Below are 461,373 nucleotides of genomic sequence, written 5' to 3' on the forward strand. Positions count from 1 at the left end.
TAGTCTTCCAGGATCTGCTGTTAGCCCTAAGACATTAAGTGTTGCGTTATCTGTAACTACAAGCTGCCCATCTTGAATAACGACTTTACCACATAGAGAAGATAGGGAATTCTCTGGATGAAATTGTTCTGATAGGGAAAGAAGAGCAGAGGAAAAGACTACAGACCCTGAGTATCCAGTAGTATTAATGATGATTTCATTTGGTGTTGTCCCAGCTCCAGTGTCTCCAGCTGTTGTTCCTGGGTTAGTATTGGTAATAGGATCGTAAAAAATAATTTTCGCATCCCCTGAAGCACTGATTGATGTGATTTTTGCATTACCATCTAGTTGTATGGCATTGCGTACTCCGGGACGGGTGTTTATTGTATTTCCAGCAAAGGTCATTATGCCTCTGCCTGCCGTTAAGGTTAGTGAAGAATCTGCAGTAGAGGTAGTATCTCCCACTGAGGAACTTATATAGATTGCTCCACCTTGTTGTGCGCGGTTATGATAAAAATTGGTATCCCCAATGGTCTTCATAGTAAGGGATCTTGCGCAAATTGCTCCGCCATTTTCTGTGGCTGAGTTTTTAATGAAAAAAAAATCTGAATTTGTATTTAGAGTACAGGTAGTAGTATAGATAGCCCCACCATCTTTCGCAGCAGAATTGTAGCTGAAAGTTATGGGATTAGTATTGTTATTGAATGTTACGGATTTTGTTGGACAGCAAATAGCACCTCCTGATCCTGCAGCAATAACTACAGAAGGCTGAGGGGTGACTGTTGCTAATCCATTTGCTGCTGTATTTCCAGAAAAGGTAATAGAGCGTGTATTACCTTCAAAGGTAACAGATCCATCGTAAATAGCCCCTCCACCACAAGTCGCATAGTTTTGTGAAAAGGTAATAGGACAAAAATTTTTATTAATATCACATGTAGCATCGGTCTTATTTAGAATAGCGGATCCGAAATTACCAGAATTATTTTCAAATGTAATTTTTTTATTAATGTTGGTAATACTTAATTTTTGTTCTGTTTTGAGGACAGATCCACAGCAACAGTTCACCGTTGTTGTGGTTCCTTCAGTGCTATCTCCACCAGCGCCAGTAGTAGAGACAACGGGCGAGTAGGATGTACGATTGTTGGTGAAGATAAGGTAGCTACAGTTGTTAATTGAAGTAGTTGATCCCGAAATAAGCCCTTCACTTCCTGTAGAGATATTGTTAGAGATTACGAGTTTTGATAAGTTAGATAAACTCAAACTTCCTGAAGAGGAGATTAATGCTGTATCATCTTGGACAGGTGCTTGGCAATTGGAAAAGGAAAGCTGATAGCCATTCCCAAGTAGAGAGAATGAGGTAGTTGCCCCAAGGAATGAAGAATCAAACTGTGCACCAAACAGGTTGTTTACATTACAGTTAGAGTTGAGACATACAGTATTTGCCACGTCATAAAAAGGAAACGTCACATTATTCGGAAGAGATTGGGTAGAGGCCCACCCTGTAATACATAAGCAAGATAAAAAACACAAAGAAGAAGATTTAAAAGAAGTCATGTTACGCCCTGTTTATTGATCCCGCTGTTTTAGTTAGATTAGAATCGAAATTTGCTTCCTATATCTATACTGTAATTACGGGAGGATTTGCGTAATTCATAATTGCCGTGAGTAAAAATTTCTATATTATTATTTATAGATGTGTGCGTAGACCCTTGGAAGAATATCGCGTACCTGTCTAAATTTGTTGCCGATGTGATCCATGAAATATTGTTGGCAAGTAGTAGTGTAGTGCATTTAGGATCCTTACGATAGACATCAGGAACATAAGCAACTGAAAGACTATAGAAATCAGGATGTTTATGCGATCTTCTATCAATTTTAAATCCTGCAGGTATAGATACATTAATTAGATAACTAGAATCAAAAGAGCGAGCTTCTTCTTGTTTTTCTTTGAAAGATTCATGTTCTGCATAACCTATTTGAGCATGGACAAAGGGAACAAATTGATTGAAGGGGAGATTCTTGATTCTTAGGATGATGGGCAGGTTGCCGCCGATTTCTCCTAGCCAACAATTATTATCCCAAGAAATTTCTTTTTTAGGAGCAAAGGTGTATTGTGTTGTCATTTCTTCGGTAGTGCGGCTATAGCATGCACGTGCAGAAAAACCTGTGAAGATAATATTATTGATGGGGTGCTTTATAGAAAGATATGCCGTTCCCATAAGGGATTGAGATTTCGATGTGGAAACTACATAATCTTTCGATCGTCCAAACATTTGAGCGAAGGCAACGCCAAATACTGATCCTGCAATTGTTTGTGAATTAGCACCAACTATGTAGCCTCCGCTAATCCGACGAAATCCATGGGAATTTTCATCACGCTCACGATGAAAGATATTGGAGATCCCCGCAAAGTATAGGCCTTGACCATAGTTAAAGCCATCACAGCTTGATGTAGCAGCATCATTCAGGGAACGCAAATCAATTAATGCTCCCCATAGGCTATTTGGGACTAGTGTTGACTGACGTTCAGGACTTGGAAGAAATCCTGTACGTGTCCATGTTGCTTTAAGAGTTTTAGTATTATTTTCTCCATTTTCCCAAGAAAACGTCCAAGAGCCTAAGTAACCATATTGTGCTTCTGGAAACTCTACATTTGTTGTAATTTGATTGTCATTCTGAGTGGTAAGGACTAAGGGATTGAGGGTAACTGAGTCTTGATTAAACAAAGAATGGTTTTCATAAGCATGTCCAGATACATCATCTATAGAAACAGATCCATTAAGTATGATAGAACCAGAACTATTTTTAGTTTCAATTTTAGCTTGGCTAGATGCATTAAGAGAATCTAAGTTTAGATGGAGATCAGTAATAGTTATTTGACCATCTGTATTGTTTTGAGCCGTGCCATTATTTGTCGAGTGTTCGGTAATTTGTAATGTTGTTCCTCCATCCATAAGTAGGATAGAGTCTTCTTCTTGAGTGAAGGAAAGTACAGCGAGAGTTGCTTTATTTGCTAAGATTAATTTTCCATTGGATAACTTAACTTTTTGATAGATAGTTGAGGTCGAGTCGTTTGTATTGTCAGTATCTAATCCTGAGAAAATAACAGAACCTGTGTATTTGGAAGAGCTATTAGGGTTAATTGTTAGTTCTTGGTTATTGGCTGTATCAGGAAGAGCTCCAGTAATTGGGTCATAGAAAATTAAGCTATAATTTTCTGAAGCAGATAAAGAAGAAATGGTTGCTCCCTTCCCTAGGGAGATAGCATTTCTTTGTATGGTTGTGTTGGTCTGGTTAGTTTTTTTTAGGTTATGATAAAACACCATAGGACCATAGTCTGCAGATAATGACAAAGTTCCATTATCTGCTATGTAGATAGCTCCTCCATCTTTAGAGACGTTATCTCTAAACATTGTAGATCCTGAGGAGGAAATACTTAACTTATCTGTGTGAATAGCCCCACCTGAAGTTGAGGCAAAATTATTCGCAACGAAAATAGTTTGTTGGTTGCTTATAGTGATTCCTGTGTAATCAGAAGGAGTTGCTGATGGTGTTGTTCCCGCTTGCTTAGCGAATAATGCGCCTCCTAGACCCACAGTAATTCCATCTGTAGGAGAGACTTCTGGGAAAGCAGAGTTATTCTGTAGGATCAAGACCCCATTGTTGGAGAATGTGACATTACCTTCTCCATAGATAGCTCCTCCTGATTTTGCATTGTTTGCTTCAAATTTTACTACCCCATTTCCAGAAATATTTATTGTTGTATTTTTTTGTGTGGTTGTTTCAGGAGGAGTTGTAGTTGTGGGATCTACAGCATGGATAGCCCCTCCATATAGATTTGCTGAGTTGGTAGCAAAAATTACAGAAGGACATTGAGTAATGGAAAAACTTTCAGAGGAGCCAATAGCTCCTCCGTTATTAGCTACATTACTAGAGAATGCAGCTTGATGCACCTTATTAATCGACCCATTTTTTACCCAGATACCCCCACCATTACTTGCTGCATAGTTGTTTTGAAAAAGAACATTCTGTGTATTTTGTAAGAATAAAGATCCCGATACATAGATAGCCCCACCTTTAGGAGCTGGGATAGAATCAGTAGGAGTACTGCTATTTGCAAGAACACGACAATTCGTAAAGACACAAGAAGACAATCCTGAGATTGTGTATGGAGCAGCATTGGTGGTCGTGGCGCTAGTTGCAGGTGTTGAATTTAAAGCTGCACCATTTGTTGTTGTACAGAGGTTCATGAAAGAAATACTATTTCTTCGGCCTATAATAGTAATGGGTCCTGAAGAATTCAAAAAGCAACTTAGTGGGGTAGCTGCTTGGCAATTGTCAATATTTAAAATATAAAGATTACCAGTAAGGATGGCTGTTGTTCCCTCAGGATTTGCAGTAATCGTATAGGGGAATTGTTTATCAAGATCTCCGTTATACGTGCCACTGGGGACCAAGATTTCCAGGGAGTCAACCCGAGATGAGTAAGTAAGAGTTAGTATAGAGAAGACAATAAATTTACTAAAAGAAGCTTTCATTGACTCGAGAAGTGATAAAGGATTTACCATTCACATAAATAAAAAGTATTAAAAAATCAATAAGATGGAAAAAAGAAGAATATAAGATGTTCTCCTTGAATAAGAAAAAAGACCCTTAAACAAGGTAGGTATTTAACTATCCTTAGAGATGGCACAGAGTTAGTGTTTTTCTAGTAAATATGTTGTATTTTCCCTATGAAAATCTTCATGGAGGAGGAAATCGTTGGAAATTCCAGGGGATATTCATACCATTTTTTTAGAAAATGTACTTTCCTCCTAAATCTGCATTATAATTTCTAGAAGATCCCCGTAATTCAAAAGCAGCGTGAGAGAAGATTTTAAAGCTGTTTCCCAAACTATGATGTGCTGAGCCTTCAACTAATAATGCTTGTCGTGCGAGATTTGTAGCTCCTGTGGCCCAGGAAATACTTCCTGAAGGGAAGTAAACCTTAGACTTAGGATATAAACGATAGATGTCTGGAGAGTAGCCAAGAGAAAGGATAAGTTTATTCGATGGGGTATTTCTCTCAAATTTTAATCCTAAAGGAGTGGCGATATTCATTAAATGAGCACTTTGAAATTCTCTATTTTCATCTCCTCCGTGACGTTCTTTGAAATTTTGTTGTTCTACGAAGACAACGCGTAGTTGGGCGTAAGGAGAAAAGTAACGTCGAGGTAGGGTACCGCCTAAAGTAGCCGAAACACAATGGTTATTCCATTTTCCTATAGAAGCAGGGTTGGGAGTATGTTGAGTTTCCATAGCATTGCGTGCTAGACTGTAGCTGAGATGCGCATCCAGGATCACAAGAAACTGATCAGGAAGTTGTGAAATGATAGTTCCTCTTTTGTTAGAGAAGGTATGGTAATGCATCATGCGTTCTTGTTTGGAATGTATAGTAGCAGCATAAATATGAGATTTCGTATGCGCTAGGTTGTAGTCCTTATCCCGACCGAATAATTGGCAAAAAGCAATATCCATCAGATGACCATCTATACTTTCAAAACTGGTTCCTAACATGTATCCAGAGCTAATGTGTCGGAATCCTTGTTGAATAGAAGTGGAGTCCCTATGAAAGAAATTAGAAATTCCTGCTACCCAGAACCCTGGAGCATTGGCGCTGTCTGTACTGACTTCAACAAGTTTCTGTATTGCCTGTATATCAATTGCCGAACACCATAAACTATTCGGAACCAAAGTAGCACGTCTTGCAGGACTGGGATTATAACCTTGAGATTCCCATTTTAGTTCGAAGGAAATTTGTCCACTAGTGGGATCCTTAACTTGAATTACTTCCCATTGTCCTTGATAACCGAAATTAGAAGTTGTCGATCCCTGAGGAATAATATTGAGTCCTGATGTATCAACCTGTTGTCCTTGCCCGGCAGAGATGCTCAAGATATCTGTAGAAAAGTTTTTGCTAAGAAGTGGATTGTCATAGAATTGACCACTAGAATCCACAAATTGTAAATCCCCAGTGACAGACACTTTTCCTGTGTTGCCGTTCCCTATAATGTTAATAACTTGTCCTGATCCTAAGGAATCTAAGTTTACTGCTAAGTTGCTAATAGTAATCGAGCCATCAGCAGCAGTTTGTTGTGTATAACTAGGAGTTGTTGTTGCCTCTGTTCCTGTTGAGGATACGGGAAGAGAGAAGGGAAGATCACGTAGTAAAGTACGAATTTTACACACTTCCTCTAAATATTTGGATACTATCCTTTCATCGAGTAGAGAAGATTTAGTTGCTTGTGATTCAGAGGAACCAGCAAATGTAGGCGTATCTGTAGCTTTTGTCAATGCCGTTGCCTCAGTCGTGGAAGTAGGAGGAGTTTGAGTAGCTTCTTTCTGTGTATTTTCAGAATTTTGCTCTGTAGAATTATTTAAGGTAGATTCATTTTGAGATGATGGTTGTTGCTCTGTTGTTGAAACAAAGCCCGCACGGATTGTGGTACCTCCATCCATAATAATTAAAGAACCAGGATTTTGGATAAATGAATCTGCACAGAGAGTGGCTCCATTTTTTAAAACCATGGTTCCAGATTCTAAGACTACAGGACAATGAAAAATACTTGTTGTATTTGCAGAATCTTGGGCTTCTTCTTCGGTTAACTTTTCCCCAGAGAAAACAATACGACCATCATATGTAGTCGTAGAGGATAGATCAGTTTGATCATCGGCAGCATTGAATCTCAGAGGGGTGGACGAGGAACCAGAGTCTATAGGTTGAGTAATAATAGGGTCATAAAAAGTAAGGCTATGACCTGTCCCAGCTCGTAGTTGTAAGATTTTTGCTCCTTTCCCTAGATAAAGAGAATTGTGTAGCGATGTTAGGGTTTTAGATGCAGTATCCGTTTGAGTAGTGTCTCCTGTAATTGAAGGATCTATAGCTGTTGTCTGTGTATTTCCCCAGAAAGAAATATTTCCATTTGTAGCAGAAATACTAATCGTTCCACCATCAGTGATATAGATAGCTCCTCCCTGGGAAGCAGTATTTCCTGCAAAGGTGATATCACCACCGGAAGATAGGAATACAGATTCGCTATAGATAGCTCCTCCAGAACCATAAGCAGAGTTATTTGAAAAAGTTACAGAAGCATTTCCAGAGATTGTAACTTTAGATAAGTTGCTCGATGTGGAATCCTGATATGTTGAACCTAATTGAGCTTGGATATTGGCATAGAATCGACGAAGCAGAGCTGATGGAGAATAAGGGGAATCAGTTTCTGTATCCTCAGAGAGTGCAGACGATGTTATACAGCAAATCGCTCCTCCATGTCCTTGAGTATTTGAGGATACTGTAGTACTTTGATTGGACGGCTCTGTTGTGACAGCAGCAGATACCGCTGGTTCTGAAGCGCTTTTCGATGGTTCTGATGATCCTGAAGAAGTACTTTGTATAGTCTTGTTCCCAGAAAATATAACTGTAGCATTTTCAGTAATCTCTACACTCCCTGTAGAGTAGATAGCCCCACCTTGATCTTGAGCCATGTTGTTAGACAATGTGACTGTCCCCGTATTTTTGGTAATGCTACCGTTTCCTAAGACCTGGATAGCGCCTCCATAATTTTTGGAATTATTTCCAGACAAGGTGATATTTGCATTATTACAGAAGGAAATACTCGGAGATGAAGGTTGCTCAGATGAATCGGAAGATACTGAATTCAAAGATCCCGAAGAAGAAGAATTACTAACATCCGAATTTGTAGATCCTTTTAGATGACTATTGAAAGAATCTACTTTTTTACTTTTAAAGGTTAAAGAGCTGTTTTCTTGACTCTGCTCTTTGTCTTCTTCATCATTTTTTTCTGATTCCCGCCCTTCTATTTCTGAAGTTTCCCAAGGTGCTTGAGATTCTTGCATAACTGCTGTAGATACAGTCACTACTTTAGAAGCATCCGCACTAGGACTTCCATTAGATCCTGAGCTTGTGTTTCCTGGAGTGGTAGAGGATACTGTACTTTTTTCCTCTGAACTTTCAGAGGTTGTAGTATTTTTAGGACCAACGTAAATAGCACTTTCTGCTGTGGATATATCAGCCGTAGCAGAGATGAAAGATAAATCAGAGAATCCAGAGAAAGTTAGAGAGGAATTTGCACTATTGTTAATAGCAGATCCTTTCCCCGTAATCGAGATGTTGGAAAAAGTAAGAGAATGGTTGTTTCCTACGAAACTTAGGGTGCCATCAGTATTAACAAAGCAGCTAGTATTTGTAGAACCAGAAGAAGACGTAATGCTATTAGAAGTAGAATTTTCCGCTCCTGTAGTTACACTAGCATTTCCTCCATCTGTAGAAGGAAGGGTTGTTGTTAGAGAACATTCAGGTGTTCCTTGGGATGAGCTAGGATTAGAAGATTCTGGTTGAGTTGATTTTGTTATAGATAATGATGAGCTTGTTGTAGGCAATGCCGTTTTTGCTATGTTAGCTTGTGTTTCTACATTTTGTGTTTGTGTTTTTTCTTCTTCTGCGTTGTTTTCTTCATCTGCTTCTTTGCTTACTTCTTCATTTTTAGTTTCTTCACTGGTTTGTTCTTGAGTACTAGAGACATTTGCAAAGGAAATATCTGTAGATAAAGTATACGTAGTTCCATTCGTTAATGAAGATTTCCTTTGAGAAAAGGGAGTTGTATTTGTTCCGTCATAGTTGTCTTTGCTTTCCAAGACAATATTCCCTTGTTCTTGGGAAGTTTCTTGAACCTCTGTAGAATCAAGAGATACATGAGAGATAAGAGTAGAAGAAACTAATAGAAAATGAATGGAGGACTTCATAAACAATCTTTATTGCAAAACCGTTACTTGGTTTTTAGAGTAGAGGAAAAAGTGAAATAAATCACAAGAAGATTTTGTTCTCAATAGAACAAAACAAACCAAGGATCTTATTAGATTAATCTTATGTTTTTAATAATAAAACGATTAATATAAAATGATTCTTGGTTTTTTTCGTGTATTATGGGCCATAAAATCAGAAGACCTAAAAAACAGAAGCGCCTAATTTTTAGGATCACAATGATGGGTAGAATGCCCTTTAGGACAGCAATCTTTGGATGAATGTTTTTTAGAACAGCAACTGCAACAGCCTATGAAATAAAGAATACCGGCAAGTCCTATGATAATGTAAGTAATATTTGTTGCTGATGTATTGGCTCCTCCGCATAATCGTTCAATTATGTTGATTTTGTAGTGAGTTAACCCCACAATACCGACATTTAATGCGCTAAGAACAACGATAAGACAGGATAGTCCCCGAACAAGTTTGCCTAGCATTGCTTTTCTCCTAAATGATGTATACTTAATTCCACCTTTTAATCTTTTTTATAATTTAATAAAGATTTTTTTTACTTGTGATTTCTTGAAGAGACATTGACTTTTTGCATACAAGGAGTTAAGTTTGGCAAGAAGTTTTTTCGTTAATCCATAGTAAAACTATGGTTCTTCATTGAACAGCACAGGGGGTAGGCAATGAAACGAACATATTTAGAAAGAGAAGATATTGTTACGCTGGCTAAGCTTTCTGCTTTAGATTTAAGTGAAGAACTCATACAGGAGTATAGCACTTCATTGAATGATGTAATTCACACTATGGAAGAAACTATCTCCATGGATGTCGTAGACGTTGTTGATGACTTACCCTTAATTCAAGTTGTTGGTCCTGAGGATTTACGAGAAGATATTGTGACTTCAAATTTTTCACGAGAGGAGTTTCTCACTAATGTTCCGGAATCATTAGGAGGATTAGTCAAAGTCCCTACGATAATTAAATAGAGAGAAGCAGGAAACTATGTATCAAAAGAGTGCCTTAGAGTTAAGAAATGCTGTAGCTCAGGGAGAGCTTTCTGCTACAGCAATAGTTAAGTATTTTTATAGTAGAATACAAGAAGAGGATAGTCGCATAGGAGCCTTTCTTTCTCTCTGCCAGGATAGAGCATATGAAAAAGCAGCTCATATAGATGAAAAGCGTGCACAAGGCAAACCTTTAGGAAAGTTAGCTGGTATCCCCATAGGAATTAAGGATAACATCCATATTTCTGGTTTGCGTACCACGTGTGCTTCAAAGATGTTGGAAAATTATGTAGCTCCGTTTAGTGCTACTGTGGTGGAACGCATAGAAGCAGAAGATGGCATTATCTTAGGGAAACTCAATATGGATGAGTTCGCCATGGGATCGACGACACAATACTCTGCTTTTCATCCTACGAGAAATCCTTGGGATTTGTCTTGTGTCCCCGGAGGATCTTCGGGAGGATCTGCAGCGGCAGTAGCTTCAAGGTTTTGTCCCATAGCTTTGGGATCTGATACAGGGGGATCTATACGTCAGCCCGCTGCATTTTGTGGTATTGTAGGATTCAAGCCTTCCTATGGAGCTGTGTCGCGCTATGGTTTAGTCGCTTTCGGTTCTTCTTTGGATCAGATCGGTCCTCTAACTACGGTTGTTGAAGATGTAGCGCTCGCTATGGATGCTTTTGTAGGTAAGGATGATAAAGATCCTACATCGAAGCATTTTTTCATAGGATCGTTTCAGGAGGCATTATCTTTAGAAGTACCTCAGTTAATCGGTGTCCCTAAGAGATTTTTAGAGGGACTGAGAGAAGATATTAAAGAGAACTTTTTCGTATCCCTAGAGGTTTTAGAGAAACAGGGAAGCCGGATAGTAGATATTGATTTGGATATTTTACGCCATGCGGTTCCTGTATATTATATTTTAGCATCTGCAGAAGCTAGTGCTAACCTAGCACGTTTTGATGGAATTCGTTATGGTTATCGGTCTCCTGAAGCTAAAACCATAGAGGAAGTGTACACTTTATCCCGGGCTCAGGGATTCGGAAAGGAAGTAATGCGGAGAATTCTTTTAGGAAACTATGTACTATCTGCAGAGAGACAAAATATTTATTATAAGAAAGGTACTGCTGTTCGTACAAAAATCATACAAGCTTTCCAGAAAGCCTATGAAGTATGTGATGTCATTGCTATGCCTGTATGTTCATGTCCCGCATTTCCTTTTGGAGAGATTTTAGATCCTACGTCTTTATATCTTCAGGATATCTATACTGTAGCTGTGAACCTAGCCTATCTACCCGCGATTGCTGTCCCATCAGGGTTTTCTAGAGAAGGGCTGCCTCTAGGATTTCAAATTATTGGAAAGCGAGGCCAAGATCAGCAAGTTTGTCAGGTAGGCTATAGTTTCCAAGAACATTCCGGAATAAAAAATATTTTTCCTACAGAATGTAGGAAAACTCTTGATGGAGGGATAAAATCATGAGCAGTATTTATGCTGATTGGGAATCCGTCATAGGTTTGGAAGTCCACGTAGAATTGAATACAACATCCAAATTGTTTAGTGGAGCTCGCAATCGTTTTGGTGATGAACCTAATACCAATATCTCTCCTGTATGCACAGGATTACCCGGAACATTACCCGTATTAAATAAAGAAGCGGTGAGAAAAGCTGTTTTATTTGGTTGTGCTGTTCAGGGTGAAATTGCCTTATTTAGTCGTTTCGATAGGAAGTCTTACTTTTATCCAGATAGTCCAAGAAACTTCCAAATTACTCAGTTTGATTATCCTATTGTTCGCGGTGGTTATGTGAAAGCTTTAGTTCAAGGGGAAGAACGTTATTTCGAGTTGTCTCAAGCACACATGGAAGATGATGCTGGCATGCTAAAACACTTCGGTAATTTTGCTGGTGTTGATTATAATCGCGCGGGTGTCCCCTTAATAGAAATTGTATCTAAGCCGTGTATGTTTTGCTCGGAAGATGCTGTAGCTTATGCAACAGCTTTAGTATCTTTACTCGATTACATCGGGATTTCTGACTGCAATATGGAAGAAGGTTCTGTTCGCTTTGACGTAAATATTTCTGTACGACCAAAGGGAAGTCAGGAACTACGTAATAAAGTAGAAATTAAAAACATGAATTCTTTTGCATTTATGGCACAGGCTCTGGAAGCTGAAAAACGTCGCCAGGTAGATGAATATTTCGCTCATCCACATCAGGATCCTAAGCAAGTAATTCCAGGAGCAACCTACCGATGGGATCCAGAGAAAAAGAAAACAGTATTAATGCGTCTTAAAGAACGCGCCGAAGATTATAAGTATTTTATAGAGCCTGATCTTCCAGTATTGCAGTTAACAGAGGACTATATTAATGAGGTTCGCGCTACTCTTCCCGAGCTACCCTATGATAAATACCAAAGGTATTTAAAAGATTATGACATTGCTGAGGATATCGCAGCTATTTTGATCAGCGATAAATATATTGCTCAGTTTTTTGAAGCCGCTGCTGCACATTGTACAAATTATCGTTCTCTTTCTAATTGGGTGACTGTAGAGTTTATAGGTCGATGTAAGAACTTAGGGAAAAAGTTAGCTTTTGTAGGGATTCTTCCTGAGCATATTGCTCAATTAGTGGATTTTATCGATCGCGGAGTGATCACAGGGAAAATCGCTAAAGATATAGCAGATATGATGATGGCTTCTCCAGCTAAAAGTCCTGAAGATATTCTGAAGGAAAATCCTGATTTACTGCCAATGACAGATGAAAGCGCTTTGTTATCTATTATAATGGAAGTTGTTCAAGCAAATCCACAATCTGTGGTGGATTATCGCAATGGAAAGACAAAGGCATTAGGATTTTTAGTAGGGCAGATTATGAAGCGTACACAAGGGAAAGCACCTCCTCATCGGGTGAATGCTTTGCTACTTGTAGAATTAGGAAAGCAGTAACAGAAATTCTACCATTTGGTAAAACAGCTCTTTCGAAGTAAATTTTTCAAAGAGCTGTTTATTTCTTGACATTCTTTAGATCTAAAGGAGAGTTAAGAATACAATACTTAGTCTAAATACTTTCTATTTTCTCTTTCTTTTAAGTTTCTTTTTTTTAAGTTTTTCGTCTGAAGAGGCTTCCTCTTCTTCTTTCTTTTGATGTTCCTCTTGTTGATCTCTAGTTCTAGATTTTGTTTTTTCTATTTTAGGTGTTCGTATAATAGATGATTGGTGATCTAGATTCTTCGACGAACTTATAGGAAGTGGGGAAGAAATACTACCCAGAGGAACAGTAGTTAAAGGTAATGATGTATCTGGGGAAGCTGAAGGCAAAGCTGTAGGTAGAGAAAAAGTCTCCGTTAGCTTTTTTTGATTTTGGACAGAATCTTCATCATTTGAAGAGTCGGGTTCATAACCACCGGAAAATAGTTTCTCTATCGCATTGGATCGTCTGGGAAGCCGTATATTCCCTTGATGACACTTGTATAGTCGTTGTCGCCGAGAAGCAAGTCTTGCTTGTTGGGAGAGTCGTGTATATTTGGCAGACTCAGATATTTGTTTGTTTCTTTTCTTAGCCAAGAGTTTCTCATCTTTTATTGTTTTAGAAGCTCCTAGAGGTGTGGAAGATTGGTCTGCAAATCGAATAATTTTTTGCTGTTGTTTAACGAGGGCTTCGGTTTTAAAGTGTTGGAAGGTAACTTTATGCAATGAAATTAAAGATAAACCTATAGTCATTATTCCCATTATAAATAATGGGTTTGCAACAATTAGAATACTGCCTCCAGAAGCTATAAAGGCAGATGCTAAAAGTGCTGAGGCTATCCCTAACAAAATAAAAGGTAGGCATACAGCTACTAGGGTATCAGCAATTTTTTGTGCTCGTGGAGTCTGGGCGACATCAGAAACTAACATGGCTAAGCCCAGGGTACCAAGAACAAAACCGGGAATTAAACCAAATAAGAGTAATCCCTGTCCATGTGAGGCAACCAGAATACCTATAATGGCAATGACAGCAAGAGCGAGAATAGTAATGTCATAGACATAGCGCATGCAGGGCTTACGATCAGGAAGAGAAAGGAGTCTGTTTAAGAGGCTTGAGGGAGCAGTCGATGGTCTATCCCCGATTATGGTCTGATGTCTAGGAGGAGAAAAAGACGATTGTCCTGCAGTGCATAGAACGTTACTCATATGCCTCACCCTATTCTTTTTTAATTATTTTATAATCATAGATTTATCATATTATAATACTTTACTTTGTTTATTTGGAGGATTTTATTTTGTTAATTTATTGTAAAGATTTAAAAAAATATATATATATTATTTGTGTTCATAAACACAGTTTCATAAGGAAGAAACATAAGGAAATGTATAGGGAGATAAAAATATTTTAAGATCCGAAAGAAAATTTTTTAGACACTCTGAGGAAGCATAGCAGAGAACAGTTCCCTATGGATGTTTAAAAGGGTAGCACTAGTTCCTACGGCTCCTAATATACCAATCATTAGGAACACCACTTCCGGGGAAATCATAATAAGACAGAATACTGCAGTGACAATGAATGCGGTAACCAGAATACTCATTGCCCATGCTACGAAGTAGTGTAGGTTAGACATGATACTTCTTGTGGAAATACATTTTGTCAGGAAAATTACAGGAAGTAAGATAGTGCCAATGAGGGAAGCTAGAGGAAAGGTGAAAACTTTCATCGTCCCAAGAATAGTGGAAACGACAACCTCAATAATCATTGCCGATTTGGGGTGGAGAAGAGCTTGATTTTGACAATGACGTGCCAAAACTCTCTCTGAGAACGTTAGGTCAAAATAAATGCGAGCACCCTTTTGACACAATTCACGACAATTCATTTTAGACAACAAGTTCCCATTATTATTTTTAGAAGTAAAATTTTATGTGGTTGCAATTTTTAGTACAATGGTAAATCAACAATCAAAATAAAATAATTATTTTATTTTTAAAATGTTACCACTGCAGATCCTCCGAAAAATATCGAAGTCTTAAAAGGATAACTCGTGCTTTGATTATTATGACTATCTGCTAAGGATATGTCCTTTCCTAGAGACCAGCCGTAAAATGCTTTAATAAAACTTCCTGGCCAAGGAGTAAGTTTAATATTTCCTTCAATTTCTCTTCCTTGATATTCAAAAATTCCTTCGGAAGAAGATAGGTTGTTTTTAGGAAGCTTTTTTCTGAATCGTGTTAGACGGTAAGCAGTTCCAAAGTTACATACAGAAGTACATTTATATTCTAATGAGAAATTTAATGGATAAATACAATTAATAGTTAGTTGGTCATTGAGTTTATAAGAAGCTCCAAGTAGGGGCCAAGCTTTTTCTTGATGTAACCCCGTTTCATTGATTACTCCAAAGATCGCAGAGAGTTGGGGTGTAGCTTGATATTTTCCAGATAATACTGCTTGATATAGGCCATAGCCAATTTCAAGATTTTCTGGATCAAGAAAAGAAGAAAACACCACAGACCATTGCCAATTCGTTAAGGATACTGTGTAGGCGCCTAAAGAAAACATGAGATAGTTGTAGTATGACTTATCTTGAAATGTGGCATAGCCTAATAATGATTTGGGATCCTCTTCTGAGGGCTGTGTATGATCCCAGTGGATATCAACACCTACGTAACCCGTAGATAGGAGTAATCCGAATTGAGGAGTCAGGGGTAGGGTAAAAAGAAGAGAAGCATCAGATTGGCATAGACCTAAGGATTGATGAGGCAGCTTTTTAAAATCAGCATTTTCAATTTGCAAATATTGCATTTGTAAAGAAAAAGGGCGGGGTTGAGGGGCTTCATACGCTTCCTTATCAATGCCGCAGGCATCATGAATAATGTAAATAGGAGTAGAAATAAGCTGACCAGCGAGAGTGAGTAGATGAAAAAACAACTTCAACATATTCCTGTCTCAGGGGAGGATTTCAATCATTTGTTGAACCTCTCATACTAACTTCTTATAAGATAGATTACTACTGATTTTCGTATTCTTTTATTTCTATTACTTATGATGAGAATATGTTGTCAGGTTATGTAGAGCAAATTTCATGAAATGTTTTAAAGTGGGTTTTACATAATAAAGGTAAGACATCTTTGCCTAAGGAATGAAGGATGGATCTTCCCGCAATTTTAACTTGAGTAGATGCTCCTCTGGGAAGTTTTACTGAAAATCGTTGTTCTAGTTGTGTCATTGTTGAGACAAAAGCCTCCCGAGCAAGTATGGAGGCTGCTGCGACAACAATATCTTGTTCTCCATGGGTTTTTTGAAATACAGGGAGGTCCACATGTTTTTTTTCTAAAGCTTGGAGTAGGACATTTTCAGATGCGAATTGATCTGAAATAGCGAAGACATTTCCTGCAGGGCGAGGGGCTAATTGATCAATGATAGTTGCGTGTGCCCAAGCTAAAAGGAGATTCAAGTTTTTGAATTTTTTATAGAGTTCGTTGTATTTTTCTGGATAAAGAACCAATACCCTATAAAGGCAAGAAGTACGGATTTTTCTAGCTAAAGAAACTATTTGTGAATCTTTGAGTAACTTTGAATCCCGAATTTTTGTTTTATACAGGTCTTTCAGAATATCTTCGCTAGAAGCATATACCCCTGCTATACATAGGGGACCGAAAAAATCTCCTTTTCCTGATTCATCGATCCCCAAACGGGGGCGGAGATCTTGCTGCATATCCTGGTAGGAAAATGTAAGTAGAATTTCTGGTTCTAAAAAAAACTCAATAAATTCTTGAGATCCTTTTCCTTGAACAACAAGTTTCCCTGAAGAGTATAGAGTACAGTTCACCGAAGGAGAGCGTGCTGAAAAAATTGTATGTGGAGGATATGAAAATACAAAACTTTTTTCCTCTAAGCGAGATTTCAACAAGTTATATAGGGAAGGTGATATCTGAGTAACAAAGGGTGTAGACATAATGTGTAGTGATTCATTTTAATTAAAATCTATATGGGCAACAGCATCTCTGTCTTTTACAGATGGTGGTTCATCTTTATCTAAGGCAATGCTATTCGCTCCTAGGGATTTTAAATACAAATTAAACGTTAATTTTGTATATTCTTGCAATAGGGCAGGATTTGTTCCCCTAATGGAAAGTAGTTAAGTCAACAATCCTAGATATAAAATGCAGATATTTTAAGTATAAGCAAGGGCCATGTCAGAACATATTCATCAAGAATTCGTGCGTTTAGGAGAAATTTTTCGGAATAAACGAGAAGAAAAATCGTTATCGCTGAAGGATGTTGAGACGGCAACTTCTATTCGTTATTCCTGTTTAGAAGCTATAGAAACAGGATGTCTGGGGAAATTAATTTCTCCAATTTATGCTCAAGGATTTATAAAAAAATATGCCACATATTTAGGGCTAGATAGTGAACGTATCCTTCAAGAACATCCCTATGTGCTTAAAATCTTCAAAGAATTTTCAGAACATAATATGGAAATGTTGCTAGATCTTGAATCTCTAGGAGGAAGGAATTCCCCGGAAAAAGCAATTCGTAGTTGGTCAAACCTTTGGTGGGCAGGTCTTGTAGTTATGGGTGGGATTGTCATTTGGTGGTTAGGCTCTGCGCTTTCTATTTTTTAATCCCTGTATTTTCCCAAGAGATTAATTCTATATTCATGGAACATTATCCCATTATTTAGTTCAGGTGTATAGTAATTTTCTGATTTTTATCTTTTCTAAAAGCAAGCTTTTTAAATGAGTGAATGTATAAAGAAAGTAGTTAAGTGAAAATAGAACTACTTATTAAAAGCTATAAAAGGCAGAAAACATCCGCCTTTCATAGTTTTGATGTGATTTTTGTAAATCACCTAAATTAATAGAAATGTTTTTAGATGAAGCCTAGAGCTATTGTGTTGGCTTTTCCTGCTTGTTCTACCAGTTCTCGTTGAGAGTTTGGATCGAACCATTCCTCCTCCTCATCATCACTCTCTTCTGCTTGTGGCACTCTCCCGGTAGCACCTTCAGTAGCACCTCCGGTAGCACCTTCAGTAGCACCTCCGGTAGTACCATCAGTAGCACTCCCGACAGCACCTCCAGTAGCGCCTCTAAGAATAGCTCCAGCGGCATCTCCAGTGCCCCCGCCGACAGTACCTTTAATAATAATTTTAGGAATAACTCCTCCACTAGTAGAACCTTTAGGAGAAGAGCTATCTTTTCTAATTCTCGAACCATCAATACCATCCCCATCTTCATTCATAAAGGTGATAGAAGTCGTTCTAGAACGTAGACTAGGTCTAGTGTTTATGAAGTTAATGATTTGCATTAATAATGGCCATGTATCTTCAGGAGGATTACCCTTTTCATCTACAGGGACCAGTCTCAATGCAAGTAAGCTACAAAGGAGAAACTTTAGGAATGTCGATTTTGTTACTGTAAGCCCATAATTACCCTCTCCTACTTGATGTTGGAAACACGGACTCCCTAGTAGTAGGAAATAGAAGGCATTTTTTACTATGTTTGTAATTAAAGAAGCATCCTTACCTACATATTGGTTTCTTCCTGTTATTGCATTACGGCAAAGAATACCTTTTAGCTGACATTTCAATTTCTTCCATTTTACTGGTTGCATGAGAGTAGGAGCTGTTGCTGAGTGACCGGTAGTAATCCAAACATGAGTAGGAGTCTGTATTTGTACGCTATGGAATCCCATTCTAACAGCTTTTGTTTCTTCTCCTCCTATTTTAGGAAGAGATCCTTGAGAATCACTGATCTCAAAGAGTTCTTTTTGTAGGTGTTTACTGAAGAATTCCTGTATTTGTGTTTGAGCAGTTTTACAACACTGTTCTAAATGATCTCTTTCTTGATCAGTTAGAGTTCTTCCTAACAGAACGCTACTACAATCCAGACCTGATGCCTGTATTCCTACACCTGCTACGATGGGGCCGTAACGCTCTTGTAATTCCTTAAGAAATGCTGTGTCAGGATGTGGCATTTGGCCTTCATTATCATTTATAACACAAGCACATAGACATTGGAAACAATGAGATAGCCAGCTGGGGCAGTGACTTTCACACCAAGGAGAGCAGGAGTCTCTACAGTACCTAGCACCTTGTTGTGTATGCTGATTATCAATAAGTGAAGAAAGTAGATGACCTGCTTTTTGCATAGCTTCTAAGACACTCTCATCGCCCCCTTGAATGTTAAAGGATATATTTTGAGTTAGTTGCGGTTGCGAAGTGACAACAGGAGTAGATCCAGATGATTGATCCCTGTCTTCTTGTTGTGTTTGCTGATAATGACAACTGCAGCTGGGGAGAGGGAAGCACATATAATTCCTCGAAATGTTAAAAATGAGATGTCGTTTACATATTTATGTTATTTTTCCCTGGTCCATTTTTGATTAGTTCAGCAATTTTGTCCACGAATATGGCTACAAATCGTTGATTTTCAGCTTTTTATAAAAGTCAATTTTTGAATTGATGATAATTCAATATGTAAATTGAAATAGTTTAAGCTTGTTTTTTCGTTAGACGTTAGTCTCTGTCTGTTGCTATATTTTTCTACAAATCAATCAATTACTAATTAACTTTAGCATCGATTGTACTGTTGTACGTCTCTTTTTTTTGTAGAGTGATTCCTCTTGTATAAAAAATATGAGATCACATAGCAGATGCTTTAAAGTAAGTTTAGAGAAATGAAAGGATTTGTAAGAGAAAAATTTAGAACAATTTCTCTTATTTAATTGGAGTCATTAATTGTATAGCTGCAAAGAGTTTTGTTAACTTGCTTGCGTTAGCAAGAACTTCTTCTTGTCTGTGGATTTCATTATCCCCCTCATTATTCCTATCCTCCCTCTCTTGTTGTCGCACTTTTTCAGGTGCCTGATAGTCATCAGCAGGCGAGGATACTTGTCCTGATTGTGATTCTGAAGATATAACACTTGCTTGACGTGTCAGTGGTTTTTTAGATGTAGATGAGGATGTAGATGCAGACATAAGTGATGCTTCTGCACGACTTCGATATATTCTTTGTGCACTTAGGAAAATTTTCATAAAAGGATCGTCAGGATTTGCGATGTCTACTTGTGATTTTCCTGAAGAATCAACAGGGATATAGCCACAGCAAAGTAAGATTAACATGAGCAATCTTATAAAATCTTCCAGCTCATATGCAGGGCAACCGCCACTTTTGATTAAAGGAGAATTCGGTCCTGCAGAGATGGTAAGGAATTTTTCAAAGATCCAAACAATTAAGTGGGCTTTTTCAAAACCTAAAGTACCTATTTGTCCAGTGAGTAAAGACATTACTGTAAGATTGGAAAGAAATTTTTGAGCAATTTTTCCTTGATATTTGGATGCCGATGCCGGGCAAGGAATTCCTGTACCAATAGAACTGCTACGATCATCTTCGTCATTTGCTGATGAGCTTGCGTTTTTTTTGTGTCAATTAACCAACATGGGGGAGGGCTGGGTGTGTGTTCGGGGTTCGTCCATTGTTGAGATCCTATGATCCCTAAAAGAATAGGCAATACCTCTTGCAATGGTTGATTGTCTGGTATAGAAGAAAGTAAGGTATGAGCAAGTTCTTGAGAAAGACTTTGCATTCCTCCTGAGTATAGCCTTTTAGCTTCTTTACAAGCTTCTTCTAGTTGAGTTTGTTGCTCCTCTGTTAGTTGTTCTCCATTTTGCACCATTCTCCATAAATTTAAATCTACATTTGTTAGTGCTAGTCCCAAGGAAATAGGCCCATATAATTCCCGTAGTGTTTCAACAACTTCTGGAATATTACTTGTGCTTGTGCTTTCTATAATGCAGCATGCTTTGAAACAGTCACAAAACCATCTCCCAAAGGTTCCACAATGTCTTGAGAAAGGACCAGAACATTGATCATAACAAACAGTACACCCGCGTTGTGTTCGTGGATGCTCAATTATTGAGCTTACTAGCGAGACAATTTGGCTGACTTGTTCTGCTATGTTCACACCATCTCCCGCCCCTAATTGAATTGTTACTCCTCCCACATTTAGTCCTCCTGGTTGAGTAGTAACAACACTACTAGCAGCAACACTACTAGCAGCAGCACTACTAGTGGCAGCACTACTAGAAGCAGCACCACCTGGATTATCAGTTGTGGAGCTGGAGGTAGGATTTTCTTCATTATCGGTATTATCGTTTCCTGCTACTTTAGTAAACCGAAAAAAGGGAAAGCTGAGTGCCATACATTTCCTCCTTAGATTTTATAATTTTTTTCAGACAGCATAAACATCGAGATTCCTATGTTATTTCCGATATTTCCGTTGTATCGGGAAAATTGGGAAGAGGATTGTAAAATAATTTTTTTAAAATATCTATTTTAAAAAAATCACGGGAGGCCTATGGCTGGTGGCTTCCCATACTTGTTGCTAAGGTAGTCATTGGAATTTCCATGGAGTTAGGAATATGGAATTCAGTGATCTCATGTGAGTTTTTATCTAGTTTGATCTGTAGTCACTTGAAGGAATGATTTTTTCCTTTTGATTTAAAAACTCTTCATAGATGGATATATCTTTGTAGATATATGGAGAGGGTTTCTGTCTGTCATATTCTAATACTTTGGATTTGTGTTGAATGTTCTCTTATGAATGAGAAAATGTATTGAGATTGGGGTATGAAGTAGCCATTTTTAATTAAATTGTGTCTAGATTCATAGAGTTTTTAGTTAACAAATGGGATTTTATTGATAATACATTGCTTGGCAACAGAGGGTAATGTGTTTCTTGTGGTTAGCAATCAGGAAAGCAAGAAGTACAGTGCTCAGATATAATTAAAACTAGATTCTCTTAACGAAAAAAGTTAATATGGATCAAATAGCTCTTGGCATACTTTCAATCCCCCTGAAAATATGCTGAGAGCGCTTTTATTTATTTTTTAGAAGAGATGTTTTTTGTTTTTTTGATGCAAAAAACACAGGTAGATCTTTTCATGATATGTATAATTTCGCTGTAGTGTTTCTGCTATTTCCTGCTCTTGCTACTGTGTTTTCTATTTATGAAACTAGTACTGATGAGTAGAGACTTTCTACGATATCTAGGAGCAGTATTCTGCTCTTATTTAGATTGATTTGTAGTATATTAAATATAGAAGATTGGCTTTTGAGTGAGGTAGGCACTATTTTCATTAGCTGCTTGAAGGGGAATCTTCTATTACTTATGTCCTATAAGTACTGGGGATTAACAGGGAAGAAGGAATCTTTCAAGAAAAAGAAACTCGGAAGAGAAGGGATTCGAACCCCCGGTTCCCGCAAGAGAACTTCTGATTTCGAATCAGATGCATTCGACCACTCTGCCACTCTTCCATGCAATAATAGTTTAAGTTTTCTCTATTAGGAAATCAAGTTATCAACAATAATTTTCTTTTTTAAGGTATCTTGTTTATAATCAGCAGATTATATTTATTGCGTTATTCCTCTTTTCATGAAAAAAGAAACTATTAACTAGTATCTTTTTGATTATAAGAAAGATAGGGGTTGTTTTTTCTTGTTGCTTCTTCTAGTTTGAATATCTTATTGAGTTATCATTTCTATATAAGATCATTAGGTAAGGTTTGCATAATAAAAGCGTATCAAAAGTAGATTATTTGTTTTAAAATAAATTAAAGGCTTTTGTTTTTTTAATTTTTATTATGTCGCAGCCTCTATACACAAACAAGTTAATTGCAGAGAAATCTCCTTACCTACTTCTTTATGCTCATACGCCAGTAAATTGGTATCCATGGGGTAGTGAGGCTTTCGCTCTTGCACAGTCTCAAGATAAACCTATTTTTCTTTCTATAGGCTGTGCACATTCTCGTGGATGTCGAGTTATGCTTCAGGAAAGTTTTGTAAATCCTGAAGTTGCCGCAATGCTTAATGAATATTTCGTTAATATTAAAGTAGATAAGGAGGAATTACCTCACGTAGCTAATCTTTATTTTGATCTTGCACAGCTACTTGCTGTATCAGGAGAAGGGCCGAGTATCTCTTCTTGGCCTTTGAACGTATTTTTAACCCCAGATTTACTCCCCTTTTTTTCTGTGAATTATTTAAGTGCTGAAGAAAAATTAGGGATGCCCTCATTTTCTCAAATGATTGAAAGACTGTACGCTATGTGGGAAGATTGTGAAGAGAGAGAGATTCTCGTTCGGCAGGCACATAAAGTTATTGAAATTGCTTCTTTTATAGAAAAATGTTCCAAAAAAGAATTATTGGAAGAACAAGTTCTTTCCCAAACTGTAGCTGCCATCTATCGTGATATTGATCCCCATTATGGGGGGATCAAATCTTTTCCAAAGACCCCACCTGCCTTACTTATTCAATTCTTATTGCGTTATGGTATTGAATATCAAGATAGTCGTAGTTTATTTTTTGTAGATCGTTCATTGCATATGATGGCTAATGGAGGAATTTTTGATCATTTAGGGGGAGGATTTTATTGTTATACTATAGATGATAAATGGTTAATCCCTTGTTTTGAAAAACAACTAATTGATAATGCATTGTTGCTTTTAGATTACCTAGATGCTGGGATATGCTTAAATCAGCCTCGGTATCTATCTATTGCAAAACAAGTACTCCACTATGTGCTTACAGCATTGTATCACCCTGAAGTAGGTGCTTTTTATACTTCGGAACAGGGAGAGTCTTGGGGAACGTCAGGAAAGTATCTAGCATGGTCAGGAGAGGAAATCCGCGAAGTCTTAGGAGAAAGAGCAGATTTATTTTGTGAATATTTCGGGATTTCTAGAGAGGGGTTTTGCAATGGAAAAAACATTCTCCACATTCCTGATCATATTGACTTAGAAGAAATTGCTGAGAAATATCATTGCTCGGTTGAAGAATTCTTTGAAATTTTAGATAGACTAAAAGAAAAGTTACGCTTGCATAGAGAAACAAAGCTCCATTCGTTTAAAGATGACCAATGTTTGGCTTTTCATAACGGATGGATGGTTCATACTCTTGTGTGTGCTGGGAGAATGTTAGGAGAGCATCACTACATTGCTATAGCTCAAAAATGTGGGGAGTTTATTCGTAACCATTTATGTGCAAAGACAACGTTATTACGTAGATGGAAGGAAGGAGAAGCAAAATATTCTGCAGGTTTGGAAGATTATGGAGCAGTGATCTTGGGTTTTCTTTCTTTATATGAATCGGGATATGGAGCTCAATGGTTACTATTTGCTGAAGAACTCATGCAGGAAGTGTTAATTTTTTCCGTTCTGAGAGCGGAGGATTTTATACTACAGATGGTCGAGATGCTTATTTGCTGTTCCAACAAGAAAGTGTTTCCGATGGGGAAAGTATCTCTGGAAGCGCGTTGATTTGTCAAGCTTTGATTAAGCTGCATATGCTTACCGAGAAAAAACATTATTTGACTCATGCTGAGGACACTTTACAATTGAGTCAATCTCGTTGGCATACGCATAAATTTTCCTCTATGGGAAGTTTAATAGCAGCACAAACCTATTTTTCACGTAACCATAAAAAAATTCTTATTTCTCTCGCCCATGAAGAAGATCGCAGGATAATTTTATCTTATTTTTCCGGACTTTTTGCTCCTTATGTATCTTTAGTATGGATGAAACAAGGCGAGAGAGAGTTGCTAGAACGTCTTCTCCCTGAACATGAACATGTTCTCATTCCCAAAGAAGGCCAGAGTTCGTCGATTATTTGTGTTATTGAGCCTGGAATGGGAAGAAAATTTTCAAATATTGAAGATTTTTGCCTCTATTTAAAAGAGCAAACTTTGTAAATAGATTCCTTAGTTTTTTAGAAGGTTCTTCTCAAAGTGGCTAAAATTTTGGGAATTTCTTATATTGAATCCCAATATGAGGAACTATGGGGAGTAACAAGTTATGAAGAGCAGAATCTTGAGTATTTTTTCTCTAGTAGGTTTATGCTTCTCGGGACCTCTAATGGGAGATCCCTCTTTACTTTCTCCATCTTCCAGTTATTTAGAAACATCTCCGGAAGATCCCTCAGGAATTGCTATCCACGATCGGGTTTTATTTAAAGTTGATGAAAATACAGTAGTAACAACTTTAGATGTAATACAGAAATTAAATTTACTCTTTGCTTCCTCTTATCCTCATCTTTTGGATTCTTTTTCTGCACGCTCGCAGTATTATACTTCTATGTGGCCCATAGTTTTAGAGTCCGTTATTGATGAATTTCTTATGGTTGCAGATGCTAAATCTAAAAAGATTTTTATAGATCCTACAACAGTTAACCAAGAAATAGAAGCTATGTTTGGTAGGGATCTCTCTTCTTTTTATTTATATTTTGATATGACTCCTGAAGATATTTTTAATGTTGTTCATCGTACACTTGTTTCTCAAAGAGTCTTGGGAATGATGGTACGTTCGAAGGTTATGTTAAAGGTAACCCCAGGAAAAATTAGAGAACATTATAATGCATTGGCTGAAGAAGCTTCTAAAACCTCTGTCTGGAAATACCGCGTAATTACCGTTAAAGCATCCACAGAGTCTTTGGCTAGTCAAATTGCGGATAAAGTGTGCTCACAGTTGAATGAAACCCGTACATGGAATAAAGAGCGTCTTTATTCTCTAGTTCTTTCTCAGGGCGGACAATTAATGTATTCTGAAGAGTTTGTTCGTAATGATAAAGAGCTTTCGGATTCTCATAAAAATGAATTGCTGAGTGTTGATTATCCCCAGTGCATTTGTGGTCAGCCTAAACTATATAAATCCGGATATAAAATTCATGTGCTTTTAGATAAGTCTCCTATGGTAATGCAACCTCTGGAAGAATTAGAGATGCAGATTAAGCAAACCCTATTTATGAATTATGCAGTGGAAATAGAAGCTCAATATAAAGAAAAATTACGCTCGCGTTATGGTTTTGATAGTTCTATAATTGCCACACTGCTTTCTCAAGAAGCACCTCCATTATTTTCTCTACTTTAGGAGATCTTTTGTCACGTAGTTCCCCTGAACAGCTCATACGATTTTTAAAAGAAGTTCGTGGTCATCCAAAAAAGGGGTTGTCGCAAAATTTTTTAATTGATGGGAACATATTAAAAAAAATTCTAGAAGTCTCTTCCGTGCAGAAAGGAGATTGGGTATTAGAAATTGGCCCTGGGTATGGAGCTCTTACCGAGGTTTTGGTTAATCAGGGAGCTCACGTCATTGCACTAGAGAAGGATAGCATGTTTGAGGGAGCTCTTCGCTTTTTGTCCATAAATTTAAAAATTATCGATGCTTGTAAGTACCCTTTAACAAATTTATCTCAAGAAGGTTGGCAGGGGAAAGGACGTATTATTGCTAATCTTCCATATCACATTACTACGCCTTTATTAATAAAATTTTTTACAGAGACTCCTCATCAATGGAAGACAGTAACTGTGATGGTACAAGATGAAGTTGCTCGTCGTATCACAGCGCAGCCGGGAGGAAAAGATTATAGTGCTATTACAGTCTTCCTTAATTTCTTTGCTGATGTACACTATGCATTTAAGGTTAATCCAGGATGTTTTTTCCCAAAACCTCAAGTTGCTTCAGCTGTTGTTCACATGACAGTCAAAGATTCTTTTCCTCTGAAGGATCAGGATCATGCTGCATTTTTTACTCTCACAAGAACAGCATTTGGAAAAAGAAGAAAGTTTTTAGTTAATGCATTGAAAGATCTTTATCCTAAAGAAAAAGTTCTCCTTGCTCTTCAGAAGTTACATTTTTCCGAGAAAGTACGTCCAGAAATCTTATCATTACATGATTATTTAAATCTTTTTTATTTTCTCTCTCAATCTAGTCTATAAATTTCAAAACATTCTTTTAATAAAAAATAAATTAAAAGTTCACTTTTAATTATTTTTAAATCCAATTTTCTGAAAAAAAACAAGAAATAGAAAGAAGAACCTGATAATATCTCGTTCTGAAACGTAGGAAGGGAGGAATTTCTACTGTTTTTGAATTATAATTTTTTGAGATCAGGAGTATTGAAATGGAGTCTTGGTTATACCGTCTTACACCAAGTAAGCAAGTTCCGATTGCTTGCCTACCTATGCTATCTCCCGTAATGTTACAAGCAGATCAGTGCCTCCCCACACTTTATCTATCTCCATTTAGCCGTTGCTCTGAGGCTAAAGTTTTTGTAGCTTCATTAGTTGGGTAATGATCTAAGACTGAATATTAACATTCCCTATATTAAATCATACTCAAACTACTGAGAAAAGGTTGGGCGATTCTGAAATTAAAATGTGTCAGAATGCGTTTGGTCATAGTTTCCATATGTAAGCCCACCTTTTTCTGCAAACTTTCCTTATCACCATGAGCAATAAACATATCGGGAATTGAGAAATGTAAAACATCGACTTTAAATCCATATGTAGAGAGAAAGTCATTAAATTCTGATGCTAATCCTCCACGGATTGTATGCTCTTCAATGATCACAACTCGGGTGTGATGCATGAGTAAAACGCTAAATAAGTTATTATCAAAAGGTTTAATAAACACAGGATCAACAACAGTAGCAGAAATCCCATGAGTTAATAGGTCTGATTGTATCGAAAGAGCAACACTACACATATGCCCCAAGGAAATAATTAAAATATCCTCTCCTTGGATCAGGATTTCTCCTACTCCTGGAGTGCGGCGTGCTTTTAAATCCATAGATAAGGGATCGCTCTGAAGAGCGGGGATATTAGGATAGCGAATAGCTGTCGGAACATTCCAATGAATAGCGGAGAAAAGCAATTGTTTAAGAACAGCAGCGCTTCTAGGTTGGCAAATCACTATGTTTGGCATCATTCGTAAAATGCCTAAATCATAAATTCCATGATGGCTGCATCCATCAGCGTATGCTAAACCCGCACGATCAATAGCGAGAATCACAGGAAGGTTTTGCATACAAACATCATGAAAGACATTATCAATAGCACGTTGTAAAAATGTAGAGTAAATAGAGCAGATTACGGGGGTTTGTGTTTTTGCTATTCCCGCAGATAGAGTTACGGCATGCCCTTCGGCAATGCCCACATCAATAAAGCGTTCAGGAAATTTTTCTTTAAATTCTTCTAAACGTGATCCTAAAGACATGGCGGGAGTCACCACATGTAAATTAGGAACAATTTCTCCTAACTGGCATATGGTCTCACCAAAAATATCAGGATAAGTAGATGGGGGGCGAACTACAGGAAGGTGTGTGTTCTCTTCGGTAGTGGTGAAATTAGCAGATACTCCGTGGTATTTTGAGGGGTTTTCTTGAGCAATTTCCAGACCTTTGCCTTTAGTAGTACAGATATGCAAAAGAACTGGGAAAGGTAAATTTTGTACTTTACGTAGTACAGAAATTAATTTTTTAATGTTATGGCCATCAATAGGACCTACATATGCTAGGCTAAATTGTTCAAAAATAGGAATCGGACAAAATAAAGATTTTAAACATAAAGACAGTCGATGCCACTGTCTGGAAATACCACTGCCATAACGGGGAATCCGGATCAACCATTTATCCATGTTTTTAGAAAATAAACTCATCTTTGGATGGTGTATCCATCGTGAGAAACTTTGCGACATCGCACCTACATTTTGAGAAATCGACATATTATTATCATTCAGGATGACAATAAATTTTGATAAATCAGCATGGATATTATTCAAAGCTTCTAGGGTTAAACCACAAGAAAATGCCGCGTCACCAAGGATAGGAAGAATATGTGTTTGAGATTCTTTTGGTGTTGCCTTCGCCATACCTAAGGCTAGGGATAGTGCGTTGCCCGCATGTCCAGAGAAGAACAAATCGTGTGGACTTTCTAAGGGAGAAGTAAAGCCACTTAATCCATCATCATGACGAATACGATCAAATTGGATGTTATTCCTACCCGTAATGAGTTTGTGAGGATATGTTTGATGACCTACATCAAAAATAAATTTATCTTTGGGGGAAGAAAAAACATAGTGGAGGGCTATAGTTAATTCAATAATTCCCAGATTGGATGCTAGATGCCCTCCCGTTTGTTTTAGAACAGTGATGATTTTGTGACGCATTTGCTCAGCAAGAAGGGGAAGTTCACTGTAAGTTAATTTTTTTAAATCTTCAGGAGAAGATATTTGATTTAAAAGGGAAGTCGAGGTCATTGTTGTATATTTGGTACAAATGGTTGCAGAACAACTTGTCCTAGGGAGTCTTTTACGACCGCACCATTAGGTTGTAGAGAAAGAATATAACATTGTTGATTTTTAATAGAAAGATGGCCCATCCCTTGATGGATTAAATCTAATATTTTTTCATAAGTAGATAAAATATCCTCAAAAGATTCCAAATCCTCCAGTTGTTTCTGTGCAGTAGATAGTTCTCGAAATAGAGAGTTGAAATCTTGGAAGTAGCCCACGAATACTCCTCAAATTTTTAATGTGTATAAGGGACTTCCTCTAGGGAAGGGAAATCTTCCTTACGTTTTTCTGATAGCTGACGCACTCGTTCTTCAGCTTGCCGAATGCGTGACTCACAAATACGCATTAATGATTCTGCTTCTTCATAAAGCTGTAATGAGGTATCTAATGATGTTGTTGGCTGGCTCATCAAGTCAACAATCTCTTCCAACCTGTCCATAGCCTTTTCAAAGGGAATTTCTTCCATAATTTTAAGACTCTTAAATTTAACAATATTGCGTATCTTCTACAGAAAGAATAGCCTCTCCATCTTGCAGGCGCACTTTGACACGATGATGCTTACGCAAGCTTCTCGCAGAAATAATAGCGCAATTTTTATTAAAGTCAAAGAGCATAGCATATCCACGTTGTAAAACATGTTTAGGACTTAGTGAAAATAACTGCTTGCATATAGCGAGGTATTTCTCTTTGTTTCTTTCTATATTTTGATGCAGTTTTAGATAGAGAGTATCGTCATAAAACATGATATTCGTTTTACAGGCATTCAGTTGATTAGTAATCAAGATAACTATTCGTTTATCTATATTTGTTAGAGATTGCCTTCCTTGAAAGATTTTTTGATTTAGACAAAGAGCCCTGTGGGATAACTGTTTTTGTTTATAATTTAGAAAATAGAAAGAGCTTTGTAATCGTTGGCGTAGGGCACGGCATATCTGAAGATTCCAAAGAAAAAGTTTATGAGAAAAGGGATGTTCCCTATTGAGAGAGATAAGATTTCTTTTAATATGAAAATAACGATGCTTCCAATTGAACAATTGATTACACATACTTGCGTGTAGCATGCGAGAAACATCATGAAGACGTTGGTTGATACGCTGTAAGAAATTATTTTGCAACCAGCGTGAGGATTGCTTATAGCTTTGTATAGATTGTAGCAGTTTTGCTTGCATTAATCTATCAGCAGCTTGTCTTAAGTAATCTAAGGATTGTTGGGAAGAATGAAACAAATCTATACGATCTAATTGACGTCTCCATTGGAGGAGTTGTTGTGTTTTTGCAGAGAGAAATTGTTGTGCATGCGTGTGTAAGTAATTTAGAGAGTTTTGTAGTGCGTGTAGAAGTTGTTCACTACTTTGGCAAACAATTTCGGCTGCTGCTGAGGGAGTAGGAGCACGGACATCAGCAGCAAAATCACATAATGTATAATCAGTTTCATGGCCTACAGCAGAGATAATTGGTAGAGTACTTGTTGCTACCGCTTTTACAAGAATTTCTTCATTAAATGCCCAGAGATCTTCAATACTCCCTCCGCCACGCGCTAAGATAAGAACATCAGCTAAGTTCTCTTCGTTCATTACTTCAATAGCTTTTGTGATTTCTTTTGCTGCGGTTTCTCCCTGAACAGTTACGGGGTAGAGTAGTAATTTGTATTGGTGACAACGACGAGAAAGAATACGCAGAATATCCTGAATTACTGCCCCTGTCGGACTAGTAATCACACCAATACGCTGGGGTAAATTAGGTAAGGCGCGTTTTCTTTCTTGAGAGAAGTATCCTGCAGAAGCTAAGCGCTTTTTTGTTTCCTCTAGTTTTTGTACCAGATCTCCTTCTCCAGCATAAATCAAAGCATGAGCAATAATTTGGTATTGTCCTCTAGGAGCATAGACAGCAAGTTTCCCATGAAGAATAACAAAGTCTCCGTCTTTGGGGTGACGATCAAAATATCGACTTTTGAAATGGAAGAAAGCCCCATGAAGAAAGGATTTATTGTCTTTAATACCAAAATATAAATGTCCACTAGATTGCAAAGAGACGTTACTGAGTTCTCCTTTAACCACAATCTGACAGAAATTTGATTCTAAAAGGTTTTTTATGGATTCAGTAAGAGTTGTTACTGCTTGAGGTGGAGACGATGGAAACATGAATAGCAGGGTATTGTAAGGTTTCGCATTTTATTTATTCTTAAAATACTTTAGTTTCTTATTTATCAAGAAGCTTAATTTTCTTTACCTTTCTTCAATCAAGAACATAAGGATGAATTGATGGGACGAGAGCGTTATATTTTTGGTAATTGGAAAATGAACAAAACTTCTCAGGAAGCGAAGGAGTATTTCTCAATTTTCTGTTCTTTAGTACAAGATATACAAACACCTGTTATTGGTATTGCTCCACCATTCACTGCTTTGCATACATGTTTTCAGAGTTTACATTCTCAGGAATCCTCTGTTTTGTTGGGAGCACAGAATCTTCATCAAGAGATGGCCGGAGCATTTACAGGAGAGGTGTCTTTGCCTATGCTTAAGGAATTTGGTGTTCAATTCGTTTTAATCGGCCATTCGGAACGACGACATATTTTTCATGAAGATGATGCAACGATAGCATTGAAAGTAAGCGCTACAGCTCGTGGAGGAATGATTCCTGTTTTATGCGTAGGGGAGACATTAGTAGATAAAGAAGAGGGAAGAACACAAGAGGTGTTATCCAATCAATTGGTTTTAGGACTTTCGCAGCTCCCAGAAATCTCTTCTATTATTATTGCTTATGAACCTACATGGGCTATTGGTACTGGAAAGGTAGCATCAACTACAGATGTGCAGGAGGCTCATGTTTTTTGTCGTCAAGTGATATCGCGAATTTTCTCTAAAGAAAAAGCAGAGACAGTGTCTATCCTTTATGGAGGTTCTGTGAAAGAGGATAATGCTAGAGGGTTTGCTGCTTGTCCCGATGTTGATGGCCTGTTGGTGGGGGGAGCCTCTATAGATCCTAAGGGGTTTTCTCGTGTAATTGGGCAGTTTCTCCTCTAATTTATGCGATTAGATAAATTCAAATTTTTTTTGTGATTCTGTGAAGAATACGAGAATATGCTATGTGATTTTTTATGATTTTTTTATTATTTAATGCAGAACTCTACTTTTTTCATTATCTTTTCTGTATAAAAGGATGAGTAACTTTTCAAAAAGGATTTTAGGAGAGCACTGTGGTTGGCTTATTTTATACATTTCTATTTTTTTTCTTATCTTATGTGTATTTCTTTGCGGTTTAATCCTGATTCAGGAAAGTAAAAGCATGGGATTGGGTTCTTCCTTTGGTGTGGATTCAGGTGATTCCATGTTTGGTGTTTCTACACCAGACGTCTTAAAAAAAGTTACTACTTGGCTTGCTATTATATTTTGCTGTGGTTGTTTGTTTTTATCTTTCGCTACAAATTATCTAGGGAAAAATTTCCGAGCACATGTCCCCTCGATTTCTGAGGAGAATCTTTATGAAGGACAAGAGCCTTCTCAAGAATAAGCGTTTCTGTTCTTATTTTTATTATGGAGAGGTTCTTGCACATTTCTCTATGATATGTTTTACAAATAGTCCCTATTTTTCTTGGATTTTAAAATACTATCTAGATTCATAAATTGGGATTCCTTGCCTCCTTCTATAATTGAATATAGAAGTGGTTTTTATCTAGTAAGAGCATTTCTTAACTACGTTTAGGCTTGTCTAATTTGAGATAAAAGAAGAATCGTTTGTCTGCTTCACGTTTTTCATATACAGAATATAACCGCCAATGCTCAAAAATTTTAGTTCCCAAAGTCATTTGGTATTCTAAATAATTTGGTGTATTGGTGTGATGCCATCCATAGCGTAGGATAAGGTGATAGTGCCAACAGGGATGGGGGCGTAAAAATACTTTACCTAAGAGGAAATTACGGCGAGAAGATAAAGGAGAGTTCAGTAGTTCCTCGAGAGGGCGGCTAACATCAAGAATATAATTTTCTTTATCGCATTTTCTTAACCCATACTTACTTCTATGTAAGAATTCTAGGGTAACAGCCATGTGATCGTTGCCCACCCACTGCCAAATAAGATTCATGTGATCCCAACGATGTTTTTTCCAGATCCATTCAGCATCTAATGAGAAAGTATTTTTTGATCCTAAGGGGAAGAAAATAGTACATGCAGTTTTAGGGAATGTAGCTTTTGCGAAGGAGTTCTTGAAAATATGTGTAGTCCAAATTTTTGCAGTTATTTGTGATTGCGTAGACATCCTATGGGATAGGAAGGATTCCATTCCTAATTTAATTAGGTACAATGAAGAAAAAGCATCTTGAATAGAAAAGATATAATGCTCGTTGTTTTTCATTAAAGGACGCGAGGCTAATGTACAAGAAACAAAGGGTTCGATAACATGTTTTGTCTGCATATAATTTTTATATGCTGAAAAACGGTAATCTAGATGTATTTTAGCAGAAGCTTGGCCATGTCGGGTGGATTCTCGAGGGACAGAACTATAGTAAATTGCGGATGCTGAGATTGTGGGGGTTAATGTTCCTAAAATTAAAGGAAAAGCTCGGTATAGTTTAGGAGAAACTATTGCACGTAATGAGGAAAAATCCTTCCCTGGGATGTTATTACTAAAAGCAAAGTTGAAGTACCCACATTCTAAAAAGTTTTCAAAATATAATCCTGTATTTTTGATATTAATAGGGTGTTGTTGTAGTGACAAACAGGGGAGTGCTTGATTAACATTTTGAAAGGAGTTGACTTTTACAGAAGAAAACAGATTGCCGTTGAATACAGCATCTCGCCACGTAAGACGAGCTTGTGTAGGACCTGTATTTTTTAAAGAAAAATTATTAGGGAAAATATCCGCAACTGTTTCCCAACTATCGCTTATATGGTACTCTCCAGAAAGAACAGCTTGGTGTTTCTCTAAAGAAAAATCTCCATGAAAGCGATAACGATCCCGAGGTTCTGGCATGTCAATTGCTAAGCGATGGGCATAGTAGCTTTTCATATTAAAGACATTTTCAGGATGTTCTTTCTGAGAGAAATGTATGTTATAGCCAATACCAATGCCATGTTTGAAAAAGCTGTCTAGGAAGAACGTAGATGAAAAATGCTTTTTAGAAATAGGGGAATAGCTGACTCCTAAATATGACCCCAAAAATCCACCAGTTCCTCCACGAAAGTTAATAGGAGGTTTGGGGATCTCCATAGGCATAATAGAAAATGTCGGGAAAAACATTAACGGAATATTACAGAGACTAAATGTTGTTTTCCCTATAGATAAAACTCCATCGGACGAATATTCTAAGTAGTCTCCGGATAGACAAATGTGCTTATTAGGGCCTTCAGAAGTAGAGATATATCCCTTATGAATAATAAGAGTTTCAGGAGTTAGGGTAATCATAGAACCACCTAGAAACCAGGGATAAAGAGCAAATCTACCGTTGGTTAATAGACAAGAATCAGTATCTTCGTAATATTCTAAGTAATCACAGATTAACGTTTTTCCTCGATAGTTGACCATGATGTTCCCATGAGCAATTAACTTGAGACCGCGATCGGGAACGTTATCTACATAAGCACGATTTGCTTGTATACGAAGATTATTATGGATGTTTAATACACCATCTTTAATGTCTAGAGTTCCTGACAATCCTTTGAAATGACTTAAGTAAGATACCTTTTTCTTTGCAGCTTCTTTATGCGTAAGTGCTTCTACATGGAAGTTATAGAGCAGAAAAAAGGGGAGAAGAACATAAAGGAAGCTGTGTTTCATATTTGCCTTTATTCGATGATTTTCATAAGTAGTCCGGCTAAAATATGACGATTTTTAGCTTGTATTTGTGTCATTAACTGAATTAGCAGACGGATATCATCATGATTTTTAGATGACACAAGAGCCTCTAGAATGTCTAACATGAGTTTAGCTCGTATTTCAGGAGAGATTTGATATCTTAAGTAGGGAGAGTCAGGATGCGACTGACCATCTTCCGTGTCAATAAATAAGAGAGTTTCCGTTATAAGTTCCTGAGCATAATGATGTAAAGAAAGTTTATTTTTAGGATCTTTAGTAAGATTATATAATGCAAGATGCGCATAGGCACGAATAATTGGTTCTCCAGGTAGCTGAGCAGCTTGATTTAAGATTTCTAATGCTTGTTGATGAGAAGAGTGAGATAAAAATGTAATTGCTTTGGCTGCAAGAGAAGTTTTCTGACTCTTGAGTATTCTTTTTATGTAAGAGAGATAAGCTTCTTTAGGTAGCTCAAGTAGAGATATAAGAATCTGTTCTTCAGTAGATTGAAGTGTGGATAATGCTTTCGCTCGCTCTACAGGATGTGTTGGAAGAATCAAGTTTCTACATTTCCAAGCTTGTGTAGCGCGTCCAGGGGAAAATATAGGGAAAAGAGCTCGGTTTTGGTTTGGTTGTGTTAGCCATTCCGTCATGAAATCCAACAGATGAGGATGATCGCATCCTAAATGAATTAACGTGAGAGCAGCATTAATCTTAACGTCAAGATTGGAAGTTCCGAGAAATAAAGGAAGAATAAGAGGAATACCTACCTCTTTAGATAATAAACGGGCAGTGTAGATAGCATAACAGCGTTCTTCTTGTATTTGTTTTATAAAAATAGGAAGAGCTTCTTCTTCTTTTCCTAAAGCAAGAAGAGCTTGCGCAGCAGCTAAGGAAATATCGGGATTTTGTTTTTCAGAAAGAGATTTGATTATACGGTAGCTTTGACCATCTTTAAGCATGCCCAAGGCATAAATAGCAGCTTCACAATCTAGAGGAGATGCACTTGTTAATAGATTTCTTAATGTGGGGAGAAAACGTTTTTGACGATATTCTCCGATCATTAGTGTTACATAATTTCGTGTTGTGCTTTTAGGAGAAGATAGAAGTTGACGAATATAGGTATCTGCTTCTTCTGTCTCCAATTTTAAAAAAATAGCGGCTGCAACACATCGAATGTCTTCAGGAAGTTTATGAATAAATGCATGTAAGTAATCAATGACCTTGATGTTTTTTCGACTAGCAAGGCGATAAGCAGCTTCTAAACGAATAATTGGATAGGGAGAAGATAAAGCTTGAAATAGAAGCTCATCAGCAGAGTTTCCTAGATGTTGCGATACAGCAGATAAAACGAATAGTTGTTGCAAAGGATCATCAATATACATAGCTTGGGAGAGAATATCTAAAGCTTCTGATGAACCTATGAGTCCAGCGCCTACAATAGTACTTTTACGAATATAAGGATCCGTGGATTGTAGGCCTTGCCTTAAACAATTTATAGCGATTGTTCTTAATAATCCAAAGTCATGTTCACCATAAACATCCAAAGCTTCTAAGTAAGAAATAAGTGATTGTTCTACAGATTTTTGACTAGCATAAAGAATTTTATGACTCACAGTCTCTGGGAAGTTTCCAAATACTATTCCAGAAAAACTTAATGAGAATCCCAGAGCTAAGATTAAATGAGATAATCCCATAAGTTAATACCAAACTCTAAAAGAAGACGTTGTAATGTTTTAATAGGAAGACCTTGTACATTATAAGTACAGCCTGTAATGCTATGGAGAATGAGTCCTCCACCGTCCTGAATGCTGTATCCTCCACATTTATCTAAAGAAGAAAAAGCTCTTACATATTTTTCTAAGTATTCTTCTGGAAGCTGTGAGAAGGTAACTTGTGTGATTTCATGCCCTGTGATGAGTTTGTGTTCCTTAAGCAAAGCTAAACTAGTAATTACAGAATGCGTTTGATTGCTTAACGTTTTTAACATAGCAATTGCTTCTTCATAAGAAGCAGGTTTATTAAAGATTTTTCCTTTATAAACAACAATAGTATCTGCAGTAAGAATTAATCCTTTTGGGTTGTGAGTGGCTTGTATAGTTTTAGCTTTACCAATCGCTAATGTTTGGGAGTATGCTATCGGATCACCATGATAAGTGACAGCTTGTTCATCAAAACACGATGATATGCATGTAAAAGGAATGCGAAAGTATTGCAGGATAGACTTTCTTCGTGGAGAAGAAGAACCAAGGATAAGATGTGGTTCCATGTGTCCTCAAGAAAAAATTCTCAACTATTATCGTTTTATGATTTACTGCTCGTATAATCTGCCATAGAGCCATCAAAGAAAATAACCTTTCCTTTCTCAAAGATAAGCAACTTATTTGCACATTCATCAATTAGAGTGCGGTCATGAGAGACAAATATTACGGTGCCTTTATAGTCATTAATAGCCCAGGATAATGCAGAAACAGATTCTAAATCTAAATGGTTATTTGCTTCATCAAGGATTAAAACATTATGATTTTCTAACATCATTCCTGCCATTAATAGGCGTGCTGTTTCTCCTCCTGATAATGTGTGAATTTGCTTAAAAGCATCATCGCCCCCAAATAACATCTTTCCCAGAACACTACGAATATCTTGATCGCTAATTCCAGTTTTGCGGTTACGTAACCACTCAAATAAGGTCTCTTCTTTGCAATGTTTTAAAACATCAGAGTGATTTTGAGGAAAATAAGAAAAGGCTACTTGGTGACCAATCTTGATAGATCCTTGAGAGGGATTTTCCACTCCAGCCAGCAGCTTCATTAGCGTAGTTTTCCCCAGACCATTATTTCCAATGATTCCTAGTTTGTCTCCCTGATAGATTTCTAAAGAAAATGGCTGAAACACATTATGATCAGTATAACTTTTACTTAAGTGATCTAAAGAAAATACAACTTTTCCAGAAGATTTTTCTGATAAGGGGAAGCGAATATATGGACGTTGAATATTGCTCTTTTTTAATTCTTGGGGTTGAAGTTTTTTTATTTCTCTTAAACGAGATTGTACTTGACTTGCTCGGGAGCCTGCTCCGAATTTAGCAACAAATTCCTTGAGTTGAGCGATTTTTTTCTCTTTTGATTTGATGTCGGCTTTTTCTTGCTCTCTGGAGGCAGTTTTCATTTCTACCATGGAATCATAATTTCCAGGATAGATAATCACGGTGTCATAATCAATATCCGCAATGTGTGTAGTAATGGTATTTAAAAAGTGCCTGTCATGACTAACAACAATAACGGTACCGTCATAGTCTTTTAAAAAATTACCAAGCCAATTAATCGAGTGAATATCCAAATGGTTAGTAGGTTCATCAAGGAGGAGTGCTTCTGGATGTCCAAATAATGCTTGGCATAGGAGGACTCGAAATTGAAGATCAATGGGAATCAAAGACATTTTTTGATAGAAGAACTCTTCGGGAATCCCAATTCCTGTTAAGAGTTCTTCTGCCTCTGATTCAGCACGATAGCCATCCTCCTCCCCGATAATTTCCTCAATTTCTCCGAGTTGTATACCAATAGCATCAGTAAATTCTTCTAAATACAAAGCGTCACGTTGTTGCATAGCGTTCCACAGTCGAGAATTCCCCATGATAACGCAATCCAAAACAGTATATTCACTAAAATTATCAATGTTTTGACGTAGAATACCCACTCTTTTAGGTAAAGAAATAGAACCTCGTGTAGGTTCAACGACTCCTGTAATAATTTTAAGAAGTGTAGATTTCCCTGCACCATTAGGACCCGTGAGACCATAACGGTTCCCCGGATTAAAGACTACAGAGACATCATCAAATAATACACGCGTGCCTACAGTTTTACTGATTTTATCAAGTACAATACTCATGGGCTCCAGCATAACAAAGAAAGGCTTAGATCACAAGAGGTTTGCCTAAGCTTAGCTATGAGGGTGGGCTTGATCATAGGTTTGTTTTTTTAGCTTCATGGATACTCGAGTATATATTGTTGTGGTTTCAAGAGAACTATGGCCGAGAAGAGTTTGAATGGTTTTTAAATCCATACCATTTTCTAACCAATGTGTGGCTATGGTATGACGAATGGTGTGGGGGGTAATTGTTCCAGATAATCCAGAAAGAAGTAAGTATTTTCGAAATTTTCTATCTATAGATCGCGTTGTCAATCTTTTACCAAAACGATTTAAAAAGATTGCTCTGCTGTCTTTTTCTACTTGTGTCCTTTGTGGATGGTGAAGATATTGTTGTAACCATTGGGATGCATGGGGGGTCATGGGAATCAGGCGTTCTTTTTTCCCTTTCCCTTGAATTCGGATTAGGTTACTTGAAAAATCAATATCTTCGTGATTTATTGCTACAATTTCACTGATACGTAATCCTGAGCTATAAAATAATTCTAGAAGACAACGATCACGAAAGCCTGTGTACTTAGATAGATCTGGAGTGGCCATGAGAATTTCAATTTGTTCATAGGTAATGGGAGAGGGGAGTTCTTTAGGTAAACGGGGACCACTAAGTCCTTCCGTAGGATCTTCATTAAGGATATTGTTTTTTATACAATAGCAAGAGAAGCTTTTTAGAGTAGAAAGATGCCGTTTGATTGTACGTTTAGCTTTTTTTTTCTCAATAAGTTGGAGGATGTATAAACGAAGAATATCTTTAGTAAATAAAGAAAAAGGAAGTTTTTGTTGTGTGGTTTCTTTTAGGGATAGATCTAGGGCAGGTGAGGATTCCAATTTTTCATGACATTCTAAAAACTTTTTAAAGTCATTTAGATCTGCACAATAGTTCCTTAATGTATGAGGTGACGCTGCTTTTATTGTCTTCAGATAATTAAGAAATTCATAAAAGGTCGAAATCATACGTTTCCCAATTACTTTTCTTAATTATCTTTTTTTATAGATTTATTTAGAAGTAGGGTTTTTAGGAAAGGGATAGCTACAAAATTCCTCAGCAGCTGCCACTTGAGGGAAAATCTGCCCTGCTTCAATTTCAAAATCTCGAGTATTTAAGTAGCGAGCGGAAAAATGTGTGAGTATAAGTTGTTGAGCTTTTGCGATTGATGCTTGTGTAGCTGCTTGTTTTGCAGTCATATGATAATGATTCTCCGCTAAGTGCCTATGTTTTTCTAAATAGGTGCTTTCACAGAGCATAATACGTGCATTTTTAGATAAATCTATAACAGCCTGGCAGGGAAGAGTATCAGCAATAACAGCAATACTATCACCTTTACGTATATAACTAACGTCTTTAAGATAGATAGTTTTCCCATTTAGTGTGATTTGCTTATTATTTAATAAATCTTGCATGATGATGCCACGTAAGCCTAAGGCTTGAATTTTTTCTGGAATAAATTTTATCGTGTCGGGTTCTGTAATTCTCCACCCTAAAGTATCAACAAGATGGTTTAGATACCGAGCTTCAATACGAAAATTACCGAAATCCTCAACTATGCCTTCTTTATCTATAGGATGCTCAATTACGTTGATTGTTTCGTGATAAATTGTCCCAAAACGCAGTCTGTCAAAATATTTTTTACCAGAAGCGGGATAGTAGCAATGTATAGGATGCGTCACTTTATCTAGGTTGAGTCGCATGAGCATAGAACCTAGACCTAGGCAGTGATCACCGTGAAAATGGCTGATAAAAATTCTAGAAACGATAGTAGGTGCAATATTTGCAAAAATAAATTGTCTTTGCGTGCCCTCTCCGGGGTCGAAAAGTAAACCCTCATTATTCCAGCGAAATAAATAAGCACCTTGATTTCTTGTGCGCGTAGGTTGTTGGCTGGAGCAACCTAAAATAACTAATTCTCTACAACTCATAAAATTAAGGAGATTTTTCTAGAGGAAATATAGGGTAGCGCAATGAGGTAAAATACTCTACTAGAACTTCGTATTCATTTAAGAAATTGATCATAGAATTAATTTTTATTTGATTGAAAGAAGGACAACCAAGGCCGATTTTGTATTGGCATTATGCGTTTATCGGATGCTTTTGGAGAAGTGTCCGAGTCGCTAGATGATGTCGGAACAGACATTGGTTTTTTAGATAAGGGAGGAGAGAGTTCGCTTGATGAGCTTTCTGAGGATTGGCTACGAGATTTAGATGCTTTTCTAGTAAATCGAGATGAGCGTACGTTTTTTTTCTCTTGTTGGTATTTCTGTTCGTCTTGTCGAATAATTTCATGAAGCAAGCGATTATGTCTTGTATCTAATTTAGAAAGGTCAAGATCTCGAGGTCGTGTTACAGGATTCAAAGTGGGCGAAGGAGTGGATGGAGATAAGTAGCTAGCCATTATAGAAAGAGTGCTGATAGAGAGTAGGAACACAGCAAGTGATCCAAGCCCTATGAATACTGCTTGAGGAATAAATGGTGTGATTAAAAGGGCCCCAAGAAAAACTAAGGGAAATAAAGTAAGTATAAATAGAGTTATCCAAGCGAGTAATTTTTTCCCTTTTGTCAATGCAGTTACGGAGGAATTTGCAGATTGCGCAGTTTCTGCGTGTTTGTGAACAGGAGAAGAAGTCATAGTAATTGCAGTACTTAATTAAAAGACGTGCAGTTTAGAAATTTCAGATAGGTTTGTAAATACACAGTTTTTTTTAGGAATTATGTAGAGCTATTTTTATTATTTAGAAATAGCTCTACATTATATTCTCAAGGATTAATTGAGATTAGGGAAGGCAACTTTGAATACGTCGTCATAATGCTCAACAAAATGAATTTTAAGTCCCTTTTTTAGATAAGCAGGGAGTTCTTCGTAATCACGACGATTATCTTCAGGAAATATTAATACATTCAGATGAGAACGGCGTGCTGCAATAAGCTTTTCTCTTATTCCTCCTACACTTAATACTCGACCTGTTAGAGTAATTTCTCCTGTCATACCTAAGTTCTCTAATACGGGAGTTTCCAAGAGAAGAGAAAGTAGGGAAGTGACCATAGTGATGCCTGCAGAAGGTCCATCTTTAGGAGTTGCCCCTTCAGGAATATGGATATGCACTTGAGCTTTTGGGAAAAAGCTATAGCCTGGAGCGTAGTTTTCTAAAGCACTGTGTAGATATGTCCAAGCGATTTGTGAAGATTCCTTCATTACATCTCCTGCTTGTCCTGTAAGATGCATATCTGTTTTTGTGGACGGGACTTGGACACTCTCAATATATAGAGTAGCACCTCCTAAAGATGTCCATGCTAAACCTGTAGCTACGCCCACAGGGGTTGTATCGTAAAAACGATCTGAGGAGAAGATAGGTTTGCCAAGATAATCCTGAAGATTTTTTGTATTAATCTTATACTGAATGTGTTTTGGATGGGATTTCTCTTGGTTTTTAACTATCTTTAAAGCAACCTTTCTTAAAACTTTTTTAATATTGTTATTTAAAGTTCTTACACCAGATTCACGAGCATAATGATTGATCATATGTTTCAATGCTTCTGGTTGGAAAACAATCTCACGAGCTGTCAATCCAGTTTCTTTACGTGCTCTGGGAACAAGATACTTGGTAGCTATTTGGAGTTTCTCTTCAAGGATATATCCTGATAAGCGTAGTATTTCCATTCGATCTAAAAGAGGGTCAGGAATAGTATCCAATACATTTGCTGTAAGTATAAATAATACGTTGGATAAATCTACACGCACATCTAGATAATGATCCAAAAAGTCCTTGTTTTGCTCTGGATCTAAAACTTCGAGGAGAGCAGATGCTGGATCTCCATGATAGCTGGCTCCAATTTTATCTACTTCATCAATCATAATGACAGGATTCATGGCTTGACTTTGTTTCAAAGCCTGTACCAATTTTCCGGGCATAGCACCAATGTAGGTGCGACGATGTCCTTTAATCTCAGCTTCATCACGCATTCCGCCTACAGAAAATCGGAAAAACTTTCGATGTAATACTTTTGCTATGCTACGACCAATGCTAGTTTTTCCCACTCCTGGAGGTCCTACTAGACAGATGATGCTTCCTTTAAGTCCTTTGGATAGCTTCCCTACGCTAATAAGTTCAAGAATGCGTTGTTTAATGTCCTCAAGTCCATAGTGGTCTTTATTAAGGATGACTTCCGCTTTTTTTAAATCGTGGTATTCTTTGCTATGAATCCCCCAGGGGATAATTGTGAGCCAATCAAGGTAATTACGACAAACTGCGTACTCTGCAGAAGAGGTTTCTAGAGTTTGTAGTTTCTCTATTTCATCTTGGATAACTTCCATAGCGTATTCAGGAACTTCACGTTTTTTTAATCGTTCCGTGAATTTTTCTAAGTCAATAGCACGATCTTCTTTTTCTAGTCCTAATTCTTTTTTTATTGTTTTTAACTGCTCTTTTAAAAAGAATTCTTTTTGGCTTTTTGTGATTGTTGCTTCGATTTTTTGGTTGATACTACTTTGTAATCGGCTAAGATCTAATTCTTTTTTTAATAGGATAAGCGCCTTGTCAATGCGATCGTGCATATTTGTAGTTTCGAGCACTTCTTGTAACTCTTCTCTTGTTGCTGTTGTCAGAGCTACAGAAAAATCCGCTAATTTCCCTGGTTCAGTAAAATCAGAATGACCAAGAAAGATTTGTAATTCTTCTTTAAACAGAGGATTGAGTTTTAAGAGATCTTTAATTACCGAAACAATGCTGATAGAATATGCTTTGAGTTCTTCAGTTAATTCCTTATTGTCTTTGTGATAGGAAACACGTGCTTTAAGGTATTTGTCTTTAATCGGAGCAATAATACGAATACGTTCTTCAATGCTCAGTAGGATTTGCGCACTTCCTCCCTCTATTGGCATGATGCGTAGGATCCGTGCTGCTACCCCTACGCGATAGAGCTGATTAAATCCCACTTTTAAAATATCAGCATCTTCTTTTTTAGTAAGAATCAAGCCGATGTACTTTTGAGAAGATTTTGCTAATAGTTTTAAAACTTCATAGTAAGGACCAGATTCGATGAGAATTGGTGCTGCCATCCCTGGGAAAAATGGACGTTTATTTAAAGGGAGGATAAATAAATCTGAAGGTAGCGAGCGGTCATCATTAGATTTTTCTTCAACTTCCTCTGCTGTGTCTAATAACTTTTCTACTTCTTCGGAATGAGGATCCAAAATTTGAGGGTCGTTATTTGTCGTAGAGTCCACAGTGGTCCTTGTAATGAAATGGTTAGATAATTTGTCAAAATTATAGTAACTGTAGTTACACGGCTTTTAGATAAAAAGAGCCTTAATTCAATATACTACAAAATCGGTGAAATTCGTGCACCTACCCAACTACGAGAAAGGGCAATTCGGAAGAATTGAAAAATGAAGATTAGAGTTTACTGTAAACTGTATTTTTTAATTTAAACTGCCTGTTGAAATCATATTTGAGAAATTGTTCTTTTTTGGAGAGTTACATTTTTTTGAATTCCCTTGTTTGTATATGAGTTTCATGAATCATAGAGGGATTTCTAGTTGTTAATACGTGTAATCTGGAGAGTATAACTTAATTTATTTTCATCAGTTATATTTGCGCGTTTATTTCATCTTTTTATAAAAAATCGCGATTTATTATTTTAATTTTATTATTTTTTGATTTAAAATTTTTAAATGGTATAGTTTATATCTCGGCTGTTTTTCTGTTTTGGATTATGCATTTTCATAGATACATTATTATTGATACTTCAGGGTACCAACCATTTTTAGCCTATGTAAATCATCAGAGAGTTTTACAGCAGTGGAGTCTTCCTATTGGCCCCGATCAGGGAGTGGTATTAGAATTTATTGTTAAAAATAGCGGATTAGATTTCCAAGGAATTGGCGTAGCTGTTGGGCCTGGGAATTTTTCTGCAACTCGTGTTGGATTGTCTTTTGCTCAGGGATTAGCTTTATCTAAAAATATTCCTTTAATTGGTTACTCCTCATTAGAAGGCTATCTTACTCCTCAAGATAAAGGGACGGCTCTTGTTCTTCCTCTGGGTAGAAAAGGTGGGGTGGTTACTCTAAGCTCTGATCTTTCAGAGGAGGGATTTATTTTTGCAAATAATGGCGTTGGTCCTGGAGTTTTATTGTCCTATGACGAAGCTTCTGCTTATTGTTTAGATAATGCATGTTATCATGTAGTGTCTCCTAATCCAGAGCTTTTTCGTCGTTGCTTTTCGGACAAAATTCGTATAGATAGGGTGGCTCCTGCTATTGAATGTATTAGGAAAAACATTATTGCTCAGCTTATGTTTATGGAGTGTCATCCATTGGTTCCTGACTATCGCAGTTGCTCTTGTTTTTTCTAAAGTATGGTAAGTTTCTTATATATAGTGTTGCGGTAGGTGAGTTTTCTGTTCCTTCTTGGTTATCCTAGTCTATGCTAACTAACTCTTGAAGGGTAATAATTGTGATGCTACAATCAGGGTGCCTTGAATGTGTCAGCTGTAAACAGTTGTGTTGTTTGGGGTTAAATTTAATTTATGTGGATTAGGTGGTGCATGCCCAGTGTTAAAGTTAGAGTTGGTGAGCCTGTAGATCGTGCTTTAAGAATTTTGAAAAAGAAAATTGATAAAGAGGGGATTCTAAAGGCTGCTAAATCACATAGGTTTTATGATAAGCCTTCCGTAAAAAAGCGGGCCAAGTCTAAAGCGGCAGCAAAATATCGCAGTCGTTAACAATGTCTCTATTGGTGTGTGACATATGGATTACTATGATGTTTTAGGAGTTTCTAAAACTGCCTCTCTTGAGGAAATTAAAAAAGCTTATCGTAAATTAGCTGTTAAATATCATCCCGATAAAAATCCCGGAGATGCTGAGGCTGAAAAGCGTTTTAAAGAAGTCTCAGAAGCTTATGAAGTTCTAAGTAATGCGCAAAAACGCGAGTCTTACGATCGTTATGGTAAAGATGGTCCCTTTGCTGGAGCCGGAGGATTTGGCGGTGCAGGTATGGGGAACATGGAAGATGCTCTTCGTACATTTATGGGTGCTTTTGGCGGAGAGTTTGGAGGAGGAAGCTTTTTCGAAGGCCTGTTTGGAGGCATAGGGGAAGCTTTCGGTATGCGTGGTGACCCCGTAGGAGCACGTCAAGGAGCGAGTAAAAAAATCCATATTACACTATCGTTTGAAGAAGCTGCACGCGGTGTTGAAAAAGAATTAATTATTTCCGGATATAAGACTTGCGAAGTTTGTTCTGGTAGCGGAGCTGCTAGTGAAAAGGGAATAAAACGTTGTGATAGGTGTAACGGCTCAGGGCAAGTAGTACAAAGTCGTGGCTTTTTCTCTATGGCATCCACATGTCCTGAATGTGGTGGTGAAGGGCGTATTATTACCGATCCTTGTTCAAACTGCCGTGGTCAGGGCAGAATAAAAGATAAGCGTAATGTACGTGTCGATATACCTGCCGGAGTGGATTCTGGCATGCGTTTGAAAATGGAGGGTTATGGAGATGCAGGGCAAAATGGTGCACCTGCTGGAGACCTTTATGTTTTTATTGATGTTGAACCGCATCCTGTTTTCGAACGTAAAGGAGACGACTTAATTCTTGAGCTTCCAATCAGTTTAGTCGATGCTGCTTTAGGAATGAAGAAAGAGATCCCTACTTTATTAAAAGAGGGAGTGTGTCGCATTACTATTCCTGAAGGTATTCAGAGTGGAACGGTTCTTAAAGTGAAAAATCAAGGATTTCCTAGTGTTCGAGGTCGGGGAAAAGGAGACTTGCTCGTGCGGGTTTCTGTAGAGACTCCACAGAATTTATCAGAAGAACAAAAAGAAATTCTTCGTAGGTTTTCTGCTATAGAGAAAGAGGATAACTTCCCTAAAAAGCGAAGTTTCTTAGATAAAATCAAAGGCTTTTTTTCTGACTTCGCTGTATAGAGATCAGGAGTAGAGTGATCTGTTCTTTTGAGGAGTGGTCATGGCAATAGTAGGGTGTGAATTAGTATCTTCAGTACAAGAGGTTCTAAAACTTGCCTGGAGTTTGAGATTTGCTGAATCCAAAATGCTCCAATTGTCTAGACAAAGCGATTCCGGAGGGACGTTTCAGCTGTCTTGTGCAGGTCATGAGCTTGCAGGAATCATTGCTGGAAGGAGTTTGCTTCCAGGAAAAGATTGGTCTTTCCCCTATTATAGAGATCAAGGTTTCCCTTTAGGCCTAGGGTGTGATCTTCATGAGATTTTAGCCTCTTTTCTTGCTCGTCTTACTACAAATCATTCTGCTGGTAGGATGATGCCCTACCACTATTCCCACAAGAAATTACGTATTTGTTGCCAGTCTAGTGTTGTAGGAACACAATTTCTCCAAGCTGCCGGGCGTGCCTGGGCTGTTAAGAACATGCAAGCAAATGAAGTTGTCTACGTCTCTGGAGGGGATGGATCTACTTCCCAGGGAGAGTTCCATGAAATGTTAAACTATGTTGCTTTACATCAGCTCCCCTTAGTGACTGCGATACAAAATAATTCCTGGGCAATTTCAGTGCCCTTTTCTGAACAATGTTCTGCAGATTTATCTTCTTTAGGAAAGAGTTATCGTGGTTTAGACATATATGAAGTTGATGGTGGGGATTATATAGATCTTGCTAATGCTTTTTCTCAGGCTATTGAACGGGCTAGAGTATCTTCAATCCCAGCGCTACTTCTTATTAATGTAGTGCGTTTAGAACCACATAGCAATTCTGATAATCATGAAAAGTATCGAACTCGTGAAGATTTGGATGCTTGTAGCAACTGTGATCCTTTATTACGTCTAGAAAATCAACTCACAGAATATGGAATTACCTCCACAGAAATTTTAGAAATTAAATCCGAAGCAAAAGAAGAAGTAGCACGTGCGTATTCTCTTGCTGAATCTATGCCTTTTCCGAGTAAAGGCTCAACAAGTCATGAAGTTTTTTCTCCGTACACACCAGCATTAATTGATTACGAAGATTCTGTAGAATCTAGGAGTTTATGTGATCAGCCTAAAGTAATGCGCGATGCAATTACTGAGGCATTAATGGAAGAAATGCAGAGAGATTCTGGTGTGGTCATTTTTGGTGAAGATGTAGCTGGGGATAAGGGAGGAGTATTTGGCGTTACCCGAGATTTTTCCCGTAAATTTGGTGCACAACGTTGTTTTAATACACCGTTAGCAGAGGCTACGATTATTGGTACAGCTATAGGGATGGCATTTGATGGTATTCATAAGCCTGTGGCAGAAATTCAATTTGCTGATTATATTTGGCCTGGTATTAATCAGTTATTTTCAGAAGCTTCAAGTATATACTATCGTTCTTCTGGAGAGTGGGAAGTCCCTTTAGTTATTCGTGCACCTTGTGGAGGATATATTCAGGGAGGACCTTATCATTCTCAGAGTATAGAGGCTTTTTTAGCTCATTGTCCAGGAATTAAGGTTGTATACCCCTCTAATGCTGCGGATGCAAAAGCTCTATTGAAATCAGCGATTCGCGATCCGAATCCTGTAGTTTTCCTGGAGCACAAAGCATTATATCAACGTCGAGCTTTTAGTGCTTGTCCTGTGTTTTCTTCAGAATACATCCTCCCTTTTGGAAAAGCAAAAATTGTACGTCCTGGAACAGATTTAACTATTGTTTCCTGGGGAATGTCTTTAGTGATGAGTGTCGATATCGCTAAGGAGCTTGAAGAATTGGGTATTTCTACGGAGGTGATTGATTTACGTACGATTGTTCCCTGGGATTATCCTACTGTATTAGAATCCGTGAAGAAAACTGGAAAGTTGTTGATTACCCATGAGGCTCCAGAATTCTGTGGATTTGGAAGCGAGATTTCTGCAACGCTTTCTGAGCAAGCTTATATGTATCTTGATGCTCCTATCCGACGTATTGCTGGACTGCATGCGCCTGTACCTTATTCTAAGATACTTGAAAATGAGGTTTTACCTCAAAGAGACAAGATTTATCAAGCTGCTAAAAGTCTAGCAGAATTTTAATTAAAAGCATTTTGTAAACCTTTAAAGAATGGAAGACATTTTTGATGGTTTATAGTCACACATGTTAGAGGATGCGTTGGTTCCAAGAGGCGTACAGTCTCGAGTAGGGCTAATTGACATAAGGCTTCCCATTTGTTGTATTCTTCTTGAGATGTTGCCAATTCTGTTAATCCTAAGCATTCAATTTGTAATGAGGTAATTCCTTCTTGTTGGCAAAGAAAGAAACACTGTCGGTACATATTTATGTATTGCGTAAACGCTTCTTGTTGGCAAAAATCGCGGAAGGTAATAGCACGACGTTCTCCACGGAGATCAACCAAGCACTCTAGGTTTAGAGGATTCATAATAATAAGGTGAGAAGCGGGAGGAGTTCCTCCTGAACGCATCCATGGGCCTATAACAATAGATCCTGGAGGGAAAGGTTGATGAGGATCGCCAGTAATTTCTATCCAACATGATTTATCTATAAGAGCAGTTACGGCTAGTGTTCTTCCTATAGCTAGACCATATTCTTTGGAGGTATTAGTTAATAATAGAATAGCAGATCGAGGAACTCGTATAGAGCTGTCTTCAGCAGGATGACCGCGAAAGAAGTTAACCTGTTTTCCTGTCAGTTTATTTGTTAAGGTTACAAGTCGCGTAGTAGATTTAATTAATCCTTTAGGTTCAGAACTCACATAGTGGAAGTGGGTGTTTAACATATAGGAAACATGTTGTTCTGAAAGATCTGATAATTTAGGAATTAGCAACATTTGTTCTGGGATAGGCGATGTTGCTATGGGATCTGGAGATGGAAGCTGGGAGTGATGCGGTTCAATCGAAATTCTTGTTTTTGAAATATATTTGCAATAAAAAATTAGCCAAGCACAGCCTATGGATAATAAAACAACACCAAACACTACATAAGATAGTATAACGGCTAAGGAGAATCCGCAAATCCAGGAAACTGTGGCTGTTAGCAGCATCAATATACCTGTAAATATTAGGGAAATAATATTGTTGTAAATACATACGTGTTCATGGCTTGTGCTAGAGGTTTCTTCATGATGGTCTAAGAAGGGAGCCGTTACAAAGTTTATTATGGGGCGCATGGTTTTTTAAAAAAAATGATTCCTTGCAGGAGAAATCTTAAAAAAAATGACAGGTATTCACAATGAAAATGTTTTATTTTCCTTCTTAGGATCTATAAGTAATCGTGGTAGTTTGCGTTTTTTCTAAGCATACACCGATCAGGAAGAAGCTTAAGAGTAGACATGTTAGGATTAAGGAAGATGGGGAGGAGAAGGAGAGGGAAATGAAGATATTAGGTGCATGTAGAGGGGGGAGGGAAAGAATTTGATGAATGCAGAAATCCGTGATAGGGGAAAGAAAAGGCAAGAAGATAGAGGATAGAATAAGAAAGAATATGGGGAGGAGAAGGAGAGGGAAAAAGAGATTATAAATTAGTCCTTCTAAAGGTAGAGAATCAAAGAATTTCATCATGGGAAATATTAGTAAGATTTGTGAGGAAATGGATAGAGAGATGGATCCATAAATATAGCGGAGAATGGGTTTAAAATAGAAAGGAGCTATCTGACTCCAGGGAGAGTAAAAGAAACGAAATACATGCGGGAAAAAAAGGAGAATACCCAGAGTAGCTAGAAAGCTAAGGAAAAACCCAGGAAGATAGATAGAGAACATGGAAGAACATAAAATAAAACACGCACCTAGACGATTGAGTGAAGAACAAATTCCTGAGGAATATTGAGAGAGACAAAGGAAAATTAGAGAGAACCAGGAGCGCCATACTGAAGGAGAAAAGGGAAAGAACAGAGTGGATAGGGAGAGAATGATTAACACAAGAAAAGATCTTATTTTTGTAGGGAAAGGAGAGAAGAGGATAAATAATCCCGAGGAAAGTAGGGAGAAATGCCATCCAGAGATAGCGAATACATGAGCAAGTCCTTTGTTTTGGAACTGTTTCTTTAATTGGATGGGTAGAGGAGTTCCTAACAGTAAACCAGAGACAAATTTTCCTGAATCTTGAGAAGAGAAAAGCTGAAGAAGTCGATTTTCACATGATTTTCTCAAATATCTATGAAGTAAAGAAATTTTAGAAGAAGGGATTAAGCAACTCCAATCATTAGACTTAAAAATAAATTGAGATGTATGATTTAACACTTCTCCTTGTAGGTGGTATTTTTTACTGGTTTCCAAGGGGATATTGCAAATAATAGTACAAGAGGGAAGGTGATGATAGGTTGCTCCACAAGGATATTGAATAAGCAAAGCATCTCCTAAGTATGTGTTTTTCATTTTAGATTTGTATTTGATGAAGAACTTTCCTGAAACTGGCCCTACATGATTGAAATTAGGGTTAGTGTAGGTAAATAGAGAAATTAGGAAAGAAATTCCTAGAAGGATTTGGTATTTGGCTTCTGTTTTTGATGTAAAAAGATGAAGAAAAATTAAAAGAATGGCCCCACATTCAGGGTAAGGACGAGATACGATACCTGTCAACCAGTACATGGAACAGATAAAAATGGGATGTTGTTGTTGGAAATAATGACACTTATAATTTAGCCATAACCATAGTGAGTATAAATATCTAAGAGTATAGGATGAAAAAGCTTTCAGATGCATTAACATCAGTATTTCGTTCCTCTAAATTAGAAGTATATTCTGTTGAAGAGTTGCGAGAAGAAATGTCTTGGGAAGCTATTTCCTGCAAGGTTCCACGTTTGCCTCGAGGTTGGTATGAACTCGTAGGGTTAACGCAGAAAGATCGTTTAGATTTTTTCAAAGAATATTGGCTTACTGTTTTAGGAATTGATAATAATCATTCTTCTGGTATTTGTCGTTTTTTTTCTCTCCTAGATAGCTTAGATGTATATGTTTATCGCTATGCTAACGAGCCTTATAACGTCAGGATGTTCTATACATTTGATCACGGCCACTTTGGTTTCCAAGGAAATCCTCCTTTATTAGATACTGAGAATTTATTTTTCCCTAATTTGGGTGACAGAGATTACGTTCATTTTTTTGGTATTCATAATGGTTTTGGGAAATGGGAAGATGAAGGTATTTTTTCTTATCGTTCATTGGCGAAGGTTCAGTATAAGTTACGTGAATTGTTAATACGCTTAGAGAAGATCTCTCCTGAGGATAGCTGTGCATCATTAGGTATTTTCCCTTTTTATGGATATGAGGAGCCCTTGGCATATCAATGTTTTCTTGTTGATCGTGAGGTACGCAGGGATTTTCCTTCACCAAATGTATTATTAAGTGAGGAGAGTTTGGCATATAGAAGTTTAGAAAGTTTGGAGATTTCGCATTTAACGACAAGTCAGTATTCTTCTTTTCTCTTATGGTTAGAGGATTATTTGCTTGCACAGTGAAGGACTTAGTAGTGGACGAATTTAGAGAGCATATTTTAGACATTAATGAAAAAGAAAAGGTATATACATCTTTTCCTGATACTCAAGAAGAGTACACAGGAATTTGTGTAGTGAGGAACACTTCAGGAGTTCATGTGCGTCCTGCAAGTGCTATTGTTAAATTATTGAAAGGTGAGGAGTGTGAGGTAAGTTTCACTTATGCAGAGAAAACAGTAAATGCCAAGAGTATAATGAGTATTCTCATATTGGGTGCCCCAAAAAATGGGGAAATTTTCGTACGTATTCGGGGAAAGAATTCTCATCGTGTATTTCAGAAATTACAAAATGCTTTTGAATCAGGATTTGGAGAATTATAGATGGATATGCCAGCACATTCTATAGAGACAACAGAAGAATGGCGAATCCCTGGTATGACTATAGTTTCCGGAATGGCTATAGGCAAGGCTTTTTTTTTGGGTGCCTCTCCGTTGCAGATTCATGAGCTTACTCTTCCTCAAGAAGAGGTAGAGCATGAGATTCATCGGTATTATAAAGCATTGAATCGTTCCAAACTGGATATTGCTGCGCTAGAAAAAGAAGCAAATAGTAACCAGGATCAACAAGAAATTTCGTCTATTTTACAGGCTCACTTAGAAATTATTAAAGATCCCATTTTAACAGAAGAAGTTGTCAATACAATTAGGAAAGATCGTAAGAATGCTGAGTATGTATTTTCTTCTGTTATGGGGAAAATAGAGGAATCTTTGACAGCTACACAGGGGGTGTCTGTAGTTTTAGATCGTGTTCAAGATATTCATGATATTTCGAACCGAGTGCTTGGTTATTTGCGCTGCCAACATAAGTATCCATTAGGAGAACCGGATCAAAATATTATTGTTTTTTCTAAGGAGTTAACACCTTCAGAAGTTGCAAGTGCGAATCCTGATTATATTCGTGGTTTTGTTTCCTTAGTAGGAGCACATACATCTCATACGGCAATTGTATCTCGGGCAAAGAATATTCCTTATTTAGCAAATCTTTCTCAGGAAAATTGGGAAAAAATCCAAGGATATGTTGGAAAGTTGGTGTTTATTGACGGGATTCGTGGGGAGATTATTTTTAATCCGAAAGCTAAAACTCTGGAAAGCTACTATAAAAAGAAAAACTTGTCTTGTAGTATACCCTCATCTTATGTTCAGCAGGAAGTATTCCCTACAATTGTATCTGCACATGCGACTAGCCTGGAAGATATCCAGCTAATTTCAGAGAGCTTTCCTAAAACATCTATAGGGTTATTTCGTTCAGAATTTCTTGCAATCACTAAAGACCGATTGCCTGAATATGAAGAGCAAATACAGGTTTATCAAGCATTAGCCAGGTTTCCTGAACGTAGTTCTGTACTACGTCTATTTGATTTTAGTGAGGATAAACCTCTCCCCGGAGTAGGTTGTATTTCAGATCGTTCCATACGCTATTTATTAAAAAATGTGGAAATTCTTGATCAACAACTTTTAGCAATTTTAGCAGCATCAGCATTTGGTCCTTTAAAGATACTCATTCCTGGAGTAGCTGATGTTACAGAGATTATAGAAGTGAAGAGACGATTGACAATGCTGAGCCATTCTTTTTCTGGAGAATGCATTTTTGACAATATCTCTTTGGGTTGTATGATTGAATTCCCCTCAGCAGTGATGATGATTGACGAAATCATTTCAGAGTGCGACTTCCTTTCCATAGGAACGAATGATTTGATGCAATACACTTTGGGGAATCTTAGAGAGACGACTCCTCCTCCTTATCTGAACATACCCTTACATCCTTCAGTTATGCGCATGATTTGTCGAGTAATTTGTAGCGCCAAGCAACGAGAGGTTTCTGTTTCTGTATGTGGAGAAGCAGCAGCGGATCTTTCTTTAGTCCCTTTCTTTTTAGGGCTAGGAGTTGAAGAATTATCCGTAGCCATACCAGCAATTCATCAATTACGTATGAAGATAGCCTCATTAAATTTAAGCGATTGTGTCGAATGCACAGAAAAGCTCCTAAGAGCTCGAACTTGTGAGGGAGTTCGCACGCTATTAATTTAAAAAGGCATTCCAGCCTGCATGATAGATATTTCTTTATCCATAGCAGATTTTGCTTCGTTAAAAGCAGCTCGGACGAGATCTTCAACAACTTCAGGTTCTTCAGGATCTAAGCATTGGGGATGTATTTTCACAGAAATAAGGTCGTATTTCCCATTAATGACTAAAGAAACCAGGCCATTTCCTGCCTGCCCTTCATAACGTTTTTCTTTTAAAGCAGCTTCCATTTCAAGAAATTTTTGTTCCATCATTTTAGCTTCTTTTTCTTTTTAGCGTATCCACTGCCCATGATTTACTCCTTAGTTAAAATTCCAGAAAATTCCACAACAGCAAATTGTAATAATGTATCTATAGCAGCTCCTCCTACTGAAGATGGAGTTTCTTTTTTGGGTAAAGGTGGGGATAGAAAATTCTGCTCTTCATAATGTGTGTTTGATTGTATAGGTATTTGAGGTTGAACAGAAGGAGTTAGAGACAACTTAGGAGATATTTCTGCTTTTAATTGTGAAAATAGATTTTCAAGAGAAGGACGCTGATATATCCGAATGAGATGAATAATTACAGTTTCTAAGAAAGTTTTTTCAAAAATTGTATGTTGTAAATACTTCGCTGATTCACCTAGAAAGTCAATAATTTCTAGAAGGCATTCATAGGAATAGTGTTGACTTAGCTTCATTAGAGGAGAATCACTATCTTCTTTATGTAATAGGAGGTCACGATAAAACATCGTCAGATCATGTAGAAAGGTAATGGGGGAAACTCCAGAGTTGATTGCCGTAGTTATCGGAAGTAGGGCTTGAGTATAATTTTTAGTGCGGATCGCTTCCGTTAGGGCAGTGAGGGTATCTTGGGGTAGTAATCCTAAGGCATCTGCTACTGCTGAAGGCAAAAGTTCCTGAGGAAATAAGCTAATAATGTAATCATAAAGAGATTCTGCATCACGCAAGCTACCTTGAGCAGATCTCGCGATAGGAATGAAGGATTCTCGAGAAGCCTTGATATGAGTTTCTTGTGCTATAGAAGCAAGCTTATCCACAATAATTGCCTCAGGGATCCTTTTTAATTGCATTTTTTGACAGCGACTTAAAATGGTTCCTGGAACCTTGTGTGTTTCCGTGGTAGCAAGGAAAAATTTAACATGACGAGGAGGCTCTTCTAAAGTTTTTAATAGAGAGTTAAAAGCCTCTTTAGTGAGCATGTGCACTTCATCAATAATATAAATCTTATATTGTGATTTAGCAGGAGCAAACAGCACAGTTTCATTAATTTGGCGGATATCTTCAATTCCTCGATGGGAAGCTCCATCGATTTCTAATACATCTAGGGAGGTTCCGGAAGATATTTCTTGGCATTGGCAACAGGAATTACAAGGCTCGTAATTTTCTGTAGGCGAAACACAGTTCAGAGCTTTGGCAAAAATTCTTGCTATTGTGGTTTTCCCTGTTCCTCGAATTCCTGAAAATAAATACGCATGAGCTACACGATGAAATTGGAGAGCATTTTTTAATACTGTAACTACAGAGTCTTGTCCAAGGATGTCAGAAAAAGTTTGAGGTCGGTACTTTCTAGAGGAAACTTGATAAGTGGACGATGACATAGGATACCTTGAAAATGTACTCGCATGACACTTTATTTGAGATTCCAGTCTTTTTTCAGGATTCCTAGACCGGGGATCTCAAATTTATACTCATAAACTCAATGGTTAAGAAAGCTTTTTCTAAGTTTACTATAATACAAAGTCTTGGAAATTGTCCCCTTTTTTAATCTCTGCATCTACAAATTACAAGAAGAATATGAGTACCACTACCCAATTTTCTTAGATTCAAAAGTATTAGTAGTGGATTCAGGGTATCCCAGATATTGGAGATAGAAGAAAATTAAAATGTTGAAGAGAATATTTGATTAGGAGAATGAATATATGAGAGAAATTTTTTCCAAGAAGCAATGTTTTTTGATGCCGTGATGCCTAAACAACCTTGAAGAGGATGGTAGGGAGGAGGAAGTTCTTCAGCGTGCGGAAGAGTCAGATGGAGACGTATCAGCGCTGCTTTAGCAACAATAATGGCATCGTATTTTCCCGATTCCAGTTGGTGTAGTCTCTCCTCTATGGTACCGCGGATATCTAGGATTTTTCCCTGTGGGAATAATGTTTTTAATATTTCATTACGACGTAAGGAAGAGCTTCCTAGTTTGGGATATTTAGGAAAGGGTGTTTTTAAATATTCCTTTCTATACACCAACATATCCGCAGGGTCTAGGCTACGTGTAATAGCGACGACGGGTAATGTTGAAGGAAAGGGAAGGTCTTTTGCAGAATGAATACCAAGATGACAAATACCACGAATCACGAGATCATCTACAGCATCAGTAAAGAAATTAGAGTTTTCTACACGATGAAGAGGAGTATTTTTATCCTTATCCCCCTGGGTATCCGTAGTGTAGTCTTGAATCCATAATCGGGGATACCACGAGCGTAGTAGGTAGACACACTCATGTACCTGAGCTTTAGCTAGTGCAGATTTCCTAGACGCAAGACGTAGGGGACGTCTCCCTAAACAGAAGTCCGATAAAAAGGGATCAGTATAGCAAGCGGATAGCATCTTGAATTGTTTTCACTCCTCGAATACCTAATTGTTCTTTAATTTCTGAAGAAAGACTGGAAATTTGTCCTTCAGGAAGAATAGCGAGTTCAAATCCCATAAGTTTACTTTCTTTTAAACGTCTCTCTAAATGGGCAACATGGCGGATTTCACCTCCCAAACCGATTTCTCCTATAAAAGTAGCATTTTTAGGAGCTAGACGGTTATATAAAGAAGAAACTACCGCTAAAGCAGCTCCTAAGTCAGCAGCAGGTTCTGTAATTTTTAATCCTCCCGCTATAGAAAGAAATACATCTGCTGTATGACATTTGATTTTAGCGCGTTTTTCTAAAACTGCTAGGAGAAGAAGAAAACGATTCGCATCAAAACCAGAGGTTTTCCTTAAAGGATTAGCAAAAGGAGAAGGAGATGCTAAAGCTTGCATTTCAATCAGGAAGGTCTCTGATCCTTCCACAATAGGAATAATTACTGAACCGGACGTTTCTGTAATCTTCTCCTGTAAGAATAGACCAGAAGGATTGCTCACTTCTTTTAGTCCCTCTGTATGCATGGATAAAATTAGAAGCTCATTTGTAGGACCAAAACGATTTTTTACAGAACGTACCATACGATAGTTCGCATGGGAATTTCCTTCAAAATAGAGCACAGTATCCACAAGATGTTCTAAAACTTTAGGTCCAGCAATTTCTCCAGATTTTGTGACATGACCAATAACGAAAGTCGTAATTTGTAATTGCTTGGCAATGTGCATAAGTTCTGTAGTAATTTCACGAACTTGAACTACAGATCCAGGAGAGGCATGTATACCCGGATGCAATATAATTTGTATAGAATCAACAATTAATATATCCGGTTGAATGGAAGAGATTTGATGTTTAATATCATCAAAGTTCGTTTCTGAAAAAAGATAGATATTAGTATCAGAAATCCCTAAACGGCGTGCACGTAAAGATGTCTGTGTTATGGATTCCTCTCCACACACATACAATACCTTGTAACCACGACGAGCAAATTTTGCTGATATCTGTAATAGAAGTGTAGATTTCCCAATTCCTGGATCTCCTCCCAGCAAGGAGAGACTCCCACGAACAGCACCTCCTCCTAACAGGCGATCCCAGCCAGGCTCTCCTATAGGAAGACGTTCTTCTTCACGTAGTTCTACATGATTTAAAGAGATCGCAGTAGTTTGAGGCTGTGTTCTTTTTCTTTGAGAATGAGATACTTTCTCTTCGTTTAAAGTATTCCATTGTAAACATCCTGGGCACTGTCCTAACCATTTAGGTGTGTGCGTTCCACAAGTATTACATGTCCATTGTATTTTTATTTTTGTGCTCATGAGTTTCTAATGCTTGTTGTGCTGCAAGTTTTTCAGCTTCCTTTTTAGATAATGCGAAGCCTTCTCCCCAGACCTCATTATTGACGATGACATAAGCATGATATCCCGGAGGATCTTGAGAAGAAGAACACTGGTATAGAGGTAAGGTACGCAGATGTTTCTGAGTCAGTTGTTGCAGACGATTTTTAGGATTGCCCAGCATAAGAGGAAGGATATCCTTTTTTTCAGGTAACAGAGGAACAACAATTTTTCTCGCAGGCCCTAAACCTCCATCAAGATATACTGCACCTAAGATGGCTTCAAATAGATTTGCGTGCGTTGAGGTCCTCCCTCGTGTGTTTTGGATTCTTTCTCCTTTTCCAATGAGAAGGTGATCACCCAATCCTAAGGCATCAGTATATTGGCAACACGAGTGAGAATTAATTAAAGCAGATCGTACTGTTGATAGAGTGCCTTCATCTAGAGAGGGAAAGAGTAGAAATAAGTGCTCAGTTACAATTAGGCACAGCACCGCATCCCCCAAGAATTCTAGACGTTCGCTATCTTCAATAGTTTCTGGTGACTCGTTTCTATAGGAAGGATGGGTTAGTGCAGTAATCAATAGTTTTGGCTGGGTAAATGTAAATCTTAGTTTTGATTCAATTTGTTTGATATCAATAGGTAGATTCATAGGGTTCAGCCAAAGCCTCAAGTGCAGATAGGTTGTTGGAGTTTTTTTATATGAGGAAAAGGGGGTTAAAGTCTATAGTACTTTTTATTTACGTTCTCATAAATAAGTGAATATGAAGTCTGTTCTACATTTAGAACACTTGCGCCACTTTCAACGTCAAGGTAGCATAGTGTTTGAAGCTCTCGTTCCCTCTAAAGATTGTTGCGCGTTAGAAGTGAAATTAAAAAATTTTCTAAAAACGGTTGCGAAGGATACGCAGAATCCACGGTGGAGGAAAAACGTCTTTCGTTCCATCCCTGAGGTTTCTACTTTAGTAAGGAAACGACGTTTAGCTGATTTTGCAGCAGAACTTATTCATCGTCCTAAAGTATCTTTAGTAGAAGATTTTTGGGTATTTCCTGGGGAACAACTTCCAAAAAGTACAGAGGATTGCCAATTATTACTTTGTCTATCTGGAGACGTATGTGGTCAAGGAGTATTTTTTATAGGGACTTATCCCGAACAATATTCCGAACAATTGCAAGGATCTGCACTTCTTTTTATTTTTTCTTCTTCCGGGAATCCTGTTTATTAAAAATTTGTTTTCTCCAGATGATTGAACGAAATTGTTTTCCTAGAGATATTTTTATGCTATGACAATTGAATATCAGGAAGTATGTTTTAGGAATCTTAATGAAAGACTTAGAAGAGAAAATAAAAACTCTCCATAACCCCATAACGGTAAAAAACATCCTTGCCTGGTTATCTGAGGATTGCAATCACAAAGATCAAGAAGAAATTCGTTACCTTTTGGAAAAGAATCCTCAATCTCTTGATGAGTTGTTCGGCAGGACTCTTGTTTTTGGTACAGGAGGATTGCGTAGTCCCATGGGGTTAGGGACAAATAGAATGAACGTTTTTACGGTTAGACGTACTACCCAGGGATTGGCCCAAGTATTAAAAAGACATAATCCTCATCCCGGGGATCCTATATACGTAGTGATTGGATATGATACACGAAAGAATTCTCTGGAATTTGCTCAAGAAACAGCAAGAGTATTAGCAGCAAATCACATTCACGCATTGTTGTTTCAAGATCCTGAGCCCCTATCTTTAGTTTCTTTTACTGTTAGAGAAGAGAGAGCATTAGCAGGAGTCATGATTACTGCTTCCCATAATCCTCCAGAATATAATGGGTACAAAGTATACATGGCTTCAGGAGGACAAGTCCTTCCTCCCTTAGACAAGGAAATTATTGAAGAATTAGTTTATGTAAATCGGGTAGAAATTACAGATTCTCTAAATAATGACTATGTTCATAGCATAGGAGAAGAATACGAGAACCGTTATAGAGAGGTTGTGAAAACATTTTCCCTGTATCCTCAGGACAATCGTTTCTCAGGGACTGCTATACATATTAGTTATTCTCCACTACACGGCACAGGAGTCAGTCTTATACCAAAGGTTCTGAAAGATTGGGGGTTTAGTCAAGTACAACTTGTGGAACAACAAGCAGTTCCTGACGGTAGTTTCCCCACAGTTCGTCTTCCTAATCCTGAGGATCCCGAGGCTTTGGAGCTAGGAATTCAGCAAATGCTTGAAAATAAGGATGATATCTTTATAGCGTCAGATCCTGATGCCGATCGTTTAGGTGTTGTTTGCTTGGATAATAATGAAGCCTACATATTTAATGGGAATCAAATCGCGTGTCTTCTTGCTGATCACATTTTAAGAGCATTGTCTTCTCGTTCTCCTCTAGACGAAGAAAGTAAGGTAGTTAAAAGTTTAGTAACTACAGAAATGCTAACAACGATAACAAATTCTTACGGGGGAAGTCTTGTTAATGTTGCTACAGGATTTAAGTATATAGGAGAAAAAATTGAGTCATGGAGAAACAACAAGTCTCACTATATTTTTGGAGCTGAAGAATCATACGGTTATTTATATGGGACGCATGTAGAGGATAAAGATGCCGTGAGCTCCGCTGCATTGGTTGCAGAAGCAGCACTACAGTGTAAATTACAAGGGAAAACATTGCGAGATGCTATCCTCGATTTATACGAAGCTCACGGGTATTTTATGAATAGGACTATTGCTGTTTCTTTGAGTCAACATGAGGAAGAAATACTGTCTAGGATGAAAGAACTTGTAGAATACCATCCGTCAACCATCTCTTTAAATAACAATCGAGTTCAGAAATTTGAAAATTATTATCAGGGAGTAGGCAAGGATTTCACATCCCATACCACCTATGACCTTACTCTTCCCAAGACATCAATGTTTTGTTATTACTATGAAAATGGAGGGAGAATAATCATTCGCCCCTCCGGTACAGAATCTAAGGTTAAATTTTATTTTGAAATTGTAAACCGCTATCCTACTGTTGAAAATAATAGGAAATTGAAAGAACACAGGGAACAGGAGAGCTTGCAGATTCTTGAAGGATTTATAACAGAATTTCAAGAAAAGTTTACTGCTATAGGATTTTAAATAAATTTTCTTGAGAGAATATTTCCAAGGTATCTACACTAACCTTACAAATCTGATTGAGCCTTCAGCATTTCGTTATTTTAAGCGCGTGGTGACAGGTTGCTTATAGAAGAATGAAATAATTTCTTAAGCATATTTGTGAAAATTCAAGATAAATACGAAGGACTTTCCCATGACTCTCCCCTACACTTTACCCAAGCTTCCCTATGACTATGCCGCTTTAGAGCCGGTGCTTAGTGAAGAAATTATGCTTTTACATCATCAGAAACATCATCAAGGTTATATCAATAATCTGAATGATGGATTGAAAAAATTAGATCTTGCTAATCAGCAACAAGACCTTACTCGTATAATTTCTCTTGAACCCACATTACGTTTTAATGGAGGAGGACATATTAACCACTCCTTGTTTTGGGAAATGTTAGCTCCTGTGGGTAGGGGCGGAGGAATCCCTCCTAAACATGAATTGCTCAAGCTTATTGAAAGATTTTGGGGGACTTTTGACAATTTTTTAAAAAATTTTATTGAATTTGCGTCTCCTATTCAAGGATCTGGCTGGGCATGGTTAGCTTTTTGTCCCAAAAAACAAGAACTTATGTTACATGCAACAGTGAACCAAGATCCTCTAGAGGCAACGACAGGAAAGATTCCTCTGTTGGGAGTAGATGTTTGGGAGCATGCTTACTATCTCCAATATAAAAATGTTAGATTAGATTATTTAAAAGCAATTCCTCAAATAATTAATTGGGGATATATTGAAGAAAGATTTTCTGATATGACTAATTAAAAAAGTGATTTTAATTGTATAGTTAATAGCTTTAATTTAAAATTATTTCTTTAGAAAAATTGGATTAGGTGGTGTGTGCGTTTATTTTCTTACGACAAACCTAAGATTAAAGTGCAAAAAATTAAGGCAGATGGCTTCAGTGGGTGGTTAAAGTGTACTCATTGTCATGAGATGATTCATGCAAATGAGTTAGGACAAAACTTTAATTGTTGTCCTAAGTGTTCGTACCACTATCGTATCACTGCAACTGAAAGAATTCAGTTGCTTGCTGATAAAGATTCTTGGCGCCCACTATATACCAATTTAAAATCTCAAGACCCACTAAAGTTTGTTGACACAGCAACTTACCAAAGTCGCCTAGCTAAAGCTCGTAAGGATAATACAGAGAGTGAGGGAGTTTTAGTTGGTCTTTGTACGATAGGAGACCATCCCGTAGCCTTGGGAGTTATGGACTTTAATTTTATGGCAGGCTCCATGGGAGCAGTCGTGGGAGAAAAACTCACACGCCTCATAGAAAGGGCAATTATATCACAATTGCCAGTAATTATCGTTTGCGCTTCAGGTGGAGCTCGCATGCAAGAGTCTGTGTTTTCACTCATGCAAATGGCTAAAACATCTGCTGCACTAGCTAAATTTCATGAAGCAGGGCTGCCATATATTTCTATATTAACTAATCCAACATCTGGTGGCGTCACAGCATCCTTTGCTTCTTTAGGTGATGTGATTATTGCAGAACCCAAGGCTCTTATTTGCTTTGCAGGTCCTCGAGTTGTGGCCCAAGTAATTGGTGAAGACCTTCCAGAAGGTGCTCAGAAGTCAGAATTTCTTTTAGAGCACGGGATGATTGATAAAGTAGTCGAAAGAAAACAATTAAAAAGTACTGTGCAGAGTTTACTTGATTACTTTTCTTGCCAAGAATACACTGTTAGCCAAGAATAAAATTCTTGGAACTTGTTCTACATTCTTAAAAGAAATTTTTTATTGACAGATGACAGTGAATAAAACATCATAACTGTTACTTATGTAACAACGGCTGTTTTTATGGCTATATTTTGTGAATTAGAATCTGGAGTTGATCTCCCTGAATATGCAACTGAAGGTGCTTCAGGAGCAGATCTTCGAGCAAATATTAGTGAGCCTATTGCTTTGCTCCCAGGCCAACGTACATTGGTTCCTACAGGGATAAAAATGCAAATTCCTTCAGGTTATGAAGTGCAAATACGTCCTAGAAGCGGATTAGCCCTGAAATATGGTGTTACGGTCATAAATTCACCAGGAACTATTGATTCTGATTATCGAGGGGAAATTTGTATAATACTAATAAATATGGGGGAGAGCATGTTTGTTATTGAACCTAAAATGCGAATCGCCCAGGCAGTCGTTTCTCCCATTGTTCAAGCCAAATTTATAGCTGTGGATTCAACCGAGGAATTAGCACAGACATCTCGGGGAAATAGAGGTTTTGGGCATACTGGAGAAAAGTAACATGCCTTGCTATTGTAAGCATAAATCCAATTTTTCTTTATTTTCCCTCCTCTCTCCCAAATTGGTTATGTTTTTGAACAAAAATTCGCGTGATGAAATCCTTCGGGATCTTACCGATCTTGCAAATTCCGCGGGTTTTCTTGAAAGTAAAGAAGAATTTTTCCAAGCTTTAGTCGCCCGTGAAAATATCATGTCCACAGGTATTGGCATGGGTATTGCCATACCTCATGGAAAGTTAAATAGTTGTTCCAGTTTTTTTATCGTCATTGGAATTCACTCTCAGGGAATTCTTTGGGACGCTATCGATGGTGCTTTAGTGCGTCTAGTATTTTTAATTGGGGGACCTGATAATGCACAATCAGAGTATTTACAGTTGCTTTCAGCCCTCACTCTTTCTCTGAAAGACGAGGCCCGACGTCAAAAGCTACTACAAGTACAAACAATAGAAGAAGTCATGAACGTATTTTTAGGAATATAGAATTATGGATTTAAAATTAGAGGAACTTGCTTCTTTATTAGATGTTTCTGAAAATACTGTGCGCCGTTGGCTGGACGAAGGCTCCATACCTAACTACAGCATGAATAATGAGCATCGATTTAATCGAGAAGAAATTGAAGATTGGATTCTGAATAATCCTGCTTTTATAGGATGTGAAAGAGACCAATTGAATCCGGAATTTCGTGATCTTTCTCTAAAATATAGCCTCTATAAGGCGATTTATCGAGGAGGAGTAATTCGTGACATTTCCGTAAAGAATAAGAAAGAAGCTTTACGTTATGCCTCCTCTTATATTGCAGAGAAATTTAATTTAGATGCGAATGTTCTTTTCGATATGCTCATCTATAGAGAAAATCTCATGTCCACAGGTATTGGAGAGGGTATAGCTCTACCTCATACAAAAGATTTTCTAATCAATTCTTATTATGACATAGTAGTTCCTATGTTTCTTTCTGAGGGTATTGATTTCGGAGCCCTTGATAATAGGCCCGTTCATGTCCTTTTTTTCCTTTTTGCTTCTCAAGATAAAAGTCATTTAAATTTAGTTAATAAAATTGTGCATTTAGCCATGTCTATGGAAGCTCGAAGTTTCCTAAAAAATTATCCGGATAAAGATCATCTTTTGGCTTATATTAAGAGTTGGGAATCACAAATTCATTAATAATCAATCTCTATAAAAGATTTGTAAGTCCAAGTTGTGAAAAAAGTCCTATTGTTGTTATGGTGATCTCATAGGCTGATCTAGGAGATAGTAGCAGCATGATGAGCTCTAAGCGTGTTTCGCAACTTGCAATGCTTTCTATTTTATTAACTTTTACTCACACTGTAAGCCATGCTAGTCTTACAGTCCCTGCTAAAGTTAGTTCTATAGTTCCTGAATCTGCGCAACCTATATGTAAGTTATATAGTAAAGCAAAGAGTGTAGATACTAAAAAAGAGAAGAACTCTTCAGAGAGGAAATCTTCACGGTTCAGATTTTCAAAACAAAAATCTACATCGATTCAGGAAAGCAATACTGAAGATAAACAATGCAAGGAATCTGTAAAAACAGAGAGGCCTCGTATAAAAAATATAAAGAAAACACGAGAACGAGTTAATCGATTATCACCGAAAAAAAGTCTAGATTTTCGAAACTTTCAAATGACTTCGCGGTCTCGTGTAAAAGAAACACAAGCAACAAAAGATGCTTCATTTCTAAAATCTATCCTTGTTAAACAGAAAAAAAAATCTCTGCCAAAAGATCAACCTCAAGTAGATACTTGCAATTGCTTAGACACTGTAGCAAGTGTCGATATTAGTAAAATTTCCCAAGAGGAAAGAGAAAGACTTTTACAGGAACTTGCTAGAGAACAAAGGATTTCAAAAAGAAAATCTTCTCGCAGTGCTCTAAAAGAACGTTTAAAGGAAAATCAAATCCCTCGTGGGGGTAGTGTTACTTCTACATTGCGTTATGATATGGAAAAAGCTGCCGCTGTTAAAGTAAAGCGTAATGCATCGGTGAATTCTCATATACGTACCCAGAAAACAGCGAATTCACGTCGTTCATCTGCGGAAGCTCGTAGTGAAAAACTGAAAGTCTCTCAAGTTGCTGCTGGAGAACCTTCAGAAAAAAATGATTCTAAACAAACAGAGAAACAACCAACAGCAGATAATTATTTCCAAGAGGTTTCTTCAGCTAGGAATACGAACGTCAATAGTTATCTAGAAGCTAAACAGTACCAATGTGATTCTGAAGAAACTGATTGGCCCTGTGCTTCTTGTGTTTCGAAACGTCGTGCCAATACCAGCATGTCTGTATGTACCTTAGTAGTTACTGTAATTGCAATCATTGTTGGTGCAATCATTATTTGCAATGCATCAGCAGATTCTACGACGCAGTCAGGGAGCACGTCGACCTCTTAGTTCTTATTTTGGCGTGCCTTAGATTTTTTAAGAGTAAGAACCCGAATAAGTTATTTTCTTTTGTTTTATAACTATTCTGTTTATTTCCTGTTTATTTTTAAAAATAAAAATTTAGATAGTTTATTATTTAAATAAGATAATTAATTATTTTCTTATTTAAATATGAAACCTGTACAGAATACCCCTCTAAGTTTATTTAGTGTTGATGTAGGTAAATCTTTTTCCGATCAGCACCCACGAGTTGCTCGTCTTCTGCAAATTACAGCCATTGTACTCGGATTACTTGCAGTGTTTGCAGCAGTAGTTGTCTGTATAGCATCGCCTGTAGCATTGCCTGTAGCAGGAGTCTTAATGGGTATAGGGGGGGCTCTTCTATTTTCTTCCGTACATGCATTAGCCCGTAACATAAAGGAACTCTCTCGGAAGGAGAAACGTGACCAACTATATATTTCTTCCTCTCATTCTGAGGAAGTTATCTCTAGAGATGATAAAGATCCAGGATCTCTAGATTCCTATAATGCTATGGTGAAAAAATTCCAAGAATTGAATTTACAAATAAGTAATCGTGCTCAAGAGATATTCCAGAATTCAGGGAAAGAAGGACAAGAAATCGCGGAAGGAATAGAGAGAATTTCTGAAAATTATCGCACGTGTGTTGATCTATTGAAGAAACGCCAAGAGGCACATCGATATGAAATCATAGTAGACAGCAAGGAGGCGTCTCCACACTATAGAATCAAAAATGCTTTGCTAGTCAACATAGGAATGGATATTGCTGACAAATTACCGAAGGCAGGGGGTGCATTTTCTTTAAGATTTAAAGGCTTAAGTAAAATCATGGAAAAAATCCATAAAGGAATTACTGTGGGCCTAGCTATCGGAGGAATCGCTTGTATTGCTTTAATAGCCGCACTCATTCCTGGAAGCATTCTTGCTTTACCTTTACTTGTTGCCGCAACTCTTGGTATCAGCATGGCTGTTATAGGCTTATCCTATGGACTACGCGAAATCCTTAAAAGAACAAAAATAAATAAACAGAAGTTATGTCTTGATTTAATGGAATCAGTAGATTTCAAGTTGCTAAAAGATATGACAAAATATCAAGACGCTCTCTTACAGTTATTAGTAAAGATGTTATCCTCAGAAATCAGAATTGCAGAGTTATCTGAGCCGATTTATAAAAAATTTTATTATTTAGAGACTAAACTTACCTATCTTCAAGAACATCTTCAAGAGATGGAATTTAAATTGAAATTTATGAGTAAAGGTTATGCTAGGCGAGCTTTTGTGTTGGAACAAGCAGTAAGTCGGGTATCAGAAAGTACAGGAGAGACAGGAGAACAAACACCAGAAGAAACATCGGAAGGATTTGATGAACTCATTGCCATGGGAGAACATTTTGCACAAGAAAGGCGTAGAAAAGATCGTGAAGAACAAATATCCTTAAGTAATTATTCAGTCCTTTCCCCCGAAGAACAGAATTTTGGCGATTCTTGGCATCCTAAAGGATCTCGTCAATTGGAGAGATTCTGGACAGAAGATATTAAGTTGGGAAAAAGTGATCAACTTTTATTAACAGAAGGAATTGCAGACGAGCTTGTTACTTTAAGAAAAGAAATAGGAATTATTAAACAAGCAATACAGGAAACATCAGAGAAATTCCAGAAAGCTAAAGATTTCAAATTAAGAGCAGGACAAGGATCTGATGAATTGATAAGTCTTTGGCATTATGTACGATCTTCTACTTATTCTAGTTTAAATGTCTTAAGAAATTTGCAGTTTACTTTGATAAAGATAATGCAGGAAGGGAACAAAGAAGACATATCTTAATAAGAATTAATTCGTACTCTCAAATTGTTCCCAAGATTGGATAAGTTTACCCAATGCTTCTGTTTGAGGAGAAAGGGGATGTGTTTCTTTAGCTAGAGCATATTCCTTACGTTTCTCTTCTACCATAGTGTCTAAAGTGTGCGACAACTCATGAATTTGTTTTTCTTTAGCTGTAATGTGTATTTGAGCATCTTGTATTAAGTGGTTATACCAAGCCTGCATTTTAGGAATAAAATTTTTCCGTATATTTGTAAAAGTAGAGCGAAATTGATCTATAGAGTGCTTGCCAGACTCTAGAATATCTTGGGAAATTTCATTTGTTAATTGGGATCCAAGTATCTTATTTTTCAAAGGAAAGTTCAGAATAATAGCTATAGCAATTAAAAGAATAATAACTCCCAAACTGATTCCAAATAGTGACCAGTGGTTATACAATACAGCATAGCTCATCAAAGTGGTCATACCCAAACATGTGAGAATTGTTAAGATCAAGCATACCGTATTATAAAAAATTAAATTAGCTCGATAAGTATCCCAGGGAAGGAGAAGGATTACGTTTTTTTGTTCTGTAAGTCTCTGTTGTGAAGGATTTAAAGTAGAACACAAGTAAGAAGAAAGTGAAGATAACGATGAGGATAGTATCATAGAGCCTACTTAAGTTAAGGAAGAGATTTCATCATATAAGGGTGAGAAGCATGTGTAAGTTCTTGCCATTTGTTTAAACGTGTTGTTAGGAACTGTTCTTTTTGTTTTAATTCTTCTATGTATATCTCATTTCTTATGATCGTAGATATTAATTGAGAATAAGCTTTCTGAAGTAATTGAAAAGAGGATAGCGAAGAGGTTTTGCTTTTTAATTGCGTAATTGTTTCATGGACTTTAGAAGGAAGACATTTTAACAGATGTATCATGCTAATCAGTAGACAAATACATATAAAAGAAAAAATCATAAGCAAAATTCCACTTATTATTTCGGGAAGATCAGAACCAATATATCCTAAAATTAATAATGTCGCGCCGCCTATCATAATCCCTACTAAAATGATAATGGTTAGAATATAGGCAAAAGAACTTTGTTTAATAAGTACATTAACTTTAGTCTGTATTGCGGTATCATCTCTATTTACATTGAATAAAAGAGAACATTGGCTTGGTAATGAGAGAAGATCAGGAGACAGAGTAGAGAAGTGGCGTGTCACATAATTCCTTCAAATTATAAAACTAACAAAACTAAAGAAAATATTCATTTTATTCAATATTTAATATAGAGTGTTTCGGTATTGTATTATTTATAGTTGATTATGAATAAAGTAGTTATTATTGCTATGTCTGGAGGTGTAGATTCTTCCACAGTTGCCTATCTTCTCAAGAAACATACTTCTTATCATCTTATAGGAATTTATATGAAGAATTGGGAAGAAGAGGATAGTAATGGTTTGTGTTCTGCCGCTAAGGATTATGAAGATGTAGAACGCGTCGCTGAACAGTTAGACATTCCCTACTACACAGTATCTTTTGCTAAAGAATACCGAGATCGAGTATTTTCGCGTTTTCTCAAAGAATACTCTCAAGGATATACTCCTAATCCCGATATATTATGCAATCGCGAAATTAAATTTGATTTATTACATAAAAAAGTTCGAGAACTTGGTGGAGACTATCTTGCTACAGGACACTATTGTCGTCTCAGAGTAGATACAGAAGGTCCGCAGTTATTACGGGGGAAAGATCCTCAAAAAGATCAAAGTTATTTTCTTAGTGGTATACGAAGAGAATGTTTAACCAATGTACTTTTCCCATTAGGCGACATGACAAAAATTCAGGTGCGCACCATTGCTAAACAAGCAGGTCTTGCTACTGCGGAAAAAAAAGATAGCACAGGTATTTGCTTTATAGGGAAACGGCCTTTTAAAAGTTTTCTTGAAAAATTTGTTCCCAACTTACCAGGAGAGATTATCGATTATGATTCTAAAAATGTGATAGGGAAACATGCAGGAGCCCATTACTACACTGTAGGGCAGCGCCATGGACTAAATTTAGGAGGAGCATCAAAACCTTGCTATGTTGTGGGAAAGGACATGGAGAAAAACATCGTGTATACCGTTTGTGGAGAAGACCATCCCTTATTATATAAAACAGAACTTACAGTTAGAGAAATTAATTGGTTAACATCTCCTGATTCAGTCATGAAATGCAGCGCAAAAGTACGCTACCGTAGCAATGATGAAGAATGCATAGTTTCTCTTACAAGTGAAGGAAAAGCACACGTAAAATTCCACTCTCCTATAAAAGCAATCACACCGGGGCAAACAATTGCCTTTTATAAGGGAGAAACATGTCTAGGAGGGGGAGTGATTGAAGTCCCTATGCTCCCTCACTTGATGTGGTAATTACTGGAGCTTCTCCTGTGGTTTCAGAATATTCTTCATCGCGTTCAAAAGTGACACGATCCTCTATTAGATGAGCACGTAATTTTCTTACTTCCTGACGACAAGATTCTTTAAGTAGTAACTCAGCAAGGGGATCTTCAAGGTACTGTTCAATAACACGACGTAAGGGACGAGCACCCATTTCTGGCGAATGTCCTTTTGTTACTAAGAAAGAAATCACAGAATCAGGAATATTGAGCGCCATTTGGTAATTTTTTAACCGGGAATCTAATTTATTAATTTCTAAATGAATAATTTCAGACAGTGCATCTTTTTCCAAGGGACGGAAAATCACACTTTCGTCTAAACGATTAATAAACTCTGGTTTTAAATGTTTCTTTACAGCAGATTCGATTTTCTCCTGCATGATTTTATAATCGAAATTAGATCGTAAGCCGAAACCAATTTCTCCACTTTTTTTAATTAAATCGGCCCCTAAATTCGAAGTCATGATGATAATGGCATGACGGAAGTCAACTTTACGACCAAAGGAATCGGTAAGACGCCCTTGCTCTAAGATTTGCAACATTAAATCCATAATGTCCGGATGAGCTTTTTCAATCTCATCAAATAGAACTACACAGTAAGGACGACGTCGTACTTGTTCTGTAAGATGTCCTCCTTCTTCATGTCCAACATATCCAGGAGGAGACCCCATCATTTTGGTGGCAGCAAATTTCTCCATATATTCGGACATATCTACTTGAATTAAAGCATCTTCACCGCCAAACATTTCAATGGCAATTTGTTGAGCTAATAATGTTTTCCCTACCCCCGTGGGACCAAGAAATAAAAACGATCCCGTAGGCCGATTAGGATCTTTAATTCCTGTGCGAGAGCGGCGAATGGCGCGACAAATGCTTGTCACTGCCTGATCTTGGCCAATAACTTTTTTGCGAAGAGTGTCTTCGAGTTTCAATAACTTATTACTTTCAGCTTCCGTCAGTCTTGCGGAAGGAATTCCTGTTTGTAAAGAAACAACTTGAGCCACAGCTTCTTCATCTACGGGAATTTGATGTTCTTCTTTATGATTTTCCCATTCTTGTTTCATATTGGCAAGGCGTTCACGAAGCTTTTTCTCTTCGTCTCTTAGACCTGCTGCTTTTTCATATTCCTGAGTGCCGATTGCTTGCTCTTTAGCTTGTTTTGTACTTTCAATTTCAGCTTCTAATTTCATCAGTTCTGTGGGTTGTCCCATAGTATTGACGCGTACACGAGCCCCTGCTTCATCCAGTAAGTCAATTGCTTTATCTGGGAGAAAACGTCCATGTACATATTGATCTGACAATGTAGCTGCAGCCCTTAATGCTTCTTCTGTAATAGATACGTTGTGATGTTCTTCATACTTTTTCTTTAATCCACGTAGGATTTCTACAGTTTCTTCTACACTAGGGGGATGGACGATAATTTTTTGGAATCTACGTTCTAAAGCAGCATCTTTTTCAATATGTTTGCGATACTCATCAATAGTTGTAGCACCAATACATTGGATTTCTCCACGAGCTAATGCGGGTTTTAAGATATTCGAGGCATCAATAGCCCCCTCAGCTGCTCCAGCTCCTACTATCGTGTGTAATTCATCAATGAATAAAAGAATATTACCATGTTTACGTACCTCATCCATAACAGCTTTGATACGTTCTTCGAACTGTCCACGATATTTTGTCCCCGCAATCATTAATGCTAGGTCCAGGGTAATCAGTCGTTTTTTACGTAAAGCGTCGGGGACTTCGTTAGAAACAATTTTTTGAGCCAACCCTTCAACAATAGCCGTTTTCCCTACCCCAGCTTCACCGATGAGCACAGGATTATTCTTTCTACGACGACAAAGGATTAAAATTAATCTTTCGACTTCTGCAGATCTACCGATGACAGGATCTAAACGGGACTCTTTAAACATTTCTGTTAGATCATAGCCATAGGCTTTAAGAGCAGATAGTTTATCACTTCTATCGCTATTTAAAGTATGACCTAAGGAAGAAGATTTTGAAGAAGAAGAACTATTACGAGAATGAGAAGACGAAGAAGGGGGGAGTTGTAAATTAAATGTTTCAAGCTCTTTAAGAATTTCCTTGCGGACTTCACGAGGATCAACATGTAAATTTTCTAAAACTTGTAAAGCCACACCGTCCGATTGATTTAAAATGCCCAGTAACAGGTGTTCAGTCCCTACGTAATTATGTTCTAAAATACTAGCTTCTTCATTTGCTGATTCAAAAGATTTTTTTACTCTTCCTGTTAAAGCAGGGTCTCCATAAACTTGAATTTCAGGACCATAGCCGATTAATCTTTCAACTTCTTGTCTGGCTGTGTCGAAATCAATACCAAGATTACGTAATACATTAACAGCAACGCCTTGACCTAGTTTGAGTAGACCTAAGAGTATATGCTCAGTACCTAGATAGTTATGATTTAGTCTTTGAGCTTCTTTTTTAGCCAGTTTAATAACTTGCTTTGCCCTATTAGTAAACTTCTCAAACATAGAAACCTGAAAGATTCGGTAGAACTTTCCTTAAGCATATACGAAATTTAAAATAATGATGCAACTTTTCGATAGTATGGATTAAAGTTCTATAAGGACCTAGTGAAATTATTAAAAATCTATCTGCTAGATAGAGCATTTTTGTAATCAATATTTTAGAACCTTGAGAAAGAGTAGGCAGCAGTTCTTATTATTACTTATCTTGAATCTGTATTAATTGCTTTGTTCTAACTAGATCTATTTCTGGTTTGCAAGTTTGAATTAATTTATTGTTTTTAATTTTTAATAAAATCTTTGTGATTTAAATGAAAATTTAATAAAATTCCCCTTCTTATCTTTTCAATAACCTCTTTTATTATGGTAGAAAGAATCCGTATCATAGATTCTGGAAAAGCAAGTGCAAGTAGCCATATGGATAGGGATAAAGAGCTTCTTGCTAACTTGAAAAAGGGTGAAGCAATTCTTCATCTTTATGAATGGGAGGGTGTTTATCCTCTTACTTATGGTGTTTTCATACGTCCAGAAAAGTTTCTAGTGAGCAATAGGGAAGAACTAGGAATGGACGCTGCTTCACGTCCTACAGGAGGTGGATTTTTGTTTCATCACGGGGACTATGCTTTTTCCCTACTTGTTTCTTCAGAACATCCTATGCATCGCAACAGTATTCTAGAGAATTACCGCAGCGTGAATTCCTTAGTTTTAAAGGTGTTAAATAAAATTTTCCGAATAGAAGGAACCCTCTCTAGTGATGAGGATTCTCATCACTCTATAGAATCCAATTGTTGTATGGCTAAGGTTTCAAAATATGATGTTTTAATGGGAAATAGAAAAATTGGTGGAGCTGCTCAGCGCACGGTAAAGCAGGGTTTTTTGCATCAAGGTTCTATATTTCTTTCCGGAAGTACTACGGATTTTTACTATAAATTCCTTTTGCCCGAAGTCGCGGATCCTATTGTTTCTGAAATTAACCGTTGCGCGTTTTTCCCCCTAGGTATTTCTGCTCCTTCTGAGGATTTAGTTATGGCAAGAAAGGAAATTAAAGAAAAATTTATTCAGATATTTTCTTGTGAGTACTTATGAAGTATTGGTGGAGTTTTCTTACTATTCTTTTCTGTTCCTTCTCAATGAAACACAGTTTCGCTATCACGATAGCTTTCCCTGATTCTAATGATAAGGCAGGGATCATTGTCCATGATAATAGTATTGAAGTATACCAAAAATTATTAGCTGCTGTAGATAGTGCTCAGTACTATTTTGAATTTTGCCCCTGTATGGCGGGGGGAGAGATTCTAAAGGAGGTTATACTACATTTAGACGCGCGTATGTCTGAAGTTCCTACTCTCCGTTCATCTATGATTATTCAACCTACAGTTATTGACGATCAAGATAAGCAGCTGCTTATAGATATGAAAACGCGCTGGCCTGACAGGTTTTCCTATGTATTCACCGGATGTGCGCCTGGATCAAGCATGTTATCTCCTAATGTTATAGAGATGCATATGAAGTTTTCCATAGTGGATGGAAAATATATTTTTATTGGGGGGACTAATTTTGAAGATTTTATGTGTACTCCTGGGGATATAGTCCCAGAACATGCAGATTCTCCACGCCTGGTTGTTGGCGGAGTCAAACGTCCGCTAGCTCTCCGAGATCAGGATATAACCATAGTTTCAGAGACACTTGGCATAGCGCTTCGAAAAGAGTTTTATGCTCACTATTCTCTCTGGAGTTTTTTTGCTGATAATCACTGGTTGAATAAGTATCTCGATGCTTTTCGTGATTTGCCTTTCCCCGAATTAACTTGGGATCAAGCAAAAGGAAGCTACTGCCCAGAAATTGAAGAGAGCATGGATTTGATTCATACAGATTTGAGTAACATTAGTATGGTTATTTCTGGCCCAGATGAGTCTAAGAATGAAATTACCGAAGCTTATGTAGATTTAATAAATCAAGCAGAAACATCAATAAAAATTGCTAATATGTATTTCATTCCTAAAGATGAAATTATGGATAGTTTGCAATCAGCATGTTTCCAACGGAAAGTACCCACAGAAATTATTACAAATGGTTGCGATGAAAATAGTCCTGCCCTGACATCCGTATATGCTTGGGGTAATCGTATGAACTATTTTTTCTTATGTTACGGAGAACGTCCCGCTTTATGGAAAAAACATATTTTCAATCAACAACCGAATATAGCTTTCTCAGTGAGTGAATTTTCAGTTCCTGATACCGAACTGCATAAAAAATGCATGATTATTGACAACAGCATTTTTGTAATTGGAAGCTATAATTTTGGGAAAAAAAGTGATCTTTTTGATTATGAAAGCATTGTAATTATTCGTTGTCCTCAGGTAGCTGAACAAGCAGACCGAGTATTTCAAAAAGATCTTACATTATCCCAACCTGTAGATTCTAATAGGATTTTACAGTGGTATTTTAACCCCGTTCATCATTTTGTTGGTCATTTGCAAATTAATTTTATGCCTGCATGATATTGGAAACATGATTAGACAGAGCCTATGGTTTCTTAGGGATCCTACTTGGTTTTTTTCTAATCAATCGTTTACACTGAGTTTTTATTGTTTACATCTCTGAGGGTAGCTTTGCTAGCATTTTTCTATAAGCATCAGAAAAAATTTATTGGTTTGGTGATCGTTGTAGTATGTGTATCTGGGATAGGAATAGGTTGGGGGCGCTATCCAGGAGAATCAGCAAGTCAAAGACAACAAAAGAAAACAGTATTTTCTATAAAGGGAAGAAAGTACTCCAAAAGAGAGTTTTCTGCTTTTAAGAAATTTTTTATCAATGAAGCGTACCCTTTTACAGGAAATCCTCAAGAATGGAATTTTTTAAATGAAGGTCTGCTAACTGAGAAGTTTTTGACTAATAAACTAGGAGAGAAACTATTTTTAAAAGTCTATTCTCAAGAATTTCCTGCTTTTAGTAAGGAGAAATGCTATCAAGCTTATCGTCGTTTCGATACTCCTTTTATTTCTGCTGAAGAAGTATGGAAATCATCAGCTCCTCATTTATATGAAGCTTTAATGAATTTTCAACAAATAGAGAACCCCGTATCTCCATCGGGATTTGCTGCGCGTGTACGTCTTTTTCTAGAAGAGAAGAAATTTCCTCATTACATTTTAAAGCAAATGCTTGAATATCGCAGGAAGATGTTTAATTTGCCTCACGATGGAGCTCTTCTTAATGGAAAAGACCTCCGTTTATTTGGCTACAGGAATCTCAGTGATTGGTTTGGGGATGCCTACATATCCAAAGCAGTAGAAGCATTATTACGCTTTGTAAATGAACAAAAGAATCATATGCATATGCCATCGATAAAGGAGGCTCAACAAGATTTTTATGATAAAGCTAAACAAGCTTTTGTGAAATTAAGTAAGCATACAGATATGCATCTTACTTTTGATCAATTTATCAATGATTATTTTAATTTTATTGGCGTGAGTTCTTCGGAATTTTTTAAAATATATAGGGAGATTCTTCTTTGTAAGAGGGCCTTTTTGCAGTTAGAGGGTAGCGTAACATTTGACTATCATCCCTTACAGGAATTTTTCTCTATGGGGAGAGATTCTACTTCAGTTGAGATTGTCAAACTGCCTCGGGAATATCATTTCAAAACACTTGAGGACTTAGAAGCTTTTGAAATCTATCTTCGGTTAGTTGGTGAACGTACTCGTGATTGTCTTGATGTCCCTCGATTTGTTTTGCCAATAACAAAAATCAAATCTAAAGAACCTCAACTTGTTGGAAGAAGATTCCTACTGAGTTATAAAATGATTTGTCTTCGGGATTTAGAGACTAAAGTACCTATGGTAGAAGTTCATCAATGGCAACAAAATCCTGATAATTTTCAAATCCTTCTCCAGGAATTCCCTGAAACTGAAACATGCTCGTCAAGTAAAGATTTTCAGAGCTTAAAGTCCTCTCTTGTGGAAAAGATTCATTCTTTTTCTCGTAAAGAGATCTTGCGTTCTCATCCTGAAAAAATTAAGAAGTGGCTATCTCAGAGTACAAGTAAAAGTAATGAGGTGTTTTTATCTTCAGGGAAAGACAGTGTGCTTGAAGGAATTCTTGATGGCAAAGAGCTGTCCAGTCTACTTATTGATAATGAAGTGCTTGAGGCCTACACCCAAGATGGGGAACATTATTACACATTTATTGTAGATACATGTTTTGGTGATGAAGAAATCATTCCTTATCGTGAAGTTTTGCGTAAGGGATTAGCAAAAACTTTAATTGCCTCACACAAAGATCCTCTACACATGGATAGAGTTATTTCTGCTTTAAAAGCTCGTTATCCTGGGATTGAGGGCGAAGAATTATGGCAACGACGTCTTTGGGATTTAATAGAAGAGCAACGCCAGGGAGTGTATCAAGCAGGGACTTTACCTTGGCACTTGGATAAATCAATAAAAATCTTTACTCGAGGAGACCAAGATCTTCCTCAATCCTATGCGGTTCTTTCTGCTATGGAAGAAGGTTCTCTGTCTCAAGTGGAATTTCATTCTGGAGAAGGCCCCTTTTTCTATAAATGTCTATCCCATGAAATTTGTAAAGATCCTGCATGTGTGGATAAATTATTTTTAGCTAAAGGACATTTAAATGATGAAGTTCTTAGTGGTTATATAGAACATTTTATTGATCAAGGAGTGAGATAAATGTGGTATTCTAGTTATCATGTATGGATTTTACCAATTCACGAGAGCATTGTTCGTTTAGGTGTCACTAAGAGAATGTGTAGTAATTTAGGGGAGATTCTTCATATTGATCTTCCGGTACTAGGGAATGTCTGTAAGGAAGGAGAGGTTCTAGTTGTTTTAGAATCTTCTAAGTCTGCTGTTGAAGTATTGAGCCCAGTTTCTGGGAAAATTATCGAGGTGAACCAGGGTCTTATGGAGGATATTAAGCTTTTGAATACTTCCCCTGAAGATTTAGGCTGGTTTGTTGTTGTTGATTTAGGACGACCTCTAAATACTGAAAATTTATTAGCTAAGGATTAATTTTTTATAATTTTTATTTAATTTAATGTGTTGGTGACTTATTAAGTATTTGTTTTTATTTTCTTAAGTAGTAAAATATCCATCCAAAAAGAAAGAACACCTGTTTAGCTATGTCTTTATCCGTAGGTAACTGTTTTTCTCCCCAAGTAAAAGTAGAAAGTACTCAAGTTACGTTATCTAGGTGTTTAAAAATACTGTCTCTTGTGATTACGTTATTAAGTTTAGCAGTGATTGTTCTTGTAGCTTATGGGTTGTTTGTTGTTCCTTTGATTTCTACTCAACTTGTAATACGTATAGTGAGTGCCTCGATAACTTTAGTAGCTTTAGTTTGTTCTTGTGTTCAATATTATTTTCTTCATCGTTATGAGAAATTATTATTTGATAGTAGAAATTTTGTGTAAATAATCAGAGGGTACTTATGCTAATTCATATTCGTAGATTTCAAAAACCTTCTTCACAATATGAAAATACGGCATCATTGTTACATGAATTAAGCAATAATGTAGAAAGATCTGCGGGGATAAGAATTTTTTCTAAAGTTTTATCAATATTTATGGCTGCTTTAGCACTGTTAGTAATGATTATCTTTACTATTCAAACTCCAATGGTTACGCCCCTAGCATTATATACGGCAGTCTTTTTAGCATGTTGTATTCTTACTTATATGGCAATTTTTGTTGTACAAGGTGTGCTTACACACCAATCTTCCTCTAGACTATACCTAAATACATCGGAAGGTAGAGTATCATAAGCAGGGAGATCATCTTCCCGTGGATTTTTCTTTTTTAGTGATTTTTGCCTTGGGGCGGGGAAAACGGCTTCTTTTCACAGAGAGAGAAGTTACTGTACTTACAGGAGTTTCTTCTATTTGAGCTATTTCTTCCACTACGGCAGGAGGAGTAGTGTTTGCTGGTTTAGCAATATCAATTCCTGTCAGACTCATGAATGCCATAGCCATAAGGCCTGTGGTGATAAATGAAATTCCCGTCCCTTGTAAATTTGTAGGAATATTGCAGTAGGCGAATTTTTCTTTTATAGTTGCAAATAGTACGATAGCTAACCACCATCCGCATCCCGATCCCAAAGAAAAAATCATCATAGGAATAAAGGGATAGTCACGAGTGATACCAAAAAGAACACCTCCTAGTATAGCACAGTTTACGGCAATTAAAGGTAGAAAGATTCCTAAGGAAAGATAGAGGTTTCTGGAAACTTTTTCTAAGAAGAGTTCTAGAATTTGGGTAAAAGCTGCAATTACCACAATAAAAACAATAAATTCGAGAAAACTTAAATTTACGTTTGCTAATTCTGGAGATATCCAGACGAGGGCTTTAGGCTTAGTTATGAATGTGTGGACTAGCCAATTGATACTTCCAGTGATGGTGAGGACCAGTGCTACAGACATTCCTAATCCGCTTGCTGTTGATACTCTTCCAGAGCAAGCTAGATAGCTACACATTCCTAGGAAATTTGAAAGGAGGATATTCTGAATGAAAGTTGCTTGTAGAAAGATTCCTAAAACATTGAGCCACGTATATTCGCCTAACCACATACTTACTTCTTCACTTTTTTAGATCGCAGAATATTTATTATCCAAATCATCGTACCTAAAAGAAAAAAGGCTGAGGGAGCGAGAACCATTAAACCCAAATTCTCATAACGATCAGGATGTATTTCTGATGCATAAAAACATTTGGGGATTATGTGTATACCACATAAAGTCCCAAATCCAAAGAACTCTCGGATGATACTTACTAAAATCAGCACCCAACCGTATCCTAATCCTGAGGCGATGCCATCTAAGAATGCAGGAATGGGAGGAACATTTCTAGCTAGACTTTCTGCTCTACCCATAACGATACAATTAGTAATAATTAATCCGACAAATACAGAAAGCATTTTTGAAATGTTAAATAAAAAAGCCATAAGAAATTGGTCTATGACGATGACGAACAAGCTGATAATGATTAGCTGAGTGATCATACGTACACTATCGGGAGTCACTTTCCTTAATAAAGAGACAAAAAAAGAAGAACACCCTGTAACGAAGCTTACGGCAAGTCCCATAGTTACGGCAGTGCTTACTGTTGTTGTAACAGCAAGAGAAGAGCAAATTCCCAAAATAGCAACGAGAGGTTGATTATTATTCCACAGGGGATCGATAAAATAACTTTTATAAGATTTACTTGTCATGAGGATCTCTTTGTGTATGAAGCTTTGCAAAATATAATAATAAATTGCGATAGGGAGCCAGGGATTGTGTATAAGCTTCAGTTACTCCATTGCATGTTAGCGTTGCTCCCGAAATACCATCAATCGTAGATAAGACTTTTGGAGACGTCCCATATAAAGTTTCTGCTGATCCTTTAACAACTTCTAATCCTAAAGGGGCTGCTGCAAGATCTACATTTCCTGTTGAAGATTGCAGGAAAACTTTCTTTCCATAAAATTGCTTTTGCCATTGGGGATTGGTAATATTTGCTCCTAGGCCCGGAGTTTCTCCTTGCTGATACCATGCAGTTCCCAATACAGTATTCCCATCATTTTCTAATCCTAGATAACCATACATCGGTCCCCATAAACCAAATCCAGAGATTGGGAGAATAATTGATTGAATAACGAGAGGATTTTTAATAATTTCCTCCGTTGTCATGGTGCGAGCTTGTTCAGTATTTGATAGAACAACATAAAAAAGTAATAATGGCTGTTGAGGGGAATTGCTTTGCTCTTGTCCATTTAGAAATTCTGATAGTGTAATATTTTTTTCTTCTAGAGAGAACATTTGTCCTTTCTTATCAGTGAGCAAAGGGCGGATAAAATTTTTAGAAAAGGCATCTAAGATAGAACTCGTGACTACGGGAGGAAGAGTATCTACAGCTTTAAGTAAGTGGGATTGCTTATCATAAATTGCGTATTCCCAATGACCTTTTTCGTAAATTTGAAATCTTCCAGAGTAGTCGATGATGTGAGCTGCTGTTAACATTTGTTTATTACGATCAAAGGTTGCAGCACGTTCTTGAAATGGAGCAAGAATATAGTAAACAGTAGAAAGGAAAGCAGCTGAAAAAAAACTTAATAATAAAATAAAGGAGACAATGTACCAGGTTTGATTTAAATAGTTTTTAATCTTTTCGGAGAACATACGTATTAGACTCTCCTCTGTCGGTACTTTCTGACAGCAAAGTAATCAAACAAGGGAGCGAAGGCATTGCCAAGAAGAATGGCTAACATGACTCCTTCAGGATAAGCAGGATTAATTAATCGGATAATTATTGTCATAAATCCAATGAAGAATCCATATAACCATTTTGCTAGTTTCATGGTGGGGGAGGATACAGGATCTGTTGCCATGAACACAAGGCCGAAGGCTAAACCTCCCAGGAACATATGACGATAGGCTGGAATGAAAAAGCGAGCAGGTGCCCAAGCCCCATGTTTTCCTATGATAAGAATACTGAAGATTTTAAATAGCCAGGCGGTAAGAAAAGCTCCAATACCAAAGGAGAGCATTGTTCTCCATGAAGCGATACCTGTAATTATCAAAAAAGCTGCTCCTAATAAGCAAGCAAAGGTAGATGTCTCTCCTAGGGAACCTAGGATATTTCCCCAAAATAGGTTTCCTGAAGAGAATTTTCCCAATCCATAGATCACGTCAGTAATAGAATAAGCAGAATCAAATTGTGTGGGAAGAAGACCTAGTCCCCCTTCACTCACAGGAGCCGTGACAAACTCTTGTAATTGCGTTAGAGTTAACTTATTTAATACTAAACCCGGATGAGATTGTGTCCATAAGGAGAATTGTGTTTGTAATGCTTGCTCAGAGGGAACATGTGTGAGTTGTAAAATATTTGATGCTATAGCATCAACATGTATTCTTTTGACAGTAGGTGGAGTAGAGTTTAGTGTTTGCAAACATGTAGATTGAGAAAAGCCATCAATTACAGATTTCCCTGTATTCATAGCCATCAGGCTTTCTTTAATTTTTATTGGGTTACTTCCAACCCATACATCACCGCTCATTTTTGCTGGAAAGGTGAAGAATAGAAAAGCACGTGCAGATAGCGCAGGATTGAAGATATTCATTCCTGTTCCTCCGAACAGTTCTTTACTAACAACGACGCCGAAGGCAATACCTAAAGCAGCCATCCAATAGGGAATTGTTGGAGGTAATGTAAGTGGGTAGAGGATTCCTGTGACTAAGAGACCTTCAGCTATCTTATGTTTTCTTATTACTGCAAAGAGGACTTCACAAGCTCCTCCTACGGAGTAACTAATGATGAGTAAAGGGAGAAAGATTTTACATCCTGCCCAAAGAATAGAAAATATACCGATATCATGACAAACAAATGCGAGGTAGCTACGAAATCCGGAGACATGTAAGAATGTTTCCATAAGCTGGGCATTTCCCGAGCTGTAGATAAGAGATTGTGTTCCTGCATTCCAGATTGCGAAGAATATTACTGGGAATAAAGAGATAACTACGAGTGTCATCCAGCGTTTAATATCTACAGCATCCCGAATAAAGGGAGGAGACGAGGGGACATGAATAGGTTCGTAACAAAATGTATCAATAGCGTCTGCAATTGGAGTAAAACGACGAAGTTTGTCTTTTTGACAAATTTTCCAGATCGAAAGAACAAATCGCTTAAGCATTTTATTTGGGATAGGGAATCAAGGCTTCTACACGTTTAGGAGAGTAACAAATTAATTGAAATTTTAGGAATACATTTTTTGTGATTCGGAAGTTTTTTGTATTTTTTTTTCGTTTATTCTTTCCTGTGTTATGTTATGGCTGTCGCTTCCCTGGAGAAATATTATGTTCGCGTTGTTTGGAAATATTGAAAATTCATAAATGTTCGGGGAGATGTCCCCACTGTTTTTCTTTTCTAGGACTTGACGATATTTCTACCTGTAAGCAATGCCTTCCTTCATTTTCACGGAGGTCTTTTCATTTATATTCTCCGTCATCAGAAGCTCTTTCTTTATATTCTCAAGCCTGTGGGGGGAAAATTGCTGCTATAGCATTTTTCACACAAGGAATAAGGAGACAGTGGGCGTGGCAGCAAGTTGTTCCCATGCAGATTATTTATATCATTTCAAAGATACCTAAAGAATTTGCTAAGCAATTACATAAAGAAACAGGGATCCCTTATCGAGGGATTTTTTTAGAACAACACTTATTAGTTAATTCAACAAAAGATATAAAAAGAGGGCCTATCTGTATTCTATCTTCCTATCCCTTATCACGTAAATGGCAAAACTTAATAGAGAGATGTGTCTCACAATCTGTTATTCTTATTAGTCTTTTTGTAGATCCTCAGGAAGACCTGAAATAGATACATGACCTAGAAGACGCACACCTTCATCAACACACAGAGTAGTTGCTTGGATATCTCCTTTAACTATTGCTTCTCCACGCAATTCGACTTTTCCGGTAACGGAAATATTGCCTTCAACAATACCTTCAATAATAGCATCTTGAAGTTGGATATCTGCTTTTACATAGCCTTTGGGTCCAATAATGATTTTTCCTTGAGAAACTAAAATTCCTTCAAAAGTTCCATCAATACGTAATAAGCGTTCAAAAGCTAACTCTCCCTTGAAGGTCACTCCTTCTCCTAGAGTAGTTTCTGGTTCTTCCGACATGAGAAAATGGGAGTCTATTTCTGATGGAGCTGACCATTTTTGGGGTTCTTCATTTACGGGGTAAGAAGATAGAGGTCGCGTTTCTACGGATTTTGGAGTATCAAAAAGATTAGGTGGGGAATCTAAACGTTCTGTTCGTGAATAGGAATAGTTGGCATGGGAAGGTGTATCTTCTTCATATAGTGTTTGCACATCTTCAAAAGGGCTTTTTCCACTTCTACGAAACATGGGAATTCTCCTAGATTAGCCAACAATATGGTTTTTACATAAATTAATTTGTCGCATTAAAATTTCATCTTTTTTAATTTTTTCCTCTATTGTTTTGCATGCATAGAGTACTGTGGAGTGTGTTTTTCCAAAAGCAGAACCAATAGCAACTAAAGAATCAGTAATTAGCGTTTTTGCTAGATACATAGCAACTTGACGTGCTAAAACAAGTTCTTTTGCACGTGAATTACCTTTAAGGTCTTGCAATTTGACTTGAAAGACTGTAGCAACACTTTTGAATATGCTTTCTATGGAAACTTTTTGTTTTTCTGGAGAACGGAAAAGTTCCTTTAAGGTGTCACGGATAACATTTTCTGTAAGAGATTTTCCAAATAAACGACAATAAGCAGTGAGCTTATTAATTGCTCCTTCTAATTGTCGAACGTTTCCGTAAATATGATCAGCAATGTAAAAAGCAATTTCATTAGGGATATGTAGGCTTTTTTGTTCTGCTTTATGTTGTAAAATAGCAACTCGTGTTTCCAAATCAGGAATGCCAACATGTGCAACCAAACCCCACTCCATTCTTGCTATAATACGCTCGGATAATTTCAATTGGCTGGGTGGCTTATCACTAGTAATAACAATCTGCTTATTTAAATTAATTAAAGTTTCAAAAGTATTACAAAATTCTTCTTCAAAATTTTGTCTATTTTGCAAAAATTGAATATCGTCAACTAGAAGCAAATCTAAAGAACGATAGAAATTTTTCATTTTATCAATAGACTTTACTCTTAAGTGGTGAACAAGGTCATTGATAAAGGCTTCTGTAGTAATGCAGTGTACTCGGAGATTTTTATGGTGTTCTCGAACATAATGTCCTACAGCATGAAGTAAGTGAGTTTTACCTAATCCAACGCCACCATGAATGAATAAAGGATTATATGAACGTCCAGGATGATTTGCAATTCCCATAGCAGCAGATTTGACAAATTGGTTTGATGGACCTTCTATAAAATTGTCAAAGCGATAAAGAGCATTAAGTTTGAGTTCAAAATCTTTAGGTTCTTCAAGATTTTCTAAGGAAAGTGTTTGTGATTCTCTGGCAGGAGGTGGGGGAGTCTTTTTTATTTCTGCAATGACAAATTCTAAAGCAGGTTCACCCTGGGCGTTTAGAGGAACAAAAGAACACAGATCTTTTTTATAGTTATCGAGAAGGTAATTTTGAACAAAGATATTGGGAACTTCCAAACGAATTTTTTCTTGGGTTTCTTCTATGACTTGAATAGGAGATATCCAGTTTTCAAATGCCGTTTTTGAGCAACGTGTCTTTACGTAATTGATAAACTGTTCCCAAGTATTACATTCGCTACAGGTTAACATGCTGCTCTCTTTCATATACTGAGAATTTATTCAAGGCAGGTAATCCCTACTTGTTATGGAAGAAATTGCCAATGTACCATTGGTATTGATAAGCAATCAATAGTTTTTCTAAAAAAAACCGTCTAGAAACCTCAAAATGAAAGCAATACATCCATAGGAGAATTATTTAGAAATGGTTGCGATTTTTTTAATGGTTCTATTTGCGTAACTCATTAGCAGAGCTTCTGCATCATTAGCAATCAGAGGCTGGTCACATGAAGTAAGATAAACAGCAATAGCTGAAGCTTCTTCAATACGACCTAAACAAAAAAGTGCTTTTGTTTTGTTTAGTAGCGTAGGTAGATGGTCTCCTTGCATTCGCAAGGCGTGATCTAAAACAGCTAGAGCTTCAGCATTTTTTCCTACCTGTAAATATAATCCTCCGAGAGTTTGAAAGTCATAAATACTAAGAGGATCTAAAATGACAAGTGCTTCAAAAAAAAGAATAGCTTTTTTATAATGTCCTTGACGGAGGAATGAGTATCCTGAAATGCGTAACTCTTCCAGTTCTTCATCTCCCCATCCTAAAATAGCCTTCCACTCATTATCTAACATGGCTCAGCCTTGAACAAATTGAAAAATACGAGAAATTACGTAGTCGATCATGATATTAGAAGATTTTAACCCTAAGTCAATGGCTTTAAGTAAAATTTTTCCTTCTTGGACTAAAACATCTTCTTCGAGATCTTCTGTTTCGTGATCTTTACGATCTTCATGATCTTCTTTTTGATCACCATATGCGAGGAAAGGAGTGACACGACTTTGATAAGAAAATTTTCCACGAGTAAGAACTTTTAGATAAGAAGAAATTTTTTCTATATCATGATCTTGTTGATCGGGGGATCCTAATGAAGGAGCTAGGTAGGGAGTAGAAAAACGTTGTTTATAAAAATTCTCCGGAGGGGAAAAGAAGGCCCAATGTGTTTTTTGATTTGTTTGCATTAGAGATGACAAAGCTGAGGGCTTAGGTGTCATATCTAAAATTTGGGCGTGCTTTGCAACATCACGAATTGCTACACCTTCCATGTGAACTTCCTTGCGGAAATCACTTACTGCCTTGTTGTTGGAAGCGTGTTTTTCGTAAACAGATGCACTGTAATTAAAAATTTCTACCATAAGCAGACCTTGAAACCCTACTTCTAAATCATAGTGGGGTGAGGGAAAAAGTCAATAATCTTCGTTATTCTAGGAATTTTCAGAAACAAATATTAGAGAATACTTTCTCCATTCTTTCTCATAATATATGTTTATCTTTATGATAAATTTTTATAAGATCTTAGTTGCAATGTCTGGTGCTTCTCTTCATATTCCTGTTTTACTTCAAGAGTGTTTGTCTTTTTTCTCTGATCAATATCCAAAAATGTTTTGTGACGTAACTCTAGGTTGTGGAGGTCATGCTGAGGCATTTCTCTCTTCTTATTCTTCAATTCATTTATATGATGCTTCAGATAGGGATCTTTCTGTTTTGCCTTTGGCTCGAGAGCGCTTGAAGGAATTTGGAGAACGTGTGCGTATTTCTCATGCTTCTTTTCAAGATCTTTCCCAAGATTCTAGTAGAGATAATTTATATGATGGGATACTTGCTGATTTAGGTGTTTCCTCTGTACAACTAGATACATTATCTCGGGGGTTTAGTTTTCAAGGTGATGATCATGTTTTAGATATGCGGATGGATACTTCCCAAGGCAGGACGGCAAGCGAAATACTGAATACTTTAGACGAAGAGACTCTGGGAAGAATATTCCGTGAATATGGAGAAGAACCCCATTGGAAAAAAGTAGCCAAATCCATTGTACATTTTCGTAGGCATAGAAAGATTCTCACAGTAAATGATTTAAAAGAAGCGGCAAGTAAGGCTCTTCCTTCTTATCGTTTTCGTAGGAAGATACATCCTTTAACTTTAGTATTTCAGGCATTGCGTGTGTATGTAAATCAAGAGGATGTGCAATTGAAAGTATTATTAGAGTCTGCTATCCGTTGGCTAGCTCCTCGAGGTCGTCTTTTAATCATTTCTTTTTGTAGTTCTGAAGATCGCCCTGTGAAGTGGTTCTTTAGGCAAGCACAGGATCAAGGATTAGGTAAGATTCTTACTAAGAAAGTAGTTACACCAACTTACGAGGAAATCTATAAAAATCCTAGAGCACGCTCAGCAAAATTACGTTGCTTTGAAAAAGCTGTCTTATGAATAAGTACCGTTTCTTACGATTAGTTATATGTTTTTGTTTTTTTGGGAGTTTACTTTATTTTTACGTAAATAAACAAAATGATTTAACAAAACTTCAGTTGGAAATTCCTTGTTTATGGTCCAAATTACGCCAAAAAGAACAAGAAAATGTAGCTTTGGGTTTTCTTATTGATAAGATAGAGAGTCCTGAACACTTAATGGATATTGCGCGCTTACCTGAATATCAATATCTACATTACCCCAATGAAGAGAAAGATTGCATTTTGATTTATGAATCATCGTAAATATTTAACTATGATTACTTGTGGGGTATTACTTTTTTACTCTCTTCTTATCCTACGTTATTATAAAATCCAAATTTGTGAAGGAGAGCACTGGGCAATTGAAGCTCTTGGTCAACATGAATTCCGTGTCAAAGATCCTTTTCGTCGAGGAACGTTTTTTTCCCAGATAAATGTATGTAAAGGTGAGCAAGAACGGTTCCAGCCTTTAGCTGTGGATATTACTAAATTTCATTTATGTTTAGATGCTGTTGCTATTCCTGAGTGTCATCGAGATGATATAGCAAAGAAAATATTTACCTTGGTTGGTGAGAATAACTATGAACAAATACGGAGGGAATTTGATAAAAAATCTCGTCATCGTAAATTAGTTCTTTGGTTAGATCATGTTGAACGTGATCGTGTTCTCCATTGGTGGAAGAAGTATGCTGCAAAGCATAAATTACCTTCTAATGCATTATTTTTTATTTCTGATTACCAGCGTTCTTATCCTTTTGGTAAACTATTAGGTCAAGTACTTCATACTCTAAGAGATATTAAAGATGAAAAAACAGGAAAAGCATTTCCTACAGGAGGATTGGAAGCTTATTTCAATCATATTTTAGAAGGGGAACCTGGAGAGCGTAAGCTGTTGCGTTCACCTTTGAATCGTTTAGATGTGGATAAAATTACAAAGATTCCTCAAGACGGTGCGGATGTCTATCTTACCGTGAATCCGTGCATACAAACTATTGCAGAGGAAGAGTTAGAAAAGGGAGTTAAGGAAGCTCGTGCACAAGGAGGCCGTCTAATTTTAATGAACTCCCATACAGGGGAGATTCTAGCTCTTGCGCAATATCCTTTTTTTAATCCTTCGGACTACAAAGATTTTTTTAATGATAAGAAAAAGATAGAGTATACCAAAGTCACTTCAGTTAGTGATGTGTTTGAACCGGGTTCAATTATGAAACCCATTACTGTAGCTATAGCCCTGCTCGCTAATGAAGAAATGGAAAGAAGAACAGGGAAATCTCTTTTTGATCCTAACGATCCTATTGATGTTACGCGCACAGTATTTCCTGGAAGGAAGCAATTTCCTTTGAAAGATGTATCTCTAAATCGTCGTTTGAATATGTATATGGCGATTCAAAAGTCTTCCAATGTTTATGTTGCTCAGCTTGCGGATCGCATTGTTCAAAATTTGGGAAACCTGTGGTATGAAGAAAAGTTATCAGTCCTAGGTTTTGGTAAAAAAACAGGTATTGAATTGCCAGGGGAAGCTTCGGGTTTAGTTCCTTCTCCTAAGCGTTTTCATATTCATGGTATTCCAGAGTGGTCGTTATCTACTCCGTACTCTCTAGCTATGGGATATAATCTTCTTGTTACAGGAATGCAGATGGTGAGAGCTTATGCTATTCTTGCTAATGGAGGATATGATGTGCATCCAACCTTAATTAAAAAAATCGTAGCTTCTTCTGGAGAGGAATATGTGTTAAGGAATCATGAAAAAGGAGATCGGTTGCTTTCTCAAGAAATCGTAGATCAGGTGTTAAGAGCTATGCGTTTCACAACGTACCCTGGAGGCACTGGATTTCGAGCTTCTCCTAAAGATTACTCTAGTGCAGGCAAAACAGGAACAACAGAGAAGTTGATTCAAGGCAAGTATGATAAACGGCGTCATATTTCTTCATTTATTGGTATTACTCCTATATATCCTCAAGAATCTTGTGTTCCTTTGGTGATGTTGATTTCTATTGATGATCCTGATCATGGTGTAAGGGAAGATGGAACAAAAAATTATATGGGAGGTCGGTGTGCAGCTCCTGTATTTGCACGTGTTGCTGATCGTGTTTTACCTTATCTTGGGGTTAAAGAGGATAAAAAGACATACGATTATACTAAGGAGGTGTTTGCGATGAAATCTTTATATGAAGAATGGAATCGTTCAGGGAAATAGGTAGAGGATCTAAAGGCAGTTGAGCTTAAAAAAATAAAATATGAAGTCAGGTGATTTTCATTTTTTTTATAGAAAGTATATAAACTACGTCGTATCTGATTTATGAAGTTAGAATGAAATCTCATTAAGCTGTTAACTTAGGGACAAGTTTTTTCTTTTATACTCGTTTATGAGATAGATTGTGATCAGGTAGATAGAACTTAGAATTCATAGTGCATTGTGTGAGAAAAGTAGATAGAACTCCTGCGTTTATTAGTTCTACAATAGAGGTCGCGTTTTCGGAATCTTGAGAAAATGGATTTAAAACAGCTTTTAAAAAATATAAATGCGAAAGTGTATGGGAAAGTTTCTTCTGTAGAGGTTAGAAATATTACTAAGGATTCGCGTCATGTGGGTGTTGGGGATATTTTTATAGCTTGTCGAGGAATGAAACATGATGGGAATGCTTTTTCTCTCCTTGCTGTGCAAAATGGGGCTATAGCCATTCTGTCTTCATTATACAATCCTTTTATTCCTGTAGTTCAAGTGGTATCTTCAGATCTTCCTTTATTAGAAGCGGAGATATCGGCGAAATATTATGCCAATCCTTCAAAAAAGTTAGTAGTCGTTGGTATTACAGGAACTAATGGGAAGACTACAGTATCCCATTTAATTAAGTTTTTGTTTGATTCTTATAATTATCATTCAGGATTAATAGGAACTATTGCACATGATTTAGGTAATCATTTTGTTCAAGATGGGTTCACTACGCCTGAGTCATGTTTATTACAGAAATATTTAGCAGAAATGGTGAAAAATAGTCTTTCTGTAGCTGTGATAGAAACATCGTCGATAGGGTTGGTTCAGCAGCGTTTAGCTTCTATAGATTTTGATGTTGGGGTATTCACTAACATCACCCTAGATCATTTGGATTTCCATGGTTCGTTTGAGAATTATATAGAAGCGAAATTACAATTATTTTCTTTGTTACCTTCACATGGATTAGCTGTTGTTAATGCAGATAGTCCTTATAAGTTGCGATTTCTGGAGTCAACAAGAGCACGTCCTGTAACTTATTCCATAAATACTCCTTCGGATTATCAGGCACGTAATTTACGTTGTTCTCCTTTTGGGACACAGTGTGATGTAGTGTATTGTGGAGAAAGTTTTCCCTGTGTTTTGCCTTTAATAGGAGACTATAATGTTTATAATGCACTTGCAGCATTAGCAGTTATCCATCAATGGCTGGATTGTGATTTTCAACATTGCCTGAGACTGTTATCTTGTGTTTCTCCCCCTCGAGGACGCTTAGAGCCTGTTGTGAATACTCCTTGTCCTGTATATGTTGACTATGCGCACACTCCAGATGCTTTGGACAATGTGTGTAAAACATTACATGGAATTCTTCCCGAGCAAGGGAAATTGATTATTGTTTTTGGTTGTGGAGGCGATAGGGATCGTAGCAAAAGGAAGATCATGGCACAAGTAGCGGAAGTGTATGGTTTTTCTGTTGTGACTTCAGATAATCCTCGTAGCGAGTCCCCAGAGGCGATTATTGAGGATATTTGTTCGGGTTTTGTAAAAAGAAATTTTTCTGTCAAAATCGACAGAAAACAGGCAATTACATATGCTTTGTCCATTGCCTCAGATAGAGATATAGTGTTAGTTGCGGGTAAAGGGCATGAGACATACCAAGTCTTTAAGCATCAAACTATTGCCTTTGATGATAGGGAAGTTGTACGTGAAGTTCTATCGTTGGCATAAGGTCTATGGTTTACTTATATTCTGCATATTAGGAAGAAGTTATGGAGAAGGTAATGAGAGCGTTCCGCTTCAACGTGTTCGTCGTAATGAAGTGATTTTTATTGATCCAGGACATGGTGGTAAGGATCAGGGAACAGCAAGTAAAGAGTCCCATTATGAGGAGAAGTCACTTACTTTATCATTAGCATTTGCTGTTCAGAGTTATCTTAAGCGCATGGGATATAAACCTGTTCTTACACGTACTTCTGATGTATATGTGGACTTAAGTAAAAGAGCTGCTTTAGCTAATCAAGGTAAGGCGGATATTTTTGTTAGTATTCACTGTAATTATTCATCTAATTCATCAGCTTTTGGCACCGAGATCTATTTTTATAATGGGAAGTATACAACTGCAGAGCGAGCGCGTTCTTCTGAAGCTTTAGCCAAACACCTTTTGAATGCCATGCAAAAGCATGGAGCATTGAAAAGTCGGGGAGTGAAAGAGGGAAACTTTGCTGTTATTCGGGAGACCTTAATGCCAGCGGTACTGGTTGAAACGGGATTTTTATCAAATTCTAGAGAACGAGCTGCTCTTTTAGATGCTCGTTATCGTATGCATCTTGCTAAAGGCATTGCTGAGGGAATTCATACGTTTCTCACGGGTCCAGATTTTCAAAAGATGAATTCAATGAATGTGAAAAACAAGAAAAATTCTGTTAGAGCTGGCTAGGATTAGAAACTATAACAACGTCCTCGATGCGATTCGAACGCACGGCCTGTTGCTTAGGAGGCAACCGCTCTATCCTACTGAGCTACGAGGACACAGATCTTAGTACTTTAGCAATTCGAACCAAAGAAGTCACGTAATTGCCATTCCTTTAGAACATAATTCACTTAAAAAATTTTTAATATTTTTGTAGTTCGTATAGTTTTTGCCCCTTAAAATTGCTTTAACTTAAGGTAGAACATCTGTGTATTTTAAAAAATATCTTGAATCCAAAGGATGAATGGATATGATACGCTTATACTTCAAAAGTTTATTATTTAGGGCTATTCAACTAGTTTATTTTAGGGCACTTTAATTAGGAGGCAATGGCTAATATGGCTACCATGACTAAGAAAAAACTGATTAGTACAATATCTCAGGACCATAAGATTCATCCGAATCATGTGCGCACTGTAATCCAGAATTTTTTGGATAAGATGACAGATGCCCTAGTCAAAGGTGATAGATTGGAATTTAGGGACTTTGGTGTTCTACAAGTGGTAGAGAGGAAACCTAAAGTAGGTCGTAATCCTAAAAATGCTGCTGTCCCCATTCATATTCCTGCAAGACGTGCTGTAAAATTTACTCCAGGAAAACGGATGAAACGCCTGATTGAAACTCCTTCTAAGAATTCTTAAATTATGTGCCTTTTTATTTAATCCTTGGGTCAAGTTTTTAAGCTAACTTAGAGGCTTGACTCTAAAGTTTGTTATTATTATTGTCTGGACACAATCTATATTCTAAGTAAAATTGTGCATAACGATGGGATTACAACTAAGATTACAAGAATGTATCGAGGTATTCCCCCATCTGAGTTTTGATGCGCAGGTGAAAGAGCTTATTTATGCTTGTCAGAATAAAGAGCTTCGGGATTTCGTCTTTAAATTTTTTCGCTACCATCCGCTTCTAAAAGTTCATGATATTGCTCGGGCGATTTATCTATTGATGGCTTTAGAGGAAGGCCAAGATTTAGGTTTAGATTTCCTAAAGTTGCAGCAGGAGCTCTCTGGAGCTGTGCGTTTGTTTTGTTACGGAGGATTCCCTTGGAGGGGGTTGCCTTATCCTGGAGAACATGCTGAGTTAGGACTTTTGCTTTTGCAAATTTCTAGATTTTATGATCAGAGTTTAAAACTTGCTGAGATGATGGGTTCCTTTCATCAGGCAATGTTTATGCACGAAGAAACTGTTTTCCCTGCTTTGTGGAGCCAAGAAATTACAAGTCCCATAAGGGAGAAAACCTCTTTAAGTAAATCTTTTCTTTATCAATTAGACCAACAAATTATTAATGAATACACTTCTGTTGAACCGACTCTGGGGTTTTGGATGCAGAGGACATGTTCATCATCAGCATTTGTTTCTGGATCAGGTTGTAAGAGTGGTATTGGGGCGTATTATTTTGGAGATGTAGGTGTAGTCAATTATGGCCCTTGTTATGGAGATATTAGTGATTGTCAGGGGTTTGGAATTTCAGGGACAGTCAAAGAATTTTCTTTTGTAGAAAATGAAGGAGAAATAGAGTGTTCTTTTCTTTCTTCAACCTCTCTTCCTTATCTTAGGTCTACAGGGTTTTCTTATTTGCAGGATGCTCATTTAGGAATACGGGTTCGTCATAATTTTTGGATTTCTGGAAGGAAGTGTAAAGTAAAATCTTTACTAGAAGAGGAAGATTCTAGAAATTTGACTTTTTCTATTTTTTGTAAGGGAAAGATTTGTCAGGTAGTAGAAGGACCGCGGTTACGTTCGAGTTCTTTAGATTCTTATAAGGGGCCTGCAAATGATGTGATCATTCATGGTGAGCGCGACTCTTTACGTATTTTGACCTCTAGTCTTCGTATGGAAATTTTTTCTTTACAAGGAGAAAGAAGTTTTTGGGGAAGTAATTTTTTAATTAACATTCCCTATCAAGATGCGTGCGTATCTTTGGTTTTCGAAAAGAGCAGTTAAAAGAAGTTTGTTTTTAAAATCCTCATTAAAATGATCTTATAATTGTTTTTTAAGAATTATTTGTATTAAAATTGTCCTTTTCTGTAAGAGGAGAAACGTAATTATGGAGCTTCTTCCCCACGAAAAACAAGTGGTTGAGTATGAGAAAACGATTGCTGACTTTAAGGAAAAGAACAAAAAAAATTCTTTACTTTCCTCTTCTGAGATACAAAAATTGGAAAGGCGTCTAGATAAATTAAAAGAGAAAATCTATTCCGACTTAACTCCTTGGGAGCGCGTTCAGATTTGTCGTCATCCTTCACGTCCTCGTTCGGTTAATTACATAGAGGGTATATGTGATGAGTTTATGGAGTTAGCAGGGGATAGAACTTTTCGAGATGATCCCGCTGTTGTCGGTGGATTAGCAAAAATACAAAACCAAAAGTTTATGCTTATTGGACAGGAGAAGGGATGTGATACAGCTTCTCGTGTTCATAGGAACTTTGGAATGCTCTATCCGGAAGGGTTTCGTAAAGCTTTGCGTTTATCAAAAATGGCGGAGAAGTTTCACCTGCCTATTGTTTTTCTAGTAGACACTCCTGGAGCATTTCCTGGATTGACGGCCGAAGAACGTGGCCAGGGTTGGGCAATCGCTAATAATCTCTTTGAATTATCTAGGCTCAAAACCCCAATTATTGTTCTTATTATTGGAGAAGGATGTTCAGGAGGAGCTTTGGGCATGGCTATTGGCGATGTCATTGCAATGTTAGAGCATTCCTATTATTCTGTAATTTCTCCGGAAGGCTGCGCATCAATTCTTTGGAAAGATCCTAAGAAAAATAGTGAGGCCGCTGCTATGTTAAAAATGCATGGTGAAGATCTTAAGCAGTTTTCTATAGTCGATGTGGTTATCAAAGAACCTGTGGGAGGGGCACATCACGATCCCGCTGCAGTCTATGAAAGTGTGCAGAGATTTATACTTCAGGAATGGTTGCGATTAAAAGACCTGTCCATAGAGAATTTATTAGAAAAACGATATCAAAAATTTCGGACTATAGGTCTTTATGAAACTTCTTCTGAAAGCGGTCCTCAGGTATAAAAAACACCTAGTTGTATTAGGGCTTTCTTTACTCTCTATTCTTGGGCTCACAATTTCTTCACAAGCAGAGATTTTTTCTCTAGGCATGATCGCTAAAACAGGTCCCGATGCTTTTCTACTTTTCTCTAATAAGAAAGATCATCGGCTTGTGAAAGAACAGGAACTCAGCCAAAATCAGATTTTAGAGAGATGGTCGGAAATTTCTCCTAATTCTGATCGGTTAACCTTAGCACAAGCAAATGCTTATATTGCACGTTATAGCCAAGGGTCTTCTTCAATAACAGCAAAGTTATCTCGAGTAGTTTCTCGATATATCGATTTATCTCGTTTTTCATCACTAGCCTTATTTTTGATTTTGGTAGCTGTTTTCAAAGCAGTTACATTATTTTTCCAGAGATTTTTAGCTCAAGTGGTCTCCATTCGTGTTAGCTGTGACTTGCGTAAGGATTATTTTTCTGCCTTACAGCGGCTTCCCATGACGTTCTTTCATGCCCACGACATGGGAAATTTAAGTAGCCGTGTAATCACAGATTCTTCGGCCATTGCACTAGCAGTCAATTCTCTAATGATGAATTACATTCAGGCTCCGATTACACTTATCTTAGCTTTAATTGTTTGTTTATCGATATCCTGGAAGTTTTCTCTACTTCTCTGCGTAGCTTTTCCTGTGTTCATTGTTCCTATCGTCATAATCGCAAGGAAAATCAAATCATTAGCGAAAAGAATCCAAAAAAATCAGGATAAGTTTTCTTCAGTACTTTTGGATTTTCTAGCAGGTGTTCTTACAGTAAAAGTATTTCGTACCGAGGCTTTTGCTTTTAAAAAATATTGTGATCAAAATACACAAATAGCTTCTTTAGAAGAAAAGAGTGCTGCCTACGGTTTATTACCTCGTCCATTGTTGCACACGATAGCCTCTTTATTTTTTGCTTTTGTAGTTATTGTCGGTCTATATAAATTCCACCTTCCTTCTGAAGAACTCATTGTTTTCTGCGGGTTACTATATCTTATTTATGACCCCATAAAGAAATTTGGTGATGAAAATACGAATATCATGAAAGGATGCGCAGCTGCCGAACGCTTTTATGAGGTTCTTGCTCACCCCGATCTTTACTATGAAGATGAGGGGCAGACGTTTCGTGGATTACAACGTTGTATTGAATTTCAGCACGTATCTTTTGCCTATGATGAAAAAACCTAGTTCTTGATGATATTAATTTCACCCTAAACAAAGGAGAAGCCATAGGTATTGTTGGCCCCACAGGATCTGGGAAAACAACAATTACGCAACTACTACCTCGATTATATGAAGTTTCTCAAGGAGAAATTCTTATCGATGGTGTTTCTATTAAAGATTATAATAAATCTTCTTTAAGAGATCATATAGGCTGCGTTTTACAAAAGCCCTTTTTATTTTACGATACTATTTGGAACAATCTTACCTGCGGAAAAGATATCCCCGAAGAGGATGTGATTGATGCACTAAAGCAGGCCTATGCTTACGAATTTGTGAAAGATATGCCGCAAGGGATCCATAGCTTATTAGAGGAAGCTGGTAAAAATCTCTCTGGAGGACAACAGCAGCGATTAACAATAGCACGAGCTTTATTGAAGAATTCCTCGATTTTAATTTTAGATGAAGCAACATCTTCTTTGGATGCGATCAGTGAGAATTACATTAAAGAAATTATTGGTAAGTTAAAAGGACAGAGCACTCAGATTATTATTGCCCACAAGTTATCTACACTAGAATACGTAGATCGTGTGATTTATTTAGAAAAGGGGAAAAAAATTGCAGAAGGAATGAAAGAAGAACTCTTAGTGGCATGTCCACCATTTCTAAAGATGTGGGAGTTATCTGGAACTAAAGATCCTGAAGCCTCCTGTTCTAAAGATTCAGAATTAGTGAGTTCTTCTTCACATTAGTGATGAATGCTAGTTACCAGAGATCTAATAGAATCCATGGAATCCTTCAATGTTGTATAGAGAGTCTCTGCTAAAGCGTGCTTATTGTTTTTAATGTACTCACCACCTTCTGGAGTCGTATAATCAGAGACAATTTTTATCATCATACAGGGCAAGTTTTGTTTTTTGCATAGCTGTGAAATTGTGTAGCCCTCCATATCAATAAGCTGAAAGTAATCGTGCATACCATATCTATAAGGAGTGGGCGAAGACACTAAATGTGCTAGTGGAAGAGATGATAAGGAAATCAGCTCGAGTTCTGGTTGATGAGACAATGTTTGTGGATTCTCACTACTTAACTCAGCAACTCTATCAATAGAGTAACAGCTATGCAGAGGAAAGAGAAATGAAGATGTCCCAGCAAAACCTATATTAAGACAGGCATGATAGTTAGAAAGTAGTTCTGTATTTAAAGAAGAAATAACGCCTTGTCTTCCCCATTGTTGGAGAAGTAATATATCCATGAGACAAGAGTGGTTTGCGTCCCAACATGTATAAAAATTATTCTTTTGTTTCTGAAAGGGATACTTATTAATAATTGCCTCAGCTTCACACATATCGGCAAAAATGAAAAGTAGACGGATGTAGTTAGAAGGAGCTTGCGTATTCGGATAATTTTTGAATAGCATGTTTACCTAATTCAGATAATTTCAGGGTTTCTTGGTTTACATAAGTATCGATAAATTTTTGGATCACTTCAGAATTATGATCTTTAGAATACTTTAGAGCCGTATTTATCGATTGCTTGGTTTCTCGAAGAGAAAGAGATAAAGATGAGTAAAGAGCCGATGTCAGTATGTCTACAGTTGATTGAGGTAAGTTTTTCTCAACAACGAGGCAACCTAAAGGTAGGGGAAGATTTGTAGCGTTTTCCCATAAGGTTCCAAGATCATCTCTAAGGTATAATTGTGAAGGATAGTGGAATCTTTCCTCATGGATAACGACTCCGGCTTCTATATCTCCACTTACAATCGCGGGGATAATAGTGTGGTATTTCATAGGGAAGAGAGTCGCTTTGGGATAGAATATTTTACATAGTAAATGTGCTGTAGTTGTTACTCCAGGAGTAGCAATTATAGTAACCGGTTTAGTAGAGGATGAAGATAGAAGCAGGGGACCCACACCGTAGCTAATGATATTGCCAACTTCCATAAGATTGTAATGCTCAAAAGCATGAGGCAGTAGTGCTGCAGAAATTTTAATTAGTGAGAATCGTTTTTGTAAGGCTAGCGTATTTAACCTAGAGATATCTGTAATAGTAATTTGATGAAGTAGAGGAACATCTGCATGATGCTCCAAAAAAGAACGAAATAAGAAAATATCATTAGGACAGGAAGAAAATGCTGCTGAAAGTATCATGAGGACATTTGTTTCATTAATTGAATCGCTGATTGCATATCTTTATCTAAATTGCCTTGGTTTTCTAACCATTGAATATAAGATACAGGGACTTCAGTAAGAGGTTTTCCTTTGTACTTTCCAAAAGGCATTTTAAACACCTTGGGATTGCAGTTATTTTGTGTCAGAGAAAACACTTGTTCGACAGAAAGATCACCAATGAGAGCAGAAAATACATTGTATAAAGTGATGACATCATCCAAAGCACGATGTGCTTGGTTCTCAGAAAAGCCATAGACTTGTCTTAAGTATTGTAAGTTATGCTTTGGTAAATCAGGACGATATTTTTGCGCCCATTTTAAGGAATCTATAGTACGTAGTTCTAAGATTTCTAAGGAATGACGGCGACATTCTTTTTCCAACAGGGGAAAGTCAAAACTATCGTTATTATGAGCAACAAGAATAGCATTATTTCCACAAAAGTCTCGAAATTGTCCGTATGCCTCGGGAAATTTAGGAGATGATGCTACAGTAGAATCTGTGATTCCATGAATTTTTGAGGCTTCTTCAGGAATAGGGATTTCAGGATTTACGTATGTAACAAATGATTGTTTCGTTATGTTATTGAAGGCAGCAATTTCTATAACACGATCTTTATCTATCTGAGTTCCTGTAGTCTCGGTGTCATAAAAAATAAGTGCTGTCATAATGTAATTTACACCTAATTATTCTTCTGTTCTTTCTTTGCTTGTTTTTTCAGTTCATCAAGGTTCATGTTTCCTGAGGATATTAAACCAATGGCATTTGAAAAACTATCGCATACTAATTTAATTGTGTCGATATATATATGTAGCAACGTTTCATTGATTTGTCCTTGTAAACAAGGTACGACTATACGATAGAAGATTAGACCTTGTTCTTCATCCATTCCGAATCCTGGGGTATCTAAATCGCGATTTAATAAGTGGAGTAAACGTGCTGTAGTTCCTTTTTGTTCATCATGTAATTGGTAAGGGAAATAACAGATCATTTGAAGAATTTCCCCGTTATTGCGAATAACGAAAAATAGGGGAAGTTCATGGTCTTCTACTTGGATATTAATATAAGTAAGTTGGCTTTCTCTTTCTAACAGGGGTTGTAATCCAATTTGTTTGAGAAAATTTGATAGATTATTTTGATTTAAAGACCAAGTTGTCATGTTATTTGCTCCCAATGTTCGGAAAATACATTTATCACTCTTTGCTAATAAGAGAAGAGGATAATTCTTTGTTTAAGTGTGGATCTCTTCGAAGTTTTTTTATGCTTTTACTCAACATGTCTGAAGTAGAGAAGGAATTCTTTTGTTCATTATTTTTTAGGAGCGCATTGATATCTGTATCTGGGGGAAATTCTGATAATAAGGTAACATGATCGTTGGCTTCAGCAATGATGAGAATTTTATTTACGACTCGAATAAGGTAGATACAAGTTTTGGGGGTGATAGATCGTCTATCTAGGATTTTAATGGTAGAATGATTCCCGAAGCTTTGTCCTTTAGACTTAAGAAATCTCTTAAACGCCCAAACACCAATACCAAATAAGGTTAGAACTAGGATAAGCGATCCTAACATTTTTAGCATTTCTACTTTCATATTTTCTGGGAACATGCTTTGGAGAGAGACAGAGTCATGAGAAGAATCAGAAAGAGCGAGTTCTTCAGAGAAAGAGAGGAGATGAGAAAAAAAACCAGTTATCATAGTGGAAGACCTTATGTATCTCTATATGTAAATACCATCTACCTAGAAAATAAATCACTCTAGAGACTATTTTATAATTTATATAAGCAATGTGTGACCTAATGCCCAGGGTAGATTAAACTGTAATTTTATTATTCCTGCAACAATGATATAATTAAATCACTAGTTCTCGACTTTAAGAAAATGTAGAAACTAAGTTGTTCAGGTTTTGTTAATTGTTTCTTTTTCTGATGTTTTATCTTTGTAGGATATACTCTGATTAAGTGTCTTAGGAAAGTAGGATGACGGTATTTTAAATGCTACGAGCGGGTGTGCTTTTATGAAAAAGTTATTAGTTACAGATATTGATGGGACAATTACTCATTTACCTCATCACTTACCTTTACAAGTAGTTCATACGTTGACTCAAGCTTACCAAGCAGGGTGGGAGTTATTTTTTTTAACAGGTAGGTATTTTTCTTACGCACACCAGTTGTTGTCAGATCTCCAGGTTCCCTATTTACTTGGGTGCCAAAATGGTGTTTGTGTATGGTTGTCTGAACAAGAAAAGTTTCTCTATTTTCAAGGTATTTCTCATGATATTCTACCTGTTTTAGAAGAATATGTGGCGGGTAGTCCTGTAGTATTTTGTATAGAATCAGGAGTTATTCATGGTGATCAATATTATCGCTTTGCTTCTTCAAGTGGGAAGCATTTATTAGATTGTTTAGATCCCGTGTATTTTCCTACTTCTCAAGAGCGTTCCCGTCTAGTTGAAATGAAAAACATTTCTCGAGACTATCCTTACGACTTATTTGCCGTGGCAAAGATTTTTGGGAAAAAAGAAGATATTGAGGAATTGTATCATAAGATGCAAGAAACCTCAGAACTTTCATCAAAATTAAACATTAATTTGATGCGATGGCCCTTCGATTTTAACTATGCTTTGCTATTTATGACAGAGAAATCCGTATCTAAGGGTTATGCTGTTGATCGGATTATCCATATGCTTTATAACGGGAATAAGCCATTTATTATGGCTTCCGGAGACGATGTAAACGATATTGATCTTCTCGAACGCGGGGATTTTAAAATTGTTATGAATACCTCACCGCAGCATATGCATGGCTTGGCTGATTTCCTTGCCTCCCCGGCAAGAGATTTAGGCATTCTTCCTGCATGGGAGGCTGGTATGGGACAGTACTCTAAGATGCAGAACCTTTAGGTAACATTTCAGGGCCAATTCCCATAATATTTGCCCCGTGATCCACATAAAGAGTCTCTCCTGTAATTGCTGAGGCTAGTGGTGAAGCTAGAAATGCAGTAGCGGCTCCTACTTGCTCCGTGGTCATTGGATTAGGAATAGGTGACCAATCTAAATAGTAATCCACCATCTTTTCTATAAAACCAATCGCTTTTCCTGCTCGACTAGCAAGAGGCCCTGCAGAAATTGTATTTACACGAACTTTCCATTTTCTTCCTGCTTCCCAAGCAAGCATTTTTGTATCACTTTCTAAAGCAGCTTTAGCGGCGTTCATTCCTCCTCCATACCCGGGGACTGCACGTGAAGAAGCTAAATAAGTTAGAGAAATACAACTACTACCACTCGGCATAAAAGGACCGAAGTGAGAAAGCAAACTCACCAGAGAGTAGCTGGAGGTACTTAAAGCAGATAGGTAACCTTTCCTTGAGGTTTCTAATAGAGGCTTAGAAATCTCAGGACTGTTAGCTAAAGAATGTACTAATATATCAATATGACCGAAATCCTTAACCACTTGAGAAACAACCTCAGACACTGTGTATCCTGAAATGCCTTTGTAGCGTTTATTCTCTGCAATTTCTTGAGGAATATCTGCAGGAGAGTCGAAACTCGCATCCATAGGGTAGACTTTCTTAATTTCTAGGAGATTACCATTAGAAAGCTTCCTAGACTCATCAAATTTCCCCAAATCCCATGATTGAGAGAAGATTTTATAGATAGGCACCCAAGTTCCTGTAAGAATCGTAGCTCCTGCTTCCGCTAGTATTTTAGCGATTCCCCAACCATAGCCCTGGTCATCCCCAATTCCTGCTATGAATGCTATTTTTCCTGTTAAGTCAATTGTTAACATTCCTTACCTTTTTTTATACTTGCAGAGTAATTCATTCATGAGGTTAGCAGATTTCTTTATTATTAAGGAAATCCTTTGAAGACATTCAGATGAGATGAGTAGATTTTTCTCAAGATAACTTTATTACCGCTATTTCTTTGAAATGAACATTATTCAGATAATAGAATATTTTTAAAAAAGAAGTGGCTGTGTCCGTAATGTATTCTCAATACTGAGCAATTATTCTTTCTCTGTTCCTAGCTTCTTAGAAAGAGACCACTTAACGAATTATTATGTCTCATTGCATTTAGAGAATTTTTTTTGATGAAGAGTTAGCTTTCAAGTAAGTGAGCTGCCTCTTTTCTAGGGTCTCCTGAAGAGGAAGCTATTAGATGAATATTTTCATTCGAAAATGGAGAAGGGAATTTTATGGAATGCGCATGCAGTAGAGGGCGGAAAATATTTGGTGGCTGGTTGTGTGAACCATAATCTATGTCTCCTACAATAGGGTGGCCAAGTGTTCGCATGTGTAATCGAATTTGATGTGTTCTTCCTGTAATTGGGCTACACTGTATTAAAGAATATTTTTTGTAGGTGCATAGAATTGACCATTGTGTAATCGTTAGCTTCCCTTGAGAAGCATGGGTATTTCCAAAGATTACAGCTCCACAACGTCGTGCTTTAGGTGCTGTATAAGAAGTTATTGTTCCCGAAGATTTGTTTGGATGACCAAAGACTAAAGCGATATATTGTTTGATGATTTTTCTTTTTTTGAAAAGTTGCGTAAGTGGAAAAACAGAGTCTTCATGTTTTGCAAATAGAATGCACCCTGTGGTATCCCTATCTAACCTATGAACAATGCTGAGTTTTAATTTAGCTGCGAGTTCTTCTGTAGATAGATAGGCAGGTTTATCATAGGCACACCATTGGGGATGGTCCCAAAGAATTTGAGGTTTTTGGGGTGTTCGTATGACTAGACTGATATGGTCACCAGGATGCACCTTGTAAGATTCAAATCGCTCTATACGGCTGTTTACGCGGCATCCATGATAGCGTATAGAGTTAACAACAGATTGTTTATCATATTCTGGCAATTGAACCCGTAGAAAGGAGGATAATCTTTCTACGCGATCAACAACCCATGTAAACTTTTTCATAAAACATTAATATTTAAATCTTCAGTAAGATTTTACGAGAATTTCTATGACAAAGATAGTGTTTTCTGAAAGGATAAAACAATTTCCTAGAGAAAAGTTAAAACAATGGTTTAGAAAAAATAAACGGAGTTTCCCTTGGAGGGAGAACCCCACTCCTTATCGCGTATGGGTATCTGAAGTTATGCTTCAGCAGACTCGAGCGGAAGTTGTTGTAAATTATTTTATTGAATGGATGAGAAAATTCCCTACGATTGAATCTTTAGCTGCCGCTAGTGAGGATGAGGTCATAAAACTTTGGGAGGGACTAGGCTATTACACTCGAGCAAGAAATTTATTGTATGGCGCTCGTATGGTTATGGAAGAGTTCGGGGGGATAATTCCCGATAATCATTTAGATTTACTATTGATCAATGGGTTGGGACCCTATACTGTACATGCCATTTTAGCATTTGCCTTTAAGAAAAAAGTTGCAGCAGTTGATGGGAATGTTTTACGTGTGATTAGTCGAGTCTTTTTAATCGAATCCTCTATAGATTTAGAATCTACGAAAACATGGATATCCCGTATAACTCAATCTCTTTTGCCTTCGAGGGATCCTGAGGTGTTTTCTGAAGCCCTGATAGAGCTGGGAGCCTGTGTGTGCACTCGTTCCCCTAAGTGCGAAGTTTGTCCCATTCGTGGGGTTTGTGGAGCTGCTAAGGAAGGAAAACAAGCATTTCTTCCTGTGCGTCATTCTAGAAAAAAAACCGTTATGTTATATCGTTGGGCAGCTATTATCCTTTATCAGGGGGCTATCGTGCTTGAGCATAGGAAACCTCAGGAAATGATGGCAGGTTTGTATGAATTTCCTTACATAGAGGTTGAGTCCTTTGAAATGCTTTCTGATACAAATACGTTAACTCATGCTATGGAGGATCGTGTGGGTGCACAGCTAGTGTTTTGCTGTGATGTAGCCGAGCAGCGTCATGCATTCACTTATTATAAGGTACGTTTAATCCCTAAGATTTTTCATGCGAAATCTCTCCCAAAATCAGCACTACTGTATTCTTTGGATACTATAGATGCATTACCTTTTTCTTCAGGACATAGAAAAATTAAATCCTGGTTGTTAGAGAATATACATACTTTAGTAGATGATAAAGTGTAGAGGTATAATCTTATGCAGAGAAGTTACGATTTCTCTAAGTTAATTGACTTGGCTAGGAAAATGGTCATGGATGGGGTGTGTCCTTGGACAGATAGGCAAGATGCTTTATCTCTAATTGAATGTATCCTTAAGGAGTGTAGAGAACTTTTAGAAGCTATTCATCAGGGTTATGCAGATAAAGAAATTACTTTAGAAGCTGGAGATATTCTTATGTTGGTTTTGGTCTTATGCTTTAAGTTGGAATTTCTTGAAATATCTTCTGTTGATGAGATAGTTAATGAAGCTCTTTCTAAGATTCAACGACGTGCGCCACATGTATTCTCATGTAAAACAATTTCTTATGAAGAAGCACGTCAAGCATGGCTTATGGGGAAGCTTCAAGAAAAAAGTGAAAAATAGAGGCCTTATTTTGGGTTTTCCCTTTAGTAAAATCCATGAATTGTATTATTAAAGAAAGGTAGGCTGGGGACCTTTTAAGAAAAGAAACCTTTGAACCGGGTCAGGACTGGAAAGTAGCAGCCCTAAAAAGTGCTCTCTTTTGCTAGAAGAATTTCTCCAGCTTGCTTTTTCCTTAATAATTCCTTAAGAACAATGTTCCGATGCCTGTGATGTTGAAAAGTATATGAAATACTATTGGGGCAGCAATATGCCGTTCTTTTTCGTAAATAAATCCAGCACATAAGGAAAATAGAAATAGAATAGGAACAAAAATTAATGCTCCTAAGGAATGTTCTAAATGAGCAAGAGCGAAAATAATTGAGGTATAGGTAAGAGCGTATATTCTCCGCATTTTGCTTTTCAAAAATGTTTGTAAAAAACCTCGGAAGAAGATTTCTTCAGCAAAAGGAATCAAGATTCCTAAACTTAAAAAAAACCTTAGATCATAGGTTGTTGAAGTCAAACTTTGTTGAACTTCTTGAGCTAATGTTTGCTCATGCAGTGCTTCTTTAGAGAACAAAAAATTAAAGAAGATGTTGAGGATATATCCAACGATAGTTTTCATAGGCATGAAAATAATCCACATTCGGAAAGCTGAAAATATAGCAGAGGAGAATGTTGCTAAAGGCTTACTTCCTGAGTAGATAACACTGCGGGTAATGTCGATAGGTAATCCTAGGAGGTAAAATACAAAAGCACAGGCTAAGAATATCCCATGTAGAGAACGAGCTGTAACTTCTGAATAGGATCCCGTGATAAAAGGTAAAATACCAGGGAGGAATAAAAGAACTACTGCTAAGAGAACATGAGGCAAACGTAAAGGGATTTTTTCCTCTGGCTTGGGCCATACAAAAAAATTCCTCGAGGCAAAAATTGCTAATCCTAAAGATAAAAATAATAAATAATAAGAAATCATGAATTACGAATAATTTGCACAAACATAGCCTTCAACTCTAGCAACGATTTCGCGAAATAGACGATTATGCATGAGACCCATAGGAGTAGCTTCAAAATGCTTTGTTTGCCATCCATAGCGGTGGTAATCTTTATTAGCTCCTGCTAGATTTACTTGGCTAGATTCAATGATTTCTTGATAGATCATAGATACTTTATTATGGCGAATATCAAAAACGCGTACCCGTACAGAAGCTGTAATTGAATTATTCCCAAACGTATCTGTTGTATTTTTTTGTTCTAAAAGTTCTGTAGCTACAATAAATTCTGCAGGGAGAAGAGAGGCTATTGTTTCTGGAGAAACTTGAGGAACTACAGAATAAAATTGCGCAATAGTTTGGGGTGATGCGTTATGTTTGATAAGAAATAGTTTATCTGAAGCATGTAATCGCTTACTAATCTCTTGGGTAAATTCTGTTTGTAAATTCCAGGGAAGAGCCTCAGAAACTTTATCAGAACGATAAAATACAGGAAGCATAGCTACAACACCTTTAGCTTTACTTCCAGAAGTATATAGCTTAGGGTGATAGCTTCCTGATGCTGGTAAAGAACAGCTAGATAAATTTACGGATAGAAGTCCCAATGAAACTAATAAGAGTAGCTTATGCATAATTGCTGCCTTTTTACAGAATACTTTTAGTATTTATTTTTCTGAGGAGAGTCATTTGTATGACATTAAATTTTTCTCTTCAAAGAATAAGCCCGTAGTTTATTCCTTCTGCTAAGTTATAAAAAGAAAAAAATAAAAACAAGTCTCAGACAGTGAAAGAATCCTTAAATATTATCTCTCCAGATTTATTCCGGATATACAGAATGAGTAGGAGGGGTAGAACAATATTCTTGAGGAATTAAGGTACAACCAGGAAGCAACAACATAGGTGATGTAAATATAAGAAGGGAAAGAGACAATTTCATTTTCATTGCTATTCATCCTTACTAAAGTCTTTTTATATCGATTCATAAGATAAGTAATGTTTTCTGCAAAGTTGAAATATTCATAATTCTAAAATGATAAAATGAAGAACCTCATACGAATACTCATAGAGGAAATAAGACTACAAAATAAAAAAGCTTAGAGATCTAGCTCCAAGCTTTAGGTATGATGCCTTCTATCACACATGAAATCTATACTGTTTGAACTTAATACAAACCCTCTAGAGATGTACTTCTTGAGAAGTAAAGTTTAATGTGTTTATAGAAGAAACAATTTTTATCTTCCTAGTTTGATCTATCAGTAGATTCTTCTAGTTTAGCAGGGATAATCGATTTAGGACATAGACGACGAAGAAGTAACACACTCAATACGAAAATCACTGCCACACCAACAGGTAAGGTCCATAGAATGGCACATCCGGTAGAGATAGCTGTAAACACACTAGCTGCAAATAGTACCATAGAAATAAAGGAAATAGCACAAAGGAATGTAGCTAGTTTTCTTTGTTGTAATTGAACTCTAGGAGAGACTGGCGCAGGTGATGATAGTGACGTCTGTGATATTGGTACTGTCATATTTGATTCCATAAATAGTAATTCATGCGAAATATTCTATAGGATCAATGATTTTAAGTCTTTTAGTTAATTATCATTGTATTCCGTTTTTTTATTTAATTGGAAAAAGAAAATCAGAAGTATAAGAATTACAATGGCATATGACTGTTTTCAATAGAAATAGGAATATGTGATCGAGATACTCGTTTTGTATCTTGATAGCTATGGTGATTAAGACATCTTTTCTGGGGATGGGCTATGAATTTCTCCTGAGGTTGAGGAATTAATTAATGGATGGGATAGAGTTTCCTCATCTAGATTTTCAGGGCAAAAAATTGAGAGATCGGGGGAAATTCGTGGACGAAGTTTGTAAATAATTGTAAGTAATACGACGGAAGTAAGCATAGCTATTACTGGAATAGCAATTAGAGGAAGACAACCTGTTAATGTGGTTGCAACAATTCCAGCTGAAGCAATAGCAATTGTAGCTAAGGAAATAATAGTGATTGCAGTTTTGATGCGCTGCATTTTTTTGTTATATCTAGGTAGGGATAGGAAGTGTTCAGTGGAATAGTTTGTATTTAGTGGTCGATCTAATGGTTTTGCAAATGTATTCATATTTTTGTTTCATTAATTTAATATTTCGAACAATATTGTAAATTAAAACATTATTATTAATCAATATTCGTTATACTTAATTTGTTTTACTTTTATTAAGTGTCGAGCTAGTCCTAGTTTTCGGTATTTGATCTGCATTGAGTTATTTTGACTCGACATGATTATAATTTTTTTTTGATAAAGATTTCCTTACATAATCTTAGAAGCTCAGGTATCGGAAGTATCTTTTTATTAAGATATTTATAGAGTCATAATCAGGATTCATCATTACTATTCATAGATAGGGTCGTTTTTTGATGTATTTACCTCGGTTTATCAATGATTGGGGGCATGTATCACAAACCACCGGTTTTAGCACTCTAAGAATGTTATTTTATTTTCCTGGATAATTTCTTCTGAACATCTTCTGTTTTCATCATCTTTTATGAATTGGGCTTTGAAATTATATCAGGTATCTCAGACCATATAAAATTTTTTATATTAAATATGGAGATTTGGTATATCCAAGCAAATAATTAGATGATCATTTTCTTTTGATTTGTTTGAAAAATAGAATTCTCATTCTTATTTTTTGGGGTGCTGATTAAGTTTATATGCATAAATTTGTAAATTTTGATTATTTTGGATTGAGTGACATCGGGATGGTGCGATCAAGAAATGAGGATTACTGGGAAGTGAATCTGACATCTCGGGTTGTTGCAATTGCTGATGGGATGGGAGGACATTTAGGAGGCGACGTCGCTTCTCATGAAGCAATTCTAAATTTAATGGAGCTAATAGATGCACAACAGTCACAACTAATTAGATTTCAAGATGACCAGTATCGAGAAACGGTTAGAGGTATCCTTTCTAAAATTAATGAATTAATTTACGACCACAGTTTGATGGAGTCTCATCTTCAGGGAATGGGGACAACATTGAGTTATATGCAATTTTTGAGAAATAAAGCATGGGTCGTTCATGTAGGTGATAGTCGTATTTATCGCTTACGAGGAGAAGAATTTTATTGCTTAACAGAGGATCATTCTCTAGCAAATCGATTAAAAAATCGTTATAGTCTTTCTCAACAATTGGATAAGGTGTATCCTTATCGCCATATTCTGACTAATGTTTTAGGGAGTCGCCCTCACGTTGTTCCCGATATACAAGATATTTCATACGAAGAAAATGATTTGTTTCTCTTTTGTTCTGATGGCTTAACAAATATGGTTTCTGATAGGGATGTGCGTGATATTTTATTAGGCTCTTCTTCTCTAGAAGAAAGTGGCAATCTATTGATTTCTCTTGCTAATAGTCGTGGCGGGGTCGATAATGTTACTGTGGTATTAGTCCGAATACAATAGTGCTCGAACATAATACTCAGGAACTATAATGATTTATTTGGATAATAATGCGACTTCTTTTCTTGAGCCTGGCCTTCTTCAGTTTTTGCAGCAATTATTTTCCGAGGGAGGGTATGCAAATCCCTCTAGCATACATAGTGCAGGGAAGAAATCAAAAAAAGTTTCTGCATAACACCTCAACCTTAATTCAAAGGGTTTTATCTTTTTCTGGACAGGTACTGTACACTTCCGGAGCTACAGAAAGTTTGAACCTAGCGATAGCAAATCTCCCAAAAGGTAGTCATGTATTGACATCAAGCATGGAGCATCCCGCTATAATCGAGCCCTTAAAACAAGCAAATGTGTCGGTATCGTACCTAGATCCCGAACCAGGAAGATGTGTAATTTCTCCACAACAAATTATAGAAGCAATTACGCCGTCCACTTCGGCAATTGTTTTAGGTTGGGTAAATAGTGAGATCGGATCGCAAATTGACATTGCAGCTATCGCTTCCATTGCCAATGACCATCAGTTACAGCTCATTGTAGATGCAACAGCAATTATCGGTAGAGAAAAGGTACGCATTCCTCAGGGAGTAACTATGGTAGCATTTAGTGGGCATAAGTTTCATGCTCTCTCTGGAATTGGAGGATTATTGGTTTCTCCTCGAGTGAAATTGTCTCCTTTACTTTTCGGAGGAGGACAGCAAGGAGGTGCTCGATCAGGAACAGAAAATTTCTGGGGAATTGCTTCTTTATTTTATATTTTCTCGATTTTAGAGACACGTCAGGAAGAAATTACGGAAATTTTAATAAATTACCGTAATTATTTTGAAGCTAACTTGAAAAAACGCATACCCAAGACGATAATTCATTGTGAAGATCAGTTACGTGTAAGCAATGTTTCTGCCATAGCTTTCCCTCCCTTAGAAGGTGAGGTAATACAAATGGCTTTGGATATGGAAGGAGTTGCTTGCGGTTATGGATCTGCATGTTCTTCAGGAGCTACTACTGCATTCAAATCCTTAGTTTCTATGAATGTACCTCAGGAAATTGCAGCATCTACACTTAGGTTTTCCTTTAGCTATTTAATGCCTAAAGAGGACATCGATTTAGCCATAGAAAAAATTATTCGGGTAATTAACCGATTACACGATGCTTGGTGAGCATTAAGAAAGCAGATTTTTAATAGATATGCTTTTAATCCCGTATAAAGAAATTTCCTTAACTTCTAGCAATAAATTGTCTGTAATGACTGAGGTGCCAATTTCAGCTGGAGTATCTAAAAGTTGTAGGACAAGTTGAGCAAGTGTCTCTGCTCCATAATGTGTGAGTTTAATACCGAGTTCTCTTTGGATATCTTTTAAAGGGGTATTTCCTGGGAATGTCCTTTCAATAACAGAGACTGTTTTTGGTTTTAACTGCGCAATATTTGATGTATTGAAAAGGATTTTAAAAACAGCATTTAAGCTAAGAATCCCTATAGGTTCTCCAGAAGTATTTAAAACAACAGCAACGCTAGAGCGATTATCGCGAAATTCTTTTAGTATGTGTATGAGCTTAGATTTCTCCGTAATGAACCAAGGAGAATGTAAATTATGAATTAAAGTATCCGTAGGATTTTTATTCACGCAATCTTTAGGCAGAGCTATTCCAATAATGTTTTTTCGTTCTTTATGATATATAGGAACGAAGTCCATGTCGGTATTTCTGATGGTTCGGCGTAAATCTTTTACATTTGCTGTGGAGGGCAGCATAATTACTTGATCTAGATGTTGACATACTTGTCCAGCAGAAGTAGCACTTAGGGAAAATATGTTAGTTGCAATAACATTAAAGTCTTGTTCCTCATGATGTGTTTCTAGAGCTTTTTGAAATTCATCACGACTTAAAGTAGAGTTCAGTTTTTCTTTTTTATTTTTAGTATGAAGTATAACCCCTCAGTTAAACCACCAATCAACTGAATTAAGGGATAAAAAATGTAGTGGGAATAATAAAGAATTGATGCTCCCCAAAGGGCCAATTTCTCAGGAATTTTGCGAGATATCGTCAGAGGAAGTAATTCAGCAAAAATCACTACCAGAATGATTTGAGTTAAGGGAGCATAGTCAGGGGATAGTCCCATCACTTTATAACAGTTTCTTGAAGATTCAGAGCCTATTTGAAGAGAAATATTCACCCCAAGCATAACAGTACTGAATAATCGGTACGGTCGTCTAATCAGGAAGTTAATATAACGTGCTTTTTTGTGATTTTTTGTTAGATAGTATTGCAAACGAACACGGTTAAAAGAAACACAAGCCATTTCCATCATCGAATAGAATCCTTGGAAGATAATGCATAGTAGATTGATTCCTATCCAAAAAATAGAAGACTTAATCATGTAGTTTCCTTATATAGACTCGGCATATACGATTAGGAGCAGCATCCAAGATTTGGAATATGAGATTCTTCCATATAAATTGAGTTCCTGTACTAGGAATAGAATCCATTTGCTCAGTTAGCCATCCTCCTATGGTGGCACTATTATTCTGTGAGTAGAGATTAATATTAAAAATCTCATTTAAATCACTAAGTTCCATAGTTCCTGAAGCAATAATTATGTCTTTACCCGACATAGTATACAGTACTTTCTCTCTACGCTGATCTGTAATTTCTCCAGCAACTATTTCAAATAAGTCTTCTTGAGTAATCAATCCTTCAATTGAACCATATTCATCAATAATCATGCCTAAAGTTTCGTCTTCAGAAGCAAGGTTACATAAGGCTGTTTTTGCTGATATTGTTTCTGGCATGTAGTAAGGTTTATTTAATAAAGGAAGAAGATCATCCGAAGATTGTAAGGGTTTCCCATGAAGTAATAATGCTTTTGCTGTACAAATACCTAAAAGATTTTGAAGATTATCATTACATACGGGTACACGCGAACAATGCTGATCAGAAAATAAAGCATAGAGATTGCTGATAGGTGTTTGAATATCATAGAAAAGGACATCTTGACGTGGTTTCATGCGTTCCTTAACACTGCAATCACTCAAAGATAAATACCCATAGAGCAAACGGCTTTCTTCCTGACTCACAACACCAAAATCCTTACAGCTCTGTAAGACTTCTTTGAGTTGTTGTGGTTGAATAATATCGTTTTTTTGTGTGGAGAGTATCAATTGAACAACATTGTTAATCCCACCAATTGCCCAATGTAGTAAAGGACGAAACAGTTTTGTGAATATTAAAATGAGTGGCGCAACAAAAGAAGCAATTTGTGTATTGTAAGGTAAAGCAACTGCCTTTGGTAAGATTTCTCCAAGGAATAGCGTGAGTCCTAAGGGAATACCAACAATAAGTAGCCAAGACGCTTGATCTCCAACAAGATTAGCCACACAGTTTTGAATACCAATATTTAATCCAATATCAAGAAAAATTAAAGTGATTAGTAGGTAATGAGGATGAGAGAGTAGCGAGGATACAAGCTGCTGTTTCTTACACTTAGAACGTTTGTAATGAGAAATTAAAGAAGTAGGTAAAGAAAAAAGCGCTATTTGAGATAAAGATATAAAACCTGAGCATAGAGTAAAAAATATGATGAAAAAGATTAATACGGTGGACATCATCATACTTATCTCAATCCATGCTTTTTGTTTTTATAGAGGAAAAACATACCTTAGTGTACCCTTTAGGTATTAACCCTAATCTGCAAATTAATGCAGACTCAATCACTGCAGGATTATCCCAATATTGAATATGTAGACGCAATTCTTTTTGTTTTTCTTCGGCAAGAAAAATTTTTTCTTGAAGCTCAGATACACGTTTTTGCAAACGCAATTCTTCCCTTTGTAATTCGTGAATAGCACGATCATATACAAAACCCCCAATAAGCATGAAAAGAATTAACCACCAAGAATTCACTACAATCTCTTCAAGGTGCTTGTGCCAAGTAATTTTTTGCATGATCAAGCTTTAAACAATAGGAATAGTGATGCCCTGTTGTTTTTGATACTTACCCTTTCTTTCAGCATAAGAAATTTCACAAGTTTCATCAGCTTCAAAAAATAAAACCTGTGCAATACCTTCATTAGCATAAATTTTTGCAGGTAAAGGGGTCGTATTTGAAATCTCTATAGTCACATAACCTTCCCATTCAGGTTCAAATGGAGTGACATTCACAATAAGTCCACAGCGTGCATATGTTGATTTGCCAATACACATAGTAAGAACATTTCTAGGAATACGGAAATATTCGACGCTATGAGCAAGGGCAAAGGAATTCGGGGGAATAATACATACGTCATCTGTAATAGAAATAAATGTATCCTCTGTAAAATGCTTGGGATCTACAAGAGAATTATACACGTTAGTAAATACCTTAAACTCCCTAGATAGACGCAAGTCGTAGCCATAACTAGATAAACCATAGCTGATTAACTTTTCTCCAGTTTCAGAATTTATATTTACTTGTCTGTCAGCGAATGGTTCAATCATGCCATACGCGAGTGCCATTTTACGGATCCATTTATCTTCTTTAATGCTCATGTAGTAACCCTGTGGTTAGATTTGCAGATGCTGAACATAATTGGAAAACATCATCTTTAGACTTAGAATACACTTTTTTATGTATATGCAAATACCTAAAAATCTCAAATAAGTTGTGGTGAATGATTTTGATGCTAGTCATGAGAGTCAACTAAGTAAGAATTATAGCACTATATTGACGCTCCTATAGAGACAAAATTTCATTGATTTTGTTTTTCGATTAAGTGAAGAAAGAAATAATCTTGAGTCTTAGGAAATAGATTCTTATAGAAATTATAAAAAATTACCGAAACTCAGATAATGGAGATATCATGAGGATTTCGTGTTTTAGAGAAGATTAATTTAAAACGAAATTGTAGATAGGAATTCCTTAAACTAATAAGCTGTTTCAGCTTAGTGCTTGCATGCACAGTGATAATATGATACACGCTTGAGACATTAGATAGAAATGTACACAAATAGCTAGTGCAGTTCTAAAAAGGGTATTTCAAAAATATCTTCTCAAAGATTTGAGAAGAGTACGGTAGCGTAATGACACATCAGGTATCCGTCTTACATCAAGATAAAAAATTTGATACTTCTTTGCGACCTAAGAGGTTAAAAGAATTTTGTGGTCAAACACAGTTGACAGAACGATTAGAATTGTTCCTCAATGCTGCAGTTCAAAGAGGAGAAGTTCCCGGACATTGTCTTTTTTTTGGTCCTCCAGGTTTGGGTAAGACATCCTTAGCACACATCGTAGCATCCACTGTAGGCAAAGGACTTGTCGTAGCCTCCGGACCACAACTAGTCAAACCATCAGATTTGCTAGGATTATTAACTAGCTTGCAAGAAGGAGATGTTTTCTTTATTGATGAAATCCATCGTATGGGGAAAGTAGCCGAAGAATATTTATATTCTGCGATGGAAGATTTTAAGATTGATATTACTATCGATTCTGGTCCAGGAGCACGTTCTGTTTCAGTAGATCTAGCTCCTTTTAGTTTGGTAGGAGCAACAACGCGGTCAGGAATGTTAAGTGAACCTTTGCGAGCACGATTCGCATTCACAGGTAGAGTATCTTATTATTCTGATGAAGATTTAACAAGAATTCTGCACCGTTCAGCTCATTTATTAGGAGTAGATGCAGATCCAGATGCTGTGTATGAAATTGCTCGCCGATCGCGCGGGACTCCACGATTAGCTAATCATCTATTGCGTTGGGTCAGGGATTTTGCACAAATACGAGAGGGGAATCGTATTAATCGTATCGTAGCCGAAAAAGCTTTGGCTATGTTATTAATAGATGATTGGGGTTTAAATGAGATTGATGTTAAACTTCTCACTACAATAATTGATTATTATCAGGGTGGCCCTGTAGGAATTAAGACTTTGTCTGTGGCTGTGGGAGAGGACATTAAAACTTTGGAAGATGTATACGAGCCCTTTTTAATTTTAAAGGGGTTATTGAAGAAAACATCTCGAGGAAGAGTTGTCACTCCACTTGCTTACAATCATTTGAAAAAATGTTCAGGTAATTTACAGAGTTTAGGAGAAGAAAAGTGAAGATATGGAAGTATATCCTTTTAGGTCTTTCATTCAGTATAGGGGCTTCAAGTTATGCAGAAGTCAAAGTCTCCGATGCCTTTGTAGAACAACCTATTGTTTCTGAACCAAAAATCCGTGTTCTTATTCTGAATGAAAGCACGACTGCGTTAGTAGAAGCTAAGGGTGCTTACCGTTTATACGGTGATAATACGCTTCTACAATCTACTTCACAAGGCTTACGATGTGCTGCTCATGCTCTTTATGGTGGAGTGCGTTGGGGAGAAAACTTCCCCGGAGTACAATGTTTAAAAGTCGAACCCATAGAGGACTCTGCATCCTTATTCGTTAATGGATTACAATACAAGGGTGTTCTTTATATTTGTAAGACAGAAAAGAATTGTATTATTGTCATAAATGAATTGACTATTGAGGAATATTTAAAGTCCGTACTCTCTATGAAATATCTAAAAGAGTTAGATAAAGAAGCCTTGTCTGCATGTGTTATTCTAGAAAGAACTGCTCTATATGAAAGACTTTTAGCTAAAGATCCTCAAACATTTTGGCATATAACTGCAGATGAGGATCGTTATTTTGGTTATGGAATGACAAAGCAATTTTATGGCGTGGAAGATGCTGTTGATTGGACATCAAGACTCATTGTAGATAATCCCGAAGGATTAATTATTGATGCTGATGGCTTGCTACAGGCTAATGTGGATCGGCTGGCTGTAGAGGGGTATAATGCACGTCAGATTCTCGAGAAGTTTTATAAAGATGCAGATTTTGTAGTCATAGAATCTTGGAGTGATGACTTAGAAGAAATACGATAGTTATTGCTCATAACTTATAGCTACAAAAATTGTAAAGGAATCCAAAGTAATCTTTTCCAATATCTTTTGTGATGCAAATCCTATTTTCGTATCTACAACTTGTTGATAAGGGCGAAAGTTCTTCCTTACTTTAGGTAGAGTTACAGTTACAGGTGATGTTCCTGAATTAAAAGCAACAAATAGGCTATAATGAACTTGTTTTAGTTCATAAGCTAAAAAATGGCCAGATTGCCATTGTAGTGGCTGGGCATCTGAGTTTAACCAAGAAATTCTTTCTTGAGTAAGAAATCCCTGATTAAATAATTCTTTATGTTGTTTTCTAAAATGGATAGCTTGGCTAACGAAATCTGCAAGAAAAGCATGCTTTTCTAACTGATCCCATAGAAAATGATTTGCAGATGTGTCTAGAGCCCAGCGATTGTTATTACCTTTGGCTGTATGACCATATTCATCTCCCGATTGTAACATAGGGATTCCTTGAGACAGGAAAAGGGTTAGGAAAAAATTCCGCATTTGACGTTGACGTAGTTCAAGAATCTCAGGATTTTCGGTATTTCCTTCCTCTCCGAAATTATAACTGTAGTTAGCTTCAGTGCCATCTCGATTGCTTTCACCATTTTCTTCATTATGCTTATGATTATAGGAAACAGTATCATGAAGAGTAAATCCATCATGAACACAAATATAATTAATTGTATTGGCTGGAGATCCTTGAGGATAAATATCTTGAGATCCAGAAATACGCGATGCAAAAGTTCCTAAGAAATTTTCATTTCCATTTAAGAATGCTCTTACAGTATCACGATAAGTCCCATTCCATTCACTCCAACGTAAATCAAGAGTAGGGAAATAACCTATTTGATATAAACCTGCTGCATCCCAAGGTTCTGCTATAATTTTTGTATCCGCAAGAATTGGGTCATAAGTAATCGCTGATAAAATAGGTGCATTAGGAATAGGATTGCCTTGGGGATCTCGTGAAAATACCGAGGCTAAATCAAAGCGGAATCCATCTACATGCATTTCCTGTACCCAATAACGCAAAACATCTAGAATCCATTGTGTTGTAGGAAAAAAGTTGGTATTTATCGTATTTCCACATCCCGAATAGTTGCAGAATTGACCTTGAGGATCAATTATGTAATAGGAAGAGAGGTCTATCCAAGGCAAAGGACATAGAGTGTCTTCCATACCTGTGTGATTGAAAACAACATCGAGAATAATCTCAATTCCCGCATTGTGTAGAGCTTTGACAAGAGTTTTAAATTCACGTATAGGAGCACAAGGATCGGAAGCATAAGCATAACGACGACAAGGAGAGAAAAAATTGAGAGGAGCATATCCCCAATAATTACATAAGTCAGGAAAATCAGAGCTTCGAAATGGATTACTATTTTCATCAAATTCAAAAATAGGAAGCAACTCAATAGCTGTAACCCCTAACTTTTTTAGATATGGGATTTTTTCAATAATCCCTAAAAATGTTCCGGGATAAGATACTCGTGAAGAAGGATCAAAAGTAAATGAACGCACATGCATTTCGTAAATGATCATATCTTCCTTAGGCAGATTAAGACACCGATCTCCATCCCAGGAAAACTCCTCCTGTTTTAAATAACTAAATGCATAATCTCGGGGGCTCTTTTCAGAAAGAAATATTTGGGGGGAATGAATATTTTTTGCATAAGGATCTGCAAGATATTTCTGGAAGTTAAATTTTGCTTTGTTGTTTTCTGGACCACAAATACGAAAAGCATAAGACCATTGATCAGAAATTCCCTCAATTTCAACATGCCATACATTTCCCGTGCGATTTTCTATACTTGATAAAACTACTTCATGGATACTCCAATACTGATCAGCTAAAACTAATACAACTTGATCTGCATGTGACGAAAATAGTGCAAAACGATAACGTGTGGAAGAAAGTTGTGTTGCTCCTAAAGGCGATGGAACCCCAGGGAAAATATGGATTTTAATCATTATTTACCTGATATCATAATGACTTGAGAAGAACAAGAAAGTTTTTGATTTTAAGTCCTTGAAATCGTTTACTAACAAATCCACAATATGTTAACCTAAAGAAATAAAACTTATTTACAAGGAGATTCCCTCATGTCCAGGCAAAATGCTGAGGAAAATCTAAAAAATTTTGCTAAAGAACTCAAGCTTCCTGATGTAGCTTTTGATCAGAACAATACGTGCATTTTGTTTGTTGATGGCGAATTTTCTCTTCACCTCACTTACGAAGAACATTCCGACCGTTTATATGTTTATGCTCCTTTGTTAGATGGACTTCCAGACAATACACAAAGAAGGTTGCTTCTATACGAAAAGCTCTTGGAAGGCTCAATGTTAGGTGGACAAATGGCTGGTGGAGGCGTTGGAGTCGCAACCAAAGAACAATTAATTTTAATGCATTGTGTTCTTGATATGAAATATGCTGAAACAAATTTACTGAAGGCGTTTGCTCAGCTATTTATTGAAACTGTTGTTAAATGGCGAACTGTTTGTGCAGATATTTGTGCAGGAAGAGAGCCTTCAGTAGATACTATGCCTCAAATGCCTCAATCTGGAGGAGGAATGCAGCCACCTCCTACAGGAATTCGTGCCTAAAACTGCATGACGCGTCTTTTTACTTAATGAAAGTGAAGGCGCTTGCTCTTCGTACTTACATTTCGGGTTCTATATTTTCTACATGTAGAAAATAAATTTTTTGGGTTTTCTTTATTTTTTCTCCTAGGTGTTTTACATATTTTGTTGTTTTTCTTAAGTTGCTTTGATTTTTTATTGTCTGCATGAGGCTCATGTTGACGATATTCCTTAGCGGATGTATAAACTCCATGCAGCGGCTCCTTGCTAAACAGAATAGCAGGTAGTTTGATAATAATTTCGTTAGCTTCCATCTTAATTTTCGGAGCTTTTCTTATGTTTTAATTTGTCAACGGAGTTGTGCTTTATCTTCTACAGAGTTTAAAAGATAACCTGAAGGTGCTTCCAGGTATTTCTGGAGAACTATGATTTAGTATAGTTTTTAGTAATGAGTGAAGAAGCGTGATTCAATAAAAATTCAATAGGTGATTTTATGATGTTTGGTTATTTTGTGGGTTATCTAGGTGCCGATCCCGAGGAAAGAATGACTTCAAAAGGAAAACGTGTGGTTGTTTTCCGTCTAGGAGTAAAGTCTCGTACAGGAACGAAAGATGAGACTGTGTGGTGTAAGTGTAACGTATGGCATAATCGTTATGATAAAATGATCCCCTATTTGAAAAAAGGATCAGGAGTGATTGTTGCCGGAGATATTGCTGTGGAAAGTTATATGAGTAAGGATGGGACTCCACAGTCTTCTTTAGTAATTAGTGTAGATACCTTGAAATTTAGTCCTTTTAGTAGTAAGGGAGATTCTCGTTCTTCTATGACAGGAGTAGAAGGCATGGCAAAACAGGATCATATATCTTTAGGATTCGAAGGGGAAAGCATAGATACAGAGGCTATATCTGATAAAGATATGTATGCTGGTTATGGACAAGGTCAGGAGTATGTTTGTGAAGATGTTCCTTTTTAATTTCAATAGGTAATAAAAAGTCATTATTTGTATAGCGAGGTGACCTGTGGTTTTGTTTTATTCTCAAGCGTCTTGTAATAAACGTGTTAAGGCTGATGCGGTTATCCTTCCTTTTTGGAAGATAAAAGATAAGGCAAAATGTGCTGCAACAGTAGCAAAAGATTACGAGGCAATTTATCAATCAGCTTTGGATAATTTTACAGGGAAAAGCGGTGCAACAGAATTGCTTTATAGTTTAGAACAGGTTCCTGAAAAGCGTGTTTTGCTTTTGGGATTGGGGAAAAATGAGGAGTTAACTTCGCAAGAAGTCTTAGAGGCATATGCTCGGGCAACACGTATATTGCGTAAAGCGAAGTGCAAAACAGTAAATGTCATTCTTCCTACAATTTCTACAATGCATATTTCTGCTGAGGATTTTGTGAAGAATCTTGCAGCAGGAATGTTATCGTTAAACTACAACTATCCTAGGTATGTTAGAGATATTAGCAATACGGATCCCTTATTAACTAAGGTAACTGTATATGGTATTGTTGCTAAAATTGCTGAGAGAATTTTTAGAAAAGAAGAAAGCATTTTTGAAGGTGTGTATCTTACTCGAGATTTGATTAATGGAAATGCTGATGATATTACTCCAAAAAAATTAGCAAGTATTGCTCAGGGATTGGCTAAGGAATTCCCTAGTTTAGATGCTAATATTCTTGACAAAGAAGCAATCCTGAAAGAAAAAATGGGGCTATTTGCCGCTGTTTCTAAAGGAGCTGCTGTAGATCCTTATTTTATTGTTTTAAGTTATCAGGGAAAGCCAAAATCAAAGGATCATACTGTATTAATCGGTAAGGGAGTAACCTTTGACTCGGGGGGATTAGATTTAAAGCCAGGCAAGGCAATGTTAACAATGAAAGAAGACATGGCAGGAGCTGCTACCGTGTTAGGTATTCTTTCTGCATTAGCAGCGTTAGACTTACCCGTAAATGTAACTGGAATCATCCCTGCTACAGAAAACCCTATTGATGCTGCAGCTTACAAGATGGGAGATGTATATGTGGGCATGTCAGGATTATCTGTAGAAATTGGTAGCACAGATGCTGAGGGACGCTTAATCCTTGCAGATGCAATGACTTATGCTTTGAAATATTGCTATCCTACTCGAATTATTGATTTCGCTACTTTAACAGGAGCAATGGTTGTTTCCTTAGGAGAGGATGTTGCCGGTTTATTCTCAAATAACGACATCTTAGCTCAAAATTTGATAGATTCTTCAATGGAAACAGGAGAACCTTTATGGAGGCTGCCTCTTGTTGAAAAATATGATAAAGCATTGAACTCAGATATTGCAGACATGAAAAATATTGGGAATAATCGTGCGGGAGCCATTACAGCAGCCCTTTTTTTAAGGCGGTTTTTGGATAACCATTCTGTAGCTTGGGCTCATTTAGATATTGCAGGCACAGCTTATCGTGAGAAAGATGAAGATCTATTCCCAAAATATGCTTCTGGTTTTGGTGTTCGTTGTCTTCTTTATTATATAGAAAAGTTTTTGTCTAAGTAGTTGCTTATTAATTTCTTGCTTGTTAATAAAAGCGTTTTTATTTTTATTTTATTAAAAAAATAACAACTATTTTATTAAAGTTTTTCAATTTCCTGCCGATAGATGAGGTAAGTAATGACCTGTCTAATTAGGGGAAATGAAAATGTTAGGAGTACAAAAAAAACGTAGCAGCAAGAAAACTACAACGAAAGCTGTACGTAAGCCAGCTGCTAAAAAGTCTACGGCGCGCAAAGCTACAGCCCGCAAGACAGTTAAAAAAGCTACATCTCGTAAGACTGTAGCTAAGAAAGTTTCTACTAGAAAGCCAGCTGCTAAAAAGTCTACGGCGCGCAAAGCTACAGCTCGCAAGACAGTAAGAAAAGCTACATCTCGTAAGACTGTAGCTAAGAAGGCTGCTACCTAGAAAGCCAGCTGCTAAAAAGTCTACATCACGCAAAACTGCAACTCGCAAGACAGCTGAAAAAGCTACATCTCGTAAGACTGTAGCTAAGAAGGCTGCTACTAGAAAGCTAGCTGCTAAAAAAGTTGCAAGAACATGCTCGACAAAATCTGTTTGCTGTAAGAACCATAGACATACTGCAGCTTGTAAGCAAGTATGCTCCTCATCTGCAAAAAGAAGAGGAAGTTCCAGAGGTCGTATTCGCACAGCTCATGGTTGGCGTCAGCAATTGATGAAATTAGTTGCTCATTAGGAGTACGGTTTCATTAAGCAACAGTGAACGGTAAGAGATAATGATAAGGCTCTTACCGTTTTTTATTTTCATCTTGCCCCTCTCCTTCTGTACAGTTGGAAGGGAAACTGGTATAGTTCAGCACACAATCCTAGTGTGGATTTAAAAGTTGAGGAAAGGGTGCAAAGCTATACTAACTTTCAGGATTTCAATAAGTTATTTAAAGAACAATCCCCTTCTTTTGCAGTGATAGGATCTAACTCTGAAGAAGATAAAGATATTTGTATGGAGTTATTGGTCTCAGGAAAGATGAGAGAGTTTGATGCTTTAGGGTTGACAGTCAATGATTTATCTCAGTGGACAGAATCTTACGGATTGTTTGCTTTTTTAGAGACAATAGTGATCTATCGTGTAGAAAAATTATCACAATCAGTTCGAGATTTTTTCATTCGTTATTCTAATAATCCTCATCCGTATCTAACTTTTGTATTATTTACTACTAAGCAATCCTATTTTCAAGGACTGCAGAAAGATCTTCCCACAGCCATGTTTCTGTCATTATTTGGAGAGTGGTTTTCAGATAGAGAGAAACGTATCACGGCTCTTCTGACTCAAAAAGCCTCTTCTTTAGGTATTTCTTGTTCTTCTGCGTTAGCATCAGCTTTTGTAAAGAAATTTCCTCAGAGAGAGATACATTATCTTCTCGGAGAATTTCATAAGTTACTTTGTCAAATTGGGGATAAAAAAGTTTTAGAATATAAGGATATAGAGTCTCTAGTAGAGAAACAAGAACAGGTATCATTATGGAAATTTCGTGATGCTTTGTTGCAAAGAAATGTTCGGGAAAGTCAAGCATTACTGCATTCTTTATTATATGAGCATGGGGAAGATCCTTTATCATTAATTGCTTTCCTACGTGGGCAATGTCTCTATGGTTTACGTGGGTTAGAAGAAAAAAATAAAGATCATAGGTATCGTATTTTTTTCGTTTATGGGAAAGAACACCTATACCAGGCTTTAAGTCATTTGTTTTATGTTGAGAGTTTAATTAAGAACAATATTCAAGATCCTCTAATAGGGATGGAAACTTTACTCGTGAGAATGGCTTGTTTATAGTTTCCTTTGTTTGCGTAAAGATTCTCTTATTTCTATAGAGTAACTGAATTTTATTGTTTTATCTTTTTATTCGTTTATTATTTATAATTAAAAACGTTTTATTTTATTTGTTAATTAATGAAAAATTAATACGAAATTAACAAATGAAAGAATCTTTAAAAAGAATAAATTTGCAAAATTCTACTGCAACTAATACTGTTGATGAGTCTTCAGTTTCTTGCAGTGGTGACGAAGTACTAGTACATCAACCTTGGAATATAGGAAATACGACTATTAAAAATATAGTTCGGCCTACGATCAATGAATCAGAGAGTCTTCCTAATGGATGTATTGTACTCAAGAGTGATCTCAGTGATTATTTACAAAAGGGTCTTGTGACTACTAGTGGTACCTATTTGAGGACAATAGGTGGCCTTATGGTAGGAAACATCGATATGGGTAACAACAAGGTTTCTGGATTACCCACTTCATACGCAGAGATCCAAGTGGATTCTAAAGATATAGTATCCGTAGGCATGGTACAAGAAGATATTGGTGCGATTGCGGATACTGTGAAGATACTAGTCCGGCGTATGGATGAAATTACAGATCCTCAATATGGGTTGGACAAGCTATTCATTGATTTAGGATCTCCTGGGGAAAATGGAGTGTTAGCGCATCCGAATCAAGCTAAGTGGTTAATCATTAATGGCGATAATACCATGGAAGGGACTCTACATTTTCAGAAGCTAGAACAAACTAGCTTATTAGGTGAGAATCCTACGATTACAGGATTGTATATTGGTAACTCTTCGTCTTCGAGTGGGGGGAACGGGAGCTCGGGATCAGGGACACTTCAGGCAGTAGGAGCGATTTCTAATGAGACAGATGCTGATTTGTTAACTAGACTAGTCGCCGTGGATGATCTTACAAAAACTTTGGAACCTGTGAAAAATTCTACAGGAACAGGAACTTCGACTGCTACATATCCTCAATGGACGGGTATGGATGTTCCTTTTATTTGTTTGACTTCTTCGAATTCTTCTTCGACTAATCCGGTGAAATCAAAATGCGCAGATAAGTTTATGACATATACAAATGAAGGCCAGTTAACATTACTACGTCGGGGTTTGTATTTTATTTCTTTTTGCTTTGATTTTAGTTCTGCAAGTTCATCGGATACATCAGATTCATCAGCAACAGATGTGAGTTGTACTCTATCCTTAACTCCGAATGGGGGATCAAAAACAACAGTATATACATGTAGTGGTAAATCAGATACTACTTTAACAGGGCAATGTTATCTTTTTGCAGAAGGAGATACACCATCGGTTTCAACGACTCTATCCATAGAGGTTACTCCAACTCCTGTATCTAAAAAGATGTGGGCTATATCTTTTAGAGCATGTTATTAAAATAATTTCTAAAAAGGCTAAGAGTATCTTAGCCTTTTCTCTTCATGAAGAGGATGTTGGGAATATGGAAGGTAAAAGAGTCACTTGGTAAGACCATGAGGTAATGCTTGATGTCACTGATGAAGCATCTCCTGATGAGACATCGGAACTTACTGATGAAGATGAAGAGCTTTCTGAAGATGAAGAACTTCCTGATGTGTTTGGTACAGAGCTTCTTGTAGAGCTTATGCTTGTTTTGATTTTCAGTACTGAATTCTGTGTTTGAACAGGAATTTGACAACACACAGGTTGTCCAGATGCTAGAGAGGGAATCTCATATACCACAGTATCTCCTGTTGAGTTTGTGCTAGTTTCTTCTGCTTCTTCTCCTCCTGAACTAGTACTAGCAGGTGGGTTAAGTATGACACTGATATTTGATTTTGTATCGTTCGAACTTGTGACAGAAAAACATAGGGTAACAATTCCTACTCCTAGAATTTGCATTGATGTCTTATCGGAGTCTTCGATTTTTAGATATGTGCTAGAGGTTGGGGTAGTTATTAAAGAAGATGATGAAGTCTGTGTTGTTGTTGGCGTTGTAGTTGATGAGGAGATCGACATCTTGGGAGAAATGATCGATGTTGGTTGAGCCGATTCCGTCGATTCCGCTGGTGTTGGTGTTGTTGATGGTGTTTCTGTTGCGGATGTTGTAATTTCTTCCCAGTTAAAGTAACCCGAGGAGGAAGTAGAGATAGGATTACTAACAGTATTTCCTATCATCCCTACTTGAGGTAGAGTAATTTTGCTTTGTACATACTCCACATTGACTGCGTATTGTGTTTCTGTATCAGCAGGAGTTTTTATACCGGTAACTGTATGATTACTCATATCTAGATTACCGTTCATAGTTCCTCCGCTCACACTGATAAATTGAGCTGAGGAGGTAGTCTCTGAGCCATCATCTTCCTCATCTTCAGATACAATACCAAGAGCAGCCTCTATGTTGTTCATTTTATCTAAAGCACTACTGATGCTGCTAATTGCATCAGTGAGATCTTTGTTGTTGGTAACCTCACTAACTTTCTCGGAAAGATATTTAAAATTTACTGCATCAGAATCTTGAGGGGAGTCTCCCATCCCCAAGTTAGTGATTTTGTTTCCTCCCATGTTAATATTTCCTGTCAAAGTTCCTCCCGCTGTGGGGAGATATCCAGAATCTGGATCACTTTTTAATACGAAGTTAGATTTGAGATACTCTAGGGGTACAGCATCAGAGTCATTAGAAGGAGTAGCAAGTCCACTAATATTTTGACTATTCATATTAATGGGTTTTGAAGATGAAATCCCGCTACTAGTAACAGTAAATATTGATGAATTTGTTGTTTGTGTGGTGCTAGTAAGAAGATTAATTTGAGATGCTTGGTTATACTCTGTATTATTTTTCATATTTTTTGTTATTATTAATTATTTTTTTATAAAAATCTAATAACAATTAATATTGTTTTATTAAATTAAAAAGAAATATTCATGATTTCTTCAGCAACAGTATCATGAAATAAGCGGCCGCGAGAATTTAATGAAAGAAATTCCTCATTTTTATCGAAGAGTTCTTGTATGTGTGTGAGTGAGGTCAAGGTATGCATGAGAGGAAGAGGAAAGTCATTCCATCGTGCTCCTTGGGTAAGTCGTAATCGAAGAGCAAGAGCTTCTTTAATACGTTCTTTTTCAGGAAGACATTCTGTAAATTCATGAGTAGGGAGATTTTTACGTACAGCACGTAGATATTGAGAGATCCTTGATAGATTCTTGGATCGAGTATTATGAATATATTGAGAAGCAGAAACTCCTAATCCTAAAAAAGGCTGGTCTGTCCAGTAATAGAGATTATGCTTTGATTCTGTATGTGATTTTGCGTAAGATCCAAGTTCGTAGCGAGAAAATCCTTGGGAAGAGAGATATTCTTCAGCAAATAGGCTCATCGATGCTAAGGATTGGTCGTTAGCAATTGCAGGTAGAACAGCATGTCGGTGTTTGTAAAATGAAGTATGGGGATCTATTGTAAGATTATAAAGGGAAATATGAGAGATAGGCAAGGAAAGTGCCTGATGGATATCCGATATGAAATCTTCCAGAGTTTGTGTTGGCAGTCCATAAATAAGATCAATAGAAAGATTTGTAAAACCATATTGGTAACAACGATGTAAAGCACAAATAGCTGTTGTTGATGAATGTATTCTTCCTAAAGCTTTGAGGATGGGATCATGAAATGTTTGTATTCCCACGCTGATTCTATTGATGGGGGTTTGAGACAGTTGGCGTATATACGATTCTGATAAATCTTCAGGATTTGCTTCTAAAGTGATTTCTCGTGCATGGAGAGCAAAAACATCAAGAAGTTTATGAAAATAACGAGGAGGAATTAACGAAGGAGTTCCCCCTCCAAAGAATATTGTATCAATGAAGTAGCCATCTTTTAGGGATGAAAACTTATGTAACCCTTCTTGAAGCACCTGGTTACAATAAAGCTCTATCCATTCGTCACGATAAGGAATAGTATAAAAGCTACAGTAATGACATTTCTTCGAACAGAAGGGGATGTGGATGTAAAGAGCTAAGGGCTTTTTACCATTCATTAGCGTCGGGGTCGATAATTCCCCCTCGTCTCCAACGATTACGATCACTAAAAGGATCTTCATCATCATCACTGGGATAGTCGACTTCTATTCCCCCTTCTTCCCGCTCTTCATCATGGAATTCCATTTCCAGAGTTTCTCCTGGATCCAGTTCGATTTCTGTTTCCGTTGATTCTACAAACTCGATATCCGACATACTTGGTCCGTCTGGATATACTGTTTTTGTAGGAGAACGCCGTGGAGCTACATATTCTTCTATTTCTCCACTTTCTTTTAAAAGCTGTAGGCGTTCTTTTTCTTCGTGAATTTTATTTTCTAAAGAACGGATCTCTTCTTTATGTCTATCAACTTCTTTTTTAGGGACTAACCCCAATTTCATCCATTCAGTAAGATCGTGTAATTCAGATTCTAGTTTTTTTAGACGTTCACTTTTCATCTAGTAGGTACCATCCTGTATGCTAGAGAGCAGATGTAATGTATCTCTAGCTTTTTTTCAATAACAGAAAAAACAAAGATTATTTTTTTGAAAAATAAAAATTTGCTATGAAACGAAATTCTGATCGCATCTATTGAGAACAAATATCATATGGATTCTAAATTTGCTGGACAAGTCCATTCTTTGGATATAGCGTGGATTGAGTCTATGTTTCAACGATTTTTACATAATGAAACTTTAGATTCTTCATGGAAATATTTTTTTCAAGGATATCAGTTAGGTCTCGAAAGTACACCATCTCCATCAGGACAAGGAAACGATTGTGAAACTTTACAAGAGAAAAAAGCTCGGTTCCTTCTGATGGTTTATAGGTATTATGGGTATTTACAAAGTCAGATTTCTCCATTAACTTCTCCGCATCCTTCATCATTGATTCAAGAGAAAATTAAGAATATAGATCTTGATGAAATTGTTCCTTCTTTGGGCTTTCTTCCCCAGGATAAAGTTACTGTTCGTGATTTGATTCAAGAGTTAGATAATTGTTATTGTCGCGGAATCGCAGTAGAAGCACTTACTTGTTCTCCACAATTACAGGAATATATTTGGCAGCTTATGGAGAGCAAGTTACCACAAAGATCTTCGGAAGATTTAGTGAGAATTTATCGAGATATATGTAAGGCATCTTTTTTTGAAGAGTTTCTTCAGATCAAATTTACAGGACAGAAAAGATTTTCTTTAGAAGGAGGAGAGAGTCTAATTCCCATGTTGGAACATCTTTTTCATTTCGGTGTGGGGCTAGGCATAACAAGTTATGTGTTAGGAATGGCACATCGCGGACGTCTCAATGTGTTAACTAATGTTTTGGGGAAGCCTTACCGAGATGTATTTATGGAATTTGAAGACGACCCACAATCTCATGGTATTGATCATGTGGGGGATGTCAAATATCATAAGGGTTATGTCTCCAGGTCTCATAGTCATGGTCAGGAAATCATTCAGATTATGCTTCCAAATCCTAGTCATTTGGAAGCTGTAGATCCTGTTGTTGAGGGTGTAGTGGCCGCTCTACAGAATCAGGTTCCTCAGGATAGGAAACGCTCTTGCATTGCTATCTTGATTCATGGTGATGCCGCTTTCTCAGGACAAGGGATCGTTTATGAGACTTTGCAATTAAGTCAGATCCCTGGGTACTCAACAGAAGGAACTCTTCATATTGTTGTGAATAATCACATAGGGTTTACTGCTCAACCTAGAGAATACCGCTCTACACCTTATTGTACAGATATTGCTAAGATGTTGGGAGTCCCTGTATTTCGCGTTAATGGCGAGGATATACTTTCTTGTCTACGGGCGATCGAATATTCATTAAAGATTCGTGAAGAATTTGGTTGTGATGTGATTATCGATTTTTGTTGTTATCGAAAGCATGGACACAATGAAAGTGATGATCCTTCCATAACAGCGCCTCTGCTTTATAATGAAATCAAGAAAAAATCTTCGATTCGTGAAATTTTTAAACAGTTTTTACTGAATCAAAAATCTTTAGAAGTTTCTGAAGATAAATTCCTTAGAGTAGAAAATGATGTCCAGGAAATTTTAAACCAGGAATTTCAATCATTAAAAAAAGAAGAACAACATCTTCCAGTAGGATGCCGACATTGTGATCGTATGAACCTAGGGGAATTATTAGTTAATTCTCTAGATGTTTCTTTAGATAGGAGTACAGTATTTGAGATAGGATCGAAATTATGTAGTTTCCCAGAACATTTTACTCCTCATTCCAAGATAAAATCTCTCATTGAAAAAAGAATGAAAATGGTCCGAGGAGAAATCGGAATTGATTGGGGAATGGCTGAAGAATTAGCTTTCGCTTCATTACTCATAGAAAGATTTTCCTTAAGACTTTCTGGACAAGATTCTGTTCGTGGGACTTTTAGCCAAAGACATTTATTATGGAGCGATATTCATTCGGGAGATACGTATTCTCCTTTATATCATTTATCTTCGGATCAAGGTTCTTTAGAAATCTATAACTCACCCTTATCGGAATACGCTGTTTTAGGATTTGAATATGGCTATGCTCAACAGGCGGAACGTACGTTAGTAATGTGGGAAGCTCAGTTTGGGGATTTTTCCAATGGCGCTCAGATTATTTTCGATCAGTATATTTCTTCAGCAATTCAAAAATGGGATTTACATTCTGATCTTGTTGTTCTTTTGCCTCACGGTTATGAAGGCCAAGGACCGGAGCATTCGTCCGCACGCATAGAAAGATATTTACAGCTTGCCGCAAATTGGAACTTTCAGATAGTCCTTCCTTCAACTCCTGTGCAATACTTTCGTATTCTTCGTGAACACACAAAAAGAGATCTCTCTTTACCTCTCATAGTTTTTACTCCAAAAATGCTGTTACGTCATCCTGAGTGTACTAGCTCTATAGAGGAATTTTCTAGCCCTGGGGGATTCCAATCGATACTTGAAGATCATGAACCTAATTATGGTGCTAAGATTCTAGTTCTATGTTCAGGAAAAGTATATTACGATTTTCAAGATGCTCTGACCAAGAGACAAAGAAAAAATGATTTTGCATGTTTGCGTATTGAAAGCTTGTATCCTTTACATCTTGAAAGATTACTTCATTTAATTAAAAAGTATTCTCAAGTTGTTCATTACGTATGGTTGCAGGAAGAGCCCCAAAATATGGGAGCATATGATTATATCTTCATGGCGACACAAGACATTTTTCCTAAGAAGCTGTTATGTGTAACAAGACCTCGAAGTAGTTCTACAGCTACAGGATCTCAACGTATTCACCAGAAAGAATTTTTAACATTAATGGAAACATTGTTTTCTTTAGGTAGTGTATGATTACAGAAGTGCGCATCCCCAATGTTGCTGAGTCTATAAGTACTGTTACTATAGCATCTCTTTTAGTACCTTCAGAGAGTCTAGTACAGGAAAATCAGGGCATTTTGGAGATCGAGAGTGATAAGGTAAATCAGCTGATTTATGCTCCAGCTTCAGGAAGACTTGTTTGGGAAGTAGCTGAGGGAGATACTATTTCAGTAGGAGGTCTCGTAGCCAAGATATATGATGCAAACGAGGCTATTCCCGAAGCCTCAGACGATAGTTCTCATTCTCAGGAAAACACGACTTTAGATGCAGAAATCATTTGCTTCCCGAGAACGGTATCTCGAGAGCCTCCAGCTAAGGGTAAGACTTTTGTTCCATTACGTGATCAGATACAAAGGAAAGAAACAGGAACAAAAAATGAAATTCGTGAACGTATGTCTTCAATACGTAAAACGATTTCTCGTCGTTTAGTATCTTCACTTCACGAATCCGCTATGTTAACGACATTCAATGAGATTTATATGAATCCATTGATAGAGTTACGTAGGGAAAACCAAGAGAGGTTTTCTTCTAAGTATCATGTGAAATTAGGCTTTATGTCTTTCTTTATTAAGGCTGTTGTTGCTGGGCTTAAGGCATATCCTCGCATCAATGCCTTTATTGATAAGGACGAAGTTGTCTATCGCCAATACTATGATATTAGTATAGCTGTCGGCACAGAACGAGGACTCATTGTTCCTGTGATTAGGGAATGTGATACGCTTTCTAATGGAGATATTGAGGTTCAACTTGCAGATCTAGCATTACGAGCTCGTGAAGGGAGAATTTCCGTTGCTGAGCTAGAGGGAGGGTGTTTCACTATTACTAATGGTGGAGTGTATGGCTCTCTTCTATCTACGCCAATTATTAATCCTCCTCAAGTTGGGATTTTAGGCATGCATAAAATACAAAAACGTCCTGTTGTCATAGATAATACGATAACAATAGCGGATATGATGTATGTAGCTCTAAGTTATGATCATCGTATTATAGATGGTCAGGAGGCCGTAGGGTTCTTAGTCCAAGTTAAGGATGCGATCGAACATCCAGAATCCTTATTGAGTTTTTAATTTTATTCCCTAGGAAGGAGAAGAACAGCAGTTACATTGTTCTTTTTTGTATGAGGGTCTCGTTCATTAGGATCAGAATGAGCATTACGGTATCGCGAAGAAAAGAAAATATCGTGTTCTTCATAAGTACACCGCTCAGAAATAGTAATTTTTGAACGAGAAATACCCAAGTTCAGCAGTTGCTTTCTAGCCACGGCACGAAAATCCATATGATTTTCTTTAGGCATTAAAGGGAAAAAACTGGGAGGAAACAATTCTTTATAATCGGGATAGATGGCATGTTTAGGACCTAAAGAGGGACCAATGACAACAATCAGATCCTGAGGATTGGAATGGAATACCTTTTTTAGAATAGAAACCGTAACAGCATAGATATTTCCTACGAGACCACGCCAACCAGCATGAACATTAGCAATGACATGTTTTTCAGGGTCATAAAAGATGGCTGGCTGACAATCTGAGTGACGAATATGTAAAGAAAGCAAAGGTTCTTGAGTGTATAAACCATCACCAGGAGATCTTTGGGGAGATGTTTGTGTTGCATGCAGTAACGTTGTACTATGTACTTGCTGCAAATCACAAAATTTCTTTGCTCCTAAGTCTTGGCAGATGTCTTCGTTTTTAGGGGAAAAGATCTTCCCTTCACTATCTATTTGTTTAGGGAATAATCCATGGCGTATGGGAAAGTCAGAAAGCTCAGGAAAAGAAAGTTTTTTTAAATTAGCATACGTAGTCATAGTTCAAGGCATCATTCAGGGTTTTTCCAAACTCCGTATTCTTTTAACAGATGGATTAATTCTTGTTCAGCATTTTCCATGGGAATATGTGCTTTTACACATGTATGTTTTACATAGAGGTCTACCATACCTGTTTTAGATCCCACAAATCCAAAATCAGCATCCGCCATTTCTCCAGGACCATTAACGATACATCCCATAACGGCAATTTTTAGACCCACAAGGTGTTTGGTTTTCTCTTGAATTTGCTTTGTTACCTTAGGAAGATCAAAAAGAGTCCTTCCACATCCAGGACAGGAGATATATTCAGTTTTTACTAAACGTACTCCAGTACTTTGCAGTGTACTGAAAATAATTTCTCTAGATACATGGAGAGGAATATAGGGAAGATCTAAAATTACAGCATCGCCTAACCCATCCAGGAGTATAGCACCGAGTTCCGTAGCTATAGATACAGTAGCAGCATGTTCGTCTTCTGTTTGTTGAGACAAGACAATCATTACTGGCTGCGTCTCTTGTTTTCTTTTTTTAAAGAAGTTTCTGATGCTATGCATAAACGGAGGCGTAGCATGATAATAAACAAAAGGAGATGCTAAGGTAGAATCGCTACTCCACGTGTTTTCATTGTTATCGTACAAGTGAGGTGCCTGATGATCATGAAAGACTAGAATATGCTGTTTTAATTTTTCAACAATTGGCGTTTCCAGAAAGCATCGAGGAATAAGAACCCCTTCAGGAGTCGTTGTAGATTTCTTCCCTGTTTGTTTGTCTATACCTAAGGCTTCCAAAAGAGTATCTATGGAAGTGTTTTCCAAATGATGATCATGGAGTTTGAGAAATACTCCATATACGTTGCCCCATGGGGTATTTTTTTAATTTTTTTGAAGCTTTAACGAAACTTTCGGAGTTTTCTAAAGCAAAAGGATTCTCCTGTTTAGGGAGATCAAGGTACACTGCTGTATGTTTCAATAATGTTTTACATACATGAATTTCTTGCGTAGGGCAACCCGTTAGAGAACAACGAATGGTATCTCCTAGACCTTCGGCAAGAAGTGTCCCTATGCCTATGGAGGATTTAATGACTCCATCTCTTCCCATACCGGCTTCTGTAACTCCTAAATGAAGAGGATAGTGCCAACCACGAGCATCCAAATCTTTAACAAGTTGGCGATAGGCAGCAATCATTACCTTAGGATTGCTAGACTTCATTGAGAAAACAACATCTTGATAACCAAGTTTTTCGCAAATAGTAGCATATTCTAAAGCTGACATAACCATGCCTTCAATAGTATCTCCGTATCTCTGTAGTATACGTTCAGAAAGAGAACCATGATTAACTCCAATCCGCAAAGCTTTGTTTAAGCGTTGGCATTTCTCAACCAAAGGAGAGAACTTTTCTTCTAAGCGCTTAAGACTATCCGCGTAATTGCAGCTTCTTCCTGTAAACATATTGCGTTTATCAATGAAATTCCCTGGATTAATGCGTATTTTATCTACAATATCTGCTACATATGTAGCAGCTTGAGGGAAAAAATGAATATCAGCAACTAGAGGGATATGAATACCTTTGTTTATCAGGCGTTCTTTAATACGTTCGCAAGCTTGTGCTTCCTTAATACCCTGTACTGTAACCCGTACAATGTCACATTGAGCTTCTACAAGATCGCAAATTTGAGCTACCGTAGCATCAACATCTGCAGTAGGAGTTGTCGTCATTGACTGGTTTTTAATCGTATGGGTACTACCTATATAGAGATTCCCAATTTTTACTGAATGGGCGAAACGCCTAGTTATATGTTCAAGAGAGTGTGCCACTAATCTAAAAAAATTTACTTAACGATAAGTAGATGGATATTTTACTTAAGCTGACCAATTGAGAAGAAACTAGCTTAATCCATCGTAAAGTATTTAGAAAGTGGAAAAATTAAGATTGTTTCAAATTTTTTATTGAGAAAATCTTATAGTCTTTTTTCTTAATCAGAGAGGATCTCATAAAAGAGATACTGCCTTTTATTTTACTCTCTAATAAGTATTTATATTCTAATTGGGTCAAATCTTCTTATATAGGAAGACCTAATCCAGGGGGGCTAACAACCACGATATTCATACTTACCCCAGGGTGCATGACTGCGAACTGTGCTATAGCAGCAACCAATCCAGTTTGTATTGCAGATTTCCATGTAAGTGCTTCTTGGGACGTTTGTAGAGGAGATATAGATATTAGGGGGAGTTGAACCATATCCACTCCTAAGGTGATCGCTTGTTCTAGACAACGAGTATACGAAGATTTAGCAAAAGAATAAGCAAGGAAAGGATTATTTTTATGAAAACTTGCATCAGGAGTTTGAATGAATCCTAGGAAGTTCGGAAGACCAAGTCGATGTTTATTAGTTGATCCATCATAATTTTTCCAAGGAAGGAATAAACATTGACCTTCAGTAAGATGTTCAGGTCGATCGTACACAATATTGAGTATATCTAAATTTGCAAAGGTATTTTCGTTATTCTCTAAAGCAATCATCAGGTTACAGCAGCACTGTATGCGTGGTGTATACACGGATCCTGTTGTAGAGAAAAGAACCGTTTTCGAGTGATTAAATTTCCACACTTTTTGTAAAAATGCTGTCGAAGAATCTTCTAGTATATTGGGAAGAGATGTCCAATTATCAGTAATTAAGTCGGCATACTTCTCTAATATTTGTGTGTGGGGCGTAGTTTCATCCGTAACAAGAAGAGATAACAACTCAGTAGTAGATGCTGGAGATTCATCAATTTCTATAGATTTTTTAGGATGAGGGAATTGTTTAATAGCAATTATAGAGAGTATAAGTAATGAGAGTAGACCAATAGAGAGAAGAGGTAGGATACCAGAGAGAACAGAGGCAAGAACAAAACTGATGGTAGTTAAAGACATAAAAATAACGATAGCAATATGAACAACACGGCGTTTAAGTGATATCGTTGAAGATGTCTTCTCAACAGGAGGAGCCGTGATCTCCCTTAAGGAAGACTGGTTAACAATCATGGTCATTGAATTATAGAAACTTAATTTCTGGGCCTAGATAAAGATATTATATGTTCTCCTAGAGTAGCTCTGGGTAACGTACTTATGCTTTATTCTATTAGTTTTGTCGAAGAGCCTAAGTCACTGATTCTAAGCTTACTAGGTTATATGCTTACTGTTTATATGTAAAATCATTCTTATTGTAAAAGAAGAATTTCCATACCACCTCATCAAGATGAAAGGAAGGAAATCTCGTATTCAATAGAAATTCTAGTAGTTATGTATTTGTAAGATTTTTTTAAAGAATAGGAGAACCTCTATTTACCATGACAATAACTAAAGAATACTCTGGGTTTTTGAGCGCAAAGGTGATGACAGCCTTTACAAATGCTGATTTCACAGTACCTATCCATAACTCGTGTATATCTTTCCCTCGAACGATTGTTCCTGGTGGTGGAGCATAGTTGAGAGATGAGATTAGGGGAAGTTGAATATACTGAGATCTTAGTGACATTCCTCTTTCGAAACAAGAGAAATAAGCTCTGAAGACAAGTTGTTCGCACATATCTATATTGTTATCGCAATCCGCAGCATTGGGACCTAACATCTGTACCAGATAGCGAGGTAAACCTGATTTCTCAGAATTTATTGTGCCATCAGGATTTTCCCATTGTCCTACAGTACATTCACCGGGTTCGAGTAGGATTTTTCCCTCAGTAGAGTTAGCCCATCCTCGTGTACTTACAGCTGATGTAAATGCTCGGTTTGTTCCTCCTCCTCCTCGAGACATACGAGCATTAGCCGCATTGACCAGCATGAGACTGGATAAATTCGTATTAAACCTAGGATCAGCAATATCCCCTACTACAGAGACTAGGTAGGTTCGTGTTTTAGTAATGTTCCATACATTATGTGTTAGAGTTGTAGCTTTGGGCTCTACTTTTCCTATTTGAATTGACTGTGCATCGGGTAAGGGAGAGGCGTAGGCCTCTAACATACTTTGATAGTTATCCATAGATGATGGAAATAGGGGAAGCTCCTCGGTAGTCGTAGGTGTCTTAGGTAAGGATGGTTCTAATGGTGAGGATGGCTCTAATGATTCTAAAGTCTTCTTTACTTGCGGTAAGCGTTTTTTTGATAAAAAACAGTGCATAGCAGCAAAGACTCCTGCAAAAACTAAGGTTAAAGTAAGTAGTGGGGCTCCGATAGGTAAACTAACAACTCCTGCAATCAATAAGCCAGTCAAGACTAGGGCCCCTAAAATAGAAAGCACAATTAGTGATATTGTTGCTAGACGTGATCCAAGTTTAAGAGAGGATTGAGATGAAACAACCCTATCATCCGAAGAGGGGGGGACAGGTGAACGAGAGGCTGATGAAGAATGCATTGCGTCACTAAATTGTTAATTAAAACTAAACAGGATTAAAAAAATAAAAGCATTCTTTATAAAAAAGAAAATCTTTACTGGAGATAGTTTCTATTTTATTTTAAAATTTAATTTTAGTGCAACCGCCACGGATCTTACATTGACAAGCTAAACGCTCATTCAAATCTACATCTCCTAGGAAATCACTTTCTTCTTGAGTAAATTCTGAAAGATTTTCTCCTCCCTCAATGATTTCAATAACACATGTACCGCATACGCCTTCTGTACAAGCAAAGGGAACACCAGACTCTTCACAAGGTTGAGCAATGCTAGATCCATCTTCAAGGTCAAATTCTTTTTCTTCATCTTCGGAACAAACGATTAGTTTTGCCATGTTTTTCTCGATGTTAGTGTGACGTTAATGTGTAGAACCTTAAGAGTTCGGAGTAGAGGGATTCGAACCCCCGACCTATTGCTCCCAAAGCAACCGCGCTAACCAGGCTGCGCTATACTCCGTATGAATGCCTTACAAATCAGAAGAGAAGTTAGCATAGAAGAAAATAGTCTACAAGATAAAGATCAATAAAAGCTTGTATCTATTCCCAGAAGAGTTTTGCTTGAAGATATATATTTTCTATCAGTATTGAGAAAGCTAGAAGAGTCTCATAAGGGAGGCACTTGGTGATAACCACACAAGCGAAAACATGGCGAATGACTCTCATTCCCTTAGGGATTCTTCTTTCTTTTCTGTTCCCATTACCCCAAGTTCTATTAGATGTCGGGTTATGTATTAATTTTATCCTAACATTTACCTTAGTATTCTGGGTTTTTTCTTTAAAATCGATTTACTCAGCAAAGTTATTTCCTCCTTTATTTCTCTATCTTTGCTTATTTCGTTTAGGTCTAAACCTTGCTTCAACACGCTGGATATTATCTTCAGGTTGGGCATCCCCCATAATTTTCTCTTTAGGAAGTTTTTTTTCTTTAGGGAGTTTAGGAGCTGGAATAGCTACTTGTTGTTTATTTTTTTAGTTAATTTTTTGGTTGTCGCTAAGGGAGCCGAACGTGTTGCCGAGGTTAGAGCGCGTTTTATTTTGGAAGCCCTCCCAGGAAAACAGATGTCTTTGGATGCTGACTTATCTCAAGGAAGAATCTCAAGTACAGATATCGATAGGATTAAGCAAGACCTATTTGAAGAAAGTGATTTTTTCTCTTCAATGGAAGGCGTGTTTCGTTTTATTAAGGGCGATGCAATTGTCGGGTGTATTTTGCTAATTGTAAATTCCTGTGCTGCTGTCTATTTCTCTAGTTCTTTAAATTTTGATAGTTACAGTCTTTGGTTGACAGTAGTAGGCGATGCCCTAGTTAGTCAGGCCCCTGCATTACTTACTTCATGTGCAGCAGCAACTCTGATATCCAAAGTAGGGAAGAAGGACACCCTTATAGAACACATGTATCACTATTATGAGCAAGTTCGTGAGCATTTTCGTGCCATTGCTTTTGTGTTTTCTTTCTTGTTATTCGTTCCTGGAATGCCAAAGACTCTTATTATAATTTGCGTATCCACACTTCTCTTAGGATATAAAGAGCGAAAAAAAGAGGATGGCATATTACCAACATGGGAAAAGTTTCAAAAATTGTATCTTTATCTTCCTCAAGAGTACACGGGCCCTGATCCTTACGATATCTATAATCAGGCTTGTGAATCCATTTTTGAAGAGCTGGGAATTGCATTACAAATCCAAACGCATGTTTTATATATAGGGGAAACTTTGTCCCTGAATTATGAGGGACAGCAATTTCATTTCAAAGAAATGAATGTGGAAAGTCTTATCCCTATATTAAGGCATCTTGCTGCAGAGGTACTCCATGGAAAGCACATCAAAGAATTAATTAGAAATGCTCAGGAAGTTTGGGGACTGTCCATAGATGAAATCATACCTAAAAAAATTTCAGAAAATTCCTTAATTTTTTTAATGAAATCTCTTGTTAAAGAGCGAATTTCCTTAAGATTTTTTCCTAAGATTCTTGAGTCCATTGCTCTTTATGGGTCTACTGAAGAGAGTTTAGAAATTTTAATAGAGAAAATACGTAAGCACTTGGGGAAACATATTGGACGATCCCTATGGAATAAGGAGAATACTTTAGAAATTATTACTGTAGATGCTCATGTCGAGCAAATGATAAGTGACTTATACTCAAAATCTCACCCCTTGATGTGTGATAAAGTCGTTAAACAGGTTCAGGATATACTTGAACGATCTCAGGGAGGAGATTTCCGTGCCATTGTTACTGGATATGAATCAAGATGCGAATTAAGAAAAATCATCGAGCCTTACTTTCCTGATCTTTTAGTATTGTCACACAATGAACTTCCAGAAGAAATTCCCCTTTCCCTACTAGGATCAGTTTCTGATGAGGTATTGACTGTTTGAAGTATTAGAAGAATTACAAAAAAAATAAAAATGGTTTAATTAAAACTATTATTAGAAATAATTTTTAGAAATTGTGAAAAATAAAATAAAAAGCAATATTTCTGAAATATGGGATCTATATTGGAAAACATGCAATATAGAATATCGAGATATTCTTATTGATTCCTATTTGCATCTAGTAAAATACGCAGTGCATCGATTGATTTCTGGTATGCCCCCCCACGTAACAGCTGAGGATCTCTATGCTTCTGGAATAGAAGGGTTAGTGCGTGCTGTAGAGAGGTTCGATCCGGAAAGAAGTCGTCGTTTCGAGGGGTACGCCTTATTTTTAATCAAGGCAGCAATTATTGATGATTTGCGTAAACAAGACTGGGTACCTCGGAGTGTATACCAAAAGGCAAACAAGTTATCGGAAGCTATAGAAAATTTACGTCAATCCTTAGGAAAAGAACCTACAGATGGGGACCTTTGTGAGTATTTCCAAATTTCTCAAGAAGAATTATCAGGATGGTTTATTTCCGCACGACCTGCACTAATCATTTCACTCAATGAAGAAAGATCTTCATTTTATGATGGGGAAGGAATAGCCCTAGAGGAGAGAATTCCTGATGAACGTGCGCAAACAGGGTATGACATTGTAGATAAAAAAGAATTTATTCGGTGTTTATCTGCTGCTATCGAAGGACTCGATGAAAGAGAACGTAAGGTTATGGCACTCTATTATTACGAAGACCTAGTTTTAAAAGAGATTGGAAAAATCCTTGGTGTAAGTGAGTCACGTGTGTCACAGATTCACTCTAAAGCTCTCGTAAAACTACGGATTGCTTTATCTGCATTTGCCTTCTAAAGAAATCATGCGCAGTTTTTCTTAGATATGAAAGCATGGCGTAAGATAATTCCCATGCCTAATACTAATCCTCCTACAGTGGATAAAAATATAAAGAGGATATTTTTCGAGATTATTAAAGCTGCACAACCACCTAAAGTCATTGCCACAGAAAGAATAAAAAATACAATGGAAAGAATTAATAGGATTTGCTGTGACAATTTCAATAACAGGTTATTAGCAGCAGATCTATCTGTCGTAGTGATATTTGTGTTGCTCGTGTGAATAGAACCAATCATAGTCGTCTCGATTCAAAAATGAAACCGATTGTAAACAAAGATGCAAATTTATTCATATAAAGTAATTTTTTCTTTACGTTATGCCCTATAGGGATCTTGCATATTAAGAACATAGATAGTTAAGATGGCATTTCTCTCATAAGTTTTTTTTGTTAATATGCAAAGTTTTTTAGAGCATTTAAAAGAACGGGGAATTCTTGAAAATATCTCATCTGGATTATCCACACTTAAAGGTCAGGTGTCTGCCTATGTGGGTTTTGATCCTACGGCCCCCTCTTTACATATAGGGCATTGGATCGGGATATGCTTTTTACGTAGGATGGCCCAATTTGGGATTACCCCTATAGCTTTAGTTGGTTCCGCGACAGGAATGATCGGAGATCCTTCAGGTAAAAATACGGAGCGAACGTTATTACAACTTAGTGAAGTTACTCAAAATAGCCAGAAGATTTCTGAGTGTCTTGCACATTATTTACCAGGCGTGCAAGTTGTTAATAATTTGCATTGGTTTCAAAATATTACTATGATCGACTTCCTTAGGGATATAGGAAAGCATTTCAGATTAGGAACTATGCTGTCTAAGGACATGGTTAAGCAGCGTCTTCAATCTGAAGAGGGTATCAGTTACGCTGAATTTAGTTATATTCTCTTGCAATCCTATGATTTTGCTTTCCTATGGGAAAATTATGGAGTACGTTTGCAATGTGGAGGAAGTGATCAATGGGGCAATATTACTTCAGGAATTGACTATATCCGTCGGCGTGGGCTTGGGCAAGCATATGGATTAACTTATCCATTATTAACGAATAGCCAAGGAAAGAAAATTGGTAAAACAGAGGCTGGAGCTCTATGGCTGGATCCTCAAAGAACTTCTCCTTATGATTTATATCAGTACTTTTTAAGACTGCCTGATACTGAAATTCCTAAAATTTCTCGTACCCTGACTTTATTAAGTAATAAAGAAGTTTTCGCTTTAGATGAACAACTGCTTACTGATCCTCTGTCTACGAAGAAGTTTATAGCTGAAATTATTGTCACTTCCATACATGGAGAAGAAGGGATAAAATCTGCTCAGGTAATTACGGATAGTATTCATCCAGGTAAGGAAGCTAATATTTCTAAAAACGATTTTCAAAATCTTATTTCCATGGGTCACGGAGTGTCTTTAAAAAGATCTCAAGTGCTTAGAAGACGATGGATAGATATTTGTGTCGAAATAGGACTTTGTTCTTCTAAGGGAGAGGCTAGAAGATTGATCGCACAAAAAGGATTATATATTAATAATATTCCTATATCTGAACACGATGTTTGCGAAGATACTCAAGTATGTTATGATCATTATATTTTACTAGCGCAAGGTAAAAAGAAGAAGCTCGTTATGTATCTAGAATGAGTGAGGAGGGTTGGTGGAAAAATCAGATATCGGACTAATCGGTCTGGCCGTCATGGGGAAAAATCTTGTTTTAAATATGATAGATCATGGTTTTTCTGTTTCTGTTTATAATCGTAGTCCAGAGAAAACTCGGGAATTTCTTCAGGAGAATACGGGGAATGACCTCCTACAGGGATATGAGGATTTAGTAAGTTTTATACGCTCATTAAAGCGTCCTAGAAAAATCATGCTTATGATTAAAGCAGGTTCTCCCGTAGATCAAAGTATAGACTCTTTGTTGCCCTATCTTGATTCTGGTGACATTATTATTGATGGTGGTAATAGCTACTATAAGGATTCTGAAAGGCGATATCAGCAGCTTAAGGAAAAAAATATTTTTTTCGTTGGAATGGGAATTTCTGGAGGAGAAGAAGGAGCACGCTATGGCCCTTCTATTATGCCAGGAGGGAATGCTAATGCTTGGCCACTAATTTCTCCTATTTTCCAAAAAATAGCAGCACAAGTTCAGGGACGACCTTGCTGTTCATGGATAGGTGAAGGAGGTGCTGGACATTATGTAAAAACTGTACACAATGGCATTGAATACGGAGATATACAGTTAATTTGTGAAGCATATGGTCTATTAAGAACCAGGTTAGACCTTTCTCCAGAAGCTGTTTCTACTATATTTACAGAATGGAATCATCGTGAACTAGAAAGTTATTTGATGAGAATTGCTGTAGAAGTCCTAGCTCTTAAAGATTCCAATGGTGTCTCTGTTATTGACACAATTTTAGATGTTGCAGGGCAAAAAGGTACGGGAAGATGGACAGCCATAGATGCTATTTCCTCGGGTGTTCCCTTGTCTTTAATTATTGAATCCGTGTTAGCACGTTATTTATCTTCATGGAAATCCATCCGAGAGCAGGCCTCTCAAGAGCTCCCAGGAGTTCCTATAGTTTTTGAAAAACCTAAAGATCCCCATGTGTTTATTGAGGATGTATTCCAAGCTTTATATGCTTCTAAAATTATTAGCTATGCTCAAGGATTCATGTTACTAAAGCAAGCTTCTGAAGAGAATCAATGGAATCTAGATTTAGGAGAGCTTGCTTTATTATGGCGTGGAGGATGCATCATACAAAGTGCTTTCCTAGAATCTATTTATCATGGTTTCCAAAAGGAACCCCAAGCACCATCATTAATTTTGCAAAGCTATTTTAAATCAGTTCTGCAAAATTCTGAATCGGGATGGCGTAGGACAGTTGCCTATGGTGTAGGATCAGGGTATCCCATTCCTTGTTTGGCCTCAGCTATCACTTTCTATGACGGTTATCGTACTAAAGATTCTTCCATAGCTTTAGCTCAGGGATTGCGAGACTATTTTGGTGCACATACTTATGAGCGTAAAGATCGTCCCCGAGGAGAATTCTATCACACAGATTGGATAGGGACAAAAATGACCACTAAAATAGATTAGTTTTATATGCCCCCGTACGGGGGAACGTTTCCTTATTCAGTATCCTGAAAATACTACTAATCAATCTTTAGTACTTCAATAAATGCTGTGTTGGGGATAGAAACTTTGCCAAATTCCTTCATTCGTTTCTTTCCCTTCTTTTGTTTTTCCCATAACTTACGCTTTCTTGTAATGTCACCGCCATAACATTTAGCAGTTACATTTTTAGACAACGCTCGGATAGTCTCTCTAGCAATTACTTTTTTATTAATAGCTGCTTGAATGGGAATTTTAAATAACTGTTGAGGAATCACATCTACAAGTTTTTCACAAATATTTCTTCCCCGAGCTTCAGCCTTATCTTTATGCACAAGACAAGAAAATGCATCCACAGGCTCTTCATTAATTAAAATTTCTAATTTAATTATAGATCCTTTGCGGTAGTCTCCTAGACGGTAATCGAAAGATCCATAACCTTTGGTGACTGATTTTAATTTGTCATTAAAATCAGAAACAATCTCATTTAGAGGAAGATCATAGGAAAGAACCAAACGGTGTTGATCTAACATTTCTGTTTTTAAACATATCCCTCGCTTATCTAAGCATAAGGTCATGATACTACTTAAATATTCTTGAGGAGTAATAATATTAACGTGAACCCAAGGCTCTTCAAGATGTTCAATAGTTGCAGGATCAGGATAAGCTGTAGGATTATCTATAAATAGAGTCTTCCCATTTTTTAAGACAACTTTATAAATCACACTAGGCGCAGTAGCAATGATATCTAAATCAAATTCTCGTGTAATCCTTTCGAATATAATTTCTAAATGCAATAGACCAAGAAACCCACAGCGAAAACCAAATCCTAAAGAGTGACTGCTCTCTTGTTCTATTGTTAGAGCAGAGTCGTTAAGTTGTAAGCGACTTAAAGCATCTTTTAAAGTATCAAATTCTGAAGAATCAATTGGATAGATCCCAGCAAACACCACGGGGTTAATTTCTTTGAATCCTTCAAGAGGTGCTTTAGCAGGATGTTTTACTGTAGTTACAGTGTCACCAATTTTGACATCTTTAACTTTTTTTAGATTGGCAATAAAATATCCTACTTGACCCGCTTTTAAAGAACCTTCTATCAATGTTGCTTCAGGGAGAAAAGCTCCTACACCTAATACTTCAAAAGTAGAACCTTTAGTTGCCATAAAGGTAATGCGATCACCTTTTTTAATTTCTCCACTCATTACACGTACGTAGACCATAATCCCTACATAGGAGTCGTAGTGGGAGTCAAAAATTAAAGCTTTTAATTGGGATTCTTCAGGAGGTTGAGGAGGGGGGATAAGCTCTATAATTGCTTCAAGAATTTCTGATATTCCTTGACCGGTTTTTGCAGAACAACAGATGGCATTAGTAGTATCTAACCCTATGTAATCCTCAATTTGTTTACATGTACCTTCGGGATCAGCCGCAGGAAGATCGATTTTATTCAAAATAGGAATAATTTCTAAATTACGCTCTAAAGCTAAATAAACATTGGCTAAGCTTTGAGCTTGTACCCCTTGAGCAGCATCAACAATGAGCAGAGCTCCTTCACAAGCAGCTAAAGAACGCGATACCTCATATGAGAAATCTACGTGACCTGGAGTATCAATAAGATTAAGCTCATACATTTCTCCATTATACATATATGTCATTGTAACAGGATGAGCTTTGATAGTAATGCCACGTTCTCTTTCTAAGTCCATGGAGTCCAAAAGCTGGGCACGCATTTCTCTTTGTTCTACAGTGCTTGTTAGCTCAAGTAATCTGTCTGCGATTGTTGATTTTCCGTGATCAATATGAGCGATAATAGAAAAATTGCGGATATTTTCTAACTTATAGTTTTTCAAAGTATGACTTTCATTTTGAGGAATTACTCTGAAGAATATGTTAGACTGAGAATAGTTAGTTGTCAATCTACGAGCTATGCTTAGATGGGGTGTATTTTTTTGAATTTGTATATTCAAAAACCCCTAGTTGTAGTCTACAACTAGGGGCTTTTGAATCTATAAAGGCATCTTACTTAAAAAGTTTTAAGAAGACGCGTTTTCAGCAACAGGAGTTCCTTGAATTGAAGACTCTGTAGATTCTTCTGCAGTCTTAATAGCACTTGCAGAAGCTTCTCCAGCAGCTTCTTGTTCTTTTAGCGCTGATTGAATTAGGAAGAGCTTATTAAGCTTTGTAGCTGAAATTAACCATATGGAAATAATTACAAACAAAGCTATTGCTAAGTAAGGAGTCATAGCTCCAATGCTTCCACAAATAACTAAAAGCCCTTGTTGGATCAAAGATCCTCCAGATTTTCCAAAACGAGCAGCAACTACATCAATAGCTGCTTTCCCCTTAACTTTTTGTTCTTGGTCTAAGGGGATGTATGCCATTTCTTTAGTTGCATCAAATAATGCATACTTAGTGGATTTGGATAGAATGTTTTGGATTGCTCCTACGATAACAGCAAGCATCAATGGTGTTGTGCCTAATGCAGTCACAATTCCAAAAGCCTGATCTCTGAAAATAACTAAGGCAAAGAAAAGAATACCTGTAGCTAATACCATAACAGGAGTGACAAGAGCACCTGTTAGCCAACCAAACTTACGGATGACATTACCACCGATAAACAACATCACAAATACAGAGACTACTCCAGTCCAGAAAGAGAAGTTCCCCATGAATTGGCTGTATTCGTTAGCGTTGGGATATTGCATTTTTAATTGGCTTTTCCAGGTAACTTCTACTAAGTTAATGCAGATGCCGTAGCAGATAACTAAAAGAGCCAAGTATAGCATATAAGGAGATCTAGCAAGATAGGCAAAACTTTCTTTAATGCTCATCTTGGGTTTAGATTTTTTAGATTTGTTGGCTTCAGGAGTGTAGAATCTAGCATCAGTAAGAACATATTTGTTTATCCACCAATAGCATAGAACAATTACAGCACCTGAAAGTAGGACCATACCCATTAAAAGATAGAGGGAAAGGCCCCAAGGGTCTGTATTTGCTGCTGCACTTGCTCGAAGCTTAGAAGCCCAGATAATCGAACGGCCTGAGGCTAGAAGAGCAATATTTGCTCCAACTCCGAATAAAGCATAGAAACGCTTTGCTTCGCTAATTTTAGTGATCTCATTGGCAAATCCCCAGAACATTAAGGAAAGCATAACACTTCCCCAAAGCTCAGAAAGGACATAGAATGCTGCAAAAGTCCAGTTTCTTAGCATAGCAACACAACCTGTCAGACCCTGAGGTAAAATAGATTGTAGCTTATCAGCAAAGCTTGTTGGATGAAGAATATCGCGGAAAGGATAAATTAATGTGGGGAATAAGATAAAAAACAGTAGAAATGGAGTAATAACCGTGTAAAAGAGGGCCTGTTTACTTAAAATATTGCTTAGTTTTGCATAAATGAGCATAAAAACAACAGCGCACGGAACGACAAGCCAAAGTTTGATGAAAGGTATAGCCTCTGCACCAGATCCGGGAGCCGTTACGATAAGAGTATCCTTTGTATCGCGCAATATAGTGTAATTAAATGCAATACAGAAGAACATTAGGAACATAGGCAATACTTTCTTCAGCTCGTGTGCATGTATCGGCCAGAGAAAAGATCGCCATTTTCCAAAAGGTTTTTCCGCTGTTTGTGTCATATTTACCCTCTGAAATAGCTTGATTTATTTAAGTTTATTTACAAATTATTAACATTTTTTTCTTTTAAAAACAAAAAATTATGATTTTTGGCTTTATAGAGTATCAATTTTTTCTCTAATTGACAAGGAAAAAGGGGCTTAACAAAAACCCTATAGATAGAAAAAAAACTACTAGAAGCCAAAAATGGGCCTATTATGGGCCTATTATTAATTCTTTTAATTAAACAAAAGGCTGAGGTGAGTCCAAACTTGAAGAATTTGCCTTTACAGCCTCTACGTAGGCATTCCATAATTCAAAGCTAACTACCCCATTGCGAATAGAACGAATTAACTCTCGTTTTAAGGAAGGTAGAGGCTTTTTAGGGCTGAATCTTGCCAAAAGATCTTTATCACCTACCCGTCTCGCTAATTCTAATACACGTTCAATGTCAGTTTTTGTAAAGTTGATAAAGTCCCGACGTTTTTTTGATCCTCTAGGAGCTCTTGGTTTTGGATTGATCATTCTTGGTGAATCAGATTCTAGGATAAATGTTTTCAACATTTTTAAGAATTGTTCTGGAGACGCTGTTTTCATTTTTTTCAGTGTAAAGTGATGCATGTAGCCGCCACTTGGCCCAGGGAGATAGCGGCATAGGTCGTTTTCTTTACTTCCGCAAACCTTTTTAATGGCTTTTGAGATTAGTTTTTCCATTTCTTCGTTCGTGTTCGACTGCGCTACGACCATGAGACCCACCTCTATAACTTGCTAAATCTTTATTAAACTTAATCTATGCTTACTTTGTTAGAAGTAAAAATTTGGCTTACTTTCAAATTAATGTTTAGAACAATAAAATTAAAGTTCTGTTTATTTTAGGAAGATAATTTATGTTGAGTCCAGCTTTTTTTCGCAATAATATTTTCCGGAAAAGTATCACTTATGTTTCATAAATAAATTTAAAAGAAGCAATCGATAAGAAATCGAGGAGTTTTTACCGTAACATTCATTTTCTTCTAATTAAAAGGATTACCTCAATCATAACTTGGATTGCTCCTTATAAAATAAATCTGCTTTTTAAGAGAAAGAAGAAAATGTTCTTTTCTTTGTTTTTTCTGATAGAAATTCTAAATTAACGAGACTTTTATGCTCTTTTTATATAATCTTGAGTATTTCATTGCTGAGGGTTTAGTTGTAGCTTCTAGCTAATTTCCCCAATGGAGGTTTATGGCTTCATACCTATTTAAAAAAGTACAAAAAGCACTATGTTTAGTATTCATTTTTGTAATTACTGGATGTTCTCCCTCTCAAGTAGAAAATAGTCAGGGAGTTTATGTTCTGTCTACTAATCGTATGCTGCATGATTGTGTCTCTAAGATCGTTGGTAATAAAGTTGGTGCCCTAGTTCTTATTGATGGTTCAATTGATCCTCATACCTATGAAATGGTCAAAGGAGATGAAGATAAATTAGCTGTTAGCCGTTTGATTTTTTGTAATGGATTAGGTTTAGAAGGTACAGCAAGTTTACGTAAACATTTAGAAGGAAATCCCAAGGTTATAAACATAGGTTCTTTATTGCTAGAAAAGCATGCTTTCGTCCCATTAGAAGAAGATGGTGTTTATGACCCACATATTTGGTTAGATATTAGTATTTGGCGAGAGGGAGTTAAGGAGATAACTGAGGCGTTGATTCGGGAATTTCCTGAATGGAAAGAAGAGTTTACCGCCAATGCTTCAATTCTTTTAGACGAGATGCAAGCATTAGATGATTGGGCTGAACGATGCCTGTTGACTATTCCTGAAGAGTCTCGTTATTTAGTGTCAGGTCACAATGCTTTTAGTTATTTTACCCGTCGTTATCTAGCTAGTGATCAAGAGGTGAAAAATCATACTTGGGTTAAACGATGTATTTCACCAGAAGGAATATCTCCAGAAGCACAAATTAGTATTCGAGATATAATGTTAGTTGCGGAATACATTCAGGAACATAATGTACAGGTAGTTTTCCCCGAGGACACTTTAAATCAGGATGCATTAAAAAAAATCACTGCTTGTTTAAAGAAAGGGCACGAGATTCGTTTATCTAAAAATCCCTTATATAGTGACAATGTACAACAAGATTATTTTCATACATTTAAACATAATGTACGTACTATTGTCGAAGAATTAGGAGGAACTATTTTTGAATAAACATGATGATATAGCGTGGTCTGTCCATAATTTATGTGTAAATTATGATTATGCCGATGCTTTATGCCACGTTTCTTTTTCTTTAAAAAAAGGTGCTTTAGCCGCAGTTCTGGGACCTAATGGAGCTGGTAAAAGCACTTTGTTGAAAACTTCTTTGGGGTTAATACGACCTTCTTCGGGATCCACATTATTTTTTGGGAAGAAATTTAAAAAAGTTCACCAACGTGTTGCTTATATGCCACAACGAGCAAGTGTGGATTGGGATTTTCCTATGACTGTTTTAGATCTTGTTCTTATGGGTTGCTATAGTTACAAAGGAATGTGGGGAAGAATCACAGAGGATGATCGTCAGGAAGCTTATAAGATTTTAGAACGTGTTGGTTTATCTAATTTGCATGATAGACAGATAGGGAAGCTTTCGGGAGGACAACAGCAAAGAGCGTTTTTAGCTCGCTCTCTTATGCAAAAAGCAGATCTGTATTTAATGGATGAATTATTTTCAGCTATTGATATGGCCTCTTATCATACTGTAGTGGATGTATTACAAGAGTTAAAATCTTTAGGAAAGACCATAGTAGTTGTTCATCATAATCTTAGTCACGTACGTCAGCTTTTCGATCATATTATTTTATTAAACAAACATTTAATTTGTTGTGGCTCTGTGGAAGAGTGTCTAACTAATAAAAATATTTCTCAGGCATATGGTTGTGAACTTGATCTACTCGATTGTTCTCTAAAGCTTTCTAGAGAAAAACAGCAGGGGACTTGTTGATCAATGTTCGACTGTGTTTTTTTTAATTCAGTATTTTTATCTAGTTTTTTAGCTGTTACAATTATTTGCATGACCATCGCTCTCTGGGGGACTGTATTATTGGTTGGCAAACAACCATTATTAAGTGAGAGTTTATCTCATGCCTCTTATCCAGGGTTGCTTTTTGGTGCTTTATTAAGTACTAAAAAGAGTTTTCTTTCAGATTCTATTATTTTAATTATTATTTTTGGTTGCCTAGCAGCTATTCTGGGCTACGGGATGATCATATTTTTAGAAAAACAACTCAGAATGCATAAAGATGCTGCTCTATGCTTCATTCTTGTAGGTTTTTTTAGTTTAGGAGTTATTCTATCTAGCTATACGAAAGATTGTTGCCCGCAGCTTTATAATCGTATTCATGCTTATTTATATGGGCAAGCAGCCACTCTAGGTTACACAGAAGCAAAGTTAGCTACTTATGTTTTTCTGGTTTCTTTACTCTCCATATGGTGGTGGTATCGTCAAATTGTCGTTGTTTTATTTGATAAGGATTATGCTGTCACTTGTGGACTGGGCACTATGATTTCTGAGGCAATCATTTTAGTATTTATTTCTCTTGTGATTGTCAGTGGTGTACGTTCAGTTGGTATTGTATTGATATCTTCTATGTTTGTAGCTCCTCCCTTGGTTTCGCGCCAATTATCTGATCGTCTTTCTCATATCTTTGTACTTTCTTGTTTATTCGGGGGTATATGCGGAGCTTTAGGGAGCTATATTTCTGTAGCTATTAGCTTCAGTATTCCTGGTCGTTCTGGTTTAATTACCCTACCCACAGGACCCCTGATTGTTATTATCTCAGGGATACTGGTTTTTCTTAGTCTATTATTTTCTCCAAAATCTGGTTGGGTAATCCGTTTTATTCGTAGACAGAGATTTATTTTTTCCAAACATCAAGAACATTTATTAAAAGTGTTTTGGTATTTAAGAGAGGATCATCTTTTTGAGGTTGGGATCAGGGATTTTGTTTATTCTTATAAGTATCAAGAGTATTTTGGTCCTAAGCCTTTCCCTTGGTTTAGAGTCTGGTTGCTTAAGCGTCAAGGCTTTCTACAACGTGAAGGATATTATTGGAGCTTAACTGATAAGGGGAAGGCTGAAGCAGAAAGATTAGTTCGTTCTCATAGGCTTTGGGAGAGTTATCTTGTACATTCTTTAGATTTTAAAGAGGCGAAAGTTCACGAGTTTGCAGAAGAAATAGAGCATGTTTTAACAGAAGATTTAGATTCTACAATTACAGCTATGTTGGATAATCCTCATTATGATCCACATGATCGTGTAATCCCCAAAAAACAACAGAAGGAGGAATTATGATAAGTGCATTCTCTCCATATCATGGAGCCTCTTTTATGCAATTTTTTATCATTTTCTTCTCTAGGATATTTTCAGGAAAGGCTTTCCGTGGTCATTTGTTTATTGATGATATTCAGGTTTTAATTTTTTTAGCGATTGCTGTTTCTGGGGCTGTTGTAGGAAGTTTTTTAGTTCTAAAGAAAATGGCTATGTATGCCAATGCTGTTTCTCATACAGTTCTTTTAGGCTTAGTGAGCATTTGTTTATTTACTCATCAATTGAATCATTTATCTTTGGGATCATTAACTCTTGCTTCTGTTTTTACAGCTTTACTTACCGGTTTTTTAATTTACTTTATTAGAAATATTTTCCACGTTTCAGAAGAAGCAAGTACTGCTTTAGTTTTTTCTTTATTATTTGCAATAAGCCTACTCTCTTTAGTGTTTTTAACACGTAATGCTCACATAGGTACTGAGCTTGTCTTGGGGAATGCTGATTCATTGACTTCTAAAGATATTTTCCCCGTCTATATGGTTCTTTTAGTCAACTTAGTTATTATTTTCTTAAGTTTCCGTAGTTTTGTCTGTATCTCTTTTGATTCAGTATTCTCCTATTCTTTAGGGATTCCTGTTAAGGCTATTGATTATCTTATTATTTTACAGCTGTCAGCGAGTTTAGTAGGAGCATTTAAAGCTGTAGGCGTCCTCATGGCATTAGCTTTTTTATTAATACCAGGTTTAATTGCTAAAATTTTTGTATCTTCCGTACGTAGTATGTTAATTTGGTCTCTCTTGTTTGGGGGATGTACTGCTTTATTAGCTCCTGCGTGTTCTCGAGCAATCCTTACGTCTTATGGTGTTGGTTTATCGACTTCAGGACTAGCTGTTATCTTATTGATTGTGATGTATACACTCGTTGCATTGTTCCATCATGGGAAGAAAATCTTTTTTCAGAAATTCTTAATACGCAACTCGAACAGAATTGACAACTCTTAAATCTAAGGGTATGATTCTTGCTTTGTGTTATTAAGGTTAGTTAGATATTTGAAACACTTAGCAATCTTTGGGTCTACAGGAAGTATTGGAAGGCAAACTTTATCAATTGTTCGTTCTTTTCCAGATGCATTTAAAGTGGTAGCACTTGCTGCTTATGGCAATAATAAGGACATCTTTTTTGATCAGATTCGAGAATTTTCTCCTTCTATAATTTCTGTATATGACCAGCAACTATATTATGAAATTCTTCAAGAATTCCCTAGAGCCCAAGTATTTCTTGGTGAAGAGGGCCTAATAGCTGCAGCAACTGCTCAGGAATTAGATACTGTGGTTGCAGCATCTTCGGGAATTGCTGCCTTGTCTGCAATTATAGAGGCTATTAAAGCAGGGAAAGTTTTAGCTTTAGCGAATAAAGAGGTTCTAGTTTCTGCCGGAGAAATAATTACAGGAATTATTCGACAATATCAAACAAAAGTTCTACCAATAGATAGTGAGCACAACGCCCTATACCAATGTTTAGAGGGTCGAGACCCTAGTGAAGTTAGAAAATTAATTTTAACTGCATCAGGAGGACCATTATTTCGTAAATCTAAAAAAGAATTGGCTCATGTAACTCTTCAAGATGTTTTAAATCATCCCATATGGAACATGGGAGAAAAAATTACAGTAGATTCTTCAACTTTGATTAATAAAGGATTAGAAATCATTGAGGCTTATTGGCTATTTGGATTAGAAAATACAGAGATAGATGCTATAATTCATCCTCAAAGTTTAATTCATGGTATGGTAGAATTCACCGATGGTACGGTACTTTCTGTAATGAATCCTCCAAGTATGCTTTTCCCCATACAACATGTATTAACAGCACCAAAACGCTATTCTTCTCCTTGCCCGGGTATGGATTTTTCTAAGAGTCACGCATTAGAATTTTTCCCAATAGATGAGGAAAAATTTCCTAGTATTCGTTTAGCCCGTCAAGTTTTAAGTGATAGAGGGTCCTCTGGAGCCTTTTTTAATGCTGCTAATGAGGTGTTGGTTTATAGATTTTTAAGAGGAGAAATTGCTTGGTGCGATATTCTGAATAAATTATCCAAGCTTATGGAAAACTATAAAGCTTTTGCGTGCTCTTCATTAGAAGATATCTTAGAAATTGATAAGGAAGCTAGAGTTTTTGCTCAGGAGATATAACCTGGTAGACATATGACAATAATATATTTTATTCTTGCAGCCCTTGCTTTAGGGGTTTTGGTATTGATCCATGAGTTAGGCCATTTACTAGCAGCTAAGTGTGTTGGTATGGCTGTCGAGAGTTTTAGTATTGGTTTTGGCCCTGCTTTGTATAAAAAAAGATTGGGGACATAGAATACCGCATAGGCATTTTCCCTTTTGGGGGGTATGTCCGTATTAAGGGAATGGATAAAAAAGAAAAAGGTTTATCTACTAGCCAAGACTCTGTGTACGATATTCCTCAGGGTTTTTTTAGCAAGTCTCCTTGGAAACGAATTTTTGTTCTTGCTGCAGGTCCGTTAGCAAATATTTTATTAGCATTTATTGTGTTTGGAGCTCTATATGTTTGCGGTGGAAGGACTAAAGCATATTCAGAATATTCAAGTATTGTAGGTTGGGCTCATCCTCTTCTAAAAGAAAAAGGATTAAAAGGTAGGAGACGAAATTCTTACTTGTAATAATAAGCGATATTCCTCTGATAAAGATGGAGTAACCGCAGCTTTATTAGACGGCTACTTATCTTTACAGGGAATGCACCCGTCTTATTTATCTAATGATATAGCTAGCTTTTTTACCTTGGATACAGAATTTAACGTCAATAAATTAGGTATTCCTCTTGTTGGAGCTAGTTATTTATTATATCGGCACCAAGAACAAATTACGAACCATTCTCCTATGGCGAATGTTGGTATGCGCGCAGGAGATCGCTTGGTATGGATGGATGGGGAGTTGTTATTTTCTCCCATACAGATCTCTCAGCTTCTCGAGGAAGCTTATGCTTTTCTAAAAGTGTTACGTGATGATCAAGAATTGTTTGTCCGTGTCCCTAGGGTAAGAGCTAGCACTTTATACTTATCACCTTACATCAGAAATGAACTTATCGATAATCAGTATGAAGCTGGTATTAAAGGTAAATGGTCTTCTCTATATACCATCCCTTATATAGTAAATAGCTATGGCTATATAGAAGGAGAGTTGCACCCTGTAGATCCAGAATCTCCTTTCCCTAATATGGAGAAAAAATTGGAACTAGGGGATCGTATTTTATCTGTAGATAGCATACCTGTAAGTAGCAGTATAGATATTCTTCGCTTACTTCAGGATCATAAGGTATCTATAATTGTCCAAAATATGACTCCGGAACAGTTAGAAGAGGTAGATTCTTCTATTGCTAATCAACGTTTCTTAGAGTCTTACAATGCAAATGATCTTATGAATATCATTCAATCTATAGGAAGTGGTCATGAAGTAAGACAATCAGGACAGTATCGTTTACTACCTCCTATCCAACCAAAGCCCTGGATTAGTATTTATTCTGATAAACTTTTACATCATCGTCGTGAGATAGCAAAGAAATTAAAAAATCAAAAACAACGTCGCTATTATTTAGATAGAATAGAGAAGGAAAAGCAACGTTTGTCTTTAGGAATTCCTCTAGAAGATGCTGTTGTAAGGTATAATCCTCGTCCTACTGTTTTAATGTGGGCTATTATTAAGGACAGTCTTCGAACAATTAAAGCCTTGATTTTTGGTCGTCTGCATCCTCAATGGTTATCAGGACCTGTGGGTATTGTTCATATGCTACATAAGGGGTGGTCATTAGGATTATCTGAGGCTTTATTTTGGATAGGGCTAGTGAGTGTCAATTTATCGGTCTTAAATCTTCTCCCTATTCCTATTTTAGATGGTGGCTACATTGTCTTGTGCCTTTGGGAAATAGTTACACGTCGTCGCTTGAATATGCAACTTGTTGAGAAAATGTTAATTCCTTTTTCTTTGCTACTAATTATTTTCTTTATTTTCTTAACTTTTCAGGATGTGTTTCGTTTTTTTGTAGCGAGTTAGTTTTCCAATTTTTAGGAAAACCATAAAGATTATAAGGATGCGAACCAAAGCAGTGGATCACATAGATATCCTTATTTTGGTTCGTATTTAGTCTGGAGTTTTTTTGTTTTTCTTCTTTAACTTTTTGTTCTAAATCTTTAGGTTCTGCTTGAATAGCATGAGTTTTACTTCCATGTTTTAAGAATTCCCTCATCAGGAACAAGGATTTCCTATTAGTAATGATATATGTATGGTTTGTATTAATTATATAGGCTTCATGAGGAGTATCTAAACAAGTTTCTATAGTACATACTTTCCCATCATTTTCGTATTCTAAATGAAATGGAATGAATTTACTTCGTTTATTGCCACTTAGGATAAGAACATCAACAGTGGGGGGGATTTTTGCAATATTTAGCATTTTCGTAGGACAGTACGTTAGTAACTGTCTTCCGAGTTTTCCTCCAAAGACAAACTGTACAATAGCTAGAGATCTATAACGTCTTGCTAGTGTAGATCCTGCATTAGGTGGTGCCATGAGAATAGCTTTTCCATGTTTTGCTTCTTGAGGACAATCTGGTCTGGATAAGGCAACTCGAACAATGACTCCTCCTATAGAGTGAGTAACAAAGTTTATTGGTACCCCTGGTTTTAACTCGGCAATTTTTTTAATTAATCGTATTAAATGCTCGGCATGTTTTTCTAATGTAAATTTTCTTGTTTCATAGTTCCATATAAATATGTCGTAATTTTCTTTTTCTAAGAGATTTCCGATAGGCTTTAGAGATCTATAGGATCTTAGGAAAGCATGAACACATATTACGGATTCCTTTTGTTGCGATGTTTCTTTAATTCCATCAATTCCTGAGGGAAGTGTTTGAATTATAGAAGTATCTGCAACAATTGAAGGACCTGATATTAGAAATAATAAAATTAATAATAATTTCTTCATTTTCACACCGATATAATTATTTTAATAAGTTTATTATTAAAATCTACCAAGTTGAATTAACTTAATTAAAATTAATTAATATGCAATTAATTAAAGATGGCTTTTATTTAATATATGGATAAGAAAGCACTTGTGCTTGATGAATATGAAGAGATTGATTGTTAGTGATTAATGGGTGTTTTAGAAGAGTTGTTGATGTTATAAACGTTTGACTTAGAGTGGGTGCTAGATCTAATAATTGTGAAATGCGATGGTCATCTAATCCTGAATGAATATCGTCCATGCAGAATAGAGGGCAGGTGCGATAACTATCTCGAATATAGAGACATTCTGCAAGTCTAAGAATAGCAAGTAGAGTGTGTTTTTGACCTTCACTAGAAAATTGTGATGCAGATAAGTTGTTTAACATGAGAGTAAAATCCTCACGATGAGGACCTACAGAGGTATTTCCCAAGTCTAGATCGCGAGTTAGTGATGCTGATAGTTGTTTATGAAGTTCCTTAGCCAGAGTTTCTTGAGAGATATTTTCCTGTTTAATTAATGAGCTTTTGAATTTTATCTTTAGATGCTCTTCTAGAGTATTACTCCACAATGTTTGAAGAGATTCATTGAGTTTATTACAGCAGGAATAACGACGGAGTGTAAGATAAGCTCCTGAATTAGCAAGTTGTTCATCCCAAACAGATAATGTAGAAATGTTTTTAGTTTTTAAGAGAGTATTTCTTTGTAGTAGTGCTCGATGATAATAAGAAAGTGTATGTTTATAGTGGCTATCACATTGGGATAATAAGAGATTTAGAAATAATCTTCTTTCTGAAGGTGTTCCAGAAATGAGCATCGAGTCTTTATAAGAGAACAATACAATGGGTATAATTCCTATTAATTGGGAAAGTGTTTTCATAGGGGATTGGTCATAGATAATTTTTTTCCCCTGTTTGTCAACATATATGGATAGTGAATGGGTTATCTCTTCATGGTCAAATGTCATCTCTAAAAAGAAATAGGAAGCCCCAAGAGAAATAGCTTCAATTAGATGGGGAGTTCTGAATGATCTTCCGAGAGCTAATATATAAATAGCCTCTAAGATATTAGTTTTCCCTTGGGCATTTTCTCCAAAAATATAGTTTATTCCTGGGGCAAAAGTAATCTCAGTATCTTTATAATTTCTAAAATTCTTAAGACAGAGAGAGTGGATCTTCATTAATCATCATGCAATCGCATAGGCATAATAACAAATAAACTACGAGTAGAATCCGTAATAATTCCTGGATTATAAGAATCCGAAATTCCTAGATTAACGAGTTCATCTTTACTGTGTTTTAAAATATCTAAAAAGAAAAAGGGATTGAAGGCTATTTCTAGAAGTTCTCCAGAGTAATTAACTGCCATACTTACTTTTCCTTCTCCAACTTTTGTACAATTTGCTGTTAGAGTCAGTTCCCCAGGAGTAAAGGTAAACTTTACAGAATGTGAAGATTCATTAGTAAATAGGGCCACCTGTTTTAATAGAGAAATGAGTTCTTCACGATGGAGGTCAAGTTGAACACTACTTTCTGTGGAAATTACTGGGGTAAAGTCTGGGAAATCTCCAGAAAGTAATTTTGTAATGAGCAGGGTATTACCACATTCTACAGCAATTTTAGATTGGTCTAAGAATACAGTAGCTTCAGTATCTTCGGAGCAAATTTTGATAATTTCTTCGACAGCTTTAATAGGAATAATATAGTCTCCCGTAAAGGATTTATCCAAAGAGATTTCCGTATCTATTTTTGCTAGACGCTTTCCATCAGTTCCTACTACGGTAATAATGCCATTGGCAATTGTAAATAAAACTCCAGTAAGGATGTAGCGACTTTCTTCTCGGGAAACGGCAAAGGAAGTGCGTTGTAACATTTCCTTCAGTTGTTCTGTGGATAATGTGAATCGTATAGAATTTTGGATGTCTGGAAGCATGGGAAAGTCTTCTTTCCCCATGCTTAGTAGGCGGAAGCAGGAGGATCCTGATATAATTTTTGCCATTTCTCCTGTGGAAGCTGAAATTTCAAGATTAGCTTCTGTTAACTCCTTTACGAGTTGAAAAAAATCTCTTTGAGGGAAGAGAAATTGCTCCCGATTCGTAGACTTTTGCTTGAGCTACACAGCGTGTGCTGACTGTTAGATCTGTAGCTGTAAATACAAGTTCATCGTTACACGTTTCTATAAGTACATGTGTAAGCACAGGAATAGGCGTATTCTGAGGAACTACGCTTTGGATTTTTTTGATAAGATTTCCTAATTCATTTTTGGAGACGACAAATTTCATATTTTCCTCAGTATAAGTCACTAGATGTAATCTTTTGCCCTAGAGGCTATAGTCGGTGACCTAGGTACAGCAGGATATTACTATAAAGAGATTTTCTGGTCTTCTAGATATTTAATAGTTGAGCTAGAGAGACTATGTTCTAAGTATTAAGAAAGAAAAAACGATTTTTGTTATACTTGTCTTCGAGTTGCTTAGATAAGGAAAGTGATGTTAGGTAAGGAAATTATTTCTAATCGTAAAGCCTTACATAATTATGAAGTTTTAGAAACTCTAAATGCTGGAATCCTACTCACAGGGACAGAAATTAAATCTTTGAGAAATCATGGAGGGAATCTCAATGATTCCTATGTTACCATTTCTAAAGGAGAAGCATGGTTAGTCAATTCTAGCATCGCTCCCTACCGCTTTGGTAATATTTATAATCATGAAGAACGAAGAAAACGCAAGTTACTTCTTCATAAATATGAGATCCGTAAGTTGGAAGGGAAGATAGCTCAAAAAGGGATATCTGTGATTCCTTTGAGTATGTTTATTTCTCGGGGTTATGTAAAGATTCGTCTGGGTTGTTGTCGTGGGAAGAAACTTCATGATAAACGTCAGGCTATTATTACAAGAGAGAAACAAAGAGAGGCTCAGGCAGCTTTCAAGCGTTATCGTTGATATATACTAGGAGATTTTTTTCTTTAGCCCAGGCTAGAGCCTCTGTTTTATTAGGGAAGGTCATCAGCACAGTTGCCATGGCATCCGCAAAAGCACAATCTGGGTGAATAACCGTAGCCGATAGAATGGGATAGTCTTGTATGTCTAAGGGTTTCCCTGTGTAGGGATCAAGGATATGTGTATAAGTTTTCCCATCAATAGTCCATTTTTGGTAATAGTTCCCACTTGTAGCTATGGCTTGATCTTGGATTTCTACGATTTCTAACATTGATGAAGAGGCGATTCTCCAAGGTCGTCCTGAGGGGTGATGTCCTGAAGTTTTAATTTCTCCTCCCCATTCTACATAGCTATTGGGGCAGAAGTGTTTGCAAATGGTGAGGAGATTATCAACAGCAAATCCTTTAACAACGCCACAGAAATCTAATTCTACTTGGCAGGTTTTTTTTGTGATTGTTCCATGAGTAAAGTCAATGATAATTTGTTTCCATCCGGATTGTTCATAATAACGTCTCCATGTTTCTTCATCTGGAAGGGAATGGTGTTTAAGATGAGTAATCCAGAAAGTTTTTAATTTCCCTAAGGTAGGATCAAATCTTCCTTCAGATATGTCGTATAGATGTTGTATTTGTTTTAGGAATTCTAAAAGTTCTTGAGAAATAGGAGTAGCAACTTGAGAGGGTGCTCGATTCACTTTTGAAAGTTCTGATGAAGGATTCCAATTGTTATATATAGTATCTATTTTATGGAATGCGGCATGAATTTCTTGTTTGAAACTTTCTTTTTCTGCAGACGTTAAAGTTTTTCCTAGAACAATACGGTAGGGAATAGTCATGCTTTCTCCTTCGAAAGTAGTACTTATATGTTTCGGAGAACAGCCCTGAATATTCCAGGTAATGAAAATTATCCAGAGAATTTTTGGTAACTTTCCCATGTGTTGTTCATTAGTATAGCGATAGTAATTGGTTCTATCCCATCAGGAAATTGGAGAGATTTCCCGGCATCTTGTCACAGCAGTGTTACATTCGAAATCTCCCAAGGGAGTATACTTAGTATTATTATCTACTTCAATGTAAGATAGTCCGGGATCGATCACCGCAGTATGTGGGGATAACATATGTCCTTTTACAAATAAAGGAATTCCGAGAGCTGAAACAATAATGTCTGTGGTTTGTAAAATTTTTGTAAGAGTTTTCGAAAGATCAGGGAATATAGAAACTGTTGTTGGGGGAAAGTATTTTTGCATAAGCCTTACGGCTCAGGGTTTACCGATTAAAGTCTTCCAATAATTGTTACGTGGCTATTTTGAAAAGAGATGTCATAGTAATTAAGTAGCTCGATAATTGCTCCAGGAACACAGGGAATACAAGTGTTTAGTTGTCCTGTAAGTAGCTTCCCCGTATGCGTAGGATGAAGGCATTCAATATCTTTTCCGAGGAAATTTCTTGAATAATCGATTTATTGTTGATATGGCTAAGAATACGATCTGCGATTGGTTTTCCTTTTAATAACATAAGAGCTTCTTTAGTAAAGTTGTGATTTTGAGGATACTTCGTGTAATCATTGAAGGAAGGATGTAAGTAATTATACTATAAATAAACCCCACTACTACAGTATGTTTGGCGTCGGATACTAGTGAGGCAAGGCTCCAGGTCATCGTGTAATTGAAAAATGCTAGTGTTGGATAAGAAAGATAGACAAAGATTACAGAGTAGATGCTTGTAATTATAGGGAGGGAAAGCCATTTTTCTTTAAGAAAGATTTTATGGGTTTTGTAAAGAATAGCACTAGTAATTACGTACAAAAATGCATGGACGCCAAAAATATAAGAGGATGCGGTGTCGCAAAATATACCGAGGATTAAGGCATGTACTAATACTTTTTCTTTGGATAACTTATAAAAGCTGGCTACTAAATAGGGAGCAAAGAAAATAGGCTTGAAATCAGGATAAAGCTGGGGGAAAAGAAAGAAATTGAATATAGATAAATATAAACACTGTAGAGATAGGAACTTATCCATGAAGTATTTTTGTGTTCCGTAGATTTATTCGAATTTCATAGCAAGATTAGAGATTATTCGCTTCTTTTTTTTTAATTATCTTTTTATTAATTATATCTTTATTTTTCTCTTCTTAACTATCTCTATTTTAGATTTTTGCTGTTTTTATTTTATTTTGTTTTTTAAATTAATTATTTTTTAATTAAAATTAACTTTTAGGCTTTTTAAAAGGTTAATTTTTATGAGCAATGAGACAAAGAAGAAAAGAAACAAGAGAGATTTGTCTCGAGTAATTCAGAAAAAGACAGAACAGTTTTTCAATAAACCTAAAAATTTGAAGAGAAAAAAGTCTAAGTTCCTTATTTCTAAAGATCAAAAGAATCTTCATCAACGTGCTCAAGAGTATGATGAGTTAGTGCGTTCTCTGTTGGATAAGCAGATCCCCGATCTAAATCGTATCTTGATTTTTAATTATCAAGATGGGTTTGTTTTTACAGATATGCAGGATTTTGGAAAATATAGTGTAAAGCTTTAAAGAAGAACGTCAAGAGATAAAAAACATGCAAAACAGGACAAACCTGGAATAAGTTGAGGGTGGCCTGGGCTAATTAACTGTGCTTCAGAAGCTGCGGCAATATTAAGATCTCCAAAATTTTAATATTGTCGGTCAGTTTGGCCGTGTGCCTGTCTGTAGCAATAGCGATGCACTTTCTTGCATCTACTCGCTCAATTCCCTCCTTCTTATATTTGAAGTTTTTTTCGCAAGGTGGTGACCACCTTGCGTTTTTTTTTATATATCTAAGTTCTTTTTTTTAATTAATTATTTTTTTGTTTTAAAATTAAAAGTGTAAAAACAACTGATTTTTAATTTTAAGAATAAATTATGGCAGTTTCTGGAAGCGGTAATATTTCCCCATCAGGTCCTAATAACTGGGATCCCTCAATTCATGAGAATACACCAGAGTCTACAGAAGGGACTAAAGGATTAGTGTTTTCTGATTCTCGGGCTAATTCTACAGATAGACAGGAAGCTGTTGTTATGTCTGGGACTACAGCGACATATGAAACTGAGAAGACAATTAATGAAGGAAAATACAAAAAAACTCAGGAAAAAGCTTCCACATCAACAAAATCACGATTACGGTCAAAATTTTCCAGGGTGAGTGCAAGTATCCAAGGATTTCTCTCTGGATTTGGAACTAGAGCTTCTCGAGTATCTGCCCGCATTGCTGAGGCTAATGGGGAAGGCAGATCTATGCTTCCAAGTTCCATGGATATGGTTGGGAGTAAAAACAATCGTATTTCTCCTGAAATGCGAGGGTTTTACTTAGACGCCTCAGGATTAGGAGAGAGTTCATCAGACATTTCTAGGTTGTCTATAGATTCTCTACAATCGACTTCTCTATCTACTACTGAGTTATTATCTTCAGTAGATGAGAAGATAAGTGCTTCTACTGCTTCTTCCATTTCTTCTTTTGGTTCTGTTCAAACAGCAAGAGAGGTTAATTCTCTTACTGTAGAATCTTGGACACGAAGTCGTCTAGGTGGAGAAATGATAAGTTCTCTTCTAGATCCTAATGTAGAAACTTCTTCTCTATTACGTAGGGCTTCAGTTGTTAGTAATGAAGGTATGATCGATCTATCAGATTTAGGTCAGGAGAATCTAAGTACAAGCATGAGTAGTAGCAGCTCTTCAAGGAATACTAAGATTATTTCTACAGGAGAGGATGCTGGGAAAGTAGAATCGGTAGACGTAGATAGCTCGGGTATGGTGCAGCAATCTATAAAGGAAAATGAGAAAAAGGAACTTCAGGAGGATATTTTAAAAGAACAACTGGCTTTAGCGGGAATGATGGCTAGCTTGCTGACTTCAGGAGAAAGCTCTAGTGTTTATGTCCCTGTTGATCCTGCTGTATCGAGTTCAGGAACCAGTTTCCCTGCTCCTAAGATTTCAGGAACTATTAAGAAATTTTACGATAAAAAAACTCATCTTCCTCCAGGTATTGAGAATGTGAAGTCGCAAACAAATTTTTCTTCTGATAACACATTCTCTCGAATGGATAGTTCTGCATTACTAGGTGCTCGTAGTGAGAGTGCTTATCGTTTCCCTAAGGATTCTGGACTACAGGAAGGAGAAATTTTTAATAATTCTGAAGAGGGTGCTACATCTTTTGTAGATGACACGGGAGATCGTGTTTTTGATCCTGTTCCTGATAGAAGTTCTTTCCAAAAATATGATTCTTCTGCAACTTCTACTGAATTTAGTGCGATAAGTTCTGCTTATTTATTCCCGGCAGATAGAGGGATGTCGTTACTTTCTCCGACTCCTATTTCTGTTGATGATTATAAGAGGGAGCTTTCTTATCATAAAGGTCCGGGAGGACCTCCGGACCCTCTAATTTATCAGTATCGTAACGTTTCTGTAGACCCACCACTTATACTACGATCTCCTCAACCGTTTTCTTCGTCATCACGAATATCGGTACAAGGAAAACCAGAAGCTGCTTCTGTTCATGATGATGGAGGGGGGTTTTCTGGAAATGGAGGATTCTCAGATCAAGAGAAGGAACAGGGGGGTAATAGGAACTTACCTAAAACTAGAAAGAGCGGTTCTAATTTAAAATCTAGAGATTAGCATGCGTATTTTACCTTTTGATCCTTATGGGGCTATTCCTCCGCAGAAAATACAACAGGATAGCAAACATCATAATCAAATGACACTTCATGAAAAGATTACTGATGAGATTGCTAAAAATGAAGCTATACGTTTAGCTTTACTTGCTATTTCTGATCAAGAACAGGATAGGCAGAGACGTCAACACCGTTTTAAAATGCTAAATAAGAAACAAGCGCGGGTTTTACTTTCTCAGTTACGTAATTTGAATTTAGATTTTGAGTTCTTGACAAATCCTAAATCAGGAAGAAATCATCGGGATCAACAGAATGAAAAAAATGTGTCTTTCAAAATTGCTAAAGGGAGAAAAACCTTTAAAATAGATACCTCTGCAGCTAAAGCTATTGCTAATGCTGCAGAGGCGTGGGTTATTGCAAGAAATAGAGGAGTGCTGGATATGGCTTCTCTATTGTTTGAGAGTAAAGATGATGAAGTTTAAGCAACGCGTTTTTCTTCGGTGAGAGGAAGTGCTTGCTCTTTTATAGGATATACAACAGCACATTGATTTTCTAAGTCTTTCCAAATAGTGTTCAGTTTTTTTAGTTGTTTAGTCGTTAGGTTATCTAAAATCAAAATATCTTCAGAATTTAAGTTAAACCCAGCTTCGGACCAATTTGCTGATCCTGTAATTAATACACGGTTATCGATGATGGCAAACTTGTGATGCAATCGGTGGCGAGTAACTTTAGCTTGTAATGTCAGTGAGGAATTTTTTAGTGCTTCGATTTGACGAATAGCGAGTTTTTTAAAATCCTTATCCACAAGAATCTGTACATTTACTCCACGTTTTTGGGCGGCATTCAATTCTAGAAAAATAGGAGGATAGGTTAACGCGAACATAGCAACGCGTATTGTTTTTTTTGCTGTTTTCAATGTCTGTAAGATTGTAGATAGTGCTTGTCTTTGATCTCCGGGAAGGGAGAAGTATTGTGCATTTTGTTTATGAATCTTAAATTCTCCAGAAGATTCTTTTTTAATATGCTGGCATAGCTCACTACTTTTTAAGCCAATGATTAAATTACTATCTTGGATTAGGGAGGGGTGAGTGTAATTTGCAGATCCTAGCCAGGCATAGGTATTATCAATAGCAAGAGCTTTTTGATGCATAAGTTTCCTAACTTTAGCAGGATGCTCTACGAGAGTTACTTTGGAAGTATGAGGGAAGTCAGTAACACCTGTCATTTTTTCATAATGAATGGTTACTGGAAGATTTGCCTTGGCTTGATTTGCAAAACTAGTGTAGATTTCAGGAGATGTAAGACGATAAATACGTAGAAATATATCATATTTAGCAGAATCTATGGCATCACAAAGGACTTTTAGAGGTTCATCATTACATTGTTTACTGTAGATAACAGGTTCTGATGAAGAAAGAAATGTCTGAAAGGTATCTGCAGGGGGAGATTTTAGAAAGATCCCCAGGATGAATAATGATCCCGCTGTTACAGCAATTTTTATACGTGCATAAGCTTTATTTTTCATGGTGTAAATTAAAATAGAGTTTATTATTTTTTTTCTTTTTAGAAGCGTTTTTTTAAAATAAACCCAATTACTTATCTAGTAAATTTCAATTAGTGTTTTGGGAAATATTCATTCCAACGTTGAGAAACCTTATTTACAGTATTTTCGTCAGGTATAACTTCTTTTGGATAATGAGGTTTCATTAATGAATTTAGAATTATGGGGAGGGTATAGTTTGGATGGTGATGGATAACTTGGGTGAAATGTGAGTAGATATCCGTTGCAGGGGATGATCTAGTGAAAGTTTTCCATATAAAATCTTTATGACTTGATAATGTAGACTCAAGATCCTCTGTTAGGATGACTAAAGGCCAGGAGGCCAGAGAAGGATTTTGTAACAATTTCTCGGGGGATGTTTGTAATGAGGTTTCAAGAACAAGACATCCGGGGCAAAAAACCCCGATATCAGTTACCTGGGGTAGGGATCTCCCTTTATAGCTGGGAAAAAGGTCTCGAATTTGTTGGCCAGTTCCCATAAGGATAGCTTTTGATCCTTTGTTGAGAGAAGGACCTGTATAATCTAAAGTATCATTCGAAGTTTCCGATAGAATAATGAGATCACGATGGGGCAGAATTCTTGCTAATAGTGTTTCTAGAAAGATAGGAAAATCATTGAGATCGACAACTTGATCAGTGATCATGAGGAATTTTGTTAGAGATAGTTGCCCTTCTCCAAGGATTCTCAGTGCTGTTGCTAGGGATTCTTTCCAGTAGCGTTCTTTAACAACTGCAGCTGTTAACGCATGAAAACCTGCTTCTCCATAGCTTTTTAATTTTTGGACTCCTGGCATGACCAAAGGAAATAGGGGAGAGAGATATTCTTGAAGCTTATTACCCAAATAGAAGTCTTCTTGATAGGGTTTCCCAACGACAGTTGCTGGGTAAATCGCATCTTTCCGATGATAAATTTGTTTGCATTGAAAAATAGGGAAATCATGCTGTAGGCTATAATACCCAAAATGATCTCCAAAAGGCCCCTCAGGATGACGTTGATGAGGGACTCCCTCTCCTATAAGAATAAATTCAGAATCATAGATCAGAGGATGTTTTGTGAGAGGATTTCTTCGGTAGGATAATTTTTTCCCTTGTAAAAATGTGCAGAAAAGAAGTTCAGAAACGTTTTCTGGAAGGGGAGCAATTGCAGAGAGGATAAGAAACGGATTCCCAGATAGAAATACCGTAACAGGGAGCGGATGATTTCTTTGTTCAGCTTCATAAAAATGCATTCCCCCGCCCTTATGAATTTGAAAATGCAAACCTAAGGTTTGATTATCAAACCTTTGCATACGATACATGCCTAAATTAGGAATTTTAGAGATAGGGGACTCTGTATAGACAAGGGGAAGAGTAAGAAAGGCTCCTCCGTCTTCGGGCCAACAAGTCAGCATGGGCAAACGGTTCAAATCTACGGAAGACATCTTTTTGTAAGGAAATTTTGAAAAATATGACCGACGTAATCCTAAAGATAAACAGCGAGATAAAAGTTTAAGGTGATTCCATGGTTGAGAAAATTTCGGAAAAGAGGAAAAGAGCTGAATAACTTGAGATATCAAATTATCAGGAACAGTAGAAAATATTAAATCTACCCGTTTTTGTGTTCCAAAAAGATTAGTTAATACGGGAAAAGAACATCCTCGAACACGATGAAATAAAAGAGCTGGGCCTTGGTTTTGAATAACGCGACGATGAATTTCTGCAATCTCTAAATAAGGATCTACAGGAGAAAAAACATCAATAAGATCGTTTTGAGACCTTAAAAGGGAAATAAGACACCTTAATGAAGACACGACTTTTCCCTTTTATTAAGATATGATTAAAAGCTTTTATTTTTAGATCTAACGATTGCTTTTTCTAAACCAAGTTTATCAATAAGACGCAGGGCAGAAGTAGAAATTGTAAGTTTAAGAAACCGATTTTGTTCTACAGACCATAGCTTTTTTGTCACCATGTTAGGGAAAAAACGTCTTTTAGTTTTCCCCGTAACTTTTAGACCGATTCCTTTTTTCTTCTTAGCAATACCTCGCATGGTATAACTGTTGCCGCAACGAGGTCGTTTCCCTGTAAGTGGACACTTTCTTGACATGATTCCTCTATTATTAACTTTACTGTTATCGAAAGAGTAAGAAACACACGATTCAAAGGTTCCATGTTAGACGTTTTCAAATATATCTAAAAGGTTTTTTATTCAAAAATTTTAATCAGGCATAATTAAAATTTATTTTGAGTTCTTTGATTTGAGAAAATCCTAGAGGTTAGAAAGAATAGAGGAAATATTTTCATTAAATTTTTCATGGGTAGAGAGGGTTTCTAAAGAAGGTTTTACCCTATATATCCAATTATTTTTGGAAATCTTACCAGGAACATTAATGCGCTCATATTGTGAATTTTTAGATACTAAGTCTGGGCAAAGAGATAGATAATCATTGAGTAGGTTAATATGAAAAATGGAGGAGGTTTTATGGGAGAGTTGGAGAATATAGCGATGATCTTCTTCAGAAAGAATGGGAGCGAAAGATAGTCCAAGGAATTCCGCAAAAGCTTGAGCTTCTTTTGGAGAGTTTCTCCACCAAAGGGCTAAGGTATCAGAATCATGCGTAGATAAAGAAGTCACTGATAGAGGGGGGTACTGATCAAAGGGAATAAAATTTCCATCATGATCCCAATAGCGTTCCCAACGGGGGATTCGTGTTCCACAGATACCCAATTTGAGTAAGGTTTCTTTGATGTCATAAGGAACGCTTCCTAAATCTTCTCCTATGGGAAGCATTCTTGATGCTTTTAATAGGTGGGTAAGAATATCTGTTCCATGTTCAATATATTCTTTAGGATGTTCTGGTTCAAATCTTCCTTCTCCTTTAGCATCCCACACCCAGAAACGAAATAGTCCTGAAATATGATCCAAACGGTAGATAGAATAAAAGTTTTCAGCATAACGTAGTCGAGCTTTCCACCAGGAATAATTATCTTTTTTTAGGTTACACCTGTTATAAATAGGAAGGTGCCAATTTTGTCCTTCAGCATTGTAAATATCAGGAGGTGCCCCTACGGAGACTGAAGAAGAAAAGAATTGACGATAGTACCAAACATCACAGCTATCTTTGCTGATAAGAATGGGAAGATCTCCTTTGAGAAAGATTTGGTTATCATCAGCAAAATCTTTTACTTTTGACATTTGTGAAAAACATAAAAATTGCAGATAAGAGAAAAAGTTACAGTCATCAGAAAATTGTTTTTCAAGGTTAGGAAAGTTTTTTATATCTGTATAGCTTTTAGGCCAGTTGTTTATAGGAGCATTTTTTAAGTGATGCTTAATGGAACGAAATACAGCATATGGCCGTAACCAATACTGTTCTTTTTCACAAAAAATTTGAAATTCTTCATCTTGTAGCGCTCCTATTTGCATAACATAGCGATAATAGCTATGTAGAAATTCCAATTTTGCAGATCTTACTTGAGGATAGTGTATGTAGGGAAGATTGCATAGTTGTTGCATCATTTTGATTTTAGTATGGGAGTCTGGAATCGCGTGGGCATATTGAAGGTCAGATAGAGAAAGGTATAGAGGATTCAAAGCAACAGAACTTAAACTATTATAAGGACTAGCATCTTCACCACTATCATTTATAGGAAGAATTTGAATAATTTGAAACCCATGGTGGCGACACCAGGAGATAAGGGGGATCAAATCTAAGTACTCTCCAATACCACAACTATTTTGTGTATGTAGGGAAAACAATGGTATAGCAATGCCATGCTTGGGGAGTGTCCCGATAGCCTTCCAACAATGCTTTGCTGGAGAATTTTGGATGTACCGTACGGCTTGAGAAAATGGAGTCATAAATATACATCACATAAATATTTCTGGAACCTAAAAATAGATACAGAAACATTCCTTAGTTTCTTTTCAATGAGTAGATGTTTCCCCTCCTCAGTAGGAATGATTAGAGATGATACATTCCTAATGTATGCAAATCAGGAAGATTTCCTGTTTCCAATGCAGAAATCCAAATTTTTGCATGCATGGAAAAGAAATTTAAATAATGGAAAAGCTTTTCTCCATTTAAGTAATTCATATTTAAGACATCAGATAGGTATAATTGTTGTGTCAACTCGCCGTAACCAAGAATACCTTTTATATTCGATTGATGGGAAGCATTAACGGAAAGAGCTGCTTTAAAAATACGTTCTCGAAATACATTTTCAGGTAATAATCCCAGAATCGTTCCAACTACGATATCTCCAGAATTTTCATCTTCTTCAATTTGTATGGGTACATCAACGTTTCTAAAACGGATGAGGCAAGCTTGGTTTTTATCAGGAGAAAGTGAAGTATTGAGTTGCTTACCTAAATCTTCTAAGAGTTGTTCAAATTGATTTTGCATAGCTAAAAAATAGAGTTTAAGACCAAGGATAGGGTTTAGGGAAATCTGTCGGTTTAGGATAGTTTTCGTTGTTAATATTTACGGAATCTAAAGCATTTGCCAGCATAGTTGCCAGTTGTTGTCGCTTGTCTGCTGAAGAAAATAATCGAGGTGAAGTTCCTCTTATAGCCGTAAAAAAAAGGTTCAATACCCCCGAGACAGTATCTACATCATCACCTACCATGCCACGAACTAAACGTTCTACTTTGGATGCAGTGGGGAATTTATCATTAATAAATGAAAAGAAGGTATCACCAACCTTTTGAAATGTTAGATCGGCAGGAAGAGAAGCCCCTTCAGCTTTTAATGATGCCTCAAGTTCCGGAAGCTTAGTTTGGAAAAAGTCATACCCAGTAATTACTGCTTGAAGGTTACGTGTTTCTGTCATCATAACCTGTAATTTAGCAGGTTCTACAGAAGATCCTTCAGATTTCAATTCAGCAGACATCCCTTTCAGAAGAAAAGATGACACCGTAGACATTTCCTTATAGTTGTAGCGTGACTGCAACATTTGAAGTAAATTTTCACATGTATGGAATCCTGAAGTGACTTCAAGATAAAGAGCTCGTAAACCAGGTGCAGAAACATTGAGCTCTGAAGCATATTCTTGGGAGGCAAATAAAATATTCCTACCACCCACAACTGCTTGATAATTTTCTTGAGTATGGCGTTGCTGAGCTTGGACTAAAGCGTCTTTTAAAGTTCCTTGAGCATTAGGAGTTGTTTGAATTAAATAATCCAGTGCAATACTTTGTAATGCAGGATCAGAGAATTTTGATTGTAAGAGACTTAATATGTCATCTGCTGAAGAATCCTCTTTGAGAGAATCTCGAATACTTCTTAAGTCGCCTGCAGAGATTTCTGCATTGTTTTCTGTATATTTATCAGCGAGATCTGTGTCGGATTTTTCTCCTGCACTTTCTGACTTCTTTTCTGTTTGTGTAGCGCCTTTTCTTCTAGATTCTAAGGTTTGAAACTTCTCTTCTTTTTTCTTTGTACGGGTAGCAGCAGCAGGATTGGATAGATCTTGATTATCCTTAATCATGCTGATATCTGATTGCTCTTGAGTGGCAATAATCTCTTTGGCATCTGCTGTTGCTGCTGCTTGTTGTACTTGTGCTACGTCAACACTGTGCGTTCCGCCTAAGCCTCCTGCACCTCCAGATGCCGCCATATATCCTCACTAAGAAAAAATAGATACTTAGAAAATCTGAATTCTTCCTAGAGGTTGAATACGAATCTCGGGGAGAATCTCTTGATAAGAAATTACAGCTATGTCAGGGAATTCAGTTTCTATCAATTTCCTTACATATCGTCTTACATCAATTGCTGTCAATAATACAGGAGGTTGTCCCCCAGGAGGAGTTGGAGTAATCGTATTTCTCATAGATTTTAAGATTAAATTTACAGAATCAGGATCTAGAGCAAGATAGGATCCTGCAGAAGTTTGTTTAATTGCTCCTCGAATCATTTCTTCAATCTCAGGGTCTAGTAGGTAAACAGAGATAGCAGACTGCCCTTGAGAGAACTTAAAGCTGATATACAATTTTAAAGAAGAACGTACATATTCTGTCAGTAAAACAGTATCTTTTTCTGTCTGAGCCCATTCACTTAATGATTCCAAAATTGTTCGTAAATCTTTAATAGATATTTGTTCTTGGACTAGGCGTTTGAAGATTTCGGTAAGCTTTTGTAGAGGGATGAGTCGGGTAACTTCTTTTACCAGATCAGGGAATGATCTCTCCATAAATTCAATCATAGAGCGTACCTCTTGAATTCCTAAAAATTCTTGAGAGCTTCTATGGAAGAAGTAGGATAAATGGAGAATAATTACCTCAAGAGGAGTCCAATATTTAATGGCTGCTTTTTCTAAAATTGTCTTGGCGTCTTCACTTACCCAAGCAGAGGGAAGACCTGCAGCATTTTTATAGGTAATAAATGGGAGATTATAGCGTTTAAGATTTTCTTCTACCTCATTGGTTAACACGTGATTTGCAGGTATTTTTCCTCGAACATAAGGAACCTCATTAAGTAAGATCATGTAATCATGACCTTCTAAAGAAGGAGAGTCTGTTCTAACATGAATCCCTGGATAACGAATACCAATATCATGGTAAAGAGCTTGGCGCATTTTAGGAATCATATCATCAATGAAGCTCTGACCAGATTTTGTCTTTTGTTGAATAAGCTTAGAAAGATCTTTACCTAATTCTAAAATCACAGGAAGTGTTAGTGAGTAATCATCAGGATTATCTCCAGCTGTAGCAGCACCATCATTAGCTGCTCCTACTGTAGTTGAAGCACCTCCACCTTTTTTAGATGCAGAGTTTTTCTTGGCAAGAAGGATAATACCAAGAATACCAAAGAGAAGAGCTAGAATAGTAAATGACCAAAGAGGGAACCCTTTAAAGAAGCCTACTCCTAAAGTTGCTCCTGCTGCTAAGAGTAAAGCACGTGGTTCTTTAACTAATTGAGAGGAGATCTCCTTACCTAAGTTTGTATTTTTATCACTAGATACTCGAGTAGTCACGATACCTGCAGTTAGGGAGATCAGTAAAGAAGGAATTTGTGAAACCAATCCATCTCCGATAGATAGTAGCGTATATACATGAGCAGCCTGAGCTAAATCCATTCCATGCATGGTGACGCCAATCGTTAACCCCCCTACGATGTTAATTAAAGAGATAACGATACCTGCAATGACGTCTCCTTTAATGAACTTCATAGCACCGTCCATGGCTCCATAAAGTTCACTTTCTTTTTGGATCATAGCCCGTTTATCACGTGCTTGCTGAGCATCAATCATTCCGGCACGTAAATCAGCATCAATAGCCATCTGTTTACCAGGCATAGCATCCAAACGGAATCTCGCAGCAACTTCGGCAACACGCTCAGCACCTTTAGTAACAACGATAAATTGAATAATCGTAATGATCAGGAAGATAATAAATCCAACGACATAGTTCCCTCCTACGACGAAGTCTCCAAATGCCTGAATGACGTGACCTGCGTATGCTTTTAGTAGAATCTGTCTCGAGGAAGAAATGTTAATTCCCAACCGGAACATCGTTGTAATTAATAATAAGGAAGGGAAAACAGATAATTGTAGAGCACTAGGAATGTATAAAGCTACCATTAGCAGGAAAACAGATACAGCCAAATTAATGGTAATCATTAGGTCCACAACGGCCGGAGGTAGAGGGATAATGATCATCAAAACGACACCGATCATCCACAAAGCGAGGATGAGGTCGCTTGACTTATTGATCATGTTTAATGCTGCTTCTCCACCAAAGGTTCTACTAACAAAATTGAGTAGTTTATTCATTATAGATTATCGAATTGGTTAATGTTTTTGTTATTAGGATTTTGCGCGTTAAGAGATGTGATATAGAGAAGGATTTCTCCAACAGCTTCATAAGTGGATTCTGGGATAAATTTCAACTCTTTTCCTTCGTCCCAGAGCTGATGAGCTAAAGGGACGTTTCTCATAACTGGAATTCCATGTTTTTCAGCTTCGGCAATAATTCGTTTTGCACGCAAGTTAATTCCCATAGCAATAATCCAGGGAGCTTTATATTTTTCAGGCATATAGCCAATAGCAACAGCTATATCTTTAGGGTTAGAGACAACAGTACTAGCATGTTTAATTTGGGAAGACGGATCTTCATAGGCAATTTCTTGTGCAATTTGTCGTCTACGACCTTTAATTTCTGGGTTACCTTCTGTATCCTTAAATTCTTGTTTAACCTCAAATTTTTCCATTTTGAGTTCTTTAGCAAAAGTTCTTCTTTGGTACACGAGATCAAGTACAGCAACCACTAAGAAAAAAATACCGATAGATATAACCGCTTTATAAAGAATTTGCTTAAAAATAGTTGCTGTAACAATAGGGGAAACCCCTGCAGTTTCTATGATTAAAGGTACACGATTCTTAAGTGTAGTATATAAAATTAATGCGGCACCAAAAATTTTTAGCATAGATTTAAGCAATTCAATTAAGGTTTTAACCTTAAACTTTTGCTTTAAGTTATCAATAGGATTAAATTTTTTAAGGTCCGGTTTAAAAACTTCAGTAGAAAACGTAGGCCCTACAACAAGAAATCCTATCAGAATGCCTACAAATCCCACGGCTCCTAATATGGGTAATGAAGTAGTTAGTATTAAAGTTAAGCAATTATGTAAATAGTATAGAGTAACTCTTGGATTATGATGTAGAGGAGCTTCCTTAAGAATAGACGCCAAAAAACTTCCTAAGTGTTGAGCAAAAAACGACGTCAAATAAAATACTGTAACCATGGAGACAATAAAGGTAACCGCGGAAGGAAAATCTTGAGATTTCGCTACCTGACCCTTTTTCCTTGCATCTCGAAGACGCTTTGGGGTTGCCTTTTCTGTTTTTTCTCCCATTGTTGGCCAACGTAAAGAGCATTAAATTAGGAATAATCTGCAACTTACCTCATAAGGGTGTTTTTCACAAGAGAGAACCCTAGAACATTGAGTATAAGTTATTAAAAATTTATATTTCTTGGTTCTTTGATATGAAAAATATTAGTTAGGAATTATTCAATTTTATACTGTCTTTACCTTTTCTAGGAGGGTGAAAAAGAGAAGGTAAGCTTTTGGATTGGCATTTAAAAAATGGTAAACATTATAATTGCTATTCCTTAAGTTCTTGTGAAAAATAACGTCTATAGAAGATAGCATTATGGGTCATACAGAGTGTGGGATTGTTGGTCTTCCCAATGTAGGTAAATCAGGATTATTTAACGCACTTACTGGGGCTCAAGTAGCTTCTTGTAATTATCCTTTTTGTACCATAGATCCGAATGTTGGTATTGTTCCTATCATTGATAATCGCTTAGATATCTTAGCTAAGATGAATCAAAGTCAAAAAGTCATCTATGCTGATATGAAGTTTGTAGATATCGCTGGTTTAGTTAAGGGAGCTGCAGAAGGTGCTGGATTAGGGAATCGTTTTTTGTCTCATATTCGCGAAACACATGCTATAGCTCATGTTGTTCGTTGTTTTGATAATGATGACGTTACTCATGTATCAGGGAAAATAGACCCTCGTGATGATATTGCTGTCGTTAATTTAGAATTGTTATTTGCAGATTTTTCTTCAGCTACCAGTATTCACGGAAAATTATCCAAACAAGCTAAAGGGAAAAAAGACGTTGGAGCAGTATTGCCTATTCTTGATAAGGTAATTGCCCATTTAGAAAGCGGTCAACCAGTACGTACTCTCGATTTATCACCAGAAGAAGAAAAGCAATTAAAACCTTATCCTTTTCTATCAGCAAAACCTATGTTGTATATAGCTAACATAGGGGAAGACTCCTTGGAAATAATGCATAATGATTATGTAGCTGCTGTTGAAGAAATCGCTAAGCAAGAACATGCGCAAGTTATCCCTATTTGTGTGCGATTAGAGGAGGAAATTATGTCCCTTCCAGTTGAAGAGAGACAAGATTTTCTCAATAGCTTGGGATTAAAGGAATCAGGTTTAAACAAACTTGCCCGTATTGCATATCATACTTTGGGATTAATTTCTTATTTTACAACAGGTCCTCAGGAAACACGGGCTTGGACAATTACTAAAGGTTCTACAGCAGTAGAAGCTGCAGGTCAAATTCACACAGATATTCAAAAAGGATTTATTCGAGCTGAGGTCATTACTCTTGAAGATATGCTTGCTCATAACGGCAGGTCTGGGGTTCGTGAAGTAGGTAAGTTACGTTTAGAGGGTAGAGATTATATAGTTCAGGATGGAGATATCATGCTTTTCTTACATAATTAGTAGAAGAGAAAAACCTTCTTGCATCTTGAATATCTTGACGAATTGCTTGCGCAAGTTCTTCTCGGGAGGAAAATTTCTTTTCTCTACGCAAGAGTTGTTTAGGAATAATGGAAACTGTTTGGTTATATATATTTTCTTGAAAATCAAAAATATGAGCTTCTAAACATAAGGAGTTTCTTCCTACAGTAGGAGCAAGACCAAGGTTCATTATTCCTAAATGGAATTGTTTATTGTATTCCACTTCACACGCATAAACTCCAAAAGGAAGTAAACACTCTTGCTGTGGGAGATTAATAGTTGCTATTCCTAATTTCGTTCCTAGACCACGTCCAGAAGTGATGGTCCCAGAATACGTATAAGTATATCCTAGATGGCTATTTGCGCTTTCTAAATCTCCTTGAGATAAAAATTGGCGAATTTTTTTACTAGAAACAATTTCATGATTTATTTCACAGGGAGAAACTTCAATAATTTCTATTCCTAGAGTATCAGCTAGTGGGAGTAGAGTTTTTGCATTCCCAAGTCTATCTTTGCCTAGGTGGGAATCGTATCCTAACACTAGGCGTTTACAACATAGAGTTTCATGTAGTGAAAGGATAAAACTTTCGGCAGATTGATTAGAGAAGCTTTTCGTGAAAGGAAGGATGCATAGGCAATCAATAGGGAAATTTTGTAAACGACGAAGCTTTTCATCCTTGCTAATAATCAACTGAGGACCTGGAGGTTGTAAAATTGCTAGAGGATGTACATCAAAAGTAATTATACCAGATGTCCCAGGATAAGAAGATAGGAGATTCAGTAGTTTTGTATGGCCTAGATGACAGCCATCAAAAAAACCTATAGTTATAGAATCTATAGGAAAGGGGATAGACGCCAAACTATAGAATATTTCCATGGAAATCTCTTAGATAAGGAGATACATTAAAATCAGGATAATCGAGTAGACGACCATCAATACATTGATCTATAGAGAAATTTCCACTACGCAGTCGTCTCAACTCTTCTAAATAAGCTCCACAACCTAACATATTTCCTAACTCATGAGCAATACTTCGAATATACGTACCTTTACTACAGTGAACAGAAAAATAAAGTAAGGGATATTCATATTTAGTAATCTGTAGATTTACTTGAACTGTAGATTGACGACGCTCGATGGATAACCCTTTACGGGCATACTCATAAAGTTTTTTTCCATTAATTTTTTTAGCAGAAAACATCGGAGGAATTTGCTGGATCTCTCCCTGAAAATATTGAGATGCTTCTAGAATTTCCTCGTATGTTGGAATTTTTTTTGATCTTCCGACAATTTTCCCATTACGGTCATAAGAATCTGTCGTTGTTCCAAGATGAGCAATGGCTGCATACTCTTTGTCTTCAAATAGTAGTGTATCTGATAGGCGAGTAAACTTACGTCCTATCAGCATAACCATGACTCCTGTCGCGAAAGGATCTAACGTTCCTGCGTGACCAATTTTTTTAACCCCAATTAGTTTGGTTAAAGCGCGGATAAGACTAAATGAAGTTCTTTCTTCAGGCTTATCTATAAGAAGAATGCCTTCTTTAAGTTCTGTAGCAAGTTCCATAATAATTTTTGTCAGTATTCAATCTTCTTAAAGAGGTAATTTTAATTCTTATCTTGCTGTTGTATTTTCCAAAGTAAATTTTCTATATGATCTTGAGGTGAGAAAATATCATCGAGATAAAAATTGAGTTCGGGAAAATATTTAAGCACTATTTTTTTAGAAGCCTTATAAGCAATATAACCAGCCGATACTTTCAAAGCTTCTAAAGTTTCAGATTGGGTATTTTCATGAGGCATAATTGAAACATAGACACGAGCAAATCGTAAGTCCTTAGATAAGGATACCCGGGTTACTGTAATCCAGCAATTAGAAATTTTCGGGTGCTTTATGTCTTTTAAGATGACATTAGCAATAGCCTCGCGAAGCACTGCGTTTACTTTTTGTATGCGTCTATTTTCCGTCATAATACTTAAAGTTGCTGTGGATGATAGATAATTTCATAACACTGTAAAATGTCACCTACCTGACCCTGCTGATATCCTTCTAATAAAATACCGCACTCAAACCCTTTTTTAGCTTCTTTAGCATCTTCTTTTGTACGTTTTAATGAAGATAAATGACCTTTCCAAAGAACTTCATTATTACGAACAACACGAATTCTTTGATTGCGAATCATAGAGCCTTCAATAACTAAACAACCATAAATTATTCCAAGCTGTGATGATTTGAATAGCTTCTTAATTTCCGCAGCACCAAGATCTTTTTCTTCTGCAATAGGATCAAGGAGAGCTGTCATCATTTCTTTAACAGCGTCTACAGCATGGTAGATGATATTAAATAGTTGTACTCTTACTCCAAGATTTTTAATCAGAACATCTGCATGATTTTCTATTCTTGTGTGAAAACCAATAATTGTAGCTTTGGATGCTGCTGCTAAACGAATATCAGATTCAGAAATTTCTCCAACACTACTAGAAAGAACTTCCACACTAACTTTATCGGATACTATTTTCGAAATAGAGTTAACTAATGCTTCAATAGAACCTTGCACATCAGCCTTAATAATTAATTTTAATACCTTTTTGTTTTGTAACATGGCATCAAAATTGGGGCGTTTCGTTTGCAAAGCAAATTTCTTCTGACCAGCAAGTCTGGCATTAATAATTTCTTTTGCTGTTTTCTCATTTTTAACAACTACAAAAGGATCTCCAGCTTTTGGTATTCCCGATAATCCTGTAATTAAAGCGGGGGAAGAGGCCGGAGCCGAATCCATGAGTTGATTATGCTCATTATGTATTGTTTTTACTTTGCCATAGCAATTGTTAAAAACAATAGCTTCTCCAAGATGTAATGTACCATTTTGCACTAAAATAGTTGCTACTGCTCCTAAGCTTTTATGTAGTTCAGATTCAATAACAATTCCTCTAGCCCTGGTTGACAGATTTGCTTTAAGTTCTAAAACTTCTGCTTGTAATGCAAGCATTTCTAAAAGATCTGATAGACCCTCTCCTGTTTTTGCTGAGGTATTGACTGTAGCAATAGTTCCTCCCCAAGCTTCGGGTAGGAGATCAATTTCGGATAGCTGTCTATAAATAGTTTCTGCATTGAAATTGGGCTTATCGCATTTATTAATAGCTACTACAATAGTGATATCAGCATCACGTGCATGCTTTACTGCTTCTAGAGTTTGTTCTTTAATACCCTCATCTCCTGCAACTACTAAAACTACAATATCACATACCTCGGCTCCTCGAGCTCTCATAGCAGAAAAAGCTTCGTGACCAGGAGTATCTAAAATTGTAATATTTCCTACAGGTGTAGAACAACAAAAAGCTCCCATATGTTGTGTAATGGCACCAGACTCTGTTTGCGCTACATTACTTTTTCTTAGAGCATCAATTAATGTTGTTTTCCCGTGGTCTACATGCCCCATAAAGGCAACAATTGGGGGGCGAATAGTTAATTTACTTGGATCAGTTTTTTGGATTTCTTCTTTGACTGTATTGCTTTCAATATAGAGTTTATCTTGCTCGGATGAGTCAATATCAATAGTACAACCAAATTCTAGGCCAATAAACTGTACAGTAGTTTCATTATCTAAAATATCATTTACTACATAACTCATGCCATGGATGAACATCTTCTGAATCAGTTCAGAAGCTTTTAGTTTCATCTCTGCTGCAAGATCCTTGATTGTAATCGGAAGAGGGACCTTAATATGGGTAGGACGTTGTATTGTGTGTTCTTCATAATGCTTCTTAGTTTTTTGAACACGTTTTTTTCTCCATTTCTCCTCTTCATTACTATCATTTAATCCATAACGATCTCGACCTGTAAAAGCTTTGGGAGACTCATCTTTTTTAGGGCGATCTCGGAAATCTCCTCCCGTTTTTTTGCTTGTGTCTCTACGATACACATTTTGAGGGGAACGATTCGGTACATGTTGTTTATTTTCTTCAAGGAAATCTAGAGATGCTTGTCCTCGAGATGATTGGTAAGAACTACCGCGTTCTTTTGATGAAACTTTATCTTCTTTTTTGGGAGCTGACTTAAAGGTTTTAGCTAATAGATGATTGATATGCTTTCCTGTAGGTCCAAAATTAGATTTAATGGACACGATACTTTTAACTTGCTCTACTTTTTCTGGAGCTGATTCTACTTCTTTATTTTTAGAAGAGACCATTTCTTCAGAAGAAGTGCTTTCAATTTCTTCTGATATAGCTGGTGGCGTATCTTTAACTTGTTCTTCTTGAGGAATAGCTGTAGGCAGAGAATTATTTTCTTCCACAGTAGAAGAAGGCAGAACAGTGCCTGTTTCTACAAGAGTGGCGGGGCTTTCTTGAGCTTCAGAAGCAAATGAGGAACGATTTTTAGCTCGTATTCTGCGTGGAGCAGCTTCATTGGTAAAAGGCTCTGTTAGCGTAGAACCAGAAACATCCGCTGTGCTTTTTTTCTTTGTTAACTTTTCAGGAACCTTTGTTGAAGGTTTATCTAAAGAGTTTTTGGTGTCTGAAGATCCTGCTTGAGCTAATTTTTTCTTTAATTTATCTAAGCCAGCAGCCTTTGTTAATTGAGAATTTTTAATCTTCAATTTTAGGTTTTTCGTCAACTTTACTTTCTCCATATTTGCTGACTTGCTCAAGAATCCTATAAGCAAGTTCTAAACTAATTCCAGGAACAGTAGCAAGATCACTAGCGCTAGCTAACAACAACTTTCTGGTTGTATCGTATCCTGCATATACAAGATTTTGAATAACCAATTTACTAATGCCTTCTATTTCCAAAGGCTCATCTAGTTTAGGATTTTCGAATTCTGCTAATTGTAAACGTTGGATTTCTAATAACTTGTTGTATTCGCTCATGCGTTGAACTTCGAGTTCATAGCCTAAGATCTGACTGATTAGTCGAGCATTGATTCCTCGCTTACCAATTACTGTAGCATAATCAGAGTCTTGTACAACTATCGCAATAACCTTGTCGTCTTCCAAAATGGCAATCTTTTGAATTTCTATAGGACAAAGCAAGTTTTGCAATAATTCTGTAGGTACAGGGGAATAGTTTACAATATCTATTTTTTCATCATTCAGTTCTCGAATAATATTTTTTATTCTTGAACCTCTCATCCCAACAAAAGCCCCTACTGGATCTGTTTTTGGATCAGACGAACGGACAGCTAACTTAGTTCTATAGCCTGCTTCTCGAGCAATTTTAACGATTTCAACAGAGCCTTCTTCTAGTTCGGGGACTTCCTGTAAAAAAAGTTGCTTAACGAATTCTGGATGGCTACGGCTTAGAATAACTTCTGCACCACCATTTTCAGATTCTTGTACTTCGTATAGTAAGGCATAAATTTTATCCCCAATTTTATGTTTTTCTGTTTTAGGATAAAATCTAGCGGGTAACAGACCTTCAACCTTTCCCAAATCTATAATTAAGTTAGAACCTTTACTAAATCGTTTAACAATTCCCGAAAGAATTTCATTTACTCTATACCGATATTCCTCATAGATAACGTCTCGTTCTGCATGACGTAGTTTTTGACCTATGATTTGTCTTGCAGCATAAGCAGCGATTCTACCAAAACTTTCTGATACAAATGGGACATCCATGTATTGTCCAATTTGACAATCAGGATCATATTCTCTAGCTTTGTCTAAAGGAATTTCTTTGCTAGGATTGCGGCATACCTCGACAATTTCTTTTTCGCAAAAAACTTCAATGTCCCCAGTACGAGAATTAACATTTACTGATATGTTTGCATCATCCCTTAACGTTTTTTTTGCTGCAATTTTTAAAGCAGATTCAATAGCGCTGATAATGACAGGGCGTTGAATTCCTTTTTCCTTTTCCATGTAGTCAAAAATAGCTACAAGATCTTTATTCATTGTACTCCTCTTATAAATAGGGGAACAGACAGAATGTCTAGTAAAGCTAACTCTATTTAGATAGAGCTAGCTTTAAATAAGTTATTATTTCTCTTTTTTCTTTTTATCTGAACAAACTAAGTCGTCTTCGGAAATTAAGCTATCTACATCTACATGATCATTATCATGATTTTCATCGGCTAGATATTCTTTAACAGAAAGAGAAACTTTTTTATGGTCAGGATCTAATTTAATTACCTTAGCAGAAACAGTTTCACCAATAGAAAGGATATCTTCAATTTTCGCAAATGGTTTTTCAGAGAGCTCAGAAACATGAATCAGCCCTTCTATACCATTTTGTAATTCTACAAATGCTCCAAATGCTGTAATCTTAGTAACTACTCCAGAGATCACACTTCCTGTTGGGAACATGGCTTCAATTTCATTCCATGGATTTGAACTTAATTGTTTAACACCCAAGGTAATTTTTTTGCTTTCCTTATCTACAGAAAGAATGACAGCTTCAACAGTACTGCCTTTTTTAAATAATTCTGATGGATGAGATACTTTTTTTATCCAACTCATATCAGAAATGTGGATCAACCCCTCAATACCTGGTTCAAGTTCAACAAAAGCACCATAGTTAGTCAGATTTTTAATTTCAGCATGTACATGAAGACCAATAGGATACTTTTCTTCAATGTTATCCCAAGGATTATGTTCTGTTTGTTTCAAACCTAATGAAATCTTTCCTTCTTCTTTTTGAATAGAAAGAACAATTGCTTCAACTTCATCGCCTTTATTTACAACTTCACTGGGGTCAACAACATTTTTCACCCAAGACATTTCAGATACGTGAATTAACCCTTCAATGCCTTCTTCAATTTCAATAAAAGCACCATATGGAAGTAATTTAACAATTTTACCAACAACACGCTTTCCTGGAGGGTATTTTTTCTCAATATCTTCCCAAGGATTATGTTCTTTTTGTTTTAAACCTAAAGCAACACGCCCTTTTTCCTTATCAACACTGAGGATAATTACCTCTAATTCTTGATTCATTTCCACCATTTCAGAAGGATGGCGTATACGTTTCCAGGTCATATCTGTAATATGAAGAAGACCATCAATGCCATCAAGATCCAGGAAAACTCCAAAGTCTGTAATATTTTTAACGATACCTTTACGATATTCTCCAATAGTAATTTGTTCGATAAGTTCAGCTTTCTTGGAAATACGTTCTGCCTCAAGTAATTCTCTTCTAGAAACAACAACGTTTCTTCTTTCAACATTAATTTTTAAAATTTTAAATTCACAGACCTTGCCAACGTAGTCATCTAAATTTTTTATTTTCTTGTTGTCAATTTGAGAGCCTGGTAAGAAAGCTTCCATCCCAATATCAACAATCAGTCCGCCTTTGACTTTGCGTATAATTTGTCCTTTAACAATAGATCCTTCTTCGCAATTAGCTAAAATATATTCCCATTGGCGTTGACGAGTAGCTTTTTCCCTAGATAAAACAACTTTACCCTCTTCATCTTCTGTTTGATCTAAATAGACCTCAACTTCAGCACCAATAGCCAAACCTTCAGAAGAATCAATAAATTCTGACATTGGAATAGCACCTTCAGATTTCAATCCCACGTCAACGACAACAAAGTCTTTATTAATATCAACTACAGTACCTTTTAGGATGGCGCCGGGCTGTACTTCACTGGTAGGTTCCTCGTTGCTTGAACTAATTCCATGAGTTGAATAGAGAAGATTTCTAAATTCATCCATGTCTTCTGAGAGGCAGTCTATGTTATCAAGAATTTTTTTAGATCCCCAAGTGTATTCGGATTGTTTTGGCATTTAATGTTGTTCTCCTAAAAAATACAAAGTCAAAAAAGATAGTGTAAATATAAACCTTAAAAAAGGCAAGACATCCCTTGCTGAGTATTTTTATCTAATTTGTTGATTAAAAATTTTTTATTTGTTTTAGATTTTGTTTTGAAAATGTTCAGTTGAGTGTCAATAGATGATTCATTCTAGAGTAATTATTATTGGATCTGGTCCTGCGGGTTATACCGCCGCAATTTATGCCTCAAGAGCGCTTTTGTCTCCTATTTTATTTGAGGGTTTTTTTTCTGGAATTGCTGGGGGGCAGTTAATGTCGACCACAGATGTTGAAAATTTTCCTGGATTTCCTGAAGGAATTTTAGGACAACAGTTGATGGAAAATATGAAAAAGCAAGCAGAGAGATTTGGGACACAGATTCTTTCAAAGGACGTAACGGCTGTGGACTTTAGCAAGCTTCCTTTTGTTATTATGTCGAATTCAGAACAATATACTTGTGATGCTTGTATTATAGCTACGGGGGCATCTGCAAAACGTTTGGATATTCCTGGGGCTGGAGACAATGAGTTTTGGCAGAAAGGGGTTACAGCATGCGCCGTTTGTGATGGAGCATCTCCTATTTTTAAGGATAAAGATCTGTATGTTATTGGAGGAGGAGATTCTGCTTTAGAAGAAGCTATATTTTTGACTCGATATGGGAAACGGGTCTTTGTTGTTCACAGGAGAGACACATTACGAGCATCTAAAGTTATGATTAAGAAAGCTGAGGAAAACGATAAAATTACTTTCTTGTGGAATAGTGAATTAGTCAAAATTTCAGGAGATAGTGTTGTTCGTTCTGTGGATATTTTGAATAATGTTTCCAATGATATTTTTACTAGAGAAGCTGGGGGAGTTTTTTTTGCTATTGGTCATAAACCTAACACCGATTTTCTAGGGGGACAACTTTCTCTAGATAGTCATGGATATATCATTACTGAGTGTGGTACATCTAAAACTTCAATACCAGGTGTTTTTGCAGCAGGAGATGTTCAGGATAAATATTATAGGCAAGCAATCACAGCTGCTGGAAGTGGATGTATGGCTGCATTAGAGGCTGAAAGATTTTTAAGTTAAAATATAATGGCTACTGCGGTTGCATACTCACGACTATGACTGATTGATAGGGATACCTGAGAAATATTGAGTTCTTTGTAAATTCGAGGGGATAAAAGTACTTTAGGCTGATGTCCACTTAACTTGCAAATTTCTATATCTTTCCACGAAACTAATTTGCCTATGCCTGTTCCTAATGCTTTAGCTACTGCCTCTTTTCCTGCAAATCTTGCAGCAAAAGAGGGGTAGGGATAAGCAAGCTTCAAACAATATTTTTGTTCTTCTTTAGTAAATATTCTGTTCAGTATTCTTTTGCCATAAGTTTCTATTGCTTTTTGAATACGGGAAATTTCAATGATGTCTGTTCCAACATACATTTGCATAGTACTTTATAAGTTGGTTGATAAGGCATTTGGATGTTTTGAAAAATATGTTGTAGCAGCTTTTATTAAGGAATATCCAATAGTTGATCGAATAAAAAATAAAATAGCTGGATTATTTATAAAGTTGCGTATTAATAAAGCCATTAACATCATAGATAAAAGAATAAATATTCGTTTAGAAAGAAAAGATTTTTTAATGTAATTTTTTGTTGATATGTTGTTTGAAGTTAATTGATGAGCTAATTCTCTTTGATAAGATACGGATTTTGATAGTACGTAACGATACTTTAATGATGCAATAATCCATGCTCCCATAGCTAATAAGAAAAAAAGTCGAAAAGAGAAAACAGGATCATATACGATACGTGAGGCTTTTAGAAGCAATTTAACTCCTGCAAATAACCAAAGAATTCCAGGAAGATAAATAAGTAAATTATGTTGGTTAGTATTCATCTATCTATTTGAATTTATGAAACTTTTTAAAAAAAAAGCTATTGTATATAAAGTATGATTTTTTTTCTATTTTGGACTGGAATAATGCAAGTTGTTTTGTCAGTAATTCATTGGAATTATTCAAAATTTTTATGGCATTCTGAGGCATATTCTCTGCGTATTTCTTGGTACGGTCTATGTTTCTCTTTAGGTATATTACTTTCTTCTGTTGCAGCCATTTATTTGGCCTCATCTTGTTATTCTGAAAGCGATCGATGTATGTTTTCTAAACAACAGTTGAGAGATGCTTTAGAGAATTTTGCTTTGTATTCTCTTCTATTTATTATTCCAGGAGCACGTATAGCTTATGTTTTGTTTTATGGCGGTCATTTTTATTTTCAACATCCTATAGAAATATTGAAGATTTGGAATGGGGGATTGTCAAGCCATGGAGGTATAGTTGGATTGCTTCTTTGGGCAATGATTTATTCAAAAAAATATAAAAAGAAAATACATACTCTAACTTTTTTATTTATTTGTGATTTAGGTGCTGCTGTTTTTGGTATCTTAGCTTTTCTTATTCGTATTGGAAATTTTATGAACCAAGAAATTGTGGGAATACCTACTGATTTACCTTGGGGAGTCATTTTTTCTTCTCTTTCTCACGGTACATCTGGAATCCCTTTGCATCCAGTACAGCTTTATGAAGGAGTAAGTTATTTATTACTTTCGTCACTTTTATTTTTTGCAACTTACAAACGGTATCTTATCCTAGGATCAGGATATGCAGCATCTCTGTCTTTAATTGGTATTGCTGTTATACGTTTTTTTGCTGAGTTTTTCAAAAGTCCTCAGGGGGTCGTAGTAAGTGCAGATAGTTTACTCTCAATGGGACAAATCTTATCCCTCCCCATGTTTATCTTGGGTTTATCTCTAGGTATTTGTTGTTTTATTAGAAGTAAAAAAATATCTCTTCACTTTCTGAAAAGTAATAAGTTCATAGGCAAGGTATTTAAGAATCTCTGTGGGAGATAAATAGATATTATGTTACTTTAGCTTTTTAGTTTTAATTTTTTGAGTTTACTTCAATGAATAAACGTTCGCTATTGTTTGTGTCTTTAGTTAGCATGACTTTTATAGGGTGCCAAATCTTTTTTGGTTATAAGGATTTCCGTAGCTACAAAGCTTTATCCAAAGAACAAAAGGCAATTTCGCAAGAAGTTCTTTCTATTGCACAGTCAGTAGGTTTAAGTGTTGCTCCTTGGTCTATATCTCCTGAAGAAAGCCAAAAAAATCATTATGCAGTGCGAATAGGAGAACACCTACTTCTTCTTAACCGAGGGCCGTCGAATAGATCCGTATATGCTTCTGAAACACAGTGGCATTTTGTTGATGAAACTATTGCTTTTGATGATCTTCGTGTTGCTTTGTACGCTGAGACTGAAGAATCTAAAATTTCTACAAATGTAAGCAGAGTATTTTTACCTGTAACTAGTGAACGTTTGCCTGTTTTAGTAGTTGAGTTTCGTAATAATCAGGAACCTATAGTTTTTATCGGACAATATTCTCAAGACCAAGGTAAAATTTATAATAAGAATAGTCCGATCTACGGAACATCACTAGTATTTTGGAGATCGGGGAATGAATATCTTCCTCTAGGTATTTATGATTCTCGCACGGAAAAATTAGAATCTTTAGATTTGCCAATAACTCGAGCTGCTATTTTTACAGATTCTCGTAATGTAGATGCATTGAGTGGAGACCAATATTTTGTATTGTCTAATGATTACATTCAGTTAGTTGTTTCTCGTGAGAGTGGTTCTATCGAAGGGATTAATCTCCCTTTTGCTTCGAAAGATAATAAAAGTATTGTTAATGAAATTGGTTTTGACCGCGATTTGGTTTCTCAGGATCCTGCAGAATCTTCTTTTCCTGGGTTTCCTGCTTTAGGAGCAAATAACCATGAAGTAGTGAATGAAGTAGGAGGATATTATCCGTTATTGCGTAGAGGAATACTTTCTGATCCTAAAAAGAGAACTCCAGATTGCTATCATGCTTTAAATCTTGTCTCAGGTAGAGAGTTAACAAGTCCTTTAGCTTCTGGATTTCGTGTAATTAATTTTAATCACACTACGTTAGAACTAGAAAGTTTAGATAGTTTAGTTAGAAAAAAGTATAAACTATTTAACAATCAACCATATGCATTTGAACTTGAAGTTTCATTAGACCGTGCTATCGAAGATGTATGGGTAACCTCAGGGATTCCTGAAGTAGAGATTATGTCTAGTGCATTTACTCCTACAATTAAATATCGTGTTGTTAAGAAAGATAAAGGACAGTTAGATAAGGTAAAACTTCCTAAGCCTAAAAATCCTTTAACAATACGAAGCGGGGTATACCCTCAATGGATTATTAATTCTAATGGGTATTTTGGTATTATTTTATCGCCATTGACAGATATTCCGGCAGGATATGCTTCTGCCTATGTTCCGGGTAACATAGTTCCTACGCGTTTGTCTCTGCTTTCTCCAAAAAATCAGGCTTATCCTGTTTCTAAGTATCCGGGTTATGAGACACTGCTTCCTTTACCTAAAGAAATAGGGTTTCATCGTTTCTTAGTATATGCTGGACCTCTTGCAGAGTCTACTTTAAGTGCTTTAGATCAGGCATATACAAACACTAGAGGGGACAGTCCTAACTATTTAGAGTGCATTACTTTCCGTGGTTTATTTGCTTTTATTACGGAGCCTTTTGCTGCGCTGCTTTTCATCATTATGAAGTTTTTCAGAATGATTACTGGGTCATGGGGAATTTCTATTATTTTACTTACCGTATTTCTGAAATTATTGCTGTACCCTTTGAATGCTTGGTCAATACGTTCTATGAGACGTATGCAAAAACTTTCTCCATATATCCAGGAGATCCAAAAGAAGTATAAGAAAGAGCCTAAGCGTGCTCAAATGGAAATCATGTCTTTGTATAAAACAAACAAAGTCAATCCTATTACGGGATGTGTTCCTCTGTTAATTCAGTTACCTTTTCTTATAGCGATGTTTGATTTACTTAAATCATCATTCTTACTTCGTGGAGCAACATTCATTCCTGGGTGGATAGATAATTTAACAGCTCCAGATATATTATTCTCTTGGAAGACACCAATATGGTTTTTCGGAAATGAATTTCATCTTCTGCCTATACTATTGGGAATTGTAATGTTTGCTCAACAGAAAGTCTCTGTAAGCAAGAAAGGACCTATGACAGATCAGCAACGACAACAAGCAGCTATGGGAACTATGATGGCTGTTTTGTTTACCCTGATGTTTTATAATTTCCCTTCGGGATTAAATATTTATTGGCTTTCTTCTATGTTGCTTGGAATAGTTCAACAGTGGGTTACTAATAGAATTTTAGATAGTAAGCATCTTAAAAATGAAGTCTCTGTTAATAAGAAAAAATAAAGATAATTAAAAACAAAGATTTTTTATTTAATATGGGATATATAAAAACTATTTGGATGAGATAGTTTTATGCGAGCGTGGGAAGACTTTCTTCTGCTACAAGAAAAAGAAATTGGAGCGGGTACTGTAGACAAATGGTTAAGGTCATTAAAAGTCCTATGTTTTGACGCATGCAATCTCTATCTTGAGGCTAAGGATTCTTTTCAGGTAACTTGGTTTGAGGAGCACATACGGCCTAAGGTAAAGGCTCATTTGGTGAATAACAACGGAAAATTGATCCGGGTTCACATTACCTCACTAGATAAGACTACTTCCCTATATGGAGAAAAACAGATTCAATATGAGAAGACATCTTGTTTTTCTATGCAGTACGGGAATGTTAATCCTACTATGTCATTTTCTAATTTTCTAGTGACTTCTGAAAACGACCTACCTTTCCGTATTTTCCAAGAGTTCACTAAGCCTTCTGAAGGCACCGTGAGTTTTCCTTTTAATCCTATATATTTATTTGGTCCTGAAGGATCAGGAAAGACACATTTAATGCAGGCTGCAGTGAGTGCTCTTAAAGAGTCTGGAGGAAAGATCTTATATGTAGCTTCAGATTTATTTACAGAGCATTTGGTTTCAGCTATACGGTCTGGAGAAATGCAACGTTTCCGTTCCTTTTATCGTAGTGTTGATGCTTTATTTATAGAAGACATTGAAGTTTTTTCTGGTAAGTCAGCTACGCAAGAGGAGTTTTTCCATACTTTTAATTCTTTGCATACAGAAGGCAAACTTATTGTGCTTTCTTCTTCATGTGCTCCTGGGGATTTGAAATCTGTAGAGGAACGCTTAATTAGTCGGTTTGAGTGGGGAGTAGTTGTACCTATCCATCCTCTTGCTAAGGAAGGATTGCATAATTTTTTAATGAGACAATCTGAGCAATTGAATCTTCGTATAGAAAGTACGGCACTAGATTTTTTAATTTGTGCATTATCTTCTAATGTCAAAACATTGTTGCATGCAATAAATTTGCTATCTAAGCGTGTTGCTTATAAGAAGATTTCTCAGCAATTGCTGTATGAAACGGATATACAGTCACTCTTACGTGATGTTTTAGATGCTGCTGAGAGTGTTCGATTAACTCCTTTAGGAATTGTTCGTGCTGTTGCTCAATATTATGGAGTATCTCCAGAAAGTATTTTGGGGAGATCTCAATCTAGAGAGTATGTTGTTCCTAGGCAAGTAGCTATGTACCTATGTCGACAGAAATTGTCTTTGTCTTATGTGCGTATAGGTAATGTATTTTCCCGAGATCATTCTACGGTCATTTCTTCTATACGTACGGTCTCTCAAAAAATAGAGGAGGGAGGCCTCGACATCAGTATTGCTACTAAAGATCTTATGAAAACTTTAAGTTCAGCATATAAAAGTCTGGAGTTTTTCCCTGAAGAAGAGATTCTATGCTGAAATCAAGATTTAATTATTATTCCTTCCTTCTTGCGTTTCGATTAACTTACAAGAAGTCCATGCCAGACACATTAGAATTCCTATGGCCATAAGGACTTCCAAAATTACTGCAACTATAAGCGCTGGGTGGCAGAGACTCCCGACTACTAATAATAATGTTGCTGTAGCAGCATGTATTAAACAGGATAGTAATAAGAAGATACCGTATCCGAATAAGAGAGCCGTAGTTTTTTTTGATGTAGGTAGAGAAGATGTGCGCGAAGATCGAGTTATTGTGCACCTAGGTCTATCAGGACGAGAAGAACCCCTGTTAATATCTTGTAACGTAAAAACATTTTTATTGGAGCGATGGGCAAAAGCCCCAAACTCATGAGGAGCAACCATAGCATTCTCTAAACAAAAAAACAAAATTATTGATAGTAAATATATTTTTGTCAATTTTTTCATTTGAAAGTGTCTCTGACATATTTATTCAACTAGTCTATTTATAATATTCTAATTTCAGAAGATGGCTTGCGTGTTATTTTTCTAATTTCTTTATTTTTTTCTAATTTTTTCTTATTAGTTTGAAAAGATTTCTTAATATTTGGATGAATTGCGTACATGGGCTTCAATAAAAGTTTAGTAAACATAGAGACTATGCGTCAGTCTATTTTAGATCGTTTGTACCTTGGAGTGGTTCAGTCTCCAGAGTCTGCCTCTATGAGAGATATATTTATGGCTGTAGCACAGACTGTCATGGAGTGGTTAGCTAAAGGATGGTTAAAAACTCAAAATACTTATTATGAGAAAGACGTTAAACGTGTCTACTATATTTCTATGGAGTTTCTACTTGGAAGAAGCTTGAAAAGCCAGCTTCTAAATTTAGGAATACTAGACATAGTTAGAGAAGCTGTAGCTAGTCTGAATTACGATTTCGATAGTTTAGTTGAAATGGAAGCTGATGCGGGTTTAGGTAATGGAGGATTAGGACGTCTTGCTGCATGTTATCTTGATTCCATGGCAACATTAGGAATTCCTGCTTATGGTTATGGAATTCGTTATGATTATGGTATTTTTGATCAAAAAATTATTAATGGTTATCAGGTAGAATCACCAGATGAATGGTTGCGTTACGGAAATCCTTGGGAAATATGTCGAGGAGAATATCTCTATCCAGTGCACTTTTATGGCAGAGTGATTCATTACACTGATGCTAGGGGTAAAGAAATTGCTGAGTTAACAGATACGCAGGAAGTTCTTGCCATGGCTTATGATGTACCTATTCCAGGTTATGGAAACGATACAGTAAATACTTTGCGTTTGTGGCAGGCACAATCACCTCATGGGTTTCAATTTAATTATTTTAACCACGGGAACTATATTCGAGCGATAGAAGATATTGCCTTAGTAGAAAATATTTCTCGAGTTTTGTATCCCAATGATTCTATTTTTGAGGGCCAAGAATTACGATTAAAACAGGAATATTTCTTAGTTTCAGCAACAATCCAAGATATTCTTCGTAGGTATACGAAAACTCGCATCTCTTTAGATCGTTTAGCAGACAGAGTTTCGGTGCAATTAAATGATACTCATCCTGCATTAGGAATAGCAGAAATGATGCATATTCTGGTTGATAGAGAAGAGTTGCCTTGGGATAAGGCGTGGGATATGACCACAAAGATATTCAATTATACAAATCATACTATATTACCAGAAGCTCTAGAACGTTGGTCTATAGACTTGTTTTCTAAATTATTGCCTAGACATTTAGAAATTATTTATGAAATTAATTCACGTTGGCTAGATAAAGTTTCTCAACGATTCCCCGGAGACAATGATAAGCGACGCGCATTATCAATTATTGAGGAAGGGTGTGAGAAACATATTAACATGGCAAATCTTGCTGTTATAGGTTCTGCAAAAGTTAATGGTGTATCAGAATTTCATTCTCATTTGATTAAGACTACTTTATTTAAAGATTTCTTAGACTTTTTCCCTGATAAGTTTATTAATGTCACTAATGGAATCACTCCCAGACGTTGGCTAGCATTATGTAATCCTAGGTTAAATGCCTTATTAGATCAGACAATAGGAAATAAACATCTTACTGATCTTTCAGAAATTCATAAGATTATCTCTTTTGCTGATGATGCAGGATTTAGAGAACAATGGAAAAAAATTAAACTCCAAAATAAGCAAGATTTTGTTGCGAGAGTAAAAAAGGATTTAGAAGTAATTATCGATCCATTGTCTATGTTTGATTTTCATGTGAAGCGTATTCATGAATATAAGCGCCAGTTGATGAATATATTGCGTGTTATTTATCTTTATATTGATATTAAAGAAAACTCTTCTTCACTTATTTCTCCAACTACTGTGATTTTTTCTGGTAAAGCTGCTCCTGGATATGCTTTTGCAAAGTTAATTATTAAACTTATTAATAGTGTTGCTGAATGCATCAATCAGGATCCTAAAGTTAATGATCGATTAAAAGTTCTATTCTTACCAAATTATCGTGTGACTATGGCTGAGATGATTATGCCGGCTTCAGATATTTCTGAACAGATTTCCACAGCAGGCATGGAAGCTTCTGGAACAGGGAATATGAAATTTGCTTTAAATGGAGCTTTGACAATAGGCACGATGGATGGAGCGAATATAGAAATGCTTAAGTACATTGGAAAAGAGAATATGTTCATTTTCGGTTTATTAGAAGAAGAAATAGCACAAATGCGAAGAGGATATTACCCTCAAAGTATTTGTGATAAAAATCCTAAAATAGGACACATTTTGCAGCTCTTAGATCAAGGCTTTTTTAATGCTTCAGATTCATCTCTTTTCAAACCTATTGTTCATAGATTATTACACGAGGGAGATCCATTTTATGTACTTGCAGATCTAGAATCTTACATTAAAGCTCATGAGTCAGTAGCCTCTCTATACGTACAAGAAGATGAGTGGGTAAAAAAATCTATTTATAATGTAGGAGGAATGGGATTCTTTTCTAGTGACAGAGCAATCGCCAATTATGCCAAAGATATTTGGAATATACCTTTTTCTAGTTAGTTAAAGCTAGAGACAAAGCGTTTCTCATGAGAAACGCTTTATGCTAACAGATTAGTTTAATAAAAGCACGGAGGGAGCTTCAAGAATCTTCTGTATGCGTTTTATAAATTGAGCAGCGGGATACCCATCAACAACACGATGGTCTACAGATAGCGTCAGCATACATGTAGAGCCTATTGTGATTTCTCCATCGATAACAATGGCTTCTTCAATAACACTACCAACTGCAAGAATCGCAGCTTGAGGGGGATGAATAATTGCTGTAAATTCAGTAATCCCCGTCATTCCTAGATTCGAAATACAGAAAGACCCTCCTTTATATTCTTCTTCTTTCAAAGTCTGAGATCTTGCTTTAGATACCAGGTTTTTAATCTCTGCAGAAATCATACCGATATTTTTACGGTCTGCGCAACGAACAATAGGAGTAATAATACCATCTGGGATGGCAACAGCTATAGAAATATCGATAGTTTCAAAACGTACAATCTTGTTGTCGATACTATTAAATCCTGAATTTATACTAGGGAATTCTTTTAAAGCTAGAGCACAAGCACGAACAATGCAATCATTAATGGAAAGTTTAATCCCTTGAGATTGTAGTTCTTTTAATAAGGATAGTAGGGGAGTAAAATAGACTTTTTGACTTATATAAAAATGAGGAATAAAAGTTTTCGCAGCTTGTAGCCTTTCGGCAATTATTTCTCGAATAGGCGAAAGGTTTTCTTCGTGATAGGAACCTGGATGAACACTAGGGGCCTCAGGATAACCAAATCCTGCAATGCCTTTAAGAGGAGCATTTTCTAAATCTTTTTTTACAATGCGTCCTCCAGGACCACTTCCTTGAATTCCTGATGTGTCTAGATTTTTTTCTTTAGCTATGCGTTTAGCTAGAGGAGAAATAGGAGATTTGCCAATGTCCTGTTTTAATGCTAATGGCGAAGAAAGAGGAGGTTCTGGTCTGAATCCGACGACAGCCACTTTGGGGGAGGAAGAAATTGTCTTGGAAACTTGATCAGGAGATGAAATAATATCTTCTTCTAGATTTTTTGATGGTGTAGGAGATGATGTTTTAGGAAGAAGATCGTCTATGTTGAAAGGTTCATCCTTTTCTGTCGATATTATTGCTATAGGAGTGCCAATAGCAATTTTTTCTCCATGTTGAGCTAATACTTCTCGGAACCACCCTTCCTCGGATGCAGTATATTCTAAGACTGCTTTATCTGTTGATATTTCTACAAGAACATCACCGAACTCTATTTTATCGCAGCTCGTTTTATGCCATTTTACAATTGTTCCTACTTCCATAGTTGGAGAAAGTTTAGGCATTTTTAGTAAGGAAATCACAAATTACCTCATGATCTTTTCGATGGTGTCTATAATACGATTAACATTAGGAAGGGTTGCTTGTTCTAAAATTTTACTATAGGGCATGGGTGTTTCCCTTTGACATACCCTCAAAGGTGGGTGGTCTAAATAATCAAAAATATGTTCTGTGATCTCCGTAATTATTTCTGCAGAAATTCCTGCAAAGTAATGCCCCTCCTCTACGACTATACAATTCCCTGTTTTTTTTACTGAAGCAAGGATTCCAGAAATATCTAGAGGCTTGATTGTTCGTAAATCAAGAATTTCTATAGATAGCCCAAAACGTTGTTTAGCTAATTTTACAGCTTGTTTAGTAACAGTGACCATACGGCCATAAGTGATTATAGTTAAGTCTGTACCTTCTTCGACGATGCGTGACTTACCAATAGGTACTAGGTATTCCTCTACAGGGACTTCTCCTTTTAAGTTGTATTCCAATTCATTTTCTAAAAAAAGAACGGGATTATTATCTCTAATTGCTGATTTTAATAATCCTTTTGCGTCATAAGGATTTGACGGAGAGATAATAATTAACCCAGGAATATTTGCATATAGGGCCTCTACGCAATGAGAGTGCTGACAGGATACTTGTGCGGCAGCACCGTTGGGGCCACGAAATACGATAGGAACAGAAAATAGTCCTCCCGTCATATAATGCATTTTGGCTGCATGAGAAATAATTTGATCTGCAGCAACTAGGGAGAAGTTCCAACTCATAAATTCAATGATTGGGCGTAGGCCTGTTAATGCTGCTCCAATGCCAATACCAGAAAATGCTGCTTCACTAATTGGTGTGTCAATGACTCGCGATGCTGACCATTTATTCAGTAGACCTTTTGTTACTTTATAAGCACCGTTATATTCTGCAACTTCTTCTCCTAATATACATACATTAGGATCTCTGGCCATTTCTTCATCAATAGCTTCTCTAAGGGCTTCACGGATTTCTAATGTAACATACTTAGGCATAAACACCTTCTTCTAGAGTGGCAATCTCTGGATCTGGGTCCGACTTAGCTTCTGTAAAAGCTTGTAAAACCTTTTCTTTGCATTCTTGACGCATTATTAAAAAATCTTCTTCAGACAAAATTCCTAATTGAATAAACCAGTTTTTAGCAAAAAGAATAGGATCTTTTTTAAAGATACGCTGCATTTCTTCTTTGCTTCTATAGAGGTTAGGATCAGAGATAGAGTGTCCTCGGAATCGCGAGCATAAGCATTCTACAATAGTAGGAAGACCGGTTTGCTGCATATAATCATATGCCTCTTTAAATCCTAAGAGACAATTAAAAAGGTTGAATCCTTGCAGGGTAAACGCTTTTATCCCGTAGGAAGATCCTTGAGATTCTCCTATGGGTTGTTTAGCAATAGCTCTATTTAGGCATGTACCCATTCCCCATCCATTATTTTCGATAACTAGCATAAGGGGAAGCTGATGCAAGGCTACAAAATTTAATGTTTCGTGAAATACGCCTTGTGCAACAGCTCCGTCCCCAATAAAACTTAAAGAAATTTTGTTTTCTCCACGGTATTTTATAGAAAATGCTGCTCCTGCTGCAAGGGGTATTTGTCCTCCAACAATACCAAATCCTCCAGGGAAATTAGGTCCGCACATGTGCATAGACCCTCCACGACCTAAAGCACAACCTGTAGATTTGCCTAAGAGTTCTGCTGCAAGAGATCTTAAGGGGACATTGAGTAGTATTGCTAGAGCATGACAACGATAGGAAGAGAAGACCCATTGATGTGTCCCTGTATTTGCTAGAGCTGCTGTGGCCACAGCTTCTTGACCGGCATAGGAATGATAAAACCCTCCAACCAGTCCTTCTAAATAAGCTTCTTCTCCTCTTGCTTCAAATTCACGAATGAGAAGCATTTGTTTGAGTAATGCTAAACAGTGGGAGGCACCATAGGCGTCAACAGTAGTTTGTACGATAGATATATCGCTTGTTTGTGAGGCAATATTGTAATGATTACAAGAGTTGGACATACCTTATACGAGAGTTACGTCTAGGACTAAGTTATGTTGTATTATAAATTCATGGATTTGAAAAGACAAGATCAAAAAAGTAATTAAATTTTTTAGGGAAATCTTTAATATTTACGGATTTGTATGCCTATTTGAAGTGAAGGACAAGACCTATGGACATTAAGAGATCGAGTAGTCGGCATTGTTTTTATATTGATAAAACGGATAGTTTGATGAGAAATCCTTATAACCAAGATTCAGGTAATTCACAAACAGATAAAGAAATTAAAAAATTTTTAAATATAAAAAAAAGATTTGTTACTTCAGTTCAAGAATTTCAACATGATAAGCATACCGCTAGTCATTATCTAAAAAAGGTACAGTGGCTTCCTTATAAAAACGAAGAACTAGAAGAAACTAGTGAGGTTTTTTCTACTTTGAAATCTATGGAAAGGAAATTAGCTCAGTTATTTTTTTATGTTCCTGATTGTGGCGTGGATTCTGTTACTTTTATAAAAACAGTACGGGAGTATGAAAGTTTATTTGGTTTAGGGGGTGTTTTATTACTATGTGGTTCTTTAGAACAGCAGAGTAAGTATATCCAAGATTTCAATCAATTAACAACGCTTCCTTTACTCATAGCGGCTTCTGTATCTAATAGTTTGTCCTGTTATTTGTCTTACCGAGATTTGACTTTAATAGACTATCAGGATTTTTATGAGTTAGGACAAAACTTAGGGAAGTTAATCAAGACTTATGGAGTTTTTATTTCACTAGTTTTTCAAGAAATTTTCAGCATGGATTTAGTAAATTATTCTCAACTTATTCAAGGGTTAAAGAGCTCAGGAAATATTCAAGGAAGACTATGCAATGTTGATGTTACTCCTGCAACAGTTACTCCTAGTCCAATTGCCTTACGTTATAGCTTAGCAAATACTATTCGTAGTTTAGCAATTAGTGCAGATTTCTCAAGTTTGAAATTTATAGGAAGTTCTATATTTTCAAATCCTGAAAGCACAGTAAAATTTTTAAATTATGGAGCAGAATGTTTTATATTTTCCCATTTTAATGAGCTTAAGTTAGGTATAAAAACTTTAACACAAATCATTTCTTCTGGAAGAATTAGTCCTACGATTATTAATAAAAGTATAGTGAAAATGCTAATGTTGAAGAGACGATTTAAATCATCGTGGGCTTAATTATTGAAGATCAGCTGACGCAACGCCGTGACTTGCGTTTGTCATGCTTAATTCCTTAATTTTTTCCTCTAGTATACTCATACGTTCTTCTAATTTGGGCAAGTTTCGTATTTTAGCAACTTGACGATGGATTTCCTGGTAAGGACGGGCAGGAGCCCCACCATAAATTCCAGGAGAAGTGATAGATTTTGTAACTCCTGTTTGTGCCATCATGATAACATGATCAGTGATGGAAATATGGCCGGTAATTCCCGTTTGTCCTCCTATAATTACATGGTGGCCTATTTTTGTAGAACCTGCAATTCCTACCTGGGCGACAATGATGCAGTGCTGACCAATTTCTATATGATGTGCGATTTGCACTTGATTATCGATTTTTGTCCCTTCACCAATAATAGTATTTTTAAAGCGCCCACGATCAATTGTGGTATTTGCACCAATCTCTACATCATTTTCAATAATTACCTGACCTAAGTGCTTTAAATGTTTATGGCGACCAAAAGCATTGGTGATATATCCAAATCCGGAAGAGCCGATTACTGCTCCAGGTTGGATAATCACACGTTTCCCTAAGACAACACGTTCTTGGATAACGACTTTGGGGTGAATAACGCAACCCTCTCCCAAAGTTGAACCAGCACCAATAATACTTCCTGCTCCAATAAAGGAGTTATCTTCTATACATGCTTGCTGGCAAATTACAGCATAGGGCTCTATGCATACGTTTTTACCAATATGTGCTGAAGGATGAATAACTGCAGTAGGATGGATACCTTTAAATCCAGAGTCAATAGATGAAATAAACAGTTCAATACACTTTTGAAAAGCAATTGCAGGTAGCTCTGAAACTATTAGGAAATTTTTGTTCAAATCGCCATATTTTTGTGCTTGAGCTTTTGATAGGATGATAGCACCTGCTTGCGTGGTTTTTATGAAACGAGCATACTTTTCATTATCTAAAAAAGTTACATGATGAGGTTGTGCCTCATTAATATCTTCTACACCAGAAATTAGAGTTTCTACATTTCCTTGAGCTTCAACTTGCAATAGGTCTGCTAGCTGTTGAAGAGTATAAGCAAGCTTTTTGGACATACAAAAAAAACCGATGAACTTTATGAAAGTCTAGTTATTTTTAAAAAATTCATCAAGAAGTTTGATAATTTCATTTGTTTTATCAGCAGCACTATCAATAGATAAAACTATTTCATCATTGAGTATAGCAAATAAACTTTCTTTTTCACGCACAATATCAGATGCTTTTTTTACTTCTTGTATTAACTTTTGCACCTTTTTCATATGACTTTGATTAATCATTTGATAGTATTGCGATTGAAAAGAATTGTATTCCATAGAAAGATTTTCGAATTTTTTTCTTAATTCTTCAGCAGCTGTGCTGGATAGGCTTTCCATATAGTCTTCATCCTGCAACTTGTTATAAAGTGCTGTGAGTTCTTCTTCCATTTTTTCTGAATTTTTTGAAAATTGTTGTTTCATATTTTCAAGTTCTTCAGTTTCTTTTTTTCCTAGCTTAGATTCTTCTAAGCAACGCTTTAAATTTACAACACCCAATCTGCTTTCTGAAGAGTATACATTAGCATAAGCTTGTGTGATTGTGGATGAACTGATTAAAATTGAACAAATGGATAAAAATTTTTTCATTACTAACCTTTATTAATCTCTATGAGAACATAAAACATATTAAATCTTACTAATTAACTGGATGAGTAAGTGTTTAGAATACACCTCCAAGAGCGAAAAAGAAGCGTTGAGATACATCAATTTTTTCATTGTTAAACATTTCTGTAGGGCGGAATGGCCAACCAAATCCTAACATAACTGGAACGTTATTCATAACATCAAAACGTAAACCAAATCCAGCACTACTACAAAGATCCTTTAATCGGATAGTATATTCTTTAAGGCCTACAAATCCAGAATCTAGGAAGACAAAGGCGCTTACACTAGGCTGGGTGATTAATGGATATTGGAATTCTTCAGTAAGAAGTAGGGAAGATAATCCACCTTTAGGCTCTGTAGGTGAGAACTTAGGACCGATAAGGAAGGGTTTGTACCCACGAACAGTAGTTTCTCCACCTAAGAAAAAGCGCTCACTTATAGGAATACCATCCTTAGAAGTATTATTAAAGGGTTTAAGGAATTGAGCCTCTCCTTTAATTTTTAAAACTCCTTTTCTTGTTAATTTTCTGTAGATAGAACTATTGATAGACAACTTGGTAAAGTGATAAGAACCACCGAGACCAGAAACTTCAAAACTTATTCCTCCACGAATTCCTGTTGTTGGATTTCGTGGATTATTAACTGAATCATAATTTAAATTTACTCCAGCAGCAGAAACAAAACCTTTATTGGTTTCAGGATCGGGACCTGTTTGAAGCTTCTTTTTTTTATGTAGACTCGTTTGACTTCCACGGTAGTGTAAACCGTATTTTAATTTCTGGTTTAGAATATAAGTAGTACTGACATTTCCTCCATAAGTTTCTACGGAATACTCTTTTGAAAGAGCCTTATTGATAGACTTATCAAGTTCTACTCCTAAAATCCATGGGGTGTTTAAGAAATGTGGCTTAGTCCATTTCACTGTATAATCTGTTACTTTATCCCCAAAGTTTGCTTTTAGGAATAAATATTCACCACCACCACGCAAGCATTTTGGTCCTTTAGAAAATAATTCATGGATTCCTAGTAGATGAAAATTGCTTTCAGAAAGTTCAATACCTCCGAATAAATTATCTAAAGAGCTAAATCCAAGAAATAGTCCGAGATTTCCTGTTGTAGTTTCTTTGACTTCTATAAATATGTCTCGATATTGTTCAGAACTATTTAATGGGTCTAACTGTGAGCGTACGGTATAAACACTCACGCTTTGAAAATATCCTGTGTTTCTTAAACGTTGCTCTGTGTCTTCAAGTTTTAATCTATTAAAAGTATCTCCAGGAAATAGGCTGCTTTCATGTAAGATAACATCATGTTTTGTATGCGTATTTCCAGTAATTTTAATTAACCCTACTTTATAAGGAGATCCTTCACTTATCTGATAGGTAACGTCATATACAGGTTGTCTAGCATGAGGGGAAAATACAACATCAATATTGGTGTTTATATAGCCATATTTAGAGTAGATATCTTTAATTTTTTGAGCGCCATCCCAGATATTGTTAGGGCAATAGATATCATTAGGACCAGCAGATAGTTGTTTTTCTACAAGTCGTTTCGGTAAAAGATCTAAACCTTCAATATGAACGTGCCCTAAGGTATAGAGAGGGCCTTTATTCACGTCCATACAGAGAGTAATATTTCCTGATTTATCGACTTCTCTTTTAGGAGTAACAGTGGCATCTGCATAACCTAGATTATGCAAGTAATTAGTAATAGTAAAGGCGTCCTGTTCAACAATATCAGGATGATATAATCCACTTCCTGTAAACCAGCTAGTAGTTTTAGAATACTGTTTTGTAAGGATCAATTCCTTAACATCAGCTTTCTCTGAACGCTTGAGTCCACGTAATTCTAATTTTTTAATTTTACCACAAGGGCCTTCATAAATTTTTATGGTTATATCAATGTAGCCGCGATTTTCATTATGATCCAATTCATAAGTAATTTGAGAATCAAAATAACCACGTTTAAGATAATAAATACGAAGATCATCGATATTTTTTAAGAATTTCTCTCTGCAAAATAAATCATTTTCATACACTTGCAAAGTCTTAGTAATTTTGTACTCGGGAACAACATTATTCCCAACGACGTGGATATGGCGAATAGAAGGTTTAGCAACAAGAACTAAGGAGATAATAGTTTTCCCGTTAGCAAAATCAACACTCGGTTCTACTTTGTCATAATCTTTTGATAGGTTGCGCAAGTCTTCATCGAAATCTGTTTGAGAAAACAAGGAACCTTGTTTAGTTTTCAATTTTGGCTGGGGACGTTTATTTAGAGCATTTTCACCCTTAGTTGTAATAGTAATAGATTCAACTAGTGCGTACCCCTCTTTGACAGTTTCTGTAGCTGTTATAACTAATGGAGTTTGGATTAGCGCTAAGGCAGTAAACCACAGAATAACTTTATTTCGCATATAAACACTCGCAAGAATTTGCCTTAAGACAGAAAAACCTGATTATTGAAGTAAGCACAAAAATACGGGGTAGGATGTTTTTTCACAAGAGCTTACTCTTTATGAGTCTTAGAGGACTGTGTATATTTTTTAGTTAAAATTTATTTATTACTTAATAAGGATTTCTTCCTGAAAATGCCTTGGCTAGTGTGTTCGCATCTATATAGTCAAAGGATAAACCAATGGGAAGACCTAGAGCTAATCGAGAAATAGAAATATCTATTGATGATAGCTCTTGTTTTAAAAAAAGTGCTGTAGCATCTCCTTCTAGTGTGGCGTCTAGAGCTATAATAATTTCTTTTGGTTTTAATGTTTTTACACGTTGTTTTAATAATTGCAGTCTTTCGTCTTGGATATGCTTCCCTGTGATTGGTGATAATAGGGTCCCTAGGATGTAATAGTGTCCTCGGAAAACTTGAGATCGTTCGAATGAAAATACATCTTTAGGTGTGGCCAGGATGCATAGTGTTGATGGGTCGCGCGATGAATGGCAGAAATCACAAGCACTTTCTGGAAAATTTTTTAGACAAAAACATGTAGGGCAATGACAACGAGAAGAAGAAATTTCAGTAAAGGCCTTCCCCATGGCTTCTAATTGTTCCTTATCCCATTCAAGTAATTCAAAGGCTAATTTTTCTGCTGTTTTAAACCCTACTCCAGGGAGTTTTCTAAGTAAGGAGATCAGTTTAGACACATAGTTTGGGTACTTTATCATGTTAGAACTTAATTATATTTTTTAACTCCAGTAAGACATAGACAAGAATCATATGCGAAATAAAAGTTAGAGTATAAACTCTTTGAATAGTATACTAGCTTTTTTCTTTATTTGTGGTTGTTTGTGAAAAAAACAAGAAAAGCATCTATTTGGGGCACAGGTTCTTATTTACCCAAAAGAATTCTCTCGAATTTTGATCTTGAACAAATGGTAGATACCTCTGATGAGTGGATAGTAACAAGGACAGGAATCAAAGAGCGACGTATTGCTGATCCAAGTGAATATGCTTCTATAATGGGAGCAGAATCTGCCAAGAAGGCTATAGAAAATGCTGGGATAAATAAAGATCAAATAGAGTGTATTATTTTTGCTACATCAGCTCCGGATTATATTTTCCCATCGAGTGCAGCTTTAGCTCAAGCATATCTCGGTATAAAAGAGGTCCCTGCATTTGATTGTTTGGCTGCCTGTACAGGTTATCTGTACGGTCTTTCATTAGCTAAAGCTTATGTAGAATCTGGGATGTATGATAATGTATTGTTGATCGCAGCGGATAAATTGTCCTCGTTTGTAAACTATGAAGATCGAAATACCTGTGTTTTATTCGGGGACGGAGGATCCGCATGTGTGATAGGTTTGAGTCGTCCCGGTTCCCTAGAAATTACTAATGTTAGTTTAGGAGCTGATGGCTCATTAGCTGAATTGTTAAGTTTGCCTGCTGGAGGAAGTCGTATTCCTGCTTCTAAAGAAACTATAGAAGAGGGGAAGCATTTCATTGCTATGGAGGGAAAAGAAGTCTTTAAACATGCTGTAAGGCGCATGGAATTTGCTGCTAAAGATTGTATTGCTAAAGCAGGAATCGAAGAACAAGACATTGATTGGCTAGTTCCTCATCAAGCGAATGAGCGTATTATTGATGCTATAGCAAAACGTTTTGACATAGACGAGAACAAGGTATTTAAAACTTTATCTAAATATGGGAATACAGCAGCTTCTTCTGTAGGAATAGCTTTAGATGAATTACTGCATAAACATGACATTACTACTAGTGAATATTTACTTTTAGTAGCTTTTGGTGGCGGGTTGTCTTGGGGAGCTGTTATTTTACAGCAGGTATAGGATTTACTCATGAATAAGAAGGTAGCTTTTTTATTTCCCGGTCAGGGTAGTCAATATGTAGGTATGGGTAAGGATTTAGTAGAGACGTATCCTGAGGCCAAAGAATTATTCGATTTATCTGATCAAACTTTGGGTTTTTCTTTATCTTCGATAATGTTTGAAGGTCCTGAAGAAAAGTTATTGCAAACGGCATATAGTCAGTTAGCCATATATTTGCATAGTTTAGTAGTAGTTAGGATTTTGTCCTCACGTATGTCTATTGTCCCTTCATTAGTATCTGGATTAAGTTTGGGAGAATATACAGCATTGGTTGTTTCACAACGTATTTCTATACTCGATGGTTTCCAAATTATTAGTAAGCGTGCACAATTTATGAATGAAGCTTGTAAACATACTCCTGGAGCTATGGCAGCGATTGTAGGATTATCAGTTGATGTCATTGAAGAAAGCATAGCTAGTTTAGGAGATGGGGTTTGGATAGCTAATTATAATTCACCAAAACAGATTGTTATTGCTGGTATACGAGAGAAAGTTGAAGAGGCAATACAGCTGTTTACTGATTTAGGAGCTAAGAGAGCGGTTTTATTGAAGGTATTTGGAGCTTTTCATACTCCTTTAATGCAGTCTGCAGAAGATGAGCTATCTCCTTATTTGTATAATTTAGACATGAGTGATTCAGAGATTCCTTTGGTTTCTAATGTTGTGGCTAGGCCTTTAGTAGGTACTGAAGAAATTCGTCAATGTTTAATTAAACAAATGACTTCTCCCACACTATGGTATCAGAGTTGTTCTCAGATGGATACAGAAGTCGATGAATTTTTAGAACTAGGACCAGGGGGTGTTCTTGCTGGACTAGGACGATCCATGGGATTAAGTAAACCTATTAGGAGCCTAGGGACGGCAGAGAGTATCCAAAATTTTTTGATGGGGACTAAATGAATAAGATTTTGTTAGGGAAAAAGGCTATTATTACCGGTGGCTCTAGAGGCATAGGATTTTCTGTTGCTAAGCTTTTTGTAGAACAAGGAGCAGATGTTGAAATTTGGGGTATTAACTCTGAAAAGGGTAAACAAGCTGCTATTGAACTTTCTCAAATTTCTAATAATCCTGTTACTTTTGTAAGTGCTGATGTGAGTAATTATGATTCTGTAAAAGAAGCTTCTCAAGCATTTCTGAGTAATCATGGATGTATTGATATTTTAGTGAATAATGCTGGGATTACCCGAGATAATCTTCTTATGCGTATGTCTGAAGACGAGTGGTCTTCTGTAATTAATACAAATTTAAATTCTCTTTATTATGTTTGTTCGAATGTAATTCGTGCTATGATTAAAGCTCGTTCTGGTTCGATAATTAATATTAGTTCAATAGTAGGAATTATGGGTAGTCCTGGACAGACGAATTATGCGGCTGCTAAGGCAGGTATTATTGGATTTAGTAGAGCTTTGGCTAAGGAAGTGGCTGCAAGAAATATTCGAGTGAATTGCATAGCTCCGGGATTTATTGATACTGATATGACTAGAGTATTGAGTGATGACTTGAAATCTGGATGGCTAAAAAATGTTCCTATGGGGAGAATGGGATTCCCGGAAGAAATTGCTAATGCGGCATTATTTCTTGCCTCTCCACTCTCTTCGTATATTACAGCTCAAGTATTAAGTGTCGATGGGGGAGTAACATATTAGAACGATCTAGATTGGAAAATAAGCTTTTGTGATACTAAGTGATCATTTCTTATTAAGAATTTTTAAGTAATTGGTTAGAAACATAAGGAATATAGCTATGAGTTTAGAAGATGATGTAAAGGCGATTATAGTTGATCAACTAGGGGTGGATATCAGTGAGGTGAATGAAGATTCTTCATTTATTGAGGATTTAAATGCCGACAGTTTAGATTTAACCGAGTTAATTATGAGCTTGGAAGAAAAATTTTCCTTTGAGATTTCTGAAGAAGAAGCTGAAAAATTACGTACTGTAGGTGATGTTATCGCATATATTAAAATGCGTCAGGGTCAGCAGTAGCATTTATTGTAGCTGCTTTCTGGTGCGTTTTATTGCATTAGTGCATAGACATTCCATTGCTAAAATAGCGCACCACTTTTGTTTTTATTTAAAACTATCTTTCAAGATATTGGGTGTCTGAAAGTAATTTGTTTAGCATATTGTTCTAAAAGTGTTAGAGCTACTGATGGGCATTCTTCTATAATACTAAGGAATTGTGCTTTACTTAGGACTAAAGCTCTAACCTGAGTGATTGCTTCGGCATTGTATTCTCTAGGCTTATTATTGAATAAGCTTTCTTCTCCAAAGCATTCATGTGATGAAATTGTAACAGACAGCGATGCATTGTTAGTAATTTTGACATATCCTTCTGCGATGATATACAGGCTGAAACTTGGTTGCTCTATGGAAAATATTTTAACTCCAGGTTTAAAGATCATAATCTCTGCTTTGTCAGCAATAGCTAGTAGGATATCCATGTCTAGAGTATTGAAGACTAGGCTTTTTTTCAGTAGGAAGGCTCGATCAATTAAATTCATCATGGTTCCTTTCTAGATAGTAGAAGTTATTAGGGTGTCAGAATCATCTTTGTTATGAACTTCGTCCTCATTAACGTTAGTATAAAAAGGTGCTGGTTGAAAATCAGGATCACAGTGTGCTAGCTCTTCTTTTAATTGTCTAGAAACAAGCTTATTTAAGTATGAGGGGGAATTTTCTATCATATTCAATAGTTCTTTTAGGGTTAAAGGAATCACCCCCCATCGGAGGTAGTATTTTTCACTGCGCTTGGTGGTATTATTAATAAAGGGATCAAGTAGAGAAAGCAGATAGCTATCGCAATTTTTTTCTAAAGATTCCAATGCCTGAGCTCGAGCTTTTTTATTTTTTCCTATTAAAGCACGGATAAGAATATCTGAGTAATCCATCGATCCTAGGATTCCTAGGAATGCAAGCATAAAATTAACTTCTGATTGATAATTGGATTCTAGAGTATTTACTAGTAAGCTGAGATTATATTTAGGGTAATGGCTTTGTATATAATTTTTATGATAATCATAAAAAGTGGCTTTTAAAGCTCTAGATTTTAATATTTTGTAGGCATTTTTTTTAAAAGTTTATTGTCAACTTTAGATAATGCTTTTGCTGCAAGAATTCGACAACGGTTATGGATATTATGATCGGAAAGAATTTGAATGAATGACGCTGCTGTTTCTTTTGGAAGATCTGTTATAATAGACTCTGCATATTTTCTTGACTTACTTTTTAATAGTGAGGCTGTAAGTACGAATTCCTTTACGTACAAAGAATCTAAGACAATGCTTATTGTCTTTAAGAGATAGCGACAGGCTTCATCATCGTCAGTATGATTTTTTAAGGCTTGTATAAGATTTCTACAGTAAGGTTTATGAGTTGCTTTAACAGAAGCTTCAATAGCTTTACATGTTTGTAGGAAGATTTCAGGATCTTTACTGTCTAAGAAATCAATCAATATAGGAAAATTATCGGGATTTTTTTCTAGCGTAAGAATGGTTAGACCGATGGATACAATTTGTGGGTCTGAAGAATTCAGGAGTTCTTTAAGTCGGGTATCTGCAAAATCTCGATAATAGCCGCTCATTTCCTGACGACGTATTGTAAGAATAGCCGCTAGAAGTTTTTTCCCAGGTTTGTCATATAGATCTTCAGAAATATCAGAAATTCGTAGTAGATCGTGTTCTGCAAAATATAAATGGATTTCCATAGCTATTAATGGATGTGGAGTATTAGATGACCAGCGTTTTAAAAGTTCTAAAGTTAAAAAGTCTTTAGCCCATAGGCTGTTTTTCAACATCTCTATAGCTTTGAGTTTTCCTGGCAGGCTGAACTTATTCATGTGCGTAAGTAGGTTGGGGAGTACACTACGACTGCCTAGATTTAATAAATATTGAAAAGCAAAAATTTGATTGCGTTCGTGTTGATGTTTTAAATGAGATAGTAAGAGTAGTTCAATTTGTCTTTTATCTTTTGAAGACATAGCTTTGATCCACCCTTGTATAGTTTTTTTAAGATGGATAGCCTGAGAAGATAAATTTTTTAAAATTGCCTCTGCATAATACGAACGCAATAGAAAAGAAAAAATTACTGTAATAACAGCAATAAGTAGGCACAGGTATTTACTAGGAGCAAAAAAGCAGATTAATGCCCAAACAAACATTCCTATTGGTTCAATAAAGCACTCTATAGCAATACGAATTTGATTCCGGATACTATTGGGGACGCCATAGATTAATAGTTGTAGGTTATTGTCGTCCAAAGCATAGGTAACGCCTTCTCTAACAACCATACCTATGGTGGCAATAGTGATTGAAGTATTAAAGGACCAAAATAAAAATAAGTTTAAAAAACATAGAGGGGCAAAGAGAATAATGTTGTTTACGCCAATATTTTTTACAAGTCTGCCGTAAACAAATAGGGCAAAACACATATTCACTAGAGAAATCCATGAAGAGCACTTAGTGATATGTTCTGTAAGTTCATAGGGACCTTGATCAATAAAATATTCTTCAAAAATTTTTAGGTAATTAAATTCTGTAGCAATAGCAAGTAATTGCATTAAGAAATAAAAACCTAGCAGATAAAAGGTATAGCGATCAGTTAAGCAAAGCTTTAAAGACTTGGCTAGAGGTGGAGGATGGCCTGTATCTATAAAATGATCATGATCTTCAGATAATTCTTTTAAAGATTTTGATATATAGTGTACGACGGGGTAGCATCCCAAAAGGATAACGATAAATAAAATGAGGATGCGTTCTATACCGATAATTTGGATTTGATTAACAATGCCAGCACCTACGGCATCTCCTAAGAATATAATAGCATTGAATATACTGAAATGCCTCTTAGCGTCTTGTAAATTAAAAAATTGATCTACAAATCCCCAAAAATTTGTGTATGCGAGGATAAGTAAACTCCAAGAGAGTATGCGGTAGAGAAATAGTGGAGTTCCTAGGGGGTGGCTATGAGTAAGAACGTAAAATAATAGGTAAAGATTACATACGATGATGCTAGTTATAGGGAGGAGAAATAGGGATTTTGAGGAAATTTTTTTTTGAATAAATTGTAAAGGATCAAAGAGGAAAATACGCATAGGATGAATGAAGAACTAAGGTATGTAGCGGGAAGATTTTCTGTACCTAAATTCTCAAGAAACAGCCCTTCACTCAAAGCTAACGTTCCATAGCATCCTGTTCCCCAGATTAGTCCTAGTAATAAGAACAGAAAAACACGTTTTTCTTCTCCGTGATGCAAATCTAATAGCAAGCGAAGGGCTTTTTTCATAACAAACCCACCAAAGAAAAATATAGATTAACAAATTAAATTAATTAATTTCAAGGAGGGTTCCGTAATTAATATGAATAAGTATTATATTAAAATTTAGAATCCATTTCATTCCGCGATAACCGGTTTATGATGACGGATTAGGGTAACGCAGAGGACGCTGATTAAACAAATTACTGTAACAATAGACGCGCTAACGATTGTCCAAACAGCATTAGCAGTGCTTACAAGAAGACTAGATACTTGTGGTAAGATTCCTGCAAGGCCTAAAGATGATAATACGATAATACTAATTGCCAGTAAAGAAATTGCTAGAAGGCAGGTAGCTAGAGCCGTGGGGCCTGTGCAAAGAGTCGCTGGCGTAGTAAGGTGCTGAAGTTTTGCTTTGATAGCGGATACTTCTGATCTTATCTCTGCAATTGTCGCAACATTATTTTGTGTGGTGCGTATTAAATAGAGTTGGTCATACCCAGAAGTGGGAGAAGTTAAGGATGGTCTGATAGCATGTCCTATTTGGGTTTGCAAGTTAGCTAGCATAGCTTGCAAACTCACTAATTGTTGTCCAAATTCACTTGGTAATAAAGGAGCGGAGGGGGAAGAGTCACTGGTTAAATCAGAACACACAGGATTCATGGGCAGATACTCCTAGGTTTTGTATTTCAATAATAACTTAAGCGTCTGAGTTCTGTTTTATTGTAAATATGGCGTGATGGCCTTTTAATAGGGAAACAACGGATAATGATGCTAAAATCAGTACTGCCACTGAAGCGCAAGCAAGAATGGGCAGAGATATACAAGCACCAATAGTATACATATTCAATAAAGAAACGAATATAGGTAATCCACCACAAGCAGCTACTATACAAGCAATGAGAACAGCGATAGAAATTAGGGCTATTATTGTAATCATAACAGCCATAATTTTGGCGCATGTGTTTGGCGTAGTACGTCCTATGAGGTATCCTACAGTATGAGAGGAAGATTCTTGGTGTGGACGAGATGATGTTTCAACTAATTCCACTAGCAATTCTGTAACTGCTCCTAAGCTAGCAGTGAGCTTATTAATTTTTTCTTTAAGTAGCGAGAGATTATGTTCTACACTACTTGATGATACCAAAGCTTGTTCTACTTGGAGAGAAAGAGATCTGTTAGAGGAGCTTGTTTGCAAGGATAGTTCATTTAATCTTTGAAATGCTTGACATATGCGCTTATCAAAGTTAACAAGTGCATTAAAAGTACTACTATCAGAATCACTATCAGAATCACTATTACCTATAGGTGAGGACATACACTTCCTTAAAATTATAGAAAGCACTTTCAAAATTGAAGAGATTCTAACTTAAGTAAGGATTTATATCAAGATAAGGTTTTATTTCTCTAAATTATGTAATGCAAACTTTTTAAAAAGTTTTTTATTCAAAGACCATAAAATAATTAAGCCAATCAACCATTGTAAAATTAAGCTGGATAGACTGAATACAGAGAAGGGATTCCACCAATGACAACCGTCTTCGGGGAATAAGCCTTCATAGAAGCACCAGAAAAGTAAAATTATTCCTTCAATTGGAAGTAAATATTTTACCATATAATCAAAAGCGCGATTCAGACGGATATCATTGGGAACAGAGTGAATAGTTTGTTTTTTTAGTCGGGGCAAGCCGTAGATAGTAGCTGCATAAATGAAAATCAAGCCGTTAACGATTAGTCCTGTTCCCCATACTGTGTCTTGATTAGTAAATACGGAAATGCTTAGTGAAGAAGGAACCCCAAGTAAAAAAGCAATAATTGTAGCTACAGATTCTGCTATATGTTTCTTCATCCCAAGTTCTGAAAAAGTTTGTGATAGTAGAAACAACATGGAGATCATTGAAGATAGAGAAGCAATAGCAAAAGCTAGGAAGAAAATAGAGCTGAATATAGCTGGTAAGTATGTGGCCCCTGGAATTCGGGTAAAAAGTTCGGGTAGGTAAATAAATGCTATTCCTATGTTTGAGGCTCCTAAACCTTGTTGTAATTGTGTTGTCCCTAGTACATCAAGTGAGGTGCAAGCTGAAAATACAATAATCCCCATGATTAAAGAAACTAGGTTATTAGCTATTGCTGTTAGGGCTCCATTGGATACTATTCCTGTTTTTTTAGACGCGAATCCTGCGTATACTAGTAATAATCCCCATCCAGCACCTGTATCCCAAGCATTTTGTATTAAAGCCTCAAGCCATAATTTATAGTTAGATAGAGAAGACCACTCAAAGCTGAAAAGTTGTTTAATTCCTTGTATTGCGTTGGGTAAGGTTATAGCTCGCAAAAGAAGAATAAGAGTACAGATAAAGAAGGAGGGGATCAGGATTTTATTACATTTTTCAATTCCTTCTACGACTCCTTTACGAATGATCATGTAGGCTAGGAGTAATGAAAGGAAGTGAAATCCTAAAGGGAATGTGCTTTGATAATGAGATTCCCACAGATGAACAAAGTTATTTCCAGCGTAAATTTTCCCAGAAATGGAATAGTAAAAATAGCTTAGCCCCCAGCCAACAATATTGGAATAGTAGGCTAGAATGCATGTCGTAACCAGAGTAACAAATCCTCCTAACCATGCATATCGAGATCCTGCCGTTTTAATTATAGCTCCTATTGGAGCTTTTTTAGTCATTTTTCCTAGAGAGAGTTCTATAATGATCAGAGGAATAGACCATATAAATAAAAATAATAACCAAACTAAAATTATTGTCCCATTGCCATTTTGTGCAACAATCCTAGGGAAACGCCAGATATTCCCAGCACCAATGGCGACCCCCATTAAGGAAAATATAAAACCTAGTCTGGAAGAGAATTGTGTACGCTCTTTCATAGTTCGTGTGCTTTCATTTCTTTAGAAAGTCGTTTGCTTGTAGCGCTGACAACACAGCAATCAGACCAAACATTTAGAGATGTTTCAATCATGTCAAGCATAGTATAAAAGGGTAGAATAAGGCCAAGAATATGCAGAGGTACTTGCATAGATGTTAGTAGGGAGGATGTGAGGAAGTAGCATCCCATAGGGACTCCTGCATTTCCTATAGCGCATAGAGTTGCAATAAGGATCCAGACCATCATAGAAAATATAGAGAACGTCATACCATAAGAAGTGCAGATGAAAAGAACAGTAATTAAAATAAATGCAGCGCATCCATTCATATTAATTACAGAGCAAAGAGGGAAAGCCAGACGAGATAGAGAAGGATGTATTTTTAGCTTCTCCTCAGCTAATTCCATTGTTAGTGGTAGAGTTGCTGCTGAGGATTTAGAGAAAAAGGCTGTGATTAAAGCTGGAGACATAGCCTTTGCTATTCGAATGGAGGATAGTTTATTCATTCTTAATAGTATAGGAAGAACAACAAATCCTTGGATTAAGTTTGCTCCTACTACACAGATGAGATATTTACTAAAGGTAATGAAGTTTCCTTGGCTTTGAGAGAGTTCTCTATAAAGCAGAATAGAGAAAGCTAGTGTTGCAGGGAGTATTAACTTAAGAATGCCTCTGGCAATGTTTAATAAAATAGAAAACAATATGGAGAATAGCTTGTGTGTGTACTTTCTTTCTTCTTCAGGGAGAAATAGGGAAGAGACACTTAATGTGACGGACAAAAATGTTGCCGAGAGTACATTATTTTCAATAAATGGTTCTAAAATATTGTTTGGTATTACTTTGGATAATACTTCAAGATAACCTGTAGCTGACATTTCTTGGTGGGTTAGTAATACTTTTTTTAACGGCATTATCGGATGGATAAATAAAAATAACCCCAAACCTATGGCTGCAGAAATAATAGTTGTGAGTAGAGTGTAATATAAAATTTTTCTTCCAACAGATAGCATAACCTGGAAGCTTTGAATCGAGGTTATTGTTGAGCCAATGCCGAAAAATACTAGAGGAAGACTCAAAAATCTTAACAGTTTCAAAAAGAATCCTGATGCTACTGCTGCACATTGATAGATGAAATCAGAGTTTGAGGCACCCAGGGCTAGTCCCAGTATTATACTAGTTAATAGCATGACATTGTAATTTATTTTTTTTAATCTCTTTCTCATGGAAGCTGCTAAGTATTTTAATAAAAGAATAAGGTGAGTATAATAATTCAAGAATTTTTCTTTGAAAATAAAATGAAACTTTTTAACAAAGTCCAGCATGTCTTGTTTTAATTTACCTGAAGTTAATGCGAAGTTGACTCCGGTTAACCTTGAAAGTATAACGGATGCGGAGAAGAAAGCGTGGAAAAGAAAATTTGACTTTCACGTTATGCCCTCCCTATCCTCGTCCTCCTATGTTAATATCGAAAGATATCAACCTAGTTATCTTCGACGTATTGCTTGCATAGCAATGACAGTAATGATAACTCTAGTTTTATTAGCCACTTTGATTGCTACTCTTAATTTACATGTTTTCAATATAACTGGAATTTCTATTGTTGTAGCTGTTCTTGTTCCTATTATTTTGCTCTGCGGAGGCATGTGTGTTCTTTACCGTATTAGTAAAAAAGTCGATATTTTATCTGGAACAGTAATCAATCCTTTTGGAAAGAGATCCTGGGCTCCTATGCCTCTAAGTTTTTTTGCGAATAAGAGTTCAGGTATGATCCATATGATGGATCGGAATGGGTATGTGGATTTATCTACTTTAGATTCTAGTAATTCGGGGATAGCCCTTGTCTATTATTACCCTGAATCAGTAGACGCTCGAGTTCCTATGTTTCTTTTCCCTCTATTAGCAGCACCTTTTGTTGTGATTTGTAAGATGTGTTACAACCTCATTCGCTTTTTAGTTGTTCCTTTTTATATCCTTTTTCAGATGCTTATGCAGTCTTTAACGAATAATTCTACCTTATCTGAGTGTGATAAATTCAGATTCAAGGATATTTCTCGTGAGATGGGGAGGTCTTTGGCTAATATTTTACGCGCTCCTTTCTATGGCAGTGCTTCTATGATTACAGTATTTTATGGGCTACTCAATCCTTTATCAGGCCGTTTAGCTTATTCTTGTTTAGAGAGAGATTGGAATGATGATGTTATTCGTTCACGTAGTATTTGGTTGATTTGTCCTGAGAGGAACTTCCGGTTTGAAGGAGGAGGAACTCGCTTAGGGTTAGGACAATTTGGCTACTATTTAATGGGTTGCTTTCAACCTTGTGCATTATTATGCTTCAAAGATGGAGAGATCGTTTATGGGATTCATCAATCTGCTCAATACTATACTGATCAGACTCTTTTCATTTATCCCGGCATATCTGTATCATCTGAGATTGATGAGAGCTCTTCTGCTGCTGAGTCTTAACTAAGATTTTCTATGAGAAATATTATTCGGGAACTACCTTGTTTGGTTGATAAACAATCTTTATCCGGATGATGTTGTTTTGGTTTTCATTAGTAAAAAATTTTGATGAAAAACTTAAATAAGTTACAATACCCTTTGTGTTTTTTTGAGGGCCTTTTTCAATACAAGTTTTTCCTTATGATTATTCACAATAATTAGTGAAAAAGATCCTTTTGAATCGGCTTGATATCCTAATCCTAAGGGGATAGAGAAATTGAGAAATCCTTTCGATGTAAGAGAAGGACAAATGTTGTAGTAAAACAGATATAAGATGGATTTACCTCTGATTTTTATTTCTTCTACAGGTGAAGATTGCGGAGCTTTTGAGGAATTTAGTTACTCAGATAAAATTATAAATTTTTTGATTTCTGAGTTGGTTAACCTAGAAGGATCTAAGGAAAAGAGTGAGGGTTATATAGCTTTATCTGAAAGCCTATTAATGCTTACTCATCATTGTGTTGCCATTTTAAAAAGAGTAATTTTTTATGGTATGCATTATGGGATTAAAGGTAAGGATCCTCGTATTCTCAATGCTGTTTTAATTTATATTGACCTTTTATTCAAAAAGCTAGGTATTAGTTCTTCCGACAGGCTATCCCTATGTTCTGCTAGAGTTTGCGCAAATTTTGAATTATTTTCCTTAAGTGGAGATGAACGTTGTCTTGCTAATATGATAGCAAGTCATCATGCGATTGAACAGTTATTGAAAATACATCCTCATTTAGATAGACATCTTGGTTGGGAGTATTTTCAGTTTGGGATCAGTAGTGAAGAGCGTTCTCCTGCTTCTACTGCTCGTGTGTATGGATCTTTGGGACGAGCATATTTATTTTTCCATCATAAAGATAAGGCAAAGGAATTTTTAGTTAAAAGTTGTAGTTGTTTTATGAAGTCACTCGATCTTGTTCCTAATCAAGCGAGTGTACATGCGGATTATGCGGAGTGTTTACAAATTTTAGGTGTAAATTCTGGTAGATCCTCTTATATACAACAAGCGATGGAACATTTATCGAAGGCTATTTTTTTAAGCTTTAATCATAATTTTGATGATTATGCTTATGAAAGCTACCGTTATAACTATGCTGTGGCTGCGATTAAATTATTTAATCTTACGTATGAAAAAGCACATTTTTATCAGGCAAATAGAATTGTTTATCAAACAATTCAGGCATGTCCTCAATTCGCAAAACTATGGATTTTTTGGGGCGAACTATTAATTCGTTCTGGATGGTTAAATAGTAATATGAAGTACATAGAATTGGGCTTAGACAAGTTATCCTTAGCTCAAAAAAAGGTGGGGATCCTATTATTCTCTCTTCATTATTAGCTAGTGGAATATCAATGCTAGGGCTTTATTTAGATGAGCCAAATTTATTTAAGGAAAGTCGTGTACGTCTACTTGCTGCTATGAAAGTTTTCCCTGGAAACTTTTCTTTGATTCATGCTTTAGGTATTGTTCAACTTTGTTCTGCTCTATACTTTAGCGATGATGCAAGTTTTTCATCAGCAGCATCTTGTTTTCGATTTTGTATTGATAGAGACTCTGAGAGTATCAGTAGTTGGCAAAAATTGTTTGATGTTTACTTTGCTTGGGGAGTGAGAAAGAAAAGTGCCTTATTACTTCAAAAAACTGTGAATGTAATGAAGCGGTTATGTTCTTTACGTCCTGAAGTATTTCTATTTTGGAGTGATCACGGATTGGCTTTACGATGTTTAGCTGAGGTAACTACAGATCTTGTTTACAAAGAAATTTATTTAGAAGAGTCATTATTATATTATCGCAAAGCTTGGGATCTTAGTCACCGAATGGAGATTCTAGAACTTTGGGGACATTCATGTTATCTCTTGGCAGATCTTCAACAATCTCAAAAATATTATGATGAAGCATATACGTTATTGTCTAGGATAGATGAAGAAAAATTGTCTTTTCGAGCAAAGCTTCTTCTAGCTTCTACTCTTCTTGGGAAGGGGAGGTTATTATTAGACGAGGAGCTGGTTGAGCAGGCTTTAGTTATTTTAAATAGTTTAGTTTTCGAATATTCTGATCAAGAGGAGTTGTTACTTTTATTAGGTAAAGCGTGGTTATTTTTATTTTGGAAACGTAACTGTATTGAATCAGGGAACCTAGCTAAAATGTATTTAGAGCAATCTATTGCATTAGGATGTTGTGAGGCCTATTATACTTTAGCTAAATTTTATGCTATAAAGAAAGAAGTAAATCAAGCATGGAACATGTTATTGCGTTCTGTTGATTTTGGATTTAAGATTACAGAATCGCGTTGGTTAAATGATCCTTATTTAGAAAATTTAAGGGCAGGTCGTGATTTTCATGAAGTCATGGCAAATCAGAGGGGCAAGTTGTGGTTGGCGAACAAAATAGAAATGAAGAAAAGTTAGATGCGTCTTTAAGTTCTGGGAACTTAATGGATTCAAAAACAAGTCACCTGGATGATGAGCTGAGCTTTAAGTTAGAAAAGGTGTTCACCTGCTTGTCTACAAGTATACATTCTCATGATCTTTCTAAGATTGTGAGTGAGTATAATCCTATAGATTTAGCTTATGCTGTTTCCTGTTTGCCTCCAGATTCCAGAGCTATTCTTTATAAGAACCTTTCTTGTATGGCTGCAAGAGTTGCTTTTATTATTAATACAGATTCTGCATCGCGTTGGGCGATTTTTCGCAAGCTTACTGATATGGAAGTTTGTTCTTTGATTGATCAGATGCCCCCGGATGAAGCTGTATGGGTTTTAGATGATATTCCGGATCGTCGTTATCGTAGGATTTTAGAACTCATAGATTTTAAAAAAGCTTTGAAGATTCGAGACTTACAGAAGCACGGCAGGAACACTGCAGGAAGGCTAATGACTAATGAGTTTTTTGCATTTTTGATGGAAACTACAGTGCAAGATGTTGCTGCTTGTATTAGAAGCAATCCAGGAATAGATTTAACACGTCTTGTATTTGTTTTAGATTTTAAAGGGGAGTTGCAGGGGGTAGTTACAGATCGTAGTTTAATTATCAATCCTCCTGAAATTCCTCTAAGGCAAATTATGAATCAAGTAGAGCATAAAGTTTTGCCTGATGCAACTCGAGAAGAAGTGGTGGATCTTGTTGAACGTTATAAAATTGCAGCACTTCCTGTAGTAGATGAAGAGAATTTCCTTATAGGCGCTATTACTTATGAAGACGTTGTAGAAGCTATTGAAGATATTGCTGATGAAACTATTGCGCGTATGGCGGGAACTACAGAAGATGTTGGTTACCACAGTTGTCATGTTGTTCAAAGGTTTCTATTAAGAGCACCTTGGTTATTGGTTACTTTATGTGCAGGATTAGTTAGTGCTTCTGTAATGTCATACTTCCAGAAGATAGCACCTTCTTTGTTAGCTTTGGTTATTTTCTTTATTCCCCTAATCAACGGTATGTCTGGGAATGTAGGAGTACAGTGTAGTACGATTTTAGTAAGAAGTATGGCGACAGGGACACTTTCTTTTGGACGTCGTAGAGAAACAATATTTAAAGAAATAAGTATTGGTTTGCTTACAGGAATCGCCTTAGGAATCCTTTGTGGGTTAGTTGTTTATTTGATGGGATTTATGGGGATGAATTTGTTTGCAGGCGGATTGCAATTAGGAGTTACTGTTGCTTCTGGAGTTTTGGGAGCGTCGTTAACAGCAACAACTTTGGGAGTTCTCTCTCCATTTTTTTTGTGAAGCTTGGCGTCGATCCAGCTTTGGCTTCAGGTCCTATTGTAACGGCCCTGAATGATATTATGTCTATGGTGATATTCTTCTTGATAACTGGATTATTAAATTTTTTCTTTTTTAGTTAGTATTTTAATTTTTGTATAGGTTCTTATTCGTTCTGTAATTGATTTACAAAGCACAGGAAGTCAGCATGATATCACAGTGAAATCTCTGTATCATAGGTTTGTATCTAGAGATATTGTCATTGTGGTCATCTTCAGTTCTTGTATTGCAATTATTGCTATAATTATTGCTGTACTTGTTGGTGCTAATGTTTTGACTGGAGCCATAGCAATTATAAGTTTTTTTAGCCTTGCTGTGGTTACCTGTTTATCTGGGCTGATTTTTATTACATTGTTAAATTCTGAGAGTCAAGTTTTACCCAGTCTAGTTCTTCCTAATGAAATGGAGTTTTCTAATGAAGAACAAGATTTTTTACAAACTTTAATAGATTTACCAGTAGATAAAGATGTTCAAGAAGTCGAGTCACCTCTTCTAGATGAGAGAGTTGATGAAAGCGTGTCTATTCGCGTGAGTTATTACAGTCATATTGATTATAAATATGACGTTAGAGAAAGAGTAGCTGCTTTAGAAACAGTATTAGAAGAGCATATTCGAGCAATAATAGCAGCTTTATTACATGATCCTGGTTATGACTCGGATATTACAAAAAGAATTCTGAAAGAAATTCAGGATTTATTCATTCCTAAATTTACTTCCACTAGTAATCCTGAGACTACCCTATGCTATCATTTAAATAGATGGGGTGAACTACTTCAACAATATTCTTGTGCAGATTTTTTAATTCTTGTTTTAGAAAATCCTAGAATTAGTTGTCTAATTGTTGAACAGTTAATTTCTCTCTCCAGTAGAAGGACTTCTCAGGATGATGATTCGTATTTAGAATCAATTTTATGTTCTTTTAATTTATGGATGTCAGGATTTTTCCTTAGTGAGAATTATGAAAAGATTGTTCGTGATTACAATCCATCTCTTCTTACTGAAGAAGTCTGCTCTTGTATAGAAGAAGGGAATTTTGTTCGATTAATTTGTAATCAATTACCTAAAGAACTGCTTAACAAATTTATTTCCATGCTGCCGGTATCCATAGAATCTTTATCAGTAAGAGAAAATTCTATCAGGATGAGTCCGGGAATAAATTCTGAAGATTATGTGAATAATAGTCCTTCTTTACGGGTAATTATAGATGAACTGAATTTACGTATGGCGTTTTGTTTAAATTTACCTTCAGTATCATCATGGAGTTTTAAATTTGCTTTAGCAAAAAACTTATCATCAATTTGGGATTTAAGTGCATTTATTAAAGAAAATCGTCGCGTCTTGATGAATAATTTCTTTTTATTAGTAGAATTTTTGTATAGCCATAAGAAGTATCAAAGCTTTATCAGGCAAATCCTTTCTAAGGCTATGCCCATGCCTTCTTGGAAAACCATATTTCAGCATATGATTGCTGGTCTATTTAATTCGGGCATTGTAGGTAAACGCGAACTTGAAGTTATGGCCAATCATCTAGGTATGAGCTTATTAGATCTTAAAGAAATTATTTCTTTAAATCGATTCTTAGAAGAATTGCTTCCAAACTTATTCTCTGATCAATAACCTTCTTTTTATGACTTTTTTCAATCGTAAATTCTATCCAATTTTATTTAAGAGATTTGGATAGTTTATTGTGAGTATAATATATACTGAAAGGTATTAAGCAATTGATTGAAAAAGATAGTAATAAAAATAAGGAGTATCCAATTTTATTTGCTCCGGATAGCAGTGTAATTTCTTGTGGGGGGAGGAAGCTAATCCATAAAGTAAATATACAAGAAACAATTCCTAAGAAGGATAGTATACAAATCCCTATGAATTTTCCAGGTACGGAATAGAGACGTTGAGCTTTAGGTTCTTTAATTCGTAGGACAGGACCAGAAATGAATAAGCAGATGTACATGGCTAAATACATTTGTATGCTTAGTGCACTTAAAATCCAATAGGCTAAATCTGCAGAGTCTAAATATAAAAAGATTAGAGTGAATATTGTGACTACAATGGCTTGAAATAGCATGAGGTTTGTAGGGACGCTTTTTGAATTCACTTTTTTAAATTTTTTAGGAAGACAATCATTTTGTGTAGAAATGAATAATCCTTTTGTTCCTGCTAACATCCAAGCATTGAGTTCTCCTAAAGATCCAGCAATTGTCATTGTAACAATTATACTAGTCATCCATGAAAGATTATATTTATCAAAGAAAAGAGAAAAAGCCTTAATTAATCCGGAAACTAAGCTAATTTCTTCTTTAGGAATAACAATAGCAATTGATAGGGATCCTAAAACTAAAATGGCTAATGTAAAAATAGCTCCAATGCCTACTGCTTTAGGATAGTTTTTCCTAGGATTAATCATATCAGAGGCTAGGTTAGCATTGGCTTCTAACCCACAAAGAGCTAATAACATTCCTGATAGTAGTACTAAAGAAGACATATTGTTGATTTCAGGAAATAAATCTTTCCAGGTGAAGGAAATAGCTATAGGATTCCCAGATATGATCCAAAAAGCAGCTAAGGACACTAGAATTAGTCCGGGGACTAAAGTCCCAAAGATTACACATATAGAGCTAAATAGAGCTGAAGTGTTAATACCAAGAAAATTAAAAAAGGTAAGTCCCCAAAATCCTGTAAGAATAACTACAGCTAAATAAACTTTGTTATGAGCTAATTCAGGATTCATTTTGTATACCAAGGTACTCGCTATAAATGCCAGCATAGCGGGGTACCAAGTCATATTATGGAACCATTGCATCCATATGGAAAAGAAGCCCCACCATTTCCCTAAAGCATCACGTGTCCACACATAAATTCCTTGTGGTTTAAATGAAGCTAGTTCAGCTGAAATAAGAGCATAGGGAAGCATAAAACAAGCAACGGCAATAGCATAAAATAAAAGGGTGGATAAACCATGCTTTGCTGTTAAAGGAAGATTTCTCAAGCTGATAACTACTGCTAGAGATAGCATTCCAACAGTAAATGTGCCTAAAGGTTTTGATGACTTTGAAGGGGTATGCATAAAAGCCTTTTTAGTTATGCTATTGTGATATTAGAGTCTAAATAAACGTCTTGGATGAGATTAAGTAATTGTATACCCTCAGAAAGGGGTTTTTGAAAAGCTTTTCTGCCTAAAATTAATCCCATGCCTCCTGCACGTTTATTAATCACAGCGGTTTTCACAGCCTCAGCAAAATCATCATTTCCTGAAGGGCCTCCCGAGTTAATAAGACCTGCCTTACCGCAATAATTATTGAGTACTTGGTAACGACAAAGATCTATTGGATGTGGGGATGAAAGTTTTGAATATACTCTATCATCAGTTTTACTGAAATTAATAGCTTTGAATCCTCCCTGGCAGGTAGGAAGTTTTTGTTTAATAATATCAGCTCCAAGGGTAACACCTAGGTGATTCGCTTGACCAGTTAGATCTGCGGCTGTGTGATAATCAACCCCATTAACGATGAAATTTGTATTTCTTAAATAGCACCATAGTATTGTTGCTAATCCTAGTTCTCTGGCTTTTGCAAAGGCTTTGGATACAGCAACAATCTCCTGAGAAGATGTTTCTGAACCGAAGTAGATCGTAGCTCCCACACCGACTGCTCCCATGGAGTAAGCACTTTCTACTTGGGTAAAGAAAATTTGATGATATGTAGTGGGGTAGGAGAGAAGTTCATTATGATTTAGCTTTAAAATAAAAGGAATCTTATGAGCATATTTCCTAGACAATAGGCTAAGAACTCCATAGGATGAAGCTACGGCAGAGCAGCCACTCTCTATAGCCAAAAGAATAATATTTTCAGGGTCAAAGTATATCGGATTCGGGGAAAACGAAGCTCCTGCTGTGTGTTCAACTCCTTGATCTACCGGAAGAATGGAAAGATACCCGGTGTCAGCTAGTCGTCCATGTGAGAACATAGTTTGTAAAGATCTTAATACACGATTATTCCTATCAGAATAGGCAAAGACACGATCAACGAAATCACGCGAGGGTAGAGTAAGGGTTTCTTGGGGTATACATTGGCATTTGTAGTTCAATAAATTTTCAACATCATTTCCTAGCAAATCGTAAATATTCAGCATATAGCTTTAGCTCCCTAAATGTAAGCGATGACGTCAGTTTGAGGGGAATAGATAAGATTTGTCAAGAATCTTTATAAAATTATCAATAAAAACTGATAAAAAGTTCTTACGTTTTAATATTTTATTATTTTATTATTTTAATACGAAAAAAGTTTATCTTTCTTTTTAAAGGTAAAATATTTAATGCCTAATACAGACTGTTTTTTATCTAGGCCTGTAGTCGTTGATGCTCATGACAAAAACCGTACATCGAATTTAGTCGAAAGTAATAGTATAAGACAGGCTCAAATCATTGGTTTAATCACAGGAATTATAGCTTCTGTTTTATTACTCATAACATTGTTGTTGTTTATTATTCCTTCGGTTCCTGTAGCATGTGTTATTGTTTCTGGATCAGTTCTTTGTCTATTAACAACAATATCTTTGGTTGCTTTTGCGACATATTTTATTAAAATCAGAAGAGTATTATCCGATCTTACTGAAGTTTCTGCAGATTTAAGGGCACGTTTTATTGATTGTTCTTTAGATTTAGCACGTGATTTGGGTTGCAGAGGCAGTTCCCAACAAGTGCGTGACTCTGTTTGTCAACCCTTATCCCCAAGTGACAAAGGTGTCATTGCTGATTCACAACCTTCTTCTATAAGTTCGTATATTCCTGAAGAATCCTTACAATCTTTCGAGCAAATAACATCCGTTTTAGAAGAGAAAACTACCTCCGATGTTAAAGAGGAATTGTTTGTGAAAAGTTGTACTAAACAACTATTGAGTTTATCACGATCATCCGGACCACTTCCTAGTTTTGATCAACTGCCTAACTATAAAAAAGAACAGACTAGTGTTTCCAAACAGTTTACTTCTTGTTGTATTGGTTTAACTAATTTTATTGATAAACTGAATAAAGGAGAATTGCCTCTATCTGCTATAGAGGCAGTATCTATGTTTTTCCGTCCTTTCATGGGATGCGATTCTCATTCGGTACTGCGTATTACGTGTAATGCAAAAGATTTATTTCTTAATCGCACAGCAGGATGCTTTTGGCTTAATAATGTATTAACTCGTCCCGAAACTGCAGATTCTCTTCTCGCTCTTTTACAGCTGCTTAAAACATTGCCAAATAGTAGGAGATCATATCCTTCTTCATTGAAGCTTTTGAATTTTCTTTTCACCGGATGGTGTCTTGCTAATGTTGAGTTATACCCGTATATTGTGGGATCTATGCAAAAACTATCAGCAACACAGGAACAGCGTGATCATATAGTTGAGTTACTGGCTTCTGGTAATGTTTTAGGAGCACTATGTTTCCTACATGGACAAACACGGGAAGAGTGGAAGGAAGTTTTGATATTGCCAGAGGACACGAGTCAGCCTGTGGGAGCTCGAATGTCCATTCAGTATGTCCTGCCTATGGAGAGCGTGAGTTTAACGTATCTTCGTCGGATGATTCAATTAAGTGACTCAAAGCCCGAAAGTGAAAAACAAGCAGAAAAGTTAGCGGAAGAATTGCATAAATTATTGTCGAAGTTATCACAACTTCTTCCATCCAATATATTGGGATTAGTGGCTAATATAGCTAGGAAAGATTCCCCTTTAAGTAGGCACATGAGTGAATTGGAGAGATTCTTTGATAGAACGCCTACTCCTTCTTTAGAAGAGGTAGTCTCTATTGTTAAGACTATATGTGATTCGAAAATAATTCAAACTCGTTTACAGTCCTATCTGCCTTATGCAGGGAAAGATTCCTTGGGATCTATATTATCCACTTTAGCTTTGGGAGGATTAGTTGCAGGTGTCTTTACTAAGAAACAGATGGTGTTCATAGCGCATAGTTTCGGTTTATCAGTGGATCAATTAGAGGATAAAATTTTAAAAGGAGAGATAGCTAAAGTTGTTCTTCCCTTGCTTTTTGGGTAATATTTTACTTTTGCTTAATGAAATAAGTATTACATTTTTTATTCCTTAGCTTTTGAGAATTTCATTTTTTCAGAATCTAAAGAAAAACAAAGGTATATTTATCTGTCTTGGAAAAATTTCTCTTTCTCCAAAAAGGTATTAAAATGGAGTCTAACGTATGTCAGATAACCTGGGTCCTGTAGCCCCTTGGGGTGAGCCTTTCTCAAGTAGTTTATGTCATTCCAATTGGAAGAAAAATCTTCTTGGTTGCATTCCCATAGTAGGAATATTTATGGGATCGCAAAGGATTGTGGCCGTTTCAAATTACTTTGGCACTTTAGAAAAGAGCGGGAGAAAAGTAACTAGCGTAATTATCGGAGAGTGTGGCGAGAATCATTATAGGGTAGTAGATTCAACTGAATATAAATTCGGCCATTATTTTCGGGGAATAGTTGAAATTTCTGGTTTAGGAATTGTTTTACTTATTACTGAATTTGTTCTTAAATTACTTATTATATTAATCACCTGCGTTGCAGCTCTTATATCTGTTATTTATATTGAAATTTTATCTATATTCAATTTGACTGCTCTTGCTATACAAACGCTTTTCTTTACACGAACAAAATGCGTTAGTCGTACTACTCAAGAAGAATCTTCTAGAGAAAATCCTTGTAGCTGTTCTTTCGACATAGAAATAAGTTTACGTAACCTTATAGAACAGAATCGCCCTTCGGCAACTACATAGTTTTTGTCTATTTTTTCTTTATCTAAGAAAAGGCTGGTATAACCTTATAAGGCTAATAATTGACTTTTTTCATGTGGGAGATTATAAGGCATTCTTTGTAATACAGCGTATGATTGAGTATTTATGTTGTATTTTACAGGTATGTTTATGTCTCCCTTCTTGAAGCAAGAGGTGCCCAGCACAATCAAAAAATCAAAAAAAACAGCCTCTCCAATTAAACATGCAAAGCATTACTTACGTGGATATTTGAAAAAGATAGAGCATATAGTCGCATCTAATCCACAAGAAGTAATAGAAGCATGGAATGAAATGTTAGGAACTAAGTATACTGGAATGTTCCAAGCTTTAGGATTTAAGAATCATATTTTATTAGTAAAAATTTACCACTCTTCTCTGTACGCTTTGCTTAAACAAACTCCTCAAAGTAGTTTAATAGATCAGCTACATCAAAGAGTTCCTCATGCCAAGGTGAAAGAGATACAGTTTTTGTTAGGATAGATATATTATGGACGCAAAAGAGAAAAGTTACGATGCCTCAGCTATTACTGTTTTAGAAGGTCTTCAAGCCGTTCGTGAGCGTCCTGGAATGTATATCGGGGATACAGGTATCACTGGGCTGCATCATTTAGTATATGAGGTTGTTGACAACAGTATCGATGAAGCTATGGCGGGATACTGTTCTGAGATCCAGGTACGTATTCTAGGAGATGGAGGGATTTCTATAGTTGATAATGGTCGAGGAATCCCCATTCAAATCCATGAGAAAGAATCAAAGAAACAAGGTAGAGAAGTCTCAGCTTTAGAAGTAGTTCTTACTGTTCTTCATGCTGGAGGAAAATTTGATAAAGATAGTTATAAAGTATCAGGTGGGCTCCATGGAGTTGGAGTTTCCTGTGTTAATGCTTTATCAGAGAAATTAATTGCTAAAGTATTTAAGGATTCCAAAAGCTATTCCATGGAGTTTTCTCGAGGAGTCCCTTTAACTTCCTTACAATGTTTAGGGGATACAGATAAACAAGGAACAGAGATTGTTTTTTATCCCGATAGTAAGATTTTTTCTACATGTATTTTTGACCGCTCTATTTTAATTAAGAGGCTACGAGAGCTTGCTTTCTTAAATCGGGGTATTACTATTATCTTTGAAGATGATAGAGATGTCAGCTTTGATAAAGTTGTTTTTTTTATGAAGGAGGTATTCAATCTTTTGTTAGTTATTTGAATCAAAATAAAGAGAGTATTTTCCCAGAGCCCATATATATTTCTGGTTCTCGAGCAGGAGATGATGGAGATATTGAATTTGAGGCAGCTCTTCAATGGAATTCAGGGTACACGGAATTAATTTATTCTTATGCGAATAATATTCCCACACGTCAAGGAGGAACTCATCTTAGTGGGTTTTCGACGGCACTAACCCGAGCATTGAATTCGTATATTAAAGTACATAATTTAGCAAAGAATGATAAACTATCTTTGACAGGCGAGGATATCCGAGAAGGATTGACTAGTGTAGTTTCTGTTAAAGTCCCTAATCCACAATTTGAGGGACAAACGAAACAAAAGTTAGGGAATAGTGATGTAGGTTCTGTAGCACAACAGATTACAGGGGAAGCTTTAACGACGTTTTTTAATGAAAATCCCCAAATCACTAAAATGATAGTAGAAAAAGTATTCGTAGCTGCTCAAGCACGAGAAGCTGCGAAGAAAGCAAGAGAACTTACGTTAAGAAAGAGTGCTCTAGATAGTGCGCGCCTTCCTGGTAAGCTTATCGATTGTTTAGAAAAGGATCCTGAAAAGTGTGAAATGTATATTGTAGAAGGAGATTCTGCAGGAGGATCCGCTAAGCAAGGTAGAGATCGACAGTTTCAAGCAATTCTTCCCATTCGGGGTAAGATTCTAAATGTAGAAAAAGCACGTTTGCAAAAGATTTTTCAAAATCAAGAGATTGGAACAATTATAGCTGCTTTAGGCTGCGGTATTGGTTCAGACAATTTTAATATAAGTAAGTTACGTTACAAGCGTATTATTATTATGACAGATGCTGACGTAGATGGTTCACACATTCGTACTTTGCTTTTAACGTTTTTCTATCGTCATATGACAGCATTGATTGAAAACGAATGCGTATATATAGCTCAACCACCTCTATATAAAGTCAGTAAGAAAAAAGACTCCCGTTATATTCTTTCTGAAAGAGAAATGGATGATTATCTTTTAACTCTAGGGATAGAGGATAGTAAATTAGTATTTAAGAACACAGGTCGAGAATTATCTGGAGAGGCTCTTAATCAGTTCGTAAAACTTATTTTGAATATAGAGAATTTTATTGTTGCTTTGGAGAAAAAAGCGATTCCTTTTTCTGAATTTATAGAGATGTATAAAGAAGATAGGGGATATCCGTTATATTATTGTCCTGTAATTAATGAGAAACAGAGCAGTCAGTATTTCTACACTATAGAAGAAAAAGATAGTGAGCTTGCAAAAGCAGGTGATATTGATACTACGAAAGTTATTGAGTTGTACAGAACATCTGTTTTTAAGGAGATTCAAGAAGAACTTCAGGATTACGGTTTGGATATTCGGCATTACCTCATTCCCAAAGATTCCGAGATGATTATCACTAATGAAGATTCTAAGGTGCTTCCCTACACGTGCTTTACTTTGAAAGAAGTTATTGATCACTTAAAAGCTTTAGGAAGAAAAGGAATTGAAATTCAGAGATATAAGGGATTAGGAGAAATGAATGCTGATCAGCTCTGGGATACAACCATGAATCCCGAGCAGAGGACCTTAGTGAGAGTATCATTAAAAGATGCTGTTGAAGCTGATCATATTTTTACTATGCTTATGGGAGAAGAAGTCCCCCCTAGAAGAGAATTTATTGAAAGTCATGCTCTATCTATTAGAATGAATAACTTAGATATTTAGGAGACGCAGGTAGTGTTATGTTGAATAAAGAAGAAATTATTGTCCCTAAAAATCTTGAAGAGGAAATGAAGGAAAGCTACCTTCGTTACTCCATGTCTGTAATTATTTCTCGGGCACTTCCTGATGTTCGTGATGGGTTAAAACCATCACAGCGACGTATTCTTTTTGCCATGAGGCAATTGAACTTAACTCCAGGAGCTAAGCATCGTAAATGTGCTAAAATTTGCGGAGATACTTCAGGAGACTATCACCCTCATGGAGAGAGTGTTATTTATCCTACACTTGTACGTATGGCTCAAGATTGGGCAATGCGCTATCCTCTAGTAGACGGCCAGGGAAACTTCGGATCTATTGATGGAGATCCTGCAGCCGCAATGCGTTATACAGAAGCCCGATTAACGCACAGTGCTATTTTCCTTATGGAAGACCTGGATAAAGATACAGTAGATATGGTATCGAATTACGATGAAACTAAGTCTGAACCTACTGTTTTCCCCTCTAAGTTTCCTAATCTTCTTTGTAATGGTTCTTCAGGTATTGCAGTAGGGATGGCAACTAATATCCCTCCGCATAATCTTGGAGAGCTCATTGAAGCAACACTTCTAGTATTAAGTTGCCCTAATGCCTCGATTGATGAAATCTTAGAAGTCATGCCAGGGCCCGATTTCCCAACAGGAGGAATTATTTGTGGTACCGAAGGTATTCGTTCTACATATCATACAGGTAAGGGGAAGATAAAAGTTCGCGCCCGTCTTCATGTAGAAGAAAATAAGGAAAAGAATCGTGAGAACATCATTCTAACTGAGATGCCCTATAACGTAAATAAATCACGACTTATAGAACAAATAGCAGATCTTGTGAATGATAAAACTTTAGCAGGAATTTCTGACGTTCGTGATGAGTCTGATAAAGAGGGTATACGTGTTGTACTAGAATTGAAGAAAGGAGAATCACCAGAAGTTGTTATTAATCGTCTTTATAAGTTTACCGATATACAGGTAACTTTTGGAGCTAATATGTTAGCTCTGGATAAAAATCTTCCTAGGACAATGAATATCCATAGAATGATTACAGCATGGATAAGTCATCGTACAGAAATTATTCGTAGAAGAACTCGATATGAATTAAATAAAGCTGAGGCTCGAGCTCATATTCTCGAAGGATTTTTAAAAACCCTTTCTTGTTTAGATGAAGTTGTTAATACTATTCGTAGCAGTGATAGTAAGGAACATGCTAAGCATAAATTAATCGAAAGGTTTTCTTTTACAGAGCATCAAGCAATTGCTATTTTAGAATTACGTTTGTATCAATTAACGAGTCTAGAGTCTGAAAAGATACAAAAAGAATACGAGGAATTACTTAATAAAATTGCTTATTATAAGCGTATCCTTGCTGATGAGGGATTGGTTAAAGATATCATTAGAAGTGAACTGCAAGAGTTACATAAGTTTCATAAAACTCCCCGTAGGACTACTATAGAATTTAGTTCAGGTGACGCATTAGATATCGAAGATATTATTACAAATGAACCCATGGTTATTACAATTTCTGGAGATGATTATGTCAAAAGAATGCCTGTAAAAGTCTTTAGAGAACAGAAACGCGGAGGACACGGTGTTTCTGGCTTTGATATGAAAAAAGGTTCCGATTTCTTAAAAGCTGTATATTCAGCTTCTACAAAAGACTACCTTCTAATTTTCACAAATTTTGGACGATGTTATTGGTTAAAAGTATGGCAACTCCCTGAAGGAGAAAGAAGGTCAAAAGGAAGGCCTATTATTAATTTCCTAGAGGGTATTCGTCCTGGTGAGCAGTTAGCAGCGGTTCTTAATATAAAGAATTTTGAAAATGCAGGATTTTTATTTTTAGCCACAAAACAAGGAGTTGTGAAAAAAGTTTGTCTCGAAGCTTTCAGTAACCCCAGAAAGAAAGGTATTCGAGCATTAGAAATAGATGATGGCGATGAACTTATTGCTGCAAGTCATATCAAAAATGATGAGGAAAAAGTCATGCTATTTACAAGATTAGGTATGGCTGTTCGTTTCCCTCATGATAAAGTACGTCCCATGGGAAGAACAGCACGTGGAGTTCGAGGTGTATCATTAAAGAATAGTCATGATTGTGTCGTTGCTTGCCAAATTGTTGAAGATAGTCAATCTGTTCTTATAGTTTGCGATAATGGATTTGGTAAACGCTCCCAAGTTAGTGATTTCCGAGAAACAAATCGTGGTGGAGTTGGTGTACGTTCGATTTTGATTAACGAAAGAAATGGTAATGTACTCGGAGCAATTCCAGTTACTGATCATGATAGTATTTTGTTAATGTCCGGGCAAGGTCAAGCTATTCGTATTAATATGCAAGATGTGCGTGTTATGGGAAGATCTACTCAAGGAGTGCGTCTTGTACATCTTAAAGAAGGGGATCACCTGGTAGCCATGGAAAAACTTTCCTTAACAGGAGATGAGGCATTGGAAGAAGAAGCTCAGAGTGTCTTATCCTAAATAATAAAGTGACTCCCAAGGATCTTTAACAAGAGGATATCCGTAGTGTTTATAGTGATTGAAGGATGTGAAGGCTCAGGGAAAAGCTCTTTAGCACAGCTTTTATCTAGTAAGTTAATTGCCAGTGGGAAATCTGTGGTCCTAACTCGAGAGCCGGGAGGATCAATTCTAGGAGAGAAATTGCGACAATGGATTTTAGAACCTCAAGCACCGAACTCTCCATATGCAGATTTGTTTTTATTTCTTGCATCACGTGCTCAACATATATCAGAAACCATTCTTCCTGCTATAGAATCAGGAAAAATTGTTATTTGTGAAAGGTTCCATGACTCTACAATCGTCTATCAAGGAATTGCTGAGGGATTGGGTAAAGATTATGTTACTAATCTTTGTTATCATGTGGTAGGTGAAGAAAGTTTTCTCCCTGACCTTACTTGTCTTTTAGACATCCCTGTAAGTGAAGGAATTCAAAGAAAACAAAAACAAAAACCTTTAGATAAATTTGAAAATAAGTCTCTTGATTATCATAACCAAATTCGTGATGGTTTTTTATCACTTGCCCATAAGAACCCTAATAGTTACCTTATCTTAGACGGTAGGAAACCCATTGAAGATTCTTTAAGTAAGGTTATGTCTGCCTATACAGAACTCGTCCTATGCAAGTAGAAAAACAAGTTGTCAAAGATCCTTGGGAGTCACTACTTAGCAGTATTAGCCAAGGGAAGCTTCCCCATGCGATACTGTTACATGGGCCTTCTTTACCACAGCTTTCTCTATATTCTCATAATTTAGCTGCTCATATTCTTTTGAAAGATCATCCTGATGCCCAGTATAAAATTTCCCAAAATGTTCATCCTGATATTTATGAATTTTTCCCTTCTGGGAAAGGTAGGTTACATACAATAGAGGTTCCTAGAGAAATTAAGAGGAACATTGCTATTTTCCCTTTTGAGGGCTCTTATAAGATTTATATTCTTCACGAAGTAGATCGTATGATGTTGCCCGCAATTTCTATATTTTTGAAAGTTATTGAAGATGCCCCCGCACATAGTGTGATCATACTAACATCTACAAAATTACAGTGCTTGCCCCCAACGCTCATTTCTCGCAGTCTAGTGCTTTATATCGGTGGAGAAGAACAGTTTACTCTGAATTCAGAAGAGATGACATATCTATTAGCATATGCCTCAGGAACTATGAATATTACTGAAGTAGGGAAAATAGTTAAAGGTACTGCAGATACTGATAAACAAGTTCTCAGAGATAAGGCTAAGTTCCTTTTAGAAGTTCTCTTAAAGTTGTTCCGAGACCGTTTTATTCTTTCTTTAAATATGAGTGCTTCTAGCTTAAGCTATCCTCAATATACTAAAGAGATTTTTAATTTACCTCTCCTTCCTTTAGAAAAAGTATTAATAATTATAGAAAAAGCTTGCCAATCTTTAAATAATTCTTCACCCGCATCGAGTTGTATGGAGTGGGTAGCTTTGCAGTTGCTTTCTTTACGTTCATCAATAGAAAATTAGCGTGATTTCCATAGAGGAATAGTTTTTTGAATTTTCTGTAAGACAGCTGTGGGTATTTCATGACCTCCATGGAAGGAAATGAAGTCTCCATCGAGTTGCCTAGACAGTAGGGAATAAAGCTTCTCTCCATGATAATAAGGAAGAATATTGTCTTGATAGCCATGACTTTGAATAAAAGGAGACTTCCCACAGACAGAAATATTTTCTTCCCATCCTTTTTCAAAAATCATAGCCCCAGAACAAATTAATGCCCCGCAGTAAGGAATTTTTGAAGATAGGATCAATTGGGTGGTCATCATAGCTCCCTGACTAAATCCTCCAAGGATAATATCATGATGAGGACGATTTATCTCTGTTATAAGACTTTCTAAGGCTGCCTTAGGTTTATTAAAATCGACATTAAATAATTTTTGATATTGCCGTTCGGTTGTTGGAGTAACATCAGGATTAGAAATCAAACTTTGAAATAGAGGTTCATCTAGAGGAAACCATGCGTTTCCCCCGGAAAATGATTGTAATTTCTCCACACCATAGGGGAATATCCACGTAGGCCGCATGTCTTTAAACGGGCAGGCTGAAGGGAAAAATGTTAGATTGTCAGCAGAACTTCCATATCCATGCAGAAAGATAATTACTGGATCTTCTGGATTTCCAGGAGCTACAATAGCATCTAATTTAGAAAACTGATAACGAAAAAAAGAATATTCCATGGAAGGGGGGGAACATTTGAATCTAACATAAAACTAACGGAGAGTAAGTTAGATATATTTTAGATGTCAAGTATTTACAATATGATCTATCCTATTAATAGTTATGAAAAACACCTTGGACCAGAAAAATTTGTATGTTAAACCATCTCTGGAGGATGGATTAGGTAGCTTGATTTGAGCAATATTTTTCACTCCGTTATGTCTATTTCTATTCAAGATCTTTTTATAAAAAATGCTTTAGAATTTTTAAAAAAGGGCAAAGTAATTGCTTTCCCTACAGATACAGTTTATGGCTTAGGAGTGGCTCTTAATTTCCCTGGTGCAGAGTCACAAATTTATACTTTAAAGCAAAGAGATCCGCGTAAGCCCCTAGTAGTTTATGTAAATGAATTAAAAGACATCGAAAAGGTATCGGGATTAGCTTTATCTGCACAAGAAAAAATATTAGCAGAGAAATTTTTCCCAGGACCTATCACTTTACTAGTGAATCATGCTAATCCTCAATTTCTTCAAAAATACTTAGGATTTAGAATAATTTCTTCTCCTGTTTTGAAGAAATTGATCCAAGACGCAGGACCCTTATTAGGAACTTCTGCGAATATTTCTAATTTCCCACCAGCAATAGTCTCTGATGAAGTTTTGGAAGACTTTTCTGATAAAGATATTTATGTCATTCCCGGACAATGTGATTATGGATTAGAGTCTACAGTAATCAGCGCAGATCCTTTGAAGATTTATCGTGAGGGGATCATCTCAAAAAAAATGATTTCAAATGTGATTCCAGGGGTTATTGACTGTGTTTGCACACAACGATCTTTTGATAATTATGTAAAGATTTATACAGTAAAAAGCCAATCTCATTTAAATGAGTTTCTCGAGTTTCATCCAGATTTTCAAGGCATCATTTGCCATTATCCTCGACCTCGTGATTTCTACCCCACATTGAGAAAAGCTTTACGAGCTATAAAATCAGAAGTTATTTTCTTATATGATTCACATACTTCAATGTATCCGGAGCTTTCTTCATATCTTACTCCCTATACTTTTAATCCTATAAAATTATAAAACTACTTTTATGATTATTGATATCCATTGTGATTTACTTTCTCACGCGAGCTTTTCTGATCAAGATCCTGGAGTTCGCTGCTCTCCTGATCAATTGCTTGCTGGAGGAGTTTGTTCCCAAGTATGTGCTATATTTACAAAAGATTATTTAAGCTCTCCTAATTTACAAAAACAAAATCAATTGTTTTTTTCACTTCCAGAGCAAGACAATCGTATTAAATTGATCTCCTTTGATTCTAAAGAATTGTGTGTAGAGGGATTCTTATCCATCATTCGTAGCATAGAAAATGCCTCGGGTCTCGGAGATAATGAAACAAGTTTAAGTAATATCTTTCAAAAGCTAGCTTTTTTACTTTCTCAAGGGCCTCTCGCTTATATCAGTATTGTTTGGAATGGTAGAAACCGTTTTGGTGGAGGTATTCTCGATCCTTATAAATTAACAACAGATGGACAACATCTACTTGAAGTTATGAATCAACTAGCAATTCCTGTTGATTTGAGTCACTGTTGTGATCGACTTGCCGAAGATATTTTAGACTATACTATCAATAAATTACCGAGAATGCGAGTTATTGCTAGTCACTCTAATTTCCGCCAGATTACTCATACTCCCAGAAACCTTCTCGATGTACATGCTAAGGAAATTTCTTCCAGGGGAGGAATAATAGGATTGAATATTGTGAATTATTTTGTTGGGAATTCTTTAGATAATATAAAACAACACATTGCTCATGCCGAGAAATTAGGAATCCTAGATAGTTTAGTTCTTGGAACCGATTTCTTTTACGAAACTTCTAAAGATAAATTTTTTGAACAATGTGAAACTGCTAAGGATCATCCTCGTATTCATAAAATCATTCGAGATTGTTTAAATCCAGAGCATGTTGAGAAAATTCTTTGGAAATCTGCACATACCTTTCTTAATAAGGTAGTACAAGAACAAAAAGAAAAGCAGGAAAACAATGTACAAATTATCTAATGAATAAAGCTGTAATTTAAATTATACTAGAGCTTCACTACTGTCTTCTTCTTCAAAAGAATCTTCTAGATTTCTGTAGTAGTAGATCCCCCTCTAGCAGCTCTCATAAGCTGTTGAAGAAGTCCACCACCGAGTACTTTCTGACTTTGTTTCCCTTCTGAATCTTATGATGAGGTGCTTTCTGTAGACCTTAAAGTACCACTGTCACTACTTGTAGACGCTTGTCTCCTACCCCTGTCAAAAAAAAGTGTTTTAGTTTTAACTGTCTGCGACGACTTTTCTGTAGCTAATAATCGTGATGTGAGATTTTCAACTTGTTCTTTCAGAGCTAATAATTCCTGATCTTTTTGTGCTATAGTTTTGCGTTGAGAAACAACCACATTATCCAGATCCTCAGTTATTGAATCAGTGATTAGTTGGTTATTCTTAATCACGATTTCTAATTCATTTATTTTATCAGATTTTTGATTATCTTTAGTTTTAGCCTCTTCCAACTCATTCTGTAAATGTGCAACCCTCTCTCTGCTACTACTGATAACTCTAGCATCTTCTTCACGTTCTGTTAGAAGTTCTGATAACCGAGAGCGAGATTCATCTAGCTGATTCTTTAAATCTTCTGCTAGATATTGTAGAGCTTCCAAGTCACTTTTTAATCTGAAAACTTCTTCTTTTTTTCTTCTGCAATAAGTTTAATTTTCAGGAGTTCTTCAGCTAATAGTTGATCTTCTTCCATAGATTGGGGAATCTTCGTGAAGAATTTCGCTATACCGAAAGCAATTAATGCAGAACCAAGACCTATAAGAATAGCCCCTAACAAAACAGACAATTGAGAAGGAAGCAAGGAAAAAGCTAGGATGAAAGATAGCGAAGTAAGTAAAACCCCCGACAGTATGCAGATGATTCCAATCACAATAATACTGATATAAACCACGCGGGAACTTAACTGACAATCTTTGTATAGCTTATTAAGAGTGGATAATCTCTGAACAACTTCCTGTTGATGCAAAGAAGAAGAAGATAAGGATAAACTCATGGCTTGTTAAGCATAAAAAATTAAGTTGCATTAATGATAGCAAATTAACTCTAATTATCCAAAATCTTTTTTAAAACTTTATAAAAAATAAAATATTTAATTAATTTTACATATTATTAACAATAGCTATATTATTCTACATCAACCTATGTCAGCATCATACCAAGTATCACTCTCTTGAGAAGAAGAATCTGTAGAGTCGACATCCCCATCCGTCATAGGGGACAAATTTCCCCTTATCATTATAGGTGGAAGGGGTGGTGGCGGGGGAGTCGATGAAGAGCTTTCTGGACGAGATGATCCAAAGAATAGATTATTGATGCAAGTGGCCGTCGATCGGATAGGAGACCACGGAGATCTAAACCGGGGGGGAGTAGGAACTTCTTTCTCTTCTAAAATATGACTACGATTCTTAATATGGGCAATTTCTGCTTGTTTTGCAGCAAGTTGTGTAGTTAAATCCGCTACCTTTAGGTTAGATTGATTTAAATGAGACTCTAATAAATTTACTCTTGATGTTAGGGACTCTATAACTCGTTTTTGGGACTGATCTCCTTTATCTTGGATTTCCTGCATATAGCGAGCAAAGTACAGATGTAAAACTCCCTGAGCGTTCAAGTTGAAAGCCCGAACACTAGCCAATCCTGAAACAAGAAAAGCACCTCCAGCACTTGCTAAAGTCAAGCTAATACCAGTGCGGAACCACAAACTAGTGAGTACTTCGCAAAGAACAGAACCGACAATAGCGGAAATACCTAACACAATTTTTATTAGGGAAATCCAGGTTGCAGCTTTCCCCATACAATGCGTTTTTCCATAAGTCAATGCATCATGAGGGTAGGGGAAAAATAAAGATAAAATTGGTTCTGTGTTTCTTTCCAATTGAGAAGATGTACTTAAGTTAAAGGCATGCTTAGCTGCTATGAAATGTTTTCTGCGCAAGGCAGCCTGGACATAGATGATACGCAAAGAGTATGCAATAACTACGGATCCTATGGCTATACCTAAAACTCCAAGAGAAATACTTAGAGTAGCAGTAATACCAAGAGGAAGTATTAATACGCATACACCAACTAAAATAGTTATMATGMCKMSAGMTRTRKMCCCGATAATTGCAACAAAGGTTTGCCTTTCATTCTTAATAAAGTTTAGATTCGCTACTAAATGATAGTGATCTGCAATTGAATGTTGATTTCCATTAGTCAGCATGATTTAGCAAAACCTTCTAAGTAAGAATGTTAAAAATGTAGGAGAGTATGTTAGTGCATTATTTATAAATCATCAAATCCAATTTTTGAAAAAAATGATTATTGAGTTAAATAAAAAATTATAAACTTTATTTGAATTCAATAATTTTAATTAAAGGATAGAGAGAAAAGAATGGCTATTCGTAATAGGAGGTAATGATTTGAACAGCCTCTTCAGATGAATCTACAAGAAACAAGTTTTTCAAGAATTTATAGTTATATAAATTTTGCAACCATTGGATTAATGGCTTCCAGAATTCTTCTCCGACCAGAATAATAGGGGGATGGTGTGGTATGTATTGGAATTGATCAACAGCAAAACATACTTCGTTTAATGTCCCTAATCCTCCTGGAAAGGCTATGCAGCCTGAAGAACAAGCAATCATGATATGTAAACGATGGCAGATACTCGAAACTTCATAATAGTTGGTGAGTGGGATATACTCATTGAGTTTCTCATTAGGCAATATAATGCCTAGAGAAATCCCTCCTGCAATGAGTGCTCCACGATTTGCTGCTTCCATGATTCCAGGTCCAGATCCTGTCATAATGGCATACCCATTTTTTGCTAATAAGTAACCGGCAATTTGTGCTTGAGAATAGTTTTCCTCCGATGGATAACATCCTCCAATAATAGCAATCCAGGGTGGTTTATTACTCAAGAACTGCTTAAAAGAAGTAATTTGATCGCATTCAAACGAGGGCGGGATTTCTTGAGATTGTGCAGATATTGAACAAAGTAATAGAAAGAGTAGATTTAAAACATGAATTCTGAAGTGGAGCAGCTTCATATCTTCAAGGGTATCTTAGCGATAGACTTTAGGAGAAAAAATATTAAAATTTTTATTTAAAGTAAATGACTAAGCATTTTGAATAAATTGGATTTTATGGTTTTATTGGCGATCAAATAGAAATACAATTTCCTTATGACAAAGAGCTATATAAGTAAGCTAGTGAATATGAAGTATTCACTATTTTCCATTATTTTCCTTTCTGCGACTACGGTATTTTCTTTATCATTCTCAGAAATTCTATTATCCCTATCCTTTAAAAAAGCATTTGTAATCATTTCTCTTGGATTTATTGCTTTTATTTTTGCCCGGACATTTGGGATAGTGATTAATCAAATCATCGACAGAGAAATAGATAAAAGAAATCCACGTACATCATCACGAGTGCTTCCTATGCACCAACTTTCACTAAGATTTTGTATATCTTTGGTTCTTATTTCCAGTGTGGTTTTTTTAACACTGTCTTTTTTCTTTAATACCTTATGCGGTATATTCTCTATACTTGCTTGCTGTCTGATGGCATTGTACCCTAGAACAAAATGTTTTACTTTTCTTTGCCATGGAGTACTCGGATTTATCTATTATTTAGCTATTCTTATTAATTTCTTAGCGTTATCCCCAGGATATTTTTCCTGGAACATTATTATCCCTGCTTCTCTGTGGGGAATGAGTGTGGCTATGATTATTACTGGGAATGATATTATTTATGCTATTCAAGACATCAATTTTGATAAACAATTCGGATTATATAGTATACCTGCTTGCTTTGGGAAAAAATCGGCTATTTATATCGCATCAGCATGTCTAATTATTAGCTTATTTTCTTATTTATCCTTGGTATTTGTTTTATCATTTCAACCATGGGTAGGAATATCTGCTATTCTCCCTACTTTTGTAATCATGCGAACAATCAAACAATATCAAGTTCTCATGACATCTCATATAACTTCAGAAAGATGTTTTTTCAAAGGAAATATCTATATTGCTTTATCCTTTTTGTTTAGCATGATAACCTTGCTCATTTCAAAATTATAACTTATACAGATGAAACGTTATATTGTAGGTGTTTCAGGAGCTTCTGGAATTATACTTGCTATTAAACTGATAGAACAGTTGTCTAGTATGCAACATCATGTTGAAGTTATTTTTTCTTCAGCAGCATATCAAACCTTATACTATGAGCTTGGAACTAAATCATTACTTTCTTTAATTCCTGAAGAAAATCATATCTATATTCATCAACACAGGATTAAATCTATAGATAGTAAGTTAGCTTCGGGATCTTATCATGTAGATGGTACGATTATCATTCCTTGTAGCATGGCGACAATAGCTGCACTATCTATAGGTCTTGGAGACAATCTTTTACGAAGAGTAGCAGATGTTGCTTTGAAGGAAGGTAGAAAACTCATCTTAGTTCCAAGAGAAACTCCCTTACACACTATCCATCTAGAAAATTTATTAAAGTTGAGTCAAACAGGAGCTATTATTTTCCCTCCCATGCCTATGTGGTATTTTAAACCACAAACGGTAGAAGACATTACTAATGCTATTGTAGGGAAGATTCTTGCTCTATTAGGTATAGAAAATAACTTAGAACAAGTATGGACAAACCCTACTTAATTAGTACGTCTTCCATTAATAACTTCGTGGAGGTTTTCAATAGCAATAAATGCATTGGGATCTTCTCTATGAACAATTTCTTTTAATTGTGAAAGCTGTAAACGCTCTACAACAATATAAAGAAGATGACGAGGCTCGCCAGAGAAACCGCCTTCAGCATGAATATACGTTAAGCCTATGCCTAGACTTTCCATAAGAATATGGCCTAGTTTCCTGGGGGATGAGGTAATTATAGTTACAGATTTAGTATCTTCAAAACCTAGGATCACCATATCCATAACTTTTGTAGCAATGCCATAGGTTAGTAAAGATACAAATGCTGTATGCCAGTTCTGATAAACAAGTCCTGCTAAAGCAAAAATAAAGAAGTTAACAAAGAGAATAATCTGACCAACAGTATATCCTCTTTTTTTATTGATAATGATCCCTAAAATCTCAGTACCATCTGTAGAACCTCCGTGACGAATAATCAGTCCACAGCCTGCACCAATAATAGCCCCACCTAGGACTACTGTTTCCATTTCAGAACCCTTAAATACTATAGGGCTAAATCCAAGCCACAAAGGTAAAGCATCAATAAGCCAGAGAGCACATGAAAAAATGATAACCGCAGTCATCATTTGAATAACGAAGTACTTACCAATTTGTTTGAATGCCAGAATTACAAAAGGAAGGTTGAATAAAATCAGACAAAAAGGAAGGTATTTATGACCTAGGAAATGAGATGCTATAAGAGATAGACCTACTATGCCACCGTCTATTAATTCATTAGGCACTAACACCATCTGAACACCACAGGCGGCAAGAAATCCTCCAAGAATAAACCAACTCAATGTCTTGGAAAAATATAAAGGAAAACTAAACTTTGTTAAACTAGCCCCACGGGACATCTCTAACCCCTGATTGAGTATTCGCGAGAGACGGGGCTTGAACCCGCAACTTCCGCCTTGACAGGGCGGTGCTCTAACCAATTGAACTACTCCCGCAAATGGACGCGACAGGATTTGAACCTATGACCCCCTGTGTGTAAGACAGGTGCTCTAACCGCTGAGCTACGCATCCAAATACCAGGGGCGTAGGTTAACAGAATAAATAGTTTAATCACAATCATTTTCATTCGATAAGAAAAGAAAACTCGTTGATGACAAATTATAGGGAGAGGCTGGATGATATTGAGCGTATATTCCCTAGAAACTTATTAGACTTACGTCATAACTCTAAAAGTTTCTTATATTTGCGCCGAATTTCTCCATATTTGCATTAATGAAAGTAGCAAAATGTTCCTGTAATTGCTGGAACTCTATTGGGTTCATTAAAGCTAGGGGAGTGTTCCTAACTAGTAGTGGGGTGACAGCAATGTAATTATTCATCAAAGTACGGTATTCTTCCGATAGATTCTCTTCGTCGACTATCGTCTGACAATCATGGAGGGAAAAATAACGACGCTTTCCGGTATCACTAAGTAACCTAGGCTTGCCACTAGCAAATTCTTGACCTGTAATCACAAGGCGAAGTCCTTTCCAAGATTCGTTATGCTTGCTCACAGGGAAATTCACATTAAATCCAATAACATGAGAAAAAGGTAAAGAAAGAGCGTAAAGAGCAAGAGCCTTGAATATCTCTTGTGCGTTCTCTTCTTGGAAAAAAGAAATATGTTGATCTTGAGAGAAAGCTATAGCAGGAATTCCTGAAAGTATAGCTTCCATAGCAGCTCCGGTAGTCCCTGAATAAAAAATATTCCTTCCTGAATTCGATCCATGATTGATTCCTGACAATACAAGGTCTGGTAAAGAGTCTCGAAATAGGTCACCCAAAGCTAGCTTCACACAATCTACAGGACTCCCAGAAACGCTCCATGCTCCTTGTACAGGTTGAGGGTAGTCGTACTGCTCTATACATACGGGGTAGGTGTAAGAGAAAGACATGCTTTTACCTGATTGTTCCTCCTTAGGAGAGACAATGTAAAGATCAGCAAAATCTAATTTAATTAAACTTGAGACCAAAAGGCTCATTCCTTTTGAAAAAATACCATCATCATTAGTTAATAGAATTTTCAATCGTTTGCTCATAAAAACAGCCAAGAAATAAATTGATTGCTAATAACAGAAATACAATTAATTTATAATAATATTTAATCGTTTTTTTCTTTTGAGAATTGGATAATCCAAAGCGTTCTACTGCTAGGGCAATATTATGTCTTGCCTGTGGAAATGTATGTTCCAATTCCTTTAAAATAGCCTCCGTTTTTGTCCTTAAGGAAACTACTGGACATCGGCATGTAACTCGAGCAAAACCACTTTCTTTTGCAAACTTACGTATCCAAAACTCTGGGATAAAAATTAAAGGACGTAAAATAGTAACATTGAAATGTACCATGTCGAGAACAGGAAGCATCCCTGAAAATTCTGCTTTATGCAGAATATTCATAAGAGTGGTTTGAACTAAATCATCTCGATGATGACCAAAAGCAACAGCCGAAGCTCCTATTTCCGCTGCAGCTTGAAAAAGAAGGCGTCTTCTAACTTGGGAACAAGTATAACATTCTAGAACTTCAGGTTCATAAGAAGATGCAATAGAGGTGAAGGAGACCTGAATTCTATTACAAATATTGATCAAGTATTGCTGACTTATTTCAGCACCACAAGAATATTTTCCTTTAATGTTAACAGCGTGAAGATCGAGTTTCGGGAAGCCTCTTCCTGAAATAGCTTTCAGCATTAAAAGTAGAGTAAGACTATCTTTCCCTCCACTAAGAGCAACAACAATTTTCCTATGTTTCTCTAACATTGAGTAGGTGTATAGTGCTTTCCGGACTAAACTTTCGATACGTTTGCCAACTTTAATCCAGGGAGGACTTAGATGAAGAGTAGACATGGGAAACATAGTAGACACTTAGGACAAAGCTTGCAATAAAATTTAGCTTATATGAAACTAATAGTTAGTTTTTATTTCTGGACTATTTTAACCTCTTTCCAAATCAACTTTGACTCAGGATTGCATGTCAAAAAAAATTAATAGAAACTCTCCCTGTCCTTGTGGTTCAAATAAAAAGTACAAGCAATGTTGTCTTCAAAAAAACAGCCAGCCAGCTCGTTATACCTCTGAGGGAAAATTTAAATTTTCTGCTGAAGTTCTCTCCTCAAATCAGAGCACTCATGAAAGTACTTGCTCTAAGCTATTCCAACGTCTTTCAGAGAATTTACTGATAAGCAATAATCAAACCCAAAGCAAATATCACCAAGCGACTAAAAACAAAAGCACTATTGGGAAGAGGACGATAAAAAAAGCTAAAGCTGAAGAAGAGCAATTAATTTCAGAAAAATTGAATCAATACCATTTCGAAGTTATGAACACTAGTCTTCCTGAAGAAGACAATCTTAAAAATGCTTCACAGCAAACTCAAGACCATAATGTTTCTTCAGAAGAATTTATCCCTACACAAAAAGATTACCGTGTTCAAGAAAATATAGATTCAGACTTGGAAGAAAATAACTAATCGCGTATAAACTATTTTCCTATTGGTTTTTTTATTATTGCAACAATAGGTTCCTTATTTCGCTGGAGTAGCTCAATTGGCAGAGCATTCGATTTGTAATCGAACGGTTGAGGGTTCAAGTCCTTTCTCCAGCATTCTTCGGGGGTGTCGCATAGCGGTCAATTGCATCGGACTGTAAATCCGACTCCTTACGGATACGTTGGTTCAAATCCAGCCACCCCCACTCATTCTCCACTATTATTCTTATATTTTTTATTAACAAGTTTTAATAATTTTAATTATACCTGTAATTACAAAAAATAATTAATTATTGACCATTTATTTATTTTTTGATTTTTCTTAAAAAAAATTAAAAAACAATAAATAGTTATGATTAATAATGATGATTGTTATTTTCATATAGATTCAATATTTGAAGGCGATGTTTCAACTAGTAATGTTAATACATTTGATACCCAAACTAAATCTATAGAATCTACAAAAAGTTTTTCTGTTACAAATGATGCTTCTTTTTCATCTTCAATTAATGTTGAAGGGACAACATCTGCTTCGGGACTAAACATCACTTCTACAGCAACTCAGGCTAAACTGGGATCTATAAATTTAAACGGGAATAGGTTAAGCAATGTTGCTCCTCCTCAGCATGATAGCTCTCCAGTCCCTGCAAATTATATTCGTACTCCAGAATACTTCTTCTGTTCTCTATCTGCGGGAGCTAGGCTGACTACTACCAAAAATGGAACAGTGGGAATTCTAGGAGAAGATCGGCTTATTTATCAGTCTCAAGATATCCTTTCTCACATACAAATCGTAGATTATTCCTCTACAGATAATACAGTCAAAAAAGGTCTAAGCGCTCTACAGCTATTAACCAAAGGAACTTATATCATTGATTGTGGAATCACTAAACGTTGGGGATGGAACAATGGTTGGGGAGGAACAATATTCTTAGAAGATCTTGAAGAAACTATATACAGTGCATCCAGTGTTTATAGCGGTGGAGGATATGCAGAGAGATGCGGATTGGCCACTGTAATTCAACTTACAAAAAATAATGAAAATACCTCAGGAACCCTAAATGAGGAAGGTAAAAAAAACATTATCAGACTAAGGCTAAAAGGAGGTCTTTTCATAAGTACTTCTTTTTACTTCAATGTTATCTTTTATCCGGATAGGAATTAATTATGAAAAAAAACAATTTATTAAAAGTTCCTCTCCTGTTTCTTTAACTAATAATATTGATGACGCAGGCACAGGAATTAAAGATCAAAATCTTTATTTTGAAGATGCTACGATAGATATCTCAGGAAATTTAGCTATAGATGATCAATTCCAAGCTAGATCACTTAGTGTAACAGATCAAGTGACAACAAACTGTGACCTATTTGTTGGAGGTAATGTATCAGGAAACAATGGAATGAACTTAAACGAAACAACATTATCAGGGGATATGCTGATCACTGCAAATTCTCAAGAAAGTGCTCCATTGTTTAATAATATAGCGGATCCTGTTTCTCAAAGAGATGCTATAACATACAATTATTATCAAAATAAAACACTCCAAACCTACACTTGTTGTTCTAAATATTATTCTTCTAAATCTTTCATATCATCTGACACAAATATTAGATTTAGGACTGAAGAAGCTTACAATTCTGAAAGTTATACGCTACTATACCGAAATTATTTCGATATTCCTTCTAATGGAGAGTATATCAAATTAAAAGCCCTAGGTAATTATCAAGTCTCTTATCAAATTGTGAGAAATAAGGGGGCGCATAATGGGAATGACGAGTCTACAATCTTTTTAAAATTGAATAGAGATAATCAAGAAAGCGAAATTCTATGCTCAGGAGATACTCGTGGAAACAACCGATGGGAACAAACAGGAACACCTCTATTCGCCATGTTCTCTATTACAGATCTGACAGGGAATCCTAATATCTGCGTTTTTACCAATAAGTTTATTTATCCTTATACTTCTACCATTAGCATTATCTGGTTCCCATTCCCAATAACATTTTTCGAGGAGGATTAATTATGACTACTCCTAAAACTACAGTCAGTTTCCCAACATTTGTACGCCTCAATATTATTTCTAAAGACCTCACTGAAGAAAAGAAAAATAATGCTCTTACAGTAGCAGGAAAAACAACTGCACAAAATACGAATGTAGAAAAACTTAGTTCGACAAATGGAGGGCTTCAATGCAATAAAAACTTATTCACAAAGGGGACAATATCTGCCACTTTTCAAGACAATGATACAATCAACTTTTATGGTAGAGTAAATCTACTAAATAATACTGTAAGATATACTAACAAAAGCGCGTTTAATGGAGCGCCACAGCAATATCTTCCTTTCTCTGTCTACCAAGGAACCGAACTTAAATATTGTATGCGTTCTGCGACTTCTAAAGGACATACAGGTGGTTCTGGAAATATTGTGAGATCTGTTAAATGGAACGGCTTCGATCAACAAGTAGAACATATGAATTACTCCTGCGTATATTATGGAAGCGACGGAAACTTTCTTGAGTTTGAAGCAAGTTCATCTTCTCCCAAACTGTTTCGCATTACTGTAATTTTCTGTAAGCATGGAGCCTGGTTAGATAACGGTATCGGGGGAATCATGCAATTATACGCAGTAATGGATGGTCAACAAGTTTTACTACAAGCAGGGACAACTCAAAGCACTCAGTTTAAACGGGCTAGAGCTATGCAATTTCCTCCAGTTACTTTTTTAGCAAAAAGTAATGGTTCCTTCACTTTAGTTAATGTCGGCAGAGGATTCCGAGTAGCTTACTTTTCTTGGAATGTTGTTCAACTGCCATACTATGAATCTTCTTGATTTATTGCCCGGGAAAATTGGTTTCCGGGCACTTTTTTATTATGCGTCCTACTAAATCATAACCAGCTATATCTGTAATCTCAATTAAACAACGTTCTCCGAAATTCGAAATCATTTTTGCTTCATTGACAATAATGCATGGGTCTACTTCTGGAGCCTGACCATAAAAACGCGCAGTAAACAATAGCTTACTATCAGGATGATAACCATCAATTACAGCTTCAATAACTTTCCCAATAAGTTGTTTATTATGTTTAATGACATTTTTCTTCTGCACTTGAGACAATGTCTTCAAACGTTTTAATTTTATGTTTTGTGGTATCTGATCAGGCATATCAGCAGCTGGTGAGCCCTCTTCTTGAGAATAAGGGAAAATTCCTACGTGATCTATCCATGAGCTCTTAATGAAATCTACAAGTTCTTGAAATTCTTCATCAGTTTCTCCAGGGAATCCAACAATAAAAGACGAGCGAATATATATATGAGAAATACGAGTACGCAATTTAGTTAATAGATCAAGAATTTGCTCTTTAGAAGTCGTACGACGCATATTTTTTAATATACGATTATTAATGTGTTGAATAGGAATATCAACATAGGGGAGAAGTCGGTGATCTTTCTCCATAAGATCAATAATACTGTCATCAACCTCATCAGGATATAAATACAGCATTCGAATCCAATAATCACCAGGCTCTTTAAGTAGAGTTTGTAACAGGTAGCTTAAGTAAGATTTTCTATCTGAGGAAAAATCTCTACCATAATCTCCTAAATCTTGAGCAATCAAAATGATTTCCTTAACTCCAAGATTTAAAAGTAAGCGAAATTCTTTAACTACCTGATCTACAGGTTTACTTCTTAGTTTCCCCTTAATTGTTGGGATAATACAAAAAGAGCAACGCTTACAACATCCTTCAGCTATTTTTAAATAAGCATAGTGCTTCGGAGTAGATAACTTCCTAGGAATGTCACCCATCTCTAAATAGCTTTTAGCTGATCTTTTTTCACCAGATTCTTTTGACTCAATTGCTGATAAAATATGTTCAACATCTCCAGAACCCAATAAATAGTGTATATGGGGGAGCCAGGGTGATAATTCTTCTTTATGTTTTGATACCATGCAACCAGTTAAAATAATCTTTGCATCCTTCTTTTTTGTATCAATGATGTGTTGAAGATAATCAATAGATTCATTACGAGCTGCTTTCAAAAACGCACAGGTATTTAGCACTAAGTAATCTGCTTCTGGAAGTACTTCTGTAGCCTCGTAACCGGCCTTTAACAAAATTCCGAGCATGACTTCGCTATCTACAAGGTTTCTGGAACAACCTAAACTAATAAAATGAATTTTATTTTTAGAAGTTGATTGTTTAAAAAAAACTTGCTCTTTAGTCGTCATGAAGTTCTCTATGTAATTGTAAGGAAGATTCCTTGATTCTTTTTGAAAATAAATATAACATCGTAGTTGATTTGTCATTTTCCTAAAAGGATTGATCTATGGCTAGTAAGAATCGTGAAATTATTAAACTAAAAAGTTCTGAAAGCTCCGATATGTACTGGACAGTGAAAAATAAGAGAAAAACAACTGGTCGACTAGAACTAAAAAAATATGATAAAAAACTACGTAGACACGTAATATTTAAGGAAGCTAAATAGAATTTTTACATGTTAGCTTCTTAATAAGTTTTGAGTGGCTATGAAACTTGAGCTTTTAATAGCATTGAAGTACCTAATACCAAGAAAAAAAGGTTTTCATCTGTTATTATCTCTTTGTTTTCTATAGGGGTTATTGCTTTAGTTACTTGGTTATCTATAGTATTTATTTCTGTAATACATGGCCTAGAGAAGCGATGGCTCCATGATCTTTCTAGACTTCATTCTCCAATAAAAATTTTACCCTCAGCTACTTATTATAAGTCTTATTATTATCAAATAGATAAGCACTCCGATTTATCACAATATACAACAAAAACTATAGGTGAGAAACTTACTTCTCCAATTACCGATCCCTATAATCCAGATATAGACTACTCTCTTCCTGAGTATTTCCCATTACCTGATAGGCAACCCAATGGAGAATTAAAAGATCTTGTAAAGATTATATACGAAAATTTGAATCCCTATTTAGAGAGAAACCAAGCCCAATTAGTAGAGTTCGAGGAGGGCATCGGTTATTTACATATGGATAGAGAGATTTATAGCAATAAGTTAGAGCCTCGTACACTTTCGCAATTTATAGCCTATCCAGAAAACCAGATATATCAAGATCGTGTTCTCCCATACGAACAGACAGATTATAGTTCTGACATACTAAATCCTTTTAACCGTTCTTCTAAAGACTGGAAGGCAGACTTTCAACATCTACAAACGCAGCATTACGGAGCTTCCATTATTCTTCCAGTTACTTATCGAGAATTAGGATATCGTGTAGGGGATAGTGGAAGCTTGATTATTTTCTCTCCAGAAACTCGTAGGGAATCTCCTTATCCTTTCCTTGTGATTGGATTCTATAATCCAGGACTATCTCCACTAGGGAATAAAATTGTATTCATCGATATGAAAATGGCATCCAAAATACGTTCGGAATCCTCTGGATTAGGAATGAATAACGGACTGCATGTTCTCTTTTCTAATACAAAAAAAATTACTCCCATAACAAGTGATATTGAAAACATATTAAATCAAGTTGATTTAACCGATTATTGGGAAGTTATATCACTTTACGATCATCAGCAATTCAAACCCATTTTAGATCAGTTACACAGTGATCAAATTCTGTTTTTATTGGTTTCTATCATTATCCTTATCGTAGCGTGCTCCAATATTGTCACTATGTCCATCCTTTTAGTGAATAATAAGAAAAAAGAAATCGGTATCTTAAAAGCTATGGGTATAGCACCGCGGAGTCTAAAAATTATTTTTGGTTTTTGCGGCGCAGTTTCTGGAGGTATTGGAATGATGATAGGGACTATTTTGTCTATTCTTACAATGAGAAACCTTTCGGTAATTACTAAAGGCTTAAGTTACCTTCAAGGACGAGAAGCTTTTAATTCTACATTTTTCGGACAAGGACTGCCGCAAGAACTTCATATCCCCACTATTATCTTCCTAAGTCTGGGGACTCTTTTCCTAGCAGCCATTTCAGGAAGCGTTCCTGCAAGACGAGTATCCCAAATGCCGATTTCTGATATTTTAAAGGCAGAATAAATATGCTACCCCTTATCGAAGCAAAAAATCTTTCTAAAGTTATCCAACACAATAATCAAGACCTCAGGATACTTAATAATATTAATCTTAGTATATATCCCGGAGAAGCTGTTGCTATCACTGGTGCTTCCGGAAGCGGGAAAAGTACATTACTACATTTATTAGGGACTTTAGATAAACCTTCCTCTGGAGAAATACAATTTTTAGGGAAACCTAAAGAAACATATAACCTTCCTATATTTAGAAACCGACATATTGGTTTTATTTTTCAAAATTTCTATCTCTTAGAAGATGATACAGTTATTAATAATATTTTAATTCCAGCACGAATTGCTAAGAAAAAAGTCTCTAAAAATTCAGATACATATGAAAAAGCTTCAGAACTTATAGAATCTATAGGATTATCTCATCGCATGCACACGCGATGTTCTTGCCTATCGGGAGGAGAAAAACAACGTGTAGCCATTGCCAGAGCTCTAATAAATGACCCAGAAATTTTACTTGCTGATGAACCTTCTGGGAATCTTGATGACAAAACTTCCGAATATATACACCAGCTTCTTCTTTCACAAGCAACAAGAACTCGTAGTATTCTTCTTGTCACTCATAATAAGCAATTAGCTAATCAATGCCACCGACAAGGTGTTTTACAGAACGGAGAACTTGTATTTGAAAATACATTGAATAAAGAAGGGAATTAAATCTCTTCTAGTACCACTTTACTAATGCGAGACAGCTATTAAAAGAGGCACGTAGCTCTTTCAATAAAGAAAATATAAAGTTATTACAACTTAACATTAAAATAATTTTTAAATTCCTTATCAAACTTCCTAAAATTATCTTTAGCCACCTTAGTCACAACATCTTTTATGCTTTTTATTTGGAAAAAAAATTGCATAAATTTATAATTCCCCTTCTGATTGGGATGGTCGATATTACTATGGAAAAAAGAAAAGATACGAAAACAACTCTAGCCAAAGAGGCTGATGTCAAGAGATCTTGGTATGTTATCAATGCAGAAGGGAAAACCCTAGGAAGGATTTCATCCGAGATAGCAAAAATCTTAAGAGGTAAACATAAAACAACTTTTACTCCTTATGTTGCTATGGGAGACGGAGTTATTGTTATTAATGCCGAAAAGGTTCGTTTAACTGGGAATAAAAAAGCTCAAAAAGTTTATCGTTATTACACAGGATTTATTTCTGGAATGCGCGAAGTGCCTTTTGAAAACATGTTAGCTAAAAAGCCTTCATATATTATTGAGCATGCAGTAAAAGGTATGCTGCCTAAAACTCGTTTAAGTAGACGGTTATTGAAATCTTTAAGGATATTAAAAGGAAGTTCCTATGAAGCCTTTGAAGCTCAAAAGCCGATTTTGTTAGATATTTAATTTGGTGTAGGTTGTGGTAAAAGTTACAATAAAAGAATCAGTAGCAACAGGAAGAAGAAAACAAGCTGTATCTAGTGTTCGTCTTCGTCCGGGTAGTGGGAAAATTGATGTTAATGGAAAATCCTTTGAGGATTATTTTCCACTAGAAATTCAGAGAGCCACCATCCTTTCTCCACTAAAGATCGTGGGGAGCCCTAGCGAATTTGATTTAATTATTCGTATTAGTGGAGGGGGCATTCAAGGACAAGTAATCGCAACACGATTAGGATTAGCTCGGGCTTTATTAAAGAAAAATATTGAGGTCAAACAAGAGTTAAAAACACGAGGCTTTCTAACCAGAGATCCTAGAAAGAAAGAACGTAAAAAATACGGTCATAAAAAGGCTCGTAAGAGCTTCCAGTTCTCCAAGCGTTAATTTTCGTTTATTCTTCAGAAAGACAAGTAAAGGAAATATTTTCTTTGCTTGTCTTTTTTGTTTTTTAAAAAAATGCCTTTCTTTTCTTTGGGACTCCAAAAAATGCCTTCCCTTCTTTCTTATGGAAGTAAAAGCGATCCTTAGTGAATTCTCCGTCTTTTCCTATTTCAAAATGAATAATTTTACCTAAAGATTGCAATGCATGGATTAATAGCTTAGAGCCCGTTTTTAACATAATATGAGAAATATGTGGCTCGTCATCTTCTTGTAAAAATACACATCCTCCCAGAGGAAGATTTTGAAAACTGTCTATAAAAATACAATCTCGATATTGATCTCTAGAATTCCTAGGGATGCTCCAACCATTAGCTTGAAATAGAATATGAATCAACCCAGAGCAATCTACTCCATAATTAGGGAAGCAATCATGAACACATCGACCACCCCATAAATAGGGGAAATCAAGAAATAGCTCTGATTCTTTTAGTAAATTAGCGAGTGAAAATGGTTCATTTAAAAAACGTAAATGCTTCAAATCACAAAAAACTTCTCCATCTAATAAGGATAGGGAATTCTTAGGCAAGCATACTTTTCCTGAAGTATCGACAAATAAAGGAGAACCATAGGGGAGAGGGAGATGCCAAGGCTCTAGAAAAGCATTTAATGTTTTTACCACAGCATTTGGAGCTATAAAAGATGTTGCGAATAAATTTAACTCTTTAGAGATATATCCAGGATAAGGACGCCAGACATCACAAAATTGATCATATACAATTTGAGAATACGCATAGCATTTCTTCTCTTTATTATATAAGAAACGCTCTCCGAACAATAATTGTGTTTCTAACTTACCATCTATTGACAGGAGATCAGATACAGAAGAATGTAATTGATGATATTGCATTAGTCCTCAAAATTCAGATACATTTCAAAATTAAACTTCTGTGTAAGTTAAAATACTCTGAAAAACCTCATCAGGAGAAGATTCCGCAGAGATGCGTACTAATTTCCCGAGATCCTGATAGTAATGTATCAACGGCTCTGTAGATTTTTTATAATTTTCTAATCTTTGAAGAATAATTTCTGGCGTATCATCAGAACGACGAATTAGGGGTACATGACATCGAGGACATATACGAACTCCTTGCTGACAGGAGATATAACCACATAAGGGGCAAACAAATCTAGAGCTAATTCGACGTACGACCTCTTCTTTAGATACATCTAATTGAATTACGCGATAGTGGTCATTACGTTGTGACAAAAAATTATTTAACCAAATTACTTGATCTAATGTCCTAGGAAATCCATCAATAATACAACCCGATAAACACTCAGGTGCATCTAACTTTTCCCGGATAATATTCCAAACTAAAACATCAGGAACAAGTTCTCCCTTATTTATATACTCTTGGGCTTCCATTCCAAGGGTAGAGTTCGCTTTAATAGCAAAACGCAAAAGGTCTCCCGAACTTATATGAGGTAGTCCTAACTTATTTGAAAGACGTTGTGACTGTGTCCCTTTTCCTGATCCAGGAGGGCCCATGATAATATAAAACATCGTTATCGATACAATTTCTGGTGATTCGAAACAAACTAAAATAAAAATTGTAAAAAATCCTAACACTAAAGCATGAAATATGCACGAAAAAAGTACTTTTCGTTCGATGGTTGAATTGAATTAAATTAAATGATATAATAATTTGCTTTATAATTAATAATTAATTAAAATATGTATGGCTAATCCTACAGAAAGAAACCCTTATGATAATGAACTTATAAACTCTCTTGTTGCAATATGTGAATCTCGTTCTTATCCTTTTATGATGCGTTCCAATGGTTCCCTAGAACGATTGCATATGTCTGTTCCAACCTCAAACTCGACTATTGCGAACTTGATGCTAATTAACAAGATTCCGGTTCCTCAAAATATCCCCATACATGGTGATGACAATTCCAGTTTAGGGGTTGTACCTTACGAACATCGTCGAACTTTCTTATTTTTTATAAATTCTTATTTCTTTGCAGATTATGAAAATAATGGGAGGGTGAGACACTTTATTTATAGTTTATGTAGAGCTGTAAGTATAATTTTAAATCCTCTTCTAGGTGGTGTTGTTCATAATGTATTTGTTATCCACCGCCTTGCTAAAAAATACATAAATCTAAAAACCCAAGAAAATACCATTATCCGGTTCGTGAGTAAGGATACATTTTTATCTCCATGGACAAAAGGAGAGTATATAGCCTCTGCATCTGCTATGCATCATTCCAGACGTGCTGTTCTATATCTAATAGCAGATAAAATAGGAAGTTTAATTCTTGGGATATTTGCTGTGTTAAGCATCTTAGCCTTCATAGCTTCTACCGTTTTATTCTTTAACGCAGGTTTGACTCTCTATGGGATTACGGCTGCTTTGTCAACCTGTTCATTCTCTACAGCTATTTGGAATACTAATGAAATATCGAATCACCTTCTGTTAATTGCTTGGGGGCTGGTTACTTCTATTTTCACAGGAGCATCACTCCCATTCTCAGCTATAGATCCTATGGTCATATTTGGACTTAGTGCGGGGGCACTCAGCATTGTCTTGGGGGTAACATATTTGATATTTAAATATATAAAACGCAGTTTTGCTAATCGTGCCATATCCTCTATGCATCGCTCGCTACTATCTCTACACATTAGTGAACAAATTCATAACACAAACCCTCTTGATCCATGTGTGTCTAAATTCATGGCCAACCAATGCCTATCTCCTTATAACCAATTATTAGATAATCAGCTTTTCTCGTTAGATGGCCTAGAAAGAGTCCAATTGCAACCTAATTCAATACGTTCTCCCTTTTTCCTCGATGATATGCCACCTCCCTATTATCCTGATTCTCCTCCAAGCTATGAAGAAGTTCAGCAAGCAATAAATTTAGCAAACCAAGAGGTTCAGCAAGAAATGGATTTAGCAAACCAAGAGGTTCAGCAAGAAATGGATTTAGAAAACCAAGAGGTTCAGCAAGAAATGGATTTAGAAAACCAAGAGGTTCAGCAAGAAACAGATTCAGAAAACTAAATTGAATAATAGGTAAACTTTATGGCATGTTTTTTATCTTTTGGATGTTATGATCTTTCGGAATTTTCTACTACGAAAAAGGTTGCAGCTGTAACTGTAGACATATTGACTTTCCCAATAGTCACAGCTGTAATTAGTGTGGCGGCTTTAGCTCTATTACTTATCAAGTCTCTCATTAAAATTATTGCTTATTTTCTTGAACTTTGTTGCACAACCCTAACAGGAAAGACTTTAAGTGAAGTAAATTTCTCAAAAAATTGGGGTAAATTGAAACTAGAAACACTGTGGGCTCATCTTGTTCTTATTCCTATAATAGGTAGCTTGATCCACGGATCGCTTATTACTCACAGAGCTCGCTCTGAGCATCCTGAAGAATATGATTTGATAAATTCCTGTGTGACGTTCTTAGGATCTTCGGCACACTATCTTTCAAAAGTCATTGCGTGGTAAGAGATATGAAAAAACGGAATATAGATAATCTAAAAGCAATTTTTAAAAATAGAATTTATTATGAACCTTGAACACATATTAACCTCTAATAGTCGGTTTGTTTCTTCGTGTGCTTTGACCCTTGCTAATGAAAATAAATTTCTTTCTATTTCCTTAGAATCACAACAAGCTATTTTAAATTACTTAAACGGGGTTGATTCTGTAAATATAGATTCTATCCAATCTATGGCAGGTTCTTCAGGAATTGATGTGAATTACTCTAGTGCTCTTAAATCAGCGGGATCTGCCATAACTACTGTGGCCGGGGTAAATTTTGCAACTCACTGCATAGAAAAAATACTGTGGTTCAAATACCTCTGTAATATATTCAATCAGTCTCCTTCGCGTCAGGGAATGGATACATTCCTATCAGCCTTAGCTCTTTCTATTATACTAGGTATTATTTTATTAATTTTTGGTCCCTCTCTGTTCTCAGCTGTTTCTAATGCACTAAAAATCCACCAATCTTCTCAAGTTATTTTTAAATGTCGACAAGAAAACAAGAATCTTCAGCTTTTGGCAGAGTTAAATCAACGAAACCTTTCATCTCACCAGCAAGTTGCTATTAATATAGCTATGGAAGCTAATCGTCAAATGGCGACTACATACAAACAATATAGAGCTACTCGAATTGCATTTTTAGTAGTTGCTATTATTTCTTGTTTAGCATTGTTTGCATTAGCTTCTGGGCTTATACTAGGATTTTTCTTTGCTTTACCGGGGTCGGCAGCGATTACAGCAGCAATTATTGGCTGTGGAGCTAGCGGGGGTGCTCTGTTAATACTGGGAGTAATTGGATTTATTCTTTCCTCTGTATATGAATTTCGTCAACAAAACAGGGCTATTCATAACTTTGAGCGTTCTATTCTTTGTGCAATGGTCAGTGACCTGATTTCTCAAAAACCACAGGAATATCAAAGAAGCTTTACGACCCAACAAATTGCTCATGCATGCCTATCCACGCCTGTTTCCTAAAAAACTAAACTAGTTTACACAATTGTTAAACAATGTCTAGTTTATGTAATGATGAAATGGAGTCAAAATCACTTAATTCATAAGCGTCGGGAGAAAGAATCCAAAACAGGGGACTTTCTCCCTGACTAATCATTTCTATAGGATAGGGAGAGACACGATCTCTGGATTGAGAAAATAGAGTTTTGATAATTTTCTTTTTATTTTCTCCTTGCACATAGACGACGATATGTTTTGCTTTACGTACTATGGGGAGAGTTAGGGTCATTCTTTTGGTGTTTAATTGCGGTACATCATTAAACACTACAAGACGGGTATTTTCTTGGACAGCTTGAGTATTAGGGAATAGGGATAACGTGTGTCCATCTTCACCAACTCCCAGCATAATCATGTCAAAACTTGCTTGGGGAATGACTGTTTCGATAATTTCTTGGTATTTACTATCTCCTTCAGGATCCTCAACCGGCATACGAAACACATGATCCTCGGGAATATTCAGCTCGCCAAGCAAGCTCATGGCCTGTCCATAATTGCTATCCTTGGATGTGGGGGGTACGTTTCTTTCATCTCCCCAAAATAAGAATATCCTTGAGGGATATAATAGTTTTTCTTTGTTTTCTATTATATTTTCAAAAATAGCTAGAGGAGTAGATCCTCCCGAAAGAGCAACATAAAAAGCATTATTCTGTTGGATAGATTTATTTGCTGTGATTATCCAATCTTGGCTAGCTAAATCAATAAATAACTCTCTTTTCTTAGTAAGGAGAATCTTATGAATATTATTAAAATTAACTAGTGTTGCCATGATATCTTGATTTCCTTTCTATGTTATATTATAGAGGGCGCCATGCTTTCCCATCTGATGATAAGAGTTCTTCTGCTTGTTTTGGTCCTGAAGATCCAGCCTTATAATTAGGAAAGAGTCCTTCTATTTTTCCTTCATTTTCCCAGTGTTTTAAAACAGGGGTGAATAGCTCCCAAGAAGCCATGACTTCATTACTTGATGTGAAAAGAGTTCTATCTCCTAGAATACAATCAAAGAGTAATCTTTCGTATGCTTCTGGAGTTTTAGTTTTAAAATAGCTGTCATAGCGGAAGTCCATGTGCACAGGGCGAACAATATTGTTAGTTCCTGGAACTTTACAATTAAATTTCAAAGCAACTCCTTCATCTGGCTGAATACGAATAATCAGAAGATCATTTTCCATGGGGCATTCTGAGCATGATTCAGGGGAGAACAAATTATAATAAGATTTTTTAAAGATGATAGAAATATCTGTAGACCGTTTTGTGAGGCGTTTTCCTGCTCGCAAATAGAAGGGGACACCGAACCAACGAGGATTATCTATGAACATTTTTAATGCTACATAAGTTTCTACCATAGAGTCTTCAGCAATATTTTCTTCTTCACGATAACCAAGGACGGAGACATCCTGAACTTCTCCTGGTCCGTACTGACCTCGAACGATAAATTCTTGGGACAATGGACGTATTTTTTTCAAGATATTGATTTTCTCTTTTTTGATTTCTTCTGAAGTAAATGATGTTGGAGGCTCCATAGTTAACAAGCACAGCAACTGCATCATATGATTTTGCACCATATCACGTAGCATGCCTGATTTTTCAAAAAGATTTCCTCGTGTACCTATCCCTATTGATTCACTAACGCTTATTTGCACATGATCAATGTATTGAGAATTCCAGCAAGACTCAAATAAGGTATTTGCAAAACGTATAGTAAGGATATTTTGTACCGTTTCTTTTCCAAGATAATGATCTATACGATAGATAGCATCTTCGTGAAGATTGTCATCTATGTATTTCTGTAATTCTTGAGCGCTCTCAAGGTCTACACCGAAGGGTTTTTCTATGATTACTCGAGACCAAGGGGCTGTGTTTTGATCATGGTAGAAAAGGTGGTGCTTATTAATATTTTGTATGATCTCTGGGAAATATTCAGGTGGAGTAGACAGATAAAACAACCTATTTCCTAAAGTTCCATAAGTACGATCAATATCTTCTAGTTTTTCCTTTAGCGATGCATATCCTGCATCCGAAGAAAAATTAGATTCATGATAGAATATGCGAGGTTCAAACTCTTCCCAAACACGAATGTCTAGTTCTTCATTAGGAGAGGATCTCTGGACAGCTTGTTTCATTTCTTCACGAAACTGCTCGTGACTTTTTTTTCTTCTTGCAAACCCCACACAAACAAAATTTTTAGAAAGCTTATTCTCTTTAACTAAATGATACAAAGCTGGAAAAAGCTTACGAGAAGTGAGGTCCCCAGTAGCACCAAAAATAACCATAACACATGGTGGAGATTGAAGTGATGATTTCCCTTCTTTAGAATTTGGACTACTTACTGTTTCCATAGTTTCTGAACCTTAATACAAATAAAAATGGTTAGGATAACAAAAAAGAATAAAAGTCACTATGATGAAACATTGTTATTCCTATAAAAAAGCTCCGCTAAAAGGAATGGGAAGATAGTTGGGTGGTTCATTTTATTATTTACGAACCCAAGAATTCTCTAATTTTGTCTAAGGATTAAAAATTTCTTTTTCCTAAGAATTAAGTAGAGTCAATGTAACGAAAATCTACAATTCCTGTAGGAGAAAAACCTAAATTAGAGAATTTTTTATTTAATGCAACATGGAAAGCATCATGATAAATGGGTTCAATAATATGTAGGCTTTCTAAATACAATACAGCCTGTGAAACAAGTTCTGAACGTTTTTGAGCTTCCTGTTCTTTCTGAATTGTTTCCAATAAGGATAGGAAATCTTTATGATTAATACTATAAGGAGCAACTCCTGACGGATAGTCGAAAAGAGAGAGAAAAGCCATCGGGTCAGAAAAATCTGCAAACCATTCTCCTGTAGCTAAGGAAAACTGTCCAGAAGTTAGTTCTTTTTGTAAAAGAGAAAACTCCTTCCCTACTATAGAGATGGTGAATCCTAAGACTTCTTTCCATTGTTCGCGTATTAGCTGCACAAGACGGGCATGCGACGCTGAAGTTGCAGGAAAGGCTAACGTATGATTTTCAAGATCTTTAGAGCAGATGCCTAACTCTTCCAGAGACTCTAAAAATAATTTCTTTGCTAAGCACCTATTTTTCTCCTCAGGATTAGGTGAGAAATGTGAAATAGGGGACTTATGAATACTTGTGGGTAATAAATGATGAGCTGGCTGAACTCTATCTAGAAATGCAGCTGATACTAGGGAATTTTTATCCAAAGCTAAAGCTAAAGCTTTTCTAAGCTTCGAAGAATTGAAGGGGAATTTATGTATATTGAAAGTGATCCAAGAGGTTCCTGCGACTTCAAAAGTATGCAGACGTCCTTTAGATTTTAAATGAGCTAGAGCTTCTGTAGGGATACGTTCTCCCCAAGGAGGTCCTTGCCAATGCAATTTACCTTGATTGAATAAAAGAGCAGCCGTATTGGCATCGGGAATAAAATGGACAACTATGGCCTGAGTATTGACCTGTTTATGATTATAATAATGAGGGTTTTTCTCTAATCGAATCCATTGCTTAGCTTTGATTTTTTTAAGATAGAACGCACCATTTGTTATTGGTATTGAAGTTATTCCTTGCCGTTGTTTTTCATGTACAGGGAAAAAAATAGGAAGGGATAATAGCTTTAAAAAATGTGATGTAGGGGAATCGAGTTCAACAACTATAGTTTTTTCATCTTTGGCGTAGAATCCTATATCATTGAGCAAACAACTCTGTTGAGCAACTTTCTTAGCATTCTTAATGGGATCAAAAGCAAAATGGTAGATTCCGCCGACTTCATGAGTCACGACTTGTTTCCAAGAATCAATGAAATCCTCAGCTATTAGGGGGTCGCCATTGCTCCAATATGCCTGTCTTAGATGGAATGTATATTTCTTACCATCATCAGAAACAGAATAGTGTTCTGCAAGTGCGGGTTCTATTTCTCCTGTGGACGTATTTTCTTGTACTAATCCTTCATAGATATGCTTGATTAGATTAATATTAGAGAGTAGTCGTACTTCCCGAGGATCGAGGGAGTGAGGATCATCCCGCATATTAATAGAGATTAGTTCTCGAGGGTGATGACATTGGGAACACCCAACCGATGCTAGGGATAAGAGGAGCAGGGCTCCCCAACTGATTCCCAACGATATCTTGCGCATGGAGAAACTTCCAGCTTTGGTTTATTTGAGAGAAAAAGCTCTCTTCCTAATCCAGCAATCATAGCAGCGTTATCAGTACACAGCTGTGGAGAAGGAAAATATATTGGTATATCCAAAGTTGCGCATAATAAATTTCGGAAAAATGTATTATTTGCAACCCCCCCTCCAAGAAGGAGCGATCTACACGAAAATGTTTTTATAATAGTCGGAAGTTTTTGTGCAATAGTTGTAAATGCCGTGTACTGAAAAGAAGCAGCAATATTACTTTTTTGTTCTTCGGATAGTTGAGGCAAAGGAGTCTGGTGGTTACTGTTTTTCCCCTTAATTGCATAGAGAACAGCTGTCTTTAGTCCGCTAAAAGAGAGATCATATCCTGCAATACGAGCAATAGAAAAAGGATAAGCAGTTTCACATCCATTGTGGGCTAATTTTTCAATTAACGATCCTCCTGGATAGGGTAATCCTAGAAATCTGGCAACTTTATCGAAGGTCTCTCCTATAGCATCATCGCGTGTTTTCCCAATAAGACGATAAGTTAAAGGATCTTCCATGAAAAACATAGCTGTATGAGCTCCAGAAACCACTAATCCTAAAGCGGGAAATTCCACTTGTTTTGCTTCCATATAGGCGGCATATAAATGTGCCTCTACATGATTGACACCAATTAAAGGCTTATTTGCTCCCAAAGCTAAACCCTTAGCGAAATTTACACCTATTGCTAGGGAGCCTATCAATCCCGGTGTTGTGGTTACAGCTAATAAATCTATATCATCCCAAGAAACTTGAGCCTTTTGAAAAGCAGAGAGGACAACCTGAGGAAATACCTGGAGATGAGCTCGTGAGGCAATTTCCGGGACTACACCTCCATAGGGAGTGTGCCCATCCTGTGATGCCACAATATTTGCTAAGATATTAGATTCTCCGTCTACAAGAGAACATGATGTTTCATCACAAGAACTTTCTAAGCCTAGAGTAAGCATAAAAACCATAAAAATAAAAATATGTACTCTATGGTAAAAAGGAGCCTCCAAATCATCAAGGAAAACTTCCTAAAAGAAAAGGTAGGAATTTGAGTAAGAAATTTATTTTTTTAAAATTCTTAAAACTAGAAATTTTTCTATGGAAAAACTTTTATCATTAAATTTAAATTGAAAATCACAAACGAGTTGTATTGAATTGAAAATAATTTTGATAAAGAAAGAGTCTTTGTCAAAGAAATTCATCTGTCATTTAAAAAAGGAAATTCCTTGATAGTTTTTATTAATTAATTGCATGATTGCTGTTTTTAGTTAAATAATTTTATACTACATTAAAGTATGGAAAATTGGATTTCTACGGCAAGAGTACTTCTACGCGGCTGTAAATATACGTTATTTATTAGCAGTATTTCTATATTCTTTGGCTCGCTTCTTGGTATTGCGATTGGCACCCTAACTTCTCGTTATTTTTCTTGTCGTATCCTACGTTCTTTAGGTAACTTATATGTTACAATTATCCGAGGAACTCCTCTATTCATTCAAATTCTGATTTGTTATTTCGGCCTTCCTACTGTAATACGTTTAAATCTCTCTCCTCTTATGGCGGGATTGATTTCTTTAAGTATTAATTCCTCAGCATATCTTGCAGAAAATATTCGAGGAGGTATTAATTCTTTATCAATAGAACAATGGGAATCTGCTAAAGTTTTAGGCTATAAAAAGTCACAGATTTTTCTTTATATTATTTATCCTCAAGTGTTTACGAATGTCCTTCCTTCTTTAACAAATGAATTTATCGCTTTAATTAAAGAAAGTAGTATTTTGATGGTTGTTGGAGTCCCCGAACTTACAAAAGTAAGTAAAGACATTGTTTCTAGAGAGCTTAATCCCATGGAAATGTATAGCATCTGTGCTGGGTTATATCTGATTATGACATCATCATTTTCTTATTTCGCTAGGTTACTCGAGAGAAGGAGGAAAGTGAGGTGACTGTTAAAGTAAATGATCTTGTATATTCTATTAATAATAAGTGCATTTTATCCGGAGTATCCTTTTCTCTAGAAGAGGGGCATATTACTTTGTTTGTCGGTAGAAGTGGTTCCGGGAAAACCACAATATTACGAGCTCTTGTTGGTCTTATTGATCCTACTAGAGGAGATATTTCAATTTCAGGAGAGACTCCTGCTCTTGTTTTTCAACATCCCGAACTATTTCCTCATATGACTGTTTTGAATAACTGTATTCATCCTCAAATCATTATTAAACGAAAAAGCTTAGAAGAAGCCAAAGAGCGTGCTCATGATCTTCTAAAACGTTTAGATATTGAAGATATTGCTGAAAACTACCCCCACCAATTATCTGGGGGGCAAAAACAACGTGTGGCTATTGTCCGATCTTTATGTGTAGACAAACGCATTCTATTATTTGATGAACCAACCTCAGCTTTAGATCCTTTTTCTATAAGATCATTTAAACATCTTTTGGAATCTTTAAAGGAACAAAATCTTACCATAGCGATTTCTACTCATGATATGTCTTTTGTTCAGGGATGCTTAGACCGTATCTATCTTGTAGATCAGGGGAAGATCATTAGTGCTTATGATAAACGTCATGGACACCTAGATGAAAAACACCCAATAAATATTTACATAAGCTCTATGCAATCATCTTAAGAAACAGCTGCATATTTGCAGCTGTTTTTCTACTAAAACTGTTGCCAACTACATGAATATGTAGACTGCATGATGTAAAGATCTTGAGGTATTCCCTCAACTTTCTGATGGTTTTCCATGTGTAATGAAATACTCTTACAATTTTCAGGAACGACAAATATCTTTGCTTCTCCTGGAGGAAGTTCTAAAATATCGTACTTATGTTGGTTTATTAAGAGAGATCCCGTGTAGAAAAGAGGCAGACTCAATATACTGGAAGTGTCTTTTAACCGTTCATGTCTATTCCAAGGTGCGTATTCATAGTGTACTTTCAATTGGATATTAGGATTTTTACATCCCATAATGGAAGGAATTAACGCCTTGAACGTGCAATCCCAAGTATAAATTCCAGGATACTTCCCATGCAGTATATCATCTTCTATAGAAAAACAAGAATATTCTTCTTGTGCTTGTGCATATCTTAGAGATGACATGGGGAACTTCCCCGAATCTTTACCACCTTGAGCTTTCCATGTAAATCCTATAAACCCCTCTGTAAGAATATCTAAAGGTAAAGAGCTTTTTAATAAAGGATTCCATCCCAAGGAATATAGTCTATCACTTTTATTAAGACAAAAAGGGGATTTATTAATAGAAGTATCGTTATCACTTAAGTATTTAGACACATCTTGATACACATTTCTATGGTTTGAATTATCTGTATGTAGGGGGCTAGATTTCTTTTGAGGACATTTCAAACTACTTAAGTAATTTTGATGAGTGTCTATGTCATAGCTAGAACATGATTTCAATAAAGAGGAATCTCTCTTCTTATATAGAGTATTCAATTTCTCCTTATTTACATGGCATATTTCATTTAGATAACTTGAAGAAGAGGAATTAGAGTCTTCTGTAGATTCTGAAAAAAAATCATAAGTTTCCTGAGAATTCACTGAAGTATCTTCTTCTATAACTCCTTCAATTAGGGATAGAAACTTTTGTATAATTTCAATAGTTAAGGATCTTAATGCGCTGTAAGAATACTGATCCACAGACGTATTGATCTTGTATAATAGATCTTGAATGCCTATGCGCACTCCGTGCATTCTTTTCTCTAAAAATCTTATTTTATTTTCCATGGAAAGAATACGCTTATTCATATCATGTATTTGTTTATCTATTTCTTCTTTTAAGAAATGGCAATCGTGATGATTGTCCTCAATTTTAGTTCCTAAGTCCTGTATTTCTGCGATTTTTTGTACAATTTTAACAGTCTTTTGCAGTACGGAATTAAGGGTTTCCTGTTTCCTTGTTTCTGTAGGATGCAAGAAAGAATTTCTTTTTCTCATAATTCATTACTCAAAAACAAAAAAATTAATTAATTCATATAAAAAAATATTTAATAGATAAAAACGATAATTTCATTAAATTAATTAAATTTTTTATTTTTAATAATCACATTATTATGGTGAATTTTGAGACTTTTCCCAAGGTAATGGGAAAACTGTCTGCGGAGGAGTGGAGTCACCTAAAGAAGAAAATAACTTATCTGCTAGCGTATTAAAAGGGCTAGCAATCATATAACTTTTTAGCAAAGCAATCCTGGCGTAAGCAGATGACCAATCTACTTCAGGAGATGAAATAGATCCTCGAATTTTAATAAGGAAAAAATTTTTTGTTCTCAATGAGGTATTATGGAAGTATTTTTTTATCACTTCAGGGTCAATACCTAAAGTCATAGAAATACGATCTTTAAGAATGTTTGTTTTTCCCCATAATGCCAATCGAATTCTATTATCAATCAAAGCATCAAAACGCTTACAAATAATACTTCCTTTTTGTACTGAGAAGAATATCGGAGTGAACCACGATTCTACAAATTGTTTATTTTCTTCGATGTCTAAAAACTGGAACAGATCATACATAGTTCCTGTGTTCGCTATAGAAATCTTGCCAAAATCCAAAGTAGCTGATTGGATATGAAATTCTTCGAAAGAATAAGGGGAGATAGGAAGATAGAAATTTTCTTTATTCACGCGAAGCAAAACAGGATGTTTTGAGTAAGCACTTCCCGAAATTAGGGGATTGAACTCTTGAAAGAATGCACGGTTAATTTCCTCATTAATCTGTAATGTTGCCTGAAGATCTTCTTCTAAAAGGATTGCTTTTTCTTTAATAATAAGGGGAATGTAGGCTTGGAGATTCGCAGAATCTACATTTACAGTGAAAGGTCCTTCACCACACAAGAGATGATGAAACATTTTTACTCGAATTCTAGGACCAGCTAAAGAAGAAATTTTGGTTTTCACATCCGGAGAAATAGGGAATATTCCGGTAATAAATGACGAAGGAATGTGTTTCCACTCTGCTGTTTGAATGAATTCTCGTTGCGAGAAATCTAGAATGTTCTCCACCGATCCTCGAATGAAAAACTCAGCAGAAGTTTTATTATTCTCCTGACTGGGTGCTAGACAACTTCCTTGAAAATCATACTGAATCTTAGTGTCTAGATTATTTGAAGAAATGGATCCTATGAAGTTATTGATAATAAAAGTCTCTTTAGAAACATTGTCATAAAATATTAAGGGGTTTGTTGACAACGCTCCCTCAAATCCTCCTTCGGTAAGAAGAGAAAGACACGATAATCCGGTTTTATGTTCAGCACAAGAAAGTTTAGAAATATCAATTCTTGTGATAGCTGTTCTATGTAATGTGCATGAGGGGAAACAAGAAGAGTTCGAAAAGAAACTGGCATAACGTTCAGGAGTAATTTCCCACTGCAATGTTCCTTTAGTTTTTGATGAAAGCATGAGAGAATGATCCATAATAAAAGTGAAGTCTCCAGAAAGAGCATCTGTCTTTAAAGAAGAATCGAAAGTTAAAAGGTCTTCTTCTTCTGGATCATAACGTAAATTAAAACCCATTGTCCCCGTAGCGCCTATATATGTAGATAGTTTCCCTTCCTTTTGCTGTATTTTTAACAATCTATCTAGGGGGAAATCGATCACCTCTCCCGATCCTTGGACTTTGACATTATTAACACTTATAGGTTTCTCAGGATCTATGATGGAAATAATAAACTCTGGGATTAAAATACGTGTGGAGGGAAGATCCGGGTTTTCCATATCCTCAAGCATCATTTGAATATTTCCCTTAGCAAGGGATTTTCCCCCATCTGTGTGGAGAGAGAAGCTAGCTTTGGTAAGATTTAAAGGCATGAGTTGTGGATAAACTATGCTCAGAGGTAAAGATACGATTTTTCCATAAATGAGTGTTGAACAAGTATCTGACCTTATAGGCTCATTAACCTTTCCAAATTTACCATGGAGAAAAATTTCATTTTCTCCGACTATCATTTTCATTGAAAACTTAGGAAAGTAAATATGTGTGGGAACTGCCTGTAATTTCCCTGAAAAATCAGCTTCTGCATAAGAAAAATGCTGAGAAAAATTTTTTCTCAATTTTTCTTCAAAATGATACGTAGCGTTTCCCTGGAATAACATTGACTGTAATGTTCCAGATATCATGCACCGCAGTTTCATTAGGGGGTTATCCAAATCTACGAAAGCTACAATTTGTGAGCGTTTGTATTCTCCTCGAACTTCTAAAGAGTAATAAGGAACCTCTAAGGGAATATTAATAACAAACGGCTGTGGAAATAATGCTCTGAGGTAAGTATGAGGTAGGGTAGGTTGTTGTAAAAGAAACTCCGTATGGTTTTTCTTATTATCGATAGTTAAACTCCCATGAATATAGGACTGTGCAGCTCCTCCAAATACTGCTAATGAAGATCCCTGGATTCGAGTATAACGTATATTTTTCTTAAGAGATATTTCAGAGTTTTTTAATTCTATCGATAAATTGGGATCCTTAGGGGAAAAGGAGAGAGAATGCAAATAGGCGTGTAAAGAGATTTCACTATGTTTCCACTTAAAAATATCTAGCGGGATAATTGCATGAGAAATATCTGCTCGTATTTGCTGACTAGAAATCTTCGTAGATGAAGGAAGTATTTCAGAACATAAAAATGAGGCTAACTGTGGTTGCACTTCAAGAAAAGACGTGCTTCCTTCAGTAACATAAAATGTAGACTGATGGATATGTCCTTTTAGCTTTGCCTGCATTTGGCTTCCAGTTACCTCTGCTGTCATGATCACTTTCCCATTCACATTAGATGCAGATACCTGTGCATTAAGAACACTTTCATGAGAAAAAATACGATCCCAGGTAGGGTGAGCTATGAACAATTTAATAAAGGAAGCTGGGACAGATTCTAGTTGAGCAGAAATATTAACCTCTGGCGAGATTCTACTTTCAATAAAAATTCTTCCTATAACATTTCCTTCTGTAGCAACTCCTTTTACTATGAGTTTTTGTGGGGTCTTTTCAACATAAAATCCTGAAAGAAAAAGTGTATCTCCTTTCACTGTCTTCATTACTACTGAACCATGTTCAGAAGTTACTGATGAACTATTAGATAAAAAGGCAAAAATAGCTCCTGGATCTAAATTCCCTATAGAAGGTTGGTCTATGGTGAGATTTTCATCAATTTGCAATGACCATCCTGACAAAGTAATTGCTTTAGGGTTTTGATATAAAAGAAGACGAGGTAAAGATCCCTCAATGTTTATAGTTTCCGCAGAAAATAACTCTCCTTGGTTATCTTTACCAATGATCTTTACCTTTTTTGCACTCTGGGGTCCCCACCAGGATAGCTTTAAATCCTCAACTGTACAGGATAATCCTGTTTCCTTATGAATTAAGGAGAGAACAAGGTATTTCCCCGACCCAATGGAAAGAAGAGTAGGTAAAAAAAATACAAATATCCCTAAACTTAAAGCTATTCCTAAGGTCTTAAACCAAGATACACGTTTCATCATAGCTGCCTAGCAATATCTTTAAGGGTTAAATTATAAATACTATGTTCCGATTGATCTAACATCCCTTGAAAGTTCATTTGCACTAAACTTAACGCGACCTCTGCTCTAGCTGAATTCAATTGATGTACGTGCAGCAATTTTTCAATGATATCCTTAATTGTCATCTCTGAAATATAAAGAGATGGCTTATATGTATTTTTATAAGATAAAACTAGACCTTCATTTTCTAGAATCTCCAAGCATTGAGAAATTTCACCAATAGGAACTTTAGAATCTTTCGCTAGGCTTTCCAGAGTAGGTGAGGGATATCCTTTATCAAAATTTCCTGATACTACGGCAAGAATGTAAGTACTGATTAATAGCTTTGTATAACAATTAGGCAGATACTTATCTGTAGAAAACACAAAGCTATATCCCTTATTTTGAATTAGAAAAGTTAAAGTCCCTCCAAACAAATAAAGACAAGCATAAAAATAAAGAAGTAGTAGAAATGAGGGTAGAGCAACTAAAGCTCCGTAAGTGAAACTATAATTAAATAGGTAAAACTGTAAGCAAAAGAAAATTTTCTGAAAAATTATCCATAAAGTTCCTGCTGTCAAGGCAGCAATACATGCTGCTGTTTTTTTCACAGAAACTCTTGGTAAGAAGGCATAACAAAAAAACAAAACCAAATAAATGCATAAATAGGGAATACACACAGATAAGAAATACACAATAGTCATGAAATAGTTAATAGAAAATAGTCGAGAATATTGTGTAGGAATGATTTGCGTAATACACACCCAAAAACCAGAAATAATAATGAACAGCATCGGACTAATTAGTGTGATTACTAGGTAAGAAATAAGCCTACGGATAGATATAGGTGTCCATCCCATTCTAAAAATCTTATTTAAGCTATCCTCTAAAGATAGTAACATAAGAATCCCAGCCCAACAAAAAACGAAAAAACTTCCAACGAGGACCAAACCTACATGATTTGTTGTGGAACGATGAGCAACATCAACAATTGCTAAAATAGGTTCTTTATAATCAGGGAATTTAACTAACAGCCACTTCTGCCAATCTAAATCTAAGAATAAAGATTGTGATAACCTTAAGAAAAATACCAGTATGGGAATACACCCAAATAACCCATAATAACTTAAAACACAGGCTTCTTTAGCTACTTCATTTCTGAATAAAAGCTTGGGTGCAAGTAAAAAAGACTTAAGAATATGATTATTTCGAAAACTCGAATTTTGTTTTTTTTTGATAATGACGAGAACTTTCGAAACATAATTTATATACTAAAATCATTTTTTACCTATTTTAATAAAAAATGATTATTTCATTTCGAATTTTCTTTATTATTCATTATCAATTTTGATACATGAAATCATGAGAAATAACGGAAATTCTTCACGACAAAGATTTTCTGCTTTTTCTCGGCTTCCTAAAGATTTTTTAGGGGACACCCATTCTTCCATATGCTCAATCACAAACCCACATGCAGATAAAACTTGTACCCAGTAACTTAAAGGAAAATGAAAGGAAAGAGAAGTTTCAGACTGCTTTTTACCAGGATGAGTTAGGATAGGGATTTTCATATGAGATAAATAGCGGTCGATCTTGCGCGACATTAATTTTTTATTTTCATCATAATGCCATGAAGAGCATCGAGGTATCCGAAAACAAGGATGATTCAATACTAAGAAGAAGCGTCCCTGAGATTTAAGAAGTCGAGCTGTATTTTGAACTGCCTTGTCCGGAGACGCCATATTCTGCAAAGAAAGAATAGCCACTGCAGAAGAAAACGTATGGAATTCAGAACAAGTATCTAACTTCTTTGTGAGATCTTGGACAATAAAGCGATGACTTTTAGATTTCCTAAGTTTAGTTGCAATAGCCACTAAACTTGGAGAAATGTCAATTCCTAAATAGCCACAGTCCTTAGGAATTGCTCTTTCTAAAATTCCTTGCCCACACCCAATGTCTACCAGAGAGCTGTGTTGATTTAAAGATAATATAGGAAGAAGACGAGGCAAAATGACTTCTCTATGATAGAAGTGCCCCTCATATTGGACTATTTTATGATAATCCTTGGCTATGGGCTCCCAAGAAGTTGATTGCCCATTTTTTTTCTTAATAGGTAGCGATTTTTTATTATAGAAATACTTAGGCATCCATAAAGTTTATATGAAAAATAAAAATAAGCAAGAGAAAACTACGTACAAAAAAAAATCTCTAGGCACTAGAACCTAAAGATTTATAAACAACACATCAAATGTTATTTTTTTGTACTATGTCTCTATCTACTCTTTTTTATCTCCTGACTTATCGTCTTCTTTTCCTTTTGATTCTTCAGTAGATCCTGAGCCTTCAGCTGCAACTTCTGCTGTATCTTTTGCTTCTTCCTTAGATTCGGGAGCTTCTACAGGAGTACTTTCAGCAGCACCTTCTACTGTGGTTTCTCCTTCATCTCTTTCACTTGTTCCTGTTTGGGTTCCAACAGCAATAGAAATTTGTCCCGCTGTAGATTCTAATACAGCAATTGTATCTTGTATTTTTCTACAAGCTGCTTCTAACTCCTTCTGACGCTCTTCTAAGAATTTAACTTGAAGTTCTTTTTGAGCAGCTTCTTCCTTTACACTTTGTAAAGTGGTTTGTGCCATGGAAACAAGCACTTCTAAATCCTTGATCTGCAATCTTAAACTAGAAACAGAAGAAGTAAGATCCTGAACACTTTCTGTACTTAGGAGAGCTTCTAAAGAAGTCAACATAGTTTGGAAAGGAGTTACTAAAGAACTGACTTTCTCTCCAGCATCTTCAAACCCACTTAGACTATTTCTGAAATCAGCAACAAGAACTGCAAAATCTCCTGTATGTTTTTCCATTCTTAATCCGAATTCTTGTAACTTCGATTGCAGATTTCTTAGATGTCCAACTTGCTCGCGAAGCTCTGCGTTTGCTTCCAATAGAACTTCAATTTCTTCATGTAAACGAGAATTTTCCACACCAAAGCGCTCGTTTTCTCCTCTGAAAAATTCGAGTTGTTTTCTTATTTCTTGAGTTGTTCTCCTTTCTAAACCATCTCTGATCCCCCAAATAACAAGTGCAAAAGAAACAATCATAATAAGCAACATTATAATTGCAGCAGATAATGCAGGTGCAGCACCAAATGACCAACAAACTAGACCTACAATGCCAGAAACAAAGAGAGCAATGGCAGCAATGATTTTCAATACACAGAGAACCTTCTCTACAGTAGATACTGCTTTATTAGGGAGAGCAATAGGAGGTACAGGTGGGTTTTTTCCACTCGTAGTAAATGATTCATCAACCCGATTCGAAATCGTCATAGTTAACATCCCAAAATATTTTTCAAAAAAGTTGCCATACAGTTTATTTCTGCAATTCAATAAGTTCAATAATTTTATAACCGATTTATAATCTGATGAATACGTACGGATTTGAATTGGAAATTTCTTTGAAAAAAAAGTCAGTGATGCGATTAAGGCTATTCTACATAGCTTCAAAAGACAAAAATTATAATAAAATTTTCCCAAAATTCACAAGACATCTAGGAATTTTAATCGAAAGATGTCAAAATCTACCGTTAGAAGTTTTTCCCAGATATAAGTCTATTTGTTAGAAATATGTGAAGTAGGCATTGAGAACTTCTATAAAAAGGACTTTCTTAAGTTTTGATAGGCCAAGGGTGAGGAACATAAAGCAACATAAAGTATGTATAGCCCCTTCAATTATGGGCGGGGATCTTGCATGTATAGGTGCTGAAGCTCAAAGAATCGCACAATCTGGTGCTGATCTTATCCATATTGATATTATGGATGGGCATTTTGTACCGAATTTTACTTTTGGCCCTGGAACCATTGCTGCGATTAATCGCTCTACGGATATTTTTTTAGAAGTCCATGCAATGATTTATTCCCCCTTTGATTTTATTGAAGCTTTTGTTCAATCCGGTGCTGATCGCATCATCGTGCATTTCGAAGCCTCTGAAAATCTTAAAGAATTATTATCATACATTAAAAAATGTGGTATCCAAGCAGGGCTTGCTTTCTCTCCGGAAACTTCTATAGAATTTATACCCTCATTTTTACCTCTATGTGACGTGATATTGCTGATGTCTGTCCACCCGGGATTTTGTGGCCAAAGCTTTCTCCCCGAAGTATCTGATAAAATCCGTTTCACGAAAAAAGCAATTCAATTAGCAGGATTAGAAGGTAAATGTTTCATCGAAGTCGATGGAGGAATCACAGAAGAATCAGGCAAAGTATGTCGTGAAGCTGGAGCAGACATTTTAGTTGCCGCGTCCTATGTATTTCAGCAAGATGGACTAACAATAGAAGAAAAAGTTTCACTGCTCAGAGGAGAAAACCATGGTATTAAGTAACCAGCTTTCTGTAGGAATGTTTATTTCTACCAAAGACGGACTCTATAAAGTTGTTTCTGTTTCTAAAGTAACAGGAGCAAAAGGAGAGTCTTTTATAAAAGCTGTATTAAAATCTCCAGATTCTGATGATACTATTGAAAGAAACTTTAAAGTGGGCCAGGAAATAAAAGAAGCCCAATTCGAATCGAGAAATCTGGAATATTTGTATATTGAGGGTGATCACTGCCTTTTTTTAGATCTAGGAAATTATGAAAAAGTATATGTTTCTAAAGAAATTATGAAGGATAATTTTCTATTTCTCAAAGCAGGCATTACTGTCTCTGCAATGGTATATGATGGCACTGTGTTTTCCATAGAATTACCACACTTTTTAGAATTGATGGTATCAAAAACAGATTTCCCCGGAGATTCACTATTAATTTCTGGAGGCACGAAGAAAGCCCTATTGGAAACAGGGATTGAAATCGCTGTACCTCCTTTTGTAGAAATTGGTGATGTTATAAAAATTGATACGCGTACATGTGAGTACATCCAACGCGTCTAACTTCAGACTGAGAAGGTATAAGAGAATACAGGTATGGATTTAAAGCAAATAGAAAAGCTTATGATTGCTATGGGTCGCAATGGTATGAAGCGTTTTGTGATCAAACGTGAGGGGCTAGAACTCGAATTAGAAAGAGATACTGGTGATAGACAAAATCAAGAACCTGTATTCTATGACAGCCGACTATTTGCCGGGTTTTCACAAGAACGACCTATTCCTATGGATTCTAGCAAAGCCGTCAGTCAAGAACTTGCCTCCGATAAAACCGAGCAATCTCAACAAGCAGCCGGAGATTTTATCAGCTCACCCCTCGTAGGGACATTCTATAGCGCTCCTTCACCAGATGCTCCCGCATTTGTGAAACCAGGTGATATAGTTTCTGAAGATACTGTTGTCTGTATTGTAGAAGCTATGAAAGTCATGAATGAAGTTAAAGCAGGGATGTCAGGCCGTATTGTAGAAGTATTAATTACTAATGGTGATCCTGTACAATTTGGATCCAAGTTATTTCGTATAATTAAAGATGAATAATGAAAAAAGTCTTAATAGCCAATCGTGGAGAAATTGCTGTACGGATTATACGTGCGTGTCATGATCTAGGACTAGCAACTGTCGCAGTATATTCACTGGCAGATCAAGAGGCATTACATGTATTACTAGCAGACGAAGCAGTGTGCATTGGAGAACCTCAATCTGCTAAATCCTACTTAAAAATCTCTAATATTTTAGCAGCTTGCGAAATCACAGGAGCTGATGCCGTCCATCCAGGTTATGGTTTTTTAAGTGAAAACCCCAACTTTGCCTCCATATGTGAGAGTTGCGGTCTTACCTTCATAGGCCCTAGTTCAGAATCCATTAAAATGATGGGAGATAAAATAGCCGCTAAACAATTAGCAAAGAAAGTAAAATGTCCCGTAATTCCTGGATCTGAAGGCGTTATTAAAGATGAATCTGAAGGGTTAAAAATAGCAGAAAAAATTGGTTTTCCTATAGTTATCAAAGCTGTTTCCGGAGGAGGAGGGCGAGGAATTCGTATAGTACAAGAGAAAGATGAGTTTTTTAAAGCTTTCTCAGCAGCAAAAGCAGAAGCAGAAGCAGGCTTCAATAACCCAGATGTATACATTGAAAAATTTATAGAAAATCCTAGACACCTTGAAGTACAAATTCTAGGAGATAAACATGGAAACTATGTTCATCTAGGGGAAAGAGATTGTACAATACAACGACGTAGACAAAAACTCATAGAAGAAACGCCGAGCCCTATTCTTACCCCTGAATTGCGGGCTAAAGTAGGAAAGGTAGCCATAGACTTAGCAAAAAGTGCAAATTATTACTCCGTAGGTACGGTAGAATTCTTATTAGATAAAGATAGGAAATTCTACTTCATGGAAATGAATACGCGTATTCAGGTAGAACATACGATTACAGAAGAAGTCACAGGAATAGATCTTCTTAAAGAACAAATCTATGTAGCTATGGGTAAAAAGCTCACTTGGAAACAGAAGAACATAACTTTCAAAGGTCATGTCATTCAGTGTCGTATCAATGCTGAAGATCCTAGCAATAATTTTTCTCCCTCTCCAGGCAAATTGGACTACTATCTCCCACCAGCAGGTCCATCTATACGTGTAGATGGAGCATGCTATAGTGGATACGCAATTCCTCCTTACTACGATTCCATGATCGCTAAGGTTATTTCTAAAGGGAAAAATAGAGAAGAAGCAATAGCTATAATGAAAAGAGCATTAAAAGAATTCCACATCGGGGGGATTAGTTCTACTATTCCTTTTCATCAATTCATGCTGGACAATCCTAAATTTGTTAATTCTGAGTACGATATTAACTATATCGATAATCTTTTATCTCAAGGTGACCCTTTATTTTAGTGCGTAATATTAAAAGCTAAAGCTATTACAATTTCAGACACCCTCCCTAGCCAAAATAGAAAACTTAGTCACTGAGTTACTTTGTTATCTTCTAGCTGGCGGGAAGGGGGGGTTCTGGTGTATATGGTAAATACGACTATGTTGCAGACTTTGTTGAAATCCGGATTTAATTTTTCTAACAGCATACGCTTGCATAGAACGCTCTCGAATTTCCGCCATAGCTTTATCTACTAATACTGCTGCCACTGTGTGAGCACCTACTTGTATTTGATAATTAAAAACAGTCTCTGTAACTTGCTGAAGATCTAATCTAACATTTCCCTGTGTGAGGATTTCACTTCTAGCTGAATTCCTCCAAAAATTAGAAAAGGATATTTTATTAATGAGAACTTTCACATCACGCTTACATGTTTTTACAATATTTTCTAGTCTAGAAGTATGATTAGGCCAAGAGTGTAGGGGGATGACGAAGATTCTTTGAGAGTTTGAGGTCCCCGGGAAAGCTGAATGATACGCACAGCTACAATAAGTAGCGTGTATAGAAGACATACTACTTCCTCGAAAATTTAGCTGTAAAATTATATAATATTTTTACATTTGATTATTTCTTAACAAACGCCCTCTCTAACGTATTCTCTAGTACCTTGAAAAGATTAAATAACATCCTTCTAGTTATAGATAATGTAAAAAACTGGACTAGATCAATTGCCAATATATTCTCTCTGACAGTGCACAACACAATCTTATGTACGTCAAGTTTATCTACTCAAGAAGAGGGGGTGGGAGGAGGTACCATACGATTAAGATTCCTATGCTTCTTCGATGAAAATTCATGCCCTGATGGTACTACAAAAAATCCTTCTATATGTGATGAATAGACAAATTCCAGAATATTGCTTTAAGTCCACACGAAATTCTTCCTTTATCTACAGGAAGTTTAGCAACCTTCTCTGGTCCTGCAATATACCGAACTATGAGAGATCGCATGTGAAATTACAATTACTCTTATTGTTAAACAGATCAATACATCTCAGTCCCAAGAAAAGAAAATCTTCGTAGTTACTGCAGTATTTATTGAACAAGACTAGAATTTAAAGTCATATGATGGTGGAATTATTCTTCCTTCAGGAAGAAGAAATAAGAAAAAGGTCTTCTGCGTTACTTAATTGACAAACAATAAATGAACGATCTACGCGGGTGACATGGGAATGATATTCAAATATGTGAGACTAAGAGTATTCTGTTGTGATTTGAACGCAACACGAAAGGTCTGATAATATGAATTATGTTGCATCAGATTGTAGAGTCATCTCAATATAACCTATGGCACGTTCTAGGTCACCAATCTACAACAATCCAGATTCATTGCGTTTTAAAAAAATTTTTATATACTAGATCGATTTAATCAAATAATTAGTACAGTCCTTATGCCTCAAACTAGTTCCATAGCCATACAATGTTCTTCAAATTATGATTCCCCAGTATACTGTAATCTAACTACCAAAGAAATGGCCTTCATTCAACGTAGATCCTGTTATAGACTATTCTTAGATACTATGATTGTAGTACTTGGGTTTTCCACACTGATTTCTATGTGCATAGCAATCTTTTTCTTTAGTGGCCTCAATATGTTGAATCTAACGACCATCGTCATAGTATCTGTACTCATGGCATTGGGAATTTTATTTATTAGCATTGGCACATTGTTCCTTATTAACAATATAGATCAAGGAATCTCAGGAATTTTAAGAGACCGATTAACTGAAGCAAATAAAAAAATACAAGAGCTGACTGACCTTAATAATACCAACTCCATACCAGATCCTGTCCAAGAATCCTCTAATCCCTAAAAAACAATCAACCAACAATAGAAAAAGAAACTATTTTCTACTTCCTACAGAATTGTTTTCATCTTGTACAGTACACACATCTTCCTTAACTTAAGGAGAATCAGAATAAAATTAGTTTTTCAATCTTTTTATCGCAAACAAAGTTACAAATTGTTAGTGTATTCTTGCTGTAAACCAAATATTGTGAAAATGAGGTAATAATATGAGCAAAAGCCACGTTTTTCTATCAAAAATCAAGTCGTTAAGCTATTTGCTTCTAGCTGCAGCTGCTGTACTTATTTCCGGATGCGAATCTGAAGATGTTTTCGTTAAAGATCCTTCTGAAGCTCAAGAGGCTGTAGATGTTTCTCCTCGATTTACAGAAATTGGTGATAGTAATTCTATATGGCTAGAAATTCAAGAACGCTCCAGTTTTAACCATACAAATGTTGTACCTATCGTTCTTTATGATGATCTAATGAATCCTGAAGTAAGAGCTACTGTTATTGGATCTGCTTGGGCTGTTCCCGTGGATATCCAATCTGCAATCCGTGTATTTAACTCCCGCAACAAATCAGAACGATCCTCAGAAAAGGTTCTCAATGAGAATTGTGCTGATATTAACGTGATCCTTTTAGAAAGCGATCCTAATCATACTTCTCATGTTTCAGGAATACTCTGTGGTGTTAACCAACAAGAATTTACAATTTTATGCGAGAGATTCCCTCATCATAGTCTTCTGCCCACACTAGTATCTAAGTCAGAAAATGATACAACTGTATACAGCTGCGGCTATGTGTTTTCTGTAACTGATCCTAACTTTATCTCCTTACCCGGAGACCAACCTTCTGCAGAACGATTCCTAGAAATCTGGGCAGCTATTGACTCTGACATAGTTCAGAATGCCTATGGTCAAAAATTCATAGATGACTTTGTCCAAACAACTTTCCTAGCTAATGGAGATAGTATCGAAAGTTTAATTAAATAAAAAATCTTCATAAAAGAAAAAATTTCTCTTCATATAAGAAAAGCCTGATGAGGCTTTTCTTATTCAAAAAAAATCTCTTCTATCAAATTTATCAATGTCTACCCATTTATAAGCTCAGTGAAGACTACTAGCCAATAGACTGTATAAATTGCAGACCAAAAACTTTTACAAGTATTTTGAAAGATATTAATATTATTCCAATAAAGAGCTAATAACTAATGATTTAACTCATAGATGATATTACGTTTTGAGTAGTATTTATTTACTTATAGCATAATCACTAAAACACCTGACTATGCAGTCAAATATAACTTATAAAAGTTAAATAGAGACAATCGTGTTAAGTAATGAAGTTATCTTTTTCGCTCAGGCTTCTCTTATCATTATTCTAGGAATCACTTTTGCTTCGAGAAGTATAGCATGGCTAACAGCCTGGTTATCTACACTATCTATAATTATGAATGTTTTCGTATTAAAACAAATCATTCTGTATGGCCTAGAGGTAACTTCAGCGGATGTTTATCTCATTGGGATGCTATCTTCCTTAAACTACTCGAGAGAACTCTATGGAAGGAATAAAGTTAATGAAGCCATGTTTGGTTCATGGATCATTACTGTGGCTTTCCTAATTATCACTCAGCTACATCTAGCTCTTATTCCTTCTAGCAATGACGTTTCTCAACCACATTTTATTGCCTTATTTTCTCCTACTCTTAGGCTAATTATAGCATCTCTAATTACCCTAATTTGCGTACAAACTATAGATCTTGTGATTTTTACCTATCTAAAAAAGTTATTTCATAATAAAGCTTTCGGGACTCGCTCTGCTTTATCCCTTATTCTATCGCAAATTCTAGACACTCTCCTATTTTCATTTTTAGGTCTCTATGGACTAGTAGCTAATCTCGCCCATGTTATGCTTTTTGCTTTCATTACGAAAATGTTTATAATCATCTTGTCCATTCCCATGGTGTCTCTAGGAAAATTTCTAAAAACTAAGATTAAACTAAATCATATTCCATAAAAATTATTATGATTCATTGCTTTAGAAATTCTATTTACAGGAAAGTAATCACAAGATACTCTGATTCCCTATTTCTAGTCATATAAGCAAAAATTAAAAATCCTAGCTTCCTAGAACCGTGGCACTAAAATTTCATGTTCTTCACCAGTCTAAAAAATCACAAGCTCGTGTCTGTCAAATAGAAACAGCTCACGGAACAATTGATACTCCTGCTTTTGTCCCTGTAGCAACAAATGGTGCTCTGAAAGGTGTTTTAGATCACAGCCGTATTCCCTTAATGTTTTGTAATACATACCATCTACTTGTACATCCAGGAACCCAACATATTGCTGCTATGGGAGGTCTACATAAATTTATAAATCGCCATGCTCCTATTATAACAGACTCGGGAGGGTTTCAAATTTTTAGCCTTGCTTATGGTTCTGTAACAGAAGAAATCAAAAGTAAAGGAAAGAAAAAACACTCTTCATCTATTTTAAATATTACTGATGATGGGGTCTGGTTTAAATCTTATCGTGATGGAAGCAAGCTTTTCTTATCTCCAGAAACATCAGTTCAAGCACAAAAAGATCTAGGGGCTGATATTATCATTCCCTTAGATGAACTCCTTCCCTTTCATACTGATACAAACTATTTTCTATCCTCTTGTTCTCGTACGTATATCTGGGAAAAACGTTCTTTAGATTATCATAGACAATCCCCTGGATATCAATCTATGTATGGAGTCATCCACGGGGGAATTGATCCAAAACAAAGAAAAATAGGCTGTCAATTTGTTGAAGAACATCCTTTTGATGGATTTGCTATCGGTGGAAGTCTAGGAAGAAACTTTCAGGAAATGGTCAATGTTGTTGATATTACAATGAGATATCTATCTAAAGATCGTCCTGTACACTTATTAGGAATTGGAGATCTTCCTTCTATACGAGCTGCTGTAAAATTTGGGATTGATTCCTTTGATAGTTCCTACCCTACGAAAATAGCGCGTCACGGACTAATTCTTTCTTCTCCTAAGCCCATAAAAATTGATAATCATGCCTATTCTCAAGATCCTACGCCCATAGATCCCAACTGCCATTGTCTTACATGCACTTCGAATATCTCTAAAGCTTATCTCCATCATCTATTCAAAGTACATGAGCCAAATGCCGGTATATGGGCATCTATTCATAATCTACATTATATGCAAGAGGTAATGAAAACTATTCGAGAACAAATTCTTAATGATGAAATTTAATCCATGAAATTATCTCATTGTGGGATAGTTTAATTTACAGAAAACTCACTCAAAAGCAAAATTTTGTCCTCTATAGACTACTAAATCCCCCGATTCATTACTTTCTAGAACTTTGAGATACAATAAGGAGACAGGAAATTGCACAAAATGCTAATGCAGATGCCATAGGTATAGTAATAAATCCAAAAATGAATAACTTAGTGGAACAAGACACTCTACCACAAATTTCTAATGTCATTCCTGATATTTCTTGAAGACAAATTTGATAAACAGCAATCCCCATTCCTATAAGAGACATAGGTAGTGCATAGATTTTCACTAAGGCATCATCACGATATGTAGCAATTCCCAAAATAATGGATAAAGGGAATAAACAAATCCTTTGATAATAACATAAAACACAGGGTTCTATGTTCAATAGATAACTATAATAAACACTAGTTATTGTTCCTATACAACAAATTAACCAAGCAAAATATAAACTATAGTTACGCAGTAACTTAATCATTAACGTCCTCATTCTGTAAATGACGTATTTGTCGAATGGCGCGCTCTAATTCTTCAAAAGTGGGATCTTCTATTAAGTAATCCCCGACAACAGCAGTGGGCGTTGCTAACTGTCCTCCTAATACCTGAGAGCCATAAATATTATTTTTCTTGATTTGTTCATCATACTGACGATCATTTACACACTGCATTAAACCTTTGGGATTGATTGCACGTCCAGAATATGTCTGTAATCCTTCAGCAAGCTTTGTTAATACTTCAGGAGTTGCCCAACGCTTTCCCTCTTCCTTGGGATACATAAGTAGCCTATGAAAATATTCAACATAAGCATTAACATCGGGATGACGAGGATCATGATGGTAAATACACATCAAAGCCTGAGCTGCAGGCTTTGATCCACGAATAAAACACACAGGAATTAACGTAAAAGATACCTCTCCAGTATCTATATAATGTTGCTTTAATAAAGGGAAAACTTCAGTAGTAAATTCTGTACATGCTGAGCATGAAGGTTCTTCAAACACTGTAATATTAATAGGAGCATAGGGGCTGCCCAATGTAGGGAAATGTTTAGCATTTGTAGGAATATGAGATTTAGGAGGAAGAAGAGTATGCTTTTTATAAAACATTAAACAAAAAGCAAATATAAAAAAAATGCTGGTAATGACAACAAGGATCTTTTTATTCAAAATACTTTCTCTTTTCTTCAAATCTCATAAAGAAATTAGAAATAAAACAAAGAAATAAAAATTGAAATGCATTTTTTCACTACGAATGATCGAGAAATAGTCCAATGTGCTCAGTGATTCCTAAAGAATCAACGCTAAAAATATAAAAACCTTTTAGTTTTATTATTTTCTCTCTATGGATAAGAAAAACTTCCTCTTTTTCTTTGTATGGATAAAGAAAGCATAGAAAACATCTATAAGCATTTTCGCTATCGATTTTTTAAATTTAGCATTCTTCCTGCTTTTTTAGGATTGCTATTGATCTGCACTCCCAGCATTCTCGATTATCACGATACTGCCATTATTCTATCGAACAGAATATGTGGGCTACTGCTTATCCTATTAGCATCACTATCTTTTATCCATCGTTCTGTACTCTGGCTTGGAGTATTCATAGGCATGTGGGAAACTATGTTTCCCTGTTTAATGAAAAGTTCTTCCACTGTTTTTGCAAACGACACCTTAATTGGTTTTGCTATTTTCGCTACTGTCTGTATTCCTCCTACCCGACCAGATCCTTTAGAAGTTGGCCCTACTCTTCCTGAAGGCATTCCTTATAATCCCTCTTCAGGAGGAAGACGAGCTGCTGTTTTAATACTCAGTTTATTAGGTTGGCTACAATCACGCTATCTCACAGCTTCAACACTAGGAATTACCCAGTCTTCCTATGAATCTTTGTTTTTTATTTATCCCGCAATGATGACTTCTTATTCTCTTTTGGTGGTATTGACCCTATCCGGAGGAGAGCGTCGTTGGCACACAAGACCAAAAATTGTCATTGTAACAGCAGTTACTCTTCTATCCACTATGGTGATGACTCTTCTTCTAATTACTTTGAAACATTTATGTCCCGAAAATTGGCTATGTTTATCCCTTACTATACAACCTGCTATTGCTAGTGTCTTTGCCTATGATGAACTCAGAGCTGCATTTTCCTACCTTGCACAATTCTCAAAGAAAAAAACTGAACTCTTTCATTTAGCATTATTTGGATCTGAATATTATAAAGAATCTTTATTTTGGGAAGAACGTACAGTTCTTCCTTTTAGCAAGGCATGCAAACAGGCATTCTTGGGGATATCCTTCCCTATAAATCTAGTTTTATCTATTTTTCTTTCTGTTATTTGTATGAAATCTGGTTATGGGAGATCTTTTAGTGGGACACTAAGAAATTATATCAGTATGTGCTGTTGGTTTATTACTGTGTTATCGATACTCTCTTTTGCTGAAAGTCTCCGACGTTTACGATGGTTTTGTCTTATTTTTAGCTCTGCTATTCTTCTTTCTCCTGTTTTCTTTCATATTCCCTTAAAATCTCCTTTTCTTATTCCTATAATCATTCTAGGCATTACTTTAATTATTTTGCCTATAGGGAAAATACAACAAAAAAAGTAACATTAGATCTATTTTAGCCTACTTACATAACCTATTGTATTGTTGTATTTTTGGAGAGCTGTTGTAATTCCTTTTTATTTTCTTTTTGCCTACGCTTTTCTCTTTCATACTTAGACATAAAAATCCCTGAAATAGTGTACTCAATTCCCTTAGATATGTCTTCATCATATGGAGAAGACTGTGATGGTTCTATTTCCGAAACGATATCCAGTGTTTTCGATAAAGTAATATAAGAAAACTGTCGCGTATATTGAGGAATAACAACATGAGTCTCTATAAAATCTGCAAGCACTTGCTTGGTAACCTTCTGTTGTTTCTCATGGCAATACTTCAGAACTTGCATATAATTACTTTCTGCTAATTGTTTATGTTTCTTCACTGCCATGGCATGGTGGAGTGAAGCGAAGAAAAATAGGGGGATCGCAATCCCTACAATTCCTAGGATAGCAGGCAGAAGAAAAGGTAGAATAATATCATGTAACAATGAAAACGCTTCGATAGGATAACCCAGCAACAAAGATCCAATTAAAAGAAGGGCAGAGGAAACAAATAAAACTATGGATCCTAATATGACCATAGGCGTTCCTTTCCAACGATGGGAATATATTTCTTGATATAGGAGTAATTTTTCTTCTGATGAGAGTACGGAATAAGTTAATTCCGTAGAAGGTGAAGGTATAAAGGAAAGAGTCATGCCAAAACACTCGATCGGATTTTCTCTATCAGCAAGTCTATACTTTTTGAAGATCGGAACCCATCATCAAATGTTATAGGGACAAGACTATAATCCTTCATTAAGAAAACAGAGTCTCCTAGAAAAGCTACGTCTCTAAAATCATGTGTCACCAAAATAACAGTTTTTTTATCTTCATCAGCAAGTCGTAGAACATAACCATATAATATTTCCTTTGTTATCACATCTAAAGAAGAAAAAGGTTCGTCTAGTAATAATATAGGCTTTGAAGATAAGCATTGGCATGCCAAAGCAACACGTTGTTTTTGCCCCTCAGAAATTTCATCTGGATAACGTTCTAGAAGTTCGTTGATCCGAAAATAATCAACAACTTCAATGAATTTTTCTGGAGGTATAGAGGAATTTCTTGGTCTTCCTAACTCTGATGCTAAATAAATATTTTTTTCTATTGTTCTCCAAGGCAATAAGGGAGATTTCTGTTGCATATAAGCAACATCCTTTTGAGTTATAGGATTCCCTTTCCACAAGATTTTTCCATCCGTTGGGGACAAAAACTTAGCAATTAAACGAAATAAAGTAGTTTTCCCTACTCCCGAAGAACCTAGAATTACTGATATTTTTCCTGGGGAAGCGACAAAAGAGGCGTCTTGGAATATCAACTTGTTAGCATAGGAATAACTAAGTCCCTTGACTTCTAGCATAGAAAACCAAGATTCATAATCAGAAGACAGTTTGCGGTTACCAAGACTTGAACTTGGGACCTCGACATTATCAGTGTCGCGCTCTAACCAGCTGAGCTATAACCGCGAATATGGAGACTAGGAGAGTCGAACTCCTGACCTTCTGAATGCAAATCAGACGCTCTACCAGCTAAGCTAAGTCCCCTAAATACTGCCTTTGAAAAGCATAGAAAACAAAGAGCCATTCTACTGAGTAGTAGATTTAACCTCAACTAAAGAATTACAAAACTACTAGTGTATGGAACAGATTTCTTGAAGCAAACTCTTTAAAAGAGAGTTCATATACATTTTATTTGTTTGACTATGTAATATTTTCCAGTCTTCATTACTTGGAGACTCTAAAGGATGAGGCAAAAGAATACTGACTCCTAAACATGGAACATCGTATTCATAACATACTTGAGCGATAGCTCCTCCTGCGCTATCGAAACCTTGAATAGAAGGATACATCTTCTGAAGAGAAAGAAAATAGTTCTTCGACATAGTAAAAGATTCTCCTGTGGCAATAATTCCTTCAACAAGAGCATGTTCTGAAGATGTTGTTGGTTTTAAATATCCATATGTTTTTAGTGTATCTTCTATGGATTTCTTATGATCAAGAATGAACTGTTTTCCCCCGATTTTAGCTGCTTCTCTGTAACCTGCATGCGTAGTAAATACACTCTGACAAATATCAGGAATTTCAAATCTAGGGAAAAAAGGACGCATATCAGAATCATAATTGATATATCCCTCAGTAATTAGCAAATCACCGAAGTGCCCATTTTCTGATCGAGAATAGCATGTACCTAAAATTATAATTAGATCGACACGATGTTTAAAAATCATATTACATGCAATTACAGATGCTGAAACTTTATTAGGCCATAGTGAAGAAATCACTACATATTTTCCGAAAAAATCTCCAGAATAGTATGTTCTCTTCCCTTCAAGGGTTCTTTTACTATTTCCAAACCAAGAAGAAACCGAATAATCGTTCTCTAATGTTTCTGGGGATCCTGGTAGAGCTAGGATAACTCCTATACGAGATAGTGGTGATGCTTTTTCAGAAAAAATATCTATGGATTCCCCTGGAAAAGAGGTGAAGACATAAACAAAAAAAATAACAAAAAATACACGAAGAACCATGAAGATTCCCTGTAAAGACTTTTGTCTCCTTATAAAAAAAGAAGTTGTTTAAAAAAATGAAAAATCTTTTTTAAGTGAAGACAGTTCTTTCCAAGTCTAGAGGTAGCGAAAACTAGTCTTGAAAAGAACCAACCTTCTATGCTCCGTTACTCACAAATAATCTAATAGCTCAATGAATTCATTTATTAGAGTCGAACTCTTTTCCTTTTGAGATCTATTGTAGCTCTTGCTTCGCGTACCTTAGTAATCTTAAATGACTTCGTAAACATGTCATATTCTTTGTCTAAAGCATTAGCGTTCTTATTTTTATAAACCATGAAAACCTGATAGAGCGTATGATTAACCGAAATTAACATACCTCTAAAGTAAATGTCTTCACAGCAAATCCAAAATTCTAATGCTTTATGTCCTTGCACCTCTTTTGCTTGCATAAACAACACTTGGGACTCTGGCAATGCCTGTAAAATACCAGAAAATCCCTCTTGTAGATTTAATTCGGGACGACTGATATCCACTTTTTCAGAATATTCCCAAACAGAAACAACATAGACTGTATTATCTACTTGAGTTTCAGCTATATAAGTATCATAACGTATGGTCAGATCAGATTGTGGGATCTCTATAATCTGACCAGCATGATCCGGAGATTCAGGAAATTCAGCAGAAAATCCACAATTTGATGTATAATCGTATCGCTTCCACTTCAAAACATTCTTATCTCCAGAGACTAAAATCTCTCGAACGTCTTTTTCTGCAAACCAGCCTTTAACCTTCGACAAAAACCCTGTTTTATTCTCTTTAGCCGCTAACATCACTGGGTAAACAGAATGAACGGATAATAATATGATTAATATTAATCTACTTAATGCTGAAAACATAAATAAAAATAAAATACATTTATTAATTTAATAATATTACTTCTTCGACTTTTTATTATAAATAAAACTCAAAAAAGAAAATCTCATGAAAAATCTTGTGTTTTATAAAACCTCCAAGAATAATCCTAAACTACAGAAATACGCTGATATTTATGGGGATACGTAGTGAAACAGCAAGTATTTGGAGGTAAAAGAGTTGGCGTGCTCCCTTCTAGGCATGGAAGCACAAGGTTCCCAGGGAAACCACTGGCTCTTATACTCGGGAAGTCTTTGATACAGAGAGCCTATGAAAATGCTATTCAAAGTACCCTATTAGATACTGTTATCGTCGCTACCGATGACGAACGCATTATGCATCATGTTATAGACTTTGGTGGTCAATGCGTGATGACCTCCCCTCAGTGTGCTAATGGTACAGAACGTATAGCTGAGGCTGCGTCTCGTTATCTACCTGAAGCAGATATTATCGTGAATATTCAAGGGGATGAGCCCTGTCTTTCTCCTCAAGTTATTGATACACTTATAGAAAAACTTGAAGCTTATCCAAAAATTCACATAGTGACCCCAGTCAGCCAAACAACAGATTCTGAAGAAATCTTAACAAATCATAAAGTGAAATGTGTTTTCGATAAAAACGGCAAGGCTCTATATTTTAGTCGCAGTCCTATCCCTCATATTCTAAAGAAAGAAACACCCATGTATCTTCATATGGGGGTATATGCATTTAGGAGACAAGCTCTATTTGACTATGTCAAATTGTCATCTACACCATTAAATCAGGCTGAGGATCTGGAACAACTGCGGATACTAGAACATGGAGGAGAGATTCATATTTGTGTTGTGAATGCTAAAAGTCCTTCAGTAGATTATCCAGAAGACATAAACAAATTGGAAAAATATTTAACATGCCATTCAATTGCATTTTTCTAACAGGAGGAGTTGTTTCCTCTCTAGGTAAAGGATTAACAGCTGCAGCATTAGCTCTATTACTAGAAAGACAACACCTCAAAGTAGCTATGTTAAAGCTAGATCCCTACCTTAACGTTGATCCAGGAACCATGAATCCTTACGAACATGGGGAAGTTTATGTTACCGATGACGGTATGGAAACAGACCTTGATCTTGGACATTACCATCGATTTTCTTCTGTGGATTTATCAAAATATTCTTCTGCAACTTCGGGGCAAATCTATGCTCGAGTTATTAAAAAAGAACGTGATGGATGCTATTTAGGAAGTACAGTCCAAGTAGTTCCTCATATCACTAACGAAATCATTGAAGTGATATTAGAATGCGCAAAAGAAAGCCAACCCGATGTTTTAATTGTGGAAATCGGAGGCACTGTAGGAGATATAGAATCTTTACCTTTCTTAGAAGCCATCCGACAATTTCGCTATGAACATCAGGACAACTGCTTTAATATTCACATGACCTATGTTCCTTATTTAAAAGCCTCAAGAGAAGTCAAAACCAAACCTACACAACACTCTGTACAAAGTTTACGCAGCATTGGAATTATTCCTGATGCTATTCTGTGCCGATCTGAATTTCCTCTATCAGAAGAAGTTAAAAAGAAAATCAGTCTTTTCTGTAACGTTCCTCAAAACGCGGTGTTCAACGTCATTGATGTTAAACATTCGATATATGAAATGCCTTTGATACTTTCTAAAGAAAAAATTTCTACATTGATTACTAAAAAGCTTTCTCTAAACACACAACAAGAAAATCTTCACGACTGGGAAAATTTAGTAAGCCGCTTATGTCATCCCCTTCCTGATAAAGTTCGAATCGGTTTAGTAGGTAAATACGTACAACATAAAGACGCCTATCTCTCTGTCTTTGAAGCAATAACTCATGCAGCTTTAAGCTTAAATTGCTCTGCAGAAATTCTACCTTTAGATTCTGAAGACCCTGATATCTATAAAACCTTAGAACAATGTGATGGTTGCCTAGTACCTGGAGGATTCGGCTCCCGTGGTTGGGAAGGAAAAATAGCAGCAGCACAAATCTGTAGGGAGCAAGGAATCCCCTATTTCGGTATCTGTCTAGGAATGCAAGTCTTAGTCGTAGAGTACGCCCGACATGTTCTTCGTCTAAAAAATGCTAATTCCACAGAAATAGATAAAGATACACCTGATCCCGTGATCTGTATGATGAATGGGCAAGATGCTCTAGTCGCAACTGGAGGAACCATGCGCCTAGGAGCTTATCCCTGCATTCTTACTCCGGGAACAAAAGTATATCAAAGTTATCAATCTCATGAAATTAAAGAACGCCATCGCCATCGTTATGAGGTAAATTCTCACTATATTCCACAATTACAAAATCATGGTCTAAAAGTTGTAGGGTATAGCCCCAACCATAAACTCTGTGAAATTGTTGAAGTCGAAGATCACCCATGGATGGTGGGAGTACAGTTTCATCCTGAATTTCTGTCCAAATTAATCTCTCCCCATCCCCTATTTATAGGATTTATTCAAGCAGCTATTCTCCACTCTAGGAATAAAACCTATGTGTAATCACCAGTTTTCTACATTTCTAGGAGTCGACTATGGAAACAAACGTATAGGCCTTGCTTGGGCTGCAGCTCCTCTGTTTATTAGTTTACCCATAGGTTTTATGAAAACAGGAGAAACTATAGAACAAACAGCCAGCAATTTATATAAAATCATCCAAGAAAAGAAAATATCTTGTGTCGTTTTAGGAAATCCTATTCCTATGCATAAGGAACATACATCTCATCTGCAAGAAGAAATACAAAAATTAGCATCCTTACTCCAAACGCATACCAAAACTATTCTTTGGGATGAAAGGCTGTCTTCGGTACAAGCTGAACGCATGTTAAAAACAGATTGTGGACTCAGCCGTAAACAAAGAAAAGGAAAAACTGATAGTATTGCTGCGACGTTAATTCTTTCTAGCTTTTTAGATAGTATGCCAGATCTAAAGCCATCTATTTAAATCACACTAAATCTTAGATTTATATGAATTAACAAATAAATTTAACACCAAGAAAAAACTCATCTTCCTATCAACTAAATAGTACAATCCTAGTATATTTTATCAAAATACAATAGCATAAATCGCGTATCGAATTTTCATTCATAAGTATTAATGAAAGTTATTATATTTCTACGATCGGTTATTGTTCTGTTCTTTTCTTTCCTTATGGGAGGCTGTTGCTCTAAATCTTTTAGCAATAAGCCTGCATTAACGATTGCTATTTACGATGACCCCCTGTCTTTATCTCCCGAACAAGCAAAACGTGCTTTAGATCTCTCCATATCTAAACTCATATTTGAAGGCCTGACAAGAGAAAATACCAATACACCTACCTGTGTAGAACTAGCTTTAGCTAGCCACTATACAGTATCTACTGATGAAACCCAGTACACTTTCTTTTTAAAACCTAATACCTGCTGGAATGACGGTACAGAAATCACAGCTCACGATATTGTAAAAGCATGGGAATATGCAAAAAAATTCTCCCCTCACCGCAAGCTATTTGACGGAATCCGCTTCTCTTCATGTTCTCCCTCAACAATTACATTAACTTTGGATGCTCCTAATCCCAATATCCTTGGCATTTTATCTTCACCAGTATTTTCAGTCTTTAATCCTGATAACCTAAACGTCTTTAGCGGACCTTTTCATCTTATCACCCATATACCTAACCATTGCCTAATATTAGGAAAGAATCCTCACTACTACGATAAAAATAAAGTTGCTGTGAATTCTATTCATCTACTAGTCGTACCTGATTTATATACAGCAGCATTACTGTTACAACGAGGAGAAATTCAGTGGTTGGGACAACCTTGGCATCAAGGACTTCCCAAAGAACTTAAAGAGAGTTCTCACTATTTATATACTCGCTATCCAGTAGAAGGTATTTTCTGGCTTACAATTAATACTCAAGATCCTTTTCTATCAAATATAGACAATCGTCGTCGCCTTGCGTCAGCTATTAATAGGGAGGAAATCATTCAATATGCCCTACAAAATAACCAAGAACCCGCATACGGACTGAAACGAGATATTCAACTAGAAATTCCCTACTTAAAGAGAAAAACAACAATGCTTCCTCAGAAACTCACACTTATCTATCCAGCGAATATACTTCGTTGTCAACACATTGCAGAGATACTAAAAGAACAATTGAAAAGAGAAGATATTGACATTATCCCAGAAGGATTAGAATATCATGCATTTCTAAATAAACGTCAGAATCGTGATTTTTCCTTAGCTACAGGGACAGGGGTTGCTCTCTATCCCAATGCTCCCGTAATACTGGAATCTGAACCAGAAAAACTTATAAAAAATCTAGAAATATTCCCTATTTATCACATGAGCTATGATTACTTAACCACAGTGCACATAAAAAACATTCTACATAATTCTTCAGGAGCCGTTGATCTTAAATATGCCTGCTGTTCTTGAACTTCGTTTATGAAAATCCCTTCAAGTTATCAAAATACGACTTATTTTCATTAAATTTTTATATTACAAGAACCCTCGTCCATCTAGATAGATGAAATATTTTTCTATTCAACTTAAGAAAATCAATAATTCCCCTAACTTAATGATCTATTACGAATAGAAAAGACTATCTATTTAAATAATAGGAGGCACATAAATAAAATCTAAAATTAGGTTTATGTTGAAGATTGAAAAATCGCCTTGTATACTTATTAAGATTCTCGTCATGTCCAATCATAAAAACTTATTTTAATTATATGAAAAGAAAATCTCGTTCTACATACCTTATCTTACGAGTATCTCTTTTTTTTATTATTACAGGATGGATTTCATCGTGTACTCAGCAAATCCAACATCCAAACTCACTAAAAATTGCTATTAGCCACGATCCACTATCCTTAGATCCTCGAATTGCCTTCCTAAGTAAAGATATTTCTATAGCAAAAGCTCTCTATGAAGGACTCATGAGAGAAGATAATGATAATCCTCAACCAGCATTAGCAACCCATTATACAATTTCTGGTGATCAAACTACTTATACGTTTTATCTTAAACCTACACAATGGAGTAATGGCGATCCCGTCACAGCATATGATTTCGAAGAATCCATGAAACAACTCCATCAACTAGAAGTAACAGGTTCCTCAGCCCTCCTTATGGGAGTGATTAAAAATTCCGAAGCCATTACTAATCGCCAACTTCCTATTGATGTCTTAGGAATTCATGCTATTGACGATCTCACACTAGAAATCACTTTAGAACAACCTCTCCCCTATTTCCTCGAACTCTTATCCCACCCTCTGTTTTTCCCTGTACACGTATCTTTAAGAGACTATTATAAAACGCGAGAATCTGTTTTTCCTAATATCTCAAATGGTCCTTTTGTTCTTGACTCCTATCATCCCCAAAATCAACTCATTATAAAGAAAAATTTCCTTTACCATGACCACAATATCGTCCAACTAGAAGCTATTATTTTCCAGGTTATTCCCGATACGCATACAGCTCTCCAATTATTACAAAAAAAACTCATTGATTGGATGGGATCTCCCTGGAGTGCACCAATTTCCAAAGAAGACCAAAACCGTATACCACAAGAAAAACTGCATAAATATCCAGTATTGGGTACAACAGCACTCATATGTAACCTTAACAATACTCTGATAAACAATAAATCCCTACGCCAAGCTTTAAGCTACGCTATCGATAAATCCGCTTTACTACAGTTCATTAATTGTGGGAAAGTTGCTGAGAATTTTCTTCCTCCATCCTTATCTACACTACCCACACAAGGTCGTTTATCCAAAAAACAAAGAGAAGCTATTGCTCGAGAATATTTCAAAGAAGCACAAAAAGAACTTTCACAAAAACAAATTGCAGAACTCTCAATTATTTATCCTTTAGAATCAGCGTCTTTAAATGCGATTGTGCAAGAAATTCAACAACAAATTAAAAATGTCTTAGGAATTTCCATGACAATTCAAGGTATGGAATATCACCATTTTTTAGATAAACGTAATCGGGGAGACTTTGCTCTTGCTACTGGGAAGTGGATAGCCGATTACCCTCGTTCTTCCTCCTTCTTAGCAATTCTTGGTAATGCAATGCAGAACACATCCTCAAAATCATTAACTCATTGGGGAAATACGCAGTACAATTCCATTATTAATAAACTACAGACATCTCCAAATCATGAAGACCAATATACTGCAGAGAATCTCATCAAAGAAGATTTACCCTTAATTCCTCTGTATCATTTTGAATATGTATATGCTGCGAATCCTAAAATACAACATGCACATTGTTCTCCTCTAGGACATGTGGATCTTAAAAAATTATCGTTATCAAAATAATAATTACAGAATTCTTAAGATTTTTCCTCTTACTACTTGCTTTACATCAATTAGTCACTTAAACTTGAAAAAATATTTTAAAATTCCTCTCCAAGAAATCCACGAATAATTTTATATTGAAGCTAGGAAAAAGTAGGAATATACTGTCTGAAGAAAAAAGGTTGTTGTCAGGAATACTTACCATATTAAAGCACCAGGTATAAATCATGCTCCGTTATATAAGTAAGCGTCTGATATTTAACTTGCTCTCTTTATGGGTAATTCTTACTCTTACTTTCTTAGTAATGAAGTCTATCCCTGGGGATCCTTTCAATGATGAAAACGGTAATACCTTATCACAAGAAACACTACAAATCCTCAAAGCACAATACGGATTAAATCAACCCCTACATCAACAATATCTTCAATATCTTAAATCTTTAGTCACTCTGAATTTTGGAAATTCCCTAGTATACAAAGATAGAAGTGTGGTTAGCATCATTGCCACAGCTTTTCCAGCATCAGCAATTCTTGGAATTGAAAGTCTCATATTATCTATATTCGGAGGCATTTGTTTAGGAACACTAGCAGCTATACGAAAGGAAAAACAAGGGCGCTATATCCTATTCTCTTCTATCTTTCAAATATCAATTCCTGCTTTTGTACTAGCAACCATATTACAATATCTATTTGCTGTGAAAATTCCGATTTTCCCTATAGCTTGTTGGGGAGGATTCAGTCATACCATTTTACCTTCACTAGCATTAGCAATCACTCCTATGGCATTTATCACTCAATTAACCTGCTCTTCTGTATCCTCAGTTCTTAATAAAGATTATGCTTTGCTTGCTTATGCCAAAGGCTTGCCCCCTATGAAAATCATTCTAAAACATATACTTCCCTATGCTGTCTTTCCCACGATTTCTTACGCTGCGTTCCTTGTAACCACTGTGATGACAGGAACATTTGCCATAGAAAATATTTTTTGTATTCCAGGACTTGGCAAATGGTTCGTCTGTAGTATAAAACAACGTGATTATCCTGTAACCCTAGGGCTATCGGTATTTTATGGTACTTTTTTCATGCTATCTTCTCTACTATCTGATCTTCTACAGGCTATGATAGATCCTCAACTTCGCTACTCCTATAAAAAAATAGACATCATCGACATGAAAGATAACACCACGAAAAACTAAACAATAGAAATTTAGGATACATTAATAACATCTATGGATATCCCTACTAATCACTCGCTATGGAAACACATAAAAAGTAATTCTATGCTCATGCTAGGGATGTCTCTATTAGGGGTATTGATATTGAGCGCTATTTTCCTTCCATGGCTTTACCCAAACTATGAAATGACATCTCTAGAACATACCCTGACTCCTCCTGGAAAACTTTTTCCTTTTGGAACAGACGCTCTAGGTCGATGCATGCTAGCTAGAACAATTCAGGGACTGCGTTTATCACTACTCATTGCGGTAACAGCTACATTTATTGATGTTTGTATAGGTCTCCTATGGTCAACAATAGCTCTGGCTACAGGGAAAAAAGTGGCTTTTCTTATGATGCGAATTACAGAAATTTTCTTTTCCATTCCAAAAATTCCCGTAATTATTCTTCTATTAGTGATCTTTAACCATGGATTCTTGCCCCTAATTCTATCCATGACACTCACTGGATGGATCCCTATAGCAAAGATCATTTACAAACAATTTTTACTCCTAGAAAACAAAGAATTCGTGTTATCAGCGAAAGCTATGAATGCTTCTACTTTTCATATTCTCAAAAACCACCTTCTGCCCAATACCTTTGCCCCTATAATTTCTACATTAATCTTTACCATCCCAAGTGCTATCTATACAGAAGCTTTTATTAGCTTTTTAGGTTTAGGTATCCAGCCTCCACAAGCAAGTCTAGGAACATTAGTAAAAGAAGGAATCAATGCTATTGATTATTACCCTTGGTTATTTTTCATTCCATCAGCCTTTATGATATTACTCTCTATCAGTTTTAACTTAGTTGGAGAGGGAGCGAAAACTTTGTTTATTGAGGAAAACTCCCATGCTTAATTCCCTACTCCATATTAATAACCTAACAATTACCTCAAACCGTCCCCATAAACAACTGATTCACTCTCTATCTTTAAAAATACAAAAACAGCGTAGCTTAGCCTTAGTCGGTGAAAATGGATCAGGGAAAACCACAATTATTAAAGCTATTCTTGGATTTCTTCCCGATAACTGTACAATAGCCCAAGGAAACATCTTCTTCGAAGGAAAAGATCTCGTAACATTATCTCAAAAAGATTTTCAAAAAATCCGTGGCAGAAAGATTTCTACTATACTACAAAATGCTATGGGATCACTGACACCATCTATGCAGATTGGAGAACAAATTATTGAAACTCTAGTTCATCACGAAAAAATTACACGACAAGAAGCTTATGACAAAGCACTTGATCTCCTTTCTAGCGTACACATTCCCAAACGTTGTTTTCACCTTTATCCCTTTGAACTCAGTGGAGGTATGCGACAACGTGTTGTAATTGCCATTGCGCTTGCCAGCTCACCACAACTTATTCTTGCCGATGAGCCCACCACAGCCCTGGATTCCATATCTCAAGCCCAAGTATTACGCATATTGCATAACGTAAGTATAGAAAAAAATACCACTATCCTACTTGTTACACATAATCTTGCTCTTGTTACAGAACTCTGTGATGACATCGCTATTATTAAAGATGGTCAACTAGTGGAAGCAGGAAGAGTTAATAAAGTATTCTCCTCCCCCGACCATCCCTATACCCAACGTCTCCTTAACTCAATAGAAAAAATCCCCCTTACTGCTTCCTCATCCCCTATTTTACGAAAAAAAATCTGCCCATTAACAAAATCAAACACTACCTAACTCTTATGACTCATTTAGTAACCATAGATCATCTTTCTCTAATAGTTAGAAAACAAGTCATTCTTAAAGATGTTTGTTTACAATTAAAAAAAGGAGAATGCTTAGCCATCGTAGGATCCAGTGGATCAGGGAAATCTTCGTTAGCCTTAGCAATCTTAGGATTAATGAAAGCTAATTCAGGAACGATTACTTTTCATGTAAATCCTAAAACTCCAAAAGCCAAAGTCATTCAAATGATCTGGCAAGATATTTCGTCTAGTCTAAATCCAACAATGAACGTTAGGGAACTTATTCTAGAGCCCCTAAACATCCTCGGCATGCAGCAGTCAAAAGAGAAACTATATCAAGTCCTAGAACTTGTGAACCTACCCCGATCTGTTCTTCCTTTAAAACCACACAAACTCAGTGGAGGGCAAAAACAATGTGTTGCCATTGCCAAAGCTTTAATCTGCGAACCCGATCTTCTTATCTGCGATGAACCTTTGTCTGCCCTAGATACACTCAATCGCTCCCTCATCCTAAAGCTATTTCAAACCATAAAACAAGAATATAAAAGTACTCTACTCTTTATTACTCATGATATGTCTGCAACATATTACCTGGCAGATACTATCGCTGTCATGCATCAAGGAATGATTGTCGAATACTCCACTAAAGAAAAAATTTTTCAAACTCCTGAGCATAAAAAAACTCAGGAACTGCTAGACGCCATCCCCAGCTTCTCTTTAGAATATACGGACCCCACTATGGATTTTGAGAAAAACTATGTTTTAGTATAAAAGTTAAGTCTATAAAAGAAACATTTTAATACCTAAAGTTCTTTGTAGTATGTAAGCAGTTATGTATACTGCATTATATTCCTCGTACTATCCTCAAGTATTAGTTAAATAACAGTACGTAGTTGCGAAACTTATAATCTTGTCTTTGAAACATATTGAAAAAACTTAGCATGGTGTTAAATCATTGACAGAAGAAATAGAGAGTGCTACGACTCAAAAATAATGGCCATTGTAATGGAGCATCATTAATGATGGAAATTTCCCATATCTTGGAGGATCTTGCCTATGATGAAGGAATTCTTCCTAGAGAAGCTATCGAAGCGGCTATTGTCAAACATAAGCAAATAATTCCCTATCTACTCCATATCCTTGAAGAGGCTAGCGAGCGCATTCCCGAGCTAATTAATGACGGTAGTTATCAAGGTCACCTTTATGCAATGTATCTACTCGCCCAGTTTCGAGAAAGTCGTGCCTTACCCCTAATTATTAAATTGTTTTCCTTCACAGATGATACGCCTCATGCTATTGCTGGTGATGTTCTTACTGAAGATCTCTCCAGGATCTTTGCTAGCGTGTGTGAAGATGAATCTCTAATTAAAGACCTTATAGAAACTCCAGGAATTAATCCTTATGTAAAAGCAGCTGGGATATCCAGCCTAGTTCACCTTGTTGGGGCAAAAAAAATATCACGAGAGAAAACTATTCATTATTTTGGAGAATTATTAAACTACAGGTTAGAAAAATTCCCATCCTTTGCCTGGGATAGTTTAATAGCTGCCATATGTGCTCTATATCCCGGAGAACTCTTTTATCCTATTAGCAAAGCTTTTCAAGCAGGGCTGATAGACGAAACGTTTATAAGTATGGAAGATGTGACTAACATCATACGTGAAGAAACAATCGAATCCTGCATTCAGGAACTTCTTTCTTCTCCAGAGCTTATCAATGATACCTTGGAAGAAATGGAAAAATGGTTAGAAGATTTCCCTATAGAACCCTAGCCCATAGCCCATACTTTCCAACAGACATTAACCCCAAAAGGTGCCCAGTGAATAAACATAAGCGCTTTCTATCTCTTCTTTTTCTTACTCTAGTCCTCTTAGGCCTATGGTTTTGTCCTCACCCGGAAGCCATCAATCCTAACGCCTGGCATCTCTTCGCTGTATTTACAACAACGATCCTCGGTATTATCTTACAACCTGTTCCCATGGGTGCTATTGTTATCATCGGCATCTCTACCCTCTTATTAATGCGAACACTCACTCTGGAACAAGGTTTATCAGGATTTCATGATCCTATAGCTTGGCTGGTCTTTCTATCCTTTTCTATCGCTAAAGGAATAATCAAAACAGGACTAGGAGAACGTGTTGCGTATTTCTTCGTCAGCGTACTTGGAAAAAACCCTCTGGGACTCAGTTACGGTTTAGTAATTACAGATTGTTTATTAGCTCCGGCTATTCCTAGCGTCACAGCACGCTCAGGAGGAATTCTTTATCCTGTAGTTATGGCATTATCAGAATCTTTTGGAAGCACATCAGAAAAAGGCACAGAAAGTCTAATCGGATCCTTTCTTATTAAAGTAGCTTATCAAAGTTCCGTAATTACTAGCGCGATGTTTCTTACTGCTATGGCAGGAAATCCTTTAATAGCCTCTCTTGCTAGCCATATAAAAGTCTCCCTAACTTGGTCCATATGGGCGAAAGCTGCTATCCTCCCTGGGCTGATAAGCCTAATTTTCATGCCCATCATATTGTACAGACTCTATCCACCAACAATTAGTTCATGTGAAGAAGCTATTCGTACTGCAAAACTACGCTTAAAAGAAATGGGCCCCCTCAAAAAAAGCGAAAAAATCATCCTTATGATTTTTAGTCTACTTGTAATCTTGTGGACTTTCGGAGATTTCCTAAGAATATCAGCAACAACAGCAGCTCTTATCGGGATCTCTCTGCTCATCCTCACCAATATTTTAGACTGGCAAAAAGATGTCATTGCTAACACAACTGCTTGGGAAACTTTTATTTGGTTTGGGGCACTAATTATGATGGCCTCTCTACTCAATAAACTAGGGTTTATCCCACTTATTGGAGAGACTGCCGCAGCTGCTGTAGCAGGATTATCCTGGAAAATTGGTTTCCCCATTTTATTCTTAATTTATTTTTATTCTCATTACTTATTCGCAAGTAATACGGCGCACATCGGAGCCATGTATCCTGTTTTTCTTGCTGTAGCTATTTCTCTAGGAACTAATCCTATGTTTGCGGTTTTATCTTTAGCGTTTTCTAGTAATCTATTTGGAGGCCTTACTCATTACGGATCAGGACCCGCTCCCCTATACTTCGGTTCCAAACTCGTAAATATTAAAGAATGGTGGAGATCCGGTTTTATATTAAGTATATTTAATATCGTTACCTGGATAGGTTTAGGTAGCTTATGGTGGAAACTTCTTGGATTAATTTAATTGCTAAGTGTTTTCATAAAAAATTTTCTTTATCAAAAAAAGAAAAACTTTGAGAAATGATAAAATAAGAACCTTACCAATTGAACCTATGCAGTTAGATCCTCGCAACTCTGATAGAGTAGTTATTCCTGATATCCCTCCACTACCTAGGGAATTACAGAAATTCCCAGATCTCGTCCCTACTCAAGATACACGGTTTTCCTCACCATGTGATCCTCAAGTTACTCAACTATTTCCTCATACTTATAACAACCCTTACCTGAAATTTATCTCAGGAGAACCTCTATCTAAAAAACCTATAAAAGTGGGGGTTATGCTCTCTGGAGGACCAGCACCTGGAGGTCACAATGTCATTTGGGGCTTATTACACAGTATAAAAAAAATTCATTCTGATAGTTCTCTAATAGGATTTATTAATAATGGACAGGGATTGATCCATAACCAGACCGTAGAAATCAATGAAGAATTCATGGCATCCTTCAGAAATTCAGGAGGATTCCACTGTATAGGGACTGGAAGAACAAACATCATTACCGAAGAAAATAAATCTTCTATTCTCAAAACTGTCAAAAACCTCCATCTGGATGGCCTCGTAATTATCGGTGGTGACGGATCAAATACCGCAACTGCTATTCTCGCAGAATATTTTTCTCAACATTATCCAAAAACTTGTATTGTTGGAGTCCCAAAAACTATTGATGGTGATCTTCAGCACCTCTTCTTAGACATTACATTTGGATTTGACTCAGCAACAAAGTTTTATTCATCCATTATTAGTAATATTTCTCGAGATGCTCTATCAGGAAAAGCTCATTACCACTTCATTAAGCTTATGGGAAGATCGGCATCTCATATTGCTCTAGAATGTACTCTGCAAACGCATCCCAATATCGCCCTAATCAGTGAAGAAATCGCTGAAAAGAATATCCCCTTAAAAACTATCATTCATAAAATGTGCTCCATCATTGCTGATAGGGCCGCTATGGGAAAATACTATGGTGTTGTCCTTATTCCCGAAGGACTCATTGAATTCATCCCAGAAATCAATAACTTAGTGAAAGAAATCGAAAAAATTCCTGAAGGCATAGACAAATTTTCTCAATTATCTCAGGAGTCTCAGCTACTACTTAAAAGTTTCCCTCCAGGAATCGTACATCAATTACTTCATGATCGTGATGCTCATGGTAATGTCTATGTATCCAAAATTCATGTAAATAAACTTCTGATTCATCTTGTCTCAAACCACTTGCAAAAACATTTTAAAAATGTCCCCTTTAATGCGATTTCTCACTTTCTAGGCTACGAAGGAAGATCCTGTATACCAACTAAATTTGATAATACCTATAGTTATGCGTTAGGATTTGGATCTGGAATCCTAGTTCTCAATCGATGCAATGGCTATCTTGCTGCAATAGAATCTCTTATTAATATTGTAGATAAATGGCGCTTAAGAGCCATCCCTATTGTTAAAATGTTCACTACACAAAAAAAGCCAGATGGAACCCTACAACCACGAATTAAAAAGAGTCTCATTGATATTGGAAGTCCTGCATTTCGTAAATTCAAGCTTTATAGAAAAATCTGGGCTCTTGAAGATTCTTACCGTTTTCTAGGACCGTTACAAATTCACACACCTCCAAAAACACACTCAGACCATTTTCCACCTCTAACGTTATTACTTAATCATAATGAGTGGCAAAAAAGGTGTTCAATATGTATGGAAATTCCTGATTGCAACTATTAATTTTTCCCTTGATCTCTAAAATTACCCTTTCGAAAATCAAGAGGTAATTCCTTCAAAAAAATTACTAAATCATCCAAGGGATAAAAAACAAATGTAGGAGAAATATATTCTAATGAGCACTATCTGCCTAACACATGAACAAAGACAAAGTATTCAACTCTATGTTCTCAATACAGTAGCTACTTTCGGAATTCTCCATACTCCTAAACATGCTGTACCTCCCTATCCTCTAGTTATCATCTTGCATGGCCTGGCTTCTAATAAAATAGGATCTCACCGATCCCATGTAGAACTTGCTGAGAAACTTTCTGCATGTGGGATTGCTACATTACGTGTTGATCTTCCAGGACATGGGGATGCTGAAGGCTCTCTGGCAGATTTCTCATTTGATGATTATCTAACTAGTGTTAAAGATATTATTTCCTATAGTTATAGTCTTAACAACATTGACACCAAGAAAATCTCTATTTTCGGCTCTTCCTTAGGAGGTACACTGGCATTAATATCAGTCCCTTATTTTCCCCACATCCATAGCCTTGCTGTCTGGGCACCTACAATTCAAGGAAGTATATGGCTACAGGAAACTATGAATATCCCCAACGATCTTCTCACGCATTCTACATCTTCAGAAGACATTCTTTATGCAGGTCTGCCTATTAATAAGACTTTTTGTTCACAATTTATTGAAATGGATATCACGAAAGAAGTTTCGAAATTTTCGTCTTCTCTTTCCATACTCCATATGCAAGGGGAAGAAGATACTACCGTATCTCTTCGTCATCAAAACATCTTCAAAGATGCTATGAATAAGAAATCTCATCCTTGTGATATCCGTACCTATCCTCAAATAAATCACAATCTTCCTCATTCTAGTTCCATAATAATGGAACTGGTAGAATGGTTAAAACAACAGCTCCTCTCTTAGATAGGCTCTATGGAACTCTTATCCGTAAATAAAAGCTATTTCGAATTGCAACGACTACATTATCGTCCTGAAACATTAAGCTTCTTAAATGAAATCACTACTTTGCATATTTGCGATTCTATAAATACTCCGCAAATTCCATCAGAACTTCAAAAATCCCTCCCCAACTTGTGTGCCATCCCTGAAGTCTGTATAAAAAAAAGAGAGCCTCTATCTTCACCAGCCTTACAAATAGGAGTCTTACTCTCTGGAGGTCAAGCTCCCGGAGGTCATAATGTGGTTATAGGACTTTTTGAAGGATTACGAGCCTTTAACTCGAAAACAAAGCTCCTGGGTTTCATTCAAGGTCCTTTAGGGCTAACTCGAGGCTTGTATAAAGATCTCGATATTTCCGTAATCTATGATTATTACAATGTTGGGGGATTTGATATGCTCTCCTCCAGTAAAGAAAAAATCAAAACAAAAGAACAAAAAAGTACTATCTTAGCGACTGTAAAAAAACTACATTTAGATGGTTTACTCATTATTGGTGGGAATGATTCCAATAGCGATGCAGCTATGCTCGCTGAGTACTTCCTAGAACATAATTGTCGTATTCCCATTGTAGGAGTTCCCAAAACTATTGATGGTGATCTTAAAAATGCTTGGATAGAAATACCCCTAGGGTTTCACTCTTCCTGCCGCACCTATACAGAAATGATCGGAAATTTAGAAAAAGATACCTTGTCCATTAAGAAATACCACCATTTTGTTAGGCTTATGGGCAAACAATCTTCTCACACAACCTTAGAATGCGGATTACAAACTCTTCCTAATATTACTCTTATCAGTGAGCACATTGCTATGCGGAAGATATCCCTTCAAAATTTGTGCAAGCACATCGCTATAGGCCTAGTAAACCGTTACCGATCGGGGAAAAATTACAGTACTATCTTGATCCCTGAAGGTTTAATCGAACATATCACCGATACAAAGAAACTCATTCAAGAACTTAATTTTCTCCTTTTAGAAAACAATCTGACTTTAGAAAACATTGATAAATATCTTTCCCCAGAATCTTTAAAAACCTTTTCTTCCTTCCCAGTAGAAATTGCTCAACAGTTACTAATCGCTAGGGATTCTTATGGTAATGTTCGAGTATCTAAAATTGCTACTGAAGAGCTCCTAGCCGTATTGATAAAAAGAGAAATCTATAAAATTGAACCCAACATGGACTTCCAAACTGTAAACCACTTTTTCGGATACGAATCTCGAGCAGGATTCCCATCCAATTTTGATGCTAACTATGGAATTGCTCTAGGAATTATGTCCGCTCTCTTCTTAGCAAGACAAAAAACAGGTTACATGATCACTATCAATAACCTAGCACAACCCTACGATCAATGGCTAGGTGGAGGTGTTCCTTTATATAAAATGATGCAGATTGAAAACCGATTTGGCAATCCAACTCCTGTCATCAAAACCAACTTTGTTAATCCCAATGCTCCTGCAGTTCAACATTTACTCAAACATAGTGACACCTATCTTATGGAAGATCACTACCGTTTCCCAGGCCCTCTACAGTACTTTAGCGAGGAACAAATAGTTGATCAACGTCCATTAACTTTACTATGGGAAACAAAGAAGTAAATGCACAAACACCCCTAAAAAAGACCAAAATGAACCCTCTAAAGATGATTGTGAAAAAAATAGCGGTAGTCGGACTTGAACCAACGACACGCAGATTATGATTCTGCCGCTCTAACCACCTGAGCTATACCGCCATGCACACAAGATGGTAAAAAAAGATAGCGGGAGAAGGATTCGAACCTCCGATCTTTGGGTTATGAGCCCAACGAGATAACCTCTACTCTATCCCGCGATAAGATGCGAAATCTAACATAACTCATTATTTTCCTACAAGAAATATACTGTTTAAAATTCTAAATAGAAACAAAATTTCTATAGAAAAAAGCCCTCTAATCCTGTAGAAATCTATGAGAAATTTCCCTTATCTTTTACAAACTACTAGAGAGAATATCTTCTTGCGAATTCAAATAAAAATCACTCGGATACAAACATTTATATAGATCAAACTGAGTGTAGCGAACTTATTATCTTTCTTCTCTTAGAATTAAGATAACAAAGGGAATAGCGGGAGAAGGATTCGAACCTCCGATCTTTGGGTTATGAGCCCAACGAGATAACCTCTACTCTATCCCGCGATAAGATGCGAAATCTAACATAACTCATATTTTGACACAAGGAATATGCTTTTTCAAAGCTTCCCAAGTACGGAAAAAGGAGGCACGTTCATTATCTAGGAAATGTTTTCCTCTAAGGACATAAGTAGCTCTTTCTTTAGGATGATCAAGAAAGAAAGTAATAGCGTCTGCAATACATTCTGGAGAATCTAAGCTGTATCCGGCTCCAAAAGAAAGTAAACGTACTGCTAAATCTGATTGAGAGGTAATGTGTGGGCCAAAAACTAAAGGAACACCGCACTGCAGAGGTTCTAAAAGATTATGCCCTCCTATTCTAGAATCAAAAGTACCACCAACGAAAGCGATATCTGCAGCAAAATAAAGTTGCTTTAATAAACCAATAGTATCAACGATAATTGCATCATTATCTGCAAAAGTAGCCCCCTGAGTCCACAGACCAAAAGGGATATTTTCTTTCGTTAAAAGATTTTCTATATCTTTCTTGCGTTCTATATGCCTAGGAACCCAAAGAACTTTTAAATTTCTGTGTCTTAGTTGCATAATTGCGGGGAACCAAGCATTCACATCCGAAAGATGCACAGACCCCAAGACTAGAAGCTCATTGTCTTTCGATAACTGTAATTTTTCCCTCCATTTGTTACGCTCCCCTGAATCTGCTGCGTCTTCTACATATGTTTTAATGTTCCCAGTAACTTCAATTTTTTCTTCTGCGACTCCTAATCGTAAAAAACGCTCTTTATGATTATCATCTTGAAGTATAAATCCATCTATTGGAGCAAAATAATTCCTTCCAAAACGCTTTAAAATAGTGAACCACTTACAAGAATTCGATGATAATCTACCGTTAATTACTACAGTTGAGGCTCCTAATCTTTTAGCTTCTTCTAAAAAATTTAACCAACAATCCCCTTCTGAAAATACTACTAGCTTGGGAGATATAGCTCGTACAATAGGTTTAATAATTATACTTAAATCTAGGGGTAGAATAAATGTGGTTGCCCCTAAAGGAGAGAATAATTTTTCAGCACTTTCACATCCCGACTCTGTGTAAGCAGTTACAACACAGTGCCACTCGGGATAATCCTTCATGAACTTTTGTACAAGAGGAACCAATAGATAAATTTCGCCTACAGAGGCACCGTGGAACCATACCACAGGCCCTTTTCTATCAGGTAATTTAGGAAACTTCAATCCGAATCTTAACTTTAAAGATTTTTTGTATTTCCCGTGTACAAATCTTTTATAAAGCAACTTGGGTAGTGCTATGATAAATGCCAAGATTAAGAAACAATCATAAAGAAAAGTTGTTAACTTACTTATTCTATGTTTAACAATCATATAACAAAATTTACCAAGCGATTAGGAATAAAAATTTCTTTTTTAATCTCTTTATTTTCTAAATACTTGGCTACAGCTTTTTTTGCTAAACTCACAATCTGTTCCTGAGAAGCTGTTTTATCGAGATCTAAACGAGCACGTAACTTACCATTAACTTGGATAACAAAAGTTACTATGGACTTTTCTAAATATTTGGGATCTACCTCTGGCCATCCTGCATCAGCTATTCCTGGAGAATAGCCCAAATGGACCCATAACTCTTCACTAATATGGGGAGCTATTGGTGCTAAAACACGCACCGCCATACTTAGAGCTCCTTTGGGATATACTGGTAACTTTCCAAATTCATTTAAAAATTCCATAAAAGAAGAGGGAATGGTGTTTAAAGACATGGATTCAATATCGTTACTGACAGAGTGTACCAACTGATGTGCTAGAGAATAACCTTTGGGGTCATCTACTTCTTGTACAGAAGGCGAAGTCACTAACTCATAAAAGCGGTTGAGAAAACGTCTACACCCAGCAACTCCCTGATTTGACCACAGTTTATTTTTATCTAGAGGCCCAGAAAACATTGCATACATACGTACGGCATCTGCTCCAAATTCTTCAATCAACCCCCGAGGATCAATACCATTTAACTTGGATTTAGACATCTTTTCTTGTCTTACTTCCAATACTTCTCCCGAAGAAGTTACCCAAGTCTCGTTTTCTTTATGCACACTTTCAGGAGATACATAACCCTTACCTGGAATTCGATAAGAATTAGCAAGAACTAATCCCTGATTTATAAGCTTTTTAAATGGTTCTGGAGAAGAAACCATTCCTGCATCATATAGAACATGATGCCAGAAACGTGCGTATAACAAATGTAAAACAGCATGTTCAGCCCCACCGATATATAAATCTACCGGCATCCAATATTGTTCCTTCTCTTTACTCCAAGGTTCTTGGAAATTATGAGAATCACAAAACCGTAAGTAATACCAACATGACCCAGCCCACTGAGGCATGGTGTGAGTTTCTCTTCGTCCTCTACGATTGGTTTTTGGGTCATAAATATCTACCCATTCTGTGGCCTTTGCTAAAGCTCCTTTAGTAAAATCTTCAGAGCGATAATCCTGGATATCTGGAGGAAGTAGAGGAAGCTCATCATCTTCTAGTGGGCGACAAGACCCGTCTTCAAAATGAATAATTGGAATGGGTTCTCCCCAATACCTCTGACGTGAGAACAACCAATCACGCAACTTATAAGTAGTTTTAGCTGTCCCTAATTTCCTCTCCTGTAAGTAGGTAACGACATAGTCTTGGGCTTGTTCATTTAAAAGATCATTTAATAAAAAGTCATGATAATTACTGTTAATACACCGTCCTGTATCATCAATGACCTGTTTAATAGGCAAAGAAAAAAGTTCTGCGAATTCACGATCTCTGTCATCATGGGCGGGGACCCCCATTACTGCTCCTGAACCATAGCTTCCAAGAACGTAATCAGCCACCCAGATAGGCAATAATTCTCCTGTAATAGGATGCTCAGCATAAGTTCCAGTAAATACCCCGCTTTTCTCCTTCTCGCTTATTCGATCTCTCTCGCTTTTACTTTGTGAGGAACGGATATAGGCTTCGACTTCTTCTTTTCTATCTTCGGAAGTTAAAGACCATATTCTAGGATGTTCTGGAGCAATTGCTAAAAAAGTAACCCCACAGAGAGTATCAGGACGTGTGGTAAATACTTCTAAAGGAGAATCATTCTTTACATTAAAGTTGACAAGAGCTCCCTTAGACTTCCCTATCCAATTTCTTTGCAACTGCTTAACATGTTCAGGCCAATCTAAACTTTCTAACCCTTCAAGCAATACATCGGCATACGCTGTGATACGCAAAATCCATTGACGTAGCATCCTGCGTTCAACAGGATACCCACCCTCTATGGATAATCCATTCTCTACTTCCTCATTAGATAAAACTGTGCCTAACTCAGGGCAATAATTCACTGCCATATCTGCCATGTAAGCAAGATCTCTTTCATAAAGAAATAGGAACAATTTCTGCGTCCATCGGTAGTAATCGGGATCACTTGTAGCAAATTCTCTGCTTTCATCATAAGAAAACCCCATAGATGAAAGCTGCTTTTTAAAATTTTGTATATTCTTTTGAGTGGTCTCTCGAGGGTGTGTTCCCGTTCGAATTGCATATTGTTCCGCAGGCAAACCGAAGCTATCCCATCCCATGGGATGCAAAACAGAAAATCCTTTAGCTCGTTTATAACGAGCAACTATATCTGTGGCAGTATATCCAATTAAGTGCCCGACATGTAAACCTGATCCCGAGGGGTAGGGGAACATATCTAAAACATAATATTTAGGACGGTCATCAGTTTCTTCCGCACGGAAACTTGCATTTTGTTTCCAAAATTCTTGCCACTTCTTCTCTATTAAGCTCGGGTCATACCGCATAGTGCACTATAAAATTAAAAAAACTAGGAGACAGCTTACCACTAGATCTAAGAAAACACAAGAATCTTTCTATTGAACCATTAAGAAAATCTAAACAAACAAATTAAGTATCTTGCGTACTGTGACTGTTTGTTATAATATCTATCGCTTTAGTAATTGAATAGTCTCGAATTAAAGATTGAAATTATAAATTTATATTAAAGTCTTAGATTTCTTTTCAGGTTTGAAATGAAAAAAAAAGTCCTTACCTTTATTTCGTTTTTGTTTTTATCTACCGCTCTACAAGTAGAAGCTCTTAAACTACCAGATCTTCCAGAAATATCCGATAATTTATTAACTATTAACACAACAAAAACTCCTCTTTATGAGAAGTGTGTCGCTATTAATCTTCAAAGTGGTCAGCATAACCTTATTGGAACTTTGCATCTCCCTACGACTCCCCGTCCTAAAGATGGATATCCCGCTGTGATTTGCTTCCATGGGTTTCGAGGAAGTAAATTGGGTGGTCTAAAAGGAACCTACAGAAAACTTGCACGAGAACTCGCACGTGTAGGAATTGCATGCGTACGGTTTGATTTAGCAGGATGTGGAGAAAGTGAAGGGATTTGCACAGAGATTCCTATTCGTACTTATTTAAAAAATGGAGAAGATATTTTACATGCAGTAGCCACGCAGTATTCTGAAATTAACTCCTTTCGTATAGGATTAGCGGGGTTTTCCCTAGGATGTCATACTGCATTCCATCTTGCCAGGATATATTCTCCAAGTAAGCTACGCATCCGTGCTATGAGCATTTGGGCTCCCATTGCTGACGGTGGAATTTTATTTAGAGAGATGTACGAGGTTTCTCAAAAAAATATCGATATTCCTATAAATTTAGGAGAAGATTTTGGCTTTGATCCCCTGCCTCTGGTTATTTGCCCAGAAGATGTGCACGACTTCCTTTCCGTTCAGGATCATATTGTATTAAACTCTCTTCCCGTGAGTATTCCCATTTTACATATGCATGCTTTAAATGATAACCTTGTTTCCCTAACGCAACAAACTCTATTCCGCAACACGGCTCCTAGCAATATTCAATTTAAAACTTATGAAAATACTAGCCACAATTTGGATTCGTCTCCCTATTTAAAAGAGATCTTGCATGATATCGTTACACACTTTCAAACTTATTTATAAAAGATGGTTCTCTAGGAAAGCTTGTTTAAAAACATAATAAAAGTGTATTCATAAGGATTACTTGCTTGATTCCTCTCCTATTTTTGCATATACTAGATTTATTTCCTGCCTCTCGCAATAGAGGGATCCATAATGACAGATGTTTTAGTCATCGGTGCTAACCCTACGGGTATTATTTTAGCAAGTCTACTTGTGCAACATGGAGTTTCTGTAAAGGTAATCGATCACAGAGACTCCTCAGATGAGCCAGGTTATCTAGACTGTAGAGAGCTTCCAGTAATTTTATCTTGTTCCTCCCTAGAGCTTCTTGATAACGCAGGCTTATTAGAAAACTTTGTAGACAAAGGTCATAAGATTTTCGGTGCACGTTATCACTGGAAAAAACGTACGATCTTATTCAAGTTCAACCAGGCATCTGAATCTCGTTTTCCTTTTTGTTTATCGACTTCTTACCAAGCATTCTCTCAGCATTTAATTCAACAATTTGAAAAGCACGGTGGAACCATTCAATGGAACACCCGACCTGTTACGTTGGTAGATAACAGCATTTTCATTGAGAAAACAAAAACTTCTCAAAACTTCGAAAATCGAGAAATTTATAACCCTAAATGGATAATTGCTTCGGAAACTGATACTGATCCCGATGTCAAAGACCTTTTCAAAACTCAAATAAAGTTTCGTAAACATGTAAAAGACATCTTGTTTGTTCATTGTGATGAAGGCGAGCCTTTTGAAGAAAGCCATATCCACTTAGTTCCATGTTCAAAAAGTTTCCTTAACTTTGTATTTTATAATCATGAAAAGGGATCAAAACAACTATGCCTGACCAATACCAGCTATCCTCTTTCTGTAAAAAGCAGGCGCCAGCTACTTTATAACTATAAACTTGCAGTTACCGATGACGCCGACGCATACTATCATATTCGCGCTCAAGTACACCAATACCCCACAGATTACAATAATTTTCTCTTTCTAGGCAGTGTATTGAATAACTTAACTTTTTCTTACCTTACAGGGATCAACACCAATATTCATGCGGCATTTAATTTAGCTTGGAAGTTGGTCCCTGTAGTAAAAAAAGCAGCGTCAAAATACCTAGTGACAGCTAAAGAACATGAAAACGGGAATATTCTTCCACATCTGAGCGAGAAAAGACAAAGACAAGCAAAAAAGTTGTTATTCTCTAATTTATATGCTCCTGCTCTTATGTACTATTTCTTAAAAGGCTGTCGCCTATTAGAAGTTTCTGGGGGAGAGTATTACTATCCTGCACATAAAGCTTTAAAATATCAAAATAGTGAGATCATTAAGATATCTCCTCAGGATAGGGAAATTCGGGGGCCTAGCCCAGGTATGCGTGCTATTAATGTGCAGTTAGAAAATGGAAGCTATCTTCTTGATTCTCTAAAAAGCATTAAACACCTTTTGATTTTCTTTAAAGATCGTACAGATCTAGAAAAAGCTCTTAGAGAAGAATACGGGACATGGCTAGAAGTCATTGTCACTAAAGACCCTAAAGTATTTAGCGTGTATCATGCAAATCCCGATTCTTTATTTATTATCCGTCCAGATTGCTACATTGGTTATAGAACACACAAGTTCAAATTACATGAGCTTATTTCCTATCTCTTAAGGATATTTGCTACTGAAAAAACGGAAAACTAATTTCTTTTTTCTTTTTTAGAAGATAAAAGGACGTTAGTTTCCTACTGTTTTTTAGAAGTTAGCTCTGCTTTTCTTGCTTGTAGTTCTTTAAGATTACGGTCTAAAGCATTCATTTCTTCAGTAATTGCTTCTTGCTTAAGCGAAATATGTTGCTCTTTTTCATTCACTTTTTGTGAAACATACTGCATACGTTTATACGTTTCTTGGAATTGTTGTAATTTCTCTACGCATATTAAAGACTGAGCCTTATATTTCTTCTGCATATGATATAAGAGGTGGACAGGTACTCCCCTGCTGAGACAAGTACATAAGTCATTGATATATTCCTGCTCATTGGAGGAAGAGATATCACCACTGCGTACTCTCTGAATCAAGTTAGTAAATAACTTAAGATATTCTCGTTTGTTAGCTAATTTACTCAACCAATTTTCTAGGCGTTGTATTGATAATGCACAAAGCTCTTGATTCCCTAACAAGGTATTTAACTTAATAATCTCTTGAAGAGAATGTGCTTCACGCATCATATGAGCACTCTTCATACTATTTTCATTTCCGAGTAGTCTTCCATAAGCTAAGGGAGATAATTGTCGATGCATTTTTAAATATGAAGAAAGAGCTCGGTGAGTTCTTTTATATTCTTCGACAGAGATTGTCTCTCCAATACTCAACTTAGATTGAAGTAATTTAATATTTACAAGTGCAGATTTAGCTAGGGAATGCCCTCTTCTAGATAACGAAGAGCTTGAGAATTCTACAAATGGGGATAAATACCCAATTCCGAGATACTTAAATAGTGTCTTCCGATCTTCTACTTCTTTCTCTTCCGAAAGGGATTCCTCTCTAGATACACTTAAATTCGCATCATTCTCGGAAATGACAGAAGAAGCTCCTTGTAAACGGGCAAGAGCATGTCTTCTACGAGTATCGAAGTGTATCTCACTCTTTCCTAAACAAGAAGAAAGTTCGAGAGCATCTCTGACAATTAGCAATAAACCACGATCAGCAATAGATTTGATGTGTGCATCAAAACTTTGTTTTGCCGACTTTCTTTCTTCAGAAGAATTCGAATTGTAGATTGAAGCAGTTAAAGTAACTAGGAGGTCCACGATTGAGGAAATTTCTTTTGGATCTACTTCTGTTGAGGGAGCAGATTGAGCAATTGCCTGAGATATCACACGAGATAAGGTTTCATTGATAATCAATTCCTGTTGGACGGTTGCGATATCTTCCTTATGAGTCTCCAAATAAGTTTTCAATTGGTTACAATAACTCACCTGCTGTTTGTGTCGTGCCATTTCTAAATCATGGCGCAGACGAGAACAAACAATCTGATTCTCCATGGATTCTATATGAGAAATCTCTGCTGCAATCGAATCTGCTTTCTTTTTGTCAGAAATACTTTCTGTAAGACTTTCCATCTGTATAGGGAATGTCTCGGAATCAGAAGAATAGGGAAGATTTTCTTCTAAGTTATTTCCCCAGAGTTTTTTCATTTTTTTATCTAAAGATCGTGCATCTTTCTTTAGCTGCTTCACAGTGTTTTTAAAATCTTCATTCTTAACTGAAAGATCACCGTGAACATCTTGGATTGTTTCTTTAGCCCAGAGCTGTTCGTAACCCTCCAGTTGTAAAACATTCTGAACATCTGCGAAATGATCAAGGTTTTGATTACCAAATTCTGAAGGGAGGATCTTTGTAGAAAACAGAAATTCTTTAGCTAGCTTAGCCGCACTAACATCTAAAACTTTCTTCTCAATAACGCGACTGAAAAGCATAGGTATGATCTGCAGAACAAGAGCAATAGCAGCAATCCCAACGGGAAGCCAAACAAACTGTAATGATAACAACGATAGGCTGACTACAAGAAGAGCTATCCCTAAAATTCCTGATACCAGAGATTGAGCTAAATTCCACTTATTCAAGTTTTTCTGTAGTTTGTTCAGTAAGGCATCTAAATTTTGATTTCGTTTTTCCCAGAAATTTCTTGCTGATTTCTGAGCTCCATGAAGAGTATGTGCTATGCTTTCAGATGGCTTATCCACAGATGATTGTGAGAGATCCTCATCACTGCGTAATGCCAATACATTTTCTAGTTCTACCAATGCTTCGACCTCTGGTCCTCGCATAACGGCAAACAAGTCATTTGAAGACTGAATGATGTTCTCCACAACAATTTGTTGAGGATTTCTTACTGATTCTTCAAATTTTTCCATGCACTCAAGAATAGCTTTCATGTGCATTCCCCCCCGAGCAAGGAGAGTTCTTTCATCACAGCGAGGAGAAGATTGATGATTCAACTTAATTGCGGAGACAAGCTCTTTTTCTTTTTCCTTTATTTTACCACTTAATGTAGATTCCTTATTTGTTAATGCTTGAACAATCAGTTGTCCTCCGGTAGCACACTGTCCTCGTACCTTATCTACAATAGATTGACAATCTGGAAGAATGGCCTCTAACTCACTGATTAATTTTGTATATTCCTGAGACCATGCACTTATTTCCTCTGGGTTAGGTATGGCTTCTCTTCCTCCAAGTTCATCAAAACTTCCGTTTAAAAACTCACGACATGAATCTACGAAGTTATCTAAACCACTTGTATCTGTGTGTACGCTATGCAAACGAGCAAGGACAGAATCCAAAGATGAGTAATTCTCTAAGAAATCCTTCATTAAAATTCGAGTTATCTTTTGAGATTTAAATTCCTCATAATTTCTTTTCCACGTATCTACATAACTATAAATCTTATTCAGTTGATCCCGAATAACCTGCTTTTCCTCGAGAATCTTCTCTACAGGTTTACCTGATATAGCTCCCCAAGAATCTTGATTAAGCAACGTGGTTAATTGATCTAGAGTATGTAAAATACGAGCACATTGATTTTCAGGATGCTTTGCAATTGCCTGTTGGATATCCTTACGAACACATTTTCCTAGCTGAATACTCAAATGAATCTTATCAAATAGAAGATTTTGTTCTCCTAAACTGATCAAGTACTCCACGAATTTAGTCTGTACTTGATTGCATATATCTTTAAGAGATGTCTGGTCATCCCCTCCTAAGATTTCAATTGAGCTTTTCGTAATTGCATCCAATTGATTTCTTATTTCCTCTGATTTATTATTTTCGGATTCATTGAATAATCCATCTAATTGACGTAGTACTTGGCGAACTGCTTGTTGCTTTTCTTCGGATACTCCCTCATGAATATTTAACTTATGAGCTTCCTGAACAATCTGCTGATATAAATCTCGTGATTCCTGAGAATCATTGATAAAACTACAGATCTTTTCTTTCCATTTTATGAACTCGGAAAGCCAAAGAGACTCTTTTACTTTGGATACATGGGATTGCAAAGTTGAGAGTGTGTTCAAGGCAAAGTCTACAGTTGCTCTTCCTTGAGAAAGATACAGTCGTGTGGCTGGAGAAAAATTTTCCCCCCAAGACATCAAGGTCTTACTATGCATATTCAGGCGATCATATTGATCTAGATACTGTAGGGTCTCTTCTCCGATTTGAGATCCAAACCCACAAATATTTATCAAAGACTGTGCAACATCTAAAAAATTCTTCTGAGGAAGCAAGGAAAAATCGATACCGGTTTCCTGTAATGAGGAATTGGCAAGATTAACTAGAGTAGGCTGAGCAGAAGTATTCTTCAGTAACTCCGCTTTTGCTTTCAACACCTCAGAAAGGCATTTGTTCCAGGTAACTTCCTGGTCTTGATTATCTATGCCTGCAACGGCTTCACATTGATATCGAGAGTTGATTTCTCCTAATAAACCTAGTTTATCATCTAGAGATGCCCCCCCATCAGAGGGTTGAGCATGCAAATCAGGACGTAGTTTTGATAATAGCTGTGTTTTTAAAGAATCTTTTGTTTTAGGTAACTGAATATGGTACTTAGCTAATGTAGAATTTTTTAAATTAGAGTGTCTGCTACATAATTGCTTATGATACACCTGAAGAAATTGATATCGTAAGCGAATTCTCTGGTAACGCGTTCGCAATGTGTTCCCTAAAACACCGAGGAACAGCGAGAATCCTACTGTAATCACTATGGGCAACCAAATGGAAATACCGAAAACCATGGCTACAGGAATAACGAATAGGATCGCCAATCCTATAACAGTGATAATCCCTAGAGCGACCTTATATAGACGCGCCTTTTTAAGATCAGTCTGCTCCATAGAACGTAGAGCATCTTCAGCAGCATCTAAAAGTGTTTGTTGTGTAGTTAAGGGTGCTCGAACTCCCCTAGCCTCAGGGCTTAAAGGACTAGCATCGGTATTGCCTAGATGAGAATGGAAATCCAGAAGGGAATCCATCTGTACATACGAAGAAATTGCCACAAAAAACCTAAGAATTAAAAACTTTTAGAAATTTAAAATAAGTATTATAATCCTTAAGAAATTTATATTAAACAACAAAAACAAGCTTTATTTTTTAATAAAATTTTTTTATTTAATAAATCTTAACAAATTATTTAAGCTTAAGAAGCCTAAACAAATCCTTCTCATATAGAACGGGGATATTCAAATCCTGAGCCTTGGATAACTTGGATCCGGGATGATCGCCTACAATGATATAATCAACATTTTTAGAAATTACTGAGGAAACCTTCCCTCCGTGATTACGAATCGTTCTCTCGATTTCGGATCGTGTCATTGTTTCTAAAGTCCCCGTAATCACGAAGGTTTTCCCTAAAGATGAGAGCTTTTTCTCGTATGGGATTACATGAACTCCCAAAGATATCATCTTATTAATATCGTCAATGTTTTCAGAACGAGAAAAATATTCTAGAATTGAATGTGCTACCTTTTCCCCAATACCGTCAATGGACTTGAGTTCATCCAATGAAGCATCCATAATGGCATCTAGACTAAGAAAATGCTCTGCCAAAGATGATGCTACACCAATCCCCACAAAGGGGATTCCCAAGGCAACAATAAAACGGTCTAGAGGAACAACCTTAGCCTTTTGAATACTCTGAAGAAGATTTTTTACTGATTTATCCTTAAATCCTGGTAATTGAAGAAGATCCTGCTCTGTAATTTGGAAAATATCACAGCAACGTTGGATCACACCTAAATCAAACAATTTTGTGACCACCTTCTCTCCAAAGTGATCAATATCCATGGCTCCACGTCCAACAAAAAAGCAGATTTTTTCCATAGCTCCTGCTGCACATTGTGGATTAGCACAACGAACAGAAACTTTATCGGATTCGCGAATCACCCGACTATTACAAACGGGACAAAATTCAGGCATATGCCAGGGTTGCGCTCCTTCTGGACGCTTTTCCAAACACACACCAACAATTTTAGGAATGATTTCTCCTCCCTTTTCTACGTAAACCGTATCGCCAATACGAATATCCTTTTTTTCAATTTCTTCTTCATTGTATAGGGAAGCACGAGAAATCTTTGACCCGGATAAAACTATGGGACGTAATTTCGCTACGGGAGTCAGTACTCCTGTTCTTCCTACCTGAACAAAAATATCTTCTAAAAGTGTTTCTCCTTGTTCTGGGGCATATTTGTATGCTAATGCCCAACGATAATGCTTAGCTGTCATCCCCAAAATTTGTTGATCCTTAAGACTATCAACTTTAATCACCACTCCATCAATTTCCATAGGGAGATGATTACGAATTTCTTCCACTTCATTGAGGACATGAACAACCTCTTGCGCTGTTCGGCATTGTTTCGGTCTCCCTAGTACAGGGAACCCCCAAGTCTTACATAACAAAAGATTTTCATAGTGGGACTCTGTTCCTCCTGCTAATACTCCATAAATAGAAAGTTCAAGATTTCTTTGAGCGGCATCCTTAGAAGATAAAAGTTTTAATGTGCCACCTGCTGCATTTCGAGGATTAGCAAATACTGGTTTGTTTGTATCTCTCTGATTAGCATTCATCTGCTCGAATGTTGCCTTTGAGAAAAATACTTCTCCTCGCACTTCAACAACTTCGGGACATCCCTCAGGAAGGCGCAAAGGCAAAGAACGTATTGTACGAATATTTGCAGTAATATCTTCTCCTTCAAGTCCATTCCCTCGACTTAAAGCTTGAGCAAGGATTCCCTGTTCATAACGGAGAGACACAGCAATACCATCGATCTTCAATTCTAATGTGTATGTAGGAATTCTTCTTAAAGTTTTTTCAACTCTAGAAAAGAAATCATCAAGATCTTCGCGTGTATAGCAATTGGCTATAGAAAGCATAGGTTGAGAATGTGCAACAACAGGAAATATCCCTGATGTACGATCACCAAGACGCATAGATGGTGACCAGGGAACTAACCACTCAGGATGCAAAGCTTCTATACGGAGAAGTTCTTGCATTTTCAGATCATAATCATAATCAGAAATCCTGGGCTGATGAAGTACATAATATAAGTAATCATCTTGAGCGATTTCTTGGCACAAAGACAAATACTGTTTCTCGGAATAAGGATCCTGCATTCTACAGCTATTAGACTCCTTTAGCACAACGAAAACCATAAGTACTATTTACTGCTCCAGGATTATTGCGGTGTCGATGAGCACAACGTAGATCATCTTTTAGACTTTTCCAGCATCCTCCACGCAACACGCGATATACTCCTTGAGAGGGACCTTGTGGAGAATGAGATTCTTGTGAAGAAATTTCATAAAAATCATATCCATACCAATCGTAGCACCACTCATATACATTTCCAGCCATATCATATAGCCCATAAGGATTAGCTGTATAACTCATAACAGCTGTAGTATCAGAACTAAAAAAATTTGCTAAGCTTTTATCTATATCTTCGCCACAGGGATAACGCTGATTAGCAATTCCTCCACATGCGGCTATTTCCCACTCAGCCTCTGTAGGTAAACGTTTCCCCAACCAGGCGGCATATTCAGAAGCTCCGTACCAAGTGACTCCAACAACAGGATGTTTTGCATAACCAGGTTCTATGATTAATTTCCCTGATCTCCGTTGTATCCGGGAATCCTTAAGACGAATGAGTTCATTGTAATATTTATCCTGCTCACTTCCTGTATATTCTAAGTAACGGACAAACTGTTCATTGGTAACAGGATGTACATCTAGAAAAAATCCTGGCAACATAATCGTATGGACAGGATGCTCATCACGTTGTCCCTCCCGACTTCCTCTTGTGAACTCCCCTCCAGGAATAAATACCATTTCTGTAGGCAAAGGTTGAGGTTGTACTTCCTCTTTTTCTTCTTCTATGTAGCGGCTGACCACTGGTTCTCGCGTAAGTAGAGATTGTAAAGCATGAGAATAGCTTTCTTCTTCTTTCACATTATCCTCTATAGAATCTAAGGATGTATTCATAGCTTCATCAATAGACTTAGCTTCTACAAGAACAAAAGCAGAATGAGGAGAATCCGCACTTTCATCCTTATTTTCTTCCTCTTTGACCAAAGTGAACAGCTGATGGTTTTCAACTTCTTGATAACTATCACGAACTTCTTCAAAACATTGCATTTTTACATTGAGTAATTGTTCTCCCAAAGTCTTCTTCTTAAGAACAGACACTAATTTCTTAGGACGTAGATCTGCAGAGTAATTTAAACACGACTGGAGAAGATGATCCCAATCATATAGATAATCTGGAAATACTTGGGAAGGTAAAGGGAAGACTCCCTGAGGGAGTTTTCGAAACAAAAGAAAATAAACAATCACACCAAAAGCATAAACATCTTCTGCAACTGTACCTGAAGGAATTTCTGGAGCTTGAAAAAAGGTAGCTTGTTTTAATTTAGTAAAGTAAGAACCTTCAGAACATTCATCTATTACATTCCGTAGAACATGCTCCTTGAGCAAAAAAGAAAAGCCGAGTTCGGGTAGAAAAACACGAGGGGTATTACCGGAAAGGTCAATATGCACAGAATCTAAATTCAGATCTCCATGTACTAACTCTTGAGAATGAGCATAATCCAAAATATGAGCTAATTGTTCTATAAGATCATAAATCTCTAGTTCTCCTAAATCTTCCATTTTACTAGAAAGGTATTGGCTTAATGAACATGTAGGAACTTCTTTATCTTCAGTAACTATGAAATACTGATCATCTATTTGGGAGACATTTTCTATGCTTAAAATACCGGGATGCTTCAAAGTAGCTAATCTAACAATAGCTTCATGAAATACATTCATGAATGCATCTGATGCAGCTATCTCAGAGTGTAGTAATTTTAAAAGATAACGTTTTTTAATAAAACGATGCTCAGCAAGAATATCCTGACACCATACAGTTCTTCTCAGATAACTAAGAACTTTATAATCGCCTAATAATGTCACTCCTATATCCTGCATATTTTTCATGAGTCAACTCCAACGCCCATTCGATACTTTTCAATCTTCGGCCTATGTTCAGCAAATATAGTGAGGGAAAGCGATGTTTGCAAGATACAACCAACAAAAGAAATTTCCTATACCATTACACCAGATTCTAAGAGATTTCTAATTTTCTGTATTCGCGGAATACCTTTCTCATAATTTTGTGGATAAAAATAACATGGTATATCTCAAAATAAGAAAGACAAAATTATCTAATGAAGAATTCTGAAGTACCTTTCTTGTGAGGGACCAAAATATGCTAATGATCCAGAAAAGCTCATGGAGGGGAAAAGAAATAAAAAACCAAAATTTTGTTAAAGTCTTGAAAAGTCACAAAATTTTGGCTACGTTATCCTAAGATAATGAACAAAGAACTAGATAGCGCGATCTCTAGTCTTGTTATCATCAGATCCCGAATCATTACTACCGGTTGTCTCCGAAGTTTGATTTGTAGACGTCGATGTAGACCCATCGTGACCGACCTCTACTAGTTGTTGATGTAGTGGTTCTTCTACTTTTCTTGTTGATTCGCACAAACGTTTTAATATTATTACTGCCCAAGATAAACTACATAGGGCAAGAAGAACAACAGAAACACCGCAAATCAAACCACAAACTGTTAATGAAACACAGCCTACGATTCCTAATACAAGTGCTGATAAAGAAATCAAGGCTACTGCGATAGAAATTACTAGTCTGGTTATACTAGCACATTTGGGCTGCTGACCAAATCCAGGAATAGCTTGAGATGACACATCGAGTTTGCCTAGTCCACCTAAAGCAGTTTTCACGTTAATAGCAAATCCCATTGAAACCTCCTTAATATACCAGATATAGCGTAAGAGGTTATCAAAAAGCAACTTAAAAGTACATAGAACATGCAAATGAAATGTAAGAAAATATTTTCACTAGGTGAAAACAAAGATGAAAAAACTATTCAAATATCAAGTTTATAATGAGTATCGAAATCTACTATTTCAAGAAAATAGATAAAGGAAGGTTCTAGATCTTGGATCAAAAGTTTATGCATAAGATTTGCAACTTTAAATAAACTTTTGATCCCTGTCTTTCATAAGAGGAGAAAATTCTTAACGCCTACTCCCTTATAGAGAAGAGGACTTCATGATTTAATTAATGTAATGTTTCCTCTAAAGCTAAGAAATACGCCATATGACCAGAAAATAGCTAACGAAATAAGAACTAGTGATAATATAATCGAAGCGACACCAGCTATTCCCATAGCACTAAACGTTGCTGCGGTGCACACACCTATACCACAAATTAAAGCACCAAGACCAGTAATTATAGCTAACAAAGCAGCAAAGACTCGACAAATGTTTACATAAACATGCTTATTGTACAATTTATCCGAAGAAATACCTCCGAAGCCCAATCCATCTCTAACTTCTAAAACAGCTCTTGAACAAGATATAAGAACCCCCTTTATTTAGGTTTAATTATCCAACAGATTGAGCGTTTGATAGGATCGGCAGAGGATTCACACGAAAACGCACTCGTCTCTCCTTATTATATTTTAACTGTAATAGGTTCTGTAAACTTTCAATTAAATCTGTACAACGTAAAGAATGGCTTCTCCAACGTCGATCCAGACTGAGTTCTTCCTGTCTAAAGTAGAAAGACGTAAAGGAAAAAGTTAATAACGCAGTCCCTAAAACAACCATGGTAGGCAATAACCACACACTTGATGGTAAGGTTAACAATCCTAACATAGAGGACACAGAAATAAGGAAACAGATAGCTCCCAAAATAACAGTTGCTAGTTCTACAATCTGTCTACAAGTAGCGACTACTTTTAAATCATTTCTCTCCAATAACAGATCTTGAAACCTTATACGCATCTGTCTAAATCGCCTGGGAAGCGAGGGAAACTCCTGATTTACATCAATATGCATAAACACTCAATTGCTAAAAATTAACGAGAATTATGAATGAATTAAAAATTAACCTCAACAAATCAAAATCTTTAAGGAGCTACGGACAGGATTTTCTGTCTCATTTCTTTGTATAAAGTAAAAAAAAATTTATCATTAGATTCCTCCTGATCCAGGAGTTTTTGAGCAATTAAAAAATAACGTTGAGCCTTAACATAATCATGTCGTTCAAAAAAAAGCTTGCAAAGTTTCAAGTGTAAGGCAATGTCTTCTCGTTCCTCTTGTGAACACTGTTCCAAAAGGGCGACCCCGTCAGCTATTTTCCCTAGATGAATAGCCACAGAAGCTAGTCTACGATAAATCCCCATGCATTTTGGGAACTTTTGTAAAGCTCTTTTTAAGGATATTTCATAATTTAAAACTTCTTCATATGTAGTACCAGGATTCATGAATAGTAATTTCAAAGTCGCTATGTCTAAATTACCTCGAAGATAGTCTTCCCCTATAGATTTAGAACAAGAAGATCGTTTAAGAAGAGCTTCCCCTTCTTTTTTTTCTCCGTTTAAAATTTTGACTATTCCAAGTAACTCTTCTATCTCCCTATCATTGACATATTCTCTTGCTTTTTCATAAGCAATACCTGCATCAGAATAACATTGTTTTTGTAAAGCGAAGGAACCTTTATTAATAAAAGTTAAACCTACGATCTCTTGATACGAACGAATCTTGAGATCTTTTTCACTGATACAATCGCAATATTGTTCTGTGGGTAAATGCCTGCCTCCAGCAGTTGTCTCAATATTGATTTTCCCCTTGCCATAGCGTAGGTAAATATGACCCGGAGGAGTAACAGGTTCTAAAGGAAGGAATAAACGTTGCGCTAAAGACAAATATAAAGAAGAAACTCCTAAGCACACACCAAACTTTCTATCCGCTACAGAAGAAAGAAAAGAGAATTCATCCGCAAACATTTCATTTTTTGAAGGATAGCGAATTTCTTCCTCATAAAATAAAATCGTATTGAGAGCATCTATAGTTGCTCTATGGTAATCTTCGGATCCTAAAACATAATTCTCCCTATCTAAATATCTTTTACGTTCAACATACGCACGTAAAGCTAGAATATCGAGATAACACGTATAATGTCGTACCTTATCCTCTTCCCCTGGAAATTCTGCTAGTATTAGAGCTTGTGCTAAATCTTCGTCGGGGACAATTTCTTGAATCTCTCTGCTACAAAATAATGAAATTCCTGGTAAGGACAGTTTCTTCATTACTTCAATATCTTGAACAGAGAAACGATACTGAGGATTTTTAGATGACAGGATAGTTCGAGATAAAATATTAATTTCTTCTGTAGATAATTCTGGGAAAAAACTCGCCAATCGTTGATAGCTTTGGTGATCCTGATGTAAGGAAAAGCATGCACACAGGCTTTCCAAACAATAGGGGTCTAGATTCCAAAATGCCTCTATGTGTTCTTCTTGTAAATTCTTATAAGAGGTTGTTCTTCTTTCACCCCCTTGAGCTTGAATAACAATCATTAGCAAAACGAAAACGAGTCTATACATATGTATCTCACTAATTCACACTGACTCATAAAACTTAAGATAACAAACCTTTTTATAAAGTCTCTAGGCTATTTCCTTACTATATTAGCACCAATCATTGACTTTTAATTATTTTAATAATTTGCCTAAGGATATCTCAATTCATACTTAGAAAATTACAATGAAAAATTAAATTTATTGGTTTTTACTGTCTTCAGGGATAGCAATGTCTACAGCATTAGGCTTTGCTAATCCTGTAGAAAACACTCTAGATTCATCCATAAGTTATAATGGAAATGGTACGAATTCTGCATTCACTTCATTAACAACTTCTGAAACTAATAGAACACAGTATAACTGTGCTCGTAATGTGTGCATTATGCAGGCACAGGAAAAAACTCGGCACTTAGTAGCAGTTGTTCTACAGAAAACCAAGGAGATCTTTCTTAGGAAATGCTCTAGGCTTTAATCATGTTCATGTAATCTCAAAGCCTTCTGTAATAGAATTAGGCTGGCAATCATTACGGGTGGTCCACCATCTTTCCTATGGACAACTTATGGAACTAATCTTACAAGACAAGCATTTATTTATTGTTCGCTCCAGCACGAAGATTGGAGATTTTCTCACAATTTGGTTTTGAGTTGTGAGGTTCTTCCAGAAATTACAACATAGATCTGGGGATAAAATTCCATCTCTGACTTACTTCACTTCCCCTGCTCCCCAAAAAGAAGCAGGGTTTCCCTTATTTTCATTTATTTTTTTTGAAAATTAGGACATCTTTAAACATAGTAAGCTCTATAGAAGAGTCTGGGAGGATATCTCCTTTCAGCAAAGCCTTAGACAAAAGAGTAACTACTTTCTGCTGAATCAAGCGTTTCAGAGGACGTGCTCCAAAAGTACTATCATACCCCTGTTCACTTAAATACAAAATTACAGAGTCATCCCATGTCAATGTAACACGTTTTTCTGCTAATCGTTGAGCTACTCTACGCATCTGAATACCGACAATTTTTACAATATCTTCAGTATTTAAAGGTACGAAAGGCAAAATATCATCAATACGATTGATAAACTCTGGAGTGAAATATTTTTTCAAAATAGGAGATACTACAGATAGCACCTTATCTTTATTAACATCACTTCCCTTCTTACTACAATATTCTGCAAGCTCATGAGAACCAATGTTTGAAGTCATAATAAATAAAGAGTTTTTACAATTTACTTTTCGTTTCTTACTGTCTGTAAGAATCCCTTCATCAAAAATTTGTAAAAGAATATTGAAAACTTCTTTATCTGCTTTTTCGATTTCATCGAAGAGCACTACAGAATAAGGTCGTCGTCTTATAGCTTCAGAAAGACTCCCTCCTTCTTCGTAACCTACATAGCCTGGAGGCGACCCTATTAACTTTGCTACAGAATGCTTTTCCATATACTCTGTCATATCAAAGCGTATCATTGCTTCTTCTTTATTAAATAAAAGATCTGCAAGCGCCTTAGCGAGTTCTGTTTTCCCCACCCCTGTGGGTCCTAAAAATAAAAATACCCCCAGTGGACGCTGAGGATCACTGAGACCCACACGTGCTGCACGTATAGAATCACAAACAGCAGCAATAGCAAAAGGTTGTCCAACAACACGCTCTTCTAAAGACTCCTCTAGAGCTAGTAGTTTTTCAGCTTCCCCTTCTAACATTTTTTGCACAGGGATTCCTGTCCAATTTGCAACTACCTGAGCAATCAAACGTTCATCTACTTCTTCCTGAAGAAGACGATTATCTCTTTGATTTAAAGTTTCTTCATCTTGACGAATTTCTTCTTCAAGAGCAGGTATCAAGCTATAGCGAAGTTCTGCAACGCGATTATAATCAGCTATGCGCTCAGCTTCTTCCTCTGAAAATTTCATATTTTCTAAGGAATTTTTCTTTTCCTTAAGTCCAGCTATGAGCTTTTTCTCTTCATCCCACTGTGCACGTAATACTTTGAGCTCATCTTCAAGTTTATCTATAGAGGTTTGTATAGTAGCTGCCTCCTCCTGATATGATGGAACTTTCTCACGATTGATTGCTTGCTGTTTAACAATCAATGCCGCAAGTTCTCTTTCTTTCTCATCAATAGGTAGAGGTAGGCTTCCTATCTGCATGCGAATTAAACTTGCTGCCTCATCAATTAAATCAATAGCTTTATCAGGAAGAAAGCGATCGGCAATATAACGATAAGAGAGTAAAACTGCTGCGTTTAAAGCGCCTTCGGTAATACGAACTCCATGAAAGATCTCATATTTCTCTCGAAGACCACGAAGAATAAATACAGCATCTTCTAAAGAAGGCTCCGTAACAAAAATCGGCTGGAAACGCCTTTCTAAAGCAGCATCTTTTTCAATATATTTTTGATATTCATTTAAAGTTGTGGCTCCTATGCAATGGAGGGTTCCTCTAGCTAATGCAGGCTTTAACAAATTAGCAGCATCCATAGCACCGTCTGTGGCTCCAGCGCCAACAAGAGTGTGTACTTCATCAATAAATAAAATACTTTCATTTTCAGCGGCTTCTACGTCTTTAAGAACACTTTTCAGTCTTTCTTCAAATTCTCCACGATACTTTGCTCCTGCAATCAAAGCACCCATATCTAAAACATAAAGCTGTTTCCCTTTTAAACTATCGGGAACATCTCCCTGAATAATACGTAAAGCTAATCCTTCAGCGATTGCGGTTTTCCCAACTCCAGGTTCCCCTATAAGCATAGGATTATTTTTTGTCCTACGTGATAAAACTTGAATAGTACGGCGAATTTCTTCATCCCTGCCAATAACAGGATCTAACTTCCCCTCTTTTGCTAATGACGTTAAGTTTTTACAAAATTTTTCTAAACCATGTAGAGTGCTTTCAGAGCTTGGAGAATCCATACGATGACCACGACGCAACTTAATAATTAAATTTTTTAGATCTTCCGAAGACATTTTTATAGTCTTTTTCCATGAGGCAAAAGGCTCCTTACTGGAATTCCAAAAAGCTAAAAGTACATGGTCTCCAGATAAATATTCATCCCCTAAGTCTTTAGCAATATTCTTAGCATCTAAAATCAGACTCTGCAACCCAGGAGAAGGTTTAGGTAAGTTCCCCCCATCCACAATTGTAGGTTCGCGAGTTAGAGCCTCATCTATTGCAGAAATGAGAAGTTTGGGATTACTTTGTATATCCTTGATAATTAAATAAAACAGCGATTCTGTATTTTCTAATAGACATTTTAGAAAATGATTTTCGCTTACATAAGGATTTTTTAATGACTTAGCAAGTTCAAAAGCTTTTTCAAGAGCCTCACTTACAGCATCTGAAATCTTATCCATAACACAGCCTCATTCCTCTGATGAAACTTATACTTAGAACAAAACAGAAATCTTCTTATTTTCCTAGGAAATCTCATTTCCTAATTTTTAATATAATGACTTATCTATCCTTTAACTTCTGTTGCTTTTTCCACTGTGCATTGTACTGATATAACAAACCATACTCTTTCATCATACCCGCAATATCCCTACAATCTTCCATGAGTTTATCGATCCGCTGTACGCGTTCTGTATCCAAACAATGGACAATACTTTCAGAACTCCTATGTATTGATTCTGAAACTAAATGCATCTGCTGTACTAATGAGCAATTGCTTTCTGTATCCAATAGCAGGGATAATTGCGAAGAAATACGCATTGTTTCATTTTCTAATTGATTTATTGCTTTGTCAGCCTTGTCAATAAACTGTATCAATTTCTCCATGGGATCGATATTCCTTCCATACACAAGATCTTCAGAACATAAACGCTGCTGCTCGTTTCTCGATACCCCAGGAATAACATTAATAATGGTTTCTCCTATAACCTTGGGAGAATACATAGCAAAAATATCATCTTTATATAAGGAAATCCCGGAATCAATTTTTAGAACTAATTCATAACAATATAACTGTCCTTCATCTCCATAGATACGTTTATCTATGATATCTTGCACTTTGACTACAGAACCTATACTTTTTCCTGCTAAACATACATTCATTCCTTTACTCACGCCGCTTAAGTGAGTGAAAGCTACTCTTACTTCTTGTTTATTATCCCCTTGATTCCTTGGGAAAAAAACATGACGGAAAATAATCCTAAGATCCCCATACATAGAAATAAGCCAAAACATAATGATTTGTGATCTTCTCTAGGCATTCAGCCTCCCTAACTTCTACAAATGTTCCAATAAAAATTGCTTAGCCAAGGGATCCTCAGTTTGAACGAATTCCTCTCTAGTATAAATACGAGATATTGTTCCCCGATCATGAATAGCAATACGATCAGCAAGAGAAAGAGCTAAGGTAATATCATGAGTAATAATCACTCCTCCAATTCCCTGTTCTTTACGCACACGAGAAATTAATAAAGTCATTTCTCTACTCGTTACAGGATCTAAACCTGCAGTAGGCTCATCATAAAGAACAAGTTTTGGAGAGTAAACTAAAGAGCGTGCTAAAGCAACACGTTTCACCATTCCTCCAGAAAGCTTATTAGGCATAAAATCCGCAACATATTCTAAACCAACGTTTGCTAAAGCCTGATTGACTTTCTCATCAATTTCTTGAACAGACAATGTTTTATGACGCTCATTATATGCATGGAGGCCAAAAGCTACATTATCGCGTACAGAAAGAAAGTCAAAAAGAGCTCCTCCCTGAAATACCATGCCAATAGTTAGCTCTCTTAAACGACCTTTGTGTGTCAAAGCTTCTGAATATCTCACCTCTCCAGAATCAGGAATTTCTAAGCCTATAATATGACGAAGTAATACACTTTTTCCTGTTCCTGATTTCCCTAAAATCACTAAAAATTCATCGGGAAATACCTGTAAAGAGACTCCATGTAACACTTGATATTTTTGTCCTTCAGAATCACAGTAACTTTTATCAATACTGTCCACAATAATCCAAGGCTCTTTCACTTATCTTCCTAACAACCAAATACATGAAATATGGTAGTAATAAAACAATTTGCAAATAAGATGGAAACATAAGAGGTAACTACCCCAGATGTTGTTATTTTTGTAATATCTGTAACACGAGAATGCTTTCCTAAACCCTGATAACATGCTAATGACGTAATGATAAAACCAAACACTACAGATTTGATAACTACCATAAGAACATCAGACATAAACACATGCCCAGAAACCATACATAAATATACCTGAAAAGAGATATGAAAAGCATATCTACACAACAAATATCCACAATAGATTCCTGACCATACTGCAACGATAACTAGTGCAGGCATAGAAATTATACCAGCAATAATACGAGGTAAAGCAAAATAAGCTAAAGGATTCACTCCTAAAGTCTCCATAGCACTAACCTGCTCTGTCATACGTACTGTTCCTAAAAACGCGGAAATAGCCCCACCCACTCTTCCTGAAAGAGCAAGAGCTGTGAGTACAGGCCCTATTTCCACTAATATGCTTTTAACAACAAAAAAACCTATAGCGCAGGACAAGCCATGCACTCCTAATTGGTAGTATGACTGTAAAGCTAAAACAATACCCGTAACTGCTCCTGTAAGTATAACCACAGGCAAAGAAGCTACTCCTATCAAATACCCTTGAATACTCACAGAATGCAGTAATCTCTGCCTATATGAAAAACTCTTCACAACAGAAAAAATAAATCTTAGCCATCTACCTAGTTCTAATGGGAATACACAAAGCATCTGGAAAAAACGTAAAGTGCTTCTTTTTTTCATTTTTCCTCAATTTTTGAGAATATCCTGATTTCACTCTCAAAAACAATCACTTAAACTATCAATAAGAACATTTTGCGTATAGGTTAGATTTTCCCGACTATGGATAGAAGACAAAAAACTCGCTTCTAAAGGAGAAGGAGATAAATATACCCCACGAGAGAATGCTTGACGGTAAAACTTTCCAAATCTCGAAATATCGCTCTGCTGAGCTTCACTAAAACTATTCGGAGGCGTCTCACTAAAGAAAAAGGTAAACATTGACCCCGCATACACTAAAGACACAGGAAAACCTCTTGATAAGATTTCCGCTTGTATAGGAGAAAAAAACTCCAGAGCAAGAGTATTTAATGCATCATAAAATCCAGGGACACTACATAATCCTATAGAAGCTTTTCCTACTGCCATAGCTATAGGATTTCCTGATAATGTACCTGCCTGAAAAACACTACCCGAAGGTTGCAAATGATCTAAAATTTGTTGATGTGCAACTAGAGAAGCAACAGCCATGCCGCCACCCAAGATTTTTCCATATACAGTAATATCAGGAACGAGAGAAAACTTCTCACAAGCTCCTCTTAATCCAAGGCGAAATCCTGTAACAACTTCGTCAACTATAGATAAAGAAGAAAACCTCCGACAAGTAGCCAATATGCCCTCTAAAAATCCCGGTACAGGAAGAATAACTCCCATATTCGCACAAACTGGCTCAAAAATAACACACGCAACAAGATCACCAATGAGATTCATAACCTCATGAAATAAGGGTAGATCATTATAAGGTAAAATTAACGTCAAAGGCAGATAGTGTCGGGAAGATCTATAGGTATCTATAATAGAAATTAAGGAAGAAATGTTTTCTTCATTGATACTAATTCCTGACAATAGGACATCCGCATGCCCGTGATAACATCCTGAAAACTTTATAATCACTGACCTAGCGGTAATTCCACAAGCAAGACGCACGGCAGTCATAGTTGCTTCTGTCCCTGAAGAAACAAAACGTACCTTGTGCTCCTCATAACCCAAAACAGAAAGAAGTGTCGATGCAAAAGCAATTTCATGTTCTGAAGTCAAACCATACGAAATTCCTAAAGAAGAATAATGAGAAATTGTTTCTATAATCTGCAGATGACTATGCCCATGAATCAAAGAACCCCAAGAATTGCAAAAATCAATATAATCCTTTCCCTGACTATCTGTAAAAACATCGCGATAAGCTTTAGAAACAATGGGAGGCTCAATGCCTACCACTCTACAAGCACGCACAGGAGAATTTACACCTCCAGGAAAATACTTACATGCCTCAGAATACGTCATTACCATCTTATCTAAAATAGGCATAACTACCTCTTAGTTATAAGAGAAATATTCTGAAAAAATTGGATTTAAAATAAACCTAGAAAACGATTTAAACAATCAATTTAATAAAAGATTTTCAGGAACCGTAGCTAATGAAGCATAGCGACCTCCAAGATCTCTAAGAATCTTAGACCAAAGATTTTCAGGATCTTCAGAAAATACATATTCATAACTTGCAGGGGCTAGAAACCAATTACCATCTAAAAACTCTCTTTCCAACTGTCCTGCATGCCAACCACTATATCCAAAACATAAATACACACGAGGTCCTCCTTCATTAGAAGCTATATCTTGCAAAAATGCGAGATCACCCCCCAAATATACAGAAGGACAAATTTCTAAAGTTTGCTCCGGAATCTCGGAACAAGAATGCAGCAACATCATCTGATTAGCTTGAAGAGGACCACCCATGCAAAAACGAATATTCTCTTGGCTCCCCCTATCAATAGAAAAAACATCACTAGAAATCTCTAACTCTAATGTTTTATTCAGAATCAACCCAAAAGATCCATTCAAATTATGCTCACAAAGTAAAATCACACTACGAGAAAAAACTCCTTGATCTATATCTGGAGAAGCTAACAATAAAGAACCTTTTTCTAAAATCGCATAAGGAATTTTTTTCATAAGAACTCTATATTTTCACTCCTGATAAGGAACCGTGTCATCAAAAACTGACTTTATACAAAGAATAGGGACCTTATGCTCCAATGCAAAAGGAATACTATCACTAGGGCGAGCATCAACATCTAGAATATAAATCAAGTCACCTCGTTTTTGCTCTAAAAACATTCGCGTATAAAATACATTATCCTTGTAGTCATTGATTACAACACGTACTACTTGAATATCAAAACCAGAAAAAACAAAATTCAATAAGTCATGAGTAAGTGGACGAGGACAGGGCATCGCATTGGATTCAAATTTATGAAATGCTGTACCCATGGATACATTGCCATATACAGCAAATTTTTTTTCTTCTGTGCCTAAAATAATCCCAGCATAGTGACAAAAACTAACTAACTTATAAAAACTGAGCAAAATTAAATGAGAATCTTGCACTAACTCTTTGTCTCTATTCATAATGTTCCGGTATTCTTTTTGGTAATCTGACCGTTAGCATGACCCAACCATACTTCAACATTTGCTATAACAAACCCGACTTCAATAATGCCATGAATTTGTAACAATTGTAAAAGAGACTCCTCGGGATGAGGATAGAAATTTGGCGTATGAATGTCATAAATATAGTTCCCGTTGTTCGTGATAAATAGATTACCATCCGAGCCTTTTCTCAAATTACCAAGATACCCTTGATCTTTGAGACTATGAATAATTGCTGCTTTACCAAAAGGACTAATCTCTACTGGGACCCCAAAATTCCCCAAAACATCTACGTTCTTACTTTCATCTACAAGAATAATGCGCCGCTTACCGGCCTGAAGTAAAATCTTCTCACGGAAAACGGCTCCACCACCACCTTTGATCATCCGCAACTGTTGATCAACTTCATCAGCGCCATCTACTACAAGATCTAATTCTGTAAACTCTTCATCATTCACTATGGGAATACCTAAACTAGAAGCCAAACAATAAGAATCTTTTGAAGAAGCAACAGCATGAATGTCTAACTTCTCACAATTTCTCCTTTCAGCAACCGCATAGATAAATTCTTTAGATGTCGAACCACTCCCCAATCCAATTACCATACCAGACATCACTAAGGTAGCAGCTTCACGAGCTAAACATTTTTTTATATTTAAGTAAGGATCTTCACAAGACATCGACATCTTCGCTCCAGATAGTTAGGCAAACCTATTATCACATAGATATGCTTGAAATTAAAAAGAATTCAGAGATTGTTCATAACTAAAATCATCATATTCATTCAAAAAACTAAAAAATGAAAACCACAGACATTTTCCCTTAAGCTCCTCATCATAATTTACTAGTAAATGCATTTAGATGTGAGTAATCTTCTAAAGCATGTACAATAAACTATAAAACAAAAAGCTAGGATTGACTCTATCCTAAAATCCTATTCCTAAATTAACTTAAATGAAATAAATAACAATCTGAAATAAAAGATCTAATTTAAAATAATAGAAGGCTCCCCATATAGAATCTAGAGAGCTATAGAAAAGCTATGCAACAATACAAGTGCTCTACAAAAAAATACAGGGCAACCAGAGCATACTTATAACAGAATCAACTCTTCTGCAACAAATCAAAAGATCATTTGTGTGCTTTTCTTTTTGTTCTGTTTCCATCTTTATCATAATCAAACAGTCTCCATCTACTCGAGACATTTGAACGGATGTGCTGATCTTGTTCATTTAATAAAGTGTTATCACAAAGAGAATGCTTGCTCAGCAACTGAAGTAAAATATCCATTTTTGTAATATTCATAGTAGCTTCTAACGGCATGCTTTCCATTTCTTTTGATAACTCTTCATAAGTAAGTAATGCTATACCAGGATCATATTGAGGAGAAGATTCATCAAGAAGTGGGTAAACATTACCCATGATAAGCATCCAAGCAGTATGCCTAATGCTCGCAGCATCATCAAATTTTGAAAATGTACATGCCATTTCGAAGGGCACGCTTCTTAATAACTTCACCTGATCCCAATTCATACCATGTAAGAAGAAGTACAACACTTTATTGAAATTGAAGACATATCTAATACCCATGACATCTTCTGGGCTTAAAACATCAGAATATGTTTCCATTAATTTCTCAACACGCTCACGTATACTCTCAACGACATCCTTTACATAATCAAAATTATTCCGTTTTGCAGCATCACTTAGTAGTGAGAATTCCTTTTTATCAAGTGAATTAACAAGCAACCAGCCTAATTTTCCAAAAGCTACATAAGCTGTCGAACACAAACCTACTGGGCTCGTCCAATAAATTTCAGGCTCAAGACCTTCAGTAATAGGAACATCCTTAGGACCTAGTTCAATGAACCTCTTCAAGAAATATAGAAAACATGACTCAGTCAATACTTCATCTAAAGGAGGAAGCTTTCTATATCGACACTCCCTTAGCAACAAATCTAGACCAAACAATTGTAATTTTTGATATAGTTCTGGAGATAGACTATCTAATTTCGATTCATCCTTTAAAACAGGTAAAACCTGACGCAACTCTTGAATGGTCAAGGACTGATCCACACATAAACTATGAATAATCGTTGGGTACTTCCCTCGAATCACAAGCAAACAACCCGCAGGAATCTCAGGAGCACGACGCATAGTAACTTCAGGAACAGCAACAGGAACAGCAACAGGAACAGCAACCTTTTTAACTTTCTTAACCTTTTGCACACAAATCAAGGACAACATCAAGAAAGAAAGAAGACCAAATACTGAAATTATCGGAATACCTAGAGGAAAAGATAGGGCCCCTAGTGCTAAGGCTATGGCAAATGAAATTGCAATAAGTGCGCTAACCAATCCTGCAACAACTTTAAGACGAAAACTCACACCTGATCTCTCTGGCGATAAGGCAGGAGAGCCAGGACTTGTTGAGCCACTGACACTAACAGGATCCATAACAAACCTAAACTAATGGTACAGAACAAACTGTAAACATTATAATATCTCATCTCTTTTGAGAGAAAGACTTTTACAAAATAAAAAGAAATCAATGTGGATAAAAACTCTAGAAAAGAGGAAAACAACAAAATTAAAAGTTTTTATTTACACATTCTTTATAATACACCAGAATGTTCGAATCTTCTCTAAAACCCCTAAAGGACCTCCATCACTCCGGGTTGAGAAATCTAATGTTTATGCATAATCGTCGTGAAACACGACTCAAGACCGGAAAAAATCACGAAACAACAATTAGGTTACAGTATAAAACACTTTTCCCGCTTAATTCCACTTACCTGAAGTAAGTAGACACCTACCTAGATCTCATTCGGTTCCTAAATTGTTATTGCAAAGAGAATGCTTGGTCAACAAATAAAGCAAAGCATTGATTAGAGTATCACTACCCTCAATATCTTCTCGGGATATTTCTTCTATTTCTTCTAAAAACTAACGATGGTAATTTTTATACAAACTCAGGGGGGATATTTGCAGTTAGATGATCTATACTTAACTTATCCCCTAAAACGGATACAACCTGACGCAACTCTTGAATGGTTAGGCGTTGATCCATACATAAACTATGAATAACCCTTGGGCACTTCTCTCGAATCACACGCAAATAACTTCCAGGAATCCCAAGAGCACGATGCATAAACTTCAGGAACAGCAACACTTTTAACTTTCTTAACCTTCTGCGAACAAATCAAGAACAATATCAAGCAAGAAAGGAGACCAAATACTAAAAAACAGAACATAAATCACTTTTCCAGATTCTTTCATAACACGCCCTGTTGTCTCCTCTCCTCCGCAATCTCTAACGGATCTCCATCACTCCAAGTTAAAAGAGCGATCTCAGGATCATATTCTGGAGAACTCTCTGAAATCTTATCTATCACCTCGTTTATCTCAAAATCATATAACGAAAATAAATAAGCGCAATCGAAAGGAAGTTGTCTAAATAATTGAATCTGTTCCCAATTGACACCTAGATGCAATAAATAAAACAGTAAACCTTGGGGATCACAAATAATACGTGACCTCAACTCATCTTTTTGTGCATCAGAGAGATTACTACGCGTATTATTCAATTGTATTTTCATACGCTCGGCCAAACTCTTGAGTAAATCATCTTGACTCGCCAGAATTCTCTCACTCCCCACATTACTTAAAAGTTGTTCGTATTCATCTTGAGTGACCACATGAGAAAATAACCAAGTAAAATGATTAAACACATGCAATCCTGAACCATGACTCATACTTTGAGTCCAATATACTTCGGGAGTCATGCCTGATTGTTCATAGACATAATCTCCCAAGGAAATAAACTTCATCACAAATTGCCAAGGACAATTTTGTATTAAAACAGCTTCTAGAGGAGGTAAATCTGATAAATTCTCTTTTTGGAGACGCTGCAAACCAAAAGAATCAACTTTATTCCTTGTATCTCCCGATACAACGTCCATATTTCCCGTAGTTAATGCTGTAAGAACACTTCTGAGATCCTGAATCGTAACTTGCTTCTCTATGCAAAAATCCAAAAAAACCCTAGGATACACCTCCCTAAGAACATACAAAAATGGCTTAGGTAAAGATGTTTCAGATTCAGGTAACATAGACAAAGAAGAGTAACTATCAAGAAGCTTCTGCCCAACATTAGACAACACAACCAATAGCGCCCCACTAAAAAGCAAGAACAACACTAAACTCAGTATCACTAAGATAGGAGGCAATCCTAAACTTAAAGCAGAAACACAACCAACTATAGATATAATAAGAAAAACACTAATCACACATAGATAAACCTTCCCTCTCCAACTCATTTTTGACTGCTCTGAAACTGGTAAAGAAACAAAGTAAGGGGGTAAAGGAGTTATCATAATCTATAAAAAGTCAAAAATTTCCATCCAAATTATCGTAACCTTGAAAAGAAAAGTCTAATATACAAAATCTGGAAATCTAACCCGTCCTAAGACAAAGACAAAGAAAACAAGCTAGAGTATTGGCAACCAAAAATTTAGTTATTCAGATTGCATAGAATTTATATCTTATGAATTAATTTAAAGTTAAGTTAATAAACCTTACCTTTATAATGAACGTTGCTGATCTCCTTACCTACTTGAATGATCTATTCTCCCCTCAAATCTTTTCTGATTACTGCCCTAATGGGTTACAAGTAGGAAAAGATATCCAAACTCCTATCTCAAAAATAGCCGTAGCCACTTCAGCAGATCTTGAAACAATACAGATAGCTGCCGAATCTAATGTAAATGTCTTAATTGTACACCACGGATTATTTTGGAATGGCATGCCCTACCCCATAACAGACATGCTATATACACGCTTACAAAAACTTATTGAAAATCGCATACATCTTATTGCATACCATCTCCCCTTGGATGCTCACAAAACCCTGGGAAATAATTGGAAAGTCGCTTTGGATTTACAATGGGAAAACTTACAATCTTTTGGTAGCTCTCTCCCTCACCTAGGAGTTCAAGGAACCTTCCCCCCTCTTCCTATAGAAGAATTTATTTCAATACTTTCTAAATACTACGACGCACCAATAAAAGCTCAAGCTCTTGGTGGTCCTGAATCAATTTCCTCCGCAGCCATAATTTCTGGAGGAGCCTATAAAGAGCTATCACAGGCTATTAAAAGTAAAGTTCATTGCTTTATTACAGGAAATTTTGATGAACCTGCTTGGTCTATAGCATTAGAAAACCATATTCATTTCCTAGCCTTCGGACACACAGCAACAGAAAAAGTGGGGCCAAAAGCACTTGCAAATTATCTTGAAGACCAATTCCGCATTCCAACGATCTTTATTGACACTTCTAACCCCTTCTAATTTACAAAAATTAAAATATCCTTCTTGGATTTTCCTTAAAATTACTTTATAGTGGTTTGCTTCTGAATAACTAGATAAACATAAGAAGCCATGACTACAGATTTACAACAGCAAACAGTTCCCCAAAGACATGAAGTTTCTCCCGAAGATTGTTGGGATATCTCCTCCTTATATCCTCATAGAGATGAATGGAAACAAGACCTAGACACTTTCAAATTAACAACAGATGGATCCTCTGTATGGCCGGAACTCCAAGCCAACTACTATCAAATGGAACAACCAGAATCTCTGGAGTCATTATTAAAGCAACTCTTGTCCATAGAAAGGAAATTGGATAAACTCTATACCTACGCTCATCTAGTGCACGACCAAGATATCACTAATCCTGAAAGCATTTCCGATCTTAAGTCTATTATTTATCTTTATACCTTGTTCAAAGAAGAAACTTCCTGGATTCAACCAGCTCTAATTAGTCTTCCTAAAGAAACAATTGCTAAGCACCTATCTACTCCATGTTTATCTTCTTATAGATTTTATTTAGAAAAAATTTTTAGGTTGTCTACACACACAGGGACTCCAGGAGAGGAACGTATTTTAGCTTCAGCTTTTGCTCCCCTTGAAGTGGCCAACAAAGCGTTTTCCTCTCTAAGCGATTCCGAAATCCCCTTTGGAAATGCTACAGACTCCGAAGGAAATTCCCATCCTCTATCCCATGCACTAGCGTCTCTATATATGCAATCTCAAGACAGAGAATTACGGAAAACCACTTATTTTGCTCAATGCGAAAGATATCACAAATATCGTCACACCTTTGCCACCCTACTCGATGGCCAAATTAAATCACATCTGTTCTATGCTAAAGGACGTAAGTACAACTCATGTTTGGAAGCATCTCTCTATCAAAATAACATTCCTACAACGGTATACACGAATCTTATTGAAGAAACAAAACAACACTCTTCACTAATTAATAAATATTATTCCCTTAAACAAAAGATATTAAATCTAAAAGATTTCCACTTCTATGATGTTTATACACCCATTAATCAATCAGAAGAAAAAAAATACTCATATCAAGAAGCGGTCGATCTTATTTGTGCTAGCCTCTCCCCTCTAGGTGCAAAGTATGTAGATATATTAAGAAAAGGACTAACGACCCAAGGCTGGGTAGATAAATACGAAAATTTAAATAAACGTTCCGGAGCTTACTCTTCGGGTTGTTATGACAGTCACCCCTATATTTTACTGAATTATACGGGGACCCTATACGATGTATCAGTGATTGCTCATGAAGGTGGTCACAGTATGCATTCTTATTTTAGCCGAAAACACCAACTATTCCACAACGCTCAATACCCAATTTTTTTAGCAGAAATAGCCTCTACTCTCAATGAGATGTTGCTTATGGACTCTCTATTAAAGAATAGCCGCTCTAACCAAGAAAAAATTACAATTATTTCACGATGTTTAGACACTATCTTTGCAACCCTATTCCGGCAGGTACTCTTTGCAGCCTTTGAATATGAAATACATTCTGCTGCCGAACGAGGTATTCCTCTGACTGAAGAATTTTTCTCTTCAACATACAGTAATTTACAACAAGAATTTTATGGAAATGTCATTACATTTGATACTCTGTCTCATATGGAATGGGCCAGAATTCCCCATTTCTATTACAACTTTTATGTTTACCAATATGCTACAGGAATTATAGCGGCATTATGTTTCCTGGAAAAAATTCTTGCTAATGAAGAAAACGCTCTAACATCTTATTTAAATTTCCTTGAAAGCGGAGGGTCTGATTTTCCCCTGGAAATTTTAAAAAAATCCGGATTAGATATGACAACCAAGGCTCCCCTACACCTAGCTTTTAACTTCATAGACAAGAAAATTCACGAATTATCATATTTAATTTGAAACAATTATGCAAGAAATAGCACTTGATCTCATCAAGTGCCAAAATCATTGCAAAAAAAGAAGACTTTTTGATATCGTTTCGCTAGAAACACGAAAGTCTCTCAAAACATGAAACATAAGGAGCTTATAACATGTGTGATCAAGCAACGACCCTTAAGATTAAGCCCCTGGGCGATAGGATCTTAGTAAAAAGAGAGGAAGAGAGTTCTACAGCTCGTGGAGGAATTATTTTACCCGATACAGCAAAGAAGAAACAAGATCGAGCTGAAGTACTTGTGTTAGGATCAGGTAAACGCGATAAAGATGGTAATATCCTACCTTTTGAAGTTGAAGTCGGCGATATTGTTTTAATAGATAAATATGCAGGTCAGGAACTTACTATTGAAGGCGAAGAATACGTCATTGTTCCAGCTAGTGAAATTATGGCAGTTCTCAAATAAAAGAGAGTAGTTATTTATAGATTGCAAAAAGTTAAGGAGTAAATCAACAATGGCAGCAAAAAATATCAAATACAACGAAGACGCCAGAAAAAAAATCCATAAAGGCGTTAAAACTCTTGCAGAAGCTGTAAAAGTGACTCTAGGCCCAAAAGGACGCCATGTGGTTATTGACAAAAGCTTTGGATCTCCTCAAGTTACTAAAGACGGGGTAACCGTTGCTAAAGAAATTGAGCTCGAAGATAAACACGAGAATATGGGAGCTCAAATGGTTAAAGAAGTTGCTAGTAAAACAGCTGATAAAGCTGGAGACGGAACTACTACAGCAACTGTTTTAGCTGAAGCTATTTATAGCGAAGGATTGAGAAATGTCACAGCTGGCGCTAATCCTATGGATCTCAAAAGAGGTATTGATAAAGCTGTAAAAGTTGTTATTGATCAAATTAAAAAAATTAGTAAGCCTGTACAACATCATAAAGAAATTGCTCAAGTTGCAACTATTTCTGCAAATAATGATTCCGAAATCGGTAATCTAATTGCTGAAGCAATGGAAAAAGTAGGCAAAAACGGTTCCATTACTGTAGAAGAAGCAAAAGGATTTGAAACCGTTCTTGATGTGGTTGAAGGAATGAATTTCAACCGTGGATATTTGTCTAGCTATTTCTCTACAAATCCTGAAACACAAGAGTGTATTTTAGAAGACTCCCTTGTTCTTATTTATGATAAAAAAATCTCCGGAATTAAAGACTTCCTTCCAGTATTACAACAAGTAGCAGAATCCGGTCGGCCCCTACTTATTATTGCTGAAGATATCGAAGGAGAAGCTTTAGCAACTCTAGTTGTTAACAGATTACGAGCCGGATTCAGAGTCTGCGCAGTCAAAGCCCCCGGCTTCGGTGATAGAAGAAAAGCTATGTTAGAAGATATTGCTATACTAACTGGTGGTCAGTTGATTAGCGAAGAGTTAGGGATGAAATTAGAAAACACCACCCTAGCTATGTTAGGGAAAGCTAAAAAAGTAATTATTACTAAAGAAGATACGACAATCGTTGAAGGTTTAGGAAGTAAAGAAGACATCGAATCACGATGCGAAAATATCAAAAAACAAATCGAAGATAGTACATCGGATTACGATAAAGAAAAACTACAAGAACGATTAGCAAAACTTTCTGGTGGCGTAGCCGTAATCCGCGTAGGTGCTGCTACAGAAATTGAAATGAAAGAGAAAAAAGATAGAGTAGATGATGCCCAACACGCAACTATCGCTGCTGTTGAAGAGGGTATCCTACCTGGAGGTGGTACAGCTCTAGTTCGCTGCATACCTACTTTAGAAGCCTTCATTCCTATCCTTACAAACGAAGACGAACAAATTGGAGCACGTATCGTTCTCAAAGCTCTCTCTGCTCCTCTAAAACAAATCGCTACAAATGCAGGAAAAGAAGGAGCTATTATCTGCCAACAAGTGCTCTCTCGAGGTGCTAATGAAGGATATGATGCTTTACGGGATGCTTATACAGACATGATTGAAGCTGGTATTGTAGATCCTACTAAAGTTACTCGATCTGCCTTGGAAAGCGCAGCATCTGTTGCAGGTCTTTTACTAACAACAGAAGCCCTAATCGCAGATATTCCTGAAGACAAATCCTCATCACCTGCTCCAGCAATGCCTGCAGGAATGGATTATTAATCATTTGAATAAAAGGATTTGCCTTTTATATCGAAGGTCTCCCATCTTAATTTAAGTAGGGAGGCCTTTTTTATTTTCTAATATTTCTTGCTTCCTCTATCTTAAGATCCAAGATAACAACTAATCTTAATCATGCATGTTTAAACTATTAAAGAATTTATTCCTCCTAGCCCTGTGTATTATTATTTACTTCTGGATCCGTAAAGAAAGTATCGTTGAACAGTGGCTATCAGCAAAACTACACACTCAAGTCTCAATAGGTAGAATTTCCCCTAGGACTTCAGGAATAAAAATTCGCTATCTGTGTATTCATAATCCCATGCCTTCAGAACGCTTCCCCTATGCTATGGAAATTGAATACGTAAATCTACGCTTCTCCCTTCTCTCCATGTTTCTATCTAAAAAAATAGAGATATCTGATCTCCTAATTCATGGAGCTAATTTCACTATTTTCCCCTGTGATAACCATTCTTCAAAAACTAACTGGTTTCTACTATGGAAAAACTTCACTCCTCAAAGTAAGGAAACCCATCCTATATTTTCTTCATGTTCTTCAAAATTAGATAACATCCCTGTACTCATCAAACGTTGCCTATTTATCAACACCCGTATCCATGGAATAAAACAAAACAATAAAGAGATCACCTATCTACCGGTACCTTCTTTAGAATTCCATAGCAATGTCAGTAAACATAACCCTCTTCCTGATCTGTCCACAGCACTAACATCTCTCCTCTATCTTGCAGTAGAGGAAAGCCTATGCCACGTCAATCTTTCAGGAGATGTTGTCCAATCTCTGTCCCAACAAGCCCACACATACTTTACTTCTTCCTATCCCATTGTAAAAGACTATGAAACTCCTGAAATTGTCGGAGCACAAAAATCTACAGAAGAAATCCTAGGATTTGTAAGAGAATTATTTTTTCACTAACTCCCTTCTCCAAATGGCAATCTTATAAATCACTGGGAAAATCTATTGACTTTTTTGCTATTTAACTTAGAATTATTTCCTTAAATATTGTGTTCCGGAGTAGCTCAGCGGTAGAGCAGTGGACTGTTAATCCATTGGTCGTTGGTTCGAACCCATCCTCCGGAGTTTTCCATATAGCATTTTATTAATGGCGTAGAAAAAGGTGGTCCAGTGGCTATGTCTACATTGCCTAGGGAATCAGCTTATATGCCCCAGATATTTTCAACACACAGTAGAGCTAGAGTCTTAGTTTATCGACTAATTCTTTGTCTTTCCCTGATCATTATTACCTCAGTATCAGCTATAATTGCCTGTCTGTTGCTGTTCCCCACAAACTTCCTAATAATCACATTATTTGCTTTGCTATCTATTGCTATAGGAGCCCTTCTTCTATCACATCTTTTTATATATATGCATGAACGGAAGACCTCTTTAGCCCCAAGAGAAGATAAATTGATATCTCCTCAACTCCCTGTATTTATATCTCCTCAACTCCCTACAGATGTTCTCCAAGATTTAAACAAGTCAACGATCACTCACCTATCACATACGCATGAAGATCATTTCTTTCCTGACTTTGAAGTGTGGAAAAACTCATTTCTTCGAGATTCTGAATTTTTACTCAATAGTGCACTAGCATCTTGGAACATGAGTCCCTTAGAAAAGGGAAGTCTTCCCGAACTCTATCGCGATTACACAAAGTTCTCGTTAATCCTTACTAGTAAGGATATGCAAGAAGCAGCTTCCATAATACGGAAAGCAAATTATTGTTGCATACATCAACTATCATCCGAGACCGCTGAAAAACATAAAATATCTACTGATAGTAAGGCTGTGAAAACTGTCTTACAAACTGTACCCTTTGTCTTACCTATCCTACCTGAAATATCACTAGACTTTTCCACAACAGAAAACTTTCAAATCTGTCTCTATCAAATATTTCGCAATTATTTTACTAGATACTACTTAGCGTTAAACCATAGCATTTCTAAAGAAACCACTATCATCTTAAGACCATTCTCTTCAGGATGTGATCATCCCCAAGTACGTCAAATGCAATGGTTAGCCTTGCTATGCGCTATTGAGCAATTAAGATTCACGCCTACCCTCCCTCAACGTTCAACCATCCCTACGGACGCAAGTAGTACTCCTATCTATCTTCTTTCTCCTGAAGATTATTGGAGTATTTTTGTACACAGAGACTTATTTTCATTCTCTAGGGAAGCTTCCTACTTCGGACTTGTTGATCATTCCAGCACACTTTCTTACTCAATGTCTTTTATTAATATAAATCGCGCACGCTTTGTAAACACGCATCATATCGTGTTATCAGATTTATCAGATGAAGATATAGAACGACTAACCAAATTCTCAACTCAAAAGCCCAGACCCACTTAAATCGCAATGATAAGATCCATAGCACACGGCTTCCTACATTGGGAAATCACACTAAAACCATAGAAATTCATAAAAAAATCAAGATTCTATCAATCCAGTTGCTGAAACCGAACTTCCTTCTGACTCGGAGTTTAGTAAATATGACAATAAAGACTCTCGATATTGACCTAATATTGCATCTGTAGTTTTTAACTTCTCCCTAGCTTCTACAACATTATCTTCTCCCATATGACAATGCTCAGGAAGGTATTCTATATGCAAACCTGAGAGAACTACTCGCCCCTTTCCGAGCTGTCTAGAGATAATCGCTGCAGGTTGAGAAGGAAGATCTTCATATCGAGCTTCTATAGTAATCTCAGGATAAGAATCTGCCTGATCAAAATAGGGGCCGCCGTTGAATAAAGTCATACACCTCTTCCCAGAATGATTAATAATTAAAGGAGCAGCCCGTACTCCTATAGGGCTAGTATAAGAAAATAGGTTACCATAAGCAGGACCAACAGCGCGTCCTGGGAAAAACCCTAAACTCCGAGAAGCAACGAACATCTCTCCATTCGGCTCTTCAAAACTCAAACTCTTACAAGCAAAATATGCTCCGGCACAAATTCCAAGATATCCTCCCCCTTCACGGACATAATTATCAATCCTTACAGTCCCTAAACCATGCAGCTTCTTATGATAGGGACGATCCGCTCCTCCAGGAATAATCAATAATCTAGTAAAAAGTTCCCATAGGGGGTCATAAAGAAGAAAATCTGCTCCTACCCTACAAATTTCTAGATTTTCCTCAACAGGAAGAGTCTGCTTCAACCAACGAACTAAATGACGTAAGTAGTAAGGAGAAACCCCTTCATCTGCATACACAAGTATTTTTGTTTTCATAATCAACAAACTAAGTTCCTCTTGGTTTAGAATCCTATAAAATATTATAAGGGGCGTCATCCATAAAATTGCCGTTTATGCTAAAATAGCTCTTCATTAGCTCTAGCTCCTAGAACACCACCCTAAAACTTCAGAGAGATATGTTACTTAACAAGATACAAATCAAACAATCCCGTAATGTACCTTTTGGAGTATTTCACAGTTTACTCGCCTGTCTATACTGGGGAATAGTTTTTGTCATCCCCGACCTATTACATTCCTTTCAAGAAATTGATATCGTACTTGCACGATATACAATTTTCGGAATGTTTTCTCTCCTTTCAATTCTATGGAGGAGACAAAATATTTTTAGAAACGTCCCCCTAATTATCTGGAAACAAGGAATTTTCTGGGCCTTTATAGTTAATGTTGTCTACTATCTAGGAATAGCGTACGCTACTCGTTGTGTAGGCGCTGCCGTAACTATTATTATTTCTGGGCTCGCGCCTATAATTGTTCTATTCCACTCAAATATCAAAAAAAAGGAAATCTCTTATACCACCCTTTCTCTTCTCAGTAGCATAATCTTCTTAGGAATTCTCCTAACCAACATCTCAAAAATCCATACTAATGTAGAGGTTCACCTAGCCAAATACTTCTTAGGACTCGTCTGTGTTATCATCTCTACAGGAATTTGGGTGAGCTATATTATATATAACTACACCTTCCTATCCAAAAATCCTCAAATCTCCCCTAACCTCTGGTGCTGTATTTTAGGACTCGCATCGCTAGCTCTCTGTATTCCCTTCATTATTCTCGGTGATTGTCTAGGAATTACTCAGATTACCTCGATCCTGATCTCCCATACTCCTCTCTCTGAAAAACTACTTTTTATTATTTTATGCGGAGCTATGGGAATATTTTCATCATCGCTAGCCATCACTTCCTGGAACAAAGCTAGCCTACATCTATCCCCATCTCTTCTTGGAGCCTTACTCATACTAGAGCCTATTTTTGGATTATGTTTGTCTTATTTTTGCAAACATACTCTACCCTCCTGGCAAGAAGGATTGGGGATTTTACTTATGTTGGGCGGAAGCTTGGCCTGTCTAATCCTTTTTGGGAAGAAAGCTCATCAGGATCAGGAAGACTCAACAGAAGTCATCTCTTCTACAGATTAAATTCTGTTTTTTTAAAAAAATTTTTTAAAATGAAAATATCTAGTTTCTACACATCTTGATATAATTAATAAATTCAGCTTCAAATTTTAATTAAAGAAAGTAATAAAAATGTCATTAAAAAGTGTGTTGATGGAGTAAATAGATTTAAAATACTCATCGAATAAAAAATTTACCTTAGCTACACTTCTTATACTATCTTAATTAGTAAATCGAGACAAAAAACATAAGTAGACAATCACTCAAGACACTGGAAGATAATACGCACTGGTATGTCCTGGATAAATAATATCTATAAGCAACAAGCTTTCGTATTGTGGATAATACCAAAACTCATTCCACAAATATATAATCTTGACGAGAACAAGAATAAGAAACCCTTCAAACAGGATTAAAAAAAATCTAGTTCCAGTTTTAAGATTAAGGTAACTACACGCTGTAAGTTTTCCTGAAAAACTCGTACTCTGAAATTAGATTTAGGAATTCTATGGAAAAAATTTCCGGAACACTAGAAAGCATCCTCTCTATAGACGAGAATTCTAGAGAAACATTCGCTAAAATTCGCATACCCTATAAGGGATCTCTTATAGTAATTAAAGGTCAATTTCCTGATTCTTTTCTTCAAACGGGTATGCGATTATCCCTATATGGAAAATGGTCTGAAAATCTAGATCTAGGAAAATACTTTCAAGTATACAGCTACAATGACTCAGAAAGTCGAGATAACCAAGGAATTATCAATTATCTTACATCCAAGCTTATTAAAGGTATAGGTCCTAAAACTACAGAAAAGATTATCGAAAAGTTTCAAAATGAAACGGCGTATATTTTAGATAATCACCCAGAAAAACTTATTGACATCTCGGGTATCAGCCAAACACGTTGCAATAGTCTTTGTAAACAACTTAACGAACAGAAAAACCTCCGAGCAACCCTTCTTTTCCTTCAACAGTATGATATTGCTATCCATTACGGTGTTAGGGTTTATAAAAAATATAAAGAAAAGACTATAGAGAAAATTTGTGAGGATCCTTTTTTACTTGCTAGAGAAATGGAAGGAATTGGATTCAAAACAGCAGATTTAATAGCAATACGTCTAGGAGTGCCGTTAAATTCACAAAGCCGCCTGTGTGCAGGAATACAACACTCCTTAAAAGAATTACAAGAAGATGGTCATACCTGCTACCCTCTCCATAATCTTTCTCAAATTGTTGCTACACTCTTGAATCAAAATACTTCTCACACCCCAATGTCAATAGAAGAAATTGTTTCTCAGATATATAGCATGCAAGAGAAAAAACTCTTACATATTCAAGACATAGAGGGCTCTACTTACGTTTGGATAAAACATACTTACCTTGCAGAACAAACAATAGCACAAGACTTAAAGAGAATCCTATTCTCTTCAAGAAAAATTCGCTCTATAAATAGTGATAAAGCTATTCAATGGGTAGAAAATAACTTAAATCTTTATCTGGAACAGAGTCAAAAGGAAGCTGTTCGCGCATCATTTTCAGAAAAAGTTCATATTATTACTGGAGGTCCAGGAACAGGTAAGAGTACCATTACAAAAGCAATATTAAAAATATTCGAACAAATTACGTATAAAATTATCCTCGCAGCTCCTACTGGGAAAGCAGCAAAACGTATGACAGAAATTACTGGGAAGCATGCAGTAACCATCCACTCCCTATTGCAATATGATTTTAAAACACGATCTTTCCGTAAAAACTACGAAAATCCTATTGATTGTGACTTAATTATCATTGACGAATCGGGGATGATCGATACTTATCTTCTTTACCATTTATTAAAAGCTCTTCCCGATTATGTTATTCTTATATTTATCGGTGATATTTATCAGCTTCCCAGTGTAGGTCCAGGGAATATTCTTAAAGACATTATTAAATCCAAGAAAATTACTGTAACCCATCTAAACAAAATTTTCCGCCAAGTACATAACTCGACAATCATTACCAACGCTCACAAAGTAAATGAAGGTGAGTTTCCTATATTGTATTCAGAATCTGGTCGTAAGGATTTTTTATTTTTCCAAAAAGACGACCCCCAAAAAGCTTTAGAGCACATTGTACATTTAGTAACACAATTTGTTCCTGAAAAGTATCATATCTATCCAAAGGATATCCAAATTCTCTCTCCCATGAAAAAGGGAATCCTAGGTATTCATAACCTTAACAAAGTTTTAAAATCAGCACTCAACCCTAAACAGGCGAATCTCCATGGAAGATTTCATTCTTACGCTGTGGGAGATAAAGTGATGCAAACCCGAAATAACTATAATAAAGAGGTCTTTAATGGTGACATTGGGTATATATCTACAATTAATTTTGAAAATAAACGTGTGATTGTCAATATTGACGGAAGGTATGTAACCTATTCCTTCACAGAACTAGATGACCTTACACTAGCCTATGCCACTTCAGTACATAAGTATCAAGGTAGTGAAAGCCCCTGTATTATTCTACCTATACATACATCTCACTTCATGATGCTTTATAGAAATCTCCTGTATACAGCTATTACGAGAGGCAAACAACTCGTAGCTTTGGTAGGAACAAAAAAGGCTATTGCTATAGCCACACGAAATAACAAAGTACAACACCGATGTACCGGGCTTGTAAAGGCATTAGACAATCTATCTAATCCGGAACAAGCGGCATGTTGTTCCTAAAATATTCACTCCACAACTGTAAAAAGTAGCTGAGGAACTTTTAAAGAAAATATCTCATCAGAAACATCGAAAAACGATGAATTCCAAATATCAGACATACGATCAGGATGATAATCAGATAAATGCAAAGACTTAGGAGAAAGCATTTTCCATATTTCCCAGGCTGTTTCAGGCAAAATAGGATAGGAAATCAATGCGAGGAGCTTTTGGCAATAACATGCGCAAAAAAGTACTGCCTCCACACGACGAGCCTTTCCTTCTTTAAGTAATTTCCACGGTGCCTGATCATTAAAATATCCATTTCCTAACGAAGCAAGCTCCATAATTGCAGAACAAGCCTTTCTTAAACTAAACTCTCGGTAACAGGATTCTGCTTTGTGGACAATACTTTGTGCTTCATGAAGAAACTTATGGTCTACATCTTCTAAAGAAGATGCACAATAAACAAGTTCTTTAAAATGATTTTTATCAGCAAAAGCTAACACACGGTTAATAAAGTTGCCAAACTTCCCAACAAGATCGGAATTACATCGTGTTTTAAAATCAACGAAAGTAAACTCACTATCAGCAGTCTCGGGAGATGTAGCAGCTAAAACGTATCGCAACTTATCTAAAGCATGGGCATCTAAAAAAGCATCCATGTCTATATAGTTACCTTCAGATTTACTAAATTGAGCTCCCTCAAGCAAATAAAACTCAGAAGAAATTAAGGCATCGACTTTTTTATACGGAATATCGACTCCCAATTCCATAGCGGGAAATATAGCAGAATGGAAAGGAAGATTATCCTTACCTATAAATTGTACATATTCTACAGAGGGATCGAGCCAAAAATCCTTCCAAGCATCAGGATTACCTGTAGATGCTGCCCAATCCATGGTACCACTTATATACCCAATCGGAGCGTCAAACCATACGTAAAAAACTTTGTTAGGAAAATCAGGAACAGGAACTCCCCAAGACAAGTCCCTGGTAATTGCTCTCATACGCAAATTCTTTATATAATCTATAACAAACTTACGCACATGATCAGGAAGATAGGTTCCATCAATAAATGATAATAAAGGATCTATAAAACGTTCTAAATGTAAATAAGCATGTTCTGTTTCTTTAAGGATCAACTTATCCCCAGATAATTTAGATCGTGGATCAATTAAATCTACAGCTTCATAATCTGCTCCGCATCGTTGACATTCATCACCACGAGCATCAGAAAATCCACATTTAGGACAGGTCCCCTCGACATAACGATCAGCTAAAAAACGATTCTCTGTTTCAGAGAATAACTGATAGGAAACATGATTTTCTATGAACCCTTTAGACTTGAGTTGTGTATAAAACTCCTGAACAATAGCCTGATGAAAAGGATTTGTTGTCCGTGAAAAAAAGTCCAAAGAAATCCCTAATTTCTCAAAAGTATCCTTATGTATCTTATGATACATATCTACATACTCTTGGTAACCTAAACCTGCGCGCTCCGCATTTAACGTAATTGCTATGCCATACTCATCAGAACCACATAAATAAAGTACGTCGTCTCCTAATAACCGGCAAAACCGTGCATAAACATCCGCTGGGAGATAAGCTCCAGCTATATGTCCGAAATGCAAAGGTCCGTTTGCATAGGGCAATGCCGATGTAATCAAAACGCGTCTCGTCATTATTTTACATCACTCCATGTATAAGCAGAGGGATCTTTTCTCATTCCAGAAGATACCCTCCCTCCCTCTCTTTTCCTTTCATGAGTTGGTGCTGAGACTGTGTCTGAGTTTTCTTCAGATACGCCTTCTTGAATTCCATCTCTTTCTAAGAAAACCAATACTTCAATAGCAGCGTTTGCAGAACGCACGTCACCTCGAGCTATTTTATGTCTAGCCTGCTTAATAGCATAATTAACTAAACTAAATGGACTTTCAAAAAACTTGTTTAGTTTTTCATTTGTTAAACGATCCTTTGCACTCATAATACGTTCCTATGTTCTTCTGCTATAAAAATGCTTTTTAAAACCTCGTAAGCCTTGTTCAATTCTTTATTCATAATGACGTAATCGAATTGATTTGCAGCTGCCTGTTCAACTACGCTGTGTTGCAACCTCTCACGTCTTTGAGAATCCTGTTCAGATCCTCGTTCTTTTAAACGTCTTTCTAATTCTTCAGACGACGGTACTGAAATAAAAATAGAGACAGTAGGAATTTGTTTTCTTAGAGCTAAAGCACCTTGGACATCAACAACAGCAATAGCATGCTTCCCGGACTCCCAGATCTCATTAATTTCTAAACGACTTGTTCCGTAATACTCTCCAAAAAGAACTACCCATTCGAGAAAATCACCTTGGTTTAAACAATGACTAAACTCTTCTTGTGAAACAAAATGATAATCTACTCCAGGTATTTCTTCAGAACGAGGCACCCGTGTTGTTAAAGAAATAGTTTTCTGAAATGCGTGAGGAAATTCTTTTTCTAACATACGCACTAAAGTTGTTTTACCTGCTCCCGCAGGAGCACTAATAGTAAATAGCTTTGGAGCGCATATAGGACAGTCAAAAGAAAAGGGATGAAACACACGATTTTTCATACAGCCTTAAAATACTTACATACGGGAGAAAAACTTTTTCTATGACAATCGCAAGGTCCTAGCGACTTCAATGCTGCTAAATGAGCAGCTGTTCCATAACCTTTATGTCTATCAAACCCATAACCAGGATAGAGCTTGTGCAATTCAATCATAAGGTCGTCTCTATATTCCTTCGCTAAAACCGATGCCGCGGCTATAGATACAGATTTCGAATCCCCCTGGATTACCTGTTTACAAGGAATACTGTGGGGCAAGTACAAACCGTCTACAAGAAGGAAATCAGGAGATATAGGGAGGTTACTTATAGCTATTGCCATAGCTTCCTTGGTTGCTTCTAAAACATTAATCTCATCAATGCGTTCTACAGAAACAACACCTATCCCATAATACACATCCGAATCATTCAGGAGCATATCGCGAATTCTTCTTCTTTCTTTAGGAGTTAATTTCTTACTATCATCTACTCCGGGGAAAACCTTGTCCCGGGGAAGAATACAGGCTCCAGCAACTAAAGGCCCAGCTAAAGGCCCTCGCCCGACTTCATCTACTCCTGCTATGATAGAAAAGCCCTTACTAAAGACTTCTTGTTCTAGGATAGTCTTAGATAAATATTGCTGTTCCATATCTAGAGTAGGAGTATGCATTAATGACCAGTCTTAGAAAAATTAAAAATATACTCAACTAGATAATTCAAATTACTTTTTTTCTGATTTAGGACCAATATACTCTTTAACTTTAGCTGCCTTACCTGTTTTCCCTTGTAAATAATAGAGGCGAGCACGAGCAACTTTACCTCGTTTTACTACTTCAATGCTCACAATCTTAGGGCTATTAAGTAAAAAACTCTTTTCCATTCCTTCACCGTATGCTACTCGATGTAAGGATATTGTTTCCCCAGCTCCACCACCTTTACGAGCCATAACTGTGCCTTGAAATACTTGTATACGCTCTTTACCACCATCTACAATTTTTGTGGCTACGCGAATCGTATCTCCAACACGAAAATCTGTAATATCTGATCGACACTGTTCTTTTTGTAATTCTTGTAATAAGTTGCCCATGACATCACCTAAGTTCTCTATTTCTACTTCCTTTCAAAGGAGATGGCCCATATATGACCGTCTAAATCATAAGCCAGTCTCTCTACTCCCTGATCATTAGCTTGAGCGAAAGTACCTCCAAGCATCTTCCATCGTTTTAAAAAATGCAAATAATTATCTTCATCATCTAAACAAAAGGCTAGGGTTGCTATCTGTTTATTCGATCCTGCCTCTTGAAAATACAAACACAGTGGATTTTTCCCTGGAACATATAGTCTATTACTAAGAGGTAGATCTAGTCTAAAAAGCTTTGAATAAAACTTTTTAGATCGTTGAATATTATTAACCTCTAACACAACACCTAGTTCCCCAAATCCTTTTAGGGGCTCTTGCAATCTCGATTCTTGTGTACTTTCCTGATCTCTTAGGTTTCGATAAAGATAACGCATATATAAATCAGGACGCCGCGCACGTGTTCTCTCTAAACTCTCTTTTTGTCTCCATTGCGCAATCGCTTGATGATTTCCCTGCAACAATACTTCGGGTACTTTTTTACCTTCAAAAACACGAGGACGCGTATATTGTGGTCCTTTAAGTAATCCGTTTTCTAGAGAATCCAACTCTGTACTGTCTTGATTTCCTAATACTCCAGGAATAAATCGAGATAAAGTATCAATAACAACTAAAGCTGCTATCCCTCCGTTAGTTAATACGTAATCCCCAATACTTATCTCCTCATCTACCTCACTTACTAAAGCGCGGTCATCTATTCCTTCATAGTGGCCGCATAAAAATATCAAATGAGAATACCGTGCCAGTTCTCGACCTTTACCAGCAGTTAAAAGAGTACCTTGAGGAGAAAGATAAATAACTCTGGAGTCCTGCCTCTTAATACTTCGTATTGCTCGAACTACCGGTTCAGCCATAAGAAGCATACCACTTCCACCAAAAGGAGAATCATCCACCTGTTTCCACTTACCCAGGCCGAAATCTCTAATATTCCTAGTATGAATCTCTAATAAGCCACTTTTAATCGCTCTTCCCAAAATACTTACTTGTAGTGGGCTATCAAAGTATTCGGGGAACAAAGAAAGTATATCTATCTTCATTCCCTTTACCCTGAAACATTACTTTGCAGCAGCCGAAGCAGATTCAGCTCTTTTTAATGAGCGACGACGTCGATAAGCACGACGTTTTTGGCATACAGCTGCTCGACGAGCTACCTTTTTAGCCATCAACTCACTATAAACCCCAGGAGCCCCTTGTTTTACTAATGCAGTAGCCTTTTCTGTAAGCTCGGCACCCTGATTCAACCAATAAAAAATCCGTTCGCTCTTCAACTGATAATTCACCTCACTATGGGGATCATACCAACCCAATAGTTCTATATACTTACCATCGCGAGGAAACTCTGAATCAGCAAGCACTAATCTATAAACAATGTGATTTCTTCGTCCTTGTTGTCGTAAACGAATTTTTAACGCCACAGGTGTCCTCCTGACATTTTTTTTCTCATTTGTTCCAGTCTTTCTTTGCTCATGTTTTTAAAAAATTTTTTAGACTTTGCCATCTGCTTACGAAACTGGTTAACATCTCCTAGAGTTAATCCGCATCCTAAAGCAATCCTTTTCATACGACTAATACTGAGATCTACCTCTTCTCTTCTCTCTTGAGGAGTCATTGAAAGAATAATTGCCTCAGTTTGTCGCATATACTTCTCAGAATCTTCCATTTCTTTATCGCTTGGCTTTGCTCCGCCAAAACTTGGCATCATATTCATGATCTTACGAAGAGGCCCCATACGTCGAAAAGCTTTCATTTGCTTATAATAGTCTTCATAAGTAAATGTAGCCTCTACAAGCTTCTTCCCTAATTCCTCACCTCCTTCCTCTGAGATGCACTCGCGCATTTTCTGAACAAAATGTACAGTATCTCCCATTCCCAGAATACGATCAGCCATCGACTCAGCATTAAAGAGTCGAAGATCCTCGATCTTCTCTCCACAACCCTCGAACTTTATGGGCTTACCGAGTAAATTCTTCATAGATAATACGGCACCCGCTCGAGAATCTCCGTCTGTCATAGTCACAATTACTCCTGTGAGGTCCAGATATTCGTCAAAAGCCTTGGCCGTAGCGACAGCATCCTGCCCCATAGCCAAATTCATTACAAACAACCTCTCGCAAGAGTTTGAAACTTTGTTTATAGAGACCAGTTCTTGCATCAAACAACTATCCACATGCAAGCGACCTGCTGTATCAATTAAAACCAAATCATAACCAGAACGCCGTGCATAATCTAAAGCTTGCGAAACTACCTCAACAGGATCTTGACTACTACTACTATAGAGGTCAGCGTGAGTTAGAGATATCAAACTTCTCAACTGGTCTACAGCTGCAAAACGTTTCAAATCACAGGGAACTACAAGCACTTTTTTTGCTTTACGTTCACGCATTACATAGGCAGCAAGCTTTGCACAAGTAGTCGTCTTACCAGTTCCTTGTAATCCACAAATCAAAATCACACTAGGATTACTCGAAGTAATTAATCCCGAGTTCCCGTCAAGAAGCTTCACTATTTCTTCATGTAAGCATTGTATGAACTGTTGTCCTGGAGAAACATGTTTCCATACCTCTTCTCCCAGAATTCTTTTCTTAACTTTAGCAATAAAGTCCTTGACAACGTGATAATTAACATCAGCGTCTAACATGGCTAAACGCACTTCACGGATTGCGTCAGAGATATTACCTTCAGTAATCCTTCGAGAAGAAACTAATGAAGAAAAAATCGAAGATAGTTTTTGCGATAAAGAACTGATCATCTACTCAGCAAAAATCAAGAATCATCACATGAGGATACAGAATCTATTACATGATTTTCAAGAAAAAAAATCCTATCCCATCCAGAGAAATCTTGATACAAACGCCCTGATATTCCGCACTTCTCAAAAATTTTTGTTACAATCTCCCCTTGTTTATAACCAATTTCCAACCACGCAACTCCTCCAGGAAGCAAAATTTTATTTAGATTTCTGGCTATACGCTCATAAAATTCTGTTCCAGTGTTTCCTCCAACTAAAGCTTTCCAAGGTTCATAACAGCGTACCTCGGGATCAGAATACAAAATTTCTGTAAATGAAAGATATGGTGGATTACAAACAAAAGCATCTGCAGGACAGGTATAGGGAGAAAAAAGGTCACCTATTAAAATTTCAACACTTAAATGATTTCTCTCAGCGTTCAATCGTGCAATTTCTACAGCTTTAGGACAAATATCGGATAGTATAACTTCAACAGACGGGCAATATTTTTTAACAGCCAAACCTAAGCATCCGCTACCGCAGCAAACATCATAAAACCTTGTAATTTGTGGACGAACTTTCAGATATTGTATAATTTTTTCTGCTAAAAGTTCTGTCTCTGGTCTAGGAATTAGTACACGAGAATCAACAACTAGGGGCATACCTAAAAAAGATACACTACCATGAATATAAGCTGAAGGCATACGCTGCGATCGCTTATAGATTCGCTGCCAATAATTCGACAATTGTTCTTTATTTAAATAGATAGTAGATAAATGCGCTCTAGATGTCACACCAATGAAATCCATTAGAATATCTTCAGCTTCTCTACTAGGGAAAGCTATGCCATGATAAGTAAGATAAGTAGAAGCTTCTTTAAGGATTTTCTTCATTGCTGCTTTGTAATAATTGACGATAGGCATGACTCACCAGAGCTGATGTGATCATATCCAAATCTCCATCCATAATTTTATCTAAACTATAAAGAGTCAGGCCTATACGATGATCCGTCACACGATTTTGCGGAAAATTATATGTACGAATTCTTTCGGATCGATCTCCACTTCCTACTTGAGCAGAACGCATGGCTGTGGCTTCTTCATGACGTCTTTGCATTTCAGCATCACGTATACGTGCCTTTAAAATACGCATAGCCTTGGCTTTATTTTTATGTTGACTACGCTCATCCTGACAGGTAACAACCACTCCCGTTGGCAAGTGAGTAATTCGGACAGCAGAATCAGTAACATTTACATGCTGACCTCCCGCTCCGGAAGATCGGAAAGTATCTATTTTTAAATCCTTATCATCAATAAAGACTTCCTCCTCCTCATCTGAGGGCTCAGGCAATACAGCAATAGTAATTGCAGAAGTATGAACACGTCCTTGAGTTTCTGTTTCAGGGACCCTTTGCACACGATGCGTCCCTGCTTCATACTGAAGTAAGCGTTTTACTCCAGTTCCCGAGATACCCATAACATATTCTTTATATCCCCCAATATCTGATTCTGAGACAGAAAGAACTTCATATTTCCAACCTTTAGAATCCGAGTATAAGTGGTACATACGTACACAATCCCCGACAAAAAGAGCTGCTTCATCCCCTCCAGTTCCTGCACGCAACTCCATAATCACATTTAAGTCATCATCAGGATCGGGTGGCACCAATAAATTTTCTAAAATTTTATTGAGTTTTTCTATTTCAGACTTTTCATTTTGAATCCCCTCTTCTAGCATAGCAATCATTTCAGGGTCTTTCTCTTGTGCTAATGCTTGTTTGTCATCCCTCAAAATTTTCTCTGTACTCAATAGTTGATCATATACGTTTTTCATCTCTGAAAGACGCGCATGTTCCTTACTCAAACTACTATATTCTTTAGGATTATCAAAGATCTGGGGATCAGAAATCTTAATTTCAACTTCTTCTAAGCGCTTTAAATACTCTAGAATCTTTTTTTTCATGAGCTTCTTCCACCATCAAATCTCCGCAATACTTCCAGATACGCAATAAGAAAAAATAAGGGATTGGTATTCTGTTTAAAAATCCCTCATACCTTGGAGTAAATCGTCGATAAAGATTAAAAACACTTCGATACAAGAAGGGTTAAAGAGACATATTTAACATTCAAATGTCACTAAAATATTTACTAGATATCTAGTCAATAGACGTCCTTAAGCAGTTTTTAGAAAAACAAAAACGATTTCTCAAAAAACCAAACACAAATCATGCCCAAAACATATTTTTTTGAAGAAAAACTTAAAGAAGGCTATTACTTCTTTTTCTTTGTAACAACTTTCTTTTTCCCTTTAGCGGGGAGAGCAGTGTCCTCAACAGGAGATGGAGCTTTGACGTTGCTGTAACGTTTTAAAAACTTATCAACACGTCCTTCAGCATCTACAAACTTCTTACTTCCTGTAAAGAAAGGATGCGAAGCAGAGGAAACGCTAACATAACAAACAGGGTATTCTTTTCCCTCAAAGACTTCTGTTCTATCAGTTTGATATGTAGACCCACAGACAAATTTATATCCCGTAGAAGAATCTACAAATAAAACTTGCCTATACTCAGGATGAGTGTTTTTTTTCATATTGACAACTCCAAAATCAGTATCTTAGTATACAGGAAAACCTTACAGCAAAATTTAGGAAAAGTGTACAGAAACATCTCATGAAAAGGCAAGAAAAAATGCTCTCTCTCCCCTTCATGTTTCTATTTTTCCTAATAACTTTTTTATTTCCCCCCCTAGAACTTAAAGCACAGGACATATCCTCATTTAAAAAAAATATTTTTCTTGCACGCCAAGGTGATTATGCTGTTTTTAGCAAGGGAAGTCAAATATTGTTTTTACTTGTAAAATCTACTTCTAACAATGCTGTGTGGCTAGAAATAACCGAGTTCTCTTATTTATCTCCTCAAGAACGCGCTTTGGTCAAAGACACTCCCTGGAAAACGCTTATTCATACATTAAAAGCTGATAAAAAGATATTTTTGATTCATTTATCACACCAAGATACCGCGGTATTTAGTTTTAACCCTAAAACTCAAGCTTGGATTCCCTCAAAACAAAATGGTATAACTCCCTTTCTTTCTACTTTATTACACCTATCTTTGAAAAATGCTCCTAAACATTTAATCAAAACTCAAGGAAAGGGGGAAGATCAAATCCCATGGTCTCCTAAAGTATCCTTAGATGGTATGCACCCTATTAAAGTACCTACCCAAGCCAAACATGCTCTTTGGCCTCCTGATGCCTCTGTACTTTCTGGGAAAAACATCTTAATGTATTTTACTGTTTCTGATATTTCTGTTTTTCCCATCTGGATAAGTATTGACACTCCCAAGGGTGCGATAATATTACGAGCAATTGATATAGGACATGAAGCTACTTCTCCTTTGATGTGCCCTCTGCCGATAATCACGCAGAAATAACATATTTTATGTTCTAAATAACTTTCTAGATACTCCATAGCTTTTGTTTTCTTATAAAAAAGAAAAATCTTCCTTCATATCTAGAAAATATTTTTGATTGAAAAATCTAATGCAGTAAAATAGCTCTCAATACTTAAACATTGTAGTTTAGTATCAAAAATGACAAGGCTCGTGTGTTTCTTTAAAAAACTATATATTTCAATAAGTTAAAAGAATTTTCTTCAGCCTTAAGTACTTGTCTATATAGAGACTAAAATAACCATATTAATTGAAGTAATTAAGGATTGCACTAGGCATTTTTATGAAGCAATGGTATTCTCTAAATAAAAGTCGCCAAATACTCTATTCTACGTATAAATTACTTAAAAGCAAAAAAATCACTCATCCAAATACTCGAAAGGAACTAGAATACCTTTTAGAACAACTAGAAGAAGCTATTTTCCAACAGGACAGAGAATTAGCTAGTCAACTAGCTAAAAAAGCACAGCAATTCCAAAAAACTTATCCATCTTCTCTTACAAAAAAAATTTGGGAATTTACAAAGGCAATTTGCTTTGCAGCCATCCTAGCGTTTTGTATTCGTCAATTTTGGTTTGAACTTTATGAAGTTCCTACTGGATCCATGCGTCCTACGATTTTAGAACAAGATCGCCTTATTGTTTCTAAAACTACATTTGGCCTTCACTTTCCCTTTATTAAACGACCTTGGGGTTTTCGCCCTGAATCTATTACTCGTGGTGGTCTTGTAGTCTTTACTGTAGGTGATCTTCCTATCCCTAACTCAAATACGAAGTACTTCTGGTTTTTCACAGGAAAAAAACGCTACATTAAGCGCTGCATGGGCAAACCGGGAGACATTTTATATTTTTACGGAGGAAAAATTTATGGCTTAGACCGTGATGGGAAACCTATTCCATTTTCTTCCGAAGATGGTTTAGATAAACTTTATCACGTTCCATATATTTCTTTTGATGGCTCTGTAGAAATAATAAAGGGGGAAGAAACAACAGCGTATTTCAAACAAATGAATCAAATTTGCGGAAAACGTGTGCTGTATCAAGAAGAACCCTATGGGCAGTTTTTCCATCAACATACTTGGCATAACGATATACCCAATGCTTTAAAACAACCGCATCAAACTCCTGTAAGTTATTCCGACCTTTTTGGCATGGGAAATTATGCTATGGTGCGTATTCTTACCCACAAACAAGCTAGTTTGACCCACGTTACGCCGACACCTGCAGCTATAGCTTACTTGGAAATCAATCATACTCCAAATACGTCATATCCTCCTCCACAAATACATAGTTATGACCAGCAATTGTTTCCTACTATACGTCCCATGACAACTCTCCTTCCTCTCAGGCAGGAACATATTCACTTAATCAGGAATAACTTAAATACATCTCGTTTTATTATTTCTGATGGCGTTGCGTATAAGTACCAACCAAATTCTTTAAAACTAAACCCTGCAGCACGTATTTTTGCTCTACCTTTCCCGGGTGTCAAAAATGGTTGTTATGAATATTTTAAAGGAGAAGCTTATCAAATTGGGTTCGGTGGAATTCGATATAAACTCAAACCTACACACCCACTTATGCAATTAAATGATGATCAAGTTATTGATTTGTTTAATTGTGGGATGAATTTCAGTTCCTTTTATATTCCTACAAATCCTAAACATAATCCACTACCTAACCGATATGCCTTCTATAATCACGGCAATCTCTATATCATGGACTCTCCTATTTTTATCCAAAATGACCCTGCCCTACAAAGATTTGTAGAATCAGAAAAAGCAAAACAAGAAGCTTCTTCCGAAAATCAACCTTATATAGGATTTATTGATCGAGGTCCTCCTCCGACTGATCCTAAAGAATTTTCTGAATTTATTCGTAATTTTGGACTACGTGTTCCGGAAGGGCATGTGTTGGTTTTAGGGGATAATTATTCAATGAGCGCTGATAGTAGAGAATTCGGATTTGTGCCTTTAGAAAACTTGTTAGGATCACCTCTATGGATTTTCTGGCCTTTAGGGCATTTTAAACACTTGAAAAACGTCCCTTCTCCTACTACACTTCCTGGCTACGTGGTTAACAGCATTGCCCTAGGTACTCTTATATATACTTTCAGTTATATGTATTTCAAAAAACGTCGTCGTTTATTTCCTAAAAATCAAAACGATAGAAAATAAAAATTGGAGCCTATAAAAAGGCTCCTTTCATCATCTATTCAGATACTGTAAAATCAATAGTTGTAGAATATCCATTAATATCCCACTCCTCTCCATCTAATAGATCTACAAATTGATATTGTTGAGTCAATGTTTCTTCACAAATATAATCTTCGTATTTCATGAATGCTGTTTGTACTTCCAGAGAAGTTTTCATCTGCAACAAAATACGATCAGAAACATGCAGTTTGCGATTTCTTCGCATTGTATTAATTTTATTTACAATTTCTCTAGAAAGAGCCTCTGTAATAAGATCTTCTGTTAACTGACAATCCAAAACAACTGTAAATAATGAAGAACTACGCGCTACATATCCTGGTTCTGTTTCCCAAGAAATAAGTACGTCGCTCATCTCTAAGGTAAACTGTGTATCAGTTAAAGTAAGAGGTAAATATTTCTTCTGTAAAAATTGTTGAATTTCTTCTTGAGACAAAGATGCTAGAGCCTTTTGTATCTCTTGGATTCTACTCCCTACTTTCTTACCTAAAGAGCGGAAATTAGGTTTTACTGTCGTCATAATGAACTGAGGAGTCTCTTTATAGAAAATAATATTCTTAATATTAAGCTCTTCAGAAATCAGTTGTTCAAATGAAGTTAAAGCATCTAAACGTTCCTTAGGACCTATAATATAAAAATTAGCCAAAGGTTGACGAACTTTTAACTTATGCTCTTTACGTAAAGAATGTCCTAAACCAACAATTTCTCTTACATCGGACATACGTTGTTCTAAATCAGGAAATACCTTATCAAGATCTTTATGTGGAAAATCACATAAATGTACGGATTCTTCGGAAAAATCTTGTCTAATTTTTTGATAAATATGTTCCGATAGAAATGGAATAAATGGAGCGATCACTTTAGAAAAAACTGAAAGAACCTCGTAAAGAGTTACGAATGCAGCTCTTCTATCTAAAGTGTCTTCTGCTTGCCAGAAACGACGCCGACAACGGCGAATATACCAATTAGTTAAATCATCAATGAATGTTACAAAAGGATGAACTGCCATATTTAGGTTATAGGCACTCATACTATCGCGAACTTTACCAACAACAGTATAGAGATTTGATAAAATCCAACGATCAATCTCAGTATATACATAATCTTTCTCTTCGTACTGATTCCTATCGAAACCATACAAATCTGTATAAGTTTTAAAAAATGTTAATACATTAGTTAAGGGAAGAAGTATCTGTTTCAAAATGGACTCCACACCCCTATCAGAAAAACGCAAGTCCTCAGCTTTAACAACAACACTATGTAACAAATATAATCTTAAAGCGTCAGCTCCATAGGTATTCATAATATGCATAGGACTAGGATAATTATTTAACCTCTTAGACATTTTATTCCCGTCTTCTGCTAAAATAATCCCACTGACTATCGCATTTTTAAATGCCGATTGATTAAATAAAGCTGTAGAAATCACCATCAAAGTGTAAAACCAACCACGAGTCTGATCTAACCCCTCAGCAATAAAATCAGCAGGGAATCCAGATTCTATTTGTTGTTGATTTTCGAAAGGATAATGATTTTGGGCATAAGGCATAGCACCTGAATCAAACCAACAATCAAAAACATACGGGACACGCTGGAAAGACTTCCCATTTTTTTGGATTTTTAATTGATCAATGAAATGGCAATGCAAATCAGAAATTTTTTCTCCCGAAAGCTCCTCGAGTTCTTTAATAGAACTTATAATAAGAATTTCTCCATCTCTACTTTTCCAAATAGGCATTGGAGTTCCCCAGTAACGGTTCCTACTTATTGCCCAGTCTCGAGCGCCTTCCAACCACTTACCGAAACGTCCGTCTTTAATATGCTCGGGAACCCAGTGAATCTTCTGATTCTCTTGCAGGATCCTATCTTTGATCCTTTCAACAGCAACAAACCATGAATTTACAGTTTTATAAATTAATGGCGTATCTGTCCTCCAACAAAAAGGATATCTATGCATCACAGTACCAAGATGCAATACCCTACCCAGTTCTTTTAACCTCTTAATAATCTCTTTATCGCAGTCCTTAATGTACCTGCCTTGATATTCGATGACCTCATCAGTGAAATATCCATGATCATCTATAGGACAGACAATGGGAATGTTATGTTCTTTACAAACAAAGAAATCTACTTCTCCGAACGCAGGTGCCATATGCACAATACCCGTCCCTTCATTTTCTTCGACAAAGGGTCCAGGAAGGATTCGAAAAGCTCCTTCTGTACGTTTATGAGAAAAAAGATCAAATGGTGGAAGGTAATTCTTCCCTACTAGGGCTGTTCCAGGGAAACTATCTATAATTTCATAAGATGAAGAATCAGAAAACCATCGTGATACACATCCCTGGCCTAAAATCCACTGTTCTCCAGAATTTTTATCAACAATGCGTACATAAGTAAGTTCTGGTCCTACTGCAACTGCCATATTAGATAGCAATGTCCACGGAGTTGTTGTCCAGATAAGTAACGATGCTGAGTCATCAATTAGGGGGAACTTTAAAACTACAGAAGGATCATTGACTTCTTTATAATTTTGCCCTGCTTCAAAATTAGATAAAGGAGTGCCTAATTTCGTAGAAAAAGGGACAACCTTCACGCCCTCATAAATAAGCCCTTGTTTATATAAAGAAGAAAATACCCACCACACGCTTTCCATAAATGAAGCGTCCATAGTCTTCCATGTGGATGAAAAATCTACCCATCTGCCTAAACGATTAATATAGGACTTCCATTCATCAACATAGCGTAAGACAATACTACGACACTCTTCATTGAAAGCTCCTATACCAAAATTCTCAATCGCTCCTGGTGTAGTGAGGTTTAAAGATTTCTCTACCTCATATTCTACAGGTACTCCATGGCAATCCCATCCAAATCGTCGAGGAACATAATACCCATTCATCGTAGCAAAACGACAGACGGTATCTTTGATGGTTCCTGCGAGTAAATGCCCATAATGAGGAAGCCCCGTAGCAAATGGTGGGCCATCATAAAATGAATACAAAGGCCTACCTAAACGGAGTTGTAATGACTTTTGGAAAATATGATTACGGTTCCAAAATTCTAGTATTTGTTCTTCTCTATCTGCAAGCCCGTCTCTACCATCCCTACATTCCGTATCCATTACCCAAGCCATTAAGTACATATAAATTTAAAATCTCTCTTAAAATAAAGGGTTTTCTGGTTTTCGTCCATATCCCCTAGAATTAAAAAAATCTCATTCTATTGACAAAATGGTAAACAGAGAGATACTAAGATTGCAGAAAAGAAATAAAAAACTTAAAATTTATCCCTGGGGGTGTATAGGTTTCGACTTAGAAATGAAGTGTTAATTGCATGCGGAGGGCGTTGGCTGGCCTCCTAAAAAGCCGACAAAACAATAAATGCCGAACCTAAGGCTGAATGCGAAATTATCAGCTTCTCTGATCTTACTGGAGAAAGATTAGCTGCGTAATTAGCAAAAGTTGTTATCTAATTTAGATAACCCGGTGCTCTTTGGATCGACCAGAGTCTAGAGAGACACCGTCATACATCTGGTTTGAATTTATTCCTTCTAATTCTCAAAGGAGTATATTCGAGATTTTTGAGAGTCATTGACTTCTATAGACGTTCTTAGCTAAGGGAGTTCAATGTAATATTACTAGGGACTAAGCATGTAGACGTTAACAGGGAGTTTACTAAGGACGAGAGTTCGAGTCTCTCCACCTCCATATATGTTTTGTATCTTTTATTGATCACTATCATTCATTGGCTAAAATATAACACAGACACACTGTTCCTATTTTCACAGGCGATGTCTATTCAGAAACCTCATTATGTGTTAGGTTGATCCATTATAAAAATAACTTAACTTGCGGAAATGAACATCACATCTCAACAGATAATACAATTTTATCATCACCATACTCCTGAAGGATATCCCGTACATCTAATTGAAAAGATACCTACTGTTATTCAAAATCCTTTGCATCGATCATGTTGTGAAAAATTCTTAAGTTACTTGCCGCTATTTAGTACTTATATAGGCTTCCGAACTCTTCTAAGGATTTCCTCTCTTGAAGAGAGTTTGGAAATCCGGGTAGGAATAAGCAAAATCTGTTCTCTTTCTCCTTGTTTAGAAATGAACTCTGCTATAGCCTCAATTCGAAGAAATGCATGGTTAGAACTTTTGGGAATTAAAAGCTTATTTGTTATTTTCCATGTTGTAATTAGAGTAATACGATTTTTTTATCTTACTGTAAGCAATAAAAACACCTTTTGTTCAGATTTCAACAAAATCTCCTCAAGAGGAAATTATCGATTTGATCAGCTAAATAGTGATAATATTCTATTACAAAATTGCTGCTGCTGCTGCTGCAAGCTCTGAACGCTCTGTTTTTGTCATAAACATATGACCATATAAAGAGAGATGATGAAACTTACCCACTAAATAGGTGAGGCCATTAGAATTTTCATCAAAATAGGGACTATCGATTTGCGTGGGATCTCCTGTTAGCACAATCTTAGTTCCTTTCCCTGCACGAGAAATGATTGTCTTAATCTCATGAGGAGTAAGATTCTGTGCTTCATCAATAATCATAAAAACCCTAGGTAAAGACCTTCCACGAATATAAGTCAATGCTTCCATTTCTAATTTTTTTGCTTCCATCAAAGAATGTAAAACTTCTGAAAAATCTCCCATACCATGAATATTGAAAAGGAATTCCATATTATCATAGATGGGCTGCATCCAATGTAAAAGCTTCTCTTCTTTTAATCCTGGAAGAAAACCGATATCTTTCCCCATAGGGACAATAGGACGACTGATCAACAACTTATTGTAATTTCCCTTATCAAATACTTGATACATAGCAGCAGCTAATGCTAAAACTGTTTTCCCAGATCCTGCTTGCCCCATTAAAGAAACTAACTTAACATCATCGCACAAAAGGAGATCTAAAGCACATTTTTGTTCTGTATTTAATGGTTGAATCCCCCAGATCTTCTGAGGAAGGTTTTTTAAGGCAATTATGTGTTTTTCTTGTTCTGAATATCGACCTAAAGCGAAATAGTTTCCTTCACTAGAGAGAAAGAAGTACTCATTGGGCGAAGGAAGGATTTCCTGATGTAGATCTAAATATCCTTGAGTATAAAAACTTTCTATCTCTGATACAGATACCTGTATCTCCCTATATCCACGATATAATGAACGAAAGGAAAATCTTTTATTCTCATAATCTCTAGCTTCGATTCCCAAGGCTTCTGCACGCACACGTCGACTCAAACTTTTAGTTACAAAAATCATTGGCTCGCGCTGCGCAATAATTTGTAATAATTCTAAGGTCAGTAGTTTTCGACGTTTTTCTTCATCAGGCAGATTGATTATTGAAGATACTTCTATATGTAACTCACTACCATTAGGTAGAGTAATACTATCCGTATGGTTTCCAGCTCTCTCTAGAAGCAAACGAATATTACTTAAAGCACGAGCAGCATTTTTCGATGATTCATCACGAAATTTAGCACATCCCTCTAATTCCTCAATAACAGTAAAAGGAACAATGATACGTGTATCTTCAAAAGAAGATAAAGCTTCGGGATCATAAATGAATACACTCGTATCAATCACCATAGTTTTATTCATTTTTCTACTCACTCCTTAAAGAGACGAAAAAGTTATTTATTCATTTACTATGACTAAGTAAATATCTATTGTAGTTACACAAGATACTATGTACAAAAGTGGGTGCTGAGCTAGGTTATTCCACTGACAAAAATTTATTAGAAACTTCTCGACCTTTTTATATAATTCCAAATAAAAAAATGCTATCCTTATTCCTTCTAAACACCGTTAAGGAGTTAAGTTAAAAATTAGCATTCAACGCTATCAACTGCTAATTTGATTGTCAAAAAAACATCGCTTTCCTACAATGGCGTTTAGCAAAGATAATAAAAAGTTATCACTGAGGCGCTATGAAAGTGAAAATTAATGCACAACTCATTTGCATCCCCCCCTATATCTCTGCACGCTGGAATCAAATAGCCTTTATTGAATCTCAAGAAGGAGAAGTCAAGGATCAAGCAACCTTAAAGCTCCATCTAATTGATGGTAAAGTAGTTTCTATTCCCAACTTAGATCAAGCAATTATCGATATTGCGTTCCAAGAACACTTGCTTTATCTTGAATCCTCGCAAACGCATCGAGAAGAAAGTGGACGCGAAGAGGATAAACTAAGTGTATTAATGAATGTTCTTCAGCAAATATCTAAAGATGCTGATATCCACGTATTTTCACCAAAAAGCTTAATGTCTCCACTCTTTGGAGCAAATCCTATAGAAATGATCTTACAGCATAATCCAGAGCATAAAGATCATCCCGACGCCCCTACAGATATCCTAGAAAAAATGGTTACTGTTATTCGAACTCTTATAGGAAACAATCCCTCTCTCCTCCCTAAACCAGAACCTCATTGCAACTGCATGCATTGTCAAATTGGTAGAGTAATCGAAGAAGAGGAAGAGGCTCCTGTTTCAGAAAAAGATCTTTCTTTCCGTACATGGGATATTAGTCAAAGTGGTAACAAATTATATGTCGTGACCAACCCCTTAGATCCCAATGAGCAATTCAGTGTCTATTTAGGTACACCCATAGGATGTACGTGTGGCCAACTAAATTGTGAACACGTCAAAGCAGTTCTCTATACTTAAGATACTGTGTGAATAACTGTATGGTAAGATAATTGACTTTTTCACTATAGTCGATATAATTCTCTTTTCAAGGGATAGTACTCAAGTTTTGCCTTTGTACTGATTTTGTGAACGCATTGTAGGAGTAAAGCATGCGAATTCTAACGATTTCTATGCTTTTATCGGTCTTAAGCACAGGAGGTGGCGTATCAGTTGCATATGCAGCTAGTACCCCAAAAATGTCAGGCCAGCAACAAATAGAAACATCGGCTTTTACTCCATTCACAGGAGAAATCAAGGGAGATCGTGTACGTCTACGCCTAGCGCCTCATGTCGATAGTTCCATCATTAAAGAACTATCTAAAGGAGATTTCGTAGCTGTTACTGGGGAAAGCAAAGACTATTATGTAGTATCGGCGCCTGAAGGGCTAAAAGGTTATGTATTTCGAACATTTGTATTAGATAACGCTATTGAAGGTGAACAAGTTAATGTTCGCCTAGAACCTTCAACGTCTGCGCCAGTTTTAGCTCGCCTATCTCGAGGGACTGAAATTCAAGTTACTCCAAATCAATCTCAAGGAAAATGGTTGGAAATCGTTCTTCCCGACCAATGTTCCTTCTACGTCGCTAAGAATTTTGTCACTAATAAAGGATCCATTGATCTTTATAAACATAGAGAAGGGCAGAAGAAAATTGCCTTAGATCTCTTGGAATCCGCGATGAAATTTGCTCAGGAAGAACTTCAAAAAAACTTAGACGCTATTGATCTTGAATCGATTTATAAAAAAATTAATCTTGTACAATCAGAAGAATTCAGCAATATCCCTGGTCTACAACCTCTTATACAAAAAGCTCTAGAAGAAATCCAAGATACCTATCTCTCTAAATCCCTATCAAATCAAAATAAAAATCCAGGAGTTAAGCAGCCTACAGGAACTTCTGAAAGTTTTCATACACTAGAAAAATCTAACTCTCCTACGCAATCTTTATTATCTCAACATATTCGTAAGCAAGCTAGGATTAAAACTTCTCCTAAAGTACAAGGTCGAGAAAGCCTTGAGCATTCTCTGTTTAAGGTTTGGGCAGATATGCAACCACAAGGGAACTCAAAAAAATTAACTCTAGAAGCATTTTATGAAGAAGAACAAAAGAAAAACAAATTCTAATCGGAGAGATTGATATTTATCCTCATGTTGTGAAAAACAACCCCGGCGATTATCTACTCAAGGATAAAGAGAATACACTTGCCTTTGTTTATGCTACAAAAATCGATCTAGAAAAATGGATAGGTAAACGTGTTTCTATAGAATGCCTCCCTCGTCCTAACAATCATTTTGCTTTTCCTGCTTATTACGTAATTAGCATTAAAGAGATTGCTTAGGTTCTTGTCAGAGTTGTCAAAAAACGTGTACTCGTATTTTCATCCTGCTAAGCTAAGACTTATGGGCCTAGAACAGCCTATAGTACTTTTTTAACTCCTTCACAATTCCTCCTGAGCAATCATCTATTTAATACACTGAAGGAAAATCTGTTTTACCTCGAAAAACACGATAAATATAAACACTATAACTAATAATCAAAGGTAAACCGATAAGCATAATAATGAGCAATGTCTGTAAAGTCTTTGTACTAGCTGCAGCATTATAAATAGTATAACTATTCTCTGGGTCTACAGTTGAAAATAAAAGATTGGGGAAAAGAATTGCTACCACAGATAGAATCAATATCAGCAAGTTGAATGAGGAATAAAGAAAAGCACATCCATAACGTTGCTTAGTTATACACGTCTTGATTGCACAACAACCACCTAGGGTCATCGACATGAAAAGAATTAATAAAGGATACGTAGGAACTCCTGGGAAATTACCTATGGAGAAAGAAAATTCCCTCGTTTGAGGAATCATTAAAATAGATGCGATACCTAACAATAAGTATACAACAAGAAAAGCTGATAAAAAATAAGGAAAACGTTTAACCACACGATTTTGTAGATCTCCAGAAACCTTCATTAATGCGAAAGTAATTGCATGAATAGCAAACGCACTAGTAACAAGCAAACCACATAATAAAGCATAAGGACGGGAAAAAAGAATCCAGGATAAAGAAGCATAAGGAGTAGTTGAAGCTAAGGGTAAACCTAAAATCATGTTACCTACAAATACTCCTAGGAAAAAACTAATCAATAACCCTGAACCACAAAATAGAATATCCCAAAAACCTCTCCACTTTTCAGACTCTGTTTTGCTACGGAATTCTAAAGAACATCCTCGGAAAATATATAACATTACTAGAATCCATACAGGCATGTAAAAGATTGATAATAACATAGCATATGCTGAGGGAAAACCAGCAAAAAGCCCCCCAAAAATAATGATAAGCCATACTTCATTACCGTCCCAAACAGGACCTATAGAGTTCAATAGATACCGTCTCTCTTCATCATTACGAGAAATAAAATAAATTGTGCTCATTCCTAAATCAAAACCATCACCTAAAGAATAAGCAAACACTGCTACTGTAAGTATGGCATACCAAGCAATAGGTAAAATTAAAGACCAAGAAAATTCCATAATTATATTTCCACCTCATTAAAACCATTTTGATCTGGTCCCCGTTGTATCTTTTGACATAAAAGAAAAATAAATAGAGACAATAGGAAAATGAATACTAGGCTAAATAAAGCTAAAGATTGAATAACTTGTCCTTTCTGGATAATAGGAGAAACAGCATCTTTTGTTTTTAATAAACCATAAACAACCCAAGGTTGTCTTCCTATTTCAGTAGCACACCAACCCACTTCATTGCATATTTCGGGGCAGAAAATAGAAAGAGAAAGTATGAATAAAATCCAAGATTTCATAGCCCAACGTTGATTTTTATAAACACACCAAGCAACACATGCTAAAATCACCATGACTCCCCATAGCATTACCATAAGATGATATAACTGAAAAACAATAGCAACATTAGGCCATTCTTCTCTAGGAATCTGGTCTAAACCAGTAACAGGAGTCTTGATATTTCTATGAACCAAGAATGATAAAGCACCTGGAATACGTAAACCAAATACCTTCTGATTCTTAACATCTACAACCCCAAACAAATAGATAGGAGTATATTCTTCTGTTTTGAATATTCCTTCAAAAGCAGCTAATTTCGCGGGTTGATTTCTAGCTACTCCACGAGCAGAAACATCTGCGGACCAAAGTTGTAAAATCAATACTACTATTCCTAAAATAGCTCCTAATTTTATCCCCTGATGAGCAAATATTTCGTTACGCTTCTTACGTAAATAAAATGCACTCACACTAATGACAAGAAAAATCCCAGATAACCACGTTCCCAAGACAACATGAATAAAGCGCGATATACTAGAAGGAGAGAAAACAACTTCCCGAAAAGAAGATAAACTAGGAATAAGCTGACCACCCTGCATGACTAAAGAATAACCTGATGGCGTTTGCATCCATGAATTCGCACACACGATCCAAAAGGCACTCATATGAGCACCCAAAGCTACCATACACGTAGCAAAAAAATACATATTTTTAGATACTTTATGACGCCCGAATAATAAAACCCCTAAAAATCCTGATTCTAAGAAAAACGCAAAAATGCCTTCACTACCTAGAAGTGTTCCAAAAATATTTCCCGTATACTCTGAAAATCTAGACCAGTTAGAACCAAAAGAAAAAATTTGCATGATTCCTGTAACAACACCTACGACAAATGTCAATGCAAATATATCTGTCCAGAACCAAGTCATTTGTTTATAAATATTCTTCTTCGTAACGAGGTATAATCCTCCCATGACTACAAGCATCATACTAATCCCCATGCTCAAAGGAACAAATAGGTAGTGAAACGAAATAAATAAACCAAATTGTATTCTAGACAACATTAATGCATCCATAAGACCGCCAGAAAATCAAGAATAAATAAAAAACCTGTAATGTGAAGCATATAGCAAACTATTGCAACTATAAAATGCTTTGATGTTAACTCTTTTATGTGCTACAGTGTTGTATTATCCTCCTAGAAAGCATTTGCTTGCCTGTAATGGTGAGAATCTCAATTGAGTATTCCATTTCTAGAAAACTAGTAAAGTTATGCCCATAGATATCACTTACTATACAACGCCCTTACTAGAAATCATTCTCATTTGGGCGATTCTAAATTATCTTCTGAAGTTCTTGTGGGGAACACGTGCCATGGACGTTGTCTTTGGCTTACTAGCTTTTCTTTTCCTATTCGTTTTAGCAGATAAACTTCACTTTCCTATTATTAGACGTTTAATGCTGCATGTTGTCAATATAGCCGCTATTGTAGTTTTTATTATTTTCCAACCAGAAATACGTCTGGCTTTATCTCGTGTTCGCTTTCATGGAAGGAGGTTCGCTATTGATTTACAAGATCAATTTATTGATCATCTAACATCCTGTATTTATCAGCTATCTGAAAGACAAATTGGAGCACTTGTTGTTCTTGAAAATAAGAATTCCTTCGATGAATTTCTCAGCTTTTCCTCAGTAAAAATCAATGCCAATTTTTCAGAAGAGCTCTTGGAAACTATTTTTGAACCTTCCTCCCCTCTGCATGATGGTGCTGTTATCCTCCGAGGAGAAACTATCGCCTATGCTCGTGTTGTTCTACCTTTAGCACACGATACTACACAATTATCCCGTTCCATGGGAACACGTCATCGAGCTGCTTTAGGTGCTAGTCAACGTACAGATGCATTAATCATTATTGTATCTGAAGAAAATGGATACGTCTCACTATCTCGAGATGGAATTTTAACTCGTGGGGTCAAAATGGATAGGTTCAAAGCTGTACTCAGAAGCATCCTCTCACTTAAAGAACACAAACAAAAACCCTTTAGCTCGTGGATATGGAAAAAATGATCGATTTTTTTCTCGTTTTTTCATTCGTAATTGGCTTAGAAAAATTGTTTCTTTAGGGTTTGCCATTATTATTTGGATTCTCGTAGGACAAACAGTAACCGTCACCCGAACATTAAACAATATTTCCGTACGTATCATTGATCTTTCTCCAGAACAAACAGTATTAGGATTAAAAAACAATGGTTTGCTCGATAAACAAGTCTCCTTAACTATTACTGGAAATAAAAATATTGTTCATGATTTAAGCCCCACTAATTTAGAAGTTGTTATTAGTGCTGCAGGACATACAGAAAGTTGGATTGCTGCTATTGATAAATACAATCTTGTGAGCCTAGACGGAGAAACAAATATCCGCAGAGATATCCAAAGTGTGTCTGCTGATGATATTTTCATTCGCTTGACACAATATATCACTGAAGACATCACAGTAACAATTACAACTCCAGTAGGTAGTCCTCCTAAGGGATACGAATATCTTGATGTCTGGCCTAAATATCTTGTTCAGAAAGTTAGTGGACCTAAAGAATATGTTAACGCCTTAAAGGAGCAAGGCCTAGAGCTTACCTTTAACCTAAATAAAGTTTCCTTTGAAGAACTAGAAAGAAATCGTATTGCTCAAGGAAATCATGATGAAATCATCTTCCCTATTCCGCAAGAATGGAAGAAAATTCTCATTCCCTTTGGCAATACGAGTACATATGAACAACTCAATGATCCACAGGCGGATTTTTTACGTTTATTATTCCTGAAGCAAGAATTCATCCCTCTTAACCTTAATCTCCCTGTTTTACTATTTTTCCCAGTAAAATACAGTCATATCTTTAATCCTTTAGCCTATCATTTAGAGCCTTCTCCTCCAATCATTCTGAACCAAGGTATCTACCAAATCAATATTCCATTGTATGTCAAAGACGTCAGTAAGCTATTCTTAGATGTAGTAAAAAATAACATTGCTTTAACAATTGTTATGGCTCCTCCACATAACAACAACTCGGTGAATTGGGCTATAGAATTCATAGATGAAAAAACACTCGAAGACACTTTCGTTAAAGCAATTATTGCCCAAGAACATGGAATTCTTCATGATTTTTCTCTCATTGATGAAACAGGTATACGACACCGCTTCCGGGAATACCTAAGAAAAATCTCCTTATTTGGTAAGGACGGTTCTCCACTACATTTATCTGCTGAGATTTCTCACAATAAAGTCATTATCCATTCAAAAATTACTGAAAATACCAAATTTCATAAAAAAGAAAGATAAGGAATAAAATTGCTTATAAAATTTAATCCCACTATTGTAGCCTGGGATCTACTGTCTCTGGAATGCATTTCTATAATGAAGATTCTTCTAGAAGACGTAATCTTTTCCTAGTCTGGTTATCACAATGTTCAATAGATTGCGTTATGCAAAAAAAATAATTGTTGATTCCTGTGTTTATTTTTTAGGGTCTTTTTTCATTTATATCTTTAAATTTATTCCCCTTCCCCTACTCCATTATTTAGGGAAAATATTAGGTACTATCATTTTTTATATCATTCCTGATTACCGGAAAACAGCCTTAACTAACCTTACCCTAGCATTTCCGCATAAGCCATTTTTAGAAAAACATTTACTTGCAAAACAATCTATTCAACATGTTACGATCACCTTATTAGAATTACTAGCTGTAGAGGGCTTAGTCCATAAACTAGATGAATTGATTTCTATAGCAACTTCGGACACACAACCTGAAGGATTTTCTAGTCACGAAGTAATTACAAAAGAAGAACTAGAAGAAACATTTTCTGAATTAGCAAACAATCAAGGAATTATTCTCTTTTGTGGTCATCAAGCGAATTGGGAACTTCCATTTCTCTATATCACTAGAGATTTTCCTGGATTAGCATTTGCAAAACCTATAAAAAATGCCCGATTAAATAAGAAAATCTTCTCATTACGAGAAATTTTTAAAGGGAAAATTATCTCGCCAAAACAAGGGATTCACTATGCTTTACAGGCTCTCCAACAAGGACATATCATTGGCATTGTGGGAGACCAAGCTTTACTTATATCTTCTTATGCCTATCCTCTATTTGGTCATGAAGCCTTTACAACGACAACTCCCGCACTATTAGCATACAAAACAGGAAAGCCAGTTATGGCTATATCTGTATACCGTCAGCCTGGAGGATATAAAATTATCCCTAGTAAGAAGTTTTATGCTGATAAATCCTTACCGATCAAAGAAGCTACATCTCTGCTCATGAACAATCTAATGAATTTCTTAGAAAAAGGAATTGCTTGTAAACCAGAACAGTGGATGTGGATGCATAAGAGGTGGAAGAAAAAACTCCATAATAAAATCAAAAAGAAATACGCCTATAGTTATATTCTTATAGTTCTCCCTAATCTTATTACAGATAGACATTTGCAATTCCTTAATGACTTGGCGGAGCTATACTTAGGAGCACAGCTTACACTTGCCGTACCTAAGCAAATTTCTCCTGAACAACTAGGAAATGTTTCACCATCATATACTATTCAACAATTTCATACCCCTGAGCAGCTGATTCTTATCCCAAATGTTTTCCATGCCGTTTTCGATCTCTTCGGGCTTTCAAAAACCATATTTCAACATTTTAAAACAACAGGTTCCCTAGCTATTTATACTCATAAAAAACTAGAAAAAAAACTAATACATCCTCAGGACCCCTTAATCAAAGCACTGCACAATGTTCTTAGAGAACCCTAAATAAAAGTTATGAAGTTTTTATTTCTTATTTTTCATACTTTATCACACAATGCTTCTTTGTATTATAGTAACAGGGTATTCTTATGTGCTTAACGGGATGTTTAGCATCTACATTTGAATATAGTTTGCACTGTATTTGTTTTTGTGAAGAATCTCAAAAAAACAAACGCATTATAGCTTTAATCTTTGGATTAGTTTTGGGGTGCTTAGCAATCATAGCCATTACAATCTTCATATTAATCTGTACAGGAACGATTACTGTTCCCAGCTCTTTATGTGGAATGAATGCCTATATACTCACCCCTATCTTACTTGCTACTGCTTTGATTACGGCTTCCTTATCCTCAGGATGCTTGAAAGTTAGATACCGCTTCTCATCCTAGGATTCATACTATTAAGATTTTATTTTGAAGAAGCAAAAATATCATTTACTGTGGTCAACATAAGGTTATTTGTATCCTTCATTTGAGCACCGCGGCTTAATACTAAAACCTTATCGTAATTCGATATTATTCCACGCTCAATACCATAAACGCATGCCTGGTATCTCCACACAGCACGATCAGACTCCTGAGTAATCATAGGATACACTCCCCACTCTAAAGCCAGGCGATGGTATATATTACGATTAGGAGTAACCGCAATAATGGGGAAACGAGGACGATACTTTGAAAGAAAAACTGGTGACCCTCCTGTTTCTGTATATACGATAATTGCCTTGGCTTGAGCTTTATCAGCAATATGAATTCCCGATACACCAATTGCCTGCAGGTAAGGAGAAACCTTAACAGCATTATGACTATCATCAAGATGCGACAATGAGGGGTAATCTAAGTTTTTTTCGGTCTCTTGTATTACCGAACGCATAATTTTTACAGAAGCTATAGGATAACTTCCTGACGCGGTCTCTCCTGAAAGCATAACTGCTGATGTCCCATCATAAATTGCATTAGCAATATCAGAAACTTCAGCGCGCGTAGGCAACATATTACGAATCATTGATTCTAGCATCTGGGTGGCTGTAATACAAAAACGACCAGCTTCCCGTGATACTCTAGTCATCATTTTCTGTAGATTAGGAACTTCTACGACGGAAAGCTCAATTCCCAGATCTCCACGAGCGACCATAATTCCATCGCAACATCGAACAATCTGAGGAAAATTCTCAACTCCCAAACGATTTTCAATTTTAGCAATAATCGGCATATCAGGACGACCATAATCTGCTAAGCATTTGCGCATAATTTCAATATCTTCGGCACAACGAACAAAAGAAGCGGCTATACAATCTACACCCTGTTCAACACCGAATTTTAAATCATGGATATCCTGATCTGTCATAAAAGGAAGAGCTAGCTCTATACCACGAATACTCAATGACTTATAAGACTTTAGTTCTCCTGAATTCACAAACTCTAATTCCAAGCAATCATCATGAACCGAAGAAACTACAGCTTGGATGTATCCATCATCTATTAGTACCTCAGCACCCTCACGTATATAAGGGAAAACAGTATGAGGATGTAAAGTGATCCCTCCTTCTAAGGATCCCTCAACTTCTTTGCTCACTAAAGTTATCTTTTGACCAGAAGAAATCTTAATCGGTTTGGGGAGATTTCCTAAACGCACTTCTGGTCCTTTAGTATCTAACATAATAGCTAAAGGAGAACCTTTTCTTTCTCTCAATTCTTTAAGAATACGAATAGTCTCTCCGTGACTTTCATGATTACCATGACTAAAATTCAACCTAGCAACATTCATACCTGCATCTAAAAGCTTCTCAAGCATTTCAGGAGTATTTGTTGCTGGCCCTATAGTACAAATTATTTTTGTTCTTATGATCATAGTGTTCTTTAACTCCCGATCTCAAACTTCTAAAGTTTTAGTTTACAAGTATTTATTAAACAATTTATCTATCTAAAAAACTATACTGAATAGCGCAAACAATACATAGGGTACACTATTTAATGTTAATTTGTATGTTGAAATCCTTGATTTCCTTTTCTTTATGAAAATTATGAAGTCCTATAAGGATTTTTTCTCTTTTTATAAAGTTCTCATTACATCAAACTAATACTCTAACTTTATCTCTATCTAATCTGTCATGCAAATATCATGAAACATCTTCCTGTACTAATCTCTGGGATTACTGTTCGAAATTTAAAAAATATTTCTATAGAGTTTTTCCACGGAGAAATTATATTACTTACAGGTGTATCGGGGTCTGGAAAATCTTCATTAGCTTTTGACACAATTTATGCTGCGGGAAGAAAGAATTACGTATCCACGCTACCCTCTTTTTTTGCGACTACAGTGACTAATCTTCCTGATCCTTCTGTAGACACTTTGGTTGGATTATCTCCTACCATGGCTGTTAAACAACAGCCATATTCTCATCATATACATGCAACTGTAGGTTCTGTCACTGAGTTATCTCAACATTTAGCCTTACTATTCTCATTAGATGGTGAAGCTCGTGATCCTCATACCAATAAACCCCTTCAATTACAGAGCAAAGAAAAAATACTCTCAATTGTAGAGAATATTCCTGATAATACACAAATTACTTTACTCGCTCCCCTAAAAGATAAAAGCTTAGCATCAATTCAAGAATGTATAAGGCAAGGATATACTAAAGTTCGCATTCAAAATGTGGTTACCCCTATATATTCATTTCTTTCCCAACCTCTTGATTATGAAGCCTCTGTTGATGTTGTTGTAGACACTTTAATTAAAAATGAAACAAATCAAGCACGTTTAAAAGTCAGTGTCCTTGCCGCTCTTAACTTAGGAGAAGGACAGTGCCACTTAGCTACTCCGGATCATGAAGAGACTTTTTCTACACAAATTTATATTCCTGAAACTCAACAAGTATATACTCCTCTCACTCCCCAAGCATTCTCTCCTCACAGCATTCAAGGTCGCTGTTTATCTTGTCAGGGGACAGGAATCTTAGTAACTATTCATGACCCTTCTCTTATTCAACAAAATGTATCCATTCGTGACAATTGTTGTTCGTTAGCAGGAGACTGCTCTACTTATTTTTATAATGCCCTCTACCAATCTCTTGCAAATTACCTAAATTTTAGCTTAGACACCCCCTGGAAAGATCTCCCTAAAGAAATCCAACAGGCATTCTTATATGGTAAAGGCTACCTTGTTCTCCCTGTACGTCTCTTTGACTCTACACTAGGGAAAAAAGTTCTTTCTCATAAACTCTGGAAGGGTATTTTGAATGACATTGGTGAAAAAGTACGTTACTCTACAAAAGCTAAAGAACATCTCCCTGAAGGAACCTCCTTGCAGACTTGTCCAAAATGTAAAGGAAGTGGAATCGGAGAATATGCCTGTGCAGCAACATGGAAAGGCAAGACTTTTCCAGAATTTCAAGAAATGCCTATAAATAAAATTTTTTCCTTTCTTTCCACCATTCAAGAAGAATCGCAATCTATTTCAGAAATCTTAGATGGTCTACGGAGTCGTCTCTCTCTTCTTATAGATTTAGGTCTTCCCTATCTTACTCTAAATAGAACGCTATCCTCACTATCTGGAGGAGAACAAGAACGTACTATATTGGTAAAACATCTAGGAGCAGAATTATCGGGGATTACTTATATCCTAGATGAACCCTCCATAGGTTTACATCCTCGAGATACTCATAAGCTCATTCATGTGATTCAAAAACTCCGAAATCAAGGGAACACTGTCCTTTTGGTAGAACATGATGAGAAAATGATTTCCTTTGTGGATCGTATTATTGATATTGGACCTGGAGCAGGAATTTTTGGAGGAGAAGTATTATTCAATGGTTCTCCTAAAGACTTCCTGAAATCCTGCCAATCTCTAACAGCAAAATATATTCGCCAAGAACTAAATATAGAAATCCCTAAAAAACGTCCTCCATCACAAGCATACATCTCTTTGACTCATGCAACGACACATAACTTAAAAGATATTACAGTTTCCCTACCCTTAGAAAGAATAACCGCTATTGTAGGCGTATCGGGGTCTGGGAAATCTTCATTAATCAACGATACTCTAGTTCCTGCAGTTGAAAATGCCATACAAGGGAATTTCTCTCCTTTCTTAAAAATATCTGGGGGAAAAATCGAACGCATAGTACATAGTACTCGTGATCTTCCCGGGCGTTCACAACGTTCTATTCCATTAACATATCTTAAAGCATTTGATGATCTCAGAAATCTCTTTGCTCAACAAACTAAAAGTAAGAGGCTTGGATTAACTAAAGGCCATTTTAGTTTCAATTTACCACTGGGTTCTTGTACAGAATGTCAAGGGTTAGGATCTATAGCACTATCAGAAGATCTCGTTCCTATTGCTTGTAACTTATGCCACGGAAAACGCTTCCAACCTCAAATTTTAGAAATTCAGTATCAAGGGAAAAATATCGCAGATATTTTAGAAATGACAGCATATGAAGCTGAAAAATTTTTCATTACTCATCCTGGCATACATGAAAAAATTCATGCTCTATGTTCTTTAGGCCTTGACCATCTCCCTCTAGGCCGTCCTTTATCTAGTTTATCGGGAGGGGAAATTCAAAGACTCAAGCTTGCCTATGAATTGCTCTCTAATAGTAAAAAGCCTACCTTGTACATTCTTGATGAGCCTACAACAGGATTACATACTCACGACATCAAATCTTTGATTTCTGTTCTGCTGTCATTAACCCACTTAGGACACACAGTCATATTAATTGAGCATAACATGCATATAGTGAAAATTGCTGATCATGTTATTGAACTCGGCCCTGAGGGAGGAGAACTCGGGGGGGTACTTACTAGCTTCTTGTCCACCTGAAGAATTAATTGCACTAGATACCCCTACAGCTGAAGCTTTACGTCCCTATATGAAAAACACTCTGCATTTTGCAGAACATCTACATACTCTTCCTATTCCTTCTTTTCCTAGGGAAGTTGTCGTCCGCGATGCCTATCATAATAATCTTAAACATATCGACGTCTCTATTCCCTACAATGCTTTTACAGTAATCTCAGGACCTTCTGCATCGGGGAAACATTCCTTAATTTTCGATATTCTCTATGCTGCAGGAAATATTACTTATGCAGAACTATTCCCTACTTATATTCGAGAAGGATTAATTAAACAAACTCCCTTGCCTCTGGTAAAAAGCGTACGTGGGTTATCTCCCGTTGTTGCTATAAAAAAAACAGGAATTAGAAAAAACTCAAGACATTCCTTAGCTTCTTTCTTAGGAATCACAAAAAACTTAGAAAAACTCTTTTCTCTTTTAGGAGAACCCCATTCTCCGATAACGGGAGAAGCACTTATAAAAATTACTCCTCAGACAATTGTTAATAACCTGCTTCTGAATTACTTAAATTCCTATGTAACAATTGCTTCTCCATTATCTCCAGATGATGACATTGACATCGCCATAAAAACAAAGAAAAAAGAAGGATATTTAAAGCTATTTGCTAACAATACATATTATGATTTGGAAGAACCTCTTCCCCCAATTCTTGAAGACCCAGCTATTGTAATTCAACACACTAAAATCACTAAAAGTCATGAATCCTCACTATTATCCTCAGTAACACTAGCCCTTTCTTTATCTTCAACAGTGTACTTGCATATTCATTCTCTACAAAAAATAGAAACTCTCTCTTATACTTTAGGCTGGCAAGATAGCAATGGTATACATTATCCCAATATCACGCATAAACATCTATCTCGAGAGCATAAAGAGGGCCAATGTCAACAATGCTTAGGATCAGGAACAGTAGAAAAACTCTCATTTTTAGAGAACAAAGAAAAAATCCTTAAATATACTCCAATAGATCTCTTCTGTCTTTTCTTCCCAGAAAGCTCTCCAGAACCTGTTCTCCACCTACTGAAAACAATAGGAATTTCTAAAAATAAAAAAATTCAAGATCTTTCTCCTTCGGAGGAAAGGAAATTATTTTCTAATGAAAACCACGACATCAACCTAGAAAAAATTTTCATAGATACACTATACCTATACCCTTCATGCTCCCTAATTCATCCACTGATTTCTTCAAAAACATGTCCTTCCTGCCAAGGATGGGGAATACATACCTATGCTCAAAAAGTACTCATCAACACTATTTCTCTCATTACTATCTATCAAGAAGATACGCAGTTTTTGAGAAAATTCTTAGACACTATTAAAGATCCTCTAGCTCAGCCTCTACTGCAGAAATTATATAACTGTCTATCCTATATTGATAAAGTCGGGTTAAGTTATATTACCCTAAGCCAGGAACAACACACTCTGAGTGATGGGGAATATTACCGTCTCCATTTAGCAAAAAAAATCTCCACTAATCTCACAGGTATTGTTTACCTTTTAGAAAATCCCCTCTCAGGACTCCATCCTCATGATTTTTCTTTGTTAGCTCATCTTCTTAAAGAACTTGTTTCCAACCATAATACAGTAATTGCCTCCGATTGTAGTACAGAAGCGACACTTCATGCTGACCATACAATTACTTTAGGTCCAGGATCTGGACCTAAAGGAGGATATTTAATCACACATCAACCACCTACGCCTATAGAATACCTTCCTTCTTCTCCTTCTTCTACACCGGCGACTTTCCCTATTGATCTTTCTGTGTATAATATCAAAAATCTCCATGTAGAAGCTCCTATGAATAGTATTGTAGCTATTGCAGGAGTATCAGGATCAGGAAAAACTTCTTTATTAGTAGAAGGATTTTATAAACAAGCCCAGCAACTCATTGCTACAGGCAATTCTCCATACTTTTCTCATGTTTCCCTACTAGACTCTCATCCTTTATCAGCTTTACAACGTTCTGATATCAGCACGTATTTCCACGTAGCTCCTCACCTGAGGAATTTTTATTCTTCCCTTACACAAGCTCAAGCCCTAAATCTATCTCCCAGCATGTTTAGTACTAACACAAAACAAGGACAATGTTCAGATTGTTTGGGATTAGGATACCATCTTATTGATCGTGCATTCTATGCCTTAGAAAAACGTATTTGCCACACATGTTCAGGGTTCCGCATTCAGCCTCTTACTCAAGAGGTCGTCTATGAAGGAATCCATTTCGGTAAACTCCTGCAACTCCCTATAACAGAAGTAGTAAAAATGTTTTCTTTCCTTAAGAATATCCAAACTCCTCTTCGTGCTTTGATAGAAGCGGGTCTAGGCTATCTCAGCTTAGGTCATAACTTCGCTTCATTATCTCTAAGTGAGAAAATTTCTATAAAGATAGTGAAAACCCTCTATCTGCCTCCTAAGAAACGTACACTATTTCTTCTAGACGAAATCACCTCATCCCTAGATAGAGATAAAAAGAACAAGTTATATAAGGTATTACGGGATTTGACATCTCAAGGACATTCGATCATCTATGTTGATCATGATATCGAACTCCTAAAACATGCGGACTACATCATTGAACTTGGACCTGGATCCGGGAAATACGGAGGAAATGTCTTATTTTCAGGAGATCCTAAAAACATAACAACAGCAACTACATCTTTATTAAAACAGTATCTGGCCTGAATTATAAAGGACGTTCTTGTATAAATTTAGTATAAGCTACTTGAAGACTATCTCTCTCCTCATTATTTCCTAAACAATGAGTAAAAATGAATTTCTGTAATAATAATATCTTTTGTTCTTGGTAGCTTAAATCCTGACTATATGAACCTAGAGAACTATATGCCCAACCAATCAATGATCTTGGAGAAACATAATCATCTCGACACCCAGAAAAATGCATATGTGCTAGATGAGAATCTTCAGTAAGTGCTAGCCAACAACCATAAAACACAAATGCATAACTATGGTCATCTAACCACGACTCTATAGAATAATGACTAGATAGAAGTTCATAAACCTTACAATCATCTTTGAGCCATAAATAAGCAAAAATTTCATAAGGAAGAAGATATTCATCATATTGCTTGTCAGAAAGATAAGATCTAATTAAAAGAATGACATCGAGAATTTGCTGACCACGCCCCTGCATCAAGGCTTCTTTAGAAAAAAGATCAAATAAATATATGATCAAAACAGGATCCAAATCTTCCACATGAGAAAAAATTTTCTCAAGTGGTTCTCCATGGATCATCCCGTGTAATGCTGAAAGAAATACCAGCAACTTTTCCGGGGGAATTTCAACCATGTCTTCAGTACAAGGAATTTTTAACAAATTCTGACGCAATATTTCGGAGTGTTCAATGACGAACTCCCTATCACCAACATCCATAGCAGAATAAAAAATATCTGCAAGGCCACGATAATCCTTTAAATCCCAGGATCTTTGAAATAATCCAGGTAAAAAAGCAGTAAATCCCGACCAAAAACTGAGTAGCAACTCCATTTTAGATGAGCGAAAATCTATAGGCGAAATATCTAAACTACAAAATAGAGTGGTTGAAATTTTTTCCTGAAGGTTATTTAAAAAATACTTTTCTTCAGCAGATGTTATTGATTGTGGAGCTATGTGAAGCACTAGAAGCATGAGAACTAAAGTCAGTCGATGCCCACGATATAAGGATTCGCGCAAACGATAGATAACATGATCGCGAACACGAGAAATTTCTGGGCATTGCGCATACCTTTTCAAGGCTAAAACCAAGCTCTTAATTTCCTCATTATGCTCTTTAAGCCGCTGATATACTAAAGCCTTCCCTAAATATTCCAAAGGTGCTACAGAACTATGGTGTAAAATAGAAAACTCCTCAAGGGCCTCAAAAAATCCCTGACAATCATTTAAAGAAGAAGCTTTTTCTAACGTAGCAATCCCTATACGAAATTGTGCTTCATACCCCTCCTTACGCCCAGGGAAGGACTCCACAATCCTGCGATAAAAAGTAATAGCATGATCATATAACTTCTCATTAAGAAAAGCATCAGGAATGGCTAAACAACTTACCTGTAAAGAACCACTACTTTCTAAAACAGTAATACCTCCACAAAGATCAGACACATCCTGAATAATAACCCCGATACATCCTCCTCGACCGGGAAAGTAATCCATGTGAAGCATAGCAACTACATGATCAATAAGCAGAGATAAGCGGTGATTTTGTTTTTCAAAAGCAATTAAAAACTCCTGCTTATCAGAACAAATATATTGAGAAGTTTTTTGAATTTCTAAGCCGTCTTTTACAAGAGATACAGAAAGTGTGTTATCACACAAATGCAACCAAAAACCATAGCCACGATAAAAATCTCGATAATTATTGTCTTCAAAAGGAGGCAATAACATACCAAACCCTTCTTCTAGTCCCTTGCGAGTTAGGGTATACTCTAACCGTACTTCTGAAAAACTCTCTATTTTAGAAATTAATAAATTATACCATGATGCAGACGATATCTTTAATGTAGGAAAATACTTCGATAGTAAAATAGGTTCATGAAATCTCCACAAACGCGTATCGTGAGTGTGCAATACGATTTTTGGGAACCAAGCAGGACTACCTCTCAAATGTTGCTCAATAGCTAACTTCAGCTCTCTTACTGAGGAATATCGATCCTGAGGATTTGCAGCTAGAGCTTTCATGACTACCTGAGACAGAAAAGGGGGTATCTCTCGATGAGGAGCTACATCCTCGGGGAAACTAATCTCATGATGTGCAGGAATTGCCTTTCCCCTTTTTGAACGATAGGGGAAGGATAAAGTCAGCATCTGGTAGAGAATCACTCCCAAAGCATAAATGTCTGTTTTCTCTGAAGCAGGAGTTCCTAATAAGCGCTCGGGAGCCATATAATCAGGAGTCCCGACAATTTTACCAGGAACCGTCATATTCTCAAACGAACCCCTTAAAGGAACATCAATATCCATCATAAAAGGATCTTCTTTCATTTCTTTGGATACTGCTGCGCCCCAGTCTAAGATAACTACTTCACTAAACAATCCTAACAATACATTATCTGGTTTCAAATCTCTATGAAGGATACCTCGAGAATGTACATACTCTACTGTGGAGCAAATCTTATGAAAAACTGAAAGCAAATTCTCTACAGAAGTTTGTTCAGCAAGTTCTTTAGATAAAACATCACACCGCCATGCCTTTTTCAAAAGAGTTTTCAATGTATATCCTTCAATATAAGGCATAGTATAGTAAACAGGGTCACGATCACTACAAATTGTAAAAACCGGGACAATACCAGGATGTATAAGATCAGCAGCAATTTTTGCTTCTCTAAGGAAACGCTTTTTTAACAATGCGTTATCAGAAAGATCTTCTCGCATTCTCTTAAGAGCAATCTTACGAGAACATATGGAGTCATAGGCTAAATATACTTCTCCCATGCCTCCTTTACCAATCATTCTGATAATATCATAACGTTGCAAAGAGTCCTATCCCCTCATCTTACGAAAATGATGCCAGCTTATTCAGAATGTTTTGTAATTCAATACGATGATTCTTCAAAGCTTCTTCTTTACTATGTACTAAATCAGGATTCGCTCTAGTACGGAAATTTTCACTAGCCAATAAAATTGAAATACTTTTAATCATGCTTTCTAAACGTGCTTTCTCCTTCTCTAAGCGACTCTTTTCCTTAGCAAGATGTTGGGAAGGCACAAATACCCCTAACCGAATATTATCAACAACCCCTAAACTATACATACGATCTTTAGGTTGCTCTTGTAGACATTCCACAACAGATAAACCACATAAAGCGCGCATTATAGGAATATACGGGTCTATAGATACCGTTTCAGGACAAAGAATAAATATATCTAAAGATATCCGAGGATCTATCTGCATTTCTCCTCGAATATTTCTAATTGTATAGACAAGGCGCTCAGCAAGCGCCCATGACTCTTGAAGATGTTCAGGAAACGGAATCTTGATTTCCTGTGGGTAAGGAGAACACATATAAGAATCTGCTCGCAACATAGATAAAGCGTGACTAGTAATTGCATCTGAACAATTTAATGGTAATTCTCCAAGAGACTCCTTCAATCTTAAAAACAGAGTATCAGTAATAAATGGTGCAACAGGATGTAATACCCCTAGCACATTGACTAGTAAAACAGATAATAGTTTTTGTTTCGTTAAACGAGTTTCTTCATTTCCCCTTTTACCAAATAAAACTGGCTTAATAATTTCTATATACGTAGAACAAAGGTCATTTTTAAAGAACTCGTACGACATAGAAATAATTTTATCAAAAGCATATACAGTATAAGCCGATTCAAGTTGTCTTAATAAATTATTAAAACTATCAAGAATAAAATAGTCCTCTATATCTAACAATTGTATATCTATACCCTGAGCAAGATCATGACCGGTTAATTGAGAGATATGGCTAAAAATAAATCGTGCTCCGTTCCATATTTTATTAGCAAAATTTTTGTACTCCTCAAATAAACGATAATCTAAATCAATCTGCTCTCCACGATTAGCACAAGAACACAGAGTCATACGAACAGCATCAGCACCGTAAGTAGCAATCATTTCTAAAGGATCTATTACATTTCCTTTAGATTTAGAAAGCTTCTCCCATTTAGCAACCACATCCTGAGGTAAAGCTTTCCCTAAGTCATATGCATGCTTTTCCTCACCAGAAATATAAGTCCATTCTCCTGATGCATTGTAACGTTTATAAGACTTACCAAAAATCAGCCCGTGTAAAAATACATGAGAAAACGGCTGTTTATTCACCATAGCACTACACAACAATACCATGCGGGTAACCCAGAAAAATAAGATATCGTGTCCTGTGATCAATAAAGCTGTGGGATAAAATTTTTCGAAATCTTGAGACTCTAGATCTGGCCATCCCAAACATGTTAATGGCCATAATCCAGAAGAAAACCATGTATCAAGTACGTCAGGATCCTGATACCAAGAGTCGGGATCTTGAGCTACTTCTTCGGGAACACCCTCACCGTCATAACAAATCTTACGATCAGCATCATGCTTATGATGCCATACTGGAATACGATGTCCCCACCACAATTGCCGGCTAATACACCAATCCCTTAAATTGTTCACCCAAGATAAATAATTTCTCTTAAATTCTGGAGGGAAAATTTGTATCTCCTCATGATTTACGAATCCTCGCAAGTCATCACGAAAATGATCTACAGAAACAAACCATTGCTTCGATAAATAGGGCTCGACAACTGCTCCAGAACGATAAGAAACTCCTATTCGTAATTTATGGGGTTCTTTTTTTACAAATAATCCTAGAGTATTTAACTCCAAAATAATATCTGTACGAGCCTGTTCCCGACTCAAGCCTACAAATTTTCCTCCATTCTCATTAATCTCACCTGTGGGAGTGAAAATATTTATCATGGGTAAATGATGAGACAATCCTATACGATAATCATCTTTATCGTGAGCAGGAGTTACTTTTACTGCTCCCGTCCCAAATGAAGGATCAACAGATACATCCCCAATAATAGGAATCTCGCGATTAACAAAGGGTAAGTAAACCTTAGAACCCAGTAAATGAGAGTAACGCTTGTCATTAGGAGAAATAGCAATAGCTGTATCCCCTAATAATGTTTCGGGACGCGTAGTAGCTACGATAATTTCTTCATTACTATTTACTACACGATAGCGAATATAATAGAGCCATCCATCTCTCTCTTCATATTCCACTTCATCATCAGCAAGAGCTGTTTGTAATACGGGATCCCAATTTACAAGATAATACCCCTGATAAATATGCCCTTTATCAAACAAATCTTTGAATGCCTTCCTAACAGCACGATTGGCCAATGGCTCCATCGTAAATCGTAATCGAGACCAGTCGCACGAACAACCTAATTGACGCAATTGTGAAAGAATCACTGACTCACTTTTCTCTTTCCATGTCCAAACATGAGATAAAAACTCTTCTCTAGAAAAATCTACACGACGTTTACCCAAGGAAGAATATAAATGTCTTTCCACTATAGTTTGTGTAGCAATCCCTGCATGATCTGTGCCAGGAATCCAACAAACTTCAAATCCTGACATACGCTTGTAACGAATGAGAATATCTTGAAGTGTGTTTACAAGAGCATGTCCCATATGTAAAATACCTGTCACATTGGGTGGAGGCATAATAACAGCATACGGAGGCTTATCGCTTTCACTATGAGCCACAAACATATAGGATTGTTCCCAAAAGGCATATAACTTTGCCTCTATTTCTTTAGAATCATAAGCCCTAGGAAATTCATCCTCTTCCATATTAATATCCATATCTTTAAATACATTTTAGAACAGACACATGTACATCATGGAGCACCAAAGGTATCTACAGCAATGACTTCAGTCCAAATATGGTGTCGTCTGCTCACGATTTCCTTATCTTCGCTCAATAAAGAGACTTTATAAGAAACAATACCTTGGCGATTATAGTAGTCGTCACCTTTTAAACAATAAACACTGTATCCTGAAAGCTGACGCACTTCGTATGTTAACTTTTCTGTTTTTCCATCACCGTAATAAATAGAAAGATGCAAAGTAGCTGGCAATAGCTTTTGCATCCGGTAAGGCAAACTCCAGGTAACTACCACCTGCTGACCAAATAGTTCGTCATGACCTGCTCCCTGTTCGATACCTAGTTGCGCCCCAGCTGTGTAATCATTATCTATAAATTCAGTAAAAGAAGATAACGATGGCTGAGAACACGAGGATAAGCTCAATATAACAAATATTGAGGAAAGCAGTACGACAGCACCAAAAATCTTAGAATAATAATAGCGCAAAAACAAAAGCAAAGAGTGCAAATGATTCAACTATCCCAATAGAAGCAAAAGATTTACCATAAATAGCTGAAGAACGCGCATAAGCTTGTATACCACTTACGCAACATTTCCCCTGCATTACAGCAGATATTAATAAAGTAACGCCTACAGATACTCCCATAGCAATTGCCCCAATAGGAGAAATTTTTCCATCTTTAACTCCATCTCGAAGTAAGAGCATAAAAATTAACCCATAAATAGATTGAGACGAAGGCATTGCTGATAGGCCAATAATTTTCCCATGTCCTTCTTCAATACGAGACATTACAGCATGTGAAGCAACCCCAGCCATACCACAACCTATGGCACTACCGATCATTGCTAAACTCATGGCTAAAACAGGCCCTACAACCGATAAATCAACCATTATATACTCCTCTAAATAACAACAACGAAAGACAAAACAAAAACCATTCTAATTATCTAATTTTGTAGAACCGAGGAATTCTATCAGACTAAGGAATTATTATCTAAACGAATCCCTAAGAATCTATAACATGACGACATACTTTTTTCCTTAAAGGCCGAAGAAGCTTACCTCCCCCATCAAAACTATAGTGATACCATTCGATAAAATTTAGCCTGAGGCCATGAATTACTCCTCCCATAATAGAAAGAAGAATATTCACTGAATGACCAAAAAGAATAATAGCCCAGCCAATTATTGGAGAGAAACATTGACCTATTTGCATGATAGTTGAACCTACCATAGCTCCTGCCAATCCCAAAGCATAAATACGCAAATAAGAAAGTACATCAGAAAACACTTGTACAATAGTAGCGATCTCACTAATACCTAGAAAACCATATTGAAATAGGGATCCTAAAACAGCAAGACCTATACCTACAAATATACCGTAATATCCAAGAATCCCTCCAAACTCATAAGGAATACCAAATAGATAGTGTATTAGAGATACTGATTGCAAATACACAGGAAGGTATAGGTAGGCTCCGCACATAAATATAATCCATCCTATACCTGAATATCTCCGCCGCATATATCGCAACATACCCAGTGACATATGGATAACACCTATGAATAAAGTTAACTCCATTAAAATATTATCCACAAATTTATCATAAACAATGCACCGTCCCACAACGTCTCCACTACTTTTTTCTGAAAACAACAGAAATTCTTCGGGAGTAGTCTTATCTTTCAGTGCTGGATACTCATGGAGAAGTTCTTTATATCCTTTAGGATGTTCATTTAAATAATACGCGGACTTCTTCAAAGCTAACAGATGTGTCAAAGAATATTGACGTAGAGGATTTGTATAATTAATCGTCATTCCGAAAAATGATGTCGTTGCAAATCCCCAAGCAATACATCCTATACCTAAAATGGAAAACATTTTAAAAAAACGAGATAAGGCTTTGGATCTCTTAAGAGCACGACGAGCTTTAAACGTTATAAACAACGAGGATGCCAAAAATAAAAGGCCATAACCTCCATCATTCACAATCATAGAGAAAAAGATAGCAAATGAAACAAATACCCATAGAGAAGGATCTTTATCTGAAGACGCGGGAGTATCATATATATTGACAAGATCCTCGCCAATACGGCTAAGACCATCATTTTCTAGATAAGTAGGAACAATCTCCTCAGGATCAGGAGCTACTTTATACATGCATACATCATGCTGATCGCATAAGTGTTTCAATTCATTTATGCGATCAGAAATTACCCACCCAGTAATTGTGAATGCTTTACCATCAAATAACTCTTCAACACTATCTTCTACGTGTTTTAATTGTAGCTCATTATCATAATTACACAGGCCTTCTAAAATATCCTGACGATAAGCATACAATTCATGAATGCGTGACTTCTTGCTATGAATGTCCCTTAAAAGAATAGATTCTTGAACTTGCAATTCATTAACAGAATTTTGAGCATCTATTTCTGTAAACTCTTCTTTTGATAAATTAACAATGCCTATAACAACAAAATAGTCAAAATTATATGCTGTAGACAAATAGAAAACATTAGGTTGATCTACTTCTAAAGATTGACCATCCACATGCTTTCTATAAAAAAATCTAATAGTTAATCCTGTTTTCTGCGTAAATTCAATAATATCATTAGATGAAAACTGCCCAAGAGGTCGGATACGAATAATTTCTTTCTTTAAAACCTTATAAGTCTCCGTTAAAGAAGAAATCTCCTGATTTAAAGAGATGACCTCATCTAAAATCTCTTCTACCGAAATATTTTCAGCTTTACGTGTTGTTAAATCAGCAGAGGGTTCTCTGTCCAATGAATTTAAAATCTTCAAACATTCAGAAAAACGATGCAATTTTTCTGAAAGAATTAGCTTTTTATTAGAGATAAATTCTACAACCCCAAGTTCTCTACATGCTGAGAAAAATTCTGAAGAATTTCGACCAATAAAGAGATACTTATCTACATCTACGCGCATTCGGATTCCTCCTTACGCTGTTGTATCTTTTTCTTAGCCATTTTTACTTGACCCACGTCTGTGATACTACGGTCACTCAAAAAAATAGCGATTTTTCTAATCATCTGCGTTGTTTCAGGAATAAGTTTTTTTTCAAAAAGATTTACGCGAATAGATATGTTTCGTAATTCTTCTTCTAAAATCTTTTGCTTTTCTAAAGCAATTTCAGCTCGCACCTTACTCACTACAAATTCTCGAGAAGACGAAACTAGAGTATCAATCCAAATAGGAGTATCTAAAACAGAATAAGAAAACTCTGATAAAACAATATCCCTAATTACAGGAACCTCAACTCCTGCAATATTTTCATAATTTTTATCCACTCTCTCGATCTTAAAGCTATTCATCACAGCATCCACATAGAGAGGAATACTAAACAATTCGGCAAAAGAATAAATACGATCCCGAAATTCTTGATATACTTGCTGCCAATGACTTGCTTCACGTATTGCATTAGCAACTTCTACTTGCAATAGTGCCATCTTTAACTTCAATGTAGGCAAGTATGTCTCTAAACGAGCAAGCTTTAGCTTCCCTAAACGGTATGCATTTTTTGTAAACTTTATCTGTGAAGACATGATTTCGGCCAATACCTATTAATCAATTGTTCCTTGATACCAACTTCCTCAGAATGAAAACTCTGAGCAAGAATTTTCCAGCCAATATCTAATGCTTCTTCTAAAGGAATATTTACCTCTAAACTCATTAACCATGTTTCAAATAACTCAGAAAATGATAATAGCTTCTTATCCCAGTTAGATAATTTAAATCCCATGGACATTCTTTCTGCTGCTTTACGAGAATCTGCATACAGACGAATCAAAGCATTCGCAAGATCTCCATGATCTTCTCGAGTCACCTTACCAATAACTAACTGTTTTAACCTTGATAAAGAACCAAAGGGATCAATCCGATTATTTTTCAAGTAGAACTGTCCTTCAGTAATGAATCCTGTATTATCAGGGACAGGATGAGTAATATCGTCTCCTGGCATAGTCGTAACACTAATAATTGTGATTGACCCTCCGTTAGCAATATCTACTGCTTTTTCATAACGCAAAGCGAGATCCGAATATAACGATCCTGGATACCCACGATTTGCAGGAATCTGATCCATAGTAATAGAAATTTCCTTTAAAGCATCTGCAAAAGCAGTCATGTCAGTCAGTAACACTAAAACATTCTTATTATGGTTTACAGCAAACTTCTCAGCACATGCTAAAGCCATATCAGGAATTAATACACACTCTACAGGGGCATCAACAGCTTTATGGATAAACATCACACACTTATCGGCAAAACCTAATCTCTTAGATTCATCAACAAAAAAACTGTAGTCAACAAAAGTTAACCCCATTCCACCGATAATAACAATATCCGCATCTGTTTGTGCCGCTATGCGCATCAACAATGCATTATGTTTCTCTCCAGAAGAAGAGAAAATAGGAATCTTTTGCGATTTAACCAGACAATTAAATACATCAATCATAGGAATATTAGTTCGTACCATATCCCTAGGGACTACACGACGTACAGGATTAAATGTGGGTGTGGAAATTTGAATGGGATCCCCAAAACTCTCCCCTTCACCATCAATAGGTTTCCCAAGACCATTTAATCGTCTTCCTAATAAGGAATCCCCATAAACCACTTCCATAGGTCTCCCTAAGAAAGTAACTCGATCTCCTGTAGATAATCCTGAAGTTCCTCCAAATACCTGTAAAGTAACCTTCTTAGAGTCAAAACGCAGAACAGAGGCATAAGAAGACCGTCCGTCCATTTGTTCGATTTCTGCTAGCTCACCCAAACAAGCTCCTTCGGCCTCTACGGTGATTAAATTCCCTTTAATATCAGTAATTTTTGTATATATTGTCTGCATAACTCTATCTACGCTGTTTGTGCGATCTTTGCATCTAACAACTTATGAATCACCTCCATTCCTTTCTTATACTCATCAGAAAGAAACTCCTGGCCATTCAAAGTTTTAATTTTACTTTGTAATTCAAGAAAGAAACTTCTTGCATTATCAGAACAATCAAAACTTAATTGTGTGTCAAAAATACGATTAATTAATGTAAATAATTCAATCTGTCGCTCAAAGGGACAATAACAATCTACAGGATCAAAAGCATTCTGTTGAAGGTAACAAAAATCATATAATTCAGACTTTAGATAGATTTCCATATCCTCCATGGAAATCCCTTCTTCTCCGACTACTTCCATACGTTTGCCAATTTCAGAACCCTCACGTAACAAACGATCTACTTTTTTTACAGCTTCTCCCCATCCACAAACTTTATCTTCTAGGATAGCTCCCACTTGATCGAGATATTTTGACCAAGAAATCATTGGATCGATTGAAGGATACCGTCGAGCATCAGCACGAGCTTTTGACAAACCACAGAAAGCTCCTACTACTGACAGGGTAGCCTGAGTAACAGGTTCTTCAAAATTCCCTCCTGCAGGAGATACGGCACCACATATGGTTAAAGATCCTACAGAACCACTAGGCGTAAGAAGAGCTCCACCTCTCTCATAAAATGCTGCAATACGTGATGCAAGATACGCAGGAAAAGCTTCCTCTCCTGGGATTTCTTCTAACCTTCCAGAAATCTCTCTTAAAGCTTGAGCCCATCTGGATGTAGAATCTGCGAGTAACAAGACATCCAACCCCATCTGGCGATAATATTCTGCTATAGTAATGCCTAAGTATATAGATGATTCCCTAGCAGCCACAGGCATGGATGAAGTATTACAAATAATACATGTCCTATGCATTAAAGACTCTCCTGTATGTGGATCCTTAAGATGGGGGAACTCTTGTAACACCTCTACGACTTCCCCTGCACGTTCTCCACAGGCACATAAAATAACAATATCTACCGCAGCATATTTAGATAAGTGATGTTGTAATACTGTTTTCCCTGCTCCAAATGGTCCTGGAGTACAGAATGTTCCACCCTTCAATACAGGAATATGTGTATCTAAAATCCGAACTCCAACTTCCATAATCTCTGAGCAAGGAATCTTCTCTCCACGAATGAAGGCCTGTTTAATTGGCCACTTCTGTACCATGGTAAAATTATATTCCTTCCCATCTACATCGCGAGCTTTGGCTACCACCGTATCAACGCTATAACTACCTTCAGAAATCACCCAAGTAATTGTGAGATCTTTAAAACAAGACAAAGGCACCATAATTTTATGATCAAAGCACCCTTCCTTAACCAAACCAATCACATCTCCTGGAGATACAAGATCGCCTACAACAACTTGAGGAGTATATTCCCATAGGGTATGTCTACACAGTGCATTAACGTAATTACCTCTTTTTAAAAAAATGCTACTTTCAGCCAGCACCTGTAAACGATTTTGAAGACCGTCAAAAATACCCTGTAAAAGCCCTGGACCAAGTTCTGCTTCCAATAGATGCCCCGAAAAAGTAACTAAAGCCCCTCTACGCACATCTTGAGTATCCTCAAAGACTTGCATTTTGACTTCCTGACCAACGACTTCAATGATTTCTGCTTTTAACCAAGAATTATCTACATTTACATAAGCAACTTCACCCTGACGAACATGACCATCAAAATGTACACGCAATAAATTACCGTAGGCTTCTACTACGTATCCTTGTGTTGTTTGTTCTGAAGTTGCTACCATGTGATTGCCCTTTCCATAGAATTGATAATATTTCTACCCTTCTCTACATTCGCTACACTATTATAAATAGCCAAAAGGTACGTTGTAATTTTTGCTAAAACTGCATCTGAATCAAAAAATTTATCTCGATACATCTCTTCTATCTTATGAAACTCATACAATGATAGTGTTCGATTTAATGTATGAGGTAAGCGTCCGTAATCCTCCAACATACTACTTAAATCAGCAAACTCTTGAGGAAGTTCATAATGAGGGGAATCTTTCTGCATTAATACTTGCAACACTATTGGATCTGAACTATCCTCGTTTCGCAATACATAGGAAACGTCCAAATTCAGTACTCGAGCTCGAAATCCTGCTAATATTACACGGATATTTTGCTTAAATGTAAAATATGTCCGAAGGAACTCTGAGGAGCTATTTTGATAATAAGCTAAAAATTCCCCAACTAAATGAGAAAAGTTATCTAAGCGTTCCTGAGAAGTTTTATATTGTAAAAGAAAATCCTTAAAAAAGTCCTCAAACTCACAATCATCAGCCCACTGCTTTAAACGAAGCATGTTTTCTACATTTTTTTGTGTCACTGTACCAAAGGATTGAGAGATAGGCTTACCTGCCCAAAAAAATGCGAAATTATTAAAATCAAAAAATCGCTTTAAAATTACATAATATCCAAAGTCTTTCTTCGATAGATTCAATTGCAAAAGATCATCAAGATCTTCAAAAGAATAAACGGGCTGAGATTTAGGAGCCTGATGAAGAAAAAATAAAGATAAAAAGCAATACTGAGTCATTACAATAACTCTAATTTTAATCAGGACTCAAAATAACTACGAATCAATGCTTTAAGAGTCCTGGAATACCATTTCACGAAAATCTTTTTGCAAATAACGAGATAGAAGTTCAAGTAAAGCATCTGAGCTAAGATCCAATACTAAATTCCTGTCTTCTACTCTTAATTGCACTCCGCCAACAAATTTACCAATAGCTACTCCTTCACTTTTAAGTTTCGCTAATATTTCTTTTCCGAGAATTTCATTAACAGATCTTGCTGCAACGTGCTTCCCTACATAAGCTATTAACTCTCCGGAGATCCCTTTTTCTTCAATTGCTTGAATTAAAGCTGATATGAGCTTCGCAGATACATCAGAATCTATTAAAACATTTTCTAACCACTCAGCCAAAGACTCTTTGAATATCTTATTCTCAATAGCTTGCTTCAAAGCTTCTAAGGCACGTTTACCTGCTTGAGCTAAAGAGGCTTCACCTTGTTTCAATTTAAGTTCTGCTTCTTCTCGGGCAGTTTCTATAATTCGATTAGCTTCTTCTTGAGCTTCTAGAACAATCCTTTTTGCATTTTCCTTTGCATTCTCTACTATAGTGGCTGCTTCATCTTCTGCGGGCTTCAAAGTTTCTATTCTTAGAGCATCGCAGATTTGTTTAAGTTTATTTTCTGCACTGAGATCTGCCATATCTGCCACCTTCATTCAAGAAAACGGAAGTTTATCTTTAAAAAAAAATCGAATACAATTCAAATAAGTCAAAAGACTATCGCATTAGTCATTTAAATAAAATTAAATAAAAGATTTTTATGAAAACTCATGCTATCTTTTCTTTATGGCTTATCAGTATGGCACTCCTGTGCAATACTCCTCAATCTTATGGTTCACCTGTAAACAACGTAAAAAAACTATAAGAACCCCTTCAAGCGTCATGCAGAAAAGGAAACAGAAAAATTCTCCCTCTATTAAGAGTAGTAAATCAAGAACGGGAAGTGTATCTAAAAAAAGAAGTGTCTCAACAAATAAAACAAAGCCTCTTATATCATGGGAACTCTATTCAGCAGAAGAATACTCTATTCAAATCCCTAGTAATTGGCAGGGTATTAATGATAAAACTCAACTTCCTGATAAGTTAGATGTTGTTTTTATTGGCAAAGGATCAGGATCTCTAACTCCAACTATCAATATCTCTCAAGAAATCACTGCAAAAAGCCAGCCAGAGTATATTGAAGAAATTCTTACATATCATAAGTCCAATGACATGACATTAGATTCCTCCGTTTTCGCTCATATAAAATCGCCTAGTGGGGAATTCACAATTATTAAAACAGAAAAAAATTCTTCTTGGGGCAAGGTCTTCTGTTTACAAGGAGTCTCCGTTATTAACCATACTGCTTATATCTTTACAAGCACAGCAACTCTTGATGATTACCCTGCAGTTTCCCTTATTTTCTTAAAGACCGTGGCCTCATTTAAATTATCTAATAAAGAAACCATGTCCGGAGATGCTATCCTTAAAGAGGCATTAAAACAATTTCACGGAGAGACAAATTAATTACTTTTGAAGCAGCACTTTGTTTTCTTGATGTAATATCTCATTTTTCAAAGCATCAAAAATAAAATGAATGTTTATCTTCTTCCCATCAATAGTAAGATTAAAAACTACAGGAAACCTAGAAAAAAGCAATTGAAAAGGAATTTCTATTGAAGTACCTTGAACTGATACAGAAACTGCTGCGCTCCCCAGCAAAGGAGAGGCATCATGAATTCTCATACACAATGCAGCAAATTGATGAATTGCATTACGCATTGCTGCGTCAAAAGCATATGTAGAAGAACAACAACTACATACCAATACCTTCTCCAAACTAACTAAGGAAAAGGCAACTTCTCCTTTACAACAGCAAGGACAGGAAAAAACAAGCAACGAGTTATGGTTCATCTTATCTTCTTGTATTTGCCTTCAAGTACTTCTAACTTAAAGGCAGTTCTTCACTTATGCATCTTGTACAGCTATCTGCTTAATAAATTCAGTGACTGCTGCCTCAAGAATTTGAGTATCTCCAGAAAATATACGAATACCTTCAGCAAGTTTTTCAGTAGCCATGGCATCTTCATTCATTAAGAACCGGAATACACTTTCTGTTAATTCCACAGCTTGCACATCCAACTTCTTAGCTTCTTCTACACTAAGCTTCCTAGTAATTGGCGACTCACCTTGCTTTAATTGATCCAATAACTTTGGAGAAACAGTTAATAAATCACATCCTGCTAACGCAAGGACTTGTTCTTTCGTACGGAAAGAAGCTGCCATGACTTGCGTGGGGATATCAAATTTCTTATAATACGTATAAATATTAGTTACAGAAGCAACACCAGGGTCTGAATCTATAGAATATCCTTCTTCCCCGTAAGCTGCTATCCACCAATCATAAATACGGCCAACAAATGGAGAAATCACTGTTGCCTTGGCCTGTGCAGCAGCAATAGCTTGAATAAGGTTAAAAATCAAAGTAACATTACAAGCAATTCCTTGTTTCTCCAATATTTCAACAGCACGGATACCTTCCCAAGTGCCAGGAACTTTCACTAAAAGACGTTTCTTATCTCCTCCGGCAGCCTCAAACAATTGACTTAGAAAAACAGCCCTTTGCACCATGGCTTCTGTATTAAAAGATAGACGGGCATCAATTTCTAGTGATACTCGACCAGGAATAGCTTTAAGAATTTCCAAACCAAAATTAACTTGTATTTTGTCTAATACAAAAGTCAATGTTTGAACATCGTCGCCATTTTGTCGAATTCCCCAAGCAATAGCTTCGGTTAACAATTCTTGATATTTTGGTTCCTGAGCCACCTTTAGGATAAGAGAAGGGTTCGTAGTTGCGTCTTGAGCTCCAGAAGCTTTAATTAATTCTGGATCACCAGTATCACAAACAATAACACTCCAGAGTTTTAGTTGATCAAATTGTTTAGGCATAAGCACCCTGCTATCACTATTCGTCTTTAGGCGAGGCTAACAAAAAAAAACATTACTATCAAGGAGGTTATGGATGAAAACCCAACCTCCTTAAGAAATAATTATCAACCTAAACCTTATCTAACAAGCGCATTCAGATTCACTTACAAAGTCAAAAACAAGTTCTTCTTGTTCTTGCTCTAAGTATTGCTTAATACGCTTATGAGTATCAAACCCTGTTCCTCCAGGAATTATGTGCCCCATAATCACATTTTCTTTAAAACCTAAGAGGTAGTCAGTTTTACTACTGCAAGCTGCGTCAGTTAATACTCGAGTTGTATCTTGGAAAGATGCAGCAGAAATAAACGATTCTGTTCCAAGAGAAGCTTTAGTAATTCCTAATAATACAGGAACAGCTTGCGCAGGCTTACCTCCCTCTTCTTCTGTGCGTCGATTTTCCTCGTAAAACTCTTTTTTATTTACTTCTTCTCCAAAGAGCAAAGTTGTGTCTCCTGGATCAGTAATACGTACTTTTTGCAACATTTGACGTACAATAATTTCAATATGCTTATCATTGATATCTACACCTTGTAGACGATAAACTTCTTGAACTTCGTTCACCAAATATTTCTGCAATTCACGAACACCACAAATTTCTAAAATTTCATGAGGGACAACTAACCCATCAGTTAGTTGCTGACCTTTCATAACATTATCACCACGCTGAACAATGAGATGTTTTGTTAGAGGAATCAAATGCTCTTCTTCCATACCCGTCATCTCATCTCGGACAACAAGAATACGTTTATTCTTTTGAATACCTTTAAAATCAACAACCCCATCAATTTTCGCAATATCGGCAGCATCTTCAGGTTTTCTAGCTTCCACTAGTTCAGCAACACGAGGTAAGCCTCCAGTAATATCTTTAGTCTTAATAGCACCTCGCGGTAGCCTTGCTAACAACATACCTGCTTCTACCCTCTGTCCTTCTTCGACAGAAATAATAGCACCAGAAGGAATAGCATAGGTTCCAACAAGCTCTGTTAAATCGGCATCAGCATAAATAGCAATTTGAGGATGTAGCTCTCCACGATGCTGTTTAACAATAAGCTCCACTAAACCTGTATTTTTATTAACTACTTTCTCAGTAGAAATTCCTTCTACCAAGTCTTCACATTTCACAAAACCAGGCTTATCACAAATAATTGGAATATTGTGCAACTCAACTTCAGCTATCCTTTGTCCAGCAGATACTGATTCCCCATCTTTGATTAGAATTTTAACTCCAAGCTCTACAGGGAATGTTTCCAAACTTTCGATGGATTTTGTACCTAGTAGTTTCTTATATTCCTCTAAACTCCGCCCTTCATCTCGCACTACATGCAAAGCACCTTTCTTATTCAAGACGAGATTATTACCATCTTGACCAGTAACAACACGTAAATCCATGTATATCAATATACCGGAACTATTCGTTACAATCTCTGGTGTAGAAGATGTTGCAGCAATACCTCCAAGGTGGAACGTTCTCATTGTTAACTGTGTTCCAGGTTCACCAATAGATTGAGCAGCAATAATTCCTACAGCTTCTCCTAAACCAATAAGACGACCATTCGCAAGATTCAGTCCGTAACACTTCGCACATACCCCTCGTCGACTTTCGCAAGTCAATGTAGAGCGAATCTTAATACTTTCAATACCTGCATCATCAATAACTTCTGCTTGTATAGAAGTGAGGACATCTCCGCTCTTAGCAAGCAGTTCACTCTTATTACCTGGTTGATATATGTCTTCTGCTACTGTACGACCATAGATACGATCTTTCAAAGGTAATAATTCCTCTGAACCTTGACGAATAGCAGAAATCTCTATGTGATTTAATGTACCACAATCTTTTTCTGTAATAATCACATCCTGAGCTACATCAACAAGACGACGTGTTAAATATCCAGAATCTGCGGTTTTTAATGCTGTATCCGCTAAACCTTTTCTAGCTCCGTGTGAAGAAATTGAGTATTCAAGAACAGTCAATCCCTCACGGAAATTGGAGGTAATAGGAGATTCAATAATAGCTCCATTTGGCTTCGCCATTAAGCCCCGCAACGCTCCTAGCTGCTTTAATTGAGATTTATTACCTCGAGCTCCAGAGTCTATCATTAAGAATAAAGGATTGTGTTTACTATTATTCTGTTTACTAATTTCGATATATAAAGCGTCTGATAAGGTTTCCGAAACTTCTGTCCAAATACTAATTGTTTTCGAATGACGTTCACCATCAGTAATGATCCCATCATCATATTGTTTCTTAACAACAGCAACCTTATTGTAAGCTTCCTTAAGAATATCACTCTTAATTTCAGGAATTTTTACGTCCTTTAATCCCATAGAAATTGCGGCTTTTGTTGCTTGGATAAAGCCTAAATCTTTAAGGTCATCTAAGAAACGCACAGTAGACTCTAAACCTACTTTTTTATAGCACTGTAAAATTAACTCACTAATGCGTTTGCTTGGCATACTATAATTTTGGAACCCAAGCTCTTTGGGTACAATTCTATTAAATAATACTCGTCCTGGAGTAGTTTCAATAATTTGACCGTCTATACGAACTTTAATTTTTTCATGTATATGTAGTCCTCGACCGGTTTCATCTCGACGATTATCCAATCGCTCATCGAGAAATCCTCCTACAGACAGAGCTCGCAATACTTCCTTTTCGTCCTTAAATATTTTTATTTTCTCTCCATGATCTTCAGGGAAATATGTTGGGTCTGCCATGAGATAATACAGCCCTAATGTCATGTCTTTTGAAGGTATGGCTACTGGTTTTCCAGATGACGGCAAGAAAATATTATCTGGGGCCATCATCAAAATTTTAGCTTCTAATTGTGCTTCTATAGATAAAGGCACGTGTACTGCCATTTGGTCACCATCAAAGTCCGCGTTAAAAGCTGCACAGACTAGTGGGTGAACACGAATTGCTTTACCCTCAATTAACACAGGTTCGAATGCTTGAATCCCCAAACGATGTAAAGTAGGCGCCCTGTTAAGTAACACAGGATGTCCCTTAATAATCTCCTCCAACACATCCCAGACTTCAGGAGCACCTCGTTGGATCATTTTCTTAGCAGAACGGATTGTGTAGACACTACCCTGGTCTTTGAGTCTCTTAATAATAAAAGGTTCAAACAACTCAAGTGCCATTTCTTTAGGAAGACCGCACTGATTAAATTTGAGCTCTGGACCAACAATAATTACAGAACGCCCAGAATAATCAACTCGCTTACCCAAAAGATTCTGTCGGAAACGACCATTTTTCCCTTTTAACATCTCTGAAAGAGACTTTAAAGGACGGTTTCCAGCACCCATTACAGGATGTCCATGACGCCCATTATCAAATAAGGCATCTACAGCTTCCTGCAACATGCGCTTTTCATTTCGCACAATAACTTCAGGAGTCTTTAATCTTAAAATTGCTTTAAGACGATTATTTCGGTTAATAACACGACGATAAAGATCATTTAAATCTGAAGTTGCAAACCTTCCACCATCTAAAGGAACTAGAGGACGAAGATCTGGTGGAACTACGGGGACATTTTTTAATACCATCCACTCAGGATGATTAGAGGAAGAAACAAACCCTTCAATAATTTTCAACCGTTTAGCAAGTTTCATGCGAGCTTGCTGCGATTTTGTTTTTCTCAAACGATCTTTAAGTTCTTTCAATAAACTTGGAAGATCCTCCGATTTTAATAGATCATAAATCGCTTCTCCGCCCATTTTTGCTACGAAAGCATCTTTCCCCCACTTCTCAATAACTTCACGATATTGGGCATCGTTTAAAAGCTGCTTCTTATTAAGATCTGTCTTACCTGGATCGATAACCACATACTCTTCATAATAAATGATTCTTTCAAGGTCAGACGCCGTCATTCCTAAAACATTACCTATGCGTGAAGGGGTAGTCTTGAAAAACCATATATGTACGATAGGAACAGCCAATTCAATATGAGCCATACGTTCACGACGTACTTTAGAAAGGGTAACTTCGACTCCACAACGATCGCAAACAATTCCCTTATGTTTGATTTTTTTATACTTACCGCAACAACATTCCCAATCCTTAGTAGGACCGAAAATTTTTTCACAAAATAATCCACCTTTTTCAGGTTTAAAGGTACGATAATTTATTGTTTCGGGCTTCTTAATTTCTCCACAAGACCACTTATCACGAATAATAACATCTGAGGCGATTCCTATTTCCAACTTATCAAATAGCCCCTCTTTCGACAAAGTGCCAATATCTCGAGAATTTTCTCCGAACATTCGCGTTTTCTCCACCAAGTAATTTTTAAGCATCTACTACCATAGGACGGACATCAAGCCCTAAACCTTGCATTTCTTTAATCAAGACATTAAATGATTCAGGCGTACCTGATTTTAAGAGATTTTCTCCCTTAACAATTGATTCATAAATCCTTGTTCGCCCAGAAACATCATCTGATTTTACTGTAAGAATCTCTTGCAACATATGGGCTACCCCGTAAGCTTCTAAAGCCCATACTTCCATTTCTCCAAATCTCTGACCACCCATCTGTGCTTTACCTCCTAGAGGCTGCTGAGTGACTAGAGAGTAGGGTCCAATAGATCTTGCGTGAATTTTATCAGCAATTAAGTGACTCAATTTCAACATATAAATGTAGCCAATAACTACTGTATTATCAAATCTTTCCCCAGTCTTTCCGTCATATAAATAAGACTTACCATCTGCAGGTAATCCCTGTTCTATCATCATGTCCCAAATACGAGACTCAGGAAATCCTTCAAACACAGGAGTCTTTACATAAATGCCGGCAGTTTTCGCAGCATAACCAAGATGTGTTTCTAATACCTGTCCTAAATTCATTCTGGAAGGCACCCCAAGAGGGTTCAAAATCATTTGAACAGTTTCACCATTTGACAGGTAAGGCATATCAGCTTCTGGAACAATTTTAGAAACAACTCCTTTGTTTCCATGGCGCCCAGCCATCTTATCCCCAACTTGAAGCTTTCTCTTTGAAGCTACATAAACTTTAACTTGACGAATGACACCATGATCTAAATCAGCGTCTCCTTCACGAATATGTTCAACTTCTGTCTTATAATTGACTTCCAAACGCTGTAATGATGTCTCGTATTCAGAAAGGAGAGACTTTAAGACATCATAAATTTCACAAGAAGGCATAAGAAGATCAACCAAACTTTCTTTTTCAAGAAGTTCAATAGTTTCTTGATCAAAAATAGCTCCTTCAGGAACTAAAATATCTGCAGTACGGCGATGAATAATCGCTGCAGGTGCCTTCTCATTAAGAAGTAAAGCCCCCAATTTCTCACGATATTCTGTTTTTAAGATAGCAACTTGATTCTTATACCCTTTTTGCAGATCTTTCAAATGAACAGCTTCTTCTACAAGTTCATCATCACTCTTTGATAATCGATCTTTCCTACTAAAGACCTTCACATCCATGACTACTCCCTCAGTTCCAGGGGGCACTGTAAGAGAAGCGTCTTTAACATCAGCAGCCTTTTCACCAAAAATAGCGCGTAATAAGCGCTCCTCAGGAGCAAGCTCAGTTTCAGACTTCGGTGTAATTTTACCAACAAGAATATCCCCAGGTTTTACCTCAGCACCAATACGGATAATTCCATCTTCACCAAGGTTAGCTAAAACTTCTTCTGAAACATTAGGAATATCTCGAGTAATTTCCTCCTTACCTAATTTAGTGTCGCGAGCTGTTAATTCAAACTCTTCAATATAAATAGAAGTATATGCATCTTGTTTAATTAATTTTTCAGAGATGATAATCGCATCTTCGAAGTTGTATCCATACCACGGCATGAAAGCAACAAGAATATTCTTACCTAACGCAAGTTCACCACGATCTGTAGCAGGACCATCAGCAATAACATCTCCTTTAACAACAGTATCGCCAACTGAACAAAGAGGACGCTGGTTAATGCATGTGCCAGAATTAGATCTCAAGAATTTCTTCAGATGATAAGTACGTTTAATCGTGGGATTATGTTGTGCTGCGATGACTATCTTATAACCATCTACATAATCCACAGTACCATTCTCTTCTGCAACAATAATCGCTCCAGAATCTTTTGCAGCGCGTGCCTCTAACCCTGTTCCAACTATAGGTGCTTCTGCTTTTAATAAAGGTACTGCTTGGCGCTGCATATTAGATCCCATAAGGGCACGATTGGCATCGTCATGCTCTAAGAAAGGAATTAATCCAGTTACAATGGAAACTAATTGCTTAGGGGAAACATCCATATGTGTAACGGTACTAGTATCAGCTTCAAAAGCTTCTCCTCGGTACCTAGCCCAACATACAGGATCTGTAAACATATTAAATTCATCTAGATTCGCAGAAGCCTGTGCAATAACACATTCTTCTTCAACATCAGCTGTCATGTACTCAATTTCATCTGTGACTACTCCGTCCCTAACAACACGATAGGGAGTTTCGATAAATCCAAACTCATTGATTTTAGCAAAAGCAGATAAAGAAGTAATTAAACCAATATTCGGTCCTTCAGGAGTTTCAATAGGACAAATACGCCCATAATGACTTGCGTGAACGTCACGAACTTCAAATCCAGCCCTTTCTCTATTTAAACCTCCAGGGCCTAAAGCTGATAAACGGCGCTTATGAGTTAATTCAGCTACTGGATTCGTTTGATCCATAAATTGGGAAAGTTGAGAACGTCCAAAGAAATCTTTAAGAATACTGGCCAATCCTTTAGCAGAAATAATTTTTCCTGGAATTAATGTGTCCGAAGAAAAATCAAAAAGATTCATTCTTTCTCGAACAATTTTTTCCATTCTCGCCAAACCGGAGCGGCATTGATTTTGAATGAGTTCTCCTACTGATCGAACTCGACGATTTGCTAGGTGATCAATATCATCAATAGAAGCTTTTTCATCTCCCATTTTTAGACGAATAAGATACTTTAGTGCTCCGATAACATCTTCTTTTCTCAAAGTCACTTGAGATAAAGATTCATCGTCCATAGAAAACCCAAGTTTTCTATTTAACTTATAACGTCCAACTCTCCCTAAATTATAACGTTTAGGATCAAAGAAAAGCCGCATAATCGTTGAACGTGCATTTGCTAAAGTTGCAGGTTCTCCTGGTCTTAATCTTCTATAAAAGTCCTTTAAAGCTGCTTCATAAGAATCTGTTGGATCTTTTGCCAACATCTTAATAATAGGATGGCTTTCGTCAGCTTCTAAAGCAATTTTTAAAGAGGAAATATTTGCATCTAACATTCTTTTTAGCATAGCTGTACTAAGCTTTTCTCCCGCTTTTCCATATACTAAAGAAGAAGCTTCATCGATTACATTATCTGCTAAAATTTTACCTACTAAAATAGAAAAATCCTTTTCGCTTTTTAATGTATGCTCTTCTACTTGGAAAAATTCCTCGATAATATCTGAATCTGACGAGTAACCCAAAGCACGAATAAAGGTCATTGCCAAGATTTTTCTACGACGTTTTTTTCTATCGATGTGAATATAGATTAGATCATTGATATCAAAAATAGCCTCTAACCAACTCCCTCGATAAGGAATAATCCTGAAAGAAAATAAAACGTTTCCTTTTGAGTGCTTTTCTTGCTCGAAATTGATTCCTGGAGACCTATGTACTTGAGAAACAATAACCCTCTCTGCACCATTAATAATAAATGTACCCTTGTCAGTCATTACGGGTATTGTACCCATGTACACTTCTTCTTCTTTAATTCCAGTTTCATCAGTCAGACGAAAACGAACTTTTAAAGTTACATTATAGGTGATACCCCTACGAATGCACTCTTCTGGAGAATATTTAGGTACACCTAAATTGTACGAGAGATACTCTAAAATAGTGGCTTCATTATAAGATTTAATGGGGAATATTTCCCGGAAGACTTCTTCCAAACCAATATTTTCGCGCTCCTCCGCCAGTTTATCCATCTGAAGAAATTGCTTATAAGACTTAATTTGAACTTCAATAAGATTGGGAAGATCTAAAATATCTTCTTTTTTTTTGACGCTAACCCGTTCTGGGCATTTGAACATGCGAGCTCTCCTAGTAGAATTTATTATGATGCAAAAAAGCTCCCCTTAAAAAGACCTACGTATACTTAGAGAGGGAATATTACGATTGTACACAACGATAAAAAAGAAAAGAAAAATCTTATATTTATAGGATTTTTCTTTCCTAAAGAACATTACAATCCCTTAAATGAAGCCTTAGCTCCTGCTTCTTGCAATTTCTTTACAGTCTCTTCAGCATCAGACTTAGAAGTCTTTTCTTTAACAGTTTTAGGCAAGCCTTCTGTCATTTCTTTAGCTTCTTTCAAAGCCAATCCAGTAACTTCTCGAACTACTTTTAAAACACCTATTTTCTTATCAGCAGGAAGATCTTCTAAAATCACAGCAAATTCTGTGGGTTCAGCTGCAGCAGTCTCTCCACCACCAACATTGCCAGCAGCAACAGCCATCATAGGAGCAGCGGCTGTAACTCCCCATTTCTCTTCTAATACTTTCTTTAAATTAGCTAATTCTATGACCGTTAAATTACTTAACGCCTCTACTAGTTGCTCTAAATTTTGTGTTGTCACTTTCGTCCCCTTTTACCTACTTAAGAGTTTTAACATTCTTCTTAGTTTTTCTCTAACTTCTGTTGAACACAGGAAATGACTCCTGAGAGAGCTGAGTTCATAATTCCAACAACTTGAGACATTGGAGAAGCTAATAATCCTACAAATTGTTGTCTAAGCTCTTTCATTGATGGCAATTTAGCTATAGCTTCAACTTCTTTCCCAGATAAAGAAGCATTATCAATACGTCCAGCAAGAAAAACTAGAGTATCCTCGTGCTTCTTATTAAAATCTAGCACCTGCTTCGCAGCTGAAACTGGATCACTGTAAGAAAATACGACTCCCAAATGACCATCTGTGTCAGAAAAATCTATATTGAAACCGGCATTTTCTACAGCTTTGAAGAAAATGCGCTTTTTTAACACTTCAAATTCAGCAGAAACCCCAGAAAGCGCATTGCGAAACTCTCTAGAATATGCCGCTGTCAATCCAAGATACCTCAACAAAATAAAACCTTGGGATGCAGAAACCTTTTCTTCTATCTCTTGAAGGAGTAACTTCTTTTCGTCTTTCATTTTCCCCCTTGAATTAAGATGCCATTAATTCCCTAGTATCTATAGAAATACCAGGCCCCATAGTTGAGGAAACAGTAAACGACACCAAATACTGTCCTCTTGCTGTCGACGGCTTAGCTTTAATTAAAGCAGAACATAATGCTTCTATATTTTCTTTAATATGTAAATTATCAAATGACAGTTTCCCAACACCAGCGTTGCATACACCAGAGCGATCCGCCTTAAACTCTATTTTCCCTTTGCGCAATTCTGCAATTGCTTTAGCAACATCTACTGTTACTGTTCCAGCTTTAGGTGTCGGCATAAGATTCCTAGGACCCAAAACCTTTCCAAGCCTACCAATTTCTCGCATCATATCAGGAGTAGCTACGGCAACATCAAAATCTACCCATCCCCCCTGAACTTTCTCTACAAGATCACTACTACCGACAAAATCCGCCCCAGCATTGATAGCCTCTTTAGCTTTATCCCCAGCAGCAAACACAAGAATTCTTAAAGTTTTTCCTGTGCCATGAGGTAAAGAAACAGACCCACGAATTTGCTGATCACTTTTCTTAGAATCTATTCCTAACTTGATAGACACATCAATAGTTTGATCAAACTTGACTTTAGGACACTGCTTTAAAATATCTATAGCTTCTTCCAAAGAATATGACCTGGTAAAATCATATTTCTTTAAGATGCTTCGTATACGCTTTCCATGTTTTGCCATAATTATGCGACTCTTTAATTTACTCGATGTCTATACCCATACTTCGGGCAGTTCCTTCCACCATACGCTTTGCGGAATCCAAACTGACGACATCCATATCTTTCATTTTTTGTTCAGCAATAGCCTGAACTTGCTCCTGAGTTAACTTTCCAACTTTGTTCCTATTAGGAATCTTTGAACCAAATTCCAAATTTAAAACTTTTTTAATCAAAGAAGACACAGGAGGTTGTTTAGTTATAAAAGAAAAAGTTTTATCTGAATAAACAGTAATAACCACTGGCAATAAATCTCCGGGACGATTTTGCGTAGCAGCATTAAACTCTTTACAGAATCCCATAATATTTACACCAGCAGCTCCTAAAGCGGGTCCTATTGGTGGTGCAGGATTTGCTTTCCCTGCAGGAATTTGCAATTTAATTAACTTAATTACTTTTTTATTCGACATACTAAACCTTATTCTATCTTGAGTCTCCTATGAATTATGAGGAGGAAACGAAAAACCAAAATTATAAGAAGATGGAGAATAAGAATACATAAAATTTCTCATTCTTGCCCTTCAGCCACCTCTTCTACTTGCCAAAACTCTAAATCATCCACACGGGTTTCCCTTCCGAAGATAGAGACCATAACACTTAAACGGCCCTTATCATGAAATACTTCAGAAACCACTCCAATAAAGTTAACAAAGACACCGTCATTAATTTTAACTCTGGAACCAACTTCAAATTTATGTTTCTGGACAACACCCGCTTTCTTCTCTTCAATATCTTTTAAAATACTTCTTACTTCGTCTTCAGAAAGCGCAACAGGAGTTCCACCACCCAAGAACTCAACAACTCCAGGATTATTTTTTACGTACAACCAAGATTCATCTGTTAAATGCATTTTTACTAACAAATATCCAGGCCAAATTAGCTTTTCTACAACCTTATACTCGCCTTTCTTCACCTCCATGACATTTTCTATAGGTAAGACAACCTCCTGTATAAAATCAGCCATGCCAGACGAATTTTTAAAATCCTCTAAGGATTTTTTTACCTTCTTTTCTTGAGCTGTAAAAACTTGAATAACGTACCACTTAAACATGCAATTAACCAAATAAAAAACCCGCTACACTACTTAACCAAGAAAGTAGTTTACGCAAAACCAGATCTACACAATATATGGAAAAGCCGAAACCAAAAATACTTGCCACAATAATCTTTACGTACCTTGCCAGGTCACGTTTATGCACCCATTCAATTTTTTTAATTTCATCTAGAAAGCCTGTCTGCACTAGCTTTTTGGCTTTAGTCATTTTCTTCGAGATAGTCTCTTGACGGTTACGTTGCTTCATAAATGAATTTTTAGATCAATAAATTAAGCCTGTACGGGTGCGAAGGGAGTCGAACCCCCGACCGGCGGCTTTGGAGGCCACTGCTCTACCAACTAAGCTACACACCCAAAAGCATGACAAAACAGAGAGCTATTTTAATCATGCTTACTATTCATTAAATTAGGCAATAATACTTGAAATCGTTCCAGCACCTATTGTACGGCCACCTTCACGAATAGCAAATCTCATTCCCTCTTCTAAAGCTACAGGGCTGATTAATTGCACTTCAAACTCAACATTATCACCAGGCATTACCATTTCAACTCCCTCAGGTAATGTCACAACCCCTGTAACATCTGTAGTACGGAAAAAGAACTGAGGCCTATAACCACTAAAGAAAGGCTTATGACGTCCTCCCTCTTCTTTTTGCAAAACATACACAGCACATTTAAATTGTGTATGAGGTTTTACGCTATTAGGCTGACAAACAACCATACCACGCTCAACATCGGTTTTGCCGATACCACGCAATAGAAGACCAACGTTTTCCCCAGCACGACCTTCAGGTAATTCTTTTCTGAACATTTCAACGCCGGTAACAATAGTTTCTTTTGTTTCTCCTAACCCAACAATTTGCACTTTGTCAGATACCTTGACAACACCACGCTCAATACGACCAGTAACTACAGTACCTCGACCGGAAATAGAGAATACGTCCTCAATAGGCATAAGGAAGGGCTTATCCACTTCCCTTTCTGGAGTAGGGATATTATCATCCACGGCTTTCATCAATTCACGGATTTTCTCGATATAGTTAGCATCCCCCTCTAAAGCTTTTAAAGCAGAACCACGAATAATAGGACATCCTTTATAGCCCTTTTCTTCTAAAAGCTCCGATAACTCCATTTCAACCAAATCAACAAGCTCTGCGTCTTCTTGAGAAATCATATCAATTTTATTCAAGAAAACAACGATATAAGGAACCCCTACTTGTCTAGCCAAGAGAATATGTTCTTTTGTCTGAGGCATAGCACCATCTGTTGCAGAAACAACAAGAATAGCTCCGTCCATTTGTGCAGCACCGGTAATCATGTTTTTAACATAGTCTGCGTGCCCAGGACAATCTACGTGAGCATAGTGACGATTTGGAGTTTCATATTCAACGTGAGACGCATTGATTGTAATTCCTCGAGCTTTTTCTTCGGGAGTATTGTCAATAGAACTATAATCGCGAAAATCAGCTAACCCATCCCCAGATAACGCACGTGTAATAGCAGCTGTTAATGTAGTTTTACCGTGGTCAACGTGCCCAATAGTCCCTATATTAATATGGGGCTTACTACGTTGAAAAGTTTCTTTTGACATCTCAGAATCCTCATTAAAATTAGTTTTACTCCAACCATTGCTTCTGCCCAGAATAGGAATTGAACCTACGACCGCTTGCTTACCATGCAAGTGCTCTACCACTGAGCTATCTGGGCTTATTCGTGTTTTTACAATGGCTCAGGGAATTGCCTAGTCTATGTCACTTATTTTAAAACATCAACAGAAAATAGTTAACGATGCCTATACACGACCCTTGCTTTCGTAAGATCATACGCTGACATTTCTACAGTAACGCGATCTCCAACAAGCAAACGGATATTACTCATACGCATTTTACCACATAAATGAGCTGTAACCGGAACACCATTCTCGAGCAGTATTTTGAAGTGCATACCTGGGAGGAGTTCCTGCACTCTACCTTCAAGCACAATAGTATCTTCTTTTTTTACCATGCATTTATCCCTAATAAAATTCTCTTGGCTAAAAACATCTAAAAGCAAACCAATACTTAGCTCGCCCTCACAAAGCATGCACAAAGCAAAATAAAGTTCCCTATCCACTCACACATAAATGCAGCAAAATTATATTCGGTATAAAGAAAAAGTCAATTGTCTTTCGTGAGAAGACTTTGATTTTATAAAAAATAGTTTACTATCTTCTAAGGAAGAAAAGAACTATTACATTATTTACAACTAAAATCTATTTTCCTTATTATGTATTTAATTTGTTATCTCAATAAATTAGAATGACATCTGTTTCTTTTGATTCCACTGCACCATGTACCGGAAATTATTATCCCGTAAGTCCTCTCCATACGGAATCTATAGAGGCTCCTTTTCCTGAAAGTAGAATTCATGGTCTGACCATATCTTCTCGAGATCCTTTGTCTCATCTAGAAATCCTTCCCTATCGCCCCTCTCCGCAAACATGTAAGGATTACCTATGTTCAATAGGAGAAAAAATCAGTTTATTCTTAAGAAATAACTGGAAATATATCCTATTATATATTCTTGCCTGGGTCATTATACTGGCTTGCCATCATACTATGGCTGCAACTTTAACCATATGGTTGGGTATTGGTTTAGGTGCGGGTGTAATCTTTGGTATTTTCACATCTAGTGCATTAGATCGTAAAAACGCATACAAAAATATTAATAGTATATGGAATCTAATGAACTATGGGTTACAACAACTTGATCCGAATGGAACACGTCAAATCCTTTTAGCTACAATTATTGCTTCCATATCTTCTTTAATTTATGCAATTCCTGAGGCAATTGGATTTGCTATTGGTGCAACGATCGGAAATCAAATAAGTATTTTGACTATCTATGGGCTACGTTTGGGAAATAATAACTATGTAGCAGATCAAGAAACCTTTAATAAAAAGATAGAGAACATTCAAAGTGCTCTTAATCACTATCAGTTGATTAAAAATCAGATGATTATACAACAACAAATTTCAGAAATTGCGCAACACCACAATAATATAGAACTTACTGATGCTTTACACACACTACAATTACAGATGAATTCTCCGCTACCCTATATTTTTGATTCTCCCTACGGGAATGGTGGTCTCCTACATTTTGGTAATCCCGAACTAGTTATTGCTACTGCTAACCAACGGATTCTTGCGTTATCATATACACTAATGAATCTGCGTCAAGAACCTAATTGTATCATTGAGAATTGACATTGGAACCATTACATCATTCCCATTGTTTAAAAAAGCAACATCGAATTTGTCAAATATTGTTCCCTGAGCCATTCGATCAAGATAATTTATATGCTTCTATACTAAAAATGGGAGAGCTTTCTAGAGAATTTGATAAAAGTAAACTTGTCAGAGAGAATCTTGTAGTAGGTTGCCAGAGCGATCTTTACCTTTATGAAATTTGTCAAGAGGGTCGTTTATTTTTCTTCACTCATACAGAATCTTTAATTTCTTCTGGAATTGCATCAATGTTTGCAGATATTTATTCTGGAGAATTTCCAGAAACGATTTTAACCTGCAAACCCTTTTTCTTTGATAAATTGAGTCAATATCTATCCCTTGGCAGAAAAACAGGAGGAGAAGCTCTATACCTGCGTATGAAGCAAATTTCCGTACGCCATTTAAAACTTTCCTCTCCTCTATCTATAGAATAAGATGGATATCACTTGCTTGTGAGTAGCTGATATGTTAGCATATGCTTTCTTAATTCTGGGGCAGTAGCTCAGTGGTTAGAGCCGCGGACTCATAACCCGTTGGTCACAGGTTCGAATCCTGTCTGCCCCATTCTTATCGATCTCTCTTTATCTATAGGCTAGGTTTATTGTGGCTGTTTTTTATCACGGCGTAATGTTTAGATAAGGACTTAATCATACACATGTGTTTTCTTGAAAAAGGCTATTGCGTGTCTACCTTGGATTACAAGAAGAATCTTTAAAATCTCTCCAGGGATAAACGGTAATGTGCCTAACTTCAATCCCTGTATAATATCGATTGTGGAAGTAACTCCTGTGAAATACAAATAGCAAGCCAATCCTAAAGTACCACATGCTAAAATAATGCCTGCTCCTATGGACAAGATAATAGCTAGCTTAAAATTACTACCACTATGCCGACGATGAAGAATAGATATACAGGCTGCTGCTAAAGGGAAAGCATATAAATATCCTGCTGTGGGGCCACAGAAATTTGCAATACTCCAGAGGGAATTACAGAACACGGGAAAAATTAATCCAAACATAAAGTATGTAAGGACACTACCTGCAGCTCCTAATGGAGAAGCCATAATCCCCAAACAATAAATTCCTAAAGTTTGAAAAGTAATGGGTATAGGAGTGAAGGGAAGAGTCAAAGTAATTTTAGCTAATAACGTAAGAAAAAGAGCGCCCTCAAAAATGTAAAGCAGAGAGCGTATGCTCTCTCTTTTTCTTGTCAAAGATTTTTGTTTTAAACAATAGCTCATATTCCCTCCATGGTTTTTATGCCGAGGTTCTGTAATATCTCAAATTGTTTATTCCATTAACTAATTCTCATGAACAAGTTACCCTGAGATTAACTCGAAAAAAGCATCTCTTCAAAAGTTTATTTCTCGGACAAACAATGAAGAGTGTTAATAAAATAAAGACAAAATTTACACTGTTCTTTCTATTTAGAGATAGTAAAATACGCTGATATGGAAAAAACAGATAGAATTACAACAGAATGAGATGCGATCTATGAGAATCGACGCATGATTATATCCTTAGCATATTTTTCTCTTTGCCAAGAGAGTAGGTCTTTTTTGAATTCTAATTCTTTTTCTCTTAATTCTAGTTCTCTATAAGCATAATCCCAGTCCTTAGTACGATGATTCTCTTGCCACAATTTGACGATTTCATCGAGTTTTTGCAACAAAACATCACAGGAAAGATCTTTGTCTGTTAACTCATCAGACGGCTTATGTAAATCGGTTAAAATTTTTTCACATGCTTGTAGAAGTTTTTTTCCTGAATCTGAAGATTTTATGAATTCCATAATCTGTATGTCGTTCTCAAAACATTCATTTTGACACGCCATTAACAAATCTTGATATAATTCTTGGCCTTCCTCTAAGAAGACTTGGAACAATCCATCAAGTTGCATATTCAAGTCGCTAACAATGTTTTCTTTATTGACTATAGGGGTATCTACTGTTTCAATTTGAGTGTTATCTTCGGTAAAAATAGGGGAACATAGTGAAAGTATAAAAGCTAAGTTACAAATAAAAAATCTTTTAACCATATCTACTCTTCTTTAATTGATTTTCATTCATAAATTCAAACAAAACAAACTATAGAATACAGAAATCAAAAATAAAAACTCATTATTAAAAAAATAATATTCTATAAAGAAAAAATATAGCTGCATCCATGCCAAGATATTTCTAGAGAAAACTCAGAATATATTTCTTGTTTTTGTGAATGTTGTTCTTCTTCTTATTTCATGAATACAGATCGCTTTGACTTACTTGTAGAATGTGTTGTGCAGCAACATAGCAAATGTAATACACAAAAAGCTGATAGATAAATCATGGAGACCCACATAAAAGCATATAGAACGAACATGGTCAACCGTGTTATCCCTATTTTTGATAGGAACTTATACATCCGATTAAAAAGAAAAGCTCCTAGTAAAAAATATAGAAAATCCTTCTTACAAATCAGATGTGGTGGTTCTTTAATTAAAGGAAATTTAAAAAGAGATTGTGAAGGCAATGAGAAAGTAATTTGATGAGATCGATACATGAGGTCAGTTTAGAACACAAGTAGCATACACAAGGGAAGAAAAGATGAACCGCAAATCATTTAAAATCAATAAGAAAGAAAGCAAAAGAGATCCGTTTTGTAAGTAGTGTATCATATAGAAACACATGCTTGCGACCACTGTGCCATTCTCTCGACTACTTCTGTTAACGAGCATTGTTGATAAAAATCCCTCTTAGATAAAGGTAAACGCAAAACAAAGTGACTTATTTCTTTCTTGTAAGCAAGTAGAGCTTTAATTGCTATGGGATTAGTTGTTTGACTCATCCAATGGCAGATTTCTTTCCACAATAAAGTCTGAAAAGGATCTCCGCAATAATTCACATACTCTTTAGTTTCTTTTGGCCAACTGTTTGATAGAACAGAAATTAATCCACAAGCTCCCTCAATATACATCTGTGGCCATAAACTATCATCTCCACAATAAAGCATGAGTTTATCGTCTATAGAGGCATATTCACGAAATTTTTCTATTGATCTTCCGGAATCCTTAATTCCTGAAAAATGAGGATGTTGAATCAAAGCCCGTACAGTCTCCGTATATAAAGGAGTCCCTGCTCTTGAAGGAATATTATATAAAATTGTAGGTCGATTCGCTATATTTAACAAAGATTCAAACCACAGGGTTTGCCCATGAATTCCTGGATTTGTATATATGGGGCACGTGATTAAAAACCCTGTAATAGGGTAATCTCGACACCAATATATCCACTCAGAAGCTTCATGCAAAGATGTTCCTGCAACGCCAACAACTAAGGGAACGGTTAAGCCACAATTACAAGCAAAGGCTATGATATCTTTTTTTCTTTGGAAGTTAATGAAAGGCTCTCCCCTGTACTTCCTAGAAGAATAATTCCGTTTCCCTCTTTTTCTTGTCGAAATAGCAATTGCTTTAGACTAGGAAAATCGATTGAACCATTAGGCAAAAAGGGGGTAACACATGCAGTAAATAATTGCATTCTTTCTCCTAAGCTACAGCAAAGTCTTGTTTAACAACATAAGCATTATGCAATTGTTCTACAATATTTCCTGCTAAGTTTTCTGGTACAGCTAAGCTTAATGTTGTACTACTTTGAAAATAACAGCATACGGGAGAAGGATAATTACGAAACTTATCTGTTACTGCGGCAACAATCTTAGTAGAAACTAGACCAGAACCAATCATTGTAACGAGTGCTAAATCATGCAAAATATGTACGGATCCCAGGTGAGATAATTGATCACACAATTCGCAAATAACACTCTGGGGGACTTCATCATTATCGGTAATAAAAGATATTGTAGCGTTTTGTAATGTCATTAAGTCAGGCAAGATATGATAGATCTCCAGTAAACGTAAAATCTCATCTAAGCTTATAGTTGCAAGTACACTACAATCTACGGACCATAAACATTGATTCTGGCGTAAAGACAAAGCTTTCACACGAACACCATAGCTTGTGGCTTTATCTGCAGTATAGATTCTGGTGCCTCCTTTGGTTATATCAAAAGTAGATGTAACAAAAATAGGGATTCCTGCGCGTATACAAGGAGATAGCATAGGAGGATAAAGAATTTTAGCTCCAAATGTAGCTAAATGTTGCATCTCTTCAAAACTTAATTCTGGGATTAATTGGGCATCTTTGATGATCCTAGGATCCATGGTATAAATCCCATTAACATCGGTATAAATATGGACTTCATTTGCTCCACTCATTTCTGCAATTAAAGCTCCGGTGTAGTCACTGCCTCCTCTTCCCAATAAAGTTGTTTCTCCTAAAGAATTTGCCCCAATAAATCCTTGAGTAATGTAGCTGGTTTCTAAAGGCAAACTTAATTTATCCCAATTTCTGTGCATTCTAACAATATCTGGAGTAGCACAATCATAAGAAGTATTATCAGTTAATATGACCTTACGTGCCTCTAAAAATTCTATTGCAAATCCTTGCTTATGACAAAACGCCTGAAATAGAGATGCTGATAAATCTTCCCCTAGAGCAAGAATCTCAGAACGATCTTTTTTACAGATTTCTTGTTTATCTACATAGGAGTAGAGTTTGTTGATCCAAGTATCTAAGGAAAATGTTATCTGTAATTCTGTGATAATTACTTGATGTCTTTGTTCGAAATCTCTAACAATCTTTTTACGTTTCTGTTTAGGAGTCGAGCAGAATGTATCTAATAGATCTGTGATACCTGCTATAGCACTGACGACAATAAAACGAGGCTTGTTTTCACAAACAATATCAGATGCTTTACGAATGTTTTCTGCTCTTCCTAGACTTGTTCCACCAAATTTATATACTACTGAGAGCATGTATATTCTCCAGAGTATTGACTATGAAAAGTGTTGATATTAGCGAGTAGGGCTCCGGCAGCACCCCGGACAAGATTATGTATCAATACATTCATTTTAATTGTTTTATGATTCCCTCCGTAAGTGATGGGCCCTATATGGACACGCATATCATCATGACTAAGATCTTTCCTTGGTTGAGGGTGCCAGGGAGAGTCATATAATCTATATGTCTCGGGGAAATCTTGATTCCTTTTATGATAACAGTGTTGGATTTCTTCGATTTCTACAGAATCCTGAAAAATCACATGTATTGTTAACATGTGTCCAAATACTACTGGGACACGATGTACAGTAATAGATATAGGAAAATCGGCTGGTGTATCTTCTGTCCCTAAGATTTTTAAAATCTCTCGAGTGATTTTTTCTTCCTCCCCGGGAATATATGGGACTATATTACCTAAAAGATCCATTGAATCTACTCCTGGATATCCTGCTCCACTAGCGGATTGTAATGTAACAACATGTACCTGAGCTATACCAAAATCCTGTAGAGGAAATAGCGCTAGAGCTATACCAGAAACACAACAATTAGAATTTGTGATTATTTTACCTGGAAAGGGTTGTTGATTCAATAACCTCAAGTGTCCCTGATTTATTTCAGGAATTAAAATAGGAACTTTGGGGTGCATTCTAAAAGCTGCTGCATTTGAGAAAACCAGCTTCCCTTGGGATAAGCAATATGTTTCTAATACTTTTGCAGGTGCTTCAGGTAAAAAAGAAACAACAACATCAGCTTCAATCTCTTCGACACTACAAAAAGATAAATGTTTCATGCTCTCAGGCATGGGTCCCAAAGATTCCTGCCAGATACAGGCTGAGCCATACTTTTGATTATACTTCGATGAAGAAGCTACAACCTCAGTAATATTCCAAGGGGACCGCTTATGCAAAAGAACTACAAATTTTTGAGCGACAAGCCCAGTAGCTCCTAAAATAGCTAGGCGCATTGGTTAGCCTCCTGAAATTATATCCTACCATCAACAGATAATGAATAAGCATACATAATGACATAGAACATAAGAAAAAGGCTCTTTTCATTTAAAGATTGAGGAACCCAAGAGGAGGTAATTGTAATAATCGATTTGCTTTTTAAGCAAGTACTGTTCTCTTATATAAAATCCCTTAGTCCAGACTCTATTCCATAATATCCTGGGCCTGGAGATTCTATACGTAACCAATCTAAAATACGTAATACCCCTTTAGCAAAAACCTCTCGAGAAAATACTGTATGACGTATGGTGATTTGCTCTTGATCACTAACAAAAGTTACTTCGTGCTCACCGGGAACATTACCTACACGTAATGCATGTAGCTCAATAGACTTGCCATGGTTACTTTGATTCCCTATAGAATATTCTTGCTGCCATTCCTCATGCTTTACTTGACAAAGAGTGGTTGCTAAATCCCATGCTGTTCCTGAAATAGGTTCTTTTTTCCCTTGATGGTGGATCTCTGTGATGCGAATATCGTAACTGCTATCTAAAATCTTTGCTAAAGCTGCGGATAAACGTTTTTGTACATAGGCTCCCAGGCTTGTATTCGGGCACACTACAATAGGGACATATTGAGCAAGAGAACGAAGTTTATCTTCTACAGTAGATGATGATGTCTGCGTTGTTCCCAAAATGCAAGGTTTTGCATTCTCTAGTAAACAGTCAATCAATTTCTCTGTGAGACCGGAAGAAGAGAAATCAACAAGGACATCACTATTTTCTATAACAAAAGGCAGCGTATGTGGACTTTCTCTGGAAAATCCAGGTCCAATATCGTAAGAAGATCGTGTAGATAAAAGAGTCCGAATCAGAGTCCCCATTCTTCCTGTACTACCAATAATACCTACGCGCATATCTTTACTTAAAAAACTGAATTAAAATCCTGCTATTTATCTTAAGAAGCTTCAAGCCCTACTTGACAAAAACCGCATGCGTTAATAGAATTCCTTTCCTTTTAATTTTTTTCAATATGAATTGTTTTGCATAACACGATCTCAAAAATATAAGTGTTTACTGTGCGTTTAATCATTCATGGTCCATTTACTTTCATCTGCTATATCTGAAGCAACTCCCTACTTGCCTCATTTTATACGTTCTCGTATGCCTCTTTGGTTGGCTCATTGCCCTAGGATTTTTTTAGAGTATTTAGAACAACTGCATCTAGGCCCTGAATTATCCATCAATTTGCCACACATTTTACAAATGATTAAAATGCATGCGGGGTTCTCTCTTTATGCGGCTCCCTCATTAGTTTCTCCAGATCAGTATCTAGCACTATTACATCAGAGGGCTTTCCCTGTAGCGACCTGTCTCCGTTCACTCCAGTGTGATGATTTTTCTCTTTTTCCTGATATCATTCACGATTTATTTTGCCATGTTCCTTGGCTTCTTCATCAAGAGATTGTAGATTTTTTCATAAATATGGGAGAGCTTTTTATTAAAGCCGTACAACGAGCTCGAGCACTCTACCCTGTTCAAGAGGACTACCTGCGTATATTAAATAATAATATCTCGGCAATGACACGAATATGTTGGTTTACGGTAGAAAATGGGCTGATTAAAGAAAAAGGACATACTAAAGTTTATGGTGCTGCCATACTAAGCTCTACTCGAGAACTTACCTATGTCTTCAAAAATAATTCGTTTATTTCCCCACTAAATATAGAACTTATCATTCAACGTCCTTTTTATACATCGACATTACAATCTGCTTTTTTTATTATACGTGATTTTTACGAACTGTATGAAATTTCTAAAATGATGCATCTTTTCTTAGAACAAGGTCGGTTAGACTGTATTAATTCTGATTCGCACTACATGTATTATCCTGACACAGGACAATCTACGTATGAATTTTCCTGTTCATAGAGATAAAAGAGATAAAATTATCTTTCCCCTATCCCTCTGTTTTTCTTTATTTCTTATCCTATCTAACCTTATTGCATCTTCTCGTCTGATAGTAACTCCCTACTTTACTATTCCTGGGGGTTTACTCCTCTATCCTTTTACTTATGTAATTTCTAATATTGTCAATGAAGCTTTTGGGGCCACCCAAACACGACTTATGGTCTTCTACGCATTCTTAGGGAATCTTTTTGCATTATGCGTATTAAAAATTTTCTCTATATTCCCAGCCGCATCTCCTGAAGTATCTCATGCATGGCACACAATCTTTGATACTAGCCCCATAGCATTTTTCTCTTCATTTATTGCATTCATAATTTCTCAACAACTTGATATTACTTTATTTCAATTATTGAAGCGCTGTCTGCCTCAATTTCCCCCTTGGTTACGTAATTATTTTTCGAGTTCACTATCTCAAATCATTGATACCATTATCGTGGACATGGGGGTCATCTACATAGGGATGCACTATTCCTTTACACAAACTTTACAAATTATGACCTTTTCTTATCTGTATAAGATTTCTTCTAGCACTCTTTTACTACCCTTATTCCACTTGAGTATAAAAAGAATTCTTAATGAATCTAAAATAAAAACAAGATAAAAAAGAAATTATTTTTTATAATGGTTAATAATTTTTTATTACTTTTTGCGGAAAAGCAATAATAAATATATATTATGGCCTCATCTTTATATACCCATCCTGTCAAGACATCCCTGTCTCGTAATCCATTCGAGTCATGGCTCTCTCCTCGCGAGAAAAAAACCGAAATCCCGCCACTTATTCAATGTAAGACTTTGACAGTAGGAAAAGGATCATTTCAGGAAGCTTCTTTAATAGAAAAGGTGTGTAGAGTAGTTCTGACTATTTTTCTTATTGTTATAACCCTAGGACTCATCCTCTGCTTCTTATCCGCACAAAACATTTTAGATTTGGATATACAGCCTGCCTGTGAAGAACCAGAGGCAATGATATCCACTCCTAGGACAAGTCTTCCCATGAAGGATAAATTGAATCCGTCCGCTATAATTACTTCTACTAGACCCTCCTCACTCGATTTAATTCCTAGAGATAGCTGGGACAACTATACTATTGTCCACCATTGTCAGAAATTGCATGCGCGTTACCCTAAACTTTTAGTGCAAGGTCCTCAGCCTATCGCCTCCTGTTTTTCATTAGAAAGACTGCTTTTTCTAGATTTACACCTATACAATCCGCTTACTGGGGTATTTTTAAATCAACCCGATATGTCTATATGCGAACACAAGAATTATAATCACCTCTATCTGGAAGATACCCCTTGCGATTCTCTTAGGATATTTGCCTACCCTTTATGGCATCATCCTCTAGCAACTACTGAAAAAGAAATCATGCAAAAGATGCTCACTATCAGTAATACTCGTCATGCGGAACTTTCTCATTGGTGCTTAGTTATAGTGAATCTAGACCTCCGAGAGGTTGTCTACTTTGATAGTTTATCTGAATTCATAAACAATAAACTTATTAATCCTACGCTCACATCTATAGCAAAACGCCTAGGGAAACAATTTCCATTATCTCCGGGTAGACAAAAACCCTTTACTATTAAAAAAGTTGTACAAACTCCAATTCAAAGCGATGGCTTTTCCTGTGGTGTTTGGATTACTATCTTCCTTGAGAGGTATCTAGAAAATCCTCAAAATATCCCTGAAATCCTTAATACTCTCCACTCTCAAAAGCATAAGATTCTAAGAGACTTCCTAGATAAAGCTAGCAATCCCCAACAACAGCTATCATCTATAATTCACCCTTGCTTGGATAACAAGTAATATCCAAAACAATACAGAGTATTCTTATTTTATATATCCATGCTTCTCTTTGTAACCTTATTGACTTTCTAACACATCTATGTTAATAACATTTGCGTTCATTTAGAGTCTCTGGATCACATTCTATGGAAAATAGTTCTCGAACGTTGTCCTTTCAGGATATTCAACAAATCTACAATACGTCTCTTTTTGAACTTATTCACCAAGCAAATTCCATACTACGCCATAATTTTCCTCATTCAGAACTACAAACTTGTCATCTTATTTCCATAAAGACTGGCGGATGCGTAGAAGATTGTGCTTACTGCGCACAATCTTCTCGCTACCAAACGCCTACACGTCCCGAACCCATGATGAAAATTACTGATGTCTTAAAAAAGGCAAAAGAAGCAATAGATGCGGGTGCATCAAGAATATGCTTGGGAGCCTCGTGGAGAGAAGTTAAAGATGATCACCAATTTGATCGCACTTTAGAAATGGTTAAAAGCATAACACAAATGGGTGCAGAAGTATGCTGTACTTTAGGAATGCTCACACCAGCACAAGCAGAAAAACTCTATAATGCAGGTTTATATGCATATAATCATAATTTAGACTCTTCTGAGGAATTTTATAAAACAATCATTACCACACGCAAATATGAAGATCGTTTAAAAACATTAGATGTGCTGGATCACTCAGGTATTCATACCTGCTGTGGAGGTATTGTGGGTATGGGAGAATCTCCTGAGGACCGTATTTGTCTTCTACATACCCTAGCCTCAAGAGAACACACGCCTGAATCTATTCCCATTAACATTCTTTGTCCTATAAAAGGTACCCCATTAGAAAACCAACCTAAAATATCCTTTTGGGAAACATTACGTACCATAGCTACTGCGCGAATCGTCTTTCCACATTCTATAGTTCGCCTTGCAGCTGGACGTGCCTCTCTTTCTATCGAGCAACAGACCTTGTGTTTTATTTCAGGAGCAAATTCTATCTTCTATGGAGAAAAACTTCTCACCGTAGAGAATAATACTGTAGACGAAGATACAGCTATGTTTCAATTACTCGGTATGCGACATCGTCCAGCATTTGTTACTCCACGGGGGCAACCATGTCCATCTTCTCTCTTCTAGAAGAACGGCTAAGGAAACAAAAACACCGCCATTTATTCAGGTCTCTATTGTCTCCTTCTAACCTTACAGATTTTACGTCTAATGATTATTTAGGATTTTCGCGATCTCCAGAATTAAAAGATATATTCCACGCAGCATTTACCTCTCTTCCTTCTCTAGGATCTACAGGATCCCGCTTGTTGACTGGACATTCAATACTAGCAGATGAAACAGAACAATACGTAGCTTCCTACCATAATATGGAGAGTGCCTTAATATTTAATTCTGGATATACTGCCAACCTAGGGTTAATTTCTACTTTAGTTTCTCATCAAGATCGGGTTATTTATGATTTATATATCCACGCATCGATTCACGATGGAATCCGTCTTTCGAAAGCTCAGAAAATACCTTTTCGCCATAATGACATGCAGCATCTGGAAAAACGCCTATCCCAACCTTTCTCGGGGAATACCTTTGTCTGCGTGGAATCCATATATTCCTTGCACGGATCCATAGCTCCTTTAACTACATTATGTGAATTATGCAAACTTTATGGTGCCTACCTTATTGTTGATGAAGCTCATGCTCTTGGAATTGTTGGTAGCAAAGGTGAAGGTTATGTAACATCTTTAGGCCTTCAAAATGACGTAACAGCAACTATATATACCTTTGGGAAAGCTCTAGGAATACATGGTGCAGCTGTAACAGGAAGCGCCTTACTGAAAGAATACCTTATAAATTTCTGTCGTCCATTTATTTATACTACAGCACCACCTCCTCATTTCTTTAAAGCAATTCACCTTGCCTATCAATATAATAAAACAGCAGCTACTCTTAGGGAAAGGCTCCACAGTAGAATATCTTATTTACAGACACAAGCTATGAACCTTACTGAATCTGCTTTTCAGAAAAATTCTCACACTCCTATTCAACCTCTATATATTTCAGGAAATGTGCGTGCTCGCATCACAGCAGAACAATTTCGAACAGCAGGATTCGATGTACGACCTATTGTTAGTCCTACAGTGAAACAAAAAGAGGAGCTATTACGGATCTGTCTCCATGCGTTTAACACACAACAAGAAATTGATGATTTTCTAAATTTACTTAATGATATTCAAACAAGCTCATGCAAATTATCATTGCAGGAATCCACACAGAAGTAGGAAAAACTTTAGCAAGTGCTATTCTTACTTCTCTATTACGTGCAGACTACTGGAAACCTATACAATCGGGATCCTTAGACAATTCTGATAGTCACCAAGTACAAAAACTCTCGGGGGCAACATGCCATCCTGAAGCGTACCGATTTATTCATCCTCTTTCTCCCCACCAAGCAGCAGAATACGAAGGTATCCACATTGATAAAAATTCTTTTTCTCTTCCCAAAACAGACAGGCCTCTAATCATTGAAACTTCAGGAGGATTTCTTTCTCCTTGTACTTCAACTACTTTACAAGGAGATCTCTTCTCGAAATGGCCTTGCTCATGGATACTTGTAAGTAAAGCCTATTTGGGAAGTATAAATCACACTTGTCTCACTGTAGAAGCTATGCGACGTCGCAAACTAAATATTTTGGGGATAATTCTTAATCAATATCCTAAACACGAAGAAAACTGGTTACTGAAAACAACACAACTATCCTGTTTAGGACGATTGAATTACGAAAACTCTATTTCAAAAGACACTGTAAAAAAATACGTCTGCCTATGGAAACCATATTTTCAAACACTTCAAATAATTCCATCTCTAAAAAAATGCAGATATCGAAAATCTGGCATCCCTTTACTCAACCAGAGTTAGATGGTGACCCCATACATATTGTACGAGGCGAAGGACCTTATTTATATACAACTACAGGAGAAACCTACCTTGATGCTATATCCTCATGGTGGTGCAATCTCCATGGGCACTCTCATCCTTATATCGCCAATACAATTGCTGAACAGGCTCAAAAACTTGAACATGTCATGTTCGCGAACTTTACTCACACACCTGCGGAACAGCTTTGCGATAGGCTAGTAAAAATTCTACCCCAAGGATTAGAAAAATGCTTTTTTTCAGATAATGGATCCTGTGCCATAGAAGTCGCTATTAAAATAGTCATACAATACTTCTTCAATCGAAACAAAAAACAATCACGTTTTGTCTCATTCAAACAAGGGTACCATGGAGATACTCTAGGAGCCATGTCTTTAGCAGGACCATCAGATATCACCCTACCTTTTCACTCTTTCTTTTTCCCCGTTGATACGATTCCTCCTCCCTATTATGGGAAAGAAGAGGAGTCTATAAAACAAGCAGAAGCATTATTTTCTACAGGAGAAATTGCTGGATTTATTTACGAACCTACTTTACAGGGAGTCGCGGGAATGCGACTACATAATCCTGAAGGTTTGAATCAAATCTTACAGTTAGCTAAACATTATGGAGTCTTATGTATCGCTGATGAAATCCTAACGGGGTTTGGGCGCACAGGTCCTTTATTTGCCTCTCAATCTATGCAAACACCTCCCGATATCCTCTGCCTATCTAAAGGACTCACGGGAGGGTTTTTACCTCTCGCTGTTACCGTAGTGCGCGATGAAATTTATCAAGCGTTTGTTGGGAAAGATAGACGCCAAGCTCTATTGCACGGACATACATTTACAGCCAATCCCCTAGGATGTGTAGCTGCATTAGCAACTCTAGATCTTACGCTATCTTCCCAATGTACACAACAACGAGAAATGATTGAAAAATGTCATAAACAATTTCAATCTCGTTATGGTCAACTTTGGGAACGCTGCGATGTATTAGGAACTATTCTTGCTGTAGATTATCCTTCTTCATCGACAGGATATTTTTCTAATGTACGCGATATTCTTCATAATTTTTTTATACAAAATCATATTATCTTGCGTCCTATAGGAAATACTGTGTATGTTCTACCTCCTTATTGCATTCAAGAAGAAGAACTGAATAAAATTTATCATTATCTTCAAGAGGCACTATGCTTAGATCTCAGATAACAACATTTGTATCATATGCTCCGCATTGGGAACTCCTACTCAAACGTATTGTTGCCTCTGCTAGTATACATAGTAAATGGATCAACACATTGTCATTTTTAGAAAATTGTGGAGCCAAAAAAATTTCTGCAAGCGAACATCCAACACAAGTAAAGAAAGAAGTTTTAAAACATGCGGCCGAAGAATTTCGCCATGCTTTTTATTTAAAAAAACAAATCTCCCGCATTACCTCGGAACCATTTTTAAACTACTCTTTAGAAAGTATGCTTGGGGGTAATATAGCAAAGTACTATCTTCACCTTTTAGATTTGCGTATATCAAAGGTTCTTAGACATCGTTACCATCTCAACAATCAAACATTAAAAACTACAGCATATATTCTAGTGACTTCAGCCATAGAAATGCGCGCTTTTGAACTCTATCCTATTTATCATCAAATCCTCAAAGATACAAACAGTGCTATCACAATTAAATCTATCATTTTAGAGGAACAAGAGCACCTAAAAGAAATGGAAACAGAATTATCCACGCTTCCCTATGCTTATGAGCTTCTATCTCAAGCATGTGCATTTGAAAGCGCTCTCTGTGAACAATTCATCAACCGTTTGGAAACCTCTCTTTTACATACAGAAAAGTTACTAGAAACATCCCAATAAGATTTGCTTGAAAGATAAAAACACTTCTTGCAAGCTTTCCCAGAAAATATTAAGTTAGCCAAAATGCTTACTTATAAAATTTCAGCTTCCTCTCTTTACGGGAGGGTGACTGTTCCTCCTTCGAAGTCTCAAACCCTAAGAGCAATTCTTTGGGCTGCTGTGAGTAAAGGATTGTCTACTATTGATAATGTCTTATATTCACCAGACTCTATGGCTATGATACAAGCCTGTAAACAATTGGGAGCACAAATTACTGTACAATCTACATCATTAAAAATTCTTGGAGCACCACAATTAAGTTTTCCTGAAAATACAGTAATTCATGCAGGGAACTCGGGAATTGTCTTTCGTTTTATCACTGCATTAGCAGCAGCATATTCTAAAAGTGTTACCATTACAGGATTCCCTCAACTACAAAGACGTCCTATAGATCCACTCATTCATGCTCTAAATAACTTTGGAGCTACTTCCTCCTATCATAATCAAGAACACTGCCGACTTCCTTTAATTATTTCTGGTCCCATGTTCTCTGGGTATACTGAAATATCTGGAGAAGATTCTCAATATGCCTCTGCTTTAGCTATCGCTTGTTCTTTAGCAAATGGTCCTTTTTCCTTTACTGTGAACCAACCTAAAGAACTTCCTTGGTTTCATCTTACTCTATGGTGGCTAGATCAACTCAATATTCCCTATGTTCAATCTGAAAATACCTATTCTTTTCCAGGGAAATCACGTCCACAGGCTTTTTCATATACAGTAGGTGGTGATTTCAGCAGTGCAGCGTTTCTTGTCGCTGGAGCCTTACTATCAAAATCTCCTCACCCGACATATCTATATAATCTCAACATTCAAGAAATGCAGGGAGACAAACAACTCCTTTTTTTACTCAAAACACTAGGAGCAAATATTATTTTTGAAAACAACCATATTATCGTCTACCCTTCAACTTTTTCAGGAGGTTGCATAAATATGGATCCCTTTATTGATGCTCTTCCTATTCTTGCTGTTCTCTGTTGTTTTGCAACTTCTCCGTCCTATCTATACAACGCACAAAGTGCTAAAAACAAAGAAAGTGATCGTATTCTTTCTATTGCTCAAGAGCTACAAAAAATGGGAGCATGTATTCAGCCCTGTCATGATGGATTATTAATCAATCCCAGTCCTCTTTACGGAGCGACTCTCTATTCTCATGAAGATCACAGAATTGCCATGGCCCTATCTATAGCAGCTTTGTATGCTACGGGAGAAAGTCATATTTATGCTGCAGATTGTATAGACAAAACGTTTCCTAATTTTGCTTCTACCTTAAGTACTTTACATGCACAAATTCAGGAGAATAAATGAATATATTCCTATGTGGATTACCAACAGTCGGAAAAACTCGATTTGGCAAGGTTCTTGCTAAATATCTTTCCCTTCCATTTGTAGATATTGATGATTTAATTTTACACACCCAGGAGGGGAAAAAATACGGATCGATAAAAAAAATCTTTCAGGCAGTTGGAGAAAAAAATTTTTCCTCGTGGGAAATCGATATGCTTCGTTCCCTGTCACTTGATAAAAGTATCGTTGCCTTAGGTGGAGGAACAATTATGCATCAAGAAGCTAGTTCTATTATTAAAAAAAAAGGAACTTTAGTATACCTCTCCCTTCCTTTACCTATGATTTGTGAGAGACTTAAACATCGTGGTCTACCCGAACGTTTGAAACACACTCATGATCTTATGCATGCACTACAAAAACGTGTTAACTTTATGCATCGTATAGTTGATTATCAATTTTCTATGGAAAAGATCGATTTCTCCCAAGAACAATCTTTAATTTGTACCTGTAATTCTTTTTTGAGATTACTTAACTTATGAAAAACCGTTTCGGATCAGTATTTTCTATAACCACATGGGGTGAATCTCATGGTCCTTCTATTGGTGCTGTTATAGACGGATGCCCCGCAGGTATCAGTCTGAGTTCCGAAGACTTCATACCCACAATGTCACGAAGATCCCCGGGAAAACCTAACACATCGCCACGTCAAGAAGCAGATGATGTCCACATCCTCTCAGGTGTGTATAAAGGTAAGACCACAGGAACACCAATTTCCCTGCAAATCTTCAACATAGATATAGATAGCTCTCCCTATCAACAACAAGAAGACCGTTACCGACCCGGGCATGGACAATTCGCCTATGAAAAAAAATACGGTATTGTCGACCCTTTAGGAGGAGGAAGATCCTCAGCTAGAGAAACAGCCTGTCGAGTAGCGGGAGGTGTAATTGCAGCAAAACTCTTAGCTCATTATGAAATTTTCAGCTTGGCTTTCTTATCAAAAATCGGTCCCCTATCTATTGAAGGTTACCCTGATTTTTCCAAAGAATTCGTTCAAAAAATTTATCAATCTCCCTACCTTTCTCCATTAGCGACTCAAGAAATTCATAAAATACTAACTAAGATCCAAGAAAAGAAAGATTCCTTAGGAGGAATTGTTTCTTTTATTACCTCTCCTATTCATGAAAGCCTTGGGGAACCTGTTTTCCATAAAATACAAGCGGTTCTAGCTTCTGCCCTTATGAGTATTCCTGCTGCCAAAGGATTTGAAATTGGCCTGGGATTTTCATCTGCTAATATGACTGGTCGTGAATATATTGATCCTTTGATTATCTCCAATGGATACATCTCCATGGGTTCAAATCATTGTGGAGGATCTCTAGGAGGAATCACTGTGGGATCCCCTATAAATGGGCGTGTAGCTTTCAAACCTACCTCTTCAATAAACACTCCCTGTCCCACGGTAACTAAAACAGGAGAACCTACCTACTATATAACACCTAAAGAAGGACGTCACGATCCTTGCGTTGCTATACGTGCAGTCACTGTAGTTGAGGCAATGGTAAATCTTGTATTGGCAGATCTATTGTTACAACAACGGTGCTCTAAACTATGATTGATTCTTTTATTACTAAGCCCTATCCTATGAAGCTAGTCTCTAGCTTATTGAACACCAAATTATTTTCCTCGATACCGCATGCTTATCCTATAGTTGTCATTTCTGATTCTCGCGTAGGGAAACACGTTCTCCCTCCAATTATAGAATTCATTGAATCTTTAGGATATAAAGTTATTACCCTCATCTTTCCCCAGGGAGAGAAGAATAAAACCTGGAACAATTTTATCTCCCTACAAAATCAACTAATAGATAACCACATCTCATCCTCATCACCTATTTTTGGCATCGGTGGCGGTGTTGTATTAGATATTGCGGGGTTCCTATCATCCACCTATTGCCGAGGTATGCCATTATTTTTCATCCCCACTACTTTACTTGCTATGATTGATGCCAGCATCGGAGGGAAAAATGGGGTGAACTTTCGAGGATTAAAAAACCGATTGGGGACATTTTATCCTCCCCAAGAGGTATGGATATGTCCGGCACTCTTAGCAACTCTTCCGAAACAAGAATGGATCTGTGGAATTTCTGAAGCAATAAAACATGGATTTATTGCAAGTGCAAGCCTTTGGAATTTTATTAGTGATCATCGTGAAAACCTCTTTAAATCTCCAAAAATTCTTGAAGAATTTATAAAGAGAAATTGCCAAGTCAAAGCTGATATTGTCACCAAAGATCCCAAAGATCAGAATCTAAGAAAAATACTCAATTTTGGTCATACCCTTGCTCACGCAATAGAAACTCTATCTCAAGGATATATTCCCCATGGATTTGCTGTAAGTGTCGGTATGATAATAGAAATGAAAATCGCTTTAGCAATGGGAAAGGTAAACCAAGGTGATCTTCTTCAACAATTATCTCATATACTCACATGCTTTCATCTTCCCACTTCTGTAGGAGATCTACGTAATCTTATCCCTCAACATCTCCAGAAAGAATTTCATACAGAAAATATCATTCGTATCTTAGGATATGATAAGAAAAACTTATCCACAAAAGCTATACGTATCATTACGATTGAACACTTAGGACATGCAGAAACACATCATGATTCCTATTATATAACCCCAAGTATGGATATTCTCTACAAGATAATTCAGGAAGAATTCCATGTTATGTGCTATAATTAATGGTCCCTCATTCATAGAAGCAAAACAACAAATTCTCAATTCTTTACCCTTTGTAGAAAGTATAGAACTACGTATAGATCATCTTTCTTCTCTTTCTGAAGAAGAAATTCATAAATTAGTAGTGTTGGCTAAAAAGCCTATTCTCACATTAAAACAGATAGAAAGTATCCCTCATGAAACATGGGTAAAACAAGTAATTAATCTCGCGAAGTTTCATCCCGAATATTTAGATATAGACTATTCTTTTCCTAAAGATGCTTTGAGCCATATCCAGAGGTGTTATCCTGATATTAAAATCCTTCTTTCTTTTCATAGTGATACTCACGTGCATCTCCCCACTATTTATAAGAATATGTTAAAAATACCCGCTCATGAATACAAACTTGCTGTCTCACCTACAAGCTCTCTAGAAACGTTTCATTACATACGTTATAAAAACCAGCTTCCAGAAAATACAACACTCATATGCATGGGAGATATAGGTGTTCCTTCAAGAATTCTTTCCCCATTAATGAAAAACAAGAGAAACTACATCTCAGCTCCTCATGTTCCACCTATAGCTCCTGGTCAACTCTCCTTAGACAAGCTCCTCGACTATAATTATACTCATCTTTCGGAAAAATCACATATCTATGGATTAATTGGTAATCCTGTAAACCGCAGCATTAGTCATATATCGCACAACAAACTCTTCTCAGATCTTAAACTTTCGGCAAGTTATATAAAAATCCTACTCGCACCCGAAGAATTAGAGCCATTCATTACTCTATCTCAAGAACTACCCTTTAAAGGGCTGAGCATCACTATGCCTTTTAAAACAAAAATCTTAAAATACATTGACGTACTAGACTCCTCTGCAACCCAATGTCAAGCATGCAACACTCTAGTGTTTAAAAACAAAACACTTATTGGCTACAATACAGATGGATTAGGAGCTATCCGTCTATTTAGTAATAAAGGAATTTCTATAAAAGGCTCTCGTATAGGAATTATAGGCGCAGGTGGAACAGCTAAAGCTATTGCCTCAGCATGTGCACATTTAGGAGCCGATATCTATATTTTTAATCGAAGTATAGCCCCGGGAGCTCACCTTGCAGATTTATGTGGTGGGAGTTTCTTTCCCTTAAACGAATTATCAAATAAACATCTTATAGATATTCTCATTCTCTGTCTTCCTCCTGAAGTTTCTTTCCCAGAGATCTTTCCTCCTACTATTCTCGACGTCAATACTCTACCCAAAGAATCTTCGTATATCAAAAAAGCTAAACAAAAAGGATGCCGTATCCTATATGGATACGAACTATTTGCTCAACAAGCTTTATTACAATTTTCTTTATGGTTTCCTAAAACTATCTCTCAACAACATTGCGATCAATTTCTTGTATATATAGAAAATATTATGAACTCTATGTAAAATCTTTCTTCATTAATAATGATTTTGATTACTTTTCATGAGAACATCAACTCTCTATCTTTGGATACTGATTAGTCTCTATTTCTCTACAATAGGGCATAGCAAGGAAACTATACGCTATGTGGAAGTAAAATCCATTCATGAAATTGCTAGTGATGTTCTCTATGATACTAGCGATTTTTGGTTGATTATAGACGTTGACGATACTCTACTAGAAGGAGCACAAGCATTAACACAATTCCTATGGTTACAGGAAACAATTACAGGATTACAACAACTTGGATTTACAGAAAACGAAGCTTGGAACACAGCCTATCCTTATTGGGAATCAATTCAAGAAAAAGGATCGGTAAAAACTATTGAAGCTGCATTACCTTTGCTCATATCGCGACTACAAGAGCAAGGGAAAACCGTATTTGCCTATACAGAACGTCAACGCTCCACCGAAGAAATCACAATAAAGCAGCTGAAAAGCTTAGACATTAACTTAGTATCATCAGCACCTCCTGTTCCTGAAACATTGCCGCCTAATATTTCTTTTTCTTCAGGAGTGTTGTTTGGCGGGGAATTACGCAAAGGTCCTGGTTTACAGTTCTTCTTAGGATTAATGAACACATATCCAGAGAAAATCATTTATATTGATAACGATAAACAGAATGTCTCGCGCATTGGAGAATTATGTAAATCAAAAAAAATTTCCTATTTTGGAATTACATATTTAGCACAAAAATTCTCCCCTCCTATTTATCTCCCTGAAATTTCTAAAGTTCAATATGCCTATGAAAAAAAACTTCTTAGTAACGAAGCAGCAGCCTTATTATTACGTCATCAAATGACAGAATAATTTTCTAAAAATCAAAAATTATAGCATAAAAATGACTATTTTTTTACATTCACGAAAAGGATTAATGTACCCTATTTCGGTGATCCATGTCTTCTCTTCGTACTTTTACTCTCACCTGCTTATGCAGTTGTAGTTTTTGCTACTTCTCATGTTTTCCTGCTTACGGGAAAGATCCAACACACCCCCATCTCCATCACCACCGAATTGCAGAAAGACTGAAAAAAAGTACTGATAAACGTAGTTACCATCAAAAATTATATTCAAAAGAAGATTCTAATTATCAACTCCGTGAACACGTATTATCACCTGTACGTAATGTTCTTGCCTGTCCTCCCTTTGATAAGGGATTTTCAATTTCTAAATTTCTTTATTCTATAGAACACGAAACGAATTCCCAGATTACTGTAGATTGTTCTATTCTTCCCCAACGATTCTATCCCAAAAAAAGTGTTCTTACACAAACTAAAGAAGAACAACCTGTTTGGCAATTTTACGTAAGCCCCAGTGTTTCATGGCAAATCTACAATAGCCCTACAGCAGGAGTCGGAAGTATTGATTTTTCCTATACTCTAGTGCGTTACTGGCGGAATAATGCACAAAATGCCGACAATTCTTTAGGAATTGCAGGAGAAATAAACGACTACAGTACACGTGCTAATACACTTAATAATCTCACGTTTTCTCAAACATTTCCTGGGAACTTGTTAACTATCTCTCTAGGGCAATACAGCCTATATTCTATAGATGGAACAGCTTATGATAATGACCAACAATCTGGTTTCATCAGCTATGCATTATCACAAAATGCAAGTGCTACATATTCATTGGGAAGTGTTGGAGCCTACGTACAATTTACTCCTACACCAGCTATAAATGTCCAGGTAGGTCTCCAAGATGCTTATGATGTGCTAGGCTCTGCTTTCGAAATTCGCAATATAAATAAAATGAAATACAACTACTATGGTTATTTCTCTTGGTCTCCACAGTTTCGAACAGGAGGAGGACAATACTCAGCACTTATTTACTCTACCCGTTCTGTCCCCGAACAACCTGAAGCAACTAAAGGCTGGTCTCTAAATTTTGGTCAATACTTAGGAGAAAAACTCTATGTATTCGGCAGGTGGAACGGATCTACAGGAAACGTTGTCAATTTAAATCGTTCTTACGTATTAGGTTTAGCATCACCTAATCCAATGAATCGGAATCCACAAGATCTATTCGGAATTGCCTGTGCTATTAACCACGTCAACACACAAGTATTTAATACACAAACAACTACACCAAACACAAGAACATCTGTACCAGCGACTACTACACAAAAAATTCGACAGCATGAAACAGTAATTGAAGCGTTTGCTACTTTAGGATTTGGTCCTCATATATCCATAACCCCTGATTTCCAGTTATACATCGATCCAGCACTAAGAACAAATAAACGTTCTGTGACTGTTTACGGTATAAGAATTAACTTTTCTACCTAACATTCTTGGGAGTACACTATGCCTTACGGAACACGATACCCTACACTAGCCTTTCATACAGGAGGAGCCGGAGAATCTGATGATGGTATGCCTCCGCAACCATTTGAAACTTTCTGTTATGATTCAGCTTTATTAGAAGCAAAAATTGAAAATTTCAATATTGTCCCCTACACATCAGTATTACCAAAAGAACTATTTGGTAATATCGTTCCTGTAGATCAATGCGTGAAATCTTTTAAACACGGAGCTGTTCTTGAAGTCATCATGGCAGGACACGGAGCAGATACAACAAGCGGTACCCACGCCATTGCTACAGGAGTAGGTATTTGCTGGGGACAAGATAAAAATGGTAATCTTGTTGGAGGTTGGGCTGCAGAATATGTAGAATTCTTCCCTACATGGATAAATGATGAGATTGCAGAATCTCATGCAAAAATGTGGCTAAAAAAATCTCTCCAACACGAATTAGATCTACGTTCTATTGTAAAACATAGTGAGTTTCAATATTTCCATAACTACATCAATATTAAGAAAAAATATGGATTTTCATTAACTGCATTAGGATTTCTTAATTTTGAAAACGCAGACCCCGTAACCATTAAGTAAGGAGAATTCATGACTTACTATAAAGGGAATACTAGGAAAAATTTAGGGATTCTAGCCTTAGCAGGCATGGTAATTAGTTCCATGATTGGAGGAGGGATTTTTAGCCTTCCTCAAAATATGGCTGCTTCAGCAGGAGCAGGAGCGATTGTCTTAGCATGGATTCTTACAGGAATAGGCATGTTCTTCCTTGCTAATACCTTTAAAATCCTCTCATTATTGCGACCTGATCTAACTGCAGGGATCTATATGTATAGTCGTGAAGGCTTCGGCCCTTACGTAGGATTTACTATTGGCTGGGGGTACTGGCTTTGCCAAATATTCGGCAATGTCGGTTATGCAGTCATGACCATGGATGCTCTTAATTATTTTTTTCCTCCCTATTTTCAGGGGGGAAATACCATACCTGCCATTCTAGGAGGATCCATCCTCATTTGGATGTTTAACTTCATTGTCCTCAAAGGAATCCGACAAGCATCATTCATCAACATTATTGGAACCATATGCAAATTAGTTCCTTTAATTATTTTTATAATAATTACTGCTTTCATTTTTAAATTATCCATATTCAAAACTGATTTCTGGGGAAATACAGTAACAAAATCTCAGCCGTTACTAGGTTCTGTTTCTAGCCAGCTAAAAAGCACTATGCTTGTTACTCTATGGGCATTCATTGGAATTGAAGGCGCTGTTGTTATGTCTGGAAGAGCAAAAAGTGCTTCTGACGTAGGGAAAGCAACTCTCCTTGGTTTCTTAGGATGCTTGTGTGTTTATGTTTTACTTTCCCTTCTTCCTTTTGGTTCATTACCTCAATATCAACTATCTCGCATTCCTAACCCCTCAACAGCAGGTATATTGAATATACTTGTAGGGAAATGGGGAGAAGTCTTGATGAATGTTGGTCTTCTCATTGCCATACTATCTAGTTGGTTATCCTGGACTATGATCGTCGCTGAAATCCCTTATTCTGCAGCAAAAAATGGGACCTTCCCCGAAGTTTTTGCTATAGAAAATGCTTACCATTCTCCTAAGGTATCCCTATACATTACCAGTGCGCTGATGCAAATCGTTATGCTTCTTGTCTACTTCTCCTCTAACGCATGGAATACTATGCTCAGCATTACCGGAGTCATGGTTCTTCCTGCCTACCTCGCTAGTGCAGCTTTCCTTGTTAAGCTCAGCCGAGATAAAACATATCCTAAACAAAGCTCTATAAAACCTAGGACAGCAATCTGTACAGGGATTATTGGTGTTCTCTACTCTATCTGGCTCATCTATGCAGGAGGATTAGACTACTTACTGATGGCAATTATTCTTTTAGCCCTAGGCATTCCTTTTTATATAGAAGCAGGGAAAAAGAACAACAATGCAAAAACATTCTTTTCAAAGAAAGAAATTGTAAAAATCACAATAATTGCTTTACTAGCATTATTAGCAATATTTCTCTTTTCTACAGGGAAAATTCGTTTTTAATTACCTTGTTATACCAGAGAGGGAATTTCGTTGTCTTCTCCCTCTCACCTCTCTATTTCCTATCATTTTTTGTCCGTATTCCTGCTGTTCTTTAATGCTCCATTCTCTTATTCTCAGGAAAAGAGACGGAGAAATATCATAATATTCGGCCTGGATACTTTAAGGTAAATCTATGCGTGTAGCAGTTTTAGGAGCAGGATATGCTGGGCTCTCTGTAACCTGGCACTTACTATTGCACTCTCAAGGGACAGTAACCATAGATCTTTTTGATCCTGTTCCTATAAGTCAAGGAGCTTCAGGATTATCTTCCGGTCTTCTTCATGCCTTTACGGGGAAAAAAGCGATCAAACCTCCTCACGCAGATTTAGGAATCACTTCAACACACAGTTTAATTACAGAAGCTAGTAAAGCGCTCAATATTCCTATCGTCCTATCCAATGGTATTATTCGTCCTGCCAGAGATGAAGAACAGGCAGAAATATTTATCAAACGAGCTGAGGAGTTTCCTCTCGAATTAGAGTGGTGGGAACAAGCACGCTGTGAAATGACAGTACCAGGTATGGTTGCTCAACTCGGGGCATTATTCATTAAAAACGGCATCACCATCAATAACCATGCGTATATTCATGGTCTTTGGGATGCTTGTGCCAATCTTGGGACACAATTTTATGATGAGCTTATTGAAAACCTCGAAGATATTCAGGAATTTTACGATAACATTATTGTTACTCCAGGAGCAAATGCATACACTCTTCCTGAATTACGGCACTTACCCCTATCCAGCGTTAAGGGACAAATTATAGAAATTTCATGGCCTCAAGATATTGCTATGTCACAATTTAGTATTAATGGCCATAAATATATCGTAGCCAACACAGAGCAAAACACATGTATCTTAGGTGCTACCTTTGAACACAACCAACCTGAAGCTGTTCCCGACCCCACAGTGGCTTATAATGAAATTATGCCCCCCATCCTTTCTCTATTCCCTGGTCTTCAAAATGCAGAGGTTTTAAATTACTACGCAGGCATGCGTTCATCAAGTTCTACACGTCTACCTATAATTAGCCGAATAAAAGAACACCTCTGGTTCCTAGGTGGATTAGGATCCAAAGGTCTTCTATATCACGGGATTACCGGAGATATGCTTGCTCAGGCTGTACTAAAACAATCCACAGCTTATATCGCTAAGGAATTTTTATTTACCCCTTCATAATGGTCTTATCTACAGCAGCGTGCTTCGTAAGATAAAAATCAAATGAAAAGTTAAAGAAAAAAGCCACGGCTGGTGTGAGAATAAAAGCCACAGGAATCACTAACACAAGCATCTCCACTAGAAATGCTCCTGTATGCATATCAGATAACCCAACCAAATATGACATCAAATAAAAAGAACCTAAAGCTAACCAACTACATAACACTAGAGGTAGTATAGCTATAATAAATCCTAAAGACTGATTTAAAATATTCCCACGAAAACAGTGAATCAGTTTCATATAATCGATTCTCTCCTGATCACTAAGAGCAGGGATACAGAAAAATAAAGAAACAAAAGCACCCAGAAATAACAATATTAAAACTGTTGATGACACATAGGGAATAAAAATAAATAGGGTGTGGAAAAACTTACCAATCCAAGGTAAAGAACTCAAAAATGTAGAGAACACAATGATAGCACTAACAAGAACCATACTAAGAAAAAACGGCATAGATACTAATAACGACAACCATAATGATTTCCAGTTGCTATAAAATGTCTTTCTAAGCTTCTTGATTTCTCCAAGAGACTCCTGTTTCAAAAGAGAATGAACAATAACTGCAGAAGCACAAATAATACTAAAAGAAGAGAAAAAAGAACCTAAGCCTAACGTGGGAAAAGAAAAATCTTGAGCAATATGTGTACATAACTTCAAAAATATTGCAAAAACAACACCAAAACAACACAAACTAGAAAAATAAAAAAGAATCTCTGTTTATTGAAAATTTTTTTAAAAGCATTTTGGCTTAAAGTATCAAAAGACTGAACCATAGCTACCCCACACAAACACTCTATAATAAAGACACACTTGACTTTTCTTGAGAAATCTCATCTAAGGATATTTGAATTTTATTCTTTATAAAAGTGTCCCAAGGCAACCCAGGAACAATTTCATAATCCCCGGAAGACAACATACGACATGGGAAACCAAAAATAATATCTTCAGGAATGCCGTACGGATTGTAATCAGAACAAACACCAGAAGAAAACCATTCCCCCTCTTGAGGTTGGAAAATGGAACGCGCAGCCTCTGCCAACGCACGTGCTGCCGATGCCGCTGAAGACTTACCTCGAGCTTCTATAACAGCACTACCACGATTCTGAATAGAAGGAAACATAACATTTTCTAACCAATCCCGATCACTAATTACATCCACAGCAGGCCGGCCTGAAATTAAGGCTTGAGTAAAGTCTGGAACTTGTTTAGCAGAATGATTTCCCCAAATAACAATACGAGAAACATCATCTAAAGGAACTCCAGCACGATGTGCTAAAACTGCATGCATACGATTTTGATCTAGACGTAACATAGCATGAAAGTTTTTTCTATTTAATTTTGGAGCATGATTCATAGCAATCCAACAGTTGGTATTCACAGGATTGCCAACAACAAAAATCTTAGCGCTACGCTTTGCAGAAGTATTCAATACTGAACCTTGAAGAGAAAAAATCTCCCCATTACGTTTCAGAAGATCCGAACGTTCCATACCGGGGCCACGAGGAGCTGCTCCAATGAGAAACGCAACATCAATACCGTCGAAAGCGTCTTCTAAAGAAGTAGTTACCCGCAAAGACTGTAGAAGAGGATAGGCACAATCATCCAGCTCCATACGCACTCCAGAAAGAATTCTTTCCATTCCAGGAAGATCATAAATGCGTAAATCAATACCACAATCACTACCGAATACATCACCATGAGCAAGAGAAAACAAAAAGCTATAGGCAATTTGTCCTGTTCCCCCTGTCACAGCAACACTTAATACACGTGATGGTTTCATAAATCACGACTCCCTAAAACATCACAATACGATTTAAATACACAAAACCAAGAGCACCCAGATTCTCTTCTCTAGTCATCATGACTAAAAAAACTAAAAAACTCTACATTTATTTCACAAAACTTCGCACAAGAATTCTATATTAAGACTTATGGTTTCATCTTGTTTCTGTCAAACCCTAGTTCTGCCCCAAGAAGAACTCATTGTAAAGATGTGTAATAAAACACAAAGGAAGCTCTCGTACAAAAGAAACCTCTCAAAGTCCCTTCTATACCAGCACTATGATGCAATACGATAAAAAATAGCACCTCGAGTGCCGAACCAAATTCCGGTAGCCGATTTCATCACTTGTTCACCCTTACGAGTAGGTAAAATACCGTGAATATCTAGAAAGCCCCCAGAGCGTATACGAATGAAAGACATGGCTGTTCATCCTTATTTAAAAAAAGAAGGCTCTATTATACCACAAAGATGATTAAAATATGAGGGGGAAAAGCCCTTCCCCTAGGAATCAAAAATCCTTCGCTGAGCCCATGTTAAAAAGCTTTAACATAGCCTCTGCTTCCGAAAAATCTTCTTTTAGAGTCTTGCCTTGCATAATCTCTACAATCTGTTGAGCTAATTCTTTCCCTAGAGTTACCCCCTCCTGATCAAAAGAATTAATCCCCCAACAAAATCCCTGGAATACAATCTTATGCTCATAGAAAGCTAGAAGAGCTCCCAAAGTATAAGGTTCCAGTCTATCGGCTACAAGAAGAGACGAAGGACGATTACCTCTAAATTCTTTATTCGGGTTCGTGTTGGGTTTTCCCCTAGCTAAAGCAAGTGACTGAGCCACCATATTGGCGAACAATTTCTGAGAAGAGCTACTTCCCCCAAGAACACAATCCCATCCTCGTTGATTCCTACGGAAACCAATAAACTCTACAGGAGCAATATCACTACCCTGATGGAGATACTGGAAAAAAGAATGTTGGCTATTTGTCCCCACTTCTCCCCAAAGAATGGGACTTGTGGGGAAACAAATTTTTTCTCCTGCTTGAGAAACACTTTTCCCGTTAGACTCCATAGTACATTGCTGCAAATGTGCAGGGAAATAAGACAACCCTGTGGAATAAGGAACCACTACTGACGTGGGATAACGTAAAAAATTCCGATTCCAAACTCCTATCATTGCTGACAGCATAGGAAGATTGTTATGCATGCGTGGCTCTAAAGCAACTGCATCCATGGCTGCAGCGCCCCTTAGGAACTCAGCAAAAACATCAATTCCAAATGCAAAACCTAAAACAACTCCTCCTACCATAGAAGTTGAGGAATACCTTCCTCCAATGCTATCCCATATATGAAAAACTTCTAAGTATTTTTCTGTAGTATCCATGGGGCTGCCTTCACACGTTACAGAAATACAGTGGTCACGAAACTTCAATCCCTGTTTTGTAAAATATTCAGAAATAAGTTCTTCATTAATCGCTGTCTCTAATGTGGTCCCCGACTTAGACACAGTAACAACTAATGTCTTAGAACAATCTATCTGTTGCAGAATCTCAGCAGCATTATCAGGATCGATATTAGATACAAAGTAAACATGTTTATCAGAAGAACAGCATCCTTTTAAGGCTGTATATAAAGCTTTAGGCCCTAATTCAGACCCCCCGATACCAATCTGTACTAAAGTCGTAAAAGAAGAGCGCATTTTAATCAAAAATTGTTCTAAACGCTGAGCCTCTATCTTTGACCTCAATGCAATATCTGCAGCTTGCCCTTGCAAAGGAAGATCCCTAACCCAAGCACGCGTTGCTGTATGCAAAGCAGAACGTGACTCACTAGGGAAATGATCTATATAATTCACAACTTCGCCATTTTGCATAGCTTGCATAGATTCATGCAAACCACGTTCATTAGATAAGTCAGATAGCGCCGTTAAAATTCCTTCATCTACACGTTCTGTAGCATAACTCAAGGTAAATCCTTCTATAGATAAAGAAAAATCCTCTATTCTCTTACGAGAGATTATTCCTGGGATAGTAAGATCCACAGGATTTATAGCTAAATCTTGCAATATCTGTGTTGAGGAACAATCTAAAAAGCTCTTCTTATCCATGATTTACCTCATCGCTTAAAAACTACATAATTACATATACTGCAAATTATACAAGAGGAAGTTGACTTCTAACGAATATGACAAAATTTAGCACTGCTATTTTAGAACAATTTATTCTTTTCTTATCTGTTGATCGTGGTCTTAGTCAAAACTCAATTTCTGCTTACTACCAAGATATTACACTATTTTTAAAAATAACCTCCATTACATCACCCGAAGAAATTTCGCAAGATAGTGTCTATCTCTTCGTAGAAAAATTACATCAACGCAACGAAGCAGAGTCTACTCTAGCACGCCGCCTCATTGCTCTAAAAGTATTCTTCCGTTTCCTAAAGGGATCCCAACTCTTGTCCAATCCTCCAAAAATTGATCATCCTAAAATTTGGAAGCGATTGCCCTCAGTGCTTTCCATTGAAGAAGTCGATGCTCTCCTCCAAGTTCCAAGAACCTTGCAGATCTCTCCAGCTATTGCTTCTCGTGATCATGCTATTCTCTATACCCTCTATTCAACAGGTATCCGTGTCTCTGAACTCTGCGGATTATATATTAGCGACGTTAGCGACGATTATATTCGCATAACAGGGAAAGGAGAGAAAACACGCCTCGTTCCCCTAGGGAAATTAGCCAGCCATGCCATAGATGCATATCTATGTTCCTTTCGTGAATGCTTTCAAAAACACTTTCCCCAGGAACCACATCTCTTTCTATCCATAAGGGGGAAGAAACTCGAACGCTCTTGTGTGTGGAGAAGAATTCATTACTATGCCAAACAAATTACCCATAAACGTGTATCTCCTCACTCTTTAAGACATGCTTTTGCTACCCATTTACTGAATAATAAAGCTGATCTCAGAGTCATTCAAGAAATGCTTGGCCACGCATGCATCGCATCTACGGAAATTTATACCCACGTTGCTGCAGATTCTCTAATACAGAACTTCCTGACATACCACCCACGTAATCCCTAGTCACAATAATAAAAAAAGATACCATTCTCTAAGCGAGAGTAGCATTCCTCTTCTCCCGAAGACGCAAATCCCTCATAAGTATCAGGATAGTAATATCCATAGTCATAGGGATAATAAAAACTATAAGGAGCAGCATTATCATTTTCTTGAAATTGTAGACCTACAATCGGAATTACCCGAACAGAGGAATGAGATTCTAAAATTCGAGGATTTTCTCCAACAGCTAAGGAGAAGCAACAACTTAAGTAACAATAAATAAATGACTTAAGGACTTTCTTCATAAAATCCCTCAAAAAATCCAAAAACTCTAATTTTTATTTTACTACGAATTAACAATTTCAAGACGTTTCAAGTGAAGAATAGGGAAATGCCCAGGATAGGACTTGAACCTACATGCCGCAAAGCACTGGATCCTAAATCCAGCGTGTCTACCAATTTCACCACCTGGGCAAAAATACACTATTAAGGTGAAGAAAACTTTCACCGTATTTTGAAGACTTAATCTGTTTTTGTAAATAAAAAACCCTGAGTAGAATTTTCATACGTACACCACCTAAATCCCTTATAATCAAACTTGCATGAAAATGAAGTTTTTTATAATTTTCATCTTCTTGGTCTCTATAAATTTTTACTCTGACTAATTTTAGTATGAATACACCTTTGCCATCTGCTGTTCCTTCTACGAATGTAGTATTGAAAGAAGACACCTCTGCTGCTTCTTCGTCATCTACCGGTGGCAATATATTTAAAACCGCGACAGGAGAAGTAACCCTATCCCTATCTCCTCCCGACAATGCTAACGCCTCTCTTGTCTCCTTAAATCAAGTAGCATTCTCTCAATTTTTCTCTTCGGAAACAGCTAGTCCGTTCTTACAAGAATTCAGCTCTCATAATCTTGTATTCCTTACTCCTGAAATGGTGGATATCGAGATCCAGTTATCCGATTTATTACAAGCCTTAGAAAATATGGAGACTCAGGAGACTCAAATACAAAATACTTCGCCTGCAGTAAAGACAAGTGATCAACAAAAACCAGCTTCATCTAACACAACTCTAAATAAAAAAGATGGTTCTATATCACCTAAGGAAACACTAAGATCTTCTAGTAAAAATAATTTAAGCTCCTCTCTCTCCAAATCTATTAGAACCCAAGAATCTTCTTCATCTCCTATCTCTTTTTCTTCCTTAAGACAATCTTCTAGTCTCTCTAAGCTTCCCTTTGCTACTCAACCACAACGTACGCAAAAAGAAAATGAGCAGCCCTCGATAAAACTTTCTACTACACCTGCACCACTCTTGGATAAAAAACATGAGACTATTGCTATGACAAAATCTCAGGAGTCTCAACAAAACCAAAAACATCGCGAACATCAACAAGAGAAGCAAAAAGATCAGCAAGAAGATAAAGATCAAGATGAACATCATAACAAAAAGAACTCTCGATCAAAAGTTACAAAAATCCAAGAAAACTCTTTAGGCCTATCTGTTGTTAACCTTCGTTATGCCTCTGATATACGTCAAACAAAACAACAAGAAGTGCGTAATGAAGATAAAAAGACTTTTCAAAGAAAACCTCCTTCTCCAATGTCTTTATTTACTGCAAAATCACCTTCTTCTTTAGAATTCCAACCAATTCAAACTCCAAAAATTGAAAATGTGTTCGTTAGTTTTATGCGATTAATGGCACGAATTTTAGGGCAAGCAGAAGCAGAAGCTCATGAATTATATCTTCGTGTTAAGGAACGTACAGATAACGTAGATAAACTCACATTATTACTTTCAAAAATTAATGCCGAGAAAGGAGAAATCAATTGGGAAAAAAATGCAGAAATGAAAGCTCTTGTAGACCAAGTAAAAAAATTAGATGTAACCATCGATAATAATACTTATTGCTGGTCTGAAGAAGAAAAAAAACTTCTTAAAGAAAATATTCAAATGCGCAAAGAAAACATGGAAAAAATCACTCAATTAGAACGTACAGATATGCAGAGGCACTTACAAGAAGTTTCACAATGTCATCAAGCACGTTCTAATGTCCTGAAACTACTTAAAGAACTCATGGATACCTTTATTTATAACTTGCGACCATGACCCCTTATTTAAAATACTTATTAGAAAAAATTTCCTCTTCTCGAAATGAAGAGTACCCATTTCCTGATGACTTGGAAAGCTATCTTGCTGGGTATATCCCAAATAAAGATATACCTTTAGATACATACCAAAAAGTTTTTAAGATCTCTTCTGAAGATCTAGAGCAGGTATATAAGGAGGGGTACTCTGCGTATTTAAATAAGCAGTATGAAGATAGTAGTACTACTTTTCGATGGCTAGTTTTTTTTAATCCTTTTGTTTCTAAATTTTGGTTTTCTTTAGGAGCTTCTTTGCACATGCAGGAATTTTATTCTCAGGCTTTACATGCTTATGGAGTCACTGCTATTTTAAGAGAAAAAGATCCTTACCCTCATTATTATGCTTACATTTGTTATACTCTTATGGATAAACCCGAAGAGGCAAATAAAGCTTTAGAACTCGCTTGGGAACGTGCAAAACATCATCATGCATATCAAGATCTCAAAGCAGAAATTTTAAATATTAAAAACCACGTATAATTTTATAGCTATGTCATCTTGGTTTGCACAATCTATAGAAATTTCACTGAACCAAACTCCTTCGGTTCCTGATGGTCCTGAATGTTTAAATTCACCTAATATAAAACACTCCATCACCCTGGCCAAAGACATCTCTTCAATGTCTTCAGCAAGGATGGCTATTTATAAACAAGGAAAGATAATCGAAAATCATCAGAATAACCCCCTAAAAAAAATAGACAAACAACTCCTCCCTGCTACAACAAGAGAAAAAATTTTAAGATTTGGTAGCTCTCTAAATTCACAACTACCCCGAAAAGAATGTTCTTCTCCCTCATCCCCATGGACCCTATTCTCTCAAAGCAGATCTTTTCAAGAAATCAGACGTGCTTTATTGCAAGATTTAATGATGCCAAACAGTAAAAAGGAAGATAATGTAAAGGATGACTTAGAACAGAAACTACTGCCTAAACAAGCTCCCTTTTCTAAGAAAAAACAAGAAAATTATTTCAAAACTCATTCTAAAGAAATAACTTCTAGAGAAAAACACCTAGAGCATACTAAAGAAAAAATACAATCTAAACCGCATGCTCAACTACAGGAAAATCATGAACAAAAAGAAGAGACACTCTCTTTAAAATTATTTCAAGGAAAATATAGTAAAGGATTATTACAAGATGAACATTCGGGAAAACAACAACATCAAGAATGTTTTTTTAAAAAAATCCAAAAAACAAAAAAAGAACGAGCTTCTGCTATTGTTCCTATTATTACTCCTCCTAGCATTGGTATATTTACCTTAAGCTACCTTCTTACAAAACAAGGTATCTTATCAGATTTTGCAGCATATGCTTTCTACAAAGACTCTATAGAATATACACAAAAAGAACTGAATGCTACTCATGAAGAACGCATTAAACACATCAAACAATCCATAGAACGAGAAAAACAAGAATCTCGTTGGGGATCTCTACTACAAATTATAGAGTGGATAACTCCTTGGATTAGTATATGCATCGGTATAGTAACAGTAACATTAGGAGGAGGCATATTTTCTAGTATGTCCCTTGTTAGCGGGCTTATTATCTTAACTCTTACACTCTTAGATCAACTTAATGGTTGGGAACGGCTAGAAAGGTTTTTACCAGGCAATAATAAAAAGCTGAAACATTCTATATTACATACAGTAAAAATCTCTCTTTATGTCATTTCTGCAATCCTTTCGTTAGCCACATTAAAAATAGAACATCTAGGTTTTTCTCCAATTATTGAAGGAGCTATGCGAGGTATCGGCCCTGCTTTAGAAGGTGCATTAAGTGCAATACGAGGAGCCATGTTATGGATTCGAGCACGCTTATTTAAAATAAAAGCTCGCCTTGCCCAACTAGAGTTTAATATTGAAATTCTTAGCATGGAACGCGATGACTACATAGCTCACAATCAAGAACTTCTAGAAAACCTGAATGACTCTTTTGAAAATCTCACACGCGTGTTACAGTTGTGCAAAGAAATGGATAGGGTGTTTCTAGAATCCCTCAGATAAATCCTTAAGGAAGATTATGTCAACGTGCTCCTCAACTACTCAATTAAATCCAGAAGTAGAATTGGATATCATTCCAGACACTCAACAAGAAGCTGCCATTTCGGAATCCAGTGTAGAGGTTAGCCCTGCAACTGATCAACAGCTGGCTATTTTAAGATCTATGTCAGATAGCTGTGCCACCATACTTAACCAAGCTGGACTTGCAACTGCACAGCATATGTCTAAAAATAAGCCCGCTCCTGCAGAAGCCTTAATGGCAAAAACAAGTGTTCTCATGAAATCCCGATCACCACTACCCACGTTGAAAACCCATGAATCTTCAAATCTACTGTCGCGCAACGACAGCTCAACTCCTGCTACTAGACAATCCCAACAACATGCAACTAATCCTACAACACAACGGCAACCAGAATCCTCCTCCCTGATGTTTTCTTCGTGCTTAGCACCAAAAACAGCAACCCCAACAAAAACCACATCTCTTCACTTGAACTTACCCAAATCTGAAGAAAATAGCTCTGAAAGTTCTACAACTTTATTCCAAACAAAAGTTACTGTTGTTGCTTACAGTAAAAGCACAATACAAACACAAAGTTCTCGAGAACATACAACGCCTAAATATTCATCTAAAACACCATCAACATTACAAAAATCTCCATCATCTTCAATCAGTCCTCTGGCTCTATTTAGTAATTTACAAAAAGAAACCACGACAACACGTCCTGAAACTAAACTTCAAGAAAAAGAAGAAGGCAAAGGAGAACAAGGGCATCAGGAACATCAAGAACACCAAGAAAAACAACAACACAAACAAAACAAAGATATAACTATTGATGAAGCAAATTCCTATAGTTCAATTTCGTATACTTATTCCACTCATATCCCCGATGACATTGTTGCTTTTGCTCTTTCTGAATCCCAATTAAGTTCCTTAATGCATATGCGAGTATCGAATTTAGATATTCTGCGTATTTGTGCTGAAATCATGAAACTCATGTTAAATAGCCGAGAACAAGATTCTCTTTCCCGTCTAGAAGTAAGAAAGCATCTAATAGAAAAAGCAAAAGACCTAGTAGAAAGTTATGAAAATCAAGCAAAACTTACTCAATGGTTAGGAGTTGCGACAGCAACTTTAGGAATCATTGGAGCTGCATCTCCATTGCTAGGTGAAATTGCTGGAGATCGTATCTTAGAATTCCTACAAAAAAATATTGGCATATTCAAAAATGCCTCATCAAAAACATTTTTTAAAAGCATGGGGAAAATCTGTTCTTCATTATCTCAGCTTACTGAGGCCTCTTCAAAAATTTATGAATTAAAAGAAACAGCTTCTCGTACATTTTCAGAAAACTATAAAGAGATCTTTAGAATAGAACATGATGAAATCACACGATCTATCGAAGAAGTAAAAGACCACTGGAAAAATATGGATAATTTCCTACTGCAAATGCTACAAACGGAGCATGATGCTATTCGTAGCTTGTATCAATAGTGTGTTCAATTATTTACGTATATTTTTATACGCTCGTGTTTTCCCCCATGGGAACAAAACGTCACAGCTTTTCTCTGTAAAAAAGTATTCATCTCCATGAGGAAGAGAATCTAGAGGGAAAGAAATACTAATAACAACACTTCCTGATGACATACTCTTGCAAACTCCCAACACTCTTTTTAAAACCTTCAGGGAATAAGAAGAACCATAAAAATATACACACGAAGCTTGTTCTAACTGTATTTCAAAAAAACTTTCTTGGAAAAATAGTGCAGGATGTGAAGACAACCATTTGTGCAAACAAGAAGCAAAACAAACAAAAGCAGATTGATTATCTACTCCTATTACTTGACAACCAATAATATGAGAAAACCAAAAGCAAGTTTTCCCTAATCCACACCCTAAATCATAGACAATATCTTTTGAAGTTATCCCAAACTCCTTACTAATCCTATTTAAAACAGACCAAGGAGTCTCTCCATAGACATTACCTCCGTGAAGTAGTGATGATTGCTTCGAACGCCGCAACTGAGCATAAGGATTTTTCAATAAGGAATAAATAAACTTTGCAAGATCATATAATAACAATTTAGGATAACGTATATACAGAGAACGCAATAAATAAATAAATTCTCGGATAGAAAAAAGAATTCGAAAAATCCCTACTTTGAATACCGAAAAAAAACCAGTTAAAGATTTTCTATTTACGAAGCTCTTTTGGAAGTTGAAATACAACATCTTCTACTACAAATATATCTTCTGTTACCTGCAAATCAGGAATAAGTTCTTGTAACTTAGACACACAAGCTTGAACAATATGCTCAGGAGTAGAAGCTCCTGCTGTCATTGCAATATCTCCAGAATAATTTAAAATTTCATCAAAAATATGATCAGGACTATTAATCAATCTGGAAGGAATACCTCGCTTAGACGCAATTTCTTTCAAACGATTCGAATTAGAGCTTTGAATATCTCCAACGACGTAAACAAAATTCACTCTAGGTAATACAGTTCGTAATGCCTCTTGACGATTTTGCGTAGCATAACATACTGAGGAACTGGGCAAAGTAATTATTTGAGGATATTTTAATTTCAATACTTTAGTAATTTCATCAACATCATCCAAACTTAGTGTGGTTTGCGTCACAAAAAATAGCGGAGTCCTAGAATCAAAAGATAGCTGCATCACATCATCAACATTTTCAACTACAGTCACTTGATTAGGAACTTCTCCACAAATTCCAATGATCTCCACGTGCTTTTTTTTACCTATCAAAATGACATGGTAACCACGAGATGCATATAGTTTGACAGCAGAATGAATCTTCGTAACTAAAACACAAGTAGCATCAATATCAATAAGACGATGTGCCTTTGCTTCTTCACGAACTTTAGGCGATACCCCATGAGCAGAATAAATTATCCTAGAACCACTAGGAGCTTCTTTTAAATCTTCAATAAAGACAGCACCACGTTCTTTCAAGTTATCAACTACATGACTATTGTGAACAATTTCATGCTTTACATAAATTGGAGGTCCCCAAGTTTCCAAAGCCTTTTCTACCACCTGGATAGCACGAACCACTCCAGCGCAAAATCCACGAGGATTGCAGAGTATTAACTGACGCATTCAAAATCCTATTCTAAAAAATTACCCTTAGAAAAAACTAACTGCTTCTTCTAAGGGTATTCAAAATACCAAAAGTTGGTTATCTAAGCTCTTATTAATTTATTATTCTTCTGATTGAGTTGCACTTATAAGATTAATCATAATATCCTGTAATTTTTTCATATAACTTCCATATTTTCCTGATTGCAAATCTTCGTCAGTAATCTCTAAATAGACATCAGGAGATACTCCTAAGTTCTCTATAAGCATTCCATCTTTTCTTACAGCTAGAGACCCTGTTAAAGAACAACTTTTAATTCCTGTCCTATTAGGAAACTCCACAGAAAATACAAATCCTCCAGCACCAGCCGTAGTATTACCTACAATCAAAGCACGACCATTATCCTTCAAAATAGAGGGGAACAAGTCTGCACAAGAAAAATCCTCCTCATTAATAATAGCACAGATAGGATGAGAATACTGCACTCGAGGGTGAGGCTGGATATGAGAAAATCCTAATAAAGGTATGGGAGAAGTAAGGTTGATATTTCCTGAATTCCAACAATTTAATACCTGCTCTGAAAATGATTGGATATACCCTGCTGCCACAATATCTATCGGATAACCCTCCATCGTCTCTCCTAAAGCAGCTACTGCTTCCCTATCTGTATCAACACCTTCGAGAAGCTCCAACCAATGCAAAGCTGTATGAACCTCATCTTGTGTTAAAATCATTCTATGACGGGGTGTTTCTAAAGGCGTACTTGTTAACATAGAAAGGACAGCATAAAGATAGAAGATACTACCTCCAGGATTATTCGTTTGATCAATAATCAATCCGTCCGTTCTTTCTTCTAGTTCCTTAATAATTTCCTCTAAATCTAACCAAGGACAATCACGATGATCCTCATTCAGATCTTGTAAATCGGTCCAAGAATATGTAGAAATTCTTAAAAACCCGATATTATAATTCCTTCCTGCATTATCCTGACATGAAAAGACATAAGCATGATAAGGTCCCTCCTTACATCTCCAAGTAACCATAGGATATTCTGGTAAGAAACCTTTTTTACTTCCGATATCATAGCTCCCCGTAGCACGACGCTTATACTCTTCACGAAGTTCTTTCCAAAAATAAGGAACCATCTCATTAGTAAATAAACATTTCCGTTTATCACTAGTTAACGATAATGACCTTGCATCACGTTGCATATTTAACGAAGTATCTTTAATTAAGGGAGAAATCAAAGACAAATCTGTAATGTGTTCGGGAGTATAACGCCATTTTACTCTAACAGTACGTATCAGCCCGCTGGGACGTCGCACTTTTAAAGTCACCCCTCCCAAAGGAATAGCATGACCCACTGAAGCAGAACGAGAAAACAATGAGCGTGCTGCAGCCGCGTAATCAGCAGCGCTTCCCCGACCCATTCTTAAGCTTTCAATAACTTGGGCTATAGGAATACCATCTACTTCTAGAATTTCGTCATAAACAGAAATATCTGAATTATAAGTAAAGGATTCAACAACATAGCATCTTCCTGTATTGCTAAGCTTTACTGTATAAGGTAAATAAGAACGGGAAGTAGCAAAAAAAGTTACTCCAGCATGATAATCATTCAAAGCACCAATATAATCAGCTAAGACACGCTGACAATACCCTGTTGATGGATTTTCTTCCAAAATAAGCTTCAAACGAGCAGCATTTGTAGCATCTTGAAGATTCCAACCAAATAGTGTCTCTTTCCAAGGTTTAGGAGCATACTTAGTATCAAGTAAATGCTCTAAAAAATCTAAATCTGCAGATGCATGTTGATGCACCAATGTCTTAGCAAATCCCGAAGAAACCTGCGCTCCAATAAACAAAGAACATATTAATGCTGCGATTCGTTTCAGTTTCATATTTACCTCTTTAACTAAGAATTCAACCAAGGAGGCAACATGATAAGTCCGGAACAACTTAAATTAAAACAAAGTTTTAAAAAAAATTTTTAATCCAAGAGAACATCAGTCTAAAATAAAGACAGCACCACTCTATCTACTAAAAAGTATACGAATAACCCACCAAAATAACTAGCTAAAGCAATCCAAGAAATCTTCTTGAAATACCATAAGAAATCCACCTTCTCGATACCCATGAAAGCAACCCCTGCAGCAGAACCGATAATCAAGATACTCCCCCCTGTTCCTGCAGCATAGGCAATTAACTTCCATAAAGTATCATCTAACGGTGCCTGGTACATACCCATAGTTGCAGCAACAAGAGGAACGTTATCTAAAACACTGGAAACAAGGCCTATGAATACAGCGACAACGTGTCTAGAAAATACTTTATCCATTGCTCGAGAAAAATCTGTAAGAACATCAGCAAAAGTCAATGCATTAACAGCAAGCAAAATGCCTATAAAGAAAGTAATTGAAGCAATGTCTATCTTAGACAAAATATGAGGAATACGTAAATGGTAACGATCCTCCCCATGAGGTGAATGCACCCAGTCACTTGCTAACCATACCAATCCCAGTCCTAGCAATGCTCCCATAAAAGGCGGAACTCCTAAACATGCTTTCCAAACAGGAACCATTAATAAAGATCCCAAACCAATAAAAATAATCCATCCACTTTTTTTAGGAGATTGTTCTAAGTCACATTCCTTAGCAATAACAGATTTGGAAGAAACAGCTCCTTTTGCACGCTTCTTGAGCATAAATTGCGCACAAATCCCTGAAATCACTACACAAACTAAACTAGGAAGAAATAAAGAACTAATAATACCCCAAGAAGAAATTTTATTATTAATCCATAACATTGTTGTTGTGACGTCCCCTAAAGGCGTCCATGCTCCTCCAGCATTCACGCTAATCACACAAATAGCTCCTAAAAGTAATCTCTCCTCTCTAGATTTAACTAAACGTTTTAAAATAGAAATAATGATAATAATTGAGGTCAAGTTATCTAATGCAGCAGATAAGAAGAAAGAAAAACCAATAAGCACCCAAAGAAGCAAGCTCTGCGACTGTATGCAGCAGAACCGCATAATTAAGGAAAATCCTTTATGAGCATCTATAAGCTCAACAATAGCCATAGCAGCTAATAAGAAAAAAGTAACTTGAGCCATGTCCGCAATTTCTTCAGCTAATATCAGGTGATCTGCATTAGGTATGTAGGAAAAACATACTAGCCACATTAATCCTCCCATAACCAATGCTATAGCGGATTTACTTACCCGAACAATGTGCTCAAAAACAATCGCAATATACCCAAACAAAAACAGAGCACATAATTGAAACTTCAACATAATGACCTCGAAATAATTCCACGAATTAATGTACTCCTATTTGTAAGTTAGGTAAAGTAAGAAAAATGCTGTGAATTAAAAAAACTCTTTCTATCGTTAAATCAAAAATTTACTTTTAATATCATTAAATAGTTCGTCTACACCTCATCCCCGCTCATAAACTTTTATGAGTAGATAACGAACTATTTGACAAAGATACTATAGAACAGAACATAATGAGATCCTAGAATTTTGGATCCACTTTAGGAGTCTAGTGAAAGTCGCCTTATCATTTAAGCATCTTGTCCCCAAACTCTACACCTGCCTTAAGGAAGGTTATACCCTAAACATATTCAAAAAAGACTTCTTTGCAGGGCTTACTGTAGGAATTTTAGCATTTCCCTTTGCCATTGCTATCGCAATCGGTGTTGGCGTTTCTCCAATTCAAGGATTATTAGCATCTATTATTGGAGGTTTTATTGCATCAGCATTGGGAGGAAGCCGAGTACTCATCTCTGGTCCTACAAGTGCCTTTATCTCTATACTCTATTGCATTGCTACTAAATACGGTGCTGAAGGACTCTTCACAATTACCCTAATGGGAGGAATTTTCCTTGTTGCCTTCGGCCTCGCAGGATTAGGAACCTTCATTAAATATATGCCTTACCCTGTAGTTACTGGATTAACTACCGGGTTAGCTGTCATTATTTTTTCTTCTCAAATTCGTGATTTTCTCGGATTACAAATGGGTGACAGTATCCCCACAGATTTTATTGCAAAATGGATAGCTTATTGGGATCATTTATGGACATGGGATAGTAAAGCCTTCGCTGTGGGATTATTTACTTTGCTCATCATGATCTATTTTCGTAATTATAAACCACGTTACCCCGGAGTAATGATCGCTATTATCGTAGCATCTACTCTAGTCTGGCTGCTTAAAATTGACATCCCCACTATCGAAAGTCGGTACGGGGCACTACCTCAGAAAATCCCGCTCCCTTCATTTCCCCACCTGAGTATAACAAAAATTCTACAAATCATGCCCGAAGCACTGACTATTGCTGTTCTTTCAGGCATAGAGACTTTACTAGCAGCAGTAGTCGCAGATGGAATGACAGGATGGCGACACCAATCTAACTGTCAACTTGTAGCTCAAGGTATCGCAAACATCGGAACTTCATTATTTGCAGGCATGCCAGTAACTGGCTCACTATCAAGAACAGCAGCAAGTATCAAGTCAGGAGCAACAACGCCTATTGCAGGACTCATCCACTCCGTATTTATTTGCATAATTCTTCTTATGCTAGCTCCCCTAACAGTCAAAATCCCCCTTACTTGTCTAGCTGCTGTTCTTATCCTTATTGCCTGGAATATGAGTGAAATTCATCATTTCATTCATTTGTTTACAGCACCTAAAAAAGATGTAATTGTCCTACTCACGGTATTTATTCTGACAGTGATGACAACCATTACTTCAGCTGTACAAGTAGGTATGATGCTCGCAGCATTTCTATTCATGAAACAAATGAGCGATCTTTCAGATGTAATATCCACAGCAAAGTATTTCGATGATGACAATTCCCCTAAAGATGATGATCTATTCACAAAATCAGAAATTCCCGCTCATACAGAAATATATGAAATCAACGGCCCTTTTTTCTTTGGAATTGCTGATCGACTAAAAAATCTACTAAATGAAATTGAAACACCTCCCAAGATCTTCATCCTATGTATGAGTCGTGTTCCCACTATTGATGCCTCAGCCATGCATGCCTTAGAAGAATTCTTCTTAGAATGTGATCGTCAAGGAACATTGCTACTTCTCGCAGGAGTTAAAAAAACACCTCTTAACGATCTGAAACGGTATCATTTGGATGAACTTATCGGTACTGATCATATTTTCTCTAATATCAAAAGTTCTCTCCTATTTGCCCAAGCATTAATTAACTTAGAGAGAAAATCGTCTAACTAATGATTACCTACCATAGCTTCGGGGACTACAAGACGATCAAATTCTTCTCCTGACAACATACCCATCTGAATGCATGCTTCTCTTAAGCTTAAATTCTTATGAAAAGCATGTAGGGCAATTTTCGAACATTTATCGTAACCTAAAACTGGAGTTAACGCTGTAATAAGCATAAGAGAACTGTTTAAAAATTCTTTTAAACGATGTTCGTTTACACGCAATCCAGAAACAAAATAATCAACAAAAGCGCGCATACTCCCAGAAAGAATATCTACAGATTGTAAAAAGTTATAAATAATGACAGGTTTCATCACATTTAATTCAAAATTTCCTCTACTTCCCGCCATAATCACCGCTTGATTATTGCCAATTACTTGAGCACATACCATTTGCAATGCCTCACATTGAGTAGGATTCACTTTCCCTGGCATAATAGAAGAACCAGGTTCATTCTGAGGAAACCATAATTCACCTAAGCCACAACGAGGACCCGAACCTAAAAAACTCAGGTCCGTAGCAATTTTTGTTAACGCACAAGCTAAAGTAGCTAAAACACCATGTGCATGCACTAAAATATCATGATTTGATAATGCAGAAAAATAATTCGACGCACATACAAAAGGCTCTCCTGTTTCTTTACGCAAATAATGGATGACCTTCTCTACAAAACCATCAGGGACATTCAATCCTGTCCCAACAGCGGTTCCCCCTATGGCTAGCTCATACATATGAGTTAAAGCAAATGCCATACGTTCTAGACACTCGCGTATTTGATTACTATATCCAGAAAATTCCTGTCCCAATGTCATGGGAACAGCATCCATCAAATGGGTCCTTCCAATCTTAATACAATTACGAAACTCATTTTTCTTGGTATCTAGAGCTCCTTGTAAGTACTCCATTGCAGGGATTAATTTCTTTTTTATACTTATTACAGCAGCAATGTGCATAGCTGTAGGAAACACATCATTAGAAGATTGCGACTTATTAACATGATCATTGGGATGAATCGGTGTTTTACTCCCTAAAATCCCTCCATGTCGTTGAATAGCTAAATTCGCAATCACTTCATTAACATTCATGTTAGATTGAGTCCCACTACCTGTTTGCCAAACTTTTAAAGGAAAATGTTCCTCAAAATCTCCCCCTAAAATTTCATCAGCAGCAGAAACAATCATGTCACAATATTTAGGTTCTAAAAAACCCAAATCACTATTTGCTCTTGCTGCACATTTTTTAATCAAAACTAAAGCTTGAATCACCTCACGAGGCATCACCTCAGGAGCCCAAGAAAAATACATTTGGGAACGTGTTGTTTGAGATCCGTATAATTTATCCTCAGGAATCTGAACTATCCCTAGACTATCCTTTTCTTGCCGCATATACAAACTTCCCCTATAATCTTCTGATACTTATTCTACGTTTCAAAAAATGAAAAAAAAATTTTATGCTATTCTTTGTCCATAACATTGCTTCTTTTCATTTGGGAAGCTATTGCTAAGAATAGCAGTTCATTTTCTTTTCTCTGCCCCCCACCATCAAAAATATTTGTGAACTTTTCTCACTCCCTTCCCATTATCTGGTCTTCTTCTTGGTATACTTTACAAGGTATTTTAGGAGGATTCTTTTTAGCGTTTTTTCTCTCTCTGATTCTAGCCATGATTATGCTAACATACAAACCAGCTAAAGATTTTCTTCACCCAATATTTATCTTTGTACAATGCACTCCGATGTTTACCCTAGCACCCCTCATTGTCCTCTGGTTCGAATGGGGAATTAGCGCTGTTATTATTCCCACGGCACTTACTGTGTTTTTTCCCCTTACAATTGCTATTTATCAAGGAATATCATCCCCACCTAAAGAACTGCTTGAACTATTCATTTTGAACCAAGCAACAAAAAAACAAATTTTTATTAAATTACTTCTACCCCATGCTCTCCCACACATCTTCTCAGGATTAAAAATTGCAGTAGGATCTGCAGGATTTGCCGCTATAGCAGGAGAGTGGGTTGCATCACAATCCGGACTAGGAATTCTTATTCTAGAAAGTAGAAGAAACTATGACATGGAAATGATGTTCTCTGGTTTGTTTGCACTAACAATTGTTACCTTTACTCTATTCCAATTAGTAGTTCTTAGTGAAAAGCTTCTATTCGCATTATTTAGAATCAAAAAAACAAAAAGATTTAAAATCACTAAACTAAAACTCGCTATTTCTTGCCTTATTATTTTTCTTTTCCTCTTAGGAAAATCCAACACTTCTCCTTCTCTTGAAACCACTAAAAAACATCTTACTCCAATCACTCTGCTTCTAGATTGGACTCCTAATCCTAACCATATTCCTCTATACGTAGGAGTAACTAAAGGATTCTTTCAAGAACAGAATATAGAATTAAAAATTCAAAAAAATACAGACACAGGTTCTGTGATCCCTCACATATTGTTCGAAAAAGTAGATTTAGCCCCATATCATGCTTTAGGAACAATAAAGTTAGCCATGCAAGGAACACCTATACAAATAGTAGCTTCACTGATTAATTCTACTCTGCAAGGATTTATCTATAGATTGGATGATAATATTTCTACAATCCAAGACCTGAACAATAAAGTCTTGGGATTTTGTTTAAATAATTCACGAGATCTTTCTTGTTTACTTAATATCTTACGCCAACAAGGCGTTGTTCCTTCAGAAGTCAAGAACGTAAGTTCTGATCTAATCTCTCCAATGTTGTTAAAAAAAATTGATTTTCTTTATGGAGCTTTTTACAACATAGAAGGAGTGAAGCTTCGCACTTTAGGCATACCCGTGGGGTGCTTTCTATCTGATTCCTACGGACTTCCTACAGGGCCACAAATACTCATCTGTGGAAAGAAAAATACTCAAGCGACATCTCCAAAAATCGTACACGCCATACAAACAGCTCTACAAAAAAGCATCGACTTCTGCCAAGAACACCCCCAAGAAGCTTTCGATATCTACACTACAGCTACAAAAGATACTCCAAAAATTATCAACGATGAGCTTCTACAATGGGAAGTAACTCGTCCTCTCTTAGCACGATCCCAACATCCCTTAAGTCAACAATTAGCAAATACCCTTGTACAAGCAGTCGTCTATCGCTACCCCCAACTTTCAGAGAAAAGTTCAGAATTTTCATTATATACTCTATACCCTAATCTACAGGTCTACCAGGATGTGAAAACACATGAGCAAGTCGCGATAGAACATCACGAAGAACTTCCATTGGTTTTTGATCAGCACTAATGCGTGAAACCTTATGAAGAGGATAATAACGAATAAGTGCATCAATGTCCTTCTTATAAGACTCTAAACGCTTCTGCAAAACATCAATACCTACTTCATTAATCCTTCCCTTACTATACAAAGAATGTTGCGTTCTCTCAAGTAAAGTAGATTCCTCGTGAACCTCTAAAATAATTACATGACGTACAGTAATATAAGACTCCAAAAGCTTTGCTTGCCCTAATGTTCGTGGCAAACCGCTAATCAATAAATCCTGACGATCCGGAAGAAATTTTCCTACAGAAATCAATCCTTGAACATAATAATTCCATACAGCAACAACATCATCATCAGGAATCAATGCTCCAGAAACTGCATATTTATGAAAAAGCTGGCGAATAGGAGACCATATAGGGTAACAGCGAAAAATATCCCCTAAAGAAACATAAACTTGAGTACCTCCTTGGGCAATGAAATTTCCTAAAAAATCTTTACCCGATCCAGGAGGACCGAACAAAAGAATAGAAGAAAACGGTTTAGTATAAAGCTTTATACTATTTGCAATAGCTTCGTCTACCATAACATGAAAATTATCTCAGTTTACCTTCTACTCCAATTTAATTGATTAACTTGAAAAATAACAGTCTATAATATATAAAGCTTTCCTATGAACAGCGTTTTCTTTTTATTTTCTCAAGCATGCATACTATTATTAGCCGCTGATACATTAACTAATGTCTTAGTACTAAATGCAGTTCTCTCCCAATTTTCCAGAAAAGAACGTCTTATATTGTTATTGCGAGAAAACATTTTTGCTCTTATTAGCATGTTTGCCCTTTACGGAGCTTCCTCAGGCGTCCTTCATGTTCTTGGTTCTCCTTTCTGCGCCATACAAACAGTGGGAGGCGCTGTAGTCATGCTTTCAGGTATGCGCTCAGTATTAAACTTAAATAAAGAAAATCGTTGGGGAAAATTACTCCCCTCACCAGAACTACCTTTAGTAGCCCCGGTAGCCCTCCCCCTAATTATTGGACCTTCCTGGTTAGCAGCTTTTTGCATCCTAGTAGGAAAACATTACAATTTTTCCTTGGTTTGTGGTATACTCATAATTTCTTGGTTTCTCATATCACTAGCAACAATCTTATTACAAGTAGGCATTGTGGGAAAAGGTAGACAAGAAAAGACTAAAGTCTTGTTAGCAACGCAAACTATTTTAGGTCTTTTCGTAACAATAATAGGAGCACAATTATTGCTCTCAGGTTTACAACAAGCTTTTCTATAAAAAGACTTTATGCTGCTAACCTTAATTAACCTTAGTCTACTATTTTACGTTCTTTTTGATGCTCCTGGATCAATCCCAGTTTTTGTATCTTTACTGAAAAATTATTCAGTAAGGAAACAACAGAGAATTATCCTCAGGGAATGCATCTTTGCATTGGTCACTTTATTGTTATTCATTACTTTCGGAAGAAAAATCTTCCATTTTTTTAATATTTCCTTATACGCATTTCAATTTATAGGTGGAGTTCTCCTGTTTTCTGTTTCATTAAAAATGGCTCTGGCACCTCCGATTATTCCTACTGATCAAACTACTTCTGAAACCGAGGATACTTCCGAACCCGTTTTTTTCCCCCTAGCCTTTCCCGTTACCACAGGCCCTGCTGTAATTACATCATTGCTAGGTTACATGGAAGAACACCTATTCCCTAAAGAAATTATTCTTGGAGCAGTGTTTATCTCTTGGGCACTTTCAGTATTCACACTACTAAGCTCTAGTTTTGTTAACCGTGTTTTAGGAAGCTCAGGGCTTGTCGCATTGGAAAGACTATTCAGTATTACTTTATTATTAATGTCTGTAAACCTTATACTTAAAGGTATATCTATAGCATTTAATATCGGGTTTTATATCAAATAGCGTAGTTACATGAAAAGAAATGATCCCTGCTGGTGTGGAAGTCAACACAAATGGAAACATTGCCATTATCCTCAGCGGTCTGCACATGCATCTTGGAATCAACAAAAAAAATATTATGCTTCACAATACAACATTATTTTAAAAACCCCAGAACAAATAGAAAAAATTCGCTACGCTTGCCAAGTTACAGCAAAAATTTTAAATGAATTATGTCAATCAGCCAAAGAAGGAGTCACAACAGAAGAACTCGACCAATTATCTCGTAAATTACACAAAGAATACCATGCTATTCCCGCTCCTTTAAATTATGGATCCCCTCCGTTTACAAAAACTATTTGTACTTCTCTTAATGAAGTAATTTGTCACGGAATTCCTAATGATATCCCCTTAAAAAATGGCGATATCATGAATATAGATGTCTCTTGTATCGTTGACGGTTATTACGGAGATTGTAGCAAAATGGTTATGATCGGAGAAGTTTCAGAAATTAAACGCCGTGTATGCCAAGCTTCTTTAGAATGTCTAAATTCTGCTATTGCCATTCTAAAACCTAACCTCCCCCTATGTAAAATTGGTGAAGTCATTGAAAATTGTGCTGATCTCTACGGATTTTCAGTAGTAGATCAATTTGTAGGACATGGCATAGGAATAGAGTTTCATGAAAACCCTCACGTCCCTCATTACAAAAACCGTTGCGACATCCCTTTAGTTCCAGGAATGATCTTCACTATAGAACCTATGATCAATGTTGGAAGAAAAGAAGGAATTATCGATCCAACAAACCATTGGGAAGCAAGAACTTGTGATAACCAACCCAGTGCACAATGGGAACATACTGTTCTAATTACTGAGACAGGGTATGAGATACTAACTCTTCTAGAGAAGTAATTTCTTCCTCTAAATTTTCAATATACTCCAAAAGTCTTTCAATGATTCTGATATCATTCATGTCTATAAAACTTAAGGAATCTTCCTCTTGTTTTTGTAGCGTAAGGTAATTCTCACGAACTAAAAATAACTCTTTACGAGCAGCTAGCAATGCTTCCGCTTTTGCACTAAACTGCTCTCTCAATTGCAAATATTTCATCTTATAAGATTTATCTTGAGAATCGAATGAAACTTTTTCAGAAGTCACATAACCATGGATCCTCTCTTGGAGCTGCTCTAACTCTATATCTTTCTGTCTTAATTGGCTCTGCAATTTATCTAGCCGTAATTCTAAATCCACAACCTCTTGAACACGAGAATGTAAACTTAAACATTCTCTTTCAAAACTCTCTCGTAATGATCTCTCCTTCTCAAGAGATTCTTCCAAAGACGTCAGCTTCATATCCTTCTCTTGCAGAATACGAGTCCATGTCTGAGCAACTTCTCCTTGCTGTTGGAAATCTACAGACATTTCTTTCTTAGATACCCATGAAAATACTGAGGTAGTCTCATCACCTGCAACAAGACGAACATATTCGTTATGTAACAGCGCATAGTCTTCTAACCAACTATTCTTTTGATCAGAAAGTATTTGAAAATCTAAAGCCATATGTTCTTGTTTTTTACAAGATTCTTGTAACAAAGCTCGACACTTTTCTAAGTCAGATTCTAAAGACTGAGCACGTTTTTCTAAAAACTCACATGCTACAGCCTTATCATGCACTGCCTTATCATAAGAAGAACGTATCCCAGCATGTTCCTCAGAAAGACGATCATATTGTTGCTGTCTATCCATACGCTCATCAATAACTAAAGAAATACCTAAAGAAAAAATCCCCCATGATAATACAAATGAACATGCTAATCCTAAAGACCATAACACAGAAGGACAGATGGAAAAATAGTTATAATAATATATAGGAAAAAATAAACACGAAATTATCCCATACCCCAAAAAACGACCACATAAGGAAGCTATTAATGCTAAAGTAGAAAACAACATCAAGAAACAGACTAGCGCTAAGTCAATTAGAGAGGCACAAGCAAGACCTCCAAAAAGTAAAACAATGGATGATAGAAACACCCACTCTAATGAAAAAGACCTGCATTTAACAACTACAGAATCCTGTGTTAATCTCCGATAAATCTTATAATACAGATGTTTATTAAAAATGTGCATGGCCTCAAATCCAATACAGGACTTCTCCTCTATGACTCTTCTAAAGAATCTTGAGCTTTGGTTAATAAATAGCTAATTAAAGCAGGATCTCCTTCATAGGTCATCTCTACCTTCATCTTGCCATCCGAAGACACATGCCCACACGTTACCAATACATAGGCCTTCACATCTTTTCGAAAAGCTTCTATGTTGTCATCAAACTCGTTTTCAGACACTTCTTTCTCCTCACCACTCAAAAAGCAACTTTTTTCATCCAAAGGCAAAAGAACAAACCCCGTATTTTCTTTAGAAATTTTAAATTTAGAGATCTTAGCTTTTTTAATTTCTCATAATTTTATTAATTCTATTTATCGCTAACAACAAACAACTTATTAAATAACCTCAAAATCTTGTTTAATTATTTTAATTAAAAAACTTCATATTTATTGATAAAATAAAACTAAACAAAACTAATTTTTTTATTATTATGACAGTACAAGCTACAAACACAGTCTCAGTAACAACGTCTGAAACAACAGCGTCCTCTCTTCCGGCATTAACCCCATTAAACACCCCTCCTGTTGGTGCTTTGCTTTTTAGCATTTATGAGCTTCTTTTACAAGCAATCGAAATTCGTCAACAAACAGTTCTGACTCAATCAGAACAATTAAATGATAATACTAATATTCAACAACAATTAAACCAAGAAACTAATCAAATTAAGTTTGCTGTAGTAAGTGCAGGAGCACAAGAAGACGAAATTACCCGTGTACAAAACCAAAACCAAAACTACTCCGCACAACGATCAAACATCCAAGATGAATTAGTAACCGCAAGGCAAAACGGACAAATTATCTTGTCACACGCATCTACGAACATAAATATTATCCAACAATTAGCTTCTCAAGATTCTTCATTCCTAAAAACAACAAACGCCATTGGAAGCACCGTTAACGAAATGAATAAACCTCTTTCATAAACAAGTTGGGAAACAATTTAAAGATAATCAAAGAAAATAGGTAGAAAATTATGTGGCTCCACTCACTAGAACTACAAAACCTTCCCAAAGCAACTATCAGTGTCCCTGATTCAGGAGCTACAGGAGGAATAAATACAGCAACTGCAGATGAGATTATCGAAAAATTCTCAAAAGATTCTAATCCCTTGATTATCACTGTGTACTATGTTTACCAATCCGTACTAATAGCTCAAGATAACCTAACGATTATTGCTCAAGAACTACAGGCCAATGCATCAGCTCAAACATTTCTGAATAACCAAGAAGCACTATACCAATACGTCACCATCCCTAAAAATAAACTTAATGACAACTCATCTGCTTACATACAAGACGTTCAATCCACAAACCAAGCCGTAGGAGCATCCAGACAGGCATTACAAAACCAAATCTCAGGGTTGTCAAATGCATCGCAAGTTATCTCAAGTAACTTAAACACAAACAACAACATTATCCAACAATCATTACAAGTTGGCCAGGCATTAATTCAGACATTCTCACAAATTGTCAGCCTTATCGCAAACATCTAAAAATAATTAAGGAATAACTAAAATGAGTACCTCCGTACTATCCGTAAGTAATAATGTCGAAACTGTCATCCCTGAATCTACTAAAGTAGTATCCGACAACATTCAAATCAATAAACCTTCAGCCATCTATTTCTGTATCTCTGTAATGCTGCAGTTATCTACATCAACAACAGCATTCGCCCAAGCTATTATGGCCGTACTACAAGATAATACGTTAACACAGCAAAAGAAAACTAAAGAACTAATCAACCTTCCCCTACTAAAAGTGCCTGATTTAGTAGAGACTGACAATTCTAAATCCGATTCACCCGAGTATAAAAACCAAACAGAAATTCAATCTTACCAGGCATCTAACCAACAAATTTCTGCAAACCGTCAGCTAATTCAACAAGAACTTGCTACAGCACAACAAAGGGCACAAGCTAACCAGAAATCAGTAAACGCAACTACAACAATATCTATGAAATTGCTACAAGCTACCTCAGCTATCTTAAGTTCGTTAGTAGAATATACTATTAAAGCAAACCTAACAACATCTTCAACTGATGATTAGATAATAACTTCTACTAAAACAATCTATGATCTAATATAAGATATGGTTAACAAGACAAGAATCAGGTCCAACCTCTATGAGGGTTATCTTTCCCGATAAACAGGATAAAAGCCCACTACTTACTCGTGTGCTTAAGCAACTTCCCTCATTTATTTTGATAACTTCGTGTGTATCGCCATTTGTTTCTTATGTATTAAAAAAAATATTTGGTATACCAAGTATTCTTGAAACCCTAGCTCTATCAACTGAAGGAATCCGACAACATAAATTTTGGCAATTAATTACC

The 461,373-nt window shown here is 36.5% G+C and carries 379 protein-coding genes, 17 tRNA genes, 2 other RNA genes and 24 pseudogenes (2 of these 422 only partly in view); 196 read left to right on the forward strand and 226 right to left on the reverse strand.

The window, feature by feature from the left end:
• The 4 genes from RT28_RS04935 to RT28_RS00485 all read right to left on the reverse strand — a co-directional run.
• A protein-coding gene (locus RT28_RS04935; protein ID WP_038500085.1) for a polymorphic outer membrane protein middle domain-containing protein crosses the window boundary here: on the reverse strand, window positions 1-1,533 show its 5' portion. The gene continues 1,464 nt to the left of window position 1, outside the view; 1,533 of the gene's 2,997 nt are visible here — the first part of the coding sequence; it begins with the start codon at window positions 1,531-1,533; the stop codon falls past the left edge of the window.
• Window positions 1,534-1,571: 38 nt separating this feature from the next.
• On the reverse strand, window positions 1,572-4,517 hold the full coding sequence (locus RT28_RS00475; RefSeq protein ID WP_174362027.1) for a polymorphic outer membrane protein middle domain-containing protein: 2,946 nt from the start codon (window positions 4,515-4,517) through the stop codon (window positions 1,572-1,574).
• Window positions 4,518-4,773: 256 nt separating this feature from the next.
• Complete coding sequence (locus tag RT28_RS00480) at window positions 4,774-8,781, reverse strand: polymorphic outer membrane protein middle domain-containing protein (protein WP_038500088.1); 4,008 nt, start codon at window positions 8,779-8,781, stop codon at window positions 4,774-4,776.
• Between the two features lie 219 nt (window positions 8,782-9,000).
• The gene (locus RT28_RS00485; RefSeq protein ID WP_038500091.1) at window positions 9,001-9,276 is read right to left on the reverse strand and encodes a DUF378 domain-containing protein; all 276 of its coding nucleotides are present in this window, start codon (window positions 9,274-9,276) and stop codon (window positions 9,001-9,003) included.
• A 195-nt stretch (window positions 9,277-9,471) separates the two neighbouring features.
• Here RT28_RS00485 and gatC point away from each other — a divergent pair, with 195 nt between their 5' ends.
• The 3 genes from gatC to gatB are packed head-to-tail and all read left to right on the forward strand — an operon-like array spanning window position 9,472 to window position 12,732.
• Window positions 9,472-9,774: an Asp-tRNA(Asn)/Glu-tRNA(Gln) amidotransferase subunit GatC gene (gene gatC / locus RT28_RS00490; RefSeq protein WP_020359219.1), complete on the forward strand. Its 303-nt coding sequence runs from the start codon at window positions 9,472-9,474 to the stop codon at window positions 9,772-9,774.
• 16 nt (window positions 9,775-9,790) lie between these two features.
• The gene (gene gatA / locus RT28_RS00495; RefSeq protein ID WP_020355985.1) at window positions 9,791-11,269 is read left to right on the forward strand and encodes an Asp-tRNA(Asn)/Glu-tRNA(Gln) amidotransferase subunit GatA; all 1,479 of its coding nucleotides are present in this window, start codon (window positions 9,791-9,793) and stop codon (window positions 11,267-11,269) included.
• Window positions 11,266-12,732 (forward strand): Asp-tRNA(Asn)/Glu-tRNA(Gln) amidotransferase subunit GatB, encoded by a 1,467-nt coding sequence (gene gatB / locus RT28_RS00500; protein ID WP_038500094.1) that lies wholly within the window; start codon window positions 11,266-11,268, stop codon window positions 12,730-12,732. Before gatA ends, gatB begins: the two co-directional genes overlap by 4 nt.
• 123 nt (window positions 12,733-12,855) lie before the next feature.
• On the opposite strand, the gene RT28_RS00505 is transcribed toward gatB, so the two are convergent.
• From RT28_RS00505 to rnhC, 4 genes are all read right to left on the reverse strand, one after another.
• Window positions 12,856-13,959: a sulfite exporter TauE/SafE family protein gene (locus tag RT28_RS00505; protein ID WP_038500097.1), complete on the reverse strand. Its 1,104-nt coding sequence runs from the start codon at window positions 13,957-13,959 to the stop codon at window positions 12,856-12,858.
• A 221-nt stretch (window positions 13,960-14,180) separates the two neighbouring features.
• Window positions 14,181-14,633 carry a DUF5422 family protein gene (locus RT28_RS00510; RefSeq protein ID WP_038500100.1) on the reverse strand — a complete coding sequence of 151 codons (453 nt, stop codon included), beginning with the start codon at window positions 14,631-14,633 and terminating at the stop codon, window positions 14,181-14,183.
• 107 nt (window positions 14,634-14,740) lie between these two features.
• Window positions 14,741-15,691, reverse strand: a complete 951-nt coding sequence (locus RT28_RS00515) for a hypothetical protein (RefSeq protein WP_035392700.1) — start codon at window positions 15,689-15,691, stop codon at window positions 14,741-14,743.
• A gap of 127 nt (window positions 15,692-15,818) precedes the next feature.
• Window positions 15,819-16,709, reverse strand: coding sequence for a ribonuclease HIII (rnhC, locus tag RT28_RS00520; protein WP_038500103.1), 891 nt, complete (start codon window positions 16,707-16,709; stop codon window positions 15,819-15,821).
• A 238-nt stretch (window positions 16,710-16,947) separates the two neighbouring features.
• Here rnhC and RT28_RS00525 point away from each other — a divergent pair, with 238 nt between their 5' ends.
• Entirely contained in the window at window positions 16,948-17,379 is a 432-nt protein-coding gene (locus tag RT28_RS00525; protein WP_020355992.1) for a helix-turn-helix domain-containing protein, read from the forward strand.
• 247 nt (window positions 17,380-17,626) lie between these two features.
• On the opposite strand, the gene RT28_RS00530 is transcribed toward RT28_RS00525, so the two are convergent.
• The 4 genes from RT28_RS00530 to RT28_RS00540 all read right to left on the reverse strand — a co-directional run bounded on the left by RT28_RS00530 (window position 17,627) and on the right by RT28_RS00540 (window position 22,071).
• Window positions 17,627-19,066, reverse strand: coding sequence for a hypothetical protein (locus RT28_RS00530; RefSeq protein WP_038500106.1), 1,440 nt, complete (start codon window positions 19,064-19,066; stop codon window positions 17,627-17,629).
• A 406-nt stretch (window positions 19,067-19,472) separates the two neighbouring features.
• Window positions 19,473-20,042 carry a hypothetical protein gene (locus tag RT28_RS04955; protein WP_240991517.1) on the reverse strand — a complete coding sequence of 190 codons (570 nt, stop codon included), beginning with the start codon at window positions 20,040-20,042 and terminating at the stop codon, window positions 19,473-19,475.
• A complete protein-coding gene (locus RT28_RS04960) occupies window positions 20,042-20,956 on the reverse strand; it encodes a hypothetical protein (protein WP_240991518.1) in 915 nt (304 codons plus the stop codon). Before RT28_RS04960 ends, RT28_RS04955 begins: the two co-directional genes overlap by 1 nt.
• Before the next feature lie 1,028 nt (window positions 20,957-21,984).
• A tRNA-Ser gene (locus RT28_RS00540) sits at window positions 21,985-22,071 on the reverse strand.
• Window positions 22,072-22,397: 326 nt separating this feature from the next.
• Here RT28_RS00540 and RT28_RS00545 point away from each other — a divergent pair.
• The 4 genes and pseudogenes from RT28_RS00545 (at window position 22,398) to RT28_RS04880 (ending at window position 26,880) form a co-directional block, all read left to right on the forward strand.
• Window positions 22,398-24,502: pseudogene (locus tag RT28_RS00545) on the forward strand (thioredoxin domain-containing protein).
• Window positions 24,503-24,605: 103 nt separating this feature from the next.
• Complete coding sequence (locus RT28_RS00550) at window positions 24,606-25,676, forward strand: hypothetical protein (RefSeq protein ID WP_038500109.1); 1,071 nt, start codon at window positions 24,606-24,608, stop codon at window positions 25,674-25,676.
• An 8-nt stretch (window positions 25,677-25,684) separates the two neighbouring features.
• A complete protein-coding gene (gene rsmA / locus RT28_RS00555) occupies window positions 25,685-26,524 on the forward strand; it encodes a 16S rRNA (adenine(1518)-N(6)/adenine(1519)-N(6))-dimethyltransferase RsmA (RefSeq protein WP_038500111.1) in 840 nt (279 codons plus the stop codon).
• Between the two features lie 185 nt (window positions 26,525-26,709).
• Window positions 26,710-26,880 carry a hypothetical protein gene (locus tag RT28_RS04880; protein ID WP_020356002.1) on the forward strand — a complete coding sequence of 57 codons (171 nt, stop codon included), beginning with the start codon at window positions 26,710-26,712 and terminating at the stop codon, window positions 26,878-26,880.
• Window positions 26,881-26,912: 32 nt separating this feature from the next.
• On the opposite strand, the gene RT28_RS00560 is transcribed toward RT28_RS04880, so the two are convergent.
• From RT28_RS00560 to xseA, 4 genes are read right to left on the reverse strand one after another with little or no spacing between them, the layout of a single operon-like run.
• The gene (locus RT28_RS00560; protein ID WP_038500113.1) at window positions 26,913-28,844 is read right to left on the reverse strand and encodes a 1-deoxy-D-xylulose-5-phosphate synthase; all 1,932 of its coding nucleotides are present in this window, start codon (window positions 28,842-28,844) and stop codon (window positions 26,913-26,915) included.
• Window positions 28,841-29,098: a hypothetical protein gene (locus tag RT28_RS00565; RefSeq protein WP_020356004.1), complete on the reverse strand. Its 258-nt coding sequence runs from the start codon at window positions 29,096-29,098 to the stop codon at window positions 28,841-28,843. The genes RT28_RS00560 and RT28_RS00565 overlap by 4 nt, the downstream gene beginning before the upstream one ends.
• A gap of 17 nt (window positions 29,099-29,115) precedes the next feature.
• On the reverse strand, window positions 29,116-29,346 hold the full coding sequence (locus tag RT28_RS00570) for an exodeoxyribonuclease VII small subunit (protein WP_020356005.1): 231 nt from the start codon (window positions 29,344-29,346) through the stop codon (window positions 29,116-29,118).
• 19 nt (window positions 29,347-29,365) lie between these two features.
• A complete protein-coding gene (xseA, locus tag RT28_RS00575) occupies window positions 29,366-31,021 on the reverse strand; it encodes an exodeoxyribonuclease VII large subunit (protein ID WP_020356006.1) in 1,656 nt (551 codons plus the stop codon).
• Between the two features lie 120 nt (window positions 31,022-31,141).
• Between xseA and tpiA the strand changes: the two genes are divergently transcribed.
• Together tpiA and secG are read left to right on the forward strand one after the other, a co-directional pair.
• On the forward strand, window positions 31,142-31,903 hold the full coding sequence (gene tpiA, locus RT28_RS00580; protein ID WP_038500115.1) for a triose-phosphate isomerase: 762 nt from the start codon (window positions 31,142-31,144) through the stop codon (window positions 31,901-31,903).
• Between the two features lie 173 nt (window positions 31,904-32,076).
• Window positions 32,077-32,390 (forward strand): annotated as a pseudogene (gene secG, locus RT28_RS04885) (preprotein translocase subunit SecG).
• Between the two features lie 178 nt (window positions 32,391-32,568).
• Here the strand turns inward: secG and RT28_RS00590 are convergent.
• From RT28_RS00590 to lon, 8 genes are all read right to left on the reverse strand, one after another.
• Window positions 32,569-34,653 (reverse strand): CT351 family outer membrane beta-barrel protein, encoded by a 2,085-nt coding sequence (locus tag RT28_RS00590; protein WP_038500117.1) that lies wholly within the window; start codon window positions 34,651-34,653, stop codon window positions 32,569-32,571.
• Between the two features lie 8 nt (window positions 34,654-34,661).
• The gene (locus RT28_RS00595; RefSeq protein WP_038500119.1) at window positions 34,662-36,368 is read right to left on the reverse strand and encodes a HEAT repeat domain-containing protein; all 1,707 of its coding nucleotides are present in this window, start codon (window positions 36,366-36,368) and stop codon (window positions 34,662-34,664) included.
• The gene (locus RT28_RS00600) at window positions 36,350-36,940 is read right to left on the reverse strand and encodes a Maf-like protein (RefSeq protein WP_038500122.1); all 591 of its coding nucleotides are present in this window, start codon (window positions 36,938-36,940) and stop codon (window positions 36,350-36,352) included. The genes RT28_RS00595 and RT28_RS00600 overlap by 19 nt, the downstream gene beginning before the upstream one ends.
• A 35-nt stretch (window positions 36,941-36,975) precedes the next feature.
• Complete coding sequence (locus RT28_RS00605) at window positions 36,976-38,559, reverse strand: ABC-F family ATP-binding cassette domain-containing protein (protein WP_020356015.1); 1,584 nt, start codon at window positions 38,557-38,559, stop codon at window positions 36,976-36,978.
• Between the two features lie 51 nt (window positions 38,560-38,610).
• Complete coding sequence (locus tag RT28_RS00610) at window positions 38,611-39,549, reverse strand: tyrosine recombinase XerC (RefSeq protein ID WP_020356016.1); 939 nt, start codon at window positions 39,547-39,549, stop codon at window positions 38,611-38,613.
• Window positions 39,550-39,591: 42 nt separating this feature from the next.
• Window positions 39,592-40,512: a ribonuclease Z gene (locus tag RT28_RS00615; RefSeq protein ID WP_020356017.1), complete on the reverse strand. Its 921-nt coding sequence runs from the start codon at window positions 40,510-40,512 to the stop codon at window positions 39,592-39,594.
• Window positions 40,513-40,610: 98 nt separating this feature from the next.
• Window positions 40,611-41,219 carry a hypothetical protein gene (locus RT28_RS00620; RefSeq protein WP_038500125.1) on the reverse strand — a complete coding sequence of 203 codons (609 nt, stop codon included), beginning with the start codon at window positions 41,217-41,219 and terminating at the stop codon, window positions 40,611-40,613.
• A 135-nt stretch (window positions 41,220-41,354) separates the two neighbouring features.
• Window positions 41,355-43,814, reverse strand: a complete 2,460-nt coding sequence (lon, locus tag RT28_RS00625) for an endopeptidase La (RefSeq protein ID WP_020356019.1) — start codon at window positions 43,812-43,814, stop codon at window positions 41,355-41,357.
• A 488-nt stretch (window positions 43,815-44,302) separates the two neighbouring features.
• Here lon and RT28_RS00630 point away from each other — a divergent pair, with 488 nt between their 5' ends.
• The 4 genes from RT28_RS00630 to RT28_RS00645 all read left to right on the forward strand — a co-directional run bounded on the left by RT28_RS00630 (window position 44,303) and on the right by RT28_RS00645 (window position 48,579).
• Window positions 44,303-44,941: a tRNA threonylcarbamoyladenosine biosynthesis protein TsaB gene (locus RT28_RS00630; RefSeq protein ID WP_038500128.1), complete on the forward strand. Its 639-nt coding sequence runs from the start codon at window positions 44,303-44,305 to the stop codon at window positions 44,939-44,941.
• Between the two features lie 192 nt (window positions 44,942-45,133).
• Window positions 45,134-45,310 carry a 30S ribosomal protein S21 gene (rpsU, locus tag RT28_RS00635; RefSeq protein ID WP_010882681.1) on the forward strand — a complete coding sequence of 59 codons (177 nt, stop codon included), beginning with the start codon at window positions 45,134-45,136 and terminating at the stop codon, window positions 45,308-45,310.
• 25 nt (window positions 45,311-45,335) lie between these two features.
• Entirely contained in the window at window positions 45,336-46,508 is a 1,173-nt protein-coding gene (dnaJ, locus tag RT28_RS00640; RefSeq protein WP_038500132.1) for a molecular chaperone DnaJ, read from the forward strand.
• Between the two features lie 40 nt (window positions 46,509-46,548).
• The gene (locus tag RT28_RS00645) at window positions 46,549-48,579 is read left to right on the forward strand and encodes an alpha-ketoacid dehydrogenase subunit alpha/beta (RefSeq protein WP_038500136.1); all 2,031 of its coding nucleotides are present in this window, start codon (window positions 46,549-46,551) and stop codon (window positions 48,577-48,579) included.
• On the opposite strand, the gene RT28_RS00650 is transcribed toward RT28_RS00645, so the two are convergent.
• Together RT28_RS00650 and RT28_RS00655 are read right to left on the reverse strand one after the other, a co-directional pair.
• The gene (locus RT28_RS00650; RefSeq protein WP_240991519.1) at window positions 48,576-49,670 is read right to left on the reverse strand and encodes a hypothetical protein; all 1,095 of its coding nucleotides are present in this window, start codon (window positions 49,668-49,670) and stop codon (window positions 48,576-48,578) included. The genes RT28_RS00645 and RT28_RS00650 overlap by 4 nt on opposite strands.
• Before the next feature lie 85 nt (window positions 49,671-49,755).
• On the reverse strand, window positions 49,756-51,207 hold the full coding sequence (locus RT28_RS00655) for a ComEC/Rec2 family competence protein (protein ID WP_038500143.1): 1,452 nt from the start codon (window positions 51,205-51,207) through the stop codon (window positions 49,756-49,758).
• Between RT28_RS00655 and RT28_RS00660 the strand changes: the two genes are divergently transcribed.
• The 3 genes from RT28_RS00660 to ptsP are packed head-to-tail and all read left to right on the forward strand — an operon-like array spanning window position 51,180 to window position 54,019.
• Complete coding sequence (locus RT28_RS00660) at window positions 51,180-51,956, forward strand: hypothetical protein (RefSeq protein WP_020356027.1); 777 nt, start codon at window positions 51,180-51,182, stop codon at window positions 51,954-51,956. The two genes, RT28_RS00655 and RT28_RS00660, sit on opposite strands and share 28 nt — an antisense overlap.
• Before the next feature lie 41 nt (window positions 51,957-51,997).
• A complete protein-coding gene (locus RT28_RS00665) occupies window positions 51,998-52,312 on the forward strand; it encodes an HPr family phosphocarrier protein (RefSeq protein WP_420834635.1) in 315 nt (104 codons plus the stop codon).
• A 6-nt stretch (window positions 52,313-52,318) separates the two neighbouring features.
• Entirely contained in the window at window positions 52,319-54,019 is a 1,701-nt protein-coding gene (ptsP, locus tag RT28_RS00670; protein WP_240991541.1) for a phosphoenolpyruvate--protein phosphotransferase, read from the forward strand.
• On the opposite strand, the pseudogene RT28_RS00675 reads toward ptsP, so the two are convergent.
• The 5 genes and pseudogenes from RT28_RS00675 to rnc form a co-directional block, all read right to left on the reverse strand.
• Window positions 54,016-54,305: pseudogene (locus RT28_RS00675) on the reverse strand (YbaB/EbfC family nucleoid-associated protein). The gene ptsP and the pseudogene RT28_RS00675 overlap by 4 nt on opposite strands.
• A 3-nt stretch (window positions 54,306-54,308) precedes the next feature.
• Window positions 54,309-55,613, reverse strand: a complete 1,305-nt coding sequence (gene dnaX / locus RT28_RS00680; protein WP_038500150.1) for a DNA polymerase III subunit gamma/tau — start codon at window positions 55,611-55,613, stop codon at window positions 54,309-54,311.
• 280 nt (window positions 55,614-55,893) lie between these two features.
• Window positions 55,894-56,616: a hydroxymethylbilane synthase gene (locus RT28_RS00685; RefSeq protein WP_038500153.1), complete on the reverse strand. Its 723-nt coding sequence runs from the start codon at window positions 56,614-56,616 to the stop codon at window positions 55,894-55,896.
• A complete protein-coding gene (radA, locus tag RT28_RS00690) occupies window positions 56,594-57,952 on the reverse strand; it encodes a DNA repair protein RadA (RefSeq protein WP_020356033.1) in 1,359 nt (452 codons plus the stop codon). Before radA ends, RT28_RS00685 begins: the two co-directional genes overlap by 23 nt.
• Complete coding sequence (gene rnc, locus RT28_RS00695; RefSeq protein WP_038500156.1) at window positions 57,918-58,622, reverse strand: ribonuclease III; 705 nt, start codon at window positions 58,620-58,622, stop codon at window positions 57,918-57,920. Before rnc ends, radA begins: the two co-directional genes overlap by 35 nt.
• Before the next feature lie 112 nt (window positions 58,623-58,734).
• Here rnc and RT28_RS00700 point away from each other — a divergent pair, with 112 nt between their 5' ends.
• From RT28_RS00700 to RT28_RS00740, 9 genes and pseudogenes are all read left to right on the forward strand, one after another.
• Window positions 58,735-59,196, forward strand: coding sequence for a DUF5070 domain-containing protein (locus RT28_RS00700; protein WP_038500157.1), 462 nt, complete (start codon window positions 58,735-58,737; stop codon window positions 59,194-59,196).
• A 98-nt stretch (window positions 59,197-59,294) separates the two neighbouring features.
• On the forward strand, window positions 59,295-61,091 hold the full coding sequence (locus RT28_RS00705; protein WP_038500158.1) for a phospho-sugar mutase: 1,797 nt from the start codon (window positions 59,295-59,297) through the stop codon (window positions 61,089-61,091).
• A 172-nt stretch (window positions 61,092-61,263) separates the two neighbouring features.
• Window positions 61,264-61,878, forward strand: coding sequence for a superoxide dismutase (locus RT28_RS00710; RefSeq protein ID WP_020356037.1), 615 nt, complete (start codon window positions 61,264-61,266; stop codon window positions 61,876-61,878).
• Between the two features lie 75 nt (window positions 61,879-61,953).
• Window positions 61,954-62,880 (forward strand): annotated as a pseudogene (accD, locus tag RT28_RS00715) (acetyl-CoA carboxylase, carboxyltransferase subunit beta).
• A gap of 39 nt (window positions 62,881-62,919) precedes the next feature.
• Window positions 62,920-63,363 carry a dUTP diphosphatase gene (dut, locus tag RT28_RS00720; protein ID WP_020356039.1) on the forward strand — a complete coding sequence of 148 codons (444 nt, stop codon included), beginning with the start codon at window positions 62,920-62,922 and terminating at the stop codon, window positions 63,361-63,363.
• A 1-nt stretch (window position 63,364) separates the two neighbouring features.
• Entirely contained in the window at window positions 63,365-63,841 is a 477-nt protein-coding gene (locus tag RT28_RS00725; RefSeq protein ID WP_038500161.1) for a PTS sugar transporter subunit IIA, read from the forward strand.
• A gap of 4 nt (window positions 63,842-63,845) precedes the next feature.
• On the forward strand, window positions 63,846-64,523 hold the full coding sequence (locus RT28_RS00730; protein ID WP_038500165.1) for a PTS sugar transporter subunit IIA: 678 nt from the start codon (window positions 63,846-63,848) through the stop codon (window positions 64,521-64,523).
• Between the two features lie 98 nt (window positions 64,524-64,621).
• A complete protein-coding gene (locus tag RT28_RS00735) occupies window positions 64,622-65,764 on the forward strand; it encodes a hypothetical protein (protein ID WP_038500168.1) in 1,143 nt (380 codons plus the stop codon).
• 162 nt (window positions 65,765-65,926) lie between these two features.
• A complete protein-coding gene (locus tag RT28_RS00740) occupies window positions 65,927-67,594 on the forward strand; it encodes a hypothetical protein (protein WP_038500171.1) in 1,668 nt (555 codons plus the stop codon).
• A 6-nt stretch (window positions 67,595-67,600) separates the two neighbouring features.
• Here RT28_RS00740 and RT28_RS00745 read toward each other — a convergent pair whose 3' ends face one another.
• Complete coding sequence (locus RT28_RS00745; protein WP_038500174.1) at window positions 67,601-68,239, reverse strand: hypothetical protein; 639 nt, start codon at window positions 68,237-68,239, stop codon at window positions 67,601-67,603.
• A 14-nt stretch (window positions 68,240-68,253) separates the two neighbouring features.
• Entirely contained in the window at window positions 68,254-68,793 is a 540-nt protein-coding gene (locus RT28_RS00750; RefSeq protein ID WP_038500177.1) for a hypothetical protein, read from the reverse strand.
• Between the two features lie 102 nt (window positions 68,794-68,895).
• On the opposite strand from RT28_RS00750, the gene mnmA reads away from it, so the two are divergent.
• Window positions 68,896-69,984 (forward strand): tRNA 2-thiouridine(34) synthase MnmA, encoded by a 1,089-nt coding sequence (mnmA, locus tag RT28_RS00755; RefSeq protein ID WP_020356046.1) that lies wholly within the window; start codon window positions 68,896-68,898, stop codon window positions 69,982-69,984.
• Here the strand turns inward: mnmA and RT28_RS00760 are convergent.
• Window positions 69,959-72,505, reverse strand: a complete 2,547-nt coding sequence (locus RT28_RS00760; protein WP_020356048.1) for an ATP-dependent Clp protease ATP-binding subunit — start codon at window positions 72,503-72,505, stop codon at window positions 69,959-69,961. The genes mnmA and RT28_RS00760 overlap by 26 nt on opposite strands.
• Before the next feature lie 411 nt (window positions 72,506-72,916).
• Here RT28_RS00760 and RT28_RS00765 point away from each other — a divergent pair, with 411 nt between their 5' ends.
• The 6 genes from RT28_RS00765 (at window position 72,917) to RT28_RS00790 (ending at window position 78,277) form a co-directional block, all read left to right on the forward strand.
• A complete protein-coding gene (locus RT28_RS00765; protein ID WP_420834636.1) occupies window positions 72,917-73,585 on the forward strand; it encodes a lipoyl protein ligase domain-containing protein in 669 nt (222 codons plus the stop codon).
• Window positions 73,582-75,000 (forward strand): phospholipase D-like domain-containing protein, encoded by a 1,419-nt coding sequence (locus RT28_RS00770; protein ID WP_020356050.1) that lies wholly within the window; start codon window positions 73,582-73,584, stop codon window positions 74,998-75,000. The genes RT28_RS00765 and RT28_RS00770 overlap by 4 nt, the downstream gene beginning before the upstream one ends.
• A 111-nt stretch (window positions 75,001-75,111) precedes the next feature.
• Complete coding sequence (locus tag RT28_RS00775; RefSeq protein ID WP_020356051.1) at window positions 75,112-77,184, forward strand: hypothetical protein; 2,073 nt, start codon at window positions 75,112-75,114, stop codon at window positions 77,182-77,184.
• The gene (locus RT28_RS00780; protein ID WP_038500181.1) at window positions 77,185-77,526 is read left to right on the forward strand and encodes a glycine cleavage protein H-like protein; all 342 of its coding nucleotides are present in this window, start codon (window positions 77,185-77,187) and stop codon (window positions 77,524-77,526) included. It abuts the gene before it with no gap.
• 110 nt (window positions 77,527-77,636) lie between these two features.
• Window positions 77,637-77,927: a hypothetical protein gene (locus RT28_RS00785; protein WP_020356053.1), complete on the forward strand. Its 291-nt coding sequence runs from the start codon at window positions 77,637-77,639 to the stop codon at window positions 77,925-77,927.
• Window positions 77,928-77,944: 17 nt separating this feature from the next.
• A complete protein-coding gene (locus tag RT28_RS00790; RefSeq protein WP_038500184.1) occupies window positions 77,945-78,277 on the forward strand; it encodes a hypothetical protein in 333 nt (110 codons plus the stop codon).
• Between the two features lie 9 nt (window positions 78,278-78,286).
• Here RT28_RS00790 and nqrE read toward each other — a convergent pair whose 3' ends face one another.
• The 4 genes from nqrE to RT28_RS00810 are packed head-to-tail and all read right to left on the reverse strand — an operon-like array spanning window position 78,287 to window position 82,179.
• Window positions 78,287-79,078 carry an NADH:ubiquinone reductase (Na(+)-transporting) subunit E gene (nqrE, locus tag RT28_RS00795; RefSeq protein ID WP_020356055.1) on the reverse strand — a complete coding sequence of 264 codons (792 nt, stop codon included), beginning with the start codon at window positions 79,076-79,078 and terminating at the stop codon, window positions 78,287-78,289.
• Between the two features lie 2 nt (window positions 79,079-79,080).
• Complete coding sequence (gene nqrD, locus RT28_RS00800; protein ID WP_038500187.1) at window positions 79,081-79,719, reverse strand: NADH:ubiquinone reductase (Na(+)-transporting) subunit D; 639 nt, start codon at window positions 79,717-79,719, stop codon at window positions 79,081-79,083.
• The gene (gene nqrC / locus RT28_RS00805) at window positions 79,709-80,668 is read right to left on the reverse strand and encodes an NADH:ubiquinone reductase (Na(+)-transporting) subunit C (RefSeq protein ID WP_038500190.1); all 960 of its coding nucleotides are present in this window, start codon (window positions 80,666-80,668) and stop codon (window positions 79,709-79,711) included. Before nqrC ends, nqrD begins: the two co-directional genes overlap by 11 nt.
• A gap of 5 nt (window positions 80,669-80,673) precedes the next feature.
• Complete coding sequence (locus RT28_RS00810; RefSeq protein WP_038500193.1) at window positions 80,674-82,179, reverse strand: Na(+)-transporting NADH-quinone reductase subunit B; 1,506 nt, start codon at window positions 82,177-82,179, stop codon at window positions 80,674-80,676.
• 80 nt (window positions 82,180-82,259) lie between these two features.
• Between RT28_RS00810 and RT28_RS00815 the strand changes: the two genes are divergently transcribed.
• Complete coding sequence (locus tag RT28_RS00815; RefSeq protein ID WP_020356059.1) at window positions 82,260-82,862, forward strand: hypothetical protein; 603 nt, start codon at window positions 82,260-82,262, stop codon at window positions 82,860-82,862.
• Here the strand turns inward: RT28_RS00815 and RT28_RS00820 are convergent.
• The 4 genes from RT28_RS00820 to RT28_RS00835 form a co-directional block, all read right to left on the reverse strand.
• Complete coding sequence (locus tag RT28_RS00820) at window positions 82,825-83,400, reverse strand: bactofilin family protein (protein ID WP_038500196.1); 576 nt, start codon at window positions 83,398-83,400, stop codon at window positions 82,825-82,827. The genes RT28_RS00815 and RT28_RS00820 overlap by 38 nt on opposite strands.
• A gap of 15 nt (window positions 83,401-83,415) precedes the next feature.
• On the reverse strand, window positions 83,416-84,762 hold the full coding sequence (dnaA, locus tag RT28_RS00825) for a chromosomal replication initiator protein DnaA (protein ID WP_020356062.1): 1,347 nt from the start codon (window positions 84,760-84,762) through the stop codon (window positions 83,416-83,418).
• A gap of 162 nt (window positions 84,763-84,924) precedes the next feature.
• On the reverse strand, window positions 84,925-85,356 hold the full coding sequence (locus tag RT28_RS00830) for a tetratricopeptide repeat family protein (protein WP_020356063.1): 432 nt from the start codon (window positions 85,354-85,356) through the stop codon (window positions 84,925-84,927).
• A gap of 3 nt (window positions 85,357-85,359) precedes the next feature.
• The gene (locus tag RT28_RS00835; protein WP_035392703.1) at window positions 85,360-85,917 is read right to left on the reverse strand and encodes a DUF5399 family protein; all 558 of its coding nucleotides are present in this window, start codon (window positions 85,915-85,917) and stop codon (window positions 85,360-85,362) included.
• A gap of 169 nt (window positions 85,918-86,086) precedes the next feature.
• On the opposite strand from RT28_RS00835, the gene rsmH reads away from it, so the two are divergent.
• The 5 genes from rsmH to RT28_RS00860 all read left to right on the forward strand — a co-directional run bounded on the left by rsmH (window position 86,087) and on the right by RT28_RS00860 (window position 91,655).
• Entirely contained in the window at window positions 86,087-86,986 is a 900-nt protein-coding gene (gene rsmH / locus RT28_RS00840) for a 16S rRNA (cytosine(1402)-N(4))-methyltransferase RsmH (protein WP_038501258.1), read from the forward strand.
• Complete coding sequence (locus tag RT28_RS00845) at window positions 86,983-87,270, forward strand: hypothetical protein (RefSeq protein WP_020359228.1); 288 nt, start codon at window positions 86,983-86,985, stop codon at window positions 87,268-87,270. Before rsmH ends, RT28_RS00845 begins: the two co-directional genes overlap by 4 nt.
• Window positions 87,257-89,203 carry a peptidoglycan D,D-transpeptidase FtsI family protein gene (locus tag RT28_RS00850; RefSeq protein WP_038500198.1) on the forward strand — a complete coding sequence of 649 codons (1,947 nt, stop codon included), beginning with the start codon at window positions 87,257-87,259 and terminating at the stop codon, window positions 89,201-89,203. The genes RT28_RS00845 and RT28_RS00850 overlap by 14 nt, the downstream gene beginning before the upstream one ends.
• Window positions 89,204-89,497: 294 nt before the next feature.
• The gene (locus RT28_RS00855; protein WP_020359229.1) at window positions 89,498-90,946 is read left to right on the forward strand and encodes a UDP-N-acetylmuramoyl-L-alanyl-D-glutamate--2,6-diaminopimelate ligase; all 1,449 of its coding nucleotides are present in this window, start codon (window positions 89,498-89,500) and stop codon (window positions 90,944-90,946) included.
• Complete coding sequence (locus RT28_RS00860; protein WP_051485697.1) at window positions 90,906-91,655, forward strand: N-acetylmuramoyl-L-alanine amidase family protein; 750 nt, start codon at window positions 90,906-90,908, stop codon at window positions 91,653-91,655. Before RT28_RS00855 ends, RT28_RS00860 begins: the two co-directional genes overlap by 41 nt.
• Before the next feature lie 18 nt (window positions 91,656-91,673).
• Here RT28_RS00860 and RT28_RS00865 read toward each other — a convergent pair.
• Window positions 91,674-91,747 (reverse strand) — tRNA-Arg (locus tag RT28_RS00865).
• 279 nt (window positions 91,748-92,026) lie between these two features.
• Between RT28_RS00865 and RT28_RS00870 the strand changes: the two genes are divergently transcribed.
• The 4 genes and pseudogenes from RT28_RS00870 to RT28_RS00885 all read left to right on the forward strand — a co-directional run bounded on the left by RT28_RS00870 (window position 92,027) and on the right by RT28_RS00885 (window position 96,639).
• The gene (locus RT28_RS00870; RefSeq protein ID WP_020356070.1) at window positions 92,027-92,329 is read left to right on the forward strand and encodes an HU family DNA-binding protein; all 303 of its coding nucleotides are present in this window, start codon (window positions 92,027-92,029) and stop codon (window positions 92,327-92,329) included.
• A 124-nt stretch (window positions 92,330-92,453) separates the two neighbouring features.
• Window positions 92,454-93,635: a hypothetical protein gene (locus RT28_RS00875; protein ID WP_020356071.1), complete on the forward strand. Its 1,182-nt coding sequence runs from the start codon at window positions 92,454-92,456 to the stop codon at window positions 93,633-93,635.
• A gap of 103 nt (window positions 93,636-93,738) precedes the next feature.
• Window positions 93,739-94,713, forward strand: a complete 975-nt coding sequence (locus RT28_RS00880) for an acetyl-CoA carboxylase carboxyltransferase subunit alpha (RefSeq protein WP_020356072.1) — start codon at window positions 93,739-93,741, stop codon at window positions 94,711-94,713.
• A pseudogene (locus RT28_RS00885) lies at window positions 94,679-96,639 on the forward strand (ABC transporter ATP-binding protein). The gene RT28_RS00880 and the pseudogene RT28_RS00885 overlap by 35 nt, the downstream one beginning before the upstream one ends.
• Here the strand turns inward: RT28_RS00885 and RT28_RS00890 are convergent.
• From RT28_RS00890 to RT28_RS00910, 5 genes are read right to left on the reverse strand one after another with little or no spacing between them, the layout of a single operon-like run.
• Window positions 96,636-97,307 (reverse strand): nucleoside phosphorylase-I family protein, encoded by a 672-nt coding sequence (locus tag RT28_RS00890; protein ID WP_174362028.1) that lies wholly within the window; start codon window positions 97,305-97,307, stop codon window positions 96,636-96,638. The pseudogene RT28_RS00885 and the gene RT28_RS00890 overlap by 4 nt on opposite strands.
• Entirely contained in the window at window positions 97,267-98,037 is a 771-nt protein-coding gene (locus tag RT28_RS00895) for an MqnA/MqnD/SBP family protein (RefSeq protein ID WP_020356075.1), read from the reverse strand. The genes RT28_RS00890 and RT28_RS00895 overlap by 41 nt, the downstream gene beginning before the upstream one ends.
• Window positions 98,034-98,723: a putative quorum-sensing-regulated virulence factor gene (locus RT28_RS00900; protein ID WP_020356076.1), complete on the reverse strand. Its 690-nt coding sequence runs from the start codon at window positions 98,721-98,723 to the stop codon at window positions 98,034-98,036. The genes RT28_RS00895 and RT28_RS00900 overlap by 4 nt, the downstream gene beginning before the upstream one ends.
• Window positions 98,724-98,737: 14 nt before the next feature.
• Window positions 98,738-99,214 carry a YbjN domain-containing protein gene (locus tag RT28_RS00905; RefSeq protein WP_020356077.1) on the reverse strand — a complete coding sequence of 159 codons (477 nt, stop codon included), beginning with the start codon at window positions 99,212-99,214 and terminating at the stop codon, window positions 98,738-98,740.
• Window positions 99,215-99,248: 34 nt separating this feature from the next.
• A complete protein-coding gene (locus tag RT28_RS00910; RefSeq protein ID WP_020356078.1) occupies window positions 99,249-99,752 on the reverse strand; it encodes a FliO/MopB family protein in 504 nt (167 codons plus the stop codon).
• 319 nt (window positions 99,753-100,071) lie between these two features.
• Here RT28_RS00910 and RT28_RS00915 point away from each other — a divergent pair, with 319 nt between their 5' ends.
• Window positions 100,072-100,956: an HAD-IIB family hydrolase gene (locus RT28_RS00915; RefSeq protein WP_020356079.1), complete on the forward strand. Its 885-nt coding sequence runs from the start codon at window positions 100,072-100,074 to the stop codon at window positions 100,954-100,956.
• On the opposite strand, the gene RT28_RS00920 is transcribed toward RT28_RS00915, so the two are convergent.
• Both RT28_RS00920 and RT28_RS00925 read right to left on the reverse strand, forming a co-directional pair.
• Window positions 100,937-101,842, reverse strand: coding sequence for an enoyl-[acyl-carrier-protein] reductase (locus RT28_RS00920; protein ID WP_038500200.1), 906 nt, complete (start codon window positions 101,840-101,842; stop codon window positions 100,937-100,939). The genes RT28_RS00915 and RT28_RS00920 overlap by 20 nt on opposite strands.
• Window positions 101,843-102,153: 311 nt before the next feature.
• Window positions 102,154-102,978, reverse strand: coding sequence for an RluA family pseudouridine synthase (locus RT28_RS00925; RefSeq protein WP_038500201.1), 825 nt, complete (start codon window positions 102,976-102,978; stop codon window positions 102,154-102,156).
• 46 nt (window positions 102,979-103,024) lie between these two features.
• Here RT28_RS00925 and mutY point away from each other — a divergent pair, with 46 nt between their 5' ends.
• The 3 genes from mutY to ffs all read left to right on the forward strand — a co-directional run bounded on the left by mutY (window position 103,025) and on the right by ffs (window position 104,687).
• Entirely contained in the window at window positions 103,025-104,125 is a 1,101-nt protein-coding gene (mutY, locus tag RT28_RS00930) for an A/G-specific adenine glycosylase (protein ID WP_038500202.1), read from the forward strand.
• 12 nt (window positions 104,126-104,137) lie between these two features.
• A complete protein-coding gene (locus RT28_RS00935; RefSeq protein WP_038500203.1) occupies window positions 104,138-104,524 on the forward strand; it encodes a MazG nucleotide pyrophosphohydrolase domain-containing protein in 387 nt (128 codons plus the stop codon).
• A 62-nt stretch (window positions 104,525-104,586) separates the two neighbouring features.
• Window positions 104,587-104,687: signal recognition particle sRNA small type (gene ffs / locus RT28_RS04805), an RNA gene on the forward strand.
• A gap of 9 nt (window positions 104,688-104,696) precedes the next feature.
• On the opposite strand, the gene RT28_RS00940 is transcribed toward ffs, so the two are convergent.
• From RT28_RS00940 to RT28_RS00960, 5 genes are all read right to left on the reverse strand, one after another.
• Window positions 104,697-105,479 carry a CPBP family intramembrane glutamic endopeptidase gene (locus RT28_RS00940; RefSeq protein WP_038500205.1) on the reverse strand — a complete coding sequence of 261 codons (783 nt, stop codon included), beginning with the start codon at window positions 105,477-105,479 and terminating at the stop codon, window positions 104,697-104,699.
• Between the two features lie 3 nt (window positions 105,480-105,482).
• The gene (locus RT28_RS00945; protein WP_038500207.1) at window positions 105,483-106,127 is read right to left on the reverse strand and encodes a CT253 family lipoprotein; all 645 of its coding nucleotides are present in this window, start codon (window positions 106,125-106,127) and stop codon (window positions 105,483-105,485) included.
• 185 nt (window positions 106,128-106,312) lie between these two features.
• On the reverse strand, window positions 106,313-106,438 hold the full coding sequence (locus RT28_RS05020) for a hypothetical protein (RefSeq protein ID WP_038500209.1): 126 nt from the start codon (window positions 106,436-106,438) through the stop codon (window positions 106,313-106,315).
• Window positions 106,439-106,735: 297 nt separating this feature from the next.
• Window positions 106,736-107,026 carry a hypothetical protein gene (locus RT28_RS00955; protein WP_038500211.1) on the reverse strand — a complete coding sequence of 97 codons (291 nt, stop codon included), beginning with the start codon at window positions 107,024-107,026 and terminating at the stop codon, window positions 106,736-106,738.
• 210 nt (window positions 107,027-107,236) lie between these two features.
• Window positions 107,237-107,623 (reverse strand): hypothetical protein, encoded by a 387-nt coding sequence (locus tag RT28_RS00960; RefSeq protein WP_038500214.1) that lies wholly within the window; start codon window positions 107,621-107,623, stop codon window positions 107,237-107,239.
• Between the two features lie 593 nt (window positions 107,624-108,216).
• Between RT28_RS00960 and RT28_RS00965 the strand changes: the two genes are divergently transcribed.
• Complete coding sequence (locus RT28_RS00965; RefSeq protein WP_038500217.1) at window positions 108,217-108,966, forward strand: PP2C family protein-serine/threonine phosphatase; 750 nt, start codon at window positions 108,217-108,219, stop codon at window positions 108,964-108,966.
• A 28-nt stretch (window positions 108,967-108,994) separates the two neighbouring features.
• Window positions 108,995-110,111 (forward strand): annotated as a pseudogene (locus tag RT28_RS00970) (cysteine desulfurase family protein).
• Between the two features lie 3 nt (window positions 110,112-110,114).
• Here the strand turns inward: RT28_RS00970 and RT28_RS00975 are convergent.
• The 4 genes and pseudogenes from RT28_RS00975 to dcd form a co-directional block, all read right to left on the reverse strand.
• Window positions 110,115-111,328 (reverse strand): annotated as a pseudogene (locus RT28_RS00975) (CNNM domain-containing protein).
• Complete coding sequence (locus RT28_RS00980; RefSeq protein WP_038500220.1) at window positions 111,321-112,556, reverse strand: hemolysin family protein; 1,236 nt, start codon at window positions 112,554-112,556, stop codon at window positions 111,321-111,323. The pseudogene RT28_RS00975 and the gene RT28_RS00980 overlap by 8 nt, the downstream one beginning before the upstream one ends.
• Window positions 112,557-112,566: 10 nt before the next feature.
• Window positions 112,567-112,893, reverse strand: coding sequence for a hypothetical protein (locus tag RT28_RS00985; protein WP_038500223.1), 327 nt, complete (start codon window positions 112,891-112,893; stop codon window positions 112,567-112,569).
• 9 nt (window positions 112,894-112,902) lie between these two features.
• Window positions 112,903-113,475 carry a dCTP deaminase gene (gene dcd, locus RT28_RS00990; RefSeq protein WP_020356096.1) on the reverse strand — a complete coding sequence of 191 codons (573 nt, stop codon included), beginning with the start codon at window positions 113,473-113,475 and terminating at the stop codon, window positions 112,903-112,905.
• 531 nt (window positions 113,476-114,006) lie between these two features.
• Between dcd and ruvB the strand changes: the two genes are divergently transcribed.
• Both ruvB and RT28_RS01000 read left to right on the forward strand, forming a co-directional pair.
• A complete protein-coding gene (gene ruvB / locus RT28_RS00995; RefSeq protein WP_038500226.1) occupies window positions 114,007-115,020 on the forward strand; it encodes a Holliday junction branch migration DNA helicase RuvB in 1,014 nt (337 codons plus the stop codon).
• A complete protein-coding gene (locus RT28_RS01000) occupies window positions 115,017-115,832 on the forward strand; it encodes a SpoIID/LytB domain-containing protein (protein WP_038500229.1) in 816 nt (271 codons plus the stop codon). The genes ruvB and RT28_RS01000 overlap by 4 nt, the downstream gene beginning before the upstream one ends.
• On the opposite strand, the gene RT28_RS01005 is transcribed toward RT28_RS01000, so the two are convergent.
• Complete coding sequence (locus RT28_RS01005; protein ID WP_038500232.1) at window positions 115,833-117,815, reverse strand: glycogen debranching protein; 1,983 nt, start codon at window positions 117,813-117,815, stop codon at window positions 115,833-115,835.
• 132 nt (window positions 117,816-117,947) lie between these two features.
• On the opposite strand from RT28_RS01005, the gene RT28_RS01010 reads away from it, so the two are divergent.
• The 6 genes and pseudogenes from RT28_RS01010 (at window position 117,948) to RT28_RS01040 (ending at window position 124,127) form a co-directional block, all read left to right on the forward strand.
• The gene (locus RT28_RS01010; protein ID WP_020356100.1) at window positions 117,948-118,448 is read left to right on the forward strand and encodes a type III secretion chaperone Slc1; all 501 of its coding nucleotides are present in this window, start codon (window positions 117,948-117,950) and stop codon (window positions 118,446-118,448) included.
• 469 nt (window positions 118,449-118,917) lie between these two features.
• Window positions 118,918-119,397, forward strand: a complete 480-nt coding sequence (locus RT28_RS01020; RefSeq protein WP_122974109.1) for a single-stranded DNA-binding protein — start codon at window positions 118,918-118,920, stop codon at window positions 119,395-119,397.
• Window positions 119,398-119,443: 46 nt separating this feature from the next.
• Window positions 119,444-120,946, forward strand: coding sequence for a leucyl aminopeptidase (locus RT28_RS01025; RefSeq protein ID WP_038500238.1), 1,503 nt, complete (start codon window positions 119,444-119,446; stop codon window positions 120,944-120,946).
• A 142-nt stretch (window positions 120,947-121,088) separates the two neighbouring features.
• Window positions 121,089-121,638: pseudogene (gene hctB / locus RT28_RS04965) on the forward strand (histone H1-like DNA-binding protein Hc2).
• A 159-nt stretch (window positions 121,639-121,797) separates the two neighbouring features.
• Entirely contained in the window at window positions 121,798-122,733 is a 936-nt protein-coding gene (locus RT28_RS01035) for a hypothetical protein (RefSeq protein WP_020356105.1), read from the forward strand.
• Window positions 122,734-122,903: 170 nt separating this feature from the next.
• Complete coding sequence (locus tag RT28_RS01040; protein ID WP_240991522.1) at window positions 122,904-124,127, forward strand: cell wall hydrolase; 1,224 nt, start codon at window positions 122,904-122,906, stop codon at window positions 124,125-124,127.
• 42 nt (window positions 124,128-124,169) lie between these two features.
• Here RT28_RS01040 and RT28_RS01045 read toward each other — a convergent pair whose 3' ends face one another.
• The 3 genes from RT28_RS01045 to RT28_RS01055 all read right to left on the reverse strand — a co-directional run bounded on the left by RT28_RS01045 (window position 124,170) and on the right by RT28_RS01055 (window position 127,175).
• Complete coding sequence (locus tag RT28_RS01045) at window positions 124,170-125,552, reverse strand: hypothetical protein (protein WP_038500244.1); 1,383 nt, start codon at window positions 125,550-125,552, stop codon at window positions 124,170-124,172.
• 65 nt (window positions 125,553-125,617) lie between these two features.
• Window positions 125,618-126,739, reverse strand: coding sequence for a radical SAM family heme chaperone HemW (hemW, locus tag RT28_RS01050; RefSeq protein WP_038500247.1), 1,122 nt, complete (start codon window positions 126,737-126,739; stop codon window positions 125,618-125,620).
• Complete coding sequence (locus RT28_RS01055; protein WP_020356110.1) at window positions 126,729-127,175, reverse strand: hypothetical protein; 447 nt, start codon at window positions 127,173-127,175, stop codon at window positions 126,729-126,731. The genes hemW and RT28_RS01055 overlap by 11 nt, the downstream gene beginning before the upstream one ends.
• Window positions 127,176-127,325: 150 nt before the next feature.
• Between RT28_RS01055 and RT28_RS01060 the strand changes: the two genes are divergently transcribed.
• Window positions 127,326-130,043, forward strand: coding sequence for a 2-oxoglutarate dehydrogenase E1 component (locus RT28_RS01060; protein ID WP_038500251.1), 2,718 nt, complete (start codon window positions 127,326-127,328; stop codon window positions 130,041-130,043).
• Window positions 130,040-131,137: a dihydrolipoyllysine-residue succinyltransferase gene (gene sucB, locus RT28_RS01065; RefSeq protein WP_038500254.1), complete on the forward strand. Its 1,098-nt coding sequence runs from the start codon at window positions 130,040-130,042 to the stop codon at window positions 131,135-131,137. Before RT28_RS01060 ends, sucB begins: the two co-directional genes overlap by 4 nt.
• Window positions 131,138-131,139: 2 nt before the next feature.
• On the opposite strand, the gene pgeF is transcribed toward sucB, so the two are convergent.
• From pgeF to RT28_RS01095, 6 genes and pseudogenes are all read right to left on the reverse strand, one after another.
• Entirely contained in the window at window positions 131,140-131,874 is a 735-nt protein-coding gene (gene pgeF / locus RT28_RS01070) for a peptidoglycan editing factor PgeF (protein WP_038500257.1), read from the reverse strand.
• Window positions 131,875-131,885: 11 nt separating this feature from the next.
• Window positions 131,886-133,689 (reverse strand): annotated as a pseudogene (locus RT28_RS01075) (4-hydroxy-3-methylbut-2-en-1-yl diphosphate synthase).
• Window positions 133,690-133,933: 244 nt separating this feature from the next.
• A complete protein-coding gene (locus RT28_RS01080) occupies window positions 133,934-134,899 on the reverse strand; it encodes a macro domain-containing protein (RefSeq protein WP_240991523.1) in 966 nt (321 codons plus the stop codon).
• A 277-nt stretch (window positions 134,900-135,176) separates the two neighbouring features.
• Window positions 135,177-136,265, reverse strand: coding sequence for a macro domain-containing protein (locus RT28_RS01085; protein WP_038500263.1), 1,089 nt, complete (start codon window positions 136,263-136,265; stop codon window positions 135,177-135,179).
• A 100-nt stretch (window positions 136,266-136,365) separates the two neighbouring features.
• On the reverse strand, window positions 136,366-136,638 hold the full coding sequence (locus RT28_RS01090) for a 2Fe-2S iron-sulfur cluster-binding protein (protein WP_020356117.1): 273 nt from the start codon (window positions 136,636-136,638) through the stop codon (window positions 136,366-136,368).
• Between the two features lie 47 nt (window positions 136,639-136,685).
• Window positions 136,686-136,760: transfer RNA gene (locus RT28_RS01095), tRNA-Pro, on the reverse strand.
• 195 nt (window positions 136,761-136,955) lie between these two features.
• Between RT28_RS01095 and RT28_RS01100 the strand changes: the two are divergent.
• Together RT28_RS01100 and RT28_RS01105 are read left to right on the forward strand one after the other, a co-directional pair.
• Window positions 136,956-138,679 (forward strand): annotated as a pseudogene (locus RT28_RS01100) (FHIPEP family type III secretion protein).
• Between the two features lie 73 nt (window positions 138,680-138,752).
• Window positions 138,753-139,526 (forward strand): FliA/WhiG family RNA polymerase sigma factor, encoded by a 774-nt coding sequence (locus tag RT28_RS01105; RefSeq protein ID WP_038500266.1) that lies wholly within the window; start codon window positions 138,753-138,755, stop codon window positions 139,524-139,526.
• A 5-nt stretch (window positions 139,527-139,531) separates the two neighbouring features.
• Here RT28_RS01105 and RT28_RS01110 read toward each other — a convergent pair whose 3' ends face one another.
• Window positions 139,532-139,804 (reverse strand): hypothetical protein, encoded by a 273-nt coding sequence (locus tag RT28_RS01110; RefSeq protein WP_038500269.1) that lies wholly within the window; start codon window positions 139,802-139,804, stop codon window positions 139,532-139,534.
• Between the two features lie 157 nt (window positions 139,805-139,961).
• Between RT28_RS01110 and tyrS the strand changes: the two genes are divergently transcribed.
• On the forward strand, window positions 139,962-141,197 hold the full coding sequence (tyrS, locus tag RT28_RS01115; RefSeq protein WP_038500272.1) for a tyrosine--tRNA ligase: 1,236 nt from the start codon (window positions 139,962-139,964) through the stop codon (window positions 141,195-141,197).
• Between the two features lie 13 nt (window positions 141,198-141,210).
• Window positions 141,211-142,653: a decarboxylating NADP(+)-dependent phosphogluconate dehydrogenase gene (gene gnd, locus RT28_RS01120; RefSeq protein WP_038500275.1), complete on the forward strand. Its 1,443-nt coding sequence runs from the start codon at window positions 141,211-141,213 to the stop codon at window positions 142,651-142,653.
• Between the two features lie 56 nt (window positions 142,654-142,709).
• Here the strand turns inward: gnd and lepA are convergent, their stop codons facing one another.
• From lepA to ddbA, 3 genes are all read right to left on the reverse strand, one after another.
• Complete coding sequence (lepA, locus tag RT28_RS01125) at window positions 142,710-144,518, reverse strand: translation elongation factor 4 (RefSeq protein WP_038501262.1); 1,809 nt, start codon at window positions 144,516-144,518, stop codon at window positions 142,710-142,712.
• A 183-nt stretch (window positions 144,519-144,701) separates the two neighbouring features.
• A complete protein-coding gene (gene npt1 / locus RT28_RS01130) occupies window positions 144,702-146,306 on the reverse strand; it encodes an NTP/NDP exchange transporter Npt1 (protein WP_020356125.1) in 1,605 nt (534 codons plus the stop codon).
• A gap of 220 nt (window positions 146,307-146,526) precedes the next feature.
• The gene (ddbA, locus tag RT28_RS01135) at window positions 146,527-147,030 is read right to left on the reverse strand and encodes a DNA binding protein DdbA (protein WP_020356129.1); all 504 of its coding nucleotides are present in this window, start codon (window positions 147,028-147,030) and stop codon (window positions 146,527-146,529) included.
• A 477-nt stretch (window positions 147,031-147,507) separates the two neighbouring features.
• Here ddbA and RT28_RS01140 point away from each other — a divergent pair, with 477 nt between their 5' ends.
• The 6 genes and pseudogenes from RT28_RS01140 to RT28_RS01165 all read left to right on the forward strand — a co-directional run bounded on the left by RT28_RS01140 (window position 147,508) and on the right by RT28_RS01165 (window position 154,638).
• A complete protein-coding gene (locus tag RT28_RS01140) occupies window positions 147,508-148,470 on the forward strand; it encodes a metal ABC transporter solute-binding protein, Zn/Mn family (protein WP_038500278.1) in 963 nt (320 codons plus the stop codon).
• Entirely contained in the window at window positions 148,463-149,242 is a 780-nt protein-coding gene (locus tag RT28_RS01145) for a metal ABC transporter ATP-binding protein (protein WP_020359243.1), read from the forward strand. The genes RT28_RS01140 and RT28_RS01145 overlap by 8 nt, the downstream gene beginning before the upstream one ends.
• Before the next feature lie 3 nt (window positions 149,243-149,245).
• Window positions 149,246-150,592 carry a metal ABC transporter permease gene (locus RT28_RS01150; protein WP_038500281.1) on the forward strand — a complete coding sequence of 449 codons (1,347 nt, stop codon included), beginning with the start codon at window positions 149,246-149,248 and terminating at the stop codon, window positions 150,590-150,592.
• A complete protein-coding gene (locus RT28_RS01155; RefSeq protein ID WP_020356135.1) occupies window positions 150,589-151,566 on the forward strand; it encodes a metal ABC transporter permease in 978 nt (325 codons plus the stop codon). Before RT28_RS01150 ends, RT28_RS01155 begins: the two co-directional genes overlap by 4 nt.
• A 48-nt stretch (window positions 151,567-151,614) precedes the next feature.
• A complete protein-coding gene (gene dxr / locus RT28_RS01160) occupies window positions 151,615-152,754 on the forward strand; it encodes a 1-deoxy-D-xylulose-5-phosphate reductoisomerase (RefSeq protein WP_020356136.1) in 1,140 nt (379 codons plus the stop codon).
• Window positions 152,755-152,766: 12 nt separating this feature from the next.
• Window positions 152,767-154,638 (forward strand): annotated as a pseudogene (locus tag RT28_RS01165) (site-2 protease family protein).
• Here the strand turns inward: RT28_RS01165 and RT28_RS01170 are convergent.
• The 3 genes and pseudogenes from RT28_RS01170 to dnaN form a co-directional block, all read right to left on the reverse strand.
• A complete protein-coding gene (locus RT28_RS01170) occupies window positions 154,589-155,569 on the reverse strand; it encodes an esterase/lipase family protein (RefSeq protein ID WP_020356138.1) in 981 nt (326 codons plus the stop codon). The pseudogene RT28_RS01165 and the gene RT28_RS01170 overlap by 50 nt on opposite strands.
• Before the next feature lie 103 nt (window positions 155,570-155,672).
• On the reverse strand, window positions 155,673-156,770 hold the full coding sequence (gene recF / locus RT28_RS01175; RefSeq protein ID WP_038500285.1) for a DNA replication/repair protein RecF: 1,098 nt from the start codon (window positions 156,768-156,770) through the stop codon (window positions 155,673-155,675).
• Window positions 156,770-157,871 (reverse strand): annotated as a pseudogene (gene dnaN / locus RT28_RS01180) (DNA polymerase III subunit beta). Before dnaN ends, recF begins: the two are co-directional and overlap by 1 nt.
• Before the next feature lie 207 nt (window positions 157,872-158,078).
• Between dnaN and smpB the strand changes: the two are divergent.
• Window positions 158,079-158,531, forward strand: coding sequence for an SsrA-binding protein SmpB (smpB, locus tag RT28_RS01185; RefSeq protein ID WP_038500289.1), 453 nt, complete (start codon window positions 158,079-158,081; stop codon window positions 158,529-158,531).
• Here the strand turns inward: smpB and RT28_RS01190 are convergent.
• The 3 genes from RT28_RS01190 to mreD form a co-directional block, all read right to left on the reverse strand.
• Window positions 158,515-159,462: an FAD:protein FMN transferase gene (locus RT28_RS01190; protein ID WP_020359246.1), complete on the reverse strand. Its 948-nt coding sequence runs from the start codon at window positions 159,460-159,462 to the stop codon at window positions 158,515-158,517. The genes smpB and RT28_RS01190 overlap by 17 nt on opposite strands.
• Window positions 159,463-159,504: 42 nt before the next feature.
• Window positions 159,505-159,774, reverse strand: coding sequence for a hypothetical protein (locus RT28_RS01195; protein WP_038500292.1), 270 nt, complete (start codon window positions 159,772-159,774; stop codon window positions 159,505-159,507).
• Between the two features lie 258 nt (window positions 159,775-160,032).
• Window positions 160,033-160,548, reverse strand: a complete 516-nt coding sequence (gene mreD, locus RT28_RS01205) for a rod shape-determining protein MreD (protein WP_038500295.1) — start codon at window positions 160,546-160,548, stop codon at window positions 160,033-160,035.
• 220 nt (window positions 160,549-160,768) lie between these two features.
• On the opposite strand from mreD, the gene ltuB reads away from it, so the two are divergent.
• From ltuB to RT28_RS01220, 3 genes are all read left to right on the forward strand, one after another.
• Window positions 160,769-161,062, forward strand: coding sequence for a late transcription unit protein LtuB (ltuB, locus tag RT28_RS01210; RefSeq protein ID WP_020356146.1), 294 nt, complete (start codon window positions 160,769-160,771; stop codon window positions 161,060-161,062).
• Between the two features lie 348 nt (window positions 161,063-161,410).
• Window positions 161,411-163,162 (forward strand): hypothetical protein, encoded by a 1,752-nt coding sequence (locus RT28_RS01215; protein ID WP_038500298.1) that lies wholly within the window; start codon window positions 161,411-161,413, stop codon window positions 163,160-163,162.
• 1 nt (window position 163,163) lies between these two features.
• Entirely contained in the window at window positions 163,164-163,640 is a 477-nt protein-coding gene (locus tag RT28_RS01220; protein ID WP_020356148.1) for a hypothetical protein, read from the forward strand.
• Here RT28_RS01220 and RT28_RS01225 read toward each other — a convergent pair.
• The 8 genes from RT28_RS01225 to sctU form a co-directional block, all read right to left on the reverse strand.
• Window positions 163,637-164,683, reverse strand: coding sequence for a phospholipase D-like domain-containing protein (locus RT28_RS01225; protein ID WP_038500302.1), 1,047 nt, complete (start codon window positions 164,681-164,683; stop codon window positions 163,637-163,639). The genes RT28_RS01220 and RT28_RS01225 overlap by 4 nt on opposite strands.
• Window positions 164,684-164,772: 89 nt before the next feature.
• On the reverse strand, window positions 164,773-166,509 hold the full coding sequence (locus RT28_RS01230; protein WP_038500305.1) for a menaquinone biosynthesis decarboxylase: 1,737 nt from the start codon (window positions 166,507-166,509) through the stop codon (window positions 164,773-164,775).
• Between the two features lie 26 nt (window positions 166,510-166,535).
• Window positions 166,536-166,805 (reverse strand): 50S ribosomal protein L28, encoded by a 270-nt coding sequence (rpmB, locus tag RT28_RS01235; protein WP_035392705.1) that lies wholly within the window; start codon window positions 166,803-166,805, stop codon window positions 166,536-166,538.
• A gap of 162 nt (window positions 166,806-166,967) precedes the next feature.
• A complete protein-coding gene (locus RT28_RS01240; protein ID WP_038500308.1) occupies window positions 166,968-168,560 on the reverse strand; it encodes a 4-alpha-glucanotransferase in 1,593 nt (530 codons plus the stop codon).
• 103 nt (window positions 168,561-168,663) lie between these two features.
• On the reverse strand, window positions 168,664-169,104 hold the full coding sequence (locus RT28_RS01245; RefSeq protein WP_020356154.1) for a CesT family type III secretion system chaperone: 441 nt from the start codon (window positions 169,102-169,104) through the stop codon (window positions 168,664-168,666).
• 16 nt (window positions 169,105-169,120) lie between these two features.
• The gene (gene sctW / locus RT28_RS01250; protein ID WP_020356155.1) at window positions 169,121-170,317 is read right to left on the reverse strand and encodes a type III secretion system gatekeeper subunit SctW; all 1,197 of its coding nucleotides are present in this window, start codon (window positions 170,315-170,317) and stop codon (window positions 169,121-169,123) included.
• Window positions 170,318-170,344: 27 nt separating this feature from the next.
• On the reverse strand, window positions 170,345-172,471 hold the full coding sequence (gene sctV, locus RT28_RS01255; RefSeq protein ID WP_020356156.1) for a type III secretion system export apparatus subunit SctV: 2,127 nt from the start codon (window positions 172,469-172,471) through the stop codon (window positions 170,345-170,347).
• Window positions 172,471-173,553 (reverse strand): type III secretion system export apparatus subunit SctU, encoded by a 1,083-nt coding sequence (sctU, locus tag RT28_RS01260; RefSeq protein WP_020356157.1) that lies wholly within the window; start codon window positions 173,551-173,553, stop codon window positions 172,471-172,473. Before sctU ends, sctV begins: the two co-directional genes overlap by 1 nt.
• Window positions 173,554-173,851: 298 nt before the next feature.
• Here sctU and ychF point away from each other — a divergent pair, with 298 nt between their 5' ends.
• Window positions 173,852-174,946 carry a redox-regulated ATPase YchF gene (gene ychF / locus RT28_RS01265; protein WP_020356158.1) on the forward strand — a complete coding sequence of 365 codons (1,095 nt, stop codon included), beginning with the start codon at window positions 173,852-173,854 and terminating at the stop codon, window positions 174,944-174,946.
• Here the strand turns inward: ychF and RT28_RS01270 are convergent.
• The 6 genes from RT28_RS01270 to rpsA all read right to left on the reverse strand — a co-directional run bounded on the left by RT28_RS01270 (window position 174,924) and on the right by rpsA (window position 182,690).
• On the reverse strand, window positions 174,924-175,841 hold the full coding sequence (locus RT28_RS01270; RefSeq protein ID WP_020356159.1) for a bifunctional riboflavin kinase/FAD synthetase: 918 nt from the start codon (window positions 175,839-175,841) through the stop codon (window positions 174,924-174,926). The two genes, ychF and RT28_RS01270, sit on opposite strands and share 23 nt — an antisense overlap.
• Complete coding sequence (truB, locus tag RT28_RS01275) at window positions 175,825-176,532, reverse strand: tRNA pseudouridine(55) synthase TruB (protein WP_020359250.1); 708 nt, start codon at window positions 176,530-176,532, stop codon at window positions 175,825-175,827. Before truB ends, RT28_RS01270 begins: the two co-directional genes overlap by 17 nt.
• Window positions 176,533-176,573: 41 nt before the next feature.
• Window positions 176,574-176,936, reverse strand: a complete 363-nt coding sequence (rbfA, locus tag RT28_RS01280; protein WP_020359251.1) for a 30S ribosome-binding factor RbfA — start codon at window positions 176,934-176,936, stop codon at window positions 176,574-176,576.
• Between the two features lie 5 nt (window positions 176,937-176,941).
• Window positions 176,942-179,596: a translation initiation factor IF-2 gene (gene infB / locus RT28_RS01285; RefSeq protein ID WP_081750418.1), complete on the reverse strand. Its 2,655-nt coding sequence runs from the start codon at window positions 179,594-179,596 to the stop codon at window positions 176,942-176,944.
• The gene (nusA, locus tag RT28_RS01290) at window positions 179,553-180,857 is read right to left on the reverse strand and encodes a transcription termination factor NusA (RefSeq protein WP_038500313.1); all 1,305 of its coding nucleotides are present in this window, start codon (window positions 180,855-180,857) and stop codon (window positions 179,553-179,555) included. The genes infB and nusA overlap by 44 nt, the downstream gene beginning before the upstream one ends.
• Window positions 180,858-180,941: 84 nt before the next feature.
• Entirely contained in the window at window positions 180,942-182,690 is a 1,749-nt protein-coding gene (gene rpsA / locus RT28_RS01295) for a 30S ribosomal protein S1 (protein ID WP_038500316.1), read from the reverse strand.
• A 166-nt stretch (window positions 182,691-182,856) separates the two neighbouring features.
• Between rpsA and trxB the strand changes: the two genes are divergently transcribed.
• A complete protein-coding gene (gene trxB, locus RT28_RS01300) occupies window positions 182,857-183,792 on the forward strand; it encodes a thioredoxin-disulfide reductase (protein ID WP_020356167.1) in 936 nt (311 codons plus the stop codon).
• On the opposite strand, the gene acpS is transcribed toward trxB, so the two are convergent.
• A complete protein-coding gene (gene acpS, locus RT28_RS01305; RefSeq protein ID WP_081750428.1) occupies window positions 183,789-184,148 on the reverse strand; it encodes a holo-ACP synthase in 360 nt (119 codons plus the stop codon). The genes trxB and acpS overlap by 4 nt on opposite strands.
• A gap of 12 nt (window positions 184,149-184,160) precedes the next feature.
• Window positions 184,161-184,607: a hypothetical protein gene (locus RT28_RS01310; protein WP_038500323.1), complete on the reverse strand. Its 447-nt coding sequence runs from the start codon at window positions 184,605-184,607 to the stop codon at window positions 184,161-184,163.
• Between the two features lie 84 nt (window positions 184,608-184,691).
• Between RT28_RS01310 and RT28_RS01315 the strand changes: the two genes are divergently transcribed.
• From RT28_RS01315 to dnaA (RT28_RS01325), 3 genes are all read left to right on the forward strand, one after another.
• Window positions 184,692-185,621: a prolipoprotein diacylglyceryl transferase gene (locus RT28_RS01315; protein WP_166484582.1), complete on the forward strand. Its 930-nt coding sequence runs from the start codon at window positions 184,692-184,694 to the stop codon at window positions 185,619-185,621.
• 53 nt (window positions 185,622-185,674) lie between these two features.
• Complete coding sequence (gene yidC / locus RT28_RS01320; RefSeq protein WP_038500326.1) at window positions 185,675-188,044, forward strand: membrane protein insertase YidC; 2,370 nt, start codon at window positions 185,675-185,677, stop codon at window positions 188,042-188,044.
• A gap of 69 nt (window positions 188,045-188,113) precedes the next feature.
• Window positions 188,114-189,496, forward strand: coding sequence for a chromosomal replication initiator protein DnaA (gene dnaA, locus RT28_RS01325; RefSeq protein WP_038500329.1), 1,383 nt, complete (start codon window positions 188,114-188,116; stop codon window positions 189,494-189,496).
• A gap of 9 nt (window positions 189,497-189,505) precedes the next feature.
• Here dnaA (RT28_RS01325) and RT28_RS01330 read toward each other — a convergent pair whose 3' ends face one another.
• Window positions 189,506-189,880, reverse strand: coding sequence for a hypothetical protein (locus RT28_RS01330; RefSeq protein ID WP_038500332.1), 375 nt, complete (start codon window positions 189,878-189,880; stop codon window positions 189,506-189,508).
• 219 nt (window positions 189,881-190,099) lie between these two features.
• On the opposite strand from RT28_RS01330, the gene RT28_RS01335 reads away from it, so the two are divergent.
• On the forward strand, window positions 190,100-192,544 hold the full coding sequence (locus RT28_RS01335; protein WP_038500335.1) for a glycogen/starch/alpha-glucan phosphorylase: 2,445 nt from the start codon (window positions 190,100-190,102) through the stop codon (window positions 192,542-192,544).
• A gap of 51 nt (window positions 192,545-192,595) precedes the next feature.
• Here the strand turns inward: RT28_RS01335 and RT28_RS01340 are convergent, their stop codons facing one another.
• The 3 genes from RT28_RS01340 to RT28_RS01350 are packed head-to-tail and all read right to left on the reverse strand — an operon-like array spanning window position 192,596 to window position 195,899.
• The gene (locus RT28_RS01340; protein ID WP_038500338.1) at window positions 192,596-193,888 is read right to left on the reverse strand and encodes a pyruvate dehydrogenase complex dihydrolipoamide acetyltransferase; all 1,293 of its coding nucleotides are present in this window, start codon (window positions 193,886-193,888) and stop codon (window positions 192,596-192,598) included.
• Between the two features lie 3 nt (window positions 193,889-193,891).
• Complete coding sequence (locus RT28_RS01345; protein WP_038500341.1) at window positions 193,892-194,878, reverse strand: alpha-ketoacid dehydrogenase subunit beta; 987 nt, start codon at window positions 194,876-194,878, stop codon at window positions 193,892-193,894.
• Window positions 194,871-195,899, reverse strand: coding sequence for a thiamine pyrophosphate-dependent enzyme (locus tag RT28_RS01350; protein ID WP_038500344.1), 1,029 nt, complete (start codon window positions 195,897-195,899; stop codon window positions 194,871-194,873). The genes RT28_RS01345 and RT28_RS01350 overlap by 8 nt, the downstream gene beginning before the upstream one ends.
• A gap of 152 nt (window positions 195,900-196,051) precedes the next feature.
• On the opposite strand from RT28_RS01350, the gene RT28_RS01355 reads away from it, so the two are divergent.
• The gene (locus tag RT28_RS01355; protein ID WP_038500347.1) at window positions 196,052-197,077 is read left to right on the forward strand and encodes a hypothetical protein; all 1,026 of its coding nucleotides are present in this window, start codon (window positions 196,052-196,054) and stop codon (window positions 197,075-197,077) included.
• Here the strand turns inward: RT28_RS01355 and lpxD are convergent, their stop codons facing one another.
• From lpxD to recR, 4 genes are all read right to left on the reverse strand, one after another.
• The gene (lpxD, locus tag RT28_RS01360) at window positions 197,078-198,169 is read right to left on the reverse strand and encodes a UDP-3-O-(3-hydroxymyristoyl)glucosamine N-acyltransferase (protein WP_038500350.1); all 1,092 of its coding nucleotides are present in this window, start codon (window positions 198,167-198,169) and stop codon (window positions 197,078-197,080) included.
• A 30-nt stretch (window positions 198,170-198,199) separates the two neighbouring features.
• A complete protein-coding gene (locus RT28_RS01365; RefSeq protein ID WP_038500353.1) occupies window positions 198,200-198,736 on the reverse strand; it encodes an OmpH family outer membrane protein in 537 nt (178 codons plus the stop codon).
• A 73-nt stretch (window positions 198,737-198,809) separates the two neighbouring features.
• Window positions 198,810-201,173: an outer membrane protein assembly factor BamA gene (gene bamA / locus RT28_RS01370; RefSeq protein WP_038500356.1), complete on the reverse strand. Its 2,364-nt coding sequence runs from the start codon at window positions 201,171-201,173 to the stop codon at window positions 198,810-198,812.
• A 151-nt stretch (window positions 201,174-201,324) separates the two neighbouring features.
• Entirely contained in the window at window positions 201,325-201,927 is a 603-nt protein-coding gene (gene recR, locus RT28_RS01375; RefSeq protein ID WP_038500362.1) for a recombination mediator RecR, read from the reverse strand.
• 123 nt (window positions 201,928-202,050) lie between these two features.
• On the opposite strand from recR, the gene fabH reads away from it, so the two are divergent.
• The 4 genes from fabH (at window position 202,051) to acpP (ending at window position 205,068) form a co-directional block, all read left to right on the forward strand.
• Entirely contained in the window at window positions 202,051-203,046 is a 996-nt protein-coding gene (gene fabH / locus RT28_RS01380) for a ketoacyl-ACP synthase III (RefSeq protein ID WP_020356184.1), read from the forward strand.
• A 9-nt stretch (window positions 203,047-203,055) separates the two neighbouring features.
• The gene (fabD, locus tag RT28_RS01385; RefSeq protein ID WP_038500365.1) at window positions 203,056-203,985 is read left to right on the forward strand and encodes an ACP S-malonyltransferase; all 930 of its coding nucleotides are present in this window, start codon (window positions 203,056-203,058) and stop codon (window positions 203,983-203,985) included.
• A complete protein-coding gene (fabG, locus tag RT28_RS01390; protein WP_038500367.1) occupies window positions 203,982-204,731 on the forward strand; it encodes a 3-oxoacyl-ACP reductase FabG in 750 nt (249 codons plus the stop codon). The genes fabD and fabG overlap by 4 nt, the downstream gene beginning before the upstream one ends.
• Before the next feature lie 97 nt (window positions 204,732-204,828).
• Window positions 204,829-205,068: an acyl carrier protein gene (gene acpP, locus RT28_RS01395; protein ID WP_020356188.1), complete on the forward strand. Its 240-nt coding sequence runs from the start codon at window positions 204,829-204,831 to the stop codon at window positions 205,066-205,068.
• 101 nt (window positions 205,069-205,169) lie between these two features.
• Here the strand turns inward: acpP and RT28_RS01400 are convergent, their stop codons facing one another.
• The 6 genes and pseudogenes from RT28_RS01400 to RT28_RS01425 all read right to left on the reverse strand — a co-directional run bounded on the left by RT28_RS01400 (window position 205,170) and on the right by RT28_RS01425 (window position 212,436).
• On the reverse strand, window positions 205,170-205,586 hold the full coding sequence (locus RT28_RS01400; protein ID WP_038501268.1) for a cyclic nucleotide-binding domain-containing protein: 417 nt from the start codon (window positions 205,584-205,586) through the stop codon (window positions 205,170-205,172).
• A gap of 12 nt (window positions 205,587-205,598) precedes the next feature.
• Window positions 205,599-208,365: pseudogene (locus tag RT28_RS01405) on the reverse strand (hypothetical protein).
• Between the two features lie 108 nt (window positions 208,366-208,473).
• On the reverse strand, window positions 208,474-208,998 hold the full coding sequence (locus RT28_RS01410) for a hypothetical protein (protein ID WP_038500370.1): 525 nt from the start codon (window positions 208,996-208,998) through the stop codon (window positions 208,474-208,476).
• Between the two features lie 37 nt (window positions 208,999-209,035).
• The gene (gene incB, locus RT28_RS01415) at window positions 209,036-209,653 is read right to left on the reverse strand and encodes an inclusion membrane protein IncB (protein ID WP_038500373.1); all 618 of its coding nucleotides are present in this window, start codon (window positions 209,651-209,653) and stop codon (window positions 209,036-209,038) included.
• Window positions 209,654-209,734: 81 nt separating this feature from the next.
• On the reverse strand, window positions 209,735-211,216 hold the full coding sequence (locus RT28_RS01420; RefSeq protein ID WP_038500376.1) for a sodium-dependent transporter: 1,482 nt from the start codon (window positions 211,214-211,216) through the stop codon (window positions 209,735-209,737).
• Window positions 211,213-212,436 carry a dicarboxylate/amino acid:cation symporter gene (locus RT28_RS01425; RefSeq protein WP_038501270.1) on the reverse strand — a complete coding sequence of 408 codons (1,224 nt, stop codon included), beginning with the start codon at window positions 212,434-212,436 and terminating at the stop codon, window positions 211,213-211,215. The genes RT28_RS01420 and RT28_RS01425 overlap by 4 nt, the downstream gene beginning before the upstream one ends.
• Window positions 212,437-212,533: 97 nt before the next feature.
• Here RT28_RS01425 and RT28_RS01430 point away from each other — a divergent pair, with 97 nt between their 5' ends.
• From RT28_RS01430 to RT28_RS01445, 4 genes and pseudogenes are all read left to right on the forward strand, one after another.
• Window positions 212,534-213,676: a hypothetical protein gene (locus RT28_RS01430; RefSeq protein ID WP_038500379.1), complete on the forward strand. Its 1,143-nt coding sequence runs from the start codon at window positions 212,534-212,536 to the stop codon at window positions 213,674-213,676.
• A gap of 310 nt (window positions 213,677-213,986) precedes the next feature.
• Window positions 213,987-216,112, forward strand: a pseudogene (locus RT28_RS05030) (tetratricopeptide repeat protein).
• A 131-nt stretch (window positions 216,113-216,243) separates the two neighbouring features.
• Window positions 216,244-217,547: pseudogene (mgtE, locus tag RT28_RS01440) on the forward strand (magnesium transporter).
• A gap of 76 nt (window positions 217,548-217,623) precedes the next feature.
• The gene (locus RT28_RS01445; protein ID WP_240991526.1) at window positions 217,624-219,081 is read left to right on the forward strand and encodes a CT214 family putative inclusion membrane protein; all 1,458 of its coding nucleotides are present in this window, start codon (window positions 217,624-217,626) and stop codon (window positions 219,079-219,081) included.
• A gap of 43 nt (window positions 219,082-219,124) precedes the next feature.
• On the opposite strand, the gene RT28_RS01450 is transcribed toward RT28_RS01445, so the two are convergent.
• Window positions 219,125-220,534 (reverse strand): amino acid permease, encoded by a 1,410-nt coding sequence (locus RT28_RS01450; RefSeq protein ID WP_038500385.1) that lies wholly within the window; start codon window positions 220,532-220,534, stop codon window positions 219,125-219,127.
• Between the two features lie 14 nt (window positions 220,535-220,548).
• Window positions 220,549-221,598 carry a class I fructose-bisphosphate aldolase gene (locus RT28_RS01455; protein ID WP_038500387.1) on the reverse strand — a complete coding sequence of 350 codons (1,050 nt, stop codon included), beginning with the start codon at window positions 221,596-221,598 and terminating at the stop codon, window positions 220,549-220,551.
• Between the two features lie 183 nt (window positions 221,599-221,781).
• Between RT28_RS01455 and RT28_RS01460 the strand changes: the two genes are divergently transcribed.
• From RT28_RS01460 to RT28_RS01490, 7 genes and pseudogenes are all read left to right on the forward strand, one after another.
• On the forward strand, window positions 221,782-223,509 hold the full coding sequence (locus RT28_RS01460) for a CT214 family putative inclusion membrane protein (protein WP_038500390.1): 1,728 nt from the start codon (window positions 221,782-221,784) through the stop codon (window positions 223,507-223,509).
• Window positions 223,510-223,666: 157 nt separating this feature from the next.
• Window positions 223,667-224,233 carry a hypothetical protein gene (locus tag RT28_RS01465; RefSeq protein ID WP_038500393.1) on the forward strand — a complete coding sequence of 189 codons (567 nt, stop codon included), beginning with the start codon at window positions 223,667-223,669 and terminating at the stop codon, window positions 224,231-224,233.
• Window positions 224,234-224,380: 147 nt separating this feature from the next.
• Window positions 224,381-224,731, forward strand: a complete 351-nt coding sequence (locus tag RT28_RS01470) for a DciA family protein (protein ID WP_038500396.1) — start codon at window positions 224,381-224,383, stop codon at window positions 224,729-224,731.
• 7 nt (window positions 224,732-224,738) lie between these two features.
• Window positions 224,739-227,158 (forward strand): annotated as a pseudogene (gyrB, locus tag RT28_RS01475) (DNA topoisomerase (ATP-hydrolyzing) subunit B).
• A 17-nt stretch (window positions 227,159-227,175) separates the two neighbouring features.
• Entirely contained in the window at window positions 227,176-229,659 is a 2,484-nt protein-coding gene (gene gyrA / locus RT28_RS01480) for a DNA topoisomerase (ATP-hydrolyzing) subunit A (RefSeq protein ID WP_038500399.1), read from the forward strand.
• A gap of 45 nt (window positions 229,660-229,704) precedes the next feature.
• Complete coding sequence (gene tmk, locus RT28_RS01485; RefSeq protein ID WP_020356206.1) at window positions 229,705-230,325, forward strand: dTMP kinase; 621 nt, start codon at window positions 229,705-229,707, stop codon at window positions 230,323-230,325.
• A complete protein-coding gene (locus RT28_RS01490; protein WP_020356207.1) occupies window positions 230,316-231,182 on the forward strand; it encodes a DNA polymerase III, delta subunit in 867 nt (288 codons plus the stop codon). Before tmk ends, RT28_RS01490 begins: the two co-directional genes overlap by 10 nt.
• Here RT28_RS01490 and RT28_RS01495 read toward each other — a convergent pair.
• The gene (locus tag RT28_RS01495) at window positions 231,179-231,892 is read right to left on the reverse strand and encodes an alpha/beta hydrolase family protein (RefSeq protein ID WP_020356208.1); all 714 of its coding nucleotides are present in this window, start codon (window positions 231,890-231,892) and stop codon (window positions 231,179-231,181) included. The two genes, RT28_RS01490 and RT28_RS01495, sit on opposite strands and share 4 nt — an antisense overlap.
• A gap of 198 nt (window positions 231,893-232,090) precedes the next feature.
• Between RT28_RS01495 and RT28_RS01500 the strand changes: the two genes are divergently transcribed.
• Together RT28_RS01500 and RT28_RS01505 are read left to right on the forward strand one after the other, a co-directional pair.
• Window positions 232,091-232,957, forward strand: a complete 867-nt coding sequence (locus RT28_RS01500; RefSeq protein ID WP_038500402.1) for an L-threonylcarbamoyladenylate synthase — start codon at window positions 232,091-232,093, stop codon at window positions 232,955-232,957.
• Window positions 232,958-232,967: 10 nt separating this feature from the next.
• Window positions 232,968-233,936: a membrane dipeptidase gene (locus RT28_RS01505; RefSeq protein ID WP_038500406.1), complete on the forward strand. Its 969-nt coding sequence runs from the start codon at window positions 232,968-232,970 to the stop codon at window positions 233,934-233,936.
• Window positions 233,937-234,100: 164 nt separating this feature from the next.
• Here RT28_RS01505 and RT28_RS04980 read toward each other — a convergent pair whose 3' ends face one another.
• From RT28_RS04980 to RT28_RS01520, 4 genes and pseudogenes are all read right to left on the reverse strand, one after another.
• Window positions 234,101-234,577, reverse strand: a complete 477-nt coding sequence (locus RT28_RS04980; protein ID WP_240991527.1) for a hypothetical protein — start codon at window positions 234,575-234,577, stop codon at window positions 234,101-234,103.
• A gap of 8 nt (window positions 234,578-234,585) precedes the next feature.
• Window positions 234,586-234,969, reverse strand: coding sequence for a hypothetical protein (locus RT28_RS04985; RefSeq protein ID WP_240991528.1), 384 nt, complete (start codon window positions 234,967-234,969; stop codon window positions 234,586-234,588).
• Between the two features lie 141 nt (window positions 234,970-235,110).
• Window positions 235,111-236,178: pseudogene (locus RT28_RS01515) on the reverse strand (CPSIT_0556 family inclusion membrane protein).
• A 175-nt stretch (window positions 236,179-236,353) separates the two neighbouring features.
• On the reverse strand, window positions 236,354-237,007 hold the full coding sequence (locus RT28_RS01520; RefSeq protein ID WP_038500413.1) for an LOG family protein: 654 nt from the start codon (window positions 237,005-237,007) through the stop codon (window positions 236,354-236,356).
• Window positions 237,008-237,175: 168 nt separating this feature from the next.
• On the opposite strand from RT28_RS01520, the gene RT28_RS01525 reads away from it, so the two are divergent.
• The gene (locus RT28_RS01525) at window positions 237,176-238,042 is read left to right on the forward strand and encodes a UbiA-like polyprenyltransferase (protein WP_240991529.1); all 867 of its coding nucleotides are present in this window, start codon (window positions 237,176-237,178) and stop codon (window positions 238,040-238,042) included.
• Between the two features lie 9 nt (window positions 238,043-238,051).
• On the forward strand, window positions 238,052-238,630 hold the full coding sequence (locus RT28_RS01530; RefSeq protein WP_020356215.1) for a flavin prenyltransferase UbiX: 579 nt from the start codon (window positions 238,052-238,054) through the stop codon (window positions 238,628-238,630).
• Here the strand turns inward: RT28_RS01530 and RT28_RS01535 are convergent.
• The 5 genes and pseudogenes from RT28_RS01535 to RT28_RS01555 all read right to left on the reverse strand — a co-directional run.
• Window positions 238,627-239,520 carry a YitT family protein gene (locus tag RT28_RS01535; protein WP_038500419.1) on the reverse strand — a complete coding sequence of 298 codons (894 nt, stop codon included), beginning with the start codon at window positions 239,518-239,520 and terminating at the stop codon, window positions 238,627-238,629. The genes RT28_RS01530 and RT28_RS01535 overlap by 4 nt on opposite strands.
• A gap of 22 nt (window positions 239,521-239,542) precedes the next feature.
• Window positions 239,543-239,616, reverse strand: a tRNA-Asp gene (locus RT28_RS01540).
• Between the two features lie 3 nt (window positions 239,617-239,619).
• A tRNA-Val gene (locus RT28_RS01545) sits at window positions 239,620-239,692 on the reverse strand.
• Window positions 239,693-239,847: 155 nt separating this feature from the next.
• Window positions 239,848-240,699, reverse strand: coding sequence for a 5'/3'-nucleotidase SurE (gene surE / locus RT28_RS01550; protein ID WP_020356217.1), 852 nt, complete (start codon window positions 240,697-240,699; stop codon window positions 239,848-239,850).
• 73 nt (window positions 240,700-240,772) lie between these two features.
• A pseudogene (locus tag RT28_RS01555) lies at window positions 240,773-241,504 on the reverse strand (tRNA 2-thiocytidine biosynthesis TtcA family protein); the annotation flags it as partial.
• 124 nt (window positions 241,505-241,628) lie between these two features.
• Here RT28_RS01555 and RT28_RS01560 point away from each other — a divergent pair.
• The 6 genes from RT28_RS01560 (at window position 241,629) to RT28_RS01585 (ending at window position 244,976) form a co-directional block, all read left to right on the forward strand.
• Window positions 241,629-242,126, forward strand: coding sequence for a YecA family protein (locus tag RT28_RS01560; protein WP_038500422.1), 498 nt, complete (start codon window positions 241,629-241,631; stop codon window positions 242,124-242,126).
• Window positions 242,127-242,187: 61 nt separating this feature from the next.
• A tRNA-Thr gene (locus tag RT28_RS01565) sits at window positions 242,188-242,260 on the forward strand.
• Between the two features lie 6 nt (window positions 242,261-242,266).
• Window positions 242,267-242,349: transfer RNA gene (locus RT28_RS01570), tRNA-Tyr, on the forward strand.
• A 146-nt stretch (window positions 242,350-242,495) separates the two neighbouring features.
• Window positions 242,496-243,308 (forward strand): hypothetical protein, encoded by an 813-nt coding sequence (locus RT28_RS01575; RefSeq protein WP_038500426.1) that lies wholly within the window; start codon window positions 242,496-242,498, stop codon window positions 243,306-243,308.
• Window positions 243,280-244,164 carry a hypothetical protein gene (locus RT28_RS01580; protein ID WP_038500429.1) on the forward strand — a complete coding sequence of 295 codons (885 nt, stop codon included), beginning with the start codon at window positions 243,280-243,282 and terminating at the stop codon, window positions 244,162-244,164. The genes RT28_RS01575 and RT28_RS01580 overlap by 29 nt, the downstream gene beginning before the upstream one ends.
• Window positions 244,165-244,166: 2 nt before the next feature.
• Window positions 244,167-244,976, forward strand: coding sequence for a hypothetical protein (locus tag RT28_RS01585; protein WP_038500432.1), 810 nt, complete (start codon window positions 244,167-244,169; stop codon window positions 244,974-244,976).
• Between the two features lies 1 nt (window position 244,977).
• Here the strand turns inward: RT28_RS01585 and rimO are convergent, their stop codons facing one another.
• Entirely contained in the window at window positions 244,978-246,375 is a 1,398-nt protein-coding gene (gene rimO / locus RT28_RS01590) for a 30S ribosomal protein S12 methylthiotransferase RimO (protein WP_020356224.1), read from the reverse strand.
• Window positions 246,376-246,473: 98 nt separating this feature from the next.
• Here rimO and rpmG point away from each other — a divergent pair, with 98 nt between their 5' ends.
• The 5 genes and pseudogenes from rpmG to rpsI all read left to right on the forward strand — a co-directional run bounded on the left by rpmG (window position 246,474) and on the right by rpsI (window position 249,988).
• On the forward strand, window positions 246,474-246,632 hold the full coding sequence (gene rpmG / locus RT28_RS01595; protein ID WP_020356225.1) for a 50S ribosomal protein L33: 159 nt from the start codon (window positions 246,474-246,476) through the stop codon (window positions 246,630-246,632).
• 40 nt (window positions 246,633-246,672) lie between these two features.
• Window positions 246,673-248,183: pseudogene (locus RT28_RS01600) on the forward strand (ABC transporter permease).
• Between the two features lie 2 nt (window positions 248,184-248,185).
• The gene (locus tag RT28_RS01605; RefSeq protein WP_020356227.1) at window positions 248,186-248,884 is read left to right on the forward strand and encodes an ABC transporter ATP-binding protein; all 699 of its coding nucleotides are present in this window, start codon (window positions 248,186-248,188) and stop codon (window positions 248,882-248,884) included.
• A 239-nt stretch (window positions 248,885-249,123) separates the two neighbouring features.
• The gene (gene rplM / locus RT28_RS01610) at window positions 249,124-249,573 is read left to right on the forward strand and encodes a 50S ribosomal protein L13 (RefSeq protein WP_020356229.1); all 450 of its coding nucleotides are present in this window, start codon (window positions 249,124-249,126) and stop codon (window positions 249,571-249,573) included.
• 13 nt (window positions 249,574-249,586) lie between these two features.
• Window positions 249,587-249,988 carry a 30S ribosomal protein S9 gene (rpsI, locus tag RT28_RS01615; protein WP_020356230.1) on the forward strand — a complete coding sequence of 134 codons (402 nt, stop codon included), beginning with the start codon at window positions 249,587-249,589 and terminating at the stop codon, window positions 249,986-249,988.
• A gap of 64 nt (window positions 249,989-250,052) precedes the next feature.
• Here the strand turns inward: rpsI and RT28_RS01620 are convergent, their stop codons facing one another.
• Both RT28_RS01620 and RT28_RS01625 read right to left on the reverse strand, forming a co-directional pair.
• Window positions 250,053-250,892, reverse strand: coding sequence for a C40 family peptidase (locus RT28_RS01620; protein WP_038500437.1), 840 nt, complete (start codon window positions 250,890-250,892; stop codon window positions 250,053-250,055).
• A gap of 30 nt (window positions 250,893-250,922) precedes the next feature.
• The gene (locus RT28_RS01625; RefSeq protein ID WP_020356232.1) at window positions 250,923-251,549 is read right to left on the reverse strand and encodes an adenylate kinase; all 627 of its coding nucleotides are present in this window, start codon (window positions 251,547-251,549) and stop codon (window positions 250,923-250,925) included.
• 175 nt (window positions 251,550-251,724) lie between these two features.
• On the opposite strand from RT28_RS01625, the gene garD (RT28_RS01630) reads away from it, so the two are divergent.
• From garD (RT28_RS01630) to garD (RT28_RS01640), 3 genes are read left to right on the forward strand one after another with little or no spacing between them, the layout of a single operon-like run.
• Window positions 251,725-253,056, forward strand: a complete 1,332-nt coding sequence (garD, locus tag RT28_RS01630) for an inclusion membrane protein GarD (protein WP_240991530.1) — start codon at window positions 251,725-251,727, stop codon at window positions 253,054-253,056.
• Window positions 253,057-253,077: 21 nt separating this feature from the next.
• Window positions 253,078-253,506: a hypothetical protein gene (locus RT28_RS01635; RefSeq protein ID WP_038500440.1), complete on the forward strand. Its 429-nt coding sequence runs from the start codon at window positions 253,078-253,080 to the stop codon at window positions 253,504-253,506.
• Between the two features lie 60 nt (window positions 253,507-253,566).
• Window positions 253,567-254,520 carry an inclusion membrane protein GarD gene (gene garD, locus RT28_RS01640; protein WP_038500442.1) on the forward strand — a complete coding sequence of 318 codons (954 nt, stop codon included), beginning with the start codon at window positions 253,567-253,569 and terminating at the stop codon, window positions 254,518-254,520.
• A gap of 25 nt (window positions 254,521-254,545) precedes the next feature.
• On the opposite strand, the gene pgl is transcribed toward garD (RT28_RS01640), so the two are convergent.
• From pgl to tsaD, 4 genes are all read right to left on the reverse strand, one after another.
• Entirely contained in the window at window positions 254,546-255,322 is a 777-nt protein-coding gene (gene pgl / locus RT28_RS01645; protein WP_038500445.1) for a 6-phosphogluconolactonase, read from the reverse strand.
• Between the two features lie 28 nt (window positions 255,323-255,350).
• A complete protein-coding gene (gene zwf / locus RT28_RS01650) occupies window positions 255,351-256,892 on the reverse strand; it encodes a glucose-6-phosphate dehydrogenase (RefSeq protein WP_038500447.1) in 1,542 nt (513 codons plus the stop codon).
• 199 nt (window positions 256,893-257,091) lie between these two features.
• Window positions 257,092-258,684, reverse strand: a complete 1,593-nt coding sequence (locus RT28_RS01655; protein ID WP_038500451.1) for a peptide ABC transporter substrate-binding protein — start codon at window positions 258,682-258,684, stop codon at window positions 257,092-257,094.
• Window positions 258,630-259,664 carry a tRNA (adenosine(37)-N6)-threonylcarbamoyltransferase complex transferase subunit TsaD gene (tsaD, locus tag RT28_RS01660; RefSeq protein WP_038501277.1) on the reverse strand — a complete coding sequence of 345 codons (1,035 nt, stop codon included), beginning with the start codon at window positions 259,662-259,664 and terminating at the stop codon, window positions 258,630-258,632. Before tsaD ends, RT28_RS01655 begins: the two co-directional genes overlap by 55 nt.
• A gap of 336 nt (window positions 259,665-260,000) precedes the next feature.
• Between tsaD and RT28_RS01665 the strand changes: the two genes are divergently transcribed.
• Both RT28_RS01665 and RT28_RS01670 read left to right on the forward strand, forming a co-directional pair.
• Window positions 260,001-260,651 (forward strand): amino acid ABC transporter permease, encoded by a 651-nt coding sequence (locus RT28_RS01665; RefSeq protein ID WP_038500455.1) that lies wholly within the window; start codon window positions 260,001-260,003, stop codon window positions 260,649-260,651.
• The gene (locus RT28_RS01670) at window positions 260,648-261,334 is read left to right on the forward strand and encodes an ATP-binding cassette domain-containing protein (protein WP_038500459.1); all 687 of its coding nucleotides are present in this window, start codon (window positions 260,648-260,650) and stop codon (window positions 261,332-261,334) included. Before RT28_RS01665 ends, RT28_RS01670 begins: the two co-directional genes overlap by 4 nt.
• A 32-nt stretch (window positions 261,335-261,366) precedes the next feature.
• Here RT28_RS01670 and RT28_RS01675 read toward each other — a convergent pair whose 3' ends face one another.
• From RT28_RS01675 to RT28_RS01695, 5 genes are all read right to left on the reverse strand, one after another.
• Entirely contained in the window at window positions 261,367-262,662 is a 1,296-nt protein-coding gene (locus tag RT28_RS01675) for a hypothetical protein (protein ID WP_038500462.1), read from the reverse strand.
• A 114-nt stretch (window positions 262,663-262,776) separates the two neighbouring features.
• Entirely contained in the window at window positions 262,777-266,190 is a 3,414-nt protein-coding gene (locus RT28_RS01680) for a hypothetical protein (protein ID WP_038500465.1), read from the reverse strand.
• Window positions 266,190-267,452 carry a YihY/virulence factor BrkB family protein gene (locus RT28_RS01685; RefSeq protein WP_038500466.1) on the reverse strand — a complete coding sequence of 421 codons (1,263 nt, stop codon included), beginning with the start codon at window positions 267,450-267,452 and terminating at the stop codon, window positions 266,190-266,192. Before RT28_RS01685 ends, RT28_RS01680 begins: the two co-directional genes overlap by 1 nt.
• Before the next feature lie 90 nt (window positions 267,453-267,542).
• Window positions 267,543-268,358: a class I SAM-dependent methyltransferase gene (locus RT28_RS01690; RefSeq protein WP_020356247.1), complete on the reverse strand. Its 816-nt coding sequence runs from the start codon at window positions 268,356-268,358 to the stop codon at window positions 267,543-267,545.
• A gap of 129 nt (window positions 268,359-268,487) precedes the next feature.
• Window positions 268,488-269,534: a coiled-coil domain-containing protein gene (locus RT28_RS01695; protein WP_240991531.1), complete on the reverse strand. Its 1,047-nt coding sequence runs from the start codon at window positions 269,532-269,534 to the stop codon at window positions 268,488-268,490.
• 404 nt (window positions 269,535-269,938) lie between these two features.
• On the opposite strand from RT28_RS01695, the gene rpe reads away from it, so the two are divergent.
• The 4 genes from rpe to accC are packed head-to-tail and all read left to right on the forward strand — an operon-like array spanning window position 269,939 to window position 273,019.
• Complete coding sequence (gene rpe, locus RT28_RS01700) at window positions 269,939-270,589, forward strand: ribulose-phosphate 3-epimerase (RefSeq protein ID WP_020356249.1); 651 nt, start codon at window positions 269,939-269,941, stop codon at window positions 270,587-270,589.
• A complete protein-coding gene (locus tag RT28_RS01705; protein WP_038500472.1) occupies window positions 270,576-271,133 on the forward strand; it encodes an elongation factor P in 558 nt (185 codons plus the stop codon). Before rpe ends, RT28_RS01705 begins: the two co-directional genes overlap by 14 nt.
• 33 nt (window positions 271,134-271,166) lie before the next feature.
• Window positions 271,167-271,664, forward strand: coding sequence for an acetyl-CoA carboxylase biotin carboxyl carrier protein (gene accB, locus RT28_RS01710; RefSeq protein ID WP_020356251.1), 498 nt, complete (start codon window positions 271,167-271,169; stop codon window positions 271,662-271,664).
• Window positions 271,664-273,019: an acetyl-CoA carboxylase biotin carboxylase subunit gene (gene accC, locus RT28_RS01715; RefSeq protein WP_020356252.1), complete on the forward strand. Its 1,356-nt coding sequence runs from the start codon at window positions 271,664-271,666 to the stop codon at window positions 273,017-273,019. Before accB ends, accC begins: the two co-directional genes overlap by 1 nt.
• An 84-nt stretch (window positions 273,020-273,103) precedes the next feature.
• On the opposite strand, the gene RT28_RS01720 is transcribed toward accC, so the two are convergent.
• Window positions 273,104-273,568 (reverse strand): hypothetical protein, encoded by a 465-nt coding sequence (locus RT28_RS01720; protein ID WP_240991532.1) that lies wholly within the window; start codon window positions 273,566-273,568, stop codon window positions 273,104-273,106.
• 878 nt (window positions 273,569-274,446) lie between these two features.
• On the opposite strand from RT28_RS01720, the gene RT28_RS04990 reads away from it, so the two are divergent.
• The 4 genes from RT28_RS04990 (at window position 274,447) to tgt (ending at window position 278,097) form a co-directional block, all read left to right on the forward strand.
• Entirely contained in the window at window positions 274,447-274,869 is a 423-nt protein-coding gene (locus tag RT28_RS04990) for a hypothetical protein (protein WP_240991533.1), read from the forward strand.
• Between the two features lie 202 nt (window positions 274,870-275,071).
• Window positions 275,072-275,836 carry a hypothetical protein gene (locus RT28_RS01730; RefSeq protein ID WP_038500475.1) on the forward strand — a complete coding sequence of 255 codons (765 nt, stop codon included), beginning with the start codon at window positions 275,072-275,074 and terminating at the stop codon, window positions 275,834-275,836.
• Between the two features lie 337 nt (window positions 275,837-276,173).
• Window positions 276,174-276,860 carry a queuosine precursor transporter gene (locus RT28_RS01735; protein WP_038500478.1) on the forward strand — a complete coding sequence of 229 codons (687 nt, stop codon included), beginning with the start codon at window positions 276,174-276,176 and terminating at the stop codon, window positions 276,858-276,860.
• Between the two features lie 118 nt (window positions 276,861-276,978).
• Window positions 276,979-278,097 carry a tRNA guanosine(34) transglycosylase Tgt gene (tgt, locus tag RT28_RS01740; protein WP_020356259.1) on the forward strand — a complete coding sequence of 373 codons (1,119 nt, stop codon included), beginning with the start codon at window positions 276,979-276,981 and terminating at the stop codon, window positions 278,095-278,097.
• A gap of 97 nt (window positions 278,098-278,194) precedes the next feature.
• Here tgt and RT28_RS01745 read toward each other — a convergent pair whose 3' ends face one another.
• Window positions 278,195-278,605: a disulfide formation protein gene (locus tag RT28_RS01745; RefSeq protein ID WP_020356260.1), complete on the reverse strand. Its 411-nt coding sequence runs from the start codon at window positions 278,603-278,605 to the stop codon at window positions 278,195-278,197.
• Window positions 278,598-279,233, reverse strand: a complete 636-nt coding sequence (locus RT28_RS01750; protein WP_174362033.1) for a thioredoxin domain-containing protein — start codon at window positions 279,231-279,233, stop codon at window positions 278,598-278,600. Before RT28_RS01750 ends, RT28_RS01745 begins: the two co-directional genes overlap by 8 nt.
• 267 nt (window positions 279,234-279,500) lie before the next feature.
• Here RT28_RS01750 and RT28_RS01755 point away from each other — a divergent pair, with 267 nt between their 5' ends.
• The gene (locus RT28_RS01755) at window positions 279,501-280,727 is read left to right on the forward strand and encodes an SPW repeat domain-containing protein (protein WP_020356263.1); all 1,227 of its coding nucleotides are present in this window, start codon (window positions 279,501-279,503) and stop codon (window positions 280,725-280,727) included.
• Window positions 280,728-280,758: 31 nt separating this feature from the next.
• Here the strand turns inward: RT28_RS01755 and RT28_RS01760 are convergent, their stop codons facing one another.
• From RT28_RS01760 to RT28_RS01785, 6 genes are all read right to left on the reverse strand, one after another.
• Window positions 280,759-281,421 (reverse strand): hypothetical protein, encoded by a 663-nt coding sequence (locus RT28_RS01760; protein WP_020356264.1) that lies wholly within the window; start codon window positions 281,419-281,421, stop codon window positions 280,759-280,761.
• Entirely contained in the window at window positions 281,418-282,122 is a 705-nt protein-coding gene (locus RT28_RS01765) for an ABC transporter ATP-binding protein (protein ID WP_038501283.1), read from the reverse strand. The genes RT28_RS01760 and RT28_RS01765 overlap by 4 nt, the downstream gene beginning before the upstream one ends.
• 32 nt (window positions 282,123-282,154) lie before the next feature.
• Window positions 282,155-282,228 (reverse strand) — tRNA-Ile (locus RT28_RS01770).
• A gap of 5 nt (window positions 282,229-282,233) precedes the next feature.
• Window positions 282,234-282,306: transfer RNA gene (locus RT28_RS01775), tRNA-Ala, on the reverse strand.
• An 86-nt stretch (window positions 282,307-282,392) separates the two neighbouring features.
• A complete protein-coding gene (locus RT28_RS01780) occupies window positions 282,393-283,289 on the reverse strand; it encodes a 5'-methylthioadenosine/S-adenosylhomocysteine nucleosidase family protein (RefSeq protein ID WP_038500482.1) in 897 nt (298 codons plus the stop codon).
• Window positions 283,290-283,474: 185 nt separating this feature from the next.
• Window positions 283,475-284,167 (reverse strand): hypothetical protein, encoded by a 693-nt coding sequence (locus tag RT28_RS01785; protein WP_038500485.1) that lies wholly within the window; start codon window positions 284,165-284,167, stop codon window positions 283,475-283,477.
• 165 nt (window positions 284,168-284,332) lie between these two features.
• Here RT28_RS01785 and kdsB point away from each other — a divergent pair, with 165 nt between their 5' ends.
• The 14 genes from kdsB to RT28_RS01855 all read left to right on the forward strand — a co-directional run bounded on the left by kdsB (window position 284,333) and on the right by RT28_RS01855 (window position 300,929).
• A complete protein-coding gene (kdsB, locus tag RT28_RS01790) occupies window positions 284,333-285,097 on the forward strand; it encodes a 3-deoxy-manno-octulosonate cytidylyltransferase (RefSeq protein WP_020356268.1) in 765 nt (254 codons plus the stop codon).
• The gene (locus tag RT28_RS01795) at window positions 285,073-286,686 is read left to right on the forward strand and encodes a CTP synthase (RefSeq protein WP_038500489.1); all 1,614 of its coding nucleotides are present in this window, start codon (window positions 285,073-285,075) and stop codon (window positions 286,684-286,686) included. The genes kdsB and RT28_RS01795 overlap by 25 nt, the downstream gene beginning before the upstream one ends.
• Window positions 286,679-287,128 carry a Holliday junction resolvase RuvX gene (gene ruvX / locus RT28_RS01800; protein ID WP_020356270.1) on the forward strand — a complete coding sequence of 150 codons (450 nt, stop codon included), beginning with the start codon at window positions 286,679-286,681 and terminating at the stop codon, window positions 287,126-287,128. The genes RT28_RS01795 and ruvX overlap by 8 nt, the downstream gene beginning before the upstream one ends.
• 153 nt (window positions 287,129-287,281) lie before the next feature.
• Entirely contained in the window at window positions 287,282-288,607 is a 1,326-nt protein-coding gene (locus RT28_RS01805; protein ID WP_020356271.1) for an ABC transporter substrate-binding protein, read from the forward strand.
• A 296-nt stretch (window positions 288,608-288,903) separates the two neighbouring features.
• On the forward strand, window positions 288,904-290,499 hold the full coding sequence (locus RT28_RS01810) for a peptide ABC transporter substrate-binding protein (RefSeq protein ID WP_038500492.1): 1,596 nt from the start codon (window positions 288,904-288,906) through the stop codon (window positions 290,497-290,499).
• A 206-nt stretch (window positions 290,500-290,705) separates the two neighbouring features.
• On the forward strand, window positions 290,706-291,674 hold the full coding sequence (locus RT28_RS01815; RefSeq protein WP_020356273.1) for an ABC transporter permease: 969 nt from the start codon (window positions 290,706-290,708) through the stop codon (window positions 291,672-291,674).
• A gap of 33 nt (window positions 291,675-291,707) precedes the next feature.
• Window positions 291,708-292,553, forward strand: a complete 846-nt coding sequence (locus RT28_RS01820; RefSeq protein ID WP_038500495.1) for an ABC transporter permease — start codon at window positions 291,708-291,710, stop codon at window positions 292,551-292,553.
• On the forward strand, window positions 292,546-293,391 hold the full coding sequence (locus tag RT28_RS01825) for an ABC transporter ATP-binding protein (protein ID WP_020356276.1): 846 nt from the start codon (window positions 292,546-292,548) through the stop codon (window positions 293,389-293,391). Before RT28_RS01820 ends, RT28_RS01825 begins: the two co-directional genes overlap by 8 nt.
• 5 nt (window positions 293,392-293,396) lie before the next feature.
• A complete protein-coding gene (locus tag RT28_RS01830) occupies window positions 293,397-294,170 on the forward strand; it encodes an ABC transporter ATP-binding protein (RefSeq protein WP_020356277.1) in 774 nt (257 codons plus the stop codon).
• Window positions 294,171-294,421: 251 nt separating this feature from the next.
• Window positions 294,422-295,171, forward strand: a complete 750-nt coding sequence (locus RT28_RS01835) for a DUF1186 domain-containing protein (RefSeq protein ID WP_020356278.1) — start codon at window positions 294,422-294,424, stop codon at window positions 295,169-295,171.
• Between the two features lie 47 nt (window positions 295,172-295,218).
• A complete protein-coding gene (locus RT28_RS01840) occupies window positions 295,219-296,631 on the forward strand; it encodes an anion permease (protein WP_020356279.1) in 1,413 nt (470 codons plus the stop codon).
• An 88-nt stretch (window positions 296,632-296,719) separates the two neighbouring features.
• On the forward strand, window positions 296,720-298,375 hold the full coding sequence (locus RT28_RS01845) for a diphosphate--fructose-6-phosphate 1-phosphotransferase (RefSeq protein WP_038500498.1): 1,656 nt from the start codon (window positions 296,720-296,722) through the stop codon (window positions 298,373-298,375).
• 112 nt (window positions 298,376-298,487) lie between these two features.
• Entirely contained in the window at window positions 298,488-299,300 is an 813-nt protein-coding gene (locus RT28_RS01850) for an alpha/beta hydrolase (RefSeq protein ID WP_020356281.1), read from the forward strand.
• Window positions 299,301-299,309: 9 nt separating this feature from the next.
• Complete coding sequence (locus RT28_RS01855; RefSeq protein ID WP_020356282.1) at window positions 299,310-300,929, forward strand: diphosphate--fructose-6-phosphate 1-phosphotransferase; 1,620 nt, start codon at window positions 299,310-299,312, stop codon at window positions 300,927-300,929.
• Between the two features lie 60 nt (window positions 300,930-300,989).
• Here the strand turns inward: RT28_RS01855 and RT28_RS01860 are convergent.
• From RT28_RS01860 to leuS, 5 genes are all read right to left on the reverse strand, one after another.
• Window positions 300,990-301,063, reverse strand: a tRNA-Met gene (locus RT28_RS01860).
• Between the two features lie 25 nt (window positions 301,064-301,088).
• Window positions 301,089-301,161: transfer RNA gene (locus RT28_RS01865), tRNA-Met, on the reverse strand.
• Between the two features lie 270 nt (window positions 301,162-301,431).
• Window positions 301,432-301,504: transfer RNA gene (locus RT28_RS01870), tRNA-Met, on the reverse strand.
• Between the two features lie 24 nt (window positions 301,505-301,528).
• Window positions 301,529-302,842 (reverse strand): lipid IV(A) 3-deoxy-D-manno-octulosonic acid transferase, encoded by a 1,314-nt coding sequence (waaA, locus tag RT28_RS01875; RefSeq protein WP_020359265.1) that lies wholly within the window; start codon window positions 302,840-302,842, stop codon window positions 301,529-301,531.
• On the reverse strand, window positions 302,839-305,298 hold the full coding sequence (gene leuS / locus RT28_RS01880; protein WP_038500501.1) for a leucine--tRNA ligase: 2,460 nt from the start codon (window positions 305,296-305,298) through the stop codon (window positions 302,839-302,841). Before leuS ends, waaA begins: the two co-directional genes overlap by 4 nt.
• A gap of 228 nt (window positions 305,299-305,526) precedes the next feature.
• On the opposite strand from leuS, the gene RT28_RS01885 reads away from it, so the two are divergent.
• Both RT28_RS01885 and RT28_RS01890 read left to right on the forward strand, forming a co-directional pair.
• Window positions 305,527-306,477, forward strand: coding sequence for an alpha/beta hydrolase (locus tag RT28_RS01885; RefSeq protein ID WP_038500504.1), 951 nt, complete (start codon window positions 305,527-305,529; stop codon window positions 306,475-306,477).
• A 132-nt stretch (window positions 306,478-306,609) separates the two neighbouring features.
• Window positions 306,610-308,142 carry an FAD-dependent oxidoreductase gene (locus RT28_RS01890; RefSeq protein WP_038500506.1) on the forward strand — a complete coding sequence of 511 codons (1,533 nt, stop codon included), beginning with the start codon at window positions 306,610-306,612 and terminating at the stop codon, window positions 308,140-308,142.
• Window positions 308,143-308,183: 41 nt separating this feature from the next.
• Here RT28_RS01890 and RT28_RS01895 read toward each other — a convergent pair whose 3' ends face one another.
• The 7 genes from RT28_RS01895 to RT28_RS01925 all read right to left on the reverse strand — a co-directional run bounded on the left by RT28_RS01895 (window position 308,184) and on the right by RT28_RS01925 (window position 319,943).
• A complete protein-coding gene (locus RT28_RS01895; protein ID WP_420866309.1) occupies window positions 308,184-312,467 on the reverse strand; it encodes a hypothetical protein in 4,284 nt (1,427 codons plus the stop codon).
• A gap of 154 nt (window positions 312,468-312,621) precedes the next feature.
• Window positions 312,622-314,604 carry an NAD-dependent DNA ligase LigA gene (gene ligA, locus RT28_RS01900; protein ID WP_038500511.1) on the reverse strand — a complete coding sequence of 661 codons (1,983 nt, stop codon included), beginning with the start codon at window positions 314,602-314,604 and terminating at the stop codon, window positions 312,622-312,624.
• A 10-nt stretch (window positions 314,605-314,614) separates the two neighbouring features.
• Entirely contained in the window at window positions 314,615-316,456 is a 1,842-nt protein-coding gene (locus RT28_RS01905) for an SUMF1/EgtB/PvdO family nonheme iron enzyme (RefSeq protein ID WP_420866310.1), read from the reverse strand.
• A gap of 398 nt (window positions 316,457-316,854) precedes the next feature.
• Window positions 316,855-317,289, reverse strand: a complete 435-nt coding sequence (locus tag RT28_RS01910) for a hypothetical protein (protein WP_038500517.1) — start codon at window positions 317,287-317,289, stop codon at window positions 316,855-316,857.
• A 311-nt stretch (window positions 317,290-317,600) separates the two neighbouring features.
• Window positions 317,601-317,873: a hypothetical protein gene (locus RT28_RS04825; protein WP_081750421.1), complete on the reverse strand. Its 273-nt coding sequence runs from the start codon at window positions 317,871-317,873 to the stop codon at window positions 317,601-317,603.
• A gap of 64 nt (window positions 317,874-317,937) precedes the next feature.
• Entirely contained in the window at window positions 317,938-318,393 is a 456-nt protein-coding gene (locus RT28_RS01920) for a hypothetical protein (protein ID WP_234394276.1), read from the reverse strand.
• Window positions 318,394-318,464: 71 nt separating this feature from the next.
• Entirely contained in the window at window positions 318,465-319,943 is a 1,479-nt protein-coding gene (locus RT28_RS01925) for a transglutaminase family protein (RefSeq protein WP_240991534.1), read from the reverse strand.
• Window positions 319,944-320,148: 205 nt separating this feature from the next.
• On the opposite strand from RT28_RS01925, the gene RT28_RS01930 reads away from it, so the two are divergent.
• Window positions 320,149-320,391 (forward strand): hypothetical protein, encoded by a 243-nt coding sequence (locus RT28_RS01930; protein ID WP_240991535.1) that lies wholly within the window; start codon window positions 320,149-320,151, stop codon window positions 320,389-320,391.
• Between the two features lie 280 nt (window positions 320,392-320,671).
• Here the strand turns inward: RT28_RS01930 and RT28_RS01935 are convergent, their stop codons facing one another.
• The 11 genes and pseudogenes from RT28_RS01935 to RT28_RS01985 form a co-directional block, all read right to left on the reverse strand.
• Window positions 320,672-323,263, reverse strand: coding sequence for an ATP-dependent Clp protease ATP-binding subunit (locus tag RT28_RS01935; RefSeq protein WP_038500523.1), 2,592 nt, complete (start codon window positions 323,261-323,263; stop codon window positions 320,672-320,674).
• Between the two features lie 100 nt (window positions 323,264-323,363).
• Window positions 323,364-324,121, reverse strand: a pseudogene (locus RT28_RS01940) (MlaD family protein).
• Between the two features lie 16 nt (window positions 324,122-324,137).
• A complete protein-coding gene (locus tag RT28_RS01945) occupies window positions 324,138-324,887 on the reverse strand; it encodes an ABC transporter ATP-binding protein (protein WP_020356302.1) in 750 nt (249 codons plus the stop codon).
• 8 nt (window positions 324,888-324,895) lie between these two features.
• A complete protein-coding gene (locus tag RT28_RS01950; RefSeq protein WP_038500526.1) occupies window positions 324,896-325,681 on the reverse strand; it encodes an MlaE family ABC transporter permease in 786 nt (261 codons plus the stop codon).
• A 36-nt stretch (window positions 325,682-325,717) separates the two neighbouring features.
• On the reverse strand, window positions 325,718-327,022 hold the full coding sequence (locus tag RT28_RS01955) for a glutamate-1-semialdehyde 2,1-aminomutase (RefSeq protein ID WP_038500529.1): 1,305 nt from the start codon (window positions 327,020-327,022) through the stop codon (window positions 325,718-325,720).
• 75 nt (window positions 327,023-327,097) lie between these two features.
• Window positions 327,098-327,667 carry a YqgE/AlgH family protein gene (locus RT28_RS01960; protein WP_020356305.1) on the reverse strand — a complete coding sequence of 190 codons (570 nt, stop codon included), beginning with the start codon at window positions 327,665-327,667 and terminating at the stop codon, window positions 327,098-327,100.
• Between the two features lie 15 nt (window positions 327,668-327,682).
• Entirely contained in the window at window positions 327,683-328,123 is a 441-nt protein-coding gene (locus RT28_RS01965) for a bifunctional nuclease family protein (protein ID WP_020356306.1), read from the reverse strand.
• Window positions 328,120-328,830, reverse strand: a complete 711-nt coding sequence (rpiA, locus tag RT28_RS01970) for a ribose 5-phosphate isomerase A (protein WP_174362030.1) — start codon at window positions 328,828-328,830, stop codon at window positions 328,120-328,122. The genes RT28_RS01965 and rpiA overlap by 4 nt, the downstream gene beginning before the upstream one ends.
• Window positions 328,831-329,275: 445 nt before the next feature.
• Window positions 329,276-330,601, reverse strand: a complete 1,326-nt coding sequence (locus tag RT28_RS01975) for a DUF1389 domain-containing protein (protein ID WP_038500537.1) — start codon at window positions 330,599-330,601, stop codon at window positions 329,276-329,278.
• A 505-nt stretch (window positions 330,602-331,106) separates the two neighbouring features.
• Window positions 331,107-331,295: a DUF1389 domain-containing protein gene (locus RT28_RS04995; RefSeq protein ID WP_038500540.1), complete on the reverse strand. Its 189-nt coding sequence runs from the start codon at window positions 331,293-331,295 to the stop codon at window positions 331,107-331,109.
• Window positions 331,296-331,419: 124 nt separating this feature from the next.
• The gene (locus tag RT28_RS01985; protein WP_240991537.1) at window positions 331,420-332,463 is read right to left on the reverse strand and encodes a DUF1389 domain-containing protein; all 1,044 of its coding nucleotides are present in this window, start codon (window positions 332,461-332,463) and stop codon (window positions 331,420-331,422) included.
• Window positions 332,464-332,732: 269 nt separating this feature from the next.
• Between RT28_RS01985 and RT28_RS01990 the strand changes: the two genes are divergently transcribed.
• From RT28_RS01990 to RT28_RS02020, 7 genes are all read left to right on the forward strand, one after another.
• Window positions 332,733-333,491 carry a Nif3-like dinuclear metal center hexameric protein gene (locus RT28_RS01990; protein ID WP_038500546.1) on the forward strand — a complete coding sequence of 253 codons (759 nt, stop codon included), beginning with the start codon at window positions 332,733-332,735 and terminating at the stop codon, window positions 333,489-333,491.
• 90 nt (window positions 333,492-333,581) lie between these two features.
• Window positions 333,582-335,408, forward strand: coding sequence for an oligoendopeptidase F (pepF, locus tag RT28_RS01995; RefSeq protein ID WP_038500549.1), 1,827 nt, complete (start codon window positions 333,582-333,584; stop codon window positions 335,406-335,408).
• A 131-nt stretch (window positions 335,409-335,539) separates the two neighbouring features.
• Window positions 335,540-335,848, forward strand: a complete 309-nt coding sequence (locus tag RT28_RS02000) for a co-chaperone GroES (protein ID WP_020356315.1) — start codon at window positions 335,540-335,542, stop codon at window positions 335,846-335,848.
• 49 nt (window positions 335,849-335,897) lie between these two features.
• Window positions 335,898-337,532 (forward strand): chaperonin GroEL, encoded by a 1,635-nt coding sequence (groL, locus tag RT28_RS02005; RefSeq protein ID WP_020356316.1) that lies wholly within the window; start codon window positions 335,898-335,900, stop codon window positions 337,530-337,532.
• Window positions 337,533-337,668: 136 nt separating this feature from the next.
• Complete coding sequence (locus RT28_RS02010) at window positions 337,669-338,463, forward strand: AsmA family protein (RefSeq protein ID WP_038500550.1); 795 nt, start codon at window positions 337,669-337,671, stop codon at window positions 338,461-338,463.
• Window positions 338,464-338,556: 93 nt separating this feature from the next.
• Window positions 338,557-338,628 (forward strand) — tRNA-Asn (locus RT28_RS02015).
• A gap of 51 nt (window positions 338,629-338,679) precedes the next feature.
• Entirely contained in the window at window positions 338,680-339,900 is a 1,221-nt protein-coding gene (locus RT28_RS02020) for a hypothetical protein (RefSeq protein ID WP_038500551.1), read from the forward strand.
• Window positions 339,901-339,978: 78 nt separating this feature from the next.
• On the opposite strand, the gene RT28_RS02025 is transcribed toward RT28_RS02020, so the two are convergent.
• The gene (locus RT28_RS02025) at window positions 339,979-340,782 is read right to left on the reverse strand and encodes a BPL-N domain-containing protein (protein ID WP_038500552.1); all 804 of its coding nucleotides are present in this window, start codon (window positions 340,780-340,782) and stop codon (window positions 339,979-339,981) included.
• 140 nt (window positions 340,783-340,922) lie between these two features.
• On the opposite strand from RT28_RS02025, the gene RT28_RS02030 reads away from it, so the two are divergent.
• Window positions 340,923-341,942 (forward strand): DMT family transporter, encoded by a 1,020-nt coding sequence (locus tag RT28_RS02030; RefSeq protein ID WP_038500553.1) that lies wholly within the window; start codon window positions 340,923-340,925, stop codon window positions 341,940-341,942.
• Between the two features lie 484 nt (window positions 341,943-342,426).
• Window positions 342,427-344,631, forward strand: coding sequence for an SF1B family DNA helicase RecD2 (gene recD2 / locus RT28_RS02035; protein WP_038500554.1), 2,205 nt, complete (start codon window positions 342,427-342,429; stop codon window positions 344,629-344,631).
• A gap of 5 nt (window positions 344,632-344,636) precedes the next feature.
• On the opposite strand, the gene metG is transcribed toward recD2, so the two are convergent.
• The 11 genes from metG to RT28_RS02090 all read right to left on the reverse strand — a co-directional run bounded on the left by metG (window position 344,637) and on the right by RT28_RS02090 (window position 353,633).
• Window positions 344,637-346,292: a methionine--tRNA ligase gene (metG, locus tag RT28_RS02040; protein ID WP_038500556.1), complete on the reverse strand. Its 1,656-nt coding sequence runs from the start codon at window positions 346,290-346,292 to the stop codon at window positions 344,637-344,639.
• Window positions 346,292-346,594 (reverse strand): hypothetical protein, encoded by a 303-nt coding sequence (locus tag RT28_RS02045; protein WP_038500557.1) that lies wholly within the window; start codon window positions 346,592-346,594, stop codon window positions 346,292-346,294. The genes metG and RT28_RS02045 overlap by 1 nt, the downstream gene beginning before the upstream one ends.
• On the reverse strand, window positions 346,591-347,205 hold the full coding sequence (gene gmk / locus RT28_RS02050) for a guanylate kinase (RefSeq protein ID WP_020356324.1): 615 nt from the start codon (window positions 347,203-347,205) through the stop codon (window positions 346,591-346,593). The genes RT28_RS02045 and gmk overlap by 4 nt, the downstream gene beginning before the upstream one ends.
• Window positions 347,202-347,849, reverse strand: coding sequence for a ribonuclease HII (locus RT28_RS02055; RefSeq protein WP_038500558.1), 648 nt, complete (start codon window positions 347,847-347,849; stop codon window positions 347,202-347,204). The genes gmk and RT28_RS02055 overlap by 4 nt, the downstream gene beginning before the upstream one ends.
• Window positions 347,850-347,900: 51 nt before the next feature.
• A complete protein-coding gene (rplS, locus tag RT28_RS02060; protein WP_038500559.1) occupies window positions 347,901-348,266 on the reverse strand; it encodes a 50S ribosomal protein L19 in 366 nt (121 codons plus the stop codon).
• A 23-nt stretch (window positions 348,267-348,289) separates the two neighbouring features.
• On the reverse strand, window positions 348,290-349,354 hold the full coding sequence (gene trmD, locus RT28_RS02065) for a tRNA (guanosine(37)-N1)-methyltransferase TrmD (protein WP_038500562.1): 1,065 nt from the start codon (window positions 349,352-349,354) through the stop codon (window positions 348,290-348,292).
• 18 nt (window positions 349,355-349,372) lie between these two features.
• Window positions 349,373-349,732 (reverse strand): 30S ribosomal protein S16, encoded by a 360-nt coding sequence (locus tag RT28_RS02070; protein WP_020356328.1) that lies wholly within the window; start codon window positions 349,730-349,732, stop codon window positions 349,373-349,375.
• Window positions 349,723-351,066, reverse strand: a complete 1,344-nt coding sequence (gene ffh / locus RT28_RS02075) for a signal recognition particle protein (RefSeq protein WP_038500565.1) — start codon at window positions 351,064-351,066, stop codon at window positions 349,723-349,725. The genes RT28_RS02070 and ffh overlap by 10 nt, the downstream gene beginning before the upstream one ends.
• Window positions 351,067-351,080: 14 nt before the next feature.
• The gene (prmC, locus tag RT28_RS02080) at window positions 351,081-351,938 is read right to left on the reverse strand and encodes a peptide chain release factor N(5)-glutamine methyltransferase (protein WP_038500568.1); all 858 of its coding nucleotides are present in this window, start codon (window positions 351,936-351,938) and stop codon (window positions 351,081-351,083) included.
• A complete protein-coding gene (prfA, locus tag RT28_RS02085) occupies window positions 351,922-353,007 on the reverse strand; it encodes a peptide chain release factor 1 (RefSeq protein WP_020356331.1) in 1,086 nt (361 codons plus the stop codon). Before prfA ends, prmC begins: the two co-directional genes overlap by 17 nt.
• 308 nt (window positions 353,008-353,315) lie before the next feature.
• Window positions 353,316-353,633 carry a type B 50S ribosomal protein L31 gene (locus RT28_RS02090; RefSeq protein ID WP_020356332.1) on the reverse strand — a complete coding sequence of 106 codons (318 nt, stop codon included), beginning with the start codon at window positions 353,631-353,633 and terminating at the stop codon, window positions 353,316-353,318.
• A gap of 80 nt (window positions 353,634-353,713) precedes the next feature.
• Between RT28_RS02090 and RT28_RS02095 the strand changes: the two genes are divergently transcribed.
• Complete coding sequence (locus tag RT28_RS02095; RefSeq protein WP_038500571.1) at window positions 353,714-354,475, forward strand: hypothetical protein; 762 nt, start codon at window positions 353,714-353,716, stop codon at window positions 354,473-354,475.
• A 301-nt stretch (window positions 354,476-354,776) separates the two neighbouring features.
• Window positions 354,777-356,669: a signal peptidase I gene (gene lepB / locus RT28_RS02100; RefSeq protein WP_020356335.1), complete on the forward strand. Its 1,893-nt coding sequence runs from the start codon at window positions 354,777-354,779 to the stop codon at window positions 356,667-356,669.
• 34 nt (window positions 356,670-356,703) lie between these two features.
• On the opposite strand, the gene ileS is transcribed toward lepB, so the two are convergent.
• The gene (ileS, locus tag RT28_RS02105; protein WP_038501286.1) at window positions 356,704-359,826 is read right to left on the reverse strand and encodes an isoleucine--tRNA ligase; all 3,123 of its coding nucleotides are present in this window, start codon (window positions 359,824-359,826) and stop codon (window positions 356,704-356,706) included.
• Window positions 359,827-359,996: 170 nt separating this feature from the next.
• Here ileS and ssrA point away from each other — a divergent pair.
• Window positions 359,997-360,415, forward strand: a transfer-messenger RNA (tmRNA) gene (gene ssrA / locus RT28_RS04830).
• A gap of 617 nt (window positions 360,416-361,032) precedes the next feature.
• On the opposite strand, the gene RT28_RS02115 is transcribed toward ssrA, so the two are convergent.
• Window positions 361,033-362,325 carry a PhoH family protein gene (locus tag RT28_RS02115; protein ID WP_038500579.1) on the reverse strand — a complete coding sequence of 431 codons (1,293 nt, stop codon included), beginning with the start codon at window positions 362,323-362,325 and terminating at the stop codon, window positions 361,033-361,035.
• 329 nt (window positions 362,326-362,654) lie between these two features.
• Here RT28_RS02115 and RT28_RS02120 point away from each other — a divergent pair, with 329 nt between their 5' ends.
• Both RT28_RS02120 and RT28_RS02125 read left to right on the forward strand, forming a co-directional pair.
• Window positions 362,655-363,389 (forward strand): hypothetical protein, encoded by a 735-nt coding sequence (locus RT28_RS02120; RefSeq protein WP_038500582.1) that lies wholly within the window; start codon window positions 362,655-362,657, stop codon window positions 363,387-363,389.
• 218 nt (window positions 363,390-363,607) lie between these two features.
• Window positions 363,608-364,749 (forward strand): annotated as a pseudogene (locus tag RT28_RS02125) (SH3 domain-containing protein).
• A 127-nt stretch (window positions 364,750-364,876) separates the two neighbouring features.
• Here RT28_RS02125 and cydB read toward each other — a convergent pair.
• Window positions 364,877-365,938 carry a cytochrome d ubiquinol oxidase subunit II gene (cydB, locus tag RT28_RS02130; protein ID WP_038500585.1) on the reverse strand — a complete coding sequence of 354 codons (1,062 nt, stop codon included), beginning with the start codon at window positions 365,936-365,938 and terminating at the stop codon, window positions 364,877-364,879.
• 2 nt (window positions 365,939-365,940) lie between these two features.
• Complete coding sequence (locus tag RT28_RS02135) at window positions 365,941-367,281, reverse strand: cytochrome ubiquinol oxidase subunit I (RefSeq protein ID WP_038500589.1); 1,341 nt, start codon at window positions 367,279-367,281, stop codon at window positions 365,941-365,943.
• Between the two features lie 196 nt (window positions 367,282-367,477).
• Here RT28_RS02135 and cdaA point away from each other — a divergent pair, with 196 nt between their 5' ends.
• The 4 genes from cdaA to RT28_RS02155 all read left to right on the forward strand — a co-directional run bounded on the left by cdaA (window position 367,478) and on the right by RT28_RS02155 (window position 371,390).
• Window positions 367,478-368,272, forward strand: a complete 795-nt coding sequence (gene cdaA, locus RT28_RS02140; protein WP_020356343.1) for a diadenylate cyclase CdaA — start codon at window positions 367,478-367,480, stop codon at window positions 368,270-368,272.
• Window positions 368,273-368,294: 22 nt separating this feature from the next.
• Window positions 368,295-369,536: a YbbR-like domain-containing protein gene (locus RT28_RS02145; RefSeq protein ID WP_166484591.1), complete on the forward strand. Its 1,242-nt coding sequence runs from the start codon at window positions 368,295-368,297 to the stop codon at window positions 369,534-369,536.
• A gap of 124 nt (window positions 369,537-369,660) precedes the next feature.
• Complete coding sequence (locus tag RT28_RS02150) at window positions 369,661-371,007, forward strand: LpxL/LpxP family acyltransferase (RefSeq protein WP_038500592.1); 1,347 nt, start codon at window positions 369,661-369,663, stop codon at window positions 371,005-371,007.
• 83 nt (window positions 371,008-371,090) lie between these two features.
• Complete coding sequence (locus RT28_RS02155) at window positions 371,091-371,390, forward strand: hypothetical protein (protein WP_038500595.1); 300 nt, start codon at window positions 371,091-371,093, stop codon at window positions 371,388-371,390.
• Between the two features lie 19 nt (window positions 371,391-371,409).
• Here RT28_RS02155 and pyk read toward each other — a convergent pair whose 3' ends face one another.
• Window positions 371,410-372,852 (reverse strand): pyruvate kinase, encoded by a 1,443-nt coding sequence (gene pyk, locus RT28_RS02160; protein ID WP_038500598.1) that lies wholly within the window; start codon window positions 372,850-372,852, stop codon window positions 371,410-371,412.
• Window positions 372,853-373,122: 270 nt separating this feature from the next.
• On the opposite strand from pyk, the pseudogene uvrA reads away from it, so the two are divergent.
• A pseudogene (gene uvrA / locus RT28_RS02165) lies at window positions 373,123-378,544 on the forward strand (excinuclease ABC subunit UvrA).
• A gap of 1 nt (window position 378,545) precedes the next feature.
• Here the strand turns inward: uvrA and pknD are convergent.
• From pknD to RT28_RS02215, 10 genes are all read right to left on the reverse strand, one after another.
• On the reverse strand, window positions 378,546-381,347 hold the full coding sequence (gene pknD, locus RT28_RS02170; protein WP_038500601.1) for a serine/threonine-protein kinase PknD: 2,802 nt from the start codon (window positions 381,345-381,347) through the stop codon (window positions 378,546-378,548).
• Between the two features lie 19 nt (window positions 381,348-381,366).
• The gene (locus RT28_RS02175) at window positions 381,367-384,189 is read right to left on the reverse strand and encodes a valine--tRNA ligase (protein ID WP_038501288.1); all 2,823 of its coding nucleotides are present in this window, start codon (window positions 384,187-384,189) and stop codon (window positions 381,367-381,369) included.
• Between the two features lie 47 nt (window positions 384,190-384,236).
• Window positions 384,237-384,731: a hypothetical protein gene (locus RT28_RS02180; protein ID WP_038500604.1), complete on the reverse strand. Its 495-nt coding sequence runs from the start codon at window positions 384,729-384,731 to the stop codon at window positions 384,237-384,239.
• The gene (locus RT28_RS02185) at window positions 384,691-385,116 is read right to left on the reverse strand and encodes an ATP synthase subunit C (RefSeq protein ID WP_038500607.1); all 426 of its coding nucleotides are present in this window, start codon (window positions 385,114-385,116) and stop codon (window positions 384,691-384,693) included. Before RT28_RS02185 ends, RT28_RS02180 begins: the two co-directional genes overlap by 41 nt.
• 115 nt (window positions 385,117-385,231) lie before the next feature.
• Complete coding sequence (locus tag RT28_RS02190; RefSeq protein WP_038500610.1) at window positions 385,232-387,178, reverse strand: V-type ATP synthase subunit I; 1,947 nt, start codon at window positions 387,176-387,178, stop codon at window positions 385,232-385,234.
• Window positions 387,169-387,795 (reverse strand): V-type ATP synthase subunit D, encoded by a 627-nt coding sequence (locus RT28_RS02195; RefSeq protein WP_020356356.1) that lies wholly within the window; start codon window positions 387,793-387,795, stop codon window positions 387,169-387,171. Before RT28_RS02195 ends, RT28_RS02190 begins: the two co-directional genes overlap by 10 nt.
• Window positions 387,780-389,096, reverse strand: coding sequence for a V-type ATP synthase subunit B (locus RT28_RS02200; protein ID WP_038500613.1), 1,317 nt, complete (start codon window positions 389,094-389,096; stop codon window positions 387,780-387,782). The genes RT28_RS02195 and RT28_RS02200 overlap by 16 nt, the downstream gene beginning before the upstream one ends.
• A gap of 8 nt (window positions 389,097-389,104) precedes the next feature.
• The gene (locus RT28_RS02205) at window positions 389,105-390,880 is read right to left on the reverse strand and encodes a V-type ATP synthase subunit A (RefSeq protein ID WP_020356358.1); all 1,776 of its coding nucleotides are present in this window, start codon (window positions 390,878-390,880) and stop codon (window positions 389,105-389,107) included.
• A complete protein-coding gene (locus tag RT28_RS02210; RefSeq protein ID WP_038500616.1) occupies window positions 390,874-391,674 on the reverse strand; it encodes a DUF2764 family protein in 801 nt (266 codons plus the stop codon). The genes RT28_RS02205 and RT28_RS02210 overlap by 7 nt, the downstream gene beginning before the upstream one ends.
• A gap of 51 nt (window positions 391,675-391,725) precedes the next feature.
• On the reverse strand, window positions 391,726-392,352 hold the full coding sequence (locus RT28_RS02215; protein WP_038501290.1) for a V-type ATP synthase subunit E: 627 nt from the start codon (window positions 392,350-392,352) through the stop codon (window positions 391,726-391,728).
• A gap of 145 nt (window positions 392,353-392,497) precedes the next feature.
• Here RT28_RS02215 and RT28_RS02220 point away from each other — a divergent pair, with 145 nt between their 5' ends.
• Window positions 392,498-393,217, forward strand: coding sequence for a hypothetical protein (locus tag RT28_RS02220; protein WP_338077757.1), 720 nt, complete (start codon window positions 392,498-392,500; stop codon window positions 393,215-393,217).
• On the opposite strand, the gene RT28_RS02225 is transcribed toward RT28_RS02220, so the two are convergent.
• The 14 genes from RT28_RS02225 to infA all read right to left on the reverse strand — a co-directional run bounded on the left by RT28_RS02225 (window position 393,218) and on the right by infA (window position 407,632).
• A complete protein-coding gene (locus RT28_RS02225; protein ID WP_020356363.1) occupies window positions 393,218-393,604 on the reverse strand; it encodes a ferredoxin in 387 nt (128 codons plus the stop codon).
• A gap of 54 nt (window positions 393,605-393,658) precedes the next feature.
• Window positions 393,659-394,642 carry a transaldolase gene (tal, locus tag RT28_RS02230; RefSeq protein WP_038500619.1) on the reverse strand — a complete coding sequence of 328 codons (984 nt, stop codon included), beginning with the start codon at window positions 394,640-394,642 and terminating at the stop codon, window positions 393,659-393,661.
• A gap of 120 nt (window positions 394,643-394,762) precedes the next feature.
• Window positions 394,763-398,944, reverse strand: a complete 4,182-nt coding sequence (rpoC, locus tag RT28_RS02235) for a DNA-directed RNA polymerase subunit beta' (RefSeq protein ID WP_020359285.1) — start codon at window positions 398,942-398,944, stop codon at window positions 394,763-394,765.
• 25 nt (window positions 398,945-398,969) lie between these two features.
• The gene (gene rpoB / locus RT28_RS02240) at window positions 398,970-402,728 is read right to left on the reverse strand and encodes a DNA-directed RNA polymerase subunit beta (RefSeq protein WP_020356366.1); all 3,759 of its coding nucleotides are present in this window, start codon (window positions 402,726-402,728) and stop codon (window positions 398,970-398,972) included.
• 152 nt (window positions 402,729-402,880) lie between these two features.
• A complete protein-coding gene (gene rplL / locus RT28_RS02245) occupies window positions 402,881-403,273 on the reverse strand; it encodes a 50S ribosomal protein L7/L12 (RefSeq protein ID WP_020356367.1) in 393 nt (130 codons plus the stop codon).
• A gap of 41 nt (window positions 403,274-403,314) precedes the next feature.
• Window positions 403,315-403,827: a 50S ribosomal protein L10 gene (gene rplJ / locus RT28_RS02250; RefSeq protein ID WP_020356368.1), complete on the reverse strand. Its 513-nt coding sequence runs from the start codon at window positions 403,825-403,827 to the stop codon at window positions 403,315-403,317.
• 13 nt (window positions 403,828-403,840) lie between these two features.
• Entirely contained in the window at window positions 403,841-404,539 is a 699-nt protein-coding gene (gene rplA / locus RT28_RS02255) for a 50S ribosomal protein L1 (RefSeq protein WP_038500628.1), read from the reverse strand.
• 19 nt (window positions 404,540-404,558) lie between these two features.
• Window positions 404,559-404,984 (reverse strand): 50S ribosomal protein L11, encoded by a 426-nt coding sequence (gene rplK / locus RT28_RS02260; RefSeq protein ID WP_020356372.1) that lies wholly within the window; start codon window positions 404,982-404,984, stop codon window positions 404,559-404,561.
• A 98-nt stretch (window positions 404,985-405,082) separates the two neighbouring features.
• Window positions 405,083-405,625 (reverse strand): transcription termination/antitermination protein NusG, encoded by a 543-nt coding sequence (gene nusG / locus RT28_RS02265; protein ID WP_038500632.1) that lies wholly within the window; start codon window positions 405,623-405,625, stop codon window positions 405,083-405,085.
• Window positions 405,626-405,629: 4 nt separating this feature from the next.
• Window positions 405,630-405,875, reverse strand: a complete 246-nt coding sequence (gene secE / locus RT28_RS02270; RefSeq protein WP_038500635.1) for a preprotein translocase subunit SecE — start codon at window positions 405,873-405,875, stop codon at window positions 405,630-405,632.
• Between the two features lie 34 nt (window positions 405,876-405,909).
• A tRNA-Trp gene (locus RT28_RS02275) sits at window positions 405,910-405,982 on the reverse strand.
• A 52-nt stretch (window positions 405,983-406,034) separates the two neighbouring features.
• The gene (tuf, locus tag RT28_RS02280; RefSeq protein WP_038501294.1) at window positions 406,035-407,219 is read right to left on the reverse strand and encodes an elongation factor Tu; all 1,185 of its coding nucleotides are present in this window, start codon (window positions 407,217-407,219) and stop codon (window positions 406,035-406,037) included.
• Window positions 407,220-407,263: 44 nt separating this feature from the next.
• Window positions 407,264-407,335 (reverse strand) — tRNA-Thr (locus RT28_RS02285).
• A gap of 75 nt (window positions 407,336-407,410) precedes the next feature.
• The gene (gene infA / locus RT28_RS02290; protein WP_020356377.1) at window positions 407,411-407,632 is read right to left on the reverse strand and encodes a translation initiation factor IF-1; all 222 of its coding nucleotides are present in this window, start codon (window positions 407,630-407,632) and stop codon (window positions 407,411-407,413) included.
• Window positions 407,633-407,925: 293 nt separating this feature from the next.
• Here infA and RT28_RS02295 point away from each other — a divergent pair, with 293 nt between their 5' ends.
• The 3 genes from RT28_RS02295 (at window position 407,926) to RT28_RS02305 (ending at window position 409,461) form a co-directional block, all read left to right on the forward strand.
• Complete coding sequence (locus RT28_RS02295) at window positions 407,926-408,876, forward strand: membrane protein (RefSeq protein ID WP_038500638.1); 951 nt, start codon at window positions 407,926-407,928, stop codon at window positions 408,874-408,876.
• Window positions 408,877-408,878: 2 nt separating this feature from the next.
• A complete protein-coding gene (locus RT28_RS02300) occupies window positions 408,879-409,331 on the forward strand; it encodes a SufE family protein (RefSeq protein ID WP_020356379.1) in 453 nt (150 codons plus the stop codon).
• A gap of 57 nt (window positions 409,332-409,388) precedes the next feature.
• Window positions 409,389-409,461 (forward strand) — tRNA-Ile (locus RT28_RS02305).
• A gap of 79 nt (window positions 409,462-409,540) precedes the next feature.
• On the opposite strand, the gene RT28_RS02310 is transcribed toward RT28_RS02305, so the two are convergent.
• The 6 genes and pseudogenes from RT28_RS02310 to dapB form a co-directional block, all read right to left on the reverse strand.
• Window positions 409,541-410,137 carry a biotin transporter BioY gene (locus tag RT28_RS02310; protein ID WP_038500641.1) on the reverse strand — a complete coding sequence of 199 codons (597 nt, stop codon included), beginning with the start codon at window positions 410,135-410,137 and terminating at the stop codon, window positions 409,541-409,543.
• A gap of 251 nt (window positions 410,138-410,388) precedes the next feature.
• Complete coding sequence (locus RT28_RS02315) at window positions 410,389-410,934, reverse strand: hypothetical protein (protein ID WP_038500645.1); 546 nt, start codon at window positions 410,932-410,934, stop codon at window positions 410,389-410,391.
• A 614-nt stretch (window positions 410,935-411,548) separates the two neighbouring features.
• Window positions 411,549-412,414 (reverse strand): annotated as a pseudogene (gene dapA / locus RT28_RS02320) (4-hydroxy-tetrahydrodipicolinate synthase).
• 8 nt (window positions 412,415-412,422) lie between these two features.
• Window positions 412,423-413,751 carry an aspartate kinase gene (locus tag RT28_RS02325; protein WP_020356383.1) on the reverse strand — a complete coding sequence of 443 codons (1,329 nt, stop codon included), beginning with the start codon at window positions 413,749-413,751 and terminating at the stop codon, window positions 412,423-412,425.
• Window positions 413,739-414,740 (reverse strand): aspartate-semialdehyde dehydrogenase, encoded by a 1,002-nt coding sequence (gene asd / locus RT28_RS02330; protein WP_020356384.1) that lies wholly within the window; start codon window positions 414,738-414,740, stop codon window positions 413,739-413,741. Before asd ends, RT28_RS02325 begins: the two co-directional genes overlap by 13 nt.
• Before the next feature lie 161 nt (window positions 414,741-414,901).
• Window positions 414,902-415,639, reverse strand: coding sequence for a 4-hydroxy-tetrahydrodipicolinate reductase (dapB, locus tag RT28_RS02335; protein ID WP_020356385.1), 738 nt, complete (start codon window positions 415,637-415,639; stop codon window positions 414,902-414,904).
• A 178-nt stretch (window positions 415,640-415,817) separates the two neighbouring features.
• Between dapB and RT28_RS02340 the strand changes: the two genes are divergently transcribed.
• From RT28_RS02340 to RT28_RS02425, 18 genes are all read left to right on the forward strand, one after another.
• Complete coding sequence (locus tag RT28_RS02340) at window positions 415,818-416,654, forward strand: hypothetical protein (protein ID WP_038500648.1); 837 nt, start codon at window positions 415,818-415,820, stop codon at window positions 416,652-416,654.
• Window positions 416,635-417,294, forward strand: a complete 660-nt coding sequence (locus RT28_RS02345; protein ID WP_020356387.1) for a queuosine precursor transporter — start codon at window positions 416,635-416,637, stop codon at window positions 417,292-417,294. The genes RT28_RS02340 and RT28_RS02345 overlap by 20 nt, the downstream gene beginning before the upstream one ends.
• Window positions 417,295-417,368: 74 nt before the next feature.
• Complete coding sequence (locus RT28_RS02350; RefSeq protein WP_038500651.1) at window positions 417,369-418,499, forward strand: Ulp1 family isopeptidase; 1,131 nt, start codon at window positions 417,369-417,371, stop codon at window positions 418,497-418,499.
• A 125-nt stretch (window positions 418,500-418,624) separates the two neighbouring features.
• Window positions 418,625-419,620 (forward strand): biotin synthase BioB, encoded by a 996-nt coding sequence (gene bioB / locus RT28_RS02355; RefSeq protein WP_038500654.1) that lies wholly within the window; start codon window positions 418,625-418,627, stop codon window positions 419,618-419,620.
• Entirely contained in the window at window positions 419,599-420,768 is a 1,170-nt protein-coding gene (locus RT28_RS02360; RefSeq protein ID WP_038500657.1) for an aminotransferase class I/II-fold pyridoxal phosphate-dependent enzyme, read from the forward strand. Before bioB ends, RT28_RS02360 begins: the two co-directional genes overlap by 22 nt.
• Complete coding sequence (gene bioD, locus RT28_RS02365) at window positions 420,732-421,406, forward strand: dethiobiotin synthase (protein WP_020356392.1); 675 nt, start codon at window positions 420,732-420,734, stop codon at window positions 421,404-421,406. Before RT28_RS02360 ends, bioD begins: the two co-directional genes overlap by 37 nt.
• Window positions 421,361-422,614: an adenosylmethionine--8-amino-7-oxononanoate transaminase gene (gene bioA, locus RT28_RS02370; protein ID WP_020359292.1), complete on the forward strand. Its 1,254-nt coding sequence runs from the start codon at window positions 421,361-421,363 to the stop codon at window positions 422,612-422,614. Before bioD ends, bioA begins: the two co-directional genes overlap by 46 nt.
• On the forward strand, window positions 422,596-423,270 hold the full coding sequence (locus RT28_RS02375) for a hypothetical protein (protein ID WP_020356395.1): 675 nt from the start codon (window positions 422,596-422,598) through the stop codon (window positions 423,268-423,270). Before bioA ends, RT28_RS02375 begins: the two co-directional genes overlap by 19 nt.
• 63 nt (window positions 423,271-423,333) lie before the next feature.
• A complete protein-coding gene (gene aroA / locus RT28_RS02380; protein WP_038501296.1) occupies window positions 423,334-424,614 on the forward strand; it encodes a 3-phosphoshikimate 1-carboxyvinyltransferase in 1,281 nt (426 codons plus the stop codon).
• Window positions 424,611-425,132, forward strand: a complete 522-nt coding sequence (locus tag RT28_RS02385) for a shikimate kinase (protein WP_038500660.1) — start codon at window positions 424,611-424,613, stop codon at window positions 425,130-425,132. The genes aroA and RT28_RS02385 overlap by 4 nt, the downstream gene beginning before the upstream one ends.
• On the forward strand, window positions 425,129-426,208 hold the full coding sequence (aroC, locus tag RT28_RS02390; protein WP_020356398.1) for a chorismate synthase: 1,080 nt from the start codon (window positions 425,129-425,131) through the stop codon (window positions 426,206-426,208). The genes RT28_RS02385 and aroC overlap by 4 nt, the downstream gene beginning before the upstream one ends.
• Window positions 426,205-427,341 carry a 3-dehydroquinate synthase gene (aroB, locus tag RT28_RS02395; protein ID WP_038500663.1) on the forward strand — a complete coding sequence of 379 codons (1,137 nt, stop codon included), beginning with the start codon at window positions 426,205-426,207 and terminating at the stop codon, window positions 427,339-427,341. Before aroC ends, aroB begins: the two co-directional genes overlap by 4 nt.
• Window positions 427,322-428,755 (forward strand): bifunctional 3-dehydroquinate dehydratase/shikimate dehydrogenase, encoded by a 1,434-nt coding sequence (locus RT28_RS02400; protein ID WP_020356400.1) that lies wholly within the window; start codon window positions 427,322-427,324, stop codon window positions 428,753-428,755. Before aroB ends, RT28_RS02400 begins: the two co-directional genes overlap by 20 nt.
• A gap of 37 nt (window positions 428,756-428,792) precedes the next feature.
• Window positions 428,793-429,599, forward strand: coding sequence for a DUF2608 domain-containing protein (locus RT28_RS02405; protein ID WP_240991498.1), 807 nt, complete (start codon window positions 428,793-428,795; stop codon window positions 429,597-429,599).
• Between the two features lie 86 nt (window positions 429,600-429,685).
• On the forward strand, window positions 429,686-431,080 hold the full coding sequence (gene aaxA / locus RT28_RS02410; RefSeq protein WP_038500666.1) for a porin AaxA: 1,395 nt from the start codon (window positions 429,686-429,688) through the stop codon (window positions 431,078-431,080).
• An 18-nt stretch (window positions 431,081-431,098) separates the two neighbouring features.
• Window positions 431,099-431,686, forward strand: coding sequence for a pyruvoyl-dependent arginine decarboxylase AaxB (aaxB, locus tag RT28_RS02415; protein ID WP_020356406.1), 588 nt, complete (start codon window positions 431,099-431,101; stop codon window positions 431,684-431,686).
• Between the two features lie 9 nt (window positions 431,687-431,695).
• Window positions 431,696-433,156, forward strand: coding sequence for an arginine/agmatine antiporter AaxC (aaxC, locus tag RT28_RS02420; protein ID WP_038500670.1), 1,461 nt, complete (start codon window positions 431,696-431,698; stop codon window positions 433,154-433,156).
• Window positions 433,157-433,328: 172 nt separating this feature from the next.
• Window positions 433,329-434,372 carry an NAD(P)/FAD-dependent oxidoreductase gene (locus RT28_RS02425; protein ID WP_038500673.1) on the forward strand — a complete coding sequence of 348 codons (1,044 nt, stop codon included), beginning with the start codon at window positions 433,329-433,331 and terminating at the stop codon, window positions 434,370-434,372.
• Here the strand turns inward: RT28_RS02425 and RT28_RS02430 are convergent.
• From RT28_RS02430 to RT28_RS02445, 4 genes and pseudogenes are all read right to left on the reverse strand, one after another.
• Window positions 434,359-435,185, reverse strand: a pseudogene (locus RT28_RS02430) (hypothetical protein). The gene RT28_RS02425 and the pseudogene RT28_RS02430 sit on opposite strands and share 14 nt — an antisense overlap.
• 20 nt (window positions 435,186-435,205) lie before the next feature.
• Window positions 435,206-436,192 (reverse strand): malate dehydrogenase, encoded by a 987-nt coding sequence (locus tag RT28_RS02435; protein WP_020356410.1) that lies wholly within the window; start codon window positions 436,190-436,192, stop codon window positions 435,206-435,208.
• Between the two features lie 279 nt (window positions 436,193-436,471).
• On the reverse strand, window positions 436,472-436,615 hold the full coding sequence (ltuA, locus tag RT28_RS04910; RefSeq protein WP_020356411.1) for a protein LtuA: 144 nt from the start codon (window positions 436,613-436,615) through the stop codon (window positions 436,472-436,474).
• An 88-nt stretch (window positions 436,616-436,703) separates the two neighbouring features.
• Complete coding sequence (locus RT28_RS02445; RefSeq protein WP_038500676.1) at window positions 436,704-438,296, reverse strand: glucose-6-phosphate isomerase; 1,593 nt, start codon at window positions 438,294-438,296, stop codon at window positions 436,704-436,706.
• A 77-nt stretch (window positions 438,297-438,373) separates the two neighbouring features.
• On the opposite strand from RT28_RS02445, the gene RT28_RS02450 reads away from it, so the two are divergent.
• Entirely contained in the window at window positions 438,374-439,264 is an 891-nt protein-coding gene (locus RT28_RS02450) for a site-specific tyrosine recombinase XerD (protein ID WP_020356413.1), read from the forward strand.
• Here the strand turns inward: RT28_RS02450 and RT28_RS02455 are convergent.
• Window positions 439,261-439,545 carry a hypothetical protein gene (locus RT28_RS02455; protein ID WP_020356414.1) on the reverse strand — a complete coding sequence of 95 codons (285 nt, stop codon included), beginning with the start codon at window positions 439,543-439,545 and terminating at the stop codon, window positions 439,261-439,263. The genes RT28_RS02450 and RT28_RS02455 overlap by 4 nt on opposite strands.
• A gap of 87 nt (window positions 439,546-439,632) precedes the next feature.
• Window positions 439,633-439,714 (reverse strand) — tRNA-Leu (locus RT28_RS02460).
• A 198-nt stretch (window positions 439,715-439,912) separates the two neighbouring features.
• Here RT28_RS02460 and RT28_RS02465 point away from each other — a divergent pair.
• From RT28_RS02465 to RT28_RS02480, 4 genes are read left to right on the forward strand one after another with little or no spacing between them, the layout of a single operon-like run.
• Window positions 439,913-441,355: a hypothetical protein gene (locus RT28_RS02465; protein ID WP_038500679.1), complete on the forward strand. Its 1,443-nt coding sequence runs from the start codon at window positions 439,913-439,915 to the stop codon at window positions 441,353-441,355.
• Window positions 441,352-441,873 (forward strand): SycD/LcrH family type III secretion system chaperone, encoded by a 522-nt coding sequence (locus RT28_RS02470; RefSeq protein WP_020356416.1) that lies wholly within the window; start codon window positions 441,352-441,354, stop codon window positions 441,871-441,873. The genes RT28_RS02465 and RT28_RS02470 overlap by 4 nt, the downstream gene beginning before the upstream one ends.
• Window positions 441,874-441,883: 10 nt before the next feature.
• A complete protein-coding gene (locus tag RT28_RS02475) occupies window positions 441,884-443,395 on the forward strand; it encodes a hypothetical protein (protein WP_038500683.1) in 1,512 nt (503 codons plus the stop codon).
• A gap of 13 nt (window positions 443,396-443,408) precedes the next feature.
• Window positions 443,409-444,884 carry a hypothetical protein gene (locus RT28_RS02480; protein ID WP_420866311.1) on the forward strand — a complete coding sequence of 492 codons (1,476 nt, stop codon included), beginning with the start codon at window positions 443,409-443,411 and terminating at the stop codon, window positions 444,882-444,884.
• 9 nt (window positions 444,885-444,893) lie between these two features.
• Here the strand turns inward: RT28_RS02480 and RT28_RS02485 are convergent, their stop codons facing one another.
• From RT28_RS02485 to RT28_RS02500, 4 genes are all read right to left on the reverse strand, one after another.
• Window positions 444,894-445,622 (reverse strand): class I SAM-dependent methyltransferase, encoded by a 729-nt coding sequence (locus RT28_RS02485; protein WP_020359298.1) that lies wholly within the window; start codon window positions 445,620-445,622, stop codon window positions 444,894-444,896.
• Window positions 445,585-446,514, reverse strand: coding sequence for a 4-hydroxy-3-methylbut-2-enyl diphosphate reductase (gene ispH, locus RT28_RS02490; protein WP_038500689.1), 930 nt, complete (start codon window positions 446,512-446,514; stop codon window positions 445,585-445,587). Before ispH ends, RT28_RS02485 begins: the two co-directional genes overlap by 38 nt.
• A 102-nt stretch (window positions 446,515-446,616) precedes the next feature.
• On the reverse strand, window positions 446,617-448,395 hold the full coding sequence (locus RT28_RS02495; RefSeq protein ID WP_038500692.1) for a protease-like activity factor CPAF: 1,779 nt from the start codon (window positions 448,393-448,395) through the stop codon (window positions 446,617-446,619).
• Window positions 448,396-448,505: 110 nt separating this feature from the next.
• Window positions 448,506-449,789 (reverse strand): NhaD family Na+:H+ antiporter, encoded by a 1,284-nt coding sequence (locus RT28_RS02500; protein ID WP_038500695.1) that lies wholly within the window; start codon window positions 449,787-449,789, stop codon window positions 448,506-448,508.
• A 253-nt stretch (window positions 449,790-450,042) separates the two neighbouring features.
• Here RT28_RS02500 and RT28_RS02505 point away from each other — a divergent pair, with 253 nt between their 5' ends.
• Window positions 450,043-451,743, forward strand: coding sequence for an SLC26/SulP family anion transporter (locus RT28_RS02505; RefSeq protein WP_020356424.1), 1,701 nt, complete (start codon window positions 450,043-450,045; stop codon window positions 451,741-451,743).
• Here the strand turns inward: RT28_RS02505 and fumC are convergent.
• Window positions 451,740-453,122 carry a class II fumarate hydratase gene (gene fumC / locus RT28_RS02510; RefSeq protein WP_020356425.1) on the reverse strand — a complete coding sequence of 461 codons (1,383 nt, stop codon included), beginning with the start codon at window positions 453,120-453,122 and terminating at the stop codon, window positions 451,740-451,742. The genes RT28_RS02505 and fumC overlap by 4 nt on opposite strands.
• 75 nt (window positions 453,123-453,197) lie before the next feature.
• On the opposite strand from fumC, the gene RT28_RS02515 reads away from it, so the two are divergent.
• Window positions 453,198-455,006, forward strand: coding sequence for an ABC transporter substrate-binding protein (locus RT28_RS02515; protein WP_420866307.1), 1,809 nt, complete (start codon window positions 453,198-453,200; stop codon window positions 455,004-455,006).
• On the opposite strand, the gene RT28_RS02520 is transcribed toward RT28_RS02515, so the two are convergent.
• Window positions 454,915-455,565, reverse strand: coding sequence for a nucleoside monophosphate kinase (locus RT28_RS02520; protein ID WP_035392720.1), 651 nt, complete (start codon window positions 455,563-455,565; stop codon window positions 454,915-454,917). The two genes, RT28_RS02515 and RT28_RS02520, sit on opposite strands and share 92 nt — an antisense overlap.
• 87 nt (window positions 455,566-455,652) lie before the next feature.
• Here RT28_RS02520 and RT28_RS02525 point away from each other — a divergent pair, with 87 nt between their 5' ends.
• The 3 genes from RT28_RS02525 to RT28_RS02535 are packed head-to-tail and all read left to right on the forward strand — an operon-like array spanning window position 455,653 to window position 457,788.
• Window positions 455,653-456,267 carry a MarC family protein gene (locus tag RT28_RS02525; protein WP_020356427.1) on the forward strand — a complete coding sequence of 205 codons (615 nt, stop codon included), beginning with the start codon at window positions 455,653-455,655 and terminating at the stop codon, window positions 456,265-456,267.
• A 9-nt stretch (window positions 456,268-456,276) separates the two neighbouring features.
• Window positions 456,277-456,900, forward strand: a complete 624-nt coding sequence (locus RT28_RS02530; RefSeq protein WP_020356428.1) for a MarC family protein — start codon at window positions 456,277-456,279, stop codon at window positions 456,898-456,900.
• 9 nt (window positions 456,901-456,909) lie between these two features.
• Window positions 456,910-457,788 (forward strand): methionyl aminopeptidase, encoded by an 879-nt coding sequence (locus RT28_RS02535; RefSeq protein ID WP_020356429.1) that lies wholly within the window; start codon window positions 456,910-456,912, stop codon window positions 457,786-457,788.
• Here RT28_RS02535 and RT28_RS02540 read toward each other — a convergent pair.
• Both RT28_RS02540 and RT28_RS02545 read right to left on the reverse strand, forming a co-directional pair.
• Entirely contained in the window at window positions 457,745-458,896 is a 1,152-nt protein-coding gene (locus RT28_RS02540; protein ID WP_174362035.1) for a coiled-coil domain-containing protein, read from the reverse strand. The genes RT28_RS02535 and RT28_RS02540 overlap by 44 nt on opposite strands.
• 140 nt (window positions 458,897-459,036) lie before the next feature.
• Window positions 459,037-459,222, reverse strand: coding sequence for a hypothetical protein (locus tag RT28_RS02545; protein WP_038501300.1), 186 nt, complete (start codon window positions 459,220-459,222; stop codon window positions 459,037-459,039).
• 251 nt (window positions 459,223-459,473) lie between these two features.
• On the opposite strand from RT28_RS02545, the gene RT28_RS02550 reads away from it, so the two are divergent.
• The 4 genes from RT28_RS02550 to RT28_RS02565 all read left to right on the forward strand — a co-directional run.
• Window positions 459,474-459,965, forward strand: coding sequence for a DUF720 domain-containing protein (locus tag RT28_RS02550; RefSeq protein ID WP_020356433.1), 492 nt, complete (start codon window positions 459,474-459,476; stop codon window positions 459,963-459,965).
• Window positions 459,966-460,015: 50 nt separating this feature from the next.
• On the forward strand, window positions 460,016-460,534 hold the full coding sequence (locus tag RT28_RS02555; RefSeq protein WP_038500704.1) for a DUF720 domain-containing protein: 519 nt from the start codon (window positions 460,016-460,018) through the stop codon (window positions 460,532-460,534).
• Between the two features lie 22 nt (window positions 460,535-460,556).
• Window positions 460,557-461,087: a CT847 family type III secretion system effector protein gene (locus RT28_RS02560; protein WP_020356435.1), complete on the forward strand. Its 531-nt coding sequence runs from the start codon at window positions 460,557-460,559 to the stop codon at window positions 461,085-461,087.
• A 76-nt stretch (window positions 461,088-461,163) separates the two neighbouring features.
• Window positions 461,164-461,373, forward strand: partial view of a hypothetical protein gene (locus RT28_RS02565; RefSeq protein ID WP_038500707.1) — the 5' portion only. 495 nt of this gene lie beyond the right edge of the window; only the first 210 of its 705 coding nucleotides appear in the window; it begins with the start codon at window positions 461,164-461,166; the stop codon falls past the right edge of the window.

Source organism: Chlamydia avium 10DC88, from assembly GCF_000583875.1.
Taxonomy (GTDB): domain Bacteria; phylum Chlamydiota; class Chlamydiia; order Chlamydiales; family Chlamydiaceae; genus Chlamydia; species Chlamydia avium.

Coding starts and splice junctions, on each gene's coding strand:
- RT28_RS00595 (WP_038500119.1), bottom strand. CDS start 36,368: ATGGGATTATCTCATTTAATCTTAGCTCTGGGATTCTCATTAAGTTTT.
- RT28_RS00735 (WP_038500168.1), top strand. CDS start 64,622: ATGATGAGCTCTAAGCGTGTTTCGCAACTTGCAATGCTTTCTATTTTA.
- RT28_RS02115 (WP_038500579.1), bottom strand. CDS start 362,325: ATGAATAAAACTATGGTGATTGATACGAGTGTATTCATTTATGATCCC.
- RT28_RS02375 (WP_020356395.1), top strand. CDS start 422,596: ATGCTTAGATCTCAGATAACAACATTTGTATCATATGCTCCGCATTGG.
- RT28_RS02095 (WP_038500571.1), top strand. CDS start 353,714: ATGAAAAGGCAAGAAAAAATGCTCTCTCTCCCCTTCATGTTTCTATTT.
- RT28_RS01990 (WP_038500546.1), top strand. CDS start 332,733: ATGAACGTTGCTGATCTCCTTACCTACTTGAATGATCTATTCTCCCCT.
- accB (WP_020356251.1), top strand. CDS start 271,167: ATGGATTTAAAGCAAATAGAAAAGCTTATGATTGCTATGGGTCGCAAT.
- RT28_RS00570 (WP_020356005.1), bottom strand. CDS start 29,346: ATGGAAGAAATTCCCTTTGAAAAGGCTATGGACAGGTTGGAAGAGATT.
- RT28_RS02190 (WP_038500610.1), bottom strand. CDS start 387,178: ATGCGCGTAGATGTAGATAAGTATCTCTTTATTGGTCGAAATTCTTCA.
- RT28_RS01410 (WP_038500370.1), bottom strand. CDS start 208,998: ATGAATCCTGTGTGTTCTGATTTAACCAGTGACTCTTCCCCCTCCGCT.
- bamA (WP_038500356.1), bottom strand. CDS start 201,173: ATGCGAAATAAAGTTATTCTGTGGTTTACTGCCTTAGCGCTAATCCAA.
- rpsU (WP_010882681.1), top strand. CDS start 45,134: ATGCCCAGTGTTAAAGTTAGAGTTGGTGAGCCTGTAGATCGTGCTTTA.
- rpoB (WP_020356366.1), bottom strand. CDS start 402,728: ATGTTCAAATGCCCAGAACGGGTTAGCGTCAAAAAAAAAGAAGATATT.
- trmD (WP_038500562.1), bottom strand. CDS start 349,354: ATGAAGATAGATATACTTTCTTTGTTCCCCGAATACTTTGATAGCCCA.
- RT28_RS01785 (WP_038500485.1), bottom strand. CDS start 284,167: ATGTTTTCAGCATTAAGTAGATTAATATTAATCATATTATTATCCGTT.
- xseA (WP_020356006.1), bottom strand. CDS start 31,021: ATGTTTCCATCGTCTCCACCTCAAGCAGTAACAACTCTTACTGAATCC.
- RT28_RS01835 (WP_020356278.1), top strand. CDS start 294,422: ATGGAAATTTCCCATATCTTGGAGGATCTTGCCTATGATGAAGGAATT.
- RT28_RS02185 (WP_038500607.1), bottom strand. CDS start 385,116: ATGGTTGATTTATCGGTTGTAGGGCCTGTTTTAGCCATGAGTTTAGCA.
- RT28_RS01665 (WP_038500455.1), top strand. CDS start 260,001: ATGGAAAATTGGATTTCTACGGCAAGAGTACTTCTACGCGGCTGTAAA.
- ltuA (WP_020356411.1), bottom strand. CDS start 436,615: ATGTCTTTCATTCGTATACGCTCTGGGGGCTTTCTAGATATTCACGGT.
- RT28_RS02560 (WP_020356435.1), top strand. CDS start 460,557: ATGAGTACCTCCGTACTATCCGTAAGTAATAATGTCGAAACTGTCATC.
- RT28_RS00550 (WP_038500109.1), top strand. CDS start 24,606: ATGAAGAGCAGAATCTTGAGTATTTTTTCTCTAGTAGGTTTATGCTTC.
- aaxB (WP_020356406.1), top strand. CDS start 431,099: ATGCCTTACGGAACACGATACCCTACACTAGCCTTTCATACAGGAGGA.
- recR (WP_038500362.1), bottom strand. CDS start 201,927: ATGATAAAGTACCCAAACTATGTGTCTAAACTGATCTCCTTACTTAGA.
- RT28_RS01675 (WP_038500462.1), bottom strand. CDS start 262,662: ATGAGAAAAAGAAATTCTTTCTTGCATCCTACAGAAACAAGGAAACAG.
- RT28_RS02310 (WP_038500641.1), bottom strand. CDS start 410,137: ATGAGCTATTGTTTAAAACAAAAATCTTTGACAAGAAAAAGAGAGAGC.
- RT28_RS01975 (WP_038500537.1), bottom strand. CDS start 330,601: ATGGATCCTGTTAGTGTCAGTGGCTCAACAAGTCCTGGCTCTCCTGCC.
- pgeF (WP_038500257.1), bottom strand. CDS start 131,874: ATGACTACGTATGCTAATTTAAAAAAACTTTCTTTTCCTGAGCTTTCT.
- RT28_RS01465 (WP_038500393.1), top strand. CDS start 223,667: ATGTCAGATAACCTGGGTCCTGTAGCCCCTTGGGGTGAGCCTTTCTCA.
- RT28_RS00890 (WP_174362028.1), bottom strand. CDS start 97,307: ATGCTATTCAAAAATTATCCGAATACGCAAGCTCCTTCTAACTACATC.
- rplM (WP_020356229.1), top strand. CDS start 249,124: ATGGAAAAAAGAAAAGATACGAAAACAACTCTAGCCAAAGAGGCTGAT.
- sctW (WP_020356155.1), bottom strand. CDS start 170,317: ATGGCGGCATCTGGAGGTGCAGGAGGCTTAGGCGGAACGCACAGTGTT.
- RT28_RS00915 (WP_020356079.1), top strand. CDS start 100,072: ATGAAAAAGTTATTAGTTACAGATATTGATGGGACAATTACTCATTTA.
- bioA (WP_020359292.1), top strand. CDS start 421,361: ATGCAGATATCGAAAATCTGGCATCCCTTTACTCAACCAGAGTTAGAT.
- rimO (WP_020356224.1), bottom strand. CDS start 246,375: ATGACGACTAAAGAGCAAGTTTTTTTTAAACAATCAACTTCTAAAAAT.
- rpmB (WP_035392705.1), bottom strand. CDS start 166,805: ATGTCAAGAAAGTGTCCACTTACAGGGAAACGACCTCGTTGCGGCAAC.
- RT28_RS01150 (WP_038500281.1), top strand. CDS start 149,246: ATGTTCGACTGTGTTTTTTTTAATTCAGTATTTTTATCTAGTTTTTTA.
- hemW (WP_038500247.1), bottom strand. CDS start 126,739: ATGAATGGTAAAAAGCCCTTAGCTCTTTACATCCACATCCCCTTCTGT.
- RT28_RS01825 (WP_020356276.1), top strand. CDS start 292,546: ATGCTTAATTCCCTACTCCATATTAATAACCTAACAATTACCTCAAAC.
- rpoC (WP_020359285.1), bottom strand. CDS start 398,944: ATGTTCGGAGAAAATTCTCGAGATATTGGCACTTTGTCGAAAGAGGGG.
- RT28_RS00645 (WP_038500136.1), top strand. CDS start 46,549: ATGGCAATAGTAGGGTGTGAATTAGTATCTTCAGTACAAGAGGTTCTA.
- RT28_RS01225 (WP_038500302.1), bottom strand. CDS start 164,683: ATGAAAAATAAAGCTTATGCACGTATAAAAATTGCTGTAACAGCGGGA.
- recD2 (WP_038500554.1), top strand. CDS start 342,427: ATGGAAAAAATTTCCGGAACACTAGAAAGCATCCTCTCTATAGACGAG.
- RT28_RS02520 (WP_035392720.1), bottom strand. CDS start 455,565: ATGGTAGACGAAGCTATTGCAAATAGTATAAAGCTTTATACTAAACCG.
- RT28_RS01850 (WP_020356281.1), top strand. CDS start 298,488: ATGAGCACTATCTGCCTAACACATGAACAAAGACAAAGTATTCAACTC.
- mnmA (WP_020356046.1), top strand. CDS start 68,896: ATGAATAAAGTAGTTATTATTGCTATGTCTGGAGGTGTAGATTCTTCC.
- RT28_RS01820 (WP_038500495.1), top strand. CDS start 291,708: ATGGATATCCCTACTAATCACTCGCTATGGAAACACATAAAAAGTAAT.
- RT28_RS01845 (WP_038500498.1), top strand. CDS start 296,720: ATGCAGTTAGATCCTCGCAACTCTGATAGAGTAGTTATTCCTGATATC.
- ychF (WP_020356158.1), top strand. CDS start 173,852: ATGGGTCATACAGAGTGTGGGATTGTTGGTCTTCCCAATGTAGGTAAA.
- RT28_RS00835 (WP_035392703.1), bottom strand. CDS start 85,917: ATGGTAGAAATTTTTAATTACAGTGCATCTGTTTACGAAAAACACGCT.
- RT28_RS02340 (WP_038500648.1), top strand. CDS start 415,818: ATGGTCCATTTACTTTCATCTGCTATATCTGAAGCAACTCCCTACTTG.
- RT28_RS00925 (WP_038500201.1), bottom strand. CDS start 102,978: ATGAAAAAGTTTACATGGGTTGTTGATCGCGTAGAAAGATTATCCTCC.
- RT28_RS00985 (WP_038500223.1), bottom strand. CDS start 112,893: ATGCAAAAAATTACTTGGCACAAGCACCTTGAAGAGATTGTAGTGAAT.
- RT28_RS00725 (WP_038500161.1), top strand. CDS start 63,365: ATGCCTTGCTATTGTAAGCATAAATCCAATTTTTCTTTATTTTCCCTC.
- RT28_RS00600 (WP_038500122.1), bottom strand. CDS start 36,940: ATGGAACCACATCTTATCCTTGGTTCTTCTTCTCCACGAAGAAAGTCT.
- RT28_RS02530 (WP_020356428.1), top strand. CDS start 456,277: ATGCTGCTAACCTTAATTAACCTTAGTCTACTATTTTACGTTCTTTTT.
- rpe (WP_020356249.1), top strand. CDS start 269,939: ATGGGCGGGGATCTTGCATGTATAGGTGCTGAAGCTCAAAGAATCGCA.
- RT28_RS01965 (WP_020356306.1), bottom strand. CDS start 328,123: ATGAATAGAGACAAAGAGTTAGTGCAAGATTCTCATTTAATTTTGCTC.
- RT28_RS01530 (WP_020356215.1), top strand. CDS start 238,052: ATGAAACGTTATATTGTAGGTGTTTCAGGAGCTTCTGGAATTATACTT.
- infA (WP_020356377.1), bottom strand. CDS start 407,632: ATGGTAAAAAAAGAAGATACTATTGTGCTTGAAGGTAGAGTGCAGGAA.
- RT28_RS01690 (WP_020356247.1), bottom strand. CDS start 268,358: ATGCCTAAGTATTTCTATAATAAAAAATCGCTACCTATTAAGAAAAAA.
- RT28_RS01365 (WP_038500353.1), bottom strand. CDS start 198,736: ATGAAAAAATTTTTATCCATTTGTTCAATTTTAATCAGTTCATCCACA.
- RT28_RS01080 (WP_240991523.1), bottom strand. CDS start 134,899: ATGATTGTTAACCAGTCTTCCTTAAGGGAGATCACGGCTCCTCCTGTT.
- prmC (WP_038500568.1), bottom strand. CDS start 351,938: ATGAAGAAAATCCTTAAAGAAGCTTCTACTTATCTTACTTATCATGGC.
- dnaX (WP_038500150.1), bottom strand. CDS start 55,613: ATGTCATCGTCCACTTATCAAGTTTCCTCTAGAAAGTACCGACCTCAA.
- RT28_RS04985 (WP_240991528.1), bottom strand. CDS start 234,969: ATGAGTTTATCCTTATCTTCTTCTTCTTTGCATCAACAGGAAGTTGTT.
- rsmH (WP_038501258.1), top strand. CDS start 86,087: ATGTCTGGTGCTTCTCTTCATATTCCTGTTTTACTTCAAGAGTGTTTG.
- waaA (WP_020359265.1), bottom strand. CDS start 302,842: ATGATTGTTAAACATAGAATAAGTAAGTTAACAACTTTTCTTTATGAT.
- RT28_RS01830 (WP_020356277.1), top strand. CDS start 293,397: ATGACTCATTTAGTAACCATAGATCATCTTTCTCTAATAGTTAGAAAA.
- accC (WP_020356252.1), top strand. CDS start 271,664: ATGAAAAAAGTCTTAATAGCCAATCGTGGAGAAATTGCTGTACGGATT.
- aroA (WP_038501296.1), top strand. CDS start 423,334: ATGCTTACTTATAAAATTTCAGCTTCCTCTCTTTACGGGAGGGTGACT.
- RT28_RS01315 (WP_166484582.1), top strand. CDS start 184,692: ATGCAAGTTGTTTTGTCAGTAATTCATTGGAATTATTCAAAATTTTTA.
- metG (WP_038500556.1), bottom strand. CDS start 346,292: ATGACGAGACGCGTTTTGATTACATCGGCATTGCCCTATGCAAACGGA.
- RT28_RS02535 (WP_020356429.1), top strand. CDS start 456,910: ATGAAAAGAAATGATCCCTGCTGGTGTGGAAGTCAACACAAATGGAAA.
- rplJ (WP_020356368.1), bottom strand. CDS start 403,827: ATGAAAGACGAAAAGAAGTTACTCCTTCAAGAGATAGAAGAAAAGGTT.
- RT28_RS02400 (WP_020356400.1), top strand. CDS start 427,322: ATGTTATGTGCTATAATTAATGGTCCCTCATTCATAGAAGCAAAACAA.
- RT28_RS00870 (WP_020356070.1), top strand. CDS start 92,027: ATGGCTACCATGACTAAGAAAAAACTGATTAGTACAATATCTCAGGAC.
- RT28_RS01170 (WP_020356138.1), bottom strand. CDS start 155,569: ATGAAGAAATTATTATTAATTTTATTATTTCTAATATCAGGTCCTTCA.
- truB (WP_020359250.1), bottom strand. CDS start 176,532: ATGGAACTTGCTACAGAACTTAAAGAAGGCATTCTTCTTATAGATAAG.
- RT28_RS04990 (WP_240991533.1), top strand. CDS start 274,447: ATGCCTCAAACTAGTTCCATAGCCATACAATGTTCTTCAAATTATGAT.
- bioD (WP_020356392.1), top strand. CDS start 420,732: ATGCAAATTATCATTGCAGGAATCCACACAGAAGTAGGAAAAACTTTA.
- RT28_RS01190 (WP_020359246.1), bottom strand. CDS start 159,462: ATGGGAAAGTTACCAAAAATTCTCTGGATAATTTTCATTACCTGGAAT.
- acpS (WP_081750428.1), bottom strand. CDS start 184,148: ATGTATGTTGGAACAGACATCATTGAAATTTCCCGTATTCAAAAAGCA.
- RT28_RS04995 (WP_038500540.1), bottom strand. CDS start 331,295: ATGCATCGTGCTCTTGGGATTCCTGGAAGTTATTTGCGTGTGATTCGA.
- RT28_RS01805 (WP_020356271.1), top strand. CDS start 287,282: ATGAAAGTTATTATATTTCTACGATCGGTTATTGTTCTGTTCTTTTCT.
- RT28_RS00740 (WP_038500171.1), top strand. CDS start 65,927: ATGAAACCTGTACAGAATACCCCTCTAAGTTTATTTAGTGTTGATGTA.
- RT28_RS01890 (WP_038500506.1), top strand. CDS start 306,610: ATGACAGATGTTTTAGTCATCGGTGCTAACCCTACGGGTATTATTTTA.
- RT28_RS01960 (WP_020356305.1), bottom strand. CDS start 327,667: ATGAAAAAAATTCCTTATGCGATTTTAGAAAAAGGTTCTTTATTGTTA.
- RT28_RS01195 (WP_038500292.1), bottom strand. CDS start 159,774: ATGCAAAAATACTTTCCCCCAACAACAGTTTCTATATTCCCTGATCTT.
- RT28_RS02345 (WP_020356387.1), top strand. CDS start 416,635: ATGAATTTTCCTGTTCATAGAGATAAAAGAGATAAAATTATCTTTCCC.
- RT28_RS01045 (WP_038500244.1), bottom strand. CDS start 125,552: ATGAAAAATAATACAGAGTATAACCAAGCATCTCAAATTAATCTTCTT.
- ptsP (WP_240991541.1), top strand. CDS start 52,319: ATGCCAGCACATTCTATAGAGACAACAGAAGAATGGCGAATCCCTGGT.
- RT28_RS01505 (WP_038500406.1), top strand. CDS start 232,968: ATGATTATTGATATCCATTGTGATTTACTTTCTCACGCGAGCTTTTCT.
- dut (WP_020356039.1), top strand. CDS start 62,920: ATGGCTATATTTTGTGAATTAGAATCTGGAGTTGATCTCCCTGAATAT.
- RT28_RS01005 (WP_038500232.1), bottom strand. CDS start 117,815: ATGATTAAAATCCATATTTTCCCTGGGGTTCCATCGCCTTTAGGAGCA.
- RT28_RS00820 (WP_038500196.1), bottom strand. CDS start 83,400: ATGTTTCGTAGAAGTGGAAAAAGCCCTTTTGAAGATGTGCAAACACTA.
- RT28_RS02425 (WP_038500673.1), top strand. CDS start 433,329: ATGCGTGTAGCAGTTTTAGGAGCAGGATATGCTGGGCTCTCTGTAACC.
- RT28_RS02090 (WP_020356332.1), bottom strand. CDS start 353,633: ATGAAAAAAAACACTCATCCTGAGTATAGGCAAGTTTTATTTGTAGAT.
- RT28_RS01815 (WP_020356273.1), top strand. CDS start 290,706: ATGCTCCGTTATATAAGTAAGCGTCTGATATTTAACTTGCTCTCTTTA.
- RT28_RS01520 (WP_038500413.1), bottom strand. CDS start 237,007: ATGAAGCTGCTCCACTTCAGAATTCATGTTTTAAATCTACTCTTTCTA.
- RT28_RS01455 (WP_038500387.1), bottom strand. CDS start 221,598: ATGCTGAATATTTACGATTTGCTAGGAAATGATGTTGAAAATTTATTG.
- RT28_RS01355 (WP_038500347.1), top strand. CDS start 196,052: ATGGACATTAAGAGATCGAGTAGTCGGCATTGTTTTTATATTGATAAA.
- fabD (WP_038500365.1), top strand. CDS start 203,056: ATGAATAAGAAGGTAGCTTTTTTATTTCCCGGTCAGGGTAGTCAATAT.
- RT28_RS01240 (WP_038500308.1), bottom strand. CDS start 168,560: ATGACTCCATTTTCTCAAGCCGTACGGTACATCCAAAATTCTCCAGCA.
- tpiA (WP_038500115.1), top strand. CDS start 31,142: ATGGGACGAGAGCGTTATATTTTTGGTAATTGGAAAATGAACAAAACT.
- RT28_RS02025 (WP_038500552.1), bottom strand. CDS start 340,782: ATGAAAACAAAAATACTTGTGTATGCAGATGAAGGGGTTTCTCCTTAC.
- mreD (WP_038500295.1), bottom strand. CDS start 160,548: ATGGATAAGTTCCTATCTCTACAGTGTTTATATTTATCTATATTCAAT.
- RT28_RS02020 (WP_038500551.1), top strand. CDS start 338,680: ATGTCTACATTGCCTAGGGAATCAGCTTATATGCCCCAGATATTTTCA.
- rnc (WP_038500156.1), bottom strand. CDS start 58,622: ATGAATCTACCTATTGATATCAAACAAATTGAATCAAAACTAAGATTT.
- RT28_RS00810 (WP_038500193.1), bottom strand. CDS start 82,179: ATGCTTAAGCGATTTGTTCTTTCGATCTGGAAAATTTGTCAAAAAGAC.
- RT28_RS01155 (WP_020356135.1), top strand. CDS start 150,589: ATGATAAGTGCATTCTCTCCATATCATGGAGCCTCTTTTATGCAATTT.
- RT28_RS01335 (WP_038500335.1), top strand. CDS start 190,100: ATGGGCTTCAATAAAAGTTTAGTAAACATAGAGACTATGCGTCAGTCT.
- RT28_RS00845 (WP_020359228.1), top strand. CDS start 86,983: ATGAATAAGTACCGTTTCTTACGATTAGTTATATGTTTTTGTTTTTTT.
- pyk (WP_038500598.1), bottom strand. CDS start 372,852: ATGATCATAAGAACAAAAATAATTTGTACTATAGGGCCAGCAACAAAT.
- RT28_RS02155 (WP_038500595.1), top strand. CDS start 371,091: ATGTGCTTAACGGGATGTTTAGCATCTACATTTGAATATAGTTTGCAC.
- RT28_RS02150 (WP_038500592.1), top strand. CDS start 369,661: ATGTTCAATAGATTGCGTTATGCAAAAAAAATAATTGTTGATTCCTGT.
- RT28_RS01215 (WP_038500298.1), top strand. CDS start 161,411: ATGGCAGTTTCTGGAAGCGGTAATATTTCCCCATCAGGTCCTAATAAC.
- secE (WP_038500635.1), bottom strand. CDS start 405,875: ATGAAGCAACGTAACCGTCAAGAGACTATCTCGAAGAAAATGACTAAA.
- RT28_RS01580 (WP_038500429.1), top strand. CDS start 243,280: ATGTTATCTTTTATCCGGATAGGAATTAATTATGAAAAAAAACAATTT.
- RT28_RS02485 (WP_020359298.1), bottom strand. CDS start 445,622: ATGTTGTATTTCAACTTCCAAAAGAGCTTCGTAAATAGAAAATCTTTA.
- rnhC (WP_038500103.1), bottom strand. CDS start 16,709: ATGTCTACACCCTTTGTTACTCAGATATCACCTTCCCTATATAACTTG.
- nqrC (WP_038500190.1), bottom strand. CDS start 80,668: ATGTTCTCCGAAAAGATTAAAAACTATTTAAATCAAACCTGGTACATT.
- RT28_RS01745 (WP_020356260.1), bottom strand. CDS start 278,605: ATGATTAAGTTACTGCGTAACTATAGTTTATATTTTGCTTGGTTAATT.
- npt1 (WP_020356125.1), bottom strand. CDS start 146,306: ATGACACAAACAGCGGAAAAACCTTTTGGAAAATGGCGATCTTTTCTC.
- RT28_RS01760 (WP_020356264.1), bottom strand. CDS start 281,421: ATGACTCTTTCCTTTATACCTTCACCTTCTACGGAATTAACTTATTCC.
- RT28_RS00480 (WP_038500088.1), bottom strand. CDS start 8,781: ATGAAGTCCTCCATTCATTTTCTATTAGTTTCTTCTACTCTTATCTCT.
- RT28_RS02210 (WP_038500616.1), bottom strand. CDS start 391,674: ATGACTCAGTATTGCTTTTTATCTTTATTTTTTCTTCATCAGGCTCCT.
- RT28_RS02475 (WP_038500683.1), top strand. CDS start 441,884: ATGTCATCTTGGTTTGCACAATCTATAGAAATTTCACTGAACCAAACT.
- RT28_RS00760 (WP_020356048.1), bottom strand. CDS start 72,505: ATGTTTGAGAAGTTTACTAATAGGGCAAAGCAAGTTATTAAACTGGCT.
- RT28_RS02315 (WP_038500645.1), bottom strand. CDS start 410,934: ATGGTTAAAAGATTTTTTATTTGTAACTTAGCTTTTATACTTTCACTA.
- RT28_RS00705 (WP_038500158.1), top strand. CDS start 59,295: ATGAAAGACTTAGAAGAGAAAATAAAAACTCTCCATAACCCCATAACG.
- acpP (WP_020356188.1), top strand. CDS start 204,829: ATGAGTTTAGAAGATGATGTAAAGGCGATTATAGTTGATCAACTAGGG.
- recF (WP_038500285.1), bottom strand. CDS start 156,770: ATGAAGATCCACTCTCTCTGTCTTAAGAATTTTAGAAATTATAAAGAT.
- dnaA (WP_020356062.1), bottom strand. CDS start 84,762: ATGTTAACCTGTAGCGAATGTAATACTTGGGAACAGTTTATCAATTAC.
- RT28_RS00880 (WP_020356072.1), top strand. CDS start 93,739: ATGGAGCTTCTTCCCCACGAAAAACAAGTGGTTGAGTATGAGAAAACG.
- trxB (WP_020356167.1), top strand. CDS start 182,857: ATGATTCATTCTAGAGTAATTATTATTGGATCTGGTCCTGCGGGTTAT.
- RT28_RS01220 (WP_020356148.1), top strand. CDS start 163,164: ATGCGTATTTTACCTTTTGATCCTTATGGGGCTATTCCTCCGCAGAAA.
- dnaJ (WP_038500132.1), top strand. CDS start 45,336: ATGGATTACTATGATGTTTTAGGAGTTTCTAAAACTGCCTCTCTTGAG.
- RT28_RS00685 (WP_038500153.1), bottom strand. CDS start 56,616: ATGCTATCCGCTTGCTATACTGATCCCTTTTTATCGGACTTCTGTTTA.
- RT28_RS02225 (WP_020356363.1), bottom strand. CDS start 393,604: ATGAACCATAACTCGTTGCTTGTTTTTTCCTGTCCTTGCTGTTGTAAA.
- ligA (WP_038500511.1), bottom strand. CDS start 314,604: ATGCAGGATCCTTATTCCGAGAAACAGTATTTGTCTTTGTGCCAAGAA.
- RT28_RS00940 (WP_038500205.1), bottom strand. CDS start 105,479: ATGATTTCTTATTATTTATTATTTTTATCTTTAGGATTAGCAATTTTT.
- rplK (WP_020356372.1), bottom strand. CDS start 404,984: ATGTCGAATAAAAAAGTAATTAAGTTAATTAAATTGCAAATTCCTGCA.
- RT28_RS01925 (WP_240991534.1), bottom strand. CDS start 319,943: ATGTATAGACTCGTTTTCGTTTTGCTAATGATTGTTATTCAAGCTCAA.
- ltuB (WP_020356146.1), top strand. CDS start 160,769: ATGAGCAATGAGACAAAGAAGAAAAGAAACAAGAGAGATTTGTCTCGA.
- RT28_RS01560 (WP_038500422.1), top strand. CDS start 241,629: ATGTCAAAAAAAATTAATAGAAACTCTCCCTGTCCTTGTGGTTCAAAT.
- tyrS (WP_038500272.1), top strand. CDS start 139,962: ATGCAAAGTTTTTTAGAGCATTTAAAAGAACGGGGAATTCTTGAAAAT.
- RT28_RS00510 (WP_038500100.1), bottom strand. CDS start 14,633: ATGAATTGTCGTGAATTGTGTCAAAAGGGTGCTCGCATTTATTTTGAC.
- aaxC (WP_038500670.1), top strand. CDS start 431,696: ATGACTTACTATAAAGGGAATACTAGGAAAAATTTAGGGATTCTAGCC.
- RT28_RS02405 (WP_240991498.1), top strand. CDS start 428,793: ATGAGAACATCAACTCTCTATCTTTGGATACTGATTAGTCTCTATTTC.
- RT28_RS02120 (WP_038500582.1), top strand. CDS start 362,655: ATGAAAGTGAAAATTAATGCACAACTCATTTGCATCCCCCCCTATATC.
- ffh (WP_038500565.1), bottom strand. CDS start 351,066: ATGATCAGTTCTTTATCGCAAAAACTATCTTCGATTTTTTCTTCATTA.
- RT28_RS01575 (WP_038500426.1), top strand. CDS start 242,496: ATGATTAATAATGATGATTGTTATTTTCATATAGATTCAATATTTGAA.
- RT28_RS00785 (WP_020356053.1), top strand. CDS start 77,637: ATGTCTTTATCCGTAGGTAACTGTTTTTCTCCCCAAGTAAAAGTAGAA.
- cydB (WP_038500585.1), bottom strand. CDS start 365,938: ATGGAATTTTCTTGGTCTTTAATTTTACCTATTGCTTGGTATGCCATA.
- cdaA (WP_020356343.1), top strand. CDS start 367,478: ATGCCCATAGATATCACTTACTATACAACGCCCTTACTAGAAATCATT.
- RT28_RS02295 (WP_038500638.1), top strand. CDS start 407,926: ATGACATCTGTTTCTTTTGATTCCACTGCACCATGTACCGGAAATTAT.
- RT28_RS01500 (WP_038500402.1), top strand. CDS start 232,091: ATGTCTATTTCTATTCAAGATCTTTTTATAAAAAATGCTTTAGAATTT.
- RT28_RS00955 (WP_038500211.1), bottom strand. CDS start 107,026: ATGACAGTACCAATATCACAGACGTCACTATCATCACCTGCGCCAGTC.
- RT28_RS01855 (WP_020356282.1), top strand. CDS start 299,310: ATGGAACTCTTATCCGTAAATAAAAGCTATTTCGAATTGCAACGACTA.
- lepB (WP_020356335.1), top strand. CDS start 354,777: ATGAAGCAATGGTATTCTCTAAATAAAAGTCGCCAAATACTCTATTCT.
- lpxD (WP_038500350.1), bottom strand. CDS start 198,169: ATGTCCAAAAAGCTTGCTTATACTCTTCAACAGCTAGCAGACCTATTG.
- bioB (WP_038500654.1), top strand. CDS start 418,625: ATGGAAAATAGTTCTCGAACGTTGTCCTTTCAGGATATTCAACAAATC.
- RT28_RS00530 (WP_038500106.1), bottom strand. CDS start 19,066: ATGTGCTTCCCTCTCCCCAGCTGCAGTTGTCATTATCAGCAAACACAA.
- RT28_RS01010 (WP_020356100.1), top strand. CDS start 117,948: ATGTCCAGGCAAAATGCTGAGGAAAATCTAAAAAATTTTGCTAAAGAA.
- gatA (WP_020355985.1), top strand. CDS start 9,791: ATGTATCAAAAGAGTGCCTTAGAGTTAAGAAATGCTGTAGCTCAGGGA.
- RT28_RS02205 (WP_020356358.1), bottom strand. CDS start 390,880: ATGGTAGCAACTTCAGAACAAACAACACAAGGATACGTAGTAGAAGCC.
- RT28_RS02495 (WP_038500692.1), bottom strand. CDS start 448,395: ATGAAACTGAAACGAATCGCAGCATTAATATGTTCTTTGTTTATTGGA.
- nusG (WP_038500632.1), bottom strand. CDS start 405,625: ATGTTTAAGTGGTACGTTATTCAAGTTTTTACAGCTCAAGAAAAGAAG.
- sucB (WP_038500254.1), top strand. CDS start 130,040: ATGATTACAGAAGTGCGCATCCCCAATGTTGCTGAGTCTATAAGTACT.
- RT28_RS01330 (WP_038500332.1), bottom strand. CDS start 189,880: ATGGTTGCTCCTCATGAGTTTGGGGCTTTTGCCCATCGCTCCAATAAA.
- RT28_RS01425 (WP_038501270.1), bottom strand. CDS start 212,436: ATGAGAAAGAGATTAAAAAAAATAAATTACAATGTCATGCTATTAACT.
- aroB (WP_038500663.1), top strand. CDS start 426,205: ATGATTGATTCTTTTATTACTAAGCCCTATCCTATGAAGCTAGTCTCT.
- RT28_RS00615 (WP_020356017.1), bottom strand. CDS start 40,512: ATGAGTTGTAGAGAATTAGTTATTTTAGGTTGCTCCAGCCAACAACCT.
- RT28_RS00770 (WP_020356050.1), top strand. CDS start 73,582: ATGAAGTATTGGTGGAGTTTTCTTACTATTCTTTTCTGTTCCTTCTCA.
- RT28_RS00730 (WP_038500165.1), top strand. CDS start 63,846: ATGGATTTAAAATTAGAGGAACTTGCTTCTTTATTAGATGTTTCTGAA.
- RT28_RS01935 (WP_038500523.1), bottom strand. CDS start 323,263: ATGGATAAGATTTCAGATGCTGTAAGTGAGGCTCTTGAAAAAGCTTTT.
- RT28_RS01605 (WP_020356227.1), top strand. CDS start 248,186: ATGCTACCCCTTATCGAAGCAAAAAATCTTTCTAAAGTTATCCAACAC.
- RT28_RS01585 (WP_038500432.1), top strand. CDS start 244,167: ATGACTACTCCTAAAACTACAGTCAGTTTCCCAACATTTGTACGCCTC.
- RT28_RS00850 (WP_038500198.1), top strand. CDS start 87,257: ATGAATCATCGTAAATATTTAACTATGATTACTTGTGGGGTATTACTT.
- RT28_RS02550 (WP_020356433.1), top strand. CDS start 459,474: ATGACAGTACAAGCTACAAACACAGTCTCAGTAACAACGTCTGAAACA.
- RT28_RS00780 (WP_038500181.1), top strand. CDS start 77,185: ATGTGGTATTCTAGTTATCATGTATGGATTTTACCAATTCACGAGAGC.
- gatC (WP_020359219.1), top strand. CDS start 9,472: ATGAAACGAACATATTTAGAAAGAGAAGATATTGTTACGCTGGCTAAG.
- RT28_RS01400 (WP_038501268.1), bottom strand. CDS start 205,586: ATGAATTTAATTGATCGAGCCTTCCTACTGAAAAAAAGCCTAGTCTTC.
- RT28_RS02175 (WP_038501288.1), bottom strand. CDS start 384,189: ATGGAAGAGGATGAATTTCCTAGGGCTTATGATTCTAAAGAAATAGAG.
- RT28_RS00895 (WP_020356075.1), bottom strand. CDS start 98,037: ATGATACTTTCAGCAGCATTTTCTTCCTGTCCTAATGATATTTTCTTA.
- RT28_RS00910 (WP_020356078.1), bottom strand. CDS start 99,752: ATGATAACTGGTTTTTTTTCTCATCTCCTCTCTTTCTCTGAAGAACTC.
- RT28_RS01420 (WP_038500376.1), bottom strand. CDS start 211,216: ATGAAAGAGCGTACACAATTCTCTTCCAGACTAGGTTTTATATTTTCC.
- RT28_RS01345 (WP_038500341.1), bottom strand. CDS start 194,878: ATGCCTAAGTATGTTACATTAGAAATCCGTGAAGCCCTTAGAGAAGCT.
- RT28_RS01795 (WP_038500489.1), top strand. CDS start 285,073: ATGCCATTCAATTGCATTTTTCTAACAGGAGGAGTTGTTTCCTCTCTA.
- dapB (WP_020356385.1), bottom strand. CDS start 415,639: ATGCGCGTAGGTATTATTGGTAGTACAGGAAGAATGGGGACTCTGATT.
- RT28_RS02135 (WP_038500589.1), bottom strand. CDS start 367,281: ATGGATGCATTAATGTTGTCTAGAATACAATTTGGTTTATTTATTTCG.
- RT28_RS01885 (WP_038500504.1), top strand. CDS start 305,527: ATGAAAAAAAAAGTCCTTACCTTTATTTCGTTTTTGTTTTTATCTACC.
- RT28_RS01085 (WP_038500263.1), bottom strand. CDS start 136,265: ATGCATTCTTCATCAGCCTCTCGTTCACCTGTCCCCCCCTCTTCGGAT.
- RT28_RS01985 (WP_240991537.1), bottom strand. CDS start 332,463: ATGAGTTGGAGAGGGAAGGTTTATCTATGTGTGATTAGTGTTTTTCTT.
- RT28_RS01655 (WP_038500451.1), bottom strand. CDS start 258,684: ATGCGCAAGATATCGTTGGGAATCAGTTGGGGAGCCCTGCTCCTCTTA.
- RT28_RS01055 (WP_020356110.1), bottom strand. CDS start 127,175: ATGAAAAGTGAACGTCTAAAAAAACTAGAATCTGAATTACACGATCTT.
- ruvB (WP_038500226.1), top strand. CDS start 114,007: ATGACACATCAGGTATCCGTCTTACATCAAGATAAAAAATTTGATACT.
- ddbA (WP_020356129.1), bottom strand. CDS start 147,030: ATGGTCGTAGCGCAGTCGAACACGAACGAAGAAATGGAAAAACTAATC.
- RT28_RS02215 (WP_038501290.1), bottom strand. CDS start 392,352: ATGGCAGATCTCAGTGCAGAAAATAAACTTAAACAAATCTGCGATGCT.
- RT28_RS00900 (WP_020356076.1), bottom strand. CDS start 98,723: ATGACAGCACTTATTTTTTATGACACCGAGACTACAGGAACTCAGATA.
- RT28_RS00700 (WP_038500157.1), top strand. CDS start 58,735: ATGAAGTCTGTTCTACATTTAGAACACTTGCGCCACTTTCAACGTCAA.
- pepF (WP_038500549.1), top strand. CDS start 333,582: ATGACTACAGATTTACAACAGCAAACAGTTCCCCAAAGACATGAAGTT.
- rpmG (WP_020356225.1), top strand. CDS start 246,474: ATGGCTAGTAAGAATCGTGAAATTATTAAACTAAAAAGTTCTGAAAGC.
- RT28_RS00960 (WP_038500214.1), bottom strand. CDS start 107,623: ATGAATACATTTGCAAAACCATTAGATCGACCACTAAATACAAACTAT.
- smpB (WP_038500289.1), top strand. CDS start 158,079: ATGTTAGGTAAGGAAATTATTTCTAATCGTAAAGCCTTACATAATTAT.
- RT28_RS02000 (WP_020356315.1), top strand. CDS start 335,540: ATGTGTGATCAAGCAACGACCCTTAAGATTAAGCCCCTGGGCGATAGG.
- RT28_RS04880 (WP_020356002.1), top strand. CDS start 26,710: ATGGAGTCTTGGTTATACCGTCTTACACCAAGTAAGCAAGTTCCGATT.
- RT28_RS01920 (WP_234394276.1), bottom strand. CDS start 318,393: ATGCATATTGATGTAAATCAGGAGTTTCCCTCGCTTCCCAGGCGATTT.
- RT28_RS00605 (WP_020356015.1), bottom strand. CDS start 38,559: ATGAGTATTGTACTTGATAAAATCAGTAAAACTGTAGGCACGCGTGTA.
- rbfA (WP_020359251.1), bottom strand. CDS start 176,936: ATGACGGAAAATAGACGCATACAAAAAGTAAACGCAGTGCTTCGCGAG.
- RT28_RS01535 (WP_038500419.1), bottom strand. CDS start 239,520: ATGTCCCGTGGGGCTAGTTTAACAAAGTTTAGTTTTCCTTTATATTTT.
- RT28_RS00790 (WP_038500184.1), top strand. CDS start 77,945: ATGCTAATTCATATTCGTAGATTTCAAAAACCTTCTTCACAATATGAA.
- RT28_RS00855 (WP_020359229.1), top strand. CDS start 89,498: ATGGATTTAAAACAGCTTTTAAAAAATATAAATGCGAAAGTGTATGGG.
- RT28_RS02220 (WP_338077757.1), top strand. CDS start 392,498: ATGGCTTATCAGTATGGCACTCCTGTGCAATACTCCTCAATCTTATGG.
- RT28_RS00515 (WP_035392700.1), bottom strand. CDS start 15,691: ATGTTGAAGTTGTTTTTTCATCTACTCACTCTCGCTGGTCAGCTTATT.
- RT28_RS01495 (WP_020356208.1), bottom strand. CDS start 231,892: ATGGAATATTCTTTTTTTCGTTATCAGTTTTCTAAATTAGATGCTATT.
- tal (WP_038500619.1), bottom strand. CDS start 394,642: ATGCCTAAACAATTTGATCAACTAAAACTCTGGAGTGTTATTGTTTGT.
- RT28_RS01680 (WP_038500465.1), bottom strand. CDS start 266,190: ATGAAACGTGTATCTTGGTTTAAGACCTTAGGAATAGCTTTAAGTTTA.
- RT28_RS04960 (WP_240991518.1), bottom strand. CDS start 20,956: ATGGCACTCAGCTTTCCCTTTTTTCGGTTTACTAAAGTAGCAGGAAAC.
- RT28_RS02470 (WP_020356416.1), top strand. CDS start 441,352: ATGACCCCTTATTTAAAATACTTATTAGAAAAAATTTCCTCTTCTCGA.
- RT28_RS01350 (WP_038500344.1), bottom strand. CDS start 195,899: ATGTCCAACTCTTGTAATCATTACAATATTGCCTCACAAACAAGCGAT.
- RT28_RS00620 (WP_038500125.1), bottom strand. CDS start 41,219: ATGACTTCTTCTCCTGTTCACAAACACGCAGAAACTGCGCAATCTGCA.
- radA (WP_020356033.1), bottom strand. CDS start 57,952: ATGAGCACAAAAATAAAAATACAATGGACATGTAATACTTGTGGAACG.
- RT28_RS01090 (WP_020356117.1), bottom strand. CDS start 136,638: ATGGCAAAACTAATCGTTTGTTCCGAAGATGAAGAAAAAGAATTTGAC.
- RT28_RS00860 (WP_051485697.1), top strand. CDS start 90,906: ATGATAGGGAAGTTGTACGTGAAGTTCTATCGTTGGCATAAGGTCTAT.
- RT28_RS00945 (WP_038500207.1), bottom strand. CDS start 106,127: ATGCATAAGCTACTCTTATTAGTTTCATTGGGACTTCTATCCGTAAAT.
- RT28_RS00525 (WP_020355992.1), top strand. CDS start 16,948: ATGTCAGAACATATTCATCAAGAATTCGTGCGTTTAGGAGAAATTTTT.
- groL (WP_020356316.1), top strand. CDS start 335,898: ATGGCAGCAAAAAATATCAAATACAACGAAGACGCCAGAAAAAAAATC.
- RT28_RS02030 (WP_038500553.1), top strand. CDS start 340,923: ATGTTACTTAACAAGATACAAATCAAACAATCCCGTAATGTACCTTTT.
- RT28_RS02010 (WP_038500550.1), top strand. CDS start 337,669: ATGTTTAAACTATTAAAGAATTTATTCCTCCTAGCCCTGTGTATTATT.
- RT28_RS00660 (WP_020356027.1), top strand. CDS start 51,180: ATGAAAAAGCTTTCAGATGCATTAACATCAGTATTTCGTTCCTCTAAA.
- nqrD (WP_038500187.1), bottom strand. CDS start 79,719: ATGACAAGTAAATCTTATAAAAGTTATTTTATCGATCCCCTGTGGAAT.
- RT28_RS01810 (WP_038500492.1), top strand. CDS start 288,904: ATGAAAAGAAAATCTCGTTCTACATACCTTATCTTACGAGTATCTCTT.
- RT28_RS05020 (WP_038500209.1), bottom strand. CDS start 106,438: ATGAAAATGAAATTGTCTCTTTCCCTTCTTATATTTACATCACCTATG.
- RT28_RS00630 (WP_038500128.1), top strand. CDS start 44,303: ATGCATTTTCATAGATACATTATTATTGATACTTCAGGGTACCAACCA.
- RT28_RS00485 (WP_038500091.1), bottom strand. CDS start 9,276: ATGCTAGGCAAACTTGTTCGGGGACTATCCTGTCTTATCGTTGTTCTT.
- rpsA (WP_038500316.1), bottom strand. CDS start 182,690: ATGCCAAAACAATCCGAATACACTTGGGGATCTAAAAAAATTCTTGAT.
- RT28_RS00830 (WP_020356063.1), bottom strand. CDS start 85,356: ATGTTAGATAATGAGTGGAAGGCTATTTTAGGATGGGGAGATGAAGAA.
- rplA (WP_038500628.1), bottom strand. CDS start 404,539: ATGGCAAAACATGGAAAGCGTATACGAAGCATCTTAAAGAAATATGAT.
- RT28_RS04955 (WP_240991517.1), bottom strand. CDS start 20,042: ATGTCTTTACTCACTGGACAAATAGGTACTTTAGGTTTTGAAAAAGCC.
- RT28_RS00505 (WP_038500097.1), bottom strand. CDS start 13,959: ATGAGTAACGTTCTATGCACTGCAGGACAATCGTCTTTTTCTCCTCCT.
- nqrE (WP_020356055.1), bottom strand. CDS start 79,078: ATGTGGTTAGGCGAATATACGTGGCTCAATGTTTTAGGAATCTTTCTA.
- RT28_RS02500 (WP_038500695.1), bottom strand. CDS start 449,789: ATGTTGAAGTTTCAATTATGTGCTCTGTTTTTGTTTGGGTATATTGCG.
- RT28_RS02360 (WP_038500657.1), top strand. CDS start 419,599: ATGTCCATCTTCTCTCTTCTAGAAGAACGGCTAAGGAAACAAAAACAC.
- RT28_RS01470 (WP_038500396.1), top strand. CDS start 224,381: ATGTCTCCCTTCTTGAAGCAAGAGGTGCCCAGCACAATCAAAAAATCA.
- RT28_RS00920 (WP_038500200.1), bottom strand. CDS start 101,842: ATGTTAACAATTGACTTAACAGGAAAAATAGCATTCATAGCAGGAATT.
- leuS (WP_038500501.1), bottom strand. CDS start 305,298: ATGCGGTATGACCCGAGCTTAATAGAGAAGAAGTGGCAAGAATTTTGG.
- RT28_RS01695 (WP_240991531.1), bottom strand. CDS start 269,534: ATGACGATTTCGAATCGGGTTGATGAATCATTTACTACGAGTGGAAAA.
- RT28_RS00650 (WP_240991519.1), bottom strand. CDS start 49,670: ATGCGCCCCATAATAAACTTTGTAACGGCTCCCTTCTTAGACCATCAT.
- sctU (WP_020356157.1), bottom strand. CDS start 173,553: ATGGGAGAAAAAACAGAAAAGGCAACCCCAAAGCGTCTTCGAGATGCA.
- RT28_RS02325 (WP_020356383.1), bottom strand. CDS start 413,751: ATGCTCTCAGTAGTATATAAATTTGGTGGAACAAGTCTAGGAAGAGCA.
- dnaA (WP_038500329.1), top strand. CDS start 188,114: ATGCGAGCGTGGGAAGACTTTCTTCTGCTACAAGAAAAAGAAATTGGA.
- rplS (WP_038500559.1), bottom strand. CDS start 348,266: ATGGGCAACTTATTACAAGAATTACAAAAAGAACAGTGTCGATCAGAT.
- RT28_RS00935 (WP_038500203.1), top strand. CDS start 104,138: ATGCAGAGAAGTTACGATTTCTCTAAGTTAATTGACTTGGCTAGGAAA.
- sctV (WP_020356156.1), bottom strand. CDS start 172,471: ATGAATAAACTACTCAATTTTGTTAGTAGAACCTTTGGTGGAGAAGCA.
- RT28_RS00980 (WP_038500220.1), bottom strand. CDS start 112,556: ATGATGTCCACCGTATTAATCTTTTTCATCATATTTTTTACTCTATGC.
- ruvX (WP_020356270.1), top strand. CDS start 286,679: ATGTGTAATCACCAGTTTTCTACATTTCTAGGAGTCGACTATGGAAAC.
- RT28_RS01310 (WP_038500323.1), bottom strand. CDS start 184,607: ATGAATACTAACCAACATAATTTACTTATTTATCTTCCTGGAATTCTT.
- garD (WP_240991530.1), top strand. CDS start 251,725: ATGGCTAATCCTACAGAAAGAAACCCTTATGATAATGAACTTATAAAC.
- RT28_RS02200 (WP_038500613.1), bottom strand. CDS start 389,096: ATGCAGACAATATATACAAAAATTACTGATATTAAAGGGAATTTAATC.
- RT28_RS02555 (WP_038500704.1), top strand. CDS start 460,016: ATGTGGCTCCACTCACTAGAACTACAAAACCTTCCCAAAGCAACTATC.
- RT28_RS00875 (WP_020356071.1), top strand. CDS start 92,454: ATGGGATTACAACTAAGATTACAAGAATGTATCGAGGTATTCCCCCAT.
- RT28_RS00765 (WP_420834636.1), top strand. CDS start 72,917: ATGGATAGGGATAAAGAGCTTCTTGCTAACTTGAAAAAGGGTGAAGCA.
- RT28_RS02055 (WP_038500558.1), bottom strand. CDS start 347,849: ATGCATACTCCTACTCTAGATATGGAACAGCAATATTTATCTAAGACT.
- pgl (WP_038500445.1), bottom strand. CDS start 255,322: ATGGCAACACTAGTTAATTTTAATAATATTCATAAGATTCTCCTTACT.
- incB (WP_038500373.1), bottom strand. CDS start 209,653: ATGTCCTCACCTATAGGTAATAGTGATTCTGATAGTGATTCTGATAGT.
- RT28_RS01765 (WP_038501283.1), bottom strand. CDS start 282,122: ATGCTAGAAGTCAAGGGACTTAGTTATTCCTATGCTAACAAGTTGATA.
- RT28_RS02435 (WP_020356410.1), bottom strand. CDS start 436,192: ATGAAACCATCACGTGTATTAAGTGTTGCTGTGACAGGGGGAACAGGA.
- gmk (WP_020356324.1), bottom strand. CDS start 347,205: ATGAAAAATCGTGTGTTTCATCCCTTTTCTTTTGACTGTCCTATATGC.
- RT28_RS01720 (WP_240991532.1), bottom strand. CDS start 273,568: ATGTCTTCTATACACGCTACTTATTGTAGCTGTGCGTATCATTCAGCT.
- RT28_RS02385 (WP_038500660.1), top strand. CDS start 424,611: ATGAATATATTCCTATGTGGATTACCAACAGTCGGAAAAACTCGATTT.
- dcd (WP_020356096.1), bottom strand. CDS start 113,475: ATGAGCATTAAAGAAGATAAATGGATCCGTAAAATGGCACTCGCGTAT.
- zwf (WP_038500447.1), bottom strand. CDS start 256,892: ATGGAAACAGTAAGTAGTCCAAATTCTAAAGAAGGGAAATCATCACTT.
- RT28_RS02045 (WP_038500557.1), bottom strand. CDS start 346,594: ATGAGTGCAAAGGATCGTTTAACAAATGAAAAACTAAACAAGTTTTTT.
- RT28_RS01705 (WP_038500472.1), top strand. CDS start 270,576: ATGGTATTAAGTAACCAGCTTTCTGTAGGAATGTTTATTTCTACCAAA.
- RT28_RS01755 (WP_020356263.1), top strand. CDS start 279,501: ATGGATAAAGAAAGCATAGAAAACATCTATAAGCATTTTCGCTATCGA.
- RT28_RS01895 (WP_420866309.1), bottom strand. CDS start 312,467: ATGGATTCCCTTCTGGATTTCCATTCTCATCTAGGCAATACCGATGCT.
- RT28_RS01110 (WP_038500269.1), bottom strand. CDS start 139,804: ATGATTGGTTCTATTCACACGAGCAACACAAATATCACTACGACAGAT.
- RT28_RS01625 (WP_020356232.1), bottom strand. CDS start 251,549: ATGTTTTATATTATCATGGGCCCTCCTGGATCAGGAAAAGGGACACAG.
- gyrA (WP_038500399.1), top strand. CDS start 227,176: ATGTTGAATAAAGAAGAAATTATTGTCCCTAAAAATCTTGAAGAGGAA.
- RT28_RS01910 (WP_038500517.1), bottom strand. CDS start 317,289: ATGGGATTTGCTATTAACGTGAAAACTGCTTTAGGTGGACTAGGCAAA.
- RT28_RS00655 (WP_038500143.1), bottom strand. CDS start 51,207: ATGTTAATGCATCTGAAAGCTTTTTCATCCTATACTCTTAGATATTTA.
- RT28_RS00560 (WP_038500113.1), bottom strand. CDS start 28,844: ATGACCTCGACTTCCCTTTTAAATCAAATATCTTCTCCTGAAGATTTA.
- ileS (WP_038501286.1), bottom strand. CDS start 359,826: ATGGATACGGAATGTAGGGATGGTAGAGACGGGCTTGCAGATAGAGAA.
- tsaD (WP_038501277.1), bottom strand. CDS start 259,664: ATGCTTACTCTAGGCTTAGAAAGTTCTTGTGATGAAACATCATGTTCT.
- ispH (WP_038500689.1), bottom strand. CDS start 446,514: ATGCGTCAGTTAATACTCTGCAATCCTCGTGGATTTTGCGCTGGAGTG.
- RT28_RS01460 (WP_038500390.1), top strand. CDS start 221,782: ATGCCTAATACAGACTGTTTTTTATCTAGGCCTGTAGTCGTTGATGCT.
- RT28_RS01450 (WP_038500385.1), bottom strand. CDS start 220,534: ATGCATACCCCTTCAAAGTCATCAAAACCTTTAGGCACATTTACTGTT.
- RT28_RS00710 (WP_020356037.1), top strand. CDS start 61,264: ATGACTCTCCCCTACACTTTACCCAAGCTTCCCTATGACTATGCCGCT.
- RT28_RS02445 (WP_038500676.1), bottom strand. CDS start 438,296: ATGGATAAGAAGAGCTTTTTAGATTGTTCCTCAACACAGATATTGCAA.
- RT28_RS01620 (WP_038500437.1), bottom strand. CDS start 250,892: ATGCAATATCATCAATTACATTCTTCTGTATCTGATCTCCTGTCAATA.
- RT28_RS02350 (WP_038500651.1), top strand. CDS start 417,369: ATGGCCTCATCTTTATATACCCATCCTGTCAAGACATCCCTGTCTCGT.
- RT28_RS01020 (WP_122974109.1), top strand. CDS start 118,918: ATGATGTTTGGTTATTTTGTGGGTTATCTAGGTGCCGATCCCGAGGAA.
- RT28_RS00475 (WP_174362027.1), bottom strand. CDS start 4,517: ATGAAAGCTTCTTTTAGTAAATTTATTGTCTTCTCTATACTAACTCTT.
- fumC (WP_020356425.1), bottom strand. CDS start 453,122: ATGCGGCAAGAAAAGGATAGTCTAGGGATAGTTCAGATTCCTGAGGAT.
- RT28_RS00965 (WP_038500217.1), top strand. CDS start 108,217: ATGCATAAATTTGTAAATTTTGATTATTTTGGATTGAGTGACATCGGG.
- RT28_RS01245 (WP_020356154.1), bottom strand. CDS start 169,104: ATGCAAAATCAATTTGAACAACTCTTAGAAGATTTAGGTAAGCAACTC.
- RT28_RS01060 (WP_038500251.1), top strand. CDS start 127,326: ATGGATTCTAAATTTGCTGGACAAGTCCATTCTTTGGATATAGCGTGG.
- mutY (WP_038500202.1), top strand. CDS start 103,025: ATGACAAAGATAGTGTTTTCTGAAAGGATAAAACAATTTCCTAGAGAA.
- prfA (WP_020356331.1), bottom strand. CDS start 353,007: ATGAAAAAAAAGATTCTAGAGTATTTAAAGCGCTTAGAAGAAGTTGAA.
- nusA (WP_038500313.1), bottom strand. CDS start 180,857: ATGAATAAAGATCTTGTAGCTATTTTTGACTACATGGAAAAGGAAAAA.
- RT28_RS02450 (WP_020356413.1), top strand. CDS start 438,374: ATGACAAAATTTAGCACTGCTATTTTAGAACAATTTATTCTTTTCTTA.
- RT28_RS01905 (WP_420866310.1), bottom strand. CDS start 316,456: ATGCAGGATATAGGAGTGACATTATTAGGCGATTATAAAGTTCTTAGT.
- RT28_RS01430 (WP_038500379.1), top strand. CDS start 212,534: ATGTCTTGTTTTAATTTACCTGAAGTTAATGCGAAGTTGACTCCGGTT.
- asd (WP_020356384.1), bottom strand. CDS start 414,740: ATGCGCCTAGCTATTTTAGGAGCTACTGGGCTTGTCGCTCAAAAATTT.
- aaxA (WP_038500666.1), top strand. CDS start 429,686: ATGTCTTCTCTTCGTACTTTTACTCTCACCTGCTTATGCAGTTGTAGT.
- surE (WP_020356217.1), bottom strand. CDS start 240,699: ATGAGCAAACGATTGAAAATTCTATTAACTAATGATGATGGTATTTTT.
- RT28_RS01490 (WP_020356207.1), top strand. CDS start 230,316: ATGCAAGTAGAAAAACAAGTTGTCAAAGATCCTTGGGAGTCACTACTT.
- RT28_RS01780 (WP_038500482.1), bottom strand. CDS start 283,289: ATGGTTCTTCGTGTATTTTTTGTTATTTTTTTTGTTTATGTCTTCACC.
- rpiA (WP_174362030.1), bottom strand. CDS start 328,830: ATGTCGATGTCTTGTGAAGATCCTTACTTAAATATAAAAAAATGTTTA.
- RT28_RS00610 (WP_020356016.1), bottom strand. CDS start 39,549: ATGATTTCGACCTTTTATGAATTTCTTAATTATCTGAAGACAATAAAA.
- RT28_RS01635 (WP_038500440.1), top strand. CDS start 253,078: ATGGCATGTTTTTTATCTTTTGGATGTTATGATCTTTCGGAATTTTCT.
- RT28_RS01140 (WP_038500278.1), top strand. CDS start 147,508: ATGGCTTCATACCTATTTAAAAAAGTACAAAAAGCACTATGTTTAGTA.
- tuf (WP_038501294.1), bottom strand. CDS start 407,219: ATGTCAAAAGAAACTTTTCAACGTAGTAAGCCCCATATTAATATAGGG.
- RT28_RS02455 (WP_020356414.1), bottom strand. CDS start 439,545: ATGAAGAAAGTCCTTAAGTCATTTATTTATTGTTACTTAAGTTGTTGC.
- RT28_RS01950 (WP_038500526.1), bottom strand. CDS start 325,681: ATGAAAAAAAGAAGCACTTTACGTTTTTTCCAGATGCTTTGTGTATTC.
- RT28_RS01270 (WP_020356159.1), bottom strand. CDS start 175,841: ATGGAAATATTCTATAGTTTGGCGTCTATCCCCTTTCCTATAGATTCT.
- RT28_RS01750 (WP_174362033.1), bottom strand. CDS start 279,233: ATGTTTTATAAAAAGCATACTCTTCTTCCTCCTAAATCTCATATTCCT.
- aroC (WP_020356398.1), top strand. CDS start 425,129: ATGAAAAACCGTTTCGGATCAGTATTTTCTATAACCACATGGGGTGAA.
- RT28_RS00745 (WP_038500174.1), bottom strand. CDS start 68,239: ATGATACTATCCTCATCGTTATCTTCACTTTCTTCTTACTTGTGTTCT.
- RT28_RS01525 (WP_240991529.1), top strand. CDS start 237,176: ATGAAGTATTCACTATTTTCCATTATTTTCCTTTCTGCGACTACGGTA.
- infB (WP_081750418.1), bottom strand. CDS start 179,596: ATGGAGAAAGTAAAGTTGACGAAAAACCTAAAATTGAAGATTAAAAAT.
- RT28_RS02525 (WP_020356427.1), top strand. CDS start 455,653: ATGAACAGCGTTTTCTTTTTATTTTCTCAAGCATGCATACTATTATTA.
- RT28_RS01955 (WP_038500529.1), bottom strand. CDS start 327,022: ATGCCTATTTTAGATAAGATGGTAATGACGTATTCTGAGGCATGTAAG.
- RT28_RS02195 (WP_020356356.1), bottom strand. CDS start 387,795: ATGTCTTCACAGATAAAGTTTACAAAAAATGCATACCGTTTAGGGAAG.
- RT28_RS01730 (WP_038500475.1), top strand. CDS start 275,072: ATGAGCAAAAGCCACGTTTTTCTATCAAAAATCAAGTCGTTAAGCTAT.
- RT28_RS01930 (WP_240991535.1), top strand. CDS start 320,149: ATGTCTACAGCATTAGGCTTTGCTAATCCTGTAGAAAACACTCTAGAT.
- RT28_RS00590 (WP_038500117.1), bottom strand. CDS start 34,653: ATGAAACACAGCTTCCTTTATGTTCTTCTCCCCTTTTTTCTGCTCTAT.
- RT28_RS02465 (WP_038500679.1), top strand. CDS start 439,913: ATGAATACACCTTTGCCATCTGCTGTTCCTTCTACGAATGTAGTATTG.
- gatB (WP_038500094.1), top strand. CDS start 11,266: ATGAGCAGTATTTATGCTGATTGGGAATCCGTCATAGGTTTGGAAGTC.
- yidC (WP_038500326.1), top strand. CDS start 185,675: ATGAATAAACGTTCGCTATTGTTTGTGTCTTTAGTTAGCATGACTTTT.
- fabG (WP_038500367.1), top strand. CDS start 203,982: ATGAATAAGATTTTGTTAGGGAAAAAGGCTATTATTACCGGTGGCTCT.
- RT28_RS00905 (WP_020356077.1), bottom strand. CDS start 99,214: ATGACAACTTGGTCTTTAAATCAAAATAATCTATCAAATTTTCTCAAA.
- garD (WP_038500442.1), top strand. CDS start 253,567: ATGAACCTTGAACACATATTAACCTCTAATAGTCGGTTTGTTTCTTCG.